Genomic DNA, 461,373 nt, shown 5'->3' with positions numbered 1-461,373 from the left:
ATGCATAATCCCCTATTTTCACATCTTCCTCGCCAAAATTAATATTGACATTTTCTTTCCAAACATTTACCACATTTACTTTTCCATCTATCGCATTAGACGGATGGTCTATCCCCTGAAAATGCATGGAGAGCTTATAATGCTTTTTTAAAAAATTGAGAATTTTTGACGATGCAAAGATAATCGGGGTGCAAAAATCCAGCATTCTGGAATCATCAAATGTCTTAAGCACAATCTCACTTCCAATGCCATTCAAATCTCCAATGCTGATTCCCAATTTGATCATTTCGCTTTGTTTCATAAACTTTCCCGATATAATATTTTAATTTTACACACAAATGTAACCATTATTATAGAAAACAATGTTCACAGGGATCGTAGAAGAAATAGGAAAAATAATCAGTATTACGAAATCGGCAGGCAATTTGGATATTACCGTAAAAGCTAAAATGACCCCTGAGCTGAAAATAGACCAGAGTGTTTCCCATAATGGCGTTTGTCTTACTGTTGTTTCTATTCAAGACAATGAATACACCGTTACAGCAGTTAATGAAACTCTTGAAAAAACTAACCTGGGAAGCCTGGATAAAGGTGATCAGGTAAATCTTGAAAGAGGTATGAAGTTAGGCGCGCGTTTAGACGGACATATTGTTCAGGGACATGTAGATCAAACTGCCACTTGTAAAGAAATTATCGAAAAAGACGGAAGCTGGGAATTTACCTTTGAATACAATCCTGAAATTGGAAACATTACTATAGAAAAAGGTTCAATTACTGTAAATGGCGTAAGTCTTACTGTTGTAAATTCAAAGAAAAATGAATTTAGCGTAGCTATTATTCCATACACTTTTAATAATACTATTTTCAATAACTTAAAGGCTGGAGATATGGTAAATCTGGAGTTTGACGTTATTGGAAAGTATGTAAAAAGGATTAGCGAATTTTCCTAGACCGGTTCAAAATTGCGCAGTTTATAGCAGCCATACATCAAACCCACTCCCATTAGAATATAAACGTAATCGTCTATAGGTAGACAAAGTCCCGGTGGCACTGATGGGCCATTACCGTTACCGTTGCCATTTCCAGGATCACAAGGCGGACCTTTATGCCTTTTTTCAGTAGGTGCAGGAGGTCCATCTTTTTGGGCATAAGACGTGACAGAGACACCTAATAAAAGTGTCAAGATCAAGAATATACATCTAATCTGCCCCATTGATGTTCGGTTAATAGTATCGGCGAAAGCCAACAAATTTAAAATTCTATAAACAATTAAACGACTAAGGTAAGAATTTTCCACTTCTGACTCGATTTACCTTCGAATCGAAGTCTTTTTAAAAAACTTCCGGTCATTTATAATAACTACGAAAATAATCAAAACGAAGTTTTAATAATCAACTAAAAATCAAATAGTTCATTCTGATTAAACAAATATCTGTTTTGTTTGAGTCAGGCAACAGACTTTGAAGAACAAACTTCTACCTTTCAATTGATTATCTATCTAAATTAACCATTTTCAGGATATTATGACTTGTTTATAAGCATCTTTGTTTTACCCATCAAAATTTATCCCTAATACTGAATTTTGTAAATCTATATTTTCACTCTTTCTCCTTGTTACCAGAGGTTCCCGTATTTATTGTAGAACTTCAATAAAAGAACTTTCTGAAAATTTAAAAGCGACATCTATCGTATTACAAATTTTAAGCATAATGTAGGTATAGCCAATTTTACGTAAAATAGAATTCACGAGCATTTTTACCTATCTTCCCTTATAAATCTTATAAAACTGTTAAATTAAAATTTTAAAACGTTAACTGAATTAACAATCTTAATATACTTTTGCAGAAATATAATTTGCGATGATTAAGAATAAAAATGAAAAAAGAATATTGATTCTCTCTATAAGTCTTTCCGTTCTTGCATTGATAGCTTTTATTTACTTTGTGATAACAATTTAGAAAAGATATAATATAATTTTTAGAACCCGATTTTAATTAAAAAAGCCCTGCATTTCTGCAAGGCTTTTTTTGTGGTCCCACTTGGGCTCGAACCAAGGACCACCTGATTATGAGTCAGGTGCTCTAACCAACTGAGCTATGGGACCGGATACGTATTTATATCGCGAGCGCAAATTTAGATAATTGCAGCTTATGCACCAAACAAAATATTTCTATTTTTCCTGACACAGTTCTACCAATACCCCATTTACATCTTTTGGGTGCATAAAAGCAACCAACTTATTGTCGGCTCCTGGCTTTGGAATTTCATTTAACAATCTAAAACCTTCCCCTTTAAGCCTCTCAATTTCAGTATTAATATCGTCTACATAAAAAGCTATGTGGTGAATGCCCTCGCCTCTCTTTTCAATAAATTTTGCAATGGGACTTTCCGGATTCGTGGCGGCAAGCAATTCAATCTTACTTTCGCCAACTTGAAAAAATGAAGTAGAAACTCCTTCACTTTCTACTGTTTCCGTTTTATAATGTTCGGCGCCCATCACAGTTGCATATGTTTTATTAGCCGCTTCCAGATCTTTTACCGCTATCCCTATATGTTCTATTCTTTTCATAATACTTTCTTATACATCTTTAATCACTGAAATAATATATTCAAATATGAAAAACCTGTTTGTGCATTTCAGCATTTACTGTTTTCTTCTATTTGTAATCTGTACAAAGATCAAAATTTATAGACAATTGATTCAAAAAACATCGTAAATCGCTATTTCACATCTAAATATTTTACTTTTGTAGCATGGAAGAAACAAACAGACAAAAGAAGATAGGTGGATTGTTGCAGAAGGACCTGGCCGATATTTTACAAAATTCTCTTAGAGAAAGCGGCAGGACAGGAATCTTGATTTCTGTTTCCAAAGTTAGAGTCACTACAGACCTTTCTATTGCCAAGGCTTATGTAAGCATTTTTCCTTCAAAACATCAGGAAGAAGTGATAAAGGAAATTAATGAAAATAAATCTCAAATAAAGCATGAGATGGCTCAACGCACCAGACATCAGTTAAGAAAAATGCCAGATTTGAGCTTTTACGTAGACGATTCCCTGGAATATATAGATGGAATTGAAAAGTCTATAAAAGGTAAAGAAGATCCTGTTGCTAATCCAGATTTATTAGATAAGAGGAAAAAATCTTAATTTGAAATTTCCACTCTATATCGCTAAAAGGTACCTTTTTACTAAAAGTAAAAGCAATGCCATTAATATTATTACCATTATCGCAGCGATTGGAGTTTTTGCAGGAGCATTTTCGTTATTTATCGTACTCAGCGGATTTTCAGGCCTGAGAGATTTCAGTCTTTCCTTTTCCAACGAATTTGATCCCGACCTTAAAGCATTTCCGCAGGAGGGAAAGGTGATCAAAATTTCAGAAGAACAAATCAATCAACTTCAGCAAATTGATGGTGTTGAAACTTTTAGTAAGATCGTTGAAGAAAGGGTGATACTTACTTATAAATCTAAAGAGCAACCCGCTTATATCAAAGGAGTAGACGAAAAGTACAGAAGCGTTAATAAAATTGATAGTTCCATTGTATTTGGAACCTGGCTTACCAACAGTGAACCACAGGTAGTTATAGGGAACGGACTTTCAAGATTGCTTGACGTAGGAACTTTTAATTATCAGAATCTTCTCAAAATCATGGTTCCAAAGCCCGGAAAGGGCGCTATCACGATGACCAATCTTCAGGATGCGTTTAATACCAGACAAACTATTGTAAGTGGTATTTATAGTGTGAATGAAGAACTGGATGATAAATACGTTTTTACACACCTTAACTTCGCAAAAGATCTTCTGAATCTTGGAGCTGAAGAATATTCTGCGATTGAATTTAAATTAAGACCTGGAGTCTCTACAGATCAGGTGACAGAAGAAATCAATAAAGTTTTTGATGGTAATGCAACGATTAAAACACGTGCAGAACTTAATGACGCGCTTAATAAAATGTTGAATTCAGAAAACCTCTTCGTCTATCTTATTTTCACCCTTGTATTGACCATTGCCCTATTTAATGTTGTGGGATCTATCATTGTGATGATCCTGGATAAAAGGGAAAACATCAAAACACTGCATAGCCTAGGCGCTACTCCAAACCAGATTAAAAATATCTTCTTTTTACAGGGAATGTTAATGACTGGTTTAGGAGGGATTATAGGTCTTGCCGTAGCAGTAGTACTTATTATTCTTCAAATGAATTATGATCTGGTAATGATCACACCAAATCTACCTTATCCTGTAGCAATGGAAATCGAAAATATTTTTATTGTTCTAATTACCATTTTCACCCTTGGTTTTATCGCTTCCTATATCGCTGCAGGAAGAAGTAAAAAAGCCCTGGTTTAATTAGGCGAATTCGTATCCAGCAAATTCTTTCTCTACCTCATCGAAAGCTTTAAAAACGTCTACGGAATCATCACTGGTGACCATCTTCATTCGATATTCTTTAAAGTGCGGAATTCCTTTAAAATAATTGGTATAATGACGTCGGGTTTCAAATACACCTAGACGTTCCCCCTTCCAGTCAATCGCCATTTGAAGATGCCTTCTAGCAGCATCTACGCGCTCTTCCAGCGTTGGAGGAGCCAAATGTTTTCCGGTTTCAAAATAGTGTTTTACTTCTCTAAAAAACCATGGATAGCCAATGCTTGCACGACCAATCATAGCGCCATCCAGGCCGAAATTATCACGCATTTCCATTGCTTTTTCCGGTGAATCCACATCGCCGTTTCCAAAAACAGGAATATGCATTCTTGGATTATTTTTCACCTCAGCAATAGGCGCCCAGTCGGCTTCTCCCTTATACATCTGGGCCCTGGTTCTGCCATGAATAGAAATTGCCTTGCAGCCAACATCCTGCAATCTTTCTGCTACCTCCACAATTTTAATGGAATCATGATCCCAACCCAATCTCGTCTTTACAGTAATGGGTAAGCTTGTGTTTTTTACCATGGCTTCTGTTAAAGAAACCATTAGGTCTATATCCTTCAGAATTCCGGCTCCGGCTCCTTTAGAAACCACTTTCTTTACCGGACATCCAAAATTGATGTCTATAATATCGGGGCCCGATTTTTCAACAATTTCAACCGATTGAAGCATAGACTCCAAATTGGCTCCAAAAATTTGAATTCCAACAGGACGTTCTTTTTCGTAAATATCGAGTTTCATAGTGCTTTTCGCGGCTTCACGAATAAGCCCTTCAGAAGAGATAAATTCAGTATACACCACGTCTGCTCCCTGTTCCTTGCAAAGTGCGCGAAACGGCGGGTCACTCACATCTTCCATCGGTGCCAAAAGCAACGGGAAGTCTCCTACCTCTATATTTCCAATTTTTGCCAAAGCTGCTGTTTTTCAGGAGGCAAAATTACTAAATAATTCCTATGCCTGAAAATTACTTAACTAAGCGGCGCTATTATGGATTTTTAGTTTCTAAACGTTCACTTTCGTCTGCAGTGATCGCTCTCTTATTATCACCTAGTTTGAAATTTCCAAATTTATAGGTGACTCCAAACCTGATCATACGTGACTCTGGCATGGCGAAAAAAGAGTTATTCTGATTTAAATATTGAGATCGCAACGGCATGTTCATCGTATTAAAAACGTCTTCAACATTCACGGTGGTAATTAACCTGGAATCGAAAAAAGTCTTTCTTAAACCGAAGTTCAAACCAAATTGAGATTCTTCAAATTCATACGAACCCACTACATAATCTGGAATATAGGTGGTAGTAACTTCCCCGGAAAAAGTGCCATCCTTAGATAATGTAAAGAAATTCCCGGCATATATATAGGCTCCAAAAGTATCATTGGTCACAATCTGGCCTCCACTTTCCAAAGCCGGAAAATCATTTTGCATATAGAAAAATGAGGTATAGGCAGAAAAAGTCCACCAATCATTCAAATAATCATAATAGCTTATATCAAAACTATATTGCTGAGAAAAATCCATATTCAAACTGGAAGATCGAAGATTTCTGTTAGTATTATCCTGAAAAGGTATGGTTGCAATCTCATTATTGGCCTTGTCCCAGTAGAGATCAAAAAATAATTTATTCTTATATCCATAACTAAATTTGATCATATTCGAAATCGCAGGCATCAAATTTGGATTTCCGTCCTGAAAATTATTCTCATTCAGAAAATATCTATAGGTATTTAAATCTTCAAAACGTGGCCTGGTAATTCGTCTACTATATTCCGCACTAAATGAATGGTCTTCAGATGCATTATAATTCAGGTAGAATGTAGGAAATAGTTCAAAATAATCCTGGGAATTAACCAATCCCATACTTTCTGAAACTCCCTGTACATCGGTATATTCTCCGCGCAGCCCTAATTTCAGAGACCATTTTTCCCAGTCTTTAGACATACTGGCATAAGCGGCGTAAATATCTTCCTCATAATCAAGTTCATCAGATAATTCTTCTGAAAATTGTCTCGTTCCCGTGTTGGTATCAAAATAATCCTGCCCGCTTTCTGTTCGTAAACTGGAATATTTCAACCCAGATTCAAAACTTGTAGAACCTAATGGGGTTGAAATGTCTACCTGTCCCGTGTAGATCTCACTATTTTGCATCGCTTCTGTTGTGAAAGAATTATTTCTTAAAAAACTCCCGTCCTCGTCAAAATAATTCGTCATGATATGCTGAAATTGGCTATTATCATAATTGATATAATTTCCAATGGCAGCTAAAGTTCCATTTTCACCAAGACTGGTATTATAAGTAGCCGCAAGAAGTATATTATCTGTTTGGCTGTGTAGTCGACTATCTGTTGTGAATAATGAATCCAGCGAATTCGTACTGTCATTGATATTCGTCAAACCGTTTATATCACTGTCAGTGTCTGGAGTAATCTGGATATTGGCACTCAGACTTAATGTACTCGCTTCACTAAGTGTAAAGTCAAGAATGGTATTAAGGCTGTGTGAATTCATATTCGTATTCCTCTCAAAATCGGTTAACCACCTTGAATCAACGTCACCGTTAGGTGTATAATATTCTATAAAGCCTTCGTCCTTTTTTACTAAATCCCGCTGGTTGTAATTATAACTTGCATACACATTTAACCAGTCTGTTTTATAATAATGGCTGGTACCAACATTATACTTGGGAACTATAGCAATGGTATTGGAAGCATTCAAACTTCCTTTGTAGCCAATGGAAATATTTTTTGAAGTCTTGATATTCAGAATAGCACCGCCTTCTGCATCATATTTTGCCGGAGGATTGGTAATTACTTCAACAGATTTTATATTTTCCGCAGAAAAACCTTCCAGTAATTGTTGCAGTTCGGTTGAGCTTAAATACACCTTCCTGTCATTGATGTAAACTGTGGCAGCTCTGTTCTTTACTAACAAATTTCCCTGGCTCACGATCACTCCCGGTGTCCTTTTTAAAACTTCAAAAGTGTTTCCGGTAGAAAGTATAGTGTTCTCCACATCAAAGACCAACCTGTCTATCTCTCTGGTTACCTTAGGTTTTCTGGCATTTACAGTTACTTCGTCCAGGGCGTCTGATGCCTCTTCAAGACTGATAAGGGGAATATTTGTATCGCCTTTTACACGAAGCTTTTGAAGATATTCCGCATATCCTACAAAAGAGACTTTTAAAAGGTAAGTACTATCTTCTACATTCTCTATTACAAAACTTCCGTCTTCTTCTGAAGTGCTTCCTTTATATACGCTGGTGGAATCTTTTGCGCTCAGTAAAATTACATTAGCAAAGGCCACCGGATCATTATCCTGATTTAGTATTTTTCCTGAAACCGAATTCTGAGAAAAGAAAACATATGGAATTAATAGGACAACAAGGGGGATGAACTTATTTTTCAGCATAGAATGGTTAGTATAATATTCAATAAAACCTCGACAAATATAAAATTTATTGAATACTTCTGCTGTTTTAAAAGAAGTCTCTTAGCTTTTAAGCTTATTTTTTAGGAATTAAGGAAATATAACGTCGCTATTACTAAATGAAGTCAAATGCTATTGAATTTGAAAAATTAAAATATCTATTCCATTTAGTATGAGAATTCCTGCCAACTTATTAACTATCTACTTTAACCAAATAAGGTTATTCTGATACTACTTCTGAATTAGCATCTGTGAAAATATCTTTCTGTTTCAGGTAAATTAGTTGATCATCGGTCTCATTAAAAACTCTTTTAGTACGCAGATAACGATTGTAATTATACTCGTCAAAATCTGAAGCGGTGGTGTCCATAGTACTTACATGAACATCCCCCATGGAATGGATAAACCGATTCTCTCCAATCCACATTCCTACATGTATCACTCGTTCTGAAGTTGAATCTGTTGCTGGTCTTCCGAAGAATAAAAGATCTCCGGGAATAAGATTTTCAAAACTTTTTGTGGAATCTACCAGTTTACCTGTGTGTATCTGCTGGGAAGCATCTCTGGGAATTACCATCCCGTTTAGAAAATATACCGTTTTCGTAAAGCCACTACAATCTACTCCTTTTGGCGAAGTTCCTCCCCATAAATATGGCAGACCCATCAGTTTTTTGGAAGTTTCAACAAGATCTTCTTTTTGCATGTCAAGGGAAGAAAGCCAGTTTTGATAAGGTTGCGCTTCTGCTTTCGCTATAAAGGCTTCTCTCCCATCAGGATAAATTGCCTTAAAAAAACCATTTTCTTCGCTTAAAAGCTCTAAAATATCTCCTGCAACAAGATCTGTAACACTTTGAGAGTTGTTATCTGGTTTCTCATGTGAACTCCCAAAAGGTTTTAGATAAATTAGCTTTTCAGAAGATTTCCATTCTGAAAACTCTTCTTTAGTTTTATTGGCAATTCCGCCGTAGTCTACCCAGCCCAGATAACCATCTGGAGTCTGGATATAATACCAGCCTCCCTGTTTTTTGTAAACTTTTAAAGGCATTCCCAAGGTAGCCTGTGTCACCAGTTGAGCTGAATGTTTTGGTTCGTCTCTTAAATTCGCTACAGAAATTTTTACCACCCCCATCGTTTTGTCTTCCAAACCTTCATTATCGGGAAGCATTCTTATACTATCGGTAAATTTCAGATTTTGCGCGGTCATCTTTTGTTTCAGACCTTCCACCGCAGCAGGCAGGTTAGATTCTCCCTTCAGAATATAAGATTGATCTTTTTTTACTGCCTCAACATCAAAAAGCGCTACCCGACTATCTGGAGCATATTCTTCACTTACTTGTGAAATAAAAGCATCTGCTTCATTAGTAGTATCCTTTTCAGCTTTTTCTTCACAGGACATAAATACCAAAAAAGCCACTATGGCCATATAATTCAACTTCATTTTCATGATATCCAAAGTTTTATTCAAAATTAAACAATTTTGCACCGGTTCCGTTTCTATCGGGAAAATGTACTTTTTTATTATAAATCTTTACCCCATCTGCAATATCATTACGAATAAGCATGGCACCATCCATATCTACATAATCCAGCATTGGTAATAGCTGGCCAATCGCCGACATTGAAATCGTAGATTCCGTCATACAACCTACCATCACTTTTAATCCAAGTTTACGTGCCTTTTTTATCATTCTTCTCCCCGGTGTAATTCCCCCGGCTTTGGTAAGTTTTATGTTCACGCCATGAAAAAATGGAGCACATTTTTCTACATCGCCTTCTAAAATGCAACTTTCATCTGCAATCAGCGGAAGTGAAGTTTTTTTATAAAGATCTTTCATTCCTTCTACATCTCCTGGCTTTAAAGGCTGTTCCAGGAATTCTACATTTAGTTCTTTCAAAATAATACTGTTTTCAATCGCCTGCTCTAATGTCCAGGCCGCATTCGCATCCAACCTAAATACCGAATTTGTATGTTTTCGAAGTTCTTTGACAATGGCTACATCTTTATTAGTACCCAATTTTATTTTATATAGTGGCCAGGGAAACTCTTTAATCTTCCGCACCATAGTATCTACCGTATCTATCCCAATGGTATAATTGGTTAAGGGCACATTAGAAATATCCAGTCCCCACATTTTATAAAGAGGGAGTTCGTTTCTTTTCCCATGGAGATCGTGCATGGCGATATCCAGGGCGCATTGAGCAAATGGATCGTCTCTTAAATGCGGAAATGTTAATTCCCATAATTCTTCTGGCGTGCGATGAATATTTTCAGCAATAATTGGTTCTACAGATTTGATGGAAGCAATCATTTTTTCCACTGAAACTCCGTAATAAACTGTAGCGGCAGCTTCACCATAGCCGGTAAATTCTCCATCAGATAGAATTACAATAAGCGTTGGCTGAAAATCTCGCGAACCATGACTTATGGTAAAGGTGTTCTTCAGTTCAAGATTAAATGATCTGTATTTTATTTCCATCTAAAGCTATTCAAATTCATTCCCTATACTTGTTATATACAGAATTACTAACAACAAACAAAATAATAAAAATGCTTGTCCGGTTCAACACCTACTATAAATTTTGTCATCCTGAGCGCAGTCGAAGGATTAATAAAAGACATTTCGACTGCGCTCAATGTGACATAAAATATACTTAAGAACTCATCTACTTATTTTTTATGTCTATTTCTTCAAAGTCACTTTGATTTCCCAATCTATCCACTGCGGTCACACCAATTTTTTCAAGCTTTTTTTCTCCTGAATTTAATTTAGGGATCTCTAATTTTCCTGAATTTAAATTTAAAATTTTAAACTCCCAGCCAGAATTCTCATAACGGTAATACACTACGCTCCGAAATGCTTTATCCGACTCATTTTTAATCCAGTTTAACTGAATAGCATCCTCTAAATTTTTAAGTTCAAATTCTGGAGTATTGGGTACTTCAGAATCTAACCATGGACTTGCGGGAACAGTTGCATTGCGATCATAAGGCCCATTTATTAAAGATTTCGCAAGTCTGTCATTTTTCATAAGTGGACCAATATTCCAGTGAACTGTTCCTGGATTATCTCTTAATATACCTCTTGAAATAAGGATTTGAGAGGCGATCTCTCCTTTATTCTCTTCTTTATCTTCCAAACCAAGGTTTATTCCAGGCCATACATGACGGCCTACTACATTTTCAGATTCCCACCAACCAAGAAGCACGGGGAAACTCTGTCCTATCTGTCTTGTTGGCCAATATAACTGCGGGGTGAAATAATCTATCCAGCCTTTATTCAGCCATAATTTAGCATCGGCATAGAGTTCTTCATATTGATCCATACCACTAATTCCCTTTGGAAATCCCGGTCTCCAGATTCCAAATGGACTAATTCCAAATTTTACGAAAGACTTTTCAGCTTTAATCTCCTCGGCGATCCTTTCAATAAAATCGTTTACATTTTTCCTTCTCCAATCTCCCCTGGAAAGTTCTCCGCCACTATTCACATACTTCTCCCAACTTTTTTCGTCGGGGAAGTCTTTTTTACCGTTATAAGAAGCATATGGATAAAAGTAATCGTCAAAATGAACCGCATCAATATCATATCTTTTTACAATATCCATGACCACAGCTGCTGAATGATCCTGAACCTTACTACTCCCCGGATCCATCCACCACATTCCATTTTTTAATTCCATCACCAGTTCTGGGTTGGTTTTAACAATAGACTTCTCCCCTATTTCCTTTCCAGTTGTATGATGTGCCCTATAAGGATTTAGCCATACGTGTAATTCCAATCCCCGATTATGAGCTTCTTCAATCCAGAATTTCAAGGGATCATAATATGGCTGTGGTGCTTTTCCACTTTTTCCAGTTAGAAAGTAAGACCAGGGTTCAATTTCACTATCGTAAAGAGCATCTGCCTGTGGTCTTACTTGCAAAATTACAGCATTGAAATTATGGTTCTCTAGAAAATCCAGCATTTCAATAGCTTCGGCTTTCTGAGCTTCAGTAGAAAGATTGTTTTTGCTAGGCCAGTTAATATTTGCAACGGTGGCTATCCAGGCTCCTCTAAATTCTTCAATATCAATGGGTGGTTCAACTATCTTATTTTCTGAAGATGCTTCCGGTTCTTCTACTTCCGGAACCTGATCTACATTTTGCTCTGATTTTTCTTCCTCCACCTGTGGCTCAACAGGTTTTGGTGGAGCTACCTTAGTGGATTTACAGGCATTTAGAAATAGCATCAACAGGATAAAAATTGGTATTCTGAAGTGATTTGATAAGCAACAATCTTTCCGCATTAATTTCTTTCGTTTTTGTGAGCATCCAGCACCTTTCTAACACTCTTATGCTCTAATAGCAATTTTTCGGCCTGTTCTTTTTCAATATTCAGGTCTTCCATGATCATTCTAATACCACGTCCCACCAGTTTATCATTAGAGAGCTGCATATCTACCATTTTATTGCCCTTAACCCGTCCCAATTTGATCATAACTGAAGTAGAAATCATGTTCAGCACCAATTTTTGAGCAGTTCCTGCCTTCATTCTGGTACTTCCGGTAACAAATTCTGGACCTGTAACCACTTCAATGGGATATTCTGAAGCTTCAGCCAACGGGCTCCCGGAACTACAGGTAATACAGCCGGTAATGATGCCATTATTGCGAGCATCTTTAATTCCGCCAATAACATAAGGTGTAGTTCCTGAAGCTGCAATCCCTACAAGCACATCTTTTTCTGAAATATCATATTCCTGAAGATCTTTCCATGCCTGATTCGTATCATCTTCAGCATTTTCCACGGCATTTCTCAGGGCAGTATCCCCACCTGCTATAAGGCCAATTACAATCCCCGGGCTTACCCCAAAAGTAGGAGGACATTCTGATGCATCTAAAACTCCCAACCTACCACTAGTACCCGCTCCAATGTAAAATAATCTTCCTCCAGAATCAATTCTAGGTATGATTTCATCTACCAGTTTTTCAATAGAAGGGATCTGTTTTTTTACATTTTCTGCAATAGTATGGTCTTCTTTATTGATGTTGGAAAGTAATTCAAAAGTGTTCATCTTTTCCAGATAATCGTAATTTGAAACTTTTTCGGTATCAGGACTTTTTTTATTCATCTTATTTCTTTTTCAAAAGCTTTTTTGCTTTTAAATTATCTCATAGTATAAAAACAAACTTCATTTTCTTTTTCATAATAGATTTCCGAATAGAAAATAACATCTTATGCTCTTCTAATTTTATACCCCGAAACTGCAAAATATAATATGAATAAGTAGCAGGGAATTAATACCCAATAGGCTTCCTGTGGATTCCAGTTTTCAGCTAAAGCACCATAAGCAAGTGGAATTATAGCTCCGCCGGCAATTCCCATCACCAGTAACGAGGATGCTGCTTTGGTAAACCTACCAACATCAGCCAAGGCCAATGGCCAAATTGCTGGCCACATCAATGAATTTGCCAGCCCCAATAAAGCTATAAAGGCAAGGGAAACATAGCCTTCGGTAAAAATGGCAATTATAGAAAATAGTATCCCCAAAACAGCCGAAACCCTTAAAGCATTTTCCTGTTTGATATATTTAGGAATGCTTACAATCCCAATAATATAACCTACCACCATAGAAACCATCGTTCCTGTGACAAAATACTTTGCCGTGGTAAGAGGAATTCCCAGGGAATCACCATAGCTAATAATGGTATCTACTGCAATAACCTCTGCCCCTACATAGATAAAAAGTGTAATGACTCCTAAGACCACATGTGGAAAATCAAAAACACTTTTTTTGGATGCATTTGTTGAAGATAGTGTGTCGTCCTCTTCATCGGTATCTATTTCCGGCAGGCTGGATTTATAAACCCATAGTGCTAAAAGCAATAAGACTATAATAATTCCAATATAAGGTGGAATAACCCGCAGTGCCATTTCATTTAATTCATTAATTCTTTCTGCGGTAGTCAAATTTGCTACGTCAGATTGCAGCTCATCTGCTTTTTCCAGCTGTAAAAAAAATCCTATCAAAATAGGAGCAATGGCGCCAGCAAGTTTATTGCAAATCCCCATGATACTTATTCGTTTTGCAGCACTTTCTGCAGGACCCACAATCGTTACATAAGGATTGGAAGCTGTTTGTAGAATTGCCAGTCCGCTACCCATAATAAATAAACCAGTTAAAAACAACAAATAAGTTCTGGTAATAGCTGCCGGAATAAATAATAAGGCTCCAAAGGCCATTATGACCAGCGCTACAGACATTCCTTTTTTAAATCCTAATTTATTTAAGGTTCTGGTGGAGATAGGCGCCATGACTACATAGGCGATATAAAAGGCAAAAGTCACGAAAAATGACTGGAATTTGGTCAATTCACAAGCAATCTCCAGATATGGAATCAAGAGAGAATTTAGCCAGGTAACAAATCCGAAAATAAAAAATAATGCCCCAATAATAATTATGGAACGAGTGGTACTGCCGTTTGCTTTTTCTTCTTTAACTGATTTTGCCATATTGGTTTGAGAATAAAATTTATGCTAAAACTAAAATTTATAAGCTTTTGAAAGGATATCTGTCAATGTCTATTTACGCAAAACAAAAATGGCTTCTAACAAAGTATATATATTGTTTTTATATAGTCAAAAGCTTTTTTTAATTCTATCTGAAAGATCTATAATTTTCCAAATGATTCACCAATCTAAGAAGAAAAGATTGTCCTACCCGATTTATTCTCTGAAGAGATACAAATAAACTATATTTGCAAACTTAAATAAGTTAGTTATTTATATTAATTAACTGTGAAATTTGAAGATGAAGAATATTCGAAACTTTTGCATAATTGCTCATATAGATCACGGGAAGAGTACGCTGGCAGATCGATTACTCGATTTTACCGGTGCTGTGACCGAAAGGGAAAAACAGGAACAACTCCTGGATAGTATGGATCTTGAGCGTGAACGTGGGATTACCATTAAATCCCATGCCATTCAAATGGATTACGTTCATGAAGGCGAAGAATTTGTATTGAATCTCATCGATACTCCCGGACATGTGGATTTTTCTTATGAAGTTTCCCGTTCTATTGCTGCCTGTGAAGGAGCTCTTTTGGTAGTTGATGCAGCACAAAGTATACAGGCTCAGACCATTTCAAACCTTTACCTGGCTTTGGAAAACGACCTGGAAATCATTCCCGTACTTAATAAAGTAGATCTTCCAAGTGCAAATCCTGAAGAAGTTACCGATGATATTGTAGATCTTTTAGGATGTGATCCTTCTGAAGTTATTCCTGCCAGTGCAAAAACCGGACTGGGAATTAAGGAAATTCTGGATGCTATCATTAATCGCGTTCCTGCTCCAAGTGGAAAAGTGGATGCTCCTTTAAGAGCACTGATCTTTGACTCGGTTTACAATCCTTTTAGAGGAGTGGAAACCTATTTTAGGGTCATTAATGGTTCTATTAAAAAGGGGGAGAAAATTAAATTTGTTGCTACCGGAAAAACTTATGATGCAGATGAAGTAGGAACACTTCGGTTAAAACAATTTCCGAGGAAAGAGATCAAAACAGGGGATGTTGGATATTTGATTACCGGAATTAAGGATGCACGCGAGGTGAAAGTAGGTGATACGATTACCAGCGCAGTAAACCCTACTACCGAAGCTGTTGCCGGGTTTGAGGACGTAAAGCCAATGGTTTTCGCCGGAATTTACCCTGTAGATACTGAAGATTATGAAGACTTAAGATCTTCGATGGAAAAACTTCAGCTGAATGATGCTTCGCTGGTGTTTCTTCCTGAAAGTTCTGCCGCACTTGGATTTGGTTTTAGATGTGGATTCCTTGGAATGCTTCACCTGGAAATTATTCAGGAAAGACTGGAACGTGAATTTGATATGACCGTGATCACTACGGTTCCTAACGTATCCTATCACGCGTATACCAACAAAAATCCGGATGATGTGATTTTGGTAAATAATCCATCAGATCTTCCGGAACCTTCAAGTTTAAATAGAGTAGAAGAACCTTTTATCAAAGCAACCATCATTACAAAAGCAGATTATGTTGGGAATGTTATGGGGCTTTGTATTGAGAAAAGGGGAGAGATCACAAACCAAACTTATCTAACGACAGAAAGAGTTGAACTAACTTTTGACATGCCTTTAGCTGAAATTGTTTTCGATTTCTATGACAGATTAAAGACTGTTTCCCGCGGATATGCATCCTTTGATTATACACCAATTGGTCTTCGCGAGTCTAAACTGGTGAAAGTTGATGTTCTTCTAAATGCCAATATTGTTGATGCGCTTTCAGCCTTATTACACGTAGATAATGCTTACGATATTGGTAAGAAAATGTGTGAAAAACTGAAAGAATTGATCCCGAGACAGCAGTTTGATATTCCTATTCAAGCGGCTATTGGAGCGAAAATAATTGCCAGAGAGACTGTAAAAGCGCTTAGAAAAGACGTTACCGCAAAATGTTATGGTGGTGATATCTCTCGTAAGAGAAAGCTTCTGGAAAAGCAGAAAAAAGGTAAAAAACGTATGCGCCAGGTGGGGAATGTAGAAATTCCGCAAGAAGCCTTTATGGCGGTTCTTAAGTTAAATGACTAATTGGTCGTTAGACTGTAGTATAAAGTCTTTAGAAAATTTTATTTATTTAGGTATTTCATAAGAGAAGTTATCATTTTCGATAATTCAGCTAAGTTATTTCTGAATTTATCATAGTCATCTTTCTTAATAAATGATTGCCGTTTGGCTATTTCAACGCACACAACGCATTCTTTTACAGAATTCAATGCAATTTGTAAATATCTCCGAAATTCAGGATTTGTACTACCTGCTCCCTCTGATATATTCAAAGCAATAGAAGAGGCTGCTCTTCGAAATTGAGAAGTTAGTCCATAAATTTCCTCTTTTGGAAAATGTCTGGTTTGTTTATATACCTCATCAATTAACATTAAAGACTTTTGATACACCTTTAATTCTTCAAAATTGAACTTTTCCATCTTTTACAATCTTAAATAAAACTAGTCTAAACTATTCATTTTCAATAGTCGTATAAGCAATTTTCTTCATGATTGCATTTTTATAACTTTGTAATTATCTCAAATTTTTAATTTAAAACTGGTAGAAAATCTACTGACTACGAACTAAAGACTAAATACTAACTTATGGCCGGACATAGCAAATGGGCGAATATAAAGCACAGAAAAGGAGCACAGGATAAGAAAAGGGCTAAGCAATTTACCAGAGCGATCAAGGAAATTACCGTTGCTGTAAAAGAGGGTGGAAGCGATGATTCAGAAACCAATCCATCGCTAAGAAATGCTATTCAAAATGCCAAGGGTGTGAACATGCCCAAAGATACTATTGAACGTGCTATTAAAAAGGCGAGTGGTGCCGATGCTGATAATTATGAAACGGTAACTTTTGAAGGTTACGGGCCTAACGGAATTGCCATTTTTGTAGAATGCACTACCGATAACACCAATAGAACCGTAGCCTCCATACGCTCTATATTTTCTAAGAATAACGGGAGTCTAGGAACTAACGGATCTCTGGAATTCCTTTTTGATAAAAAGGGAGTGTTCGTTCTGGAAAAAGAAAATATTGAAATGGATCTTGAAGAGCTTGAATTAGAATTGATCGAAGGTGGTGCTAGTAAGTTTGAAAAGGAAGATGATTATCTCACCATATACACAGCTTTTACCGATTTCGGACTAATGTCTTCTAAACTCGAAGATCTTGAAATAGAATCAAAAAATTCAGAAGTACAGCGCATTCCATTAAATACGGTAGAACTTCCTGTAGAAGATGCACAAAAGATCTTAGACCTGGTTGAAAAGTTCGAAGATGATGATGACGTTCAAAATGTCTACCATAATCTTGAAATTACAGATGAATTAATTCTGGAGATGGAAAAAGAATAATTTGAGTTATGTACTTAACTTCTTCTTTCTCAATTTGGTACCGACTTCCTGTAAGGTCTGTCAGACCTTGTAGGTATATTCTGAATTTTCAGACCTACAAGGTTTTTTAAATCTTGTAGGATAGTCATGGGGGTAATACTTCCAAGAAGTATGTGTTGTTATTACAGTATTTTCGTTCAAAAGTCCTGTGTAAAGATCCTATATCAACAGTTCTTATATGTATAACTCAAAGGAATAAATTAATCCTTCTCTATATTTTCTTCGATATTTTCCTTCTCATCGCTATCTCCGGGTTCCATTTGCTTCCCTAGATATACAATTAAAAAGCCTTCTTCAATTTCAACATCCATACTATTTGATGGAATAATACTCAATTCCCCTTCGTTATTTTTCACAAAAAGCGGGATGATATCGGGATCGGTCTTACTAATTTCTATCAAACCTTCGTAATGCTCTTTTGAGTTAAGTTCCATCTCATGGATAGAAGGATATTTCCTGGCAAGATTCGTTAGTTTTATATAGTCATCTGTTTGAGAAAATAAACCTTCCTTTGGATTATTTTCAGGATCATACATCTCGTCTGAAGATACCACCCTAAAAGAACCATTTTCGCCAAAATGCTTTCTGAATTTTTCTATAGCATTTGTATTAACCTCCGTATTTCCGGTAAGTGCCATAAGATATCCTACATCACTTAATTCAATATTATTGATAAGATCATCTGAATATACATTTTCCTGGATCGCGTCCAAACCAAGTTCTCTGGCCTTACGAATATTAGATCCGTTGCTATCAACCAAAACAACGTGTCTTTTATTTTTCTTTAAATAAGCACCGATCAACCTGGAAATTGTGGAAGCACCAATAATTAAAATTCCCTGAGAATTCTTCAGGAAAACTCCAACCAATTGTGCAAAAAGTCTTGCTGTAGTCGCATTTAGTAGTACCGTTCCCAGTACTATCATAAATACAAGCGGAGTAATATATTCAGCTCCCGGAACTCCCTGATTTGCCAGTTCCAATCCGAATAGGGAAGCGATACCTGCAGCAACAATACCACGAGGACCTACCCAGCTAATAAATAATTTTTCATTGGTTTTTAATGAGGAACCTATGCTACTTACGAATACCCCTAAAGGTCTTACCACAAGTACTACGGTTGCGAAGAGGATCAAAGCTTTTATATCATAAACCAACAATAGATCTTCCACGTTGATATTCGCTGCCAGCAGAATGAAAAGAATGGAAATCAAGAGTACACTCAAAGATTCTTTAAAATAAAGAAGCTCTTTTAGGTTTGGCAGATTGATGTTACCCATCACCATACCCATTACTACCACAGCCAATAGTCCGCTTTCATGGGCAAAAAGATCTGCCAGCACAAAAACTCCCAGAACCGTTGCCAGTGTAAGTACATTCAATAGATAATGCGGAATCACATTCTTTTTTATTGCAAAAGCCAGGGCATGGGCAAAGGTGAATCCAAAAGTGAATCCAAAAAGCACAATTTTCCCAAATTCCATTAAAGCGGTTTCGGTAAATTCAGTTCCTGTTCCCGCACTTATAAATTCAAACATCAATACCGCAACCAGTGCTCCAATGGGATCAATTAGAATTCCCTCCCATTTAAGAATTGCAGAAATATCTTTTTTCAAAGGTATATTTCTAAGAATTGGCGTTATCACAGTAGGTCCTGTAACAATGATCAATGCTGCGAACAGAAAACTAATTTGCCAGCTTAGATCGAAAATAAGATAAGCGGCCACCCCTGCACCAAAAAATGTAACTATAACTGCGATGGTTATTAGCTTTAATATTACGGGGCCTACGTTTAAAATTTCACCTTTTCTAAGGGTAAGTCCGCCTTCAAAAAGAATGATTCCAATAGCAAGGGATACAAAATAAAACAGGCTCTGCCCTGGAAACAATCCCCTGTCTCCATCCCAAATAGGTTCTATTAATTTAGATCCATCTACAGTGAAAAATGTAGAAAGTGGCCCAACCGCAAGCCCTATAAGTATAAGCGGTAGAATTGCAGGAATTTTAAATCTCCATGCCAACCACTGAGCCAAAATACCCAAAATAACTATTCCTGCTAATTCAATCATAAGTTCGTCGTTTACTTCTAGGAGCTAAAAATATTAAAAATGTTTAACTCTGAAAGCTTATTATCCCAAGGCTTTCAATAAAAAGATGTTGTTAAATGAAGTGAAAATAATTCGAAAAAGCTATAAGATTTTCTATTTTGCGAGTAATTTAAAAAAAAATGCAATGAAACTATATCCTATTGAAGCGGGAAATTTCAAACTTGATGGTGGAGCTATGTTTGGTGTGGTTCCAAAAAGTCTCTGGACAAGAACAAATCCGGCAGATTCTAATAATATGATAGACATTGCAGCACGCTGTTTACTTATTGAGGATGGAGACAGGCTCATGCTCATAGATACCGGGATGGGAGATAAGCAGAGTGAAAAATTCTTCACTTATTATTACCAGTGGGGCGATCATAGCATAGATAAATCTTTGAAAAAATATGGCTTTCACCGGGATGATATTACCGATATTTTCATGACCCACCTTCATTTTGATCATTGTGGTGGAAGTATTCAGTGGAATAAAGATCGAACAGGTTACGAACCTGCTTTCAAAAACGCACGTTTTTGGAGCAATAAAGACCACTGGCTTTGGGCAACCCAACCTAATGACCGGGAAAAGGCTTCTTTTCTGAAGGAAAATATTATTCCTATGGAACAAAGCGGAAAATTACATTTCATTGAAAAAGAGGAAGATAAAAGCTTTAGCAACATTGAAAATCTTGGTTTTGGCGTATTATTTGTAGATGGACACACAGACAAGCAAATGATCCCGCATATAGATTATAAAGGAAAAAAACTTGTTTTTATGGCAGATCTCCTGCCTACAGCAGGTCATATCCCTTTGCCTTATGTGATGGGGTTTGATACAAGACCTTTGCTAACCTTACCGGAAAAAAAGAAATTTCTGGAAACCGCAGCAGACGAAAATTATTATTTATTTATGGAGCACGATGCTCACAATGAAATTATAACCTTAAAGAATACGGAAAAAGGTGTGAGACTAGATAGAACACATACTTTCAACGAATTATTTAACTAAAATAGAACATGAAAATTCCTTTTTTTAAACCCTTTCTATCCCTAATTGCAGCCGGAATTATTACCGGTTGTAGCAGTACTGCTCCTAGAATAGTTTCAACACCGGTTAGTAATATAGATTCTATTCCTTTAAAGGTGCGGGATCTTTCTGATGCTCAACTTAAGGATTGGACAAACGCCGATCTTGTTAATGATACCATTCCTGGAATGAGTGTTAATAAGGCTTATGCCGAAATCATTAGAAATAATAAACCCTCTCCGGTAATTGTTGGAGTGGTAGATAGCGGTGTAGATATTGAGCATGAAGATCTAAAATCCGTGATCTGGCATAATGAAGACGAAATTCCAGGGAATGGTAAAGATGATGATAACAATGGGTATATTGACGATATCCACGGATGGAACTTTTTAGGGGATGCTGTGGAAGAGAATATGGAGTATACCCGCATATACAAGCGTTTGCAGCCTAAATATGATGGTAAAGCTGAAAGTAGTATTAGCACCGCAGATCGTGAAGAATTTAATCTGTACAAGGCTGCTAAGGCAGAATATGACAAAGAATATGCTGAAGCTATAGATACACGTGAACAATATGTTCAAATTCAAGGGCAGATATCGGCTGCACACGAGGCGGTTTCAGCAGAATTAGGAACCGAGGATTATACAAAAGAGCAACTTTCAGATTTTAGACCACAATCTCAACAGATGACTCAGTATAAATCTATCCTTTCCCAAATTCAGTATAATGTAAATGAAAATATTCCGGAAGCACTTACAGAACTGGAAGAGGCTATAGATTACTATAAAAATCGTCTTGCCACACATTTCAATATGAAATTAGATGGACGGGCGAAAGTAGGGGATGATCCTTATGATATCACAGATACAGATTACGGTAACAATGAAGTTTCCGGTCCGGATCCAAAGAAGGAAGATGTAAAGCACGGTACTCACGTTGCCGGTATTATTGCAGCAGATCGCTCAAATAATATTGGTTTAAAAGGTGTTTCTAATAACGCAAAAATCCTTGTGGTAAGAGCAGTGCCAGATGGTGATGAGTATGATAAGGATATCGCTTTAGGGATTAGATATGCGGTAGATAATGGAGCTAAAGTGATAAATACCAGTTTTGGTAAATATTTCTCCCCAAATCCTGAATGGGTAATTGATGCCATTAAATATGCTGCTGAAAATGATGTGCTTATAGTAAATGCGGCCGGAAATGAAGGGATTGATCTGGATAAGAAAAGAGTATATCCAAATGACCAGGATCCTGAAAACAGTACTGAAATTGCTGATAATTTTCTAAGTGTTGGTGCATTAAATTATGAATACGGTTCAGGGCTGGTTTCCGATTTCTCCAACTACGGAAAATCTAATGTTGACGTATTTGCACCGGGAACCAAAATATGGTCTACCACTCCAAACAATACGTATGAGTATTTACAGGGAACTTCTATGGCTTCACCGGCAGTCGCAGGAATTGCAGCCATTATAAGAGGTTATTATCCGCAGCTTACTGCTCCTCAGGTAAAGCAAGTGATCATGGACAGCGGTCTTACCACGAAAGCAAGCGTAATCGTAGGAGGAGATACCAACAATACGAAGAAATTTGAGAGTTTGTCTACTTCTGGAAAGATGGCAAACCTTTATAATGCACTAATTTTAGCCGATCAAATCTCGAAAAACAATTAAAATGAAGAAAATACTTTTAAACTTTTTAATGATTACAACCGGGTTCTTACAAGCCCAGAATACTGCTTCTTATTGGCAACAGCATGTTGATTACACAATGGAGGTAGATATGAATGTTGAAAATTTTAAATATACCGGAACTCAGGAATTAGTATATACCAATAATTCCCCCGATACCTTGAATAGAGTGTTTTATCATCTATATTTTAATGCCTTCCAACCAGATAGTGAAATGAATGCCAGGTTGGAAAGCGTACCAGATCCAGATGGTAGAATGACTATGAACAAGGGAACTAAGGAAAATCCTGAAATAGTTAGCAGGATCACCGGACTTTCTCCTGAACAAATTGGTTATTTAAGAGTAAACTCTTTAACCCAAAACGGATCTGAACTTCAATACGAAGAGGTGGGAACGGTACTGGAAGTAGAACTTGCTAAGCCTATATTACCGGGAGATAAAACAACTTTCAATATGGAATTTGAAGGTCAGGTGCCGGAGCAAATTAGAAGATCTGGTAGAAATAGTGCAGAAGGTGTAGCATTATCCATGAGCCAGTGGTATCCTAAATTAGCCGAATATGATTTTCAGGGCTGGCATGCAGATTCTTACATCGCCCGTGAATTTCAAGGTGTATGGGGAGATTTTGATGTGAAAATTAGCATTGATAAAGATTATACCATCGGAAGTACAGGATATCTTCAGAATCCACAGGAAATTGGTCATGGATATGAAAAAGAAGGAACTAAAGTAAAAAAGACCAAAGGAGACAAGCATACCTGGCATTTTAAAGCTCCTAAAGTTCATGATTTTACCTGGGCCGCAGATCCGGAATATATTCATGATACTTTGGTTGCCGAAGATGGAACTGTTTTACATTTCCTTTATAAAGACAATGAAGAAATAAAAGAAAACTGGAAAAATCTTCAGCCAAAAACTGCTGAATTACTTACCTATTTCAATGAAAATATCGGGCCTTATCCCTGGGATCAATATTCTGTAGTACAAGGTGGTGATGGTGGTATGGAGTACGCTATGCTTACTTTAATTACCGGTGAACGTTCTTTTGGAAGTCTTGTTGGCGTTACTGCTCACGAGATGGCTCATGCCTGGTTTCAACATCTAATGGCTACTAACGAAAGTATTAATGAATGGATGGATGAAGGTTTTACTTCGTATATCTCTTCTGAAGCTGAAAATGTAGTGATGGGAACCAATGCCGAAAATCCTCATACCGGATCGTACAGAGGTTATGGTTATCTTGCCAATTCTGGTAAAGAACAGCCACAAACCACACATGCAGATCGTTACGCGATGAATGGCCTTTATGGAGCTTCAGCTTACTCAAAAGGGGCGGTTTTTCTTGCGCAGCTTGGGTATGTTATTGGGAAAGAAAATTTAGACAAAACACTTAATCGTTATTATGACGAGTGGAAATTCAAGCATCCAACTCCAAACGATTTTATAAGAATTGCTGAAAAAGTATCTGGTGCAGAACTTGACTGGTATCTTCAGGATTGGACGCAAACCACGAATACTATTGATTATGCTATAGGCTCTGTTGAAAGCGAGGGAGAAATGACGAAAGTAAATTTACAGAGAAATGGTATGATGCCAATGCCTGTAGAAGTTGATGTGACCTATGCAGATGGTAATAAAGAGACTTTTTATATCCCGTTACAAATGATGAGATGGGAAAAACCTGCTGAAGAAGGAACTAAACGAACAGTTAAAGAAGACTGGGCATGGGGATTCCCTACCTACGAGCTTGAAATTCCTGCTTCAGAAGACAAGATCACTTCCATAGAAATTGATTCTTCAAAATTAATGGCAGATATTAACAGAGATAACAATACCTGGGGTGAAACTAAAAATACCGCTTCAGAAAACTAATTTTAGTTCCTAGGATTGTAATTTTCAAGGAAGCTGTCTAAGAAGTCAAAACGTCGTCCTGAATTTATTTCAGGATCTTTACTAATTGAAAATTAAAAATCAATTAGAAGCTGAAACAAGTTCAGCTTGACGAAATAAGGACTTTTTAGACAGCTTCTTTTATTTACAGGATGCTTACTTTTGAAACATGGATGAAAGTTTTGGAAAATCACAAAAACTTAAAAGCAAAAAACTCATTGATCAGCTTTTTGTAGAAGGAAAGAATATTAAATCCTATCCGCTTAAATTAGTATATATACCTATAAATAATTCTGAAAATCCCGAATTAAGGACAGGTGTTTCAGTTCCAAAGAAATTGGTGAAAACTGCCGTAAAGCGTAATAGAATTAAGCGACTAATGCGGGAAGTTTATAGAAAAAATAAGTATCTTGTTACCAAAGACTTAGTATCTTCTTACGCATTCATGTTCATTCATATTTCCCGTGAAGAAATGACTTATGAAAAACTTGAACAAAGCATGATAAAAATTCTGGAGCGTTTCAGAGAAAAAATACATACAGATGAAAAAACGAATCAATAGAATTATTATACTTCCGATAGTTCTCATCGGTATTTTTATTGGGACGGTAAGTTTCAAATCAGATTTTTTTGAGATCGCCAAACAGATAGAGATCTTCACTACACTGTTCAAGGAAATCAACATGAATTATGTAGATGAAACCAATCCGGCTGCATTAATGGATACGGCCATTAAATCTATGCTTACAGATCTTGATCCTTATACCAATTATTGGAACGAACAGGACGTGGAAGCAGCCAGAATCAATAGTGCTGGAGAATATACCGGCATTGGTGCTTTGGTGAAAACAGGACGTGAAGCCATTACCATCATGGAAACTTATAAAGATTATCCCGCAGATAAAGCCGGTTTAAAAGCCGGAGATGAGATTATTAAGATTGGAAATATCAATGTAACCGAATTTAAAGAAGATGCCGGAGAATTGCTTAATGGAACTCCAGATAGTGATATAAATATTACCTACCGCAGACAGGGGGAAATCAAAACTACCAGTTTAAAACGCGGTGCTGTAGAACTTGATGCGGTGCCATTTTACAAATTACTCGATGATAATTCGGCTTATATCGTACTGTCTAAATTTAATGCAAAAGCATCTACGCAGGTTAAACAAGCGCTTAAAGAACTCAAAAACGATGGAGCAGATAAAGTTATACTGGATCTAAGAGGAAATTTGGGTGGCTTATTAAATGAAGCGATCAACGTTAGTAATATTTTTGTTCCAAAAGATGAGTTGATAGTTACTACGAAATCTGTGATCGAGAAATATAATAGGGAATATTTTACTCAAAAAGAGCCAATAGATACCAAAATTCCATTAATAGTCTTAGTTAATGGTAGAAGTGCTTCCGCCAGCGAAATTGTAGCCGGCGCGATTCAGGATTTGGATCGTGGGGTGATAGTTGGCGCCAGAAGTTTCGGAAAAGGTCTGGTTCAAAGGCCTAAAGAACTCGCTTACGGCACCCAGATTAAAATCACTATTTCAAGATATTATACCCCTAGCGGAAGATGTATTCAGGCATTGGATTACAGGCGCCGAAATGAGGATGGAAAGGCCGTAAGAACCAAAGTGGAAGATTATAACGAATTCACCACACGTAATGGTAGAAAAGTGTATGATGGTGGGGGAATACTTCCGGATGTACAACTTAAAACTTCTGAATTTAGTGACATAACCCAGTCATTATTACTTCAGGACGCTATTTTTGATTATGCAACCAACTATTATTATTCACATGAACTAAAGAGTCCAGCAGATTTTAGTTTTACAGATTCAGATTTTAAGGAATTTAAAAACTATCTGGAATCTTCAGATTTTAAATATCAAACGGCTACTGAAATTGAGTTGAATGAGATGATGGAGAAAGCGGAAGATGAAGCTTTAAAATCTCAAATTTCTTCAGAAGTTGAAAAAATAAAAGCACAGATTTCAGCATTTAAAAAACAGGAACTGGATAATAAAAAGCCTGAAATAGTAAGTTTATTGACCGATGAAATTATTAAAAGGTATTTTTATAAAGAAGGTTTATATGAATATTATACTGAAAGTAATCCTGAAATAACCAAAGCCAAATCCCTACTGAATAATCCATCTGAGTACTCTAAAATTTTGAATTAGAAACTAAGTTTTGGAAAATTTTCTTCTATTCTTTGAAAACATGGCTACCTGGCAAAAGCTGGCCTGGCTTAGCCTTGTACTGGGTCTATTCTGGATCCTTGAAGGTTACTATGCTTTAGTTAAATTTCGATATAATAAGTGGAAACATGCAAAAACAAACTTTATTCTGCTGGGTTTTGTCATGTTTATAAACCTGGTATTTGGATTACTAACGGGAGGATTATTTTTATGGCTTAATAATTCTCAATTCGGTCTATTGCAAATAATAGATCTGCCAATTTGGGTAGAACTTATTCTGGCTCTAATGGTGTTGGATCTCATTGCGCAATATTTCGTTCATTTCCTGCTACATAAAATAAAATGGATGTGGAGACTGCATCTTATACATCATACAGATACCCATGTAGATGCAACTACCGGTACCAGACATCATCCTTTCGATTTTGTGATTCGTGAAAGCTTTGCTCTTATAGCTGTTATTATTATGGGAATGCCCGTTGCCTTCTATTTATTTTATCGAATTTTAAGCGTCTTCTTTACATATTTTACGCATGCTAATATTAAACTTCCCAAAAATATGGACAGGGTTTTGAGCTACGTATTTGTAACGCCAGACATGCATAAATTTCATCATCATTTTCAATTGCCATGGACAGATCGTAACTTCGGAAATATGCTTAGTATCTGGGATAGGATTTTTGGCACTTTCGTATATGAAAAAACTGAAAATATACGCTACGGAATTGATATCCTAGCAGATGAAAATTCAGATAATATAAGATATCAACTAGGTATTCCTTTCAACAGGTCTATTAAAACAAAGAACTAATCCTTGATCATCCCGATATGCGGAATACCATCTTCCAAGTAACCTTCGCCGGTTGTTTGATATCCATGAGATTCATAAAATTTGATAAGATATTGCTGAGCAGATAATTTGATATTTGAAGTCTTATAATGCTCTTTAATTGCTTTATCTGAAGCTTTCATTATCTCATGACCATAGCCAAACTTCCTTTCTAAATCTTTTACCACCACACGGCCAATAGCAGCTTCCTCAAAGTAATACCCTGGCTTAAAACAACGGGTATAAGCAACGATTTCATCTTCTTTGAATCCGATAATATGTAATGCTTCGTTGTCTTTACCATCTATATCCTGATAAACACAATCCTGCTCCACCACAAAAACTTCAGATCTTAACTGTAAAATATCATAAAGTTCAGTGAGGCTTAATTCACTGAACTTTTTTACTTCAATATTTAAATCCATAGGTTATTAACAAGCTTTTTTTGCGGGAATTTTATCTACTCTTCTTTGATGACGTCCGCCTTCAAATTCAGTATTTACAAAGGTTTCCATCATTTGGGTAGCTAAGTCTTTAGAAACGAACCTGGCAGGAATACTTAAAATATTAGCATCGTTATGCTCACGGGAGAGTTTTGCGATCTCTGTATTCCAGCATAGTGCCGATCTAACACCCTGATGCTTATTAGCCGTCATATTAGCGCCATTTCCACTTCCGCAGATAATGATTCCAAGATCGGCCTTTTTATTCTCTACATCTTGCGCTACGGGGTGAACAAAATCTGGGTAATCTACACTGTCTTCAGCATTAGTTCCATAATTAGTTACCGTATGCCCCATAGATTCAAGCTTTTCCTGGATCATTTGCTTATAATCTGTACCCGCATGATCATTTCCAATTGATATTTTCATAGTTATGTTGTTTGGGACAAAGTTAAAAAACACTCAGTTAACCTGTCTATTTTTCATTGTTAATTACTTTACTGAATATCTTAATATTCAGCATTTTAAATTTGACAAGTAATTGTGGAAAACATACCGTCAAATACTTAAAAATAAATTTGTTTCTTAAGAATATAATAACAATACAAGCAACAGGTTGAATAAATCAAATTATAACTCATGAATTTTTTAGATAGTTATGAGCACTTAAAAACATGTTGTTGACAATTGTTAATAATGAACTTATCAATAAAAATTCTTAAATCTATCTAATCGATATTTGTTAAGTAAATCTTAAAAAGCCTAGAATATCAATTACTTAAGAATTCACAGCTATGTTGATAAACTGTTATCAAAAACTTACAAGTGAAATTCAATACATTATTAGTAAAAATTGTGCTACAAATTAACACGCCATCATATACCGCATTTAAATTTTTATAAAAAGAAGAAATAAATAATATAATATATAATGTTTATAACTAAAGCTGATTAAACGATTCTGAGATTAGAAGATTTGTCATTTAGAGAATCTATTATTTGTTTTGCCTTTGAAATATCTGAAGGATGAACCATAAGACGAATTCCGCCAAATGCAAATGAAGAAAATGTGAGTAGGCCTACCAGGGTCTAGTTCTGGAAATAGTGGTGTATTCCAGCGTTATCCAGTTCTAACTTAAGAATCAAATATTCATGATGGTAGGTAAAGGTAGCCAGGCATATATAATTTTTCATATGAAAGAATTAACCTAACTAAAGATAAGTTTTATTCCTCAATAGTATAGACCATACTTGTTTGATAATTAGAATCAACTACTAGGAAAAGATTGGTTTTTTTATTGAGGGTTTTATGGATACTAGCTATAAAGAAGATAAGTCCTAATAAAAATATCAGGAAGAAAAGCGCCGAGTATTTCGTGGACTTACTAATTTTCATAATTCTATGAGATAAAATTACGGAGTTTTCTTGTAGGGAAAGTTAAATCTAAATTAAGAAATTTTTAAGAATTAAATTCGAAAAATGTTAAAATCATTAAAAAAATAATTTTTTAGAACAATTTGAAAATCAGCGTATTTGAAATATTACACTTAACAAAACTTTAAAATGAAAAAGTTTATGTGTGATATTTATAGCGTAATTTTATCGTATACTAAGTGATAATGAAGAATAAGAAGAAAACGAAAACTAAAATACAAGGCAATCTTTCCAGAAGTATCATCGATATACTTCGTAACAATTCAGGAAAAACATATAATTATAAACAAATAGCTTCCATTTTAGGAGTTAATGACGCCAGTAGTAGAAATCAGATTATAAAAAAACTAGCTCAGCTAGCTGCAAAACAAGAGATTGAAGAAGTTGAGCGAGGAAAATTTAAAATAGAAAGTAACAAGAATTATTATACCGGCGTACTGGATCTTACCACAAAGGGATATGGTTATGTAATGGTTGAGGAATTTGCAGATGATATTTTTATTGCAAATAAGGACCTGAATACTGCCTTTGATGGGGATACTGTAGAAATTTACGTTTTTAATCGCCGTAGAAGAAAGCGCTCTGAAGGTGAAATAACCAAAATTATAAAGCGAAAACGTACAGAATTTGTTGGAACACTTCAGCAGAAAAAAGATTTCGGGTTTGTGGTGATTGATGATAAATCTATGCATACCGACTTTTTTATCCCCGGCAATAAGCTTAATGGAGCTGAGAATGGAGATAAAGTGGTAGTAGAATTTGAAGAATGGCCAAAAAAAGCAGATTCTCCGTTAGGTAAAATAACCAGAGTACTTGGTACCCCCGGGGAACATCATACCGAAATTCACTCTATTCTTGCTCAATATGGTTTACCCCATGATTTTCCGGAAGAAGTTGAAGAATTTGCCAATAAGATAGATACTTCAATAAATAAAGAAGAAATAAGTAAAAGAAGGGACATGCGGGATGTTCTAACTTTTACCATTGATCCGAAAGATGCCAAAGATTTTGATGATGCTTTAAGTTTTGAGAAACTTAAAAATGGCAATTATGAGATAGGAATTCATATTGCAGATGTATCCCACTATTTGCAACCGGGCACCATTCTGGACGAAGAAGCTTATGAACGTGCTACCTCTGTTTATTTAGTAGACAGGGTGGTACCAATGTTACCAGAAATACTTTCTAACAATGCCTGTTCATTAAGACCGAAGGAAGAAAAATTTACTTTTTCAGCAGTTTTTGAAATTGATGATAATGCGACGGTTAAAAATCAGTGGTTTGGTAGAACAGTAACTTATTCAGATGAACGCTTTGCTTATGAAGAAGCTCAGCATATTCTAGAAACCGGTACAGGAACAATTCCTGATGATGTTTCTATTAGAAATCATGCGTATTCTGTTAGAGGTGCTTTGATAGAAGCCGTAGTGACCTTGAACACACTTGCTAAGAAAATGCGTACCAGAAGAATGAAGGATGGGGCGATTTCCTTTGATAAAGTTGAAGTGAAATTCAATTTAAATGAGGATAATAATCCGGTTGGGGTATTCTTTAAAACTGCGAAAGACGCAAACAAACTTATTGAAGAATTTATGCTACTTGCCAACAGAAAAGTAGCGGAGTATATAGGTAAGCAGAGTCCTAAGAAGACTTTTGTTTATAGAAATCACGATGAACCAGACGATCAGAAATTAGCTTCTTTACAAACAATTGTAGGAAGATTTGGTCATAAACTTAATCTTAAAGATAGGAGTTCTACTACCTCTTCATTGAACAAATTATTAGAAGATGTTCAGGGGCGAAAAGAGCAAAATATGGTAGATACGCTCGCTATTAGAACCATGAGTAAAGCCTATTATGGAACTGAAAGTATTGGTCATTATGGTTTAGCTTTTGACTATTATACGCATTTCACTTCGCCTATTCGTAGATATCCCGATGTAATGGTTCATAGACTACTTCAGCATTATCTTGATGGAGCAAAGTCTGCAAGTGAAGAGGAATATGAAACTAAATGTCATCATAGTAGCGAAATGGAAAATCTTGCTACCAATGCTGAAAGGGATTCTATTAAATATATGCAGGTTAAATTCATGCAGGATCATGAGAACGAGGAATTTCTTGGGGTTATTTCAGGAGTGACCGAATGGGGGATATTTGTTGAAATTGTAGAGAACAAATGTGAAGGAATGATCAGGCTAAGGGATATGAACGATGATCACTATGAGTTTAATGCTGATGAATTTTCTGTAGTTGGAAAACGAACCGGACAAACCTATACTTTGGGTGATGAAGTCTATGTAAAAGTTAAAAATGCAGATCTTATTAAAAGACATTTAGACTTTACGTTGCTGGGAAATAGGGAAGAAGTTGAAACAAATTAATTAATTAAATAGGACAACTTTAGTAATTTAGCTTTTAGGCTTTAACACTCATAATAATCATAGAAGAACAAAAAGTTTACATTTGCAAAACAACTTAACTGCATGTTACAGGACGTTTTAGCAGCTTTACCATTAGGGTTATTTCTAGCTTTTTTGTTTGGTCCGGTATTTTTTGTATTACTGGAAACCGCCGCTATAAAAGGTTTTAGGGCGGCTTTCGCTTTAGATCTGGGGGTTATACTGGCCGATGTTATTTTTATCGCCATCGCTTATTTTAGTACCACTAAACTTCTGGAACGTCTAAAGGATGATCCCGCATTATTCATTTTTGGGGGGATGATCCTAGCAACTTATGGAGTGATGAGTTTTTTACAAACTAAAAAAACTATTCATACCGAAGACGAAACACCTGAAATTCGAAAATTGGGCAAAAGCGATTATTTTGGACTCTTTGCAAAGGGTTTCCTGCTCAATTTTATCAATATAGGTGTTCTGGGCTTCTGGTTAGGAGTAATCATCGTATTTGGTCCTAAAATGGAAATGCAGACAGATAGGATCTCAGTTTTTCTACTAAGTGTGCTGGTTACCTATCTTATTGTAGATGTTATAAAAATTCTTCTTGCTAAAAAGCTTAATAGAAAACTCACACCACATAGAATTTATATAATGAAAAGAGGAATAAGTATGGTACTTGTATTATTTGGTGCTGTGCTTATATTTCAAGGATTTTTTCCAAATCAGGTGAATGAAATTAAAGATCAGATAGAGGAGATCACTCCCAGTGATTCTTTAATTGGAAAACTGGAAAATTTAGGAAATTCTGAAAATAATGAATAAAAAAAGCTTCCCGGTTAAAGGAAGCTTTGTTGAGGCATCGAGCGGATTCGAACCGCTGTACAAGGTTTTGCAGACCTCTGCCTAGCCACTCGGCCACGATGCCCTGTAAAGGGTTGGCAAATGTAATAAAAATTTTAAGTTTCAAAACTAAAATCTACCTTGATTTCTTTCGGCTTACCGTGACCATGGCAACATTTCCACCAATTGGTGGATTAATTTTAGAAACATCCACCTTAGCTTTCTGAACCATAATGAGTTCGTTCATAACACGATTCAAAATTCTTTCAGCAACGGTTTCGAGCAATTTAGATCTTATCGCCATTTCTTCTTTGACGATCTTATTTAAATGAACATAATCTACGGTATCGCTTAATTTATCTGTTTTAGCTGAATTAGACAGATCACCATGAACTTTAAGATCTACGCGGTATTCACTGCCAATTTTACCCTCTTCATCAAGACATCCGTGATAAGAAAATACCTTGATATTTTTAAGTTTTATTACTCCCACAAATTATTTTTTACAAAGATAAACGCTCAAGAATTGTTTTTGGTTATTGAATAAGTTTTTCTCCAATCATTCCTATTAGAAATCCCAAATTCGCCCCTAAGGCCGGTAACCAGGATTTTTTAAGCTTCACATTTGGAGCGATATCCTGAAAGATAAGATATAGAATTCCGCCACTGGCGAATACCATTAAAAATGCCGTTACCTGTGGTAGATCTTTCAGAAATAAGTATCCGATGATCGCCCCTAAAATCCCGGAAAAGCTTAAAAAGAATAATATAATCAGACTTTTTTTATCACTTAAACCATTGCTCTTTAGATCCTGAAAAGAATTAAAGGATTCCGGAAGGTTTTGGAGACCGATAAAAATAGCCAATAGAATTCCAGTTTTAGGATCGGTTGCAAAGATGGCGCCCAGGGCAATAGCTTCAGGAATAAAATCTAAAAGCATAGCCAAAAGTTGTGATAAGGTATTTCCCGATTTTTGAAGTTTTCTATCAATAAAAAAGACGCTGAATGCTCCGGTAATGAATGCCAGCATTAATATTGGAAGATTAAGTTTTTCCATTCCACGTGGAACAAGGACCAAAGCAATAGCTGCTACCAGAATGCCTCCGCCAAAAGCGGTAATAAAATGGAATAATTCCGCTTTACTGTTGTCAGTTTTAAATCCGCCTCCATAGAATTTGGAAAGAAGACCACCAATAAACACTGTAATTCCTGAAAATGCGGAGTATAAGATGATTTTATAAATGTCCTCCATGTTTATATTAAGGTTAATATTCCGAAGTTATTGAATTTTACTGATACTAATAGGCCTAAGCTGTCTGTATCGATTTAAATTTTGATAAATTTGCCTTTTATTTTAAACAGTTATGAACGAAGAAAAAAAGTCGCTCAATTTTATCGAGCAAATCATTGAAGAGGATCTAAGCAATAATTATAAAAAGGAGGATCTGAAATTCCGTTTTCCACCGGAACCTAATGGATATCTTCATATTGGGCACGCTTCTTCAATTTGTCTGAATTTTAGGCTAGGGGAGCGCTATAATGCTCCGGTAAACCTTCGTTTTGATGATACAAATCCTGCAAAAGAAGAGCAGGAGTATGTTGATGCCATAAAGAAGGATATTGAGTGGCTGGGATTTAAATGGGCAGAAGAATGTTATGCTTCAGATTATTTTCAACAGCTTTATGACTGGGCGGTAGAAATGATCAAAAATGGAGATGCTTATGTAGACAGCCAGACTTCAGAAGAAATCGCGGAACAAAAAGGAACTCCAACACAGCCTGGACAAGCAAGTCCATTTAGAAATCGTTCCGTAGAAGAAAATCTTGATCTTTTTGAAAAGATGAAGAATGGCGAAACACCTGAAAAAGGGGATGTTTTAAGGGCTAAAATAAGCATGGGTGCAGGCAATATGCTTATGAGGGATCCTGTTATGTATAGATGTCTTCATAAAAGTCATCATCGTACGGGTGATAACTGGAAAATTTATCCAATGTATGACTGGGCTCATGGCGAAAGTGATTTTATTGAACATGTGTCACACTCATTCTGCACCCTGGAATTCTTACCCCACCGTGAACTTTATAACTGGTTTATTAAAAAAGTAAGTAAACCCGGCGAATTTGAGCCTAAACAGCGAGAATTTGCTCGTCGTAATTTAAGTCATACCATTGTTAGTAAAAGAAAATTACTTCAACTGGTAGAAAAGGGATTTGTAGATTCATGGGATGACCCTAGAATGCCTACTATTTCCGGTTTAAGAAGAAGAGGTTATACTGCGGAATCTATTAGAAAATTTGCTGATTCTATTGGAGTTGGGAAGAGAGAAAATTTAATTGATGTTTCTCATCTTGAATTCTGCGCCAGGGAAGATTTAAATAAAATAGCTCCACGTGTGATGGGGGTGTTAGATCCTGTAAAACTTGTGATCACTAATTATCCTGAAGGAGAAGAGGAGTGGTTAGATGCTGAAAATAATCCTGAAGACGAAACTGCAGGTAGTAGAAAAGTGCCATTTTCACGAGAATTATATATTGAAAAAGAGGATTTTAAGGAAAGTGCGAACAGAAAGTTTTTCAGATTAACCCTGGGAAAAGAGGTTCGACTGAAAAATGCCTATATCATTAAAGGAGAAGATGTGGTGAAGGATACAGAAGGTAATATTACTGAAATTCATTGTACGTACGATCTCAAAAGTAAGAGTGGAAGCGGTACTGAAGAATCTTTGAGAAAAGTGAAAGGGACATTGCACTGGGTATCTGTAAAGCATGCTATTGAAGCTGAAATCAGGCTTTATGATAGGCTTTTTACTGAAGAAATGCCTGATGGTATAAAAGACCGGGATTACCTTGATTTCGTAAATCCTGAATCTTTGAAAATAGTTACCGGCTATTTAGAACCAGGCCTAAAAGACGCCAAAGAACAGGATAAAGTCCAGTTTCAGCGTATAGGTTATTTTTGTGTAGATAGAGATTCTACGGCTGCAAGACCTATTTTTAATAGAACCGTTAGCTTGCGCGATTCCTGGGCTAAGATCAAGAATTAGTAAGTTTTCTAAATTTTTTAAGAATACTTTAGCATTGATTTTTTAACATATTAACCGGTTATTAACAGCCAAAGGTGCTGGCTTCTGTTATCTTTGGAGGAATAATAACTTAAAATTCAAAAACTTATGGCAAATACAGGAAATACCCTTTTAGCGTTAATTACAGGTGCAGCAATAGGAGCTGGTGTAGGATTACTATATGCTCCGGATAGCGGTGATAAAACACGTAAAAAGCTTAAAAAGGACGCTCAAAAAGCTCAGGATAACATAAACAAACGTTATCATGAAACCAGTTCTAATTTAACTGATAAAGCTAAAAAGGCCAGGGTAGATTTTGAACAACGACTTGAAGAAACGCTTTCTTCAGCCAGCCATAAAGCAGATGATATTTTATCTGCAATGGAGACGAAACTTGAGGAATTAAGAAAACAAAATGCTAAATTGCAAAAAGATAAATCAGGCAAGTCTGCTGGAAATTCACCAGACAAAGCTGTAGTATAATCTTTATATGGCATTTGAAAAACTATCTGACAGTATTCATGATTTAAATAATAATATTCAGACTTACATTCAAAGTAATTCTGAATTTTATAAACTTAGGGCCTTTAGGCAGGGGATGAAGGGAGCAACTGCTCTTGTACGTTTCCTAATTATGGGCTTTCTATTGAGTGTTGCTGGAATAATGCTTTCTTTTGCCTTAGCTATTGTAATAAGCCAGGCTATTGGTATCCCGAGTTCGGGTTATTTTATTGTCGGAGGATTCTATATAATTGTTTTTATTTTGATTTTTATCTTCGGAAAAGAACCAATTGAAAAACTTGTTCTTAAGAAATTTTCTAAATCAGTTTTTAACGAAAAAGAATAGTAATGAGAATATATTCATCTTTTGAAGAAATTGATAAGGATCTTAAGATTTTAAAGTTACAGACTGAAATCGATAAAGAGGAAATCAAGCTTAGTTTAGATCAAACTAAGGAACATCTATCTCCCAAATCCCTTTTAGGCAGTAGCGTAGGCTCTCTGATCCATAAATTACTTGCTATAAAAGCAGTATCCAAGATCATGGGAGTAAAGAATACCGAAAGAAATTATATAAAAGATTAAATTCTTTAAAACAAATATTGGAAAAGCCTCCACTCGGAGGCTTTTTTTATTAGGAAAATTCTGCTAACATTGAAGAAGTTTTATTCCTTTCCACGATCCTGTTTTTTCTTTTCATCGTCTGCCTTTTTACGATTTTGTTCTTTCATCGCTTCACCTATCTGGTTAGAAGCTGAAAATGAAGCAACCATATTATTAAGCATTTCACTACCCGCTTGCGGTGAGTTAGGAAGCAATATTAAATTACTATTAGTTTCCTCTCCAATTGCCTGTAAAGTATCATAATGCTGAGTAACTACGATTAATGCTGAAGCTTCCTGAGAATTAATTCCAACATTATTAAGAACATCCACACTTTCTTCAAGTCCCCTCGCTATTTCTCTTCTTTGATCTGCAATACCCTGACCTTGTAATCGCTTACTTTCAGCTTCAGCTCTTGCTTTGGCCACAATTCGTATTCGTTCTGCCTCGCCATCATATTCTGCAGCTACTTTTTCTCTTTCGGCGGCATTAATGCGGTTCATTGCTGCTTTTACCTTTACATCAGGATCTATATCGGTCACCAGGGTTCTAATAATATCATATCCGTAATCACCCATGGCTTCATTCAATTCCCGGTTTACAGCAATAGCTATATCATCTTTCCGCTCAAAAACATCATCTAGCTTCATTTTAGGCACTTCTGCACGTACTACATCAAATACATAAGAAGTTATCTGGTCGTGCGGACTTTCTAGCTTGTAGAACGCATCATATACATTATCCTGCCGAACCTGAAACTGTACAGAGATTTTTAGTTTTACAAAAACATTATCTTTGGTTTTTGTTTCAACCATCACATCAAGCTGCTGTACCTTTAAGTTAATTCTACCTGCAACCTGATCTATCAAGGGAATTTTTAATTGAAGACCGGAACTTCTAATACTTGTAAATTTTCCGAATCTCTCTACAACAGCAGAGGTTTGCTGCTTTACAATGAAAATTCCGGAGAAAATAATCAATATTAGAAAAACTCCCAGAATGGGTATTAAAACTAAATTAAGCACGTAATAACTATTAAATTAAGAATGCTTCAATTTAAGAATAAAAGCTTGAATCCTTATAAAATAAAAAAACCGACCTCTTGATTGGAAGAAGTCGGTTTTAAAATATTTCGGAAACACCTTTATTTTAAGGTATCTACAGCTTTTTGAATACGTTTTAGAGTGGCTTCCTTTCCTATGAATTCAGCTATTTTATAAAGATCCGGCCCCTGTAACGCTCCAACCAGAGCAATTCTCAATGGCATCATTACTTTTCCAAAACCTATTTCTTTACTCTTTATCCAGCCTTTAACTGTTTCCTGTAAATGTTCAGCTTCAAAATTATCTATAGACTTTAGATATTCATTCAGTTCTGTCATAAGTTCACTAGTTCCTTCTTTCCAGGCCTTTTTTGAATCTTTTGGATCAAATGAAGTAGGAGCAATAAAGAAAAAATATCCCTGATCCCAGAAATCTTCCACAAAAACAACTCTTTCCTTGATTAAAGCAACCACTTCAGATATATATATTTTATCAGCTTCAATCTCTTTCTTTTCAAGACGCTTTTCAAATTCATCTGCCAGAAATTCGTTATCAGCTAATTGAATATAATGCTGTTGAAACCATTTTGTTTTTTCAGGATCAAATTTAGCGCCTCCTTTATGAACTCTTTCCAGTTCAAAAGCTTTCGTCAAATCCTCTAATCCGAAGAATTCCTCTTCTGTACCAGGGTTCCATCCTAAAAAAGCCAGCATATTCACCACCGCTTCTGGAAAATAACCTTCTTCTTTATATCCCGCAGAAATATCTCCAGATTCTGGATCTTTCCATTCTAAAGGAAATACCGGGAATCCCATTTTTTCCCCATCTCTTTTACTTAATTTTCCTTTACCCTGAGGTTTTAAAATAAGTGGAAGGTGGGCAAATTGGGGAGCATTCCATCCAAAAGCTCTATAGAGCATATAATGTAAGGCTAGGGAAGGCAGCCATTCTTCACCACGAATAACATGGGTGATCTCCATTAAGTGATCATCTACGATATTTGCCAGGTGATAGGTAGGCATCCCGTCGCTTTTAAAAAGCACTTTGTCGTCAAGAATATTGGTATCTATTTCCATATCTCCGCGAATCACATCTTTTAAATGTAAAGTTTCATCCTGGGGAGATTTAAAACGGATCACATAGTCTTCTTCACCATCTAATTTTTCCTGAACTTCTTCTTGAGAAAGAGAAAGCGAATTTTTCAGTTTCTGGCGATTATGCCAGTTATAGATAAATGTTTTTCCTTTTTCCTCATGATCTTTTCTATGCCCGTCAAGTTCATCTGAAGTATCAAAAGCATAATATGCATTTCCAGATTTTATCAGTTTCTCGGCATATTCACGATATTGGTCTTTACGCTCACTTTGTCTATACGGTCCAAATCCTTTTTCTTTACCAGGGCCTTCGTCATAAGGGATTCCGCACCAATTTAGGGCTTCTATAATATAATCTTCAGCTCCTTCTACATAGCGGTTTTGATCTGTATCTTCAATTCTTAATACAAAATCACCACCGTGTTTTTTAGCGAATAAATAATTATATAAGGCTGTTCTTACACCACCTATATGTAATGGACCGGTGGGGCTGGGAGCAAATCTTACTCTTACTTTAGAAGACATATTTTCTTGATTTTTGCTGGCAAAGATACAACCTTATTCAACCAATCCTAAACACTGGGGCAGGCATCCTGAATAAGATCTAATTTTATTGTATTTTTAAGAAAAGATTGCCGTTACATGGAGAATTTTGAGCTGGTGCAGCATAAACTGGAAGCTTTTATAAAAAAGTATTATTTCAACTTAATACTCAAGGGAAGTTTATTGTTTGTAGGTATTGGCCTTCTCTACTTCTTACTTATGGTTAGTCTGGAATATTTTCTCTGGCTTTCCACTACTTGGAGAACCATTTTATTCTGGCTATTTATCTTCGTTGAAATTAGCCTCCTTTATAAATTTGTAGGTCTTCCATTAATTAAGCTACTGAAAATTTCAGAAGGAATTAATGAATTTCAAGCTTCAGAAATTATAGGAAATCACTTTCCCGAAGTCAATGATAAGCTTAAAAATTTACTTCAGTTAAGAAAAAATTCTGAGCAGTCAGATCTCTTACTGGCAAGTATAAATCAAAGATCAAAAGAGCTCACTCCAATTCCATTTACACGGGCTATAGATATAAAGAAAAATAGGAAATATTTAAGCTATGTTATTTTTCCATTCCTCATAATAATAGGCCTCATCGTTGCCGGTAAAGCTAACGTGATCACCAATGGCTTTACCAGAATTTCAGATTATAATAAGGTATATCTTAAGCCTGCACCTTTCCATTTTATTATTCAGAATAGTAAATTAACGGCTAGGCAAGGGGAGGACTTTAAACTTCAAATTAAAACGGTAGGAGAGTATAATCCTGAGATTGTATCACTGATCTCTAATGGGAATGAAAATTTTATGAAGCAAACCGCTCCAGGGTTTTTTGAATATTCATTTACAAATCTCAATAATGATCTCGAATTTCAGTTATATGCAAATGAAGTCTCTTCAGAGAATTATTTATTGGATGTTATTGAAGTTCCAAAATTATTGAATTTTGAAATGCAATTAGACTATCCTGCCTATACCGGTTTAAATGACGAAAAACTATCAGGTACCGGTAATATTACCATTCCTGAAGGTACACAGGTACGTTGGAATTTAAGTACTCGAAACGTTAATACCATTAATTTCAAATTACCCGATACTCTTATTCAGGTTAAGACTATAGAGAATACGGCAAATTACACCAAAACAATAACTTCAAACCTTGAATATTCGGTGAGCACATCAAATAAACTGATCAAAAATTATGAGAATCTCGATTATGTAGTGAAAGTTATTAAGGATCAATATCCAGAGATAACTGTAGTGAGGGAAATTGATTCATTAAATACTGATATTCAGTATTTTAAAGGAGATGTGTCAGATGATTACGGGTTAAGTCGATTAGAGCTGGTTTATTTCTCCGAAGAGAATGAGAAGGATCCTGCAAAGCTAAATATTCCTGTATCTAAGGAGAGTTTTGATGAGTTTCATTTTAGTTTTCCGGGAAACATACCACTTGAAAGTGGCAAGAGCTATACTTACTATTTCAGAATTTATGATAATGATGCAGTTAATGGTGCAAAATCTGCGCGATCAGAAATATTTTCCTACCGAAAAAAGACGGATCGGGAAATGAAGGATGAGAAATTGAAAGAACAAAATGACGCCATAAAGAATATCGGGAGCAGGTTGGAAGAATTCGAAAAATCTGAAGATGAATTGGAGGAAATTTCCAGACTAGAAAAGGAAAAGGAATCTCTGAACTATAACGAAAGAAAGAAACTGGAGGAATTCTTAAAGCGCCAAAAGAAGCAAAATGAAATGATGAAAAATTATTCTGAAAAGCTTGAAAAAAGTTTAGAGCAGAATGAGAATGAAGAAAATTCGTCCATGGAAAAAGAGCTTAGTAAACGTTTAGAAAACAACCAAAAAAGATTAGAACAAAATGAAGCTTTATTAGAGGAGCTCGAAAAGTACTCCGAAAAGATCCAGAAAGAAGACCTGGGGAAAAAGCTTGAAAACTTATCAAAACAGAATAAAAGTAATCAGCGCAATTTAGAGCAATTGTTAGAGCTGACTAAGAGATATTATGTGGAAGAAAAAAAGCAAAAGTTAGCCAGGGATCTGGAAGATATTTCAGAAGAACAGGAAAAAATTTCAAATAGTGAAGAGGAGAATACTCCGGAAAGACAGGAAGAATTAAATGAAGACTTTGAGGATTTTCAAGAAGATATGGATGGTCTTGAAAAGGAGAATGAAGCTTTAAAAGAACCTCAGGATTTGGATAGGGAAGGGGAGGATGAAGAGAGTATTAAGAAAGATCAGGAAGATGCAAAAGAACAGCTGGAGCAGAATAATAAATCTGGTGCGAAACAGAAGCAAAAGGACGCTGCCAAAAAAATGAAGGAAATGAGTCAGCAAATGCAACAATCTTCCGCTATGCAAGGTCAGGAGCAATTAGAGGCAGATACGGAAATGTTGAGACAGATCCTGGATAATCTTATCGTTTTTTCGTTTGAACAGGAGGACCTATTGAATTCCTTTAAAAGTATTCAACAAAGCAATCCTAACTATGCTAGCAAACTCAAGGAACAAAGTAATTTGAGAGAAAATTTTAGACATGTAGATGATAGTTTATATGTATTGGCTATGCGGAATCCAATGATTAATGAGGTGATCACAGATAAGTTGATAGATGTAGAATTTGATATTGAAAAATCTATTGAACGTCTTTCTGAGAATGAAATTTCCCAGGGAACCGCAAGCCAGCAGTATGTGGTGACCGGAGCAAACGATCTTGCAAACTTACTGGATCAAATTTTGGGTTCGATGCAGCAAATGATGTCGAATCCGCAAATTGGAGAAGGGGAAGGTGATAATGAATTTCAACTGCAGGATATTATTAAAAAGCAGAAGAAGTTGATGGAGCAAATGAAACAAGGTACTGAGGATAATCCAAAACCAGGACAAGAGGGTGAGAAAAATCCTGGCGAAGGCGAAACACAAAGTGGTGAATTGTACGAGATCTATAAAGAGCAGCAAATGTTGAGAATGCAGATGGAGGAAGTAATGGAAAAAAATGGTGCAAAGCCGGGTAAGGATCCTGCTGATGAAATGCAGAAGATTGAAGAACAATTATTAGATAAAGGTTTTGATCCTGAAACCTTGAAAAGAATGCAGCAATTGGAATATGAATTAATGAAGTTTGAAGAGGCATTTAAATTGCAGGGAACAGACGAAAAAAGAAAGTCTGAATCCAATAGAATTAACTACGAAAACAGTCTTCAGAATCAGATAAATAGCGCAAAAGAATATTTCAATTCTACTGAAATTTTAAATAGACAAATCTTACCTTTGCACCAAATTTACAGAGAGAAAGTAAAGGATTATTTTGGAAAAGGGAGAGATTAATTTTTTTAGTGAAAACGACTTTGTTCTTAATAGAGAACAGGATTACCGCAATTGGATAGAAAAAGCTATCGAATCTGAAAATAAATATATTGGTGACATCAGTTTTATTTTCTGCGATGATGAGTATCTCCATAAAATTAATCTTGAATATCTGGCTCACGATACGTATACCGACATTATTAGTTTTGATAACACCCTTGGGAATACCTTGCAAGGCGATATATATATAAGTACAGAAAGAGTTCAGGAGAATGCTAATAGTTTTAATACTGAATTTGATGAGGAATTAAAGCGGGTTTTAATTCACGGAATTCTACATTTCTGCGGTTTTAAAGATAAAACTGAAAGGGAGCAGGAATTGATGCGACGTAAAGAAGAAGAAAAAATAGCATTGTTCCACGTGGAACAATAGATAAAATTTAAATTAGGATATGTTCGAAAAGCAGTATGATGTTATTGTAGTTGGAGCTGGGCATGCCGGAAGTGAAGCCGCTGCTGCTGCTGCAAATATGGGTAGCAAAACCCTTCTTATCACCATGAATCTTCAAAATATTGCTCAAATGAGTTGTAATCCTGCCATGGGTGGTATTGCAAAAGGGCAAATAGTTAGGGAGATTGATGCGATGGGCGGTTATAGTGGTATTGTTAGCGATACCAGCGCTATCCAGTTCAAAATGCTGAATAAATCTAAAGGACCTGCAATGTGGAGTCCAAGAGTGCAAAGTGATAGAATGAGGTTTGCAGAAGATTGGAGGTTGAAATTGGAGGGGACCCCGAATCTTGATTTTTATCAAGAGATGGTTGCGGGACTTATTATTGAAAATGATAAAGTAATTGGAGTGAGAACTTCTTTAGGTTTAGAAGTTTTTGCTAAAAGTGTGGTTTGTACGAACGGTACTTTTTTAAACGGGCTTATTCATATTGGTGATAAACAATTTGGTGGGGGTAGAGCTGGTGAAAGAGCTGCAACTGGAATAACAAAAGATCTAATTGAGGTAGGTTTTGAAGCTGGTAGAATGAAAACAGGAACACCTCCTCGAGTGGATGGAAGATCCTTAGACTATTCAAAAATGACAGAGCAGCCGGGGGATGATATTCCTGGTAAATTTTCATATTCAGATGAAACTAAACCGCTTTCCAAACAACGTTCCTGTCATATGACTTACACCTCTAATGAGGTGCATGATATTTTAAAAGAAGGTTTTGATAGGTCGCCAATGTTTAATGGAAGAATTCAAAGTATTGGACCTAGATATTGCCCTTCTATTGAAGATAAGATTAATCGTTTTGCAGATAAAGACAGGCATCAACTATTTGTAGAACCGGAAGGCTGGAATACGGTAGAGGTTTATGTAAATGGTTTTTCAACTTCGCTGCCGGAAGATGTTCAGTTTAAAGCTTTACGTTCTGTTGCAGGTTTTGAAAATGTGAAATTTTTCCGTCCCGGTTATGCAATAGAATACGATTATTTTCCGCCTACACAGTTAAAGCATACCCTGGAAACAAAACTTGTGGAAGGTCTATATTTCGCTGGACAGATAAACGGTACCACTGGATATGAAGAAGCGGCTTGCCAGGGAATGATGGCTGGTATAAATGCGGCGCTAAAAGTCCAGGAAAAGGATGAGTTTATCCTTAAAAGAAATGAAGCTTATATTGGTGTTTTAATTGATGATCTAATTACGAAAGGCACCGAAGAGCCATATAGAATGTTTACTAGCCGTGCTGAATATCGTACACTTTTAAGGCAGGATAATGCCGATTTTAGATTGACTGAAAGATCTTATAATTTAGGTTTAGCGTCTGAGAAGCGTATGAGAAAGATGGAGGAGAAAAAGGATAAGTCTCTTAAGTTTGTACAATACCTGAAAGATTTAAGTGTAGTTCCTGAAGAAGCTAATCCCGTTTTGGAGAAAAGGAATTCTTCTCCCATGAAACAAAGCGATAAAGTATTTAAAGTTTTTTCCAGACCCCAAATCACTATGGAGGATGTGAAAAATTTTAGCGGCGTTGAAGAATTTATCTCAGAAAATGAACTCAATGAAGAGATGATCGAGCAAACCGAAATACAAGTGAAGTATTCCGGTTATATTGAGAAGGAGAAGAATAATGCTGATAAGCTGAATCGTCTGGAGGATATGAAAATTCCGAAGAATTTTGATTACTCTAATATCAAATCAATGTCTTACGAGGCTCGCGAAAAATTGAAGAAAGTGCAACCTGCTACGGTTTCACAGGCTTCTAGAATAAGTGGGGTAAGTCCCAATGATATTTCGGTGCTACTCGTTTATATGGGTAGATAATTTTTGATGTTCCACGTGGAACAAATGAATTTTATAATTGATCACAACAGAAAATAAATACAAACCCAATACTACTCTTCAACCTAAAATGGTTTGCAAAGATCATCTGGTAAGTGGTGAGAAATTTAATATCGAGGAATACGAAAAGGGAATCTTAAAGACGCATCCCGTACCAGAAAATTTACCTAGATATTACGAAAGCGAGGATTATATTTCTCACAGCGATTCGCAGCGAAATTTTCAAGACAGGATTTACCATTTTGTAAAATCCCATATGCTTTCAAAAAAAGCTAAATGGATCTATAGATATTTTAAGCAGGGAAGTATTCTGGATTTTGGGGCAGGTACCGGAGAGTTTCTAAATGAAATGAAAAACTCTCATTGGATTGTAGACGGAATTGAGCCAAATAATACTGCTCGTAATCTGGGAGCTTTAAAAGGCTTAAATCTAAAATCTGAAATTTCAGAATTAGAGAATAAGAAATTTGATGTTATAAGTCTTTGGCACGTTCTGGAGCATATTCCAGATTTCCAAAATAAACTCTCAGAATTAAAGACCTTGCTTAAAGATGATGGCCTGTTAATAATTGCAGTTCCTAATTTCAATTCTTACGATTCTAAATACTATAATGAAAATTGGGCTGCCTGGGATGTGCCAAGACACCTTTGGCATTTCTCAAGAAACGGGATCAAAGAAAAATTTGCTGAACACGGATTTAAGTTAGTGAATGAAAAGCCTCTCAAGTTTGATGCTTATTATGTTAGCTTGTTGAGTGAAAAAAATAAACCGAAATCTTCAAATCTGTTAAATGCAATTTATAGAGGATTTCTATCAAATCAAAGGGCAAAGTCTTCGGGAGAGTATTCTTCAATCACTTATTTCTTCAAAAAAGAGTCGAAAACTTAATATAAGGCGCTCTAATGGTTTTTATTACTCTTTATAAAGAGTTGATACCGAAAAAAGTAATTTCTATCGATAGAAAGCCGTAAAAAGCCTTATTCCTAATAACAAAAATCTATTTTACATTTATTTATAATCAAAATTAATTATAAGTAATCACTTTTCTGTTTTTGTACAAAAAATACTTTTATACATTTGCGATTCAAAACGAAAAATTATGATCAGAAGATTTATTGGAATTGCAGCAGTTGCAATTATGATGGTATCGTGTAACGAGCAAAAAACAGCTTATGTAGATACTACTGTTTTAATTAAGGAATATAAAGAGATGAAAGATGTGGAAGCTGATTTCACTTCTAAATCTGATTCTGTTAGGAGTCAACTAGATTCGGCAGCAAAAGCTTTCCAGGAGGAAGTTCAGGCTTACCAGTCTCAAATGAACTCAATGTCTGAATCTCAACGTAAGGAGAAAGAACAGGAACTTATGCAAAAGCAACAAATGCTTCAGCAACAGCAACAAATGGTTGGAAACCGCTTAAGAGAGGAAAGTAACTCTGTTATGGATTCTGTAGTAACTAAAATTAAAGATTATGTAAAGGATTATGGTGAAGAAAATAACTATACATATATCTTTGGATCTAACGAAAGCGCAAACATCATGTATGCTGAAGAAGGTTTAGATATCACTCAGGATATTTTAACTGAATTAAATGAAGGTTACGGTGGAGAAGAAGCTGAATCAACCGAAGAAGAAGTAGCTGAGGAGGAGTAATTCTTTCAAAGCTTATTAAATAAAAAAAGCTTCAGATTTTTCTGAAGCTTTTTTTATTGTCTTTAATTTTAGTTTAACTCAGGATATAAACTCCCAGGATTGAAACTATAAAATAACCTGTTAATGTAAAGGCTCCTGCATAATCTTTGGCGATACGCTGTCCAAAAAGTAGCATTAACAATGTTACGCAGGCAAGAATACAGGTATATAATGCAAATAATGAATCATCATAAGCTAATAGATGTATAATGGCCGCAATAGCCAGTAGGCCGGTTATAATTTCAATAATCATTATAATGCCTACCATCAAAGGCACCATTCCCGATAATATAGTTCCCGAAAAATGTTCTTTTAGCCATCCTGTATTCCCTTTCCAGTCTGCCGCTTTGTCTATTCCAGACTGCATAAAAGTGATTAGAATAAATAAAAGGATTAAAATTTCAGTAATATTAGTTGTTAGGTTATCCATGTTTAAGCTGCTTTTTTGTGTAAAAATCTGGTTAGTTTAATAGAGAGATCGGTTAGAATTATTTTAGCGTTACCGTTTCTTTCAATATGATAAATTGCCGTTTCTAATGCCGAAGTAATTTCAGTAATATTATTTCCATGTACATATGGAGCAAAGTTTTCAAGTTTAAATTTTTCAGCTGAAGGTTCTAAATAGACCAGGCTTTTTGCTTTATAGTTAAGCAATAATGATTGACGGAAAAAATCTATACAATAGAGTAAAAAGCTTTTTTGTGTTTCACGGCCCAATGCCGCAATTTCCTCACTCCACGAAACAAGTTCCAGCACCGTAGATTTATTTCCTTTTGCTTTAAAGGCACTTCGTACCCAACTTATAAACCAGGCTTCAAACTGTTCATCGCCAGAATTCTTCCTTAAAATATGGATCGCTTTTGTATAATCTCCATTTGCCTGATGGGCGATCTTTTTAGCTATTGCAGGACTACAATTTTCCTTTTCTGCCAATGTATTTGCAATATCTGCCTCACTTAAAGGTGGAAAATATAAACTTTGACATCTGGAACGTATGGTTTGGATTATTTGTTCTTCATCTTCTGATATTAGTAGGAAAACGGTTTTATTTGGTGGCTCCTCAATTAATTTCAATAATTTATTGGCAGCTTCCATATTCATTTTTTCTGCCATCCAAATGATCATCACCTTAAATCCGCCTTCATAAGCTTTTAATGAAAGTGACTTTACAATATTCTGGGCTTCGTGAACTCCAATTTTCCCCTGTTTTTTTTCAATCCCTAAACTCTGATACCAGTCGTAAAGACTTCCGTAGGGATTAGTTTTTAGAAAGTTTCTCCATTCATCAAGAAAATGAGAAGAAATGGGCTGACTCTTTATTTTATCATTGGTAGCAACAGGGAAAGCAAAATGGAGATCTGGATGAGAATGATTGTTAAACTTAAGGTTGCAGCCCGCAGCCGTGTTAGAATCATTCTCACCACCGGTATTTTTACATAGAATATATTGAGCATAGGCGATAGCCATAGGCAGAGCACCACTTCCAGACTTTCCGGTAAAAAGTTGCGCATGCGGAATTCTATTTCTGTCGGCCGTCGTCGTCAGATGATTTTTTATGTGTGGGAGGCCAATTATATCGTTAAAAAGCATAGGCAAATATAAAATTATATAAGCTTTATTATCTTCGGAAAAAATTATATTTGTAATAAAGCAATACTATGAAAACTATCGAAGACTACAATTTTAATAATAAAAAGGCGCTCATTAGAGTGGACTTTAATGTTCCTTTAAATGAGGATATGGAGGTAACCGATGCTAATCGTATTGAAGCGGCAAAACCAACAATTATTAAGATTTTAGAAGATGGTGGGAGTGTTGTTTTGATGTCTCACCTTGGAAGGCCTAAGGGGAAAGAAAGTAAATATTCACTTCAGCATATTACCAGCAAGGTTTCAGAAGTACTTGGAGTAGAAGTGAAATTTGTAGAAGATTGTGTTGGGGAAGAAGTAGAAACCAAGGCGGCAGAATTAGAACCGGGGGAGATCCTATTGCTCGAAAATCTCCGTTTTCATGAAGAGGAAAAAAATGGAGACGAGACCTTTGCAAGAAATCTTTCAAAATTAGGTGATATTTATGTAAATGATGCTTTTGGCACTGCCCATAGAGCTCATGCCTCAACCACGGTGGTTGCTAAATTTTTTGAAGATAAATGTTTTGGATATCTGCTGGCTAAAGAGATAAAAAGTCTGGATAAGGTTCTAAATAGTACTGAAAAGCCCGTAACTGCTGTTCTTGGAGGTGCAAAAGTTTCTTCAAAGATCACTGTTATTGAAAATATTCTTGATAAAATAGACCACCTTATTATTGGTGGAGGGATGACGTATACTTTTATCAAAGCTCAGGGAGGCCATATTGGAAACTCTTTGGTTGAAGACGATAAGCAGGAGCTGGCTCTTGAAATTCTAAAGAAAGCTAAAGAGAAAGGAGTTGAAATTCATCTGCCGGTAGACTCGATAATTGCTGATAGCTTTTCAGAGCAGGCGAGTACACAAACAGAAAGTGTAGACAATATTCCTGATGGTTGGATGGGACTGGATGTTGGTCCTGAAACAATTAGAAATTTCTCTGATGTTATAGCTCAATCAAAGATCATTCTTTGGAATGGACCCCTGGGAGTGTTTGAAATGGACACTTTTGCCAAAGGAACTATTGAATTAGGAGAGGCTATTGCTGAAGCTACCAAAAATGGTGCTTTTTCTCTTGTTGGAGGAGGGGATTCTGTTGCCGCTGTTAAAAAATTCGGTCTTGAAGATAAGGTAAGTTATGTCTCAACCGGCGGTGGGGCTATGCTTGAGATGTTGGAAGGAAAATCTTTACCGGGAATTGATGCTATTAAAAATTAACGAGGTACGAAGTTTGATAACTTTTCGTTTGTTAATGTAAAATGAATGTATGCTGAAACGAAAATTTTTAATGCTGTTGCTCCTGGCGGGAATTTCTACGCTGGCACAGGAAAAAAAGAACAAGGAACGGGTTGAAAAAGCCAATTTCAGGGTTCAGATATTTCAAAAAAGCGACGATACAGAGATCAAGCTTGCAGAGCCTGATCCCGAATTTAAAGATAAGTTGCCAATTTCTGCTGTGATAAGGGATTCTTCCAAGGTAAAACTTAAGGATCTTCCCCATGCTCAAACTATTGACTCTTTATGGATGCTGGAACTCACAAATTCAGATCTGTTTGATGAAATGCAGGAGAGTATTAAAGAGCAGGATTATGAAGAGGTAGTTTATAAAGAGCTTCCTACAGATACTCTTAAGGCTCGTCTTGCCAAATTAAATGCCAGAACGCCTTTTAATATTGAATATAACCCCATTCTGGAGAGTGTTATAAAGTCTTATTTAAAAAGGAATAAGCGCGGTATGGAACGCTTAATGGCTCTGAGCAGCTATTATTTCCCAATGTTTGAGCAGGAGCTTGACAAATATGATATTCCTTTAGAGATTAAATACCTGGCTATCGTTGAGTCTGCGCTTAATCCCAGGGCACGATCACGTGTGGGAGCTACCGGATTATGGCAGTTTATGTTCACTACAGGTAAAATGCATGATTTAGATGTGAGTTCTTATGTAGATGAACGTATGGATCCTGAAAGGTCTACAGAAGCTGCCGCTCAATATCTGGCGAGTCTTTATAAAGTTTTTGGAGATTGGGATCTCGCGCTTGCATCTTATAATTCTGGTCCTGGAAATGTTTCAAAAGCTATTAGAAGAAGCGGTGGTTCAACCGATTACTGGCATTTAAGAAGATTTCTTCCACGTGAAACAGCGGGTTATGTACCGGCCTTTTTAGCTACACTTTATTTGTTTGAATATGCTAATGAGCATAATTTTCAGCCTTCAAAACCTGATGTAGTCTATTTTGAAACAGATACCATACAGGTGAAGCAGTTACTAAATTTTGATCAAATTACTAAAGTAACGGGTGTCGAAAAAGAAATGCTACAGTTTTTAAATCCAAGTTTTAAGTTAGATATCATTCCTTTTGTTGAAGATGAAAAATATAGTTTAAGACTTCCAAAGCAGGCTACAGGGAAATTTGTTTCTAATGAAAGTGCCATCTATGATTTTGCAGAAAATCAATTGGTAGAAGAGAAAAAACAACTCCCTAAATATGTTAAGACCGAAGATCGTATTCGATATAGAGTAAGAAGTGGAGATTATTTAGGGAAGATCGCTGAAAAATATGGAGTTGGTATAAGTAGTATTAAGCGATGGAATAATATGAGAAGTAATAACCTTCGAGTAGGGCAGTATTTAACGATATATCCACGTAAACCAGTAGAGGTGGCTTCCAGTTCTAAGTCGTCAAATTCCAGTGAAAATTCAAATGCAAGAATTTATACAGTGAAGAATGGGGACTCTCTCTGGAGTATTTCGAAGAAGTTTCCGGGCGTTACGGTACAAAATTTGAGGTCTTGGAACGATATGAACACCAGTAGCCTGAAACCTGGAATGAAACTGAAACTTTCCAAAAGTTAAAAGCTATTAAATCAAAACCGAAAAAATGAAACGTAGCCTGATCCTGCTAGCCAGTATTTTCCTATTAATTTCCTGTAAGAATGATGAGAAATCGTCCAACAAAAACGATAGAATCCTGACAGATTCTTCCGGGAATATCAATCAACTTACTATAGTAATAGAAAACGAACTCTGGGAAGGAGAAATTGGAGAAGCGATTAGAACTAATCTGGCCGCACCGGTTGATGGTCTGCCACAGGAAGAACCATTATTCAGTTTAAGTCAGATTCCTCCAGAAACCTTTTCAGGCTTTGTTAGAAACAGCCGTATCTTCTTAAAGATCGAAGAAGGAGGTAATAAAGGAATGGATCTTTTGGAAAATGAATTCGCAAGGCCTCAAACAGGGATTGTTGTACAGGGAGAAAGCTCCAGCGAAATTATTGAGGTAATAAATAAAGAATCAGACTCTATTATTAAGATTCTTAAAAAGACTGAACTCACTGAGAAACAACGAAGAATTAGAAAATCTCTTAAAAAGGATGATGAATTAAGTGAGAAATTCGGGGTGAACCTTAAATTTCCATCGGCATACAGATACGCTAAGCAAGAAGATCATTTTTCATGGATAAGAAAGGAGATCCCAAAGGGAAGCATGGAAATTCTCGTTTACGAGGTTCCTATTAATACAATTGAAAATGACTCCAGCGTGATTGCGAATATTATCAAGATGAGAGATTCTATTGGTGAAGCGCAAATTCCAGGAAGACTGGAAGGCTCTTATATGATCACAGAAAAGGCTTATGCTCCCTATCTATTCGAAACCAAAATTGATGGTAAGTTTGCGTATGAAACGCGCGGAACATGGGAGGTTGAAAATGATTTCATGGCAGGACCTTTTGTAAACTATGCCGTGAAAGATGAAAAGAATGATCGGTTTATAGTTCTGGAGGGATTTGTTTTCTCTCCATCAAGAGGAAAAAGGGATAATATATTTGAACTGGATGCTATTTTACAATCGATAAAAATTGATTAAATAAAAAACCCAACTGAAAAGTTGGGTTTTAATTTTTTATATAAGTTCGAAAATTATTTATTTTCTTCTGGAACTTTTTTACCGTCTTCTGGGGTTGTCCCATTCTCTTCGTCTTTAGAAGCATCCTTAAATTCCTTAATTCCGCTACCCAGGCCTCTCATTAATTCAGGGATCTTACGCCCTCCAAAAAGCAGTAAAATAATTACCACAATAAGTATAATTTGTGGTGCTCCTATCATTAAAGGCAATATAAATGCATTCATGTCTTTTAATTTAGATATACAAACTTAACAAGAATTAAGCAATATAAACGTTAAGAAGACAATAAAATACTAATGATTCATAAGTCCCCTAATAAGTCTTTTGGGGCGGTAGAGCGAGAAATTATTTAATTTATCTTTGTAATACTTAATTACGGCTATGGCTCAAAATAAGAAAACGAAAAAAAAGTTCACCAAGAAACTACTTCATAAGTATAGAATGGTAGTGCTAAATGAAGATACGTTTGAAGAACGATTTTCATTTAGATTAACGAGGCTTAATGTTTTTGTGGCTGTAGGATTATCTGTGATCTTTTTAATCGCGGCAACAACTGTTTTAATTGCATTTACACCCTTACGTGAGTATATTCCGGGGTACTCTTCTGCTGAGCTTAAGGAAAGAGCGACCAATCTTTCTTATACTTCAGATTCCCTTCAGAATGTAATTCGTTTAAACGATCAATATTTAACCTCTATCAAGAGCGCGTTAACGGGTGAACTAGATCTGGATAAATTAAACAGGGACTCTTTATTAAGTGAACCAATTTCAGATATTGAATATGAAGAAATCAATAGGATTAAGGCAGATTCATTGTTAAGGGAAGAAGTGGCTCAGGAAGATAAATACAATATTTTACCTACGGCCACAGATAATATTAATTTCTCCCTTTTTCCTCCGGTTAAGGGATCTATTTCAGATCCATATAATATTGAAAATAAACATTTTGCGGTAGATATAGTGACTACACGAAATTCCCCCATTAAATCTGTGGCTGACGGTAGGGTAATCTTTGCAGAATGGACTGCCGAAACCGGTTATGTGATCATTATAGAGCATAGCTACGGACTGCTTTCTGTTTATAAGCACAATGCTTCACTCACCAAGTCCCAGGGGGATATGGTAAGCGGAGGGGAAGTGGTTGCTACCGCTGGGAATACGGGAGAATTAACTACCGGTCCTCATTTACATTTTGAACTTTGGAATGAAGGAAATCCAGTAGATCCTTCAGAATATATTGATTTTAAATAACCTATGTCTATAAAGTCTTTCGCAGCTAAAATATTTGCATCATACATTCGGAAAAAGATAGATCATTGGGCTTCCAGACCTTATGAAACTCAGGATAAAGTTTTTCAGGAGCTTATAAAGAAAGCGAAAAATACTAAATTCGGAAAAGAGCATAATTTCAATAAAATCAGCACCCATTTAGATTTTATTCAAAATGTACCAATACGGGATTATGAAGAGCTTAAACCATATGTAGATTTGATGGTTGAAGGGCAGGAGGATATTCTCTGGCCCGGGAAACCTTTGTATTATGCAAAAACATCGGGTACCACTAGCGGCGCTAAATATATTCCGCTTACAAAAGAATCAATGCCCACGCATATCAATGCCGCCAGAAATGCGATTCTTTGTTATATTGAAGACACCGGGAAGTCAAAATTTGTAGATGGGAAAATGATATTTCTTCAGGGAAGTCCGGAGCTGGATGAGAAAAATGGAGTGAAACTGGGCCGGCTTTCAGGGATTGTAGCGCATTATGTTCCCGGATATCTTCAGAAAAACAGAATGCCCAGCTGGGAGACTAACTGTATCGAAGATTGGGAAGATAAGGTAGACGCGATTGTTGAGGAAACGGTAAAGGAAGATATGTCTGTAATTAGCGGAATTCCATCCTGGGTCCAGATGTATTTTGAAAGGCTTATTGATAAAACAGGAAAAAAGGTAGGCGATATTTTCCCGAATTTCGACCTCTTCATCTACGGGGGAGTAAATTATGAGCCTTATCGATCAAAATTTGAAAACCTCATTGGCCGAAAAGTGGATAGTATAGAACTTTATCCTGCTTCAGAAGGCTTTTTTGCTTTTCAGGACAGACAGGATGAAAAGGGAATGTTGCTTCAGCTGGATTCCGGAATATTTTATGAGTTTATTAAAGCCGATGAATTTTATGATAAAGACCCAAAAAGGCTATTATTAAAAGATGTTGAGATAGGAGTCAATTATGTGATGATCATTTCTTCTACTGCCGGGCTTTGGGGCTATAATATTGGAGATACTATTCAATTTACTTCAGATAAACCTTACCGGGTCATTGTTTCGGGTAGAATTAAGCATTTTATTTCGGCCTTTGGGGAACATGTTATTGCAAAAGAAGTTGAAGAGGCTATGCAGGAAGCAGTTGCTGAAACAGACGCTGCAATTACTGAATTTACAGTAGCGCCACAAATTAACCCGGAAGGCGAAGAACTGCCATTTCACGAATGGTTTGTAGAATTTGAACAGAAACCGCAAGATTTGAATAAATTTGCTGAAATTATCGACAGGTCTTTACAGAAGCAAAATTCCTATTATCTTGATCTTATTGAAGGGAATATTCTTCAAAGGCTTAAAGTTACCCAGGTTCCGCAGAATGCCTTTCAGCAGTATATGAAGTCTATAGGTAAACTTGGAGGCCAGAATAAGCTCCCAAGGCTTTCTAATGATCGGAAAATAGCAGATAAACTTAAAGAGATTATATAAAAAATTACTATGTCTATATTAAAACTACAGGGCAGAACAAGAGCACAGGAAAGTTCTGGTGCTATTGAACGCATGTATATTACCATGAGACACCTTTTTAACAGAGGTTTCTATAAACCAATGGGTGTTTCAGGAGAAACTCTTAGAGAATCATTACTCACACTACGTCCGGAGATCTATGGCTCCATCGCCAATGAAAAGGCAGAGCTCGAAGGTTTATTATACGTAATAGACAGGCTGCCTCATGGTATAGAGGAGTGCAGATTCATTAATCTTACCAGCGACGAAGGTTATGGGAATTCCCATTTTAAGCCGATTATTCCACCTAAAAGAAGAAGAAATTGCTATAGAATTGACGAGGAGCAAATGAATATTGAGATCACTCGTGGCAGATCTGAGATCTATGATATTCTTACCCATCTCACTTTTCTTTTTATTGAATCTCATAAGATCATGAAAAGAGTCTTGATAGATGAAGATGGCAGCGTAAACCGGGACTGGGAAAAATTGGAAGTTGCGGTGACTCAATCTGAAAAATTAACGCAGGCACAGCGAGAAGTGGCCCTAACACATACAGCAAGTATCTTGGGAAGGACTTTTCATGAAATTAGCAAGCTTTATCCAAAATTCTCTACTCCAGAGAATCCTGACCGTTTTTTAAATGTGGTTTGGTCGCTTGGAAAAATGGCTATTCGTGAAGCTATTCAAAATGAAAAAAGAATCATCACTTTTAGCCCGGTTTTAAGAGAACGCTTAGGACATCATATTCATGGAGAAATCTGGTCTAATGATATAAAATTAAAACTTATTGAAAATAAGCTGATGGATAGGCCAATTCATATAATTTCTGCGAATATGCACAGTGTTATGAATACTCTGTACACGCCATGCGCACTTAAAACGGAATTAAAGAAAAAGAAGTCGCTGGATATTTATGAAGAATTAAGTGATAGTGGGAATGGATCTTTAAGAAATAAAGTGACAAAAACTGCTCTGGATAAGGGGATGTATTTTATTGAAGATAAAAGCGGAACCAATATAGATGTGCAGGTTTTTGATACCGCCAAGCTCGAAGATGGATTTACCGGAACTAAATTCAGCGACCTGAAAAAGGAAGAAAAACCAGTGATAATCGTGATGGATTATGCTTTTGGGGAACAGGCTTACGAAACAATGGATGAACTTCTAAAACCTTTTGTACATGAAGATAAAGAGGTGAAAATTAATGTGAAGTCTATTTCAATCATGGGTAAAGCTGGTATTTTGGAAGGTGGAAAAGGGGATATTATGATCCCGGATGCTCACCTTTTTGAAGGAACAGCAGATAATTATCCTTTTGAAAATCAGTTGAAAAAATCAGATCTTGAAGGTCATGGCATTAAAGTAGTTGATGGCGCTATGATCACGGTTTTGGGAACCTCTCTTCAGAATAAAGATATTCTAAGGTTTTTCCATGATTCAACCTGGAATGTTTGCGGACTGGAAATGGAAGGTGCACATTACCAGAAAGCGATTCAAGCCGCTTCAAGATTAAGAGGGAGTATAGATGAAAATATAAAGGTGAGATATGCTTATTACGCTTCAGATAATCCATTAGAAACAGGAAGTACGCTAGCTTCAGGAGGTCTTGGAACGTCAGGAGTGAAACCCACTTATTTAATTACTGAAAAGATCCTGGAACAGATTTTTAATTCTTAAATAGATATTATGCAGGTAGAAGAAACGCCTTTAAAAGATTGTTTTCTTATAAAACCTAGAATTTTTGAAGATCATCGGGGGATTTTCCTGGAGACCTATCAACGCAAGCGCTTTGCAGAGCTTTCGGGGATAGATGAGGAGTTTGTTCAGGATAATCAGTCAGTTTCCCAATTTGGGGTGCTTCGAGGAATGCATTATCAAAAAGGTGAATTTGCCCAGACAAAAATTGTAAGAGTGATTTACGGGAAAGTTTTGGATGTGGTTGTTGATCTACGTCCAGATTCTCCAACATTTAAAAAGACGTTTTCAACCATTCTTGATGACCAAAATTTAAATCAGTTGTATGTTCCAACAGGTTTTGGACATGGGTTTCTTACGCTTTCTGAAAAATCTGTTTTTGCTTATAAGTGCGATCAATATTATACCCCTGGTTCTGAAGCGGGAATTATATTTAACGATCCAGATCTAAATATTAACTGGAACTTCCCGGAAAGGGAAATGATATTATCTGAAAAAGACAGGGTCTTACCAACTTTTAAACAAACCTTTGCATGAAAACAATTTTAGTAACAGGCGCGAATGGTCAGTTAGGACAATGTTTTCAAAAGCAAACGCAAAACTTCTCCAATTTTAAATTTTTCTTTTGTTCTTCCGGTGAGCTCGATATCACTTCAAAAGATGCCCTGGAGCAGTTCTTTCAAAAGCATCAAATTGATTTCTGTATTAATACGGCTGCCTATACCAATGTTGAACAGGCAGAAAATGAAGAGGAAAAAGCATTCTCTGTAAATGCTGAAGGCACTAAGAATATTGCTGAAATTTGTAAAAAACACGGAGCTGTTTTATTTCATTTTTCTACAGACTATGTTTTTAACGGACAATCTCAAAAACCGTATAAAGAGATAGATGAGGTTGATCCCATTAATGTATATGGCGCTTCAAAATTGAAAGGGGAAGAGGAAATTCAATCCACAATGGAGCAATATTTTATTCTTAGAACCTCCTGGTTATACTCTGAATTTGGTCATAATTTTTTCCGAACAATTCTTAGGAAAGTAGAGGAAAAAGCCGAATTGAATATTACCACTTCTCAAATTGGAACTCCAACCAATGCCAACGATCTTGCTAAATTTGTCTTGAAAATGATCAGTTCAGAATCTCAGGATTTTGGATTATATCATTTTAGCAATGAAGGACAAGCCACCTGGTATGATTTTGCCGCTGAAATTCTTAATTATTCAGGAAAAATGGATCAGGTTCAATTGAATAAGACAGGATTTTTTAAGACCTTGGCAGAAAGACCTGAATATAGTGTTCTTTCCAAGGAAAAGTTTACAGAGCAATTTGGGCCTATAGACAACTGGAAAGAAAGTCTTTTTAATCTTATCAACGAGGGGTAATAATTGGAATTTAAATGGCTAAGAGAATATTAATAACAGGTGCGGCAGGTTTTTTAGGTTCTCACCTTTGTGACCGGTTTTTAAAAGAAGGTTATGAAGTTATTGGGATGGATAATCTCATTACCGGGGATCTCAAGAATATTGAACACTTGATGAAAATGCAAAATTTCGAGTTCCATCATCATGATATTACCAAGTTTGTACATGTAGCGGGAAACCTGGATTATATTTTACATTTTGCTTCCCCGGCCAGTCCTATTGATTATCTAAAAATCCCAATCCAAACCTTAAAAGTTGGATCTTTCGGGACACATCATTGTCTTGGTTTAGCCAAAGAGAAGAACGCGAGAATTCTTATCGCCTCTACTTCTGAAGTGTATGGAGATCCATTGGTGCATCCTCAAAATGAAGAATATTATGGAAACGTAAATGCCATTGGACCTCGCGGGGTTTATGATGAAGCAAAACGTTTTCAGGAATCAATAACTATGGCTTACCATAGATTTCATGGTCTGGAGACAAGAATTGCCAGAATATTCAACACTTACGGGCCCCGTATGCGACTAAATGACGGTAGAGTAATTCCTGCTTTTATTGGGCAGGCCTTAAGGGGAGAAGATCTTACTGTTTTTGGTGATGGTTCACAAACCCGGTCTTTTTGTTTTGTAGACGACCAGGTAGAAGGAATTTATAGACTTCTTTTAAGTGATTATTCTGAACCTGTAAATATTGGAAATCCCGATGAGATTAGTATTTTGGATTTTGCCGATGAAATCATTAGACTTACGGGGACAGATCAAAAAATTGTTTTTGAAGAACTTCCAAAGGATGATCCCATGCAAAGACAGCCGGATATATCCAGGGCTAGAGAGATCCTCGATTGGGAGCCTAAAATCTCCAGAGCTGAGGGAATGAGGATTACGTATGACTATTTTAGAGGTCTGAGTCAAGATGAATTAGAAAAAAGGGAACATAAAGACTTTTCAAAACACATTAGACGGTAGCATGGAAGATAGGGGACTGGTTTCAGTTATAATGCCTGCATATAATTCGGAGGTGTTTATTACTGAATCTATCCAGTCTGTAATTCGTCAAACCTATCCCAACTGGGAGCTTCTTATTATTGATGATGCTTCTTCTGACACTACAAAACAGATCGTTCAAAAATTTTCTTCCGAAGATGAACGCATCAAATTACTTAAAAATTCTACTAATGCTGGAACGCATCATAGCAGGAATAAAGGAATTAAAGCTGCCTCAGGGAACTTTATTGCATTTCTTGATGCAGACGACCAATGGAAACCCCAAAAGCTGGAAAAACAGCTAAAAGTGCTTTCTAAACCAAATGTTGCGGCCTGTTTTTCCAGTTACGAACTCATTAATGAAAAAGGAGCAAGTCTTCAGAAGAAGATTCAGGCGTTGCCGGTGCTAGATTACGATAAGTTGCTAAAGGCAAATTATGTGGGAAATCTAACGGGTATTTATAATGTTAGTATTTTGGGGAAGGTCTATTGTCCTGATATTCCAAAGCGCCAGGATTGGGCTTTATGGCTTAAAGTCATTGAGGAGGGAGGCCCAATCGAGGGCATAGCCGAATCTCTTGCGGTGTACAGGATTAGAAAAAATTCTATTTCTACCAATAAACTTGAAATGCTTAAATACAATTTCAAGGTGTACCATTCTGTCCTCAAGTATGGGTTTTTCCATAGTATCTGGAGAATGCTCATATTTTTAAACGAGCAATTCTTTGTGAAATCTAAACAGGTAAGAGCTATTTCAAATGAGAAATAAACTGTTTGAGTTTTCCGCTACGACTACGTTTTAGAATATCCTTTCTTTCGAAATTAATTTTTAAATTTTCCCCCACATAAGTGCCAATCGCATCTAATATTTTAGCTCGTTGTTCTTCGGAAAATTCCTGCTTACTAACATATTCTATTTTAAACTCATCCATTTCAGTTTGAATGATCACAAATTCTTTGATGTGTCCGTTATCTTCAATAATGGTTTTGGTGACGTAGTAAAATGTAAGTCCCGGAACTACTTTGCCATCGGGTAATCTTGCAATATCGTTGGTTCTTCCAATCAGCTTTTCAAGAATTGGTTTTTTGAGCGTGCTTTTTTTAGAGAGGCACCCAATATCGCCAATATCATACCGAATCATCGGGTGGGCTTTGTTGTATAGGGATGTAATAACTACGCGACCTTCTTCACCATAAGGAAGAATGTGATCATTTTCATCAAGAATTTCAATGTAGAGATCTTCAGAATTTACAATCCAATGATTTTCAGCATCTTCAAAAGCTATTAAGCCTACTTCACTGGCGCCGTATTCATTGATCACCGGGACACCAAGAGCATCTTCTATGAGTTGCTGATCTTTTTCAAAAAGTCTTTCAGAAGTTACAATACAAATATTAAGGCTTGGGCAAAGTTCTTTCAGAATAAGATTTTTGTCCTTTAAAAAACGAGCAAAAAGTACAATCGCACTGGTATATCCATTCAGATAATTAAAATCTGACTTTTTGAATCTTTCCAGGAAATCTTCCATCTTTTTCTCGCTAAGGTCAAAAATATTGAACCTTCTTCTTAGACTTATTCTATCTTTCAAACGTTCCTGAACATTTCCGTAGAAATCAAGAGGAATCCCATAAAACCTGGCTTGTAAAGATTTATTGAGATCTATATGATACCAGCGATATCTATCTTGAAAGCCGGCCCAGCTTAAAGCATGGGCAAACCTATTTTTAGCAAAAATAAAAGGATGACCGCTACTGCCAGAAGTTTTTCCAATGTAGGCCGTTTTTGTATTGTACGTGGAACTCAGCCGATCTTTCAAAGGATGTTGCAGATCAGATTTTTTCATGATTGGTACATGTTGCCAGTCATCAAAACCATCCCAATTAAAGAACTCACGATAAAAATCATTATGCTGTATATGGTAATCTATAATGGCATTTTTCCGTTTTCTTTGATATTCAGCATACTCGTGTTCAGGAATATTTTGAATTTCTTCCAGAGTTTTTTTTGCCCTTTCTATAGGGAATTTATTAAGCTGCAACGAAAGTTTAAACCAATCCAAGGGCAGAAAAGCTTTTTTAACGAATTTATTGGTGCTTCAATTTACAAACAATTATTTTTGATGCAATATTTAAAATCACAACCACATGAATATTCTTATCCTTGGCTCCGGTGGGCGAGAGCATACCTTCGCATATAAGATGGCACAAAGCAGTAAATGTAGTAAACTGTATGTTGCACCTGGAAATGCTGGAACCGCAGAGATTGCAGAAAATCTATCGCTGAATCCTATAGATTTCGCTGCAGTTGCAAATACTGCGTTGGAAAGGAATATTAAAATGATCGTGGTTGGACCGGAAGATCCATTAGTGAAGGGCATCGTAGATTATTTTACAAATGATGAACGGCTAAAAGATATTCAGATTATAGGGCCTTCGAGTCGTGGGGCTTTGTTAGAAGGCAGCAAGGAGCGTGCAAAGGAGTTTATGGCTATGCATGGAATTCCAACAGCTGCCTATGAAAGCTTCAGCTTTGAAAGTTTGGGTGCAGGGAAGAATTTTCTGGAAACCCTAAAACCACCGTATGTCTTAAAAGCAGATGGTCTTGCAGCCGGAAAAGGAGTTTTGATCATTGAAGATCTTGAGGAAGCTAAGAAAGAGCTGGAAAATATGTTGTCGGGAAAATTTGGTGCCGCAAGTAAGAAAGTGGTGATCGAAGAATTTCTGGACGGAATTGAACTCAGCGTATTTGTGCTTACTGACGGTAAAAATTACCAGATATTGCCAACTGCGAAAGATTATAAAAGAATTGGTGAAGGTGATACAGGCTTGAATACCGGCGGAATGGGAGCTGTTTCCCCGGTTCCTTTTGCTGATGAAACTTTGATGAATAAAATCGAGGAGCGTATCGTTAAACCAACGGTAAACGGATTAATGAAAGAGGAGATCGATTATAAAGGATTTATTTTTATTGGATTGATCAGGGTTGGGGATGAGCCATTTGTTATAGAGTACAATGTGAGAATGGGTGATCCTGAAACGGAGGTAGTTCTCCCCAGGATAAAATCTGACCTTGTTGAATTATTTGAAAAAACCTGGAGTGTGGAACTTGATCAGGCTAATTTAGAAATTGATTCCAGAACTGCGGCTACGGTAATGATGGTTTCAGGTGGATACCCTGAATCGTACGAAAAAGGAAAAGTTATTACCGGAATAAACGAAATTGAAGATTCTATCGTTTTTCATGCTGGAACCAAACAGGAAAACGGTCAAGTGGTAACGAGTGGAGGAAGGGTAATAGCTCTAACTTCTTTCGGGGAAGATTACAAAAAGGCATTAAAAAAATCTTATCAAAGTGCAGAAAAACTACATTTTGATAAGATGTATTTTAGAAAGGATATAGGTTTTGATTTATCCTAGGAAAGAGTGAGAAGTAGATTCTCTCTTCTCTTCATTATTATCGTTGAAGGTTTTAAGTTGCTTCATCCAATATAGGAAGGCAAGAAAACCAACGATCATAAAAACCCAGTTAAGGATATTTGCAAGAAACCAGGAATCTAGCTCAAGAGCTCTTAAGGCATCAAGAGGCTTTAGAAGTGTAAATTCTACAAGCGTTGCTATTCCTTCAAATAAATCTTTCATCGTATAATCTTTGAATGTGAGTACAAAAATATAAAAAACCCCAATGCTAACAAGCTTTTTTAATAAATCAAAGCCTATAAACCTTTCGGTAGTTATTGTATTGCTCTGTATTTTCTATATAGGAGCTAATTTTTCTGCCTGGATAAATGGTTTTAACTGGTTGGAGTTTTTTGAAAAACTGGGAGTGTTGCTTTTACTGGTTTTAAGTTTGTTGGTGCTTAATTTTATTGCAAAAAAGAATGAACTCACGAAGCGAAGCGCCTATAAAACCTTATTATTTGCGATATTTTGCATTTCTTTTGGTAGTCTCTTAAAGAATGAATCGGTTATAATTTCCAATTTATGTGTGCTGTTCGCTATGCGGAGAATTATTAGCCTGAGATCTCATAAATTCGTAGAGAAAAAGATCTTTGATGCCACTTTCTGGATTAGTATTGCTACACTTTATCATTTCTGGTCTGCATTGTTTTTTCTTATTGTATTCTTCGCAATCTTAAATTTCGCGGCAAATTTTAAGAACTGGCTTATACCATTCGTTGCTTTTTTGGCGGTAGTTTCGCTTACCATCTGTTTTCATTTGATCGCCTATGATGAGTTTTATACATTTTCAAACTGGTTTCAGGCCAGTAATTTTGACTTTACCAGGTATGGCGATCTAAAATTGCTCATTCCATTAAGCATCATTCTGGGACTGCTAATCTGGACATTATTTCAGTATTTTTCATCTATTCAAAAAGCAAGTATTACCAGAAGACCAGTTTTAACTCTGATCATTTTCAGTCTGTTAGTTGCTGCTGCGGTTAGCTTATTTTCCCCTACAAAAAATGGAAGTGAACTTATCTTCTTTTTTGTGCCTTTAAGTATTATTTCTTCAAATTATTTTGACAATAAAAAAGATAAAATTTTAAAGGAGATTATTCTAATAACTTTAATAATTATGCCTTTTGTAGTAGCATTTTTTGTTTAAATATGAATGTTTCCTGCCAGTTTCAACCTGAACTCTTCTCAAAAATAATATCTTTGTATTCAATGTGATTTTACACATTTCGTCAGTATATAATCCAAGAATTAGAAGCTATGTTTTCAGATAAGGCCAATACGATTTTCCAGGAAGTAATAGAAAAATATCATGAAAAGGATGATGTATATCAGGATTTTAAGAATCCTTACGATGCTGAAAAAAATCTTTTAGAGCACTTGCTTTACAGGAAATGCTGGATAGATACTGTCCAGTGGCATTATGAAGATATTATACGTGATCAGAATATAGATCCTGTGGCTGCTTTAACTCTAAAAAGGCAAATTGATGCTTCTAATCAGGATCGTACCGATACTGTTGAATATATTGATAGTTACTTCTTAGAAAAATATAAAGATGCTGAACCTAATACCGATGCTACTTTAAATTCTGAAAGTCCTGCATGGGCCATAGACAGGCTTTCCATTCTTGCGCTGAAGATCTATCATATGGCTGAAGAAGCTGATAGAAAAGATGCTTCTCAGGAACATCAGATGAAATGTAAGGCAAAACTGGATGTTCTATTGGAACAGAGAGTAGATCTTTCTACAGCGATCAATCAATTATTGGAAGCCATTGAAAACGGTGAAAAATATATGAAGGTTTACAAGCAGATGAAGATGTATAATGATGCTGAATTAAATCCGGTACTTCGAGGTAATAAATAGATTTTATGGGCAGCTCAGAAGAACTTTTAGCTGATAATGGCAAAAAAGTGCAGCACATTTTGGCAATACGCTTTTCTGCGATGGGAGATGTTGCCATGACAGTCCCGGTGCTTAGTATTTTGATGGATACATATCCAGAATTAACAGTTACCGTACTTACCAAGAATTTTTTTATACCGCTTTTTAGCCATTTGCCAAACGTAAGTGTGTATGATGCAGATCTAAAAGGCGTTCATAGTGGTGTTTTGGGTCTCGGGACTTTAGCTACAGAGCTACGTGATGAAGAGATTGATGCGGTAGCAGATCTGCACGATGTTTTACGTACAAACGTTCTTAAATCCCTGTTTTATTTCTACGGAATTAAATTCAAACAAATAGATAAGGGAAGGGCCGAAAAGAAGGCGCTTACTCGCGATAATAATAAGGAATTCAGGCAGCTAAAATCTACTCATCAGCGCTATGCCGATGTTTTTGAAGCACTTGGTTTTCCTTTAGATCTTTCAGGATATAAAATACCTCCAAAAAGAAAACTTTTATCTAAAGTTCTGGATATTGTTGGTAAACAATCCCAGAAATGGCTTGGAATCGCTCCTTTTGCTCAGCATGGGTCCAAATGTTATCCTACAGATTTGATGGAAGAAGTACTTGCTGGTCTCTCTTCCAGGGGAGATATCAAGATCATCCTGTTTGGAGGAGGTGATACCGAGAAAGAGCAATTAGAGAATTGGGAACAGAAATTTAAGAATACTAAAAGTGTAGTTGGGAAACTTCGATTTTCAGAAGAATTAAGCCTTATCTCCAATCTGGATACAATGCTTAGTATGGATAGTGGGAATGCTCATCTGGCAGCTATTTTCGGGGTTTCGGTTGTTAGTATTTGGGGTGTGACCCACCCATATACCGGTTTTAAAGCTTTTAACCAGCCAATAGAGAATTGTATTTTACCAGATTTGGATCAATATCCAAAAATTCCAACTTCGGTGTATGGAAATAAAGTACCGGAGGGCTACGATGAGGTAATGCGCAGCATTCCCCCGGAAAAGGTTGTTCAGAAAATTCTGGAGAATCTCTAAAAATTCTATTTCAATACTTCTGCATGAACCTCTCCCTGGGAGAGGTCGGAACTATTTTTACCGGGGTCCGGATGAATTTAAACATCATCAAAATCCACTTTTAGAGTAGGAGTTGTGGGATGCGCCTGACAGGTTAATACAAAACCTTCTTCAATTTCCTCATCTGTAAGGATCTGGTTCTTGCTCATTTCAGCCTTACCTTCAGTAATTCTCGCCATACAACTACTGCAAATCCCGCCCTGGCAGGAATAAGGCACATCAATATCATTTTCCAGCGCAATATCCAGCACAACCGCAGATCTATCCATCGGGAATGAGAATTCTTCATCATCAACAGTAATCGTTACCGTGGTCTGGCCGTCTGTATCTCCTTCAATTTCTTTTTCTTCGACAGTAGTGGTGAAAAGTTCAAATAAAATTTGATCTTCACTTACTCCGTTAGTTTTTAGCACGCCGGAAACATGGTTGATCATCTCTTCAGGTCCGCACAGATAAAATTTATCAAATGGATGATCTTTGAATTTATTCTTCACCACGAAATTTACCGTACTGGTTTCTATCCGGCCAAAATGTGAATTTTCTTCTCTGGTTCTACTGTAAACAAACTCTACAAATAATCTATCCGGAAATTTAGTCTGTAGTTCTAATAGCTCCTTGAAGAAAATGGTATCATCTACAGATTTATTTCCATAGGTAAGCACAAATCTACTGAGAGGTTCATCTCGAAGCATCGTTTTTATGATAGAAAGAATAGGTGTGATCCCGCTTCCCGCAGCAAAAGCTGCATAATTATTTCTGCTTTCTCCCGGTTTAAAAATAAACTTTCCTTCAGGTGGATGAACTTCCAGGACATCACCTGCCTTAAGATTATTATTAGCAATCACAGAAAACTTTCCGCCTTCTACCTCCTTAACCGTTACTTTGAAATCTTCGGAACCCGGGGCGGAACAAAGAGAATAAGCTCTTCGTAATTCGTCCCCATCAGCCCTGGTCTTAATGGTTATATATTGTCCTGCAGAAAAACTGAATTCTTCCTTTAAGTTTTCCGGGATCTCAAAAGATAAACTTACCGCTTGTGATGTTTCGCGAATTATTTCCTTTATTTTTAGCGGATAGAACTGACTCATTATTTTTTATTTGTGCGCAAAAATACAAAGTAGTTCGGTTTTAGAAATGTAACAAAAGTTTAAATTTCTATACCAATTCAATAAATAGCATCTTTTATGTTTAAAAAGTTCATCTGGCTGGAGTGGAAATCTTTTCTCAGATCTGCCAGTTTTGGAAAAAGTTTGGGACTAAAAATTCTTATGGCTTTCCTGGCCTTGTATTTTTCAGCGATGTTCCTGTTTTTAGGAATAGCGCTATTTCCAATGTTAAAAGAAATATATCCGCAACAGGATCCTTTGAAGGTGGTAAACGCTTTTGCACTCACTTACCTCTCTTTTGAACTGCTTTTTAGGTTTATGTTGCAATCCTTACCGGTTATTGATATTAAACCATTATTGATATTACCATTTAAGAAAAATAAAGTCGTGAATTTTGTATTGATAAAATCACTTTTTTCCTTTTATAACCTCCTTCCCTTATTACTAATTATTCCTTTTGGGCTGTATTGTATTCTCAAAGAAGGCTATCCTGTAGCAAATATGCTTGGCTGGATGATCGCCATGTACTTGATAACCTTATGTGTTAATTATTTCAATTTTATTATAAAAAAACGATTTACTGAGAATTTGAAGGCTCTTATTCCGGTATTGGTAGCTGGTGTAGTCCTTGCACTTTTAGATTATCTGGAGATTTTTGAATTGGGAGGTTACTTTGGAGAAATTTTGAATTTTGTGTATTTAAATCCCTTTCTTGCAATAGTTCCTTTTGTATTGCTCATTGTTTTATATATCTGGAACTATAAAAATCTACTGGGAAAATTTTATCTGGATTCAGGTTTAAAAGGAAAGAATAAAACAGCCGATACCAAAGAATTTGGTTGGACAAAGCGATTTGGAAGTATAGCGCCATTTCTTCAGCAGGATCTTAAACTCATTTGGCGAAATAAAAGACCGAAGACTACCATTTATATGTCGTTAATTCTTTTGAGTTACGGGCTTATATTCTATCCAAATGATACTTACCAGGATATGCCGTCATTTTTTGTATTTGTGGGTATTTTTATGACTGGTATTTTTATGATTAATTTCGGACAATTTGTTCCTTCATGGGACTCCTCCTACTATCCTATGATCATGGCCCAGAATATTCCCATGAAACAATATCTTGCTTCAAAAATGGGCTTGATTACTTTTAGTGTGGCGGTATTAGCTATTTTAACCACACCTTATGTATATTTTGGGTGGAATATTTTATTGCTCAATATTGCTTGTGCTATTTATAATATGGGCGTTAATGTGCCATTGCTTATATATGCGGGATCTTACAATAAAAAAGCCATAGATCTGGACAAAAGTCCGTTTATGAATTACCAGGGAACGGGAGCGACACAATGGTTGGTAAGTCTGCCATTGTTATTGGTTCCAATCCTGTTTTTCTGGCTTATTAATAAATTTGTGAACTATGAAGTGGCCATGGGAGTGCTTGCCGGACTTGGGGTAATAGGTCTTTTATTAAGGCCAGCAATTCTTAATTTCCTTGCGCAGAGATATCGCCAGAGAAAATATGTGATGATACAGGGATTTAAACAAAAAGGAGACTAAAATTTTTACAATGATAACTGCAACAAATCTTTCAAAAATATATAGCGGAAACAAGGTGCTGGATATAGAACATCTGGATATACCTTCAGGACAGAATTTTGGATTGGTAGGAAATAACGGAGCTGGAAAAACGACATTTTTTAGCTTACTGCTGGATCTTATTCAACCAAGTACCGGGAATATTTTTAATAATGAAATAACGGTAAGCCAAAGCGAAGACTGGAAACCTTTTACCTCTTCTTTTATAGATGAAAGTTTTCTCATTGGTTATTTAACTCCGGAAGAATATTTCTACTTCATTGGTGAATTGAGAAACAGAAATAAAGCTGATATTGATTCTTTTCTCACTCAATTTGAAGATTTATTTAATGGCGAAATTATAGGCCGAAAGAAATACCTGAGAGATCTTTCTAAAGGAAATCAAAAGAAAGTGGGGATTGTAGCTGCTTTAATTGGAGATCCCGAAGTGGTGATTTTAGATGAACCTTTTGCAAATCTGGATCCAACTACCCAGATCAGGCTGAAAAAGCTACTGAAGGAACTTTCTCAAACTACAGGTACCACCGTGCTAATTTCAAGTCATGATCTAATTCACGTTACCGAAGTCTGCGAGCGAATCGTGGTGCTGGATAAAGGAGTTATTGTTAAAGACATGGAGACTTCAGAAGCTACCCTTAATGAACTTGAAGAATACTTTTCAAGGGAAATCGCCGAAGGCTAGCAAAATCAGCTATTGGAGTTTAGAAAAAGAAGTTTACTTTTACATACTAAACCAGCTGTATCAAAGTTATTCATGATACCACAATAGGTTCATTTTGAATACGTTTACCAGATTTACTCTTTTTATTTTTCTTTCTGCGGCTATTTTTAGCTGTTCCAGAAAGAAAGACACCTTTATAAGTCGCAATTATCATGCGGTGACTGCTGAATACAATATTCTATATAACGGGCAGATTGCACTCGAACAGGGCAGGGAAGAAATCAATCAAAATTATGCCGATAATTACTGGGATATTCTTCCGGTTGAAAGATTAGCGGTTGATAATAAGATTTTGTTACCAGACAGTATTCGGAATCAAAATTTTGGCAGAGCAGAAGAGAAAGCTGTAAAAGCAATTCAGAAGCATTCCATGTTGATTGGAGGGAAGCAACGCAATCCTCAAATGGATGAGGCTTATCTTCTATTGGGAAAATCAAGGTATTTTGATCAAAGATTTATTCCCGCCTTAGATGCCTTCAATTATATACTTTATAGATATCCGGCCAGTGATAATATCAATCATGCAAGAATCTGGCGTGAAAAGACCAATATCAGGATTGGAAATGAAAAACTGGCGATTAAAAATCTTAAAAAAATTCTTGATTCAGATAGATTGAAAGATGAAGATCTGGCAGATGCCAATGCCAGTATCGCCCAGGCATATATAAACTTAAGACAGGTTGATAGTGCGGTTGCACCCTTATATACCGCTGCCGATTTTACCGATATTAATGCCGAAAAAGGACGTTATTTCTATATTCTGGGTCAGCTTCATAATCGTTTGGGAGAAACTGCTACCGCCAATGCAGCTTTTGATAAGGTGATTGATTTAAATCGTAAATCTCCTCGAATTTACTTTGTGAATGCCTATGTTCAGAAGGCCAAAAACTATGATTTTAATTCAGGCAATAATCAATATTTGCTGGACCTGCTTACAGAACTTGAACAGGACAGAGAGAACAGGCCATATCTTGATAAAATTTATTTTCAGTTAGGGGAATATTACAGCAGAATTGACTCTACTGATACGGCTTTAGAATATTATAATAAATCTCTAAGGTCTCCATCCAGCGATATTTATCTGAAATCTATCAATTACGAAATACTTGCCAATATTAATTTTGATCGGGCTGAATATCAGGCATCCGGGAAATACTATGATAGCACGCTTACTTTTATGTCTCCGGAATTATTAGAGTACAGAACGATTAAGAAAAGAAGAACGAATCTCGATGATGTAATTAAATATGAGCAGATAGCAGAGGAAACCGACAGTATTTTAAGATTGGCAGGTTTGTCTGAAGATGCACGTATTGCCTATTTTACTGAATATACCGATGCTTTAAGGGTAAAAGCAGTTAAAGATATGGAAGCAGGAAATTTACCGGTATATACGGCCAGTATCGGCCCTCAGAATAATTTTCCTTCTGCTAACGTTCCTCCTGCAGGGCAGCCTAATTCAGGAAATTCATTTTATTTTTATAATCCACTCCGCGTTTCAAAAGGAGCCCAGTCGTTTCTGCGTGTTTGGGGAAGTAGGGAGCTTGCAGATAATTGGCGATGGGGTTCTTCAGCTTTAAATCAAAGCTCTATCAATCCTCAGGAAAGATTAATGGATATAAATCTTGATAACGATCCAATTTATGATCCAATGACGTATGTGAGTCAGATACCCGGGGAGCGATCGGTTTTAGATAGTTTGGCTACACAGCAGAATTTAGCCTATTATCAGTTAGGAGTGATTTATAATGAGAATTATGGAGAATATGATCTGGCTGCGCAAAGACTGGAGTTTTTGTTAGGCAATCAACCTCAGGAACGATTGGTCTTGCCGGCAAAGTACAATTTGTATAAAATCTATGAAGCGCAGGGTAGATTAAGAGATCAGGAAGAAATTAGAAATGATATTCTTCAGAATTATTCTGATTCTCGTTATGCTGCTTTTATCAAAAATCCGGAGAGTATTCAAAGAGATGAGAATAGTCCGGAAGTACTTTACAATAACTTGTTTCGGGAGTATGAAAATCAGAAATACCAGGACGTTATTCAGAAATCGAATGAATATGTTTCGCGTTTCACCGGAGATCCCATAGTGCCAAAATTTGAACTTCTAAAGGCAAGGGCAACCGCAAGAATTCAAGGCATAGATGCGTACGAACAGGCATTAAATTATGTAGCTGTAACCTATCCACAAACCCAGGAAGGTCAAAAAGCTCAGGATATCATAAATAAAGCAATTCCGGAATTAAAGACACTTGAATTTTCTTCAGATAGTCTTCAAAGTAAATTTAAACTGATCTATCCAGTTGAAAATATGGAAGCTCAAAAAACAGCTGAATTAAAGGATTCTATTGAAAAAGCCATATCAGAATTAGATTACAAAAAACTCAATGTTTCTATTGATGTATATGACTCTGAAAGAACTTTTGTGGTAGTTCATGGATTAGAGACACAATCAAAATCACTAGGCTTTCAGGAATTATTAAGAGAAAACAAAAATTATAAAATAGGGCGGGAAGCTTTTGCCATGTCCGCAGAAAATTATAGAATTGTACAAATTAAGAAAAATTTAAGAGATTATTTGGACAATAACTAAACCCTACCTACTATGTTTTCTGATACCAAAAAGACCAAATCTGCACCTAATCATAACGAACAAAATAGAATTGCTGCTGGAACACTTATCACTGGAGAAATTTCAGGAAAAGGCTGTTTCAGGATTGAAGGAACCCTGGAAGGCAGCTTAAAGACCCCGGGAAAAGTGGTGATAAGTGAAGGAGGTTTAATAAACGGAACACTGGAATGTGAAAATGCAGATATCGAGGGAAGTTTTAAAGGGAAGATATTTGTAAAAGGAGTTCTTAGTTTAAAAGGGACAGCTAATATTCAAGGGGAAGTAATTGCTGGAAAGCTTGCTGTAGAACCTGGGGTGGTTTTTAATGCAACTTGTGAAATGAATGGCGGGGTAAAGCCTCTTAAAACAGGGAATGAAAAAAGATCAGCGTAATAAATATCTCGGGTTTGTTAATATTGCCTTTCAAATGGGCATTATAATAGCTGTGGGAGTTTTTGTGGGAATCTGGTTAGATGGAAAATTTCCAAATAAATATTCTGCATATACTATTTCTTTATCGCTGCTAGGTGTTTTTGTGGCACTCTATCAGGTGTATCGTGCAGTTAAAAATTTGAATGAAGACGACTAAATGCAAGCTAAATTAATTTCCTTTCTCAAACTTTTTATTCCTTTTTCAATCTTACTTTTTATAGCTCAGTTTGCAGTAGTAAATTATTTGTTGAATATCGATCTCTACTATACTACTTTAGCTGTTTACTCTTTTCATATAGTCGCGACCTTTCTTATTTATTTGTTCCTGGTATTTGTAAACAAATCTTTTAGCGATAAGACGGGTTTTGCATTTATGGCATGTAGTCTTTTAAAAATGTTGGCGGCGGTACTTTTTCTTTTACCAATGATGCTGAACGATGTTCCCAATCCGTTTGAAGATTTGATCTTATTTTTCATCCCATATTTTTTGTTTCTGATATTTGAAACTATATATGCGGTGAAGCTTATCAATACTAAATAACGAACTGTCTTTCAGGAAAATCGTTAAAATGCCTGAATGAAGTAAAAAAATATACGGGGGGCTTTCAGATAAAAATTAAAAGTATACCTTTGCACGGAAATTTAGAGCCCATAATTTTTAAGTAGACCAGGTACTATGACAGCACAGAAATCTTTAGTGATTAGCTTGTACTTTGCATTAGCATTTGCCATTTTCCCATTATTTTCCTTTGCTCAGGAGCATGGAGAGGAAAAAACTGAACTTCAGGAGGCTGAAGAAGAGTTTAATGCAACTGAGATGATCATGCACCACATCGGGGATGCCCATGAATGGCATTTCTTTGGAGAAGGTGATAGCTCTGTTACACTTCCATTACCTGTGATTCTTTATACTGATGGTGGACTTGTAACCTTTATGTCCAGTGACTTTCATCATGATACCGAAGGGCATACCGTGGTGGAAAAAGACGGGATGCGTTTTGTAAATCTACACGAAGATATTTACAAGTTAGATGCGGATGCCGAAGGGGTAGAATTCGATGCGGAACACCATCCTTTGAATGCTTCAAAACCTTGGGATATCTCGATTACCAAGAATGTCGCTGCGATGTTTCTTACAGTGATTTTAATGCTTCTTTTCTTTACAAGTCTTGCAAGACATCATAAAAAGAATGAGCATGCACCAAAAGGATTCAACAATGTGTTAGAAACTTTGGTTCTTTTTGTTAGGGATGAAATTGCTTTGCCTCAAATTGGAGAAAAAAAATACATGAAGTTTATGCCGTTTCTTTTATCGGTATTCTTCTTTATCTGGATTACGAATTTAATGGGATTATTGCCTGGTGCGGCTAACGTAACTGGTAATATTGCTGTCACCGTTTCTTTAGGTCTTTTCACTATGTTGATCATGATCTTTAACGGAAATAAAGATTTTTATAAGCACACCTTTTGGATGCCTGGTATTCCAACCTGGGTAAAGCCAATCCTTGCAGTAGTGGAAGGACTAGGGTTGCTTATTAAGCCTGCTGCACTTATGATTCGTTTGTTTGCGAATATTACTGCAGGGCACATTATCATTCTAAGTTTAATTGGACTGATATTTATTTTAGAAAATGCGGGTATTGCAGGAGTTTCGGTTCCCTTTGCCTTATTTATAACAGTACTGGAATTGTTAGTAGCATTCCTTCAAGCGTTTATTTTTACGATTCTGTCTGCCCTGTTTATCGGGATGGCAGTTGAGGAACATGAACATCATTAATTTTAATTTTTAATTTTTTCAACTATGGAATTATTGTATGTAGGTCTTGCAGCTTTAGGAGCTGGACTAGCGGTTCTTGGAGCCGGAGTAGGTGTAGGTAAAATTGGTGGTTCTGCCATGGATGCTATCGCACGTCAGCCAGAAGCTTCTGGAAAGATCCAGACAGCTATGATTATCGCTGCTGCACTTGTAGAGGGTGTTGCTCTTTTTGGAGTGGTTGCCTCTTTATTAGGTGTATTAAGATAATTAATTTCAAAGAGTCCCTTTCGCAACGGTTGGTTGCGAAAGGACTTCTTTAAATGATGTTTTTAACTATTATTATTTAAAACTATGGATTTAATAACTCCCGAAATTGGCTTGTTCTTTTGGCAAACCATCGTGTTTTTAATATTGCTTTTCCTTATGGCGAAATTCGCCTGGAAACCTATTCTTGGTTCAGTAAGAAATAGGGAACAATCTATTAACGATGCGTTGGCTTCAGCTGAAAAGGCACGTAAGGAAATGCAGAACCTCCAATCTGATAATGAGCAGCTTTTAAAAGAAGCTCGTGCAGAAAGAGATGCGATCCTTAAAGAAGCCCGTGAGTTAAAAGAAAAAGTAATTACAGATGCTTCTGATGAGGCTAAAGTAAAAGCTGATAAAATTGTTGCAGATGCTAAAAGAAGCATTGAGCTTGAAAAGCAATCTGCGATGGCTGAATTGAAAAATCATGTAGCGGAGCTTTCAGTAGAAATCGCTGAAAAGATTGTTCGTAAAGAACTTTCAGGCAAAAATGAACAACACCAGATGATCGAAAAGATGATTGGTGATGCTAAGCTAAATTAAGTTATGAGAGGAACCAGAGCCGCACAACGTTACGCAAAGGCGATCCTTTCTTTAGCAAAGGATAAGAACTCAGCGGAAGCTGTTAATGAGGATATGATCTCAATTTCCAAAACTGTTGTAAATAGCAGGGATCTTGAAAATATGCTTACTAGTCCTGTAATTAAAGATAGTACTAAGAAAAGTGCCTTACTTGAAATATTCAAGGATCTTAATACTATTACCAAAGGCGCGATTGATATTCTGTTGGAAAACGGAAGAATTGGTATTCTTCATTTAGTGGCAAGACAGTATATCATTAAATTTAATGAATTGAATAATGTACGGCAGGCTGTTGTAACTACTGCGGTACCGCTAGATAAAGAACTTGAAGCTGTTATTCTCTCTAAGGTAAAAGAGTTAACAGGTTCAGAAGCGAGTCTAAAAAGTGTCATTGATGAAGACATCATTGGCGGTTTTGTGTTAAGGGTTGGAGATTTGCAATATGATGCAAGCGTTTCCCGAAACCTTCGAAGACTGGAAAGAGAATTAAAAGACAACACATACGTTTCAAAAATTTAATTAAAACCGTCGCATTTTAATGTGGCATTTTATCTTGAATAATTATGGCAGAAGTAAATCCTGCTGAAGTATCAGCAATATTAAAACAACAATTATCAGGTTTTGAATCCAAGGCCTCTCTAGACGAAGTGGGTACCGTTCTAACCGTAGGTGACGGTATTGCTAACGTTTACGGACTGGCGAATGCTCAATATGGCGAATTGGTTCAGTTTGAAAGCGGACTTGAAGGAATCGTTCTAAACCTTGAAGAAGATAATGTTGGGGTAGTACTTTTAGGTCCTGCAAATGAGATCAAAGAAAGCTCTACAGTAAAAAGAACTCAGCGTATCGCTTCTATCAATGTTGGAGAAGGAATTGTTGGCCGTGTGGTTGATACTTTAGGAGCTCCAATTGATGGTAAGGGTGCAATTGAAGGTGAAACTTTTGAAATGCCGTTGGAGCGTAAAGCTCCTGGGGTAATTTATCGTCAGCCGGTAACTGAGCCACTTCAAACAGGTATCAAATCTATCGATGCGATGGTACCGGTAGGAAGAGGACAACGTGAGTTGGTAATTGGTGACCGTCAAACAGGTAAAACTACCGTTTGTATTGATACCATTCTTAACCAGAAAGAATTTTACGATGCCGGCGAGCCGGTTTATTGTATATATGTAGCTATTGGTCAAAAAGCTTCAACCGTTGCGGCGATTGCTAAAACATTAGAAGATAAAGGAGCTTTAGCATATACTACTATTGTTGCTGCAAACGCATCAGATCCTGCTCCAATGCAGGTATATGCTCCTTTCGCAGGTGCAGCGATTGGTGAATATTTTAGAGATACAGGTCGTCCTGCATTGATCGTTTTTGATGATCTTTCTAAGCAGGCGGTTGCTTATCGTGAGGTTTCCCTTTTACTTCGTCGTCCACCGGGACGTGAGGCATATCCTGGGGATGTATTCTTCCTTCACTCAAGATTACTGGAGCGTTCAGCAAAAGTGATAGATGATGATGGGATCGCTAAGCAAATGAATGACCTTCCTGAAAGTCTTAAAGACAAGGTGAAAGGTGGCGGATCACTTACCGCTCTTCCAATTATCGAAACTCAGGCGGGTGACGTTTCAGCATATATTCCAACCAACGTAATTTCCATTACAGATGGACAGATCTTCTTAACTTCAGATCTATTTAACTCGGGGGTACGTCCTGCAATTGATGTGGGTATTTCTGTATCTCGTGTGGGTGGTAACGCTCAGATCAAGTCGATGAAGAAAGTTGCAGGTACGTTAAAACTTGATCAGGCTCAGTATCGTGAACTTGAAGCATTTGCTAAGTTTGGATCTGATCTTGATCCAACTACCATGAGCGTGATCTCTAAAGGTAAGCGTAACGTGGAGATCCTTAAGCAGGGACAAAACGATCCTTACCCGGTAGAAAACCAGATTGCGATCATTTATGCAGGTTCTAAGAATTTGTTGAGAGATGTACCAGTAGAAAAAGTAAAGGAGTTTGAAAGAGATTATCTTGCATATCTTGATACAAAACACAGAGATACACTTGATACTCTTAAAGCAGGAAAATTAACTGATGAAGTAATTGATACTTTGACTCAGACGGCTAAAGAACTTTCAGCTAAATACAAAAACTAGTATTGAGTACTAAGATTTGAGATTAGGTCCCAAATTATTGTATTTACAAATGAAATTATAAAGGTATTGAGTAATTACCAACAGATAATTACTCAATACTCAATACTAAATAAAAATGGCAAACTTAAAAGAATTACGTAGCAGGATTACTTCGGTATCTTCAACGATGCAGATTACCAAAGCCATGAAAATGGTATCGGCTTCAAAGTTGAGCAAGGCTCAGGATGCAATTACCCAAATGCGTCCCTATTCTGAAAAGCTTACCCAGTTGCTACAGGATTTAAGTGCTACATTAGATGATGATGCGGGCAGTAAATACGCCGAGGAGCGCGAGGTAAAAAATGTTTTGATCGTTGCTATTTCATCAAATAAGGGACTGGCCGGTGCTTTTAATACCAATATCATAAAAGCGGTTAAGTACAAGGCTAAGAACGATTACAAAGCCAAAAATATAGATATCTATACCGTTGGGAAAAAGGCCAACGATATTCTAAAAAAGGAATATGATATTCATAAGAATAATAATGAGATCTATGATGATCTAAGCTTTGAAAATGCTTCAGCTATCGCTGAAGAATTGATGCAGTTGTTCCTTGATGAGAAGTATGATAAGATCGTTCTGGTTTACAACCAGTTCAAAAATGCCGCTACGCAAATTGTTCAGCATGAACAATTTTTGCCTATCGAACAATTTGATTCTGAAGAGAACAAACAACTGGACTATATCTTTGAGCCTTCAAAATTGGAAATCGTTAAAGATCTGATTCCAAAATCTCTAAAAATGCAATTATTTAAAGCGCTTAGAGATTCTTTTGCTTCAGAACACGGTGCACGTATGACGGCGATGCATAAGGCTACAGAGAATGCCACAGAACTTAGAGATGATCTTAAGCTTTCTTATAACAAAGCACGACAGGCTTCCATTACCAATGAGATCCTTGAGATCGTTGGTGGAGCAGAGGCTCTTAATGGATAGTTTGTCATTCAAAACGTAGCGAGGAATCTCAACCTTGCAACTATAAATTAAATATAAAAATAGCCCTCATTTTAGAGGGCTTTTTTATTTGGTATGGGTTTTGTTTTTATACCTTCAAATCTAAAAACCAGACGAGATGAAAAATGCACTACTTTTAACTACCGGAATCTTTATACTAACGCTATTTGCTTCCTGCGGAAGCAATAAAGACCTTCAGGAACGTTCTCCTGCACAGTTTAATGAGGTCTATTACACCTATAACTCCAATGGAATAGAATTAAATATTCCAATCACTGCAATTCAGGATCAAAGAATTAGCATGGATGCTGTGTATTTTCATGGAATGAAATCTAAACTTGAAAAGAGTCAGGAAAAGCCAAACCTTTATGTGGCGAATTTCCGCATGGGAAGCGATGATATGGTAATGCATGAAGACCCAAAGCAAGAATATGGCAATAAACCACCTCAATTGCCTGAAGAAAGCCCATTCTCTATAGAAGAAGACGAAGCTATTTTAGTTTTCACTCAGAATGATAAGATTAAATACTATAAGCTAACAGGAATTGTGGAAAAGGAATAAGGCTAAAGCTTTTATACTCCTGATTTATTCAGATATTTGTAATAAACCAACCTACTCCTGTTGAGTACTTTTAAGAAACTCTTTCAGCAAACTTTTATTTACGGATTGGCAACTGTGTTGCCAAGAATGCTCAGTTTCTTATTAGTTCCATTATACACCGAAATTTTACCGAAAGAAGAATACGGTGAAATTTCGGTGATTTTTGCCTATTTCGTGCTCTTTAATGTAATTCTGGCTTACGGTATGGAAACCGCTTTTTTTCGGTTTTATAATAAACAATCGAATAAAAGAGAAGTTTTAAGTACTTCAGGAATTTCCCTGGTTATTTCTTCTTTATTATTTTTTGGGATAGCATTTATTTCTAAGGAATGGATCTCGGCAATCACAGGAATACCCATACAATATATCAACCTGGCCATCTGGATTTTATTGCTGGATGCTTTAGTGATCATTCCATTTGCATGGTTAAGAGCTTCAGAAAAGCCCATGCGTTATGCAATTATAAAGATTCTAAATGTTGCGGTGAATTTAGGTCTAAATGTTTTCTTCTTACTCTTTCTCAAAGACCTGGCTGAAGGATCAGAAATTTTTCAAACTATATATATTCCAGACTTCGAGATTAGCTATGTTTTCATTGCGAATTTGATCGCTAGCTCACTCACGTTGTTATTGATGTTTCCTTTCTATATAAAGATTGATTTTAAATTCAATTCTACTTTATGGAAATCTATGATGAGATATGCTTTTCCCGTTCTTATTGCAGGGATCGCTTTTTCCATTAATGAGGTTTTTGACAGGATTATGCTTGACTATTTATTGCCAGAGGATATTGCAAGGTCTGAAATTGGAGCTTATTCTGCCTGTTATAAACTGGCGCTATTCATGACGCTTTTCGCCACGGCTTTTAGGCTCGGGATAGAACCTTTCTTTTTTAGTCATGCAGAATCTAAGAACGCCGCTCAAACTTATGCTCAGATCACGAACTATTTTGTGGTTTTTGGAAGCTTAATTCTGGTAGGGGTCATCGTCTTTGTAGATTTTCTGAAACTAATTTTAATTCAGAATGACACATACTGGGAAGCGATGGAAATTGTTCCGTTAATTCTTTTGGCGAACTTGTTTCTGGGAATATATCATAACCTTTCGGTATGGTATAAGATCACAGATCGCACAAAATTTGGCGGTTATATCTCACTTGCGGGAGCTGTGCTTACCATTGCATTAAACCTATGGCTTATTCCTGTGATAAGTTATACCGGATCTGCAATTGCAACGCTGGCTGCTTACGGGTTAATGATGCTGCTTTCCTTCTATTTCGGTCAGAAGTATTATCCAATTCCGTATAATATAAAAAAGATAGGAGGTTATTTATTCCTTTCAATCATAATATCGGCACTTTCATTTTATGTATTTCGCGGAAATTATTTCGTGGGAATACCGTTATTATTACTTTTTATTGGGATAGTTTATTTTTCAGAAAAAAAACAAATTCTCAAAATCATACAATCTTAATTCATGGACATAAAAATTATTAATAAGTCGGCACATAAATTGCCGCATTACGAAACAGATTTTTCAGCCGGAATGGACCTTCGGGCAAATATTGAAGAACCGGTTACTTTAAAACCTTTAGAAAGAGCGATCATAAAAACCGGGCTTTTTATGGAACTGCCTTTAGGTTTTGAAGCACAGGTAAGACCACGTAGCGGTCTGGCTGCAAAAAAAGGAATCACTGTACTTAACGCACCCGGAACAATTGATGCCGATTATCGCGGAGAAATAGGCGTGATCCTTGTAAATTTGTCCAATGAAGAATTTGTGGTGAACAATGGGGAAAGAATTGCTCAGATGGTCATTGCAAAACACGAACATATTTCCTGGGAAGAAGTAGACATTTTAGGTGAAACTTCGCGTGGAGTTGGAGGCTTTGGAAGTACAGGTCACGAATAATTAAAGAGCGTTCCTTAACAAAAAGAAGCTGTTTTAAAAAATTTTCTGTAAATAGTGTTGAATGAAATTCGATAAAGAATTTAAAGAAGCCATTGCTCATCTGCCTGATAGGGAAAAAGACAAATTAATCCTTAGGCTGCTGAAAAAAGATTTGATGTTGGCTAACCGTTTACATTTTGAGCTTGTAAATACCAGTACGGTGGGGCAGCAAAGGCAGGAAATGGAAACAAGGGTCTTAAAACGTGCCCGGCAAATATCAGAAAGGTTTTATTCCATAGGATATTTGAATATGGATGTTCGTTACCTAAGTGGTGAGATTACAGAGCATGTGAAAATTACTAAAGACAAATTTGGGGAAGTAAGTCTGAATTTATTGTTGCTGGAAGAAATTGTGAAACTTAACAGGGATAATATCCTGAAGGTAACACCTGGTAAATCAAGAAAATTTTGCGTGGCTATCATTTCCAGAATATTCAAGGTGATGCTCCTTATAGATAAATTGCATGATGATTATATTCTTGAATTTGAAGATCAGTTGAAAGAACTGGGAAAACTTATAGGCAATAATGATTATCTGATGCGATCTGCTATTTACAACGGCCTGGACGTTAATTGGTTGTTAAAGGCTGAAATTCCAGAAAATATTAATGAAATTCACAAAGACCTTAGAAGTAAAGGATATTTAAAATAAAAATCACAAAAAAATTTAAAATGAAAATAATTGTACCAATGGCAGGTCGTGGTTCACGACTTCGTCCACATACTTTAACCGTACCAAAACCGTTAATTCCTATAGCGGGAAAACCAATTGTACATCGTCTTGTAGAAGATATCGCGAAGGTTTTGGATGAGAAAATAGATGAAGTCGCTTTTATAATCGGAGAGGATTTTGGAGAGCAGGTTGAAAAAGATCTCATGAAAATTGCCAACAGCCTTGGGGCTAAAGGCACGATCTACTATCAGGATAAACCACTTGGAACAGGGCATGCGATCATGTGTGCTAAAGAATCTTTGACTGGTCCTGCTGTTGTGGCCTATGCAGATACACTTTTTAAAGCAGATTTTAACCTGGACAAAGAAGCAGATGCCGTAATGTGGGTTAAAAAAGTTGAAAATCCTTCAGCTTATGGGGTGGTGAAACTTAATCAGAATAACGAGATCACAGACTTGGTGGAGAAGCCGGAAGAATTTGTATCAGATCTTGCAGTTATCGGGATCTATTATTTCAAAGATGTTGAGGTTTTGAAAAATGAACTTCAGAATGTATTAGACGCGAAATTAACCAGAGGCGGAGAATATCAGATCAACGACGGGATCGAGGCGATGCGAAAAAACGGATTAAGGTTTGTTCCCGGGAAAGTTGATGAATGGATGGACTGCGGAAATAAAAATGTAACCGTAGAGACTAACGGTAGAATGCTTAATTTTCTTCATCAAGATGGAGAAAAGTTGATTTCAGATTCAGTAAAGATCAAGGATTCTGAAATTACCGAGCCATGTTATATTGGTGAAAATGTAGAGTTGATCAATGTCAAGATTGGCCCGAATGTTTCAGTAGGAAATGGGACAAAAATTGAAAATTCAACGGTTAAGAATAGTCTTATTCAAACTTTTGCAGAGGTGAAAAATGCGAAGCTTGATAATGCGATGATCGGAAATCATGCTAAATTTAATGGGGAATTCACTCAGATTAGTATTGGAGACTTTTCCGTTTTAGAATAAAATTTATAATGAAGAAACTGATTTTCATCCTGTTGATGGCTTTGCTGGCGATTCCCGTTAATTCGCAGGAATTGCCGCAGCCTTTTCAGGATATTAATCAGGACGATCTAGGCAATGTTAGTGATGAGTTTCAGGAATATTTTTTTGAAGCTCTAAAGCAAAAAGGTATTGAAAACTATGAAAAAGCGATCATTGCTTTAGAAAAATGCCTTAAGCTGGATACAGAAAAATCTGTTGTTTATTTTGAATTAGGAAAGAACTACCAGGAGCTTGAACAGTTTGAACAGGCCATTACTAATTTCAAAAAAGCGAGTGAGCTGGAACCTCAAAAAGAGTCTATCCTGGTATATCTATTCCAGACTTATAGGATGACCGAAGATTTTGATGGAGCAATAACAACCTTGAAGAAGCTAATTCCAATTGATGAAGCTTACAAACAGGATCTTGCAAATCTTTATTTGCTGAATGAAAATTATGAACAGGCATTGAGTTTACTGGATGAGTTGGATACTAAACTTGGAGCCAATTCTTACAGAAATTCATTGAGACGCCAAATTTTTGCACGTACGAACAATACCGTTGCACAAATAGAAAATCTTCAACAAGGCATTTCAGATAATCCTGATGTTGAACAAAATTATCTAAATCTCATTTATATCTACAGTGAAAATGGGGAAGATGAAGAGGCTTTTAAAGTTGCACAGGAGCTTTTGGATACGAATCCCGGTTCAACACTGGCTCATCTTGCTCTGTATAAGTTTTATTTGAGTAAAGGTGATACCGAAGCCGCTGTAGCTTCCATGAAGATTGTTTTTGAAAGTGAGGAGATAGATGCAGAATCAAAATTTAAGGTTTTAAATGATTTTTTGAATTTTGTTCAGGAGAATCCAACATATGAAGAAGATCTAATTGAAGTTGCCGGAAACCTTACCGAGTGGGAAGATGCTCCAAAGCTTTATGAGCAGCTTGGGCGATACTATTTAAAAAGGAACAATCGTGAGGATGCCTTGAAGTTTTTTGAGTTGGGTTTAAAAGAAAATCCGGGGAACTTTGAATTAACCAAGAATACGCTTCTTTTGCAATTGGAATTTGAGAAATATGAAGCTGCAAAAGGCTTAAGTGGAGAAGCTTTAGAAGGATTTCCTTCCCAGCCCATGCTTTACTTATTTCAAGCAGTCGCTCTCAATAAATTAATGGATTTTGAATCGGCTAAGGAAAGTTTAGAAGATGGCCTTGATTACCTTATAGACGATACATTGATGGAAATTGATTTTTATTCCCAGCTTATAATAAGTTACAGTGGTATGAAAAATGCAGATAAAGCTGAAGAATATCGCCAGAAAGCGGAAAATTTAAAAAAAGAAACTAATTGATGTTAAAAAGAATAGTTGCCCTAATCCTACTTTCAGTTGTAGTTATTTCCTGTGGTAGTAGAAAATCTACCGGGAAGATCGCTACGAAGAATGCTGAAGCAGTTTCAGTAATAAAAAAGCATTATACTGCCGAAACTCAATTTAAAACAGCCTCGGGAAAACTCCGTGCCGTATATCAGAATGATGAAAGAACACAGTCTGTAAATCTTAGTTTCAGAATGGAAAAAGATAAAGCGATTTGGATGAGCGCCAGCATTCTTGGGTTTCCAGTAGCGAAGGCTTATATCACGCCAACTAGTGTAAGTTACTATGAGAAAGTGACTCAAACTTATTTTGACGGAGACTTTAGACTGGTAAGTGACTTTCTGGGAACTCCGCTTGATTTTCAAAAACTTCAAAATTTATTAATAGGGCAGGCTATCTATGATCTTCGTGAAGAAGAATATAATTTTACACAATCCCCTCGTGGTTTTCAGTTTGTAAATGACAATGGGGAAATAATGAAAAAAATGTTTCTTTTAAATCCGTCAAATCTAAAGGCAGAGGCGCAGCAATTATTACAGGGACTTGATAATCGGGGATTAACGGTTACCTATTCAGACTATCAGGAAATAGACGGTTTGGTTTTTCCTGAAAATATAAAGATCATTGCAAATGAAGGAGGTTCAAGTACTAATATTGATCTTACTTACAGAAATATTTCATTTAATGAGGAAGTTAGCTTTCCATTTGACATTCCATCCGGTTACGAAGAAATCAGTTTAAAATGATCAAACTAAAGTTTTCAAGATCCCTATTATTCTTCTTGTTTTTATTTTTTGGCTATAATCTGGCCAATGCCCAAACCAATCGTGAAGATCTCGAAAAGAGAAGGATCGAACTTCGGAATGAGATAAGCAGGATCAATGAACTCCGAATTTCGAATCAAAAGAAACAAAGTTCGGTATTGGGGCAGGTGGAAGATTTAAATCAACAGATTAGAAGTACCGAAGATCTTATTAAACTTACCAATCAGCAGGCAAATTTATTAACCCGGGAGATCAATACCAATACCAATAAAATCGGTCAGTTAAGAAAGGAACTTGAAAAACTGAAAGAGGATTACTCCCGAATGATAGAGAAATCTTATAAAAGTAAATCCCAACAAAGTAGAGTGATGTTTCTGTTATCTTCAGAGAACTTTTTGCAGGCCTACAAGCGACTTCAGTATATGAAACAGTATACCAACTATCGCAAGCAGCAGGGAGAAGAAATAAAGGCAAATACAAGAGAACTACAAGAACTTAATTCGCGACTTGTTCAGCAAAAAGAAGAAAAAGAAAAGCTTATTGCTGAAAATAGAAAAACAAGGGCACAGCTGGAAGAGAATAGAAAATCCCAGCAAACCTTAATGGCTACCATTAGAAAACGTGAGGGAGAATTTGCTACACAAATAAGAAAGAAACAAAGTGAGATTGATCAGATAGACCGTGCCATAGATAAAATGATTCGGGAATCTATTGCTAAAGCGAATAAGGAAAGCGGTAGCGGTTCAACTTCCAGAAGTACCTTTGAATTGACTCCGGCGGCAAAAGCACTTGCAACCGATTTTAATAACAATAAAGGGAAATTGCCATGGCCTGTTAAATCTGGGGTAGTAACCATGCGTTATGGAAAGCAGCCGCACCCGGTGGTAAGATCTGTCATGGTTAATAACAATGGGGTGCGTATAGATACTGATAAAGGCGGTAAAGCCCGTGCGGTTTTTAACGGAACCGTTAGTGAAGTTCAGGCGGTAAAAGGAGCAAATCAGGCGGTTATGGTTAGACATGGTGATTATATTACCATTTATAATAACCTTCAGGAAGTATATGTAAAAAGAGGGGATAAGGTAACTACCGAACAGGAAATTGGGGAGGTTGCCACCAGTAGAACTACTGGCAAGACTACACTGCACTTTTTACTTTATAAAAATGACCAGAAAATGGATCCTGGAGATTGGATTTACAGGATGTAAGTTATTTAACGCAACCTTTTATGTACTTTGGTATCTATAGAATATGATTTTGTGGGTATGAAAAAAATCCTCTTATTACTCGTTTTACTTTCCCTTTATGCTTGTGACGAAGTTCTTATTGAAGAAAACAAGCGTATAGAGGTTAGGGGCTCATTAGTATTTTTAGACGACGCTCCTGTTAAGGGAGTTGAAATATTTTCAATAGGCTCCAGAGAGGCCAGGATTGGTTCCAATACAGATAAGATATTGGGAAAAGGCCATTCTGATGAAAATGGAGATTTTAACTTTAACTCGCTTGACACCTATTCTCATGGGCTTATATTAGCCGTAAATCCATTGGAATTAGACCATGATTCCAGATATGCTTCCCTGTATTATTATGATCCTACCGGGAATCATGCACCGCTTTATGATTTGGAAGAGATATCGCTCGCCAGAAGACTGGAGTTTCAGTTTAATATTTCAAATACTTCCGGGGTTGGGGACACCCTGATTTATAGGCTGCAATATGAACAGCCGGTTCAAAATTTTGTTTATGAAGATGGGGTTTTTGTAGCCCAGCCGAATGAAGGTGCTAACTTTATTTCTTTAAGGGAGCATAGGCCAGATAGTGATCCCGTTTCACTGAGTTTATACATTATGGAGGAGTCAGAGATTATTTTTACGTATGGGCTAGGAGAAAACCCTGTAGAGCAAATTGTTGTCCCTGTAAATGCTGTAAACACTTCCTATGATTTCGAATATTAAGCTTATTCTGATTTTCAGCCTTTTAGCTGTTGCTTTAAATGCGCAGGAAGAGAACAGGTATTCAAACCAATATTCAGAAAATCCCGAAACCGTATTTTTTAATGCTGAAATATATTATCCTGTAAGTTTGGGGAGTTCAGTGTATTCCAATTATAAATTTGATCCGGGTTATGCCCTGGATTTTAACTGGTTTTTTAAACCGAAATTTACACTGGGCGCAAGGGTTGCCGTACATCGCATATATCCAGAGAATATTTCAGCTACAGGGAATTTCCAGCGAGGTACTTTTCATCTGCTGGGCGCCGATTTTGGATATTATAAGCCTATTAATAAAGAATGGAATTTACATTATAAATCGGGGATAGGAATCATTTCCAATGTTTATACAGCTGCAGAAGATAAGTTTAGCGAAGATGGCGGGAAGCTTTGGCTTTCCGCAGAAATTGCCAGAAGATTGGATAAGACATTCGGTATTTTTCTAAAAACCGGGATAGACTATGATTTTACCAATATTGAAACTTCGGCAGCAAGGGATTCTTACTTTAACAATAACTTTCTGTTTACAATAGGAATAGGCCTTCGGTTTAATTTTCAGAACCCCGGTGGCTAATTAATCCTCAAAAAGAGCTTTTAGCTCCGTAGCCTCCGTTGGTTTCATCTTTCCAGCAAGAACAAGACTCAATTGTTTTCTTCTTAAAGCAGCTTCGTAACGTTCTTTTTCCAAATCGGTTTCTGGTGCCAAAGCAGGAATTTGAATTGGAACTCCGGTTTCATCAACAGCAACAAACGTATAGATCGCTTCATTTGCTTTGGTTCTACGGCCACTTTCACGATCTTCCACCCAAACATCTATGTAGATTTCCATAGAGCTCTTAAAAGCTCTTGAAACTACTGCTTCAACAGTTACCACACTTCCTAAAGGAATTGCTTTATTAAAAGCTACATGATTTACAGATGCAGTAACAACAATTCTTCGGCTATGTCTTCTTGCAGCAATACTGGCAGCACGATCCATACGCGCAAGTAACTCACCTCCAAAAAGATTGTTTAGTGGATTAGTTTCACTAGGTAAAACAAGATCGGTTAAGGTAGTACGTGATTCGCTTGGTGGTTTAGCCTCCATATCAATTTTTTTGCAAAAGTAAGGAGGATTTTGGAGCTTATGCCGTTAAGAAAGTATTAAAGTTCCTGAACTAATAACCAGGCAGCTTCATTCGTTCTTTTTACTTCGTAAAGTTTATTGATGGCTTCTCTTCGGCCTTGGTGGCTGGAATATACCACCTGATGGAGTCCGTATTTGTTGGCTCCAATAAGCCTTGCTTTATGGCCATCTTCACGCAGTTCATCAACTTTCTTCTGAGCATTTTCTTCCACTCTAAAGGCACCGGCAATAATATGATAGTTTCCAGACTGCTTTTCTACTTCAAAAGTAACCGCAGGTAAAGGATTGTCAATTATAAAGGTTGCCTGCTGTATTTGTTCCTGAAGCTGGCTTTCAGCCTCCTGTTGCTCAGCGATATTATGCTTAGAAACCTGGCTGCTATAAATATTCAAACCTGCGAAACTAGAAACTCCAAGAGCTATAAGTCCAATAGCAGCATATTTTAGAAGAGAAGATTTTCTTCTTTCCGGAGTGAATAAAAGAGGCGCTTTTTCCTCAATTTCCTCCACCTGTTTTTTGTAAACTTCCCGTTGAACCGGAATCGTTTTATAAGAATCCAACCCAAAAGATTGAGTCAGGAAATTAATCTCTGTAAAAGGTTCAAATTGAAGCCTGTCTTCACTATCCAGATATAGTTTTCCAATATTGGCCAGTTCGGCCTTAGCTTCATTTTGCAAAGAATTTTCCAGATCATAAACAAACTCCTGGATCATATTATTTGCAGTACCATATTTCACAGATTCAGCATCTGCAATATAATTTGCTAGTAAACCGTCATTCTTAATCAGCTGCCTGTTAAAGGAAATAACCTTATTAGGAGGGAAGAATTCGTTGGATTGATCGTCTATGTATGCTGATTGCTTTTGCGAAAGGAAAGCACCGAAACCGGGCAAAACCACGCATTCATATCTATAAAGCAAATCCTGGATGTAGCTGGAAATATTCATTGGTTGCAAAAATATAGGTTATTGGTAGTGCTATAAAGTTACCTAAAGAAATTTTATTAACAAATGTTTTTTTCTGTAATTTTAGTCAAATTGTTCTGAATGAATTCTGAAGACCTAATTTATACACTTGCGTTGCAACATATTCCAAATCTGGGAGATACTACTGCAAAAAAGCTTATTAGGAAATTAGGGAGTGCCGAAAATATCTTTAAAGAAAAGAAGATTAATCTTTTAAAAATTGATGGAATAGGTCAAATTCGAATTAAGGAATTACATGATACCAAACATTTAAAGGCGGCAGAGAACGAACTCAAATTCATAGAAAAGAACAGTATCCAAACCTTTTATTTTCAAGATGAAGACTATCCTGAAAAACTAAAACACTGCCTGGATGGGCCAATTTTATTGTTTTCCCGCGGAAATATAGAGCTGCACAAAAGAAGGATTATCAGTATTGTAGGTACAAGACAAATAACTCCTCACGGAGTTTCTTTTTGTGAAAAATTAATAGAAGACCTGGCAATTTTAAACCCGGTGATTATTTCGGGCTTTGCGTATGGAGTAGATATTACTGCTCAAAAAGCAGCTGTAAAAAATGGTCTTCAAACTATTGGTTGCCTTGCGCATGGCTTAAATCAGATATACCCAAAATCCCACAAAAAATATATGAGTGAGATCGAAGATAATGGTGGGTTTTTCACAGATTTTTGGAGTACCGATACTTTTGATCGCAACAATTTTTTGAAGCGTAACCGTATCATTGCCGGTTTGAGTGAGGCCACCATCGTAATTGAAAGTGCAGAAAAAGGAGGTGCTTTGGTTACGGCAGATATTGCTAATTCTTATGACAGGGAAGTTTTTGCAGTTCCGGGAAGGCCTTCAGATAAGTTTAGCCTGGGGTGCAATAATTTAATAAAAGCTCAGCAAGCCCATGTTTTAACCTCTGTGGCAGATCTTGCCTATATTCTGAATTGGAAAGTTGCGGAAGAAATAAAACCGGTTCAAAAGCAACTTTTTATAGAACTGGAAGAAGATGAACAACGACTTTATGAGTTTTTGAAATTACAGGGCAAAACAGAACTGGATATGGTAGCCCTTAATTGTAATTTCCCAACTTTTAAAACAGCCTCTCTTCTCCTTAACATGGAGTTGAAAGGAGCAATAAGGCCATTACCGGGAAAACTTTTTGAAGTGATCTAATAGCCTGCCTTCGCTCTAACTTTTCCTAATACTTTACCGGCAACTGCTTTTGCCTTTTCAGCTCCTACTTCCAGGGCCTTGTCTATTTCCTCTAAATTGTTGATATAGTATTCATACTTTTCTCTTGGCTGCTCAAATTTTTCTTTAACCAGTTCAAAAAGTGCCTGTTTAGCATGGCCGTATCCGTAACCGCCAGCTTCATAATTTTTGCGCATTTCAGTAATTTGCCCTTCGGTCGCCATGATCTTATAAAGAGCAAAAACGTTGCAGGTATCTGGATCTTTAGGCTCTTCCAGTGGAGTACTGTCTGTATCAATACTCATGATCTGTTTCCTTAGTTTTTTATCGGTCTGGAAAATATTGATGGTATTTTCTTTAGACTTGCTCATTTTCGCACCATCGGTTCCGGGGACATACATGGAGTCTTTTTGAACATTTGCTTCAGGCATCACAAAGACTTCTCCCATTTTCGCATGGAATCTGGAAGCAACATCCCTCGTCATTTCAATATGTTGTAGCTGGTCTTTTCCCACGGGAACAATTTCAGCATCATACAGCAAAATATCTGCTGCCATTAACATCGGGTAAGAGAAAAGCCCGCTGTTAATATCTTCAAGTCGGTCTGCTTTATCTTTGAATGAATGGGCGAGGGTTAAGCGCTGATAAGGAAAAAAGCAGCTTAAATACCAGGATAACTCCGTCACTTGCGGAATATCACTTTGACGATAAAAAACACTTCTTTCAATATCAAGTCCGCAGGCCAGCCAGGTTGCCGCTACAGAATAGGTGTTTTGCCTAAGTGTTTCAGCATCTTTTATTTGGGTTAGAGAGTGCATATCAGCAATAAAAATAAAAGAATCATTATCTGGCTGATTTGCCATTTCAATTGCCGGCATAATAGCGCCTAAAAGATTCCCCAGGTGTGGGGTTCCCGTACTTTGTACTCCTGTAAGTATTCTGGACATGGACTTTTTGAATTTTGATGCAAAGGTAATTTTTTTATATAATTCACTCGGTTCATTTTACTACTTTTGAAAACTATGAGTTTTATTAAATCGGCGGCAATTCTGTTATGGCGAATATGGTTTTATATTTTGATGATCATTCCCATAATCATTATGCTTCCGGTTCTTATCATTTTTACTTCTTCTGAAAAATTTTACCCTCAATATTTTATTTGTGCCAGAATATGGGCTAAAGTGATCTTATTTGGAATGGGTTTCCGAATTAAAATGGAAGCTGATGAAGTGCCTGAAAAACAGAAAAGTTACATGTTGGTAGCCAATCATACCTCTATGTTAGATATAATGTTGATGCTTTCTATTATGAAGCAACCCTTTGTATTCATAGGAAAAAAGGAATTAGGCAGAATCCCGGTTTTCGGTTTTTTTTATCGCCGAACCTGTATTCTTGTAGATCGAAAAAACCAAAAGAGCAGGTTGGAGGCTTTTGAAGAAGCTCAGAGGAGATTAAAACAGGAAAACAGTATTTGTATTTTTCCTGAAGGTGGGGTGCCAAATGATCAGTCAATTATTCTTGATCAATTTAAAGATGGTGCTTTTAGGCTGGCAATTGAGCACCAAATTCCAATTGTTCCCATTAGCTTTCATGATAATAAAAAACGATTTTCTTATAGGTTTCTTACCGGATGCCCGGGAAAATTAAGAGTGAAGATTCATAATTTTATCTGTACAGAAGGTTTGGAAGCAACAGAAAGAAAGAATTTACGTGATAAGACGTTTAGAATTATCCATCAGGAGCTCAAAAATCCAACGGTACATTAAAACCTAAAGCTCAAACCTGAGTAAACGCCAAAGTTCACCGGTTGTACATTATTCACATTATTGAAGGTATTGATCTGGTATTTAAAGATCGGTTCTACACTAATACTAAACTTATCTGTTAGTTTATAATCCATTCCCAACCCGATATTTGTACTAAAGCTAGTATTATTAATATTTGTTGCTTTCCCAAGATCTGTTTTTACCTCTTCAGAAATTAATTGAACCCTGTTATTATCAAGAAATAAACTACTACCGCCCCCAATAATATTCAAACCAAATTTATTGTCTATTAGAGTATATTCAAGTTCAAGCGGCACTTCTATATAGCCAAATTGCTGCTTGATCTCTCCCGGATTGGAAATTATGGTGGTGAAGGAATTGTTTTCGCCCATTTCAAAACCAGGCAAGCCATTATCTAAAGAAGAATTATCCCTAATTTCCACATTATCATCTAGCGGGCTGAGATTTTCAAAACTTGAAGACATCGCTGAAGGAGAATAGGAAATATCCTGGATATTATTGCTGATATCAATTTTGCTAATTCCGGTTCTTATTTTTAGTTTTTTAGAAATTTGATAGGCTACTTTAACCCCATAAGAAAGGGTAACTTCTGATGAAGTTGAATTATCTGATAACTGATTAGAGAGTTCATTTCCACTTCCAATATTTTTATAGAAAACCGGCGCTGCGAAAGTTGAAAGTCTCAACTTTTTAAAATCTGTCTCGGCCAGGGCTTCTTCTTCATTTTCCGCTTTTTTCTTGTCCTCTTCCACCTGGGCAAGGGCATTCTCTTCCTCTTTCATAATAGATTCATTGTTTATAGAATCATTTTCTATAGCTTCAGTATGAGCAATTGCTTTTGCTGGTTCATCTTTTAACGGAGAAGTATTCGCTGAATCTTCTTTTTTATGTATGTCATTTAAAGATCCTGGTTTCTGCGGATTATTATCAACTACAGAATTAGAAGCACTACCAGGTTCTCTAGTTTTATCTGCCTTATTATTAGCAACTGGATTATTTCTATTTTCAACTATTGCCGAATTTGAAGATGATTTATTATCTGAAGAAGCATCTATTTTGCCACTTTTAGATTCAGTATTTTTTTCATCGGAAACGATTTGCTCTGCAGGTTCGTTTATTTGATTAGGACTTTCTGAAGATCTTTTGTCTTTATTTTCATCTTTAGTAGATTTCTCAGGTTTTTCAAAAACAACCCCGGGTTCCTCTAAAACAGAATTTTGATTATCTGTAAAAAGTAGACTGGCTACTATTAAAGTCATAACAGCAGCAATTCCTCCAAGTTTTAACCATAAAGGAATGATAAGAGGTCTTTTCTTTTCCTTTTTGTCGAGCCTTGAAGCAATGTTATCCCAAACTTGTTCACGGGGTTCCGTCTCAAAATCTTTGAAACCCTCCTGAAAAATCCGGTCTATGTTTTTCTTTTCTTTCATGACGATTGAGCCGAATTTTTAATATTTTCTTTTTTTTCAATTTTATCTCTTAAAGCCATTCTCGCTCTGGCAAGATTGGATTTTGAAGTTCCTTCAGATATTTTTAGCAGGTTGGCAATTTCTTTATGTGAAAAACCATCCATAACATACATATTAAAGACCTGTCGGTATCTGTCTGGAAGACTTTGTACACATTCCAGAAGAAAATCAACAGAAGGTTCATCTGTTTCTACCTCGATTTCTTCTTCCTGAATATTGTCTTCATTGGTGAGGCCATATACTTTTTGCTGCCTGTGTTTTTGAAGCGCTGTGTTTATCAAAATCCTTTTCATCCAGCCCTCAAAAGAACCTTCATCTTTATATTGTGAGATCTTTTCAAATATGGTTACAAAGCCATCCTGAATATTGTCTTCTGCTTCCTGGTAATTATTGGAATATTTAAGACATACACCAAACAGCTTTGCCGCATAAAGACGGTAAAGCTGTTCCTGAGCATTTCTATCCTGGTTTTTACACCCCTGAATAAGATTCTTAATTTTTACCAATTTCAGATTTCAAACAGATACAAAGATATTTAAACTTATGAGGACGAATTTGGAACTTCAGGATCACCTACCGGTACTTCTATTGTCGTGAAAACCGGATCTCCATTAGCATCCTCGCCCGTCCATAGTTGAAATATAAAAACTTCATCATCTGTAATATTTGCGCTAATGCTAAAACCTCTAATCGTAGTTTCGGAAATTAAATTAGTCTCATTGGAGGAATCACATCCTGTAGCTCCACGATCAAGGGAAGTGAGGGCATATAAAAATATTTCGTTTGAATTCAAATCCTCTCTTCCTCCATCAATTCCAATAAAATTATGGCAGGTCGTAGGTCTTTTGTAGGTTAATTTGAGATCATAACTCTTGCCTGCTTCAAAAAATTCCGGAAATGTGGAATCTGTAATTTCTGCAAAATCATAAGATAAATTTGCAGCGTCGTCATCAACTGAACAACTGCTCAGGGTAAGCAATGCCATAAAGGCAAAAATCAATCGTTTCATATACTATTTACATTTGTATAGTAGATGCGATTTAATGGAAAAGGTTGCGTACAAAGCAAAAAAAATCCCCTTTCGGGGATTCTCATTTATTCCTTAGCGGCTTTAATAGCGTTTTTAATCTTTTCTTCCAGCTCTTCCATAAGATCCGGATTATCCTTTAGCAGTATCTTAACCGCATCACGTCCCTGTCCCAGTTTGGTGTCTTCGTAACTAAACCATGAACCACTTTTCTTTACGATCTCATAATCTACTCCAATATCGATGATCTCCCCAATTTTGGAAATCCCTTCCCCATACATGATATCAAATTCGGCCATTTTAAATGGTGGAGCCACTTTATTCTTTACAACTTTAACACGGGTTTTATTACCCATCACATTGTTGGCGCTATCTTTTATTTGTGTAGACCTTCTAATATCAAGTCTTACGGAAGCATAAAATTTAAGAGCATTACCACCGGTAGTGGTTTCAGGATTCCCGAACATTACCCCGATTTTCTCTCTTAACTGGTTAATGAAAATTACCGTACAGTTAGTTTTACTAATAGAAGAAGTTAACTTTCTAAGTGCCTGAGACATTAAACGAGCATGAAGCCCCATTTTAGAATCTCCCATTTCTCCTTCGATCTCACTTTTTGGAGTAAGAGCTGCAACAGAGTCAATCACAATAATATCAATAGCACCTGATCGAATCAGGTTATCTGTAATTTCAAGCGCCTGCTCTCCATTGTCTGGTTGAGAAATGATCAGGTTATCTATATCTACATCCAGTTTTTCAGCGTAAAATCTATCAAAAGCATGTTCAGCATCAATAAAAGCTGCAATTCCGCCTTTTTTCTGCGCTTCAGCGATTGCATGTAGCGTAAGGGTTGTTTTACCTGAAGATTCAGGACCGTAAATTTCAATTACCCTTCCTCTTGGATATCCTCCAACTCCCAATGCAAGATCAAGGCCTAAAGAACCTGTAGAAATAGCGTCTACATCTACTACTACCTGGTCGCTCATTTTCATGACCGTACCTTTTCCGTAGGTTTTGTCCATTTTATCCAGGGTAAGCTTCAGTGCCTTTAGTTTTGCGTCTTTTTCTTTATCGTTGCTCATGAATGTATTTTAAATTGTAAAATAAGGAATGCTAAAATACTATAAGTTTTGCTGTAATACAATAAAATTCATTCGCCTTTTATGGAATATTTCCAAAAAATTGGAATATCGTATTTTGAATTAATATCATGATCTTAAATAGAAAAAATAACATCATTAAAGTTTTAATTCAGAAATTTCAGTAAATAATTTCCAGCAAGTCTAGTTTCTATATTCTAACAGCGCAGCGATCTAATTTCTTTTTTATATTTGCAAAAATTTCTTTAACACTTAAAATATTAGTATAGCATGCAACTGTACAATAAATTGAGCGCTAAAGAAAGAGAAGCCCTTTTAGAAGAAGCCGGAGAAGACAGGCTTACGCTCTCTTTCTATGCTTATGCAAAGATCGGAAATCCCGAATTATTCAGAAATCATTTATACATCGCCTGGGACCAGATAGATGTCCTTGGAAGAATTTATGTGGCGCATGAAGGTATCAATGCACAACTCTCTGTTCCGGCAAAGCGATTTAATGAATTCAAAGCATTTATAGATGAGATCTATTTTCTTGAGAACGTACGTTTAAATATCGCAATTGAACATGATATTAAGTCTTTCCTGAAACTGAAAGTGAAGGTAAGAACCAAGATCGTGGCCGATGGTTTGAACGATGAAACTTTTGATGTTACCAACAAAGGTGTTCATGTAGATGCTTCAAAGTTCAATGAACTTATCAATGATCCCAATACCGTTTTAGTAGATATGAGAAATCACTATGAAAGCGAAATTGGTCATTTTCAGGGAGCAATCACCCCAGATGTAGACACTTTCAGAGATTCTCTGGATATTATTGAAGAAGATCTTAAAGAGCATAAGGAAGATAAGAATCTTGTGATGTATTGCACAGGCGGAATTCGTTGTGAGAAAGCCAGTGCCTATTACAAACACCGCGGATTTAAAAATGTGTATCAGCTTGAAGGTGGAATAATTGAATATACGCGACAGGTAGAAAAACAGCAGCTGGAGAATAAATTTATTGGTAAAAATTTTGTTTTTGACCATCGTAGATCCGAGCGAATTTCAGAAGATGTGATCGCGCAATGTCATCAATGCGGAAAACCCTGTGATACGCATGTTAATTGTGCAAATGAAGCCTGTCACTTATTGTTTATTCAGTGTGAAGAATGCGCTGAAAAAATGAACATTTGTTGTTCAGATAATTGTAAAGAAATTGCGGCATTGCCTTATGAAGAGCAGAAAGCGCTTAGAAAAGGCAAGGGAGCGAGCAATAAGATCTTTAAAAAAGGAAGGTCTGAGGTTTTACGATTTAAGCAATAGGTTTCTTTACTAGAATGGTGGAGCCAATTAATATTGGTATATTTACTGTTGAAAATTTTTATGAACCTTAAGAAGGTACTTTAAGAAGTGCGAACGGCTGAAAGATTGCCTGTGAAGATGAAGGAGATTCTGCGAAATATTACCGGAATGGTAGGACAGAATGATGTTTACAAAGCACAAAAGTGACTTCCTCAATATAATATATATATGGCTTGCACAAGTTGCTCGACCGGCAAAGACGGTCAGCCGAAAGGATGTAAGAACAATGGAACCTGTGGAACAGACGGATGTAATAAACTAACCGTTTTCGACTGGCTTTCTAATATGTCTCTTCCGGGAGGTGCAGAACCTTTCGATTTTGTTGAGGTCCGTTTTAAAAACGGGCGGAAACATTTCTTTAAAAACACTGAAAATTTAAGTCTGAGTATTGGCGATGTGGTTGCTACAGAAGCCAGCCCGGGCCATGATGTTGGGATTGTAAGTCTTACCGGGGAACTGGTAAGAGTTCAGATGAAAAAGAAGCGGGAAGATCCAAATTCGGCAGAAATTCTAAAGATCTATAGAAAAGCTTCTCAAAGGGATATCGATGTTTGGCAGGAAGCCCGTGACAGGGAAGAAAAGATCCAGCAACGCTCCAGGCAAATTGCTATCAGGCTTAAATTAAGCATGAAAATTAGCGATATCGAGTTTCAGGGAGATGCTTCAAAAGCAACTTTCTATTATACTGCGGAAGATCGTGTGGATTTCAGGCAGCTGATCAAAGAATTTGCCCGTGAATTCAATACACGTATTGAAATGAAGCAGATAGGTCTGCGTCAGGAAGCAGCAAGACTGGGAGGAATTGGTTCCTGTGGTCGTGAACTTTGCTGTTCTACCTGGTTAACAGATTTTAGATCTGTAAGTACTTCTGCAGCAAGATACCAGCAATTATCCCTGAATCCGCAGAAATTAGCGGGACAATGCGGGAAATTGAAATGCTGTCTAAACTATGAATTAGATACTTATTTGGAAGCCTTAAAATCTTTTCCGAAAACCGACGTTAAGTTAAAGACAAAGAAAGGAACTGCGGTATGTCAGAAAATTGACATTTTCAAGGGTCTTCTTTGGTATGCTTATGAAGGTGAATGGATGAACTGGCATACGTTGACTCCGGAACAGGCGAATAAGATCATTGCTAAAAATAAGAAGGACGAAGTGGTTGGAAGTTTAGAAGAATACGAATTGAATCTGCAGTTAGCTGAAACCGATCAAAAGAGTTTTAATGACGGTATTGGTGAAGATAGCCTTACCAGGTTTGATAAGCCAAAGCAACAACAGCGTAAACGCAGAAACAAGAATAAGAAGAGAAAAAAACATAAAGGGAATACTTCAAAGTCTAAAAATGCGTAGTGCTTTTTCTGTTTTTATATTCATCTTTACTATTATCCTGTTTTCATCCTGCGACAAGAAAAGAGTTTATGATGAGTATGAGTCTATTCATGAATGGCATAAAGACTCCCTGGTAAATTTTGAGCTGGATAATATAGACTCTACAAAGGTCTACGATTTATTTATAAATATCAGGAACAACAATGATTACCGGTATAGTAATCTTTTTCTAATCACTGAGATTAAATTTCCGCAGGGAAAAGTGATTAGCGATACGTTAGAATATGATATGACCAAACCAAACGGGGAATGGCTCGGTATAGGTTTTGGGGATGTTAAAGAGAGCAAACTCTGGTACAAGGAGAATGTGAAATTCGATGAATCCGGAAAATACAAAGTAAGCATTCAGCAGGCAATGCGCAAGAATGGTGACGTAGATGGAATTCAGGAATTGGAAGGAATCACAGATGTTGGATTCAGAATTGAAAAAAGTGACAATTAATTTTCGTGATATAAATGGCCCGCACACCCAAAAAAACTAAGAAACCTGCACACAGCAATCGTAAGTTTATTGTTGGATTCTGGACACTTTTCGGAATTGGAATTCTAGTATCAATCTTTATCTTTTTACTTGCAGGCTGGGGAGCATTTGGTAAAATGCCAAGCTTTGATGAGCTTGAGAACCCTGAAACTAATCTTGCTACCGAAATATTTTCTTCAGACGGTGAGACTTTGGGTAAATACTATAGCGAAAATAGAACACCTATTAAATACGATGACCTGCCAGAGCATTTGGTTCAGGCCTTAGTGGCAACAGAAGATGAACGCTTCTATCAGCATGCGGGAATAGATGCAAAAGGAACCGTAAGGGCCGCTGTTTATCTGGGAACCAGGGGCGGAGCAAGTACCATCACACAACAGCTGGCAAAACAACTTTTTACAGAAGACGTTGCTCAGAATAATGTAGAAAGGGTCTTTCAGAAAGTCAAGGAATGGGTGATCTCCACGAGATTGGAACGCCAGTATACCAAGGAGGAGATCATTACCATGTATTTTAATAAATACGATTTTATTTATCAGGCAGTAGGAATACGTTCAGCTTCTAAAATTTATTTTGATAAAGAACCTAGGGATCTAAAGATAGAAGAATCGGCTGTATTGGTAGGGATGCTTAAGAACTCTGCTTTATACAACCCTATGAGAAGACCTGAAATGGTAAAAGACAGAAGAAATCAGGTTTTTGAACAGATGAACCGTAATGGTTTTCTTTCTGAACAGGAAATGGATTCACTTCAGAAGTTACCTATGAAGATTGAATTTACCCCGGAAGGCCATGATGAAGGGATGGCAACTTATTTCAGAGCTTATCTTCAGAAGTTTATGAGGAATTGGATTGAAGAAAATCCTAAGCCAGATGGTAGCGAATATAGTCTTTTTAGAGACGGACTTAAAATTTATACCAGTTTAGATTCTAAGATGCAGGAATACGCAGAAGACGCCGTAACAAAGCATATTTCGCATATTCAGAAGGAATTTGATCGTCAAAATGAAAATAATTCTACAGCCCCTTTTCGTGATATTGATAAATCTGAAGTAGAAAGTCTTGTAGAAAGCGCCATGCAGCGTTCAGCAAGATGGAATAAAATGGAGGCTCAGGGAAAATCTGAGGAAGAAATTAGAAATTCTTTTACAGAAGATGCAGAGATGCGTGTCTTTAGTTGGAAAGGAACTATTGATACAGTAATGACTCCCCGTGATTCCATCTTATACTATAAATCTTTCCTCCAGGCGGGAATGATGTCTATGGTGCCGCAAACTGGCGAGGTGAAGGCCTGGGTTGGTGGTACTAATTTCAAGCATTTTAAATACGATCACGTTAAGCAGGGGAAAAGGCAAGTGGGTTCTACTTTTAAACCCTTTGTATATGCCACAGCGATAGATCAGTTAAAATTTTCTCCTTGTGATACCCTGCCAAGAGCACGATTTACCATTGAGGCCGGAAAGCATGGCAATCAAAAAGACTGGTCACCAAAGAATGCCGGTAATGATGGTTATGAAGGGATGATTTCCCTGAAGGAAGCATTGGCAAAATCTGTTAATACGGTAACAGCAAGATTAATCGACAAAACAGGCCCGGGACCTGTAATAGACCTTGCGAAAAAACTAGGTGTTGATGTATCAAATATTCCAAAAGTACCTTCTATTGCTCTTGGAACTGCAGATCTTAGTTTGTTCGAAATGGTTTCGGCTTTTAGCACTTTCGCTAACCAGGGAGTGTATGTAAAACCCGTTCTAGTAAATCGTATCGAAGATAAAAATGGTACCGTACTATATCAACATGTACCTGAGACCAGGGATGTATTAAGTAAAGAGGCGGCATACGTAACTACTACATTATTGGAAGGGGTTACACAATCTGGGTCCGGTATTAGACTACGAGGAACCTGGGCAAAAGGACGACAGGATTACGAAAGGGCAGTGACCGGTTATCCTTATGATTTCAAAAATCCTATTGCCGGGAAAACGGGAACTACACAAAATCAAAGTGATGGTTGGTTTATAGGGATGGTTCCAAACCTTGCCACAGGTGTTTGGGTGGGAGCAGAAGATCGCGCGGTACATTTCCCGGGAATTAGATATGGCCAGGGAGCAACCATGGCGTTACCAATTTGGGGAATGTATATGAAAGACGTTTATAAAAACGAAGATCTCAAGGTTTCTAAAGATGCCTTTGAACGACCTAAAAATTTAAGTATTGAAGTGAATTGTGACAATTATGGTGCAAACCAAAATACGAACGATTCAGTCCCGGATGAGCTGGATTTTTAAGCTTTTCATAAAAAACATCCTTTAATTTTATCTATTCCTCAATTCACGAACATCTTTCGTTGCGGCCACATTTTTATTTTCGTATTTTCGGGTAAAATTCTGAAAAAATGATCATAAAAACGGTTAATAATGTACAGGACGCTCTAGAAGGCGTTAAGGACGAGATGACCTTTATGCTTGGAGGTTTCGGTTTAAGCGGAATCCCTGAAAATGCGATTTCTGAACTTGTTAGACTCAACGTAAAGAATCTTACCTGTATTTCCAATAATGCCGGGGTAGACGATTTTGGCCTGGGGCAATTACTTCATAAAAAACAAATTGATAAAATGGTCTCTTCCTACGTGGGAGAAAATGCCATTTTTGAAAAGCAGATGCTTAGCGGTGAACTTGATGTAGAATTAATTCCGCAGGGAACATTAGCGGCCAGATGCCAGGCGGCACAGCAGGGATTTCCGGCGATTTATACACCTGCAGGCTATGGAACTGAAGTTGCCCAGGGCAAAGAAACCAGGGAGTTTGACGGTAAAATGTATGTACTTGAAAAAGCTTTTAAAGCAGATTTTGCCTTTGTAAAAGCCTGGAAAGGGGATAAGGCAGGGAACTTAATCTTTAAAGGAACGGCAAGAAACTTTAATCCAACTATGTGCGGTTCAGCCAAGATCACCGTGGCTGAGGTAGAAGAACTGGTAGAGCCAGGAGAACTTGATCCAAACCATATACATATTCCGGGAATATTTGTACAACGAATTTTCCAGGGAAAAGACTATGAGAAACGAATTGAACAACGAACGGTAAGACAGAAATAAATTTGAAAATGGTTTAATTTGAAAATTTGAAGATTGAGAGATGACAGGGATAATATAATAGTTCAGAAAACTTTTAATTTTTCTTTGGAAATTATTCTGTTTACAGAATTACTAAGGAAAGAACATAAGTTTGAACTGGCCTCTCAATTATTTCGTAGTGGTACATCAATTGGTGCGAATGTGAAGGAAGCTCAAAATGCCGAAAGTAAGGCTGATTTTATACACAAATTCAAAATTGCTGCGAAAGAAGCTGATGAGACTACCTACTGGTTAGAGTTATGCTTGAAGTCTGAAGTACTTCCTTCTCCTAAAATCGAGTTATTAGAAGAACTAAAGACGATTACCAAGATTCTTTCGAAAATAATAAGTTCAACCAAAATGAGATAATTTTCAAATTACCTAATTCTCAAATTAACAAATTGAAAAGATGTTAGATAAAAACGGAATAGCACAAAGAATAGCTAAGGAGATAAAAGACGGATATTATGTAAATCTGGGGATTGGAATTCCAACGTTGGTGGCCAATTTTGTACGTGACGATATACAGGTGGAGTTTCAGAGCGAAAATGGAATCCTGGGAATGGGACCATTTCCGGTTGATGGAGAGGAAGATGCAGATCTTATAAACGCTGGAAAGCAAACGATAACCGCTCTACCGGGAGCTAGTTTCTTTGATTCGGCTATTAGTTTTGGAATGATTAGAGGTCAACATGTAGATCTTACTATTCTTGGAGCTATGGAAGTAGCTGAAAATGGCGATATCGCAAACTGGAAAATTCCTGGTAAAATGGTAAAAGGTATGGGAGGGGCTATGGATCTGGTAGCTTCCGCAGAAAATATTATTGTAGCGATGATGCATACCAACAAAGCCGGAGACTCCAAATTACTTAAAAAGTGTTCATTGCCTTTAACAGGAGTTGGTTGTGTTACTAAGATTGTGACCAACCTGGCAGTTCTGGAAGTTACGGAAAATGGTTTTAAACTATTGGAAAGAGCTCCGGGAGTGAGTGTAGATGAAATTGAGAAAGCTACAGAAGGGAAATTAATTATTGAGGGTGATATTCCCGAAATGAAATTGAAATAATTAAAAGAGGTCTAAAAAGGCAATCACAATGTGGACACCTTTTTAGACCTCTTTTTATTTAGGACATTGAAGTTGAATTCTCTTCGATATCTACAAGAAAATCAATTGCATCTTCCTGTAAGATCATTTCGCCTCTTGAATTCGCCTGGGAGAAATAATCGTACCAGCCAACTTTCTTCAAGTTACTTTCCAAAGCTTCTACTTCTGCTTTAGAAGGCATTTTCCATACCGTCATATAGCGATAGTCACTTCTATAAGGAGTATGTTCATCATTTCTCGCCCATCCAAGGTTTTCAACACCACTGGCCCTCATGTTTTTTATTCGGCCATGCATATCATCCATCAATTTTCTTCTTTCATTGCGGTCGAGTTTCATCCATTTTGTAGTAACATTCCACATTTCAATATATAAATACATAAATAAGAATTTATTGGTTTAGTATATCTTAAAGTTACACATTTAGAGAGGGAATAGGTCTATCTTCACTTCTGAATAACAATATTTTAAGAATAATTTATACGGAAATGATCTCAGATTCAGTCAGTAAGTTTTCCTGCCGCAGTCTTAAGATCACCTGGGCGATGGCAAGAACATCGCGCTCACAGTATTCTACGATCCTGTTTAACTCACCTTTTTCGTAATATACTTCCCTAACCATGGAGCCGTCTATATCTTCTTTAGGAGAAGGGATTCCGAGGACGTGAGTGAGAAGTTTTAATGAAGTGTAGTGCTTATAATCTCCAAATTTCCATAATTCTAAAGTATCCAGATGAGGTACTTCCCATGGTTTTTTTCCGAAGAGATTCAGTTTTGAAGGCAATCGCATATTATGAATAAGCATCCTCCTGGCGATATAAGGGAAATCAAATTCCTTCCCATTATGGGCGCATAGTAATTGATTGGGTTGAAAGAAATATTCTTCTAAAAGCGCTGTAAACTCTCCTAAAAGCTTTTCCTCTTCACCTTTAAAACTGGTAAGCCTGAAGTTTCTATTTCCATTTCTAAAGCTAAAAAATCCAACGGAAATACAGATGATCTTTCCAAATTCACTCCATATTCCGGCTCTCTCATAAAATTCTTCAGGAGTAAAGTCATCCTTTCGTTGATATTTGGATTTTTCTTCCCAAAGAATCTTTTTTTCATCATCCATTTCAGAGAAATCCCTGAATTCTGGCACGGTTTCAATATCCAGAAAAAGGACGTTTTCCAGGTTGAGTTTATGAAGCATGATCTAACATTTTATAAGCCTCATCAATATACATATAAAAGTCTTTGTAGTGTTTATCACCATTGGTGCTTCTGATAAGTTTCCTGCCCAACCTAACAATAACCAGATCATCTTCAGGAATCATGATAACGTACTGGCCTAAAACCCCACGCATATAGAAAATATTCTTGTTTTTATAATCACTTAGCCAGAAACCATAACCGTAATGTGGGGTTTCTTCAAATCTGGGTTTGGAGGCTTTTGCGATATATGCGGAATCAAGGATTTGCTGATCGTCCCATTTTCCATAATTGATAAAGAGTTTACCGAATTTTCCAAAATTTCGGGCATTGCTGGAAATACAACAATATGCTTTCTCCATTCCAGATTCTTCGCTGTCTACCTGCCAGAGCCCAGCATCATTCATACCCAACGGTTTCCAGAAACTTTCGCTTAGATATTCGCTAAGGCTCTTTCCAGTAGCTTTCTCAAGTACCATTCCCAATAACTGGGTATTTCCGCTGAGATATTTAAATTCTTTCCCCGGTGCTTCTACCACTTTTAACTCCAGGACCTGTTCTCTAATATCATCATCAAAATAAGCCCTTGCCGTAGATGCAAAAGGATTGTAATAATTCTCGTTCCAGTTTAAACCTGAAGACATGGAAGATAGATCGCCGATTGTTAGCTTTTTTTCAAATTGTGGAAAGAAATCTGAAACAGGTTGATTTATATTTTCCAGGTGCCCGTCCTGAATGGCCTTGAACATCAAAGTGGTGACAATACTCTTTGCCATCGAAAATGAATTGGTTTTGGAGATCTTATCATAACCATTATAATATTTCTCAAACCAGATACTATCGTTTTTGATAATTAGGAAAGCAGCGGTTTCTAACGCGCTATGTAAACTATCTAGGGTTAGGGTAGCATCAACCTCGTTATAGGCTTCAGCTAAAGGCCACTCCTGTACTTTATCTGAATTCTGAATAACATGGTTATCAAAATATGGATAGTCGTCTATAAAGGCTGTTTTATGGCCTGAGAAATAGGTAGTGCTAATTCCTTTGAAAATATATCCGTAGCCCAGAATGTATAAAATAAGCGAGGCAACAAATAAAAATCCGATAAAAAGTAAAAGGCCTCTGAATAGCTTTTTCATCTGATTAAAATAATAATTTTAAAACAGACTCTGTTGCTTAGGAGGATTTTCAAGATCAAGCAGCCATTTTTTACGATATAGTCCGCCGGCATAACCTGTGAGTGAGCCATCGCTACCAATAACCCTGTGGCATGGCACAATGATCCATAGCGGATTTTTACCGTTGGCCGCAGCTACGGCTCTTATTGCTTTTTTATCTCCCAATTCCCGTGATAATTGGAGGTAAGAAGTGGTAGTTCCGTAAGGGATCTTTTCAAGTTGCTTCCATACTTTTTTCTGAAAATCTGTTCCCTGCGGATTCAGTTTCAAACTGAATTCATTCAACTCTCCTTTAAAATAAGATGCCAGTTGAGTAGCAGCAGTTTTCAGTTCTGAAGGGATTTCCGAAGTGACACTTCCTGCATCCATTACTTTTACAGAGATCAATCCATCTGAATTTCCACATAATTCAGCAATTCCAAGCGGCGTTTTAATTCTGGCTTTTTTCATTAGTTTCTTCTGCCTCTTTGGTAATATTTCCAGTTTCCTGATCCTGCTTTCTCTGGATAAGTCCAAGACGTTTTGCACGTCTTTCCCAGTTTTTCCTGGCAAGCATTTGCATATCTTCCACACTGTCACTCTCATCCATGATCTCCAGTCCAAGAAGGGTTTCAATGATATCTTCCATGGTTACGATCCCGGTAACATTTCCATATTCATCCACGATCATGGAAATATGTGCTCTTTTCTGAACAAAGATTTCAAACAATTCGGGAATAGGAGTATTATCTTTAGTAACCAAAATTTCTCTCTTAATGCTGCTTAAAGGCTGTTTTCCCTTTTCATCGATCATCTCTTCAAGTACATCATCTTTCAGAATAAAACCGGAGACATTATTCGATTTCTCCTTATAAACCGGGATTCTTGAAAATTTTAAATTTCGGTGGCTTTGGTGAAAATCTTCCAAGGACATACTTTCATCTTCAGTAATTGCTACTGAAAATGGCGTCATTACATCTTTGGCTTCTACAGATTTAAAAACCAATAGATTTTTAATCACCGTGGTTTCACTTTCTTCAAAAACTCCATCTTCTTCGGCGGCATCAGTGATTGCTGCAAATTCCTCTTTACTCATACTGCTTACATGAGCCGACTTGCCTATCAACTTTGTAGTAAGCATCATAAGCCATAAGATTCCCGTATACTTCAGGGGAAAAATCATGATATTTAAAGATTTTGCTGTAAAATTTCCAAGGGATTGCCAGTAAGTTGCCCCAATGGTCTTCGGGATAATTTCTGAAAGTATTAAAATCGCTAAGGTCATCACTGCGGAAACAATTCCGACGGAATTTCCTCCATCCCCAAAGGTTTTTTCAGCCTGCACCCCTACCAATATCGCTCCAACGGTATGTGCGATGGTATTGATAGTGAGTATGGCTATAAGAGGTTTATCGATATCTTGCTTTAAATGAGCTAAGGTATTGGCATAAGCTTTTCCCTCTTTTCTTTTGATCTTAATAAAAGATGGGGTGATACTGAGCAATGAAGCCTCCAGTATAGAGCACATAAATGAGAAAAAAATTGATAATGTGGCAATAAGAATTAATAAGCCCATATACTTAATTGACTGTTAGACTGGCTAATTTATGTAATCTGAAAGCAAATTTTTTAAAAGAAATGATAAAAGCGAATTAAAAAAGCCTTCCGTTTTCAAAGAAGGCTTTATACAATGAACTAAACTAAGCATTAAAATGCAAGATTCTTTTGAAGTATATCATCCCATTTTTTAGCTTCGTTCAATCTTATTTCAGCATCGGTACTGTCATAGTCATCCTCATCATAAAAAGTGATTTCTGCTAACTTACTTTGTTTTTCTCCGGCAAATTCAAGAGCCAGGTGTACAATTTTTTCTTTCTTGATATCTCCGGAAAAACTAGTCTCCAGTTTTTTGGCAATTTTTATCTGATCTACTTTCGTAAGATCTATAATATTTGAATTTTGAACATCGCCGTATTCAAGAATTACCAGTTTCTTTTGGGAACTGTCCAGCCCAAGAGATAGATGACCAAATGTTTCGGTTTTGTCTAACTTCAGGTTGTTTTTTGAAGCGATATTGGTTAAAAGGTTCCTGTTTTTCTTAACCTGTGATTTTTGTTTTATAAGTATATATGCGATAGGAAAAATAAAGGCTGCAAAGAGCGCTATCCCAATAATTAAAGATGTTTTATCCATTTTTATTTTAAATTAAGTAATTGAATTTAGCCTCGTTCAGGAAATTTGAACGAGTTCTTTTGTGCTTATTAAAGCCCGAAATGTGTTACTTAATTACCAGAAAAAATGGAAAGGGAAAATGTGTTTTTTGAGGAACTCTTTCCCATTAGGTTGATAATCGGAAATATGATTATTTACCGAATAAGAAAAGTCAGGTCTAAACTTGAAGTAGTGCTCCGGAATATAGGAATAAAGCTCATTCTCATTTTCTGAAGAGGTCTCTGCTTCAAAGCCCGTAATACTTTCTTCAAAAAGTACTGCTTGCTTATTTAGATGAGGATTGTAGTATTCTTCCTGTTCAGAAGAGTCAGTAATTTTAGAAAAACTTGTAAAAGCAAAAGCATTTGCCGAGGTCATTAGAAAGACCTGCAGCAATAACAGACTTATATAGAGTTGCTTTTTATTTTTCACATTATAAAACTACTGAGAAAACAAATTCAAAGATGAAAAATTTAGTTATAATTTTCTCCGGATCAGGAAATTAATTTTACTGCTTCTTTGGCGAAATAGGAAGCGATCATGTTGGCTCCGGCACGTTTTATTGCCGTTAGTTGTTCTAATACTACCGCATCATGATCCAGCCAGCCTTTTTCTGAAGCCGCTTTTATCATCGCATATTCCCCACTTACCTGATATACTGCCAATGGTACATTTACTGTATTTCTAAGATCTCTAACGATATCCAGATAACATAAACCTGGTTTTACCATCACAATATCTGCACCTTCGTCAATATCCATGAGCGTTTCTCTTACAGCCTCTTCTCGATTTGAAGGATCCATCTGATAGGTTTTTTTATCTCTCGGAGTATTCTTAGCCTCTACCGGTGCAGAATCTAACGCATCTCTAAAAGGACCATAGAAAGCCGAAGCATATTTAGCAGAATAGCTCATGATTCCCGTATCGTGGAAACCTTCATCTTCCAGTAGACTTCTAATTTCAAAAATTCTGCCGTCCATCATATCACTTGGAGCAACAAAATCGGCACCTGCCTTAGCATGGGAAAGAGACATTTCAGCAAGCACTGCCGTAGTATCATCATTCAGAACTTTACCATTAGCAATAATCCCATCATGCCCATAAGCCGAATAGGGGTCAAGGGCAACATCTGTCATTACCACCATCTCAGGAATCGCGTTTTTTACAGTTTTAATCGCTCGTTGCATCAGGCCTTCAGGATTAAGAGCTTCCTTACCCGCATTATCTTTTAGATTTTCAGGCACTTTCACAAAAAGCAACACCGATTTTAAGCCCATACTCCATAATTCCTTTACCTCTTTTTCAATAAGGTCCAGGCTATATCTAAAATATCCCGGCATGGAAGCGATCTCGTCCTTTACATTTTTACCTTCTACAATAAATAATGGGACGATAAAATCATTGGGAGAAATAATAGTTTCTCTAACCATGGCTCTTATAGATTCGTTGGTTCTTAGTCTTCTGTTTCGGCGTAATGGGTACATTGGAATTAAGTTTTTAGCGTTAAGCTCTAAGCGTTAAGTAGAATTAGAGGTCTGATTTTATTTTTTGAATTAAAGAAAATAGCATTCTTTTGATTTCGGCTATTTGACGCATCAATTCTTCTGAAGTTTCAATATCAATGAATTTAAGATCCCTACATACCAAGATTAGATATTCCAATTCAAAAGCGGAACCTGAAGAAATATGTAGAAATCTTAAAAATTCTTTTTGAGTTTCCCTGCCACATCCTTCAACAATATTAGTTGGAACAGAAAGCGCAGCTCTATTCATTTGTGAAATTAAATTGAATTTTTCTTCAGAAGGTAAATTCCTGGTGGTTTTATAGATATCTAACACTAAAGCATGAGCTTTTTTCCAAACAGTGTAATTTCTATAATCAACCATATTTATTTCATTAAAAAGCTTTCAGCTTAGAGCCTAAAGCTTTTAGCTATTAAACCCAATCAACAGGTTTTTTTAGTACTTTCAATAGTTTCTCTTCAGCGCTTCCTTTTTCCGGATGATGATCATAGACCCATTGAACGTGGGGAGGAAGACTCATTAAAATGCTTTCAATTCTACCGTTGGTTTTTAATCCGAATAAAGTTCCTTTATCGTGAACCAGGTTGAATTCCACATATCGGCCTCTTCGTATTTCCTGCCAGGTCCTATTTTCTTTAGTGTAAGAAAGACGCTTTCTTTTCTCCACGATCGGGACGTAGGCATTCAGAAAAGAATTTCCAACATCTGTAACAAAATCATACCAGTCATTAATCTTCATGTGACTGTCGCCTTTTAAATAATCGAAGAATAAACCACCAATTCCGCGGGCTTCTTCACGATGTGAGTTCCAGAAATATTCATCGCATTTCTGCTTGAAATCTGTATACAATGAAAAACCATGCGGAGTACAGGCGTTTTTAGACACTCTGTGAAAATGCTGCGCATCTTCTTCAAAAAGATAATAAGGAGTAAGATCCTGGCCACCACCAAACCACTGGTCTATGATCTTTCCGTCTTTATTATACATTTCAAAATATCTCCAATTTGCATGTACAGTAGGAATCATTGGATTTTTTGGGTGGAGCACTAAACTTAATCCGCAGGCAAAAAAGTCTACATCTCCTACTTTAAAATATTGCTGCATGGCTGGAGCCAGCGGACCATAAACTGCGGAAATATTTACGCCCCCTTTTTCAAAAACAGCTCCGTTCTCTATGACCCTGGTTCTTCCACCGCCACCTTCTTCACGTTTCCAAATATCTTCCTGAAATTTGGCTTTTCCATCTACCTCTTCCAATTTGGCAGTGATGGTATCCTGAAGTTTCTGTATATATGCGTAAAAACGATTCTTCATTAGTTTATTTTTCAGTCTTCTAAATATACCAGATAGGTATCGGAATTTTTCACTTCTGGAAAAGGCGCTAATTTTCTAGCATTTTCCATCATCAGTTCGAGGTGATTTACGATCTCCAACTGATTATCCATATTAAACAGCGTTCTCCCAACTTTATTATTATGCAGGTCCATTAACCTTGCCGGTGCTGAATTTGGAAATAGATCTTCATGTAAATCTGTTATTCTTTTACTTTGAAATAGAGCTTTTTCTACAGATTTTGAAATTTCAAAATAAGCTTCACAAAGTATAAAATTCCATAAGGCATGTCTAAATGCGTTTGCCTTATTGTCCAGATGATGTTCTTTTCCAAATTTAGTATTGCAAATTTTTAGTGTCCTTCTGGTTGCTTTGTAGGTTGGAATAATATAAAGTGGACGCGTTATGAAAAACTTAGAAAGCCTCAATATTTGTCGAAAATTCAAGCTTTTGAGCCTATTCCAGATTAACACTTACTCCTTATATTCTTTTACAGCATCTACAAAGGCTTTGGCATTATCTACTGGAATGTTCGGCAAAATTCCATGACCAAGATTTGCGATATATCGGTCTTTTCCGAAGGCTTTAATCATATCATTAACCATATATTTTATTTCAATAGGTTTAGAATATAACCTCGCCGGATCAAAATTCCCTTGTAGCGTGATCTCTCCGCCACTTAAATATCTTGCGTTTCTTGCTTCACACGTCCAGTCTACACCCAGTGCTGCGGCACCAGATTTCGCCATTTTATCCAGAGCAAACCAGCATCCTTTTCCGTAGGCGATTACCGGAACTTCATCTTTTAAAGCTTCAATGATCTGCTGCATGTATTTCCATGAAAACTCCTGATAATCCTTAGGTTCTAATAATCCACCCCAGGAATCAAAAAGCTGAACGGCATCTACGCCTGCTTTTACTTTTTCCTTTAAATAAGCGATAGTTGTGTCTGTAATCTTCTGAAGTAGGGTGTGGGCCGCGATAGGATTCATAAAACAGAATCTTTTAGCTTTGTCGAAAGTTTTTGAACCCTGTCCCTGTACGCAATAACATAAAATGGTCCATGGAGAACCGGCAAAACCTATTAATGGAACCTCATCATTAAGTTCCTGCTTCGTCATTTTGATAGCTTCAAATACATATCCTAATTCTTCATTCACATCAGGAACAATCACCTGTTCTACCTTTTTGGGAGAATCAATAGGATTTGGCAACCATGGCCCAACTCCCGGTTTCATCTCCACCTCAATATTCATCGCTTGAGGAACTACCAGAATATCGCTAAAGAGAATTGCAGCATCAGGACCAATTTGTCTTATGGGCATTACCGTAATTTCTGTAGCAAGCTCCGGAGTTCTGCAACGGGTAAAGAAATCGTACTTTTCTTTAAGTTTCATAAAATCTGGCAGATATCTTCCTGCCTGTCGCATCATCCAAACGGGAGGGCGTTCTACAGATTCTCCTTTTAAAGCTTTTAGTAATAGATCGTTCTTTATCATTTCCTGATGTATTTTATATGTTCTTTAAATTTGAAACCACCTTTACAATCACATTTTCAATACTAGGTTTAGAAGCTATGACTACATTTTCTGAATGCTTTTTAACTTCATTAGCCGTGGTTTCTCCAATGCAAAAAGCAATGGAATTTATTTTATTTTTTTTTGTAAAACTCTGAACAGCACTCGGACTAAAAAAAAGAATTCCATCAAAATGAGATTCAAATTTCTTTGGATTTAAAGCTGTTTTATAAACAACAGTTTCCGAAAGCTGAATGTTGCTTTTCTTTAATAATTGAGGCAATTCCTCTCTTCGCTTATTTCCGCAGAAAAAATGAAACTGTTTTTCGCGATGCTTCTGAATAATTTTTTGAGCTAAGTCTGTTCCATTGTCAGCGGTTTCTAAAACCGAAAATCCCTTTTCGTTCAGAAATGTTGCGGTTTTCTCTCCAACACAAAAACAGTTTTTAATTTTTATATCTTTTCCCTGAATAGCCCTTACTGCATTCTTACTGGTGAAAATGGTATTTTCAAAGACTTCTTTTTTAAGATCGAAATCAATGGACTTAATGGAAATTGCGTCATATTCTACGAATCCTATTCCGCTATTCAGTAGTAATTCCTTCTGATTAAGTGCTAATTTTTTCGTAGAAAGAACGCTGGGCATTGCTTAGTTGTTTAATACCGATTTGATATTAGCCATTAACTCTTTGCCGCCATTTTTTAAAATTTCCTGCGCACATTCTTTCCCCATATCTTCAATTTCAGCAACAGGCAGAGATCTTTCTACTTCCATCTTCTTTTTTCCGTCTAAACTGAATAATGCACCATGAAAATGAACATGATTATTCAGAATTTTGGCCAAAGCTCCAATGGGAGCGGTACATCCACCTTCCAGAGTTTTCAAAAATTCACGCTCTACATGAACGCAAAGTTCAGATTCCTTGTGGTTTAAAACCGAAAGCGCTCTTCTGCAATACTCATCTTCTTCCATGGCAACAATGAGCATCGCACCCTGTGCAGGAGCGGGAATCATCCAATTGAGATCTATAAAGTTCTCAGGCTTTATTTCTATTCGTTCCAGTCCGGCAGCAGCGAAAATCGCTCCGTTCCAGTTATTATCATTTAGTTTCTGCATGCGGGTATTTACATTCCCACGAAGATCTACTACTTTATGATTGGGATATTTATGAAGCCATTGCGCTTTTCTCCGAAGACTTCCGGTTGCGATGGTGCCCTCTTCATTTTCTAAAAATTCCACTCCTTTATGAATAAGAAGATCTTTGCTGTTGGCCCTTTTCATAATAGCAGCTTCCACAATACCTTTTGGAAGTGCTGTAGGAACATCTTTCATGGAATGTACCGCAATATCAACATCGCCATTTATCATGGCAACATCGAGGGTTTTCGTAAATATCCCGGTAATGCCCATTTCATAAAGTGGCTGATCCAAATTGAGGTCTCCGGTAGATTTTACCGGAACCAGTTCGGTTTGATGCCCCGTACTTTCCAGAGCTTTTTGTACGGTTTTGGCCTGCCAGAGCGCAAGTTCGCTATCGCGTGTACCAATTCTAATTACTTTACTCATTTGTTAACCTCTTCAAGTTGAAAGACTTTCTGAATAAGTTCCAGACTCTCATCAGTAGTTTCAGCATCTCCTTTTAGATGATTGGCGAAATGTTTCATGATCTTTTGAATGATCCTGTTGCTTACAATTTCAGCCTGTTCATCGTTAAAGTCAGATATTTTTTTCCGCTGAAAATCAAGCTCATCATCTTTCATCGTTTTTAGCTTCTTTTTCAAAGCTTTAATGGTAGGAGCGAATTTTCTGGTTTCCAGCCACCGGTTAAATTCACTTTCAACTTCAGTGATTATTTCTTTGGCCTGCGGAATAAATTGTTTGCGTTTTTCCAAAGTTTCATCGGTCATTTGAGAAAGATGATCGAGATGGATCAATTTCACATTTTCCAACTCGTGAACATCATCTGAAACATTCTTCGGAATAGAAAGATCGAGGATAAGAAGCTCCTTTTTTGGATAGATAAGCTCTTTGGAAATCGTAGGATTTTGAGCCCCGGTAGCGACGATTAAAATATCGCTATTTCTAATTTCCGCCTGAAGATCGGCATAATCTTTAACGATTAAATTGAATTTTCCGGCAATCCTTTCGGCTTTATCCTTGGTACGGTTTATTAAAGTAATATGATTATTTCTGGTATGTTTCACTAGGTTTTCACAAGTATTTCTACCAATTTTCCCGGTTCCGAAAAGCAAAATATTCTTTTCAGAAACTTTATCAATATGTTTTAAAATATACTGTACTGAAGCGAAAGATACCGAAGTTGCCCCGGTAGAAATCTCTGTCTCATTCTTAATTCGCTTGCTGGCCTGAATAACCGCATTTACAAGGCGTTCTAAAAATGCATTTACCAGCCCGAGTTTTTTAGATCTTACAAAGGCGATTTTTAACTGACTGATAATTTCAAAATCTCCCAGAATCTGACTATCCAGCCCGGTTCCTACCTTAAAAATATGAGTTATTGCCTGTTTGTTTTTATAAACGTATGCTACTTTTTCAAACTCTTCCACGGTGCCGTGAGTATGTTCACAAAGTAATTTGATAAGCTGAAATGGATGTTGTGCGAAGCCGTAAATTTCGGTTCGGTTGCAAGTAGATGTTACTAAAATACCATCAATGCCTTCTTCTTTTGCCTGTTCAAGCAATCGCTGCTTAGATTCTTCAGTAAGACTAAAATGTCCTCTAATCTCGGCATCGGCCTTTTTGTAACTTAAACCTATGGTGTAAAAGTGCTTTCCTCTAGAAATGTGATAATCTTCCATGTAATGGTTTAGGGAATACCGCTGCAAAAATAATATAAGCCTTAACGAAAAAGTAACGCTAGAAGCACTAAATGTGTCGATAGATGATAATTATCATGAAAATAGGACTTGAAATATGAAAATGCCATACTTTTGTAGTAATGATAGCTGCTTTGAGGCTGTTTGTTTAGATTGATTCTAAATAAATAAAAATTGTATTTTATGGAAAGTCATTTAAAAAATAACGCTGTAAGTATTTCTGAAGAGATAAAGATTGAAGATGGTTTATTTATTCTGAAATTTCAGAACGATACTGCAGATACAAAATTGATGTCCAGGGATATAGACAATAGTTTTATCCAGTTTCATTTTAATGTGAAGGGAAACAGCAAGTTTCTTTTTAATAATGGTAGTTATGAACTGCCGCTAAAGGAAGAAAATTCCCTGTTGTTGTATAATCCTCAGCGGGACCTGCCGTTGAATGTTTCTTTGGAAGCCGAAACCTGGTTGATCTCACTGGTAATTTCCATCAAAAAATTCCACGCTCTATTTTCCCAGGAAGCCGATTATATTACTTTTTTGAGTACCGACAATAAAGATAAAAAATACTATAAAGATGCACCGGTTTCTCCTTCTATGGCCGTTGTCCTCAATCAATTGATGAATTTTAATCTAACTCCCAGTATTAAAAATCTTTACTTTAAAGCGAAAGCTTTTGAGCTGATGAGCCTGTATTTTAATAAATCTGAAAATCCAGATTTGGAACAATGTCCTTTTTTAAGTGATGAGGAAAACATCAAAAAAATAAGAAGGGCTAAAGACATTGTAATTTCCCGTATGGCTGAGCCGCCTTCTTTGCAGGAGCTTTCAGAAGAAATAGGCTTGAGTCTTAAAAAATTAAAGGAAGGTTTTAAGCAGATTTATGGAGATTCGGTTTACAGCTTTTTGTTCGATTACAAAATGGAATATGCTCGTAAGCTCCTAGAGTCTGGAGATTACAATGTAAATGAGGTGGGATTAAAAGTAGGTTATAGTACGGCAAGTCATTTTATAGCTGGTTTCAAAAAGAAATTCGGTACTACGCCCAAGAAATATACATTGTCTATTAACTAAAAATGCATGCTATGAAATTTTTATTTTCTGTGATCATTTGTTTTACTATTCTGAATATTTCTGCTTTATCAGCTCAGGAAAAGCAGGTTTTGATCTTTTCTAAAACCGAGGGTTTCAGGCATAATTCTATTGAAGATGGGATTCAGGCAATTCAAAGAATCGGGAACGAAATTAATTTCAAAAGTATCACAAGTCAGGATAGCAGGTTTTTTACTGAAAATAATATGCAGGAGATAGACCTGGTCATTTTTTTAAATACCACCGGGGATATTTTGAATATGGAAGAACAAACGGCTTTTCAAAATTATATGGATAATGGCGGGAATTTCTTCGGAATTCATGCTGCCGCAGATACCGAATATAACTGGAGATGGTATGGAGATCTGGTTGGAGCATATTTTAAAAGTCATCCAAAGGTTCAGGAAGCAATTGTAAATATAAAAATGCCGCAGCATAGCACCTTAGATCACTTGCAGGATGATAAATGGAAAAGAACAGATGAGTGGTATAATTATAAAAATATTGCTACAGGTTTAAATGTACTAATGACGTTGGATGAAAGTAGTTATGAAGGAGGCGAAAATGGAGATTTTCATCCTATTGCCTGGTTTCAGAATTATCGCGGAGGAGGGAAATCTATTTACACTGGCGGAGGTCATACCTCAGAATCTTATTCTGAACCTGATTTTCTGGAGCATTTAAGCAGATGTATTGAATTCGCATTAGATAATTGATTGTCTGTAAATTGACAAATGGCTTTACCCTGAACTGGTTTCAGAACCTCATGAATTAATCCCTGAAACAATCGCGATAGTTATCGGGACAGAGTGACGAGTTCTCTATTCTTACTATAATCGGATATACAATTATCTAATTATAGAAAACTCCGATGATAAAAACATGAATAGAAGTATACAGAATATTATTTTTGACCTGAAAAAGAAAAATTATGAGTAAAGGTGTACTGCTGGTCAACCTGGGGTCTCCCGATAGTACCGACCCGAAAGATGTAAAAAAATACCTTGGCGAATTCCTGATGGACGAGCGGGTAATCGATGTTCCTTATTGGGCTCGAACGCTTCTAGTGAAAGGAATTGTTCTGAATACAAGACCAAAAAAGTCTGCCGAAGCTTATCAAAAAATCTGGTGGGAAGAAGGTTCACCGTTAATCGTGCTTTCAGAAAGATTACAGGCTAAAATAGATGATCATACTTCGGTTCCAATTTCGCTGGCTATGCGCTACGGAACCCCGAATATAAAGCAGGGAATGCAGGAGCTACATGATCAGGGAGTAGATGAGGTGTTGCTTTTTCCGCTATATCCTCAGTTTGCCATGGCAACTACGGAAACTATTTTGGTGCTGGCCGAAGAACTCAGGAAAGAGCATTTTCCAGATATGAGCTTTACCACGGTTCCATCTTTTTACAATCATCCGGATTATATAAGAACGCTTGCAAATAGCATTTCAGAATCGCTTCAGGATAAAGAATATGAACATTTACTGTTTTCTTATCACGGGGTTCCTGAAAGACATATCAGAAAAAGCGATATTACCAATTCTCATTGTAAAATTGACGGTTCCTGTTGCCAGTCTCCTTCTACGGCGCATCAGTTCTGTTACAGGCACCAATGTTTTGAAACAACCCGACTTGTTGCCGAATATTTAGGTTTAAAAGAGAATACGTATAGTGTTTCTTTTCAGTCAAGGCTTGGGTTTGATCCTTGGTTAAAACCTTACACAGATCGTACGATCGAAAGATTTGGAAAACAGGGAATGAAAAAACTTGCAATCGTAACTCCGGCCTTTGTTTCAGACTGTCTTGAAACCCTGGAAGAAATCGCCATGGAAGGGGAAGAGATCTTTCATGAAGTTGGAGGGGAAAAATTTACGGTAGTTCCTTGTTTGAATGACAGGGAAGAATGGGTAAAAGTACTTTCCCGATGGATTGACGAATGGGCGCATCAAAAGCCGGTTGAAGCTTAATGGCCGTCAAAAATTCTAAAGAACTGGGCGAAAAACCCATTGGTAAGCTTCTTATCCAGCAAGCGCTACCTGCATCTGTGGGAATTCTTGTGATGTCCCTAAATATTCTTGTAGACACTATTTTTGTAGGAAACTGGATCGGGCCAATAGCGATTGCAGCTATTAATGTGGTGCTTCCGGTTTCTTTCTTTATTGCAGCGCTTGGGATGGCCATAGGAATTGGAGGCTCGTCTATAATTTCCAGGGCACTGGGAGGGGATGATACACCTAAGGCGCTTAAGACCTTTGGAAATCAGATTACCCTAACAATATTACTAGCTATTGGACTGGTGATCCCAGGATTGATCTTTGTAAATGATCTAATCCCGGCATTTGGCGGAAAAGGGGAAATTTTTGATCCTGCAAAGATATATTACATCATCGTTTTATGTGGAGTTCCCTTTCTGGCTTTGGCCATGATGGGGAATAATGTGATTAGAGCTGAAGGGAAACCTAAATTTGCGATGACGGCAATGATCATCCCTTCCGTAGCAAACCTTATTTTAGATTATATTCTTATTAACAGGCTGGATATGGGAATGGAAGGTGCTGCTTTGGCATCTTCTGCCTCTTATTTATTCTGTTTGGGTTATATCGTTTGGTTTTTCCTGTCGAAAAATTCAGAATTAAGGATTAGTTTTTCACATTTTAGATTGGATCTACCAATTTTAAAGGAAATATCATCTTTGGGAGTGGTAACTCTGGCAAGACAGGCCGTGGTAAGCGTTACGTATCTTTTAATGAACAATATTCTTTTTGACCTTGGAGGAGCAGATTCGGTTACGGTATATGCGATTATTGCACGAATGCTAATGTTTGCACTGTTTCCGGTTCTGGGAGTTACTCAGGGATTTTTACCAATTGCAGGTTTTAATTATGGAGCCGGCAAATATCCAAGAGTTAGAAAAAGCATCAATATAGCCATTCTATATGCCTGTGGAATGGGATTGTTAATTTTCCTGGGGATCATGTTTTTTGCTCCAAGCTTAGTAAAAATTTTCACACAGGAAGCATCTATTATTGAACAAACCCCATCGGCAATGCGCTGGGTTTTTGCAGCCATTCCAATTGTAGCTGTTCAGTTAATTGGGGCAGCCTACTTTCAGGCAATAGGAAAAGCGGTTCCGGCATTTTTACTCACCTTATCCAGGCAGGGATTTATATTTATTCCACTAATATTAATTCTGCCAAAATACTATGGAGAGATTGGGGTGTGGATATCCTTTCCTATAGCAGATGTAATTTCAACGATTATTACAGCTTACTTTCTAAATCGTGAGATCGTTAAGACCTTAAAATAGGAATATTGAAAATTGACTTAAATCCTTATCTTTAAAACCTATCTAACCAAAATTCAATGAACAAACAACTACTTCAGGTAAGCATTTGTCTTTGCTTTCTATTCAACGGAATTTTTATTGGATCCGTTTCAGCTCAGAATTATGATGAGAAATTATATGACGCATTAGAATACAGATTAGTCGGGCCGTTTCGCGGAGGCAGAAGTGCCGCTGTTACCGGGGTTCCAGATAAACCAAATCTCTATTATTTTGGCGCAGCCGGGGGAGGTGTTTGGAAAACAGAAAATGGAGGCAGAAGTTGGGAAAATATTTCTGATGGCTTTTTTGGCGGCTCTATAGGTGCTATTGAAGTTGCAAAAAATGATCCTAATGTGATCTATGTTGGTGGTGGAGAAAAAACGGTGAGAGGAAATGTTTCATCGGGTTATGGAGTATGGAAAACAGAAGATGCAGGAAAAACCTGGAAGAAGGCAGGTCTTGAAAAAAGCAGGCATGTGCCCAGGATTGTAACCCATCCTAAAGATTATAATATCGTTTATGCTGCAGTTCTAGGCAATATTTATAAACCAACCGAAGAGCGCGGAGTTTATAAATCTATAGATGGCGGAAAGAACTGGAAAAAAATGCTCTTTTCGAACAATCAATCTGGAGCGGTAGATCTTATTATGGATCCCAATAATCCTAGAATATTATATGCTTCTACCTGGAACGTTCAAAGAACACCTTATAGTTTAAGCAGTGGTGGAGAAGGTTCAGCTTTATGGAAAAGTACAGATAGTGGGGAGACCTGGAAGGAGATTTCTAATAATAAAGGTTTTGCTAAAGACACTTTAGGAATTATTGGAGTGAGTGTTTCTCCTGCGAATAGTGAACGCATTTGGGCTATTGTTGAAAATAAAGAAAAAGGAGGAATTTATAGAAGTGATGATGGCGGTGAAACCTGGGATCATATTAATGAAGACCGGAGTCTGAGACAAAGAGCCTGGTATTATACAAGAATTTACGCTGATCCAAAGGATGAAGACATCATGTATGTGCTAAACGTTAGTTACCACAAAAGTACTGATGGCGGGAAAACTTTTGAATCTGACAGAGCTCCTCATGGAGATCATCATGATCTCTGGATAGCTCCTAACGATCCACAACGTATGATTATGGGAGACGATGGTGGTGCACAGGTTACTTATGACGGTGGAGAAACCTGGAGTACGTATCATAATCAGCCAACCGCTCAATTTTATCGGGTCACAACAGATAATGCATTTCCTTATAGAATTTATGCTGCACAGCAAGATAATTCTACAATGCGAATAAAACATAGAACAGAAGGTGGAAGTATTGGGGAAGGTGACTGGGAATCTACCGCTGGTGGAGAAAGTGCGCATATTGCCGTAGATCCAGAAAATAGTGACATTGTTTATGGAGGGAGCTATGATGGATTTTTAACGCGTTATAATCATGAAACCGGAACAGTAAGAAGTGTAAGTGTATGGCCAGATAACCCTATGGGACATGGAGCCGAAGATCTTAAATATAGATTCCAGTGGAACTTCCCGATATTTTTCTCTCCGCACGATCCCAATAAACTTTATACAGCCTCGAATCATCTTCACGTTACCACTAATGAAGGAGAGAGCTGGAAAGAGATAAGTCCCGACTTAACGAGAAATGATAAATCGAAACAAAAATCTTCTGGCGGGCCTATCACTCAGGATAACACTTCAGTGGAATATTATAGTACAATATTCGCTGCTGCTGAATCTCCTGTTACTCCGGGAGTATTATGGACAGGAAGTGATGATGGCTTAATTCATGTTTCAAAAGATGGAGGGGTAAATTGGGAAAATGTAACTCCTAAAGGTATGCCAGAATGGATGATGATCAATAGCGTGGAACCTTCTTCTTTTGATGCAGGTACGGCTTATATAGCTGGAACACGATACAAATTAGGGGATTTTGCTCCCTATTTATATAAAACTACAAATTATGGTAAGTCCTGGAATAAAATAACAAATGGGATCTCTTCTGAACATTTTACCCGTGTATTAAGGGAAGATCCGGAAAAGAAAGGACTGTTATATGCTGGAACTGAAACCGGAATGTATATTTCATTTGATGACGGAGCAAATTGGAAAGCTTTCCAGTTAAACCTGCCAATAGTGCCCATTACCGATCTTACTATTAAGAATAATAACCTGATCGTGGCAACGCAGGGAAGAAGTCTTTGGATCATTGATGATTTGTCACTAATTCATCAATTATCTGGAGCAGATAAGAACTCTAATATTCTTTTTAAACCAAAAGATAGTTATAGAATGGATGGGACTTCTTCCACTTCTTTAACGGCCGGAACCAATCATCCTTCTGGCGTTAGCACCTACTTTTATGTAAAAGATCCTAAGGATAAAAAAATAAAGATTAGCTATCTAAATCCTTCCAATGATACCATCCAAAGTTTTAGTACTGAAGATGAAAAAAACAAGCTAGAGGTGAAAGAGGGTGCTAATATGCATACCTGGGATATGCGTGGTAAAGGTGCTGAGAAACTCGACGGAATGATATTATGGTGGGCTAGTACAGACGCGCCACAAGCTGTTCCAGGAGATTATAAAGTAGTGCTGGAAATAGCTGATGAGGTTCTAAAGAAAGAATTCAAAATTATTCCTGATGGAAATTCTGAGGCAGACATTGCCGGAATGCAAAAACAATTTGACTTTATCAGTAGTGTAAATAAAACTGTAGATAAAGCTCATAAGTCCATTGAGAAAATGAGAAAAGTAGATGTGCAATTAAAGGATTTTCAGAAACAATATAAAGAGGATGACAGAGTGAAACCGTTACTTGAAAAAGCTGAAAAGTTAAGCGAAGAGCTTTCTAAAATTGAAAATGCACTTTATCAAACAAAGAATAAGAGCAATCAGGATCCGCTGAATTTTCCAATCAAATTAACTAATAAACTGGCACATTTAAATAGCCTTGTGGGAATGGACGATTTTCCTCCAACAACTCAGGATATTCAGGTGAAAGAGCAACTTACCGCAAAAATCAATTCGCAACTCGATAAGTTTGACCATTTATTGAAGAATGAAATCAAAGAATTCAATAAGGAGTTCAATGCACTCGATCTAAACTATCTATTTGTAGAGGCTGAAGAATAATGGAATACTATAATTACATAAAGGCCTTACACCTGATTTTTGTGATCACGTGGTTTGCAGGCTTATTTTATATCCCGAGATTATTTGTTTATCAAATTGAAGCAGATCAAAAAGAAGAACCTGAAAGATCGATTCTTGTAAAGCAGTTAAAACTTATGACTAAAAGGTTATGGTTCATCATTACCTGGCCTTCCGCTATTCTAGCGAGTATTTTTGCTATTATGCTTCTTTTTATGATTCCGGAGTGGTTACAGCAGTCGTGGATGCACGTAAAACTTGGGTTTGTAGTGTTATTGTACGCTTATCATATCAAATGCCATATGATCTTTAAGCAACTTCAGGAGGACGTTGTAAAATGGAGTTCTAATAAAATGAGGATATGGAATGAAGGTTCAACGCTTATTCTATTTTCGGTGATTTTTCTCGTAATCGTTAGAGATGCGATTAATTGGATTTACGGGGTAATCGGAATTTTTCTACTCGCCATAATTTTAATGCTTGGAATAAAACTTTACAAAAGAATAAGAGCAAAGAATCCTAAAGCTTGAAATGGTGCGATAATTGTAACAATTGAGGAAGCTTGCTTGGTATGAAACTACTTAAATTATCCTTACGAACCCGGATTTTTATCTCCATGATTTTATTGGTGCTGGGAGCATCAATCCTGATTTTTGGGGTTACTGTCTATCAATACAAGCAGGAAGCTGAAAATTATCACGAAGAACGGCTGGAAAGAAAGCAGAAGGCAATTCTTGAAAATATTAAATTCGTTCTCGCCAGTACCACCTATGTAGTGGATAGTGAAAATCTTGCACCTATCTTCAATGAATATGAGAAGATAGATGAAATGGCCGAGGTTCATGAGATGCAGATCCATATTTATAGTCTGGAAGGTGATCTCATCATTAAATCTGATGAATCTTTCTTTAAGGATACTACTGAAGTTAAGATCCCTAATGGGATTCTTGAGAAACTGGATGCAAGTTCAGATAAGAAATATCTCAAGAAAACTGAGATCAACGGGCAAAAATACCAGTCTTCTTATAGCTATATAACCGATAAGAAATTCAAACCGCTGGGAATTTTATACCTGCCCTATCTTCAGGATGATAGTTTGCTTAATCGGGATTTGAATAATTTCCTGGTAAGAATGGCCGAGGTATACCTTTTTATGCTTTTTATAGCCATCATACTTTCATTTTTTCTTTCAAAGTATATTACTAAATCACTTAAGATCGTTTCAGAAAAGATTAATCAAACCAGGCTTGATAAACGAAACCAGAAAATTGAACTTTCAAATGCTACCGAGGAAATTTATGCACTGGTTTCCGCATATAATAGTATGATAGATGAATTGGAAGAAAGCGCGGTAAAATTGGCGACAGGGGAACGTGAACAGGCCTGGCGGGAAATGGCGAAGCAGGTAGCGCATGAGATCAAGAATCCGCTAACACCCATGAGGCTGAGTGTTCAAAGTTTTCAGCGCAATTTTGACAAAAATGATCCCGATATTGAACTTAAAGTGACAGAATACAGTAATACGCTTATCAATCAGATAGACACCATGAGTTCTATAGCTTCAGCATTTTCAAATTTTGCAAAAATGCCGGCGCAGCAAAATGAAACTTTAAATGTTCCGAAAATAGTAAAACTCGCACTGGATATTTTCAACGAAAATTATATTGAATTTAAATGTGAAAAGGAGGAGGTTCTTGCTAAGTTTGATAGAACCCAATTGATAAGGGTAGTTACCAACCTGGTAAAGAATGCGACCCAGGCTTTGAAAGATGTTGAAGATCCTCGTATTTTGGTGATGGTGGAAGACGAAGAGGAAACGGTTCTTGTTTCGGTTTCAGACAATGGTTCTGGAATTTCCGAAGAAAATAAAACCAAGGTTTTTGAACCAAAATTCACCACAAAATCCAGTGGAATGGGGCTTGGACTGGCCATGGTAAAAAATATCGTGGAGACTTATAACGGAAGCATTAGCTTTGTATCTAAACAAAATAAAGGAACTATATTTAACGTACGATTTCCAAAATAAAATTTATGAGTTATCAAAACATTTTAGAAGAGATTGAAGACAATATTTTAACTATATCTATAGATCGGCCAAAGAAATTAAATGCGCTGAATAGGGAAACCATTCAGGAACTGCATGAGGCTTTTAAGGAGGCTAGGACTAATGATGAGGTAAAAGTGGTCATTATAACAGGGACAGGCGAAAAAGCATTTGTTGCCGGTGCCGATATTAGTGAATTTGCCGATTATTCTCCTAAAGAAGGGAAAAAACTGGCTGCTGATGGTCAGGAAAAGCTTTTTAATTATGTAGCGAATTTTCCAAAACCGGTAATTGCCGCTGTGAATGGATTTGCTTTGGGAGGCGGATTAGAGTTAGCGATGGCAGCACATTTTAGAATTGCCAGTGAAAACGCGAAAATGGGACTTCCTGAGGTATCTCTTGGCGTTATTCCCGGATATGGCGGAACCCAAAGATTACCTCAATTAGTAGGGAAAGGTCGTGCTATGGAATTGATTATGACTGCAGGGATGGTAGACGCCAATCAGGCACTGCAATACGGGCTTATAAACCATGTAGTAGAACTTGAAAAACTTACAGAGTTCACTGAAGCTATGGCTAAAAAGATCATGAAAAATTCTATGATTGCCATTGGCGCCGCGATAAAAGCTATTAACGCTAACTACGAAGATGGCGTAAACGGTTTTGATACTGAAATCAATGAGTTTGGTCGTTCTTTTGGAACTGACGATTTTAAAGAAGGCACTTCCGCATTTTTGAACAAAAGAAAAGCAAATTTTCCTGGAAAATAGTTTCTTTGAGACAGTAGACAGTTTAATATTCCAATGTTTATTAGATCTGTGAATGTCAGGTTGAGCGAAGTCGAAACCTAAATGTATCTGGCCAATAGTTCTCGACTGCGCTCGAACTGACAATAGAGTTATTTTTATATCCTTCGTAATCAGTTTTAATATTTTCAGGTCTTGTCTTAACGACAGGCCTATTCAGCTACTATAGGTAAAATGTAATTAAACTTAAAGTGCCACGAATGCACTAATAATTAATGCAGACACATTTTTGTCATCCTGAGCGCTGAGATAAATTTTATCTAGTGTTGGGAATTGATGTATAATTTCATAGCAGATTTATTTTTTGCAAGTGTAGTGCATCCCCCGGCGTAAAATTTTTGAAGCCTTGGAGAAAATTTAGCCGGGGAAGTACGGTTTTAATTATGCGGCAGCATAATTGGAAACACCTACAAAAAAGTGTCCTTTTTTTGGTTCGCTTTTATGGACAAGCAAAAAAATGAACAATCTTAAAAATCAAACAAATCATCATCGACCTAAGGGAGTATTTTCCAAATCCATGAAAATACTTCAGTGGTAGCGCAGTCGAAGGATAGACATGACGATATAAAGATTGCAATCAGAATTATAGAACAGAAATCGGGCTATAGATGAAAAATTTATAGCCTCTTTAATTTTATAGTATATGGAAAAAATCCTATTAAAAGGAATAATTCCATATATTTGTTTTATGTCTTCAGAAGAATTTATAAAAGGAAGGGGAGCCCAGCTAAACGTTTCAAACAGGTTCAATGAGTTGAGTCACGAGGATAGAGATGATTTTCTCAATTATTGTGCTGCGGAAGGTGATGAGTTTAGAGAATCGAAAACCACGATTATTGAGACCTTTCCAAAAAGCATTGTTAATAAGGTTGCAAGCCCCGATGTTGGGATGGATTATTCCTTGAATCCGTACCAGGGTTGTGAACATGGCTGTATTTATTGTTATGCCAGGAATTCTCATGAATATTGGGGCTATAGTGCCGGACTTGATTTTGAACAAAAGATCCTGGTTAAGCGAAATGCGGTAGAACTGCTGGAAAAGAAGCTAAAAAGTAAAAGCTGGGAAGCGAAACCAATTGTACTTTCGGGGAACACAGATTGTTATCAACCAATCGAAAAAAAGCTAAAAATCACGCGGAGTCTACTTCAAACTTTTCTAAAATATCGACATCCTGTGGGGATGATCACAAAAAATGCGCTCATCCAACGTGATATTGATATTTTAAGGGAATTGGCACAGGATAATTTAATTCATGTTAGCCTGTCTATCACTTCCCTGAAAGAAGAAACTCGTAGAATTCTGGAACCAAGAACAGCATCTATCAAAAAAAGGCTTGAAACTGTAGAGAAACTTTCAGCAGCGAATATTCCGGTAAGTGTGATGATGGCACCTATAATTCCATCCATTAACAGTCATGAAATCATGCCTTTGGTTAAGGAAATTGCTGAAAGAGGAGCTTTAGGAGTAGGTTACACTATTGTTCGTTTGAATGGATCTATTGGGCAAATATTTTCAGACTGGATAAGAAAAGCGATGCCGGATAGGGCAGAAAAAGTATTACATCAAATAGAGCATATTCATGGCGGAAGTCTAAATGATAGCAGGTTTGGAACCAGGATGAAAGGTGAAGGGGAGTTTGCCGATCAGGTGAAACAGCAGTTTAAAATTGCGAGAAAGTTATATTTGAAGGATCGGGAAAGACCAAAGCTTAACTGTAAACTGCATGAAGAATACAAAGACGGTCAGATGAAGCTTTTTTAGATATATTATAAATGCTGAGCTTGTTTCAGTATCGGTTTTTAGGTAGCGACTTTGAATGTTTTATCTTTATAAGACCCTGAAATATCCCGATAGCTATCGGGACAGGGTGACCTTAAAATTTGATAACTTAGGGACATTCAATAAACAAATAGAGATGCCAGAATTACCGGAAGTAGCCTATCAAAAAATATATGTAGATTCAACTAGTCTCCACCATAAAATAGTGAAAGTGGATATGGGAGCTGATAAAATTTTTCAATCACCAAAAAGTGAATTTGAAGCAACTTTGCTTAAAAATGAGTTTGTTTCCAGCACACAGATTGGAAAATATCTATTGTTGAAATTGAAGGAAAAAGGGTATCTGGTAGTGCATTTTGGTATGACCGGCAAGATGGATTATTTTCAGCATGATGAGATTCAAAAACATGCACAACTCACTTTAACTTTTGAAGACGGTGGAAAACTTTCATTTGTATGTCCCAGAAAATTTGGAAAGCTTTTTCTAACAACAAGCCCGGATGAATTCAGAAAAAAACAGAAGCTGGGTCCGCATGCAACAGAAATATCAGAAGAAGATTTTCATAACTTATTTGACGGCAAAAGAGGTAGTGTGAAAACAGCGTTGATGGATCAGTCTTTTATTGCCGGACTTGGAAATTTATATGTAGACGAAATACTATTTCAGAGTGGAATTCATCCTAAATCGAAGTCTGAGAATCTCTCTGATAAAGATCTTTCAAATATGTTTAAAAACATGGTGGCTATTCTCGAAACGGTTACCAAAAGTAAAACAGAAGGAAATCCAATTCCCGATACTTACTTAAGAAATCATAGAAATGAAGGCGAAGCTTGTCCTATTGCTAAGGGCAAAATAAAAATGATAAAAGTGGGAGGAAGAAGCACTTATTTTTGTTCGGAATGTCAGGAAGAAAAATAGAAATTTCAAAATTTCACTTTGGAACTATTACGAGTGTGTTATGTAATTTGCTCATTATCTACTATTTCGAGGCTTTTATGAGTTCACATATCGTAATTTAACTTGCGTAACAATTTTCTTATTTATCATACTAATATTTTAAATCTAATATTATGACAACACTATTAAAATACACGGTCGTGTTTGTATCGATCCTTTTGGGAGCAACACTACAGTCGCAGGAGCTAAACGGTTCTTACAGCGGGAACCTGGATGTACAGGGAACTCAAATGGAATTGATTTTTAATATTAGTCCTTCGGAAGATGGTTATGAGGCAACTTTGGATGTTCCGGCTCAGGGCGCTTCGGGAATCGAACTTGATTCGGTAGTTTTGCAGGATAATAGAGTAAGTATAAGCTCTGCAAAATTACAAATGACCTATACTGGTACTTTGAGTAATGAAAGTATCGAAGGGACTTACAAACAAGCGGGAAAAGAATTTCCGTTAAACTTAAATAAAACTGTGAAGAAACAGCCAGGAAATACACAATTACCATCTACTGAAGCAGAATTAGATAAGCTCGCCGCACTAGAGGCTGGCGACTATAAATACTCCGTGGAAGATTATTTTACAACGCCGGAAGCTTATTCATTTCAGTTATCTCCAGACGGAAAATATATCGCTTATATGAAGCGTAGAAAAACCGGAGAGCGTGATTTGTATTTGAAAGAAACCGCCACTCAAAAAGAAAGCTTGTTAAAAGAACAGGGTGAAGATTTGATTCGTGGATTTTATTGGGCAAATAACAACCGAATTCTATACCTACAGGATAAAGGAGGAAATGAGAATTACCACGTCTACGGTGTAAATATAGATGGTGAGAATAGCAAAGAGCTTACTCCATTTGATGGCGTTAGGGTTAATATTATCGAATCTTTAAAAGAAGATGAGGAGCATGTGATCGTGCAGATGAATAAGGATAATCCTCAGCAGGAAGAGCCATATCGCCTAAATGTGAATACAGGTGAAGTTACCAAACTTTACACGGTAAATGAAGGTGAGGCGCCAATTGCCGGGTACAATTTTGATCGCAAGGGTAACTTAAGAGCGATCACCAGAATTGTAGATGGTATAAAAACCGAATTGCTATATGAGATGGAGGGCGAATTTAAACGTGTAAAACTTACTGAGTTTGGCGACACCTTTGCTATTTCTTCATTTAATCCGAATACTGAAAACCCGGATGATGCCTATGTGATCTCAAATCTGGAAGATGATAAAACCGAAATTCAGCTTTATGATCTCAAACAAAATAAGAAGATAAAAACAGTTTTTAGTAACGATACTTTTGATGTATCAGGAATATCACTTTCGAGAAAAAGAAACTATGAAATTGACTATTTCAGCTACACAGGTGAAAAAACAGTGGTAGTACCGGAAAGTGACACTTATAAAAAGATTTATAAGCGTTTACAAAAGGAGTTTGGCGAAAAACAATTTTTCACGATTGGTAGAACCGATGACGAATCTCAATATATGGTCGCTGTTACGAGTGATAAGATCGTAGGAGAATATTATTTGTACGATGTTGAAAAAGATGAGGTTACGCTTCTATATAAGCTTTTACCTCATTTAAAAACTGCAGATATGGCCTCCATGAAGCCAATAACTTTTAAAAGTCGTGATGGCTTAACACTTCACGGTTATATTACGCTTCCAAAAAGTTATAAAAATGGTCAGAAACTGCCACTTATTGTAAATCCTCATGGAGGGCCACAGGGAATTCGTGACAACTGGGGCTTTAACCCGGAAGCACAGCTTTTCGCAAGCCGTGGGTATGCTACTTTACATGTAAACTTTAGAATTTCCGGGGGGTACGGTAAAAAGTTCCTAAAAGCCGGTTTTGGACAAATAGGCCGTAAAGCCATGGATGATGTAGAAGATGGTGTTGACTTTGTGATCGATCAGGGTTGGGTAGACAAAGATAAAGTAGCTATTTATGGCGGTAGTCATGGTGGTTACGCAGTATTACGCGGAATGACAAAAACTCCTGAAAAATATGCCTGTGGTGTAGATTACGTGGGAGTAAGCAACTTGAATACATTCATGTCAACCATTCCTCCTTATTGGGAAAAATACAGGGATATGATGTATAAAATCTGGTATAACCCTGAAAATGCTGAAGAGAAAGTAATCATGGATGAAATTTCTCCGGCATTACACGTAGATAAGATTGAAAACCCGCTATTTGTGATTCAGGGAGCGAATGATCCACGAGTTAATATCGATGAAGCAGACCAAATTGTAGAAAGCTTAAGAGAGCGCGGTGTTGAAGTGCCTTATATGGTAAAATATGATGAAGGACACGGCTTTGGTAAAGAAGAAAATAGATTGGATCTCTATAAAGCAATGATGGGATTCTTTGCTGAACATCTTAAAGATAAAAAGGCCGCACCTATTAAAGGATAATACTAATATTTAATATTGAATAAAAAGACCGGTGTAATTTGCACCGGTCTTTTTATTTTTCCCCGTTCCATTCCGCATAGAATTGCTCCAGGTAATGAATCATAAATGTATGCCGGTCTGCCGCGATTCGTCGCCCTGTCTGTGTATTCATTCGATCCTTTAGAAGCAATAATTTTTCATAAAAATGATTGATCGTAGGTGCGTTAGACGCTTTATATTCTTCTTTGGTCATATTGAGATTTGGTTCAATTTCAGGATCATATAAAGTTCTTCCTTTAAATCCGCCGTAGTTAAAAGTACGGGCAATCCCAATAGCTCCAATAGCATCCAGCCGGTCTGCATCCTGGACGATATCCAGTTCTGGAGAAGTGAATTGTTGATCAATATTGCCCCCTTTAAATGAGATATTCTGAATGATCTTCACTACATGATCAATAGTATCTTCAGTAACCTTCTGCTTTCTTAAAAATTTTACAGCTAATCTTGGTCCTACTGATTCATCACCGTTATGAAATTTTGAATCTGCGATATCATGAAGCAAAGCACCCAATTCCACAATTTCAAGGTCTGCTTTTTCGCCCTGAGCAATCAGTCTTGAATTATTTAGGACTCGCTGAATATGAAACCAATCGTGACCACCTTCGGCTCCTTCAAGTGTTTTTTTTACAAATGCGATCGTATTCCCGATCAGGTTATTTTGGGACATAGTTTTTATCTGATATCGGCTGTTATGATTCTTTCCACTTTAGCGGCCAGTGCTTCAGGATCTTCACTTCCTATTTTGATGGGTTCATGTGTTTTTAAATTCACGTTTACACCAAGATCTATAGGGAAGTTTCCATGTTTAAAAAGCTTCCAGGAATTATTGATGGTAATGGGAACAACGACAGCTTCAGGCATTTTTTTGAAAAGCATCATCATTCCATTTTTTCTAAATTCTTTCGCTGCACCAGTACGGCTGCGGGTACCTTCAGGAAAGATTACGGCAGATCTTTTGGTTTCCTTTAAATAGTCACCAAAATTGCCCATTTTAATAAGTGATTCCCTTCGGTTATTTCGGTCTATCAGCACTGAGCCCCCATGTCTTAGATTGAAGGAAATACTTGGAATTCCTCTTCCCAACTCCTTTTTACTAACAAACTTTGGATGATGTTTTCTAAAATACCAAATGATGGGAGGGATATCATACATTCCCTGGTGATTTGCTACAAAAATGCAGGTCTTATTTACGGGAATATCATGTTCATTTTCAACGCTAAACGTAGTACCTAAAATATTCAGGCACTTCATTAACATAAAATTGAAAATATCCACACTCTTTTTATGTGCCTCGTATCCTCCAAGTTTAAGGCAGAGCCACTGAATAGGATGAAATATCAACAGATTAAGAAAAAAGAAAATATAGAAAACAACCGATAGGGGATAGGAGAAAAATCTTTTCATCTTAATTTAAAAGTACAAAAATAACTATTTCAAATTAGGGATATAAAAAAACCACGCCTGTAGCGTGGTTTTATCTACTATCTTATTAAAGATTAGCAAAATTCGTTATAAGCTCCAATAAGGTTTTCTGCGATCATATCTGCAGGACGACCTTCAATATGGTGACGCTCTAGCATATGAACCAATTCTCCGTCTTTAAACAATGCCATAGAAGGAGAAGATGGAGGAAAAGGTACCATCATATCTCTTGCCTTATCTGTAGCTTCTTTATCTACACCGGCGAATACGGTTACCAGGTTATCTGGTTTTTTAGCGTTTTGAAGGGAAATTCTAGCTCCCGGACGTGCATTGGCTGCAGCACAACCACAAACGGAATTCACTACTACCAAAGTAGTTCCCTTAAGCTCCATTGCTTTTTCTACATCTTCTACCGTATGTAATTCTCCGAAACCAATGCTAGTAAGATCTTCTCTCATTGGTTTTACTAAATCTGCTGGATACATATATTTTAGTTTTTTGTATTAGACTTTAATGAGTCACAAAGATACCAAATTAAGTTAAGCTTGCATATCTCAAATTATTATGTGCGAATAGGTTGAATTTATACTAAAATAGGGGAAGAGAAGCTCGAAAATTGTCAATTAATTATTGAAAATGCTATCTTGCACCCAAAGAAAATTGCCCAATGATCAAATGGCTTGCCGCAGTGCTGGGATATATGTACTTCAGATTTCCTGGTGCTATTCTCGGGTTTATTATAGGTTCTTTACTGGATAATTATATCCGGTCTTCAGGAGGTATTTTCAATTCTATGGCAGGTGGGAAAAAACAAAGTGTTTCTCCGGGTGATTTTGAATTGAATCTATTATCCCTAAGCTCTATCGTGATAAAGGCCGATGGCCAGGTTTCTCAACAGGAGTTGGATTATGTAAGATCCTATTTTATTCAGGCATACGGGAAAGAGCGGGCTAACGCTACTTTTAGAACATTTAATGAAGTTGTGAAGAACAGGCAGGTGTCCGCTGCAAATGTTGCCAGATACCTGGCCGCAAGAACTAAATATCCTACCAGGCTACAGATCATCCATTTTTTATTCGGAATTGCCCAGGCAGATGGTCGGGTAAGTGAGGCTGAAGGAAATATCATCAAAGATATTGCCGGTTATCTTCAAATTGGCAGTAGAGATTTTGAGAGTATTAAAGCGATGTTTTTCAAAAGTACCGATAGTGCCTATACTATTTTGGAGATTGAAAAGTCTGCGACAGATGCTGAAGTTAAAAAAGCCTACCGTAAAATGGCCAAAAAATACCATCCCGATAAATTAGGGCATATGGATGAGGCTTATCGAAAGGGCGCCCAGGAAAAATTCACCAAAGTTCAGGAAGCTTACGAGCAGATCCAGAAAGAAAGAGGTATTTAAAAAGCCTCCCAATGATTTACCAGGAGGCTTGCCAGCCCTTATTGATTATGAAAAAACCCTTGATCAAAAATTCAATCTGGAACTAGCCTTTAATTAATAGTCTCATTTTTTCTGAAGTGAGGTATTCAAAACTTCTTTTTTCAACCCTGAAATTTTTATCTAGCACCATAACAACAGGAAATGAAATTGGCTTATCCTCGCGCGTTGCGAGCATTTGAGGGATCTGGTGTACTCCGTTGCGTTGCACTTTTGCCTGTTCATTGATAAAAGTTTGTCCTTCAAAATCAACAGGTTCGGTACTTTCGGCATTCATTTTAACCGCATAAAAATCCTGATTTACTGTTGAAATAACTTCTGGATCCCTGAAAGCATTCTTATCCATTTTTTTACAGTAAACGCACCAGTCTGTATAGAAATAAAGAACTACAGGCTTGGCTTTTACTTTTAAAGAATCTTCCAGGTCTTCAAAACCTATCCATGCTATTTCAGTACGTTGTGCTTGCATAGGTTGGAGGATGAAAATCAGTATAATGAATAATAAATTTTTCATGTTTTAAATATTAATCGTGAAGATTTCCAAATTTAATTCCGAAGAAAAAAGTACGGGGTCTGGATGGTCCATAGATGTAATCTGAATCCCGGGTAGGGCCGGTATCAAAATCATCCTGATAAGCGTTGAACACATTCTGAACACCCGTACTTAGATTAATGTGAAAATTCTCTGTTATATCTAAATGCTGACTTAATTTCAAATTCATGTCCCAAAAAGAAGGGGACTCTCTCAGCTCTAAGAACCCATTGGCATTAATGACCTTGGGGATAGTCATTTTTCCAGTGTAGGTTCCTGTAAGGTCTACAGAAAAATTTTCAAAAGGGGAGGTGTTTACATTTAGGTAGCCGTAAAAATCCGGATTCCTTACAAATTCTGAAATTATAATATCTTCTTCTCTTTCTGAAGCAGGATCTGCTTCATACAGGATCTGGTCTTCTTTATATATTGATTGCTGAAAAGTTCCGCCTAATTGAAAGGTTAAATCTGAAGAAGGTGAAACACCAATCTCAAAATTGGTTCCGGTAACATAAGCTCCGCTTCCGTTTCTTACTTCCTTCAGAATAGAACCATTAGGCAAACTTGCACCTGTGCTCACGGTGGTAAAAGGATCTATGAGTTCTGTATAAAAACCTTCTAGTAAAAAATCTGTTTGTAATTTATTAATGCTTTTTGAATAATTGAAAGATGCTGTATAAGCATTAGAATATTCTGTTTTAAGATCGTCTGAGAGAATCACAAATTGCGGTTCTCCGCCAACTGAAGAGATATGAAGATCCTCATTAAACGCCTGCGGAGCTCTAAAACCCCTGGCATAACCACCTCTAAATTGTAATTCATTAGTAATATCGTAAAGAATGGTAAGCCTTGGGCTTAAAACCGTCTGGTTAATTTTAGATTTTCGTTCTACATTCTCAACGGCATATTCTCCCAGAATATCCACATGATCCAGCCTGGCTCCCACAAGTGCGGTAAAATTTTCTACCGGTTTCCATTCATATTGACCAAAAGCAGCATAAGAATTTACTTCCTGATCAATAAATCTTTTGTAACCCGCAATATCATCTTCGGTTCTACTACGATTATACTCTACTCCGGTGGTAAGCACATCGTTATTTTTGAAATTATGGGTAAACTGAAATCCACCTAAAAGTGCAAGATCACTGGTGTTTCCGTAAGCATTGGAGGCTGCCAGGCTATCCTGGGCGGTACGACCGCCACCGAGTCCGCCATAAAAACTTTTTCTATCGGTATGCTGGCCAGAAACATACACCGAATAATTATTGGTCATTTCGGGATTTGAAAACTCATAGGTAAGTCCACCAATAAAGGTGTTATGATCTAATTGTTCTGTGATATCGGTTAAATGAGGTGCCAGCTCCAGACGATCACCTCCTCTTCGGTATTCCTTTAAAGCGGTAAGATCTAAGGTTATTTTACTGGTTTCCGAAGGCTTTAGGAAAGCTTTTGCGCCGAGGGTATTGTTGGTTAATTCAGTGATTTCCGTAAATCCGTCACCATTGGCATCGTATGCTGCACGGTCCCTATTCATCCCATATATGGTAACACCGCTATTCAAGTCTTCAGTTACCACCGAACCGGCAAAATTCAGGGTTCTGTCGGGGATTTCTCCATCTATCAAAGAAATATTTGAAGCGATATTCCAGGTATTTAGAACAGGTTCCTTGGTGATGATATTTATAGTACCGGCAATTGCATTAGAACCAAAAAGGGCCGATCCCCCGCTACGTACCACCTCTACTCGGTCTAAAATAGAAGTCGGAATTTGCTCCAGGCCATACACACTATTTAGCGCGCTAAAAACTGCGCGGCTATTTATTAGGACCTGAGTATAACTCCCATCAAGGCCATTTAATCTTACCTGGGTAAAACCACAATTCTGGCAATTGGTCTCCACCCGAACCCCGGGTTGAAAATTTAAGCTTTCAGCGACCGAAACTGATTGGGTAGCATTAAATAATTTTGAACCCAGCACATTCACGATCACGGGGGCATCTTTGAGGTTGATTCGGTTTCTGGTGGCGCTTATCACTACCTGGTCCAGTCCCAAGGCATCTTCCTGCATAGCTATATTTAGTTCTGTCTCTTTATAGTCTTCGGGATCTATAGAAATTCTACGTGTCTTAAATCCAATAGCCTGGATGGTAAGCTCTGTATTTTCAGGTTTTAAAGAGATCGTGAAATTTCCTTTCATGTCGGCGCTGGTTCCCTGATTGGTACCTGAGATATAAATGTTGGCAAAGGGGATGGATCTTTTTTCTTCGGTAACCGTCCCCGAAACCTCAATATTTTGCGCTGCAGCTGCCGTAAATACAAAACTAAATACGATACGTATTAGATACTTCATTAAAATTATTTTTTACAAATGTATAAATTATTTTTAGACTCAACTAAAAAATTGATTAATTGAATTAAAAAATGTATTTTTGGCGCAATTAAAATTTAATTGATGTTTAGCTTATCTGAAGAAAATTACCTGAAAGCCATTTTTCATTTGGAAACCGCTTATAAAAATGGAGTGAGTACAAATGCCCTGGCTGAGGAGATGCAAACCAAAGCCTCGTCTGTAACCGATATGATAAAGCGCTTATCTGATAAAGCTCTGGTGAATTATAAAAAATACCAGGGTGTAAAACTAAGCTCTGAAGGAAAGCAGGCTGCTATTGAAGTGATTAGGAAACACAGGTTATGGGAGGTCTTTCTTGTTGAAAAACTGGGATTTAACTGGGATGAAGTTCATGAGGTAGCAGAGCAGTTGGAGCATATTAAATCTGAAAAACTTACTAATGAGCTTGATAAGTTTTTAGAATATCCAAAGAAAGACCCCCATGGAGATCCTATCCCGGATGCTAAGGGGAATTTTAGTGTTGGAGACAGGATATTATTATCGGCATTAAAAAAAGGCGAAACCGGAATTTGTGTTGGCGTAAAGGATTCTTCCGCAGATTTCCTTCAATATCTGGATAAGAACAAAATCTCCTTGGGGAAGAAAATTCAAATCCTGGAGAAGGAAGATTTTGACCAGTCTATGCTAATCAAAATGGACGGAAATGAATTAATGATATCTAACCAGATATCAACTAACCTATTTATTAAAACAATATAGAATGGATACTATAATTAACTATTTTGAATCTCTTGATCCTGTGTATGCAGCATTTTTAGCAACCTTATTTACCTGGGGGCTTACAGCATTAGGAGCTTCACTGGTATTCCTGTTTAAGGGTATGAACCGTGCCTTTTTTGACGGGATGCTTGGTTTTACCGGGGGAGTAATGGTTGCCGCCAGTTTTTGGAGTTTACTGGCTCCGGGAATTGAGATGAGCCCTGGCGAGGGATTTGTAAAAGTAATTCCCGCCCTGGTTGGATTTGGTTTAGGAGCACTATTTATTTTCGGATTAGATAAAATTCTTCCTCATTTACACGTAAACTTCAAAATGAGCGAAAAAGAAGGGATTAAAACTCCCTGGCATAAATCTGTATTATTAACCCTGGCTATAACCATGCATAATATTCCGGAAGGCCTGGCTGTAGGTGTCCTGTTTGGTGGGGTTGCAGCGGGTTTTGAGGGTGCAAGTATAGGAGGCGCCGTCGCTTTGGCTATTGGGATTGGTTTACAAAACTTTCCTGAAGGTTTTGCTGTTGCAATGCCTTTAAGAAGACAGGGGCTTAGCCGTTGGAAAAGTTTTAATTACGGGCAATTATCGGCTATTGTAGAGCCAGTCGCAGCGGTGTTGGGAGCATGGGCCGTGTTAACTTTCCAGCCAATACTGCCTTACGCGCTATGTTTTGCTGCAGGTGCGATGATCTTTGTAGTGGTGGAAGAAGTAGTGCCGGAAGCTCAGCAAGGTAACTTTACCGATATATCAACTATGGGATTCATCGGTGGATTCATGGTTATGATGACCCTGGATGTTGGTCTGGGATAAGAATTTTTGCAACTTTATGAATATCCTGTCGTCTTTATACTAAAGACCACTATGAAAATCCCGATATTTTTTCTTGTCTTGATTCACCTGGTATTTCTAGCAGGTGAGGAACAGGAAAGTACGAAATACAATACTTACAACGCTCAATTGTGTATTGGAGATCGTATGAACTTTGGTAAAAAGTCAATTAAATTTAAAGGAGTAATTTCAGATTCCAGATGTCCCAAAGGAGTTACATGTATTTGGGCAGGAGAAGTAAAGGTGCTGGTAGAATTTTATGAAGATGGTGAATTTAAAGGTGAAAAGATCATCGTGGGATCTAATATCCTGGTAGATGAAATGTATGTTGAGGGAGAGGTAAGAAAGAATAAAATAAGTACCGGTTCAAAAATTCCAGTAGCAGATTTTTTCAGTGTTAAAGATCTATTTATTGATAATGTAATCGTATTACCATATCCTAATATAAGTGAGAAGATCTCTCCGGAGCAGTATAGGCTAAACCTGAAAGTTTCAGAAGAAATAGAAGAAGATTAGTCACAACCGCAGTCTGAAACCCCGCAGGATCCCGATTTTTTCTTTCCGCCTAAAAATGCAGGTTTCCACACAAACTTCGTGATTATATAACCTAATGCGATTAGAAAGGTTATAAAGACTAGTATTTCCTGTAAAATTTCCATGTTATTTAAGTCGTTTTCAATTTAGATCCTTACTATTTTAGCAGTTGAAATGCTATCAAGGCAACAACATATGCAAAGCCACTCATTATAAATAACTGTAGCATAGGCCATTTCCAGGTATTCGTTTCTCGTTTTACAATTGCCAGCGTACTCATACACTGCATCGCAAATGCATAGAACAGTAATAAGCTTACCCCACTTGCGAAAGTGAATAATGGTCCGCCCAGTACCGGGTTCGTTTCCGCAGCCATACGGTTTTTAATGGTTTCCTCTTCATCACTACCCACACTATAAATGGTAGCTAAAGTTCCTACAAATACCTCTCGTGCGGCAAAGGAACTTATGATGGCGATCCCAATCTTCCAGTCATATCCCAGTGGTGCCACAGCAGGTTCTATCCCTCTACCCATGATCCCGATGTAGGAATTTTTCAATTTGAAAGAAGCGATTTCTTCATCTAATTCACTTTGGCTAATGTTGCTTTCAGAGGTATACTGGGAAGTGACAATTTCTTCGGCATTATCAAAATTATCGCCGGGACCGTAACTGGCCAGTACCCATAAGATCACAGATATTGCCAAAATAATCTTACCGGCACCGAAAATGAAGGATTTTGTTTTTTCAATTACATTGATCGCCACATTCTTTATCATGGGCAATTTGTAGTTGGGCATTTCTATCACGAAATAACTCTTGGTCTTAGACTTCATAACTTTATGAAGTAACCAGGCAGAAAATATGGCCATCCCAAATCCTAACATATAAAGGATCATGAGGGTGATTCCCTGTAAATTAAGACCTATAAAGGTTTTGTCTGGAATCACCAGGGCGATAATGATAAGATAAACGGGTAACCTGGCAGAACAGGTTGTAAACGGAACCACTAAAATTGTAATAAGTCGCTCCTTCCAATGCTCTATATTTCGTGTAGCCATTACAGCGGGAATAGCACAGGCGGTTCCGGAAACCAAAGGCACCACACTTTTTCCGCTAAGTCCAAAACGTCGCATAATACGATCCATTAAGAATACTACCCGGCTCATATATCCGGATTCTTCTAGAATTGAAATAAACAGGAACAGGAAAGCGATTTGCGGAATAAAAATTACGATCCCGCCGAGCCCGGGAACAATACCTTCGGCAATAAGATTTGTAAATGCGCCACCTGGAAAAGTATCTTTGGTCCATTCACTAAGTGAAGCAAATGCAGTGTCGATCATATCCATAGGATAGCTGGACCAACTATAAATCGCCTGGAATATGAGTAATAGTATTCCGAAGAAAATAACATATCCCCACACCTTATGGGTTAAAATTCTATCTAACCTGGATCTAAGATCGGTAGCTGCGTTTTTATCAATTACTAAGGTCTCACGTAACACTCCGTTAATAAACTGATATCTTAAAATCGTTTCTTTTTGCTGAAGCCGTTTAAGATCACTTACCGATTTTGTACTAAAATCTGAACTTTTCTTTAATTCCCCTCGATTGATATTTCCGAAGTTTACATCCTGGGTAATCACCAGCCATAGCTTATATAAAGACTGGTTTGGAAATGCTTTTCGAAGGTTTCCGAAATATTCCGGGTCAATGATCGATGCATTTACGCAAGGTTCAACAGGTAGATGGCGATGGTTTAAAATTAATTCTTTTAAATGATCAATTCCCATTCTTTTACGGGCACTAACCAGAGCAATTTTAGTTTTTAAGCGTTCTTCCAGAAGTTCAATATCCAGGGAAATACCTTTTCTATCCATCCTGTCTGCCATGTTAACAGCAAGGATCGTTGGAATTCCAAGATCTTTTATCTGGGTAAAAAGTAATAGGTTTCTTTTTAAATTTTCAACATCGCTTACCACAACAGCGACATCCGGAAAATCCTTATCGTTTTTATTAAGAAGTAGTTCAATAACTACATTTTCATCAAAAGAAGACGCATTCAGGCTATACGTTCCCGGAAGATCCAGAATATGAGCTTTTAAGCCCCTGGGAAGTTTACAAATACCTTCTTTTTTTTCAACAGTTATACCGGGATAGTTACCAACCTTTTGGTTTAGCCCTGTTAACTGGTTAAATACAGAAGTCTTGCCGGTGTTGGGATTTCCAATTAAAGCAACATTAATTTGCTTACCCATATTAGCCTATTAATTCAATTTCTATTAGTAGCGCTGTTTCTTTTCTTATCGCCAAATGACTTCCGTTTATATTAAGATACATGGGGTCATGGAATGGCGCAGTTTGTACAAGCTCTACTTCGTTCCCGGGAAGGCAACCCATTTCTAGAAGCTTTAGAGGCACCATATCTGCCGAGAATTCTTTTATAATTCCGCGCTGGCCTCTTTTTAAATTAGCTACCGTCACCTTCACTTTTTATTTAGATTGATTTTAAACAAGGCAAAAGTAATGGAATTTAGACCAATACAAAAGTTAAAGGCTAAATTATTAGTGATCCTCTCCTTTAAGCACTTTCAGGTCGTGCATAAGAGTTTTTATGGCTTCAGAATCTGTGCCATCATAAAACCCGCGAATCTGTTTGTTTTTATCTACTAACACAAAGTTTTCAGTATGAATCATATCATAAGGACCGCCGTCTCCGGTAGATTTAGTCGCCAGGTAGGATTTTCGCGCGAGATCATAAATTTCTTTTTTATCTCCGGTAACGAGATTCCATTTTTCATCTATCACCCCTTTTTCTTCAGCATACTTTTTTAAAACCGGAACGCTATCCGTTACCGGAAAAACCGTATGGGAAAGAAGCAGAACCTCGTCATCGTCTTTTATCTTTTCCTGAATTTTGATCATATGATCTGTCATAACCGGACAAATGGTTAGACAGGTGGTAAAAAAGAAATCGGCGATATAAATTTTGTCTTTATAGAATTCTTCGGTAATAGTATCACCATTTTGATTCACCAGTTTAAAATCGGCAATTTTATGGTATTTTCTCACATATTGCACTGTGGTATCTACGAGTTCGGCATTAACCATATCAGGCTGAAAAATTGGTAATTTTTCTTCAGGAACCTTCAATGTATAAATTATATATACGATGATTAGTGATAGGATAAAGAAAACTATGGCAAAGGTTTTATATCTGGCAAAAAACTTGAGCATACCTTTAATTTTTTGCAAAGTTATGGCCTGAGCCTCAAATAGTCGAATTCTGTTTGTGAAAATTTGCTGAGTTAGTAAATCACTTGAAACTTAAACTTTTGTAGGAGCTTTTAAAAACTTACTTTTGTGCGATTTTAAATTTGAAGTTAGCTGATGGATCCATTTTTAGTAAAAGCCATACAATTAATATTAAGCTTGTCTTTCTTGATCGTTCTTCACGAATTGGGTCATTTTATACCGGCAAAATTATTTGGTACTCGTGTAGAAAAGTTCTTTTTATTCTTTGATGTGAAATTCGCTCTTTTTAAGAAAAAGATCGGGGATACCGTGTACGGAATTGGTTGGTTACCACTTGGAGGTTATGTTAAGATCTCGGGGATGATCGATGAGAGTATGGATAAGGAACAAATGGCTGAACCTCCTAAGGAATGGGAGTTCAGGAGCAAACCGGCCTGGCAGCGACTTATTATCATGTTAGGTGGAGTTACGGTGAACCTTGTTCTGGGATTCCTTATTTATATGATGATCATGTTCGTTTGGGGTACTGCTTATGTGGGGCCAGATGAGATGCCTGAAGGTTTTGCGGTGGTAGACTCCTTCGAGGAATACGGTTTTCAGGATGGAGATAGGATTCTAGAAGTAGACGGGAAAGAATTTGAGAATAGTCTGGATATTAATAAACACTTGTTTATGAGAGGTATTCAGAATATAACCGTACTACATCAAAATGGTACAGAAGAAACCATTTCTATTCCGGAAGAAATTGGTACCCAAATGTTTAAAGAAGGAATCATGCAGCCATTCGTGCCGATCATGGCACCGGTACTGGATTCTATTCAACCAGATTTAGCTGCAGAAACAGCTGGATTAAAGAAAGGAGATAAACTTATTTCTCTAAATAATGTGGAGATTGGATACTGGCATGAGCTTGCTCCGGTTTCTATGGAGAATAAAGAAAAAGAAGTTGAGCTGGTCTTTGAAAGAGATGGGGAGATAAAAAGTACGATGATCACTCCAAGTGAAGAAGGTAAACTGGGATTTGTTAAGAATTACGATTTTGATATAAAACGCAAACAGTTTGGTCTGGCAGAAAGTATTAGTAAAGGCTTTGATTACGGGTATTGGACACTAAGAGATTATGTATATCAGTTCAAATACGTTTTCACTAAAAAAGGAGCTACGCAACTAGGTGGGTTTGGAGCAATTGGAGGCTTATTTCCCGATACCTGGAACTGGTTAGGGTTCTGGAACACCACCGCTTTACTTTCTATAATCCTTGCATTTATGAATATACTTCCAATTCCTGCACTGGATGGTGGACATGTGATGTTCTTATTATATGAAATGGTGACGGGTAGAAAGCCTAATGATAAATTTATGGAGGTTGCGCAAATGGTAGGTTTCTTTTTATTGATCGCATTGGTGCTTTATGCTAATGGGAATGATATTTACCGTGCCTTATTCGATTAGAAAATAGATATAGATTAATAATAAAAGCAGCGCGATAGTGCTGCTTTTTCTTTTTAGTGTATAATTTTAGCACGAAGACTTTGGCTTGCCTTAAAAATCGTCGATATTTAGATCGGTTTCTTATAAATTAGAATGAAAGGACAGAATTCAGAAAAATCTAAATTGAAAAGCTCTGGCAAAATCAGCAAGAAAAAGCTTTTGATATTCAAGATTTCAGCGGTAATTCTCGCACTGGTCTTTATAGTTTTATTGGAAATGATCTTAAGAATTGCTGGCTACGGATCAGATTTTTCTTTGTTTACAGATGCCGAAAATAAACCCGGTTATATTTATATGAACCCTAATATTTCCGATAAATATTTCTTCGGAACTAATAATGCCACTACGGGATATCGTGAGTTATTTAAAGCCGAAAAAGATAGTACCACCAAAAGGATTTTTATGCTGGGAGCATCTACGGGAATTGGTTACCCTTATCTCAAAAATGGTTCTTTTCATCGGTGGCTTCAGTATGCGATGAATGAGAATTTTCCTGAAGAAAATATCGAGATCATCAATTTATCTTTAACAGCGATAAATTCTTACACCCTTAGAGATTTTGGAAAAGAACTTGTAAAATATGAACCCGATGTGGTATTGATCTATGCCGGGCATAATGAGTATTATGGCGCTTTGGGGGTGGGTTCGGTAAACTCGCTGGGAGGTTATCCTTCTTTGGTCAATTTCGCTTTGCAAATTAGGGAGTATCGGCTTGTGCAATTGATTTCAAATGGTATTGGAAAAGTTCAGTCTTTATTCAGAGCTGAAAAACAGGAAGAAGAAACTTTAATGAAAAAAATGGTGGCAGAACAGGCCATTCCATTAAATTCAGAAACATATAGCGATGGAATTGATCAATTTCGGTACAATATTGAAAATCTTCTGAAGAATTTAGATAAAAGTGAAATCCCTGTATTTTTAAGTACGATCGCAAGTAACGAGAAAGACATTAGGCCATTTATTAGCGACAGTACTTCCATTGAGAATTCTGCGATAGAATATTTTCAGAAAGCGAAAAAGGCCTATTCTGAAACTAAGTATCAGGAGGCGAAAACCAATTTTATCAAGGCAAAAGAACTGGATATGTTACGCTTCAGAGCGCCTTCTGAAATTAATGAAATTATACGGTCTTTTGATACATATGATCATGTTCATGTGGTGGATACCGAGGCTAATTTTACAGAGAATTCTCCGCATTTAAGTATCGGAAATGAATTGCTGGTTGAGCATGTGCATCCTAATTTAAAGGGTTATTCTTTGATCGCTTACAATTTTTACAAGGCACTTGAAAAGAACAATGTGTTAGAACTAAAATGGCAAAATTCCTGGTCTCTGGAAGATTTAAGGGAGCGAATGCCAATTACCGAACTTGATTCACTGCAAGGCGCTTATGAAGTAATGATGCTCAAGCAAGGCTGGCCTTATTACGAAAAGTTGGATTTTGACAGCAGTAACTTGAGCCAGCCACAAAAAATTGCCGGACGGTTGGCATTGAGAAAAATTAGCTGGGAGGAGGCTATGGAAGCTCTGTATGGTTATTATTATCAAAATCAGGATTTTGAGTCGGCATTAAAAGTTTCAGAAGCTATTACTCTGGAGTATCCAAACGAACCGCAATTTTATGTAAAGACAGGCGATCTTGCCGCACAAATAAATAATTTCAAAAAGGCAGTTTCCCTTTATAAAAAAGCTTTTAAGTTAGGGGCTTCTGTTAGAATTGCGAGAAAAATTACGGTTAATTTGATTAAGAATGATCAGTTTAAAGAGGCTATTATCTATTTAGAGTTTATCCAGAAAAATGATCCCCGGGATATTATGAGTAAAAAACTGAGGTCAGATTTAATTTCCGTTTCAAAGGATTCTGTAGCGAATAGAAAGCTGAAACTGGCTGAAATTTATTACCAGGTGGGTCAGGATTCAAGAGCTAAAAAACTACTTGATGAATTTTTGCAGACAAATCCCACCAATACGGAAGCAGAAAATTTGCTTAAAAAATTGTAATTTGAATCTATGGAAACTTTAAAAGAGTTCTGGCTGTTTTTGCGATCCAGGAAGAAATACTGGATGATTCCCATCATGCTAATGCTCTTACTTATTAGTTTTTTTATAATACTTACTACCGGCTCTGCCCTGGCGCCATTCATTTATTCCCTTTTTTAATTGAAGATGCAGGATTTAACCAGGCGACAATATATGGAAACCGGCATTTTGCTGTCGGTTGTTCTTCTTGTTTATGGCTGGTATGGTGAAAATTGGAATTTCGGTTTAGGAGCAGCCGGGATTTTGTTAGTTTCCCTAATTCTACCAATCCTGCTCAAACCTCTGGCGATCGCATGGTTTGGCCTGGCGAAAGTTTTAAGCTTTATTACCTCTAATATCCTGCTTACGATACTATTCTTTTTACTGGTCACCCCGGTGGGTTTGTTTCGAAGAATGCTCGGGAAAGATTCTTTAAAATTGAAAAGTTTTAAAAAGTCTTCAAACTCGGTACTGGAAGATAGAAATTATACTTACCAGGCTTCTGATCTAAAAAATCCATTTTAGAATGGCTGAAATAATTCTGGGGATTTCCGCTTTTTTTCATGATAGTGCGGCGGCATTAGTGGTGGACGGAAAAATTATTGCGGCCGCGCAGGAAGAACGCTTCAGTAGAATTAAAAATGATTCAGCATTTCCATCAGCTGCTATAAAGTATGTTTTAGAAGAAGCCGGAGTACATCCGGAAGAAGTTACACAAATTGCGTTTTACGAAAAACCTCTTTTAAAATTTGAGAGACTTCTGGAAACTTATCATGCTTTTGCTCCAAATGGTTTGAGAAGCTTTCTAAAAGCAATGCCTGTCTGGCTCAAAGATAAGCTATTCTTTAGAAGAATGATAAACTCGGAACTTAAAGCCCTGGGTTTTCCCAGGTTAAAATTACTTTTTCCTGAACATCATCTTTCTCATGCTGCAAGTGCTTTTTATCCTTCCTCTTTTGAAGAAGCCGCGATTTTAACCATAGATGGTGTAGGAGAGTGGGCCAATATGACGATAGCTCGAGGCTCCGGGAATAAGATCAAAATCTTAAAAGAACAACATTTTCCACATTCGTTAGGCTTATTCTATTCTGCCATTACCTATTACCTGGGTTTTGAGGTGAATAGTGGGGAATATAAAGTGATGGGATTGGCGGCTTACGGAGATCCTGAGGCAGAGGAAACCAAAGTCTTTATAAAAAAACTTTTTGATGAAATCGTTGATCTTAGAGAGGATGGTTCTTTTCTTCTAAATATGGAATATTTTCGGTTCGCGACCCATTTAACAATGACCAATGATAAAAAATGGAGTGCGCTTTTTGGAGTATTCAGAAGGGGAAAAGAAGACAAACTCCAGCAGTTACACGCAAATCTCGCTTTTGCTGCTCAAAAAGTACTTGAAAAAATTGTTCTTAGGCTTGCCCGAACTGCACTTAATTTAACAGGTTCTAAAAATCTTGTCCTTGCTGGTGGCGTTGCGTTAAATGGCGTCGCCAATGGTAAAATAATGGAAATTGAAGGTTTAAGCGAACTTTGGATTCCGCCGGCTGCGGGAGATTCTGGGGGAGCGCTTGGTGCTGCCCTGGCTACCTGGCATATTTCATTAAATAACGAAAGAGAACCGATTTCTGAAGATGCTATGCAAGGCTCTTATCTTGGCCCAGGATATAGTAATGAACAGATCGGTTCTATGATCTCAAAATATACCGGGCTTAATTTTCGATATTTAGAGGAAACTTCGCTTCTGGAAGAGACCGCCAAAGCAATTGAAAATGGATTGATAGTGGGTTGGTTCCAGGGAAGAATGGAATTTGGACCAAGGGCTTTAGGGAACCGAAGCATTCTCGGGGATGCCAGAAATCCTGAAATGCAAAGAAAGATCAATCAAAAGATAAAATTCAGGGAGAGTTTCAGGCCTTTTGCTCCAAGTGTTTTGGAGGATGATGTTTCAGAGTACTTTGATCTTAGCAGTTGTTCTCCTTATATGCTTTTGGTAAGGGAAGTAAAAGCTGCTTATAAAAATGAGAATCTAAACAAGTCTCTTGGTTTTATGGAGAGGCTGGATGAGAAGAGATCGGCAATTCCGGCAGTGACGCACGTAGATTATACAGCGCGTATTCAAACAGTTTCAAAGAAAACGAATCTGCGATACTGGAAATTATTAAATACATTAAAAGAACGGACTGGGGACGGAATCGTGATCAATACAAGTTTCAATATTAAAGATGAGCCAATAGTCTGTTCTCCGCAGGATGCCATAGATTGTTTTTTGAAAACAGAAATGGATATGTTGGTGCTGGGGAATTATGTATTATATAAAGAAAAATAAATATTGAGATTGCTCTAATTTGTTGACTATCCGTGCGATTGGAAACCTCATAAAATTTCTTAGAAAAAAATCGAAAAAATCTTTTGACAGCATTTAAAATTTGATTTATATTTGCAACCGCTTACAAAGCAAACATTCCTCCTTAGCTCAGTTGGTTAGAGCATCTGACTGTTAATCAGAGGGTCCTTGGTTCGAGCCCAAGAGGAGGAGCAAATTAAAACCCACTTTTTCGGTGGGTTTTTTGTTGGAAGATAGTTGGGCGAGAAGTTTATCCTGAGCGAGGTCGAAGGGAGCCCAAGAGGAGGAGCAAAAAAAGCCGTTCATTTCGAACGGCTTTTTTGTTTTAAGTATCCCGTCTTAGAATAAGTTGAATTTCATTATTTTACCAGATTAGGAAAATCAGTTATAATTCCATCTACACCCAATTCTCTAAGATTTTCAATTTCTTTTATAGTATTTACGGTCCACGGAATAATTTTGATTGCCTTTTGATGACATTTTTCAATTAACTCTTTAGTAACCAGGCTAAAATGCGGGCTGTATATTTCTGGCATGAATCCAATACTTTCGATATTTTCTTCAAATGTTTTCTTTTTATTTCCGGTTAAGAAACCGACCGGAACGTTGGGGTAATTCGCTCTTACTTCCTGAATTTGTCGAACATCAAAAGACTGAATATAGAACCGCTTATCTATATTTTTATTATTTAAAACATTCATTACTAACGGCATTAAAACTTTTGGTTCTGGCTGATAATGACCGTCTTTTTCAGGATTAGATTTGATCTCAATATTATAGAATATTTTTGATAGGTTATTCTTTGAAGTATACGTTTCTACAGAATCGATTAATTCCCCTAGTAATGGAATGTAGGTATTTATACTTTGCTGCCTGGGAAAGCGATTTTGTGGCAACATTCCTAATTTAAATTTCCGAATAGAATCATAATCCATTTTATGTATAATATATTCATCATCACTGTTTTCGGCTATTTTTTCTCCGTTTGACAGTAAAACTAACTTGGGACTTAAATAGGCATCATGGGTAACCACAACTTGTTTATCTTTTGAGATCTGAATATCGAGTTCTAAAACATTTGCACCATCGTCAATTGCCCTAATCATTGATGGGATCGTATTTTCAGGGCTTAGCCCTCGCGCGCCACGATGACCTTCAATTAAAAAATCTGGGAAGTTGTTGTTTATGATTTTTTCCGGGGGAATCGACTTACAGCCCACTAATAATCCGGTAAAAAATAAGAGTAAATAGAACTTATGGAATTTCATTGTTAATGGATTAATGATCATAAGGAAAGTTAGAGAATATTTCCATCTAAATCATTCTGAATAAAATGATGTTCTATTTCAGAAAGCTTATTCTTTAATTTTAATTTAATATAGCCTTAATGATAATATTAAACTGTTGGGTTTTATTTGTGTGTTCAAAGATGCACACTTGAAATCGTTATAGTTTTTGTCGACTAGATTCATATAGTGTGTAGGGCTGTCTTCCAGACAGCCCTTTTTTTTATCTTTTTAATGATGCCATAGCCTTAACTGTTTGGAAACATTAAGTTAACATAGGTGTTGTTTCTTTGTCGCCGACAAAAACTTAATAAACGATTTCCATGAAAAATGCTATTTACGCAGTTCTTGCGTGTTTACTATTTACTCTTAACATACATTCTCAGGAAATAAGTGATACCAAATTTGGGAAGGGATTAATCAATTTTACTGCTAAAGACAGTTCTTTTAGCGTGAAATTTGCTCCCAGAATTCAATTTAGATCATTTACTTCCTGGGATTACGACGGGGAGAATTATGAAGATCTAGAACAGGCATTTCTAATAAGAAGGGCCAGATTGAAATTTGACGGTTGGGCGGTGACGCCAAAACTTAAATATAAGATTGAGTTAGGCCTATCCAATAATGATATTGGGGGAGCCAATGAATACACGGGGAATTCCCCGCGCTATATCTTAGACGCCGTTCTAAAGTGGAATTTTTATGAGAATTTTGAATTATGGGCTGGTCAAACTAAACTGCCTGGAAATGTGGAACGGGTTATTTCTTCAGGAAATCTCCAATTTATAGATCGTTCTATTCTAAATAGCCGTTTTAATTTAGATCGGGATATAGGATTACAGCTCCATCATAAAATCAACTTAGGTGAAAATTTTGTGATCAAAGAAAAATTTGCCCTTTCCCAGGGAGAAGGAAGGAATATTGTGGTCGGGAATATTGGCGGATTAAAATATACCGGAAGACTGGAGTTTTTGCCCTTTGGAGAATTTACTAAAGGTGGAGATTACTCTCAAGCAGATCTTCAACGCGAAGAAACCCCCAAATTAATGCTTGGTGCTGTATACGATTTTAACGATGATGCCGTGAGAACCAGAAGTAATCAGGGTAGTTTTATGGCTTTTGATGATGGATCACTATATATGACAGATATTTCTACTTTCTTTGTCGATGCTGTTTTTAAATATCAGGGTTTTTCTTTCATGACAGAATATGCTAATAGAGAAGCAAGTGAACCTCTTGCCATGCAACCTGGAGAAACTGATTTCGCTGAGTATGTAGTTGCCGAGGGAAATGCATTTAATATCCAGGCTGGTTATTTATTTGATAATAATTACGAGATTGCGGCTCGCTATTCGTCAAACGATTTTAATGAAGTAACCAATTTATTAGGACTGGAAGAATACACCTTGGGTGGTTCTAAGTATATTGTAGGACACAAACTAAAAGTACAGGCAGATCTAAACTACTCCAGGCAGGATGGTATGAGCAATTATATTGCTTTTAGATTTGGTTTTGATTTTCATTTTTAAAAAAGATAACAATTTGGTAACAAGAAATCCCTAATTAGATCGGATACTTGCACCGTTTTTTAAACAGAACAAAATGGAGAATATTTATTTGTTAATGTTAGTTGCATTAGTAGTTCTTGCCATCGCAGACTTGGTGGTTGGGGTTAGTAATGATGCTGTAAACTTTTTGAACTCAGCAATTGGTTCTAAAGCGATCTCATTTAAAACGATTATGATCGTTGCCAGTTTGGGTATTTTTATTGGTGCAGTATTTTCAAGCGGAATGATGGAAGTGGCCCGGAAAGGTATATTCATGCCCGGCCAGTTTTATTTTGACGAGATTATGATCATATTCATGGCGGTCATGATTACTGACATTCTTCTGCTCGATTTCTTTAATACCCTGGGGATGCCTACCTCTACTACGGTATCTATCGTATTTGAATTATTAGGGGCCGCAGTGGTAATGGCATTGATTAAGGTAAGCGCATCAGATACAGAAACTTTAGCAAACCTTTCAAATTATATAAATACTGAAAAAGCTACTGAAATAATTTCAGGTATTTTTCTTTCAGTTGTTATCGCCTTTACAATAGGTGCCATTGTACAGTGGCTTTCCAGGTTGGTGTTTTCTTTTGAATATGAGAAGAAAATCAAGAATTTTGGCGCACTATTCGGAGGTGTTTGTTTAACCGCTATTGGGTACTTTATTTTCTTTAAAGGTTTAAAAGGAACTCCTTATTACGACAGTTTTAAAGATGTACTTTCTAGCCAGGTGCTTTTAGTAGTTGGGGTAAGTTTTGTTTTCTGGACGTTATTTTCATGGTTATTCATGAAAATTTTTAAAAGAAGTATTCTCATTATAGTGATTGCTATTGGAACTTTTGGATTGGCACTTGCATTTTCAGGAAATGACCTGGTAAACTTCATTGGGGTTCCAATGGCAGCATATCACTCCTATGAAGCTTGGGCAGCATCTGGCCAGGCAGCTTCAACTTTCTCTATGGAAGTTTTAAGAACAGAAGTACCGGCAGAACCTATCCTGTTATTTATTTCAGGAGGGATTATGGTGTTGACCTTGTGGTTCTCTAAGAAAGCAAGAAGTGTTGCTGAAACAGAAATTGGCTTATCCAGGCAAGGTCATGGAACTGAAAAGTTTGATCCGAATATGCTGTCCAGAGCCGTTGTTGCAGGAAGTACCAGACTTGCTGACGGATTAAGAAATATTCTTCCTGTTGGGACGAAAAGAAGGATTAGTAAGAGCTTTGCAAAGCCTGATGAGATCCTTGTTGGGGATAAATCAGAAGAACAACCAGCTTTTGATATGATTAGAGCCTCCATTAACCTTACTGTTGCGGGTGTTCTTATCTCAATAGCGACTTCTTATAAATTACCTCTATCAACAACCTATGTAACTTTTATGGTGGCGATGGGTACTTCTTTAGCAGATAAAGCATGGGGAAGGGAAAGCGCAGTTTATAGAGTAGCCGGTGTATTAAAAGTTATTGGCGGATGGTTCTTTACGGCCTTTAGTGCATTTTCAGCAGCAGGGATCTTAACGTATATCATTTTTCTTGGAAAAGGACCTGCGATCGCAATCTTACTATTAGTGGCTATAGGCTTACTTGTAAGAAATTATATTTCTCATAAGAATAAAGCAATTGAAAAAGCTGATACTTCCGGACTTAAAAAATCTGAAAGCAAGACGGTTCAGGGGATTATTGCTGAAAGTGCAGACAATATTTCAAATGTTGTCTCAAGATCTAATAAAATATTTTCTGATGTTTTGACGGGACTTTCTAAACAAGAAAAGAAAAAACTGAAGAAAAGTAAGAAAGGTGTTGATAAACTGGAAGCTGAAATTGAAGATTTAAGAGACCATATTTTCTTTTTTATTAAAAGCCTTGATGAAACCAGTGTAAGGGGAAGTAGCTTCTACATTGCAATTCTAGGGCATCTTACAGATATAGCTCAGTCTTTAGAATATATTTCTAAAAAGAGTTATAAGCATGTAAATAATAATCATAAGCCGCTTAGATATAATCAAATAACAGATCTTAAAGAGATTGACGATACTCTCAGTGATTTATTGAGTAAAATAGATAAGATTTTTACTGAGAAGAAATTTGAAGAGATCAGTGCAATTGTAGCTTCTAAAGAAGAAATCTTGAATAATATTTCTGAAAAGATCGAAAAACAGGTTTCAAGAACAAGAACAGAGGAATCAAGTCCTAAGAATACAACCTTATATTTCAATATTTTACTTGAAACTAAAGAGTTGATGAATGCGATCATGAACTTAATGGAAGAGTATAACTCGAGTTATAAGAAAGTATAATGCTCATTTAAATGAATAGAAAAAGCCACTTTCCTCGAAAGTGGCTTTTTCTATTTATGATAAACCGTTTGTAAATCCGCTACGGAAAACCATAACAAATATTAGTCTTTAATCGTTTAAATATGGCTTTAAAAGAATTCTAACTCAAAAAATCTTAAAGTTAAGTTAGTTGTTGGTATTTACTTTTCCATAAATATAAATAGATATATTTTCGCGGCACCCCCTGAATCTATTACGATCTAGCTTGCTATATCGAAAAATAGAAATGAAATTATTGAAAAATGTATTCTCTGAATACAATTGTGCCCCAAGACAATTTAATACTCGATTTCTTATAATAAGTGTTTCTGTAGTCTTTTTCTTAAGTATAACCAGTTGTAATCCAGTGGCTTTGGTGAATCCAGATAGCTATGGGGACAAATGGGATAACACCTATTTATGGTTTAAACCAGGAGATATGAATACAATTTTTATATCAGATAGCGGTGACCCGGCTACTGCCAAGCCAATTCCAAATGATAGTGAGTTTCTTATAGAGTGGAATAAAAAGAACAAGGTTTACAATCTTAAGGTAACCTCTTATTATAAGGATATTGATTTTGCATGGTTTACAGGTTATGACGCCGATAATCCTTCCGAAGAAATCCCGTGGATCCAGAATGGAAATACTATTGAATTGCAAAGCGAAAAATTACTCGATCCAACCGATGGAGAAATGTATCAGATTTCAATTTCAGATGATTTAAAAGACTAGTCTACTAATTGGTCTTTTCGGTTATACCATTATTGTATATCAGAGTGGTCCGGTTAAAAAATTGAAGGTTGCCGTTAGGCAGGAAATAACGGACATTTGAACTGGTTTTACCATTTAGGTGCATGCTATAGGAGTCTAGGAATGTTTTTTCCTTTTCGAAAAATTAACACCAATATAAAATTCATTTTCAATTAGTTAAGATCAAGTCTAACTTCTTAAATCTATCAGCGAAGCGGTCTTACATCTTTTGTCAGACGACAATGATTGTATATCCCAATTTTGTACGGTAGTTATTTCGTCCCCCGGAATTTATTTGACTCCATCAAATCATCAATTTCCGGATCTCATGTGGCCTTATTGATTCTTAGTTTTCTGAGATTCTGAAGCAAGTTCAGAATAACGCTATTCATTGTTTTATGCTGCTTTACAGAGGTACAATATCATTAAAGTATAAAGTATATTACAAAATATGATTTGCGCTCTTTATTTCTTAAACTGAAAATTTCAAAAAGCTTAAATTTGTGTTGTTCAGCAATGAAAATAATTGCTAGCTAACCAAACTTAAACTTTATGAATAACTTCTCTGCCACCTATACAGATCAATATCAGTTGGCAATGGCTCAGGTGTATTTCAATAATGGCCATAAAGACCATATCGCAATATTCGATTACTACTTTAGAAAATTACCTTTTAATGGTGGATATGCCGTGTTTTCAGGACTAGAAGATCTTCTGGAAGTTATCTCTAAACTTAGGTTTTATGACGACGATATTGAGTTTTTACGATCACAGGGATTTAAAGATGATTTTTTAAAGTATCTGAAAGAATTTAAATTTTCTGGAAAAATTTATTCGGCTTCAGAAGGGGACATTGTTTTTCCAACGAGGCCCATATTACAAGTGGAGGCAAATATAATTGAGGCCCAGATCATTGAAACCATCCTTTTAAATTTACTGAATTTTCAAACACTTATAGCTACCAAGGCTAGTAGAATTAGATTGGTTGCGGGCGACGCCAAACTATTGGATTTTGGTCTCCGCAGGGCTCAGGCCACTGGTGGATATTTCGCCACCCGAGCAGCCATGGTAGGTGGCTTTGACGGCACTAGCAATGTGCTTGCGGCAAAAAACTTTGATATTCCGGTTTCAGGAACCATGGCGCATTCATTTATCCAGAGTTATGATGATGAATTAGAAGCATTCAGGGATTTCGCAAAGGGAAGACCTGAAGATTGTGTATTACTTGTAGATACTTACAACACTTTAAAAAGTGGAATTCCAAACGCTATAAAATTAGCCAAAGAAATGGAATCGCGCGGAGAGCAATTAATGGCCGTACGCCTTGATAGCGGTGATTTGTCATACTTTGCCAAAGAGAGCAGAAAATTACTGGATGCAGCAGGTTTAAATTACGTGAAGATCGCGGCATCTAATCAATTAGACGAATACGTAATAAAAAGTCTTTTGGAGCAACAGGCACCCATAGATATTTTTGGGGTTGGAACAAATCTGGTGACTGGTGATCCTGATGGAGCTTTGGATGGGGTTTATAAACTTGCATATTCTAATGGAAAACCACGTATTAAAATTTCAGAAAGTATTTTCAAAGTAACGCTTCCGCATAAAAAGCAGGTTTTCAGGATGAAAGATGATAATGGAAAATGTATAGGCGCAGATGCCATTGGGCTTTACCATGAAAATAGCGTAGAGGAAATGTATCATCCTTTCGAACCTTATAAATCAATGTATCTAAATAAATTTCATCAGGAGGCACTCCTTCATAAAGTGATGGAAAATGGCGAAATATTGATGAATAAAAGAAGCCTGAAAGAAATTTCAGAATATAGCCTTACCAGGCTTTCTGAATTACCCATTGAATATAAGCGTTTTAATAACCCGCATATTTATAAAATTGGGATGAGCGAGCTATTAAGAGAGGAGCGTGAGAAGCTTATAAAATCCTATAAACAAAAATTAAGATGAGAGGTCTAGTGATCATAGATGTGCAAAATGATTTTATGCCCGGTGGTGCATTAGCAGTTCCAGATGGAGATAAAATAGTGCCGATTGTTAACGATCTTCAGAAAAAATTTGATCTGGTAATTGCTACCCAGGACTGGCATCCTTCAGGGCATGCAAGTTTCGCATCATCATATGAGAATTCAAAAGAATTTGAAATAATTAAGCTCGATGGATTAGATCAGGTGTTATGGCCAGAACATTGTATCCAGAATACCAAAGGAGCAAATTTCCATCCAGATCTTGATACCTCAAAGATCGAGGCGATTTTTAGAAAAGGCACCAATAAAAAGATCGACAGCTATAGCGGTTTCTATGATAATGCACATCTAAAATCTACCGGTCTTGCAGGCTATTTAAAAGAGAAAGGCGTAACCGAACTTTATTTTGTAGGCCTTGCAGCGGAGTATTGTGTTTACTTTTCAATTAAAGATGCATTATTAGAAGGTTTCGAGGCAATTTTAATTGAAGACGGTACAAGGGCCTTGAGGGATGGCGATTTTGAAAAGATTAAAGTCGATATTTTAAGGAAAGGTGGTAAGATTATAGACGCTAAGGAAGTAAATTTTTAGAAGTCAAGATAGTATATATACCCAATATTAAACCACAGCACGAAGTCATTAAATTTATTCTGAGGTCCCTGAACATCTAATCCTTCAAGTTTATCGGTATCATAATAGATAGCTCTGGCTTCTATTTGCAGGTCATTAAATCTACCCAGTCTGTAACGAAGACCTGCACTACCAAGTATTGCAAAAGTATTACCATCCTCTAAAAACAAACCATCTTCAAAAGTGGGGAATAATACTTTTGGACTATCTAAAGGGCCTAGTTCAGAAAAGGCGCTTGGCTTATAATGCACGTAGTGAACGCCAAGACTTATATAGGGAGCAAATAAGACTGCAAAATCCCGGGCTTCCCTTATTCCGAAAAGATGGTATTCTAAAGATGTTCCGGCTTCAATTACCTGGGTTTTCCCGTGCATGGCACGCAATTGTCTTCCACTTTCAGTATTTTTCTGGGCTATGGGGCCATAATGATCTAGTTTAGATTGTAAATAATCGATCTCATTACGTATTCTAAAATGTTTGGTGAACCATAATTTTGTAGGTCGGCAACTACATTCACCCTTGAAAGCGAAATTTATATAATGTACCAGTCCAACTCCAAAACCTTCATTTTCAAGGTTGTTGCGTAAGTTATAGCGTTCACCGTAGTCTGTGAAAAAACCGGCGGGTCCAGTAATAATACCCAATTCGTTTGAGATACTTAACTGTCCAAAAGCTTTCCCCGACCACAGCGAGAGAACCAAAATTAAAACAAAGATTGCCCTGGTATTAATCATTAGAGTTGGCTTGCAGTGATAGCAAATATAGTAAAACTACTTTAACAAAAATTTAAATGATCTTAGTATAACTAGGGCTTTGGATATAAAAGTTAATTTTATATCAAATTCTAGAATGAAACTTTTAATCATTAAAGAATATTTATATTTGTCTCACAAATTGGACATAAAATTTATAATTTAATAATAGCGCCAGTCATTATGGAAGAAAACATCAAAAATTTCCTGGAAAAGGTGTCAACCAGAAACCAGAATGAACCAGAATTTATGCAAGCGGTTCATGAGGTAGCAGAAACGGTAATTCCTTTTATAGAAAAAAATAAAAAATATCAGAATAAAATGCTTCTCGAGCGAATGGTAGAACCTGAGCGAGTGGTAATGTTTAGAATTCCCTGGTTAGATGATAGTGGCGATATACAAGTAAACCGTGGTTTCCGTATTCAAATGAATTCGGCAATTGGACCATATAAAGGAGGTTTACGTTTTCATCCTTCTGTAAACCTTAGTATTCTTAAATTCCTTGCCTTTGAGCAGGTTTTTAAGAATAGCCTTACTACCCTGCCAATGGGCGGAGGTAAAGGAGGTTCAGATTTTGATCCTAAAGGAAAATCTGATAATGAAGTAATGAAGTTTTGCCAGAGTTTTATGACAGAGCTTCAAAGACATATAGGAGCAGATTGTGATGTTCCTGCTGGAGATATAGGTGTTGGTGGCCGTGAAATAGGCTTTTTGTTTGGTCAGTACAAAAGAATCCAGAATGAGTTTACCGGTATCTTAACCGGAAAAGGGCGTTCATATGGTGGTTCTTTAATTAGACCGGAAGCAACTGGTTATGGAAATGTTTATTTCGCCCAAAACATGCTAAAGACCAAAGGTGAAAAACTAGAGGGAAAAACTATAGTGATCTCAGGAGCTGGAAACGTAGCTCAGTATGCTGCGGAAAAAGCAACAGAATTAGGAGCTAAAGTAGTGACTATGTCAGATTCCGGAGGATTTATTTATGACGCAGATGGAATTGATACTGAAAAGCTTCAGTTCATCATGGAATTAAAGAATGAGAGAAGAGGAAGAATCAGCGAATACGTTGATAAATATTCTTCAGCTGAGTATCATGAAGGTGAAACTCCATGGGGAATCAAGTGTGATGTAGCACTTCCTTGTGCCACTCAAAATGAGCTGGAAGGAGAAGATGCAAAGACATTGGTAAAGAACGGATGTATATGTGTTGGTGAAGGGGCAAATATGCCTTGTACGCCAGAAGCTATTGAAGTATTCTCAAAAGAAAAAATACTTTTCTCTCCAGGAAAAGCATCGAATGCCGGAGGGGTTGCAACTTCAGGTCTGGAGATGTCCCAAAACTCGATGAGATATAGCTGGACTTCAGAAGAAGTAGATAAAAAACTTCACGAGATCATGAATGATATTCATGAGGCATGTGTAGAATATGGAACTACAGAAGGTGGTTTTGTAGATTACGTGAAAGGTGCAAATATTGCCGGTTTCGTAAAAGTGGCTGATGCAATGCTTGCTCAGGGTGTTGTTTAAACCTCACTAACTTCTTATAAATATTAAAGAGCCGCTTGAAAAAGCGGCTCTTTTTATAAATTCACGGCAAATATTTTAGAATGCTTATCCACACAAAGGCCATCATAATTAGTGCTTTAAAATATGGGGAAGCCGATCTTATAGTGAAAGCGTACACGCTATCTGATGGACTTTGCACCTATATGCTCAAAGGTGTTCTAAAATCCCGGAAAGGAAAATTTAAGGCCTCCATGTTTCAAAGCTTAACCCAATTGGAAATTGTAGCGAATCATCGGGGTGGCGGTAAGATGGAGTACTTAAAAGAAGCTAAAGTAACCGGGAACTATCAAAGCCTGCATACACACCCTATAAAGCTTGCGATGGTAATGTTTCTTGCTGAAATGTTGCGAAATGCCATCCGTGAAGAAGAAAGCAATGAACCCCTGTTTCATTATCTGGAATATAGTTTTCAATTTCTGGACAGTACCGATAAAATTGCCAATTTTCATCTTTTGTTTCTTTTGAACCTTACCAGATATTTAGGCTTTCAGCCCGAAATGGGAATAAAAGACCTGCCTGTTTTTAATTTACTGGATGGTATTTTTCAGGATTTCTCTTCAAACGATTATTGTATAGAAGGTAAAAATGTAGATTTGCTGAAAAGCTTTTTAGGTACTGATTTTGATGCCTTACAATACATAAAGATGAATCAAACCTCCAGGAATGATTTTTTAAGTATGCTTTTGCTGTATTATGAATTGCATATTGAAGGCTTTCGGAAGCCAAAATCACTTAGTGTATTAAATGAAATTTTCGGTTAAATGCGATTAGGATTACTAGCACTCTTTTTATTATTTTTTTCGGTCACTTTTGCTCAGGAGATCACTGTATTAGATGAAAGCACGGGCGAACCCGTTTCTGAAGTTGCTATTTATAATAAAGATAAGTCGATTTCCGCAGTTACTAATGGGGTTGGGAAAGCTAACATTAGTGATTTTACAGATACCGAAGTGATCATCTTTAAATCGATGTCTTACGTAGAAGCTTACCGTAGAAAGAGAGAGATTTTAAATAATAGCAATATTGTGTTGCTTCAATCAATAGAAAATCAGCTAGATCAGGTTACTTTATCTGTTGCTCGTTTTAAGCTGAAGAAAGACGAAATTCCTCAAAAGATAATAAGTATCTCCCCTTCAGAAATTCAAATGGCAAGTCCCCAAACTTCCGCAGATCTTTTAGAGAGTACTGGCCAGGTGTATATGCAAAAAAGTCAAATGGGTGGAGGAAGTCCTATGATTCGTGGTTTTGCCACCAATCGGCTTCTTCTAACGGTGGATGGTGTGCGAATGAATTCTGCGATTTTCAGAAGTGGGAATCTTCAGAATGTAATTTCAGTAGATCCCATGATGGTAGAAAGTGCTGAAGTTATTCTAGGTCCGGGATCTGTAGTTTATGGAAGTGATGCCATAGGCGGAGTCATCAATTTTTATACCCTAAAGCCGAAATTTAGCTTTAATGAAGGGACATCTTTTTCAGGAAATATCTATACCCGCTTTTCTACGGCAAATAACGAAAATACGGTACATGCAGACCTGAATATCGGCAGGGAAAACTGGGCTTTTAGAACCGGGATCACTTACTCAGATTTTGGAGATTTGCGAATGGGCGAGCACGGGCCCGATGATTACTTGAGAAGGGAATATGCAGAAAGACAGAACGGGGTGGATGTTATGGTGCCAAATGCAGATCCTTTGGTTCAGAAACCCACGGGCTATGACCAACTAAACCTGCTTCAAAAAATTAAATATATGCCTTCAAAAGATTGGGATATAAATTTGGGGCTAATTTATTCTGAAACTTCAGATTTTCCTCGATTTGACAGGCTTTATAGAAAAAGGGATGGGGTGCTGCGTGCTGCAGAATGGTATTACGGGCCGCAAACCTGGTTTTTAGGAAATGTAAATGTGAATCATAGAAGTAACTCAATTTTATATGATAAGATGCAATTTACAGCAGCCTACCAGTTTTTTGGGGAAAGCAGGAATGATAGAGATTTTGGAGAGCTAATATTGTTTAATACCGAAGAAAATGTGGATGCTTATTCGGCGAACCTGGATTTTGAAAAAGATTTTTCAACAAGTAAATTATTTTATGGTTTTGAATATGTCTTAAATAATATCAATTCTGAAGGAAGTTTTAGGAATATTGAAACTTCAGAAACCGGAGTAACCGCCAGTAGATATCCGGATGCTTCACAATGGCAATCTATGGCTGTGTATTCCAGTTATCAATGGAAATTGAACGAGGATCTTTCCCTGCAATCTGGAATTAGATATAATCATATTTTAGTAGATGCAGCTTTTGACGATCGTTTTTACGATTTTCCTTTTGAAAGAGCAGATATAAGTACCGGAGCTTTAACAGGAAGTCTTGGTTTGAACTGGCGACAAAATAGTTTTGTAGGCTGGAGATTAGGACTTTCTACTGCTTTTAGAGCACCGAATATAGATGATGTCGGGAAGATTTTTGATTCTGAACCGGGCTCGGTAGTGGTTCCAAATCCAGATTTAAAATCGGAATATGCCTATAATGCAGAGTTGGGTGCCGACTTTAATTTTTCTGATGATATTAGATTGGGGCTTAATGGTTATTATACCTATTTAGATAATGCCATGGTGCGTCGTGATTTTAATCTGGATGGAGTAACGGAAATTGATTATCAAGGCGAGCCAAGCAGTGTGCAGGCTATTCAGAATGTGGCAAATGCCTACGTATATGGAGTAGAAGCAGGACTGGAAGTAGATTTTTCTGTCGCGTTAAGGCTGAAATCTCAATTTAGTTATACCCATGGGGAGGAAAACGAAGGTGATGAGTATGTCCCGTTAAGACACGCTGCTCCTATGTTTGGTAATACTCATTTAATCTGGAACAAAAGAAAATTAAGGCTGGATCTATTTGCTGAATATAATGGTGAGTTTGAATTCAACGATCTTGCACCGGGTGAGCAGGATAAGCCTTATCTATATGCGCTGGATGCAAATGGAAACCCGTATTCTCCAGCATGGTACACCTTGAATTTAACCGGACAGTATAAAATGAATGCTAACTGGCTGGCCACAGTTTCCGTAGAAAATATTACAGATCAGCGTTACCGCACTTATTCATCGGGAATCGCCGCAGCAGGGCGAAATTTAATTATAGCCCTTTCTTATACTTTTTAACGGTCACTGCGAGGGAGGGAAGCGACTGAAGCAGTTGTCATTCCGACCGTAGGGAGGAATCTTTAATATGTCACTGCGAGCGCAGCGAAGCAGTCTCCAAATTACCTCTGGATTTCTAAATGGCTTTGTCCATTTATTCAAAATCATACGCATATCTTTATAAAACATTTAATCTTCAGCTTTTTAAGTTTTCCTTAAGAATTTCTACACCTGCATTTTACCATAGATTAATAACTTCTTTTCTTAAAAATCCTTATTTTCGCACATCATTTGAAAAAAGCAGAAAATGAGCAAAAAGTTCCCTGAATACAAAGGTCTGGACCTGCCTAAGGTGGCAGAAGAAATCCTCAATTATTGGGAAGAAAATGATATTTTCGAAAAGAGCGTGTCTACCCGTGAAGGGAAGGAGCCTTTCATATTTTTTGAAGGTCCACCTTCAGCAAATGGTTTACCGGGAATTCACCATGTGATGGCACGTGCTATTAAAGATATTTTTTGCCGGTACAAAACTCAAAAAGGTTTCCAGGTAAAGCGTAAGGCCGGATGGGATACTCACGGTCTTCCTGTGGAGTTGGGAGTAGAGAAAGAGCTTGGAATTACCAAAGAGGATATAGGGACTAAAATAAGCATTGAAAAGTATAACGAAGCCTGTAAGAATGCGGTGATGCGTTATACTGATGTTTGGAACGATCTTACTAAGAAGATGGGCTACTGGGTAGATATGGAAGATCCATATGTCACCTACAAGTCAAAATATATGGAAACAGTATGGTGGCTGCTTTCCGAGATCTATAATAAGGATCTTATTTACAAAGGCTACACTATTCAGCCTTATTCACCAAAAGCCGGAACCGGATTAAGTTCTCATGAGTTGAATCAACCGGGGACTTATCAGGATGTGACCGATACTACGGTTACCGCTATGTTTAAAGCGAAGGAGGAAACACTGCCGGAGTTTTTAAAGAATACTGAAAATTTATTTTTTATTGCTTGGACTACTACTCCATGGACACTACCTTCGAACACAGCCCTAACAGTTGGACCAAAAATTCAATATGTAAGTGTAAAAACTTATAACCAATATACCTTCGAGCCAATTACCATTATTGTGGCGAAGGAGCTTGCTGAAAAGCAGTTTGACAAAAAATTCAAAAAAGTTTCGTCAGATGAGGATTTGAAATCTTATTCAGAAGGAGACAAGAAAATTCCTTATTTCATTTCCGAAGAAAGTTTTTCAGGTAAAGATCTTGTTGGGATCAAATATGAGCAATTACTGCCATATGCCCAGCCTAACGACAATCCCGAAAATGCCTTCAGAATAATTTCAGGGGATTTTGTAACTATAGAAGATGGTACCGGGATTGTACACACTTCACCTACATTTGGTGCAGATGATGCCCTGGTGGCTAAACAGGCGACTCCTGAAGTTCCACCGTTGCTTGTTAAAGATCAAAATGGAAATCTGGTTCCGCTTGTAGATCTTCAGGGAAAATTTAGACCAGAAATGGGAGAATTGGCCGGGAAGTATGTAAAGAATGAATATTATGACGAAGGTCAGGCTCCGGAAAAATCTGTGGATGTTGAGCTGGCGATCAAGTTAAAAGAAGAGAATAGGGCATTTAAAGTAGAAAAGTATGTTCACAGCTACCCAAATTGCTGGAGAACAGATAAACCAATATTATATTATCCTCTTGATTCCTGGTTTATAAAAGTGACTGAATTCAAAGACAGAATGCATGAGCTTAACCAGACGATCAACTGGAAACCTAAATCTACCGGAGAAGGACGTTTTGGAAACTGGCTTGCTAATGCCAATGACTGGAACTTAAGCCGTAGTAGATATTGGGGAATTCCGCTTCCTATCTGGAGAACCGAGGATGGAACCGAAGTGAAGGTTATGGGCTCCATAGCTCAACTCAAGGAAGAAATGGCGAAAGCTGTAGAAGCCGGAGTTCTGGAAAAGGATATTTTCGAAGGTTTTGAGCCCGGAGATATGAGTGAAGAGAACTACGATAAAGTAGATCTTCACAAGAATGTTGTAGATACGATTACACTGGTTTCTGATTCTGGTAAACCCATGAAACGTGAAGCAGACCTTATAGATGTGTGGTTTGATTCTGGTTCTATGCCTTATTCACAATGGCATTATCCCTTCGAGAATAAAGAAAAAGTAGAAGATAAATGGCGTAAAGCCGATTTTATTGCTGAAGGCGTAGATCAAACCCGTGGTTGGTTTTATACCCTTCATGCGATCGCAACCATGATCTTTGACGATGTTGCCTATAAAAATGTGGTTTCTAACGGTCTTGTGTTAGATAAGAACGGGCAGAAAATGTCCAAGCGATTAGGAAATGCGGCAGATCCTTTTGAAACTATTTCGGTTTATGGACCTGATGCCACCCGTTGGTACATGATTGCCAATGCCAATCCGTGGGATAATCTAAAATTCGATATCGAAGGGATAGGAGAAGTTCAGCGTAAATTCTTCGGAACCTTATATAACACATATTCATTCTTTATCCTTTATGCGAACATCGATGAATTCAGTTATGCTGAAGATGATGTTGCTTTAGAAAAAAGACCTGAAATAGACCGATGGATACTTTCAGAATTGCATACGCTTATTGAAAGAGTAGATAAATTCTACGCAGATTATGAACCAACAAAGGCGACCCGGGCAATTTCAGAATTTGTTCAGGAGAACTTGAGTAACTGGTTTGTGAGGTTAAGCAGAAGAAGATTTTGGAAAGGCGATTATGAGCAGGATAAGATTTCAGCTTATCAAACCCTGTATACCTGTCTGGAAACTGTGGCAAAGCTTGGGGCTCCCGTAGCGCCGTTCTTTATGGATAGACTCTTTAAAGATCTAAACGTGGTAACAGGTAAAGACAAGTCAGAATCTGTTCATATTGCTGATTTTCCGGCTTATGAACCAGGATTTGTTGATAAATCTTTAGAGCGTAAAATGGAAAAGGCGCAAACGATCTCTTCTTTAGTTTTATCTCTACGGAAGAAGGAAATGATAAAAGTTCGTCAACCGCTCCAAAGAGTAATGATACCAGTACTTGATGAAGCTCAAAAGAAAGAGATCGAGGCAGTTGAAGACTTAATAAAATCTGAAGTAAACGTAAAGGATATTGAGCTAATTGATGATGCTTCTGGTCTTTTGGTAAAACAGATAAAGCCTAATTTTAGAGTTCTTGGCCCAAGATTTGGCAAGTATATAAAACTGATTATCAGTAAGATAAATAATTTTAGCGCTGAAGATATTTCAAAAATTGAAAGTGAAGGGGAGATTGCAGTAGAAATTAACGAAAAAATGGTTAATTTGTCTTTAGATGAAGTTGAGATAAGTTCACAGGATATTGAAGGATGGTTAGTTGCCAGTAGTGGCAGCTTAACAGTAGCCCTGGACGTTAGTATTAGTCCGGAGTTGAAGAAGGAAGGTGTTGCCAGGGAGTTGGTAAACAGGATCCAGAACCTCCGAAAGGATTCAGGCTACGAAGTGACTGATACGATTGATGTAACCCTACAAAAGGACGGTATTATCGAGGATGCCGTTAACGATAATATAAGTTATATTAAGAACGAAACATTAACTGCAACTCTCGAATTTGCAGAGGTGGTAAATGATGGTGCTGAGGTTGAATTTGATGATGTTGCCACTAAATTGTTTATAAAAAAACATTAAACCATGTCTACAGAAGTAAAAGAACGTCACAGCGACGCCGATTTGGCAGAGTTTAAGGCTCTAATTAAAAGTAAGATTGAGAAGGCTCAGCAGCAACTTGAGAATTATCAAAATGCTTACAAGAACGACGGTAATAATGGTACCGATGACACTTCTCCAACCTTTAAAGCGTTTGAAGAAGGAAGTGAAACTATGAGTAAAGAAGCAAATTCTCAATTAGCGATCCGCCAGGAGAAATTCATAAGAGATCTTAAGAATGCTTTGATGCGTATTGAGAATAAGACTTATGGTATTTGTAGAGTTACTGGAAAGCTAATCGCAAAAGAGAGATTGTTGCTGGTTCCTCATGCGACTCTTAGTATCGAAGCAAAGAATATGCAACGTTAGTAACACAGATTTTAAATTATAAAACGTCCATCTTCTAAATGATTTTGGACGTTTTTTTGTTTGAAGAATTTAATGAAGAAGAGATTTTTAATAGTACTATGTACTTTAATGATTGGCGCACTTAGCTTCGCCCAAAGGGATACGCGCGAAATTATTGATGCGCAAAGTATTAAAAGTATTCAGATTAATACCAATGAGGTCTATCTCCTTAATATTTCTACTTCGAAAAATTCTGAGATTAGGATAAAGACCCATTCTGAAGGGGAGTATTATGATGACATTATTCTTGAGTCTTTAATAAATGGTGAAGAATTAGTCATTACCACTAAGTACCCGGAAAAATTAACCGGTGGATTCGACAAATTAAGTGCTCACAAGATTTTTTCGCTGGAAATCGAAATGGAAATTCCGGAGGGATTAGCCGTTTCAATTCAATCTAATATTGCTTCTTTACAGGGAAAAGGTAATTTTAAATCTATATATGCCAGTCTAAAACAAGGTTATTGCAAACTGCTGGATTTTTCAGGAACTGCTGTTATCAATACGTATTCCGGTAATATTTTAGTGGAAACTTCATCGGGGCTCATTGAGGCAGATTCAAGAAATGGAGATGTCCAAATCCCAGGTTTTATGCCCGGCCGAAATCCAATAAGGCTTACAAGTATAGACGGTGATATTAAGGTGCGTAAAAAATAAATAATATTAGTATTTTTGACCCGTTTTCAATTAAAATACATACATGTCCCTTAAAAAAGCCGGATTCTTCATTATACTGATACTTCTTATAGATCAGATCTCTAAACTATATATCAAAACTCATTTTGCTCTTGGAGACGAAGTAGAGGTTTTTGACTGGTTCAGTATACTTTTTGTTGAAAATGAAGGTATGGCCTGGGGTACAAAGATTCCCGGAGAATATGGAAAGCTTGCCTTAACACTTTTCCGTCTCGCTGCTATTGTTGGAATAGGTTACTGGCTATGGGATGCCGTTAGAAATAATGGATCTAAAATTCTAATTTTCTCTATTGCTTTAATTTTTGCCGGCGCTTTCGGGAATATCATAGATTCGGTTTTCTACGGAATTATCTTTGATGATAGCTACGGCCATGTAGCAAGCTTTTTACCGGAAGCCGGAGGATATAGTTCTCTTTTCCATGGAAAGGTAGTAGATATGCTTTATTTCCCTTTATGGAAAGGGTATTTGCCTGAGTGGATCCCTATCTGGGGTGGCGAATACTTTACTTTTTTTGAACCTGTATTTAATATAGCAGATTCTGCCATAAGTGTGGGTGTTGCCATGCTTTTGGTATTCAATAAAAGAGCGTTTCCTAAGGAGGATAAAGCTGAATAAAATAGCTTAATCAGGCAGCGGTTTTCGCAAAAATTTTCTCGAATTTTTTCAATTCAATTGGCTTGATAAGATAGTCTGTTACAAGATTAATAGACTTTGCTCTTTCCAGATCACGGGGATCTATAGAAGAACTTACCACATATAAAGTGATTTTCTTATTTAAACCGTTTTTGATCTTAATAAATTCATTTAAGAATTCCCAACCATCCATCACCGGCATATTTAAGTCAAGGAAAATAATGTCTGGAAGTTTGTCTTCATCAGTAGTATTTTCCATAATATCCTTGAAATAATCCAAGGCTTCTTTGCCGTTCTTATAAATGAGTAAGTTTTCTGAAAGATTTTTTATCTCAATTATTTTCTTCACTAAATTAACGTATATCTTATCATCATCGATGATACACGCCAGTTCTACTTTTTGCCCCATAATAAATAGAATCTAGAATTTGATTTTAAAAGTAGTCCCAATATCCAGGGTACTACTTACAGATATTGTCCCCCCAAGGGCTTCTACCTGGTTTTTTGTTATAAATAAGCCAATTCCTTTTGCCTCGGGATTGCTTTGGTGGAATGTTTTATACATACCAAACATTTTATCACCATATTCGTCGAGGTCAATTCCCATTCCGTTGTCGCTAACTTCTAAATATTCTTTATCGTTCTCGACGTAAGTCTGTATAAAAATGACTGGTTTACGCCCCGGTTGTTTATACCGGATTGCATTCGTTATTAAATTTAGTAAAATACTTTCAAGATATTCAGGGATATAGCGAATTTCTTTTAAATCTTGAAATTCAGCGACGATTTTTGCATTTTCTCGATTAATGAGTGAAGAAATAGATGCAAGAACGATCTCTAAAGCTTCTTCGAATTTAATATTCACTCGCTCTTTGCGTAAAGAGGTTTGAATACTAACTATATCATTTAATCTTGAAATTGCAGAATCCAGGTTTCCGGCAACGTCTTCAACATTAGCCAGAAGATCCAGTTTATCCCTATCTGTTTTAGATTCTCTTAGTAGTTCAACTATGAGGCTAAGGTTGCTACTATGAGATCTTAAATGATGGGACACTATATGCGCAAAATTGAAAAGTCTTGAATTTTGGGTGGCAATGATATCTAAAGAATTCTGCAAATTGAGTTCATTGCTCTTATTCTCATCAATATTTTGAAGTACACCGCGAATACCAATCACTTCCTGCTCATTATTATAAACAGGTTTTCCTGTGAGTCTCACCCAGAATTCTCTATTCTGAAACGAAACCATTTTAAGTTCCAGTTTAAAAGGGATACCAAAATTTTCACATTTATCGAAAGCATTACGCATCCTGTTATGATGCTCCTGAGCATAGAAATTCATACGATTTTCATATGCCGGTTGAAAATCACGCGGGCAGTCTATAATCTTTTTAGAAACATCGTCCCAGTAAATATTCTTGTTCACGGTGTCAACATACCAGCCTCCTGTAGAGGTCATCTCGGCAGTTTCACGATAGTAAAAGAAATTTTCTTCAATGGTATATTGATCTCTTTTACTTTGATGAATATTTACAAATAGAAGAACCGCTGTTTCTTTGAACTCACTGGCCGTCTTACTTTTCTGGTTTTTACATTCAAACCACCGGTATTTACCATTGTCAAGCTTTAGTTTAATTTCAAAACTGAAAGGCTCCTCTTCTTTGATCAGCTTTTCAAAATGTATTCGAAAATCATAACGGTAATCGGAATGTAGAATATGATTGATAAAGAACTCAAATCTATCTTCTTCAATTTCAGGTTTTCCAACCAGAACATTGAAATGCTCAGACCATGATATCTCTTTGGAAAATAGATTAATTTTCCAGTAGGCAATATCAAAATCCTGCAAAATACTGTTTAACTGTAGGTCGTTAAGCATTAAAGTGATTTGGTACGGTTAAAAATAACGTATAAACTCTATCATTACAAAAATTATTTAAGGTTGAGTTTATATACCTTATCTGGTGTTACACAATAGTTTAACGGAATGTCGCTGCTAAAGATCTCTTTGATTTCTTCTACGGGTTCAAAAAATGACAGTCCAATCTTAACAATGTCGGGCTTGCAGCTTGCTAGAAATCGGTCATAAAAGCCTTTTCCGTAGCCCACTCTGTGTCCTTGTTTATCAAAAGCGAGTAAGGGGATAAAAACCACATCGAGCATTTCTGATTTGATCTCAATTCCATCCTGTGGCTCCGGGATATTCCATCGATTCTTTTTGATTACGGTTTGATCTGTCAACAGGATGTTGGTTAATTCTCCTGTTTCCGCATTTGATCTTGGAATGATTACCTCCTTGTCTTTTCCCTGTAAAATATGGAGTAAATATTCAGTGCTAACCTCTTTTTGTTCGGCAATACTTAAAAATATATGATAATATCTATAATCCCAGACCGGTAATTCAAGGGCCTTATTCGCAATTTCAAGGCTTAATTTTTCAATTTCAGCATCATCCAATTGCAACCTATGCTCTTTATATTTTTTTCTGAGGTCATCCTTGTTCATGGTCCTCTGTTTTTGGCTGCATAGAAATATGGAAAATGGCATCGCCCTGGTACACAATTGGAGATTCGTTCACATTGATTACATAGCCTTCGCTATTAGATTTGATCTTATGTCTAAATTTTCCGTAAGGATCTGTAATAGTTGCAATATATTCACCTTTTTCAACATGTTTTCCGCAAAGGATCTTCACATGTAATAATCCGCTATACTTTGCTCTCAGCCAGGAACTACTTCCTATGAGGACGGTTTCCTTTTTAACATCAGGATACTCAAATTTTGTGTTGAGCATATCAAGATGGCTTAGAATTCTCATAGCACCCTCAACACCATGCCTGGCTACATCTTTATTGCTATCCTGAGATTTACCTCCTTCAAATAACAGGACAGGAATTCCCAATTTTGAACAGGTCTCTCTATAAGATTTGGTAATGGTCTTGGAGTGAATGGTAAATGGTGCGTTAAATATACGGGCATATTTAATACTTTGTTCATCTCCCTTTTTCACCCTTATTTGCGGTGCATTAAATCTGGCTGCGCCACCGGTGTGAAAATCCAGACAAAAATCAGCTATGGGTAATATCTTTTTTACAAATTGATAAGCAAATCTACTGGCTAAAGAACCATTTTGGGTTCCAGGAAAAACCCTGTTAAGATCTCTTCCGTCTGGAAATTCCCTGGCCATATTTAAAAAGCCAAAAATATTTACGATAGGAATACATATAATAGTTCCAATTCTTGGTTTATTGACTCCTTTTGAAATGATTTGTCTTACAATTTCAACTCCATTGATCTCGTCTCCATGAATCCCTGCAGTAAGAAGCACTACCGGTCCTGGTTTTTTAGAACGTTCAATAATTACCGGAACTTCTACCGAAGTGGTGGTATAAAGCTTGGCCATATTAAAATTGATGGTTGTACCAATACCCGGTAATACTTTCTGGTCTAAAATTTCAAGAACATTGTTTTTGTCTATGCGAGGCATATACTATACGTTTCTTTCAATATATCTAATGATAGTTTTGGCAATATCTTTTCCGGTTGCTTCTTCAATTCCCTCTAGTCCCGGAGAGCTATTTACTTCAAGGATCAACGGTCCACGGCTACTTTGCAGCATATCTACCCCGGCAACGCCAAGAGCCATTGCTTTTGCAGCTTTTATCGCGGCGTTCTCCTCTTCATCGGTAAGTGTTATTACCGAAGCCGAACCGCCTCTGTGTAGGTTAGATCTAAATTCACCATCTTTACCCTGTCTTTTCATAGCACCAACAACCTGGCCGTCTACTACAAAAGCCCGAATATCGGCACCGCCGGCTTCTTTTATGAATTCCTGAACGATCACCCTGGCCTGTAAACCGTTAAATGCTTCAATTACAGACTCTGCAGCATTTTTAGTTTCAGCAAGTACAACCCCAAGCCCCTGAGTTCCTTCAAGAAGCTTAATAATTACCGGTGCTCCACCAACATGTTCCAGTATTTCTGAAACATCTTTAGAATAGTTGGTAAATACAGTTTTAGGTAAACCAAGCCTGGCTCTTGAAAGTATTTGAAGACTTCTCAATTTATCACGGCTTCTAACCAGTGCCTGAGATTCAGTAGTAGTAAAAGTGCCCATCATCTCAAATTGCCTTACCACAGCAGTACCAAAAAACGTAACCGAAGCTCCAATCCTTGGGATAATAGCATCTGTTTCTTCAAGAAAATGATTCTTATAATAGATAGTAGGCTTCCTTTTTTCGATGATAAGATCACATTTTATGGGATCTATCACTTCAACTTCATGATTTCTCTTTTTCGCCGCCTCTACTAACCTACTGGTTGAATATAGTCTAGGGTTTCTGGATAGTATTCTTATCTTCATCTAACTTGTGATTAAAAGACACCTCTAAAAGTTCAGTGTCTACAATAAATTTTTTGGTTAAAAACTTTCTCCCGATCAAAACCGGATACCTCATCTCCTGTCTGTCTGAAAGGGAAAGTGAGATCTTAAATATCTTATTGAATAATTTGATATTGGACTGGACCATATATCTTTTTTGAATAATCCCATTGCTGCTGCGTACAAATACAATGTCATAATTTTCAAATACAAACTCCTTTTTATTGTAAAGCGGATGTTCATCATCCAGGAAAGTACAATGCAATGCATCCTCTTTTTCTACGATATTTTCGCAATGAATTGAAGAGGTGTAAGCCCCGGTATCGATCTTTATGGCAATATCGTTAAGACGTAAAGCAGGAAAGTCTGCTTTATCTACTCTGCCAATCACGATTTTCTCCATATTGCAATATACTAAAAAAGGCGCAAGACCTAAGGCCCTGCCAAAGTAAAGCAAAGTTTATGTATTTATTTGAAATCCTGAATAATTAAGCCGATTTTTTAAATAGGAATCTCAAAAATTTATCTGGCTCTTAATTATGTTTTAAATTTGAAGTGATGGAAAAACCTGCTCTGGAAGTTCAGTTAAAAACTTTGCCCAATAGCCCGGGAGTGTATCAATATTTCGATAAGAACGGAAAAATATTGTATGTGGGAAAGGCGAAAAACCTTAAGAAAAGGGTCACTTCATATTTCAATAAGAATCATGATAGCCATCGTATAGGAGTGATGGTAAAGAAGATATGTGAAATTAAACATATCGTAGTAGCGTCTGAAACCGATGCGTTGCTCCTTGAGAATAACCTTATTAAAAAGCATCAGCCACGTTTTAATGTGATGCTGAAGGACGATAAGACCTATCCCTGGATATGCATTAAAAATGAACGCTTTCCCAGAGTATTCCCCACCCGAAGATTAATTAAAGACGGAAGCGAATATTACGGCCCGTTTACAAGTTTTAAAACTGTAAATACCTTATTAGATCTTATAAAAGGACTTTATAAACTAAGAACCTGCAATTATGACCTGGCTGAAGACAAGATCAGAAATGGGAAATACAAAGTTTGTTTAGAGTATCACTTAGGAAATTGTCTGGGGCCTTGTGAGGGATTTCAGCCGGAAGAAGAGTACAATAATAATATTGAAGCTATCCGGCAGATCGTAAAGGGAAATTTCAAGGATTCGCTGCAGCGATTTAGAAATCAGATGAAGCAGCATTCTGAGAAGATGGAATTTGAAGATGCGCAGCGTATTAAGAATAAGATCGACGTTCTGGAGAATTACCAGGCAAAATCCACAGTTGTAAATCCAAGGATCAATAATGTCGATGTCTTTTCGGTAGTAAGCGATGAGGGTTATGGATATGTGAATTTTCTTCAGTTATCACATGGAGCTATTATTAGATCACATACCATCGAGATGAAAAAGAAGCTTGATGAGAGCGATAGAGAATTGCTGGAATTGGCAATTGTTGAAATAAGACAGCGATTCAGCTCAAATTCAACAGAAATTTATGTTCCATTTAAAGTAGACGTGGGAGAAGAATTAAAAATCGTCATTCCTAAACTTGGGGATAAAAAGAAGATCGTAGAATTGTCTCAACGAAATGCCAAATACTTCCGCCAGGAAAGGTTTAAGCAAATGAAGATCGTAGATCCCGATAGGCATGTGAATCGGGTGATGGCTCAAATGAAAGAAGATCTAAGGCTTGGGAAAGAACCCAGGCATATTGAGTGTTTCGATAATTCGAATATTCAGGGAACCAATCCGGTGGCGGCTTGTGTTGTTTTCAAAAATGGAAAACCAAGTAAAAAAGATTATCGTAAATTTAATATCAAGACCGTAGAAGGTCCAGATGACTTTGCTTCTATGGAAGAAGTCGTTTTTAGAAGATACCGTAGGCTGCTAAATGAAGGCGAAGATTTACCGGAACTAATCATTGTGGACGGTGGAAAAGGACAGCTATCTAGCGGGGTGAAAGCTCTGGAAACTCTTGGTCTTAGAGGGAAGATCGCGATCATAGGAATTGCCAAAAGACTGGAAGAGATATTTTATCCAGAAGATTCAATTCCATTATATCTTGACAAAAAATCTGAAACGCTAAAAATCATTCAGCAATTAAGAAATGAGGCGCATAGATTCGGGATAACCTTTCATCGCAATAAAAGAAGTAAAACTGCGCTAAATACAGAATTGGAATCAATCCAGGGAATAGGGGAGAAAACGGTTGTAGAATTGCTTACACATTTTAGATCGCTTAAACGAATAAAAGAAGCTTCGCAGAAAGAACTGGCCGATGTTGTGGGATCTGCTAAAGCAGCAATAATTTGTAATTTTTACCATTCAGAATAGATGCAAAAATTTTTAGTCCTTTTATTCTTTACTTTCACTTTAGCTGGCTTTGGCCAGGAAAAATCTGAGCCTAAAATCGGTTTGGTTTTAAGTGGTGGTGGAGCAAAAGGCCTGGCGCATATTGGTGTTCTTAAGGTTCTTGAAGAAGAGGGGATTAAAATTGATTATATAGGCGGAACAAGTATGGGGGCTATTATTGGCGGTTTGTATGCATCTGGTTATTCTGCAAACCAGCTTGATTCCATTTTTGATCGCACTAATTTTGATATCCTTATCCAGGATAATCTTCCCAGACGGGCCAAGACTTTTTATGAAAAGGAAGATTCTGAAAAATATGCCATTACGCTACCCTTTGATAATTTTGATATTTCGTTTCCCACAGGCCTTTTTAAGGGGCAAAATATTTATAATCTAATGTCCCAGCTTACTATTCATGTTAGTGATGTAAATGATTTTAGTAAGCTGCCAATTCCATTTTTTTGTGTCGCAGCAAACGTAGAAACCGGGGAACAGGTCATTCTTGATAAGGGATCCCTGGCAAAAGCGATCTCCGCAAGTGGAGCGATTCCAACAATTTTAAGTCCTCTGAAAATAGATGATCAACTTTTAACCGATGGAGGGGTAGCCAATAATTATCCTGTGGAAGAATTGAGAAGACGGGGAGCAGATATTGTGATTGGCGTAGATGTACAGGATAGTCTCGTAAAAAGGGACAAGCTTAAAGGGGTCTTTGAAATAATGACCCAAATAAGCAATTTTAGAACGATCAATGATATGAAGGATAAAATACCATTGACCGATATTTATATAAAACCGGATATAAGCCCTTTTTCTGTCATGTCTTTTGACGAAGGAAATGCGATCATAGATTCAGGGAGGGTAGCCGCACTTACAAAACTTATAGAGTTGAAATCGCTTTCTGAAAAAAGTGAGGATACGCATATACGAAAGCAGATTAAGAAGATAGATGCTTTTAATATTAATGCTCTAACTCTTGAAGGTAATAATACCTATCCCAGAGCATATGTTCAGGGGAAATTGAAGCTAGATTATGACGAACCTTATAATTTTGAAGATCTAAGTATAGGACTCAATAACCTTTCGGCTACCGGAAATTTTGAAAGGATCAATTATCGACTGCTTCCTGAAGATGATGAAGGAAATTATCTTCTGGCCATGCAAATTGAGGAAAGTGATAATAAAATGCTTTTGCGTTTAGGTTTGCATTATGATGAACTGTATAAAAGTGGTGCACTGGTAAATTTAACCCGCAAGAGTTTACTTTTTTCCAATGATGTTGCTTCTATAGATTTTATTGTAGGCGATAATTTGAGGTATAACTTCAACTACTACCTGGATAAGGGTTTTTACTGGAGTGTCGGGATCAATTCCCGCTATAATACCTTTGATAAAAATATAGATCTTAATAAGATTCGGGAGGTAGAAGAGACAAACGAACTTGAGTCTATAAGAGAGCTAGAAGTAGATTTTAAGGATTTTACAAATCAGCTTTATGTGGAGACCCTTTTTCAGCAGGTGTTCTCTATAGGCGCGGGACTGGAACATAAGTATTTGAAATTAAGCAGCCGTACTTTCAACGATGTGAGCAATACTAATAATGAATTCATTTTTGATAATAGTCATTATGGGAGTGTCTTTGGGTATTTAAAATTCGACTCCTATGACAATAAATACTTTCCTACAAAGGGACTGAGCTTTAACGGCGATTTTCATCTTTATTTATATTCTTCAGATTTCAATAATAATTTTGCTGAATTCTCCATTGCTAAAGGAGCTATTGGGTATGCTGTGACTCCATTTAATAAGTTTACAACTCGAATTTCTACAGAAACGGGTTTTAAGATAGGGAATGATGGCACTGAAGTACTGGATTTCTTTTTAGGTGGCTATGGGAACGATTTTATTAATAATATAAAGCCCTTCTACGGATATGATTTTTTAAGCTTATCTGGAGATAGTTATATTAAAGCCTTGCTGGAAGTGGATTATCAAATATTCCGGAAAAACCACATAAGCGCAGGAGTGAATATTGCGAATGTGGAAGACAGGCTTTATACATCGGGCAACTGGATTAGCACACCAGATTTTACTGGTTATGCTCTTGGTTATGGAATTGATACTTTTATGGGGCCATTGGAAGCGAAGTACACCTACTCACCAGAAATAAAGGAAAGCTACTGGTTCTTTAGTCTCGGCTTCTGGTTTTAAGAAATTTTCATTAATACCAATATTTTATCAATTCAGCTTTTTGTTTTTAGTCTTGTTTTAAGATTGTTTCGCTAAATTTTCATGATATTTGTATAAATCGAAAAATAAAGTCGATTTTCTCCCGATCTTTTAAAGATTCGTGAATTTTAGATCGATTTAAAAACAACTTATTATGCCTTTTTATCACAAGCTTGGTAAAATTCCACATAAACGCCATACGATTTTCAGAAAACCTGATGGCAGTCTTTACTACGAACAATTATTTGGTACCATTGGTTTTGACGGGATGTCTTCCAATCTCTATCATGAACACCGCCCAACTCAGGTTAAAGAGATTAAGGGTAGTTATGATGTAACTCCAAAAATTGCTGTGGAAAATAATTTGAAATCATATAGATTTAAAGGGTTTCAAATTACTCCGCATCCAGATTATTTGAAGAGCCGTAAGCCTGTTCTAACAAATTCAGACTGTGATATAATTCTGGCGTCCCCTCAGGGTTCTACGGAAGATTATTTCTATAAGAATTCTGATGCCGATGAATTGATTTTTATTCATAAGGGAGAAGGGAAGCTAAGGACCCATTTAGGAAACATAGATTTTAAGTATGGGGATTATTTGTTGATTCCAAGAGGAACCATTTATAAAATGGATTTTGATGATGAAGATAACAGATTGTTCATCGTGGAATCCAGAAGGCCAATTTATACACCAAAAAGATATAGAAACTGGTTTGGTCAGTTATTAGAGCATTCACCATTTTGTGAAAGAGATCTAAGGCAACCTCATGAATTGGAAACCAATGATGAAAAAGGAGATTTTCTAATAAAGATAAAAAAACAGGGCAAAATTTTTGACATGGTTTATGCAACGCATCCTTTTGATGTAGTTGGATACGATGGGTACAATTACCCGTATGCATTTTCTATTCATGATTTTGAGCCGATCACTGGTAGAATTCATCAGCCACCACCGGTACACCAAACTTTTGAAACAGATGCTTTTGTAGTATGTAGTTTTTGCCCGAGAAAATACGATTATCACCCGGAAAGTATTCCGGCACCTTATAGCCATAGTAATATTGATAGCGATGAGGTATTATATTATGTAGATGGTGATTTTATGAGTAGAAACGATATCGAGGCAGGACATATTTCGTTACACCCGGCAGGTATTCCTCATGGTCCGCACCCCGGAGCCGTAGAGCGAAGTATTGGTCAGGTGGAGACAGAAGAGCTGGCGGTAATGGTAGATACATTTAAGCCCTTAAAGCTTACGGAAGATGCGATGGAAATTGCCGATGAAACCTACCATAAATCATGGTTGGAAGACGGAGATCATTAAAATGAAAGAAGATTTATCAGCACAGGACAGAGCGATGTGGTGAAAATTTGAAATGAATATTCAAATTTTTAAAATATCAATAATCCTAAAAAAATAAACAAAATGTCGACAGATAACACATCATTAAATTTAGAAAAAGTAATTCCGGAAGCAGAAGATTTTCTGCCTATTCTGGGGACAGACTTCGTTGAAATATATGTAGGGAATGCTAAGCAAGCTGCATATTATTATCAGCATGCATGGGGTTTTCAACCTGTAGCTTATGCAGGGCTGGAAACTGGAAAAAAAGACAGTGTTTCTTATGTTATGCAACAAGGGAAGATTAGAATAGTTCTTACTTCACCACTGCATCCGGATGGAAGCATTAATGAGCATATAAATAAACATGGAGATGGTGTAAAATTCGTAGCACTCTGGGTAGATGATGCTAGAAAAAGTTACGAAGAAACTACAAAAAGAGGAGCTAAATCTTACGTAGAGCCTTACGAGCTGGAAGACGATAATGGAAAAGCGGTGATTTCTGGAATTCATACTTATGGTGAAACTATTCACTTATTTGTGGAAAGAGGAGAATATGAAGGTCCTTTTCTACCTGGATATAGAACTTATACTACAAAGTCAAAATCTCCTGATACAGGATTGAAATTCATTGACCATATGGTCGGGAATGTTGGTTGGAATGAAATGGACAAATGGGTAGAATTCTACGGAAAAGTGATGGGATTTGCTCAATTAGTATCATTTGATGATAAGGATATTTCTACAGACTATACCGCTCTCATGAGTAAGGTGATGAGTAATGGGAATGGTAGAATTAAATTCCCTATTAATGAACCTGCGGAAGGGAAAAAGAAATCTCAAATTGAGGAATATATAGATTTTTATAATGGTGCCGGGGTGCAGCATATTGCCTTAGCCACAGATAATATAATTGAAACGGTAACTCAGTTAAGAGACAGAGGAGTAGAATTTTTATATGTTCCAGAAACATATTACGATGATCTTCTGGATAGAGTTGGAGAAATTGACGAAGAGCTTGAGCCATTAAAGGAACTTGGTGTTCTTGTAGATAGAGACGATGAAGGTTATTTACTTCAAATCTTCACCAAACCTGTTTTAGACAGGCCAACAATGTTCTTTGAGATTATTCAGAGAAAAGGAGCTCAATCTTTTGGAAAAGGGAACTTTAAGGCTCTTTTTGAGGCAATTGAGAGAGAGCAGGATTTGAGAGGTACATTAAATTAAGATTAAAAAACTGCTAAAATTTAAGCTGGGAAAACAAATTTTTGATAATCACATAATTTATAAGTTAAAGTTTTTCAGCGGTTTGTGAGTAAGGTAGAAATACAAGACTTTTGCACCGCATTTCTGGAGTGGTTACCAGAAATTATTTAATTTTTTTTCATAATTTAAGTTTTAGTTGGTTAATAAGATAAAATTCCCCGTCATTAATTTGATGGGGTTTTTTGTTTTAATACTTTTGGAATAGTAATTGTAATCAGCCTAGTAGGCTTGTAAATACTATAATATTAGGACAATCATTATGAAAAGATTTTTTGCAATTACCCTTCTCTTTTGTTTAACCGCTTCAACCCAGCTTTTTTCTCAAAAAGCATTTGATTCTGGTGAATGGTTCAAATTCAGAATACATTATGGTATGTTCAACGCCAGCTATGCTACATTAGAGGTTGATGATGCCATTATTAATAATACCCCTGTTTATCATATCAAAGGTCGTGGAAAATCAACTGGTTTCTTAGGTTTGTTTTTTAAGGTGGATGATGATTATCAGACCTATATTGATAAGAGGACGGGAAAACCTTACAAATTCATAAGAAATATTAATGAGGGTGGATATACTAAAAATCTTGAAATAGATTTTGATCATAGCAATAACAAGGCTCATGTTTTAAATAAAAAAAACAGCGAGAAAAAATCTTATTCTGTGCCCAATAATGTGCACGATATGTTATCATCATTTTATTATATTCGCAACCAAATTAACGGTGAGGAGCTTAAACCGGGTGATGAAATGAAGGTAAATATGTTCATCGATGATGAAAACCTTGATTTTAAACTTGTTTTCCTGGGAAGAGAGATTGTCAAGACCAAATTTGGAAAGGTGGCTACCTTAAAATTTAGACCCTATGTTCTTGCAGGGCGTGTATTTAAGGAGAAAGAAAGTCTTACTTTTTGGATAAGTGATGATAAAAATAAGATTCCTGTAAAAATTGAAGCAGATCTTGCTGTTGGATCTTTAGATGCAGATCTTGAGGCATATAAAGGATTGAAGCATCAATTTAGCATCATAATGAATTAAATATGGAAATAAAACCCGAAATCGCGGAACGAATTTTAAAGCTTGAAGAAAAGTTTAAGAATTCGGGACAGGATATGGGGTCCTACCTGGATGGTCTGCTTTACGATCGCTACTTATCCTATTGGGATTATATAGAGGTAGATACGCTACTAAGTTTACAAAAAACAAATACGCACTTTCCAGATGAGATGATCTTCATTTCATATCATCAAATCACAGAACTATATTTCAAGCTTATTATCCATGAGCAAAAGCAGATCATAGAGACTACGACGCTAACGGCGTCCTTTTTTATTGAAAAGCTTAACAGGATAAACCGCTATTTTAGAATACTTATAGATTCTTTTGATGTAATGATCAAAGGGATGGAGAGAGAGCAGTTTCTGAAATTCAGAATGGCATTATTGCCTGCCAGCGGATTTCAGTCAGCACAATTCAGAATGATCGAATTGTATGCAACTCCCTTAGAACATCTGGTTTCGCCTGAGATTCGGAAAAACTTTTCCGCAGAAAATAGTCCAGAAGAATTATATGAGAATATATACTGGAAGAAAGGTGGGATAGATTTGGAAACGGGAGAAAAAACGCTCACTTTAAGACAATTCGAAAAAAGATATACCCCCCGGTTTTTAAGAATTGCGAATGATGTACATGAAAACACCATTTATCATCGTTATCTGCAAATGCATGAGGATGATAAAAATAATGAAGATCTCATTCAGGCTATGAGAAATCTGGATGTGAATGTGAACATCAATTGGTTGTTAATGCATATGGGTGCGGCTTATCGCTATCTTAGTAAAGACAAAACAACCATAAAAGCCACAGGTGGGACTAACTGGAAAAAGTTCCTGCCACCAAGTTTTCAAAAAGTATCTTTCTTTCCAAATTTATGGAGCAGGGAAGAACAGGAGAACTGGGGAAAACAATGGGTTGATCATACTTTTAATACAGAAAAATAAAAAGTAAAGAAATTGAAGAAATTAGGCTTACTGTTAATGTTGATGCTGGCATTTGTTGCTTGCAATGATGAGGAAAAAGACCAGGCTGTCAAAAAAGTTAAAGTAGAAAAATTACCTCCTGTTGAGAAGGAGTATGGTTTTGTACTTAATGATTTTGAGGTAATAAAAGATACGATTGAGTCTGGAGATAGCTTTGGGTTCATTATGGATCAAAACGGAGTAGGACACGGCAAAGTGTTTGAAATCTCCAATAAAGTAAAGGATAGTTTTAATCCAGCGCGAATTACTGCTGGAAAGAAGTATATGATCCTAAAAGCAAAAGATTCAGCAAAAACCGCCCAGTATTTTATCTACGAAAACGATAAGATCAACTATACCGTAGTAGCACTGGGGGACAGTATTTATGCTGAAAAGAAGAAAAGACCTGTTACTATTAAAAAGCGAGAGGTTTCCGGCGTAATTACTTCATCACTTTCGGAGGCTATGCAGGCCCAGGGATTAAGTAATTTGCTGGTGTATGAACTATCAAATATTTATCAGTGGAGCATAGATTTCTTTAAACTTCAGAAAGGAGATCAGTTTAAAATGGTCTATCAGGAGAAGTATATTGATGACACTATTTTTGCTGGAATAGAAAAAGTAGATGCCGCCGTTTTTAAGCATTCCGATGAACCTTTTTATGCCTTTAGATATCTTAATGATACTATTACGGGTAAAGCCAACTTCTATGATGAAGAAGCAAAAGCTTTGCAAAGCTTTTTTCTGAAGGCTCCTTTAGATTATTCCAGAATTTCTTCAAGATTTTCTAAAAGACGTTTTCATCCTGTTCAAAAAAGATGGAAAGCTCACCTGGGAACAGATTATGCTGCTCCTCATGGGACCCCAATCGTTAGTACAGCCAATGGAACCGTGATCGCTTCATCCTATACTTCAGGAAATGGGAATTATGTAAAAGTGCGTCATAACGGTAAATACACTACGCAGTACCTGCACATGACCAGGAGAAACGTAAGAAATGGGCAAACCGTTAAGCAGGGTGATGTGATTGGATATGTTGGAAGTACCGGCCTGGCTACTGGACCTCATGTTTGCTACCGTTTCTGGGTGCATGGAAGACAGGTAGATCCTTTTCGTCAAAATTTACCATCTGCAAAACATATAGAAGATGAACTTAAGGAAGAATATTTCGCATACATAGAACCTTTAAGAGATGAACTCGAACAAATTCCCTATAAAAATATTTAAATGAAGAATATAAATCCAACCACAACGAAAGCCTGGAAGGAGTTAGAAGATCATTATAAAGAGATCAAAAATGAGCATATGAAAGATATGTTCAATAATGATGAAAAGCGTTCGGAAAAATTTACGATCCAGTGGGAAGATTTTTATGTTGATTACAGTAAAAATAGAATTACTGAAGATACACGCGCATTATTGCTTCAGCTTGCTGAAGAATGCCATTTAAAGGATGCTATTAATAGCTATTTTGGTGGAGAAGCTATCAATCAAACTGAAAATCGTCCTGTATTACACACAGCTTTAAGAGCTAATAAAGATGCTGATATAAAAGTATCTAATAAAAATGTAGTGCCGGAAGTTCAGGAGGTAAAAGCCAAAATAAGGGATTTTAGTAATGATATTATAGACGGAACTCAAAAAGGATATACAGGAAAAGCATTTACCGATATAGTAAATATTGGGATTGGTGGTTCAGATCTTGGGCCGGTAATGGTCACTGAAAGCCTTGAGTTTTATAAAAACCACCTGAAGGTTCATTTTATCTCCAATGTAGATGGAGATCATGTTCATGAAACTATAAAAGATTTAAATCCTGAAACTACTTTGTTTTTAATTGTTTCCAAGACATTTACAACCATGGAAACGCTTAGCAACGCCACTACGGTTAGGGAATGGTTCTTAAAGTCGGCTCCACAAAAGGAAGTTTCCAAACATTTTGTAGCGGTTTCTACCAACCTGCAACAGGTTGAGGATTTTGGAATAGATGTAAAAAATATTTTCCCGATGTGGGATTGGGTTGGAGGGCGTTTCTCCTTGTGGAGTGCGGTAGGTCTTTCTATAAGCCTGGCAATTGGATATGAAAATTTTGAATCTTTATTAGATGGTGCTCGCAAAATGGATGATCATTTTAAAGAGACTTCATTCGAAGAAAATCTACCGGTACAGCTTGCACTAATTAGTATCTGGTACAATAATTTTTTTAAAGCTGAAAGTGAAGCAGTAATTCCATATTCTCAATATTTAGATAAATTCCCGTCATATCTTCAGCAGGCCATTATGGAAAGTAATGGAAAGAGTGTAGATAGAAATGGCGAAAAAGTAGATTATCAAACGGGAACCATTATCTGGGGTGAGCCGGGAACTAATTCACAACATGCATTTTTCCAGCTAATTCACCAGGGAACAAAATTAATTCCTACAGATTTTATTGGATTTAAACATTCACTTTTTGAAGATAAAGATCATCAGGATAAACTGATGGCGAATTATTTTGCGCAAACTGAAGCTCTTTTAAATGGGAAGACAGAACAGGAAGTAGAAGGGGAATTAAAATCTAAAGCTTTTAGTCAGGAAGAAATAGACAGGATCAAAGCATTTAAAGTTTTTGAAGGCAACAATCCTACAAATACCATTTTAATAGAAAAATTAACTCCAGAGAGTATGGGTAAACTTATAGCGCTTTATGAGCATAAGATTTTTGTACAGGGAGTGATCTGGAACATATTTAGTTACGACCAGTGGGGAGTAGAATTAGGTAAGCAACTTGCTAACAAAATTCTTGCGGAATTCTCATCTAAAACAACAGATAACCACGATTCTTCTACTAAAAAATTGCTAAAATTTTATATGAGTTAATGACGAACAGATTGTTGAAAAGATGTTAGTAGATATAAAGTGCCTGAAATCAGGCACTTTCTTTTTATATGTAGATTTGTACCGGCAAAATGTTAAAGTTAAAAATCTTAACATTCAGATAATCTTTAATGTGTAGGAAATAGCTTTTTTTGCCACGAATTTTTTAATCAAACTCAAACAATTAAAACAAATGAGGAAATTATTACTGTTAGCGATGTTATTTGCGTCTGCTACAATTTTTGCTCAAGGAACTGTTACCGGTACTGTAATGGATTCTGAAATGGATGGACCGCTACCCGGTGCAAATGTTAAGGTGGTAGGTACTCAACAAGGTGCAATGACCGATTTTGACGGTAACTTCAGCCTGAATGTAGAAGATGCTACAGGTCAAATTAGAATTAGCTTCGTAGGTTACGAGCCTAAAACTGTTAAATTCAATGTTTCAAACGGTCAAACTCAGGATTTGGGTCAGATAGTTTTGAATCCAGATGCAAACGCACTTTCTGAAGTTGTAATTACAGGAGTTGCAGATTTAGCAAAAGATCGTCAAACTCCGGTAGCTGTTTCAACTATTAGAGCGGCAGAAATTCAGGAGAAATTAGGAAACCAGGAATTTCCTGAGATTCTTAATACAACACCTTCTATCTATGCTACTAAGCAAGGTGGTGGTTTTGGAGATGCACGTATTACCATTCGTGGTTTTGATACTCAAAACTCTGCTGTAATGATTAACGGTATTCCAGTTAATGATATGGAAAACGGACAGGTTTACTGGAGTAACTGGGCTGGTCTTAGTGATGTTACTACAGCAATCCAGGTACAACGTGGTTTAGGTTCTTCTAAACTTGCTGTTTCTTCAGTTGGGGGTACTATTAACGTGGTAACCCGTTCGTCTCAAATGTCTGAAGGAGGTTTGGTAAAAGCAGGTGTTGGTAACGATGGTTATATAAAAACATTAGCGTCTTACAACACAGGTCTAAATGATAATGGTTTGTCTGCATCTTTCCTTTTAAGCAGAACTTCAGGAGATGGTTACGTGAATGGAACCGAGTTTGAAGGTTATAACTATTATATTGGTGTTGGTTACAGGGCAAACGAAAATCATGATTTCAACTTCATGCTAACAGGTGCTCCGCAGCAACACAACCAAAGAGGATTTTTCACAAGCTTAGAAAGCTATTTGGAATATGGAGAAGATGGAGAGCCAAATGAAAAGTATAATCCTGATTTTGGATATAGAAATGGAGAAGAGTTTACTTTTTCTGGAAACTTCTATCACAAACCTGTAATCTCATTAAGCTGGGATTGGGATCTTAGTAGTATTTCTAAATTATCTACTTCTGCATATGCTTCTTTCGGCCGTGGAGGTTCTATAGGAGCTATTGGTAGAATTAATGGATCACAATCTTTTGCATTACCAAAAACTGAAGACGGATTACTTCCTATTGATGATATTTTTGCCTGGAATTCAGGTGCAAATGTTCCAGCTTTTGGAGATCCTAGACAACCTTATTCAGGTGATGGACAATTTCAGGGAGATTTTGTAAATACTGGTAACGGAGATCGTTCAGGAGAAAATGGAATTTCTCAGCGTTCTTCTGTAAACTCTCATAACTGGTTTGGTATTATCACTAATTTCGAAACTGAAGTAACAGATCAAATTACTTTAGATTTTGGAGCTGATTTAAGATCTTATAAAGGATTCCATTATCGTAGATTAGTAGATCTAATGGGAGCTGATATCTATGTTTCTAATGCAGATGATAATAATCCTAACCGATTTTTATCTGAAACTTACGAGCCAACAGCAGGGAATGCTTTAAACGTATTTAGCAATATCGATGATGAGGAGAAAATTGACTACTATAACGAAGGTCTTGTAAGATGGGCTGGAGCATTTGGTCAATTAGAATATGTTGGAGATCAGATTTCTGCTTTTGTACAGGGGTCTATTTCTAATCAGGGCTTCAAAAGAGTTGAATATTTTGGTGAAGCTCCAGGAAATCAGGAAACTGACTGGGAGAATATCTTAGGCGGAAATATTAAAGGGGGAATGAACTTTAATATTGACGAGAATCATAACGTATTTGGTAATGTTGGGTACTATTCTAAACAACCATTATTTGATGCAGTATATGTAAACTTCGGAAATACTCTAAATCCAAATCTTACCAACGAACAAGTATTTGGTCTTGAATTAGGGTACGGTTTCCGTTCTCAGTTTTTCAATGCAAACGTAAATATCTACAGAACTTCCTGGGCAGATAGATTTGAAAGCGAATCTGCAACTTTCTTTAGAGATACTCCGGAAGAAATACGAGGAAGTGCAAACTTGTTAGGTATTACCCAGGTACATAAGGGTATCGAGTTTGATTTCTATGGTAGAGTATCAAATAAATTCAAATGGAATGCAATGCTTTCCTTAGGTGATTGGGAGTATAAGGATGATGTAACCGCGACATATTTCGATGATAACCAGAATCCAATTTCTGGGGTTGAACAGGCTGTTCTTAACCTGGATGGTGTTAAAGTTGGAAATGCAGCGCAGTTTACTGCGAGTGCAGGTGTAGATTACCAGATCGTTGATAATCTTAGTGTAGATGCTACATACAGATATGCAGATAATCTTTATGCAGATTACGATGCTACTGATGCACTGAATAATCCAGATTTTGATGTTTTTGAGCTTCCTTCTTTCGGTCTTTTAGATCTTGGAGCCTCTTATGGTCTTGATCTTGGAGAAAATAGATTGAGCTTTAGAGTAAACGTTAATAACGTAACAGATAATATTTACATATCTGAATCTAATACAAACAGATTGGCTGGTCCAGACGACACTACTTATGATGGAATTAACGTTCGTAACAACGTATTCTTTGGATGGGGAAGAACCTGGAATGCTAGTGTAGCTTTCCGTTTCTAGAACCGAATAATTTTATATTAGAACGCCCCGATATTTCGGGGCGTTTTTTATGCAATTATTTTATCTTTAACCAAAATCTATATTATGTACGATACTATTCAGTTTATACACTCTTATTGGGCCTATCTGGTGCTTTTTATGCTCTTAATTGCAAGTTTTAATGGTATTATTGGATTTGCCGCTAATAAAGAATATTCAGCTACTAATTTTAGGATAGCGCTTTTCACACTAATTGTTTCTCATATTCAACTATTAATAGGGATTGTATTATATCTTACCCCACAGAATTTAGCTCGATTTGATGGTGGAATGGGAGAAGCGATGAGTAGCCCTGCGCTAAGATTATATCTAATAGAGCATCCTCTAATGATGATTCTTGCAATTGTTTTAATTACAATTGGATATTCAAAACATAAAAAGAAACTTACTTCCAGACCTAAATTTAAGATGCTGGCTATTTTTTATGGTTTAGCATTCGTGGTAGTACTTACAAGAATTCCATGGAGCGCCTGGTTAAACTAATAATAAAATAAGTACGTCACATTGAGCGCAGTCGAAATGTTATCTCTTTTGAATATGAAAATTTTGGCTCCGTGTATCGCTATAAATGAAGCGAAGTGGTCAGTAGTCGATGGAACACCCTACTAGAGTTTACTTCATTTTGTTCGTAGTGAACTACTTTGATGGGTTTTGGTTATAGACTGAATGTCATCTCGACCGACGGGAGAGATCGCGTTCGAGTTAGAATTAATCATGAGATTTTCCTTCGCTATGCTTTGTCGAAATGACACTAACCTACTTAGTAATTACACTTTGCAGGCTTAACGGGACAACTATAACTTTCAAAAAGCTTCGGATTTTTCTGAAGCTTTTTTATTTAGAATTTAAATCTCTTATCAAATAAATATAAACAGGAAAGTGATCACTGTATCCGCCTTCGTAACCGGAATACCCGTAGGTTCGAGACGGATAACCTCTAAATTGTCCCGCTGTAGTAATTAGATAAGGCTTATTGAAAATCCCGGCTTGATAAAATTGAAATCCAGTATCATTTCCCAGTACTAAATTCCCTGTCATGAACATTTGATCGAACAGATTCCAGGAATCTCTATATGCGAGACTTCCTTTTCCCTGTTTCAACATATTTTCCATGGGATTATAAAGATCAGTAGGTAATAATTCTTTTTTAGTTGGCTTTGTATTCAGGATTTTTTTAAAACTTTTATTGGTGGGATCATCATTAAAATCTCCCATAGAGATGATCTTGGCTTCGGGATTTATTTTAATCAGCGAATCAATAATTCTTTTATTCAAATAAGCAGCTTTCTCCCTTTTATACGCACTGCGGGCTTCGCCACCACCACGGGAAGGCCAGTGATTTACAATAAAATGAATTTCTTCCTTATTTAAAAGGCCTGAAACAACTAGCTGGTCTCGAGTGTAATCTCGTTTACCGGGATTATCACTTTCGTAAAGAATCAATTTTCTGGCTTTGCTATTTATAGGCTGAAAGTGTTCTTTTCTATAAAGCAATGCCACGTCAATCCCTCTTTCGTCCGGAGAATCATAATGAACAATCCCGTAATGGTAATCTTTTAAATTTGGATGACTAACCAGACCTTCTAAAACCGCTTTGTTTTCAATTTCGCAAAGACCAATAATAGACGGGGGTGTTTTTGTTACTTCTTTACCAATTTCAGAAAGCACCTGACTAATATGCTCAATTTTCTGTTTGTATTTTTCAAAATTCCAGGCGTCTTTTCCGTTCGCTGTTCTATCATCATCAAATGTATCTGGGTCATCTTCAGTATCAAATAGATTTTCTACATTATAAAAGGCAATCGTTTGAATTTCATAATCCTTTTTTTCCTGACTAAAAATTGGTTGAAAGAGCAGGTACATGCTCACTAATAGAAAACTATTATAATTCATTTAAATTTATTTTACACGACTTTTAAAAATAAACACTTTTTTTAAAGCATTGAATATAAGTTTATTATATATTTAACCGATAGAATATTTAAAATTTATTTTGGGGCAATTAAATGTATATAAAGGTTATTTTGGTCTTCATGGCTATGCTTTTAGGCACGTCCATGAATTCCCAGCAAATTACCTTAGGCGGTAAATTTGCAGATGCCTTTACCGAAGTGCCCTTACCACAGGTAAAAGTTTCAATCGAAAGTCTTTTTGCAGAAACATTTTCAAAATCTAACGGAGAATTCCGCCTGGAGCTGAATGATATTGCTCCAGGAGAATATATTCTCAAAATTGACAAATCCGGCTATCTTCTTAAACGGATTCCTATTAGTATTTCTTCTGAAGATAAACTGATGGAAATTATTCTCTTACAACCAGATCCCGCTTTTGAACAAATTCATCAAAATACGATCAGCCTTTCTGATGCAGAACTGCTTTCCGATGAAAGTGAGTTTGATAACATCGCTGGGATCCTGCAATCCACTCGAGATGTCTTCCTGAATGCCGCTGCCTTTGATTTTAGTCAGACTTTTTTTCGTCCCAGAGGTCTGGGGTCAGAATATGGAAAGATCCTCATAAACGGTCTTGAAATGAATAAAATGCTTGATGGCAGGCCACAATGGGCTAATTGGGGCGGTCTAAATGATGTGCAGCGCAATCAGGTGTTTTCTAATGGGATTTCAGCGAATGATTTTCAATTTGGCGGGCTGGGAGGTACGACCAATATCATTATGCGTGCTTCAAAATATCAAAAAGGAGGAAGGATTTCGTTGGCCGGCTCAAATCGAAGTTATACGGGAAGAATCATGGCTACATATGCTTCTGGAGAGGAGAGAAATGACTGGTATTATGCAGTTTCTTTAGGAAGAAGATTTGCTGAGGAAGGATATATAGACGGGACGGTGTATGATGCAAATTCATTTTTTGTTTCCATAGAAAAGAAACTGGGGGAAAAGCATTCTCTTAATTTTAGTGGAATCTATACTCCTAATATTCGAGGCCGTTCTGCTGCTATTACTGAAGAAGTACTTGATTTAAAAGGCAGAACATATAATCCTTACTGGGGTATTCAGGATGGCGAAATTCGAAATGCCAGATTGCGAGAAGTCAAAGAGCCTGTTTTAATGCTCAACCACTTCTGGAGTGTTTCTGAAAAAACTAAACTGAATAGTAGTATTTCATATCAGTTTGGAGAAATTTCAAATTCCAGAATCGATTACGGAGGAACCCGCTTAAATATTGCTAATGGTCAGCATAGTTTTATTGGAGGTGGTGCAAATCCAGATCCTTCCTATTATCAAAAACTGCCTTCATATTTTTTAAGATTTGAGAATGGTCAAAATTATGAAGCGTCTTATAGATCCCGGAATGAAATTATTGCTGATGGCCAGCTAGATTGGAAATCTCTTTATCAGGCAAACACGGTAAACTCTCAGAATTCTATCTATGCACTTTCTGAAGATGTAAATAATGATACTCAATTTTCATTTAATTCTAACCTGGATTGGAACCTATACGATAACTTAAAACTGACTTCTGCAGTTAGGTATCAAAACCTGAAAAGCGGAAATTTTGCGAGGATTAAAGATCTTTTGGGAGGAGAACAATTTTTAGATATCGATGTTTTTGTTCAGGATAACCCCGGCGAAATAAGTGGATTATCAGCACAAAGTGACCTGAAGAATTTAAACAGACTTGTTGCTGAAGGAGATAGGTATAAATACAATTATGAGATTAATGCGGAAGAAACCGAATTTTTTAGTCAGTTACAATGGATTTCGAAACGGACAGAACTTTATCTGGCAGGGAATTTAGAAAGAATAAATTATCAAAGAACTGGAAAATATCAGAACGGGATTTTCTCTGAGAATTCGCTTGGTGCAAGTGAAATTCCTGAATTTTTGAACTTCGGAATAAAGTCTGGTGCGACCTATAAATTTTCGGGCCGGCAGAATCTTGAAATTAACACAGGTTACTTGACAAAAGCTCCCGGGTTTAGAAATGCCTTTATAAATCCAAGACAGAATAATTTTTTAGTCGATAATATGGCGAGCGAAAAGATTCTTACCGGAGATATTTCCTATAGATATAGGGCTTCATTTCTCAATTTTCGGCTTACCGGATATATTTCTGAAATTAAAGATGTGACAGAAATCTCCTATTATTATGCGGATGGGCTTTCGGGACTGGAAAGAGAAAATACAACGGCTTTCGTTCAGGAAGTTCTTAGCCGGATGGATAAAAAATATTATGGTCTGGAAGTGGGAGTGGAATCCCAGATTACTTCTACTATAAAACTGAAATCTGCCATAGCTATAGGAGAATATATCTACGCCAATAATCCAGAACTATCTTTAAATTCTGCTTCTTTTCAGGGATCTCTGGACTATGGTAAAGCGAACCTCAAAAATTATCATTTACCCGGCGGACCCCAAACTGCTGCACAGATTGGATTTGAATATCGCGATCCGGATTTCTGGTGGTTTGGGATCACGCTCAATTATTTTGCCAACGGATTTGTAGATATAAATCCGCTTACCAGAACTGTGAATTTTCAACAGGATTATGACGGGCTTCCTTTACTGGATTATAATCCTGAAATAGCATCAGAAATTTTAAGACAAGAGAAATTTGACGATTATTTCCTGACAAATATGGTGGGCGGCAAGTCCTGGCGTATTAAGGATAAATACCTCGGGACTTTTATAAGTCTGAGTAATATTTTCGACACTTTTTACAAAAGCGGAGGTTATGAACAAGCCAGGAATTCAAATTTCAGAAGCTTGAAAGAAGACCTTGATCGTGAGTCACCTCTTTTTTCAAACAAATACTGGTACGGCCAGGGAACCACCTTTTTTGCAAATGTTTATTTAAGGTTTTAATCGATAGGAAATGAAGTATATTAAAATTTTGAGCGTATTGGCAATTTCAACAATTTTGGGTTGTATACAAACAGATGATTTTGAGTTACCAGATCTGGAGATTTCGGAAATTGAGATCGAAGGAGATATTACAAGCATTGCCGCTGTAAAAGGTAATTTTAATTTTGAGACGGAAGCTATTTATACGTTCCGGGAAACGGATACCTGGTTTGAAGCCTATGTGATTTCCAATGATGCCGGCGGGAATTTTTATAAAGAATTGATCGTTCAGGATAAACCATCAAATCCAACTTCTGGAATACACCTCCTGTTAGATCATAATTCGCTTTTTGATACCTATAATCTGGGAAGGAAGATCTATGTGAAACTAGACGGATTGAGTCTATGGTATAATAATGGAGTTTTACAACTTGGAATTCAAAATTTAGGAGATGTGGTGCCCATCCCAAATTCTTTGATCGACGATCATATTATAAGATCTGAAATTACTAAAGAAATTGAACCCTTAAATATTGAAATTTCAGATTTTAATCCCGAATTAAAGAATCTATATGTTAGCATTCAGGATGTCCAATTTGATAGAAATTTGATAAAAGAAGAGCAGGTTTTTTCTTTTGCATCAAATCCTGCAGATCAATACGACGGAGAACGACAATTAGAAAATTGCGAAACCGGTGAAACAGTTTTAATGAGTACCAGCACTTATTCAAATTTCAAATCGCTTCTTATCCCAAACGGTTCGGGTAGTATTGAAGGAATTCTGACGCGTGATTTTTATGATGAACATTACGTCATCGTTTTAAATGCTCCCGATGCCCTTGATATGAGTGGTGATAGATGTGATACAGAATATCTGGGTTGTGGTGATAGTTTTACTGATGGCTCAAAAATTTTATTTGAAGAGAATTTTGACGGAGTTACTTCTAATACCACTTTAAATTCAAGAGGCTGGACCAATATTAATGTAAGCGGTGGAGAAAAGAAGTTTACCCCAACATTATCTGCGGGAAATAGAGTTTTACGTGTTTCGGCTTACAATACCAATGAAAGTCCGTTAGAAGCCTGGCTAGTTACCCCTGCGTTGGATTTAAGTAATTCGATGAATGAGACACTAAGCTTTGATATTCTATCATCCTATGATAAAGGATTAATATTAGAAGTTTACATCACTCAGGATTTCACCGGCGATCCAAGAACCACAGAATGGATTGAATTAGATGCAAATATTCCATTGGGACCTTCCAGTTCTAATTCCAGGATATTTAAAAATTCCAAAATAAACATTTCCTGTCTTGAGGATAAAGTATGGGTAGGTTTTAGATATCTCGGCTCTACATTCGATAAGACGACCACCTATGATTTGGACAATGTTAGGGTTATAGGTGAGTAAACTTTTGAAATTGAATATTATCTGGTTGAGTAAGGGTGGTTTCTAAGAATCTGGATGCTCAAGCGAATTTCTTTTTGGAAGGCTTAATTGAACAAAATAGTTCTAGGTTTTCCCAACTGTAAATCCTGAAATCCAAAATCCTCCGTTTCAAAAGCATTTGTTTTAAAAAGGTTGAATCCCTGTCCTGGAATTTCTGGGAAAAATGAAAAAGACAATTGGAAATTATCAAATACCAAATAATTATTTCTAATAATAAAGCCTACACCAAATGACGAAAATAAATTATTACTACCAGGATTCGTGTCTTTTATGACGGCACCGGTATAATTTAGAAATGGGTTTAACCGAAATCCCAGGATTTCCCAGGGAGCATAAAACTGGGTTTGTAACTCCAGTACATATTTTTCGGTTCCCGTCAAATCACTATTAAATCCAGCGATTCGAGCACCTGTAGTTCTTCGGTAATCACTTCCATAAATGCCGTTAAATCGATTATTCTGGTCTATACTTAATCGGTCACCTATAGAATTCTTTCTATTAACTCCTATAATGAATTGTGGTTTTACAAACTGTCGCATTTTCCATCTTTCTCCAAGGTCTATGAGGTTTGTAAAATAATTAGCCTGAAAAGAGTAGGCGGTTTGTTCAGTTTTTGAGCCATTAAAATAGCTTCCTATTTCAAAATTGCTACTTATATAACCCCAGTTGAAATAATTTCCAAAAGAAGCTCTGGCGCCCAAATACAATCTACTATTCTGATTTTTACTTTGAAATCCCCCTGTTAGGGCATAAATTCTTCCTACAGGGACATCTTCCGTGATACCATCATTAAAAATAAAATTATCCTGAACGAATTGCCTCGATGAAATGCCTACAGTTCCCAGGTAGCTTGTTTCGTCAGCGAAAAAATTAATGCTATCATAAATCGCATTGGGCGATTCTTTATAATTCACATCTAAAAAACCAATGCTGGTAATAAGATTAGTGCTACGTTTTTTTTCAGAATTTCCTTTAAATAGGGGGTAGGAGTGACCAACCCAATAGTCCTGGGATATGTATTTGAAATTCTGGGCAACATATTCCTGCTTGGGATCTAAAAGTTCTTCTTCCCTGTATTGCTCATCTACATATATACCGGCAGCCCAGCGTGTGAAAGGAGAATAGAACTCTCTTTCTATAAATACACTTTTGTTGTAAAATTCATTAAAGTTGCTTTTATATCTTACTGCAGCTTTTATAAAAGTATTTTTGAAATTGGGAATTCTATATTCAGCATAATACGCATTCTTACCATCATCTAATCTATTTGCAAAACTAAAATTGACCTGGTGACCTGTACCTACTATATTATATTCTTTTAAAGTAAGTTTGTTCTCTGAAGTAGAGAATGCTCCTTGAGGATTAAGACTCCAGGAATCTAATACGGTTACCCGAACATCTACCGAATCTGATTTTTTAACGGGATGAGCGGTAATTTCAACTTCTCTTATATATTTTTGAGAACGTAGTAAACGTGCAGATTCGTCTAGTAAAAGTGTATCCAGGGTTTCATTTTCATCAAGGAGTAGAAAATTTCGAATAGCAAATTTTTTGGATTTTATATGAACTTGATTCCCGGTTTTTTCCAGCCAGCTATTTGCGGTTTCAGTAGAATCTTTAAAAGAAAAACCAAAAGGATCCTTTGTGTTGATAACAATATTTCTAATTACTTTTCCTTCCAGGTTTTTGTAGTCTCTCTTGCTCTTTTGTACTACTTTAGGTGGTTTTTTCTTATTTGACCTGAAAATTAATTTATGAAGTTTTTTGGTGAATTTTCTTTTTTCTGAGTATCGTTCAATTCTGTTATAGATAGTTGCACTATCCTTGGTTTGCTCCTTTTCCTGAGCCATTGCTTGAAAACTGAAACTTATAAAAAAGATGATTAACCAGAGGAATTTCTGATTATGTCTTTCACAGGGAACTAAGTTTTGGGGGCTTCTCAACAATTTAAATCAAACTTCTTTAAAGGATTTTCCTTTTTCTACTGAAAAGGAGCAGGGCATTTTTGATGATCCTGTAGAATTGAAAATTATTTTCTAAACTTAAGGGAAATTTATAGGAAGTCTGATACAATTTTTACACCAATTCCTCTTTTTTCTCTCTAAAGTCTAAAGGTTGCAAAACCTTCAATGCCTTTTCTACGGATGTAATCCTGTCAAAAGTTAGTAAAAGCTTTAGTCCTCCCCGGGTTTCCTTTTCTTTCATGGTGCAGTTTTGTCTATGTGTTTGCACATATTGCAGCACTTTCGTAAAGTTATTGGTTTGGTAGAACCTGGATTTTTGATCGGCGATAAAATAACCTACCATTTTGTTCTTTTTCATGATCACTCTTTCCAAACCTATTTTTGCAGCAATCCATTTTATTCTTACAGAGTTTAACAAATCAACGGCCTGTGTTGGGAGTTCTCCAAATCTATCCACCAGATCAGCTTCAAACTTCTGAAGTTCTTCTTCAGTTTTAAGTTCGTTAAGTTTGGTGTAGAGGTTGAGTCTTTCTGTGATATTATTGATATAATCATCAGGAAAGAGCAATTCAAAATCGGTATCTATCTGGGTATCTTTTACAAAGTCTTTGTGTTCTACATCTTCAGTTTCGGCATATAGATCACGGAATTCATTTTCTTTTAACTCTTCAATCGCTTCATTTAGAATTTTTTGATACGTATCAAAACCAATATCATTGATGAAGCCGCTTTGTTCCCCACCAAGCAAATCTCCTGCTCCACGAATCTCCAAATCTTTCATGGCAATATTAAATCCGCTTCCCAGTTCTGAAAATTGTTCCAGCGCGGTAATTCTTTTCCGTGCATCTTCCGTCATCGCTGAGTAAGGCGGAGTAATAAAATAACAAAATGCCTTTTTATTGCTTCTACCAACACGGCCACGCATCTGGTGAAGATCAGAAAGTCCAAAATTATTGGCGTTATTAATAAAAATAGTATTTGCTTCAGAAACATCCAATCCGCTTTCTACGATAGTCGTTGAAACCAGGACATCAAACTCCCCGTTAATAAAGCTTAACATCAGTTTTTCCAGTTTCTTACCCTCCATCTGTCCATGTCCAACGCCAATTTTAGCATCGGGAACCAGCCTCTGGATCATCCCGGCCACTTCCTTGATGTTTTCAACTCGATTGTGGATAAAGAAAACCTGTCCGCCACGTTGAATTTCATAAGAAACAGCATCCCGAATAGTTTCTTCGGAAAAACGGATCACATGGCTTTCAATTGGATACCGGTTTGGTGGGGGAGTGGTAATCGTTGAAAGATCACGTGCCGCCATCAAACTAAACTGAAGTGTTCTCGGAATTGGTGTTGCAGTAAGCGTTAGCGTATCCACATTTTCTTTGATAGTCTTTAATTTATCTTTTACAGCCACCCCAAATTTCTGTTCTTCGTCAACCACAAGTAAGCCAAGATCTTTAAATTTTACCGCTTTACTAACCAATTGATGTGTCCCGATGATAATATCCACCTTACCAGCTTCCAGATCGGCTAAAGTTTCTTTACGTTCTTTCGCAGTTCTAAAGCGGTTTAAATAATCTATCCTTACCGGAAAATCTTTTAAACGTTCAGTAAATGTTCGATGATGTTGAAATGCCAGAATAGTCGTAGGAACTAGGATCGCTACCTGCTTATTGTTATCTACTGCTTTAAATGCGGCTCTTATGGCGATTTCAGTTTTACCAAATCCAACATCCCCACATACCAGGCGATCCATTGGGCGTTCGTTTTCCATATCAGCTTTTACTGCTGCAGTAGATGAACTTTGGTCAGGAGTGTCTTCATACATAAATGAAGCCTCCAGTTCGTGTTGTAAATAGGAATCCGGGTCAAATTTGAATCCTTTTTCAAGTCTTCTTTTCGCATATAACTTAATAAGATCATAGGCAATATGCTTAACACGCGCTTTTGTTTTCTTCTTCAGATTTTTCCAGGCATTGCTTCCAAGTTTATAAATTTTTGGAGGTTTGCCGTCCTTTCCGTTGAACTTGGAAATCTTATGAAGTGAATGAATGCTTAGGTATAAGATATCCCGTTCTCCGTAGATCAGTTTTATAGCTTCCTGTTTTTTGCCTTCTACATCAATTTTCTGAAGTCCTCCAAATTTTCCAATTCCGTGGTCTATATGGGTAACATAATCTCCAACCTCAAGATTGGTAAGTTCTTTCAGGGTTATTGCCTGTTTTTTGGCGTATCCATTTTTAAGGCTGAATTTATGATAACGCTCAAATATCTGGTGATCTGTATAACAAACCGTTTTTAAATCTTCATCTACAAATCCCTGGAACATGGAAAAAACCGGAGTCTGATATTTTACTTCTTTATCCTGATCTTCAAAAATATCATGAAAACGCTTTGCCTGCTGGTCGCTTACACAGCATATGAAATTGGTATATCCCGCCTCTTGATTCTCCACAAGATTTTCAATAAGTAAATCAAATTGCTTATTAAAAGAAGGTTGGGGTTTGGTATTAAATGCAATAGTTTTCTCTGCCTTGAGAAATGCCTGAGTACTTAATTCTACTGAAGCGTACTCGCTCAATTGTTTTTTAATAAGCCCGCCATCACAAAAAAGTTCTTTAGGCTCACTATGCTTTACATCTTCTGAAAGTTCCTTAAAAGCTTCCTCTGCTTTTTTATACAGCTTGTCAGCTTGAGCTGAAAGCAGGTCAAGGTTCTTGATAAAAACGATGGTCTTTGCTGAAATATATTTTAGAAAACTCTCTCTAACTTCATCTAAATGTTTGTTTTCCACATTGGGCATTACAGAGATCTTCTTCTTTTTATCTGTGGAAAGCTGTGTTTCCACATCAAAAGTTCTGATACTGTCTATTTCATCGCCGAAAAATTCAATTCTATAGGGTTCATCATGACTAAAGGAAAACACATCTATAATTCCTCCTCGAACAGAAAACTCTCCTGGTTCAGTTACAAAATCAACTCTTTTGAACTGATATTCAAAGAGCACCTCATTTACAAAGTCTATAGAGAGTTCATCGCCAACGGCAATTTTGAGCGTACTCTTGTCCAGTTCTTTTCTGGTTACAACTTTTTCAAATAAAGCATCGGGATAAGTAACAATTAAGGCCGGTTTTTTTCTGGAGTTTATCCGGTTTAAAACTTCAGCCCTAAGCAGAACATTCGCGTTATCGGTTTCCTCAATTTGATAAGGTCTTCTATAGCTTCCGGGATAAAAAAGCACATTCTTTTCCCCAACCAGCTGTTCCAGGTCATTCAAATAATAGGCTGCTTCCTCTTTATCATTAAAGATCAAGAGGAAAGGATGGTCAGATTCCTTAAAAGCATCTGCCACTACAAAAGACAATGCAGAACCTACCAGACCTTTAAGATGAATGTTAGATTGATTTTTTTCGAAGGAGGCAATAGCGTTGCGCAGTTCCTGCTGTTGCGGGGACTGTGCAAATTTCTGGGCGATAAGACTTGTACTCATTACTGCAAATATAATTTCATCCAAATTGCCTTACAACCAGTTAATTGATTTTTAACGATTAAATATCATTCTACATATTTATAACTTCCATAACACAAGAACACTCATTCATTACTTAACTTTCACGAAAATCCATAATGAGTTACAAGCAGCTTGCTTATTTTCTGGCAAGAATTACATTAGGAATTAACTTTTTTATCCATGGACTGGTTAGAATGCCTAAACTGGCACAGTTTGCTGATGGGGTTGTAGATGGTTTTGAAAAGAGTATGCTGCCAGCAGTTCTCGTGAAGCCTATTGCCTTTGCGATCCCATTTGTAGAATTAATTTTAGGGGGAATGATCCTCCTTGGAATATTTAGTAGAAAAGCACTTACTGCAGCAGCTATTTTGATGATTATCCTAATTGTAGGTAGTGCGTTTAAGGAAGATTGGGCTGCAGTAGGGACGCAGATGTTATATGCCCTATATATTTTCTTCTTGATATTTTATCTGGAAAATGATGTGAAAGGCTTGTGGTTGAAAAAAGCAAAACAATAAATGGACTTAAAACTTAAAGGAAAAAAAGCTTTTATTTCCGGTTCTACTAAAGGAATTGGATATGCTACGGCAAAAACCTTGGCTGCGGAAGGAGCAGAGGTGATTATAAATGGCCGTTCAGAGGAATCTGTCAATAAGGCAATTGGAAACCTGAAAAAGGAAATTTCAAATGTAAATATTTCCGGAATTGCCTGTGATTTCTCGAAAGAGGAAGAGATTAAACAACTTATTAGCGAGATCGGAGAACTGGATATTCTAATAAATAATGTCGGGATTTTTGGACAAAAAGAATTTACAGAAATTCCAGATGAAGAATGGTTGGAGTTTTACAAAGTAAATGTATTAAGTGGAGTTAGGCTTTCCCGTGCTTTTTTACCGGGCATGCTAAAGAAGGATTCTGGGCGAATAATTTTTATTTCCAGTGAAAGTGCTTTTAATATTCCTGTGGAAATGATTCATTATGGAATGACCAAAACAGCACAACTGGCAGTATCCAGAGGTTTAGCAGAAACGACCAAAGGCACCAATGTCACGGTAAATAGTGTGTTGCCAGGACCTACTTTTTCTGAGGGGGTACAGGATATGGTTGATGCTTCTAATGAAGCTGAAAAAAAAGAAATAGAAAAAGAATTTTTTAACGAGGCAAGGCCTACATCTTTAATTCAACGGTTTGCAGATCCTCAGGAGATCGCGAATATGATTGCATATGTAGCCAGTCCGTTATCTTCTGCAACCAATGGAGCATCTTTGCGTGTTGATGGTGGCGTAGTTAAAACGATATAATTAAATATGGGAATTGAAGAGTTTGATGTTTTTATAATAGGAACCGGAACTGCAGGAAAAAGCGTTGCCGAAGAATGTATTGCTGAAGGTTTAAAAGTGGCTATTGCCGATAATAGGGAATTTGGTGGTACTTGTGCGAATCGTGGTTGTGACCCGAAAAAGGTCCTGGTAGGATTGACCGAGATTCTTGATAGGGCTGAAAAAATGAAAGGTCATGGAATTACTAAAATGCCTGAATTTAGCTGGAAGGATTTAATGAAATTTAAAGAAACCTTTACCAGCGCTGTTCCTGCAGCTACAGAAAAGGATATGAAAGCTTTAGGTATTAAAATGTACCATCAATCCCCGAAATTTCTAGACGAGAATACACTTTCTGTAGAAGGAAAGACGGTTAAGGCAAAAAAGATCGTGATCGCAACCGGAAATAAAGCTTTGGAATTGCCAATTCCGGGGAGAGATTTGCCAATAATAAGTGATGATTTTCTGGAACTGGAAGAACTTCCTGAAAGTATCATTTTTATAGGTGCCGGTTATATAGGGATGGAGTTTGCACATATTGCAGCCAGATGTGGAGCAAATGTTACCGTAGTAGAAGGTGAATCCAGAGCTTTAGGAAATTTTGATGAAGCTATGGTGAAACATCTTCAGAAAGCTTCTGAAGAAATTGGAATTAAATTCGTTTTTGATTCAGAAGTAACCGAGGTTGAGAAACTTCAGACGAATTACAGAGTAATTGCAAACCAAAACGGGAAACAGATCGAACTAAAGGCAAAACTTGTGTTAAATACTGCCGGAAGAGTTCCGTCTATTGATGATCTGGACCTTGAAAATGGGAATGTTGATTTTTCTAAGAAAGGAATTATCGTAAATGAACATCTACAGAGCCCAACAAATAAAAATGTATATGCCTGTGGAGATGTTTCGGACAGTGAAGGTCTCCCATTAACACCATTGTCTTCTCAGGAAGCACGAATAGTAGCCGGTAATATTCTCGACAAAGATCGTGATAAAACGGTTGATTATCCCCCGCAACCTTCTGTGGTATTTACCCTGCCAAATCTGGCTTCAGTAGGTTTAAATGAAAAAGAAGCAAAAGAAAAAGGTTATGACTTCAAAGTAGAGCAAAAACTTGTACCAAAGTGGTTTAATGCCAAAAGGATCAATGACGATTATTATGCTTATAAAACTTTGATAGATAAAGAAACCGGACTTGTTCTTGGCGCCCATTTGTTAGGACCCGATGCAGGAGAAATGATCAATATGTTTGTAATGGCAATGTGCGGTAAGCTTAATTGTGAAACTTTGAAAGGAATGATATTTTCTTACCCGAGTTGGGGAAGTGATATCAAGGCAATGGTGTAAAAAAGTTTAAAATTCTAAGTTTGAGATTTAAAGTTTGGCTTCATCTTTTATAAACCCAAAAACTTCAATTAAATTCTTCTGAATTTTTATCCGGTAAACAATTTTATAACCTTTGAAGATTAATTCCCTAATATTTTCATCTTCAAAATAAATAGATTGCCTATGGATATAAGGCATGGAAGGAATACGTTTTATGAGAGATAATATATCGTTTTTAAATTTTCTTGCTGCTTCAGGTTTATCTCTAGCAATGTATTCTAACTGAAGCGCTAATTTTAGAGAAAAACCCTCTAAAATTCTAATTTTCATATTTTTTTATCTGATCTTCTAAAAGATTATCCAAATCTTCCAGGCTCATAAATTTTGCGCTACCTTCATCGATCTTTTTAAGTTCATTTTGGAGATATTCTTGTTCTTTATCTCTTTCTATAATTAACATATCATCGGGGTTAAACTGCCTAAGTAACCAGAGCAACCGGTCATATATTCTTGAATTAACCTTTAATTCTATTGTTTTCATGGCTATGTTTTTATCAAATTTACAAAATTCCGAGTTTAAGATTCAGGAGTAGTGCGTCTGAAAATGAAAATTTCTAATTTCCAGCCAGTAATTTATACATGGGATTCGATTTTCTGTTTTTGAATCCATGATAAGCAATATTTAGAAATAAAAGAATGGCACCAGCCAGTGCTGTTTTCGCAATAAATTCTTCAGTGCCCTGATGCCTTAAATAGATGGCTATTAATGCCCATACGCCTACAGCGGCGAATTCCCGCATGTTTCTAAGGTAGATCATCAAAAGATTAATGATTACAGCCACACCTATCATAATAACGGTCCATTCAATTTCAGAAAAAACGGCACCATCCCATCCAATTTCGGTTAACCAGGCGGCCATATTGGCGATACTGGCAACAGTGATCCATCCTGAATATAAACAGATTGGCCACCAGTAAAACGCAATAACTTTAAAGGGGGCATCCCAAACCTCCATGTCGTTGTTAATGATAAGCTTTAAAAGTTTGGCTAGTACAAGGAACATTAGGACTACTGACATTCCCGTAAATTCATACAACCAGGTGACTACCCATAGTGCGGTGCCCAGGTTTGCTACAATAAACCAAATTGAGGTATTTTCGATGAATTTGGTAAACTTACCGCCTGTAAATGCTTGATAAATCATAAAACTGGAGCAAACCAGGAGACTCAGAAAAATAAGTCCCCAGATAGAAAAAGCATAATCTGCAGGAGTGAAGAGGTTAGCGCTCTTATCACTAAGCTCACCTATGGTGGTGTTATTTATTTTACCAGTTTGCGCAAAGAAATTTGTTGCGATGTTTATTATTACAGAAATAAAATTAAGAACGGCTAGTTTTTTTATCATTTTGGGGGATTTAATGCACCGGAATAACTTCCTTGCCGGTAATAGCGAAAATACGATCTCCTGCTTCAGGTTCCATGAAATAATTTCCAGTGAATTCTCCAAAAGCTGGAAGTATCATTTGATTTTTGCTTTTAAAGAAACAAGATAATTTAATTAATTGTTTTCCATTTCCTCTCATTTTAAAACCGGGATGAATATGTCCGCAAAGATTAAAATGTTCCTCAAAATCTTCCGGATGATGACTTAAATGAAAACCTGCGACCTGTATATCAGAAAAAATTTTGATTCCGAGGTCTTCATATTTTAACGGAGAAATAATATCATGATTTCCGGTAATGAGATAGACCTGGTTGTCTATACTGTTTATCCATTCTTCAAACATATTCCACTCTATATTAAGAGAACTATGAAAAAGATCTCCTAAAAATACAATGTGTTCAGGATCAAACTCTTTTCTTAACTGGTCAAGATTTAAAAAATTTTGTTTGACTGCTTTTAGCGGAACCGCGCTACCATGTTTCCTAAAATGCGAAACTTTTCCAAGATGGACATCTGCAATTAGTAGTACTTCCTGTTCTGGCCAGTACACGGCGCCAAACGGATGCAAAACAAAATCCTGTTCACGGATCTTAATGTTGAAATTCATCTATAATTTACAAAGTATTTCCGCCGCCTTCTCCAGTGTGTCGTCTGTTTTTGCAAAACAGAATCTTAACTGGCTGTTATCCTTCTCGTTAATATTAAATTTTGATACAGGAATTGAGGCTAATCCATGTTGTTTTACTAATCTCTCAGCGAAATTTACATCATTTTCATCGGTTATCCCGGAAAAATTTAAAAGCTGGTAATAGGTTCCTTTAGAAGGGGTATAACTAAATTTCGAATCTTTTATCAAATTTAGAAAAAGATCCCTTTTTGTCTGGTAAAAATTTGAAAGATCTAAATAGGTGCTGGGATCCTTCAAATAATCTACATAAGCTCTTTGCATGGGATGATTTACAGAAAAAACCGTAAGCTCATGAATTTTTCTAATTTCTTTCATTAATTTTTCAGGAGCTACGCAATATCCCGTTTTCCATCCGGTATTGTGAAAAGTCTTTCCAAAGGATGCGCAAACGATAGATCTTTCAGAGAGTCCTGGAAACTTTGAGACGCTTTGATGCTGTTCCTTATCAAAAATTAAATGCTCATAAACTTCATCACTAAGTAAGATAATATTAGTTTCTGAAAGAATCTTTTGCAGTTCCAGCATATCTTCTTGAGAAAGAATAGTTCCGGTTGGATTATGCGGAGTATTAATAATGATCATTCTGGTTTTAGAATTAACCGTCGATCTTACTTCGTCCCAGTCTAGCTTATAATTTTCGCCTTTTAATTGAATCTGAACTGGTTTACCGCCATTTATTTTTATCGTAGGCTCATAAGTGTCGTAAGCCGGTTTTAAAACAATGACTTCGTCTCCTTTATTAACAAAGGCTGTTATAGCACAATATAAAGCTTCAGTAGCTCCGGAAGTAATTGTTATTTCTGAATCTGGATTATACTCTTTTCCATAAAGAGATTTGATCTTTTTTGAAATCTCTTCCCTTAAGACTTTAATTCCTGAATCTGGAGGGTATTGATTGTATCCCTCATTCATGGCTTTGGTGACAAGATCTTTTAATTTCTGATCGGTTTCAAAATTTGGAAATCCCTGGGATAAATTAATGGCATTATAATCATTGGCCATTTTACTCATTATTGAAAAAATACTGGTCTTGGTACCAGGTAATTTGGAATTGAATTTAGGAAGTCCCGACATCTTGCAATTTTTAAATAAAATGCATAAAAAAACCCGGACTACAAAGTCCGGGCTCCTCTATATTTATTTTAAAAGCGATTTACTTAACGCTGGCTTTCAAATATTCTCTATTCATTCTCGCGATATTCTCTAAAGAAATTCCTTTAGGACATTCAATTTCACAAGCTCCGGTATTGGTACAATTACCAAAACCTTCTTTATCCATCTGCTCTACCATTTGTAGTACTCTACGGTCTGCTTCAACTTCTCCCTGCGGAAGTAAGGCAAACTGACTCACTTTAGCCGAGGTAAATAGCATGGCGCTGGCATTTTTACATGCAGCAACACAAGCTCCACAACCAATACAGGTAGCGGCGTAGAAAGACATATCAGCACTTTCTTTATCTACAGGGATAGAGTTTGCATCCTGGGTATTTCCTGAAGTATTAACAGAAATATATCCACCGGCTTGCTGAATTCTGTCAAATGAGCTGCGGTCTACCACCAAATCCTTAATTACCGGAAATGCCTTTGCTCTGAATGGTTCAATAACGATCGTATCGCCGTCTTTGAAACTTCTCATGTGTAACTGGCAGGTAGTAACCCCGCGATCTGGTCCATGAGGCTCACCGTTGATCTGTAGATTACAAGATCCGCAAATTCCCTCACGACAATCGTGATCAAAAGCGACAGGTTCGTCTCCTTTGTCAATAAGCTGTTCGTTAAGAACATCCATCATTTCAAGAAAAGACATATCAGTAGAAATATCTGAAACCTGGTAGGTTTGCATTTTTCCTTTTGTATCGGCGTTTTTCTGACGCCATATTTTTAATGTAAGGTTCATACTTTAAGTATTGAGTAATTAGAAATGAGATTTTAGAATTATCGGGACGAATGTCTCAATTCTCAAATCTCAAATCTCAATTCTATTTATAACTCCTTGTTTTTACCTGAATATTTTCATAATCTAAATCTTCTTTATGAAGAATAGCATCTGCGGGATTACCTGTGTATTCCCAGGCTGCTACGTACATAAAGTTCTCATCATCACGCATCGCTTCCCCTTCTTCGGTCTGGTATTCTTCTCTAAAGTGACCACCACAGGATTCTTCCCTATGCAATGCATCTTTTGCAAATAATTCACCCAATTCAAGGAAATCTGCCACACGACCTGCTTTTTCAAGCTCAGCATTCATTTCCATCGTATTTCCAGGAACTCGCACATCTTTCCAGAATTCTTCACGAAGTTCTTTGATCTCTGTAATTGCTTCTTTAAGACCTTTAGCATTTCTTGCCATTCCAACCTTATTCCACATAATCTTACCAAGAATTTTATGAAAGTGATCTACAGATTTTGTTCCTTTTGTATTGATGAATTTTTCCAGTCTCTCACGAACTTCAGTTTCTGCAGCATCAAATTCAGCAGAATCTGTCGGGATTGTTCCGGTTCTAATATCATCAGATAAATAGTTTCCTATAGTATATGGTAAAACGAAATATCCATCAGCAAGTCCTTGCATCAAGGCAGAGGCTCCAAGTCTGTTTGCTCCGTGATCTGAGAAGTTTGCTTCTCCAATCGCGTAACAACCAGGAATTGTAGTTTGAAGGTTATAATCAACCCAGACACCACCCATGGTATAGTGTACCGCAGGATAAATCATCATTGGAGTTTCGTATGGATTTTGATCTACGATCTTCTCATACATCTGGAAAAGGTTACCATATTTGGCCTCCACAACTTCTTTTCCTAATTTTTTAATTTCAGCATCAGAAGGATTGCTAATTTTCCTGGTAGTCGCAGCTTCTTTACCATAACGCACGATGGCTGCACTAAAATCAAGATAAACTGCTTCTCCTGTTTTATTTACTCCGAAACCTGCATCACAACGTTCTTTGGCTGCTCTGGATGCGACATCACGTGGCACCAGGTTACCAAATGCAGGATATCTTCTCTCTAAATAGTAATCTCTTTCTTCTTCTGAAAGCTCTGTTGGTTTTTTCTTCCCGGCTTTAATAGCTTCAGCATCTTCTTTTTTCTTCGGAACCCATATTCTACCATCATTCCGAAGTGATTCAGACATCAGGGTCAATTTAGACTGATGATCTCCTGAAACCGGAATACAGGTTGGGTGGATCTGCGTAAAACAAGGGTTCGCAAAATAAGCGCCCTTTTTGTGTATTTTCCAGCCAGCAGTGACGTTACTTCCCATGGCATTAGTAGAAAGGAAGAATACGTTCCCATATCCTCCTGAAGCAACTACCACTGCGTGAGCTGAGTGTCTTTCAAGTTCCCCGGTTACCAGGTTTCTTGCGATAATCCCACGGGCTTTTCCATCAACTTTTACAATATCAAGCATTTCATGCCTGTTGTAAGATTTGATCTTTCCACGGTTGATCTGGCGATTCATTGCTGAATAGGCTCCGAGCAATAGCTGTTGTCCTGTTTGTCCTTTTGCATAGAAAGTTCTTGAAACAAGAACCCCACCAAAAGAACGGTTATCAAGAAGTCCACCGTATTCACGGGCAAAAGGAACTCCCTGAGCCACACATTGGTCAATGATATTTCCTGAAACCTGAGCAAGTCTGTAAACATTGGATTCTCTGGAACGATAATCGCCTCCTTTTACAGTATCATAGAAAAGACGGTAAACAGAATCACCATCTCCCTGATAATTTTTTGCTGCATTTATCCCTCCCTGAGCTGCAATAGAGTGCGCTCTACGAGGAGAATCCTGATAACAAAATGTTTTTACATTATAGCCAAGTTCAGCAAGCGTTGCTGCGGCACTACCGCCGGCAAGTCCTGTTCCCACAACGATCACGTCTATATTACGTTTGTTGGCAGGATTAACCAGGTCTATAGAATTTTTATGATTGGTCCACTTTTCTGCCAATGGGCCTTTAGGTGCATTAGATTCAAATATTCCCATAGCTTAAATTTTTTCTAGTACAAAGTGAATATAAAAAGGGATCACTGCGAATGCCAGAGGGACTAAAACCGCAAAAGCATAGCCAAACTTTCTGATAAACCCATTGTACTTAGGATGATTAACACCAAGTGACTGAAATCCGCTGGCAAAACCATGAGACAGGTGAAAACCAATTGCCAACATAGCTAAAGCATACGCAATAGCCCAAATTAGCCCGTACTGAGCATCTTGAAAAGTTTTGAGCGTCAAAGTGTAAAGATCTTTTACTTCTTCTCCGTTTGCAGTAGTATAAATTGTTTCATCAAGTCCGCCAAATTTCATTTCTCCCCAGAACATCGTCATATGAATTACAATAAATGCAAGAATGACAGTTCCCAGGATCCCCATATTTCTGGAAGACCACATGGTGTTTGTTGAGGGTTTAAAACTTACATAACCGGTAGGTCTTGCTTTACGATTATTAATTGTAAGCATTATTCCATCAATAGCATGGAAAATAATACTGAGGTAGGTGATATAAGATAATATCTTAACCGCCGGATTCGTCGTCATGAATAGTGCATATTCATTAAACTGATCTTTAGCAGCTTCTGTTACCGGTAACAACAATTGTAAATTTCCGAATAGGTGACCTACTAAAAACAGGCACAGAAAAAGGCCTGTGAAAGCCATCCAGTATTTTTTCGCCAATGATGACTTTAAAAGCGCAGATTTCGCCATAAATGTTTTGAATTATTTAGATAAAGTGCCGCAAAAATACGCTTCCTTCTAATTTTTAACAAACTTTGGAGTTCTTTTTAGCCACTATTTAGAACTAATTTAAAGTAGCGGATAATTTGTTGAACCTTTGAGTGAGAGTGGCTTGCAGATTAGGCCTTTAAACAATTCTTAAAGTAATCATCTTAATGAATAATCTTTGTTTTAGCAAAAGCTTAACTGCAGTAAAAAGGCAATTTTCGTAATTTCCTATTTCATTTATCCCTACGATGAAAAACAGAACTGAAAATATAATTAAATCTCTTTCAGAAGTTTTTGAAGGTGAACCGTGGTATGGTGATTCGGTAATGCGGAAGCTTGAAAATGTACCCTATGTGATAGGATACAAAACCTGCAATCCAGAATCTCATAGTGCTGCTCAAATTGTTGGACATTTAATTGCCTGGAAGACTTTTGCTATTGAAAAATTAAAATGTAACGACGAATTTTCAATCGAGATTGATACCGAAAAAGACTGGCCTGATATTAAAGTGCATACCCAGGAAGAATGGGAGGCTCTAAAGCGCAAACTTGTTGCTGCACAAAGCGAGATATATAAGTGTCTTAATAAGAAAGAGGATGATTCTTATCTTGAAGAAAAAGTGAATGGTAAAGATTATGACTTTTATTCTTTATTGAATGGAGTTATACAGCATGATATTTATCATCTTGGTCAGATTGGTCTAATAGAAAGTCAGCTTAAGAAAAAAGAAATGAATCCGGGAATCTTTAGGGATTAAAATAGTTATAGTTAATGAGCTTCATAGATTACTACAAACTTTTAGAAATTGATAAATCTGCTACCAAAGCTGATGTCAAAAAGGCCTATAGAAAACTAGCGCGTAAATATCATCCAGATTTAAACCCGGATAACAAAGAAGCCCAGGCAAGATTTCAACAGATAAATGAAGCTCATGAAGTATTAAGCGATCAAGAAAAGCGCAAGAAATATGATGAATACGGAAAAGACTGGAAGCATGCAGATCAATTTGAAGAAGCAAAGAAACAACAGGCAGCTTCAGGTGGATTTGGAGGAGGCTTTGGGGGGAGTGGTCAATCACGATCCTATTCCGGAAATTTTGATGATGATACCTTTTCAGATTTTTTTGAACAAATGTTTGGGGGCAGGGCAAGGGCTGAAGGAGCTCATCGCAATGCACATTTTAAGGGACAGGATTTTAACGCTGAACTTCAGTTAAGATTAAGTGATATTTACGAAAGTCAGAAACATACCCTTACCGTAAATGCTAAGAATATTAGAATTACGGTGCCAGCCGGTGTAGAGAATGGTCAAACTATAAAGATTAAAAGTCATGGTGGTCCTGGAATTCAGGGTGGGCCTAAAGGAGATCTTTTTATAAGCTTTAAAATTCTAAACGATACTTCTTTCCGAAGAGAAAAAGAGAATTTGTATTCTACGGAAGAGATTAGCCTAAGTACAGCTACTTTAGGCGGAGAAATTCAGGTAAAGACTTTTAATGGAAAAGTAAGTCTTAAGGTAAAGCCAGGAACTCAAAATGGCACTAAGGTGAAATTGAAAGGGAAAGGTTTTCCGAAGTATAAAATGAAAGATCAGTTTGGGGATTTGTATATTACTTATAAGGTGAAAGTGCCGGAGCATTTAACTGAGAGGCAAAAGGAGTTATTTCATGAACTTAAAAAAACAGGAATATGAAAAAAGAAGACTTAATTCCTGCAGAAGAAATTTGTAGTCGCTACAAAGTAGAACGCCAGTTTGTAAGCTCACTTTCTGAGAGTGGAATTTTAGAGATAGTTATTATAGAGGAGACTGAATATGTACATTGCGATCACCTGGCAGATTTTGAAAAAATGATGCGTTTACATCGTGAATTAGACATTAATTTGGAAGGACTGGAGGCTATAGATCACTTGCTTCGGCAGATAAAACAACTTCAAAAAGACAATATTCGTCTAAAAAACAGACTGGGAATTTACGAATAACAGTAGGTTAAAGTCAAAGCTCTTTGTAATAAAGCATCAGTTCTTTAGGGTCATTTGGGATTTTAATTTTTTCCTGAAACTCGAAACCTAATTTCTTTAATAAATTTCTGGATCCTGTATTTTCTTCCAGGGTAATAGCGCTTAATTCCTTTAATTTGAATTCATTTCTGGCAGCTTTCATCAGTACGCTGGCTGCTTCAAAAGCATAGCCCATTTTCTCGAATTCCGGCATGAAAGCAAATCCAATATCTATGCTATCCAGGCCTTCCCGGTCAATGAGGCCACAGGTGCCAATTTTTCTTTGATCAGATTTTCTAATTACGGTATTATTGGAGAAACCTAACCTTGTAAGTTGTGTGTGCATTTTTGCAGAAATATATTTTTCAGCATCTTTAATACTACAGATATTCCTATCTCCAATGTTTTGAAGCCATTTCGGTGAATTCAAAAGCTGGAATATAAATTCTGCATCATCAAGTGAGGTGGGTCTAATGAGAAGTCTTTCAGTTTCGAAAGACTTGTAATTTTCTAGTTGCATTGATGGATTGATAAAATGATAGTTGATTCCATCTAAATTAGTAAAAGTCTGTATTACTCTAAATTTTAAATCGCTTTTATAGCTTTTACGTTTAATTCCTTTTAATTTTGAAAAAATTGAAAAGATTTATTTATGAAATATGATAGAATAGATTCGAAACTCTTTATAAAAAACCGCAAAAACTTCATGGAGAAGATGAAGCCAAAAAGCCTGGCTGTTTTCAATTCAAATGACGTTTATCCAATAGGTGCCGATAGTACCATGCCTTTTCAGCAAAATCGTGATATTTTTTACCTGAGTGGGGTAGATCAGGACGAAAGTGTATTGGTTTTATTTCCCGATGCTCCTGAGGAAAAGCATCGTGAGATTCTTTTTCTAACGGAAACCAATGAACATATTGCTGTTTGGGAAGGGGCGAAGCTTACAAAAGACGATGCTTTTGATGTAAGCGGTATAAAAACTGTTTACTGGATGAAAGATTTTGAAAAAGTCTTTTTTGAGGTGATGACGCAGTGTGAAACGGTTTATTTAAATACAAATGAACATTATAGAGCAAATCATCAAACTGAAACAAGAGATGATCGCTTTATAAAATGGTGTAAAGAAAAATATCCTGCCCACCAGGTAGCAAAAGCAAATCCTATTCTACAAAGATTGCGTTCTGTAAAAGATCCTATTGAATTAGATCTTATGCAAAAGGCATGTGATATTACCGATAAAGCTTTTAGAAGAACCTTGAAATTTGTAAAACCCGGGGTTTGGGAATATGAAATTGAAGCGGAATATTATCATGAAATGATAAGAAATCGTTCTAAAGGTTTTGCTTATACGCCTATTATCGCCAGCGGTAATAATGCGAATGTGTTGCACTATATAGAAAACAGGCACCAGTGCAAGGAGGGTGATCTTATTCTTCTGGATACGGGTGCGGAATATGCAAATTATTCCAGTGATCTTAGTAGAACCATTCCGGTTTCTGGAAGATATACAGACCGCCAAAAGCAGGTTTATAATTCGGTAAATAAAGTAAAGAAAGACGCGACAAAAATGTTGGTTCCGGGAACAATGTGGAAAGAGTACCATGTTGAGGTTGGGAAAATGATGACTTCAGAATTGCTTGAGCTTGGCTTACTGGATAAAGCTGATGTTCAAAATGAAGATCCGGACTGGCCAGCTTACAAAAAGTATTTTATGCACGGGACTTCCCACCATATTGGTCTGGATACGCATGATTACGGAATTTTGACTGAACCTATGGAAGCAAATCAAGTGTTTACCGTAGAGCCGGGGATTTATTTACCGGATGAAGGTTTTGGAATTAGACTGGAAGATGATGTGGTGATCCAGGAAAAAGGAGAGCCGTTTAATTTGATGGGGAATATACCAATAGAAATCGAAGAAATAGAGGATATTATGAATTCCTAACTCTGGTTTCTTAAGGAAAATTTAAACAATAATATTTACCGCGAATTCCTGAATTTTTATTCCTGGGTTCGCGGTTTTTTTGGATTTCTCATGGAGAGGTTAATCATCAAAAGCTTGCCTCGAATTTTGAAATTATTTTTCACTCCTAGCTCGTAGAATTTTCTAAATTTTCTTGATGTTTAGATATGGGCGTATAAAACTCCTCACTTCTTAGATTTATTACAAAAGTTGAATAATTTATATTTTTTACTGGCCTACCGAAAGTTTATCGTAAAATTTAAAGTGAAAGCGCCGTAAAATTTTAAGCTGTTTGAGCAAAATGAAATATTATAAACATATTGAATATTCCTAGCGAGTTCTTAAAATTTAGGTGGTGAACGATAAATTCAGATAAAGTTTCGTGAGCCTAGATTTTTTTGGTTACTTTTTTTATCAATGAAAAAAAGTAATGAAGATGCTTATTAAAACAATATTGGATTGAGCGAAATAAATCATAAAAACGGAAAAATATATTATAAAATTCAGGGAGCAGGTAACAAAGTCCCATTAGTTCTCTTGCACGGATTTCTAGAAGATTCCGAAATATGGAATCCAATGGTGAAAGACCTCCAAAAGGAACGGCAGATTATTTGCATTGATCTACCCGGTCATGGAAATTCCGAAGGAATTGCAGAGGTACATAGCATGCGGCTTATGGCAGATGTGGTTCGGGAGGTGTTAAAAACGCTTGGAATAGAGGAGGTTAGTATAGCCGGGCATAGTATGGGAGGTTATGTTAGTTTGGAATTCCTTAAAAATTTTCCTATGATGATAAAGAACCTAATGTTGATTAATTCAACACCGGTTGAGGATACTGTGGAAAAGCAAAAAATTCGGGAAAGATCTGTGAAACTGGTCGGGAAAAATAAGGAGGCTTTTGTAAGCATGGCGATTTCTAATCTTTATTCTGAAAAGAGTAAAATAGAATTTGCTTCAGAAATTGAATTTTTAAAGTCCCGGGCATTCAAAATGAAGGCTGAAAATATACAAGCTGCTCTAAACGGTATGAAAAATCGTATGAATTATTTGGAAGAGCTGAGACGCTTTTCAGGCCAGAAAATTATTGTTGCCGGAAAACAGGATCCAATATTGGAAATCAATGAAATATCAAGGCTTTCCGATGATTGCGACTGTGAGTTCCATGAAATGGAAAACGGTCACAATTCGTATATGGAAGATATGAACAATTTAAGAACAATTATGCATTTCATCGATTAATAAATGCGTTTTGTCGAACTATTAACTTTTTTTTATAATTTAGTAATCTAGAAACCAGAAATTTAACCTTAATATGAAAAAACTGAATCCTACCTTATTTTCATTTGCAAAGGTTTATTGCAACATTTTCGGACACAAGTTAAGAGTGTCTAAAGACATCACGAACCATGTGCATGAGTATCAATGTAAAAAGTGTGGCATGGAAATGACAGATACAGCCGATGGATTTTTGGCTCGATTAAGTCCGAAATTTAAAGAAACCAACAGGTACCTTGCTCAAATACATCAAAAGCGAAAGCGTGTATTTGTGGCTAAAGCTTCTTAATTTTATTTATTCTTCCCGGTATTCTACAATTCTCTGATCGGTTTCAAAATTATAGCCTACAAATACTGGAGTTATATCTTCGGTTATATACTGAAAAAGTAATTCATCGTAAACATTCGTAGATCCTACTTCATAACAGATGACCCATATTCTTTTAATATTTTCTCTTGGAGTAATTAGCACTCCATTTTCTTTATAGCCTTTGACACTATATTCGGAAGTATGATAATTTTTATTTCTGCCGGATGCTGTCCCGTATGGGTAGTTAATTTGTTGGTTATATCCATTGGTTTGAAATACTGTCACCTTGTAATCTATGACTTTTGTTGAGTCTGCAGCATACGCCCTTACGTTGTATATATAATCCCGTTCGGTTGTTAGATCTTTAAAATCATACAGGTTTTCTTTACTACAGGAGGTGAGAACAAAACAGCCTAGAATAAAGTAAAATATATTCTTCAAAATATTGATTTTCCTGCAATCTATTAAAAATGATTATACTTGTAGGAGCCCATCAATCATTAAAATACCACCTTGAAGTTTTCTGTTTTTCTTCCTCTAATTTTATTCTTGATTTTTTCTTCCAAATCTACAGCCCAGAACAATGATTTTGAAGCCGGTCTTTTTAATATTGGAATTGGCAGTGTATTAGGTGGAGTTGGAGCGATCATAAATAAAGAACCAGAACAGAAACTTGGAAAGACATTGCTTAAAGGTTTAGGGCAGGGAGCTCTTGGAGGTTACCTGGTTTTTGAAAGTAAACGGCTGGTTCGGGAATTTGCCAAATCTGGAAACTACGATTATGTCTGGCCTTCTAAAATTGTAAATTCTGCAGGGACTTCTATTATTGAAAATGCCGCGGCCAATCGCGACTTCTGGGCTCGCTGGCATTTAAATATTGGGTTTAACCGTATTGAAGTCAATACCAAGGAAAATTTTAAACTGAGTTACCGAATCATGCCTTTTGATCTTGCGGCGACTGCCTATCAATCTATTAACGCAAGTCCTGATTGGAAAATGAGTATGAGAGTGGGGACCTTTGTGTTTCATACAGATGTTATAAACGATGATGCCCGTTATAGTGGGGTAGCTTTTGGAAATAGTATAAAACTTTTGAAAGGTATTTCAGGAAATACAGCGCTGGCCCATGAAATAATTCACACATACCAGTATGAGCAATTATCGGGCTTCAATAGCTTTTTATTTGACTTTGAGAAAAAGTATAAAAATAAAATCGCGCAGAAGATTCCAATAGTGGAAATCTATAACAAAATCTTTTATACAGATTATAATTTGATTTTGAATTCTATAATAGGTTCGATAGCAAACCCTAACGAAGATACAAGTGGTTTTATAGAGGCTGAAGCCAGGTATTTTGGTTCATCAGAAACGATAAATGATATTCGTTATAATTAGTCCTCCTTATTTTCCATAGAATTCCAGCCCCTTGCGATTAATGGTAGTTTTTGATTGGCACGGGTTACGAGATGCATACCTTCATTTTCTTCAGTCATATGCCCAATAACCGTTAAATGTGGATTCCCTTTAATTTTATCATAATCATCTTGTGAGATGGTAAATAACAATTCATAATCTTCGCCTCCACTTAGTGCAACCATGGTGCTGTCTATTTCAAATTCCTCACAAACTGAAATTACCGCAGGATCCAAAGGAATTTTTTCTTCGAATAGATTAGCACCTAATTTAGAATTCTTGCAAAGGTGTATTACTTCAGAAGAAAGTCCGTCGCTAATATCGATCATAGATGTTGGTTGAACCTCAAGTTCTTTAAGTAATGGAGGAATATCCTGACGGGCTTCCGGTTTCAGCTGTCGTTCAATCAAATAAGTGTATTGATCCAGGTCTGGTTGGGAGTTTGGATTGGCTTTAAAAACCTGCTTTTCGCGCTCTAAAACTTGTAGTCCCATGTAAGCGGCACCAAGATCCCCAGATAAAACCAGAAGATCATTTGCTTTAGCGCCATTACGATAGGTGATTTCTTCTTTTTCGGCAATCCCAATAGCGGTAACACTAATCATTAAACCTGAAGTAGACGAAGTGGTGTCTCCGCCAATAACATCAACATTATAAAGTTTTGCTGCCAGTTGAATACCTGCATATAATTCTTCTAGAGCTTCTACCGGGAAACGATTTGAAGCCGCAAAAGAAACGGTTATTTGGGTAGCAGTTCCGTTCATCGCATAAATGTCTGATAAATTTACCATGACTGCCTTGTAGCCTAAATGTTTGAGTGGCATATAAGCCAGATCAAAATGAACTCCCTCCACTAAGAGGTCTGTGCTAATAAGGGTTTGCTTGTTCTTGAAATTTAGCACGGCCGCATCATCACCTATAGCTTTGATTGTGGATTCCAGTTTTGGACTAAAATTCTTGGTAAGATGATCTATTAAACCAAATTCACCTAATTCTGAAAGGTTTGTTTTGCTTTCCTGACTATTATCAAACATGCAATTGAATTTTAAAATGCAAAAGTACAATTATATAATTCAATCAAGAAGAATGGAGCAAAAGCATTATGGACTGAAAAACCTTGTTTTAGATGGAGAAAATCAGCTGGATTTTTTGATTGGTAGGCTCTATGATTCAATTCTTAAAACATATGCTTAGTCTATGGTAAAACACATGCTTTGTAGTATATTTGTGCTCAATTTAGAATTAATCTTTATAGCTTATGATTAAAGTTAGCGAAGAGGCTAAAACGAAGATTTCCACCCTGATGACTGAAGGAGGTTTTAATCCTGAAGCCGATTACGTTCGTGTTGGTGTAAAGAGTGGTGGTTGCTCTGGTTTGTCTTATGAATTGAATTTTGATAAGAGTCAGGCTGAGGGCGACAAGATCTTCGAAGACAATAGTGTGAAAATTGTTGTAGATAAACGCAGTGTGCTGTATCTAGCCGGAACCATTCTTGAATATTCAGGAGGTTTAAACGGTAAGGGTTTTGTTTTTAATAACCCAAATGCACAACGAACCTGCGGATGCGGTGAAAGTTTTTCATTATAAATGATTCAAAATTCAGGATTCAAAATTTAAGGTTGAAGATGGGGAAGCTTGAAAATTTTGAAGATCTTGAAATTTGGAAGATGGCAAGGGAGGTTTGTAACGATATATTTAAAATTCGCGAGGAAAGCCCGTTAAAGACCGATTATCGTCTTTATGATCAAATAAATGCTTCTTCAGGTTCTATAATGGATAATATAGCTGAAGGTTTTGAGAGAAATGGGAATAGGGAGTTTATTCAATTCTTGTCAATAGCAAAAGCATCGTGTGGAGAAACACGTTCACAATTGTATAGAATAATGGATCGTAAATACATTGAAAGGAATGAATTTGATGTATTGTTGAATAAATTAAAAAGTCTAAGTATGCAGATAGGAGGTTTTATGAAATATTTGCAGAAAAGTGATTTTAAAGGTAGTAAGTTCAAATAGTTTTGAGTTTTAAACCTTAAATTTTGAATTAAGAAAACATGGCATATACTGAAGACGATTTAAAGAAAGAGCTTGAAACCAAGGAATATGAATATGGATTTTATACAGATATAGAATCTGATACTTTTCCTGTAGGCTTGAACGAGGATATTGTGCGAGCAATTTCGAAGAAGAAGGAAGAACCGGAATGGATGACCGAATGGCGCCTGGAAGCTTACCGCGCCTGGGAAGATATGATTGAACCGGAATGGGCCAATGTGAAATACCCTAAACCGGATTTTCAAAATATCTCTTACTATTCAGCTCCGAATAAAAAACCGAAGTACGATAGTCTTGATGAAGTAGATCCTGAATTACTGGATACTTTTAAGAAATTGGGGATATCTATAGATGAACAGAAGAAACTTGCCGGTGTTGCAGTAGATATAGTAATGGATTCAGTTTCTGTTACTACTACTTTTAAAAAGACCCTGGCTGAAAAAGGAATTATTTTCTGTTCAATTTCAGAAGCTATTAAGGAACACCCGGAATTAGTGAAAAAATATTTGGGTACTGTAGTTCCTAAAAAAGATAATTTTTATGCTGCTTTAAATTCTGCAGTATTTAGTGATGGTTCTTTCTGTTATATTCCGAAAGGGGTACGTTGCCCGATGGAACTTTCTACATACTTTAGAATTAATCAGGCTGGAACCGGACAGTTCGAGAGAACGCTGGTGGTGGCAGATGAAGATAGTTATGTAAGTTACCTGGAGGGTTGTACTGCTCCGTCTCGTGATGAAAATCAGCTTCATGCCGCCGTGGTAGAACTCGTGGCATTAGATGGTTCTGAGATTAAATACAGTACTGTTCAAAACTGGTTTCCAGGGAATAAAGAAGGTAAAGGAGGAGTTTTCAACTTTGTTACTAAAAGAGGACTTTGCGAAGATAACGCCAAGATCTCCTGGACTCAGGTGGAAACAGGATCTGCGGTAACTTGGAAATATCCAAGTTGTATTTTAAAAGGAGATAATTCTGTAGGAGAATTTTACTCTATTGCAGTAACTAATAACTGGCAACAGGCCGATACCGGTACGAAAATGATTCACCTTGGTAAGAATACCAAGAGTACGATCATTTCAAAAGGTATTTCAGCGGGACAATCTCAAAATTCCTATCGTGGATTGGTGCAAATTAACGGAAGAGCGCATAATGCAAGAAACTTCTCGCAATGTGATTCCCTGTTAATGGGCAATAAATGTGGAGCCCATACCTTTCCATATATCGAGGTTAAAAACAAGTCGGCTCAGGTAGAACACGAGGCCACTACAAGTAAGATTGGGGAAGACCAAATTTTCTACTGTAACCAGAGAGGTATAGATACCGAAAAAGCGATTGCACTTATCGTAAACGGATTCAGTAAGGAAGTACTGAATAAGTTGCCAATGGAATTCGCTGTGGAAGCACAAAAATTACTTGAAATTTCATTAGAAGGTTCAGTTGGATAAAACCAACGCTATAATTGCTATGAAGAAGTTATTTGGATTACTGATATTGAGTTTGACTCTTTTATCCTGTCAGGATGAAGATCGTAAAGAGCTCATGGATAAACCACAGACTGAAAAAGTTCCGGATAGTATCCAGGTTCTGGAAGGAGAGTTTGTTTACAGTGCTGAGGCTGCTGTGATGAGGGGAGAGAATTTCGTTTACGGTGTTACCCTGGATTCTATGTCTAAAGTTCTTTCAAAGAAAATAGCACCTTTAAAATCTGATGATTTTGAAATGATACCGGTGACGATTAAGGCTCAGATAAAGCCTAATATCGCACAGGAAGGATGGGAAGAAATGATAGAGATTATAGAGATCATTGAAGTCCCCGAAGGAGCAAAAGTGTTAGACACTATAAAAGATTAAAAAGAAAAAATTAAATCCATCTGCCAAGGCAGATTCAGAATTGATAAACATGCTTAAAATAAAGAATTTACACGCTAGCATTGAAGATAAAGAAATCCTTAAAGGAATAGATCTTGAGATCAACCCGGGGGAGGTTCATGCAATCATGGGGCCTAACGGTTCAGGAAAAAGTACTTTATCTTCAGTAATTGCAGGAAGGGAAGAGTATGAAATGACCGAAGGAGAGATGATCTTTGAAGGAGCAGATCTTCAAGAATTGGATCCTGAAGAAAGAGCACACAAAGGAATTTTTCTTTCTTTTCAATATCCAGTGGAAATTCCGGGAGTTTCAGTAACAAACTTCATTAAAACGGCTATCAACGCTCAGCGTAAAGCGCAGGGGAAAGAAGATATGCCGGCAAATGAAATGCTGAAGATGATCCGTGAAAAATCTGAGATGTTGGAAATCGACCGTAAATTTTTATCTCGTTCCCTTAACCAGGGATTTTCCGGAGGTGAAAAGAAGCGTAACGAAATTTTCCAGATGGCAGTGTTAAACCCTAAACTGTCTATTCTTGATGAGACAGACTCAGGTTTGGATATTGATGCTTTAAAAGTAGTGGCAAATGGAGTTAATAAGCTAAGAAGCGAGGATAACGCCGTGTTGCTTATTACTCACTACCAAAGGTTATTAGATTATATCGTGCCAGATGTGGTGCATGTGATGGTTGATGGTAAGATCGTGAAGTCAGGTGGAAAAGAACTTGCACACGAACTTGAAGAAAGAGGTTACGATTGGGTAAAGCCGGAAAAAGCGGTTTAAATAATTCAGGATTCAGGGTTCAATATTCCGGAAAAAGAGAATATTGAGTTTTAAATTTTGAACTTGAAATTGAACAAAATGGAATTAAAAGATAAACTTATCTCATCATTTTTAGCCTTTGAAGAAGGCTTGGAACCTGATAATGGAATGGATGCCATTAGAAATCAGGCGATCAAGGATTTTGAAGACCTCGGTTTTCCAAATAAAAAGAATGAGGATTGGAAATATACTTCGCTAAACTCGGTTTTAAAACATGATTATAGCGTATTTCCGAAGAAAGAAGATGCCATAGATTATCGTGATATCAAAAAATATTTGATCCATGATATAGATACGTATGATCTTGTTTTTATTGACGGAATATACTCTTCACACCTTTCTCAAACTACGCATGAGAAAATTGACGTTTGTTTAATGTCTTCTGCATTAACGAAAGATAAATATAGACCGATAATTGATAACTACTTTAATAAAGTAGCGCCAAAATCTGGTTTGAATTCATTGAATACTGCGTTTTCCAAAGAAGGAGCATTTATTCATATTCACAAGAATAAGCAGGCAGATAAGCCTATCCAGATCATAAATTTCGCAACAGGAAATGAGTCTTCATTACTGCTTCAGCCAAGAAATTTGGTGGTAGCAGATGAAAACTCTCATGTTCAGATTATTGAAAGACATCAGAGCCTGACAGATCATCCAGTACTTACCAACTCGGTAACAGAGATTTTTGCAGATAAACGTGCAATAGTTGATTATTACAAAATTCAGAATGACAATGCTTCAGCTTCTTTGATAGATAACACATTTATCGAGCAGAAGGATGAAAGTCATGTTTCAGTACATACTTTTTCTTTCGGCGGAAAGCTTACGCGTAATAACCTTAATTTCTATCAAAGAGGTGAGCGAATAGATTCTACCATGAAAGGGGTGACTATTATTGAAGGTAAGCAGCACGTAGATCACAACACGCTGGTTCATCATATTGAACCAAACTGCGAGAGTCATCAGGATTATAAAGGAATTTTTGGCGATAGCTCTACCGGAGTTTTTAATGGAAAAGTTCTGGTGGAGAAGGAAGCGCAAAAGACAAATGCGTACCAGTCTAACAATAATATTCTGGCAGATGACAAAGCTACGATCAACTCTAAGCCGCAGTTAGAGATCTTTGCAGATGATGTTGCTTGTAGTCACGGGTGTACTATTGGTCAACTTGATGAAGATGCTTTATTCTATATGCAATCCAGAGGTATTCCTAGAAAAGAAGCTCGTGGATTGATGATGTACGCATTCGCGAATAACGTATTAGAAAGTGTTAAGATTCCTGAAGTAAAGAAAAGAATTAATAAACTGATTGCTTCCAAACTGGAAGTAGATTTAGGATTTAATCTTTAATAGGGTAATATATTCTGCTAAGATAAATATGTTTTTTGTCAGCCTGAGCGCAGTCGAAGGCTAAGCGAAAGACATGATTTAGAAGCAAATCACTAAGAAATCATTAAAAAACTTTAAGGATGAGTCAGCAAACTCAGGCAAAAACATTTGAGGTTGAAAAGATCCGAAAGGATTTTCCAATTCTTAATCGGGAGGTTAATGGCTATCCTTTGGTTTATTTTGATAATGCCGCCACAGCCCAGACTCCTAAACAGGTAATGGATGCTATTGTTGATTACTATTCTAATTATAACGCTAATATTCATAGAGGCGTGCATTCCTTATCTCAGGAAGCTACCGATAAATATGAGGAGGCCAGGATCAAGATCCAGAAGCATTTTAATGCTGAAAAGGCTCACGAGATCATATTTACATCAGGGACAACTCATGGAATTAACCTGGTAGCTAATGGATTTTCTTCAATTTTGAAGGAAGGAGATGAGATCCTGGTTTCGGCAATGGAGCATCATTCTAATATTGTTCCGTGGCAAATGCTTTGTGAAAAGACCGGTGCGAAGCTGAAGGTCATTCCGATGGATCTTAAAGGAGAACTTATTTATGCTGAATTTGAAAAACTAATAAGCTCTAAAACAAAATTGGTTTTTCTTAATCATGTTTCTAATGCTTTGGGAACCGTGAATCCTGTTAAATCTATTATTGAGAAGGCACACTCCGTTGACGCGGCGGTGTTGTTAGATGGTGCCCAGGCGGCACCTCATATTAAGGCAGATGTTCAGGAGTTGGATGTTGATTTTTATGTAGTTTCTGCGCATAAAATGTGTGGACCAACGGGAGTTGGAGTGCTTTATGGAAAAGAAGAATGGTTGGAGAAACTCCCGCCTTATCAGGGAGGAGGGGAAATGATTGCCACGGTTTCTTTTGAAAAAACCACGTATGCCGGTCTTCCTCATAAATTTGAAGCAGGGACACCAAATATCTGTGGCGGAATCGCCTTTGGTGCTGCAATAGATTATATGAATGAAATTGGCTTTAGCGAGATTGCGGCCTACGAACATGAGCTTTTAGAGTATGCTACAGCGAAGCTTAAGGAAATAGAGGGAATGAAGATCTACGGCGAAGCTGCAGAAAAAACAGCTGTGATCTCTTTTAATATTGAAGGTCTACACCCTTATGATATTGGCACTCTTGTAGATAAAATGGGTATAGCAGTTCGTACCGGTCACCATTGTGCGCAACCCGTGATGGATTTCTTTAAAATCCCTGGTACGGTAAGAGCGTCTTTTTCTTTCTACAATACTTTTCACGAAATAGACCTTTTTATTGAAGCTATTAAAAAGGCTAAAATGATGTTGAAATAACATCTAATTTCAAAATATTCTAAGATTTTTTAAATTTTAACATGTCTTCTCGTTCGACGAATAGCCTGGTTTTATCGTCGAAACATCCTTTTGTGTTAATATTCTCTTTTCTTTACGTTAAGGATTGCTTAAAACTTTGGCTATATTCAGCTCGTATTTTTCAGGAAATTTGCTGAAATAGTGCCAAAAATATTAAGCTTAAACCAAACAATTAATAAGTCGGTAATTTTATTTTTTGGCCAATACGATTTTAAAACTATCGACGGGAAATAATTTTTTAACCAAAAACTTATTACTACATGAAAAGAATTTATTTATTGGCTTCGGCCCTGACCCTGGTCTTCGCATCCTGCCAGAAATCTTCAGAAGAGAGCGTTGAAGATTCTATGCTAGCATCACAGGAAACCCTTGAAATTGCAAAAGAACAATGTGGAACTATGGGTGTTCTTGATGAGAAAATCGCGGAGAATCCAGATCTAGTTGCGAAAATGGCTGCTGTTGAAGAACATACCCAGAAAGCTCTTAGCAATGGTTGGACAAAACGACTTGCAGCCGATGGAAAGATTGAAATTCCAATTGTATTCCATGTACTTTACAAAGATGCAAGTGAGAATATTCCATTATCTCAACTTCAGGATCAGGTTGCTGCTTTAAATGAAGATTTCAGCATGAATAATCCTGGAAGAAACACAATCCCTTCAGAATTTACCCAGGTAGAAGCTAATATTGGGGTTCGTTTTGTTCTGGAAGACGTAATTCGTGTTAAAACTAAAAAGCGCCAGTGGAGACCGGATGATAGTATGAAATTCACTTCAAGTGATGGTTCTGATGTTGTAAATCCTCAGGAATTTTTAAATATCTGGGTGGTTAGCAACATGCCATACCGTGGAGGTAACATCCTTGGTTATGCTCAATTCCCTGGAGGAAGCTGGGCTACAGATGGTGTAGTGATGGATCACAGGTTCACGGGAACAACTCAATACTCTACGGGTAGAACCGCAACTCATGAGGTGGGTCACTGGTTGAACCTTCGTCATATTTGGGGTGATGGTGGATGTGGAGCTACAGATTTCGTAGCTGATACTCCAGATTCTGATGCAGCTTCAAGAGGCTGCCCAACCTATCCTACTGTTAATTGTGGAACTGCAGATATGACCATGAACTTTATGGATTATTCGGACGATCCTTGTCTTAATATGTTTACTGAAGGTCAGAAGTCAAGAATGCTTAGTGTATTCGCTAACGGAGGTTTCCGTGCGACAATGGCTGACTAATTTTTCAGTTAATAATATTTAAAAGAGGCACCCTTGTGGTGCCTTTTTTTGTAATATGCTTTAAATCTAAAATATATAAATTATGAAAATCAGCTTTTTAGCCTTTGTAATATTCCTCTTTTCAACTAACGATTGTACTAATCAAAAAGATGAAAATATCAATGTAATAAGCTATGAAACTTTCACCAGGGGATCTTCTACCATGTACACTGTGACACCCAATCAGGTAACGGTGAAAAGTACAGGTTTAAATACTATTGAAAACTCCAATAGTATTACCGCAGAAGACTGGAATTCTTTAATTGAAATTACAAATAAAATAGAGGCTTCAAAAATGAGTCAGTTAAAAGCTCCTTCAGATTCAAGAGCTTCAGATGCTGCTTTGCACGCAATTTTAAGTGTGCGTAAGAATGATACTATTTATAAGACTAACTCATTCGATCATGGTCATCCACCGCTAGAAGTAAAACCATTAGTAGAGGCTATCCTAAGATTGGCAGAAAATGTTGAATAGCACTTCTTGTTATTGTACTTTTGCTTAAAATTGAAATATGACGATTCAGGAAAGACAACAGGAGGTTATTGATGAGTTTTCAATGTTTGATGACTGGATGCAGCGCTATGAATATATGATAGAGTTGGGCAAGTCATTGCCGTTAATTGACGAGAAATATAAGATAGACGAAAACCTTATTAAAGGTTGCCAGAGCAAAGTGTGGGTTCATGCTGAACTGGAAGGCGATAAACTTGCTTTTACTGCAGATAGTGATGCAATTATTACAAAAGGAATCGTAGCAATTCTTATAAGAGTATTTTCAGATCAACATCCTTCAGAAATTATTGAAGCCGATACTCAATTTATCGATGAAATTGGTTTAAAAGAGCATTTGTCTCCAACAAGGGCCAACGGATTGGTAAGTATGATCAAACAACTAAAAATGTATGCGATAGCATATCAAACTCAATTGAATTAAAATGGAACAGGAAATAAACACACAGGAATTAGGGGAAAAGATCGTAACTGTTCTTAAAACAATATATGACCCTGAGATCCCGGTTGATATCTACGAACTCGGTCTTATTTATGATGTGATGGTAAGTACAGATTATGACGTAAAAATCTTAATGACACTTACTACTCCAAACTGCCCTGTAGCTGAAACACTGCCCCTGGAGGTAGAAGAAAAAGTAAAGTCTCTTGATTCGGTAAAGGATGCGGAAGTTGAAATTACTTTTGACCCACCGTGGAGTCAGGATTTGATGAGTGAAGGTGCAAAACTGGAACTCGGACTATTATAATTTAAAATTATGGCGGAAGAGATATTAAATCGAGTCGCTCAAAGTAAACTAATAACCTTTAATCTTGAGGATCACTATCCAAAAGGTCAAAGGTTTGTTTTTGATCTTAGTCAGTGGTTTCATGAGGGCTTCGTTTTGAGAGAGAAAGAATTTAGGGATCAGGCAAAAGAGCATGACTGGTCACAATATAACGATCAGTTCATAGCACTTGGCTGTTCTACAGATGCAATTGTGCCTGCCTGGGCCTATATGCTTATTAGTTCGTATTTAGAGCCATTTGCCAAAAAGGTTGTGATTGGAGATTTGGAAATGCTTGAAAGTCATCTTTATCAGGAAATTATTGATAATCTGGATGTCTCAGATCTGGAAGGTAAGGCCGTGATTGTTAAAGGCTGTTCTAATAAGCCTGTGCCCAAAAATGCTTATATATTCCTTATTAATAAACTCCAACCTGTGGTAAAAAGCCTGATGTATGGGGAAGCCTGTTCATCAGTTCCTTTATATAAAAAACCGAAAAATTAGTTATGAAGAAAACTTTATTATTTACATTTTCCTTGCTGTTAAGCTCAGTAATTTTAATTGCACAAGAAGAAGAAAACGATTCAATACCTAAGAATGGATGGACGAAAGAAGGAAATATCCAGTTACTCTTTAATCAGTCTGCATTCAATAAAGAATGGACCGGGGGCGGAACTTCAAGTATTGCTGGAAATCTTACCGTAGATTACCAGTTTAATTATAGGAAAGATGATTTCACCTGGGATAATAAAATCCTTGCCAATTATGGTCTTACCAAAGTAAAAGGGGATGAGTTTGCTAGAAAAACCAGTGACCGATTAGAATTAAATTCAATCGCCGGTAAACAAATGAAAGAAACGAACTTTTATTACACCTGGTTCTTGAATTTTAGAACCCAGTTTGCAAAAGGTTACGAATTTGGGGAAGATCCTGATACAGGAGAAACTATTCGTACAGAAACAACACATTTTATGTCTCCGGGATATATTCAAACCGGTCCTGGCATTATGTATAAAAAGAATGATGATTTTATCGTAAACTTTGCACCGGCTACCGCTAGATTTATATTGGTAGATAAAGATTTTACCAGTACCGAGGGTTATACAGATGGAGATTATTTTGGAGTAGATCAGGGAAAATCTATGAGGTTTGAGCTTGGCGCTTCACTTAGTGCTTTTGTAAGCTATGAGGTGCTTGAAAACGTAAATATGGAGCATTCACTTGGTTTATATTCCAATTATTTGGAAGAACCTGGAAACGTAGATATAGATTATTTGTTGAACCTGGAAATGGGAATCAACGATTATCTTTCAGCTAATTTTATTTTCCAGGCGATTTATGATGATAATGCAGTGGCTGCATTTCAGATTAGAGAAGTATTTGGCCTGGGGATAAATTTTGGGTTTTAGAGCCCTGTGCATAGCTAGATTTTGAAGAGCAAAAATTCAGCATTATCCTGAATTTTTTATTTTTTAAGGCCTGTGAATTAATTTCGCAGGCCTTTTCAGTTAAATTTATGTTGAAGTAGACTAGCTTTTAATTCTGTAGCTATCTATTGATTATCTTTGTGTTCTATGATTGAAAAAACTGATTTATCTTATGAAAGAACTGTTCTTATAGGTATTGTTACCAGAGAGCAGGATGAAGAAAAACTGGAGGAATATCTGGATGAACTGGAATTTTTGACCTATACCGCAGGAGGTGAGGTTATCAAGAGATTTTCACAGCGATTGGATAAACCAGACCCGAAGACCTTTATTGGTTCAGGAAAGATGAATGATGTTAAAGAATTTGCGGCAGAAAATGACATAGGTGCTGTGATATTTGATGATGAACTTTCTCCAGCACAGCAAAAAAATATTGAGAAACTCCTTAAATGCAAGATTCTGGATAGAACCGGTCTTATTCTGGACATTTTTGCGCAGAGAGCTAAAACGAGCTACGCAAGAACCCAGGTTGAGCTTGCGCAATATGAATATTTACTGCCCAGGCTTGCAGGTATGTGGACTCACCTTGAAAGACAACGTGGTGGTATTGGTATGCGTGGTCCCGGTGAAACAGAGATCGAAACCGACCGTAGGATAGTTCGAGATAAAATTTCCCTGCTTAAGAATAAACTGAAGGTTATAGATAAGCAAATGGAGGTGCAGCGAGGCAATCGTGGACAACTAGTTCGCGTTGCCCTGGTTGGTTATACCAATGTTGGAAAATCTACCTTAATGAATGTAATAAGCAAAAGCGATGTTTTTGCTGAAAATAAACTCTTTGCAACCCTGGATACCACTGTTAGGAAGGTGGTTATTCGCAATTTACCATTCTTGCTAAGTGATACGGTTGGTTTTATTAGAAAGTTACCTACACAGCTTGTAGAGTCTTTTAAATCGACACTGGATGAGGTAAGAGAAGCAGATCTTCTGCTTCATGTAGTAGATATTTCCCATCCGAACTTTGAAGATCATATAGATTCTGTAAATAAAATTCTTACAGAAATTGAAACTCTAGACAAGCCTACGATCATGGTCTTTAATAAGATCGATTCTTATGAAGCTGAAAAGATTGACGAAGATGATCTTATTACCGAAAGAACCTCAGCTCACTATTCTTTAAAGGACTGGAAAAAGACCTGGATGAACCGTATGGGCGATAATGTACTTTTTATTTCAGCTCTGAATAAGGAAAACATGGAGGAATTTCGTAAAAAAGTTTATGAAGCTGTAAGAGAGATTCATATTACCAGGTTTCCTTATAACAATTTCCTATATCCTGAATATGATAAATACGGAGAGGAAAAGGAATAGCCTCATGTATTTTAATTGAATTTTAAAAATATCTTTTTAAATTTTGGTCGTCCTTAGAGCATTCTAAACTGAAAAATGGCGTCATTCTGAACTTGTTTCAGAATCTCAGTTTAATGTAAATCAATGCGATATTAAGACCCTGAAATAAATTCAGGGTGACGAAAGAATATAAGCTTCCCTTTAAATCGAACTGTTTAAAAGCAGAATAATTCTTAATTTTAAATATATAGAATTCAAACACATATAATTATGAAGAAGATTTTTATACTTTCAATTTTATTATTTTCTGCCAGTTTATTTTCACAATCCCTTACAGGCTCCTGGAAATTAGTGGAAGAGAACGGCAAAGAAGTTTCCGATAAAGAAGTAGTGAGGGTCTACCAGGATAGTTATTTTGCTGAAGGAGCGAAAAAAGCAGGCACAAACGAATTTCTGTGGGCGCTTGGAGGGGAGTTTACAAATGACGATTATACTACTACGCTGGATTTTAATACCAAATCTCCTGAAATGATTGGAGAACTCCAAGATCCAAAGCTGAGTTTTCAGGGCGAGAATAAGATCCAGATCAATAATGTAACGGAGGTTCAGGTATGGGAGCGAATTTCAACTAATGAAAACGATCTAAATGGAAACTGGGTAATTACCGGAAGGAAAAGAGATGGTAATATGAATAAGATGAAACCCGGAGATAGAAGAACCATAAAAATCCTTAGCGGGGACCGTTTTCAATGGGTAGCATTTAATTCGGCAACACGAGAATTTTCCGGAACCGGTGGAGGTACATATTCCGCAGAAAATGGAAAATATACTGAACATATTGAGTTCTTTTCCAGAGATGATAGTCGGGTGGGAGCCGATCTTAGCTTCGACTATGAAGTGAAAAATGGAGAATGGCATCATTCCGGAAAAAGTTCAAAAGGAAATCCCATTTATGAAATCTGGTCTCCCTACGAAGAGGCTTATTCAAAATAATTGTGAGATTTTTTTTAGTGCCTGACTTCTTTTTCATAACGCTCCTGGTTATCGCGAATTGCGCTAGTAAGGATGAAGATTTGTCTGTTTAGTATTGGTTTGTTGGTCAAATTATTTATTTCCTTTCTTAGGATTCCGGCTACTGGCGGTTTATTTGCATTGAAAATTTGAAATACTATTGAACAAATAATTATCTGCATATTCAGAGTTATCTTTATAAGCAGCATTACTTCGATATTTAATATTTTCAATATTAAATTTTATTTTTTTTAGTAGCTCAGGACAGTTGGAAAAATAGGGTTTAATATATCTTTCAAAATTTTTAGAATCTTTTTTCACCTTATAACTGTGAGAAATTTTCTTTTCTACATATTTCATATTGCTTTTGTCAAATACATACAAGTAATTAACGCCATTGAAATAATATTGAGTTAGTAGGTACTTATCATTTTCAGCTATTACTTCATGTATCCTATCCATACTCCAGCTAAGAGGAAGGGTCAAAAATCTTTTGAGGCCATAATTTAATTCCTTTATTTTCTTTTGAGGAATTTTTCTAAATTCATTCTTTTTATCAAGATAAAAGATAAATTGTCCGGTCATACTAACATCTCCTGAAATTACGTGGTTATAAGCTAATTTTGACCTTTTTTCAACATTTTGATAAAAATCTATTCTTTCATTATTCTCTGTAATTGCATATCCTACTGTTTCTTGAGAATAGCTATGGAAAGATATTAAGATCGGAAATATGGCAAATAGTAGTTTCAAAAAATATTGGTTTTAGCTCTGTTTAGAGTTTTAATCTTACTCACATGAATTATATGTTTTAGCGATTTCCTCCAGGTTTTCCATTTTAAATTCTTTGTTTTTGATCTTTTTAGATAAAGAGGGACAATCATTAAAATATTTAGAAACTCGATTGTGAAATTTGTTGAAAAGAACTCCGTCGTAGTTGAGATCAAAAAAATCATCTTCTTTGTCTTTTTTCATATAGTACATTGACCATTGTCCTCCCATACGATAATTGTTAGGCTTTGTATGGTCTTCACCACCGGGAACATATGTTTGAGTTGTATATAAATCAACTTTCCCGTCGTATAACTTACCTAATAAAACTTTACCTAAAAAGGGTACGGTTTCATATGTAAATTCTACTTCTTTGTCATCAATAAATATTATTGCTTTTTCGACATCCCTATCTGTATACCTCTTAACTCTACCTGCATCATCTGAGTCTATCCTTACGACTTCTTTATTAATGGCAGTTACAACCCCAGTCACAATTTCTCCATTTTTTAAAATTAATTGATCCTGACTATAAGCGAAATTCAATGTAAATATTAGAGATGGAATAATTAGTAAATATCTCATTTTTAAAATTTTATGGTTAGTTTACTAAAACTACTCTTTTATTTCAAATATTATGATTTACTCATTTAAAAATGGATATAATAGTTGTTTTCATCTATATAATACTGTATTTCGAGAAAACACACTGTTAAAATATTTTGCACAACTCTGGTTACAAAATATGTATTAAGGTTTGAATTCAAACCGTTTTATTATCTGGTTTATAAAACACGTAAATATTTGACAATCAGATATTAAAGTCGTATATTATGGTTGATTAATCCTGCTTGTGTTTAATTTAAAAAACAGGGGGTTATGCGCTTTTTTAACAAATTTATTCTAGTTTACATTCTTTTTGTTTCTTGCCAGTCACAAGATGACATTTTGGAAATCCAGCCACTTCCAGACCGAATAAATACCGAAAATTATGAAGAATTTATTCTCATACAGATCGAAGATCAGCAATTTGTCTTTGGAGCTGATAGAAAAAATCAAGATAGAAAAAATCTGGGAGCTGAATTAGTTGTTAGATCTTCAAGTGTAGGTGTCCTGTACCATTCACTTATTTTCTGGGGAGGAATTGATAATGTAGATTTTAGGGAATTACAAAGACTTGGAGGGACTATTGAAGAATTTCTAGGTGAGGGAATTTATAAGACGGGAAGGGAGAAGGAAAGTAACTGTGATTATTTTGATTTCGGTGTTTCCTGGTATTCTCATTATAATACAGAAGAGGTGGGATATCTTAAAGTGAGTTTTTGGGATGGAAAAACTCTGGAAGGTAATTTTGATATCATGGTTCATAATAGCCTTAACCAATCTCAATCAAAAAATATTACCGGGGAATTTAAGTTTAAAATAGAATAGTTAAAAGAGACTTATCAAAATAAACTACCAGATAGTTCGGGAGAATTGAAATTTCAATTCTTGTTTAAGCTTGATAGAACTAATTTTTTTTCCTTTTGAAGATTCAGAATAATCAAATTCTGGAATTTCTAAATCTCTTTCTTTCGCGATCCTGGAATAATACTTTTCTTTTGATGGATGTTCGGGATACACAACATTCCATACAGAGTTATCTTTTGATTGGTCTATAAGTTTAAAGATCGCAGCGATGCAATCTTCCTGATGCACAAGATTTATAGGTGCCTTTGGATTTTTTATTCCGGTTCTTCCCGATAAATACATAATGGGATGCCTATTTTCTCCAATAAGGCCTCCAAATCTTATTACAGACGCATTAAAATTTTCATTATTTAAAAGCAATAACTCCGCATTTCTTAGCTGTACCGCAATATTATTTGAGTTATCGTTATTCGCATTTTCATCATAAACCGGGAAAGCTTCGGTATCTTCATAAACTGATGTGGAACTTGTAAAGATTAGCTTCGGGATATGAGCTTTTTCGATATAAGGAATCAGATTTTTAATTTTCTTCACAAAATTAATTTCGGGATTCTTTCTTAATCCGGGTGGGATATTGATAATTAGAAGGTTGCTTCCGGATAGAAAAGATCGAATGTCTCCCTGGATTCCCTTTTCAAAAACTTTTATAGAATAAGGCACAACACCGGCAGAGCGTACTTCAGTCATTTTTTCCATGCTGGTAACAGAACCTCTAACTTCATGGTTTTCTTTCCGAAGTCTTTTTCCCAGTTCCATTCCAAGCCAACCGCACCCCAATATTGCTATTTTCATCTTATTCTTTAATTCTAATTGTTTTCTTTAAAATAGTGGCATCATTCAATACAAAAGGTCTTGGAATCATGCCATCAGGTCTTTCTTTTACCTTTAGATTTTTATTTCCGATAAGGTCGTAAGCAGATTCGTATAAAACAAATTCTGGCACATCTCCTTTTTCGATGCTAAATTCAATCCTTAAAGTATCCAGATTTGAGGCGTAATAAGTTAATAGGCGTTCTCTCCAGCGTCTTTTAAACATATGAAAAGCATTCTCCCCCAAATATACTTCATCGGCCTCTAAGCCGTTTACTTTAAATTTTTTGAAATCCACATCTTTCGTTTCATAGATCTCCATTCTATTAATTTCTCTATTGGGTGCGATCTTCAAAGTATAGCCTGCATTATTCAAACTATCAATTCCCATATTTTCAATAATAATTCCGGGTTCAGGAATATCTATAGATGGAGCTTGAGTCCTGAAGGTAAAATTACTGCCATATTTACTGCTGAAATTTGATTCGGTATGAGAACTTGTTACGGGTTCTTTTCCGAAATATTCAGCCGTCCAGTCATCTACCATCGCATCGTATGAATACCAGGTGGAGGTATTTTCATCTAAATCCTGTAAATATACCAGACTGTTAGGCTTTGGTCTTTCTAAGCTAAAATCTGAATAATAATGCGCCACGAAGATAAGGACATTAAATACGAGAAAACATAGTACCGCAAATGATTTCAAACGCCTGAAATAACCAAATAAAGGAAGAAAGAGCGAAAATAACAGGCTTACAAGAATGGCTGTTATAAAAAGCATTTTTAATCCCAGTGCTACCGGTAAACTCCAGATAAAGGGTAGTAGTATAAATATTGCCGGACATGAAAGTAAGACCATGAATATACGGTTGGGTTTTTCCTGGCGTATCATTATAAAAAGCTGTATTAATCCAAAATATACCGGAATAATAAAATATGAGGCTCCTTTAAGATAAACCGACACCAGAGCACATATGAGTAACCATAAGATTAATGGAGCAATAAAGACGGAAGCTGTTCTTAAACTTTTCCGAAGTAAATGATAGATCATAAAACAGACTGAAAGTGTCAGAAAGATGGAAATTGCGATATACCAGTAACCATTATACGTAAAGCCATGTTCCATTTCAGAATACTCGGGATAGATAAAAAGACAGAATTTCCAGAATCCCCAAACCAACAGTCCTGAAATAATTAAACTTAAAAACAATGGAATAAAGCCTTTAAGTATTCCCATAAAATTTAGCCGATCTCTTCTAAACCCGTAAACGATTAGGATTATAAAAATAAGGATCGCCAAAATTAGCATTGGGATAATCCAGTTAAAAGGGTATTTGATAAATTCGCCAAATGGCAATGAGAAATAGATAAGATCCCTGTCACTAGAAAGGTTTTTAATACCCTGATTACCAAAATAATTGAGAAGAGGCATTAAATAAGACCCCTGGTGGGCCAGAGTTTCCTTGTCGAGGTTTTCTGGAAGATCGTTTGCCGTATGATAATCAAAATGATCGTCTATAAAGGCAAAATTATATCCGTTGATATCTCCCTGTTCCCTCAATATCGTTAGATCGGTATCGTTGGGCAGCATTTTATAGATGCTATAAGCAAGCGAATTAGATACGGGATACTTAACTTCAGCTTCCTGAAAAGCTTCAATTAACCGGGCATTTTTTCCGTTCGTTTCCAATAGCATAAAGGGACTTCCTCCACTGCCACGAGCTTCAAAATTTAAAGCCAGTTGTACATCTTTGGCCCACGAATGATCTTCAATAAAAAGTCCGGCGCCGTTTAATCCTAATTCTTCAGCATCGGTAAAAAGTAGAATAATATCATTTTTATGTGTAGTGCCTTTTTCGAGAAATGCCCGAACGCCTTCTAATATGGTCGCGACACCACTTCCTGCATCACTGGCACCATAAGAAGAATGCATGGCAGAATCGTAATGCGTCATTAAGACCAGTGCCTCACCGTCGCCTGTACCTTCGATTCTGGAAAGGATATTTTGCGGTTTTGCCAGAACCCCATTTTTATTGAGATTGTAGCCTTCCTGAGTCTGCACTTCCAACCCCATATTTTGAAGCTCATCTACAATATAGTTTCGTACTTTACTGTGAGCAGGACTGCCTAAATAATGCGGTTCTTTTGCAATAGCTTCAACATGCTTAAATGCTCTTGAGGTTGAAAATTCGGTTAACGAATCGTTTGTGTTCGGTTCAAAATTGGGCTGGTCAAAATTGAAACTAAGCCAAACCGCAATGATAATTAGTAGAAAAGCAATTAAGCCGGTAAGTCGGTTATTCATAGAAACAGTTTCAAAAGTCTTAAAGTTAATTAAGTTTTTGATTTATAGGCAAGGAAAATACAGAAGTAGATGCTAATCGAAAAATCATTATATTTAAGTAATTAAGAATCAAAAAATTATAGTATGGGTATTAAAAGTTTTATGGGTAAGCGGGCAGCGCCGGAAAAACCTGCGGATGAGCTAATTTCTGTAAAGGATTATATGACAGTGAACCTGGTAACCTTCAGGGAAAATGAGAATATTATGGATGTGATGGAAAAACTGATCAAACATGGGATTTCCGGAGGATGTGTTGTAAATGAAAAAATGGAATTACTTGGAATGATTTCAGAAGGAGACTGTATGAAAGAGATTTCAGATAGTCGTTATTATAATATGCCAATGTCTGACCTTACTGTAGGTAAAAGAATGATAAAAAAAGTAGAGACGATAGATGGGAATATGAACGTGCTGGAAGCAGCCAGAAAGTTTACAGAACTTAAATTTAGGAGGTTCCCAATTGTAGAAAATGGTAGGCTGGTAGGTCAAATTAGCCAGCGGGATGTTTTGAATGCTGCTTTAAAATTAAAAGCACATACCTGGAATTATTAGTTAATTATGCTTTTGTATTTCTGATTGCCTCATAGGCATAGAATCTATGAAATCAAATAATTTCTTGGTCTCTAAAAGTTTTTGTTGTCTTAATTTCACTTCACCGTCCAGCCCGACAAGAATTATTTCAAAATCAGTTTTTTTCTCAAGTTTCATTTCCTGGTACAGGTTTGAATCCTGCCACCCCGACATTTCAGGCATCAAAATTCTTGATGTTTTGGGTGCAGCTTGAATCACTATAAGCTTTCTTTCCTGAAAGGCTTTAGCCTCGTTTTTAAATTCGTAAAGTTGTTTTTCGAGTTTTTCTGAATCTGAAAAGACCACAATGAGCCGATTTTTCCATTTATATTCAGATAAAGATTGTGTGGTCATTATTTGAAAAGAGATTAAAAGGAGACTAAAAACTAGAAACTTTTTCATGATTAAGAAGATAAGAATATAGAAGTGTTTTCTATCTCAAAAAAATGCTAATTCCTTTTTACTAAAGCGTAAAAATCGTTTTCCAGTTTAAGATAGCCCTGGTCATATATAAAGAAGTATTGATTCCCTGTTTTGGTAACATAAATACTGGTAAAAAATTCAAAATTGAAACCTTTGGCGAGTAATTTAGTCCTGGAAACTGAAGTTTTATTTTTAGGATTTAATTCCTCCAGAATACGATAATTCTTCCGAAGAAGATTATTTGTATTCCTTATAAGCTTACTGGAATCCTTATTTACGTTGTTATGATGGGCATTACGGCAATAATCGCTGCAAAACTTCTTATCGGTTCGGCCTATGATTTTTTCTCCGCATTCCGGGCAAGATTTTTCCATAACGAAATATAACTAAAAAAACGGAGTAGTGAATTCAGCCGAATATTCTAGTTGGCAGGCTTAAAAGTACCCGAAGCGCTAGCCTGAAAAGTCATTTCAGGGGTGTCATTTTCAGCTGCAATAAAAGCGTCTACATCCAGAGAAACCTTCCATTGAAGATCGCCAATCTTTTCTCCATTTATCTCTCCTGAGGTTACCTGGAAATATCCCGTTCTCCCACAGAAACAAAATTTGCCCAGGAAAGTACTAGTAACTTCAAAATTCTCTTCATTAATACTGAAATTTTCAGTGTTGGGTTCCAGTTCAAAATACAGGACTTCCGTAAGTTCATCGTCGGCAATTTCCGGTCTTCCTTCGGTAGAATATCGATACTCAAAAACGAGTTTATTTCCGCTTTCAACTTCTATAAATGTACCGTTTTCAGTGTTGTTAACAACAACAGAGGAGTTGGGGTAGACTATATAATTTGCATCATCGGGATTATTTCCAGGATTATCATCAGATTTACTACAGGAGATTAAAAAAATCGATATAACTAAAAGGAAGGCGATATTTTTCATGTTCATTTTTTTATTCAATAGTAAAATGATTTTTAGATAAAAGCTCGCGCTAGTGAGCTTAGTAATCTTAGAACTCCTTATCTCTTTTTATTTTTTTGATTCTAATTTTTCAATAATGGAAAATAGGCTAAAAACAGAAATTTAGATTAGGCAATTAATAAGTATATATAGGCATCCAGATTCCTTCAAAAGTACTTTTGGTAAAACTAGCAGATGTGGTCGCGGTAATTTCAATATCTATATCTTCATTCATTGATGAAACGTCCAGATCAATTTTCCATTCATTTTCAGAGATTTTCGTGCCGATGATAGCTCCTCCGGTTATTTTTTCAATGATGCGAATACTTGATCCCACGCCAATAACAGCATTGGCCTCATCAAAATCCTTTGCTTCAATTTTGAATTCGGTGGCATCGGGATCCATTTCGAAATATACAATAGTAGTCTGTTCATCGTCTATAGCTTCCGGAATCGGATCTTCAAAATTGAGGAACTTAAAGACCAGTTTATTTCCGGATGTAACTTCCAAATCAAAACCCTGATGACTTTCAGAAGTAGATAGCATTAATTTGGAATCTTCAAAAAATACCTGATAATTTTCAGCTGAATCTTCAGGGCTTGCTCCATTATTATCATCAGATTGACTACAGGAAAATAAAAGTTGGCAGAAAATAAGTAAAAGTGCGGTCTTTTTCATAATTATAACTGTCTTACATTTATTAGATGCGATAAAAGCTAAAACGTTGCGTTATTATTTTATAAGTCAGGGTTTTTCAAATAACAAACTTAATATTCTTGGAGGTTTTCCCTCTTCTTCGTCAAAGTACTCATTAAATTTATGTAACTGAAATCCTGCCGACTGAGCCGCATCTAAAAATTCTGAAATATGATGTGTGAAAGTTTCAAGCTCTACTTCGCCATTTTCTGAATCAAATCTTGCTTTAGAACCCACATATTGCTTGAAGGGATGTAATTCTGAAATAAAGAAATATCCTCCCGATTCTAATTTAGCAAAGGTTTGATTAAAAATAAAACGTAAGTCTTCAATATGCTCCAAAATAAGATTACAGGTAATTAATTCAAAGTTTTCTTCTGTCCAGTTCCATGGCTTAGTGATATCTGCTTTGTAGAAAATTACTTCGGGATTATTAATTTTATTTTTAGCAAGCTTCAGCATTTCTTCAGAAAAATCGACCGCCAGAATTTTGGAGGTTCTAGTTTGAAGCCATTTGGTATTTTTTCCGGTGCCGCAACCTAGCTCTAAAACACTTTTAAATTCTAAATTTTGCAGAATCTTCTTTGTGACAAGATGATCCATATCCCGCGTGCGATTCTTATTAGTGTCATATTGTGAAGACCACTGATCGTATGATTTTTCAATACTCATATTTATACAAATAATAGGATGAGAGTGAGAATAATTCCGCCTATGGTAAAGAAAATCCCTTTTCTAAAAATTTTAGTAGAAGGCATAAACATCCAGAACGCAGAGATCACAAAAAATAGCAATGATAACCCAAAAAAAATGTTTAAAAAATATAATGGGTGATTGGTGTTAGCCTTATGTAGTTTGGTAAAACTTTCCAGTATAACCGGAAGCTGGCTGACCTTGTATTTAGCAATTCCCGAGGAAGTATCTAAAATCCCCTGTTCAAAATATATGATCTCTCCTTCCGTTCTTTCTATCTCGAAGTTTTTAATTTTTAAAGTTTTACCTAATTGCTCTTCATTAAGATTTGTTGCTACTTTCTTTTCTACCGTTTCCTCAATTTTGAAAGTATCGGTATTTCTGAAAATTAAAACGATCCCGCTAATGGCATACATAGCCATAATCCCGGTCAGGAAGAATCCCAGGTATCTGTGGTAAATTCTGAACTTATTACTGATTTTTCTATTATTCATTAGAATACTTTTAGGAAGCTAAAAATAGAATATCTGTGAAATATTTAAGCTATTCTATATCTCCAGGCATCTATATACATTGTGGGACAAACTTTATGCAGTAAGAAAATAGCTTCATAATTCTAAAAAAAATTCGACGAAACACCTAAAAATTTTATTGCATTCTCTTTGTTTGTTTCTAAAGTTTTATTGTATCTTAGCAACGTAATAAAAAGTAAACAATAAACTAACGTCTAACTATATAAAAAATGGGTTTCTTAGCACAATTATATAAGGAGAGAAAAAGTCTTCAATTTAGACTGAATCAAATCGATTCTCTAATTGATCTGTATAAATCTCAAGGCGAAGATATTGAGGATGTTGTAGATCAGAAAAATAATCCAGGAACTCATTTTATACCAGAACATGATTTAAAAAGATCGGGCGGATCTGGAAGTTCTATTATGGATGTAACGGTAAATAAGTTTCCTATGCATCTAAAAAAAGATAGACAGATATTATGGTTGTTTGAGAATAACTTTGAACAGGGTGTTACATTATCCACAGTTCAGAAATCTTTCGACTATTATGTAGGTGATGATTATAAAGGGAATAGAAAAGTTGGCAATGTAATGAGAAGGCTTAAGCGCGAAGGTAGATTGATATTTGTTCAGTATAACAATCAAAATAAGGCTAGCTTTTGGGGTTTGCCGGAATGGGTAGACGATAAAGGATTTAAAGATGATTATCGCCCTTCAGAACATGAATTACCAATAACTATAGAATCTGTAGAAATAAGTAAAAAAGAAAATGCACCCGAAGGTGCAATTAATTTCAATGATAATGACTGATGATAATTCTCGCCCCCTTATAAGCTTCCAAACCTTATAAGTGAATTTATTCAGTCTAGGTCAAGCTTCCAAACCTTGGCCGCTTTTTTTACTAATCTTTAAAGGCTGTGCAGATACACGGTTGAAAGTAATATTAGAATTCGTCTCATTAGCGAAATTCTAAACATTCCAAGGATTAGTAATTAAATAAAGAAGTCAATAGTTCAAGCTATTGGCTTCTTTATTTATTCAAAGATAATCTTTTTTTCTTGTGTAAAAAATTAATAGATGCAAAAATACTCGATTAATTAGATATTTGTATCTGTTAGGGTTAGTGGTGATCTACTTTATATATTATATAATCCAAGCAGACAATCGGAAATTCCTTTCTTATCAAAGTATTGTATTTATAAAATTTTTCATCAGTAACATAGTCACTTAGCTTTTTTAGATTTCCAAACGTACCAATCACTTCACCTTCCTTCACTAGAACTAAGTATTTTTTTCCTTCCTGTTGCTCCTTATATGTAGTCATAAGACAAATATATATAAAATATCAATTTACTCGAATATAATTACATAAATAATTTTATATATCAATATAATCGATTATATTTACAATGTAAATAATTAAGACATGAACTTTAAATCACTTCCACAGCTACTAGATTACTTCAAAGACGAAGCAACTTGCATCGAGTATTACGAAAATATTCGTTGGGGTGGTACTCCTGTTTGCCCTCATTGTGGGAGTGAAAACCCATATAAGACTACTAGAGGTTATAAATGTTCTAATAATGAATGTTATAAGAAATTCACCGTTAAGGTGGGTACTATCTTTGAAAACTCTAAGATCCCTTTTAGAATTTGGTTTGCAGCTATTTATTTAGCTACTTCTCATAAAAAAGGTATTAGCCAGCGTTCAACTTGCTTTAGACTTAGGAATAACTCAAAAGACTGCCTGGTTTGTACTTCACAGGATTAGAGAAATGCTAAGAGAGAAAGCGCCTAAAATGTTGGGAGAGACTAAAATGGTAGAAGTTGACGAAGCTTATTTAGGTGGTAGAGAGAAAAATAAGCACGCTAAAAAGAGACGTTCTGAGAATGGTTTTACAACTAATGAAGGTAAACCATACAAAGCTAAAAAAGTGATAGTAGGACTTATCGAGAGAGACGGGCATGTAGTTTTAAAGCATGTTCCAAGTGCAGATGCTAAGAATATGGTTTCATTTATAAAAAATCATGTTCCGGCAAACAGTACCATCTATTCAGATGAAGCACCAGTTTATAAGCAACTAAAAAAGGTTTATACACACGATAGCGTTAAGCACGCTTTGAACATTTACGTTGAAGGTGCTGTTCACACGAATACAATCGAAAACTTTTGGAGCGTTCTAAAACGTGGTTTATATGGAATCTACCACCAAGTAAGTGATAAGCATGTTAGCCGTTACTTAGACGAGTATGCAGCTAGATTTAATACTAGAAAGCTTTCTTCTAGTGATAGGTTTGTAAATTTTTTACAAGAAAGCGAGAGTGTTCTTAATTATAATTCCTTAACAAAAAAGCAATAAAAAAGGGCTTCAGTTTCCTGAAGCCCATATTATTTAGAACTGTTCAGACTTTGAAAGCCCTGTCTTTCGACTGTTCAGACTTTACTCGCCCTGTCCTAATAATGCTTTATATTATAATACAAATTTAAGTAATTACTTAGTTCGTTAATAAAATTATCAATAATTATTTTTTATAGTTTGATATAATTCTATAGTTTAATTCTATATAACTCCCGTAAATCCTTATTTACACTTCTCCTGAGAATTGCATTTTCTTCAGTAATTGATAATACGTATTGACCGTCACCAACATTAAAATCATCTACTTGCATAGCAGTAACTACAGTCACTTCGTATTTACTTGTTTCTAAGAAATGTATCTCTACAACTACATTAAGCGTGCCATCTTCCTTAGTTTGCTTTAAAATAACCCTATCCTTAGTTGGTATTTTTCCGTTTTCGAAAAAATTAATGAATTTAAATTTTGGGAATCTTAGAAAAATGTCAACTAAATATTTAAAAGAAAAAACTATAAGCTCCTGAACTTCCTGTTCTTCAATACCTTCTCTTTTTCCATAATCATCACCGTGAATTCTTCTAGAATGATAATGCTTATCTATCCACAATTCGACCTCAAATTCATTATACTTATATAATAATCTAGCGTTTTCGGAAGCACAATTTGGTTTAAAAGCTTCGTTATCATCAACTTTTTCGAAAATGCTATCTTTTATTATCGGTTTTTGAATTCTTGGTCTTTTATGCATTATAAAAACAAATATGAATTGCAAAAATAAAATTTTAAATCAGAATGAATATACATTGTTAACCGTTAATTAATTAAATTTGTAATATGTCTGAATACAAGAAAAAAGAATCCAAAAAAGAGAAACCACTTAAAATAAGCGGCTCTTTCGACGATGTTCTAAAAGCTTCAGCAATTAAGAGCAAAGACGAGAAAAAAGACAAGAAATAGCATTGCACTTCATTTTCGGGTGTAGGTTAGGGTGAAGCTTGACCTTGAAAACGGTTAAGGCACTAACAGAGTGTAAAACGTTCATTGTAAAAAAGGCTTTTAGCCTATAAGTAAATTTCTAACGGATCTAAAACCGTTGCCAAGAGGTCATGCTATTTAGAGTATGGGAATCCCTGCTTCATCTTTCCAAAAAAAATCCGTTCCAGGATAACATAAACCTTATTTATTGCTTTGTCCCATTTGGTATATAGATGCCTATCTCCAATTTCAGTAGTCATTTTCAAACGTTTACAAACGAAAGTAAACACATACAAATACTTTTTAGACGAATAAACTTTTGAATGGGCTACATCTTTGTCCTGTTGAAATGAACGAATGATTTTCAGCTGCAATAAATTCTATGGTTATGAGCACTATAAGAAACACAGTACAATTAATTGGGAATGTAGGTAATGAACCTGAGATCGTAAATCTGGAATCAGGTAAAAAACTGGCTAAATTTTCGATAGCTACGAATGAAAGCTATAAAAATGCGAAAGGTGAAAAGATCACTGATACGCAATGGCATAATATTGTGGCTTGGGGTAAAACCGCTGAGCTTGTGGAAAATTATGTTCCAAAGGGGAAAGAAATAGGTGTTGAGGGGAAACTAACCAGTAGAAGTTACGAAGATAAAGATGGAATTAAACGCTATATTACAGAAGTGATATGCCATGAATTACTGCTAATGGGAAAATAACAAGACCTGTTTTAAAGTATAGAACCCGCCATATGGTGGGTTCTATACTTTTGAGTTTATTCTAGGAGGGTTTAATACCCCAAAGCTTGCCACGCAAAGAAATTTTCAAAGTTTGAAAACGCATTCTTATGCAATGCATTGTAGGCTTGCCCCAAAGAAATTTACTTCTAGAAGTAAATTTGCTGCGCCAGCCGGTAAGTGTTAGCATGAGCCTCAATAATATGCTTAATATCCTTGGAATATCCCCCTCCCATGCTACACTCTACAGGAATATTCAAATCGTGACAGGTTTGTAATACAAATCTATCCCGCTCCCTGCAGCCCTCAATAGAGCAGGAGAGTCTTCCAAGTTTATCGGTTTTCAAAATATCTACGCCACAAAGATAGAAGATAAAATCAGGCCTAGTTTTTTCGATAAGTTTGGGTAAAATCGACTTTAATTTTTCCAGATATTTAGCATCTTGGGTTCCGTCGTCAAATTCAATGTCAAGATCTGATTTTTCTTTTCGGAATGGATAATTGCCTTTTCCATGCATTGAAAATGTGAATACTGAAGCATCATTTTTGAAGATTTCGGCAGTTCCGTTTCCCTGATGAACATCAAGATCTATCATAAGTATCTTTTTTGCCAGCCCTTTTTCCTGAAGATATCTTGCTCCAATCGCCTGATCGTTCAAAAGGCAAAAAGCTTCGGCTCTATTAGTAAACGCATGATGAGTGCCGCCGGCGATATTCATAGCAATCCCATTTTTCAAAGCATAATCACAGGCTTTAATGGTTCCGTTGGCGATAATTTGTTCTCTGTTTACCAATTCCTGAGATAAGGGGAAACCGGAAACCCTAATTTCTTTTTTCGAAAGATCCAAATTTTTTAAACGCTTTACATATTCAGGGTCATGAACGTTTAAAATATGGGATTCTTCTGGAAATTCCGGTTTAAAGAAATTCTCGTCATTACAGGTTCCTTCATGCAATAATTGCTTGGGAAGGAGATCATATTTTTCCATAGGAAAACGATGACCTTCCGGTAAGGGATGTTTATAAATAGGGTGGAAAGCTATTTTAAGCATGAATTGAGAACAACTATTTAATATGAAATTCAATTATCATCATCCTGAACTTGTTTCAGGATCTCTTTCTATGGTCGATAATTCTTTTCTCAGCTAGACCTTAAGGAAAGATCCCTCTTTTATTGACTTCTAAATGTAAGGTTCTTCGGTTGTTTCTCTTTTTCGGAATAGCGATGAAAGTATAACAATTGAGAAGCTGAAACGAGTTTAGCTTGATGAATATAATTAAAAACAGATTTTAGTAATAAGAAAGAATTTTTGCCACATTTCGACTGCGCTCAATGTGACAAAAATTGAATTAATTTATGGTCGTTCCAGCCTTTACACCATCTTCATCTGGATTTACAAAAACCAGCTTTCCTTCGGCATTTTCGGTCATTAAGATCATACCTTCGCTGTCAACTCCGCGTAATTTTCTTGGAGCCAGGTTTGCCAGCACGGTCACTTTTTTCCCAATGATATCTTCCGCTTTAAAATGTTCTGCAATCCCAGAAACTACTGTTCGTTGATCGATCCCAGTATCAACCTTTAAAACCATCAGCTTTTTCGTTTTTGGCATTTTTTGAGCTTCAATAATGGTTCCTACGCGGAGATCCATTTTGGTGAAATCTTCGAAAGTAGCGATCTCTTTTTGAGGTTCTGCTTTCTGATCTTCCATGGCGTTGGCAGTTTTAGTAGCTTCTAATTTTTCCAATTGCTTTTCCATCTGTTCATCTTCTATTTTACTGAAAAGCAATTCAGCTTTCCCGATCTGATGACCTCCCAGAATAAGGGCTTCTTTAGTTCCTATGATATCCCAGTCCGGAGTATTATCTGAACTCTCATCAACATGATTCAACATTTTCTTGAGTTTTGCTGAGGTAAATGGTAAAAATGGTTCTGAGATAATCGATAATGCTGAAGCAATCTGAAGAGCCACATACATGATGGTCTTCACTCGTTCCTCATCGGTTTTGATCAATTTCCAGGGCTCTTCATCGGCCAGATATTTATTGCCGAGTCGGGCCAAATTCATTAATTCTCCCTGTGCCTCTCTAAATCGATATCTTTCGATTGAACTTGCAATGACAGATGGATAGGCCTTCAATTCTGCAATGGTTTTTTCATCAATTTCAGAATAAGCGCCCGGTTCAGGAACAATTCCGTTGTAGTATTTATTGGTAAGCACCACCACCCGGTTAATAAAGTTTCCGAAGATAGCTACCAGTTCATTATTATTTCTAGCCTGAAAATCTTTCCAGGTAAAATCGTTGTCTTTTGTTTCCGGAGCATTAGCCGTAAGAACATACCTCAATACATCCTGCTGATCTGGAAATTCTTCGAGGTATTCATGCAACCAAACTGCCCAGTTCTTGGAAGTAGAAAGCTTTTTTCCCTCCAGGTTCAGAAATTCATTCGCAGGAACATTTTCCGGAAGTATATAGTCACCGTGTGCTTTTAGCATTACCGGGAAAATGATACAGTGAAAAACGATATTATCTTTCCCGATGAAATGAACTAATTTTGTGTTCTCGTCTTTCCAGTAGGGTTCCCAATCTTTTCCTTCACGCTCAGCCCATTCTTTGGTAGAAGAGATGTAGCCGATAGGCGCATCAAACCAAACGTAAAGCACCTTCCCATCACCACCTTCTACAGGAACAGGAATTCCCCAGTCGAGATCACGGGTTACCGCACGAGCACGAAGTCCATCATCTATCCAGGATTTTACCTGGCCGTAAACATTCGATTTCCAGTCGGATTTATGTCCTTTTAAAATCCATTCTTTTAAAAAGTCTTCATATTGATCTAAAGGTAAAAACCAGTGTCTTGTTTCCTTTAAAGTAGGGACTGCACCGGTAATTGCCGATTTTGGATTTATAAGGTCTGTTGCATTTAGAGAAGTTCCACAACTTTCACACTGGTCGCCATAAGCCTCTTCGTTTCCACATTTCGGGCAGGTTCCGGTTACAAATCTGTCAGCAAGGAATTGTCCTGCTTCTTCATCGTATAATTGCTCGGTAGATTCTTCTATAAATTTCCCATCCTCGTACATTTTTTTGAAAAATGCCGAAGCGGTATCGTGATGCGTTTTTCCTGAAGTACGGGAATAATTGTCAAACGTTATTCCGAAGTCTTCAAAGGACTTTTTAATGATCCCATTGTATTTATCAACTACATCCTGTGGAGTTACCCCTTCTTTTTTCGCTTTAATAGTAATAGGCACACCATGCTCATCACTACCACAAACAAAGGCGACATCATACCCTTGCATTCGTAAAAAACGGGAATAAATATCTGCCGGAACATAAACGCCGGCTAAATGTCCAATATGAATAGGCCCGTTGGTATAAGGTAAGGCCGCTGTAATCGTAAATCTCTGAGGATTTTTGTTCATTATTATATGTCCTTTTTTAAGAGCCGTAAAGTTAAGCAAAGGTGTGTGAATACGCGTTAAATTCTTGCAAAAGGCAAAAGCTGTGAAGAATAACTTTCTATTTTTACCCAAAATCGAAACTAGAATGCGTAAAATAATATTGATTGTAGCAGTACTTATAATGGCTGCTTGTAATTCAGCAAAAAAGGGCACTTCAAAAAGTACTTCAAAATATACCGTTGAAAATCTTGGGAATATGAATGCCGAAGATATTACCAGGAACTATCCTGATGCAAATATAGAAGAAGGAGCCGATATGTTTGAAGAAGGTACCGAGGAAAGACCTTTTACAATTTTATATCCTGGAACTGTGAACGAACTTCATATTACCTGGCAGGATCAGGAAAGAACGAAAATTCATGATTTGAGATATGCTCAAAATGGCAAATGGAAGTCTGAAACCGGAGTTGAAATTGGAACTTCTTATGATGATCTTAATAAAATGAACGGGAAAAAGATCTCCTTTTATGGATTTGGATGGGATTATAGTGGAGCAGTAGACTGGAACGGAGGAAAACTGGAGAAAAGCGGACTCAGAGTTTTTCTAAAACCAGGAAATGAACTTTCCAATAAATTTTATGGCGATAAGATTATTGAAGCTACTCTTGAAGAAATTGAAGCATTAGACCTCAAAGTAGGTTCCATAATGATCAATTACGCTATCTAAGAACACAATTTATGGCAGAGCATAACGAACTTGGTAAAAAAGGGGAGGAGCTGGCCGTAGAATATTTACGATTAAAGGAATATGAAATCCTTGAATTGAACTATCGTTATCAAAAGGCAGAAGTTGATATTATTGCTAAAAGAGGAAATACTTTAATTGCAGCTGAGGTAAAAACCAGGAGTACTCCTGAATTTGGGAATCCACAGGATTTTGTAAAACCCAAACAGATCCAGCAACTGGTAAAAGCGGTAAATCATTATGTAGAGGAGGGAGAACTAGATGTTGAAGTAAGGTTTGATATTATAGCGATTATTAAAAACAAAGCCGGAACGAAAATCGAACATATTCAGGATGCGTTTTTTTATTTTTAATGAATACCTGACTCCGTTATTATGATAATTTAATTGGGGTATCAGGTCGAGCGAAGTCGAAATCCGGATGTATACGACTAATAGTTCCCGACTATACTCGAACTTACAATAGAATGGTTTTTATGTTCTTCGTAATCAGTTTTTATAATATGCTATTACTTATTGGCCTTATACTTTACTAAAATATTCGTGCATTAGTGGCTAATAAAAGTGTTAGCATCACTCTTAGATGAAAAATAATTTATCTCAGGAGACTCATACGATAGCGAGATGCTGAAACGAGTTCAGCATCACGTATCTTAAATTTATAGGTTTTAGAATGGTATTACTTAATTATTGAATTGAGGGATAGAAAATAAAAAAGGCCGGTCGTAGACCAGCCTTTTTTATTTGATATACTAAAATCTACCAGATTCTAACTCTTTCTTCTGGTTTTACATACATCGCATCACCTTCTTCAATAGCGAAAGCATCATACCATGCATCAATATTTTGAAGCGGTACATATGCTCTGTACATTCCTGGAGAATGTGAATCAGTTTTTATCCTGTTTCTCATGGCTTCATCACGCATTTTAGTACGCCATACGGTAGCCCAAGAAAGGAAGAAACGTTGTTCCGGAGAAAATCCATCAATTTTTCCAGGATTTTCATTGTCTTTCAAGTGAAGCTGAAGTCCGTCATATGCAGCATTTACACCACCAAGGTCACCAATGTTTTCCCCAAGGGTAAACTTCCCGTTGATATAAACACTGTCCATCACTTCAATAGCGCTGTATTGCTCAGCAAGATCATTACCAAGACCTTCGAATTGCTCAAGATCTTTATCTGTCCACCAGTTGTTTAAGTTACCTTCAGCATCAAAACGAGCACCGCTATCATCAAATCCGTGAGAGATTTCATGACCAATTACAGCTCCAATTCCGCCGTAATTTACAGCTGCGTCAGCCTTATAGTCATAGAAAGGGGGTTGTAGAATAGCCGCAGGGAATACAATCTCATTATAACGAGGGTTATAATAGGCATTTACCGTTTGTGGAGACATAAACCATTCGGTTTTATCTACTGGCTCACCAAGATCTGCCATATTTTCGGCAACTCTCCATTTTTGAGCATTCAGCATATTCTGAAAATAAGATCCTCCGTCAGCAGGAGCTACAATCTCCAACTCACTGTAATCTTTCCACTCATCAGGATAGCCAATTTTCACATTAAAAGTACTTAATTTTTCAAGTGCTTTCTTTTTAGTGTCCTCGCTCATCCAGCTCAAATTGTTGATTCTGTTTTCATAAGCCTTCAAAATATTAGCCACCATTTCCTGAGCTTTTTCTTTGGCCTGTGGAGGGAAGTGTTTTTCAACATATAATTTACCAAGAGCTTCTCCAAGAACTCCATTGATGCTTCCAAGGGCTCTTTCATCTCGAGGTCTTTGTTCTTTAGCACCTCTTAGAGTTTTACTGTAAAATTCCCATGATTCACGTTCAAGGTCTGTAGTTAGGGATGGAGCAGCGCTATTGAAAAGATCCCATTTTAAATACGTTTTCCAGTCTTCTACTGAATTTTCAGCAAGAATTCCCTGAAGTGCTTTCATGTATTTTGGCTGAGAAACGATGATAGTATCAAGCTTTTTAGCACCAATACCTTCAAAATAGGCATTCCACTGCATTGCCGGAACTGTTTTCTGTAATTCGGCAACGGTCATTGGATTGTACGTTTTTCTAGCATCGCGACGCTCAACTTTATCTAAACGGGGTTCTGCCAGTTTCGTTTCAAAAGCCAGAATAGTTTCGGCAGCTTTCGAAGCTTCTTCTTCAGAATAATCTATATACTGAAGCATATCAGCGATATAAGCTTTGTACTTTTCCCTCTTATCTTTAGAATCTGAATCCTGAGTTAGATAATAATCTCTCTCAGGAAGGCCTAAACCAGACGGATTAAGATAAGCAGCATTCATATCTGAATTCTTACTATCGGCTCCTACACCAAATGAAAAGAATCCTGCGCTTCCATATTCACTCATTTCAACCAGGAAATCCTGAAGATCTTCTTTAGACTGGATAGCGTCTATTTTTGCCAAATATGGCTTTACTGGTTCAACACCTTGTTCATTTCTGGAAACGGTATCCATGATACTTTTGTAAAGAAAAACTGCTTTACCTGAATCTGTAGATCCATCAAGGCTATCACTTTCAGCTGTTTCTCCAAGAAGGGCCAGGGCATCTTCATCTGTTCTCTGGCGCAATTCGTCAAAACTTCCCCAACGAGTACGATCATTTGGAATTTCGGTACTATCCAGCCAGGTTCCGTTCACATAGCGGAAAAAATCTTCTTTTGGAGTTGTGGTCGTATCCATATAGGCAAGGTTAATACCATGGACCTCTTCATCCTTTTCCTCTGCCTTTTTATCATCATCATTACAGGCTGTAAAAAGTCCGGTGCCAACCAATGACAAAAGCAGAAATTTGTTTATTTTCTTCATCGTTTTATTGAATAATTATAAATATGCCGGCTAAAGTAAAAAATCTGCTAAAAAATCAAAGGATTTATTAGCAGATTATTAGTTTTAAGCATTTGTAATTCAAAAAACTAACAATATTTCATATTAGTTTTTGAGAAATTTTTTAAGAGTTCGGGAATGCAGAAGCTCAGTTCTTCGTGAGCTTTGAGATTAATTTAGTGTCAAACTCTTTTTTGATTGCTGTGATTTCGTCTACATTTTCATTTGGAATGGCGATGGAAAGAACATAATGATGAATCTTCCATTTTCCATCCTCTTTCATCAATACTCCCGAACCTCGACAAATACCCATTTGTGTGTCCAAAAGTTCATCGAACCAGGCAAGCATTATATTTTCATGTACATAAAGATTTCTTTCAAGAGTTGAGAAACTCCAGGCTTTTCCGGCATCAAAATACGGTTTAGAGAATTTTTTGAATTCAGGTAAGGTCCAGTTTTCGGTAGCGTCGGTTCCAATAAATATGGCATCCTCAGTCATCAATTCAAAGTAATCTTCAAATTTTGCTGAGGCTGCCGCTTTATGCCAACTTCCTATGGTTTTATTAATTTGTCTTTTTACGGCTTTAATATTTTCTTCGGTGTTTTTAACCTGTGCATTCAGACTATTCCAGGAAAAAACTGTGAGAAGAAGAAACGCTATGAATAATGATTTTTTCATGCTTAGGTTTTCAAAATTAATTTTGGGTAGTTATGGAATCAGCAGAAATTGAATCTTGTTCTCTTTCCATTTTTTCAAATTCATCAAGCTCTTTTTCGAATTCTTCCAGTGACTTCAGGAAAATTTCGTTCATCTGAAGTTTTAAATTGGTAAATTCTAAATGCAGTTCTTCCGTAGTCTGTGAAATATCCCCTGCATCCGGCTCCTGCTTTCCTGAATATTGCTTTAAAAGCTGTGCCTTTGTATTCACCACATTTAACCTGGACTCCACAGCAACCGATTTGAGGCTATCCGGTACAGAGTTTTTTAAAGACTCCATTATTTGAGCAATAGCCGGAGCACTATTCATTACCTCATTTATAGTTGAATTTTCAAGTCTTCTTACTTCGTTTTGAGCGGTTATAAATTCTACCCAGTTAAGGGCATATTTCCTGGCTTCAGGTTCGAGAGTAAGAGGTGTTTTTTCTATTTTCATTTTCTTTTGGAAGGCGGTGGTATCCATTTCATTTTTTATTGAATTTTCACCGTTTTGTTCAGTTTTACAAGATACTACTGCTAGTATAAGGATAAAATAGATCAGGTTTTTCATAAAAAGAATTTCAAAGGATTACAAAGTTATTCATTATTTACAGATTTAAAAATTATTGAAGAATCGCCAATAATGAACGTCAAGAAAATACTAAGATTACGAATTCCTCTGTATAATTAAATATATTTGCAAAAAATTTAATTTATGGCCGGAAGGATTTTGATAATTGGTGCCTGCGGACAAATTGGTACTGAGCTAACGTTGAAATTGAGAGAGATACATGGGAATGACCAGGTGATCGCCAGTGATATTAGAGAAGGTGCAAAAGAACTGATGGAATCTGGTCCTTTTGAAACCCTGAATGCTACTGATGAACCTCATATTAGAAAGATAATACAGGATTATGAGGTGAAAGAAGTTTACCTCATGGCTGCGATGCTTAGCGCTACTGCTGAAAAAGCTCCTATGAAAGCATGGGATCTAAATATGGATTCCCTATTTCATATCCTGAATATTGCAAAAGAAGGAATAATTGAAAAGGTGTTCTGGCCTTCCAGCATTGCGGTTTTTGGACCCACAACTCCAAAGGACGATACTCCCCAAACTACAATCATGGAGCCAACTACTGTGTATGGAATAAGTAAGCAAACCGGTGAGCGTTGGTGTGAATACTATTTTAATAAATTTGGTGTAGATGTAAGAAGTATACGATATCCTGGAATTATTAGTTATAGAACGCTTCCTGGAGGGGGAACTACAGATTATGCCATCGAGATTTTTCATGAAGCACTGAAAAATTCATCATATACTAGTTTTCTTGCTGAAGATGCAGCTTTGCCGATGATGTATATGGACGATGCTATAAAAGCTACGGTGGATATTATGGAAGCACCTGCTGAAAAAATAAAAGTGAGATCATCTTATAATCTAGCTGCGATGAGCTTCACTCCTGAAATTTTAGCTAGTGAGATCAAAAAGCATATTAATGGTTTTAAGATCTCTTATGATCCTGATTTTAGACAGGAAATTGCTGAATCATGGCCATCCAGTATAGATGATACAACTGCAAGAGAAGACTGGGGATGGAAACATGAATTTAATCTTGACAAATTAACTACTACTATGCTTGAAGGAGTTGGAAAATCTTTAAAAACACAGGATTAAAAATAAGAAAAGCCGCTGAAAAGCGGCTTTTACTGTTCTAATCAGAAAAAAATATATTATTCGATCACGCGTACTTCTGTAGCGTTCACTCCCTTTTTTCCTTCTGTTTCTTCGTATTCAACTCTATCCCCTTCCTGGAGAGTTTCACCGTTTAAACCAGTGATGTGTACGAAAATGTCTCTTTTGGTGTCGTCGTTGGTAATGAATCCATAACCTTTAGATTCATTGAAAAATTTTACTGTGCCTTGCATAAAAAATAATAATTAATAAAGAACAAACATAATAGATAAAATTTTAGAATCCGTTGAAAATCAGAATTTTTTATAAATTTTTGCTGTAATTTAATCAATTCCATTCTCTCGCATTTTTTTCATATTCTCTTCAGACAGAGTATAATCCTTTAATTTTTTGCCTCTCCAACGTACTACTAAGAATATAGGCATGAGTATAAATGCACTTACCAGCACAGCAATTCCAATGATTCTGTCACCGGTTAGGAAATCATCATGAAGCCGAAAATAGAAACCAACACCGATGGCTATTAAAATCGCGATTCCCAGTATTTTCATAAATAGTTTCATATTCAAATATTTAATAGATCTGTAAATGTCAGGTTGAGCGCAGTCGAAACCTAAATTTAACTGATCAATAGTTCTCGACTGCGCTTGAACTGACAATAGAATTATTTTGTATTATTAGTAATTAGTATTTTATAACTTTAAAATTATATGCACTTAACTACTGATTTCTGCATTTTTATTATCAGACGGTTACTTCTATCAATTTCTGTCGGTAGGCGGTTAGGAGTTTAGACTTTGAAATAAAGCCTATATATTTTCCTTTTTCTACTACCGGTAAATTCCAGGCATTGCTATCCTGAAATTTCTTCATAATGGCTTGCATTCTATCATTTTCAATATCTATAATTTCGGGTGCCTGTTGCATGATATCCTGAACCTTTACTTCGTTATATAGTTTTTCATTGAACATGATAGACCGAATATCGTCCAGCAGGATTATACCCATGAATTTACGATTTTCGTCCACCACAGGAAAAATATTGCGGGAAGATTTTACAACTCCCTGATGAATTACATCTCCCAAATTCATATCTATTTCTAACGGAATAAAGTTCTTTTCTATCACCTGCGAAATATTCATTAGAGTTAAAACGGTTTGATCTTTATCATGAGTAAGCAGGTCTCCCCGTTGAGCCAGTTCCATCGTATAAACCGAGTGCGGTTGAAATTTAGAAGTGATCATAAAAGAGATGGCTGCCGTGATCATTAAGGGAATAAAAAGTTCATAACCATGGGTAAGTTCAGCTATAAGAAAAATTGCGGTTAAGGGAGCATGGAGCACACCGGCCATTAAACCGGCCATACCTACCAGCGTAAAATTACTAACGGAGATCTGGTGCTTGAAGATGCCCAGATTGTTAATTATTAAGGCAAAACAATGTCCCATGGCACTTCCCATAAACAATACCGGGGCAAATATACCTCCAACACCTCCCGCGCTAAAGGTTAGCGAAGAGGCGATAATTTTAAAAATCACAAGACCCGCTAAAAGAATAATAACCACCCAAATATTTTCCAGGTAAGCATTAAATAAATTCGTGCCCAGAGCTTCTAAGTAATTTTCCTGGAGGAGATTATTAATTACATTATAACCTTCTCCGTATAATGGCGGAATAAAATAAATAAGGGTTCCTAATCCAAGTCCTGCCATAATGAGCCGGACAAAAGGGGAGGATATTTTTGCCAAAAGTTTCGTTGATCCAAAATAGATTTTAGAGAAATAAATGGAACAAACAGAAGCCAAAATTCCAAGTAATATATAGTATGGAACTTCAGAAATTATAAAAGCATCTTCCAGTTTAAAGGGTAAAATGATCTCACTTCCGAAGAAAAAATAGGAAGTTAAAATTGCCGAGACCGATGCTAATAGAAGTGGTAAAAGGGAGGCCAGGGTAAGATCCAGGCTAAATACTTCTATTGCAAAAATAATTGCAGCAATTGGAGCTTTAAAAATGGAAGACATAGCTCCGGCAGCCGCACAGCCAATTAGCAAAGTACGCGAGGCCTGATTCATCTGAAATATCCTGGAAATATTAGACCCCAGGGAAGCACCGGTAGCCACCGTTGGCCCTTCTAAACCTACAGATCCACCAAAACCAACAGTAATTGGAGCGGTTATTAAGGAAGCGTACATTTGATACCTCTTCATGATTCCTTTTTGCCTTGAAATTGCATACAAGGTGGTTGGAATCCCGTGACCTACTTTTCGTTTTAAAATGAATTTTACGATGAGGTAAACCAGTAATAAACCAATTACCGGGAATATAAAGTAGAAAGCATCGTGATATCTTACGATGAACTCTCCTTCCAGTAAAGACTGAATTAAGTGCGTAAGGTTTTTAATGATCACAGCAAAAATTCCGGCTACAAACCCAATAACCGCACTTAAGAACATCAAAAACTGGCGATGAGAAAGGTTTCTGGATTTCCAGTTCAAAAACTTATGAAGCAAGGAATTTCTGAATTTTGCCACACTTTGATAATTAGCTTGTGAATATAAAAATAGATTATTTAAAGGTCTGATTAAACGTCATCCTGAACTTGTTGCAGGATTTAATATGATGTTCAAATAACAAAATATAAGCTGAAACAAGTTCAGGGTGACGAAATTAAGACTATTTTAAACAGTCTTGATATTTTATAATTTCAAGCGAAGATGTAAGTCGCTAAGTTGTTGTTCGTCAAGTTTTGCCGGAGCATCTATCATCACATCCCTACCGGAATTGTTTTTAGGGAAAGCTATAAAATCCCTGATACTTTCCTGACCACCAAGAATGGCAACCAGCCTGTCAAATCCAAAAGCGATTCCTCCGTGTGGAGGTGCTCCATACTGAAACGCATCCATCAGGAATCCGAATTGTTCTTTTGCTTCTTCTGGAGTAAATCCAAGATATTTGAACATTTGAGATTGAGTTTCCTTATCGTGAATTCTTATAGAGCCTCCACCAATTTCATTCCCGTTCAGCACAAGATCATAGGCGTTTGCTCTAACTTTTCCAGGTTCTGATTCCAGCAGTGCAAAGTCTTCTTTCTTTGGAGAGGTAAAAGGATGGTGCATCGCATGGAACCTTTCAGTTTCTTCATCCCATTCTAAAAGTGGAAAATCTACCACCCATAGTGGAGCAAATTCATCAGCTTTTCTTAGTCCAAGCTCATTTCCTAAATGCATTCTAAGAGCGCTCAGCTGAGTTCTTGTTTTTGCGGCATCACCTGCCATTACCAAAATAAGATTGCCAGGTTTTGCGCCGGTGGCTTCCGCCCAATTTTTCAAAGCATCCTGGGAGTAGAATTTATCTACCGATGACTTTAGAGTTCCATCTTCATTATATTTCGCCCAAACGAGTCCGTTAGCACCAACCTGTGGTCTTTTAACCCAGGAAATAAGTTTGTCTATTTCTTTTCTGGTAAAACTGGCAGCTCCGGGAACAGCAATTCCCACCACCAATTCCTGCTGATCGAATACATTGAAGCCTTTATTTTTAGCGATATCATCCAATTCTGCAAACTCCATCCCGAAACGAATATCCGGTTTGTCATTTCCATATTTTTTCATGGCATCATCGTAGGTCATTCTTGGGAATTCTGCCACATCAACACCTTTGATATCTTTTAGTAAATGCCTGGTAAGACTTTCAAAAATGTTTAAAATATCTTCCTGGTCTACAAAGGCCATTTCGCAGTCTATCTGTGTGAATTCAGGTTGTCTGTCTGCTCTAAGATCTTCATCCCGGAAACATTTTACAATCTGAAAATACTTATCCATACCACCCACCATCAGCAATTGTTTGAAGGTTTGAGGAGATTGAGGAAGGGCATAAAACTGACCTTCATTCATCCTGCTCGGCACTACAAAGTCACGAGCACCTTCAGGAGTAGATTTTATTAAATATGGAGTTTCGATTTCAATGAAACCTTCATTGGAAAGAAAATTTCTTACTTTCATGCCTACCTGGTGGCGGAACATCAATTTATTCTTTACCGGATTCCGACGAATATCCAGATAGCGGTATTTCATTCTAAGATCCTCTCCACCATCGGTGTCATCTTCAATAGTAAAAGGAGGGGTTTTGGAAGAATTTAATATTTTAAAATCTTCTACAAGAACTTCGATCTCACCGGTGGCGATATTGGGGTTTTTGGACTCCCTTTCAATTACCGTTCCTTCCACCTGAATAACAAATTCTCGGGCGAGACTTCCGGCCTTATCCATAAGTTTTTTTGAAGAACGTTCCTCGTCAAATATCAACTGAGTTAAACCGTAGCGATCACGCAGATCTACCCAGATCATAAACCCTTTGTTTCTTACTTTTTGAACCCATCCGGAGAGGGTTACTTTGTTACCAATTTGTTGAGCATTAAGTTCACCGCAGGTATGACTTCTGTACATGTTATCCTTCAAATTTAGAATGGGTGCAAAAGTAAGAAGTTATACACTTTTACTGAGCCTTTCCTGCTTAAAAATTAATTGATTTTATTTCAATGTTAAATTAAAATTGAAATTTAATCTACTGTAAATCAATTTACAGAAGCTCCAATGTTAACTTAATGTTACGTGAATATTGATTTTTTGTAAACTTTCTTTATATTTGTAATGTTAACGTTAAATGAAATGAGCTATGAAGAGAATTAAAAATACAGTTTTGGCAGTGGCTTTCCTCATGGGAGGAGTTGCTATAGCACAAGATACAGAGCTAAAACCTGTTTTTGAAGAACAGGGAAATTTAATTAAAGGAACGTTTTATTATGAAGATGGAAGTATTAGACAGGAAGGTACGTACAAGGATGGCAGACTCCACGGAGAGTGGGTTTCTTACAACCAAGACGGTAAGAAGACAGCCATCGCGAACTACAAGAATGGCAAAAAGGACGGGAAATGGTTTTTTTGGTCTGAAACTAAACTTACCGAAGTGGACTACGAAAATAGCGTAATAGCTTCTGTAAATAGTTGGAAAAGCGAGAGTCTTTTAGTAGATCGAAAATGATTAAAAAGATATATAAATAAAAAACCCCGAAGAATTTCTTCGGGGTTTTTTATTTAGGCATTTGCCAGTTCTTTTTCTTTTCTTTTTTCTTCTTCTTTTTTTCTATTTCGGGATTCACGTTTTTCCCTGAATTTAATTTTGGCCCTATTAACTAAATAGAACATGATAGGGATAATTACCAGTGTTAAGAAGGTTGCGAAGATCAGCCCGAAGATTACGGTCCAGGCCAATGGTCCCCAGAAAATCACATTATCACCTCCAATATAAATCCCCGGGTCGTAATCTGTAAACAGACCAAAGAAATCAATATTTAAACCTACTGCCAGGGGGATTAAACCTAACACTGTGGTAATAGCGGTTAGTAATACCGGTCTCAAACGAGATCTACCACCTGCAGCAACCAGTTCAAAATATTCCTTGCGACTTAGATACTCATCTTCCTCCATACCTTTTTCTTCCTTTCTACGGTCGATAAGGATCTGGGTGTAGTCAATAAGTACAATGGCATTATTTACTACAATTCCTGCGAGGGAGATAATACCCATCATGGTCATAATCACCACGAAATCCATTCCGAATATTACCAGTCCTAAAAATACCCCCGCCAAACTTAAAACAATCGCCATTAGGATAATTATAGGTTTGGAGATGGAATTGAATTGTGCCACGAGAATTAGTAGAATACCTCCCATAGCATAAAATAGCGCCATAAGAAGGAAACTCATATTATCTGCCTGTTCTTCCTGTTCACCGGTAAATGAATAATTTATACCTGATGGAGTTTCATAATTTTGTAATTCATCTTTCAATTCATTTACAATCTCGGTAGGATTGTATCCACCCAAAACATTAGAATAAACAGTAATGATCCTTTTAAGGTCTTTTCGTTTAATAGAACTAAAAGAAGAAGTGTTGCTTTTGGTGATTAATGACGAAATAGGCACCTGTATTAGCTTCCCGTTATTATTCCTGAAAGTTACCGGCTGATTGAAAATTGCACTTTCATCGTATCGGTATTTATCTGCAAATCGAACATTTATTGGATAATCATCATCTCCTTCTTTATAAGTGGAAATTTCTTCTCCATAGATAGATCTTCTTAGAGTTTGACCAATTGTTGAAGTAGAAATCCCCAACTGACCTGCTTTTCCACGATCTACCTGAACATCCATCTCCGGTTTAGATTTATTTACGTCTATTTTTAGCTCTTCTATCCCGGCGATATTCAGTCCTTCTATAAAGTTTCGCATGCTTTCAGCTTCGCGCAACATATCTTCATAATTGTCTCCGCTTAATTCAATATTAATTGGATAGCCGGTTGGTGGACCTGCTGCATCTTTTTCTACAATAATCGAAGCTCCCGGAAATCCTTTTACTGCATCCCGAACTTCAGCCAAAACAGCGCTACTCTTCACACCTCGACGCTTCTGAAATTCCCGCATAGAAAGGGTTATTTTCCCTTTGTGGGGCATCTCGTTAGCTTGTCCGGCATCAGTTTGAGGATTCCCCGCACCCTGACCTACCTGAGAAATAGCAGATTCTACCATATAGTTATAACCATCATCGTCCTGATATTTTTCAATGGCATCATAAACTCGCTCTTCAATTTTCCTGGTGAGTTCGTTGGTTTTCTTGATATCTGTTCCTTGAGGATATTCTATATAGGTGATAATCTGGTTTGGTTCATTTTCAGGAAAAAACAACACATCTGGTTGCGCTACAGCCACTAAAAAGAAAGATAAAATAAGTATGCCAAATGTTCCGAAGAAGAATACATAAGCCTTTCTTCCTTTTAGGGCATATTTTAAGAAACCTTCATATAAATTTTCTAATCTTTTTAGTGCCTTAAACTGGAAATAATCTACAGCTCCTGCAAGGAAATACTTATAAACCCACAGCATGATTGCAGCAAGAATACTCAAATTTCCTATTCCTCGAAGTCCCGCTACATCTAATATGTATCCTGTAATAAGTAATACGATCCCAACACCTGCAAGGATTAAACTCCAACGTATAAGTTTTTTCTTGGTTAATGACTCCTCTTCAGTTTTCATGAATTTGGAAGTAAGCATGGAATTGATGATTAGGGCCACGAATAAGGAAGATCCTAATACCACTGAAAGGGTTATCGGAAAATAAATCATGAATTTTCCAATTAATCCGGGCCATAAGCCTAAAGGAAAGAAGGCTGCCAGCGTGGTTGCCGTGGAAGCAATAATGGGCCAGGCGATTTCACCCATACCCTGTTTGGCAGCTTTCATACGCGGCATCCCCTGGCTCATCAGGGAATATACATTCTCTACCACCACAATTCCATTATCTACCAGCATTCCAAGTCCCATTACCAGACCAAAAAGTACCATGGTGTTCATGGTAAAGCCTAATGAGGATAGGATGAATAGCGACATAAGCATGGAAAGCGGAATAGCAAATCCCACGAATAATGCATTCCTAAAGCCCAGGAAAAACATCAGTACTAATACTACCAGGATTACCCCAAAAATGATATTATTTACCAGGTCGTCTACCTGGTTCTGGGTTTTAATAGACTGGTCATTGGTCAGGGAAATATTAAGATCATCCGGCAAATAATTCTCCTGCTCTTCTTTTACAATTTCCTTAATGTTTTCTACGGCGGCGATCATATTTTTACCGGCACGTTTTTTTACATCCAGCATTACTACGGGATTACCGTACTCCCTGGCATACGTGGTTGGATCCTGATCTTTAAAATTAATGGTGGCAATGTCTTTAAGAAAAATATTACCGCCATCGGTTTTCACCACTACGTTTCTAAGCTCTTTTGGGTTTTCTATTTCGCCTAGAATTCGAATGTTTTTCTGAACACCATTACTTATAACATTACCTCCGGAAATGGTATTGTTCTCACCACGTACGGCATTTATAATGTCGTTGAAGCTTACCTGGGAGGCGGTCATTTTATAGACATCTACGGCAATCTCTACTTCCTGATCTTCCACTCCCCTAATGGTTGCTTCTTTAATAGGGGGAAGCAATTCAATTTTATCCTGAAGATATTCTGCGTAATCTTTTAGTTGCTGAATAGGATAGTTTCCGGTAAGGTTAATATTCAGAATAGGTTGCTCTTCTGAAAGGTTAAGGTCAAATACATTGGGTTCTACCTTAGCTCCGTTATCCAGCGTAGGCCAGGTGGTTTCAGCTTTTACCTGGTCTACTTTATCTTTTACCCGTTGCTTGGCAGTAGGAATTTCTACATCCTCCTCAAATTCTATAATCACCATAGAATAATCCTGAAGGGTAGTGGAACTGATTTCCCGTACTCCACCAATATTGTTGAATTCTTCTTCCAGCGGTTCGGTAATAAATTTCTCTACGTCTTCAGCTGAGTTCCCTGGATTTATAGAACTCACATAAATTTTAGTTTCTATAATTTCAGGAAAAGATTCTCTGGGCATCGTGTAATAGGAGTAAACTCCTAAAAATAGAATGATGGATATAATTACATATACCGTCATTTTATTCTCGATCGCCCAGGATGATATGCTAAATTCTTTATAAGTATTCTTGCCCATAATGCAATCTATTTTCTAATTTTTGGTAGTAACAAGTTGTCCGTCACGTACACTTTTGGCGCCTTCAATAATAACAACGTCACCATCATTCAATCCACTTTTCACTTCGATCTCGTTACCGTAATTCAGTCCGATTTCTAAAACGACTCTTTTCGCAACTCCGGTAGAATCACTTTTTACTTCATATATATAGGCAATAGTTTCTCCTTCAGAATTCTCCTGAAGAATGTTTTCCGGAATGGTAATAGCGCCTTCACTGGTATAATCATTCACTTTTACCGTGGCGATTAGGTTTGGTTTTACCTGGCCGTTTTTATTTGGAATATCGATCTCTACATCAAAGGTTCTGTTATCAGGATTTATATAATTCCCAACCTGGCGTACGGTGCCCTTAAATTCCTGACCAATGGAAGCAAGGTTTATACTCACTTCTGTTCCAACTTTTATATTGTTTAAGTAGTTTTCTGGTAAAGATGCCTTTACATACATATCGCTAAGGTTGACCAGCCTAATAACTTCCGTTTGCCCTTGATTTACCACCTGGCCCTGTTCAGCAATTACATTATCTATTACCCCGCTAAAAGGAGCTTTAATAATGGTTTTCCCTAATTGTGATTTTAGCTGATTGGTAGCATCCAGGGAAGCTTCATAATTGGCTTTCGCTTCCAGAAATTGGATCTCTGAACCTATTTTTTGATCCCATAAACGCTTACGTCTTTCAAAAGTGGTTTTAGCCAGAGCGGTTTGCGTTTCCTGCTGGGCAACCTGACTGCTAAGACCTCCATCATCAATTTTCGCCAGTCGCTGTCCCTTGGATACCTGCTGCCCCTCGTTTACATATACCTCGGTAAGAACTCCGGAGTATTCAGGATAAAGAATAATATTCTTATCGGTTTCTACATTACCCTGAACTTCCACAAAATGTTTGAAAATAGAATCATTCAATTTTTGAGTAGAAACTAATACTGCAGCCTGCTTTTTTTCCTTTTTCTGAATGTAGCTGTTTAATTTCTCAATTTCAGACTTTAATTCTCTTTGCTGAGTACTTAAGGCTGTTTTTCTTTCTTTAATTGCGCTAAGATCACCATCTTCAATTAGGGCGTCTACAGATTTATCGTTACCTCCGCAAGAGCTTAGAATAAGTGATGTGGTAAGTATAAATAGAAACTTTTTCATGGGAATATGATTAAAGTGTTTTTTAATTGTCATAATTTTCAGAATAGGTGGTAGTGTCTAACAGATTTTCCAATTTGGCTTTTTGGGTAATTACATCCAGCATGGCTTGCAGGTACTCCTGTTGTGCCTGGTATAATTGGCGTTGCGCTTCACTTAACTCAAAGCTGGTTGCCAGACCTTCAAAAAATTTAATTTGATTTTTATTTTCAATGCGTTCAGCAAGATTTAAATTTTGTTTTTTGTTTTCATAATTTTCAAGACTGAAGCTATAATCATTTTTAGCTGTTTGAATATTAAGTTTAACCTGGTTTTTCGTCTGTTCCAACTCTAATAAAGATTGCTCATAAGCCAGTTCTTTTTGTGCAGTTCTGGCACTTCGCATCCCGCTACTGAAAATAGGAACGTTTAAGCTAAGCCCTAATATAGACTGATCAAAATATGTTTGGTTATTGGTGAAAAAAGTGAAATCATCACTGTTTCCCTGTGCACCATAATTTACAAATGCTGAAAGTGTTGGAAGTGCCTTACTTTTCTCTAACTTAACCTCAATCTCGGCGCTGTTCGCCTGATCTTCAGCAATTCGATAATCTATATTTTCTTCTACATTTATTTCTTTAGAAAGCAGTAAAAGATCAAAATTTTCCATACTTAATTGATCGAGCTCATCTTCTACCTGTATTGGATTTTCTACCGGGATACCCATAGTTACTTTCAGCATATCATAGGCAATATCTTCCATACGCACAGCATTATTGAGATTAGCCTGTAAACCTAACTGGGTAATTTTAAGTTGCTCTACTTCTTCTTCTTCAGCAAGGCCATTTTCGAAAATTACTTGAGTGTCATCAAGATTTTTTTGAACTGTCTTTAGGTTGTTTTTTAAGATCTCAATATTTTCTTCTGCTAACAATACATTACCATAAGCGTCGGTAATGGCTTTCTTTACCTCTAAGTCTGTTTTTATTTTTGCGTTTTCAGTAATTTGAAGCAAGGTTTTGGAAGACTGAATACCAACAATATAGGAGCCATCAAAAATTAATTGGTTCCAGGTAGCTGTAGCGGTGAGGTTTTGCTTGGTACCAAAAGTAACAGGAACGAATGTTCCGGGTTCCCCTCCGGCTATTGCTCCAGGCAACAGGGTAACAGGTTGTACCAGATTATTTCTATATTCTGCATTGGCGCTAATTTGTGGAAGTCCCTGGGATATAATTTCCCACTTCTGTTTTAATGCGATAGCAACATCTTTGCTGGCGGTTTGAGAATTATAGGAGTTTTCCAGTCCGTATCTAATAGCTTCTTCCAGACTAAAACTATAGTCTTGATTTGAGATACTATCCTGGGCATTTACAGCCATAATACCACCCATGGCCGCTATTAGTATTAATAGAAATCGTTTTCTAAATGATATTCTCATGAGGTTGCTTTAAATTCTTCTAAAGTTTTAATTCCTTTTTCTGTACATATTGCCCGAAGGTGATAATTCAGAAATTCTTCTGTTAAATCCCCTTCACTAAATTCTTCCAGAGGGAACATTTCTTTATCCTTAATTCCCATCATTCCCACAAAATGTATTCTGCATACAAAAGGAATATGAATTTGTTTTCTGTAATAACCGAGTTCTATTCCGCGAGAAATATTGTCTTCAACACAATTCTCCAAAACATTAAATTGTTCTTCTATAAGTTTGTTGAAGATCTTGGGGTAGTATTTTTTTAATTGAAAATGGGGAGAAGTTTTCTCTCCTTTCAGATGCTGATTCACGAAGCGTTTAATTTCAAAATTCTCAATCACCGGATTGAGGTTTCTTGATCTTACCTTATTAATTCCTTCAGAAATACTTTGCAGTAAATGCGACCCGGCGGCCTGCACCAATTTATTTTTCGTGGAATAATGCGCATAGATAGTTTTCTTAGATATTCCCAGTTTTTCGGCAATATCATCCATGGTTACACTTTTAAAACCATATTGGAGAAACATCTCGGTAGCGGTATTTAATATTTTTTCCTGCACCCTTTTTTATTAAAATTTTGGCAAAAGTAGTTGAAGGAAACTTTATAAACAAAAATAGTTTCCAAAGTTTACTATTATTTAACATGACTATAGAATTTGAAATACTTCCAATTATGGTATTTTAGCGGAAAATTTATTACTTCATGCTTGCCATTTCCCAGTATAGAGAAGCGATTATAGATTATCTACATGAAAAGATTAAGGTCAAAGAACCTGCTAATTTGTATGAGCCGATGGTTTATATTCTTGAACAGGGAGGGAAGAGATTAAGACCTGTTTTGGTGCTTATGGCCACAGAAATTTTTGATTGTAATTATAAAAAGGCGCTGGATGCTGCTTTAGCAATTGAAATATTCCACAATTTTTCACTGGTGCACGACGATATTATGGATGATGCTCCTTTAAGAAGAGGGAAGGAAACTGTTCATGAAAAATGGGATATTAATACAGGAATACTTTCTGGAGATGCAATGCTTATAAATGCTTATCAATTATTTGAAAGCTACGAAGGGGATACATTTAAAGAGTTGTCAAAATTATTTACTAAAACAGCCATTGAGGTTTGTGAAGGGCAACAATACGATATCGATTTTGAGACACGAGATAATGTGAGTATAGAAAATTATCTCAAAATGATAGAGTATAAAACCGCAGTTTTGGTAGGTGCTTCCCTGCAAATGGGAGCTATCGTAGCTCAAACTTCTACAGCATGTAAAGAAGCAATTTACCAGTATGGAAGATTATTGGGAATTGCTTTCCAGCTTCAGGATGACTATCTGGATGCCTTTGGAGATCCTGAAACTTTCGGAAAACAGTTGGGAGGGGATATTATTGAAAATAAAAAGACCTTCTTATATTTAAAAACTCTTGAACTGGCTACCAGGAATGAGGCGTTACAATTAGAACATTTGTATTCTATTTCTCCTATTGAAAATTCAGGGAAAATTGAGGCAGTAAAGTCACTTTTCGAAAGTAGTGGCGCTGCAGAACTTACCAGGAAAGAAATTCAGGTCTATACTGATAAGGCTTTTAAAATTCTGGAAAAAATTCAGTTACCAGAAGAAAAGAAAGGTCCGCTTCGCAATTTTGGAGAAATGCTCATGGAGCGTCAGGTTTAATTTTTCCAAATCTTAGCCGTTAACCTATTCATTTTTAAGCAGTGTTAAAATTCCTATAATCCAATAGAGAATTATCATAATGGCTACAAGCTGTTTTTTTTAAAAATTGTATTTTTGTAATGTTTTTAAAACAAAAGAAACATTTGTTTCAATTTTATGGATAGATTTTCATTTCTAAATGCTGCTCATACTGCATATTTCGCAGAACTTTACGATCAATATCTAAAACATCCTGATAGTGTGGAGCCCAGTTGGAGGGCTTTTTTCCAGGGATTTGACTTTGGAATGCAAGAAAACGGCATTTCAGAAGAAGTATTGGGAGAGGCTCCTGTAGATTTTGCAGAAGGAGATATACCAGCACACGTAATTAAAGAATTTCAGGTAATACGCTTAATTGACGGTTACAGAACCCGAGGGCATTTGTTTACCAAAACAAATCCTGTAAGAGAACGCAGGAAGTACGAGCCGACGCTGGAGATTTCCAACTTTGGTCTTGAAGAAAGCGACCTGCAAACAACTTTCAATGCCGGGGATATACTTGGGATTGGGCCTACTACTTTAAAAGAAATCGTTAGGCATCTTGAGAATATTTACTGTGAATCTATTGGGATCGAGTATATGTATATTCGTAAGCCTGAAGAGTTACAGTGGATACAGGATAAGCTGAACGTTAATGAGAATCATCCAGAATTTGACGATGCTCAGAAGAAACAAATACTAAAGAAACTTAACGAAGCAGTTTCCTTTGAATCTTTTCTTCATACCAAATATGTTGGGCAAAAACGTTTTTCACTGGAAGGTGGAGAGAGCCTAATTCCCGGACTTGATGCTATAATTGAGAAAGCAGCGGAATTTGGTGTGGAAGAATTTGTGATGGGGATGGCCCACCGTGGAAGATTAAATACCCTCACGAATATCTTCGGAAAAAGTGCTAAAGATATTTTTAGTGAATTTGACGGAAAAGATTACGAACAGGATATTTTTGATGGAGACGTAAAATATCACCTGGGATGGACTTCCTGTCGAAAAACCGATAGTGGAAAAGGAATAAATATAAATATTGCTCCCAACCCTTCTCACCTGGAAACGGTAGGAGCGGTAGTAGAGGGGATTACCCGTGCGAAACAGGATCGTCGTTACAAGGGTGATAATTCTAAAGTACTGCCAATCCTGGTGCATGGTGATGCAGCTATTGCCGGACAGGGAATAGCTTATGAAATAGTGCAAATGGCCCAGCTGGAAGGTTATGAAACCGGTGGAACCATTCATATTGTAGTAAATAACCAGATTGGATTTACAACAAATTATCTGGATGCCAGAAGTTCAACCTATTGTACAGATGTTGGGAAAGTAACCCTTTCCCCGGTACTTCATGTAAATTCAGATGATGCTGAAGCTGTGGTACATGCCATGCTTTTTGCATTGGATTTCAGGATGAAGTTTAAGCGGGACGTATTCATTGACCTTCTTGGTTACAGAAAATACGGGCATAATGAAGGGGACGAGCCAAGATTTACTCAGCCTAAACTTTATAAAGCTATCTCCAAGCATGAAAATGCTCGGGATATTTATTTTGAGAAGCTGAAAAAACAAGGAGTCGCAGACGATGAATATCTAAAAGAATTAGAAGATACTTATAAAGCGGCACTGGAAGAAAACCTGGAAGATTCCCGAAAAGAAGAAACAACCAGAATTACGCCATTTATGGCAGAGGAGTGGGAAGGCTTTGAAAGTGCCCAGGAAGATGAAATGATGAAGGATGTGGATACCACATTCGATCTTGACAGGCTGGATAAAGTTGCAGAAGCTGTTTCTCAATTGCCGGAAGGGAAAAAGTTTATGAGAAAGATTAAGAAGATCATAGACGGCAGAAAAAAAATGTACTTTGAAGATAATAAGTTAGACTGGTCTATGGCAGAACATCTGGCTTATGGATCTTTGATGGCTGAAGGATATAATATTAGAATTAGCGGGCAGGATAGTGAAAGGGGTACATTTTCACACCGTCATGCGGTAGTAAAGGTAGAAGACAGTGAAGAAGAGATCATTCTTCATAATAACATAGAAGAAAGAGACGGAGATTTCTTTATCTATAATTCTCCACTTTCAGAATATGGAGTTGTTGGTTTTGATTATGGATATTCCATGGCAAGTCCAACTACGCTTAATATATGGGAAGCTCAGTTCGGAGATTTTGTGAATGGAGCTCAGATTGTAATAGATCAATATATATCAGCGGCCGAAGATAAATGGAAACTTCAAAACGGTCTGGTGATGTTATTGCCTCATGGTTACGAAGGTCAGGGAGCAGAACACTCTTCAGGAAGAATGGAGCGTTTTCTTCAACTTTGTGCTAAAGATAATATGTATGTAGCAGATGTTTCTACACCTGCCAATATGTTCCATATTCTAAGAAGACAAATGAAGGCTAAGTTTAGAAAGCCTTTGATCATCTTTACCCCGAAAAGTTTATTAAGACATTCAAAAGTGATCTCTACCAAAGAGGAGTTTGCTACAGGAAGTTTTCAGCCTGTAATAGATGATCATGATGCTAATATTGAAAAGATAAAAACACTGGTATTCTGTACAGGTAAATTCTATTATGATCTTCTAAAACATAGAGAAGAGAATGAAAGAGAAGATGTGGCACTTGTTAGGATAGAACAGTTATTTCCATTACCAATTTCAAAAATGAAAGAGTTGATGGATACATATAAAAATGCTGATGATGTAGTGTGGGCGCAAGAAGAACCACGTAATATGGGAGCTTACAGTCACTTACTATTACATTTTGAAGAAGCACGAAAATTCAGGGTCTGCAGTCGTAAATTTTACGGGTCACCTGCTGCCGGTAGTTCTGTGCGTTTCAAGAAACGTCACGAACGTGTGATCAACAGTGTTTTTGATAAGAATTTAAACGAAGAAGAAAATAATTAAGAATCAGTTTCCTGAATTTCAGGAATCAAAATAGATAATAATCATGGCCTTAGAAATGAAAGTTCCTTCACCTGGTGAATCCATCACTGAAGTTGAAATAGCCCAGTGGCTGGTAGAAGACGGAGATTACGTTGAAAAAGATCAGGCAGTTGCCGAAGTTGATAGTGATAAAGCTACCCTTGAACTTCCTGCGGAAGCAAGCGGAATTATCACATTTAAGGCTGAAGAAGGTGATTTGGTACAAGTTGGTGAAGTAGTGTGTCTAATTGATACCGAAGCCGAAAAGCCAGGTGGCGATGGTGGAAGTGATGATTCTGAAGATAAGAAAGACGGTAAAGAAGCTAAAGAAGACGATAAATCTGCTGAAGAAGAGGAAAAGGAACGTCAGGAAAAGAAAGAAGATAAAAAAGACAGCGATAAAGCAGAGGCTAAAACTGAAACTCCTTCAAAATCCAGCACTCCAAATCAAAAACAGGATACGTATGCTTCGGGAAGTCCTTCTCCGGCAGCGAAGAAGATCCTTGATGAAAAAGGGATGGATTCCAAAGATGTAAAAGGTTCAGGTCGGGACGGCCGTGTTACCAAGCAGGACGCTGTTGAAGCTAAAGCTTCTATGGGAACTCCAGGAACAGGTACAAGAGGCGAGGAGAAGAAAAAAATGTCGATGTTCCGTCGTAAACTTGCTGAACGTTTGGTAAGTGCCAAGAATGATACAGCGATGCTTACTACTTTTAACGAAGTAGATATGTCTCCAATATTTGAACTTAGAAAGAAATACAAAGAAGAATTTAAAGATAAACACGGGGTAAGCCTTGGTTTTATGTCTTTCTTTACATTGGCCGTAATTCGTGCTTTAGACGAGTATCCTGCTGTAAACTCTATGATAGATGGAGATTACCAGATAAGCTATGATTATAAAGATATTAGTATCGCTGTTTCAGGACCTAAAGGTTTAACGGTACCGGTAATTAGAAATGCTGAAAATTTAAGTTTTCGAGGAGTAGAATCAGAAGTTAAACGTCTTGCGATAAAGGCACGTGATGGAAAGATCACCGTAGATGAAATGACGGGAGGTACTTTCACTATCACCAATGGAGGTGTATTTGGATCGATGCTTTCAACTCCAATTATTAATCCTCCGCAGAGTGCTATTCTTGGAATGCATAATATCGTGGAGAGACCGGTAGCAATAGATGGTCATGTAGAAATTAGACCAATCATGTATGTTGCATTGTCTTATGATCACAGAATTATCGACGGAAAAGAGTCTGTTGGATTTCTTGTAGCTATTAAAGAAGCACTGGAAAATCCTGAAGAATTATTGATGGATAATGATGTGAAAAGATCGTTGGAACTATAGTTTTCAATAACAATAATTAAAAAAGGGTCTGTGAAAGCAGACCCTTTTTTATTCTAACAAAAACTAAAACAAAATCAACAAACAAGTAACGTTCAAAGCTAGTACTCCCAAAATAAAAAAGGCTAGTACCAGGTATAAGAATTGTGAAAGGACTTTTGCTTTGATAACGTTATGAGATTAATTGTAACATCTCAAATTTACTTTTTTATAGAGCTTGAGTCAAAGGGGGTTTTTCCCTTATTTTAAATATAAAGCCTTGTTTTTATAATCAATTACGGCTTTCCCTTTCTTAAGAATATCTGCTCCAATAATTCCGTGTACTTTTTCAGCCTTATGATTTATAAGAGCTTCATTCACATGCTTCAGGTCAAAAAGGACAAGATCTATTTTTTTCTTTTTCCAGCTTTTAATATCTATACGGTTCTTCTGAGAGATCTGGGTAAGCATATTGGTAGCCCCGGCTCCTGCCGCTTTTATATCACTATCTTCTGGAAGTAAGTCAAAATGCTCAACGGCTTCAATACCCACGCAGGTACTGGATGCGCCAGTGTCAAGAATAAAATTACCTTCTATATCGTTAATTTTTGCAACTAACTCAAGGTGATTAGTTTTAGTGTATTTGAGTTTTATACGGTGATATCCCTTTTCTTCTAATAGCTTTTTTAAAGACATGCTTTTTTTTACAAATATATCATTATAGGAAATAGATAAGGGAAGATTGAGTTTTCTGAAAGCGTTTAAATTTAATATTTAGAAAAAATACATACTATCTTTACGCCCTATGAGCACTTTGGTACAAATTACGGCATTGCCACATGAACAGGATGATCATCACTTATTATTGAATAGAGCGATTCAGAAATCAAATCTTCGGAAAGATGATATCGGAGATTGGCGAATTAGAAAACGTTCTATAGATGCACGTAAAAAACCTGTAAGACTTAATCTTCAAATAGAAATTTGGAGAAATGAGGAAGAAAAAGTTAAGATTCCGCCTTACGTACCTGGAGAAGTTTCTAAAGCTAAAGAAATTGCTATTATTGGTGCAGGTCCAGCTGGTTTATACGCGGCATTACGTGCGGTTGAAGCTGGGTTGAAACCGATAGTTTTTGAAAGAGGAAAAGATGTAAAGTCTAGAAGACGCGATCTTGCGAAGATCAATAAAGAACAAATTGTAAATCCAGAATCAAATTATTGTTTTGGAGAAGGTGGTGCCGGAACATATTCAGACGGGAAATTATATACCCGATCTAAAAAACGGGGCAACGTTTTGAAAGCTTTGGAGTGGTTTGTAGAATTTGGTGCCGATCCTGATATTCTAGTGGATGCCCATCCCCATATTGGAACCAATAAATTACCAAAGATCATTACCGCCATGCGTGAAGCAGTGATCGAGGCAGGAGGAGAGGTGCATTTTAACTCTAAACTTACCAATCTCAAATTAAACGGAGACCATATTGAGGCGATTGAGATCAATGCTGAAAAATGGCATTCTTTCGATGATGTAATTCTGGCAACAGGACATTCGGCGAGGGATATATTCTATCTGCTGCACGAAAAAAATATCAAGCTTGAAGCTAAGCCTTTTGCTTTGGGGGTGCGAATAGAGCATCAGCAGAAATTGATAGATCATATTCAATATCATGGTGACGATGAGAATCCATATTTGCCGCCCGCCTCGTATAGTTTGGTAGAGCAAGTGGAGGGAATGGGAGTTTATTCATTTTGTATGTGTCCCGGCGGGATTATCGCGCCTTGTGCCACGGAGCAGGAGGAGGTGGTGACTAATGGCTGGAGCCCAAGTAAACGCAATAATCCATATTCTAATTCGGGAATTGTGGTGAGTATAGAACCATCAGATCTTCCAGGTTTTAAACCGAATGATCCTTTTGTATGTCTCGATTTTCAAAAATTAGTTGAAAAGAATTGCTGGGAAGCTGCGGGCAAAACGCAACAAGTTCCGGCACAACGAATGAAAGATTTTGTGAAAGGTAAAATTTCGAAAGATTTTCCAAAAACTTCTTATCAGCCTGGTATCGTAAGTGTAGATCTCCATAAGGTTCTTCCAGATCTTATAGCACGCCGATTGCGGAAAGCTCTGGTAAAATTCGGACGAAAACTGAAAGGCTATTATACCAATGATGCCGTATTGCACGCACCGGAAAGCAGAACTTCCTCACCTGTCTTGATTCCCCGGGATCCCATTACCTTAGAGCATCTAGAAGTAAAGGGCCTTTATCCATGTGGAGAGGGAGCAGGTTATGCCGGAGGGATTATTTCCGCCGCCATCGATGGGATTAATTGTGTAGATGCAATTGCTAAGAAATACGAAGTACATTAATCTTCTAGCGTACTTTGTCAGCCTGAGCGCAGTCGAAGGCATTTCTATGAAAAAAAACTACATCATTCTATTTACCGTGAATTATTGAGAAATCAATTCGTCACTCTGAACTCGTTTCAGGGTCTCAACAGATGCTGAAACAAATTCAGCATGACGACCTTTTCGTGTGTTCATTTCGACCGCAGGGAGAAATCTCTTCTTCTGCTCATTGTTTTTCCGGTCATTGCGAACGCAGTGACGCAATCTCATAGTTGATCTTCAATTACCTTCTTTTCTTTTTCCATTGCTGAAAAAGAAACAAAAAATCTAGTCTTCATTTTCTTGTTCACCCCTTACGGCTCGGAAGCTAAAAGAATTGAACTCCCTTTGGTCAAACAGCAATTCTTTTTTAACGCTTCTTTCGCCTACGGGTCCCGAAGTCGAAACTGAGGACGCTATCAAATTTGAAAACAGATTTCTTAGTCATTTCATTTCTTCGAAATGAGGATACTTTGTCAGCCTGAGCGCAGTCGAAGGCATTTCTATGAAAAAAAACTACATCATTTTATTTGCCTTGAATTATTGAGAAATCAATTTGTCATTCTGATTTTATCTTAGGATCTCAACAGCTTCTAAAATGATTTCAATACGATGATCTTTTCGTTTTGTCATTTCGACCGCATGGAGAAATCTCTTTGGAATATGATTCTTCTGTCTTACTATTTTTCTCTGGGAGACACATATGTACTGTACACTGAGCGCAGTCGAAGTGTGTGTTTTAATTCTAGAAGCCTGGGAAGTTTCAGCATCTCATTTTAATACATAATAAAACCCCGAAACTGTTTTAGAGTAATGGTAATTATAATTGTTTTCTAATTAGCGATTTTCACTTTAAAACCCGAATCCACTAATCTAGGATCTGTCTGAATTGCCTGTCTGGAAATCCATTTTGCATTAATAGAAATGAACCCTAGATCTTCAGTTACAGTTCCATAACATAGATAGATACCTTTATGGATGTGAGAGTATTTTTCTGCGACAGCAGGGAAAAGTACAATATCGAAAATATTTCCTTCTATGTCATAGAAAGTTCCAAAATACATGTACTTCCCGTTAGAGGTACCGGTTTTTTTCGAGTTTACAAGGTTACCGTAAATTTCAACCTCCTTGCCAATATAATTTTTAAGATTTTTTGCTTCCACAGAATTTTTTAGCGGTTCTTGCAACAAATCAAACTGGCTACAAAGCGGAAATCCGAGAAGTTCCATTTGATCATAGGCTTCTATTAGTTTTGAATATTCAAATTCCGGAAGTTCAAAATCCCTGTGTTTTGACTTGAAAAGTAATGGCTGATTGCTTTTGGGTTTATTATGCTGAAGTTTGAAATAAGCTTTCCATAATAGATGATGTTTGTCAAATTTAGTAAATCTGAAAGCATTGACTTTGAGCAACAGGCTTATCTGTTCAATAGAAATATTTACACGATCTATAAAGTCATCTAAAGATTTAAAAGGACCAAAAAACTGCCTGTTTTCAAGAATTTGTATGATAGTCTTATCTTCCAGTTCCTTAACATACCCCAGTCCCAGGTAAACATCTTTATTATGAATTGTATTGGGATGATCACTTTCGTTAATACAGGGAGCGTGAATTTCACCTCCGCACTTTCTTATTTCCTGAATATAGGTTTGCAGATCATAAAATCCGCCACCGTTATTTATTGCCGCTACCATAAATTCCAGCGGGAAGTATTTTTTAAGATATAAACTCTGATAGCTTTCCACCGCATAAGAAGCAGAATGACCTTTCGGGAAGGCATAACCGGCAAAAGATGAGATTTGTTCCCAGACTTCGTTGGTCAACTGAACACTGTAGCCACGCTCTTTACAATTCTCACGAAAAGTCTCTTCAATCTTTTCCATCTGCCCTTTAGAAGTTTTCTTGCCACTCATTCCGCGCCGAAGTACATCGGCATCATCCAGATCCAGTCCGGCGAATTCAAAGGCTACCTTCATCACATCTTCCTGGTACACCATCACACCATAGGTATCTTTCATAATTTTAAGCATTACCGGATGTGCTTCTTTTCTACGTTCAGGATCACGGTGCCGGCGAATAAATTCTTCTTTCATTCCGGCACTGGAAATTCCCGGTCTTATCACTGAGCTTGCCGCAACCAGATTCATATAATTGTCAGTTTGTAGTTTGGTGAGTAGCCCGCGCATGGCAGGAGATTCTACATAGAAAACGCCCATACAATCACCAGTTTTCAAAAGATCATTGATCGCCGAATCTTCCTTAAAAACCTTTATATCCTCAATATCTTTGATTTTAGCAGTCGGTTGATTTTGATTGATAATTTCAATAGCATCCGTTATTTTGGAGAGTCCGCGTTGAGCTAGAATATCAAATTTATGAATACCGACATCTTCCGCGATATTCATGTCTATCTGTATAGTTCTAAAACCTTTTGGAGGAAGAAATGTCCCTGCATAATTATAAACAGAATCATTTAAAATCATGATTCCTCCGGAATGCACACTTAGATAATTTGGAAAACCATCAATTAACCTGCTGTATCTTAGAACCAGCTTTTCCAGGTGATCCAGTTCTTTATAATTAAAAAATCCCTGTGAGAGTTTATCTATATTTTCTTTGGGGAGCCCGAATACTTTTCCTAATTCCCTTGCCACAGCTCTACGCTTAAAAGTAACATACGTACCCATAAGGGCGGTATGCTCATATTGTTCAAAAATGTAGCGAGTTACATCATTTCGGTCTTTCCATGAAAAATCGATATCAAAATCTGGTGGTGAGCTTCGGTTGGGGTTTATAAAACGTTCAAAATAGAGATCCAGTTCTATAGGATCCACATTGGTGATTCCAAGAATATAAGCCACGATGGAATTTGCCCCGCTGCCACGGCCTATAAAAGGATAATTTTGGGAGCGGGCATAACTTACAATGTCGAGGTTTATAAGAAAATAAGAAACAAAACCGAGTCTTATAATGACTCCCAGCTCTTTTTCTACCCGGGCATAAACCTTCTCTTCTTTTTCCGGATACCTTTCAGGTAGTTTTTTATAACATAACTCAACAAGCTTTTTTTCGTCTTCCTGTTCACTTCTGCCTGCGATTTTTAAATTCCGATTCTGGTCACGGCCAAATTCAAAATTCACCTGACAGAGATTCATCAAATTTTGAGTGTTTTCGAGAATATGCGGGAAATCTTCAAATTCTTTTTCAATATCTGCTGGCGGAATCATTTGATGATGAAAAAAACCCTGTTCGCTTTTAGGAAGTTTGCTTAACAAAGTATTGTTGTCTATGGCTCGAAGCAATCGGTGCGCATTATAATCTTTCTTATTTCTGAAGGAAACCGTCTGTAGCAGTACCAGCTTATCTTTTAGTTTTTGATATTCTGAAAACTTTAATTTTCGAAGGCTTTCTGTGGAAATTCCTATAAACTCATTCTCCCGAAAATCTTTTTTTTTCTGACTGATGACTTTTTCTAATGAATAAATAATAAAACAGTCCGGCAGAGGAGGGGCTTGAGCAGGAAATTCTTTATGGGTGTGAATATAATTTGAAAGATGTTCGTTTAATTGCCGGTAGCCTGTATTGTTCTTGGCAATTCCCACATATTGTTGATCTGCTCCGTTTCTAAAATCTATTCCTACAAGCGCTTTGAGATTGGTTCTTCTGGTTATTTTTAAAAATTCCAGGCAGGCTGAGGTGTTATTAATATCGGTAACTGCGAGCTGTTTTACTCCGTTTTTTTTCGCCAATTCACACAGTTCTACTGTAGGCATGGTGCCGTAGCGGAGTGAATAGTATGTATGGCAGTTTAAGTACAACGATCAATCAATAATTATCAGTTATCATTTTTCTTTTTTGTCATGCTGAACTTGTTTCAGCATCTATAGAGTGATACTTCCACCTTGGAGGGTAGGCTCTCTATCTTTTCTTTTTCCATTGATGAATCCTTCGACTTCGCTCAGGAGAAACAAAAAATCTAGTCTTCATTTTCTTGTTCACCCGTTACGGCTCGGAAGCTAAAAGAATTGAACTCCCTCCGGTCAAACAGCAATTCTTTTTTTACGCTTTCCTCACCTACGGGTCCCGAAGTCGAAACTGAGGACGTGACATTCTCATTTTTGGTGTCTCAATCATCGGGAAAAATCTCAGAATCTAAAGTCTAACGTCTAAAATCTACTGTCTATTTATTGCTTTCTATGCGCAAGCACCACCGGAGGCTCACCGTTAAACGGATTTCCCATTCTTCCGATCGTTTTTACATCCATGCTAACGGCACGCATCACACTATGCTCCCCAAAACGTTTTTTTATTTTATCCATCGAATTATAGAGACTGAGCATCTCTTCAGAATCATCAAAAAGATTGATCTGATAATGCCCGCCTACGAGTCCGCTAAAACGAACACCGATAAGTCTTATAAGCATTCGCCTCGAGTAAAGCTGTTTGAACAATTCTTCTACTTTTGGGATAAGAATATGGTCGGCGCTGGTATAAGAAATTTTTGCCTGTTTACTATAGGTCTGAAAGTCTGAATATCGTATCCTCACACTTACGTTCGAGGTTAGCTTATTTCCTCGTCTCAGCTGGTAAGCAAGACTTTCAGCCATCGCCACCAGGGTTGCATGCAACCGAACCATATCTATGGTGTCGCGGTTAAAAGTACGTTCTGTCGAGATAGATTTTCGCTCGTGGAAAGGGATAATCGGAGGATTATCGATCCCGTGAGCTCTTTTCCATATGGTACGCCCGTTTTTTCCCAGAACACTTTCCAGGACTTCCACAGGCATTTTTTGTATAGTCTCAATTCTTCGTATTCCAAGATTTAGTAATTTCTGAAAAGTTTTATTGCCCACCATAGGGATCTTATTTACGGGAAGCGGAGCAAGAAAATTCTTTTCGGTGCCCGGATCAATGATCTTTTGAGCATAGGGTTTGCCTTCCCCGGTAGCGATCTTGGAAACTATTTTATTTTGGGAAAGTCCGAATGAAATAGGTAACCTGGTTTCTTTTAAAATACTTTGCTGAAGTTCTTTGGCAAACTGGTTGATCCCGAAAAAACGATCCATCCCGGTAAGATCTGCATAGAACTCATCTACGCTGGCTTTTTCAAAAGAAGGAACCTTACTACGTATCACCTCAGTCACTTCATGAGAAAATTTAGTGTAGATCGAGGCATTTCCTTTAATAACCGTAGCCGCCGGACATAACTGCCGGGCTACCTTCATGGGCATTCCGGAGTGTACTCCAAAATTTCTGGTTTCATAACTACAGGCAGCCACTACGCCACGATCTCCGAGTCCGCCAACTATAACGGGTTTTTTATTTAATTCAGGATGCTCTCTTCGTTCTGCGGAAACAAAGAAAGTATCCAGATCCAGATGAATTATAGATTTAGTAATACTCATAAATTGGAATAAATCCTTTTAATTGGAAATATTCCAAAATTATAAAATTATTTTGGTTGAAGATGTAGAAGGAGCGTTAAAACTAATTGGTAATTTTGGAATAGGCCTGAAAACCTAGAGCAGGCCTTTCTTTTTGAGGTCGTCAAAAATGAGATGATCTACAGGTGAACTTTCAGACTTTCTGGAATATGGGAAAAATTCCAGTTTTGCAATTTCAGAAGCTGCTTTCAACATACCCTTATAATCAGCCGTATAACACGTCATACGCACCACGGTTCCTTCAGGATGGCCATGAGCCTGAGCTTCAAATACTCCATATTTAATAAAGCTTTCTGAAATAAGGTTTACAGAAAGTTCTTCTTCAACCTCTCGCTCTAAAGCTTCTGTGTCAGATTCATCTTTATCCCTCTTTCCACCGGGAATATACCAGGTAGATTTCCCCTTACTCAAACTCATAAGAATTTTTTTGTCCTGAATATGGATATAAGCGAGTTTATCGATGAATTTTTTCATGGAATTATAATTGAAATTTTAATTTTTTGATTGGTCTTAAAGTTACACTATCCAACTTCATGGATGATGCTACGAATTTGAGAAAATTTCGGAGATAAGAGATAATAAAAAATTGACTTTGATTTTGAAGTTTAGATACAATTTATTTTTTCGTACCTTAAATGTTTCCTAACCAAAAACCAAACAATATGAAAGGCTCTTCCGGTAAACGCAGGTTGGTAAAGAAATATGTATCTGATTTTATCTTTTCTGAAAAGACACGATTTGTTCTTGACGGTACAAATTATCAGTTTTCAAATGATGAACCGGGTGGAAAATTTATTAAATTCCGGTTTGAAAAAAGCCCTTCGAGGAAGAAACGGAAATACGTTTTTAAATGTATTTATAAGATGATGCGAAATTTTCAGTCTTCATTGAATTAGATATAAAAAGAAAGCTCCTTCATTTTGAACGAGCTTTCTTTTTTAATAAATATTTCAGGTTTAATATTTATTCTTCTTCCATTTCAGTAGCTGTTGAATCTGATGCTTTATCGGTGATATTCATCACCTGCAATTTCCAGTCATTATTAGTTTTTTTCCAAATTAGAGTATAAGCGCCATTATAGGTGTTATTCAAACTATCTCCTTTGATCTGATAACTATAAGTCCCGGCCTCATAGGCAATATCCTTTCCGGAATAGTTTGCTTCAGGCTGTGTTTTAAGTGCTTTCATCATAGGGGCTGCATTTTTATACCACGCCCGGATGCTATCACTACTCATACTCCCTCCCTCCATATATAGTACGGCAGAAGAAGAGGTAAGGCTGTCCAGGGTAGCGACATCATTGCTATTCCAGGAATCTATCCATTGCTTGTTTGATTCTGCAGGATCACGAATTTCAGCCTGTTCTGCCATATCGTCCATATCATCGGTTTCTTTCTTTTCAGCATCATTACAACTGTATATAAACAGTAGTGCGAAAAGCGGTAAAAATTTTAATAATTTCATAATATTTTGATTTTTGGTTATACTCTAATTTACTTAAAAACAGGTAATTATAAGTTATGATATTTACGTTTTTGATCAAAAGGTCAAAAATCCTGTTGATTTCACCAGTTATCAATTTAAAGGCTTAGAAATACGGGTTAATTGACTGATAATCAATTTTTAAGTATTTTTAAATAAATAAATTCTTATGAATTTTCGAATCATCATTTTGAGCTGCTCCTTCCTGTTCTTTTCCTGCGCCCAATCTCAGGAAAAGAAATATCAATTGGTTGGCGGGCCATGTGAAGGTTGCGAAGCTGTGCTGGAATATGGAGATGAAGATCTTAATGCTGTAGATACACTTCCTGAATTTGCTTCCGCAGAAAATAAACTGAAAATTACCGGCACTGTATATAAAGGTGATGGCAAAACTCCTGCTGAAAATGTTGTGCTTTATATTCATCATACCAATGCCGAAGGAATCTATCCCACTACTGGAAAAGAGGAGAGTTGGGCTAAAAGACATGGCTATATTCGAGGCTGGATAAAAACTGACAAAAACGGGCGTTATACTTTTTATACGCAGGTACCGGGAAGTTATCCCGATGGTAGAAATCCGGCGCATATCCATCCGTTTATTCTCGAACCTGATGGAAAGTACTATTATTTATCGGCCTATTTTTTTGATGATGATCCTTTACTGACTGGTCATCATATGGAAGATCCTCCACGTGGAAGTGAGGGAGTGGTTAAGTTGCAAAATATCGGAAATATGAAATTGATTGAACGTGATTTTATTCTTGGTAAGGGAATACCATATTATAAATAGAAAGCGTGTATGAAATTTTCGAATACTGTCATCCTGAACTTGTTTCAGGATCTCAAGAAGCTGAAACAAGTTCAGCTTGACGGTTAAAGTTTCAAGCGGACTTTCTACTATATTTTTAAAATTTATTTAGCTTCAGCAATCCAGTTATCAATTTTACTTTCCAATAATTGCAATGGAACACAACCGGTTTCAAGAACTTCTTTATGATATTCCCTGATATCAAATTTGTCGCCCAATTCAGATTTTGCTTTTTCTCTTAACTCCTGAATTTTCAACTGGCCTATTTTATAAGATAACGCCTGCCCGGGATTAGCCATATATCTTTCAATTTCTGAGATCACACTAGCCTCAGGTTCTGCCTCGTTCTCCAAAGAATATTGAATGGCTTCCTCACGTGTCCAGCCTTTGCTATGCAAACCGGTGTCTACTACCAGACGAACAGCACGATGCATTTCAGCTCCCAACGTACCAAAATACTGGTAAGGATCTGTATAAAGTCCCAATGCCTTTCCTAAAGATTCAGAATATAAAGCCCAGCCTTCACCATAACCGCTATACCAAAGGGTTTTTCTGAAATCTGGCAGTTCTTCATTTTCCTGAGTTAAAGAAACCTGGTAGTGGTGCCCGGGAATCGCTTCATGCAAAAATAAAGACTCATCACTGTAAATATTGTAGCTCGATGCCTCCGGGATAGGAACATAAAAAATTCCCGGCCTGGTACCGTCTAAAGATCCCGGGTTATATTCGGCACTTGCAGATTTTTCACGAAACTCTTCAGTTCTTCTAACTTCAAAATCTGTTTCTGGAGTCACACTAAACAATTTGTCAATATTTGGTTTCATAGTCTCGTGGATCTCTTCAAAATTCGCGATCACCTCTTCAGGCTTTGTAAACGGCATCATCTCTTTATTCTCCCGAACATGATTGAAAAATGATTTAAGATCGCCCTCAAAACCAACTTCTTCTTTTAATTTTTCCATTTCTTTTGAAATTCGCGCTACTTCATCCAGCCCAAGCTGATGAATTTCTTCTGCAGTCATATTGGTCGTGGTGTATAGCTTTATCTGGTGTCTATAATATTTCTCACCATCAGGAATGTCAGCAATTCCGCTAGACTCACGACCTTTAGGAAGATATTCATCTTTCATAAAGGAATGCATTTTTTTATAGGCAGGAATCACTTTTTCCTGAACCATTTTCTTGTAACTTTCAGTAAGTCTTTCTTTTTCTTCTTCGGAAAAATTATCAGGAAAATTATTTACAGGTCCGTAGAATAAGTGATCTTCAACATTAGAACTGGTCATAGATTTCATTTGCGGAATTACTTTTTGAATGAGGGAAGCGGGTAAAACATAACCCTGTTCCATTCCTTCTCGCATATTCTCTTCAGCAGAATTCATCCAGGTAAGAAAACCATCCACACGTTTTAGCCAGTTTTCATAATCTTCCACAGTTTTAAATGGTTGTGCTCCAACACCACTTGCTAACTGACCCATAAACAGGTTTACAGACCACATCTGGTCTATAGGCATGTATTTAGATTTTTTAAATTCCATAGAAGCAAGGTTTATGTCACATTCCCAAAGCAGAATTTCTTTGCTCATTTTTTCGGTCTCACTAAGATCTTCATCATTTATAGAATTTGCTTTCTCCCTGTATTCGGTATAATAACTCCTTAAGCTATCTTCATATTCCTCAGAAAGAAAATTCGGGAATTGATCGTTATAACGCATGTCACCAGACGTGGTTGCTGAAATTGGATTCAGCTTTAAACCATCTTCATAATAATTATTGAGAATAGCGTCGAATTTAGCGCTCACCTTAGCTGTATCATTTTCTTTTGAAGATTCTGAATTTTCATTTTTGCAGCCTATAAGGCTCAGAGCGATGAAAACCGGTAGTATTATTTTTTTAAGCATGTCTAATTTTTTGATGTACTTAACTAAGATAAAAAAAATCATCCTTCGGCTTTTAAAAATGACTCTTTAAAATGAAAAATAGAATTAATGTCTATCCGGTTTTTCTCTAATAATTATCCCGTCACCCTGAACTTTTTTCACTCCGTCGAATCTTCAATTTCAGGGTCTTATTTGCTGTAGTGATCTTTAATATTATGAGATTCTGAAACAAGTTCAGAATGACGTCATTTTATTAGTTTATGATACTTTAAGAGCAATCAAAAAAATTAACTGTTGCGTGTAAAACGAAAGCTTTTTTGATATAAATTCGTCTTTGGAGTCCAGTGACCATTTTAAACGGGGCGTAACCGAAAAGCCTTATGAGTAGGAGTATAAGACATTATTTATGAAATGAAAAAACTATTTATTTTACTGCTTTTGGGGCTGGTAAGTTGTAGTCCCAAAATCAAATCTAATCTTACCAACTCACAACCTAAATTATCTTCTGAAGAGAAAGTTGCGTTATTAGATATGGAGCATCAACTTCCAAATGGCCTGATAAAAATTGGAAGTTTAAAGTTTCAGGATTCAGGATTTTCTACCGATTGTAGTTTCAACAGTATTATGAATCAAGCCCGGATTAGTGCCAGAGAAAATGGAGCCAATATTGTAAAAGTGGTGGAGAAAAAGAATCCAGATATCTGGAGCAGTTGCTACCGGCTAAATTTAGATTTATATCGTTATAGCGGAAATGTAACGACACTACCACAACACCAATTAACTCTTGATTAACTAACCTAATTTTAATTACTAATGAAAAATCTATTTAAAATCCTTCCATTGGCAGCTTTCTTAGTTCTTCAAAGTTGTGCCACTATTGTATCGGGTTCCAAACAAACCGTAAAATTTAATTCTGAACCTAAGGCTGCTACCGTTTACATTAATGAAATTCCGATTGGGAAAACACCTGTGGAGAAGAAACTTAAACGAAATCAGAAATATCAGGTGCTTATCAAAATGGAAGGTTACCAGACTTATGAAACTACACTCTCCAAAAAATTCAATGAGTGGTATATTGGAAATGTGATTTTTGGAGGTTTAATAGGTCTTGTGGTCGACCCTATTACCGGAGCCATGTATAAGCTAACCCCGAATGAACTTAGTTCTAATTTAATCCCGTCTACTGCTGTTAATTTAAACGATACAGATATTCATATAAGCGTAAGCATGAATATAGATCCGGAATGGGAGCAGGTAGGTCAACTGGTAAAAGCTGAATAAGGTTTGTATCTATAACTAGCCTAAATAAAAAGCCCCGCGCAAAATGTGGGGCTTTTTTCACCTTTCCGGTTTTTGAAAATTATACTTTCAATTTACATTCATTTAAATAAATATGGATAGAGCCTAATTGACCCTGGTAATTTTAAACAAATGGCTTAGGATTTTTATGTTAAAGCTCATGGTTTCTTTCTCGGGTTAAATTTTAATTTCAACTTAATGCTGCATATATTTATAGGAGTTAAATTATAATATCATGAAAATTAGAAACTTGTTGCTCGCAGTAATAATCATTATTAGCTGCCAAAGTCTTACCGCCCAAAAAATGGATAAGAAACTTGATCCTAGCTTTACACATGTAGTTTATTTCTGGTTAAATAATCCCGATAAAGTTGAAGATCGCACAGCTTTTGAGCAATCTTTGAGGAAGTTCTTATCTGTGAGTAAATATGCCAAAACTAAATTTATTGGTGTGCCTGCCGGCACACCCAGGGGAGTAGTTGATGGAAGTTTTACTTATTCGCTTATCTTAAGTTTTTCATCTAAAGAAGAGCAGGATCTATATCAAAAGGAGGATGCCCATCTCAAATTCATTGAAGAGTCTGAACATCTTTGGAAAAAAGTGGTGGTCTATGATTCGGTAGGAATTAAAAAGACATAAAATAGCCCCGCAAAATGCGGGGCTATTTCTAATATCTCAAATCTAAAGTCTTAGATCTATTTTTAGTATCTGTAATATTCAGGTTTGTAAGGCCCTTCAACCGTTACCCCGATATATTCAGCCTGGTCTTGTTTAAGCTCTGTAAGCTCCACACCGATTCTTTCCAGGTGAAGTTTTGCTACTTTTTCATCTAAATGCTTCGGAAGCATATAAACTTCATTTTTATATTCATCGGTATTTTTCCAAAGTTCTATTTGTGCCAGCGTCTGGTTTGTAAATGAGTTACTCATTACAAAACTTGGGTGACCTGTAGCACAACCAAGGTTTACTAAACGACCTTCAGCAAGAAGAATAATGTCCTTCCCATTGATGGTATACTTATCTACTTGAGGTTTGATCTCTACTTTAGAATCTCCGTGCTTTTCATTTAACCAGGAAACAGCGATCTCATTGTCAAAATGACCAATATTGGCCACGATCGTCTTATCTTTCATCGCTTCAAAATGCTCTGGACGAACAATATCCTTATTTCCGGTAGTTGTGATCACGATATCTGCTTTAGGAAGCACCGTTTCAAGTTGCTTCACTTCAAAACCATCCATCGCCGCCTGTAATGCACAAATAGGGTCAATTTCAGTAACGGTTACAATAGAACCAGCACCTTTAAAAGATTGTGCAGTTCCTTTACCAACATCACCATAACCACAAACAACCACACGTTTACCAGCAAGCATCACATCGGTAGCACGACGAATCGCATCTACTGCGCTTTCACGACATCCGTACTTATTGTCAAATTTCGATTTAGTAACCGAGTCGTTTACATTGATGGCAGGCATAGGAAGTGTTCCTTTTTTCATGCGCTCATACAATCTGTGAACTCCAGTGGTAGTCTCTTCAGAAAGTCCTTTGATGCCTTCAGCAAGTTCTGGATATTCATCCAGCACCATATTGGTAAGATCCCCACCATCATCAAGGATCATATTCAATGGCTTACGATCTTCTCCGAAGAAAAGTGTTTGCTCGATACACCAGTTAAATTCCTCTTCAGTAAGTCCTTTCCATGCGTAAACCGGAATTCCGGCAGCAGCAATAGCAGCAGCAGCATGATCTTGAGTAGAAAAAATGTTACATGAACTCCAGGTAACATTTGCTCCAAGCTCTACAAGAGTTTCAATAAGAACCGCAGTTTGAATTGTCATATGCAAACATCCCGCAATTCTCGCTCCTTTTAAAGGCTTAGATGCTCCATATTCTTTACGAAGTGCCATCAAACCTGGCATTTCAGCTTCGGCAAGTTCTATTTCCCGGCGTCCGTATTCAGCAAGCTCAATATCTTTTACTTTATAAGCGGTATACGGTACTGTTTTAGTCGACATATTATTATATTTGAATATTAGCAATTTTTGTGACTGCAAAAATAAGGAAAAGCTTAGAAATTTTATGCCTCTTTATAAAACTATAACAGTTGACGAACATACTAAAGTCTTCATTTGGAAGGTGGAAGAATCTTTTGAATGGCTCTCTGATGGAATTGAATTAACCGAGCATTGCCAGAAAAGAGTTGATGGGATGAAATCTGAAATTCATCGTCGTGGATTTATGAGTATCAGGCATTTAATGGCTAAAGCAGGATATGTAGATCACGATCTTTATTATGGAGATGATGGGAAACCGCATTTAAAAGATGATAAGTATATATCCATAACTCATTCTTTCAATTTTACTGCGATTATTATCAGTGATAAGGATGTAGGAATTGATATCGAAAAACAGCGAAACAAGATCCTGAAAATTGCCCATAAATTTACGCCGCTGGACGAATATCATACCCTGGCCAATGAGGAAGCTTTAATTCGAAAATTGACCATTGTGTGGGGTGCCAAAGAATCGGTTTATAAACTAATCGCTCAACCCGGAGTTGGTTTTCTGCAACATATTAATGTAACCGATTTTGACTTCGATGATTTTATAACAACCACTCATGTTCGCTATAATGGAATCGATGACTGGTTTGATGTAAATTTTCTGGAATTTGAGAATTTCACCTGCGTATATGTTAAGCCTTCCAATTCTAAGTCGAAAGCCTGATGATCGAAGTTCAAAGTTATCTGGAGGAGATTCAGCAGGCAGCTTATGAAAATCGAAAAATGCTGGCGGTATTAATAGATCCCGATAAGTTTGATGATACTAAAGCTTCTCAATTCATTCAGAAATTGCCAGAAAATGCGACGCATATTTTTGTGGGCGGTAGTACGGTAGAAAAAGGCAGAACTTGTGAAGTGGTAAGTATCGTTAAAAATTATTGCGGATTACCAATTATACTTTTTCCGGGAGATCACAGTCAGATATCTTCTCATGCAGATGCTCTGCTATTTTTGAGCCTTATCTCCGGAAGAAATCCTGAATTTTTAATAGAGCAACAGGTACGCTCTGTAGAAAAGATAAGGAATACCAATCTTGAGATCATCCCAACAGGTTATATTTTGATTGATGGTGGAAAGGAAACGTCGGTTCAGAAAGTAAGCAATACGATCCCGTTAGCTCAAAATAATATTCAACAAATTGTAAATACGGCACTTGCTGGCCAGTATTCAGGAAAAAAGCTTATTTATCTGGAAGCGGGAAGCGGTGCGAAATTTTCAATTTCTTCTGAAATAATTCAGGCGGTAAAAACAGCATTGGATATTCCGGTTATTGTGGGTGGTGGTGTTCGCAGCATACAGCAACTTCAGTTAGCCTATGATGCGGGAGCCGATCTGGTGGTGATTGGAACTGCTTTTGAAAATGATGATTTTCATTCTTAAAATATTCGTCACCCTGAACTTGTTTCAGGGTCTAATGTTGTGATGCTGAAAGAGCTTAAGTATGACACTCAAATCACGATGTCATTTCGACCGCAGGGAGAAATCTCTTCTTCTGCCCATTGTTTTTCCGGTCATTGCGAACGCAGTGACGCAATCTCATAGTTGATCTTCAATTACCTTCTTTTCTTTTTCCGTTGCTGAAAAAGAAACAAAAAATCTAGTCTTCATTTTCTTGTTCACCCCTTACGGCTCGGAAGCTAAAAGAATTGGACTCCCTTTGGTCAAACAGCAATTTTTTTTTAACGCTTCTTTCGCCTACGGGTCCCGAAGTCGAAACTGAGGACGCTATCAAATTTGAAAACAGATTTCTTAGTCATTTCATTTCTTCGAAATGAGGATACTTTGTCAGCCTGAGCGCAGTCGAAGGCATTTCTATGAAAAAAAACTACATCATTTTATTTGCCGTGAATTATTAGTAAATCAATCCATCACCCTGAACTCGTTTCAGGGTCTCAACAGATGCTGAAACAAATTCAGCATGACTACCTTTTCGTGTGTTCATTTCGACCGCAGGGAGAAATCTCTTCTTCTGCTCATTGTTTTTCCGGTCATTGCGAACGCAGTGACGCAATCTCATAGTTGATCTTCAATTACCTTCTTTTCTTTTTCCATTGCTGAAAAAGAAACAAAAAATCTAGTCTTCATTTTCTTGTTCACCCCTTACGGCTCGGAAGCTAAAAGAATTGAACTCCCTTTGGTCAAACAGCAATTCTTTTTTAACGCTTCTTTCGCCTACGGGTCCCGAAGTCGAAACTGAGGACGCTATCAAATTTGAAAACAGATTTCTTAGTCATTTCATTTCTTCGAAATGAGGATACTTTGTCAGCCCGAGCGTAGTCGAAGGCATTTCTATGAAAAAAACTCCATCATTCTATTTACCGTGAATTATTGAGAAATCAATTCGTCACTCTGAACTCGTTTCAGGGTCTCAACAGATGCTGAAACGAGTTCAGCTTGACGATCTTCCGGTTTGTCATCCTGAGCGCAGTCGAAGGATGTCAAAGGTTGAAAATTTTTGTCATTTAGACCGCAGGGAAAAATCTCTAAGAAAAATATACCCATGAAAAACCTTAATCGTTTTACTTCTTCCAAATGCCTATAAGCTCGAAATTCATTAATTAGTTTTAAATTTAATGGTAATCAACCATAAATTAAATAATTATGAATATTGAAAATCCGGTCGTTTGGTTTGAGATCTATGTAAACGATCTTAATCGGGCCAAATCTTTTTACGAGCAAGTATTTAAAACGGAATTATCTGAAATAGGAGATCCCACCGACGAGGAAATAAAAATGCTCGGGTTTCCTGGGGATATGGAATCTAAGGGTAAGGCTTCAGGAGCTTTGGTTTATATGAAAGGAATGGACGTAGGAAAGAATAGTACTATTGTTTACTTTTTCAGTGAGGATTGTAGTGTGGAAGAATCGAGGATAAAAGATGCCGGGGGAAAGGTGGAAAGGGCGAAAATGTCTATTGGGGAATATGGTTTTATAAGTCTCGCTAAGGATACCGAAGGCAATATGATCGGGATTCATTCCATGGAATAGTAAAGCACCTCGACAAGCTCATTGCAATAATCGCAAATATATTAATGTTTTATCGTCGCCCTGTCCCGATAGCTATCGGGATCGTTTCAGGGTCTCAACAGATGCTGAATCAGGTTCAGCATGACGGTCTTACGGTATGTCATCCTGAGCGCAGTCGCAGGATGTCTTTAAGGTTGGAAATTTTTGTCATTTCGACCAAAGGGAGAAATCTATAAGAAATTGTATTTTAAAAAGAGATTTCTCAGTCGCTTCACTTCTTCGAAATTATAGGAAGAAGGCCTTTCAATAATTCCATATTTCAAGAAATTCTTCCATGTGAAGAGCCTAATTATCTCCTCCGGATTATCAATTTTCAATTGTTCATTCTCAATTATCTAAAATTCCATTCAGTTTTGGCTAACTTTGGTTGGAAAATAGAATTCAATGAACATATCAGTAGAACTTACACTTACGCCCATTCAGGATAATTATGAACCGGCGATCATTAATTTCATCAAAAAAATGAGAGAGTCGGGACTTACAGTGAAAGAAAACCCACTGAGTACCCAGGTTTATGGAGATTATGATGAGGTAATGGGATTGTTAAATAAAGAGATCAAAAATGCATTTGAAGCGATAGACCGCGGACTTATGTACGTAAAGATCGTGAAATCTGACCGTAGCGAATATGCAGCCGATTTTTGATTATTTCTTTAGTCAGTATTCAGATTATCCAACACTTTTTATAATTCTCGAAATCATTGCGGTAATCTTCGGATTTCTATCGGTTTGGTATTCCAAGCAAAATAATATTCTGGTATACCCAACCGGTATTGTGAGCACATTGATCTTTGTGTATCTGTTATGGCAGTGGCAATTGCTAGGAGATATGATGATCAACGCTTACTATTTCTCCATGAGCATCTATGGTTGGTATATCTGGACCCGAAAAGTAGATCCAGAGCATTATACCCCTATTACAAGCACTACTAAAAAGGAACAATTTCAGTCTGTGTTTATTTTTTTGGGAACCTTATTATTTGTGTTTGCGGTCTACGAATATTTTGACAAATGGAATAACTGGACCGCTTATATAGATACGGTAACCACAGCGATTTTCTTTGTGGGGATGTGGTTAATGGCTAAGAAAAAAATCGAAAACTGGATTTACTGGATTATAGGAGATATTATTTCTGTACCACTCTACTTTTATAAAGGTCTTACCTTTACCAGTCTGCAATATTTGGTATTCACAATAATTGCGATATACGGCTATAAAGCATGGAAGAAAAACTTGCGCAACGACCTGCGTCCTGCATAAAAATTGTCCTTTTCGGGTCTGAGTCTACGGGAAAGACCACTCTCTCCGAAGATCTCGCCAGTCACTACAAGGAGCCCATGGTGAAAGAATTTATGCGGGAATATCTTCAAGGAGTCTGGGATACTGAAAAACGCATCTGTGAACCTAAAGATATTATTCCAATCGCAGAAGGGCAGATGGAAGCCGAAAACAAACTTTCAAAACAAGCAGATAACCTGCTAATTTGCGATACAGACTTGCTGGAACTTAAAGTATATTCCGAAGCTTATTATGAGGGCTATTGCGATCCTCAACTTCTTAAACATGCGTTAAACAACCATTATCATCTCTACTTTTTGACGTATATTGATGTTCCCTGGACACCAGATGATTTGAGAGATAAACCTCACGATCGTGAAGGGATGTTTCAAAGATTTCAGAATACTCTGGATAAACATCAAAAACCTTATTTCATTTTAAAAGGAAACAGGGAAGAGCGTTTAAATAACGCAGTGAAAAAAATTGACCAACTATTAAAAGATAAGGATCGTGAATTTTAGTCAAAAAGATATTTTGCAGATTGAAGAGAAAGGGCTTTCAACCCAAGAAGTCGAGGAGCAGGTGGAGATCTTTAAGCGAGGAAATATTAAGGTGAATATTACCGAAGCTGCGACCGTAGGAAATGGAATAAGCAGGATAGAGCCAGCAGGTAAAAAAGAATTGATCAGTTTTTATGATGCTGAAAAAGATAATCACAGCATCCTGAAATTTGTACCGGCTTCTGGTGCGGCATCCAGAATGTTCAAAGCATTGCACAATTTTGCAGGTGAATTTGATCCTGAAAATGATACTTTAAGAGATTATCTTGATAAAAAGCAGGATGCCGATCTTCAGCGTTTTTTCAATCATATGGAGCAGTTGCCATTTTATGAACACGCTGTGGAGAGAGCTAAAAAGAATCATTCAGATTATGAAGATCTTTCCAACGATAAAAGGCATAAGATATTAGTAAAGACTATTTTGGAGTCTGATGGTTTGTATTTAAGCAATCTTCCAAAAGGATTAGTGCCATTTCATAAGTATAATATGAATACTGCCACTGCTTTTGAAGAACACTTGTTGGAAGCAGCGAAATATGTTGAGGTAAATGGAGTTGCTAAACTGCATTTTACGGTTGCAAAAGGAGATAAAGATAAATTTAAGGGAGAATGGAAAGAGATCCAGGAAAGAGTAGAAAACGAGACCGGGGTTAAATTTGAAATCGAATATTCCTATCAGGATCCTAAGACAGATACTATCGCGGTAGATAATAATTTTGAGCTTTTTAGAACTGAAGAGAATGACCTCTTCTTCAGACCCGGAGGCCATGGTGCTTTGATAGAAAATCTAAATCAGTTAGATGCAGAGATTGTTTTTGTTAAAAATATTGACAATGTGGTAACTGAAGAGGCAATGCAAAATGTTGCGAATTATAAAAAGATGTTAGGAGGGAAGCTTTTCAAGGTTCAGCAACAAATTTTCAAGTATTTAGAAACCCTGGAAAAAGGAAATGTACCTTCTGAAAAATTGGATGAAATTCAGCGTTTTTTAAATGAGGAGCTTTTCATTAAAAGCTCATCTAATCATGATTTATTTATTGAAGATCTGAAAGAGAAATTACATCGTCCGCTAAGAGTATGCGGAATGGTTAAAAACGAGGGAGAACCCGGAGGAGGTCCTTTTCTTGTAAAAGATAAAAATGGAGAAATCTCACTTCAAATTATTGAAGGTGCTCAGATAGATAATGATAATCCAGAACAGGCAAAAACAGCGCGGGAATCAACTCATTTTAACCCGGTAGATATCGTTTGTAGTCTGAAAGATCATAACGGAGAAGGTTTCGATCTACCTGGATATGTAGATAAGGAAATGAGCTTTATCGCTGATAAGACTAAGTATGGAAAAGCCTTAAAGGCTCTAGAACGTCCCGGTCTATGGAATGGAGGCATGGCAAAATGGAATACCATTTTTGTGGAAGTTCCTGTAGAAACATTTAATCCTGTTAAAACAGTTTCAGATCTATTGAAAGACTCCCATCAGGCTTCATAATATGGATGAAGAATTCGTTCTAACTGAACTGGACTATAAAGCAGTGCGAAGCTCCGGTCCCGGTGGTCAGCATGCAAATAAGACGGCAACAAAAGTAGAGTTAAGTTTTGATGTTGAAAATTCTCAGGCGCTTTCTGATCAGGAAAAGAAACGCATATTTAATAAGTTATCGGGAAGGATCAATAAAGAAGGGATTCTTAAGATGAATAGTGAGGATTCCAGGAGTCAGCACACCAATAAAGATATTGTAACTCAAAATTTCCTTTTTGAGATTAAAGAAGTACTTAAAAAACCTAAACGTCGTAAGAAGACAAAACCTACGAGGGCTTCAAAAATTAAAAGATTGAAAGCCAAAAAGAAAAAATCTGAAATTAAGGCAAATAGAAAAGATCCCTTAAAGTAAAAAGTGTAGAAATACTCCCCAATTATGAGGCAGGGTCTACATGTTTTTTGTGGAATTATCTACCTGTAATTTCAGGATGAAAAATTTAACATGCTATTTTTCAGTATAAGTAGGCGTTCTTCTATGTATTTTGGTTAGTGGTACGATTTTTACAATGTATTAAGTAGGTTAGTATTGGGAACGGAATAGATTATCAACTAACTAATTTATTCTGTTTTATAATTTAGATTTTCGGATTGAAAAGGCTCCTTTTGGAGTCTTTTCTATTTTACAGCATTTAGAGATACTTAAAGAGTCTAAAAAATTCATGGAGGTGAGGACTAAATTCCACAAGTATTAATAATGAATACTCATCTTTCTACATAATATTTTGTGAAATAAATACTGTATTATTTAATATCACTTTGTTTTATAGGTGTTTAGGGTGTATTGATGAAAATGGCATAATTATTCTATTGTGTTTGATATAACTAAAAGATCAAACTAAATAGATCAATAAAACAATAATTATGAAAAAGATTGCATTAGGTATTATGACCATTGGAGCTATGTTTTTTGCTACTAATAATCTTCACGCACAAGTGGAAGAAGTAGAGGTAGAGACTGAAATGGAAATGGAAGTGGAGCAGGAAGAATTTGCTTCTGTTGAAGTGATGGCATTACCGCAAGCTGTGAAAGATGCTGTGATGACAGATTATAATGGAGCGGTTGCTTCTGAAGCCTGGGTAAAGAGCGAAGGCGATTTGAAAGTTTACAAGCTTAAACTGGATGTGAAAGGTGAGACCGAAAAGGTTTTTATCGATCAGGATGGTAACTGGATTGAAGAAGATGATCTAGATGAGTCTAAAGAATAGATGTCCGTTTTAGGAGAAACCAACTCCTGGACAGCAGATCAATGAAGAGTTAAGTAGTTAATCTACCCCCGTGAACACGCAAAAAAGTGATTGTTTTCAGGTTCTATCCTGAAAACAACAACCAGAAAACTAACACTAAGAATCACTTTTTTGCTTGTTTATTTTTTCAAGATGTTGAGAAGTCTGTTAAATGGGAATTAGTTTTAGACAATTTATATAACCACAAAATTGTCAGAAAAGAGAGGTTGCACATCAACCTCTCTTTTTTTATGCTTTCTTTTAAAACCTAATGATTTAAAGATTATTACCTTTGTTGAGCTTTTTAAAATTGATCTATGTCTAAAGTTTTGGTTGTTGAAGACGATGTAGCATTTGGTACCATGCTAAAAACCTTTCTTGAGAAAAGGAATTATAAGGTAACTCTTGTTTATTCAGCTTCTGAAGCCTTTAAAAAAATATCATCAAATAAATTTGATCTGGTCTTAACCGATGTTAGGTTACCTGATAATGATGGATTAGAGATTCTGAAGAATGTAAAAGCAGAAAATCCGTCTACTCAGGTTATTGTAATGACCAGTTATGCAGAGATAAGTATGGCTGTAAATGCCATGAAAGAAGGAGCGTTCGACTATGTTTCCAAACCTTTCAGACCAGAATCTATTCTGCAAACCATTGAAAATGCATTGCATACCAATGAAGTAGCTCCGGTGGTTTCAAAACCTAAGCCTGCCAGGAAAAACAGGGGCCCTCTAACAGAAAATCTTGATCTGGTTAAAGGGGTGAGTGAGCCTTCAAGAAGGCTAAGTGATTATGTAGAATTAGTTGCCCCTACAAATATGTCGGTTTTAGTGACCGGTGAAAGTGGTACAGGAAAAGAACAGATAGCTAAAAGTATTCACTTGCAGAGTAAAAGGCATGCCGCTCCTTTTATAGCGGTAGATTGTGGAGCAATTCCGAAGGAGATCGCTTCCAGTGAGTTTTTCGGACATCTTAAAGGCTCATTTACTGGAGCAATTAACGATAAAACGGGACATTTTGAAGCAGCAAATGGAGGAACCCTGTTTCTGGACGAAATTGGAAATCTTACCTATGAACTTCAGGTACAATTATTAAGAGCTTTACAAGAGCGTAGAGTTAAGCCTGTAGGTAGCAATAATGAGGTAGAAGTTGATATTCGTGTTGTTACGGCTACCAATGAAGATCTTTCTGAAGCAGTAAAAGAAGGGGAGTTTAGAGAAGACCTTTATCATAGATTAAATGAGTTTTCTATTAAAGTTCCTGCATTAAGGGAAAGGAAAGAAGATCTTATGTTGTTTGCGAATCAATTTTTAGATGAAGCAAACGGAGATCTTGAAAAGAATATTCTTGGTTTTACAGATGAGGCTATTCATGCCTTTAAAAACTATAACTGGCCCGGAAACCTTCGAGAGCTTAAGAATATGGTAAAACGTGCCGTACTTTTAACTCAGGATGACCTTATCCCTTTAAAAGTATTGCCCCATGAGATTGCAACTTCTTCACGTACCAATGAAAATGATTATGGCCTGTTTAAGAATAAGAACGAGGAGCAATTAATTCTGGATGCGCTGGAAAAGACTGGTGGGAATAAGAGTAAAGCTGCCAGAATGCTTTCCATAGACCGAAAAACACTTTATAATAAATTGAAACAATACGGTATTAAACTGTAATATCGGTTTCTAAGCTGGACATTAATTCTTTCAGTTTTTTCTGAAAATAGATAAATTCAGATTTTTTTACTTCCTCTTTGGATTCCATTTTTATAAGGACTGGTATAACCTCATTTGCTTTCATTTGTCGTAGCATAGGAAGCATTCTATGGGCTAATTTTCCCATTTTGTCAATATCCCCTTCTTTGTAAGCAACTTCAAGTTCTAAACTGCTGCTGCCAGCTCCTTCGAGAAATGCCTGTATAATGGTTTGCATTGCCTGATCGTCATGGCCAGAGAATTCATAAATGTCGCTGAGGTCATAATTTTCAGATTTAAGGTTGCCATTGTGAGATTCTTCGGAAGCCACCTCTTCTTTATATTTTACCTCCAGTAACTGGGCTATATTTTGCTTTAGTTCAGTAGGCTTATAGGGTTTCAGTAATTTGTTGTTAAAACCTAATTGTCTATAGACGTCTTTTGCGATATCTGTTCTTCCTGAAAGTGCGATTACCGGAAGATCTTTAAGGTCATCATTAGTACGAATGTTTTTAATAAGCTGGAAACCATCAAGAATTGGCATTTGAATATCGGTTAGCACAAGATCAAATTCAGTGTTTTTAAGTCGATCAAGGGCTTCCTTTCCATTTTCAGCAGTTTCAATTTCAAACCCCATAGATTTCGCTACTTCCATGGTTAGTGATAACTGTCCCGGTTCATCATCCACGATTAAAGCTCTCATTCCCGAAGTTTGTAAATTATTTTCTTCAATAATCGTTTCGGTATTTTCTTCTTTTTCTGCTTCTTCCCTGGTTTCTGAAAGCTTTAATACCGGAATAGTAATAATAAACTCACTTCCTTTTCCCTGTTCGCTATTTACTTTTATTTTCCCTTCAAGTAATTCGGTAAGTCTCTTGGTGATGGCAAGCCCCAGCCCGGAACCCCCAAAACGCTTTTCAATACTGCTATTCTCCTGGGAAAATTCCTCAAAAATGCTGGCTTGCATTTCCTTGGAAATTCCGATTCCTGAATCTTTCACCCTGATCTCCAAAATATGATTTTCAGTAGAACTTTCCTGAAGTTTGGCAGCGATAAGAATACTTCCTTTTTCTGTAAATTTCCAGGCGTTTGAGATAAGATTTGCCAGAATTTGCTTGATCCGGAAAGGATCGCTCTGTATTTGAACATTGGTTTCTTTTGAAACTTCGATTTGGATCTTTACATCCTTTTTCTTTTCCGCAGGAATAATATTGTTTACCGTATCTTTTATAAGGTTTTTTGGGTTGAAAGAAAGCTTCTCAACCAGCATTTTTCCCGCCTCTAATTTGGATAGATCTAAAAGGTCGTTTACAAGTCTCAGGATGAATTCTGAAGATTTTTTAATTTGGGTTAAATAATGCTTCTGTTTTTCATTGAGATCGGTTTTCTGAATAAGATCTGTATAACCCATTACCGTGGTAAGCGGACTTCTAAGATCGTGAGTAATCGCGGCCATAAATTGCTCCCGACTGGCTAGTAAGGATTCAGCGAACTCCTTTGCTTCTTCCAGCTGAACTCTGTAACGCTGACTTCGGGTTACATCTCCAATAATGTTAATGATAAAATAGAGGATAATAAGCAGGATAACTGAACCTCCAAGAAAGATGATATTTGAAGTTTTATTTAGCATATTTTGAAAAATTTCAGCTCTTTCTACTGAATTCTCCCTTTCTTTTAATTCAAGTTCGGCCAATAAACTTTGAAGTTGTTGATTCAGGATGAGATCATTGTTCAATAATTCATTCTCCTTTTGGATTACCTCATTCTGAAATTGTCTGTTAGCAAATTCAAGATCTGTTAAAACCCTTTTTACAGATTTCACAACAGAATCAAGACGTTGGGTGGTTATGCGCTCCTCATTATCTTCTTTTGAATATTCCAGCCATTTAACCAGGATATCTTTTTGATAAGATTTAAGATTTCTGAATCTGTTCTCATAACTATAATCTTTAAAAGATTGATCAATATTTCTAAGTTCACTTAAAGCTTTAGAATAATAATTTGTATTTCTATCGGTATCCCTCAGGGCAACAAGTTCCTTTAAGTTTTCAGTTTTTTTATTCAGAAGCTTGTTAATACTGTCCACCTCATTTTCAAGATCTATATTTTGATAGATCTCTTCAAGCCTGTTAAGTTTGGATTTTATAGTATCGATCTGGGAATTATAAAGTTTTAATTCCTCTTCTGAACCTGTTTGAATAAGTCGGCGACTGGTATTTTCAGATTCGTTTAGATTGGTGCTTATTTCGCTAACCAGAATAAGTTGGCGGTTATTTTCGGTGTTAGATTGAGCGATTTCAGAATAATCGATTACCTGGTTATAGACATACCAAACAGCAAGAGCTGCTAAAATGGCTACAATTACATATCCGGTAACTACTTTTGCGGTGATGGAGCGTTTCGCACTATACATTATTCAGGTTTAAATCTAAAATTAAGCCAAATATGGCAAATCTCTTCAAATGTATTGTATTTCTAAAAAAGCAACTTACATTTGCGCCGTAATCTCATAAGGGGTGCCCGAATGGGCTGAGATCATACCCAATGAACCTGGGCAGGTAATGCTGCCAAGGGAATTGCGTGAAAGCGCAGTGTATGTACTCCTGATTTTGCCAAATGGCAGCTTCAGGATTTTTTTATTTATAAACTTAAACAAGAAGAGTAATCGCCCCTTTTATTCGTAAAATTTATTACGGATGAAAAATGTATTATTTTTTGTAGGTCTTCTAGTACTTTCCATACAGGCCTATGCACAAGAATTTAAACTTTCGGGTACCGTTACCGAAAATGGAGTTCCATTAAATGAAGCTTCGGTTTACATCAAAAGTACAGGAACAGGAACACTTACCGACGAAGATGGTAATTATTCTTTGAGCCTTGAAGATGGCACGTACACGGTGGTTTTTGTCTTCGGAAATCAGAAAAGTAAAAGAGTTGTGATAGATTCAGATAAAACGCTGAATATAGACCTCTCGGGAGCTGAAGAATCATTAGATGAAGTTTTCCTTTCTGCGGTGAGGGTAACAGAGAAATCTCCTATTACTTACAGCAATCTTAGTAATGAGGAAATCGAAGATCGAAACCTGGGCCAGGATATCCCGGTTTTGATGAGTTATATGCCCAATGTGGTTACTACTACAGATGCCGGAGCCGGGGTAGGTTATACGGGAATCCGCGTTCGAGGTAGTGATGCCACCAGAGTTAATGTGACCATAAATGGAATTCCTTATAATGATGCCGAAAGCCAGGGAAGTTTTTGGGTGAATTTGGGGGATTTTGCCTCATCTGTAGAAAACCTACAGCTACAACGAGGTGTGGGTACTTCTACCAATGGGGCAGGTGCTTTTGGTGCCAGCCTAAACATTTTAACCGATTCTTATAAAGAAGAAGCTCAAGGTGAGATTGCCAATAGTATAGGGTCTTACAATACTTTTAAACATACGGTGAAATTTAGTACCGGGCTTATTAATGACCATTTTTCCTTTTCTGGACGGGCTTCAAAGATTAAAAGCGATGGTTATATAGATCGTGCAAGCAGTGATTTAAAGTCTTATTTTCTGCAAGGAACTTTTGTAGATGATAATACACTCATTAAAGCATTGACTTTTGGTGGTAGCGAACGCACTTACCAGGCATGGTATGGGATAGATAAAGAAACGCTGGAAAATGACCGGACTTTTAATCCTGCGGGAATCTATACCGATGAGAATGGAAATACTAAATTCTACGATAATCAAACCGATAATTATAAACAGGATCACTATCAGCTACTTTGGAACCAGGACTATAATAGCAACTGGTCTTCAAATATCGCGTTTCATTATACCTACGGAAGGGGTTACTATGAAGAGTACAATGAAGATGCAGATTTAGCAGAATTTGGATTGCCCACCTTCGTGGCAGAAGGGGAAGAAGTGACTACCTCTGATATTGTTGGTACAAAATGGCTGGACAATCATTTCTACGGAACGGTCTTCAGTTTAAATTATGAAAATACCAATTGGGATGTGACGCTTGGTGGTGGATTGAATAGATATGAAGGCGATCATTTCGGGGAAGTGCTCTACACAAGATTTGCCAGGAATAATGATCCTTATGAACCCTATTATTTTAATCAGGCAGATAAAACTGATTTCAATATCTATGGAAAAGCAAATTTCGCCATTACTGAAAAACTTGCCGGATATGCCGACCTTCAGCTAAGAACTGTGAGTTATGAAACTCACGGCATGCTGGACGATCAATCCAGTTTCTTGAATGATGATAGCTTCAGCTTTTTTAATCCGAAAGCAGGAATTACCTATGAGATCAATCCTTTTAACCAGCTATACCTGTCTTACGCAAAAGCGCATAGAGAACCTAGCCGCAATGATTATGAGAATGGAGATCCTGAGCCAGAAGAATTAAATGATTTTGAACTGGGGTGGAGGCATAATTCTCAAAATTTTCAGGTAAACACTAATCTGTATTATATGGATTATCAAAATCAATTGGTGCTTACTGGTGGAATTGATGATGTGGGAGCCTTTATCCGCCAGAATAGCGGGAACAGTTATAGATTAGGACTGGAAATAGATGCAACAGTTAGGCTTTCAGATAAGTTTTCAGTAAGACCTAATATTTCTTTGAGCCAGAATAAGAACGTAGATTTTGTTTCAACTTTTAACGGAGAGTTACAGGAATATGGAAACACAGATATTTCTTATTCTCCGGAGATCGTTGCCGGAAATATTTTTAACTATGAGCCAATTAATGGTTTAGAACTTAATCTCCTTTCTAAATATATTGGGGAACAATTCATGAGTAATGTGGAAGCAGAAAACTCTAAACTTGATAGCTATTTTGTAAACGATTTTAATGTACAGTATAGCTGGGAACAGCCCTGGGTCTTTAAAGAAATTGTCATCACGGGTCTGGTGAACAATATCTTTAATGAGAAATATGTCTCCAACGGTTATTATTTCACATTTAATGTTCCTAATGAAGATATTCCTTCCGGAGTACAAACTTTAGATGGAGCCGGGTATTATCCACAAGCCACTACTAACTTTTTGTTAGGTTTAACCTTAAAGTTCTAAAAGCTTTAAGGATTTTAGCTGCCTCCTTTTCAAAATGTAGGGTTTTGAAGGGGAGGCTTTTTTAATTAAAAACCTGTAATTGGTTGCCAGATCGCTGTACGCGGTAAGGTCTCATGGTGTATTGACCATCCCCTTCTACAAGTTCTCCGGTAATTACATTATATTGATTCCCTTCACAACCACAGGTAGCGATTACGCCATTAACGGTCATCCCTGAACAGTTACTTGGTGGATGATTGGGATCACTAAGTTCAAAAGCCGTGTATTGTGAGTTATTAATATTGTAGATTACCACACCTCTAATCCCATAGTTAGTAGTGGCATAAGAATTTCCTGGAAATTGAAGATCATTATATTCTGGGAAACTAAGATTCAGTTGAAATCTAAAATTTAGATCGGGCAAATTTGGATTATTTCGAATTTCATCATCAGATCCGGAACAAGCTGTAATAACAATAAAAACAACTAGTAAGCTTAAAAATTTTTTCATAGAATATTGAGTTGGAACGAAAATAATATAATTGTTCCGAAAGATTAAATTTCTTACATTTGTTTAAAGAAATCCCGTTAGAAATGGGATTTTTTCAGTTAATGATACAATAGTTTATACCCGGAGAGCCAAAAACTTTTGATCCGGGCAATTCCGCATTCAGGAATTCAATTATTAATAGAATCATTATAAGGTATTTTTCCGGCTCCAGAGGCTCTAATCCACTGGCCGCGAAATATTAAAACGATAAAGTTATGAGTAAAGTATCTTATTATACCCCTGAAGGGTTAAAAAAGCTTAGAGATGAATTAAATCATCTTAAAGATGTAGAGCGACCAAAAGCTTCTGAAGCAATTGGAGAGGCTAGAGACAAAGGAGATTTGAGTGAGAATGCCGAGTATGACGCCGCAAAAGAAGCTCAGGGCCTGTTGGAAATGAAAATTTCTAAAATGGAAGAAGTTGTTGCCAATGCACGAGTAATAGATGAATCGCAATTAGATACTTCTAAAGTGTTGGTACATTCTCATGTGAAGATCAAAAATCAAACGAATGGGGCAGAAATGACCTATAAATTAGTTGCACAGAGTGAAGCCGATCTTAAATCGGGAAAAATTTCAGTAGATTCTCCCATAGGAAAAGGTCTTCTAGGAAAGAAAGTTGGGGATACTGCCGAAATCGAAGTTCCAAATGGAACTGTTAAGTTTGACGTGATCGAGATCTGGAGAGAATAATCAGGTTCATTTCAGTTAAAAATTAATCCTTTTCTTTCATCCGTAATTTCGGAAATAAGAAAAGGATTCTTTAATTTTATTAAAAATCAACCTAATTATGTCAACACTGTTCACAAAGATTGTAAAAGGAGAAGTGGCTTCTTATAAAGTAGCTGAAAACAGTCAGTTTTTAGCTTTTTTAGATGTTAGGCCTAATGTAAGAGGACATGTTTTGTGTATTCCAAAAAAGGAAGTTAACAAAATATGGGATCTGGAAGAAGAAATGTACCAGGAGTTGATGCGTTTTACCAGGAGTGTCTCTATTGCACTGGAAAAAACTGTTTCCTGTAAAAGAGTAGGGATGGCAGTGGTTGGTTTAGAAGTGCCGCACACGCATGTTCACCTAATTCCGCTGAATACTATGAATGATATGGACTTTTCGAATCATGTGGAAATGAGCGAACAGGAATTCAAAGATCTGGCTGAAGCTATCCATTCTAATCTTGAACTGTGACCAATTTTTCTGCTTTCAAATTAAATCTGAAAATTAGAATAGACTGGAGCGATCTGGATATGTATGAACACGTGAATAATATTTCATACATGCGATATCTCCAAAGCGGTAGAGTTAATTTCTGGGAAGCTTCCGGTATTCATGAATTTTATCAAAGTTCTAACCAGGGAACCATGTTGGTTTCTACAAAATGTGATTTTAAAAAGTCCCTTCACTATCCCGGAAATGCAATTGTTAAAACAAAGCTTGATTTTATTGGAAATACCAGTTTTGGTTTAAAGCACATCATTTTAAATGAAAAAGAGGAACTTTGTGCGGAAGGAATAGATGTGGTGGTTTGCTTCGATTTTGAGGAGAAAAAGACGATTCCAATTCCCGATTGGATGCGAGAAAAAATCTCTGAATTCTAGAGCTTTTTTAAACTTATCTGAAATGTTGTACCCTTACCGATTTCGCTTCTCGCAACTTTAATCTTCCCTTTATGGTATTCTTCAATAATTCTTCTGGCAAGTGAAAGTCCAAGGCCCCAGCCCCGTTTTTTAGAGGTTTGCCCTGGTTCAAATATCGATTTGTATTTATTCTTGTCAATACCTTTTCCAGTATCAATAATATAGATATGTGCCTGCTTCATATCCTGTTTGATTTCAATTTGAAGTTCTCCGCGCCCACGCATCGCATCAATGGCATTTTTCACAAGGTTCTCTATGGTCCAGCTGTAAAGCTGTTCATTTAGCATAACCCAGATAGGCTGCCGTGGAGCACGAATACTAAAATCTATAAGCTTGGAACTTCTGGTTTTTAAATATTCAAAACTCTCTTTGGTAGAAGCTACAATATCGGTTTCTTTAAGATTAGGGGAAGAACCAATTTTTGAAAATCTTTCCGTAATGGTTCTAAGTCTGTCTATGTCTTTTTCCATTTCCTCTACATAGGAAGGATTGATGTTTTCAGTTTTCAAAATTTCAGTCCAGCCTATCAAAGAACTAAGCGGAGTTCCAATTTGGTGTGCGGTTTCCTTTGCCATCCCTGCCCAAAGTTTATTTTGCTCACTGGATTTAGTCGTGGTATAAAAGAAATAAACGACTCCGATAAATAGAAATCCAATCAGAGTAAGTCCAATAGGGTAATACTTTAGTTTATTAAGCGCAGGAGAGTTTCCGTAGTATAAATATTGCACCTGTCCATCTCCCAGATCAATGATGATAGGCTCATTTTCTCCCTTCAAATCCTTAAGATAAGCGTTTATGTTATCAGTATCCTCAAGAATTGTCGGGTCAAGGTTGGTAGTATAGGCAACTTCCCCATTTTCATCTGTATGGATGATAGGAATAGTGGTGTTATTATTTAAAATTTCTAAAATGAGGCTTAGGTCAGCATCTTCTGGAGCGTTGCTAAGTTCTTCCTGCGCCTTGGCCCAAATATTCATTTTTGCCCGTTCGTCCTCTTTGAGGCGTTGAAAAAAAATATTTGTGTTCCAGAGCACCAGGGCGGTGACCACAAAACAGGAAATAATGATAAACCAGCGATTAAAGCTGCGTTCGTCGGGTAGATTCATGTATGCTTCCGGCTTTTAATGCAAAATAAATATAAGCGTTTTAAAACTATTTTTATTGTAATGCATTGCTTTTCATTCCTTATTCGATTCTTTATCTTTGGCAAAAATTAATCTATGTTAAGTATAGAACCCAAGGACGTAAGTGTAGGGAAATTACATCAATATCTTCTGGGTGCCATAGGTCCAAGGCCTATTGCATTTGCAAGTACTATTGATAAAGATGGAAATCCTAATCTCTCCCCTTTTAGTTTTTTCAATGTTTTTGGTGCGAATCCACCGGTGTTGATCTTTTCTCCTGCTAGAAGAGGAAGGGACAATACCACTAAACATACTTTTGAAAACGCTAAGAACGTAGATGAGGTAGTGATCAATATTGTGAATTATGATATTGTTCAGCAGATGTCCCTTTCTAGTACAGAATATGCCGAAGGAGTGAACGAATTTGAAAAATCAGGTTTGACTATGCTAAAATCTGATCTGGTAAAGCCTTTTCGCGTAGCGGAATCCCCGGTTCAGCTGGAATGTAAGATCAAAGAGGTCGTTGAAACCGGAACTGAAGGCGGCGCAGGAAATTTGGTGATTTGCCATGTAGTGAAAATGCATGTAAAAGAGGAAATTCTTGATGAAGATGGATTTATAGATCAGCATAAAATAGACCAGGTGGCTCGAATGGGAGGGAACTGGTATACACGTGCTAAAATGGGAATGTTTGAAGTACCTAAACCTCTGTCTACTTTGGGAATTGGAGTAGATTCAATGCCGAAAGATGTAAGAACGAGCAGTGTGTTAACCGGAAATGATCTTGGAAAATTAGGAAATGTAGAGGCTTTACCTGAGAATGGTGAAATTGAAACGTTTTTAAAAACGAATACTACAGATGCTGAACTTGTAAAAACTGGAAATACACAAAAAATTCATAAACAGGCACAGACTTATCTTGAGAAAGATCAGCCGGAAAATGCCTGGAAAATATTATTAGCAAAATAAACGAGACAATGGAAGTACAGGGAAAAATTAAGCTTATTGGCGAAACGAAAACATTTGGAAGCAATGGTTTTCAAAAAAGGGAAATGGTAGTGACTACAGAGGAGCAGTATCCTCAGCATATCATGATAGAATTTGTTCAGGATAAATGCAGTCTTCTGGACGCTTTTCAGGTAGGTCAGCCGGTTAAAATTGGGGTGAATCTTAGAGGTCGCGAATGGGTAAGTCCACAAGGTGAAACAAAATATTTCAATTCTATCCAGGGATGGAGAATTGAAAATCTTGCTGCGCAACAGCCATCAGGAGGTTCTAATGTACCGCCACCAGACCAGTTTGAGCCAGCCAGCGACTTGAACGAAGAAGATTATGATGATCTTCCATTCTAGAATTTATCAGTCATTTCGACCAACGGGAGAAATCTATTGAGATCTCTCACATTCGTTCGAGATGACATTTTCTAAGTAATATGTAGAACTGAGCTTGTCGAAGTTCGATTTAAAAATATTGAAGTCCGGTTGTGTTTGCACCGGACTTTAGTTTGTTTATAAAGGTCAAAAGTAGATTTAGATTCAGGTAATTTTTAATATGGCCTATCGAAAATTTATCGACAAATTTGAAGCGAAAGAGCCTTAAAATTTTAGGCTGTTTGAGCTAAATGAATTTATTTTTGAATGTTAACTTCCATAGCGAGTTCCTAAAATTTAAGCTTCGAGTGAAAAATTTAGATACATCTTCGTAAGCCTAGATTTTTTTGATTACTTTTTTCAACAATGGAAAAAAATAATAAGACAATATTATTTAGAATCCCAAAAGAAGCACTTGTATTTTATAAATCCACAAGAAAAATTCCCTCCCGTTAGTTTCGCTGACGAAGACGGCCTATTGGCAGTAACCCGTGATCTTAGTCCCGATAGATTGATGGAGGCATATTATAAAGGCATTTTCCCATGGTATAATGAAGGTCAGCCGGTGCTTTGGTGGTCGCCAGATCCCAGGATGGTGCTTTTTCCCGAGAATCTAAAAATTGCCAAAAGTATGCGACCATACCTGAATCAGGATAAATTTCAGGTAACTTTCAATCAGGAATTTGAAAAAGTTATAGAAGCCTGCGGAAATGTGAATAGAGAAGGTCAGGATGGCACCTGGATCACCCCCGAGATTAAAGAGAACTACTTAAAATTGCATCAGGAAGGGATTGCAGTTTCTACTGAAGTCTGGGAGGGTTCTATGCTCGTAGGAGGCCTTTATGGTATTTATTTGAAAGATAAGAAAGTTTTTTGCGGGGAGAGCATGTTTTCTAAAGCAAGTAATGCTTCGAAATTTGGCTTTATTAAATTGGTTCAGAAACTGGAAAAAGAAGGAGTGAAGCTTATAGATTGCCAGATTTACACCAGTCATTTAGAAAGTCTTGGAGCTGAAGAAATTGATAGAATAGAATTTTTAAAATTTTTAATTTAGGCTGTTTTTTCAATACATTTTTTAGCTACTTTCATCTTAAAATATAAAACGTGAGAGCTAAAATATTTATCATCATTTTCTTATCCTTCCTTATATTATCCTGCGATTCTAATGACGATGAAACCCTTGTACAGCCTGAAATTGCAAATATCACTGCAGAGCTTCTGTATTTTAAACATGAAGTAGACAAAGAGAATAAAACCGAATCTCTGGAGTATAAAATTCAGATAAATAATTTGTCAAGTTTTGGTGTCAAGGGTGTTCCGAAGATTTCTACAAGACGTTTGAATGATCCGGAAACTACCTACACCATGCTCTATCTTAATAATGATATTCCCTGCGAGTTTTTAGAAGCTAATTCCAATTGTACGGTTTCTCATAGAATAAAAGAAACTTACAATATAGATGTAACGGGACCGGATGGTCCTAAAGAAATACAAATGGCGAATTTTGAATATGTTGTTTTAGAAGAGCTACGATAGCCAGATTGATTAGCCTTTCATCTTTTCGCCAAGCTTTTTAACCTCCGGATATCTAAAACAATCTGTTTGATGATCGTTTACCATACCTGTGGCCTGCATATGCGCATAGATCACGGTAGAACCCACGAACTTAAAACCTCTTTTCTTTAGATCTTTGCTTAGTTTATCACTCAGTGCTGTAGTTGCGGGGGCTTTTTTATAATTTTCGACCTCATTCTGAATTGGCTGGCCATCTACAAACTGCCAGATATAGTTGCTAAAACTGCCAAATTCATCCTGAATTTTCATAAACTCCCTGGCATTGGTCACAGCAGCCCTGATCTTCATCTGGTTTCTGATGATTCCTGCATTTCCCATTAATTCAGTGACTTTCGCATCTTTATATTGAGCAATCTTCTTATAATCGAAATTATCAAAAGCTTTTCTGAAATTGTTTCGTTTACGTAAAACAGTGATCCAGCTTAATCCCGCTTGAAATGTCTCCAAAGTGAGGAACTCAAATAAAGTTTCATCATCCAAAACCGGTACGCCCCATTCATGATCGTGATATGCTTCATAAAGTGGATCGCCTTCACACCAGCCGCAACGTTTGATTTCTGCCATAATTATTAAGATCTAAAATGATAAGTGATGGTTCCGGGTTGAGAATTTCTGCCTGCCAGTTTACTAAATCTTGCGCCAGCCGAATATTCTAAAGCACGATCTGTAAGACATTCGTTGGTGGAGGTAGAACTGCCCTTGTTAACAGCCGAATCTACCACATAACCGTTGGCATCTACAGTGATATTAATCACGACTTTTCCGGCGGTATCACAGGTATATACGGGATTTGGAATTTTAACCGCACGTCTTCCTTTTAAGGAGAATGAAATGGAACTGTAATCGTAAGCGGCAGATTTTTGGGAAGCTCCTTCTGAAGAATCATCTCCGTCTGAACGCTTATTTCTCTCTTCTGAATTTTTCCTGTTAATAGCATAATTGCCTTCAGAACCCTCTGTATCTTCATTTTCAGCTTGTTCATGTTCAGCACTGTTCTTTTCGAATATCTCGTCTAGTTGATTTTTAAAATCGGCTTCACGAGTCTTTTTATCCTGATTGTATGCCTGATGCGTTTGAACATCCCTTGGATTTCTTTGTGGTGTTTCTTCCTGTTCTTCAGGATCCGGTACTTTTTCTTCTTCAGCTTTAAATTGCTCAAGATCTACAAGCATTTCAGCAGTTGCCTGATTATTATTGGCAAGATTAAAGTTATAAAGAATCAGCAACAAAATCGCAAATATCAACGAAGTGATAATAAGCGCCTTGTGCCTGTCGAAAAAATCCTCTAAAAAATCCATATTCGTTTAACCGTCGGTAGACTTAATTAGTCTCTCGTGAAGGTAGTAATTTTTCGAAAGATTCAATATCCATCGCTTTTTCTACGGAATAATCTCCAATAGCGGTTCTCCTTAATTCTGAAAGATGAGCGCCACTATGCAAAGCCTGACCAAATTCGTGGGCAAGACTTCTAATATAAGTCCCTTTACTGCAAACCACCCTAAAATCAATCTTCGGAAAGTTTTTGGAGTCGATCTCAAATTCTGAAATTTCTACCATTCTGGACTTTACTTCAACTTCCTTGCCTTCCCGGGCATATTCGTAAAGTCTTTTTCCGTCTTTCTTTAAAGCGGAGAATACAGGTGGTGTTTGCTCAATTTCGCCAATAAATTTCTTAGAAGTTGCGTTGAGTAGTTCTTCCGTAATATGATTTGTGGGGAATTTCTGGTCAATTTCGGTTTCCAGGTCAAATGATGGAGTCGTAGCGCCTAAAGTAAAAGTACCGGTGTATTCTTTGATCAGTCCCTGTAGTTGCGGGATCGTCTTAGTGAATTTACCGGTGCAAATGATCAATAATCCAGTCGCTAATGGATCTAAAGTTCCGGCGTGACCAACCTTGATTTTCTTGATATTGCAACTTTTTCTAATTAACCATCTTACTTTGTTTACAACTTGAAAAGAGGTCCAATTCAAGGGTTTATCAAAAAGTAATACCTGTCCGGTTTTAAATTCTTCTGGAGTAAATTCCTTATTGTGCATATGCAAAAATAATAGCCGCGAGTCCCACCACAAAACAATAAATAGCAAACCATGAAAGTTTACTCTTTTTAACGAGTGAAATCATCCAGGTACAGGCTACAAGGCCAGCAAGGAAAGCAGCTATAAAACCAGTTGCCAGAATAGAAAAATCTGTGGAACTTGCCATTAATTCACCGCTCATAAGATCTTTAGCAATCTTTCCAAAAATTAAAGGTACCACCATTAAAAAGGAAAATCTTGCAGCTTTGGTTTTATCATTTCCTAATAATACGGAAGTCGAAATGGTAGCCCCACTTCGGGAAATCCCCGGTAACATGGCGATGGCTTGAGAAACTCCAATTATAAATGCATTGCGGTAACTTACTTTTTTACCGGTATCTTTTGCTTTATCAGCAAGCCATAGAAGAAGCGCCGTAATCAAAAGCATAAAGCCAACGAACAGAATATTTCCGCCGAATAGAGCTTCCAGTTGTTCTTCAAATAGAAGACCAACAATTACTGCCGGTAACATGGAAATGATGATTTTTAATGAAAACTGAGTTTCTTCATTCCATTTAAATTTCAGCAAACCACTAAAGATCTCAAAAACATCTTTTCTGAAAACCACCAGGGTGCTTAAAGCAGTAGCAAAATGAAGTACTACGGTAAATAGTAAGGATTCTTCAGGAAGACTGGTATCTCCCAAAATAGCTTTTCCTAATTCTAAATGTCCGCTGGAAGAAACGGGTAAAAATTCGGTAAGTCCCTGGATAATTCCCAAGACGATGGCATCAAATATGTCCAAACCTTTTATTTTTTATTCGGATTCAACAAAATGGCATAGACCTCAATGGCAAAACCAATCAGCACCAAAGCCGGTGCCAGTCGAATTCTTTGGAAGTTATAGATCGCATCGTTAAATTCATTCGGATCTTCGCTACCACCGCCAGACATTAAAATAAAGCCCAGAGCGATCACTCCCATCCCTATAAACATGAAGGTATAGTTCTTCTTTCCGAAAACGAAGCCGGTGTTAAAACTGCCTCCTTTCTGTATTTCCTTATCCTTTTTCATTTTTTCAAAGTTATAAGCTGTAAGTGAAAAGCTTTAAGCTTAATACTTAGAGCGGATTTTAATAATACAACTCATCTGTTTTCAGATTAAGAAAACGCGAAGTTGCAAAATACGTACTTATCCATGTAATCACAATTCCCATTAGGAAAATGCTGGTAAACAGAATAGCGATCATTTTTATATCTCCTAGAATATTGAGTTCAGTAAAACTTTTATTCAGGTAATAAAGAACTGCAGCCATCCCTATTAATGCCAGAATTGCACCTATAAGTCCAAGTTTTACGCTTTGCCAGATAAACGGGCGTCTTATAAAACCTTTGGTGGCGCCTACCATCTGCATGGTTTTAATGATAAAGCGTTTGGAATATACGGCCAGTCGAATACTGCTGTTTATCAATAATACGGCGATAAAAGTGAATACAGCGCTGGCTATTAACACCCAGAAACTGATCTTTTTAACATTGTCGTTCAAGAGTGCGATAAGCGGTTTATCATAAACCACCTCGTCTACAAAATTCTTAGCGGTAAGGTCTGCTGCAATCTTATCTACCTGTTCTGAAGATACAAAGTCGGCATTCATATAAACATCTATAGAATTCTGAAGAGGATTATATCCTAAAAACTCCATAAAATCCTCGCCTATTTCCTCGCTATGGGCTTCCGCAGCTTCCTCTTTAGAAACGTAGTTGGTAGACTTGGTGTAATCTGCCATGGCGAGACTCTTTTTCAATTGTTCAATTTCGACTTCTTTAGCGGTATCTTTTAGATATACTGTAAGAGCGATTTGTTCTTTAAAATGATCGGCGACTTTTTTGGTGTTCAAAACCAAAAGACCAAGCATTCCTAATAGGAACAATACCAGAGAAATACTGATAACTACTGAAAAATAAGAAGATATGAGTCGGCGTTTCTGATACCTTTCAAAAGATGTGGTCATAGAGTGACTTCAGATTTTTTGTAAAAATAAGAAAGTTCAGGTTTCTTAATCTTTAAAACGTTTAAACTTTTAAAAATATTGGTAAGGTTCTATTTTTATTTAATTTGTCATGCTGAGCCTGTCGAAGGATGATTTCGCGAAAAAACATTTTGACAAGCTCTATGAAGCACCAAAGCGTTATGCTGAACTTGTTTCAGCATCTCATCTTGCAAAACCTGAAACAAGTTCAGGGTGACGCAAAGCTTTACAGAGTAGTTTGTCATGCTGAGCGCAGTCGAAGCATGGTAAGTAGAAAGTCCCATTTCGACTGCGCTCAATGTGACATAGAATAATTTAAATTTGGGGTCATCCGATCGAAGCGACGGAATCACCCTAAGTTTCCTAAATTTGAAAAAACAGATCTATGGAAATTTTAGTTTACGGAATTGGAGGCGTTGGCGGATATTTTGGCGGAAAACTGGCAAATGCAGGATTGAACGTAAGTATGATCGCCAGAGGAGAACACTTAAAGCAAATCCAGAAACACGGACTTGAAGTTGAAAGCATCAACGGAAATTTTAAAGTGAAACTTAAAGTCGCAACTTCAGAAATTTCCGAAGTTCCAAAACCTGATCTAATAATCCTCGGAATAAAATCCTGGCAAATTCCTGCGGTGGCAAAAGAATTAAAGTCGATAATTGGAGAAAACACGATGATTCTTCCTTTGCAGAATGGAGCCGATAATGTGGAGAAATTGCTAAAAATTCTTCCTGGAAAAAATGTGCTCGCCGGACTCTGTTTCGTGGTTAGTTTTATTGAAAAACCGGCAAAAATTAAACACACGGCTTTTGATCCAAAGATCACCTTTGGAGAAATTGATAATTCACAGTCAGGTAGAATTTTGGAGCTTAAAAAGATCTTTGATAAAGCTGGAATTGATAATTCAATACCTGAAAATATTCAATTGGAGGTCTGGAAGAAATTTATGTTTATCTGTACCGTAAGCGGAATTGGAGGTTTAACAAGGGTTTCTATCGATAAAATCAGGGAAAGTGACTATCTTTTTGGGATGATGAAAAAATCTGCCAAAGAGATCATTGAAGTTGGCAAAGCGAAGGGAGTTCCGCTTAAAGATACACATCTGGAGATGGTTTTTGAGATCATAAATTCACAGCCAAAAGGGAATACCGCCTCTACTCAACGTGATATTATGAATGGAAAACCTTCGGAACTATATAATTTTAATGGATATATTGTCAAGGAGGGTAAAAAATACGGGATAGAAACTCCAGTGAACAGATATATCTATGAGTGCCTGAAACCCATGGAAGAAGAAGCTCGAAAAACAAAGGAATAGAACTTCCAATCATTCCGCATAAGTCCTTGAAAATTGTATTTTTGCAGGCAATTAGTGATTAACGTCACTGCGAGCAAAGCGACGCAGTCTCAAGTTTCAGAGCAGATTGCTTCGTCATTACATTTCCTCGCAATGACCAATAGTTAAGAAAGAAAATGAGTTACCACTTTAATAAGATCGAAGAGAAATGGCAGAAATACTGGGCAGATAACCAGACATTCAAAGCCTCAAACGATTCTGAAAAACCGAAATATTATGTGTTGGACATGTTTCCTTATCCTTCGGGGGCGGGATTGCATGTGGGACATCCGCTGGGGTATATTGCCAGTGATATCTATGCTCGTTTCAAAAGGCATAAAGGTTTTAATGTGTTGCACCCTCAGGGGTATGACAGTTTCGGACTTCCGGCTGAGCAATACGCTATTCAAACCGGTCAGCATCCCGCGGTAACTACTGAAAATAATATTGCCCGTTATCGGGAGCAACTGGATAAGATTGGCTTTTCGTTCGATTGGAGCCGGGAAGTGAGAACCAGTGAACCCGATTATTATAAGTGGACGCAGTGGATCTTTATTCAGCTTTTTGAAAGCTGGTATGATCAGGAAGCGGAGAAATCCCGTGCAATCACTGAGCTTGAAGAGATTTTTACTTCGGAAGGGAACTCAAGAATAAATGCAGCTAGTGATGATGATGTCGAAAAATTTTCTGCAGATGACTGGAACGCTTGTTCTGAAGATGAAAAAGAGCAAATTCTTTTAAAATACCGACTTACCTATTTGGCGGAAGCTGAGGTGAACTGGTGCCCGCAACTTGGGACTGTACTCGCAAATGATGAGATCGTAAACGGAGTTTCAGAGCGCGGAGGATATCCGGTAGTAAGAAAGAAAATGACCCAGTGGAGTATGAGGATTTCAGCATTTTCTGAAAGATTACTCCAGGATCTTAATAAAATTGACTGGACCGAAAGTTTAAAGGAAAGTCAGCGTAACTGGATCGGGAAATCGGTAGGAGCACACGTCGATTTCAAAATTGAAAATTCAAAATTCAAAATTGGTGTATTTACAACCAGACCCGATACCATTTTTGGAGTTAGTTTTATGACGCTTGCTCCGGAACATGAACTTGTTGAAAAGATTACTACGGAAGACAGAAAAGAAGAAGTTCAGGCCTATATCGAAGCTAGTGCGAAACGAAGTGAGCGCGAGCGTATGGCCGATGTGAAGACCATTAGTGGTGCATTTACCGGCGCTTATGCTGAACATCCCTTTACCAAAAAGCCGGTGCCGATCTGGATCGGTGATTATGTACTTGCAGGCTATGGAACCGGAGCGGTGATGGCCGTACCTTGCGGAGATCAGCGTGATCATGATTTCGCAAGACATTTTGACCTGCTAATTCCTAATATTTTCGAGAATGTAGATGTTTCTCAGGAAGCTTATGCGGGAAAAGAAGGCACGGTAATCGCAAATTCAGATTTCCTTAGCGGACTAGAATATAAAGAGGCTTTAAATAAAGTGATTCTGGAACTTGAGAAGACAGGTCAGGGTTACGGAAAAACGAATTACAGACTTAGAGACGCGGTGTTTAGTCGCCAGAGATATTGGGGAGAGCCATTTCCGGTATATTATGTAAACGGTCTTCCAAAAATGATCGATGAAAAATACCTTCCACTAAAGTTACCGGAAGTGGAAAAATACCTCCCAACTGAAACCGGTGAACCGCCTTTAGGAAATGCAACTGACTGGGCCTGGGATTCCAAAAATAATAAAGTAGTTTCAAATAAGGTGCTGAAACAATCCCGAAAGCTTTCGGGACAGCATGACGAACCTAATTCGAATGTCACCCCGAGCGCAGTCGAGGGGTCAGACGATAACGGAATTTATCCTTTAGAACTGAACACCATGCCCGGATGGGCGGGAAGCAGCTGGTATCTATTCAGATATATGGGTGCCGGGAACCCTGACAGATTTGTTTCTGAAGAAGCACAGAAATACTGGGAAAATGTAGATCTGTATATAGGAGGTAGCGAACACGCAACCGGTCATTTACTGTATTCAAGATTCTGGACCAAATTTTTATATGACCGTGGCTGGTTAACAGTTGAGGAACCCTTTAAAAAACTGATTAACCAGGGAATGATCCTTGGAACCAGTGCTTTTGTTTACAGACTGGAAGGAGAGAATGTATTTGTATCGAAAAATCAGATCAATGGAAATAATGTTCAGCCGATTCATGCCGATGTTTCTTTGGTAAACTCTTCTGATGAACTGGATATCGAGGGCTTTAAAAAATGGCGTCCTGAATTTGCTGATGCAAAATTTCTTACTGAAGATGGTAAATATATAGTTGGCAGGGAAGTGGAGAAAATGTCCAAATCCAAGTATAATGTTGTAAATCCGGATGAGATCTGTCAGGACTATGGCGCAGATACTTTAAGAATGTATGAGATGTTTCTGGGGCCATTAGAGCAGGCGAAACCATGGAATACGGCAGGGATTACTGGAGTTCATAATTTTCTGAAAAAGCTTTGGAAACTTTATTATGACGGAGAGGAATTCTTTGTTTCAGATGAAAAAGCTTCCGCAGATTCATTAAAAACTTTTCATAAGACAATCAAGAAGGTGACTGAAGATATTGAAGAATTCAGTTTTAATACTTCGGTATCCACCTTTATGATCTGTGTTAATGAACTAACTGCGCAGAAGTGTAATAGTCGTGAGATACTGGAGCCTTTAGCTGTTTTGATCGCGCCTTATGCGCCTCACATAGCTGAAGAACTTTGGGAAAAGCTAGGAAATTCAGAATCGGTTACTACCGCTAAATATCCTGAATTTGAAGAGAAATATCTGGTAGAAAGTATGAAGAACTATCCGGTTTCCTTCAACGGTAAGATGAGGTTTACGATGGAGCTTTCTTTGGATATGTCTAAAGAGGAAATTGAAAAAACAGTAATGGCAGATGAGCGTACCCAAAAGCAGCTCGATGGGCGTACACCTAAGAAAGTGATCGTGGTGCCAGGAAAGATCGTGAATATAGTAGGTTAATGAGTGAATAGTGAATAGTGAAAAGTTCAGTGTAAAATTTTTGTCAGCCTGAGCGCAGTCGAAGGCGGTTGACTTTAAAAAAGTAAAAGAGTTAGAGAGTGAAGTGTGAAAAGAAGAAAAAATGTCCTTTATTAAGAGGTGTTATCCTAAATAAAGTTCAACCAGTCCTTCCGGAGTGATCACTCTTACGGTATTATTCTTTTTATCCACTTTTTCAATGAATTCATCATTCATTGGGATAAGAATCTGTTTTCCGTCTTTCTCGATCTCAAATAGTGCCTGGGCGGTAGAATCATTGATAGAAACTATTTTTCCAATATTTCCGTGTTCGGCATCAATAACATTAAAACCAATGATCTCGTGAAAGTAGAATTTGTCTTCGGGCAGCTTAGGTAGCATGCTTAACGGAAGATATACATGGGCGCCAATCATATCTTCAGCGTCTTCTTCTGTTTCTATATCCTCAAATTTAGCACGAAGTAAAGTGCTCTTATGCAGGTAAGATCTTTCAATAAAAAATGGAACCAGATTATCGTTGTATTCAACGAGCACTGATTCCATTTCTGTGTAAGTTTCAGGTTCGTCGGTGTCTAATTTAATAAGCACCTCTCCCTTAAAGCTAAATTTTGCAACGATTTTTCCAAGATAGAAACATTCTTCCTTAGTCATTGCAATGCTGTTTTAAGCGTCTTTTTTGTCTTCAGTTTTAGCTTCTTCTGCAGTTGCAGCTTCCACCTCTTCTTCAGCCTGCTCAACAGTAGCTTCGTCTGTAGCTTCTGCAGTTGCAGCAGCCTCAGCCTCAGCAGCCGCTTTAGCTTCTGCTTCTTCAGCATCTTTGAATTCAGCTTCACGCTTAGCGTTTGCATCTTTCTCAGCTTGTAGAGCTTTTGCTTTTTCTTCATCTTTAGCTTTCCCTAAAGAATCTTTTTTAGCATCAACTTTTCCTTCTTTTTCTTCCATCCAGGCGTTGAATTTCTCTTCAGCCTGCTCTTCAGTTAAAGCTCCTTTTGCTACTCCTGCAGCAAGGTGTTTCTTAAGAAGTGCTCCTTTATAAGAAAGGATAGCACGAGCAGTATCTGTTGGTTGAGCACCGTTTTGTAACCACTTAACAGCTCCATCTACATCTAATTCGATAGTAGCAGGATTTGTGTTAGGGTTATAGATTCCCAATTTGTCCAAGAATTTACCGTCTCTTTTTGCGCGGGTATCCGCAGCAACAATCCAGAAAAAAGGTTTTCCTTTTTTACCGTGTCTTTGTAATCTTATTTTTACTGGCATAAAAATTAAATTTTGGGGTTCTCGACCCCGGTTATTAATAAGTGGGCAAAGATACTACATTTTTCTAATTTTCAAGCTTTTGATTGTTTAATTCTATTAAGCTTTGGAAGTTATATTAAAGTGTACTAAATGTGCTCTTTGGGAAGAATTTTGGTTAAAAATACTACCCGCTGTTAAAAGAGGTTAATAAGTGCTAAACCCTGTTAAATAGATTGTTGAGACGGTTTTCTGATGTTATCTTTACTCAACTAAAACCAAAAAAAATAAGCTATGAGTTATTCAAAAGAAGTTTCTAATAAGTTAAATGAATTGTTGGAAAAGAATTATGACGCTGAAAAAGGATACAAATTGGCAGCGGAAAAAGTAAAAAGACAGGATCTTAAAAGTTTTTTCAGTCAGAGAGCACAGGAGAGATATGATTTTGGACATGAATTAAAATCTGAAATCAGAAATTTTGGTGAAAATCCAGATAAAGGTTCAAGTCTAAAGGGAGATGTGCATAGATCATGGATGAATCTAAAAGCGAGTCTTTCAAATGATAAAGATGAATCTGTGTTGGAAGAGGCAATTCGTGGAGAGAAATCTGCCGTTGAAGAGTATGAGGATGTTATGAAAGAAAAAGAATTACCGGCTTCTACTCAAAATATTCTAATGAAACAGAAAAATGCTATTGTTGCTTCCTTAAATGAAGTAAAAACTCTTGAGAAGCAAGCTTAGCATTTCTATTATAAAGATCTTTAGATTTAATCCTTGAATGATGATGCCTAAAGATTTAAACCCTAAGATGCGAGCAATGTTTGATTGAAGTAGTAGTTTTTAGTGTTCGTATCAGGCCTCACAGATCATCTGAATTTTCAGGTTTTTGTGAGGCTTTTTTATGGTTGATAATTCCTGAAAACTAAGTTTTATTTCAGGCATAAAGTTCCTTATTTTAGCCCGGATGATTCACTGAGCTGAATCCCACTATTTTCTTCTGAAAGGCTTAAAATACTACTGAATGTACCTCATTTTTGACACCGAAACCACCGGACTTCCCAAAAACTGGAATGCTCCATTAACCGATTCTGATAACTGGCCGAGATGTATACAGATCGCCTGGCAGGTGCATGATGAAATGGGGAACCTTATAGAAAACCAGGATTACCTGGTTCAACCCGATGGTTTTGATATCCCTTATGATTCTGAACGTATTCACGGGATCTCTACAGATCTCGCCAAAGAGCAGGGAGTGCCTTTAGATGAAGTGCTGGAGAAGTTCAATATAGCCCTACAGAAATCAAAATTTGTAGTAGGTCAGAATGTTGGTTTTGACCTCAATATCATGGGTGCTGAATTCATTCGTAGAGACTTCGAAAATTCACTTCAGGAAATGCCGGTTCTGGATACCTGTACCGAAGTCACGGCGAATCTGTGTAAGATCCCCGGAGGGCGTGGAGGTAAATTCAAATTACCAACTCTTACCGAATTACATGAATTTCTCTTTGAGGAAGCTTTTGGTGAAGCGCATAACGCCACTGCCGATGTAGAGGCAACCACACGTTGTTTTCTTGAATTGATCCGCCAAAGGATTTATACCATAGAGGAACTGGATGTTCCTGTAGATTATTTTGAGAATTTTTCAGAAGCAAATCCGAAGAGAATCCAGCTAATCGGGCTGAAGCATATCAATCTTAAAAAAGCTTCAGAAAAGATTAGAAAAAGGCTGGAAAAACAACAGCCTTCAGATGATATTTCCAATGAGGAGATCCAGGAAAACCTGGAGAAACTAGATGAAGTTCCTTTTGCCCATTTGCATAATCATTCCCAGTTTTCGGTATTACAATCTACCATAAGTATCCCTGATCTTATTGCTGCAGCTGCCGATGAAGATATGAATGCCGTGGCCCTGACCGATCATGCAAATATGATGGGTGCTTTTCATTTTGTAAAGGAAATTGGAACCTATAATAAAAGTGTAAAAGAGCATAACGCAACTGCAGAGGAGAATGGCGAAGACTTGAAAAAGCCTTTAAAAGGAATCGTAGGTTGTGAATTTTTTGTTTGTGAAAATCATGCAGACAAGAGCAGAAAAGATAACGGATACCAGGTAGTGATGCTTGCCAAAAACAAGAATGGATATCACAATCTGGCGAAAATGTCGTCTAAAGCCTATACCGATGGGTTCTATTATGTTCCGCGTATAGATAAAGAGGTCATTAGAGAATATAAGGAAGATATCATTGTTTTAACCGGAAATCTCTACGGAGAAGTTCCAAGTAAAATATTAAATCTAGGAGAAAAGCAAGCCGAAGAAGCTTTGGTTTGGTGGAAAGAGGAATTTGGTGACGATCTTTATATTGAAATGATGCGCCATGATCAGGAAGATGAAAACAGGGTAAATCCTGTGCTGGTTGAATTTTCCAAAAAGCATGACGTAAAATTAATAGCGACCAATAACACCTATTATTGGAAGCAGGAAGATGCCAATGCCCATGATATTTTACTTTGTGTAAAGGATGGCGAGAAACAGGCAACGCCAATAGGTCGCGGGCGTGGTTATCGTTACGGACTACCAAATACTGAATATTACTTCAAGTCTGGTAGCCAGATGAAGAAGCTTTTCAAAGATTTGCCAAATGCTATTAGTAATATTCAGGAAATTGTAGATAAGGTTGAGTCTTTTGAGCTTGCCAGAGATGTATTACTTCCGGCATTCGAAATTCCTGAAGAATTTTTAAGTGAAGAAGATCTGGCTGATGGTGGAAAGAGAGGTGAAAATGCCTTTTTAAAGCATATTACTTTTGAAGGAGCGAAAAAGCGTTATCCAGATATTACACCTGAAATAGAAGAGCGTTTAAATTTCGAATTATCGGTTATTGAAAACACCGGTTATCCTGGGTATTTCCTTATTGTGGAAGATTTTATTCGGGCAGCCAGGGAAATGGGGGTTTCGGTAGGGCCGGGGCGTGGTTCGGCTGCGGGATCTGTGGTGGCTTATTGTCTTTGGATCACAAATATCGACCCTATGAAGTATGATCTGCTTTTTGAGCGTTTCCTGAATCCTGATCGTGTGAGTATGCCCGATATTGATATTGACTTTGATGATGAAGGTCGAAGCCGGGTGATGGATTACGTGATCAAGAAATACGGTGCAAATCAGGTAGCGCAGATCATCACCTACGGAACTATGGCAGCGAAGTCGTCTATCCGTGATACGGCCAGGGTGCTGGATCTTCCTTTAATGGATTCTGATAGAATCGCAAAGCTTATTCCGAATACCAAGCTCGGGAAGCTGTTTGCTATGGACGATAAGACTATAAAGTCTAAATTTCGCGGGGATGAAATTGAGAAAATAAACGAGCTTTTTAATATTTCTGAAGGAGACGACCTGGAAGCCGAAACGGTGAACCAGGCTAGAATCCTGGAAGGTTCAGTAAGAAATACAGGAATTCACGCCTGCGGGGTGATCATTACTCCAGGCGATATTACCAATTATGTGCCGGTTTCGGTAGCTAAAGACTCCGATCTTTACGTGACCCAGTTTGACAACTCGGTAGTGGAAAGTGCGGGGCTACTAAAAATGGACTTTTTAGGTCTTAAAACACTGACCTTAATCAAGGACACCGTAAAAATTGTAAAAGGGAGACATGATATAGATCTGGATCCGGATAGTTTTCCGCTGGATGATGAGGAAACTTACAAGTTATTCCAGCGAGGAGAGACCGTAGGGATATTTCAGTATGAATCCCCGGGAATGCAGAAACACATGCAGTCCTTAAAACCTACGGTTTTTGACGACCTTATCGCCATGAATGCGCTATACCGTCCGGGGCCGATGGAATATATTCCAAGTTTTATTGCCCGTAAACATGGCGATGAGGAAATCTCTTATGATCTTCCGGAAATGGAGGAATACCTGGAAGAAACCTATGGGATCACGGTCTATCAGGAGCAGGTAATGCTTTTGTCGCAGAAGCTTGCAGGTTTTAGTAAGGGTGAAGCCGATATGCTCCGAAAGGCTATGGGTAAAAAGCTTGTGGCTTTATTGGCGCAGCTAAAACCTAAATTTATTGAGGGTGGAAATGAAAAAGGGCATCCGGCAGAGGTGTTGGAGAAAATCTGGAAAGACTGGGAGGCTTTTGCATCCTACGCTTTTAATAAGTCGCACTCCACTTGTTATGCCTGGATCGCTTACCAAACTGCCTATTTAAAAGCGCATTATCCTGCGGAATATATGGCGGCGGTACTTTCCAATAATATGAATGATATCAAGTCGGTTACTTTCTTTATGGAGGAATGTAAACGTATGAAGCTAAATGTTCTCGGACCTGATGTAAACGAATCTTATTATAAATTCTCGGTAAATAAAGATAACGCCGTTCGATTTGGGATGGGTGCAATTAAGGGAGTAGGATCTGGAGCGGTGGCAACCATCGTTGAGAATAGAAAAACAAAAGAAGGACCGTATCGGTCAATTTTCGATATGGCTAAAAGAATAGATTTAAGATCTGCCAATAAAAAAGCTTTTGAAAACCTTGCGCTGGCAGGTGGTTTCGATGGATTCGGAAACACGCACAGAGCGCAGTATTTCCATGATGATGGCAATGGGATGAGTTTTCTTGAGAAGGTGGTGAAGTATGCGCAGAAGTTTCAGGAGAGCCAGAATTCTTCGCAGGTGAGCCTTTTTGGAGAAGCCAGTGATGTTCAAATACCAGAGCCGGAAGTGCCGGGATGTGAAGAATGGGGAACCATGGAGAAACTACGTCGGGAAAAAGAAGTAGTAGGAATCTATATTTCCGGACATCCGTTGGATGACTTTAAGATCGAAATGAGCTATTTCAGTAATGGTAAATTATCAGATTGCAGGGATCTTGAATCTGTTGTGAACAGGGAATTAACCCTTGGATGTGTGGTGGTGGATGTGCAACACCGGGTTTCTAAGAATGGAAAAGGCTGGGCGATCTTCACCGTAGAAGATTATGATGAATCTTACGAGTTTAAAATTTTCGGGGAAGAGTATTTAAGGATGAAGCATTTCTTTGTTCCGAACAATTTCATTCATATGAAAATTTTTGTGAAGGAAGGCTGGACCAATAAAGATACAGGGAAAAAAGGAGAGCCAAGAATTCAGTTCAGGGAAATGAATCTTTTGCATGATATCATGGATAAGAATGCTAAAAAGTTGACGATTCAATTGAACATTAATGATCTTAAAAATGAGAAGATCGAGTGGTTAAAAGATACTTTTATGTCTCATAAAGGCGAATGTCATTTGAACTTTGTGGTGTATGAAATGGAGGAGCAGGTGAAATTAAGAATGCCTAGCAGGAAGCATAAGATCAGGATCTCCCAGGAATTAATAGATGCCTTGGAGAAAGAGCAGTTTATGTATAAGTTGAACTAAAACCCATCCCGGCCTTCCCCCCAAAAAGGGGAAGGAGTTAAGAGGAAAGCTGAAAGAAATATTTGGCGAAAAAAGAAGAAATTTGAAGGGAGGATTATAAATTTTTGCGATAATCTCTGAATTTAGAAAAGTATTTATTCCTTCCAGTTTTGTAATCTATCCAGATATAAATAAGATTCTACAAATTTCCTATGTTTAGCGCTGGTCATTATCTCCACTAAATTCAATGCTGAAATATAACTAGCTAAATTTCCATTTGAAGATAGGAACTTACCATCTTTTATATAAGTGACTAAACTATCGTTCTGGACTTTTAATTCAGGATAATCTTTTTGAAGTTGTTCTCCACCGCCAATCCATGTGACAATTTTATGCCCCCTGGCAATTCCTGCTTCTCCAATTAACTGAGCACCGGCACAATTGCTAACCGTATATTTAGTTTCTTTATTCTTTTCTTTTATAAAATTCACGATTTTCTCGTTGTGAACCTGTGCATACATGTCATAAGCGCTGGGAACAAAAAGAGCTTCCAGTTTAGGGCAGTTTTCAAAAGTATAATCGGGCAGAATCCTTATTCCTTCTTCTGTTGTTATAGGGTTTTCAGTTTCGGCTATTGTTATTACGTTAAAAAGCTGTTCTCCTTCCTGTGATGGTTTGGAAAAAACGTCAGAAGTGGCAATCACTTCGCTTTGTAGAACCCCATTGTACATTATAAGTCCTATACTTGGTAAATTCTCTTTAAATGGCTTTAAATGTTTTGTAAGAGTATCTAATTTTACTTCATTATTGCTGATTTGCTGATCTGAAGAATTTGATTTGTCGGAATTACAGCCAGTCAGAAATGTGGTAAATATGAAGATTATTAAAAAACCTGTATTTTTCATAGTATTAACTTTTTTACAAATATTGGCTTTTCCCCTTACGGCTTAGAATAATCTCATAAAAAGTAAATTCATATTTCTAGTGGCCGGTTTGCAGGCCAGGGATTGAGGCATGCTACCATGTAGCGCCGAAAGCCCGACCCCGAGCCCATGCGAGGGGAGGACCCCAAATAAAACGAACCAATATGCTCATAGTCAAATGCGATATTGGTGGTGTAAGGAATATTTATTTTATTGACTACTTTTACGAATCAAATTAAAAACATAAAAAATAACATAATTATGGCTGTTGAAATAACTGACGCAAATTTTGAAGAACAGGTACTTAAAAGTGATAAGCCTGTAGTGGTAGATTTTTGGGCTGCTTGGTGCGGACCTTGTAGAATGGTTGGACCAATTATTGACGAAATTAGTACGGAATATGAAGGGAAAGCTGTTGTTGGGAAATTAGACGTTGATGCAAACCAGGAATTTGCTGCTAAATACGGTGTTAGAAATATCCCTACGGTACTTGTTTTTCAAAACGGAGAAGTAGTAGGACGTCAGGTTGGAGTAGCTCCAAAACAAACCTATGCTGATGCAATTGATCAGTTATTGTAATACCTGATTTTTATAAAATATTAAAGCCTCGCAAATAGCGGGGCTTTTTTTATTCATAAAATACAGCTACTTTCATATTTCTTATGAAAATAGAAAAAGAACTTCACGAAACTGGCGGATTTCTAAACCTCGACCTCCTGGCGAAACAGGTGGTGGAAGGTTATATATCTGGGATTCATAAGAGTCCGTTTCATGGTTTTTCTGCGGAATTTGCCGAACATAAGATCTATAATAACGGTGAAAGCACCAGGCATATTGACTGGAAGCTGTTTGCCAAGACCGATAAACTCTATACGAGACGCTACGAAGAAGAAACCAATTTAAGGTGTCACCTTATTCTGGATAATTCGGCTTCGATGCATTATCCGTCGGTTAAGGAACAGAGTCTGACATCACTAAATAAAATAGGATTTTCAGTATTGGCGTCGGCTTGTCTTATGGAGATATTAAAGCGACAGAGAGACGCGGTGGGCGTAAGTGTATATAGTGATGAATTTGAATTTTACGCGCCAGAGAAGTCCAGTGAGCGGCATCATCATATGCTTTTAAATAAGCTAGATGAGACACTATTGGCTAATGGTCGAAGAACTAATACCGATACTTATACTTATTTACATCAGATCGCCGAAAAATTAAGGAGACGTTCCCTAATATTTCTTTTTACCGATATGTTCCAGGCCGATGCCGATGAGGAGAAACTTTTTGAAGCTCTGCGACACTTAAAATATAACCGGCATGAAGTGGTTTTGTTTCATGTGATGGATGAAAAAAGAGAACTGAATTTCAATTTCGAAAATACTCCGCGAAGATTTACCGATGTGGAAACCGGTGCTGAGGTGGATCTATATTCAGATAATATCAGGGAAAATTATAAAAAAGCGGTTCAAAAATATCTTTCCGATCTAAAAATGCAATGCGCTAAATACCGTATAAAGTATGTCGAGGCAGATATCAATAAAAATTTTGATAATATTATGACGGCTTATTTACTTGAAAAACAAAAGTTTGGATAGGAGGTTGAATTTTAGTTTGAAAAATTTTTAAAAAAGGTTTGGTGAATCTAAAAAGGGGCGTATATTTGCCCTCGCAATAACGCAACGGTCTGGTAGTTCAGTTGGTTAGAATACCTGCCTGTCACGCAGGGGGTCGCGAGTTCGAGTCTCGTCCAGACCGCAAAGTTGCAAAGAAGCTCCTCTATTCGGGGGGCTTTTTTTGGCACTAATGATTAGTTGTGTTGTTTGTCCCTGGAAGCAGGGATGTGTAGTTAACCGAGTTATAATCCTTGTTGTGTGGATTTTGGTTAACCAATGAAAAGCTTTTTTCCATACGATGGAAGAAGGCTTTTTTGTTTTAGGGGATTTAACAGCTATTGGAAAAACAGTAACAATATAAGGCTTTGTAGCAACCAATTGATTACTTCCAGAGTATTTTTGTGAAATATAATTGGAATACATTTTCATCTGAAACGATGCCTTTGTCTGTCCCTAAAGTATCAGATGTTATGGTTAATTTCTTTTTCTACGCTTCAATTGTCTTAGCGGTGCTCGTGGTTTTAATTTCGATTTATTTACTCCTGGTACATTTAGGAATCGATAAGCATTTTAGGCATAGATAGATTTTCGAGTTTCTTATATTCTTTCCAATTTTCATTTTTCTTGCGTTACCTTTTTGATTAATAATGTTCTATTTCTTTGGAACATCATTCATTGCGATCTGGAAATAGATTATTGTTTAAATTCCTTAAATTTGGAACCGTTTCAAATATAGTTTCATCTTTCAGGAAGACAATTTCATGTTAAATAATCTACTTAAAAAAGGACTTTTCTTTTTAGTAATACTCACCGGTTTCTTTGGTCAGGCCCAGATTCACGATCCTGTGGAGTGGGAGGCTGAAGTAAATAAGATTTCAGAAGACGAGTACGAACTTATCATGAGTGCTTTTATAGAAGATCACTGGCATTTATATTCTCAACATTTGCCAGAAGGAGGAGCTTTGCCAACAGTTTTTATCTACGAGGAGGTCGGGGATAAGTATGAGTTACTTGGAGACACAGAAGAAAGTGAACCTATCACAGAATATGATAACGTTTTTGAAATGGATCTTTCCTATTTTAATAACAATGCTTTTTTCACTCAGAAGATAAAGCTTACAGATACAAGTCTGGGAATCATTAATGCAAAGGTTGAATATCAGGTATGTGACGATGAAGCCTGTATTTTTCAGACGGAGAATTTTGAGTTTGTAATTAATGAAGAAGCTCGGGGTGAGGTAGTCACTCATGAAAATAATTCGACTAAAGCGATCCCTGAAAATACCGGCGAGGTTGAACTAGCCAATCCTGATGAGAAGCGCTCTTTCTGGGGAATATTTATAGTAGCCTTTCTTTCCGGTTTCGCGGCATTGTTAACTCCATGTGTTTTTCCCATGATTCCCATGACTGTAAGTTTCTTTACCAAACAAAGTAAATCCAGGGCTGCGGGGATAAAAAATGCTACTTTCTACGGAATTTCCATCGTAGTAATCTATGTTTTACTGGGAACACTGGTGACCGTTATTTTTGGTGCAGATGCATTAAATGCACTCTCAACAAATGTCTGGTTCAATACAATATTCTTTGTGCTTCTAGTCATATTCGCAATATCGTTCATGGGGGCATTTGAAATTGTTTTACCTAGTAGCTGGGGGACAAAGATCGATTCAAAGGCAGATAAGGGAGGTCTAGTAGGAATATTTTTTATGGCTCTTGCACTGGCAATAGTTTCATTTTCATGCACTGGACCTATCGTAGGAACTTTACTGGTGGAAGCTGCTTCAAAAGGAGGAATCGCACCAATTATAGGAATGTTGGGCTTTTCCCTGGCAATCGCCCTTCCTTTTGGACTTTTCGCGGCCTTCCCGGGCTGGTTAAATTCTTTACCACGATCTGGTGGCTGGTTAAATACGGTAAAAGTTACACTTGGATTCCTGGAACTGGCCCTGGCATTTAAATTCTTATCTAATGCAGATCTTGTTTTACAGCTCCATATTTTAGAAAGAGAAATATTTCTTGCCATCTGGATCGCAATATTCGGGATGCTGGCACTTTATTTATTCGGAAAAATTCAATTGCCACACGATTCAAAAGTAGAACATATTTCAGTGGGTAGATTAATGACAGGCTTGGTGGTATTGATTTTTACAATCTACCTGATTCCAGGTTTATGGGGTGCTCCCTTAAAATTGATTAGCGGATTTCCACCACCACTTCAATACAGCGAATCACCTGATGGTATAGGGAATTCAAAAGTAGGAACTGTATTTTCGGAGGGCGAAGGTTTGCCTGATGGAGCCGAATATGGCCCTCACGACATCGTATCTTTTCATGATTATGAAGATGGTTTGGCTTATGCTAAAGAAAAAGACCTACCGATTTTGGTCGATTTTACAGGCCATGCCTGTGTGAATTGTAGAAAAATGGAAGAACGTGTTTGGAGCGAGCCCCAGATATTGCAAACTCTAAAGGAGGAACTAGTATTGATTTCTTTGTATGTGGACGATAAAAGAAAATTACCGGAAAATGAACAATATGTGTCTGAGACCACCGGAAAGGAAATTGAGAGTATAGGTAATAAATGGAGTGATTTTCAAATCACTCGATACAAGGCGAATGCGCAACCTTATTATGTGCTTTTAGACCATGAGGAAGAAATGCTAATTGCCCCTTCAGGCTATGAACCAGATGCCGATGAGTATTATAGCTGGTTAAAAAAGGGAATTAAAAACTTCAATAAAGATAGTTCTTCTTCGGGGCAGAGTCTCGGTGGAAATTCCGGGGATATTTTTAGCAAGGATTAATCGCTCCCCTTCTTTCTATATTCACCAATGAAGGCATTACTGGTGATATTTCCTGCCATGTCGTAAATTTCCCAGTTTTGGGTAACACTTCCATCAGGGTTCTTAGTCCAGGTAATCTGGTTGTAATACTGGCCATTCTTACCATTAGCAGGACCACTTTTTAATACCATTCTGTTCAATTTCGCCTGGCCTTTTAATTTAAGGATATTTCCGGTGTTGCTTATCTAAAGTTGATCCCACGTATTATCCAGAGGGTCATAATAATTATAACTTTTACCCGATCCCCCTTTTCGCTTTTCCAATTCTCGTTGATAATGCAATTTTCTTCTGAATTTCAACCAGATTATCTCCGATCTTTTCATCACTTTTATTGAAATTTCTCAGTCTCCAACCCAGAAGGCGAATTCAGCATAATCTACAGTTTAATGCTAACATCCAGCGTTCTGAGTAAAACTGAAATCAGGGATTATTGTAATTATAGGCAATAGTCTTTAAAATATTTCAGTATTCAATTCTCGTTATAATGAATTGAATACCGAAATTTCTAAAATTGGTACGAGTGAATCTTTGGGCGATGTGAATCGCAATTAATTATCTTTTACAGTCTCACGATCCCAACCTCTGTCTACATCTAGTTGCTTTTGTTCTTCAATACTTTCTTTTCGAAGGCTATAAAGTGTATACGCCATATAACCGGCATAAAGAACGGAAAATATTCCTATCCCTACTTTCCCGCCTTTGATCGCGGCTTTCTTACCAGATTTGTAAATAACTCCTCTAAGTAAGAATTTACTTCCTAATTTCATAATATGTCCTATTCCCATAATTTTTATTTTAAAGTGTTTGTTTCCAATTCAGGATTTTCCTGTTGGCTTAACTAATAGTTCGTTTACATTTACAGAATCTGGTTGAGAAACCGCATAAAAAACTGCGTCTGCTATATTTTCCGGTTCAAGTTTCGCTTCATTACCGCCATAATTTTTATCCTTCAATAATTCTTCATCGGTGATATCTTCTCGTAAACTTGTTGCCACAGTTCCAGGTTCTATAGCGGTAATTCTAATATTAAATTCCGGAGATAATTCCATTCTCATTGCCCTGGATAATTCGATTACAGCAGCTTTGGAGGCTCCGTATATCGCTCCACCTGCGAATATTTCTTTTCCATCTACAGAGGCAATATTTACAATATGACCATCTTTTCGTTGTTTCATTCCTGGAAGCGCAGCGTAAATACAGCGTAGTGTACCTTTTACATTAACCTCGATGGTAGATAACCACTCGTCCAGATGACGATTTTTCAAATAAGTAAGAGGCATAATCCCCGCAGAATTTACCAGAAGATCTATTCTGTTGTATTTTTCCATGATCTTACTAAATCCTTTGGTGACACTTTCGGTGCTGCTTACATCCATTTCCAGAACCATACTTTCAGAAGAAAGTGTTGCCTGTATTTCGTGAAGCTTTTCGACATTCCGGCTCGCCAAAACCACGATCATTTTCTCTTCAGCAAGCTTCTCAGCGATGGCTTTTCCAATACCGCTACTTGCTCCTGTAATCACCGCTACCTTCTTTTTCATCTTCTTTTTTTTTTATTAAGATGGAAAATAGATTCCTGATTCTTCGTTAAAATAGATTCAAATAACAGATATTTAACGCTACTGAACTATCATCATATTTTGTTCGTTATATATTCGTAAAAAATATAATTTTGAATAAATCACCTCTCTTTATTTTTAGTATTCTATCGCTCTCACTGCTGTCTTGCGGTAATGATGATAATCCAAATAATAAGGTAGTGACATCAGATACCGCGCAATTATATGCTACTACTCATAGCGGGCAGGTGCGTCGGTACGATATTAACGATGGCGTAGAAACAAATTATTCTGTTGCTTCCACAGATGTTGAAGGTTTCTTCTTTTCTCCTGAAGAGGATGCGTTTACTATAATTTCAAGATCTTCCAATAGAATTGAAACTTACCTTAATATTAAAGCTCTTGGAGCCGGGGGAACCAAAGATCCGGAAATGGGGGTTGTTGGAACTTCAAATCTTGAAAGTCCAAGAGACCTCGCCGTAAATGGCCAGTTTTACGTAGTTTCAGACAATACAGATTTAGATGGAGATGAAACTACTCCGGAGGGAAGACTGTTCGTGTATATTAAAACCGAATCAGGTTTTGTACTTAGAAATATATTGATCACAAAATTTAAGGTTTGGGGTCTTGAATTTATTGGCTCAGATCTTTATGCGGTTGTAGATGAAACTAATAAAGTAGCGGTGTATAAAAATTTTATAGAATCAAATCCCAATAATAGAATAGTTACTGCCGATAAAATTGTTGGTTTTCAGGGTTTGATCAGGACACACGGTTTGGATTATGATAAGGGGATTATGGTACTTTCGGATATTGGTGAGGCAGAGTCCGCTTCAGATGGAGCGCTTCAGATTATCGAGAATTTTGAGGCGAAATTTAATAATGCAACAAATGGAGGTTTTATTGAAGCAAGTGATCAGTTAAGGATTTTTGGAGGAAATACACTGCTGGGGAATCCGGTAAATGTAGTTTATAATGCTAATTATAACGTAATTTTTGTAGCAGAAGCCTTAAATAATGGGGGTCGCGTTCTTGCTTTTAATAATGCTACTTCCATATCAGGAAATATTGCCCCGGATTTAAAATATGATCTTGCGGGCGCATCTTCGGTATTTTATTTTACTGAATAAACCAGTATTCTTAAGTAGTACCTGGGAAAATTATCTTTCAGAATTGCATCATATTCAGGTGTTTTAAAGCCTGATATTCTGGTTTTAGTTCAAGTTTAATGGGCAGAAGAAAAATTTGATATACTTTTGCAATTACAAACCAACAGATTTATGGCGAAGAATTTAGTGATTGTTGAGTCACCGGCGAAGGCTAAAACCATTGAAAAATTTCTTGGAACCGACTATAAAGTTGCTTCAAGTTTTGGGCATATTGCCGATTTACCCACTAAAGAAATCGGGGTAGACACAGAAGGGGACTTCACGCCTAAATATGTAGTTTCCAAAGATAAGAAGGATGTGGTCAAAAAGCTTAAAGGGCTTGCTAAGAATGCAGAAATGGTATGGCTGGCGAGTGATGAAGACCGTGAGGGAGAGGCTATTGCCTGGCATTTGGCCGAAGAATTAAAGTTAACACAAGAAAAGACCAAACGTATTGTATTTCACGAAATTACTAAGTCTGCAATACTTCGTGCAATAGAGAATCCGCGAGATATAGATTATAACCTTGTAAACGCACAGCAGGCAAGGCGGGTTCTTGATAGATTAGTAGGGTATGAACTTTCCCCGGTTCTCTGGAGAAAGGTGAAAGGCGGGCTTTCTGCAGGTCGGGTACAGTCTGTAGCCGTACGACTTATTGTAGAAAGAGAGCGTGAAATTAAAGATTTCGATCCCCAGGCTTCTTATAGGATCGATGCTGAATTCTCTACGGAAGATGGAAAATCTTTTAAAGCTAAAATTCCAAAGAATTTCGATACAAAGGAGGAAGCTGAAAAGTTTCTAAAAGATAATATTGGGGCTAATTTTAAAGTTGCCGATCTTACTACGAAACCGGCTAAGAAAAATCCGGCGCCTCCATTTACAACATCAACGCTTCAACAGGAAGCAGCGAGAAAATTATATTTTTCAGTAGGAAAGACCATGACCCTGGCGCAGCGTTTATATGAAGCTGGGCATATTACTTATATGAGGACAGATAGTGTGAATCTATCTGAAGATGCCAGAAAAGGAGCTAAAGAAGAAATTCTTAAAGCTTACGGAGATAAATATTCAAAAACACGTCAGTTTAAAGGTAAATCCAAAGGTGCCCAGGAAGCTCACGAGGCTATACGACCTACCGGATTTCAGAAGCATTCAATTTCAGGAGAACGTGATCAGCAGCGTTTATATGATTTAATTTGGAAGCGAGCGATCGCTTCTCAAATGAGTGATGCGCAACTGGAAAGAACTAATGTTAGAATTGAAGCGGATAAGCATGACAATCATTTTACAGCAAATGGTGAAGTCTTAAAATTTGATGGTTTCCTCAAGGTATATCTGGAAGGAAGCGATGAAGAAGACGAAGAGCAAAGCGGAATGTTGCCTGCTTTAAAAGTGCAACAGCCGCTTAATAACGAATTTATAACAGCTACAGAAAGGTTTACGAGACCACCGTATAGATATACTGAAGCCTCTTTAGTTAAGAAACTGGAAGAACTTGGTATTGGAAGACCTTCTACATATGCTCCAACAATTTCCACGGTTCAGAGTAGAAACTATATTGAAAAAGGTTCAGTAGATGGGACAGAAAGAGATTATGTTCAGTTTAAGCTGAAGAATGATAAGTTATCTGAGAAAAAATTAAGCGAAACCGTTGGTAGTGACAAGGGTAAGCTCGTTCCAACTGCAACAGGAATGGTGGTGAATGATTTTCTGGTAAATCATTTCTCTAATATTCTGGATTATAATTTCACGGCGAAAGTTGAAGAAAGCTTTGATAATATCGCTGAAGGAAATAAGGAATGGACGGCAATGATGAAGGAATTTTATAAAGATTTCCATCCTCATGTGCAGGACGTTGCTAAAAATGCAGATAGGGAAGTTGGGGAAAGAATTCTGGGGGAGGATCCTGAAAGTGGAAAACCGGTAAGTGTAAGATTAGGGAAATTTGGCCCGATGGTTCAAATTGGAAGTGTAGAAGATGAGGAAAAGCCGAGATTTGCCAGCCTGAGCCCAGATCAGAATATGGAAAGTCTAACCTATGAGGAAGCTATGGATTTATTCCAGCTTCCGAAGAAATTAGGGGAATATAAGGGGGAAGCTGTAGAGGTGAATAATGGCCGGTATGGTCCTTATGTAAGATTTGGAAAGAAATTTGTTTCTCTTGAAAAAGGAGAAGATCCTTTAAATGTTGATTTTGAAAGGGCGATGGAGTTGGTGAAGGAAAAAGAGAAGGCAGATGCCCCAATTTATGAGTATAAAGAAATGCCGGTCCAGAAAGGAGTAGGGAGATTTGGTCCTTATTTGAAATGGAATAATATGTTCATTAATGTGAACAAAAAGTATGATTTTGATAATCTATCAAATAATGATATTGAGCAGCTTATCGAGGATAAACTTCAGAAAGAACGTGATAAATTAATACAGCACTGGGAAGAAGAAGGGATTCGAGTAGAGAAAGCAAGATGGGGTAGATTCAACGTGATTAAAGGCAAAACAAAGGTAGAGTTGCCTAAAACTACAAAGGCCGATGAATTGACGCTGGAGGAAGTGCAGGCAATCATTGAAAAGAATACAAAGAAAAAGAAGCCGGCTAAGAAGAAAAGCACTGCTAAGAAAAAGAGTGCTGCAAAGAAAACCACCTCAAAGAAGACTGCTAAAAAAACTACCAAAAAGAAATAAAATATGGAGTTCGATTTTCTTAGTCCGGTTCATGAAGATTTGCTGGATGAGATTAGCCATTTAAATCAGCAAACCATTGGAGCTCAAATAAGCATTCATGCCGAAAAGTCGGGAATTCCTGATATGGATGGGATGAATGTGGCTATTTTTGGTGTTCGCGAAAATAGAATGGCAGTAAGAAAGACAGAGTCTCCGGATTTTTATCAAATTAGGAGTCAGTTTTATAGTCTGTATCCGGGAAATTGGAGGCTAAAATTAGCAGATCTTGGTGATATTGAACCGGGAGCAACCGTAGAGGATACGTATTTCGCAGTACAAACTCTCGTTGAAAGTCTAGTTAAGCAGGATGTTATACCTGTAATTATTGGTGGAAGTCAGGATCTTATTTATGCTCAGTATAGAGCCTATGATAAATTAGATCAGATGGTTAATCTTGTGAATATTGATAGTAGATTTGATCTCGGCGATGCTGAAAAAATGATTTCCAGTCAATCTTATGTAGGAAAAATCGTAGTTGACAAACCTTATAATTTATTTAATTATTCAACTATAGGCTACCAAACCTATTTCAATTCCCAGGAAGAAATTGAATTGATGGAACGGCTCTTTTTTGAGGCCTATAGGTTAGGTGAAGTAACATCAGATATATCATTGATGGAGCCTATATTCAGGAATGCAAATCTGGTTGGGCTGGATCTTGGTGCGATAGATTCTTCATCAGCGAATACAGAATTTTTTAATTCACCCAATGGTTTTAATGGGAGAGAGATCTGTGCGCTTTCGCGGTATGCTGGAATTAGTGATAAAGTATCTTCTTTTGGAGTTTATGAATATCAGGGTCATCTGGGGCAACTTGCAAATATGTTGGTTTCTCAAATTATCTGGTATTTTATTGAGGGTGTAAATTATCGCACTAATGAAAATACTATTTCAGCAAAAAAAGAGTTTATAAAGTATCAGGTGCCTATAGATGATGAGGTGCTGGTATTTTTTAAAAGTCCTGTAAGTGGGCGATGGTGGATAGAAATTCCATTTCTCTCTACTGTTAATACTAAATTAAAACGGCATACGTTATTACCTTGCAGCGAAGAAGATTACCTTGAAGCGTGCAATCAGGTAATTCCAGAACGCTGGTATAAAGCCAAAAGAAAAAACGAAGTCTAAGAATTATATTCAGACATTGTGATGATTTACTGTATTTTTATCTGAAATATTGTTTTTTAAAAAATAAATAGATAGGTTTACTGCCGTAAATCAAAATGTCTTAACCTAAGATAATTATGAAGAAGTATATTTCGCTCATTGCTGTTCTAGCCTTGCTTTCGAGCTGTGGTGGTGGCGATCGTGGACAGCTTGTAGGTGCAGAGGGAAAGAAGTGGAATCCAGAGAAGCCTTATGGTATGACATTAATTCCAGGTGGTGCCTTCGTTATGGGTAAATCTGATGATGATATAGCCGGGCAGAAAAACGCACCTCCAAAAACGGTTACCGTCCGTTCTTTTTATATGGATGAAACGGAAATCACCAATTCTGAATACAGGCAGTTCGTTGATTATGTTAAGGATTCTATAGTTCGCGTTGAACTGGCAAAAATGGCCGAATTACAAGGGGCTACTCCAGGAGATGATGCTATTGGAGAGTATGCTTTTTCAGATGCTGAAGAAGGGAATATGACGCCGTATGAGGAGTATATGCTTAATTCTTACGGTCAGGGTGGTCCTACCGATGACTATGCAAATAGAAAATTGAATAAGGATATAGATATTGTTTGGGATACTAATGATTATCCAGATGTTTATTATGCTGAGGTAATGGACTCTATGTATATCCCTATGGATGAGGTTTATAACGGTCAACGTACCATAGATGTGAAGAAACTGAAATTCAGATATTCTTATATGGATATTCAGTCGGCTGCTAAAACACAGGGAAAACGAAGTAATTTCATAAAAACTGAGGAAGTTTCAATTTATCCTGATACCACAGTTTGGATTAAAGATTTCAACTATTCATACAACGAGCCTATGCACAATGATTACTTCTGGCATAGTGCTTTTGATGATTATCCTGTAGTTGGAGTAAGCTGGAAACAAGCCAGAGCTTTTACTCAGTGGAGAACTAAATATCATAATGACTTTCGTCGTGAAAAGGGAAATGCTAACGTACCTACTTATAGACTCCCAACGGAAGGAGAGTGGGAATATGCTGCCAGAGGTGGTTTAGAAGGCGCTACGTATCCTTGGGGTGGACCTTATACGTTGAACGACCGTGGTTGTTTTATGGCAAATTTCAAACCATTACGGGGAGATTATGCTGCAGATCAGGCCTTATATACAGTAGAAGCAAAATCTTACGACCCAAACGATTACGGACTTTATAATATGGCTGGTAACGTGGCAGAATGGGTAGATTCATCTTATGATCCGGGATCATACGAATATATGTCTACAATGAACCCAACAGTGAACAATCCTGAAGACAGAAGAAAAGTTGTGCGTGGAGGATCATGGAAAGATGTTGCTTACTTCCTTCAGGTTAGCTCGAGGGATTATGAGTATATGGATTCAGCAAGAAGTTACGTTGGTTTTAGAACCGTACAGGATTATCTTGGAACAGATGTCACCCTAAATCAAAAGAATCCATAATTAAAATTTTGAACTTAAACCTATCAATAAATCAATTAAGAAAATCTAAACATTAGAGTTATGGCAAATTCAAGATCAACAAAAAAAGTGACCAATATGGTGTATGGTCTGGGAGCATCCGTGGTTATTCTAGGAGCCCTATTTAAAATCATGCACTGGCCTGGGGGAAATCCAATGTTAATATTAGGACTTGTAGTTGAAGCATTAGTATTTGCTTATTCTGCATTTGAGCCTGTAGATGACGATTTGGATTGGGCGTTAGTATATCCTGAACTTGCCGGTGGTGAAGGCAGAAAGAGAAATGCAGTGATTGCAGAAGAAAATGAAGCTGATGGAATGCTTTCTAAGAAATTAGATGCAATGCTTAAAGAAGCTAAGCTAGATGCAAACCTAATGTCTTCTTTAGGAAATAGTATTAGAAATTTTGAAGGAGCCGCTAAAGGTATAGCCCCAACTGTAGATTCAATGGCTTCTCAAAAGAAGTATAGTGAAGAATTAAGTGTTGCCGCAGCTCAGATGGAAACATTAAATAATATTTATAAAGCTCAGGTAGAATCTGCCGCTAAGCAAGCAGAGGTTAATCAGGAAGTTGCTGATAATGCCGGGAAGCTAAAAACGCAAATGGATTCACTTGCAAATAACATGGCATCGTTAAATAATGTTTACGGTGGAATGTTAACGGCAATGAACGGAAAACCAAGAGTCTAATTGAATTTTCAATTAAGCTGTTTTATTAATTTCAAAATAACTAATTAGACATGGCATCCGGAAAACAATCGCCAAGGCAGAAGATGATTAACCTAATGTACCTGGTTTTCATCGCCATGATGGCACTAAATATGTCCAAAGAGGTACTTACCGCTTTTGGATTAATGAATGAGAAGCTTACTGCTTCTACTGCAAATTACGAGGAAAGGAATAATGCATTAATGGCTGGTCTTGCTACAAAAGTTGAAGAGCAACCGGCAAAATACACAAGCATTAAAGCAGACGCTGATAAGATTCATGAATTGTCTTCAAATTTTACAAATTACGTAGAAGGTGTAAAAGATGAATTGAAAACTTCTGTAGACGATCCTAAGAATTATGAAACAATGGATCAATCTAGCGCGATGGATGAAATGTTCTTCCAGAGTGGTAGAATTTCTCCTAGGGGTGAAGAGTTTTTAGCTCAGATAGAAACATTCAGGAACGGTGTTTCTGAAATTCTCGATGATGGATATAATACTATCTCACAAAAGGTAAATCTGCAGAAGGAATTTGGAACAGAACCAGAGAATGTAGAAGGGGCTAAAGTGCCATGGTTAAAATATCGTTTTGAAGGATTTCCATTAGTAGCTTCAATTACGCAGTTAACTCAGATGCAAGCCGATATAAAGAGCACAGAAAGTGAGATTCTTTCTTCCATGCTTTCAGGTCAGTTGCAAAGTGATGTATCCTTAAGTAACTATCAGGCAATTGTTATTCCAGACAAACCCGCTTTTTTTAGTGGGGAAAATTTTTCAGGAAAAGTTGTTCTAGGTCGTTTTGATAATACACTTCAATTTGAAAATGTAGTGATAAACGGAAAGAAGATCGAAAATACACAGGCTGGTCAGGTAGTGTTAGAATTTCCTGCTGGAAATGTTGGAGAACAGAAGATTTCAGGAGAGCTTCAGTATATGGAGAATGATTCATTAAAGAGCATTTCTATTTCTGATTCTTATAACGTTATTCCACTACCAAATTCGGCAGTAATTTCTGCAGATAAAATGAATGTGGTATATCGCGGAGTTCAAAACCCAATGACGATTTCTATTCCTGGAGTTAGCAATGTAAGTGCTAATGCCCCTGGGTTGAGATCTGCCGGAGGAGCTGGAAATTACTTGATGGATGTTACGACTTTACAGGCTAGAGAAGTTACTATTAGCGTTAGTGGTACGCTTCCTGGAGGTAAATCTGTCTCAGATAAGAAAACATTTAGAGTAAAGGATATTCCTAGACCGGTTGGAACTATTCGTGGTGAAGACGGTGCTGTTTCTATGCAAAGAAACAGTTTGGAAATTGCAACTGTAGGTGCAAATCTACCAGATTTTGATTTCGATCTTAACTTGAACGTTTCCAGTTTTAAATTTAAAGTACCTGGACAACCAACTATCATTGTAAATGGAAGTAGGTTAGATGACAGAGCTAAAGCTGCGTTGAGACGTGCAGGTAGAGGTGAGTCAGTTCAGATTTATGATATTAATGCTACGCTTGCAGGAAACTCTAGCTATAAGCTTAAGAAAGTAGCTCCTGTAGTGATAGAGCTTACGAACTAAATTTTTTTAAAATGAGCTTGAAAGAAATTTTTGTATATGGTTTTGTGATGATGATGGGTGTCTCTTCTTTCGGTCAGGCAAACATTCTGAACGCCGACAAACCCGATGAAATTGGGAAGAAATCGGAAGCTCAGGCCTTGGTAGATGAAGAGGATAAACCATTAGAATACGGCTATGTTGGAGATCGTGATATTCTTTGGTCTAAAGGAACCTGGGAAATTATTGATCTTGATGAAAGAGTGAATTTTCCACTTTATTATCCAATTGATACCAATAATATTGGTTCTAGTAGAAGATCCCTTTATGATGTACTGGTAAGGGCGATCAAACAAGGTGAAATTGAAAACGTATATGCAGACTCTTATTTTAAGGAAAAGCGTACACTTAAAGACATCAGCGCAACCTTATCTAAAGTAGATACTACAGATCTTGGGATTGAACAGTATAATGCAGGTGAAGAAGTAGATGCTCAATTTGTAGACCGAAGAGATCTTGGAGCTGCAGATATCGCTGAATATCATATTCGTGGAATGTGGTATTTTGATAAGCGTTTAGCTGAATTAAAATATCGATTGTTAGGGATTGCTCCCGTAGCACCAGATGTTAACTTTATAGATTCAGGTCAAACTGATCTTGTAGAATTATTCTGGGTTTGGTATCCAGATGCTAGAAAAGTGCTGCATGACGCGAAAGTCTTTACCGGCGGTAATACCTCACAGGTAATTTCTTTTGACCATTTATTGAATTCCAGAAGATTTGACGGGATCATCTATAAAGAAGATAACGTTCAGGGAGATCGCGAGATCGATGAGTATATTGCCGATAATGCTTTTATGCAGCTAATGGAATCTCAACGTATAAAAGAACAGATCAGGAATTTTGAACAGGATATGTGGAGTTATTAAATCCATATAAAAATAGAATATCAAGGCGCTCTTTTAGAGCGTCTTTTTTTTTGTACTTATTTGATAATCTTCAGTAGCCTTAATATCTTTAACCCATGTTGGATTTTATAGTGGTAGGTCTGGGGCTAAGTGGCCTGGCAGTTTCAGAAGAACTTTTGAACCGTAATAAATCTTTGGTGGTATTCGAGGATAACTCACAGAGCTCATCGTACGTAGCCGGGGGTATATTTAATCCGGTTATTTTAAAACGTTTCACCCCGGCGTGGAATGCAGCAGAGCAGATGGAGACAGCTCTTCCATTTTATAAAAAGCTGGAACATAAATTAAATACGAAGTTAATTTATGAATGGAATATCTATCGAAGATTTCATTCTGTAGAAGAACAAAATGACTGGTTTGTTGCTCTGGATAGACCTCAATTAGCTCCCTTTCTAGATCCTGAAATTCAAAAAAACACCAATCTTAATCTCAAGGCTGAATATGGTTTAGGCAAGGTTCTTAAAACAGGTAATATTGATACTGAAAGTCTATTGAATAAATATCGGGACTATCTAAATGAGAAGAAGTTAATTAAGAGTAAACGCTTTAATTATTCAGCTTTGAAGTGCAATGATAGTCATTTTGAATATGGAGATATTCAGGCCAGGAACATTATTTTTTGTGAAGGGTTTGGGCTAAAACAGAATCCGTTTTTTAATTATTTACCGCTCAGAGGAAACAAAGGAGAATATATTAGCATTTATTCTGAAGAGCTTCAGCTTGATTTTGCTGTAAAATCTTCAGTGTTCCTTATGCCTCTAGGAAATAATTTGTATAAAGCGGGCGCAACCTATGATAATCAGGATAAAACACCAGAAGTTACCATTGGTGCCAAAGAAAAATTGCTGAAGGAATTAAATAAAATCATAATATGTGATTTTGAAGTGGTAGATCAGGTGGCAGGGATACGTCCTGCTGTGTCTGATAGGAAGCCCCTGGTAGGTTCACATCCCGAAATTGGAAATATGTATTGCTGTAATGGTTTTGGAAGTAGAGGAGTGCTTATAGCGCCAAATATGGCAGTCGCCTTGCTGAAAAATATCGAAGATAATAAAACATTAGATCCGGAGATCAATCTGCAACGTTTTACTAAAAAGCACTATAATTCAAATTAAGCTTTTCCCGAATTCTTTTTGTAACTAAAGAAAAAATTTATCCAGATATTACGGGATAGCCGCATAATCACAGGCATAAAAATAATCAATGTTCCCACGATCGTAAAAAAGGACGCCAGCAGGGTAGCATTTAGAAAAACATAAGCGATTATAAAAGCTGCTACAGAAAAAGCAACTCCCACAGCATAACTAACATACATCGCACCGTAAAAGAAGGACGGTTCAATCTTATATTTAGTACCACAATTGCTACAACGCTCATGCATCTCGAATACTTCACGTAGTTTATATGGGTTATTTTGCCTGTACATGCTTTCTTCCTGACATACAGGACATGTGCCTGTAAAAATGCTGTAAACCTTGGTACCCTTAAGAAGACTCATCATATTTTTTTTGCAATGCAAATTTAAGCATCTTTGCAAAAAAAATGCATTAATGCTTAATATTCATAATCTTTCGGTTTCTTTTCAGGGTGAATATCTCTTTAAGGGGGTAAGTTTCAGGCTTGGTGCCGGTGACAGAGTTGGTCTTATAGGAAAAAATGGTGCGGGAAAATCTACCTTATTGAAGATTATTTCCGGAGAACAGGAATATGATTCCGGGCAGATCGCCAAGGAGAAAGAGCTCAGAATTGGGTTTCTAAAGCAGGATCTTGATTTTGAAAAAGGAAGAACGGTCATTGACGAAGCTCATCAGGCTTTTGAGGAAATTAAAAAGCTTGAAGCTAAGATGGCGGTGATCAATGAGCAACTGGCTACCAGAACAGATTATGAAAGTGAATCTTACAATGACCTAATACAAGATCTTAGTGAGATTACCCATCAATACGAGATCATTGGAGGATATAATTATGAAGGAGAGACCGAAAAAGTACTTCAGGGTCTTGGGTTTGATAGAGGTGATTTCGATAAGCTTACAGAGACGTTCTCCGGTGGTTGGAGAATGAGGATTGAATTAGCAAAGCTGTTACTTCAGAACAATGATATTTTGCTGCTGGATGAGCCTACTAACCACCTGGATATTGAAAGTATCATCTGGTTAGAAAGTTTTCTGAATAATTATCCGGGGTCTGTAATGCTAGTTTCTCACGATAAGATGTTCCTGAACAATGTAACGAATCGAAGTATAGAAATCTCTTTAGGAAGTATTTACGATTACAGAAAACCCTATTCAGAATTTATAGAATTTAGAAAAGAGCTAAGAGAACAGCAACTGGCAGCACAAAAGAATCAGCAAAAAGAGATTGAAAATACCGAAAAACTGATCGATAAATTCCGTGCTAAGGCCAGTAAGGCCTCTATGGCACAATCCCTCATAAAAAAACTTGAAAAGGTAGACCGTATTGAAGTAGCTGAAGACGATAATTCGGTGATGAGTGTAAACTTTCCGGTTTCGGTGAATCCAGGGAAAGTGGTTATTGAGGCAGAGAACCTTGAAAAATCTTATGGCGATAAAAAAGTATTGAGAGATATTAATCTTTTAATTGAGCGCCAGAGTAAAATAGCCTTTGTGGGCCAAAACGGACAGGGTAAAACTACCCTCGCTAAGATCATTATTGGCGAGATTAAGCATGAAGGTAAATTAAAGTTGGGACATAATGTTCAGTTGGGATATTTTGCACAAAACCAGTCAGATTATCTTGACGGTGAGAAAACAGTGCTCCAGACCATGGAAGACGCTTCAAATGAAAAAAACAGAACGAAAGTTCGGGATATGCTTGGAGCTTTTCTCTTTAGAGGTGATGAGGCAGATAAAAAGGTAAAAGTACTTTCCGGAGGAGAGCGGAATCGTCTGGCGCTTTGTAAAATGTTACTTGAACCCTTTAATGTTCTGGTAATGGATGAGCCTACCAACCACCTTGATATTAAATCTAAGAATGTACTAAAAGATGCTCTGAATAATTTTGAAGGCACCTTAATTATCGTTTCTCACGATAGGGATTTTCTTCAGAATCTTACAAGCAGAGTTTATGAATTCAGAAATCATAAAATTAAGGAGTATCTTGGAGATGTGGATTATTACCTGGAGCAGAGAAAACTTCAGGATATGCGAGCGGTGGAAAAAAGAGATAAAGTTAAGTCACCTAAAAATAAATCTGAAGCTTCTGAAAAGAGATCTTTTACTGATCAGAAGGAAGTTAAAAGTTTAAAAAATAAACTTAGTAAGACCGAGGCTAAAATTACCAAGCTCGAAAAAGAGCTGAAGGCGAAAGATAAGCAGCTTGCAAATAATTACGAGGAAACAGTGACTAAACCAGATTTTCTCACGAATTATAATACTTCCAAGAAAAAGCTGGAAAAGTTGATGGAAGAATGGGAGGAGATTCAGCTAGGTATTGAAAAGATAAGTTAGAGACACTTTTTTTAATTTTAATTAAACCATAAGGATTATTCATAGTCCTAGTATTACCATGGATAAACGTAAAATAATTCTATCTGTTTTAGGTGTCTTACTCATTGTATTTGCAGTTTTTGCGGCAAATGCTATTATAGACAGCAAAGAACAGCCAAAGCCCACACCTAAAAAGACTGTTAAGACGGTTTTTGTAGATACCATTCAAAATTCAACTGTTTCAATTAACATTCCGGCAAATGGTAATCTGGTAGCCAAAAGGCGTGTGGAGCTTTATGCTGAAGTACAGGGAGTGTTTCGTTATAGTGCAAAACCTTTTAAGCCTGGACAGGCATATAAACGTGGTCAAACGCTTCTAAAGATAGATGCTTCAGAATATGAGGCATCGGTACAGTCGGCTAAAAGTGATCTCTATAATCAAATTACCGCGATTATGCCCGATCTGAGATTAGATTATCCCGAGATTTTTGAAAAATGGCAGGAATATCTGAATAACTTCGATGTAAACAGTTCAGTGTCCCCATTACCGGAAGCTGCAAACGATAAGGAGCGCTATTTTATTAATGGAAGAGGGATTAATACTGCCTATTATAATATTAAGAATTTAGAACAGCGCCTGGTTAAATACCGAATAACTGCAGCATTTGATGGAGTTTTAACAGAAGCGCTGGTTACAGAAGGTACGCTTATTAGAAATGGGCAAAAACTGGGAGAATTCATCGACCCGGATATTTATGAACTTCAGGTATCTATCGCTAAAGAATATGCCGATCTTTTAAAAATTGATGAAAAAGTGAGTCTCACGAATAATAGTGAAACGAAGACCTATTCAGGGAGGGTGAGCCGTGTCAATGCGAAAATAGATCAGGCCACACAAACGGTAAATGTTTTTATTGAAGTGAAGAATAGCTCTTTAAAAGAAGGAATGTATCTGCAAGCCAACCTGGATGCCAAAGAAGAAGAGAATGCTATTGAAATAGACCGTAGTCTCGTGAATGATAGGAACGAGATCTTTGCGGTAAACGATTCCATATTAAAAAGCATAGAAGTAAATCCCGTATATTTTTCTGATAAGAGAGTGGTTATTAAAGGAGTGCCAGACGGAGAAGTGATTTTAACCAGACAGGTTTCTGGAGCATATAATGGCATGCGTGTTAAAATAGCCGGAGAAGAAAGTGCTACATCCGGTAACAATGATAATCCAGATAAGGATACTGAAAACATCGAGGAATGAGAAAGGTTATCAGTTACTTTATCAAGTATCACGTAGCGGTGAATATCATGATTATCGCTTTTGTGATATTTGGGGTTGTAGGGATGTTGCGTATGCAGTCGTCTTTCTTTCCTCTGATTGAATCAGAAATCATAAATATCAACATTGCCTATCCCGGGGCAGCACCTGAAGAAATTGAAGAGGGGATCGTTCTTAAGATCGAAGATAATCTGAAAGGGCTGGTAGGGGTTGAGCGAGTAACTTCAGTATCTAGAGAAAATGGGGGAAGTATCACCGTAGAAATAGATGCCGATGAGGATATCGACGTGATGCTTTCGGAGGTTAAGAATGCGGTAGATCGTGTTCCTAATTTCCCGACTGGTATGGAGCCTTTGGTGGTCGCCAAACAGGAGAACATTCGTGAAACCTTTGATTTTTTCGTTAGTGGAGAAGGTGTTGATCTTGCAACACTTAAACAAATTGGAAGACAGATTGAATATGACTTGCGTACCATGGATGGTTTGTCGCAAATTGAACTATCTGGCTTTCCGGAAGAAGAAATAGAGATCGCTGTAAACGAGAATGATCTTCTGGCCTATAACCTTAGTTTTGCCGAAGTGGCTCAGGCAGTTTCTCAGGCTAATATCCTTACTACAGGCGGGAGTATTAAAACTCAGGAAGAAGATTTTTTGATCCGTGCAGACAATCGTTCCTATTATGGGAAAGAGCTGAACAATTTGGTGGTAAAATCACAGCCTGACGGGACTACCGTCACTTTAGATGACGTAGCCACGATTCGTGACCGGTTTTCCGAAACTCCAAATGCCTCTTACATCAATGGCCGTGTTGCGGTGAGTGTTAATATTTCAACCACAAATAATGAAGATTTGGTTTCTGCTGCAGAGAAAGTGCGAAACTATGTAGAGGAGTTCAATCAAAAGAACGATACACTGCAGATTATTGTGGAGGATGATCGAAGTATCACCCTTAATCAGAGAACACAACTGCTTATTGAAAATGGCGCTGTAGGAATTATCCTTGTGTTGTTATTCCTATCTTTTTTCCTGAATACACGTTTAGCATTTTGGGTTGCCTTTGGTTTGCCTATTTCATTTTTGGGAATGTTCATTTTCGCCTCTTCGTTTGGAGTGACTATTAATGTACTGTCCCTTTTCGGGATGATAATCGTGATCGGAATTTTGGTGGATGATGGTATTGTAATTTCAGAAAATATCTACCAGCATTATGAAAGAGGAAAGAAGCCGGTGCAGGCTGCTATAGACGGAACTATGGAGGTATTGCCACCAATTCTATCTGCCATCATTACTACCATTCTTGCTTTTTCAACCTTCTTATTTTTGGATAGCCGTATAGGGCAATTCTTCGGCGAAGTAAGTGTAGTAGTGATATTGACTCTGGGAGTATCTTTAATTGAAGCCTTAATTATTTTACCAGCACATATTGCACATTCTAAGGCTCTGGTAAGAGAGACTGAAGAGGAAAAGCGAAAAAAGAAAGGTCTTGCTAAATTCTTTTTAAAACTTAGGAAATTTAATGTGTATGGTGATCGCTTGATGCAATACCTGCGTGATAAAATTTATGAACCCATAATTAGGGTAACCGTTGCAAACCGGTTTCTTAGCTTTTCCATCTTAATCACCTTGCTTATTTTAACTATAGGTTCATTAATGGGAGGCGTGGTTAATGTAACCTTATTCCCTAGTATTGCCAGTGATCGAGTAAGCATTGATCTATTAATGCCAGAAGGTACCAATCCTAAGAAAACAGATAGTATTATTTCTATGGTGGAAGATGCTGCCTGGCGTGTAAATGAAGATTTTACAGAACGCCAAACCGGTAATCAACAAGTAGTGAAAAATATTGTTCGCCGGGTAGGTCCTGGTAATAATAAGGCATCACTTCGGGTTAACCTTTTACCTGGGGAAGAACGTGATTTTGGATCGCCAGAGATCACCAATGCTATTAGGGATGAAGTGGGTGAAGTTTATGGGGTGGAACGTCTTACATTTGGTTCTGGCGGAAACTTTGGGGGTAAACCGGTTTCGGTGTCGTTATTAGGAAATAATCTGAATGAGTTAGAGCAGGCAAAAGTCGAACTAAAATCGGCAATGGATGAAAATCCAATCTTAAAGGATGTGACAGATACTGATCCCGATGGTATCAAAGAAATTACAATTGATTTAAATGAGAATGCCTATGCGCTTGGTCTCAATTTGAGCGGAGTGATGAGCCAGGTACGTGCAGGATTTTTTGGTCTTCAGGCACAACGTTTTCAGCGAGGTCAGGATGAGATTAGGGTTTGGGTGAGATACGATCGCAGTAATAGGGAGTCTATTAACGATCTTGATGATATGAGAATCGTTACCCCCGATGGAAACAGGGTGCCGTTTGGAGAAATTGCCAGTTACAGCATTAGGCGTGGTACAGAATCTATTAGCCATTTAGAAGGTTTACGTGAAATTAAGGTAGAGGCAGATATGGAGGATCCCGATGGTAGCGCCACGGATGCTATAGCCAATATAGAGGAAAATATATTGCCTGATATCTTGTCTAAGTATCCAAGTGTATCAGTTTCGTATGAAGGTCAAAACCGTGAAGCAGAAAAGTTGACAAATTCAGCTCAAAAAGTGTTTCCTATTATCCTGTTTCTAATTTATGCGGTCATTGCCTTTACTTTTAGAAGTTATAGTCAACCTTTGTTATTGATGGTAATGATTCCATTTAGTATTATTGGGGTTGCCTGGGGTCATTATTTGCATGGTTTTCCGGTTAATATTTTGTCTCTGTTGGGGATCATTGCTTTGGTTGGAATTATGGTAAATGACGGATTGGTGCTTATAGGAAAATTCAATAGTTATTTGCGAGAAGGGATGCGATTTGAAAAAGCCCTGATTGAAGCTGGTAAGGCACGTTTTAGAGCTATATTCCTGACATCATTAACTACCATTGCGGGTATAGCACCACTACTACTTGAAAAAAGCCGACAGGCACAGTTTTTAAAACCAATGGCGATCTCTATTGCTTATGGTATTTTTGTAGCCACCTTTTTAACTTTGCTGGTATTACCACTTCTCCTTTCTTTAACTAATTCTGGCAAGATCAAAGCCAAATGGCTAGCAACAGGAAAAGATGTAAGTAGAGAGTCTGTAGAACGTGCTATTATTGAGCAACGTGAGGAAGAAGAGCGCCAAAATGAACTCAATGAGGCCAATGGGAGTCAGGAAAGAAACGGATATCAACCTCATGATAAATAAGTTTTAATGAGATTAGTACAATTAATATTTTATTTTTCAGTCGTCCTTTTTAGTAGTTTTCAGTGCTTTGCACAAGAAAAACTTGGTAAACAGGAAGTTATATCCCAGATGTTAGAAAATAATTTTGATATAAAACTTGCTGATAATCAGGTTGAAATTGCTGAAAATAATCAGAGTATTTGGAATTCTGGTTATCTGCCTACGTTAACAGGTCTTGCCGGAGCAAATTATGATCTAAATGACAGGTTAACAGAACCGGAAGAAGGAGAAATCGTAGATCAGCGAGGAATTGAAAGCAATCGTTATAACGCTTCTATCAATGTTGGATATACACTGTTTGATGGTCTGGGGAGATTCTATAATTATAAAAGCCTTAAAGAGCAATATGATCTTTCTCAGCTACAGGCACGGGAAACCATCGAAAACTCTGTCTTGCAGATCATGAGCGTGTATTATGAGATAGCGCGATTATCTGAAAATATCAATGTACTGGAGGAAACCCTGGAGATCTCGAAGAATCGGGTTACCAGAGCTCAGTACCAGTTTGAATATGGACAGGCTAATAACCTGGTGGTATTGAATGCCCGTGTAGATGTCAATAACGATAGTATCGCTTTGCTTGAAACTGAACAGCAGTTAAAGAATACCAAGAGAGATCTCAATGTTTTAATAGACAGGGAGATAAGTGAGAACCAATTTGAAGTAGATACCACGGTTAATTTTGTTTCAGAACTGGAGCTTGAAAATTTTATTGATGAGGCCGAAGCTAATAATGTTTCTCTGCTTCAGATCGATCAAAACCTGGAAATTAGTGATTACGATATCAAAATAAGTAAATCAGGATATTTGCCTAGCCTGGATTTAACAGGGTCTTATGGCTGGAATAGAAATCGTAGTGCTGCTACTGCTTTCTTTCCGGGGTCTACAACTACTACTGATGGTTTTGCGGCAGGGGTAAGCCTGAGATGGGGCATTTTTGAAGGAGGAACCAGGAAAGTTCAGATTCAGAATTCAAAAATTCGATATGAGAGCCAGGAGATTATAAAAGAACAGATAGAAAGTGAAGTTGAAAGGGATATTGCCAATGCTTTGGGAAATTATCAAAATAAGCTTTATATTTTCAAGGTTCAGGAAGAGAACGTGAAAACCAATCTGGATAACTTTAATCGTTCGCAGGAGCAATATAAATTGGGGCGAATTACTTCTATAGAATTCAGACAGGCACAGATTAATCTTCTTGATGCGAGAACTAGTTTAAACCTGGCGAAATATGACGCCAAGCTTGCAGAGCTTCAGTTGCTTCAGTTAACTGGTCAGTTGTTAAATGTAGAGTTGTAAATTATGTTTGAACATTTTTTTCAATGTCCTTATTGCTGGGAAGAGATATCCGTTCTTCTGGACCCTTCTGTTATGCGACAGACCTATATTGAAGATTGTGAGGTATGTTGTCGCCCAATTGAATTTCATGTGGCTTTTGAAGAGAGTGAACTTGTTGAATTCCGGGCTTCGGATATTGAGCAATAAAAAGCTTTATTAAGTTGAAAGCCTAATAAATATTTAGTTAGCTTTACTTTTCACCCTACAAAACTAATATGTTGTCAACTTTTGACCTAGCAGGTCACGTAATTGGATTAATCGTAGATCGGGATCTTACAGAGGATACTTTGGACGAAATCATTGCTGGAATTAAGTTGAAACTCGAAATTCATGAAAAAGTAAATGTCTATATAGAGCTTGAAAAAGGCAGGCATATTACATTTTCTGCTTTAATGAAGGGGATAAAGTTTAAATATTCAAATTCGGAGCATTTTGATAAAATTGCTATTGTAACAGATAGTAATTGGTTCCAAAATGCTGTGAATGTGTCAGATATTTTTCTAGATGTTGATGTTCGAACTTATGACCTAAAAGATCGTTTAGAAGCCATTCAATGGATTTCATTATAATTTCTTTAAAAAGTTTGGTAGATATCTAAAAATGATAGTATATTTGCCGTCCAATATCGCGGGATAGAGCAATATGCTTCGGCAAGCTCAACATAAAATCCGCTCATCGGGATTATAACCCGAAGTTTTAAAAAAGATATTGAAATTACATCGCGGGATAGAGCAGTAGGTAGCTCGTCGGGCTCATAACCCGAAGGTCACTGGTTCGAGTCCAGTTCCCGCTACTAGCAAAGACAAGGCTTCACAGAAATGTGAAGCCTTTTTTCATTTATAGCGCAAAAAAAGCCGACATTTTATAGTCGGCTTTAATTTATTCTGTAATTGTCATTTACTTAGCAGTATATCCGAATCTTTGTCCGGCCACTGATACTCCAACCATAGCTCCCGCTTTTGGCATTGTAGCGACTGCAATTCCATCTTCAAACTTGATAGTTTTTGATTTACCTTTTTCAATAATTACGGCGGTAGCATTTCCTGAAAGTTCATATTCACCATCTTTAAAATCATTCAGTGCTTCCTGAGTTTTGAAAAATAGAACCTCTCTATAAGCTTTTCCACCTACCTGAAGTCCTACATCTACTTGCTTTAAATTAGAATAACCTACCATTGTACCTTTTTCGTAAACAATACCGTTCCCGGAAGCTCCTCCAATAATATAGGCACCTTTTCCAACATTTGGAAAAATAGCATAACCTGCAGAAGTACTAAATAATTCCTGTAAATTATTGTCTGCCTGGATCATCGCAGCTTTAGCATCTCTGGTATCCGACATCAAAGCATCTACATCTCCGCTTCCGCTTTTTCCGGGTCCACAACTAATTAATGTAATAAACATTACCAATAGACCCAACTTGCTTAAATTTTTCATAATTATCATATTTTTTTGGTTACTCAAAATTAACTCACTGATAATGAATAATCTGTTAAGCATAAGTTATTTGGGAATATCTTAAAAACTTTCGTGAAATAATGTTAATGATTAGCATCTGTGCTGTAAATGTCTATGTGATAATTTCTGTAACTCTTATAGAATGAAAAATGCATTTTTGTACAGATGCTTCTATCAGATATAATTGTAAATTACCTGAACATTTTATATTTATCATATGGAAAGCAAGGCACTATTAATTTATTTATTTTTTTCAGTTTTCTTTATTTCTATTAGTAATGCTCAGAGTGAGATGTCTACAATTGCTCTTAAGGGGGCAACGATATTCGATGGAAACGGTAAGAGTATTGAAAATGGTACTATAGTGATTGAGAATAATAAAATTAGTAGTGTAGGTGCGAATGAGATGAGAATACCTGAAAATGCGCAAATAATTGATGTTTCCGGAAAATATATAATGCCGGGTCTCATTGATGCACATATGCATTTTTTCCAGACCGGGTTCTTTGATTCCCGTCCGGATGCGGCAGACCTTCGAGATACTATTCCGTTGGAAAATGTGATAGAATATCAAAAAAATCATCCTGAAAGATACTATCAGACATATTTGCGGTCTGGAATAACCGGAGTATATGATGTTGGAGATTACATCTGGACTCTTGAGTTTCAGAAAATAAACGATGATAATCCGCTTGCACCCCATACGGCTTCAGCCGGACCACTTATTACTCCTGCTCCCGAAGAATTGATCGGAATTTTTAATGTAAATGGCAAGAATACTTTTGTGCATCTGGGTTCAGAAGAGCAAGGCAGGAATGCAGTTATCGAAAATTCAAATGCCGGTACTACGGGTGTTAAAATTTGGGGTTTTAAACCGGACGACCCAGAATTCCTTCATAAAATTAAAGGAGTTGCAGAGGAGATTAAAAATCAGAATAATAAAATGATTGCTCATGCAACAAATCTAAAGGAAGCCAAAATGGCTATGGAGCTGGGAGCTAAACTTTTGGTGCATAGTGTGAGTGACACTTTGATAGATGAAGAATTTCTTCGTTTAATGAAAACAAATAAAACCCTTTACAATCCTACTATCGTAGTGGGGAGAGGTTATTATAATACCTATAAAGCCCTTTTTGAGCAGAATTTTGAAATAAGCGATCTTAATGCGGTTGTTGATTCAAAAACAAGAAGCATGCTTCAAAATGCTTCAGCTTTTAGAAAGTTTCTCAATGATGAGCGAGCTGAAGCTTTAAAAAGCAGATTACCTATGATGGATAAAAGACTTAAAAAGGAGAAGCAAAACATGATAGCAAATCTAAAAATGGTTTATGATGCGGGAGGAACAATCGTAGTGGGTACAGATGCAGGAAATCCCGGAACGCTTCACGGAATCTCATATTACGACGAAATTGAAGCTATGCAACAGGCCGGTATTTCAGCTAAAGATCTAATTATAATGGCAACCAAAAATGGAGCAATGGCAATGGATAGGCTGGAGGATTTTGGTACACTGGAATCTGGTAAGATTGCTGATCTAATAATTTTAGAAGAAGATCCTTCAGAAGATATTTCAAATCTTAGATCTATTTCACATGTTATGAGAAATGGAACACTAAGAAATGTAAAGGATGCAGAAGATTTTAAAGATTAATAACGAATAGTAAGCCGCTTGCTTAATTGCTGGATAATCAATACGTTGTCTTGTTTAATTAACGTATTAAGCTAATAAATAAATTTTTAGAGTTAACCACTGCGGTTTACAAAATATATATTTGTTTTAGAATTTAGTTAAAAATTAAAGGGGCTTGGTGTTGTAGGGAGATCGGCCCCTTTTTCTTTATAAAAATAAATACCCGGAACAGGGTATTTTTTCGTTTAGGGTCTATGGTTATTTTATACTAATTCAAATAAGGAAATTAAATTTGGACTTTCAGCGTAGGTTGGAAATAAACTTTTTATCACATCGATAATTATTCAAAGCGTCTTTCCTTTTCGGCATAATTATAATTATCTATTAAAATTAGTTTCCAATTCTACATATGTAAATCTTTTATTTACCTTACTAAAAAGCTTATTAAAAGAGAAGAATGGAGAAAATAGAAAATACCGAAAGAATTTCAGATACGAATATAGATGTTACACTTCCTGTCAAGATAGGCTATTCTGTGATAGATGAATTGTTACGGTCAAAAATGATTGGAGAGATTATAAGTAAAGAAGATTCTAATGGTGAAAAGTCTAATTATGCTCAAATCCTGGATGTTTCTATTGAAAAAAGCCAACTGGAAGCTTATGATTTTCTTCTCAATATAAACCTTCAAACCCTAACCAGTCTTTTTAAGAATAAACAGGTAAAGATTCTTTTTCATGCTTCTCTGGATCTAGATAAAGGACAACAGAGGGTGTCCCTGAAAGATTATCTGATAGATGGAAAAACCAAAAATTGGATTGCAGATCAGCTATTGGAAACCGTTTTGAATAAATGGATGTACGGAAAATTTAAGAAGAAGATGAATTTTGATTTTATGCCTCATATTGAAAAGCATATAAAATCTTTAAATGAAAAGCTCGAGAACAAACTGGAGGCTAAAGAAGGAATTCATCTTATCGGCTCTCTCGAAAATCTGGAATTATCCAATCTAAAAGCAGGGGATGCAGATCTATGGATATCTGTAACTACCAAGGGAACCGGAATTATTGAGCTAACCAAACTGGACTTCTAATTATATATGAATATCAACAAATACATAGACCACACCTTGCTGGCAGCAACAGCGCAAAGTGAGGAGATACAAAAATTATGTTTTGAGGCGAAGAAGTTTGGGTTTTATGCAGTTTGCGTGAATAGTTCACGAGTAAAAGTCGCTAAAAATGAATTGGTAGAAACTGATGTGAAAATTGCAGCAACAATTGGTTTTCCTTTGGGAGCTTGCTTTACCGAAGCAAAAATTGCTGAAGCTGTAAAGTCTGTCCAGGATGGCGCAGATGAAATTGATATGGTGATAAATATTGGGTTTTTAAAAGACGGGAAATCCGCTGAAGTTCAAAGGGAGATTTTATACATTAAAAAGGCCATCGAAAATTGTGTTCTTAAAGTAATTATCGAAACCTGTTATTTATCTGAAAAGGAAATTATGAAGGCCTGTGAATTAGCAATGCAGGCAGGAGCAGACTTTATAAAAACGTCTACCGGTTTTGGAAGTCGTGGTGCGAGCTACGATGATATTAAAATTATGAAGAAAGTAGTTGGAGAAGAAATAAAGATCAAAGCTTCAGGTGGTATTAAAGATGCTGAAACAGCGATGAAGTATATAAATCTTGGAGTTCATAGAATTGGAACTTCATCAGGTATCAAGATTATTTCCTAAAAAATCATTTTTTTAATTAAACCTTTTATGGGAAATTATCAAAATTTCTCGAAAATATGAATTTCTAATTTTTGTAAGAAAATTCTTTCTTTTTATTGTTAATATCGTCTTAATAAGTGGCGCTCAAAACTTTATAAAACAGCGGTTTATAACTCTGATTATCCCTAAATTATTCCCAGTTTTCAACATTTAAAACTTGAAATTTGGGGCATTTTAAATTGAGAATTCTGCTTTTCCTATGTATCATTTTGGGAGTTACCGGTAAAACCATCGGGCAGAATAAAAATTCAGTTCAAAGAGTTAAGGCAATTCAGCCATTTATTAAAGCCGAGAAGGTACACATCCAGCAGGATTCCGGAGATAATCTTTGGATTACCACTCCTGTAAAGGTGATGCAGTATAACTCTATTGAAGTACGGGATTATAATAAATTTAGGGGAGTTCCACGAGAGATTGGTGACGGCTTTATTGCAACCTATACCGATAGCAAGAATAAAATTTGGCTTTCCGGAACAAATGGTTTGGCAATATTTTATCCTGAAAATGATGAATTTCGTCTTGTAAGTACTATCACCGGGAAGGTGTATGCCATGAAAGAAGATCCAGGGCAGCAACTTTGGATCGCTGCAGAGAACGGTATTTTTAAACTGAATATCGATTCTGATAAAACCGATTTTGGAATATCACGGTTTATTTCAGAGAATACAATAGCTTCAGATATTGTATTATTCAATAATAATATTGTTTTTGCCGGCCCCAATGGAGTCCTTACGATTAATTTACGTTCCGGTAAATTCAATAAGATTGATATGGGTTATTATCAGAACCTGAATATCACGAGTGCTATTTCATTGGAGAATATGATAATCTTCGGAACGAAATCCGGAGGTTTGTTTAAAGCAGATTCAGAATTAAAGAATGTTCAGAAAATATACTCCCTTCCATATACCCTCTCCCGGGAAGAGATTACAGATCTCGAAAAATTTGATGATAAAATAATAGTATCTACAAACGGTTCAGGAATTTTCCGTTTGGATAAAAATCTAAATCTGGTAAATGATGCTGGTCATGGCTATCCAGATAATGTTTATGCAACGCATCTTAATGATCAAAATCTGCTATGGATCGTGGCTAAAGAAGGGCTGTATCTCCAGAATGTTTCAGGTTTTGGAGTAGATAAGCTTAAAAATGATCCGACAAAATATTCCAGTCTGTCAGATGATTTTATAACCGCTTCAGAAACCGATTCTAAAGGAAACGTCTGGTTTGGAACGGGAAAGGGCTTAAGTATATGGAATCCGGAGACCAACCGTTGGAGACATATTAAAAACCTCAATTATAACCGACAAATGAGTAAGCCAGATAATATTACAGATCTGGTTTCAATTGACGAACATTTATGGGTTGCCACGGCAGATGATGGCGTTTATAAGATCAATATCAATACGTTGCTGCGCGCCCATTATTCTATAGATGCGCTTTATAAAATAAAGATCCAGTCGGCTAGTTCTCTTTTTGTAGATGCGAAAAAGAATGTTTGGATAGGGGGAGAAGATGGGCATCTAAGTATGATTAAGCCAAATAATGAAATAAAAACATATCCAGTAAAGGGAGTAAAAGCTATTGCCGAGCTAGGGCCTAAAAAGATGATCCTTGCTACGAAATCCAGGGTGCATTCTTTAGATCCGTACTCGGGTAGAATTACAGATTTGGATGCTCTAACAGCGAATAACGATCTATTATACTATTCCATAAACGGTTTAAACATAACGCGAGAAGGTCTCGGACTATTAGCGACTGAAGGTACTGGCTTGTTGATCTATGATTTTGAAGCGGAACAATTGAAAGTACTGGACCAGGAATCTGGATTGCCCTCAAATAATATTACAGCTATTGAAGGTGATTTTAATGATGGATTATGGCTGGCTTCAGATAAGGGATTGAGTTTTTATGATCCCAATGAGGAATCTATAAAAGTATTTTCAGAATTAAACGGATTAACCACGAATGAACTTGCTTCAGATATTACAAAGCTTCAAAACGGGACATTGGTAATAGGAAGTTCTAAGGGTGTTAATGTCTTTAAATCGAAAACGATGTTGGCGCAACAGGAATTTAAGCCGAGACTGGAATTTAAAAAAATGATATTGCCTGCAGAAAAAGATGAGAAAAAGGCAAATATCCAACTGGCAGGAAAAGACCGGGTAAGTCTTGATGAAGCAAAAGGTTTTAAAATTGAATTTTCCGGAATCTCACATCTTGCGACAGATTCTATTTTATATTCCTGGAAAATGGAAGGTTTGGATGATGAATGGAGTAAACCTTCACAAGTGAACACTGCAAGCTATTCAAATCTTGCTCCCGGGAATTACACTTTTAAAGTCCGTGCAAAACTTGGTGATGCCGCCTGGACCAGACCGAGAGAACTCAAAGTGAATGTAAGCGCAGTGGGAGGGACTATAAGCAGTGTGTATCTATTTATGGGGATTAGTGTGCTGTCAATGATTGCGATCTTTGTATTTGTATTCGTAAGTCGTTCTAAAAACGCCGATCTGTTGGCTAAAGCAGCACTAAGAGATCAGCTTCAAAAAGAATTTAAGAAACCCGTAGAAAGTGCGGTACAATCTTTAAGCAAAATATCGTCTTCTACTGAAACAGGAAATACCGAAGATCTTCAGCGTTATGCGGCAAGGATCGATGAACTCTTTAATCAGATTCTTAATTTCAACTACCAGGAATCTGTTTATGAGATTTCAAAGATCAATTTCAAAGCTCATCTGCCGCAGATGGTTAAGGAGATTGAGCCGGTTTATAAAACTAAGAACCTGGAAATGATCATGAATAATCAATGGGAAGATTCAGATTTCTATTATAGTATAGAAATGCTGGATAAGATTTTTTTCAGCCTTATATCAGGAAGTGCCGGCTATTCATTTAAAGAAGGGAAGCTTATCGTAAATATAATTCAAACCAGTGGTGGAGATCTTAAATTGCAAATAACCGATAATGGAAGGGGAATTCCCGAGTATGATATTAAGATTCTTGAAAAGAAAAAATCATTGAACCCTAAAATGAAATTCCGAGATAAGAGCGGTTTAAGATATATTCTTACAGCACAGGATCTAATTGTTAAAGCAGGCGGAAGTTTTAGTTATGAAACCGAAAAGAATGAGGGTTCAACTTTTACGGCGGTTCTTAAGAATAAGAAAGAAGCTTATCGAAAAGTACCGGAGAGGGCAGCGGCTATATTTAAAGCTGAAAAAGCCAAAACCTCGGAAAAAACAGAGTTCCCTGCAGAGATTACGAATCTTAGTGAAGGCAAAATCCTGATCATAGAAAATGATACAGAGACACGGAATTTACTGGTAAACAGTATTGGTAAATATTGCCAAATCTATCAGGCTGGAAATGCAGAAGAAGGGATTGAAAAAGCGGGAATGATATTTCCCGATATTGTAATTTCAGCAACAGTTCTACCGGATATAAATGTCTTTCAGCTGGCAAAAATGCTTAAGAGAAATATTGGTCTAAACCATATCAATATCTTTTTGGTGGTTGATGAGAACCAGGTATTTGACGATAATCAATTAGAAGATATGACTGAATTGGTTCAAAAGCCAATAGATGTGAATCTTCTACTTGCAAAGATTACTAAGATCCTGATATGGCAAAAAGATTTAAGAAACTCTTATATAAAATTTCATGCAGAAGGAGGTGAGGTTAAGTTTAGAAGCGAAGTTGATGAAAAATTCATAACAAATCTTAATGATGTGGTGGTACAAAATATAAGGAACGAGAATTTTTCGGTTCATGACCTCAGTGCAGCCTTGGGATTATCCAGCAATACGCTATTTATGAAGTTAAAGAGTTTAGTAAATCTTTCTCCCCAGGATTTCATGGAGTTCACCAAGCTTAAATATGCCAGGGACCTCATGCAGCATACCGATATGAATATAATGGAGGTAGCTTATAAATCCGGCTTTTCAAGTCCTAAGATATTTTATAGTTCTTTTGAGAAATTTTACGGCTACAGCTTAGCAGATTCGGTAGAAAATAAGCCTATCTAATATACTTAATACAAATATTAAAAGAGGTAGTGTAAAAAGCTGAAAAACGTCATTCTGAATTCAGTTTAGGATCTTAAATAATTGAAAATCAAAAACAATTAGAAGCTGAAACAAATTCAGCTTGACGAAAACGGGAGTTTTTACACAACCTCTTTTAAATTTTTGCCTTACTGATTTATCCTACTAGTTGGATATCACTGAATTCCTTATCAATTATGATAGATTTTTCTTCAGCATTATACTGAAGTTGTTCTAAAGATATTTTTTCATTCTCATAGATCACTTTTTTGATCTCAAAAGGCAATCCATGAAATTTCAGTTTAAATCTGGTGTAGGGGGCTGAATATCTTCCGCTTTTATGCTGCTGCACAACTACTGTATCCTCTCTACCCGTAAGTTTAAAGGTACGCAGGCTGTAAATATTTTGGCGATATTCATAACCATCATGTGCATCTTCGTAAAATTCTGAACTTTCTTTACCCAGTTTATAATAAATATCGAGACTTATTTCTTCAATATCGAGTTCATCAACATATTGCTGAACGGGATATTTAGGAATTACAGATCCTTCTTTAATATATATAGGAATGATCTCCAAAGGTGCATCTACCCACATTTCCTTGCCTCCGGTAACTAACTTGTCATTCCAGAAGTTGTACCATTTTCCGCGGGGAATATACATTCTTCTTCCCTGAACATTTGGTTCCTGAATAGGACAAACCAGCATCTGATTTCCGAAGATAAACTCATCAGATCTGTAATGAGTTTGAACATCTTCCTGGTCAAAATATACCAGTGGTTTTAGAATTGGCGATCCTTCTTGTATGTATTTATAAAATGCCGTATAGAGATATGGTAAAAGCTGGTATCTTAATTCTACAAATTTCCTTGAAATATCAAGGACTTCTTCTCCAAAGAACCATGGTTCCTGTTCTCCGTGGTCTCCTGAAGAGTGAACCCTGCAGAATGGATGAAAAACACCTAATTGCAACCACCTGGTATAAAGTTCTCCGGAAGGTTGTTCGGCAAAACCACCAATATCAGATCCTGAAAAGCTCATTCCGCTCATGCACAGCCTCTGTATTTGAATGTTCGCCAGCCATAAATGCTCCCAGGTAGCAATATTATCTCCTGTCCATGTTGAAGTATATCGTTGTCCGCCGGAATAATTCGCACGGGTAATTATGAAAGGTCTTTTTGGATAATTAAACTTCTTGACACCTTCATAAGTCGCCCGGGCCATTTGCATTCCATAAATATTATGGGCTTTGCGATGGCTGCATCTGTGACCGTCATAATCATGTCTTACATCCAACGGGAAAGTTTTTCCCGGAACTTCCATTACGGCAGGTTCGTTCATGTCATTCCAAACCCCTTTTACACCAATATCTCCAATGAGTTCCCGGTATAATCCACTCCACCATTCCCGAACTTCAGGATTAGTAAAATCTGGAAAATAACATTCACCCGGCCATACTTTTCCTCTCATATAAGGGCCGTCAGCTCTCCGGCAGAAATAATCATTTTCCAGGGCTTCCTTAAAAATGTTATAATTGAGGTCGATTTTAATTCCCGGATCTATAATAGCTACTGTTTTAAAGCCATCTTCTTCCAGTTCCCTTACCATTCGCTTTGGATCTGGAAAAAACTCTTTGTTCCATGTAAAACATCGGAAACCATCCATATAATCAATATCAAGGTAAATGGCGTCGCATGGGAAATTCAATTCCCTAAATCTTGAAGTGATCTCTTTTACCTTACTTTCCGGATAATAGCTCCATTTACACTGGTGAAATCCTAATGCCCACATGGGTGGTAATTCAGGTTTTCCGGTAAGGTCTGTATAGGTGGTAAGCACATCAGACATCTGCGGGCCATAGATGAAATAATAGTTCATCTCTCCACCATCTGCCCAGAAACTGGTTACATTTCTTCTTTCACTACAAAAATCGAAGTGCGTTTTAAAGGTGTTGTCAAAGAATATTCCGTAGGAAAGATTTCCGTGAAGTCCCATATAAAAAGGGACGGCCTTATAAAGTTCATTGGTGTCTTTCCCGTAAGCATACTGGTCTGTATTCCATAAACTGAGACGTTTTCCTTTAAGATTGAAATTGGTAGGTTTATCACCAAGACCAAAGAAATTTTCCTGATCTTTTGATGATTTGCTCATTTTTACGAAATTCCCTCCAAATTCAAAGCTTTCTTCCCAGTGAAAACCAAGTTCATCTTCGAGAATTATTTTTCCATTTAGTTCGTACATCCCAACTCTAAGATCGTCTTTTGCTACTTTGCAAAGAAACTTCTCTGTGGTGATGACAACATGGGTTTCGTTTTCTTCCACCTCAAGCCGATTAAATCCATGAGGATGATTCTCATCTACAGCATAGGAAAAATCGTGGTCAAAAATTCCGTTGGTGGAATACCGCATACGCAGCATATTATCCCGAAGTACTGTAATTTCAAGCCTAACCCCGTTTTTTGTAATGAAGTTAACGGTGTCCTGATCGTGCTCAAATGATATTAATCTGGAGGGATATAAATTTCCCTTATGTTCTAGTTCTGTATTGGTAATCATAGTCTTGCAATCTTTTAGCTAGTTACAAAAGAAGTTTATTCCCATGAATTATTTTAGGCTTGTTCATAATATTTCAAAAACAACTGTCCCTAGCGGCGGAATGCTGATCTGTGCTGAATAATCTCTACCGTGAAAGCTGGTATTTTCAATTTTGAGGGGGCCGTTACTAATGCCAGAACCTCCATATTTCTTTTCGTCGGAATTAAAAATCTCTTTTAATTTTCCTTTCGCCGGAAGTCCGATCGTATACTTTTTAAGTACCGTTGGCGTGAAATTACAAACTACAATAAGTGATTTCTTAGTGTCTTTTCCCTTTCTAATATAACTTAAAACCGAATTTTGGCTGTCGTCATAGGCGATCCATTCAAACCCGTCTGGCGTAAACTGTTTTTCATGAAGTGCGGGCCTGGTTTTATAAAGTTTATTTAGATCTGTAAGTATTTTTTTTATTCCCTGATGGGGTTCATATTCCAGTAAGTGCCAGTCCAGGCTGGTATTGTAATTCCATTCTTCATATTGCCCAATTTCAGCCCCCATAAAGAGAAGTTTTGCTCCCGGGTGGGTAAACATATAAGAATAAAGTAACCTTAAATTGGCAAATCTTTGCCAGTCATCCCCGGGCATCCTGCCAAGCAATGATTTTTTGCCATATACAACTTCATCATGACTTAGCGGAAGCACAAAATTTTCCGAAAAAGTGTAAGTCATACTAAAGGTGATATCATTTTGATGATGTCGCCTATAAATAGGATCTTTTTTGAAGTATTCCAGGCTGTCATGCATCCAGCCCATCATCCATTTCATACCGAAACCAAGTCCACCCACATCTACAGGTTTTGATACCATAGGGAAGGAGGTAGATTCTTCAGCAATAGTTTGAACTCCTTCAAAACTCTTATAAATTTCAGTATTTAGATCCCGTACAAAACTTACGGCATCCAGATTTTCTCTTCCGCCGTGTTCATTTGGTTCCCATTCGCCATCTTCACGGGAATAGTCAAGATAAAGCATAGAAGCCACAGCATCTACACGTAGACCATCAGCGTGGTATTTATCCAGCCAGAAAACAGCATTACTAATCAGGAATGATCTTACCTCGTTTCTACCGTAATTAAAGATCAAACTTTTCCAATCTGGGTGGTAGCCTTTGCGAGGATCTGGGTGTTCGTAAAGATGCGTACCGTCAAATTTTCCCAGACCATGTTTGTCTTCCGGAAAATGGGAGGGAACCCAATCCAGAATAACACCAATTTCAGCTTGATGAAAAGCATCCATTAAGTACATGAATTCCTGAGGATCTCCAAAACGTGAAGTTGGAGCGAAGTACCCGGTTAACTGATAACCCCATGAAGGATCATACGGATACTCCATAATTGGCATAAATTCTACATGAGTAAATCCGATATCTTTTACATAAGCAACAAGCTCGTCTGCCATTTCAACATAGGTGAGCGAGCGATTTTCATCCATATTCTTTCTCCAGGAACCCAAATGTATTTCGTAAATAGAATAGGGGTTGTCAAGACCATTTTTGTCCTTTCTGGAAGACATATATTTTTTATCTTTCCACTTATAGTCGAGTTCCCATACAATGGAAGCTGTATTTGGCGGATGCTCACACTTAAGCGCGTAAGGATCGGCCTTCTCCAGCTTTAGGTCATTATGATTGGAATGTATTTTATATTTATATTTTGTTCCTTTTTGTATCCCCGGAATAAATCCTTCCCAGATACCGCTCTCATCCCATCTTACATTCAGTGGATGTTCATCTTCTTTCCAGTAATTAAAATCTCCAATTACTGAAACTGATTTTGCTGAAGGGGCCCAGACTGAAAAGTAAACTCCTTTCTCTCCATCAATCTCCAGGATGTGAGCTCCAAAATGTTCGTAGAGTCGGTAATGCTTACCGGCTTTAAAAAGGGAAATATCGAAATCTGAAAATAAAGAGTATGCTTGTACTTTTTGCTTCATAGTTGGTTCAGTTTTATCCATGCGTCCTGTTAGGGATGAATTTCTTCAGGAATTTATCTAATTAACAATATTCGAGTAAAATTTTTAATTGCTGCATGTATCAAGTGTTAAGATCCTAAGCCCTTCTATCATTATTATAATTGTAAAATTAAATTAATTCAATTATGGGATTTTATGTTGCATGTTACCATATTAACTCAGGCTTAGTATTCTCAATAAATTCTTAGATTTTAAATATTTAATCATTCGAATTTTAAATTTAATAAACAGTTTCCGAAAAGGCTGTTGAATCTTTAACTCGTTTAATTTTTTGACAATTAATTAAGGATTAAGTAGTTAAATACCATCATAACATTGTTATTCTTTGAATTTTGTTCAAATTTTTCGGAATTTAGTAAATGCTCCGCCTCATGAACTTCCTTGGTTCAATTAAAACCAATCAAAATGAAAAAAAATAACAAGCTTTTTTTGTCGTTGGCTCGAACTTTTTTAATTCTTTCAATGAGCATAGCCATAATTTCCTGTAAATCTGATACCAAAGAGAAACCGGAACAACCTGGGAAAACAGATATTGAAGAGGGGTCTAAATCAAAGTCAAAATCTTCTAACGAGGTAATTAGTATAATTACTAATGCCATGGAGTTTAATACCAAAGAACGCTGGAAGTCTGGTTGGAAAACAATAAAGTATAAAAATAACTCTAATGAAACTCACTTTATTCTTTTCGATAAATATCCAGAAGGGAAAAACCTGGAAGATACGAAGAAAGAAATAGTGCCTCCTTTTCAGGAAGGTATGGATTTCATTAATGCAGGCGAATTTGAAAAGGTAGGTGAGGCATTCGGGAAATTACCTGAGTGGTTTCAGGAAGTTGAATATAAAGGCGGAGTAGGTTTAATATCTGCCAAAAGCACCGCTCAGTCTACTATATATTTAGACCCGGGAACTTATATTATTGAATGTTATGTGAAAATGGCTAATGGTGTATTTCATAGTACCGAGGGAATGAATAAGCAAATTGAAGTCACCAAAGCAGATAGCTCAAAACTTGATATAAAGGCGGATTACGTTATTAATATCGACGTGAATAACGGGATTGTATTTAATGAAATGGTTTCTGCGGGAGAAAAGACCTTTAAAGTAAAATTTGGAGAGCAAAAAGTTCATGAGAACTATGTGATGAGTGATGTGCATCTGGTCTGGATAGATGAAGGAGCCGATATCTCAAAATTAAATAGTTGGATGAATTGGGCAGATCCTAAAGGTTTGCAAACCCCTTCGCCAGAGGGTTTCAAATTTTTGGGAGGCATGCAGGAAATGAACCAGGGAGGGACAGGCTATTTTACGGTTAATATTAGGTCTGGTAATTATGCGTTGATCGCCGAAGTTCCGGATCCTCAAAGCAAAGGTTTATTAAAAACGTTTACTGTAAAATAACCGATAGATTCACCAGAAATTCAATAATATGCGATACTTATAGAAACCTGTTCTAGGGATGAAGCTATGAGAATATTATTTTTGCGCTATGCAAACAGATAATTTGGAACAGGGTTTTTTCGGAATTGGAATTCAAAACGGGAAAACTCCTGAAAATCTTGGTGTACTTTGGAGATCTGCCCAGAATATGGGGGCAAGTTTTATTTATACTATTGGTAATCGATATTCAAAACAGGCATGTGACACGCATAAGGCGGTAGGAGCAATGCCATATTTCCATTATGAAACTTTTGAAGATTTCTACGCGCATTTACCTAAAGGAGCGATGCTGGTAGGAGTAGAGCTTAATGAGTCTGCTGAGCATTTAGAAGATTTTAAACATCCAAGAAGATGTGTTTATTTGCTGGGCGCAGAAGATCATGGCTTGTCTAATCAAGCCATTGATAAAGCACATTATCTGGTGAAATTCAAGTCTACTTTAAGCTTAAATGTTTCTGTAGCTGGAAGTATTGTGATGTATGATAGAGGTATGAAAACCGAATTTTCTACTTAGTAGTTTCTTCTTTTTGAAATAAATTTTTCTCTTTAATCATCTTTGCGGTGAGTCCGGGTACCATATTTTCCCATTCATGATTTCCTTCCCTTATTAGCTGGTAGACTTTTCTTGGGTGAATATCCAGGATACTTTCATCGTAATCCTCAATGTCAATAACTTTACCGTTGTCAATAAAGAATTTATAGAGTTCTTTTACTCGTGGGTGTACTTTTAAGTTCTTACTCGTAATGATTTCTCCGGTTTCTGGATCTTTCATTGGGTAGAGATAAACTTTCAGACTTTTGAAAAACATTTTTCCAAAAGCTTCCAGAATACCTCCGCTTAGGTGTCGGTAATATCGCTCATTGAATATGTCTACAAGATTGTCTACCCCCATGGCGAGACCGAGTTCCTTTTTAGTATGAAGTGAAAAATATTCTACAACTTTATAATATTCCTGAAAACTGGAAATCATCACAGTTTGTCCTGAAGCACATAGGAGATCTGCACGGTCCAGAAAATCTTTCTCGTCTATTTCCCCTTCAGCTTTTAGGTTATTAATGGTCATTTCAAAAATTATGACGGTCTTATCGGGATTTACCTCCTCTTGCTCAAGAAACAGCTTTCTTGAGGTTATATACATTTGAAGGTTTAAATTCGTAACCGGCCTAAAGCTACCTCTCAGCGTTAGTATATTTTTCTTATATAACACATTTGCCGGTAAAATGTTGTTTCCTTCCGGAGAGAACATTACCGCATCGGTGATTCCTTCTTTTACAAGTTCAAGACTCATCAATCTATTGTCTAGACCTTCAAAAACAGGTCCTTTAAAATTGATAGAATCAATTTCAATTTTATCTACGCTAAGATGGTCATAGAGCTTCTTGATAAGTAGTTTTGGATCATCGCTTTGGTAAAATGCAGCGTAAATTAAATTTACTCCCATGATCCCGAGACTAATCTGTTGCTGGGAAGCATTGTTCTCATTAAACTGAACATGAAGCATGATCTCGCTATATTCCTGTTTTGGTTCCCGCTGGAATTTAATTCCCAGCCATCCGTGACCTTTATATTTTTTCGCCCAGTCTATAGTTGCCACAGTATTGGCGTAACTAAAGAATAATTTATCAGGATATTTTTTTCTGGAGAGTCGCTGCTCGATCAATTCAGCTTCATAATCGATCATTCTTTTTAATCGATTAATGGTAACGTATCTATTTTGGGGGTCCAAGCCATAAATGGCGTCACTAAAATCTTTATCATAAGCACTAAGCGTCTTAGCGATAGTTCCTTTTGGGTTTCCGGCCCTAAAAAAATGACGAACGGTTTCCTGTCCTGCTCCAATTTCAGCGAAAGTTCCGTAGATATTTTCGTTTAGATTTAAGCGGGTACATTTATTCTGAATAGAAAGAATATTTTGAAATTCATCTTCACTTAATTCGGCCATGTAATGATCTTAATTTTGTTGGTTTCTGAAAGTTAGGAATATTAAATTTTTTTATGGGTCTTTTTAAGTAATGTTTAAAATTTCAAACTGGAGATTTTAAGATTTACAAACAATTTTTTTTTAAAGATTGGATCTCAACCAACATCAATTTATTTGAGTAGTACGATCTGACTGCGGAGAAATCTGCATGAAAAACAAGAGATGTATTAATTTTTTTACCTGTATTATTCTAACATTTTCCAGTCATTACAGTGCTACATGTAACGAAGCACTCTCTTTTTCGTCTTGTATATAAACCATCTTTATGAAATTGATTTTAAACTGCTTTCTGATTGTTTTCTTTCTCACGGTAAAACTCAGTGCACAGGAAATCTCAGGTACTGTAAAAGAGTACAATTCTAATAAAACCATTGCTTTTGCTACTGTGAAGTATCTGGAAAATAGAGGTGTGATCACAAATGAGGAAGGTTACTTCAAGATTCCTAACATCGAAGGGGTATCACAGATTAGTATTTCATCTATTGGATACGAGACCAGGATGCTGAATATTGAGGAGATGGATTCGGTAATCTATTTAAAGCCAAACACTATAGAACTTTCCAGCGTTTTTATTTCAAATTCGAAGATGGAGCCTGAAGCGATTGTAGAAAAAGCGCTGGCTAGTGTACAAGCGAATTATGATTTTGGTCTTAGGAAGAAAAGATTTTTTATGAGAAAATCTTATATAGACAAAGTGAACGAGTTGAAACTGGATGTCGAAGAAAGTACGGTAGAAGGGATAGACCAGAAATTTATGGATAATATAATCGAACAAATTCCGAATTATATTGATAGTTACAGGGAGTACTTTGGTGATTTTTATGGAGATTATGAAACCCAGAAAGTTCAGTTGCTTAAAGTCGCTAACCTGGAAAACCCGATAAACGAAGGATCTGCAGATGAAATTGTGGAACGCTTTGAGAAGATTTTACAGGAGAATGTGAAAGAAGGAACTTTTTTAAAGGTGAAATCTGGAATTATAGGTTTCAAAATGGATTCTGAAGAGTTAAATGAAGAAATTGAAGATAGTAGATCTTCAAGAGAACCTGGTATGAAAACAGCGGCAGAGCTTGAGGAGGAAGATCTGAAAAAGAGAAGAAGTACACTGTCGAGGGCACAGGTTTTTATTACAGACCTAATGAAAGATATGTTCTGGCTGGAAGATATTAGGCTGGATGTTTTTGAGAAAACCAGAAAGTATGATTTTACTGTAGAAGGTTATATAGCAATACAAAACTCTATAGCCTATGTAGTGGCATTCGAACCTAAACGAGGTGCCGATTTTAAAGGGAAAATTTATGTGGATACTGAGGATTTTGGAATCCACCGCCTGGAATATGAAAACGTGAAAATACTCAAAAGCTTTAGTCTCTTCGGAATAAGTACACAGGATAATGTCTTTAGAGGTAAAATGATCTTTAATAAGAATGATAATAACAAATATGCTCCAAAGTTTATTGAACAGCAATTTGGTAATCGCGTTGAAGTAGATCGACCTTTGAGTTTACTAGTGAAGAAAGATGGATTTCTTTTTAAGAAAAAGTTGCAAGAAGTGGATTTAGAACTTAAAATTGATAATTCCAGCCTTAATAAACTGGAGTTTTTTATATATGATGATGAATCTTTACAGAAATCTAATTTCGAAGAGATTTCTGTATCAGAAAACTTTGAATATAAAACTTTCAAAAAGTATGATCCTGAGTTCTGGAGTGACTATAACATTCTGGAACCCAATACTGCGATTAAACAGTTTACCAGTTTAGAAAACGAATAAAATATAGGTAAAATAGAGCTAATTTCGGTTAAATCCTCTGGTTTTACGTTGATGCCGTGCGTACTTTAGACCGGGCTTTAAAAAGTTCAGAAGTCATATCAGTACCAGAAACCTTGATATATAGTGTTAAGTCTGGTCGGTCGCTACTTTATAAGTTGGATCTTCAAGAATATTTACTTCTATAAGAGCATCAGCATTCTTTAGTAATCTTCGGCAATCATTGCTTAAATGTCTTAGATGTACTTTTTTACCAACTTTATTATAGCGTTGAGTAACCGCATTTAAAGCCTCAATCGCAGACATATCAGACACACGACTATCTTTAAAATCGATAATAATTTCTTCAGGATCGTTTATCACATCAAATTTTTCTGCAAAATTAGTAGTAGAGGCGAAGAACAACGGGCCGTATATTTCGTAATGCTTTACTCCATTTTCGTCAATATGTTTTCTGGCTCTAATTCTTTTAGCGCTTTCCCATGCGAAGAACAATGCTGAAAGTATTACTCCAACAAGAACTGCCAATGCCAGATTATGAAGAAGAACTGTTATTAAAGCAACTATAATTACCAGGAAAATATCTTTTTTAGGTACTTTATTAAAGATCTTTAAACTTGCCCATTCAAAAGTTCCTACGGCTACCATGATCATTACCCCAACCAGTGCGGCCATTGGTACCTGTTCTATAACTGGCGCACCAAATAACACGATTGCAAGAATAGTAAATGCTGCAATGATTCCTGATAATCGAGCTCTGGAACCTGCAGATAAGTTTACAAGGGTTTGAGCAATCATTGGGCAGCCGCCCATTCCAAAGAAGAATCCATTTAGTACGTTAGCTCCGCCTTGTGCAATACATTCCCGGTTACCATTTCCTTTAGTTTGTGTAATTTCATCAACCAGGTTCAGAGTAAGTAAGCCTTCCGTTAGTCCAACGGCAGCCATGATCATAGAATAAGGCGCGATTATTTCTAATGTTTCCCAGCTTAGTGGAATATTAGGAATATGAAAAGGAGGGAAACCACCGCTAACAGAGGCAATATCTTCCACCGTTTTAGTGTCTATACCCAGGAAGTAAACCAATATGAATACTACTATGATAGCAACTAAAGAAGAAGGAACAGCTTTAGTTATTTTAGGAAGCAATACCACAATTGCAATAGTTAAGGCTACTAAACCGGCCATAATATATAATGAAGTTCCGGTTAGCCATACAATGTCACCATTTACAACTGTTTTAAATTGATCTAATTGAGACATGAAAATAATAATGGCCAACCCGTTCACAAATCCAAACATTACCGGGTGAGGTACTAAGCGTATAAACTTTCCAAGCTTAAAAACACCAATTACAATTTGAATCACTCCGGCTAAGGCAACTGCAGCAAGTACATACTCCAGCCCATTAGATTTCATTAAGGCAATTAATACGATCACTGTCGCGCCGGCACCCCCGGATATCATTCCTGGCCTTCCTCCAAATATTGCCGTCACTAAACCCATTATAAAAGAAGCATACAATCCCATTAAAGGAGGAAATCCGGCTAGAATTGCGAATGATAGTGATTCCGGAATCATGGTCATCGCTACGGTTAATCCGGCAAGCACTTCCGTTTTATAGTTAACCTGTTGCTTGAAGTCGAATAAGTTCAGAACTTTTTTCATAATGAGGGCTATTTCTGCTTCTTTTTAAGAAGCGGCAAAAATAGTCATTAAAAATAGAAGTGCAACCCATTGAAAGTTTAGATTCATATATTTATTAAATTATGATTTTCAGCGAGTTATATTCCTGAATTGAGTAGATTCTTTCCTCTTAATTTAAATTATTGCACCTAATTACTGTCAATTGTTAGAAATTGAATAAAGATTAGGTAACAGATTACAAATGAAATACCTTTGCAAAAATTATTATTATGGCACATAAGGCCGGTTTCGTAAATATTATTGGTAATCCCAATGTGGGGAAATCAACGTTGATGAATGCTTTTATAGGGGAAAGACTTTCTATTATCACCTCTAAAGCACAAACTACGCGTCATAGAATTCTAGGAATTGTTAACGGGGAAGATTTCCAGATGATCCTTAGTGATACGCCGGGTATTATCAAACCTGCTTACGAACTTCAGGCTTCTATGATGGATTTTGTGAAATCTGCTTTTGAAGATGCCGATGTGTTAATTTATATTGTTGAAATAGGAGAAGAAGGATTAAAAGATGAGGCATTTTTTAATAAGATCTCTAATTCTGAAGTCCCGGTATTGCTTTTATTGAATAAAATAGATAAGTCTAATCAGGAGCAATTAGAGGAGCAGGTACAATACTGGGCGGAGAAAGTTCCAACCGCTGAAATTCATCCAATTTCGGCACTCGAAGGATTCAATGTACCGGCAGTTTTCAACAGAATTATAGAATTACTTCCGGAATCCCCTGCATTCTATCCAAAAGATACACTTACAGATAAACCGGAACGCTTTTTTGTGAATGAGATTATTCGTGAAAAAATCCTGATGCACTATAAAAAGGAAATTCCTTATAGTGTAGAGATAGAAACCAATGAATTCTTTGAAGAGGAGAAGATCATTAGAATGCGAAGCATCATTATGGTAGAGAGAGATACTCAAAAAGGGATCATTATTGGCCATAAAGGAGCCGCTCTCAAAAGAGTTGGTGTAGAGGCCAGAAAAGATCTTGAGAAATTCTTCGGGAAACAGGTGCATCTGGAATTGTATGTGAAAGTCAATAAAAACTGGCGTAGCGATTCCAACCAACTTCGTAGATTCGGGTATACCGATAAAAAATAAACTTTTCAGAATAATACAGGAAACAGTTAATTGATTTAAAACCATTAATTTTGCTTCCTGAAATCAATTTATAGTTATGGGCAATATTGTCGCCATTGTGGGTAGACCTAATGTGGGTAAATCAACTTTTTTTAACCGACTCATTCAACGTCGTGAAGCGATCATTGATTCGGTGAGCGGGGTAACCCGTGACAGGCATTATGGAAAGTCTGACTGGAATGGAAAGAAATTTTCATTAATAGATACCGGTGGGTACGTAAAAGGGAGTGATGATATCTTTGAAGCTGAAATTGATAAGCAGGTAGAACTGGCCATCGATGAAGCAGATGCTATTATCTTTATAGTAGATGTAGAATCGGGAGTTACTTCTATGGACGAAGAGGTGGCAAATCTTCTTAGAAGAGTAAATAAACCAGTATTGCTGGCTGTAAATAAAGTTGACAACAATAAACGTCTGGCAAATGCCGTGGAATTTTATTCTCTTGGTTTGGGTGAATATTTTCCAATTGCCAGTACCAATGGTAGTGGGACGGGAGATCTTCTGGATGCTCTTATTGAAGCCCTGCCGGAAATTGAAGAAGAAGACGAATCTGAATTACCAAGATTTGCTGTGGTAGGAAGACCAAATGCAGGAAAGTCTTCTTTTATAAATGCCTTAATAGGCGAAGACCGTTATATCGTAACCGATATTGCCGGTACTACACGTGACTCTATTGATACCAGGTACAATCGTTTTGGATTTGAATTCAACCTTGTGGATACTGCAGGAATTCGTAGAAAATCCAAGGTAAAGGAGAATCTTGAATTTTACTCGGTGATGCGCTCTGTGCGTGCTATTGAGAATTGTGATGTTTGCTTAGTGGTTCTTGATGCTACCAGAGGTTTTGATGGTCAGGTGCAGAATATTTTCTGGCTGGCTCAAAGAAATCATAAAGGGATCGTGATACTAGTGAATAAATGGGATTTGGTAGATAAGGAAACCAATACCATGAAGGAATATGAGGCGATGATTCGTCGTGAGATTGAGCCATTTACAGATGTGCCTATTGTATTTATTTCCGTATTGACCAAGCAACGAGTTTTCAAAGCGATTGAAACTGCGGTTAAAGTATTTGAAAGTAGAAGCAAGAAGATAAAAACACGTCAGTTTAATGACGTTATGTTGCCTATTATAGAAAGGAATCCACCACCAGCTTATAAAGGTAAATATGTAAAGATCAAATTTTGCATGCAGTTACCAACACCGCATCCTCAATTTGCATTTTTCTGTAACCTGCCACAATATGTAAGAGATCCTTATAAACGATTTCTAGAAAATAAGCTGAGACAGGAATTTGATTTCCAGGGTGTGCCAATTTCAATTTTCTTTAGAAAAAAATAACTAAGCTTTAAACTTTTTTAGAATAGGTTAGTCTAAACTTGAAATAGAAGACGTTTATTTGTTTTCATTCATCAATCAATTCATACTAACCAAATGCGAAATGTTTTCAGTTTGCTGTTGCTTTTCATCAGCGCAGCTAGCTTCTCCCAGGAATTTGCGGTAACCGGTACCATCACCGACGAAAATAAGAATCCACTAGAATCAGCTACAATTTATGTAGAGCAGATTGCCGACAGCAGCCTTGTTACCTATACGATCTCAGAAAAGGATGGCAATTTTCTGCTAAAAGGAAATACAGAAGCTGAAAAGCTTAACCTTATTGTGAGCTATAACGGTTATGCTCCACATCAGCAAGTTGTTGAAATTCAGAAAAATATACTTATCGAGAGTATTCAGCTTCAGCCAATGAAAAATGCGCTGGATGAGGTGACCCTTACAGCATCTCGTGCACCAATAACTATAAAAAAGGATACCCTGGAGTTCAATGCCGGTTCTTTCGATACCCGGCAGGACGCAAATTTAGAGGAACTCATGAAGAAACTTCCGGGGGTTGAAGTGGATTCAGATGGAAATATCACCGTGAATGGAAAGCCTGTTTCTCGTATTCTAGTAAATGGGAAGGAATTCTTCGGAAATGATCCAAAAATTGCTACAAAAAACCTTCCGAAGGAGATCATTGATAAAATTCAGGTTACAGATACCAAAACCAAAAGTGAGGAATTTACGGGAAAAGCAGGAGATCCTGATAATAAGACGATAAATATCGAGCTAAAGGAAGACAAGAATAAGGGGTATTTCTCCAGATTAACTGCCGGTGGCGGGACAGACGATAGATACGAGCTTAGTGGTATTGGTAATTACTTTAAAGACGATATGCGGGTAAGTATTCTCGCCAGTTCTAATAATATCAATAGTTCAGGGTTTAGTTTTGATGAGGTTTTTGATATGATGGGAGGTAATGCCAGGCGCATCAGTTTTAACAGTAATGGTTCTTTCAGTATTAATGGGAACGGATTTGGAAGCAGTGGCGGAATTACAAAATCTGAAACTGCAGGTTTTAATTTTGTGAATGAATGGGATAATGACATGGAATTGAGTGCTGACTATTTTTATGGAAGAAATGACACCGAAACCCGAACCAGGGTAGAGCGGGAAAATATTCTTCCAGATTCAAGATATTTTACAAATTCCCTTAGTTCCAGTAACCTTATTAATGATAGTCACAGAGCTAATTTACGTTATGAGGTAGAATTTGATACCCTTACGAAATTATCTATCGCTCCAAGATTCAATGCAAATATTGGGACTTCTTTTAGAGATCGAAATGAAGAAACTCTGGATGAGAATATGAATTTACAAAACACTTCTGTTATAGATGAAATGGAGGAGTTGAACAGTGCAGATTTCTCAAATAATATAGATTTTATTAAGCGTTTTGGTGGTAGAGGCTCATACCTTCAAATAGATGTGGATCATTCTCATAGTAAACAGGAGAACGAAAACATTTACTTTTCTCAAAGTATTTTTGCAAATGCTCCCGAAAATGATAGAGTTCAGGATCAGTTGATAGATCAGGATGAAAAGACCAATTCTTTTGGTGCCGGAATTTCAAAACGTAGTGTATTGGGTGATGAATTATTTCTGGATCTTAATTATGATTTTTCAACTTCAAAGAGTCGTAATACCAGGAATGTTTTTGATGCGGTAGATGGTAATTATGTAAATTTTAATGAATTGCTAAGTAATGACTTTGAGGTAAGGAGTTTTAAACATACCCCAAATGCCGGAGTAAATTACGAGGGTGAGGTGTGGAGAATAGATACTGAAATTGGGATTTTAAGCACTACGCTTAAAACAGATAATTTTATCGATAATGTTTCTTTCGATAATACTTATAATAACATTTTTGTGGATGCTGATATTCGATATTCCATAGAACGATCCAAAAGTATAAGCCTGGGATATAGTACAAATGCTGATATACCTTCAGTTAGGCAGTTACAGCCGGTAGAGGATCGTACAAATCCATTAAATATCGTCGTGGGTAATCCAGAACTGGAACCAACTTTTAATCAGCGAATAAATTTTAATTTCAGGAATTTTGATTTTGCAACCCGTAGTGGCTTCTTTGGATATATGTATGCCAATTTTACAGATAACCAGGTGGTGGCTACCAGTAGCGTAGAAGATTTTGTTCGTACAACGACTTATACAAACGTAGATGGTGTGATAAATGGTAATCTGGGAGGTTCGTATAGTAAGACTTTCAAAAAAGATGCCCGGGAGTTACGTTTGAGATTAAGAATGAATACAGGTTATAATCGCAATGTTGGATTTATTAATGCCGTTAAGTATAAATCTGATCAATTTAACCTTAGTCCGGGATTTCAAATGACCTATGCCATTGATGAGTTACTGGAGATCAACCCCGGTTATACTCTTAATTATAATGACATCAGTTATGATATTAATAGTGGAAGAGATCAGAGTTATACTAATCATGCATTATCATTGGAAACAACTACCTACTTTCCTGAAAATGTAGTTTTCGGGAATGATATTTCATTCAATCATTATGGTAATGTTGCTCCTGGCTTTGATAATACCTCTCTTTTGTGGAATATGAGCCTGGGATATCAATTCTTAAAAGATAATGCTACTTTAAAGGTAAAAGTCTATGATCTTTTAGATCAAAATGTAGATACCAGAAGACTTGTAGGGGATGATTATATTCAGGATGTAAATAATCTCGTCTTACAGAGATATGCTATGCTAAGTTTCACTTATAAACTCAGTAGCTTTGGAGGAGGAAAACCACCAGGAAAAAGAGGTGGGAGAATGATTAGGATGTAATATTAAAAAGTGATTTTTTATCGAAAGATTCCTTTTAGGAACATTAGAAGTCCGATTTTTCTCTTCGGAAATTTTAGCTCTTGTCATTCGCCTAGAATATCGTTGGTTCAACGATTATTTTTTGAATTAGAAATGTAACTGCTTATATTTAAGTGAGTTGAATATTAATTCAAAAAAACTAGGCTTATGGAAATTTTTACTGATTTTGTTGAAAATTATAAGGGATCGCTGCAAGGCCTAAATATATTTGCTAAAATAGGAGTTACTCTTGCATTGGCTTTAATTTTACTTGCGGTAGTAGGAGCAATTATTAATGTAATTGTTCTTAACGTATAATTTTAAAACACAGATTTAACGTCTTAATTTTAAGGCCATGTATTCATTTTGCGAAGTGAGTACATGGTTTTTTATTTGCTGTAATATCAACTGAGTCAATTTGAGAACCTCATTTTGTAGATTTTATAGTAAAACAGAATAGCTTTTTTTGGTACAACATTTCAGGCTTGATTCCAGATCTTTCTTAATTCAGTTATTAATTCTGTCAAAAGCGTGTTTATCCCGCTTGCGGAAACAGATTTTTTTTAATAGGTAACCTCTATTTGGTGAATAGGGAGCATAAAAAAGAGGTTGTCTAAAAAGTGAAAGTATTGTCATTTTGAGCGAAGTCGAAAAACCCCAAATTTCTTAAAAATAGATATTTATGTTTTATGAGATTTTTCATTTTATTCAGAATGACCCTTTTTTGCCTCCGGTAGCTCTACAGATCATACATTCGTAAACGGACTTAACTTTCATACCATGTTATAGCGCGATCACTATATATTTATTGGATTTTATTACACTCTGATACATAGTAAAAACCAGAGACCGCAGTTCAGGTAAGCACAAGATCAAAATGCTGTAATTAGTACCTGGAAAATATAAATTTCCTCCCGATCTTTCAGCTTTTCTATCTTTTTTTCGTCTTATATCTAATGTTACCTTCAATCCTAAATAAGGTTAAAGTTTATCTGTACACAAGCCGTTGTAGTAAGACATACGAATGGTGTCGGCTGTGGGGCCGGAGGAATAGTTTGGGGGCCCGGAAGGAACTACTGCAGAATTGGATATAAACAATGATTCATCATTTACGCTCTCCTTCAGGGATTTTGTAGAAGACAGAGGATGGGGTGCATCATCATATCCGGTAACTTTACAATTTGAAAAGATTCAGAATTAGCCTGTTTAGTTTCATTATAGAAATTTTGAGGTGGAATTTCTCTGTGTCCGGAATTTTTTCTACTAATTGATTCTTCGGTTTTTATCTCTAAAAAACAAAATCTTTTCCAACTTTTAAGTCTATTAAATATAGGATTTCCATGGATTTCTACTATCGGGTGGTTTTTTAAAAAAAATTAGAGGGTAATAAATTATTTGGGCTTGTTCTATTTACTTCACTATTTCCCTAAGAAGGTTTCGAGCCTCATTAAACCGGGACATCATAAGAGGCATTTTTATATCTTCATATGCTGCCCGCGCTTTACGTTCAGCAGTCTCAATCGCCTGAATTAGATCTAATGCAGCCTTTTTTCGTGCCTGTGCATCGGTACTGCCAACAGACTCGATCCAGATTGGAGAACTATGTGCGAATGGGCGTGCATGCATGGTGGGCCAGTTGTCCTCCCTGAGTTCGCTGGCATAAGCTCTTATTGATACCCATCCTCCCACAGGGAGGTTCACATTCCCTTTATACTGTCTCGTTTCACCGGCTTTAATCCCTGTAAGTTTTTTCACAACAACACCATTTACTACAAGTTCAACCACATCAATGTCATTTGTTCCAACCAGTGTGGCCTGCCAGTTTTGAGATCCACTGGAAACTACATCCCCCGGTCTTGCGCCCTCACCAACCTGGAACATTAAGGCAGGACCCGTAGTCACAAATCCTCTACCCGCCCTGGCAGCTTCAAGTACCGCATCAGCTGTAAAATTTTCTTCGTCCAGTTGCACATAATTTCTGCCTGTACCTACCGCCATGGTTCGATGGAAATCCACCCACATATCGGTCCCCGACATGGCAGCTACAGGTCGTCCTATATTGAGCAGGCGATACCACAGCTCCGAATTTCCGAGAGGGCTGGTCCAGGCACATACCATTTCCAATCCTATAAGCTCGCCCAGGACAGCGTCCGAAACCAGTTCCAAAGGAATTGGGTTTTTCTGCAGATTTTCAAATGGGTCGGAATCATTGCTGATAGGGTGCACGTAGGTAAGGAAGGCCCCGGAATTCTGGGCATATTCTACAACTTCACCGTTGCTTCTATTCGGGTCTCCCAGAGTTGGATTATTTGGTCCCCAGAACCACGGGGTATAAGGTTCTTCAACTCCGAGTAGGCTTACATGCCCATGGAAGTGAGAACGTATTTCCTGGCCCTGGGTTACAATTCGGCCATCCACGACCGTTTCGCGACCTACAATTGCCTCGTCAATTCGGCGCTCCCAGCGATTCCAGGACATAGGAGCGAGTAAATTAAGATCTTCTCCCTCCATAGCACGAATGGCATCCTTATGGTCAGCACGGTAATGCCCGTCACCATTCAAATGCACGTGATGATCTGCAGATACGTAGCCCTCGGCACCGGCATCCCAAATGGGTTCCAGGCTGAGGGAGACTTCTGAAATATTATCCTTGTTAACTAAAACGGTTGATTCTACTACTGGCGTCATGGGACCACGAACTGCGGTCACCGTATATTTGCCCACCGGAAGATCAAACTGCGATTCCCCCTTTAGGTAGAAATAATATCGGCCCGTTTGCGGATCGAAATAGGTGGCGTCCTCATGGGAAGCTACCGGAAGTCCATCCTCTCTAACAATGGACACTCGTGCGGTAACCTTGTTTCCGACGGCATTTGCCAGATTCACTTTCAGTTTTCCGCTCTCTTCTCCAAGGTCCCAATTTGAAATTTTTACCTCTTCTGCGGAGCCACCGTAAGTGGAGATATGCATCAGTCGGAACTGACGGTATTCATCTAATTCTGCAAAATACACCTGGTTACCGTCGGCGCTAAAGGCTGGCGTTAAGGCGAAGGGATCGCCGTTGGTAAGGCGGTGTTTGGCAGTTGTTAAGGTCCATTGTCCAGAGATGATACGCATTATCAATAGGAGCACTATAAACAATTAAATCTTGTTTGGGATGCGTATCAGCAGTGAAATGGTAATCCAGGGTTCGGGCAAGGGCTATTGTATCAGAACCAGACTTAAGATCTTTAATCCGAAGCGCCCGATATGCGCCACTGCCGTGAAGGTACAGGAGACTTCCGTCTTTAGCCAGGCTTCGGGAGTTTCGTTCTACCTGGGAAAGATTGGTGAGCTGTTCTGTCATTTCCGATGACAAGTTATATTTCCAAAGATTAAGGGAACCGCTAACTCCCGATGTATAGTAAAGCCATTCCCCATCGGTTGAGAATTCAGGATCCAACTCTATGGCTTCGGTGTCAATTTTTGTTTCCTTGCCGGTAGCGAGCTCTTTGATTATGACTGCAGTATTTAGACCATTATCCCGAACGAATGCCAGGTGTTTACCGTCTGGGGACCAGCGAGGCCGGGAGTCGACTTCGGGGCCACTTGTTAACCTTACCGCGGTTCCAGTCTCCAGGTTCAGATTCCAGAGCCAACCGCGGGCAGCGAATGCCAAGCGCTTTCCGTCCGGTGCAGGTGCGGGATCTGTTTGTCCGTGGGAAAGGATCGGAAGTTCATGCTGTTCCAGGTACACATGGTGACCAAAATCATTAAGTTTCGCATAGCGATTTTCCCATTGTGCGGAAGCAACACTGAAAGTTAGAAGGTATACAGCTATAGTTACCATGGCGAGGGTTTCCATACTGCGATTGTTTTGTATGGGAGGTCTTCTATTTAGTCCGGTTAATAATAAACTCCTCATGGATTTAATATGACAAAACCGGGTTGAGAGCTTGACTCTTTTTGTAAAGAAGCATAATAAATCGTTTGTGTTATTTAGTATGTCTATATCGTAAAAATTCATTTCTTTTTGGCTATTTTATAAACGTTTCTCAAATAAAAGTTTTAGTTGTCCCCCAATTAAGCAGGATTGGTCAAAACGGGTTTCGACGAATTGTAGAATAATATTGATCCCGCCTTTCAGTTAGAAGCAAGGCAGTAATTACAATCGCAATAGCGACCAGAGTTTCCCTATTTATAACCAGTAATTCTTCGCTGTAAGCGCGTTAGTTCAGTCCAACGATTTGCTGGTTCGAAGGATTGGTGGGAAGGATTTATACCGTTGTAACTCCTGCTATTAAGCTTCGGCTTCCGAGGAAATACCTATAACTGCCACTTTCGTCCGTTTTCTTTGCCGCAAAAAGATATGACTGCTACAAAAGTGATGAGGCTTGCCTATTGAGAATAGAAACTTCTGTTAAATGTAAAGATATTTTATTAAACGTAACATGTAGCTAAAAAAAATATTTCTATAATATAAAATCCGTCAAAAGAGATAGTTCCAGGGGGGGTTCACACAATTTTCCTAAGAGAAGAACTGGGTATCAACTTAATTCGGCTGTCATATGAATTATGGCGCGAGATGAATTTTTTCATAATATATCTGAATATATACACTTCCATGACCCGTGATTCCATATCCTATTCAACCCTTTAGCACAAATCGAGTTCATCTTTAGTAAGGCCACTGGCTATTCGAATTTGAGCATTATGTTCGTTCAGTTTTGAAAGAGATGAATTTTAGAACCGCCGAACGATTTTGTACATCAATAAGTAGAGCACAATCTGGGGCTAGGATCTTTTTTTTGAATTCACTCGTTACCAGAGATCTATATATTTTCAGGTAAATTCGGTGGTACGATTGTTTATGAAGAAAAACTAATAAAAAAACCCGCTTCATCGAGGCGGGTTTTTTAAGGTGGTGCCTCCAGGAATCGAACCAGGGACACATGGATTTTCAGTCCATTGCTCTACCAACTGAGCTAAGGCACCAATTGCTTGTTTAAGCGGTGGCAAATATAATTTCATTTTTAAGAACTCACAAAGGAAATTATAAAAAATTGCTTTTGTATTTTTGTTTTTAAAGAAAAACTGGATGAATTTAGTGATCGATGGGGGGAATACCTTTATAAAGACTGCTGTTTTTCAAAACAATAGACTTTTGGAAAAGCAGGTTTTCCTGAAAAAAGATTTTTTTGAAAATTTTGAAAATCTTCAAAAAAAGTTTCCCGCAATCAGAAAATCGATACTTTCCAGTGTAACTTCTCTGGATAGTGATCTGGAAAATGCATTAAAAAAATCCTATTCCTTACTTCAGTTAGATGACCTGGTCGCGCTTCCGTTCAAAAATGAATATGCTACACCTCACACTTTGGGGAAAGATAGAATTGCCCTGGTCGCTGCTGCAGTTAATACGTATCCTGGTAAAAATGTGCTGATTATTGATGCAGGAACATGTATTACGTATGATCTTAAAACTGAAGATGAGGTATATCTTGGTGGAGCTATATCGCCCGGATTGGAAATGAGATTTAAAAGTTTGCACAAGTTTACTGCCAATTTACCGTTAGTAACACCGAAGCCGGCACCAAAACTGATAGGTGACTCCACCGAATCCAGTATTTTATCCGGGATTATTAACGGAATTGAAATGGAATTAAAAGGAACCATAAAATCCTATGACTCTAAATTTGAAGATTTAACAATTATTTTCACAGGAGGTGATAGTCAAATTTTGTCTATACCATTAAAAAATAGCATATTTGCGAACTCAAATTTTTTGTTAGAAGGACTTAATTTCATTCTAGAATTTAACAAGACTCAATGATAAAACGATTTATAGTAATCGTAGCTTTATTTTTAGCTTTTACTGCACAAGCGCAGGAAAATGTATCCTCGCCATATTCATATTACGGGATTGGTTTGACAAACTTTAAAGGGACTGTAGAAAATAGGTCCATGGGGGGCTTAAGCATATTTAATGATAGTATTCATGTGAATATTCAAAATCCTGCCAGTTACGGAACTCTAAAACTTACTAATTTTAATGTTGGTGCAAGTCACGATCGTGTGAAATTAGAAACAGATACAAATAGTGATAATGCAAAAATCTCATCATTTGACTATCTGGCACTGGCGTTTCCTGTTAGTGACCGGGTGGGAGTTGGTTTTGGGATTGTCCCTTATACTTCTGTAGGTTATAGAATTCTTGACATGGAAGAAGGCTCAGCTAGTTTGCTTAATGGAAGGGGAGGTATGAACAAGGTGTTTGTTTCAGCTGGGATTTCCTTAACAGATGAATTAAGCTTTGGTGTAGATGCTAATTATAATTTTGGAAACTTTCAGAATTCTCAAAGTATCAACCGTGAAGACCTGCAGTATGGGACTACAGATGTAAATAGATCTGATATTAGAGGTTTCAGCTTCAATTTTGGAGCTAATTACCAGAGGGATATTTCAGAAAAACTAAAATTGCACGTGTCTGGAACCTATGCACCGGCTATGGATCTTGATTCAGAAAATTCAAGATCTATTTCTACTGTTGATTTTTCTTCTGGAACAGGCAGGGTGATCGATTTTAGAGACCTTGATTTAGGAGATACACAATTTGAATTTCCTTCGAAACTGACAATAGGTGCAGGTCTGGGTGAAGAAAACAAATGGTTTGCTGGTGCCGAATATTCTAATGTAGGTTCATCTTCTTTTGAAAATAGTTTTAGATTTAGAGGAGATGGGGGTACTTATGAAGACGCTTCGCAATTCTCGGTTGGAGGATTTTATATTCCCAACTATAATTCTTTTACAAGTTACTTAGAGAGAATAGTTTATAGAGCTGGGTTTCGTTATGATGAGACTGGTTTGATAATCAATGATGAATCTATTAATGAGTTTGGCATATCTTTTGGACTAGGTTTGCCAGTCGGAACATTTTTCTCTAATGCAAACCTTGGAATCGAGCTTGGACAAAGAGGCACAAAGAATTCAGGATTAATTCAAGAGAACTTTTTAAGACTGTCTATAGGACTATCTTTAAATGACCAATGGTTCACGAAAAGAAAATTTAATTAACCATACAATAAACAAAAATCATGAAAAATAGATTTCTAACACTAATAACAGTTGCGATGTTAGGTTCTGGAGCTGCAAGTGCTCAATCTGGAGATTGTGCAACAATGGCTGCCCTGGCATACGATGATGCAAAAGCAAAAAATTATGAGGCTGCTTATCCTGCTTTAATGAAAGTTATGGAAGAGTGTCCTAAATATAGCCTTGCAACGTACCAATACCTGGAGAGAGTTATTGAAGATAAAATAGGTAAAGCTGAAGAAGGCGATAAAGCTGAATTGGTGGAGGAACTAGTTGAGGTTTTGGAAACCAGATTGGAACTTTACCCAGAAAAAACAAAAGCTGGAAAGGTATATTCTGATATTGCTCAGCTTAAGTATGACAATAAAATAGGAGATAAAGAAGAACTTTATAATGCTTACGATAAAGCCTGGGCAGAAGACGTAGATAATTTTACCAGTCCTAAAGCACTTTATGCATATTTCGATCTTGTAGTAGATATGCAGGATGCAGGTGACCGTAATCTTCAGGATGTTTTTGATCAATACGATAAAGTATATGCAAAAATAGAAAAAGAAGAGAATGATGCGGCTGAAGCTTTAGCTCCACTTCTTAAAAAACAAGAGGATGGTGAAGAGTTGTCTTCAAAAGATACTAAGAAAATAAAGAATGCAGAGATTAACCTGAAGAACTATAGTATGGTTAGGAATGCACTTAACGGTAAACTTGGTGCACGTGCAGATTGTGATAACCTTGTGCCTTTGTATAAGAAAGATTTTGAAGCTAAGAAAGGTGAAGTTACCTGGTTGAAAAATGTGAATGCAAGGCTTTCAGCTAAAGATTGTACTGAAGATCCTTTATTTATCCAGGTTTCTGAAGCGCTACATACTTTAGAGCCATCTGCAAAATCTGCATATTCATTAGGTCAGTTAGCTGAGTCTGAAGGAAAAAGTGCAAAAGCACTTGAGTATTATAACCAGGCTGCAGAGCTTGAAACCAATAAATCAGACCAGGCTAAGATCTATTATAGAATTGCTAATAACTACAAAGATAAAGGTAGCTATGGCCAGGCAAGAAGTTTTTATAGAAAAGCTTTAAATGCAAAGCCTTCCCTAGGTAGTGCTTATTTGCAGATCGCTAACATGTATGCTAAGAGTGCAAACAATTGTGGTGATAATGCGTTTAACAAAAGAGCGGTATATTGGTTAGCTGCAGATTATGCTTCAAGAGCAGCGAGAGTAGATCCTTCTCTTGCCAGTAATGCAAATCAGGCTGCGGCTGCTTACAGAGGTAGAGCTCCACAGAAATCTGACGTATTCCAGTCTAGTAAAAATGCTGGTGATGCTATTTCAATTGGATGCTGGATCGGTGAGACTGTTCGTATCCCGAGCCTATAAGATGAAACTCACATATAGTAATATTATTTCAGGCATTGTCACGCTCATAGGCGTGACAATGCTTTTTTCATGTGAAGGCAATTTACAACAGGTAAGAGCTTTCAGTTTAGAAGAAGACGCCCCTCAGGCAATCGCTGAAGGTGTTAACTTAAAGTTTACAGATTCCGGTAGATTGGTAGCAACCTTAAAAAGCGCCAAAATGCTGGATTATACAAACAAGGCTTTTGCTTACCGTGAATTTCCCGATGGAGTAGAAGTAGAGTTTTTTGATGAGCAGGATAAAAAAAACACCGTAATTGCAGATTATGGGATCGTCTACGAAAAGACTAAACTAATAGATTTACAGAGGAATGTGGTGATTGTTACTGCAGATAGCACTGTTCTGAAGGCAAGTCAGTTGTTTTGGGATCAGGAAAGAAACTGGATATTTACAGATAAGCCTAATACCATTAGATTTTCAGACGGATCATATACAGAAGACCTTGGTTTTGATTCTAATCAGGATTTCACTAATTTTCGTTCAAGAACCAATACTGGAATACAAATTATAGAAGAAGAAAAAGATGAGTAAATTTTTCAGATATTTTGAATACGCATACCTATTGTTTGCGGCATTCTTTCTTTTTGAAGCCTTTAGAATATGGAGTACAGAAAGGAACAGGGCTTACTTGTTTTTGTTTTTTGTTTGTATAGCCATCTTTATGTTCTTCTTTAAAAGACGTTTTAGACGTAAATATGAAGATCGAAACAAATAGCCTGAATGGAGGTTGATGTAATTATTATCGTTTGTTCTTTATTGCTTTCTGCTTTTTTCTCAGGGATGGAGATCGCTTACGTTTCTTCCAATAAGATCTTCATTGAGATTGAAAAAATGCAGAATGATTTTCTTGCTAAGGTTCTTAAAAAACTTACTAAAAAGCCGTCGAAATTTATTGCGACTATGCTCGTGGGGAATAATATCGCCCTGGTAGTCTATGGGTTTTTTATGGGAGACCTCTTGATGGCCTGGTTAAGTGGGATAGAGACAGAAAGCGGTTTTATTACTTATCTCATCCAAGATCTTAGTCTGTTTACCCAGACAATAATCTCAACACTGGTAATTCTTCTTACTGCTGAATTTCTTCCGAAGGTATTCTTCCAGATCTATGCAAATTCAATGTTGAAGTTTTTTGCCGTTCCGGCATATATCTTCTATATCCTTTTCAGCTTTGTTTCTTCTTTTATTATCTGGATTTCAGATATAATATTAAAACGTTTCTTCAAAACAGATGGGGATGAAGTTCAGTTAGCATTTAGTAAAGTTGAACTGGGGAATTTTATCAGTGAACAAATGGAAACGATAGAGGAGCATGAAGATGTGGACAGTGAGATCCAGATATTCCAGAATGCGCTTTCTTTTTCAGATATAAAGGCGAGAGAAGTTATGATTCCACGTACCGAGATTATTGCGGTAGATCAGGGTCAGGCACCAGACGATCTTGTGGAAACTTTTACCGAAACAGGACTTTCTAAGATTCTGATTTACAATGAAACCATAGACGATATTATTGGCTACGTTCATTCTTTTGAACTTTTTAAAAGGCCCAAGTCTATAAAATCTATTTTACTGCCGGTTGTTTTTGTTCCTGAAACCATGTGGGTGAAAGATGTACTGAACATCCTTATTAAAAAGAGGAAAAGTATCGCTGTGGTTATAGATGAATATGGTGGCACTAGCGGAATGATGACGGTAGAAGATATTGTAGAGGAATTATTTGGAGAGATTGAAGATGAACATGACTCTGCTGTTTTAATTGAAGAGAAATTGGGGGAAGATCATTTTAAATTTTCGGCCAGGCTTGAGGTAGATTATCTTAACGAAACTTATAGAACTGAAATTCCTGAAGGGGAGAATTATGAAACCTTAAGTGGTTTTATAGTGAACCATACTGAGGAAATCCCACAGCAGGGAGAGATCATAACTATTGAGGATTTCGAAATAAAAATCCTGGAAACTTCCAATACAAAAATAGAATTAGTAGAGCTTAAAATCAATCCTGAAGATTAAAGCCTTAAAGTTAAGAATTTGCTAATTTTAAATTTTATTATTAGGCTAAAAACCTTATTTTCGCCCCCTATATTTTGATAAATTATACATTCAAATGGCAGTATTAAATAAAATCAGACAAAGGTCTGTTTTCTTGATTATCATCATTGCACTAGCTTTATTTTCTTTTGTTTTAGCTGATGTGATTAGAAACGGAGGAATGGCTTCTCAAAGTTCCCAGAATACCATTGCAACCGTAAACGGTAATGAGATTGGTAGAGAGGAGTTTGCACGTGAGGTAGAAGCTTTTGAAAGAAACATGGGTAACAACATGAGCACAACCCAGGCGGTAAACCGTATCTGGGAGCAAAAGTTGAGACAGGTAATTCTTGAAGAAGAGGTTGAAAAACTTGGAATTAGAGCTGGTGAAGCTCAGGTTACACAACTTGTGCGTACTCAAATGGCAAATAATCCAAATTTCACCAATGAGGCTGGAATGTTCGATGAGAACAGATTGAGAGAATATGTTGCAAATTTAAAGGAGACTTCTCCGCAAGCATATGAGCAATGGCAACAATTCACTTCGAATCTTGCTGAAACTGCTAAGATGAATAGCTATTATAATATGGTTGGTGCCGGAGTAGGTGCTACCCTTATAGAAGGAGAGCAAGCTTATAGACTTCAAAATGATAATATTAATATGAAGTTTGTTCAGGTTCCTTACTCTTCAGTTCCAGATAGCGAAGTTGAAGTGACAAAATCTGATATCAAATCTTACCTGGATAATCATTCTTCCCGTTTTGAAACAGAAGCTTCAAGAAGTCTGCAATATGTGATCTTTGAAGAAAGTGCTTCGGGAGATGATAAGACTGAGGCAAAAGAGACTTTAAATTCATTGAGAAATCAGCGAGTAGAATATAATGCTGCAGTTGGAGCTAACGATACACTTGCTGGATTTGACAATACCGATGATTATGCCACTTTTGTGGGTAATAATTCAGATCTGCCTTTTGAAAATAGATTCAAATTCAGAAATGATTTTTCCGGGAATAATGCCGAAGCGATCTTCAGCCTAAATGAGGGAGAGACTTACGGTCCTTATGAGGAGAATGGTTACTGGAAATTGAGTAAAGTAATTCAAACTAAGAATATTCCAGATTCTGTAAAAGCCAGTCATATCCTGGTAACCTATCAGGGGTCTCAGCTTGGTGCCGGTGTAAGCCGTTCTAAAGAGGAAGCTCAAGTTTTAGCTGATAGTATTGCAGGTGTGGTAAAAGGCGACAATGCTAAATTTGCTGAATTGGCATCAGAATTTTCTGCCGATGGTTCAAATAAAGAGCAGGGTGGAGATCTTGGATATTTCGTTCCGGGGACAATGATTCCTGCATTTGATAATTACGTTTTTGATAATTCAACAGGAGATGTTGGAGTTGTAGAAACGCCACTTGGATACCATGTAATTTCTATAGACGATCAAACCGAAGCTGCAAGAGCAGTAAAAGTTGCAACGATCGCAAAAGAGATTCAGGCTTCTGAAAAGACAATGAACAACTTATTTAATGAAGTAACGAAATTTGAAATTTCAGCTTCAGAAGGTGATTTTGGAGATATTGCAAAGCAAGGAAATTATGAAGTACGTACGGTAAAAGATGTAAAGGCTTTAGAGGAAAATATTCCTGGTGCCGGAGCACAACGTAGAGTAATCCAATGGGCCTTTGAAGATGAAGCCAAAGTTGGTGACGTTAGAAGATTCGAAACAAATAACGGATATGTAGTAGCTCAGTTAACTTCTAAGAGAGATAAGGGACTTATGAGCGTGGAAGAGGCTTCAGGAGAAGTTACTCCAATTCTTAGGAAAGAGAAAAAAGCTAAATTAATTAAAGACAGGTTAAAAGGAAGCTCACTTCAGGAAATTGCAAATAATCAGGGAGTAAGTGTTCAAAATGCCGATGCTGTAAACTTGAGTAGCCCTACTTTAGCCGGAGCAGGTGAAGAGCCAGAGGTTGTTGGAGCAGTGTTCTCTTTAGAACCAGGAAAGGTTAGCTCACCTATAGCCGGGGAAAAAGGAGTGTATGTTGCAGAATTAGTAAGCAAATTTGAAGCACCTACAATGGATTCTTATAAAGGTTTTGCTCAGCAGGAAAGTGCTGCTCGTAGAGCTCAGGCTACTATGAGAATTTTTGATGCTCTTAAAAAGAAAGCTGAAATTGAAGATAACAGAGCTAGATTTTACTAGACTTCTGAAATAATATTTAATAATGAAAAGCCTCGGTATTTACTGAGGCTTTTTTATTCTAGGAGAGTTTAACGCCCATGGGCTTACCATTAAGAAATTTACTTTACAGGTCGGTGATTAGTTACGTAGTTTAAATAAATTTCCTTAAATAATGTCAGGCTGAGCGCAGTCGAAGCCCAATTTTAGTGGTCAGGTGATATCAACTTCACTCCAAGCTGGCAGTATTAAAGATATCAATTCGATTTTCAATTTAATATCCGTGTTTTCCGGTTAAATAATTGAAGGTTAGCCTTAGGCTGTTTCACCATTCAGGAGCATGCTATTGGAAACTAGGAATGTTTTTTTTGAAAAATTAGCGTCAATATAGCATTCATTTTCAATTGGTTAATGTCCAAGTCTAACGTCTTAAATCTATCAGCGAAGCGATCTTAGATCTTTTGTCGCACGACAATGATTTAATTAATATCTGACCAAATTATAAGCAATTGGCTAATAGGTTATATTTTATTTGATCAAATCCTGATAATCGAAAATACTGTGGTAGCCTTTTTTTCTGAAGTATTCCTTTTCTTCTTCCATACCGGTGGCAAGAATAAAATCTCCGCCCCATCCTCCAAGGCTTTTTATCATTCCGGGATAATCTGAAAATAATTCTGTTTGAATTCTTGGAATATTGATCACCTTTGAGATCAAGGTTTCATGTGCTTTCAGAAATATTTTAAATTCTTCCAGGCTTTCACTCTTAATGATCTGTTCTGTGATTCCTGAAATTTTATCAGTGAGGCCCTGAATATCTTCCATTGGCTGATTTCGATAGTGAGCTATGGCTTCTCTACTGTTTTGTTTTCTGTTTAGGTAGACAAAAAATAGCTCTTCCTTAAAGGTCGGATTAAAATCAGCGGTAAAATTTACCGGACCATTATCTGTTAATTGAAAGGTAATAGGAAGATTGCTCCCGGCTGCTGCAATATCATAACCACTTCCACCAAAACTATTTTGAAGTAAATAGTATGGATCAATTTTTAGCCATTGAGCAAGATTATTGATTAAGGTAGAAGAGGTGCCAAGACCCCATTTTCTATTAAAACCCAGTTTGGTTTTAATGATATATCCCTTATCAGAAAAAGCTTCCGAATTCTTACTAAATGCCACCTTTAATATTTGCCGAAGTCTTTTTGCAATTTCTTGCTTTTCTAAATCCTTTTGATCTTCTAAGGAAATGATATGTGTAAAATCTCCATTTTCAAATTCAAAATCTGATTGAAACCAGATATTATCATTTTCATCGTAACTCGTCCAGGAAATTCTATTTTTTTGGGCCTCGGAAACTTCCATGCTCTGACCCATTTTAGTTGGTAATGCCAGGGATTTTGCTCCATTTAAGACGGCATATTCGCCGGTAAGTAGTATTTTTCCGTTACTTCTGAATTTTTGCATTAAGATCTTATTTTTTCCAATTGGTCAATTACGCTGCTGTGAGTAATCGTATGATGTGTAAAATATTCCACCATCTTCTCCTTCTCATTTTCGGTGGCCTCGTTTTGATTTAAGATGTTCATAAGATGCATCTTCATATGGCCCTGTTGAATTCCAGTGGTGGTGAGTGATCTAAGCGCTGCGAAATTTTGGGCCAGTCCGGCAACCGCCGTAATCTCCATCAATTCACTGGCAGATGGTTTTTGAAGAATATCCAAAGCTAGTTTTACAAGTGGATGTAAACTTGTGAGTCCTCCAACAGTTCCCAGGGCTAAAGGAATTTCCATCCAAAATTTAAAAATTCCGTTTTCAACCGAAGCGTGAGTAAGGCTGGAATAACTGCCATTCCTTGAAGCATACGCATGAATCCCGGCTTCTACCGCTCTAAAATCATTTCCTGTGGCCAATACCACGGCATCTATACCGTTCATAATCCCCTTATTATGGGTAACAGCTCTGTAGGGCTCAATTTCGGCTATTTTAACCGCCTGAACGAATTTTTCTGCAAACTGCTCTCCGCTCATATTTTTATCTTCAGAGAGCTCATTAACTGGGCAGGATACTTCAGCTCTAACAATACATTCCGGGACATAATTAGAAAGTATGCTCATTATTATCTGAAGATTTTCTTCTTTAGTAAAATCCTGAACTTTCGAGGCTTCCTCCTGAAGTACTTCTGCAAATTTCTCTAAACAGGAATTGATGAAATTTGCTCCCATAGAATCTCTGGTATCAAATTTGACAAAAAGCTGGTAGTAATTTTTAAGATCCTGTGTTTTGTCAATAAGATCGATCTCTAAAATACCACCGCCTCTTTTTTCCATATTTCTGGTAATGGATTTTACGGACTCCCGAAATTTCGGTTCTATATTTTTAAAGAGCTTCTCTAGTTTTGAAAAATCTCCGGTATAAAGAAAATGTACCTGCCCTATTTTCTTTTGATTTATTACTGTTGCTTTAAATCCACCTCTTTCGCTCCAGAATTTTGCAGCCTTACTGGCCGCGGCCACAACAGAACTTTCTTCAATAGCCATTGGCAAAACATGATGTTTCCCGTTTATAAGAAAATTGGGTGCCAGGCCTAGGGGTAGATAGAAATTAGAGACTGTATTTTCAATGAATTCATCATGAAGCTTTTGTAATTTTTCATCATCGTTCCAGTACTGTTGAAGAGTTGAAACAGCTTTTTTATTTTCGGCTAAATAATTCTCTGCCAGCCATGCTATTTTCTCAGATTTACTAAATTTTGAGAATCCGTTTACGGGCTTTGTCATTTTTTGGGTATTTCAGGAGTCCAAAGATACAAAGCATATTTTTAGACAGGCATAAAATCGGTTGGATGAAGAATCTAAAACGGCCTTTTTCTTAACAGATTATTGGTATTTAACAAACCTGGATAGTCATTTTTTAATTAAATTTTAGTAAACTTGGCCTGCATTAAACATTCTCTAATTTTTATGAAATTCCCTAAAATACTCGTTGCTTTTATTTTAGCAGCATCTTCTGTGCTTATGGCACAACAAAAGGAAGTTAGTCTCGAAGAAATATGGAGTGGAACTTTCCGCGAAGAGAGACTTCAATCGCTACAATCTTTAAATAACGGTGAAGAATATGTGGTACTGAATAGAGATCGTGAAAGCGGTGCTGCCAGTATTGATGTTTACAGCTATAAATCTGGAAAGAAAACAAGAACTTTATTAAGTAGTAACGATCTTGATAAGATCGATTCTTTCCAAGGATTCAAATTCAGCAAAAAAGAAGATAAGATTTTATTATCTACAGAGGTTGAACCTATTTATAGAAGGTCTTCAAGAGAAATATTCTACGTGTATGATGTAAAATCTAAAGATCTGAAAAAGGTAAGTGAAGATAAGGTTCAGGAAGCCTCATTTTCTCCGGATGCTTCAAAACTGGCCTATGTTTTTGACAATAATATATACATCTTAGACCTGAAGACAAATGAAAGAACTCAGGTTACAAAGGATGGTGAGATAAATAGCACCATTAACGGAATCACAGATTGGGTTTACGAAGAGGAGTTTTCTTTTGTAAAAGCTTTTGAATGGAATCCAACCGGCGAAAAACTGGCTTTTTTGAAATTTGATGAAACTGAAGTGCCGGAATTTTCAATGGATCTTTTTGGAAAAGATCTTTACCCTACGCAACAGGTTTTTAAATACCCGAAAGCAGGGGAGGCTAATTCTAAAGTTAGTCTTCATATGTACGATGTGAAATTTAAAAATTCTGAAGAAATTGATCTTGGAGATAAATATGATGTAGCTTCTGAAGCTAAAACTTCTGAAGATTTCAGTGATTTTTATATTTCACGAATCAAATGGTCGGCAGATCCAATGTTGCTAAGTGTTCAGGTGCTAAACAGACATCAAAACAATCTTGACCTTATTTTTGTAGATGCTGAAGATAATGACGCAACGGTTGTTCTAAATGAAACCGATGAGGCTTATGTTGATATTACAGATAATCTGACCTTCCTAGAAGACAATAGTTTTATCTGGACCAGCGAACAGGACGGTTACAATCATATTTATCATTATGATGAGCAAGGAGAGTTACTGGATCAGGTAACCAGTGGTGATTGGGAAGTAACCAATTATTACGGTTACGATAAAAAAGCGGATAAAATTTATTATCAAAGTACTGAAAATGGAAGCGTAAACCGAGATGTTTATTCAGTTAAACCAAACGGTAAAAACAAAAAAAGACTTACGGAGAGAACTGGGATGAATTCAGCTTCTTTTAGCGCAGATTATACCTATTTCATCAATTCATTCACTAATGTGGAGACTCCTCACGTCTACACATTACATAGAACAAAAGATGGGAAGCAGGTTCGTGAGATCTTAAATAACAGTGAATTATTAAAAAAGAATGAGCCTTATGGTTTTTCTCCAAAAGAGCTTTCTACCATAAATATCAATGGGAACGATCTTAATATGTGGACGATCAAACCTTCAGATTTTGATGAAAATAAGGAATATCCATTATTGATGTTTCAATATTCAGGACCTGGATCCCAGTCGGTTTCAAATTCTTATTTCAGTAGTAATGATTACTGGTACCAGCTATTAGCCGATAAAGGTTATATCATTGTTTGTATAGATGGTCGTGGCACCGGATTTAAAGGAGCCGAATTTAAAAAAGTAACGTACCAGGAACTTGGAAAATATGAAGTTGAAGATCAAATTTCAGCAGCGCAAAAATTAGGAGAAAGAAGTTATATAGATAAAGACAGAATTGGGATTTGGGGATGGAGTTACGGAGGTTTTATGTCTTCAAATGCTATCCTTAAAGGAAATGATACTTTTTCTATGGCCATTGCGGTTGCTCCGGTAACGAGCTGGAGGTTTTACGATACCGTTTATACGGAGAGGTATATGAGAACTCCGCAGGAAAATGCTTCAGGATATGATGAAAATTCTCCATTAAATCATGTGGAAAAACTAAAAGGAGATTATTTACTAATACATGGTGGTGGAGATGACAATGTACATCTTCAGAATACGATGAGAATGGTAGAAGAGCTTATCCAGGCAAATAAGCAATTTGACTGGGCGATTTATCCTGATAGAAATCATGGAATTTATGGAGGTAACACAAGACTGCACCTCTATAATAAGATGACCGATTTTATACTCGAAAAACTTTAAGAAATTAACCTATAAACATGAATAAAGCTAAAGCAATTGAGAATCAGAAAGAACTATTTGGACATCCTTATGGTCTCTATATCCTGTTTTTTACTGAATTATGGGAGCGTTTTTCTTATTATGGAATGCGTGCTCTATTTACATTATTTTTAGTAGCTGAAACCGCAGGAGATAATCCGGGTTTTGGGTGGACCAATCAAGAGGCTCTTGAACTTTATGGTTGGTATACCATGCTGGTTTACGTTTCGTCTATTCCTGGAGGATGGGTCGCAGATAAATTTCTTGGACAAAAGAAAACAGTTTTACTTGGGGGTATCCTACTTTGTATAGGTCACTCGGTACTGGCATTTGATTCTGAAATGACTTTTTATATTGGATGTTTGTTCATTATTCTAGGTGTGGGAGGTCTAAAGCCAAACATTTCTTCAATGGTCGGCGGACTTTATAAGCAAGGTGACGAAAGAAGGGATCTTGGATTTTATATATTCTATATGGGAATTAATATTGGTGGTTTTCTTGCACCAATTGCCTGTGGGTTCCTTGCACAGAAATATGGTTGGCATTGGGGATTCGGTCTTGCTGCTGTCGGAATGTTCTTTGGCCAGTTAGTTTACATGTGGGGGCAAAAACACCTTAAACATGTTGGTAACCTAATTTCTAGAAAAAATGATGCAGATAAAGCTATTCTGGATAAACCACTAACTAGTATTGAAAAGGATAGGGTAAAAGTCCTTCTTCTTTCTTTCTTATTAATCATTCTTTTCTGGGCTGCTTTTGAACAGGCTGGAGGATTGATGAACCTCTATGCTCAACAAAAAACTGATCGTACGATACTTGGATTTACAGTGCCTGCATCGGTTTTTCAATCGGTAAATTCATTCTTTATAATTACGTTTGCTACAGTAGTAGGAGCATTCTGGTTTAAATGGAAGAAAAGAGGAAAAGAAGCTTCTTCTATTTTCAAAATGGCGATAGGGATTATAATTATGGCTCTTGGATTTGGATTTATGAGTATGGCTTCAGTTCAATATGAAGAAACAGGTTCTTCTGCTATGTACTGGTTGATTCTTGCATATTTATTCCATACAATTGGAGAGCTTTGTGCATCGCCAGTTTCGCTTTCATTTATTACAAAGCTTGCTCCTTTAAAATACGCTTCTATAATAATGGGTATGTACTGGGCAGCAACGGGTCTCGGTAATAAGGTTGCCGGTCTAATTGGAGAATCAGCTCAGTCTTTAGGAGAATTCGAGGTCTTTACAGGAATCGCAGTTATCTGGACGTTAATAGGTCTTATCGTGATTATGTTGCTAAAACCTCTAAAAAGACTTACGCATGGTGCTGAAGATGCTACCATTCAAGAAGGAATACCTAAAGAAACTACAGTTGAATAATTTTTAGCTTTCTCTAATTAATTAAGTTATAAATATGAATGCTCAAGCATCCTCTGAAGTCCAGAACGATTTTTTTAAAAGTAAAGTTCTAGGGCATCCTGCAGGTTTATTTGTTCTTTTCTTTACTGAAATGTGGGAGCGATTCTCGTTCTATGGAATGAGGGTACTACTGGTCAACTTTCTCACAATGGCAATTGTAGGAGTTGATAATCCCGGCTGGGGATGGACGGCAGAGAATGCGGGTGCGCTTTTCGGTACCTACGCCGGGCTACTTTATTTAACACCTATTTTAGGTGGACTTATAGCCGATAAATTTACCGGGTATCGTTGGGCAGTGATCATTGGGGCGGCAATTATGACGCTTGGACATGCTTCTATGGCCTTGGAAACTGAAACTTCTTTATATCTTGGCCTTGGCCTTTTGGTGATTGGAACCGGCTTCTTTAAACCTAATATTACATCCATAATTTCTGAAATGTATGAAGGTAAAACCGATAAAAAAGATGGTGCTTATACCATTTTTTATATGGGAGTAAATGCCGGTGCATTCTTTGGAATGATGCTTTGTGGATACCTTGCTGAAAAGATTGGATGGAGCTGGGGTTTTGGTCTCGCCGGAATATTTATGCTTTTAGGAACCCTTCAATTCTGGCTGGCAAAGCCTTTATTTGGTAAAATAGGTGGGGTGCCTGATAAAGAATTAGAAGAAAAACATTTAAAAGAAGAAGAAAATTCAGGAGTTTCACACAAACCAAATCCTTTTACTCTTTTAGATAAGATTCTGGTAGTAGCTTCTGCCGGAATAGGACTTACATACTTAATAAATGACCCTGCATCAAGAATTGCCGATTTAAATCTTTTACCAGTAGTTATGCCTTTTGATTTTGGTGGAGAACCTTTATCCGGACCCATAGGAATGGCTTTAATTGGTCTTGTTCTTTTTCTTATTCTGGTTATTTCAAGAATTTCAAGGTATACCAAGGTCGTAAGAGACAGGCTTATCGCAGTCATCATATTTGCAATATTTACTGTGTTCTTTTTTATGGCATTTGAGCAGGGAGCATCTTCCTTGATCATTTTCGCACGTGATAATGTAGACAGAGTACTCATAGGAAACTCGGCAAATATTTTTAATATTTTCAATGCATTACTAACAGTAGTGCCATTGGCAATTATAACGTGGGTGCTATACCTTCTATGGAAGCAAACTTTTGCGAGAATTCCAGGTTCTAATATAATTCTGGGTATTTGTTTCGCAGGAATTTGGGGCCTGGTTATCTGGATGCTTGTTAGAGAATTTTCAGCAGATACTACCGAGATCACGGTATCCTGGTTTAGTATTCTCAATTCATTCTTTATTATTGTTTTCGCCTCCTTCTTTTCTAAATGGTGGGAGAGTAAATATAATCCATCTGCCGCATTTAAATATTGCTTTGGTCTTATCCTATTAGGTTTAGGCTTTGGATTACTTGCATGGGGCTCAAGCGGAATGGTAGACGGAGCAAAGGTTAGCATGATTTGGTTGATTTTAGCCTATCTCCTGCATACCTTAGGTGAACTTTGTTTGTCACCATTAGGACTTTCATATGTTAGTAAACTTGTTCCGGCCAGAATGATTGCCTTTATGTTTGGAATGTGGTATTTGGCAATAGCAATTGGAAATAAACTTGCAGGTTCTCTAGGTGGAATGATCGAGTCTGTGACACAGCAATACGATCTCTCCACTTTTTTCCTGATATTTACCATAGTTCCTATAGCTGGAGGAATACTAGTGGCCTTGTTAAACCCAATATTAAAAAAATTAATGCACGGAATTAGATAATTTCGAATTTCGATATAATTTGATTGAAAGCGTTCCCAAATTATTTAGGAACGCTTTTTGTTTTCAACAGTTTTACTTAAATTTAAAATATGAAGAAATTATTTTTATTCACTTTCCTATTAGTTGCTGTTGGCTCATTGCAAGCTCAGGAAATTAAGTGGATGAGTATGAATGAAGCTTTAGAGGCCCAAAAGAAAAATCCTAAGAAAATATTCGTTGATGCGTACACCACTTGGTGCGGTCCCTGTAAAATGCTTGATAAGAATACCTTTTCCAATAAAGATCTAGCGGCATATGTTAATAAGCATTATTACGCTGTAAAGTTTAATGCCGAAGGGGAAGAGGTGGTAAATTTTAATGATAAGGTATTTAAAAACCCCAATTACGATCCTAAAAGAAAAGGCAGGAATGCTGTGCATCAATTTGCACTGGCAATGGGAGTAAATGCATATCCCACGATGGTGTTTTTTGATGAAAATGCTAAATTTCTAACGCCCGTAAAAGGCTATTTAACCCCGCAGAAACTTGAGATCTTTTTGAAAATATTTGCCACAGATGATTATAAAAAAGTAAAAACTGATGAAGAGTGGAAGAAATATCAGGAAGAATTTAAAGGCACCTTTTCCAGTTAGAATTTAATCCTTAGTTATAAAATAAGCTCCCTTTTCACCGGTATAGTGGAAAGGGATTTTTTTATATTTGGCGGTTTCTCTCCAAAGCTTTACTAAATAGTAATAATTGCTTCCATCTGCTACAACTTGCTCTGGTGAAAACTTATTTATGAGTCTTTCCAGGTTTACTTTTGGTGAATTTCTCAGGATAAGAATTTCTGGATGAAAATTCTTTAAATTATAATTCCTGATGGTATCAACAATTAATGTGAGTTTATTAGAAAGATCAATTATTTCAGGCACTTCTTTAAACTTAGTATTTTGAATATTTCTTTCCCTGATGTATTCTTTCAAAAAGGTATTCTTGGAATCTTCATTAGAATAAATATTGAGGTTTTCATTCCTTTTAGTACCAATAACAGATTTCGTTGATCTATGAAAAATGATCGCTTCATTTACAGGTATAGTTCTCTGGTAATAAAAAGTAGATGCCTGAAAAACAAAGATACCTACAAGAACAAAGCATACGCGTGTGTAAGTGACTTTTCTAATGATAAATAATAATCCTAATAAGATTAAGTAGATTGATAATGTTTGAGCTAAGCTTATGTCAGTATTGCTGAAAATCATGGATTCTATCCCTGCAATATGCTCTATAAATTGATTTTGTAAGCTTAAGATAAAATCGAAGGATTTGGTGAGAAAAGCGGGGAGCAAATTAACTGAAGCAAGTATGATCACAATAATTCCGATAGCTAAAATAATTCCTAGAAATGGCAGAATAACGAGATTGCTAATAAGAAAAAGCCCCGGGAACTGATGAAAGTAATATAAGCTAAGCGGAATTACGCCAATTTGTGCCGCGATACTTACGGAACTAAGCTGCCATAAATAGTTAATGACTTTTAAATTAGGTTTGAAAAGCCCATAAATTAGCGGTTGAAATACAATAATGCTAAAAACCGCCAGATAGCTCAGTTGAAACCCGATCTGGAAAAGATAATAGGGATTTATGAGTAGAAGAATAAACAGGGAAAGAAAGAGACTATTCATAACACTTGTCTTCCGTTTTATTTGAAGGCCCACGGCTATAAATGAAAACATGCTTACCGCTCTAACTACCGATGGGCTTAAACCAGTTAAAATTGCAAAACTCCATAGCAAAGCGATCAATAAAATAACTCTGATTAGTCTTCCATATTTAAACCTATTTAGACCTCCAAGGAGAAAATTTAGAATAAATAATAATATCCCTATATGAAGACCGGAGATTGCCAGGATATGAATGGCTCCGGCAGCAGCGTAATTTTTGTAAAGATCATTACTTATCTCTCTTCTTTGTCCAAGGATCAAAGCCTGAAAAACTGCCAGTTCATCTTTGCCAAATTCATGCTCTTTTAAATCTGAAATGAGTCGTTCCCTCAATTTCCAGGAATAGGATTGAAGGTTATTTTCTTCAGTACTTCTAATGCCAATTTTTGACATATCGGTATTGATTTGTCGTTCTACCTGCAGTCGATTCATATAGTCTCTATAACTAAATTGAAAAGGATTTAAAGGAGGCTTTATCTCTTCTGGAATCCACGGAACCAAAACCTGCATTCCTGGCTTTAAAACTGAAATATTCGAAGAATCGGCTTTTAGATTTAGTAATATTTTTCCTTTAACCTTAAGGTTTTCTTTTCCGAAGATTAAATTTTCGGTTTCCAGTATAAACTTCTGGGAAAATGCCGTTGGTTTTAATTCTTCTGAAATACTGGCGAGGAGAATTGTTTGCCGGTTCTTTTCAATATCCTGATTTATAAAATGATCTTTCTGATTTTTCGGAATATTTAAATAGGCGGTAGAAAAACCCAGGGAAAATATCAGAAGAAAGGATGCAATTCCGAAGAATGCATCAGGAAAAAATTTGCTTCTGGCTCTGAAATAGGCCAAAATAAACAGACTGAGAATGAGTCCGCCAGCAATTAAAAGAGTCTCGACATTTACTGAAAAATAAAATGCCGTAAGTATTCCTAAGATTAGATAAAAAGATAGTCGTAGAAATATAAAACGGAAATCCTTCAATGATTAAATTTTGTAATCTGAAGGTATAAAAAAATTAAATCACTCTGCGCGCCATTACAAAATTATTATACCAGTAAGATTCTGATAATGAGGAAATAATAACGCCTCTGGAAGTAGAGGAGTGGATAAAATAGATTTCGTTATTAGCTACTTCTACCACAAGACCGACGTGGTTAATTACTTTTCGGTTCTTATTGGTTTCAAAGAAAAGAAGATCTCCAACGCTCACTTCCTTTAAATACAATCGCTTGCCTTCTAATGACATGGCCCGGGAAGTACGAGGCATGGAAATACCTTCTTCGAGAAAAGAAACGTAAATCAACCCGGAGCAATCCATTCCCTTTTTATCGGTGCCGCCATATTTGTACTTGGTACCTTCAAATTTCTTAGCAGTGCGAATCACTTTAAAGGCTGTTTTATCCTCGGGTTCTGCCGAAGGATTACGATCATAGACTTGGGTGGCTTTTTCAGATCTATTAGCCTCTTTTTTAGTGGTTACAACCCTTGACCTGGAAGAACCACAGGAAGCAAGCAGGAAAACACTAAAAATTAAAACTGTCGATTTTAGAAAAAGTCCTCTCATGATACTATCATTTGATATTATTATAAATCAATTCAGCAGTTTTTTTACTGGCACCTTTCCCACCTAGCTTTTGCTCAAGCTCAAAGTAATCTTCAAAAATCCTTTTGCGATTTTCTTCATTGAGAATTTTAGTAAGTTCAGTTTTTAAATTCTTTGTATTGAATTCATTTTGAATTAATTCTGTTACAACTTCTCTGTCCATGATCAAATTTACGAGGGAAATATAATCCAGGTTAATGATCCTTTTTGCAATATGATAGGATATATAACTTCCTTTGTAGCATACAACTTCCGGAACTTTAAAAAGTGCAGTTTCCAGAGTAGCGGTTCCCGAAGTAACCAACGCCGCATGGGAGATACTTAGTACATCATAAGTCTTATTCTTAATAATACTGATATTGGATTTTTTAATAAAACCCCGGTAAAATTCTTTATCCTGGCTCGGTGCACCCGCAATAACGAACTGATAATCTTTAAACTCTGAAGTAATACTAAGCATCACGTTCAGCATTTTTTCTATTTCTTGTTTTCTACTGCCCGGGAGTAATGCGATAATTGGTCGGTTATCTAAACCATTGTTCTTTTTGAATAATTTAATATCCACAAGAGGTCTGTTGTCTATAGCATCCAACAAGGGATGTCCTACAAAATGTACCGGAAAATTGTGCTTTTCAGTATAGAAATCTTTTTCAAACGGAAGGATCACGTACATTTCATCCACATCCCGTTTTATCTTTTTGATCCTGTTTTCTTTCCAGGCCCAAATTTGCGGAGAGATATAATAGCTGGTTCGATATCCTTTTTTCTTAGCCCATTCCGCGATTCTCATATTGAAACCGGGATAATCTACAAAAATGATCACATCGGGATTGTAGGATTCTATATCCTGCTTGCAAAATTTAATATTTCTAAAAATAGTTCTCAGGTTCATGATCACTTCAGAAAAGCCCATAAAGGCTAATTCCTTGTAGTGCTTAACAAGCTTTCCTCCCTGATTTTCCATGAGGTCCCCACCCCAGAATCGAAAATTGGCATCTGTGTCAACCTCTTTTAAAGCTTTCATTAAATTAGAAGCATGGAGGTCTCCGGAAGCTTCGCCTGCAATGATGTAGTATTTCATTTTAAAAGAATTTGAATATTGCAACAGCTACTGCAACGCTTACAGTTGCCAATAGAACACCGCGAGCATGATAGTTTTGTTTCTTCTTTAGAAAAACAAAAAATGGCAAAAAGTTAAGAACGGCACCCAGCGCAATTATTTTTCCCAGGTAATCATTTACTAATGCATCTTTAAGCGCTATATCCAGCTCAGCATCAGAAAGCAGAGTAATGTATAATATTACACCGGCGATATTTGCCGCAATCCCGGTTAAAAATCCAGTAACTACATTTTGTTTAATCATTGAGTGACCAACTGCTTAAATCTTTTATAAAATGGTGGGCGGTAAGATCAAACTGCACCGGGACTACAGAAACATAGCCTTCTTCCAGTGCCTTTTCATCAGTATCTTTACCTTCATCTTTATTTACAAATTTTCCGGTAAGCCAGTAATATTCTCGCCCCTGCGGATTCGTTCTTTTGTCGAATTCCTCTTCCCAGTGAGCATTCGCCTGTCTACAGACTTTAATACCTTTTATTTCTGCTTCCTTCAGTTTCGGAATATTTACATTCAGCACAACACCTATAGGCAGGCCATTTTTCAGAACATTTTTTGTAATGGTTTTTATAAATTTTCGTGTAGGTTCAAAATCTGCATTTAAAGAATAATCAAGCAGGGAAAAACCAATTGCCGGAATACCTTCAATTCCAGCTTCTACTGCCGCACTCATGGTTCCGGAATAGATTACATTAATCGATGAGTTGGAGCCATGATTAATTCCGCTAACACAAAGATCTGGTTTTCTATGAAGGATCTCTTGGGTGGCAATTTTCACACAATCTGCCGGTGTTCCCGAACAGCTGTATTCTTTATGTTTATAAGATTCTTTAATGGTAACCTGTTCGCAAAATAGGGTATCACTAATTGTTATCGCGTGACCCATGCCGCTTTGAGGACTATCTGGGGCAACCACGATCACATCTCCCAGTTCTTTCATTACTTCTACGAGAGTTCTTATTCCGGGGGCAGTAATACCATCATCATTGGTTACCAGAATAAGCGGTTTTTTCTTGTTCATGCATCATTATTTGGTTTTGCTAAAATAAGAATTTAAATAAGGAAAGCTTATATTAGTGCTTTGACAAATTAGTGCGCCAGATTAAAGTTATTGGCACAGTTTTTACTATACTTATGGTAACCAAACGATGACGAAATTAAAACGAGTTATGAAAAGGAATTTTAAAATTATAGCAGTCGTTCTCTTAATGGCTGCCGCTTCTTGTAGTTTTACTACCAAGAAGTTTGAAGACCCTAATAAGGATAAACTACTTATAGACTTAATTACATATGTACTTAGTCAGGGGCATTATGATGCAAAAGATATAAATGACGGTTTTTCAGCCAATGTATATGTAGATTATTTAGAAGGACTTGATCCTTCTAAGCGTTTTTTCTATAAAAAAGACATTGAAGAATTTGATGCTTTTAAAGAAAAACTGGATGATCAGATAAAAAGTAAGAATATCGATTTCTTCAACCTTACTTATGGTCGATTGGGAGAGCGAATGGAAGAGGCAAGATCTCTGTACAAAGAAATTCTTTCAGAACCCTTTGACTTTACAGAAAGCGAGAATATAAACACAGCTTACGATAGTTTGGAATATGCTTCTTCAAAAGAAGAAATGAGAAAGAGATGGAAAGAGCAATTAAAGTTCAATGCATTAATTACTTATTACGATCTAAAACAGGATGAGAAAAATCAAAAAGAAGAAGATGACTCTTATGTAATGAAGACTGATGCTGAACTTGAAAAAGAAGCGAGAGAAACTACACTTTCTAATATAGACAGGTATTACGATTTTACTGATGATCTTGAAAGAGAAGATTATTTTTCAGTATATATTAACGCTATTGTAGAGGAATTTGATCCTCATACATTTTATTTCGCACCTCAGGAAAAGGATAGGTTTGATATCGCCATGTCAGGTAAACTTGAAGGAATTGGTGCGCGTTTAATGAAGGATAGTGATAATATTACTATTACTGAAGTTATTTCCGGAGGGCCTGCCTGGTTAAGTGAGGAGATTGCTGAAGGTGATGTGATCCTTAAGGTTAAGCAGGAAGATGAGAAAGAAGCTGTAAGTATTGTTGGAATGAGACTAGACGATGCGGTAGACCTTATTAAGGGTCCAAAGGATACTAAGGTCATACTTACTGTTCGTAAAAAAGTTATGGGCAATATTGAAGAGGTGACTTTAGTTCGTGATGTGATTGAGATTGAAGAAACCTATGCGAAAACTTCAATGGTAGAGAAAGAGAATAGAAAATTTGGGGTGATAAATTTACCTAAATTCTATTTTGATATGGAAGATTACGAAAACCGAAATGCCGCTTCAGACATTAAGGAAGATATTATCAATTTGAAAAAAGAAGGAATGGAAGGTCTGGTATTAGACCTTAGAAATAATGGTGGAGGTTCACTAAAAACTGTGGTGGATATCGCAGGAATGTTTATTGAAAAAGGTCCTATAGTTCAGGTGAAATCAAATGGAGCTCGTAAAGAAGTACTAAAAGATGAAGATCCGCAAGTACTCTGGGATGGCCCGCTGGTAATCCTTGTAAACGAATTATCTGCTTCGGCTTCTGAAATTCTAGCCGCTGCCATGCAGGATTATAAAAGAGCTATAATTATAGGAAGTAAGCAAACATATGGTAAGGGAACTGTTCAAAATGTAATAGATCTTAACAGGTGGCTTCGAAATAATGATATGGGAGACATGGGAGCTCTTAAGATCACTACCCAGAAGTTTTACCGTGTAAATGGTGGTTCAACCCAGCTTGAAGGGGTGAAGAGTGACGTAGTGGTTCCAGACAGATATAGTTTTGTTGATATTGGAGAAAAAGATCAGGAAAATCCACTTCCCTGGGATAAGATCGATGCTGCAGATTTCGATATCTGGAATGGATATGTTGGATATGACGAAGCTATAGATGCCAGCAAAAAGAGAATGGATTCAAATACTCAGCTTAAGTTAATTGAAGAAAATGCCAAATGGGTAAAAACTCAGAGTGAAGACAGGAGCTATTCTTTAAATTATACAGATTATGCTGATGAAGCTGAAAAAAATAAGGAAATGGCCAAGCAGTTTGATGCCATTAAGGATTATAAAACCAATCTAACTTATAATTCATTGCCTTATGAAGAAAAACTCTTTACAACAGATACTATCCTAAAGGAAAAGAGACAGAGATGGCATGAAAACCTGAGTAAGGATGTATATATTGAAGAAGCTATCAATGTTCTTTCAGATATGAAAATGAATAACATTACTAGAAATAAGCTTGCTGATGTTAATAGAAAAAAGAAAGTGAAGAATTAATATTTAATAGATAAATTGAAACCCGGAAGTTTATTTCCGGGTTTTTTTATGCTTTAGAATTAGAATATGAAAAGAAAATATATCTATCCGGTAATTATATTGATGGCTGCTGCCATATTATTGATGGTAGACAAGTGTTCTTAATGAAGTGATTTAAGCTTTTAGTTTGGAACCGAAAATGAAGGCTTTTTTCGCCTATTGAAGTCATTCATTAGTTGCATAGCCATAGCTACGGAAGTTAAAAATGACGAAAAGAAGACGAAAAATGCGAAATTTGGAGGTAAAATTAGTCTGAATCGCTTCAGTAAGAAAGCCTGTCAGAATCTAACTTAATAAAGATAAATAGCAGTATCGTGAAACCCCAGAGTCCGGAACCTCCATAACTAAAAAAAGGTAGAGGGATTCCAACGGTTGGGAATACGCCAATTACCATCCCGATATTTACGAGAAAATGTATAAAGAGTATTCCTATTACAGAATATCCATAGATCCTGTAAAACTGATTTCGTTGTCTTTCCGCAAGAACAAGAAGTCGTAGAAGCAGAAGTACAAATAAGATCACTACCAAAGCACTCCCTAAAAATCCCCATTCTTCACCAACAGTGCTAAAAATATAGTCAGTATGCTGTTCAGGAACAAAATGACCTTTTGTTTGTGTTCCTTCAGTCCAGCCTTTCCCAAGCCATCCACCACTACCTATAGCAATTTCACTTTGATTGGTATTATACCCAATACCCCGGGAATCTACTTCTTTTCCCAGTACAATATTGAATCGATCTCTATGTCGCTGCTCAAAAACATTTTCGAAGATATAATTAACTGAAAAGCTCAAGGCAATAGAGATTATTACAAAGAGCGTAATTAATACTCTTCCGGGACGTTTTTTTCGTTTCCTGAAGAATAGAAGCAGGGCGATAAAAATCACCCCTGCGCTAACCCATAAAGGCCCGATAAGTAGGGTTAAAATGAATACAGCAATAGCAGAGAGTCCCGTCACCAAATAAAAGCCAGATAAACCTTCTCTGTAAAGCGGGAAAAAGAATGCTGCGTAAACAAGGGCACTTCCAGGATCCGGTTGCGGAATTATTAATAAAGCAGGAATCGCAATAATTATAAATGCCTTCACCTGATGGCTAAGCCGCCTGATATTTGTTTGAATATCGCTTAGATATTTTCCTAAAGCTAATGCAGTAGCAAATTTGGCAAATTCAGATGGTTGTATTCCAAAGCTTCCAAAGGAATACCAGGAAGTAGCTCCTGAAATCGTTTTTCCAAAAACAAATAATCCTGCTAGAGACAGCAGGGATACAAGATAAATAATACTTGAAAAACGCTGGTAAAATTTAGCTTCTATAGAAAGTACAATAATGACTAGAAATATACTTAAACCTATAAAGAGGGCCTGTTTACCATAGGGCTGACTTAGATCAAAAAAAGAACCGGTGTTGCTGCCTAGAGATGCAGAGTAAATATTGGCCCAACCAAAGCAGATTAAAATTAAATATATAAAGATGCTTATCCAGTCAAATCCTGCTGCGCTGCTTTTACTCATTTACTGATTAATTCTGAAAGGTTCTCCGCTTATAGGTTTTGCATATTCATCTTGAAGGCTATGGCTAAGTATCCAGTCTTCCATATCGGTCCTGGTAATGGTCCCTTTTAAATATTTTTCTACCATAAGGCTTGCGATCCTACCGGCATAACGCCCTCCCCAATATCCATTTTCAACAAAAACAGCAATAGCGATTTTAGGATTATCTACCGGAGCGAAAGCCACGAAAATAGAATGGTCTGTTAATTGAACCCTTTTTCCTCCAATCTTGGTAAAGTTTTCAGCAGTACCTGTTTTTCCTGCGATTTCAATTCCCGGAATTCTTAATGCTGAAGCGGTACCGCTTTTGTAAACTTCGTGCATTCCTTCAACTACGGGATCGAAATTCTTCGTATCGATAGTAGTATAGTTCTTCTTTGTAAACTTTTCTTCTTTAATGGGTTGGCCATTAATTTCCTTTAAAATATGAGGAGTATAATACCAGCCTTTATTTCCAATAGTAGCGACCATATTTGCCAGTTGAATTGGCGTCATTAAAACTTCTCCCTGGCCAATAGCATTTGAAATAGTTGCAGTTGCATACCATTTATAGGTAGGGTAATTATAGATCTGGTTGTAATAATCAGCATCGGGTATTTTTCCTGGTCGCCCCGTTTCAAGGTCAGATCCTAAGAAATTACCCAGGCCAAAACTTTCCAGGTGGGCGTTCCAAGTGTTCATTCCTTCTTGCGGCGTCGGATACTTTTCAATAATACGGCGATAAACATTAGCAAAATAGGCATTGCACGACTGGGCAATTCCAGGAATCATATCTAACGGACTTCTATGCGCATGGCATCCTAGTTTTCTTCCTCTTCCGTAAGTGTAACCGTGATTACAAGAGAATTTATCATTCGTATCAACTACCCCTTCCTGAAGTCCAATCAATGCGTTTAAAGTTTTAAAAGGAGATCCTGGAGGATATTCAGCAAGTAGCCCCCTGTCATAAAGAGGTCTGGCTATTGTATCGTAGTATAATTCAGTAAAATTAGGCGAACGTTTACGACCAACCAGATTTGCCGGATCGTAAGTAGGTGCGGTAATTAAGGCAAGTATTTCACCACTCGCTGGTTCAAGAGCAACAATCCCACCACGTTTATTTTCCATAAGTGCGCTGCCATATTGCTGAAGGGCTGCATCAATAGTAATGGTTATATCTTTTCCTTTTTCAGGGAGGGTATCATAAATTCCCTCTTTATAAGGTCCTATATCTCTGTTAAACCTGTCTTTCTGTATATGTTTTACTCCCTTAACACCCCTTAACAATTCTTCGTAATAACTTTCAACTCCTGCTCTTCCTATGAGGTCACCAGAGATATAGTAAGGATTTTCGTTTACTTTTTTCTGGTTTACTTCGGCGATATACCCTAATACGTTGGCGCTATGATCTACCTGGTAATCTCGAAGGGATCTCTTCTGAATATAAAAACCTTCATATTTCCTCATTTTCTCCTGAAGGATGGCATACTCACTTTTTGTAAGCTGCGGAATCACTACAGATGGTAACATGGGAGAATAAATGCGTGCCTTGTCCAGTTTTTTCTCAAGATCTTCCCGGGAAAAATTTAAAATCTTACAAAATTCAGTAGTATCGAAAGGTTTAAGATTTCTTGGAATTACCATCACATCGTAAGATGGCTGGTTAGAAACCATTAATTCACCGTCCCTGTCATAAATATATCCTCGTTGTGGATAATCGTATATCACTTTTATGGCGTTATCCTGAGAACGAATAGCCAGTGAAGTATCTACTACCTGAAGGTAAAATAATCTGCCAATAAAGATCAGGCCAGTAGTTAAAATGGTTATGTAGAGTAAAACTTTTCTCATCTATATTTCTTGCTGAATAGCGTAAGGCTTAAAAGAATTAGGATTACAGTGAATATACTGGAAAATAATGTTTTTTTCAGTATTAGGAGTATATGATTTAGACTGAACATTTCCAAAGAGAACAAAACGAAATGATGGATGACCACCATAATAAAAATATAACTCAATTTTGCTCCAAAGGGAGTGTTGGCGAGCCTTATATTTTGGTGATCGTAGCTAATTCCAAATGAAAACCTGAGCAAATTAGGTCTTATAAAGGCAGCAACTAAACAGGCAGCAGCATTTATACCGCCACTATCTTCAAAAATATCTACGCTGATGCCTAAAAGAAACGAGAGAAAAAGAAAAAGACTCTGATTTCCGGCAAAAGGATAAAGTAAAATAAATAAGACATATAAATATGGATTTATATATCCTGCGAAATTGATATTGTTTAGAATTAAAACCTGTAGAAATACAAGAATTATAAAGCGGGCAATATTTGAAAGTAGTTTGCTATTCATTAGTGGTCTCCTGTAAATTTTCTACTGCTTCCCTGTTTACATTTTCAATCACATAAACATACCCGATATTCGTCATATCATTAAATAGCTTGATATTTATTGTATAGTAGCTCTGTGTTTGATCTAAGCTAAAATCTTTAATACTTCCGATAGGAAGTCCTTCTGGAAAGATCAACGACCTACCGCCGGTAATTATTGTATCTCCCTTTTTAAGGGGTGCCTGCCTTGGTACATCGATCAATTGTACAATATTTGGATCTTTCCCATCCCATATCAAACTACCAAAATGATTTGTGTTGCTTAACTGTGCGTTAATCCTGGATCTGCTGTTCAGTATAGAGATCACGCGGGAATACTCATTATTTACCCGATCTACAATCCCAACAATTCCCTGGCTGGTAATAACCCCGTATTCCTGTTTGATGCCGGAATTTTCTCCGCGGTTAAGAGTGAGGTAGTTATCAACCTTCGCAAAGTTATTATTGATTACCCTGGCAGTTCTGAACAAATAATCACCTTCAAAAGAAGTACTGTCTAATTGCTTATCAACGGAGATACTATCGTTGATATTGGAAATGATATTTCGGAGCTTATTGTTTTCCTCTAAAAGTCTTTCGTTGTATTCATCAAGATGAAGATAGGTATTGATGTTGCTTGACCATGAGTAAACTCGTCCAGTTACGGAATTCGCGGAACTTATAAAGCGACTTTTCTGAAATGCGTGATTTTGAACAGTAAGAAAAATAGATACAGCAAGCAGGATTAAGAATAAAATTGAATTCTTATTCCGAATAAGAAAGTTGAAAATCTGCTGCATAAATTAAGCTTCTCCTACTTGATCAAAATCCCTTTATATCGGTTCAATGTCTTTAAGCAAATACCAGTACCTCGAACCACAGCTCTTAACGGATCTTCAGCTATATACACAGGAAGATCTGTTTTTTGAGAAAGGCGCTTATCTAATCCTCTTAGCATAGAACCACCACCGGCTAAATAAATACCCGTATTATAAATATCAGCTGCAAGTTCCGGAGGAGTTTGAGAAAGTGTCTCCATAACCGCATCTTCAATTCTAAGAATGGATTTATCCAGGGCTTTAGCAATCTCACGGTAAGAAATATTTACCTGTTTAGGTTTCCCTGTTAAAAGATCTCTACCCTGAACGCTCATTTCGTCCGGCGGCACCTCAAGATCTTCAGTAGCCGCACCAATCTGGATTTTTATCTTTTCAGCAGTACGTTCTCCAACATACAGGTTATGCTGAGTACGCATATAATATACAATGTCATTAGTGAATACATCCCCGGCAATCTTGACCGATTTGTCACAAACAATACCACCAAGGGCAATTACCGCAATTTCTGTAGTTCCACCCCCTATATCAACGATCATGTTTCCTTTTGGCTGCATGATATCTACACCAATCCCAATCGCTGCTGCCATTGGTTCGTGAATAAGGTAAACCTCTTTCCCGTTAACTCTTTCTGCACTTTCCTTAACAGCACGCATCTCAACTTCTGTAATACCTGAAGGAATACAAATAACCATTCTCAAGGCAGGAGTAAAAAGTTTCTTTTTAAGGGCCGGGATTTCTTTGATGAACATGGTGAGCATTTTTTCACTGGCATCAAAATCGGCAATTACACCATCTTTTAAAGGGCGTATGGTTTTAATATTCTCATGAGTTTTTCCCTGCATCATAGCCGCTTCCTTACCTACGGCAGTTATTTTACCGGAAGTTCTGTCGCGTGCTACTATAGAGGGGCTGTCCACAACAACTTTGTCGTTATGAATTATAAGGGTATTCGCTGTACCTAAGTCGATTGCAATTTCTTCAATGAGAAAATCAAAAAATCCCATAGTATTTTATAAGTATTGAGGTTTGGGTAAATGTACTAAAATTAATGTTTAAAATGGCGTGTTCCTGTCATCACCATTGCGATATTATTATCATTACAATAATCTATGCTTAGCTGATCTTTTATGGATCCTCCAGGCTGAATTACTGCAGTGATTCCGGCATTTCCAGCAATCTCCACACAATCGGGAAATGGAAAGAACGCATCACTTGCCATCACGGCTCCTTTAAGGTTGAAATCAAATGATCTAGCCTTTTCTATACCTTGGGTAAGGGCGTCAACTCGTGAAGTTTGTCCTGTACCGCTAGCACAAAGTTGTTTGTTTTTTGCAAAAACGATGGTGTTCGATTTAGTGTGTTTGCAGATCTTCGAAGCAAATATCATGTCAGATAACTCATCATCTGTAGCTTTATTGCTGGTCGCCTGCTTTAGATCTTCCATAGTATCGGTCTTCAAATCTTTATCCTGAACCAAAACACCATTGAGACAGGTTCTTACCTGATTTTTGGGAAGTTTTATATCTTTTAAGATCAGAAGGATTCTGTTCTTTTTGCCCTTTAAAATTTCCAATGCTTTTTCTGAAAATGATGGAGCGATCACCACTTCGCAGAAAAGTTTGTGGATTTCTTCAGCAGTATCGGCATCAATTTCCACATTACTTATTAGAATTCCGCCAAATGCTGAAACAGGATCTCCGGCCAATGCGTCTACATATGCCTTATGAATTGTGTCTCTTTGAGCAAGTCCGCAGGCGTTATTATGCTTTAAAATTGCAAATGTTGGGGCGTCTCCTTTAAATTCATTCATCAAGTTCACCGCAGCATCAACATCCAGAAGATTATTATAAGAAAGTTCCTTTCCGTGAAGTTTGTTAAAGATCTCATCAAAATCTCCAAAGAAAGTTCCTTTTTGATGTGGGTTTTCACCATATCTTAATTCTTTCCCTTTTAATTCACTTTGTTTAAATGAACTTACTTCATCTTCCTGATTAAAATAATTAAAGATAGCTGAATCGTAATGTGAAGAAATATTGAATGCCTTGGTAGCGAATCTCTTCCTGTCAGCAGTACTGGTTTCTCCGTTTTTTTCATTCAGCAAATCAAGAAATTCCTGATAATCGTCTACAGAAGAAACGCAGGTAACATCTTTAAAATTTTTTGCGGCAGCTCTAATAAGTGAAATCCCGCCAATATCAATTTTTTCTATAATATCCTGTTCTGCAGCTCCGGAAGCTACTGTTTTTTCAAAAGGATAAAGATCCACAATTACAATATCAATCTGCGGAATTTCAAACTGTTCCAGTTCCTTTACATCTCCTTCATGATCCTGTCTATTCAGGATTCCGCCAAAAACTTTAGGGTGAAGTGTTTTTACTCTTCCCCCAAGAATTGATGGGTAGGAGGTAACATCTTCTACTGGAACAACCTCGATTCCAAGCTCCTTGATAAATTTCTCGGTGCCTCCGGTGGAATAAATCGTTATACCCAGATCATCAAGCTTTCTAACGATAGGTTCTAATCCATCTTTACTGAAAACTGAAATTAAAGCAGACTTTGCTTGTTTTAATTCGCTCATTGTGTTGTGTTTGTTAAAGCTGCAAAAGTAACCAATTAAGCTAAAAATTTGAAGTTGGAATGAATGAAATCTTGATAAATTTTGTAACGAAAAATTCCTTTGGGCGTCCTATCTTTAAATCGTCCAAAAACAGCTGATTTTTATACCATGCTAATTTATTTACGTGTACTAAAGGAGAGTTTTAATTTTGCAGTAAGTGCTCTTACGAATAACCTGCTAAGAACTTTTCTTTCTTTATTGGGTGTGACCATTGGTATATTTTCAATTATAGCGGTTCTCGCCGCTGTAGATTCATTGCAAAAAAACATTAAGGGAAGTCTTAGTTCACTAGATAATAGTACCATTATTTTGATGAGGTTCAATTTTGGGCCCTCCGATATACCTCGCTGGAAGCGAGAGCAGTTTCCCGATGTTTCTTATGAAGAGTATCAAAATCTAAAAAAGAGTTTGCCAGACCTCGATGCGATTAGCTTTGCTCTGGGAATACCTGGAGGAACATCTTTAAAATACCGTGATGTGACCAGTGCGGGAGTAGATGTGGGTGCTGTAACCCATGAATATTACGATATTGAGGCTTTTGATCTCGCTGAAGGTCGCTTTTTTAATGAGCCAGAGGGCGTTAGTGGTTCCCCTGTAATTATATTAGGTCATGAAGTTGCTACAAATTTATTTGGAGATACCAGCCCTATGGGAAAAGAACTTCGGGTTTTTGGAAGAAAGGCAACGGTTATTGGAGTAATGGAAAAGCAGGGGCAGTCATTTGTTGGAAATTCAAGAGACGGTCAGGCATTTGTGCCAGTGAATTTTGCACGGAGGGTATATGGAACTACTAAAGGAACAGTTTTTCCTCAAATTGTTTTAAAACCAGAGGAAGGAGTAGATAATGACGAGTTTATAGCCATTTTAGAACAGCAGTTAAGAAGTATGCGAGGCATAAAACCAGGAGAGATTAATAATTTCTTCGTGAATCAACTTTCAGGACTTTCAGATTTCATAGATAATATTACAGGACAGCTGAACATAATTGGTTTGGTAATTAGCGGATTTTCACTTCTGGTAGGAGGTTTTGGGATTGCTAATATCATGTTCGTAAGTGTAAAAGAAAGAACCAATCTTATAGGAATTCAGAAATCGCTTGGAGCTAAAAACAAATTTATTCTTTCGCAATTTCTTTTTGAAGCTATTATTCTTTCGGTCATAGGGGGATTAGTGGGCTTATTCTTTGTATGGATTGTATCCATCATCGCTTCGCAATTTACTGGTGAATTTGAATTTGTCCTTTCGCCATTAAATATGCTCATAGGAACTGTAGTTTCAGCTATGATTGGATTAATATCCGGAATAATTCCGGCTATCTCCGCCTCTAAATTAGATCCTGTAGAAGCCATAAGGACAGGAATGTAAAAATCTCGTTAATTTATTTCTGAGTTCCCACATATATTTCCTTAAATTCTTTTAAAAAGCATTAAAGTTAGTTAAAAGTCTAATTCTCAATATTTAGGCTTGGTATATTTATGCTATAAGAGAAATGAAAATGGGAAACGAAATTGAAAAAGATTATTTGTCGTCGCTAGTGCAACTATTAGGATTTTTTATCTTCTTATTTGTTCTTATAGCACTTCAATTCTAGAAAATATTTGAACTATAAAGTTCAAACTTACCTACGCTATAAAAAAGAAAACCCTCAAATTTTTGAGGGTTTTCTTTTTTATTTAGTGTTGAATTTTAAAGTATTTCTGCAACCTTTTCATTTACCCATTGAAGAAAAACCTCATCCTCATGAGAAAAAGGATCTGCAGTATGACTGTCAATATCAATTTGTCCAATATTTTCTCCATCTACGAATAAAGGAATCACAATTTCGGCTTTCACATGAATGCTACAAGCAATATAGTTATTCTGAGCTTTCACATCTGGAACCACAAAATTCTTATTAGAAACAGCAACCTGCCCACAAATACCTCTTCCAAAAGGAATGATTTCGTGATCTGTTGGTTCGCCGGCAAAAGATTTTAATTTCAACTCCTCTTTATTTCCATTCTTGAAATAAAATCCAACCCAGTCATAATACGGAATGTTCTGTTCCAGTAGCTCACAAACTTGAGTAAGCTTATCTTTAACTTCAAGATCTTCCTTTTTAAGGAGAACTTCTATTTGCGGTTTTAATTTATCAAAAGTCATATTAACAATCTTTAGTGCAAAAGTATTCAATTTGAAATGTAAAGGGCGTACTTCATTTCTATAAATTTGTTAAAACCCATAATAGAATTTGCTTAGCCTAATTAAAAAATATCGACTTGTTCTAAGATTTATTTTTATTTTCTTGGGGAGCTATTTTCTTTTTTCCAGTCTTTATAATAGTTATTTAATTTTATATGATAACGAAAACCCGGTTCCTGATCCTTTGACGCAATTGGTTGCAAGACAAAGCGGAACTTTGATGCAGGGGCTTGGATATGCAGATGTAGAGGTGGTGATGCATTATACTGGACTTTCTATGAAACTTATGGTAGATGATTATTTTTTAGCCGGAATCGTTGAAGGTTGCAATTCAGCTAGTATTATAATTTTATTTGCTTCTTTCGTCCTGGCCTTTTTTGGAAAACCTGTCTCTACCTTACTTTACCTCTTTGCCGGTTCAGCGATCATATACACGATAAATATTCTTAGAATTGTTATTCTTTCAGTAAGCATCTATGAATATCCCCAGTATTCCGGATTGATGCATTCTATATTTTTCCCATTGGCTATTTATGGAACTGTTTTTATGCTTTGGCTAATTTGGGTTAGAATTTATTCAAGATGGAGAAAACAGTAAAAAAAAGATATCGCGTTTTACAGATTGGACTGTTGGTAATCTTACTCGCAGCTGTTCGGTTTTTTGAGCAGGATATTTTCTATGACCCTCTAATTTTATTCTTTAAGTCAGATTATCTACTAGGAATTATTCCGCCAATGGATATGGCTAAACTTATGATTAATCTAACCATGAGGTACGCTCTAAATACATCAATATCTCTTTTAATAATTTATATCAGTTTTAAAGACCTTGGTATTCTTAAATTTTCGACGATTCTCTATGTTGTTCTATATGCGCTGGCAACATCAGCTTTTATTTTTCTTGTGCTTAATATTGAAAGAGAGCATTATCTCGCACTATTTTATGTTAGACGATTTTTGATTCATCCGCTATTTCTATTAATACTACTACCGGCATTCTACTATTATCGTCTTACTCTTAGAAGAAAAAGTTGAAAGTATTTCCTAAAATTTTGAAATAAATGTCCAAAAGATTTGTGCTATTTTTGCCATAATAGATTGGTTTTCAAAAAAAACGTACTTTTGTAAAGAGTGAAAAAAGCATTTCAACATATTATTTCTTTGTGCATGGCCTTTCTGGTGATGCTGTCTACTATGTCTTTTACGGTAGATAAGCATTTCTGCGGAAACGATTTAGTTGATAAAGCAGTTTTTTCAAAAGCAAAGACCTGCGGAATGCATATGAGTGCAGATGCCGAAGATCGTTGTTGTACCAATGAAAAAGTTGAGGTAGAAGGTCAGGATGAATTAAAGATATCTTTTGATTCTTTAGATTTCCAACAACAACTTTTTATTACCACATTTTCATTTACGTATTTAAATCTGTTTGAAAGTTTACCAAAACAGATTATCCCATTTAAAGATTATACTCCTCCATTACTGGTTTCTGATATTCTATTGGAAGACCAGGTATTCCTTATTTGACAGTTAAATTTTAGATTTAAACCACTCATTCTTATGCAGTGGCTTCCCGCTTTACGCGCCGATTTTCTAATTTTTAACTAGACGATAATGCTAAATAAAAGCATCAAATATTTAATAGAGAACAAACTTATTACCTTCATATTGCTTGCAGTATTGATAGGTTGGGGTATTATAAATTCGCCATTCAACTGGGATACAGGCTTACTGCCAAACGATCCGGTGGCGGTAGATGCCATTCCCGATATTGGTGAAAATCAACAGATTATTTTTACTGAATGGCCCGGGCGTTCTCCCCAGGATATTGAAGATCAGATCACTTATCCACTTACTACAAGTTTACTAGGTATTCCCGGAGTGAAGACCATTAGAAGTTCTTCGATGTTCGGGTTTTCCAGTATCTATATCATTTTTGAAGAAGATGTGGAGTTTTACTGGAGCCGAAGCCGAATTCTGGAAAAACTGAATTCTTTACCTGAAAATTTATTGCCCGAAGGTATAAATCCTACCCTGGGACCGGATGCAACAGGGCTTGGGCAGATCTTCTGGTACACACTGGAAGGTCGTGATAAAGATGGCAACGTGACCGGTGGCTGGGATCTCCAGGAACTGCGGAGTATTCAGGATTATTATGTGAAATATGCCCTTTCCGGTGCTAGCGGAGTTTCAGAAGTGGCCAGTATTGGTGGCTACGTTCAGGAATATCAAATTGATGTGAAGCCTGAATTGATGCGTCAGTATGGGATTGGTCTCGATGAGATAGTAATGGCGGTGAAGGAAAGCAATCGCGAAATCGGAGCTCAGACCCTGGAGATCAATAAAGCAGAATATTTAGTTCGTGGACTCGGTTATGTTAAATCTGTGGCAGATATCGAAAATGCCGTGGTGACTTCAGAAGATTATGCGTCCATAAGAATTAAAGATATCGCCAATGTTTCTATGGGGCCTGCATCACGAAGAGGTATTCTGGACAAGGAAGGTGCTGAGGTTGTAGGTGGAGTGGTAGTGGCTCGTTATGGAGCCAATCCTATGGAAGTGATCAATAATGTAAAGGCAGAGATCAATGAAATTGCCTCAGGTTTACCTTCAAAAACATTAAAAGACGGAACAGAATCTCAACTTACCATCGTTCCTTTTTACGATCGTACGGAGCTAATTCAGGAGACGCTGGGTACTTTAAATGAAGCTTTGACGATGGAGATTTTAATCACGATTCTGGTGATTATTATCATGGTTTTCAATTTAAGAGCGTCCATATTAATTTCAGGATTATTGCCGGTGGCGGTGCTCATGGTGTTTATATCCATGAAGATCTTCGGGGTGGCTGCGAATATTGTAGCCTTGTCGGGTATCGCAATCGCTATAGGTACGATGGTAGATATGGGAATTATCCTTTCTGAAAATATCATCAGGCACCTGGATATGAAAGATGACAGACCCATTAATCAGTTGGTTTATGAAGCTACGGCTGAAGTTTCTGGAGCGATCTTAACGGCAGTACTTACCACCATCATCAGTTTTATTCCGGTCTTTACGATGGTGGGTGCTGAAGGAAAATTATTTAGGCCGCTGGCGTTTACAAAAACAATGGCACTGGTATCTTCTATTCTGGTTGCGTTATTCCTTATACCACCAATTGCTGCTATCCTTTTCAAAAAGCGAAATTTTAGAAAAGAGATAGGTTATATTCTTCCTGGGGTTCTTATCGTGGTGGGAATTGCCGCTAGCATTTTTGGCTATTGGATTGGCCTTGCCCTGATAGGTTTCGGGATCATTGATCTACTTCTGAAGTTTGATAAGATAGATGAGAAGCAGAGTAAGTTATTTAAGATCGGGATCGCTGTCTTCACGATAGTACTTTTATTATCGGTTTACTGGAGACCGCTTGGACTTCAGAATAATATTGTTCTTAACCTGTTTTTTGTTTCAGCAATAAGTTTCGGACTTTTAGCTGTCTTTTATTTATTTCAGAAATATTATGTAAGGATACTAACCTGGACACTGGAAAATAAACTGCTGTTCCTTGCAATTCCAACGGCTATAGTCATTCTGGGATTTTTCATCATGAAAAATACCGGGAAAGAGTTTATGCCATCCCTTAATGAAGGATCTTTTCTATTAATGCCAACATCGTTGCCCCATTCAGGAGTGGAGGAGAATAAAAGAGTATTGCAGCAACTGGATATGGCGGTAGCGAGTTTGCCTGAAATTGAAACAGTGGTGGGAAAAGCGGGTCGTACAGAATCGGCTCTGGATCCTGCACCATTATCCATGTATGAAAATATTATTCAGTATAAAACTGAATATATGGAGAATGAGCACGGTGAAAAGCAGCAATATCGTGTAAATGAAGATGGATATTTTATGCTGAAAAGTGGAAAACTGGCCGCGAATCCAAATATTGAAGTAGATGAAGATGTGTCATCCCGAGCGCAGTCGAGGGATCTCATTTCGACTCCGCTCAATGTGACAAGGGAAGAATTAATAGAAGATGAAGACGGAGAATATTTCAGGAACTGGCGCCCGGAGATTAAAACTCCCGATGATATCTGGAATGAGATCGCCAGGGTTACAAAATTACCTGGAGTCACTTCAGCTCCAAAATTGCAGCCAATTGAAACCCGGTTAATCATGTTACAAACCGGGATGCGTGCACCTATGGGCATCAAAGTTCAGGGACAGAATCTTAAGCAAATTCAGGAATTCGGGATGAAGCTTGAAGATCTTCTAAAGCAGGCAGAGGGAGTTAAAGACGAAGCTGTTTTTGCCGATCGTATCGTGGGGAAACCATATTTATTGATCGATATCAAACGAGAGAAGCTTGCCCGATACGGAATTTCTATTGATGATGTACAGCAGGTATTGCAGGTGGCTATTGGCGGTATGCAATTGAGTCAGACGGTGGAAGGTCGTGAACGCTATGGAATTCGTGTTCGATATCCAAGAGAACTTCGTACAAGTCCTCAGGATATCAAGGATATTTATGTGCCGGTAGAGGGCGGTTCGCCTGTTCCATTGGGAGAACTGGTGGAAATTGAATATGAAAAAGGACCTCAGGTAATTAAGAGTGAAAACACATTTTTAACAGGATATGTGCTTTTTGATAAACTGGATGGTTTCGCGGAAGTGAATGTGGTGGAAAACGCACAGGCATTGATTCAGGGTAAAATTGATTCCGGAGAATTGAAAATACCTGCGGGAATCAAATACCGATTTACCGGAAATTATGAGAATCAGCTTCGTGCTGAAAAGACACTTTCTCTGGTAGTTCCATTGTCATTATTAATCATTTTTCTAATCCTTTATTTCCAGTTCAAATCTGTTTCAACATCCTTAATGGTATTTGCAGGAATTGCGGTGGCCTTTGGCGGTGGATTTATTTTGATCTGGTTTTATGGCCAGGATTGGTTTATGGATTTCAGCCTTTTTGGAGAAAATATCAGGCAGTTGTTCCAGATAAAAACGATCAATCTAAGTGTGGCCGTATGGGTTGGATTTATAGCACTGTTTGGGATCGCCAGTGATGATGGTGTGGTAATGGCCACCTACCTCTCACAAACTTTCAGGGAGAATGATCCCGACAATAAAAGACAGATCAGGCAATCGGTGATTGAAGCTGGACAAAAACGAATACGCCCTTGTTTAATGACTACGGCTACAACGATCCTTGCTTTATTACCAATTCTAACCTCAACAGGTAGAGGAAGCGATATTATGATCCCGATGGCAATTCCGGCTTTCGGTGGAATGCTAATCGCACTGATCACCTTATTCGTAGTGCCAGTGTTGTTTAGTTGGAGAAAGGAAAGTCAACTGGATGCTGGAAGTCGGAAGTTAGTATCTGGAAACTAGAAAGTAGTTAAAGAGATTAAAATGGTAAGTATATGTCACATTGAGCGCAGTCGAAATGTGGATAATAAGAGAGACGTCTTTGCGAGGAGGAACGACGAAGCAAACTCTAGAACAGCAATTTGGATATGAAGTTGAGATTGCTTCGCCTTTTTTAAGGCTCGCAATGACTTTTAAATAATAAAGTATATGAAAAAACTGATTTTAATAATATTTATCCTGGCAGGAACTGGATTTATTCATGCTCAGCAACTCCAAACCTACCAAAATCAGGCTCTGGATAATAATCCTCAAATTCAATCCTTGCAGCAAAATGTTGCGATTGCAGAGGAAAGAATCAATGAAGTGAATTCAATTCCCGACACCGAATTTGGAGCAGGCTATTTTATAAGCGAGCCGGAAACCAGAACCGGGGCTCAAAAAATGAGAGTTTCGGTAAGACAAATGATTCCCTGGTTTGGAACTATCCAGTCCAGAATGGATTATGCCGGTTCTATGGTAGATATAGAGGAGGTTGATCTTGAAATAGCACAGAGACAATTGAAATTAGAAGTATCTCAGCTCTATTTTGATATTTATGAAATTGAGGAAAAAATAGAGGTATTACAGCAAAATATCGATCTTCTGGAAGTATATAGAACGATGGCTCTAAATTCTGTTGAGGTAGGAAAAGCTTCAGCGGTGGAAGTGCTCAGACTCAAAATGAGACAAAATGATCTACTTGAGAAAAAAGAGAATTTTCAACTTCAGAAAGAGGCTAAACAAACACAGTTTAATAATCTATTAAATGTTGATGATAACACGCAGATTAATGTTCAGGATACTTTAGTGATTCCTTTGAAAGAGTCTGAAAATATGAATTTAACATTGCATCCCGAGTTACAGCTTTATGACAGATTTGCTGAAAGTATTGAAAATTCTGAACTGGTAAATAAGCAGGAAGCAGCTCCAAAATTGGGATTCGGACTTGATTATATAGGCGTTCAGGAACGAACCGATATGAATATCCCGGATAATGGAAAGGACATTATTATGCCAATGCTATCTGTTTCGGTACCTATTTTCAATAAAAAATATCGTTCTGTATCCAGGCAAAATGAATTGCGGCAGGATCAAATTTCATCTGATAGAACTTCAGCCTTAAACGAACTGGAAAGCAGATTAAGATCAGCATTGAATGAACGTGCTTCTTCCAGGATCAAATTTGAGGTTCAAACAGATAATCTTTCCCAGGCCAGAGATGCCGAGGAATTATTACTGAAACAATACGAAACGGGAACCATAGATTTTGATGACGTCCTGGATATTCAGGAAATACAACTACAGGTACAAATGAACCTTGTAGAAGCGGTGAGCACCTGGTTTAAAAAAGATGCTATCGTAGAATACCTTACTGTAAATAATTAATAAAGATGAAAAAAATAATCATATACATTGGAATTTTGATCGCAGGCCTTCTTCTGGGGTATCTGTTTTTTGGCAATTCTTCTGAAGAAAAAACTGCGAATCACGAGCATGAGCAGGGAGAAACTGAAACTATGTGGACCTGTTCCATGCACCCGCAGATTATGCAACCCGAACCGGGCGATTGTCCTATTTGTGGAATGGATCTTATTCCTGCTGATGCAAGTTCAGACGGACTGGGAGCTGATGAAATTAGCATGACCGAAAATGCCATGAAACTTGCCAATATCCAGACCAGCATTGTGGGCCAGGGTAACGGAATTGATGGAAAAATTACGCTTTCAGGAAAGATCATGGAGAGTGAAGATCAAAACAGTGTTCAGTCTTCCCATGTAGGCGGAAGAATTGAAAACCTTAATATAAGCTCTACTGGCGAAAAAGTGAATAGAGGAGCCCTTCTGGCTAGAATTTATTCACCGGAACTGGTGGCAGCCCAGCAGGAATTGATCACCGCTGCAAAGTTAAAAGAGTCTCAGCCTTCTCTTTACAACGCGGTACGTAATAAGCTAAAATTCTGGAAACTTTCAGATAATCAGATCAATCAAATTGAAAGTTCCGGACAGGTAACTGAAAATTTCCCCGTGTATTCCAATGTTTCAGGCGTTGTTACTGAAAAAATGGTTCAGGAAGGAGATTATGTGGAGAGAGGTCAGGGCTTACTGAAGATCGCGAATCTTGATAAAGTTTGGGCTGTATTTGATGCCTATGAATCGCAGATCTCCAATTTAAAAGAAGGCCAGGATTTAGATATTTCTATAAACGCGATTCCCAATGAAAATTTCAGCGGAAAAATTTCTTTTATCAATCCTATACTGGACAATGCGTCCAGAACGGTGGAGGTTAGGGTGGTTTTAAATAACAGCAATAATCAACTGAAACCCGGGATGTTTGTTCAGGCAGCAGTTGAAAGCACTTCTAAATCAAGTAATGAAAGTCTTGAAGTTCCAAAAAGCGCCGTTATGTGGACGGGGGAACGTTCTTTGGTCTATGTAAAAACCAGTGCTACAGAGCCTGTTTTTGAAATGAGGGAAGTGAAACTAGGGAATTCCAGTGGCGAAACCTATCAGGTTCTTGAAGGTTTAAGTAGCGGTGAAGAAGTGGTGACCAACGGAACTTTTACGGTGGATGCCGCGGCCCAGCTTCAGGGAAAATCCAGTATGATGAATCAAAAAGTAGAGATGGATTCTGAAATGGGAATGGAAATGAAACTTTCAAATGCTTTCCAGTCTCAGTTTAAACAGCTATTGCCTTCTTATTTTGAATTGAAAGATGCTCTGGTAGCTTCTGATGCCGATAAAACTTCAGCGATCGCTTTAGAATTACTTCAGAAAACTGAAAAGATCAATATCGAAGGTTCTTCTGAAATGCTCTCAGGACATATAGGGAAGATCAGGGAAATGCTTGAAGGAATTTCAGAAAATGAGAAACTGGAAAATCAACGGGATCATTTCAGAATTCTTTCACAGCAAATGATTTTGGTTGCCGGGAATGTAGAGAAATTAGATTCCACTATTTACCTGCAACACTGCCCGATGGCAAACAGTAATAAGGGTGCCGATTGGTTAAGCCTTTCCAAAAACATTGAAAATCCATATTACGGCGAAGCGATGCTGAATTGTGGGGAAACAACTAAAACTTTATAACCAATTATTAGAATATCGATATGAAAAAACTAAAATCAATCCTGTTTCTCACAGCTGCACTTTTCATCTTCAGCTCTTGCGAAGAAAAAAAGGAAGCAACTGAGGATGCAGGTGAAAAAATGAAATTTGAAAGCAGGGAATCAATAACCAGGAAAGCTGAACAAGAGGTCGTAAGCAAGCTGATGAAATCCTATAAAAACGCCTTGGAAAACCTTACCACCGAAGGTACTTTTAAACTTTTTTCAGATTCGTCAGAAGTTTATGAATCTGGTGGGGTTGAAGGGACTTATAAAGAATATATAGACCAGCATTTGGGACCGGAGTTGGGACATTTTGAAAGTTTCAAATATTCAGATTATAAGCTGGATGTTAATGTAGATCTACCCTATGCTTTTACTACGGAAACCTATGTCTATACCATCATATTTAATGAAGAAGAAGAAGAAGGCGAACAAAGAAAAATTCAGAAAAAAGGAGTAGCCACCTCAATTTTAAAAAGAAATGAAGATACCTGGAAAATAATCAAGACCCATTCCTCGTCAAGAAATTATAACCCAAAACAATAATTTAAAAAAATAAGAAAATGAAAAACCTGATTTACATAGCCCTTATCGCAGCTTTTACAATTCAAGCGAATGCCCAGCATGAAGATCATTCCGGTCATAACATGAAGAAAAGTTCTGAAAATTCGAAAAAAAGTCTGAGCCCTCATACCAGTGCAATGGCTATGATTGGGGACGCGCATGTACATATAGATTATTCATCCCCTTCAGTAAGGGACAGGATGATTTTTGGCGGTCTTGTAGGCTATGATCGTGTATGGCAATCTGGTGCTCATAAAGTAACCTGGCTGGAAACCAATAAAGATCTTGACTTTAACGGGAAAATATTACCTGCAGGGAAGTATGCCTTTTTTACGGTTCCCGGAAAAGAAACCTGGAAGGTGATGTTCAACAGCCATTGGGACCAGCATGGGAAGGATGAGTATGATGAAGCTAAAAATGTATTGGTACTGGAGACTAAACCTTTAAAATTGGAGAAGCTTCAGGAGGAATTAAGGTATGAAGTAACTAAAACGGCGGAGCAACAAGGTGAGATTACTCTTAGCTGGGAAAAGGTGAAAATTGCTATTCCTTTTAAGGTTCAAAAATAAGATTTTAGGAAAATTCCAGCCAGATTATGATGATAGAAGTCTTTATAAAAAATATGGTTTGTGACCGCTGCATAAAAGTAGTAAGGAATGAGCTAATTGAGGCCGGGCTCGATATTAAACTTGTAGAGTTGGGGCGGGTAGTGTATGAGAGTGAAAACAGGGAAGTGCATGAAAAGAAACTGCACAAAGTTCTTCATGAAAATGGCTTTGAATTATTGCAGAGCAGTGACAGGATTCTGGTGGAACAGGTTAAATTATGTCTTATTCGACTTCTGGAAAACCTGCCTATTCAAAAGACCGGCACTTTATCCAATTATCTTTCTGAAGAGACCGACAGTGATTATTCACGTTTGAGCAGGATTTTTTCTTATACCGAAAATACTACCGTAGAGAAGTATTTTATAAAGCTGAAAATCGAAAAAGTAAAGGAACTTATTCAGTCAAAGGAATATAATTTCACACAAATGAGTCAGTTGCTGGATTACAGTAATGTGAATCATCTGTCCAGGCAATTTAAGACTGAAACCGGTATGAGTCTCACTGAATATAAGACGTTAAACCAAAATTTTAGAAATTCTTTAGACCAAATTTTATAGAAGTTTCAAGAAATTATAACAATCTAAGGCTTTGTGAACCTGTATTTTAGATACTTAATTAAAACTAATCAAAAAATGAAAAGAGAAATATTAAATCTGTTTGCTATTCTGTTTACAGCCATTGTATTTACGTCTTGTGTGGATAATAAAGGTAAACAGTCAGTGGAGATAAATAGCCCTGAAGAGGTTAAAAAGGCAGAAAAGGAGACGGTAGATGTGGCCGATCAGGATTTTAAAGATGGAATGACCGGGAAAATATGGCATAATTATCTGGAGATGAAATTGGCTTTGACCAATGCAGATGCCAGCCAGGTTAAAGATGTTGCTAAGAGCATGGAAGAATCTTTTACCGAAGAACGGGCAGAGATGAAATCTATTGCCGGGCAGATAGCCAGCACCGATGACATAGAAAAACAGCGGGAATTATTTTCAAAATTTACCGAAAAAGCAGGGCCAATGTTTGAAGAGGCCTTGTCTGGCGGAGCTATTTATAAAAAATTCTGTCCAATGGCCTTTAATAATAAAGGAGCTTACTGGTATGCAGATGTGGAAGAAATAAGAAATCCTTATTTCGGGGAAAAGATGCTGAATTGTGGATCTGTAAAGAAAACCATTAAAAAGTAAATTTTATTATACCAACCATAAAACCAACAAAATGAATTCAGAAGACAAAAAACATGACAGTATGAAAGGAAACAATTACGGCAAATTCTTTCTTATGCTTGGACTATCATTTGTAGCCATGTATATCACAATGTATTTGAATACTTATGAATTTGACCATGTTTACTTTAGTCTAACCCGGTTTTACATGACCTGTTTGGGTATTGCTGCTATGGCAGTAATCATGTTATCCCTCATGTTAAATATGTATAAGAATAGGAAAAAAAATATCGCCATTTATGTAGGGAGCCTTGTTTTGTTCGTAAGTGCATTAGGTTTAGTGAGAGCACAGAGACCCATAATTGGAGATGTTTTGTATATGAAAGCGATGATACCTCACCATTCTATTGCGGTATTAACCAGTAAAAGAGCCGATTTAAAAGATCCCGAGACTAAAAAACTGGCCGAGGAGATCATTGAAGCACAGAAACGAGAAATTGCCCAGATGAAGAAGATTATCTACCGTCTGGAAAATGAAAATTGATAAATAATAAAGTGTGTTTAACAATTTTATTATTACTCATGTCAGCCTAAGCGCATTGGAAGGCTCTTGTAAAACTTCGACTGCGCTGATTTTGACAGTACTTTAAAAAAAATAAAATGATATTGAAAAATTATCTACTAATCTTAATCTTGATTGTTGGAGTTACAGGATATGCGCAGCAAGAATTGGAAGCCTCGGTGGAAGGTAATGTAAATGACCTGCCGGTACGGGAATACCAACTTACCATTGACCAGGAAAAAGTAAATAAAGCCGGTAAAGAAGTAATGGGCATGACAGTGAACGGAGGAATTCCCGGGCCAACGCTGGAGTTTACCGAAGGGGAGTATGCAGTGATTTATGTGGAGAATAAGATGGATGTGGAAACTTCCATTCACTGGCATGGAATGTTGCTTCCAAACTTTTTTGATGGAGTACCTTATCTTACAACTCCTCCAATTAAACCAGGAACTACCTTTAAATATGAATTTGAGATAAAACAAAATGGAACCTATTGGTACCATTCCCATACCATGTTACAGGAGCAAAGCGGTGTTTTTGGTTCTCTTTTAATTCATCCAAAGGAAAAAGAACTGGAGTATGATAAAGATCTTGTCTTAGTACTTTCAGACTGGACTAACGAGAAACCAAAAGATGTACTTCGATTTTTAAAAAGAGGAACTGAATGGTATAATATTAAAAAAGGAACTGCCACTCCGCTTAACCAGGTAATTAAGCGTGGAGCTTTTGGTGCCCAATTAGATTTTTGGAGGCAGCGTATGGAAGGCGCTGACATTGCAGATATATATTATCCCGCGTTCCTGATTAACGGAGAGGAAAAAATTGAATATCCTGAATTTAAACCTGGAGAAAAAGTAAGGTTGCGAATTATTGATGGTTCAGCCTCTACTTCGTTCTGGATGACGTTTGGAGGCGAGACGCCGACATTGGTTTCTGCTGATGGAAAAAATGTAGTTCCGGTGAAACGCAATAAAACATTTATAGGGGTAGCTGAAACTTATGATTTTATTGTAGAAATTCCAGAAAATAGAAAAATGGAATTTAAAATTATGGCCCAGGATGGTTCAGGAACTGCTTCTGCGTTTCTCGGGCAGGGAGAAGTCCTGCCGGCGCCGGATGTACCTCGCCCCGATAAGATTGGAATGATGCAGAAAATGGCAAAGATGGATATGAAGATGGGTGCTCCTGCATTGCAATCCCGCCCTAATCATCCAGAACCCTATAAACTTAAAGAAAAGTGGGGCATGCAGATGGATAACATGGATCACGGGGGGATGAAGATGGAGGATAAAAAACAAAATCCTGAAATGGATCACTCCGGGATGGATCATTCAAAAATGAAGATGGAAAAAGATTCATCTATGGCGAAAATGGATCATTCTCAAATGGATCACTCAAAAATGAAAATGAAGAATGACACTATGAAAATGTCCAATTCTGATAAACCAAATCAGGAAATGAATGGCATGAGCGAAATGAAAAAAGATTCTAAGGAAGGCATGCAGGGAATGGATATGTTTTCAGAATATAATTATGATTATTTAAAAGCTCCGGAGAAGACAGAGTTTAACGATAGCATTCCTGTGACCAATGTATTACTGAATTTAACAGGAAACATGAACAGGTATATATGGAGTATGAACGGAGTGACGCTATCTGAAGCAGATAAGATAAAAATTAAAGGTGATGAAGTTACCCGTATTACTTTTAATAATCTAACCATGATGCATCACCCAATGCATTTACACGGGCATTTCTTTAGAGTTCTTAATAAAAATGGAGAATATTCACCTCTTAAACACACCGTAAATGTGCCGCCTATGCAGGAGGTCACCATAGAGTTTTATGGAAATGAGTATGGTGACTGGTTTTTTCATTGCCATATACTATATCACATGGATGCAGGAATGGCCAGAATAGTAAGCTATGATACTAAGAGAGATGAACGGATGGAACCCTTTCCTGTTAGTAATCTGGTTAGGGAAACCAATAAATTCTATACCTGGGGAATGCTGGATGCGGCGTCGCATATGACTGAATTGAATGTTGTTAGCTCAAATGTTAGAAATCAATTTACAGCATTGGCAGAGTATGGATGGAACCAGAACCTGGAAGCTGAATTTTCTTATGAATATTATATCAATGACTGGGTACGATTATTCGGAGGTGTGAATGTAGAAAATGAAATGGAAAACAGTATGGATGAGCTAAGTACCACTGCAATTGGGGGACTTAGATATTTCACCCCCTATATGTTTTCGCTCGATGTACGTTTAGATAGTAAACTAAGACCCCAGATTAGTCTTGCGAGGGAAATTATGATTTTTCCAAGATTGGCTGTTTTTGGAGAGTATGAATTTCAGGCAGATTTTGGATGGGTAAATGACCTGGAAGAAGGAAAAGATTTTGAAAATGAACAAACCTGGAGTGCCGGACTGGAGTATTTTCTATCAAAGAATTTTTCTCTAATGGGTAGTTACGATAATAGGTTTGGAGCTGGAGGAGGATTGTCCTTCAAGTTTTAAAGAATTTCAATAGGAAGGATTGAGAATTTAAAATCCCGGAAATGCTTTTCTTATAGAGAGACTGAAGAAGAGGTTCATAAAAATAGGAAAAGGGAAAAATTGAGAAGATTTACGATGAGCACCATGTGAGACTTTCGGTTTTTTTAGAAACTTATAAGATTATAAATAAATGCAAGGAAAAAGGAGAGAGTCGTTTTAATAGTAATTAGTTGAGAATAATATATTCTCTCCATTTTTCCTGCAATTAATCGTTTTTGTCGCTCCTTCCAAGGAGTTATATTGAAAACTTATATGATGAAAAAATTATACATATTATTCTTTTTTAGCACCCTAACGCTTGCGACACAAGCTCAGGATAATCATGAAGGTCATGATCACTCGACCAATACTGCTGAACAGGAATTGGAACAAGATACAATCACTGCACAACCTGAATTACAGGATGCTGAAAATGAGGGAGGCTATCAAGGTGAAAGTAAAGAGAAGTCCTCTAACAAAGTAAAAGCTGAGCTGGACGATTTTCCAAATTTACATCCACTAATAGTCCATTTCCCAATCGTACTGTTGTTGTTGGGAGGAATCCTTCAACTTATTCAAATATTCGTGCTAAAGCGAAATCTTGATTGGGTTATTTTATTATGTGTGGGCTTCGGTTTTATAGGGGCTTATATTGCCGGAGTATATGCGCACCCGCACGTACATGACCTAACTGAAATGGCAAAAAGTGTACTAGCACAGCACGATAAATTTGCTGAGTGGACTATTTATTCCAGTGCTGTCGCTGCAACTTTAAAATTAGTAAGTTTATTTCTATTGAAAAAGAATCGAATTTTTGAAATAGTGGTTTTTTTAATTCTTGGATTTGCGGCCTATTCTGTTTCAGAAGCAGGCCATTATGGGGCACAACTGGTTTATATTGAAGGAGTAGGGCCACAGGGAGAATACCTGGAGTCTGAAAACAATGGAGCCCATTCTCATTAAATATAAAAATGGCTTTGGTTTTTTAAGTATGAATATTTTATTGAACTAAAATCTAGATAACCTACCATTGAAATAAATGATCGTAAAACGAAAAACAGCACTCAATATCAGGAAAGCCCATCGTTATTTGGGACTATTCATTGGGATACAGTTCATCATGTGGACGGTAAGCGGACTCTATTTTAGCTGGACAGACCTTGATGAGATACATGGTGATCAGTTTAAAAAAGAGAAGCCGGTTCAATCATCTTTTTCAGACCTTAAGAGTCCAACAGTACTGGATCCGGAACTACGGGTTACTTCTGTAAAACTTCAGGAGATCTCAGGGCAGCCGTTCTATTATATCAATAATAAAATATTAATGGATGCGCGTTCTGGAGAAAAAATTGATGAGATTAGTAAGCAACAGGCCCTTGATATAGCCTCAAGATATATGAGAGCAGATCTGGAAGTATCCGGAATCCAGAGGATAACTGAAACAGGTAAGCATCACGAATATCGTGAAAATTTGCTGCCTGCATATGTGATTTCCTATGATACCGATGAGAACCTAAAGGCCTACGTAGGCGCTTTGACAGGAAATTTTAAAAGCGTGCGTCACAGGGACTGGCGCTGGTTTGATTTTCTTTGGATGACGCACACAATGGATTACGAAGGAAGGGATGATTTTAATAATCTCCTGCTTAGAAGCTTTTCTTTGCTTGGTCTTATTACGGTTTTAAGCGGATTTTTACTCTGGTACATCTCTTCCCCAACCGTTAGAAAGATTATTCAGCCAAAAAAGAAGAATAAAAAATAGATTGTTATCATTAACATATAAATACGTCAAATATCAATAGTAAATAATCATAAAAATGAAAATGAAAGTAAGAAGTTTAATAACGATGAGTTTAATTGCAGGAAGTTTAATTCTTTCTTCTTGTGCAGATTCTAAAAAGGAGAAAGAGGAAACTGTTGCTGAAGATCATCATGAAATGAGTCAGGATTCTAAAGAAATGGATGATGAAAAACCAATGAAAGAGGTACCTGCTGAATTTAGTAATGAAAAGGTAAAACAGGCTTTTGAAGAGTATCTGGCTGTAAAAGATGCTCTGGTTAGAACTGATGCTTCAGCTAGCCGAAAGTCAGCAGAAAACTTAAGAAATACCTTAAACGAAGCCAGACCGGAGATCGCTAAAATTGCCGGTAGAATGGTAGCTACAGAGAATATCAATCAGCAAAGAGAGGTCTTTTCAGAATTAACTGCGGCTATGGAGCCGGTACTTAAAGAAGCTATTTCTTCAGGAAAGATCTATAAGCAGTTCTGCCCAATGGCCTTTGAAGGAAAAGGGGATTTCTGGTATTCAAATTCAGAAGAAATTAGAAACCCATATTTTGGAGATAAAATGCTTAAGTGTGGTCGTGTTGAAGAAACCATCATGTAAATAATTGTGGATCAGGCTGAACAAGTTTCAGCCTGATTTATTATTTTTAATTGAATTTTAGTTCAATAAACCAAGAATTTTGAATAATTATCCTCTTCATATCAAGAATGTTGTTTGCCAGCGCTGTATAATAACGGTCAAAGATATTCTCCAGGATCTGGAAATTCCTTTTTCTAAAATTAGCTTAGGAGAGGCAAACCTGAATAGGGAATTAACCAGCATTGAAATTCATCAGCTCCAAAAACGTTTTGAACAGGTTGGATTTGAAATTATTCAGGATCGAAATGAAAAACTAATTAATTCTATCAAATCTGTGATCATAGAGGAGGTCTACTCAAACGATACCTCTAACCATAAACTATCCAGCATTTTAACTAAAGAGTTGCATTTTGATTATAGCCATATTACCCACGTTTTTAGTGAGAGTGAAGGGCAGAGTATTCAGAAATTTTATAATGCAGTTCGTGTAGAACGTGTCAAGGAGTTATTGAATTATAATGAATGGAATATTGCAATGATCGCTGATAATTTAGGATATTCTACCCCCGCATATCTTTCAACTTCTTTTAAAAAGGCTACCGGCATAACTCCCTCAGAGTATAAGAACAGGCATGTAAAAGATAGAAAAAGCCTGGATTCAGTTTAAGAAACAAGAGTTTAAGATAATAGTATTTATCAGGCTAAGAATTTTAAGCTTTTGTACAATCAACCAAAATAAATATTATGGAAATCTTACTGTTTATAGGGGTAATCCTCTATCTGTCCATTGTGCTTGATATTCTTCAAACTACTTTGTCTATGCAGGGTGGAGGATGGTTGACCAGTAGATTTTCGCATCTCTTCTGGAAACTTTTACTGATAGTTTCCGGAAGAAATGGCAAAGCAAAAATACTGGCTCACGGCGGTTATTTTTTATTGATTTCTATCGTCCTTATTTGGGTGTTATTGTTATGGGGAAGTCTTGTTTGTATTCTTTATTCACATCCAGCATCCATTATTGATAGCACTACAAAAGTACCTGCAAATTTCTGGCAAATTACATATTACAGTGGTTTTACACTATCAACCCTGGGGATGGGTGATTATGTGGCCTCAACAGATTTATGGCGAATAGTGACCAGCATTTATTCTTTTACGGGCCTCATCCTTCTTACCATGTCTGTTACTTATTTTATTCCGGTACTTTCAGCAGTAATAGACCAGCGCAAACTTGGAATTAGATTGAGTACACTTGGCAGCAGTCCCGAAGAAATAATAATTAGTGGATGGAACGGAGAAAATTTTGAACCTTTCATCAAAAAAGTTGAAGATATTTCAGAATCAATAATTAAATACAGTCAGCAGCATCGCGCTTATCCTGTGATCCATTATTTTCATAATAATAAAGAGAAAAATGCGATCATACTTCAGCTGGCGAGACTTTATGAGGCATTGATTATTATTTCAGATCAAGTAAAAGAGGAAATAAGACCGGAGTATAAAGAAATTAAGCCACTGATGATCGCCTACGAAAATTATTTTGAGGTTCTTACTGAAGTCACCCACATAAACCCTGAGAAACATGGGCCTCCATCTCCAGGTATCAAAAAACTTTTAGAAAAAGAACTCATTTTTGATAATTTGAAAGATGATAATTTTCCAGAAGATATTGATTATAACAGAAGAATGTTTAAAACACTTGTCCGGCAGGACGGTTGGAGTTGGAAGTTAGTGGACATAAAAAACTCTTAATTATTCCTCTCGAAAGTTAAATTCATTTAAAACTGAAAGTTCTTAGCAAAATTTTAAAGGCTTGCATTGATTCTGATTCTTAGATTTATATAAACAACTAAAAATCAGATATTATGAGAAATGAGAAATTAATTAGCGCATTAGGAAATTGTATCAACCATTGTAATTATTGTGCAGATGCCTGTCTGGATGAAGACAATGTGAAAATGATGAAAGACTGTATTAGAACTGACAGGGTTTGTGCAGAAGTTTGTTCAACGCTTAACCAGGTTCTGGCAACTAATTACAAGGATGTACAGGGACTGGTAGATTACTGTAAAAAAGTTTGCCAGGCCTGCGCTGACGAATGCGGAAAACACGATCATAAGCACTGCCAGGATTGCGCGAAAGCATGCAAAGAATGTGTAAGTGCCTGTGAAGCTTATGCAGCATAATAAATTAACCGCCTAAAATTCATCTTTTATATTTTAGGCGGTTTTTTTTTTGAATTAAAAGATATTTCTAAAATATCGAAATTCTTTCCATCTTTCCTCGCGTAACTTTGCATAGTTTAATATCTTCTGAAATTCTTATTTCAGGAAGTTTATATAAAAAAAATGAAACATAATTATAAAATTTCGGGAATGACCTGCAACGGTTGTCGTGCTCATGTAGAAAAAACTTTAAGTGAAGTTGATGGAGTACTAAATGCTTCAGTGAATCTGGAGAAAGCCGCAGCCGAGATTGAAATGAGAGAGCATATCAAAATTGAAAAATTTGAAGAGGCTCTTCAGAAAAACGGTGGGAATTATCATATCGCGATGCCGGAAGATGCTGAAAATTCTGCAGAAAAACCGATGCAGCATACCTATCAGATTACCGGGATGACCTGTAATGGATGCCGTTCTCATGTGGAAAAAATTCTGAATGACGTTAATGGCGTTGTAAAGGCTTCTGTAAATTTAGAAAAAGAAGAGGCCGAGATCAGTATGAAAGAGCATATCGAAATTGAAAAATTTGAAAATGCTCTTCAAAAAGACGGTGGAAATTATCATATAATGAAGCCGGGAGAAAAAAGGTCAAAATCTGCCGGACATTCAAATAAAAAGAAAAAGAACCCAGAAAAAGGCACGGGAACCTGGTATTGCCCTATGCACTGCGAAGGCGATAAAACCTATGATAAACCCGGAGACTGTCCTGTATGCGGGATGGATTTGGTAGAAGAGGTAAGTGCAACTCCGAAATCTACGGAATATACCTGCCCGATGCATCCGGAAATTGTAGAGGATGGACCGGGAGATTGTCCAATTTGCGGGATGGACCTGGTTCCTATGGAGCCCGAAGCTTCAGCAGAAGAGAAAAGTTATAAAAAATTACTTCGAAAATTCTGGATTGCCGTTGGTTTTACCCTGCCCATATTCCTAATTGCGATGTCTGAAATGATCCCGGACAATCCCCTTTATGATCTGGCCGGAATGAAGGTCTGGAACTGGGTGCAATTCGGACTTTCTCTTCCGGTAGTATTCTATGCTACCTGGATGTTCTTTGAACGTGCTTACCGCTCCATCAAAACCTGGAACCTCAATATGTTCACCCTTATTGGAATTGGTGCCGGAGTCGCCTGGATCTTCAGCGTATTTGGATTAGTATTTCCAGATTTTTTTCCTCCTCAATTCAAAACTGAAATGGGAACCGTGCATGTTTATTTTGAAGCAGCTACGGTGATTCTTACGCTGGTTCTTATGGGGCAGGTGTTAGAGGCACGTGCTCATAGCAGGACAAATTCAGCCATCAAGGAATTATTAAAACTTGCTCCAAATACCGCGGTAAGAGTGGTTGATGGGGATGAAGAAACAATCTCTGTAGATAAAATTCAGCAAGGTGATATTTTAAGAGTAAAGCCGGGAGATAAAATTCCCGTAGACGGAACTATTAAGAAAGGAAAATCCAGTATTGATGAAGCTATGATCACCGGAGAGCCTATTCCCGTTGATAAAAAAGAAGGAGATAAGGTAAGTTCCGGAACTATTAACGGAAATCAAAGTTTTACCATGACTGCCGAAAAAGTGGGAGATGAAACCCTTCTGGCCCAGATCATCAAAATGGTAAATGAAGCCAGTCGTTCACAGGCGCCCATTCAAAAACTGGCAGATAGAATCTCAGCTTATTTTGTGCCTGTAGTAGTAGCCATTTCGGTAATTACCTTTATAGTCTGGGCTATCTATGGCCCAGATCCGGCTTATGTGTATGCGCTGGTAAATGCCATTGCAGTGCTAATCATAGCCTGTCCATGTGCGCTGGGTCTTGCCACACCCATGTCAGTCATGGTAGGGGTAGGGAAAGGTGCGAAAAACGGTGTTTTGATCAAGAATGCACGTGCGCTTGAAGAAATGAACCAGATAGATACGCTTATTATTGATAAAACGGGGACGATTACTGAAGGAAAACCTTCTGTAGAAAAAGTCGTTTCTGTTTCTTCGGAATATAGCGAAGATGAAATTACACGTTTGATCGCTTCAGTAAATGCGCAAAGCGAACACCCTCTGGCAACCGCAACAGTTAAATATGCTAAAGCTGAAAATATTGAATATGGAGAAGCTTCAGATTTTAATTCGGTTACAGGAAAAGGCGTAGAGGCGAAATTTGAAGAAAAACAGCTCGCTCTTGGAAACGATAAATTGATGAAGGTCGAAAACGCTGAAATTTCCGAAGAGATCAACAAGAAAGTAACTGCAGAACAGGAACAGGGTAAAACGGTTTCGTATCTCGCTGTAAATTCAAAAATAGTAGGATTTGTAACTATTTCAGATAAAATTAAAGAAACCAGCAGGGAAGCGCTCCATGAACTTCAAAAAGAAGGGATAAAGGTGGTGATGCTTACCGGTGATAATGAAAAGACAGCCGCTGCCGTTGCAAAAGAACTCGGTCTCGCCGACTTTAAAGCAGGAATGGTTCCTCAAGATAAAATGGAAGAGGTTAAAAGACTGCAGGGAGAAGGGAAAAAAGTTGCCATGGCAGGAGATGGTATAAATGACGCTCCGGCCCTGGCGCAGGCAAATATTGGGATTGCCATGGGAACCGGAACCGATGTGGCGATTGAAAGCGCTGAGGTTACCCTGGTGAAAGGCGACTTAAAAGGTGTTCTTAAAGCGATCAGGCTGAGCGAAAAAGTGATGAGAAATATTAAAGAAAACCTATTTTTCGCATTGATCTATAATACCGTAGGTGTCCCTATTGCAGCGGGAGTATTGTATCCATTCTTTGGATTGCTATTATCACCAATGATCGCAGCACTGGCGATGAGCTTTAGTTCGGTTTCTGTTATTGGAAATGCGTTGAGGTTAAGAAGTGCTAAGTTGAATTAATGTCATTCCGAGCGCAGCGAAGAATCCCCAGGATTACATGAGATTCTTCACTGCGCTACCGCTGCGTTCTGAATGACATTTAAATTGATGACGTCACCCTGAATTTAGTTTAGGGTCTCAATATAGCAGATGAAATAAGTTCAGTTTGATGGAAATAATAATCGGCCAAAAATATTATTTGACATGAATGATTTTTTAAGCAAATGGGGCGAAGCCGCATATACAACCAGCGGATTTTTCTGGATGGCCTTATGGGCATTTGCACTCGGGTATATTATAAGTAGCTGTATCCAGGTTTTTGTGACCGAAAAAAGGATGCAGGAAACTATGGGGCAGGAAGAATCTAGAGGTTTATTACTGGGAACGTTCTTCGGATTTATAAGCAGCTCCTGTAGTTTTGCAGCTCTTGCATCTACAAAAAGTTTGTTTAAAAAAGGAGCGAGCTTTATTTCTTCCATAGGATTCTTACTGGCTTCTACCAACCTTGTGATAGAACTGGGAATTATTATCTCAATTTTCCTGGGCTGGCAATTCGTAGTGGGCGAATATGTGGGTGGTATCATCCTGATTCTTATAAGCTGGTTATTGATAAGGCTGATAAATCCAAAAAAACTTATAAAAAAGGCCAGGGAGCGATTGGATAGTGAAGACGATGATGATGAAAATTCTGATAAATCCTGGAAAAAGAAAATGAAATCTGAGACCAACTGGGCCAAAGTTTCTCAGCAATATGGGATGGAGTGGAAGATGGTTTGGAAAGACGTAACCGTAGGCTTTACCATTGCCGGAATTGTTGCCGCTTTTGTTCCCGATTCTTTTTTTCAAACCTTGTTTATTAATAGCGGGCAGGGAACTACCGATTTTGGATTTTTTACAATACTGGAACATGTTATCGTAGGGCCATTAGCGGCATTTATAACTTTTATAGGTTCTATGGGAAACATTCCTCTGGCAGCCTTATTATTTGGAAAAGGAGTCAGCTTTGCCGGAGTAATGGCCTTTATTTTTAGTGATCTGGTGGTTTTTCCCATCCTTAGGATCAACGCAAAGTACTATGGATGGAAAATGAGCTTTTTTATTCTCTTTCTACTGTTCACATCGTTGATCGGAGCTTCTCTGGCTCTGCATTACGGATTTGATCTTTTTGGAGCTTTACCAGATCCATCTTCAGTAAAAATTCAGGATACTGAATATTTCAAGATCAATTATACCTTCTGGCTGAATATGGTTTTTCTGGCAATTTCAGGCTTTCTTTTATACCTGGGATTCTTTAAAAGAGATGATGTCATGTTTATGAAAGAGATGGCGCCGAAAAGTGAAGTTTTGGAAAAGACTTTGAAATACCTTGCTCTTATTTGCTATGTATGGCTTGTGGGAGGATTGATAGTTAAGTTTTTTCTGAATTAAAAAGCAGCTGAAAAGAAATATATTGAACTCGTAGAATCTCGTACAGAGAAAATTCCTGAATAGAGATTAGTTGTTATATTGAACTAAAAAAGAGGGCAAATCGCCCTCTTTTTTTAATAATGCTATTTTGTTGTAATTAACTTAAGCTCTTCAAACTTGCCTTTAATGCTTCAATCTTAGCCTCTGCATCTGCTTTTTTAGCTTTTTCTATCGCAACCACTTTTTCTGGCGCATTGTTTACAAACCGCTCATTAGAAAGCTTTTTATCTACAGATTTTAAGAAACCTTCCGTATAATTTAATTCCTCCTGAATTTTTTCTTTTTCCGCTTCTACATCTATAGCGCCTGCAATAGGAATAAAATATTCATTAGAGCGTACTCTAAAGGAAAGTGCTCCATCTACAGATCCGGTTACATATTCCAAATTAGAGATATTGCCCATTTTTGAAATTACACCATCAAAAGTTTTGGAAGTATTTTCATTATTAAGAACGCTGAAATCTATTTCATTCTTAAAAGAAATATTCTTGTCTTTCCTAATTTTTCTTACTCCGGCAATTACTTCAGCTGCATGAGAAAATTCCTTGATAATAGTTTCATCAAATTCTTTCTCTACCGGCCATTTGGCAATAATCAAAGCCTCTTCTGGAGTTCGTTCAGTAATTTCCTGCCAGATCTCTTCGGTAACAAAAGGCATAAACGGATGCAAAATCTTCAAATTTTCTTCCAGAATAGCAATTATCGCCTTATAAGTTTTAGCATCCATTGGTTCCCCATAACCTGGTTTTACCATTTCCAGAAACCAGCTACAGTAATCATCCCAAATCAACTTATAAGTAGACATTAGAGCATCACTGATCCTATATTTAGAATAATGATCTTCTATTTCTCTAATGGTTTTCTGAAACCTGGCTGTATACCAGTTAATAGCCATTTTTGCAGTTTCCGGCTGCTCAATTTTTTCTGAAATTTCCCAACCCTTTACCAAACGAAAGGCATTCCAGATCTTATTTGTGAAGCCACTACCTTGCTTACAGAGATCTTCATCAAACATCAAATCGTTCCCGGCAGGAGAACTTAACAACATGCCTACACGCACACCATCTGCGCCGTATTGTTCTATTAAACCAAGTGGGTCTGGTGAATTACCAAGGGATTTAGACATTTTTCGTCTTTGCTTATCCCTAACAATACCCGTTAGATAAACATTTTTAAAAGGTCGCTCTCCTCTGTATTCATATCCGGCCATGATCATTCTGGCTACCCAGAAAAACAGAATTTCAGGTGCAGTAACCAAATCATTGGTAGGATAATAATATTCAATTTCTTTATTTTCAGGCTCCAGGATTCCGTTGAAAACACTCATTGGCCATAACCATGAAGAAAACCAGGTATCCAGCGCATCTTTATCCTGGGTAAGGTCTGAAGCCTGCAATTCTGCATTTCCAGTTACCTCACGAGCTTTTAAAACAGCCTGATTTAAAGTTTCTGCAACTACAAAGTCATTTTTACCTTTTCCGTAGAAATAAGCGGGAATCTGATGCCCCCACCACAGCTGACGGGAAATATTCCAGTCCCGAACATTCTCCATCCAGTGGCGGTAGGTATTCAGGAATTTTTCAGGAACAAGATTAATATCATCCCCTAATACCGCTTTTATTGCAGGCTGCGCCATTTCCTTCATTTTCAAAAACCACTGATCGCTAAGCTTAGGTTCTATAACCGCACCCGTACGTTCACTGGTTCCTACTTTATTTATGTGATCTTCTACTTTATCAAGAAAACCGTATAATTCAAGCTCTTCTACAATTTCAGCACGAACCACAAATCGATCTTTTCCCTCGTAATGAAGTCCGTAATTATTTAAAGTAGCATCGTCATTAAAAATATCAATAACATCAAGATCATGCTTGTCTCCAAGGTTTTTATCATTTTCATCATGCGCGGGAGTCACTTTTAAACAACCGGTTCCAAATTCCATATCTACATACTCATCTTCGATAATTGGAATCGTCCTGTTACAAATAGGAACTATCGCTTTCTTTCCCTTTAGATGTGTAAATCTCTCATCATTGGGATTGATGCAAATTGCGGTATCTCCTAAAATAGTTTCAGGCCTGGTAGTGGCAATGGTTAAGTAATCTTCAGTCCCGTCTATTTTATATTTTAAATGATAAAGTTTTCCATTTCTTTCTTCATAATTCACTTCTTCATCTGAAAGTGTTGTTTTCGCCTGTGGATCCCAATTTACCATTCGGTAACCACGATACACCAGGCCTTTTTCGTAAAGATCTACGAAAACCTTGATCACGGAGGCAGACATATCATCATCCATCGTGAATTTGGTTCGTTCCCAATCACAAGATGCTCCAAGGTGCTTTAACTGCTGTAGAATGATTCCGCCATGTTTATGGGTCCATTCCCAGGCATGCTGCAAAAATTCCTCACGGGTAAGATCATTCTTATCTATACCTTCAGCTTTGAGTTTAGCAACTACTTTTGCTTCCGTAGCGATAGAAGCGTGATCTGTACCAGGAACCCAGCAGGCATTTAATCCCTTCAATCTTGCTCTTCGCACCAATACATCCTGAATGGTATTGTTCAACATGTGGCCCATGTGTAGAACACCTGTGACATTTGGCGGCGGAATTACGATTGTATAAGGCTCTCTATCATCAACTTCTGAATGAAAATAATTGTTCTTCATCCAGTAGTCATACCACTTATCCTCTACTTTTTTCGCATTATATTGTGAAGCAATTGCCATTTCTTGGTCTGATTTTTGAAATAATGGCAAAAGTAATTATTAATGTAGGATTATGAAAGCTGCTGAAATGATTAAAATTTTGAGAATTAAACTATTTCAGCTTATCTTTACTAATCCGATTAAAATTTAAAATTATGAAAAAACTAATTGCAATAGCCATATTCGTTTTTGTAGGACTTGCAAGTGCGCAGGCTCAAAAAACAGCGAAAATCGAATTTAAGTCTGAAACCATTGACTATGGCGAAATAATGAAAGGCAGTGATGGCGTTCGAGTATTCGAATTCACTAATACGGGAGATGCTCCTTTAGTGATTGAAGACGTTAAATCCAGTTGTGGATGTACGGTTCCTAAGAAACCTGAAGAACCAATAATGCCTGGAAAAACGGGTGAAATTGAAGTGAAGTATGACACAAAAAGAGTTGGGCCAATCAGAAAAACCGTAACGGTATATTCAAATGCGGCAGAGCCAACGAAAGCTTTAAAAATTAAAGGTCTTGTAAAAGACGAAGCTGGCGATACTAAATAAATTAATAAATTTATAGTTTTGAAAAAGCTCTCTAATATGGAGAGCTTTTTTTATGAGCTTAAATTAAAAATCCGGGAATAATTCCCCATAGAATATTCTTGATTAATGCATTAATTTTGCAATTTTGCACCCATAAATAATAAGCTATGCCTAAGATCTCTAATAAAGGGCTGGAAATGCCTGAATCTCCAATAAGAAAACTTGTTCCTTTTGCTGAAGCTGCTTCAAAAAAAGGCAGAAAAATTTATCAGTTAAATATTGGTCAACCGGACATTAAAACTCCGGAAGCTGCTTTAGATGCGGTAAGAAATCATAATATTGAAGTGCTTTCTTATAGTCATTCTGCAGGTTTTGACAGCTATAGAGAAAAACTGGCAGGCTATTATCAAAAATCTTCACTTCCGGTAAATAAGGAAGATATTATTATTACAACAGGTGGATCTGAAGCCTTGCTTTTCGCTATGGGAAGTATAACAGATCCCGGCGATGAAGTGATTATACCAGAACCATTTTACGCCAATTATAATGGTTTTGCAACGGCTTCAGGAGTTAAAATAAGAGCTATCCAGTCTAGTATAGATAATAATTTCGCGTTACCTCCAATTTCAGAATTTGAAAAATTAATTTCTGAAAAGACAAAAGCGATCGTGCTATGTAATCCTGGAAATCCTACAGGCTATTTATATACAAAAGACGAAGTACAACAGTTGGCCGATCTTGCTTTGAAGCATGATCTGTTTATAATTTCTGATGAGGTTTACCGAGAGTTTGCCTATGAAGGTGCAGAGCATCACTCCATCATGAGCATCCCTGAACTTGCAGAAAATGCTATTATGGTAGACTCAGTTTCCAAGCGTTATAGTATGTGTGGAGCGAGAATTGGTTGTTTGGTATCTAAAAATACTGAAGTGATCGCAACAGCCATGAAATTTGCTCAGGCAAGATTAAGTCCGCCTACTTTTGCTCAAATTGCCAGTGAAGCTGCGTTGGATACTCCACAATCTTATTTTGACGATGTTATAGAACAATATACCTTCAGAAGAAATCTTCTGGTAGACGGCCTGGAAAAAATAGAAGGAGTGAAGGTGGCTAAGCCAAAAGGAGCTTTTTATTGTATTGCTGAATTACCAATTGAAGACGCAGATGATTTTGCCAAATGGCTTCTGGAAGATTTTGAAGACGATAACGAAACCATAATGGTTGCACCGGCAGCAGGATTTTATTCTACACCAAATACCGGGAAAAATCAGGTGAGAATAGCGTATGTTCTAAAGAAGGAGAATCTTGAAAGAGCTATTGAAATACTTGAAAAAGCATTAAAACAATATAAGCTTCAGAAATAATGCGCGTTTTGCGAAATTTCTCCCTTAAAGGTCATAATAGCTTTGGCATTGATGTTAGAGCAGATAAATTTATATCAATAGAAAATGTTGATGATCTAAGGAGCCTGCTTCGCAAAAGTTATGCATCAGAGCTATTTATTCTTGGAGGAGGCAGTAATATGTTGCTTACCGGGGATATCCATAAAACGGTGGTTCATATCGCTCTAAATGGTAAAAAAATAGTTTCAGAAACAGATGAAGAGGTTATCATTGAAGCCTCTGCCGGGGAAAACTGGCATGAGTTTGTTCTTTGGACGTTGGAACAAAATTATGGCGGACTAGAAAACCTTTCGCTTATTCCTGGAAATGTTGGCACGGCTCCTATTCAAAATATTGGCGCTTACGGGGTAGAACTTAAAGACTCCTTTGTAAGTTGTAAGGCGATGAATGTTCAAACTTTGGAAGAGCAGACATTTAGTCTAGAAAAATGTGAGTTTTCATATCGAAATTCAGTTTTTAAGAACCAACTTAAAGGTCAGTATATTATCACCTCAGTGAGGTTTAGATTAACAAAAGAAAACCATCAACTAAACGTCGATTACGGTGCTATACGATCTGAACTGGAAAAAAATGCCATTACTTCACCCGGGATTCAGGATATCTCAAATGCTGTAATTGCCATAAGAAGATCTAAACTTCCAGATCCAAAAGAAATTGGGAATAGTGGTAGTTTTTTTAAAAATCCTATTATTAGTCAGGATCAGTTTAAGGAGCTGGAAGAAAAGTTTCCTGAAATCCCTTCATACAAAATTTCTGACAACGAAATTAAAGTCCCCGCCGGGTGGTTAATAGATCAGGCAGGATTTAAGGGATATAGAAAAGGAGATGCCGGGGTCCATAAAAATCAGGCATTGGTGCTGGTAAATTATGGAGAAGCTACCGGAGCAGAACTACTGGTGCTCTCCAAAAACATCCAGAAGAAGATCAAAGATCAATTTAATATTGATCTTGAAGCTGAAGTAAATATTATATAGCTAAAAAGCGAACCTTCCAAAAAGATATTGGGTTTGCCTTGAAGCCGTTCTGTAGCAATTTTCAGGATATATAATAAGGAACACTCCAGCTTTGCGGGGCCTAAGCAATACTGCAATTCCTCAAGTTGAAAACTTAATTTTGTCTTTCCCGCATAGGAGCTTTTCTTCCTTTGCGTCTTTTTTCCTGAAGTTGCTCCCATTTTGTAAACTGTTCTTCAGTAAGTATTTTACGTAGTTCCTCTTTTTGATCCTCGTTCATCTCCATACGATCCTGTCTTATTTCATCTCTTTCTTTCTTAGATTTTTCCATGAGCTTTCTTCTGGATTCCATTTGATCCAAATAAAATGTTTTGAGCTTTTCTTCCTGCTGAGCAGTGAGATCTAATTGCATGGTTAATCTTTTGGCTCCAAGAGTTGCCATTTCTTCATTAGACATTTCTGAACGGGGAGAGTTGGGTTCTTGGGCAAATAGGCTGATACTGAACAAAAGGAAAATTGCGGTGATCAAATTTTTCATGATTATATGTTTTAAGTTGCTTATTCTTTGACTTTTAAAAAGATCAATGGTTTAAAAGTCTTGTTTTAAGATGATTTGTTTTGAAATTAATATTATGAATCAATCCCCTCCTAAATGAAATAAATAATTCAAAATACATCTTTTTCTTTTTTGCATCGCCAAAAAAAAACAAAAAAGTCTTGGCTTATTTTAGCATTCTTGAAAACTACAAAAAGCCTTATCGTGCGGATGGCAACCGCTGCGCTCGGCCATCCTCTGCTGCCAGCCTCTGCGGTTTTTCTTGTTTTACTACGAAGACTAAAAGTAGGCTGTTTTCAAAACTCCAAAACTATAATTGCACTTAAAAGCAATCCCTAAACAATAGGTAAAGAGGTTCAAAACCAAAATTCAAAAATCGTTTAGGACGCCATGGATTCTGATTTTTCTTTTTTCTGATGTATCAATTTACATAAATTTTTATTGCTCATTTAAAATCATGCAAAACCACTGAGTTGATAGGAGTTGTTAAAACAAAAAAAGCTGTCGTTAAAAAACGACAGCTTTTTATATAATTAAATTCTTTTAAATTTATTTTATAGGATTCAGGATAAGATCTATTCTTTTTAGAACATCTTGTAGGTGATAACGGGTCAACGTATCTCCGGAACGATATACTGAATTTTTCACTTGTCTTTCCAGGGTCTTTAATTCACCTCTTACAACTGGTCTAATATCACTTTGAGAAACATTTACATTACTTCTGGTGACCCAGTTTCTCCATCTCGCAGGAATTTCATCCTGTTCTTCGTTCATTAAGAATTCCATTCTTTCAATATATGCTCTCTGAAGATTTCTTCTGTAACGATCTATTCTTTTTCCTGAATAGACTTCATCCCAGATGCCTTTTCTGAGATCTGTCATCATATTCAGTAAAGAATAAGCCTCATTTCCGTTGATCTCTTCATTCTCCATCAATCTGGACATTCTTCCGAAATCAAGAATATTATTCAGCGCTCTTTGCTGCATTCCTCTTATACGCTCTATGTTTCCGTCGAATTCAATCTTATTGAAAATCTCCTGATTGATCATCCATTCCGGAGTTTCAAAAAGCTGATCTTGCAAGAAGCTCATTGCTCTTTCCTGAGTGTCTTTATCTACATGCGTGTAAACTGCACCTTCCTGATCGTAGGTCTTGTATTTTTCGTACACCCCACCAATATTAGCAGCAACATGACCCATGTATCTGTTGTATTGAGATAACACCTGCCCATAAAGATCATCAAGATCATCATAATCCTTGCCATCTTCCGCCGTCCATTCTATCAATTTAGGAACAATTCTTTTTAGGTTTTTTATTCCATATTCACTGGCAAGCATGGCATCGTCACCAAGATCTTCGGTTTGCGAACTAGGGTCAATTACCCCACTTTGTTGTCTTCCGAAGCGATATTTGGCATCGCCAGCATGTTCCAGGATCCATTCATCAAGAATTTCCTTTTCTTCCTTGCCTTCTTTTTCAGGAATAGGACGATAACCCCATTGAATTGCATATTTATCATAAACTCCAATTTCAGGCATTAAAGCTACATCACCATCTTCTGGCTGAGCGATATAATTGAATCTTGCATAGTCCATAATAGAAGGTGCCGTACCAAATTCCTGAGTGAATTCGGCATCTCTTAGTTTTTCAACCGGATATGCCACACTACTTCCCATATTATGAGGTAATCCCAGTGTATGTCCTACTTCGTGAGAAGAAACAAAACGGATTAACCTTCCCATTACTTCATCTTTAAAAGCGACACCCTGAGCATCTTCGTTAATCGCTGCAGTCTGTACAAAGAACCAGTTTCTAAGAAGCGTCATTACGTTATGATACCAGTTGATATCTGATTCCAGGATCTCTCCGGAACGTGGATCACTTACATGAGGGCCGTTCGCATTTGGAATTGGTGAAGCGAGGTATCTAACCACAGAATATCTAACATCTTCCGGACTCCAGTCTGGATCTTCCTCTACTGTTGGAGCGTCCTTAGCGATAATTGCATTTTTAAAACCTGCTTCTTCAAAGGCTACCTGCCAGTCTTCAATCCCCTGCTTTATAAAAGGAACCCACTTATCTGGAGTTGCACGGTCTATATAGTAAACAATTTGTTCTTTAGGCTCTACAAGTTCTCCATTTTTGAACTTTTCTAAATCCTCATCCTTCACTTCCAGTCTCCATCTATCCAGATATTCGATAGTTTTACTTTTTTGTGCTTCTAAACCATAGTCGGTTTGTTCTGTAGTGAACCAGCCTACACGCTCATCAAAATACCTTCTTTCCATAGGAACTTTTGGAAGAAGGATCATAGAATTACTGAATTCCATAGAAATTGAACCCGTACTTTCATTTGATGGTGGTTCGCCTGCGTTATAAGTCTTTACGTGTCTTATTTCAATATTTTCAGGATAACTTCTAATGGTATCAATATAAGATCGACTTTCATCAAGTCTGGAAATCTTATAATTCTTCCTGGCGCCATCCTGTAAACCTAATGCCTGAACATCTTTAGTGTAAAGATCTGTAACTTCTATCACCGTAGTTTTGCTTACCGAATCTTTACCAATTGTCTTTACATCAAAAGACTGGATGATAGGTTCAAAATTTGAATTCATTACTGCTTCATGCACCGGTAGGGAATCTGCAGCAAAAACTTCATAGGAAACGACTCTAAGCAATACTTTATCACCTTTCTTTTGCCAGCGATGTACCTGTGTATTTTGCTTTCCACCACCAAAACCTATTCCACTGGCGGTTTTAGCAATACGGGTAACCGTTAACATTTCGCGATTGAAAAGACTATCCGGAATTTCGTAAAAATATTTGCTGTCTACCTTGTGAACACTGAAAAGACCTTTATCGGTCTTAGCGTCCTTGGTGATGACTTTATTGTAAGGTTTGATTCCATTTTCATCTTTTTTGGAATCATCTTTTGCAGCAGTTTCAGTTTTAGATTTTTTCTGAGGCTGAAAAACTGCGCAGCCTGAAACCGTTAGGGAGAGGGCTAAAAGCAGAAGCCTTAGGCTCTGTTTTTTGATCATAAATAGTTTTTTAAGTTAATAAGGTTATTTTGAACACGGAATTTCCTCAAATATAAAAATAAAAAAAGACCGCTATTAGCAGTCTTTTGACTTGGATAAACCGAAAAGGTTTAAAGTGAAGTAAATTTATTTCTGGATTTTCAGTTATGAAATCTTCATATTCAATGTTTCTCCTTCTTTAAAAACATCTATCATTTTATGTTTTCTAAGTCCTTTTACTGCTTTATCCCATTTTTTATTGCTTAAACCTGACTGCTCCTTAATGTCATTAAGTTCATGAACGCTATCATTTTTAAGTAATTTGAAAACTTCTTTTTCTTCTTCGCTTAGTTCAACTGCTTTCTTCTCCGGTTTCATTTGGGGGAAAAAGAGAACTTCCTGAATAGACTGCTTGTTCGTTAAAAACATGATCAATCTGTCCATTCCAATTCCTAGGCCTGATGTTGGCGGCATACCATATTCCAATGATCGAAGAAAGTCGTTATCAATGAACATTGCTTCATCATCGCCTTTTTCTGAAAGTTTCAGCTGCTCTTCAAAACGTTCTCTTTGATCCAAAGGATCATTCAGCTCAGAATAAGCATTAGCGATCTCTTTTCCGCAGACCATCAATTCAAAACGCTCGGTAAGTTCAGGGTTATCTCTGTGTTCCTTACATAACGGGCTCATTTCTTTAGGATAATCTGTAATAAAAGTTGGCTGGATAAATTTCCCTTCGCACTTCTCGCCGAAGATCTCATCGATCAGCTTTCCTTTCCCCATGGTATCATCAACTTCGATATCCATACCTTTTGCAGCCTCGTAAAGTTCTTTTTCAGACTTTCCGGTGATATCAAAACCTGTGTATTCTATAATAGCATCTGTCATACTAAGACGCTTATACGGTGCTTTAAAGTTTATCTTATGTTCTCCAAAAGTAGCATCGGTAGTTCCATTCACAGCCTCTGCGCAATGTTCCAGCAATTGCTCGGTGAACTCCATCATCCAGTTGTAGTCTTTATATGCTACATAGATTTCCATGGCCGTAAATTCAGGATTATGAGTCCTGTCCATTCCTTCATTTCTGAAGTTTTTAGAGAATTCATAAACACCATCAAAACCACCAACGATCAATCTTTTTAAATAAAGTTCGTTCGCAATTCTAAGGTATAATGGAATATCCAGCGCATTGTGATGAGTAACGAAAGGCCTTGCCGCGGCACCACCAGGGATAGACTGAAGAATTGGTGTTTCTACTTCAAAATATTCTCTTTCATTAAAGAAATTTCGCATTGCATTAAAAAGCTTTGTGCGCTTCACAAAAATCTCTTTCACCTTTGGGTTTACCGCAAGATCAGCGTAACGCTGGCGGTATCTTTGTTCAGGATCATTAAATCCATCATGCGTATTTCCTTCTTTATCAGTTTTTGGAAGTGGAAGTGGTCTTAAAGCCTTACTTAACAGGTGGAAATCTTTTACCATCACGGTCATCTCTCCAACCTGAGTTTTAAAAAGCTCTCCTTCAATTCCAATAAAATCACCTATATCCAGCAATTTTTTATAAAGGTCGTTATACTTAGACTTGTCTTCTCCGGTACAGATCTCATCTCTGTTAAAATACACTTGAATTCTTCCTTTGGAATCCTGAAGTTCGGCAAAAGAAGCCTTACCCTGAATCCTTCTGGACATGAGCCGGCCAGCGATTACTACGTTCTTACCTTCTTCAAAATTTTCCTTGATACCGGTAGTGGTATGGTCTACTGGAAAAAGATCTGCAGGATATGGATTGATACCGGCTTTTCTTATAGCCGTTAATTTATCTCGTCTAATTTGTTCCTGTTCTGATAACTGCTGCATATAATTTTTTTTATGCATTCAACAAAAATGCGGATGCAAATATAGTGACTATCAGCCTGCCATACAACGCAATTAAAAGCCGAAATAATAATTCTATCTTTGCATGAAAATTTGATTAAATGAGCGTTTGGCGAGTAATATTATCGGTGCTTTTTCCGCCCTTAGCGGTTTATGACAAAGGCTGTGGTTCAATCCTGATCGTTCTCATACTAACCCTATTGGGATGGATTCCGGGGGTGATAGCGGCACTCATCATATTAAATAATCGGAAGTCTTAGAATATGAACAAGGAAGTTGAAGTAAGAAATTTAGGAATAAAAGATTATAAAGAAACCTGGGATTACCAGGAAAACATTTTCAAAGAAACTGTTGATCTGAAAATTAAAAACAGACGTGAAGGAACCGAAATTCCCACCAGGAACTATTTTCTTTTTGTAGAACATCCTCATGTTTACACCCTTGGAAAAAGTGGCGATGCTGAAAATTTACTTATTTCAGAAAAAGAACTAAAGGCCAAGAATGCCACTTTCTATAAGATAAACAGGGGAGGAGATATTACCTACCACGGCCCGGGACAAATTGTTGGATATCCAATTCTGGATCTGGATAATTTTTTCACAGATATTCATAAATATCTACGCCTGCTTGAAGAAGCAGTGATTTTGACTTTATCTGAATACGGATTAAAATCTGAACGTAGCCCCGGTGAAACAGGAGTCTGGCTGGATGTAGGGACGCCTTTTGCCAGGAAGATTTGTGCTATGGGGGTAAGAGCCAGCAGATGGGTGACCATGCATGGGTTTGCATTGAACGTAAATGCCGATCTTGGCTATTTTGATAATATCATTCCCTGCGGAATTAAAGGAAAAGCAGTTACCTCTTTAAATGTTGAACTGGGACAGAAAGAGATTAACCTTGAGGAAGTCCAGGAAAAGCTGCTGAAGCATTTTCAGGAACTTTTTCAGGCGGAGTTAAAATATCAATAGGCTAAAGCTTATAAAGCAAAATCTCATTTTCGTCACCTCTTACCAGTAATTCCAGTCTCGAATCAAGATCAGCATTGGCGATATCTACTTTTGAAGTGCCAAATACCGGAAAACCGGGAAGTAATTCGGCATTTTTTTCAAAAACATAAACTTTTTGAGCCTGTAGATCTGTAATTGCAATAAGTGATCTCTTTCCGATTTCAAATAATTGGGGATCTGTATAGAGTCCGAAATCTAAAGCGATCTTTTTCTCATTAATAGATAATTCATTTTCGTTTAAATAAACAAGAAGATCATCATTTGCCACTAATCTGTGGTTGTCTGCAAATTCCAGGTTTTTCCTGGAAACTGCTCCGCTTTGGGTTACAGAAATCAGGTTGGAATCAGATCCTGAAGAAATAAATTTCTCCTCGTTTCCATACCATTCATTCTCAGAATAGTTGAAATTTTCATTTACCGGAACGCGAATACTACCTTGTCTACTGAGTATATTCAGCCTACCTGATTTTTCGGCAATTAGAATATAATCTTTATTACCAAGTCTAATATGTTTTGGAGCTTTTACAATTTCAGATTTGGCATTTTCAAAATCAAAACCTTTAATAGACTTTCCCTTGGGGCCCAACATATAAACTTTCTTTCCTTGAGCCAGGACAAAACGATACGTGCGGTTATTGTCGTAATCTAAAACGGCCAGCGGCTGAGTAAGTGGATCATTAAATTTTACGGGGAAAGGCTTTACTGTATTTCCATTTCTATCCAGGATTTCAAGGTGATAACCTGTAGAAAAAGCAAGTTGTTTATTGCCATTTTTAAAAAGATCTACTTGGAAAACAGGACTGGTAATCTGGCTCTCCAATTTTTTCTTCCAGAATATGGTTCCTTTATTAGAAATGAGATATAGCATATTGTCCTCATCCTGAACGCTAATATCCATTTGATCGGTGAGGTGGTTTTTAAAGAAAAACGGAGTGGAGGAAGTCGGTGATTCCAGTTTAAAAGTCGCAATTTGTTTAGCACCATTCCCATTAACCGACTTATCGCTGGAATTTGAGAATATCCCGTGAAGATGGGCGAAATTATCTTCCTTAATAATCTGAAAAGCAGCAAGACTATTTTTTCTGAAATTTAACTTTTCAGAATTTGAAGAATTTTTTATGCTCTCATAGAGTTCAGGTAATCGTGAAACCATAAGCATCGAAGATTCCGATGATAGTGAAGAGATTAAATCTGAATAATAGCTTTTTCCGGCAATTGTGTTAGAATTCTGAAAATCGGCAATTGTTTCTTTAATAAGATCTTTGTTCTTAGAGAATATGATGAAATGGTCCAAAATTCCATAGAAGCGAGTTTCCTCTATGTGCATTAGCTCTGGAATAAGATCTTTAAAAATGGAGGGGTCTTCTAATTCGAATATTGGAATATTGCGATATTTCTCAACTTCCTGCCCCATTCCGGCTAGATTTTCTTTAGAAGTTTCAATCTCTATTGCGTTAAATACAAAAAGTTTGCCTGTTTTCAGCTTTATGGTGGCAACCTCGCGGATATTATTTAAAATCTCAGGAAAATCCCGTTTAATACTGTCTTTAGAAATATTCTTTAGGTTGCTTTTAAGTTTATCTGAATCAAAACTAAAAGAATAGAAAGTTAGGAAATCCTCTGGACATACTTTGCTGATTTCTATTTCCCTGGGTTCGATATCTGAAAATATATCCAGAAAATTTTTATTTGTTCCACTAAGACTTATGCCGTTTACTTTAATTTCTGAGGCATAAATATCAAGATCCAAAGAGCTCCATTCAGCAAAATTATTAAAACCGGGAAAATTAAAATTTTCAAAAAATGCTAAGGATCTTTGAAAAGCAGAATTCCTTAGAATTATCGAGGTTTTATTCGGATCAGACGCATTCAACGCACTCCTGAATGCATCTGAATTTAACAAATTTCGTTCATTGGCAATATCAAGGATTTTACTTTTTGAATTACTAATAATGCTTGTGCTTCCTGTCTCATAAAGAAAGAATTTATTGTTTTCAAGCACGATTCTTTGAAGTTCAATGCCTTCTTCTTTAAAGGTTTCTACACTTTTATTTTGAATAGAATCTAATCTTACAAGTCCCGAGTCTTTTCTGGTAATGATTGAAAAAACTAAAGGTTTAGACGAGATATTTGAAAGATTGATGCTCGTTTCAGATTTAAAATTTAGAAATTGTGTAAACTTTAATTGTTTAGACAATTCGGTTTTCAATCCAAACTCACTTTCTTTTATAAAATTATTATTATTCAGGGTTTCAATAAATTGATGGATATCGCTAGTCAAAATGATCGCTTCAGAATCATTTGGGATATGATCAATAATGTTGAAATCGGTTTCCTGCTTTTTGGAACAGGCGAAAACAGACAATATTGAAAGAAAGACGATGAATCTATTCATTGGTCAGGCTTGGAGTTTAAGCAAAAATAGCAACTTAGAAATCAATCTTCAATTGATCGGGTAGTAGTTTAAAGCTTTTTCGGTGATATTTGGTAACTCCGTACTTTTTAATGGCTGCTCGATGTTCTTTAGTTGGATACCCTTTATTCTTTTTCCAATTATAGTCCGGGAATTCTTCATGTATCTTTTCCATGAACTCATCTCGGTAGGTTTTAGCCAATATAGATGCTGCGGCTATGCTCATATATTTTCCATCTCCTTTTATAATGCATTCATGTGGAATTTTTTGGTAGGGTTTAAACCTGTTTCCGTCGACAATTATATGGTCTGGATCAAACTTTAACACTTGTAGAGCTCGGTGCATGGCTAAAATTGAGGCATTCAGAATATTTATTTCATCTATTTCTTTCATAAAAACATGAGCAACTCCATAGGTGATGGCTTCATCTTCAATTAATGATTTTAGAAAATTTCTATTTTTTAAATTGAGAGTTTTGGAGTCGTTAAGAACGGCGTTTTTAAATTCTATTGGAAGGATAACTGCAGCAGCAGTCACGGGTCCGGCCAGGCAACCTCTCCCAGCTTCGTCTGCACCTGCAACCGTTATTTTAGTATTATAGAAGTTAAGCATTCGTAATTTTGTTGTGATTTTATTAATAAATATTCAAGGTGAATTGCAAGATGCACCAGATAGTTATTGTAGGGTGTTAAAGTTTTAAAGAGTTAAAATGCATTTTTTTTTGGTTTATTAGGAATTTATTAAGATTTTTGGCGCAGGCTAATTCAAATTTAACGAAATAATGAAAAGAAAATTACATGGATTTCTAACACTTTTACTGGTGTTAGTGGTGCAAATTGGTTTTGCACAAGACAAGACAGTCTCAGGTACTGTAACCGATGACGAGGGTCTACCACTACCCGGAGCAACAGTAGTTGTTGAGGGTACTTCAACAGGTGTCCAGACTGATTTCGATGGGAAATACGAAATTGTTGCTACCGAAGGTTCAACATTGAACTTCAGCTTTGTTGGTTTTACATCTCAATCTGTGCCGGTAGGTGCTCAAAATGTTATTAACGTAACATTAGATGTTGATCAGGGAGCTCTGGAAGAGGTGGTAGTTTTGGGTTATAGAACTTCTACAAAAGAGAAATCTTCTGTGTCATCTGTAACGGTTACTGCAGAAACTATTGAGAACAGACCAAATGCTAGTTTCGTTCAGACCCTATCTGGACAGGTAGCTGGTTTGAATATTTCAACTAGTTCTGGGCAACCAGGAGCGAATTCTACGGTTAACTTACGTGGTATCAACTCTATTAATGGTAACACAGAGCCGTTATTTATTATTGATGGTGCTCCTGTAGATGAGGATAACTTCCGTAGTTTGAACCCACAGGATATTGCATCGATTTCGGTTTTAAAAGATGCCGGGGCTACTGCTATTTATGGAAATAGAGGAGCGAATGGTGTTGTAATTGTGGAAACTAGAAGAGGTAGTTTTAATTCTCCCTTAAAAATCAATTATACTGGTATTCTTGGGGTAAATACTCTTCAGGATAATGATTATGATTTGATGAGTTCTCAGGAGCAATTGCGACTGGAGCAACGATATGGAAACGGTAGAGGTACAGGTTTGACCGATGAGGAAATTGCCGCGGCTGAAACAACAGACTGGGCTAATTATTTCTTTAGAGATGCCTTAACTAAAAGTCATACTTTAAATTTATCCAGTGGTGGAGCTAAAACAACTCAGTTTACCTCTCTAGGTTATTCTGAGATTGAAGGTATATTGAGAAACTCAGATTTACAGAGGTTCAACGTTCGTAGTAATGTGTCTGGGCGTAGTGAGAATGATAAGTTTAACTACGGTCTTAACTTGTCTGTGAACTATTCTGAAAATAATGAGCCTAACAGTATTGGGACTGGTGGAATCAACCAGAACTACATTCTAGGTGCGTACCAGTCTGTTCCTTATATTTCTCCTGACGATTACACTAATGGAGCTGATTTGACTTCTCCTTTATCTTTTACAAATACACCGCTATTCCTTATAGATAAATTGAGAACCTTTACAAGGCTCGAAGAGGAAGTTAAAGTTATAGGTAGTTTTAATGCTTCTTACGAGATTTTTGATGATTTAACTGCAGGTATTGTAGCCAGTGCAGATTACAATAGTGAGTTTTTGACGAATGCTACTGCTCCGGATTCTTTTAACGGTTTACTTTTTGGTGGAGCTGCAAATCCAACTGCAGGTGACCAAAGTCAGCAAACTACAAGAGTTTTCAGTTTTAATAATGTAACCTCGTTGAACTACGACAAGGAGATAGGAGATCATACTTTTGGAGTTGGAGCTTATTTGGAATATTTTAAGGCTCACCTAAGAACCTTTGGATATACTGCTGAGGGGCTGGACCCTAAGACTTTCTCTCCTGGAGACGGTTCTGGGTTCGTAGATGATAACTCAGAGAATGATTTCTTTGTAGATCAGGCGAACGCCAATATTCTTAATGCAGGATTATTTTCATATTTCGGTACCTTAGATTGGGATTATGACGGAAGATATGGTTTGTCTGGTTCTGTAAGACGCGATGCATCCTATAGATTTTCGGAAAGTAACCGTTTTGCAACTTTTTGGTCTATAGCGGGAAGATGGAATATTCATAACGAAGCTTTCATGAGTGGTTCCGTATTTGATGTGTTGAAACTAAGAGGCTCATACGGTACTGCAGGTAACCAGAGAATCACAGGTACTACCTATTTCTCAGGTCCAGATTTAACCCGAAACTTTTTCGCAACTGGATCTGGATATGGTGGTCAAAACTCTATATTCTTAAGCCAAATTGCTAATACGACTTTGAAATGGGAAACTGTAACTTCTAGTAACATTGGTCTGGATTTCGAATTGTTCCAATCAAGGCTAAGAGGCTCTGTTGATGCATATTACAAGGAAACAGAAGACCTTTTCCAAAGCACACCGGTTTCTGCCATTAACGCGATTACCAGTATTAATGCTAACGTAGGAAGTTTATCTAATAAAGGTGTGGATCTTACATTGAATTACGATGTTGTTCGTAGTTTAGAAGAAGGTGGATTCAATATGAGAGTGAACCTGGTAGGTAACTATAATGAAACTGAAATATTGGATCTTCCAAGTGATGATGGCGAAATTATAGGGATCGGAAGAGAAGGTGGCAAGCTTTTTGAATATTATACGATTGAGTACGCTGGGGTGAATCCTGCAAATGGTAATGCTTTGTTTTACACTGCAGATGGTGAGGTTACTGAAAATCCTAATGCCGATACAGATCGTGTATGGTTAGATAAGAATATTTATCCTGACTTTACGGGAAGTTTTGGACTTAATATGGATTACAAAGGATTTTTCCTTCAAACACAGTTTAACTATGTAATTGGAGTAGATCGTTATGATTTCGATTTATCAGGGTTCCAGGATCCTACAAGTATCGGACAATTCCGTTCTTCTAATGATTTACAAAGAGCATGGACTCCAGATAACCGTGTAACTGATATCCCGGCATTAAGGGCTACTAATATCGGTGTTTACGAAAGTACCAGATATCTTGTAGATGCAGATTATTTAAGAGTAAGATTTGCTACGATTGGATACAGTCTTCCTAAGACATCCCTTGATCAAATGGGCTTAACTGCTCTTAGAGTTTTCTTACAAGGTGAGAATTTAGCAACGTTTAGCGAGTGGAGAGGTTTTGATGCTGAAGCACAAGATAACACATCAAGAATTTATCCTACTCCAAGAACAATTTCATTAGGATTAGAAATAGGATTATAAAAAATAAATATGAAAAGAATACAAATTTTAATAGGAGCATTCGTTGGTCTATTACTTTTTAGTTGTAATGACGCGATTGAAATTGAACAACCGGGTAGGTTACCTGCAGACGCAGCATTCGAGACGGTTGATGATCTCGAATCTGGTTTATTCGGGGTGTATAATAATATAAATCTGGCCCCGGAAATTGCTTTTAATGCGATATTCACAGATGAGTTGGCTATAGGTTTTGATAATGGTGGACAGGGTATCTCTGACTACGGTTTTAACCTTAACCCTAGTACTCCAGCATCGTCTAATTTCTGGATAAGAAATTATGCATTGATCAACTCTGCAAACAGGTTGATAGACGCGGCAATAGCATTGGAACCAGCTGCGGGAGAGCAGGATAGATATGATGATATTCTGGGGCAGGCTTATGCTATTAGAGCATTTGGACATTTCCAACTACAATCATACTACACTACAGATTATACAGACGATAGTGCATTGGGTGTTATTTTAGTTGATTTTGTACCAACAATTGATCAAAATCTTTTGAGAAATACCAATGGAGAAGTGTTCGGTCTGATAGAATCAGATCTTGACCGTGCTGAAAGTTTACTTAGTACTGAGAGCGCCACAACTTTTATTAGCCAAGATTTTATAACGGCATTTAGAGCTAGAATGGCTGCTTACCGTCAGAATTACGATGTAGCTGAAGCTAACGCATCTGAACTACTGGAAAAGTATGGTCTTGCAACTCAAGAGGAATACCCGGGTATCTTTGCGGACACTAGTAATGCCGAGATTATATTCAAGCTAGAGAGAACAATAGGGGATTCTTATGATGTACAGGGACCAACTGGTACTGTTGCAACAACCGGTTGGATAGGAGCTAGATTTGCTTTTGTAGGACCTGGTTTTGATGGATCACCTTATTTCGAAGCTGGTAGATCACTATTTAATCTTGTGGATACTACTGATGTTCGTTATGATGTTTTATTTGATGAAACTTCAATAATCGATCCTGATTACGCTTCAAAGGCAGGTGGACAGGTTAATGACGTTCTTATAGTTGATAAATATGCTGGATCTGAGGGTCGTCCTCTAATGAATGATCTTAAAGTATTCAGAAGTTCTGAAATGTTGCTAATCCTTGCTGAAGCTTACGCTGCTCAGGGTAATTTTAATGGCGATTCTAATTCAACTGCTTCTTTGATAAAAAGAATGCGGGATGCTAGATTAGGAGAAGATACTACTTTACCTTCTTACGCTGGTATGCAGGAAGCTTTTGCTGATATCTTAGAAGAAAGAAGAGTGGAGCTTGCATTTGAAGGGCATAGGTATAAAGATTTAAAACGTCTTGGAGAAAGAGCAAATAGAGGAGTTCTTAAAGATCCTGTAGATTGTGCTTTCAACGGAGCCTGTACTTTGTCTCCCACAGACTATAGATTCACACTTCCTCTGCCTCTCGTAGAATTTAATGCGAACCCAGGCTTGAGAGATCAACAAAACCCAGGTTACTAATTATAAACTATATAAAAATGAAAAAATTAATATATAAGCTCCCAATACTGCTAATGGTTTTAGCAGTATTTGTGAGCTGTGAAGAAGAGACTTTAATTTTTGACTCTGAAAATGGTCCGGAAGCTGTTCAGTTCGCTAGTCGATCTTTCAACGTTACTGTTCCTAGTGATGATAATGCCACAGTTACTATTCCAGTAAATGTTACAACAACATCAGCACAGGAAAGAACGTTTAACGTAGTCGCTTCAGAATCTTCTACCGCTCTTGGTTCATCTTATTCCATAGGTACAGCTACTATTCCAGCTAACTCTTATGAGGGTACTGTAGATGTAACCTTGAACCCGGATGATTTAGCAGAGGGTCAATCATACTCTTTAGTATTAGAGCTTCAACCATCAACTGCAGGATCAGCTTTTAACAATGTTGCGACTATTAATTTTAATAAAGAAGTAATTTGTAATGACTATAAGTTAGTTATTACTACAGATCAATATGCAGAAGAAACTTCATGGGATATTACTGATAGTAATGGGAATGTAGTTGCTTCAGGACCGGAAGTACCTTATGGTCCTGCTGCTTCTGTGGATAGTAGAGGAAAACAGTATGAGACAGATATCTTTTTAGAAGATGGTTGTTATACGTTTACGATCTATGATGCTTACTCTGATGGTCAGTTTGACGGAGTTTTTGAGGGTGGTTATAGCCTTACATGTTCTATTGTAAATGCTGCTTCTGGAACAGGAGCGTTCGGTGCTTCGGAATCTACAGATTTTTGTGTGAACCAATAGTTAAGTTTTTTTAACTAAATAATAAAAAGGCGATCTTTCAGGTCGCTTTTTTTTATATTTAATCTAACATGGGAAAATTAATTTTATTTGCCTTGATTTCACTGTTTCTCTTCTCTTGTAGTGGGGATGATACTATTGCGCCAGAGCCTATTACGCCTGAGCCTATTACAGATGAAGATAAGTTTAAAGATATCGATACAACTGCTGGTAAGGTCATGTTCCTAAATGAGGAATTAGCCGATGATAATTATGTATTAGTGAATGATGCTGCCGCAAATCGTGTCTTTTTGATTGAAAAAGGAAAGTCAAAAATTTTGAATGAGTGGAATTTATCTTCAGGCATAGGGAATGATGCCGAACTCTTGCCAAATGGTAATTTGTTAGCTTCGCTTATAGTAGAAGATCCAAGGTTTTCTTTCGGTGGTTATGGTGGAATTGTATCAATAATATCACCAACAGGTGCAGAGTTATGGAAATATGAGTATTCAAGTGAAGATTATTTGGCGCATCATGATGTTGAAATGTTACCAAACGGAAACGTGTTAATCCTAGCTTGGGATAAAAAATCAGGAAATGAATTGATTGAAAATGGCTATGGGTATACCAACGAATCTATATACGTTGAAAAATTAATAGAAGTAAATCCTAATAATGATCAAATTGTTTGGAAGTGGAATTCATGGGATCATTTAATTCAGGACTATGATGTAAATGCAAAGAACTTTGGTAACCCAGGCCTGTATCCACAAAAGATTGATCTCAATTATAGAGATTCAATCCATAGAAAATCCTTTGATGGTGATATTATGCATGCAAATGGAATTGAATACGATGAGAGAACAAATACTATTTTAGTGAGTGTTAACTATTATAGTGAAGTATGGGTTGTTGATCATAGCACGACTTCAGAACAGGCTGCGGGTACGACTGGTGGTAATTACGGTAAAGGTGGTGAAATTCTTTATAGGATTGGTAATCCGGATGCTTATGGTAACCCAAAAGGCCAACGCTTATTTTATAGTAATCATGATCCCAATATTGTTCCAGGAACCAATAACCTATTGATATACGTGAATGGGAATTTAGATATTTCTGGAAGATCTACCGTTTATGAGCTTGGACTACCAGATGAATATTCTTTACAAAGCGAAACAAATAATGAGTTAGAAATTATTTGGGAATATAGCCACGAAGATCTTTTTTCACCAAAAGTTTCCGGCGCTTACAGGCTTCGCAATGGTAATACCTTGATTACGGAGGGTACTAGTGGTTTCTGGGAAGTCACTCAGGGAGGGGAAATAGTTTGGCGCTTCGAGGGTGATGGTTTTTACTGGAGAGGATATCCTTATTATCCGGGTGATCCGGAATTAAGTCCTTTAGGATATTAATAAAAAAATGTTCATGCCTAAATTTAGGCATGAACAGCAACGTTCCATTTAGAGGTATCAGCGAAACCAGTAAAGAGCAGATCAAATTATATTTTAATGAACTGTGTGGTCCAATGTAGCGATTGTCTTATGCCCGGGAACATATGTTCCTCAATCAACCTGATTTTGAAGCTATCGATCCTGAAAAAGTAGCCAGGAAATTGACACGATCAACCAGGCTCTGAAGGATAAGGAAATTGATAAGAAGGTCAAATAAAAACTGCTTATACTAAAAAGAATTCTCCAAAAAATTTGAGAAATACCAGCAGCAGGACATTTTGGAGAAAAAGGAATATCCACTTGAAGATTTATAAAAGAGGCCGCCTAAAAAGTACTTTTTAGGCGGCCTCTTTTATACGCTACTAATAAATTACATTTAATTAAGGTATTCTGCAAGAGTATATAAATCATCTTCATCTCTAAATTTAAGCTTCTTATCTTTGATATAGCTTTTCACTTTCTTGTCATTAAAAAACCTGATGATATCTCTTCTCTTAAGTTTTACTTCCTTCGGCATTTTAGAATCTATTGCTATAAAATACTTAACATCATCTTCAAATTTGGCTGGTTTGTCAGTGGTGTAGCTGTTTATAGCTTCTTCACCTTCTGTGAAAATTTTTATATGCTTTTTAAAGATTTTAAGATTATCATTTTCAGTCATGGTTTGTAAATAACCAATACGTCTAATTTCATTGTCGTCATAATATTCTAATAATGAATAATCCTTATTTAGATAAGTAATACCCATCTGCGAGTTTTTATTTAAGTAGACGTTACCATTGGATTGTTTTAATTGAAATGCATCCCGATAAGCGTCATATCTCATTTGAGCATTGATAGTTTTATTGTTTATTTTCAATTGTACAGGAGTAAAATTCTTGTTTAAGAATGGAGTTCCTTTTACATTAGAAGGAATATCATTCTTTCCAAATCCTGTATTTCTTATATAATCTGTAGGTAGATCCATGTTCTGCGAATAAGAGGATGTACCTAACGTGATTAGAACCACAAGTAAAAAAAAAGGTTTAATTCTGTTCATTCTGATTAATTTTGAATTTATATTGATTATAATATTTGCAAATATAATACCATTGATCAGTAATCTATTATTTTTGCATTCAATTCCCTATATATGAAATACTTTATCTTAGTTTTATTAATTTTTTACACTTTTGATGTCTTTGCTCAAAGATCTGAAAGTACTCTAAATAAGACTAAAAAGGAAGGAGTAGAAAAGGATAGTATGCCGCCAATAGAAGATTATAAAATCATTTCTATAAAGAATGATACGGTACATCTAGACACTACCCTTACCATTCTAAAAGACTATAAGTTCAATTATCTACGAAAAGATAATTTTGAGTTACTACCTTTTTCTAATACCGGTCAAACCTATAATAGTTTAAGCCTGAGGAAAGATTATAAAAATACATTTCCCCAGTTTGGAGCAAGGGCAAAACATTTTAATTTTATGGAAGTGGAGGATATAAATTATTTTCATGTACCCACGCCTCTAACCGACCTTTATTTTAAAACCGTTCCTGAACAGGGTCAACAATTGGATGCCCTATTTACGATAAATACCTCTGAAAATTTAAATTTATTCATCGCCTATAAAGGAACACGTGCCCTTGGCAGGTATCAGCATATTCTGACTAGTGCGGGAAACTTGAGAATGGGTTTTAGTTATGATTCTGATAATGGGAAATATCATGCAAAGGCTCATTTTGTTTCTCAGGATTTACTGAATGAAGAAAATGGCGGCCTTACAGATCAGGCAATTCAGCAATATATTGATAAAGAGCCAGAATTTGATGATCGATCTGTTCTTGAAGTGAATTTTGAAAATGCCCAAAATGTGATTTTTGGCAAACGCTTTTTTTTAGATCATGAATATAGATTGACAAAGATTACAGATTCTACCAATATGCTTAGTTTAAGCCATGTCTTTGACTATAGCTATAAAAAATTTGTCTTTAAACAGGATGCTTCCGAAACTGAGATATTCGGGGAGTCTTTTGAGTCAAGCAACCTGAAGGATGAAACCAGGATGAAGAAATTATTCAATGAGGTTTCTGTTAATTATGCAAACAGCCTTTTAGGAGAGCTTTCATTTGGGGCTGGACATACAAATTATAATTATGGGTATAATTCAGTTTTTATAAAGCCCGGAGACACTATCGTAAATAGGATTAATGGAAACCTCCTTCATGTAGTCGGTTCTTATAAGAAGAAGATAGGTGATTTTGCTGTGGAAGCTGATGCTAGATTGAACCTTTCAGACGAGTTTGCTGGAAATTATCTGTCTGCAGCGGCGTCTTATGAGTTTGATGAGAATAATGGAGTGCGTTTCGGTCTTAATCAAAATAGTACCGCTCCAAACTTTAATTTTCTTCTTTATCAAAGTGATTATTTAAATTATAATTGGCAGAACGATTTCGATAATGAAATTTCACAAAAACTTTTTGCTGATTTTAAATCGAAAAAACTTTTTGATGTATCAGGGAGTCTTTCCCAGATTGAAAATTATACTTATTTCTCTTTAGATGAAATGGGGAATGTAAAACCATTTCAGGCTGGTTCTCAAGTTCGATATTTTAAATTGAAAGCCGAAAAGGAATTCGATTTTGGATTGTTCGGTTCTTATAATACAATAATGTATCAAAATGTATTGGAGGGATTAGATGTACTTAATTTACCCGATTTTGTTACCCGGAACTCCATATACTACAAAGATTTTTGGTTTGATAATGCACTTTATCTTCAAACAGGTTTTACATTTAAATATTTCTCAGAGTATGAAATGAATGCTTATGATCCTGTTTTAGCTGAATTCTATGTTCAGAATTCTCAGAAATTAGGAGGATATCCTGTTGTAGATTATTTTTTTAACGCAAAAGTTGACAAAGCGAGGATATTCTTTAAGTTGCAAAATCTTAATGATTTGATAGATTCTAATAATAACTTTACTGCTCCTGGCTACCCATACACCGATTTTTTGATCAGATTTGGCTTGGTTTGGGATCTTTTTCTATAAAATACGAAAATTTCTATTGCTGAATTCTACTCTTATTAGCGGTTTCTTTAAACTATTATAGTGTTCATATTGAAAAGAGGTGCATAATTCTCTGGTTTTTTATTGAATAGTATTTATTCATGTAAAAGTTCCTAATTTTTTTGAAACCTCTTGTGTAATCTAAATTCAGTTGTATATTTGCAGCCGCTTACAAAACGAGCGGGATGTTCACTGACAGTAATGAGAATGGGGTATACGATAGGAAAGGACTTCAAAAATTAACTAAAAAAAAGTAATTTTTTATTTGGTTGGAGAGCAGAAGTCGTTTTATATTTGCACCCGCTTTGGAAACGAAGGGAGTTCATTTGAAAAGGGGAGTTAGCGAATAGACGCTACAAGCTTTAAAAAAGAAACTAAATTTTTTATTAAAAAGGTTTGGTTGGTAAAGAAAAAGCATTGTATATTTGCACCCGCTTTGAGAGAGAGCACACGTTCAGAATTACAGATTGAGATTAAAAGAGACCGCCGAACGGGGCGAGAGTAGAGGTTCGAATCCTTGGGTTTTAACTAGACAATGATCAATAAACAATAAGCAATGATCATCAGGCAATTTTAGGATTGTTAATTGATAACTGCTCATTGATAATTGATCGAAGTTCATTGATATATTGAATTGACAAGGATTATAGAGTATTTATATTTTATAATCAAGTGTATAAGAATTAAGACTAGAAAAAGTCATACTGAGCAATTTCTTTAGTAGTTGTTGAATATATATAAGATTTAACGATGAAGAGTTTGATCCTGGCTCAGGATGAACGCTAGCGGCAGGCCTAACACATGCAAGTCGAACGGTAACAGGGATTGCTTGCAATCCGCTGACGAGTGGCGCACGGGTGCGTAACGCGTATACAATCTGCCTTTAAGCGGGGAATAGCCCATGGAAACGTGGATTAATACCCCATAGTATTATGATTTCACCTGGGATTATAATTAAACATTTATGGCTTAAAGATGAGTATGCGTCCTATTAGTTAGTTGGTAAGGTAACGGCTTACCAAGACGGCGATAGGTAGGGGTCCTGAGAGGGAGATCCCCCACACTGGTACTGAGACACGGACCAGACTCCTACGGGAGGCAGCAGTGAGGAATATTGGACAATGGAGGCAACTCTGATCCAGCCATGCCGCGTGCAGGAAGACGGCCCTATGGGTTGTAAACTGCTTTTATACGGGAAGAACCACATCTACGTGTAGATGCTTGACGGTACCGTATGAATAAGGACCGGCTAACTCCGTGCCAGCAGCCGCGGTAATACGGAGGGTCCAAGCGTTATCCGGAATCATTGGGTTTAAAGGGTCCGTAGGCGGAATAATAAGTCAGTGGTGAAAGTCTGCAGCTCAACTGTAGAATTGCCATTGATACTGTTGTTCTTGAATTATTATGAAGTGGTTGGAATAAGTAGTGTAGCGGTGAAATGCATAGATATTACTTAGAACACCTATTGCGAAGGCAGATCACTAATAATATATTGACGCTGAGGGACGAAAGCGTAGGTAGCGAACAGGATTAGATACCCTGGTAGTCTACGCCGTAAACGATGGTTACTAGCTGTCCGGCCTAATTGAGGGCTGGGTGGTTAAGCGAAAGTGATAAGTAACCCACCTGGGGAGTACGTTCGCAAGAATGAAACTCAAAGGAATTGACGGGGGCCCGCACAAGCGGTGGAGCATGTGGTTTAATTCGATGATACGCGAGGAACCTTACCAGGGCTTAAATGCAGTCTGACAGGTCTGGAAACAGACTTTTCTTCGGACAGATTGCAAGGTGCTGCATGGTTGTCGTCAGCTCGTGCCGTGAGGTGTCAGGTTAAGTCCTATAACGAGCGCAACCCCTGTGGTTAGTTGCCAGCGAGTAATGTCGGGAACTCTAGCCAGACTGCCGGTGCAAACCGCGAGGAAGGTGGGGATGACGTCAAATCATCACGGCCCTTACGTCCTGGGCCACACACGTGCTACAATGGTAGGGACAGAGGGCAGCTACCCCGCGAGGGGATGCGAATCTTCAAACCCTATCACAGTTCGGATCGCAGTCTGCAACTCGACTGCGTGAAGCTGGAATCGCTAGTAATCGCATATCAGCCATGATGCGGTGAATACGTTCCCGGGCCTTGTACACACCGCCCGTCAAGCCATGGAAGCTGGGGGTACCTGAAGTCCGTCACCGTAAGGAGCGGCCTAGGGTAAAACTGGTAACTGGGGCTAAGTCGTAACAAGGTAGCCGTACCGGAAGGTGCGGCTGGAACACCTCCTTTCTAGAGCTTTGTCACCTAGTGACAAGCGACAATTAGTAAGGGAAGTTCAGAGGCCAATTTGGTCTTGATTCTTATCGTCAATTCGATTAAAAATAGTGAAGAGCGAAAAGTGAAAAGTGAAGAGTTGAAAAACTTTGAACTTTAAAACTTTGAACTTGGAACTGTTTTATGGACAGTCTCATAGCTCAGCTGGTTAGAGCGCTACACTGATAATGTAGAGGTCGGCAGTTCGAGTCTGCCTGAGACTACGACCGCGCAAAGCGCGAGTTTAAAGTTACAGGTTGAAAAGTTTAAAGTTAAGCTTGAGAGACTGAAGTTCATTTGAAATAAATTAAAAGGAAATTCTAGAAGCTAAGGAATTCTAATTCTAAATTCTGAATTCTAAACTCGGAATTCAAAAATGGGGGATTAGCTCAGCTGGCTAGAGCGCCTGCCTTGCACGCAGGAGGTCATCGGTTCGACTCCGATATTCTCCACGATTCCTAGAGATAGAACGGGCATAGTTTTTACAAACAACCAGGGAGCGAAAGCTTTTTAGTTTGTAAGATCATCGAGGTTTTATCGTTAGACAGGAAAAAAGTTCATTGACATATTGAGAAACAAAGAATACGAGAACACTATTAGATAGAAATATTTAATATTAAGTAATACATTATAATACTTCTGTTTTGAGCAATCAAAATAGATTAGAGCATTAAGCAAAGCGCATACAAGCTAGATAAGGGCGTATGGGGAATGCCTAGGCTCTCAGAGGCGAAGAAGGACGTGATAAGCTGCGAAAAGTCGTGGGGATTGGCACATACAAATTGATCCGCGAATATCCGAATGGGGCAACCCACTATACTGAAGGTATAGTATCCGCAAGGAGGCAAACCCGGAGAACTGAAACATCTAAGTACCCGGAGGAAGAGAAAACAATAGTGATTGCGCTAGTAGCGGCGAGCGAACGCGCAGTAGCCCAAACCAATGAGTTTACGGACTTATTGGGGTTGTAGGACTGTAACATTGTTTGTACAAGGAATTAGAACAAGTTGGAAAGCTTGGCCATAGACGGTGACAGCCCGGTATAGAAAACTTCGTATAAAGCATAGCAGTATCCTGAGTAGTGCGGGGCACGTGAAACCCTGTATGAATCCGGCGGGACCATCCGCCAAGGCTAAATACTCCTGAGAGACCGATAGTGAACCAGTACCGTGAGGGAAAGGTGAAAAGAACCCTGAATAAGGGAGTGAAATAGATCCTGAAACCATACGCTTACAAGCGGTCGGAGCCCCTTCGTGGGGTGACGGCGTGCCTTTTGCATAATGAGCCTACGAGTTACCGTTGCCAGCAAGGTTAAGCAGTTCAGCTGTGGAGCCGTAGCGAAAGCGAGTCTGAATAGGGCGTTTTAGTTGGTAGTGGTAGACGCGAAACCGTGTGATCTACCCTTGGGCAGGTTGAAGCTGTGGTAACACATAGTGGAGGACCGAACCCGTTGACGTTGAAAAGTCTTGGGATGACCTGAGGGTAGGGGTGAAAGGCCAATCAAACTCGGAAATAGCTCGTACTCCCCGAAATGCATTTAGGTGCAGCGATATAGATAGTTTTATAGAGGTAGAGCTACTGATTGGATGCGGGGGCTTCACCGCCTACCAATTCCTGACAAACTCCGAATGCTATAAAATGATTCATATCAGTGAGGGCATGGGTGCTAAGGTCCATGTCCGAGAGGGAAAGAACCCAGACCATCAGCTAAGGTCCCAAAATATATGTTAAGTTGAAGAAACGCGGTTGAACTGCCCAGACAGCTAGGATGTTGGCTTGGAAGCAGCCATTCATTTAAAGAGTGCGTAACAGCTCACTAGTCGAGCGGTTCGGCATGGATAATAATCGGGCATAAACATATTACCGAAGCTATGGACTTTCAGTTTACTGAGAGTGGTAGGGGAGCATTGTAACAGAGATGAAGGTGAGTCGCGAGGCTTGCTGGATTGGTTACAAAAGAAAATGTAGGCATAAGTAACGATAATGCGGGCGAGAAACCCGCACACCGAAAGACTAAGGTTTCCTCAGCTATGCTAATCAGCTGAGGGTTAGTCGGGACCTAAGGCGAACCCGAAAGGGGTAGTCGATGGACAAGCAGTTAATATTCTGCTACTTGCCCCACGTTAAAGCGGACGGAGGCGTAAATTTGGTGCGTACTGACGGAATAGTACGTTGAAGGGAGTGGTAACACCCCGATAGTACACAAAAGCTACGGCCGGCGTGATAATCCAGAGGAGCGACTTCCAAGAAAAGCGAGTGGAGGCAACCCGTACCCTAAACCGACACAGGTAGTTGGGATGAGAATTCTAAGGTGCTCGAGAGATTCATGGCTAAGGAACTAGGCAAAATTGGCCCGTAACTTCGGGAGAAGGGTCGCCCCCCTTATGGGGGGGCCGCAGTGAAAAGATCCAGGCGACTGTTTATCAAAAACACAGGGCTCTGCTAAATCGAAAGATGACGTATAGGGCCTGACACCTGCCCGGTGCTGGAAGGTT

At 37.1% G+C, this 461,373-nt stretch carries 400 protein-coding genes, 8 tRNA genes and 2 rRNA genes (2 of these 410 running past the window's edge); 255 read left to right on the top strand and 155 right to left on the bottom strand.

Annotation, left to right across the window (positions count from 1 at the left end; translation table 11 throughout):
- Positions 1 to 301 carry the beginning of a 4-hydroxythreonine-4-phosphate dehydrogenase PdxA gene (gene pdxA / locus GFO_RS15755; RefSeq protein WP_011711181.1) on the bottom strand. The gene continues 746 nt to the left of window position 1, outside the view, so the window shows 301 of its 1,047 coding nt (coding positions 1-301); its start codon is at positions 299 to 301; its stop codon lies beyond the left edge, outside the window.
- A 61-nt stretch (positions 302 to 362) separates the two neighbouring features.
- Between pdxA and GFO_RS15750 the strand changes: the two genes are divergently transcribed.
- Complete coding sequence (locus GFO_RS15750) at positions 363 to 950, top strand: riboflavin synthase (protein ID WP_011711180.1); 588 nt, start codon at positions 363 to 365, stop codon at positions 948 to 950.
- Here the strand turns inward: GFO_RS15750 and GFO_RS15745 are convergent.
- The 3 genes from GFO_RS15745 to mce form a co-directional block, all read right to left on the bottom strand.
- Positions 947 to 1,213, bottom strand: a complete 267-nt coding sequence (locus GFO_RS15745) for a hypothetical protein (RefSeq protein ID WP_041250169.1) — start codon at positions 1,211 to 1,213, stop codon at positions 947 to 949. The two genes, GFO_RS15750 and GFO_RS15745, sit on opposite strands and share 4 nt — an antisense overlap.
- Before the next feature lie 817 nt (positions 1,214 to 2,030).
- Positions 2,031 to 2,104, bottom strand: a tRNA-Ile gene (locus GFO_RS15740).
- Positions 2,105 to 2,170: 66 nt separating this feature from the next.
- Positions 2,171 to 2,569 (bottom strand): methylmalonyl-CoA epimerase, encoded by a 399-nt coding sequence (gene mce / locus GFO_RS15735; RefSeq protein WP_011711178.1) that lies wholly within the window; start codon positions 2,567 to 2,569, stop codon positions 2,171 to 2,173.
- A gap of 185 nt (positions 2,570 to 2,754) precedes the next feature.
- On the opposite strand from mce, the gene rbfA reads away from it, so the two are divergent.
- Positions 2,755 to 3,150 (top strand): 30S ribosome-binding factor RbfA, encoded by a 396-nt coding sequence (gene rbfA, locus GFO_RS15730; RefSeq protein WP_011711177.1) that lies wholly within the window; start codon positions 2,755 to 2,757, stop codon positions 3,148 to 3,150.
- Position 3,151: 1 nt separating this feature from the next.
- Positions 3,152 to 4,354 (top strand): ABC transporter permease, encoded by a 1,203-nt coding sequence (locus tag GFO_RS15725; protein ID WP_011711176.1) that lies wholly within the window; start codon positions 3,152 to 3,154, stop codon positions 4,352 to 4,354.
- Here GFO_RS15725 and dusB read toward each other — a convergent pair whose 3' ends face one another.
- The 7 genes from dusB to GFO_RS15690 form a co-directional block, all read right to left on the bottom strand.
- Positions 4,355 to 5,347 carry a tRNA dihydrouridine synthase DusB gene (dusB, locus tag GFO_RS15720; RefSeq protein ID WP_011711175.1) on the bottom strand — a complete coding sequence of 331 codons (993 nt, stop codon included), beginning with the start codon at positions 5,345 to 5,347 and terminating at the stop codon, positions 4,355 to 4,357.
- 73 nt (positions 5,348 to 5,420) lie between these two features.
- Positions 5,421 to 7,844 (bottom strand): TonB-dependent receptor domain-containing protein, encoded by a 2,424-nt coding sequence (locus GFO_RS15715; protein WP_011711174.1) that lies wholly within the window; start codon positions 7,842 to 7,844, stop codon positions 5,421 to 5,423.
- Positions 7,845 to 8,082: 238 nt separating this feature from the next.
- Complete coding sequence (locus GFO_RS15710; protein WP_011711173.1) at positions 8,083 to 9,306, bottom strand: C40 family peptidase; 1,224 nt, start codon at positions 9,304 to 9,306, stop codon at positions 8,083 to 8,085.
- Positions 9,307 to 9,319: 13 nt separating this feature from the next.
- Positions 9,320 to 10,339, bottom strand: a complete 1,020-nt coding sequence (locus GFO_RS15705; RefSeq protein WP_011711172.1) for a dipeptide epimerase — start codon at positions 10,337 to 10,339, stop codon at positions 9,320 to 9,322.
- A 187-nt stretch (positions 10,340 to 10,526) separates the two neighbouring features.
- Positions 10,527 to 12,092 (bottom strand): glycoside hydrolase family 10-like protein, encoded by a 1,566-nt coding sequence (locus tag GFO_RS15700; RefSeq protein WP_148264703.1) that lies wholly within the window; start codon positions 12,090 to 12,092, stop codon positions 10,527 to 10,529.
- A gap of 56 nt (positions 12,093 to 12,148) precedes the next feature.
- Positions 12,149 to 12,973, bottom strand: a complete 825-nt coding sequence (gene murQ, locus GFO_RS15695; protein WP_011711170.1) for an N-acetylmuramic acid 6-phosphate etherase — start codon at positions 12,971 to 12,973, stop codon at positions 12,149 to 12,151.
- Positions 12,974 to 13,077: 104 nt separating this feature from the next.
- Positions 13,078 to 14,355: a sugar MFS transporter gene (locus GFO_RS15690; RefSeq protein ID WP_011711169.1), complete on the bottom strand. Its 1,278-nt coding sequence runs from the start codon at positions 14,353 to 14,355 to the stop codon at positions 13,078 to 13,080.
- 298 nt (positions 14,356 to 14,653) lie between these two features.
- Between GFO_RS15690 and lepA the strand changes: the two genes are divergently transcribed.
- On the top strand, positions 14,654 to 16,450 hold the full coding sequence (gene lepA, locus GFO_RS15685) for a translation elongation factor 4 (protein WP_011711168.1): 1,797 nt from the start codon (positions 14,654 to 14,656) through the stop codon (positions 16,448 to 16,450).
- A 38-nt stretch (positions 16,451 to 16,488) separates the two neighbouring features.
- Here lepA and GFO_RS15680 read toward each other — a convergent pair whose 3' ends face one another.
- A complete protein-coding gene (locus GFO_RS15680) occupies positions 16,489 to 16,845 on the bottom strand; it encodes a four helix bundle protein (protein WP_011711167.1) in 357 nt (118 codons plus the stop codon).
- A gap of 165 nt (positions 16,846 to 17,010) precedes the next feature.
- Between GFO_RS15680 and GFO_RS15675 the strand changes: the two genes are divergently transcribed.
- A complete protein-coding gene (locus tag GFO_RS15675; RefSeq protein ID WP_011711166.1) occupies positions 17,011 to 17,769 on the top strand; it encodes a YebC/PmpR family DNA-binding transcriptional regulator in 759 nt (252 codons plus the stop codon).
- Positions 17,770 to 18,008: 239 nt separating this feature from the next.
- On the opposite strand, the gene GFO_RS15670 is transcribed toward GFO_RS15675, so the two are convergent.
- Positions 18,009 to 19,877 carry a cation:proton antiporter gene (locus GFO_RS15670; RefSeq protein WP_011711165.1) on the bottom strand — a complete coding sequence of 623 codons (1,869 nt, stop codon included), beginning with the start codon at positions 19,875 to 19,877 and terminating at the stop codon, positions 18,009 to 18,011.
- A gap of 163 nt (positions 19,878 to 20,040) precedes the next feature.
- Between GFO_RS15670 and GFO_RS15665 the strand changes: the two genes are divergently transcribed.
- The 6 genes from GFO_RS15665 (at position 20,041) to GFO_RS15640 (ending at position 27,513) form a co-directional block, all read left to right on the top strand.
- The gene (locus tag GFO_RS15665; RefSeq protein WP_041250415.1) at positions 20,041 to 20,904 is read left to right on the top strand and encodes an MBL fold metallo-hydrolase; all 864 of its coding nucleotides are present in this window, start codon (positions 20,041 to 20,043) and stop codon (positions 20,902 to 20,904) included.
- A gap of 8 nt (positions 20,905 to 20,912) precedes the next feature.
- Complete coding sequence (locus tag GFO_RS15660) at positions 20,913 to 22,598, top strand: S8 family peptidase (protein WP_011711163.1); 1,686 nt, start codon at positions 20,913 to 20,915, stop codon at positions 22,596 to 22,598.
- A gap of 1 nt (position 22,599) precedes the next feature.
- Positions 22,600 to 24,489, top strand: a complete 1,890-nt coding sequence (locus GFO_RS15655) for a M1 family metallopeptidase (protein ID WP_011711162.1) — start codon at positions 22,600 to 22,602, stop codon at positions 24,487 to 24,489.
- 187 nt (positions 24,490 to 24,676) lie between these two features.
- Entirely contained in the window at positions 24,677 to 25,069 is a 393-nt protein-coding gene (rnpA, locus tag GFO_RS15650) for a ribonuclease P protein component (protein ID WP_011711161.1), read from the top strand.
- Positions 25,050 to 26,684 (top strand): S41 family peptidase, encoded by a 1,635-nt coding sequence (locus GFO_RS15645; RefSeq protein WP_011711160.1) that lies wholly within the window; start codon positions 25,050 to 25,052, stop codon positions 26,682 to 26,684. Before rnpA ends, GFO_RS15645 begins: the two co-directional genes overlap by 20 nt.
- A gap of 10 nt (positions 26,685 to 26,694) precedes the next feature.
- A complete protein-coding gene (locus GFO_RS15640) occupies positions 26,695 to 27,513 on the top strand; it encodes a sterol desaturase family protein (RefSeq protein WP_011711159.1) in 819 nt (272 codons plus the stop codon).
- On the opposite strand, the gene GFO_RS15635 is transcribed toward GFO_RS15640, so the two are convergent.
- Positions 27,510 to 27,956, bottom strand: coding sequence for a GNAT family N-acetyltransferase (locus GFO_RS15635; protein WP_011711158.1), 447 nt, complete (start codon positions 27,954 to 27,956; stop codon positions 27,510 to 27,512). The genes GFO_RS15640 and GFO_RS15635 overlap by 4 nt on opposite strands.
- A gap of 6 nt (positions 27,957 to 27,962) precedes the next feature.
- Positions 27,963 to 28,403 carry a ribose 5-phosphate isomerase B gene (gene rpiB, locus GFO_RS15630; protein ID WP_011711157.1) on the bottom strand — a complete coding sequence of 147 codons (441 nt, stop codon included), beginning with the start codon at positions 28,401 to 28,403 and terminating at the stop codon, positions 27,963 to 27,965.
- Between the two features lie 1,191 nt (positions 28,404 to 29,594).
- Between rpiB and rnr the strand changes: the two genes are divergently transcribed.
- Positions 29,595 to 31,793 carry a ribonuclease R gene (rnr, locus tag GFO_RS15625; RefSeq protein ID WP_011711155.1) on the top strand — a complete coding sequence of 733 codons (2,199 nt, stop codon included), beginning with the start codon at positions 29,595 to 29,597 and terminating at the stop codon, positions 31,791 to 31,793.
- A 102-nt stretch (positions 31,794 to 31,895) separates the two neighbouring features.
- Complete coding sequence (locus GFO_RS15620; RefSeq protein WP_011711154.1) at positions 31,896 to 32,630, top strand: LysE family translocator; 735 nt, start codon at positions 31,896 to 31,898, stop codon at positions 32,628 to 32,630.
- 32 nt (positions 32,631 to 32,662) lie between these two features.
- On the opposite strand, the gene GFO_RS15615 is transcribed toward GFO_RS15620, so the two are convergent.
- The 3 genes from GFO_RS15615 to GFO_RS15605 all read right to left on the bottom strand — a co-directional run bounded on the left by GFO_RS15615 (position 32,663) and on the right by GFO_RS15605 (position 33,901).
- Positions 32,663 to 32,733 (bottom strand) — tRNA-Cys (locus tag GFO_RS15615).
- Between the two features lie 51 nt (positions 32,734 to 32,784).
- Positions 32,785 to 33,141 (bottom strand): dihydroneopterin aldolase, encoded by a 357-nt coding sequence (folB, locus tag GFO_RS15610; protein ID WP_011711153.1) that lies wholly within the window; start codon positions 33,139 to 33,141, stop codon positions 32,785 to 32,787.
- A gap of 43 nt (positions 33,142 to 33,184) precedes the next feature.
- Positions 33,185 to 33,901, bottom strand: coding sequence for a ZIP family metal transporter (locus GFO_RS15605; protein ID WP_011711152.1), 717 nt, complete (start codon positions 33,899 to 33,901; stop codon positions 33,185 to 33,187).
- A gap of 112 nt (positions 33,902 to 34,013) precedes the next feature.
- Here GFO_RS15605 and GFO_RS15600 point away from each other — a divergent pair, with 112 nt between their 5' ends.
- From GFO_RS15600 to GFO_RS15585, 4 genes are all read left to right on the top strand, one after another.
- Positions 34,014 to 35,693 carry a glutamine--tRNA ligase/YqeY domain fusion protein gene (locus tag GFO_RS15600; protein WP_011711151.1) on the top strand — a complete coding sequence of 560 codons (1,680 nt, stop codon included), beginning with the start codon at positions 34,014 to 34,016 and terminating at the stop codon, positions 35,691 to 35,693.
- A gap of 126 nt (positions 35,694 to 35,819) precedes the next feature.
- Positions 35,820 to 36,194: a YtxH domain-containing protein gene (locus tag GFO_RS15595; RefSeq protein WP_011711150.1), complete on the top strand. Its 375-nt coding sequence runs from the start codon at positions 35,820 to 35,822 to the stop codon at positions 36,192 to 36,194.
- A 7-nt stretch (positions 36,195 to 36,201) separates the two neighbouring features.
- A complete protein-coding gene (locus GFO_RS15590) occupies positions 36,202 to 36,558 on the top strand; it encodes a phage holin family protein (RefSeq protein ID WP_011711149.1) in 357 nt (118 codons plus the stop codon).
- A 2-nt stretch (positions 36,559 to 36,560) separates the two neighbouring features.
- Positions 36,561 to 36,797: a DUF6327 family protein gene (locus tag GFO_RS15585; protein WP_011711148.1), complete on the top strand. Its 237-nt coding sequence runs from the start codon at positions 36,561 to 36,563 to the stop codon at positions 36,795 to 36,797.
- A gap of 80 nt (positions 36,798 to 36,877) precedes the next feature.
- On the opposite strand, the gene GFO_RS15580 is transcribed toward GFO_RS15585, so the two are convergent.
- Both GFO_RS15580 and gltX read right to left on the bottom strand, forming a co-directional pair.
- Positions 36,878 to 37,840, bottom strand: coding sequence for an SPFH domain-containing protein (locus tag GFO_RS15580; RefSeq protein WP_011711147.1), 963 nt, complete (start codon positions 37,838 to 37,840; stop codon positions 36,878 to 36,880).
- A gap of 119 nt (positions 37,841 to 37,959) precedes the next feature.
- The gene (gene gltX / locus GFO_RS15575) at positions 37,960 to 39,477 is read right to left on the bottom strand and encodes a glutamate--tRNA ligase (RefSeq protein ID WP_011711146.1); all 1,518 of its coding nucleotides are present in this window, start codon (positions 39,475 to 39,477) and stop codon (positions 37,960 to 37,962) included.
- Positions 39,478 to 39,594: 117 nt separating this feature from the next.
- Here gltX and GFO_RS15570 point away from each other — a divergent pair, with 117 nt between their 5' ends.
- The 5 genes from GFO_RS15570 (at position 39,595) to GFO_RS15550 (ending at position 46,822) form a co-directional block, all read left to right on the top strand.
- A complete protein-coding gene (locus GFO_RS15570; protein ID WP_011711145.1) occupies positions 39,595 to 42,846 on the top strand; it encodes a DUF4175 family protein in 3,252 nt (1,083 codons plus the stop codon).
- Positions 42,827 to 43,258, top strand: coding sequence for an rRNA maturation RNase YbeY (gene ybeY / locus GFO_RS15565; RefSeq protein ID WP_011711144.1), 432 nt, complete (start codon positions 42,827 to 42,829; stop codon positions 43,256 to 43,258). Before GFO_RS15570 ends, ybeY begins: the two co-directional genes overlap by 20 nt.
- 19 nt (positions 43,259 to 43,277) lie before the next feature.
- A complete protein-coding gene (mnmG, locus tag GFO_RS15560; protein ID WP_011711143.1) occupies positions 43,278 to 45,149 on the top strand; it encodes a tRNA uridine-5-carboxymethylaminomethyl(34) synthesis enzyme MnmG in 1,872 nt (623 codons plus the stop codon).
- A 37-nt stretch (positions 45,150 to 45,186) separates the two neighbouring features.
- The gene (locus tag GFO_RS15555) at positions 45,187 to 46,056 is read left to right on the top strand and encodes a class I SAM-dependent methyltransferase (protein WP_011711142.1); all 870 of its coding nucleotides are present in this window, start codon (positions 45,187 to 45,189) and stop codon (positions 46,054 to 46,056) included.
- 211 nt (positions 46,057 to 46,267) lie between these two features.
- On the top strand, positions 46,268 to 46,822 hold the full coding sequence (locus GFO_RS15550; protein ID WP_011711141.1) for an OmpH/Skp family outer membrane protein: 555 nt from the start codon (positions 46,268 to 46,270) through the stop codon (positions 46,820 to 46,822).
- Between the two features lie 73 nt (positions 46,823 to 46,895).
- Here the strand turns inward: GFO_RS15550 and GFO_RS15545 are convergent, their stop codons facing one another.
- Together GFO_RS15545 and GFO_RS15540 are read right to left on the bottom strand one after the other, a co-directional pair.
- Positions 46,896 to 47,291 carry a hypothetical protein gene (locus tag GFO_RS15545; protein ID WP_011711140.1) on the bottom strand — a complete coding sequence of 132 codons (396 nt, stop codon included), beginning with the start codon at positions 47,289 to 47,291 and terminating at the stop codon, positions 46,896 to 46,898.
- A 2-nt stretch (positions 47,292 to 47,293) separates the two neighbouring features.
- Entirely contained in the window at positions 47,294 to 48,451 is a 1,158-nt protein-coding gene (locus tag GFO_RS15540; protein WP_011711139.1) for a DNA polymerase III subunit, read from the bottom strand.
- A gap of 68 nt (positions 48,452 to 48,519) precedes the next feature.
- On the opposite strand from GFO_RS15540, the gene GFO_RS15535 reads away from it, so the two are divergent.
- The 3 genes from GFO_RS15535 to GFO_RS15525 are packed head-to-tail and all read left to right on the top strand — an operon-like array spanning position 48,520 to position 52,352.
- Positions 48,520 to 49,704 (top strand): phosphoglycerate kinase, encoded by a 1,185-nt coding sequence (locus GFO_RS15535; RefSeq protein WP_011711138.1) that lies wholly within the window; start codon positions 48,520 to 48,522, stop codon positions 49,702 to 49,704.
- Positions 49,705 to 49,753: 49 nt separating this feature from the next.
- The gene (locus tag GFO_RS15530; protein ID WP_011711137.1) at positions 49,754 to 51,340 is read left to right on the top strand and encodes a lytic transglycosylase domain-containing protein; all 1,587 of its coding nucleotides are present in this window, start codon (positions 49,754 to 49,756) and stop codon (positions 51,338 to 51,340) included.
- A gap of 25 nt (positions 51,341 to 51,365) precedes the next feature.
- The gene (locus tag GFO_RS15525) at positions 51,366 to 52,352 is read left to right on the top strand and encodes a DUF4837 family protein (protein WP_011711136.1); all 987 of its coding nucleotides are present in this window, start codon (positions 51,366 to 51,368) and stop codon (positions 52,350 to 52,352) included.
- 53 nt (positions 52,353 to 52,405) lie between these two features.
- On the opposite strand, the gene GFO_RS15520 is transcribed toward GFO_RS15525, so the two are convergent.
- Entirely contained in the window at positions 52,406 to 52,615 is a 210-nt protein-coding gene (locus GFO_RS15520; protein ID WP_011711135.1) for a twin-arginine translocase TatA/TatE family subunit, read from the bottom strand.
- 157 nt (positions 52,616 to 52,772) lie between these two features.
- Between GFO_RS15520 and GFO_RS15515 the strand changes: the two genes are divergently transcribed.
- The 7 genes from GFO_RS15515 to GFO_RS15485 are packed head-to-tail and all read left to right on the top strand — an operon-like array spanning position 52,773 to position 60,028.
- Positions 52,773 to 53,642: a murein hydrolase activator EnvC family protein gene (locus tag GFO_RS15515; protein WP_011711134.1), complete on the top strand. Its 870-nt coding sequence runs from the start codon at positions 52,773 to 52,775 to the stop codon at positions 53,640 to 53,642.
- Between the two features lie 3 nt (positions 53,643 to 53,645).
- Positions 53,646 to 55,139 (top strand): GH3 auxin-responsive promoter family protein, encoded by a 1,494-nt coding sequence (locus GFO_RS15510; protein ID WP_011711133.1) that lies wholly within the window; start codon positions 53,646 to 53,648, stop codon positions 55,137 to 55,139.
- A gap of 9 nt (positions 55,140 to 55,148) precedes the next feature.
- Entirely contained in the window at positions 55,149 to 56,837 is a 1,689-nt protein-coding gene (locus GFO_RS15505; protein ID WP_011711132.1) for a DUF6909 family protein, read from the top strand.
- A 9-nt stretch (positions 56,838 to 56,846) separates the two neighbouring features.
- Positions 56,847 to 57,392 (top strand): dTDP-4-dehydrorhamnose 3,5-epimerase, encoded by a 546-nt coding sequence (gene rfbC / locus GFO_RS15500; RefSeq protein ID WP_011711131.1) that lies wholly within the window; start codon positions 56,847 to 56,849, stop codon positions 57,390 to 57,392.
- Positions 57,389 to 58,237 (top strand): dTDP-4-dehydrorhamnose reductase, encoded by an 849-nt coding sequence (gene rfbD / locus GFO_RS15495; RefSeq protein WP_011711130.1) that lies wholly within the window; start codon positions 57,389 to 57,391, stop codon positions 58,235 to 58,237. The genes rfbC and rfbD overlap by 4 nt, the downstream gene beginning before the upstream one ends.
- 14 nt (positions 58,238 to 58,251) lie before the next feature.
- Positions 58,252 to 59,241: a UDP-glucuronic acid decarboxylase family protein gene (locus tag GFO_RS15490; RefSeq protein ID WP_011711129.1), complete on the top strand. Its 990-nt coding sequence runs from the start codon at positions 58,252 to 58,254 to the stop codon at positions 59,239 to 59,241.
- A gap of 1 nt (position 59,242) precedes the next feature.
- Complete coding sequence (locus GFO_RS15485; protein WP_011711128.1) at positions 59,243 to 60,028, top strand: glycosyltransferase family 2 protein; 786 nt, start codon at positions 59,243 to 59,245, stop codon at positions 60,026 to 60,028.
- Here GFO_RS15485 and GFO_RS15480 read toward each other — a convergent pair.
- A complete protein-coding gene (locus GFO_RS15480; protein ID WP_011711127.1) occupies positions 60,009 to 61,319 on the bottom strand; it encodes a phenylacetate--CoA ligase family protein in 1,311 nt (436 codons plus the stop codon). The two genes, GFO_RS15485 and GFO_RS15480, sit on opposite strands and share 20 nt — an antisense overlap.
- Positions 61,320 to 61,404: 85 nt before the next feature.
- Here GFO_RS15480 and purD point away from each other — a divergent pair, with 85 nt between their 5' ends.
- Positions 61,405 to 62,676, top strand: coding sequence for a phosphoribosylamine--glycine ligase (gene purD / locus GFO_RS15475; RefSeq protein WP_011711126.1), 1,272 nt, complete (start codon positions 61,405 to 61,407; stop codon positions 62,674 to 62,676).
- Here the strand turns inward: purD and GFO_RS15470 are convergent.
- Positions 62,668 to 62,898 carry a DUF6341 family protein gene (locus GFO_RS15470; protein WP_011711125.1) on the bottom strand — a complete coding sequence of 77 codons (231 nt, stop codon included), beginning with the start codon at positions 62,896 to 62,898 and terminating at the stop codon, positions 62,668 to 62,670. The two genes, purD and GFO_RS15470, sit on opposite strands and share 9 nt — an antisense overlap.
- Positions 62,899 to 62,941: 43 nt before the next feature.
- Between GFO_RS15470 and GFO_RS15465 the strand changes: the two genes are divergently transcribed.
- The 3 genes from GFO_RS15465 to GFO_RS15455 all read left to right on the top strand — a co-directional run bounded on the left by GFO_RS15465 (position 62,942) and on the right by GFO_RS15455 (position 65,657).
- Positions 62,942 to 63,865 carry a DUF6427 family protein gene (locus GFO_RS15465; protein WP_011711124.1) on the top strand — a complete coding sequence of 308 codons (924 nt, stop codon included), beginning with the start codon at positions 62,942 to 62,944 and terminating at the stop codon, positions 63,863 to 63,865.
- Between the two features lie 110 nt (positions 63,866 to 63,975).
- Positions 63,976 to 64,584, top strand: coding sequence for a DUF4254 domain-containing protein (locus GFO_RS15460; RefSeq protein ID WP_011711123.1), 609 nt, complete (start codon positions 63,976 to 63,978; stop codon positions 64,582 to 64,584).
- Positions 64,585 to 64,589: 5 nt separating this feature from the next.
- Positions 64,590 to 65,657 carry a glycosyltransferase family 9 protein gene (locus GFO_RS15455; protein WP_011711122.1) on the top strand — a complete coding sequence of 356 codons (1,068 nt, stop codon included), beginning with the start codon at positions 64,590 to 64,592 and terminating at the stop codon, positions 65,655 to 65,657.
- A 77-nt stretch (positions 65,658 to 65,734) separates the two neighbouring features.
- Here the strand turns inward: GFO_RS15455 and GFO_RS15450 are convergent, their stop codons facing one another.
- Positions 65,735 to 66,784: a ferredoxin--NADP reductase gene (locus tag GFO_RS15450; RefSeq protein WP_011711121.1), complete on the bottom strand. Its 1,050-nt coding sequence runs from the start codon at positions 66,782 to 66,784 to the stop codon at positions 65,735 to 65,737.
- 96 nt (positions 66,785 to 66,880) lie between these two features.
- On the opposite strand from GFO_RS15450, the gene GFO_RS15445 reads away from it, so the two are divergent.
- The 22 genes from GFO_RS15445 (at position 66,881) to GFO_RS15340 (ending at position 86,910) form a co-directional block, all read left to right on the top strand.
- Positions 66,881 to 68,365 carry a DUF5687 family protein gene (locus GFO_RS15445; protein WP_011711120.1) on the top strand — a complete coding sequence of 495 codons (1,485 nt, stop codon included), beginning with the start codon at positions 66,881 to 66,883 and terminating at the stop codon, positions 68,363 to 68,365.
- Positions 68,366 to 68,375: 10 nt separating this feature from the next.
- Positions 68,376 to 69,086, top strand: a complete 711-nt coding sequence (locus GFO_RS15440; protein ID WP_011711119.1) for an ABC transporter ATP-binding protein — start codon at positions 68,376 to 68,378, stop codon at positions 69,084 to 69,086.
- 94 nt (positions 69,087 to 69,180) lie between these two features.
- Entirely contained in the window at positions 69,181 to 71,721 is a 2,541-nt protein-coding gene (gene porW / locus GFO_RS15435; RefSeq protein WP_011711118.1) for a type IX secretion system periplasmic lipoprotein PorW/SprE, read from the top strand.
- 12 nt (positions 71,722 to 71,733) lie between these two features.
- Entirely contained in the window at positions 71,734 to 72,132 is a 399-nt protein-coding gene (locus GFO_RS15430; protein WP_011711117.1) for a bactofilin family protein, read from the top strand.
- Positions 72,113 to 72,328, top strand: a complete 216-nt coding sequence (locus tag GFO_RS15425; protein ID WP_011711116.1) for an AtpZ/AtpI family protein — start codon at positions 72,113 to 72,115, stop codon at positions 72,326 to 72,328. Before GFO_RS15430 ends, GFO_RS15425 begins: the two co-directional genes overlap by 20 nt.
- Complete coding sequence (locus GFO_RS15420; RefSeq protein WP_011711115.1) at positions 72,329 to 72,712, top strand: hypothetical protein; 384 nt, start codon at positions 72,329 to 72,331, stop codon at positions 72,710 to 72,712.
- A gap of 135 nt (positions 72,713 to 72,847) precedes the next feature.
- A complete protein-coding gene (gene atpB / locus GFO_RS15415) occupies positions 72,848 to 73,948 on the top strand; it encodes a F0F1 ATP synthase subunit A (protein WP_011711114.1) in 1,101 nt (366 codons plus the stop codon).
- 24 nt (positions 73,949 to 73,972) lie between these two features.
- The gene (gene atpE, locus GFO_RS15410) at positions 73,973 to 74,194 is read left to right on the top strand and encodes an ATP synthase F0 subunit C (RefSeq protein ID WP_011711113.1); all 222 of its coding nucleotides are present in this window, start codon (positions 73,973 to 73,975) and stop codon (positions 74,192 to 74,194) included.
- Between the two features lie 84 nt (positions 74,195 to 74,278).
- Entirely contained in the window at positions 74,279 to 74,773 is a 495-nt protein-coding gene (locus GFO_RS15405; protein ID WP_011711112.1) for a F0F1 ATP synthase subunit B, read from the top strand.
- Between the two features lie 3 nt (positions 74,774 to 74,776).
- Positions 74,777 to 75,331 (top strand): ATP synthase F1 subunit delta, encoded by a 555-nt coding sequence (gene atpH, locus GFO_RS15400; RefSeq protein WP_011711111.1) that lies wholly within the window; start codon positions 74,777 to 74,779, stop codon positions 75,329 to 75,331.
- Positions 75,332 to 75,375: 44 nt separating this feature from the next.
- The gene (gene atpA, locus GFO_RS15395) at positions 75,376 to 76,956 is read left to right on the top strand and encodes a F0F1 ATP synthase subunit alpha (RefSeq protein WP_011711110.1); all 1,581 of its coding nucleotides are present in this window, start codon (positions 75,376 to 75,378) and stop codon (positions 76,954 to 76,956) included.
- Between the two features lie 115 nt (positions 76,957 to 77,071).
- Positions 77,072 to 77,932 carry an ATP synthase F1 subunit gamma gene (gene atpG, locus GFO_RS15390; protein ID WP_011711109.1) on the top strand — a complete coding sequence of 287 codons (861 nt, stop codon included), beginning with the start codon at positions 77,072 to 77,074 and terminating at the stop codon, positions 77,930 to 77,932.
- Between the two features lie 136 nt (positions 77,933 to 78,068).
- Entirely contained in the window at positions 78,069 to 78,512 is a 444-nt protein-coding gene (locus GFO_RS15385; protein WP_011711108.1) for a hypothetical protein, read from the top strand.
- Between the two features lie 60 nt (positions 78,513 to 78,572).
- Positions 78,573 to 80,024 (top strand): oligosaccharide flippase family protein, encoded by a 1,452-nt coding sequence (locus GFO_RS15380; protein WP_041250167.1) that lies wholly within the window; start codon positions 78,573 to 78,575, stop codon positions 80,022 to 80,024.
- A gap of 3 nt (positions 80,025 to 80,027) precedes the next feature.
- Positions 80,028 to 80,462, top strand: coding sequence for a dUTP diphosphatase (gene dut, locus GFO_RS15375; protein WP_011711106.1), 435 nt, complete (start codon positions 80,028 to 80,030; stop codon positions 80,460 to 80,462).
- Positions 80,463 to 80,523: 61 nt separating this feature from the next.
- Entirely contained in the window at positions 80,524 to 81,153 is a 630-nt protein-coding gene (locus GFO_RS15370; RefSeq protein ID WP_011711105.1) for a hypothetical protein, read from the top strand.
- 20 nt (positions 81,154 to 81,173) lie between these two features.
- Positions 81,174 to 82,184 (top strand): sugar phosphate nucleotidyltransferase, encoded by a 1,011-nt coding sequence (locus GFO_RS15365; RefSeq protein WP_011711104.1) that lies wholly within the window; start codon positions 81,174 to 81,176, stop codon positions 82,182 to 82,184.
- Positions 82,185 to 82,192: 8 nt separating this feature from the next.
- Positions 82,193 to 83,557 carry a tetratricopeptide repeat protein gene (locus tag GFO_RS15360; RefSeq protein ID WP_011711103.1) on the top strand — a complete coding sequence of 455 codons (1,365 nt, stop codon included), beginning with the start codon at positions 82,193 to 82,195 and terminating at the stop codon, positions 83,555 to 83,557.
- Positions 83,557 to 84,327 carry a lipoprotein insertase outer membrane protein LolB1 gene (lolB1, locus tag GFO_RS15355; RefSeq protein WP_011711102.1) on the top strand — a complete coding sequence of 257 codons (771 nt, stop codon included), beginning with the start codon at positions 83,557 to 83,559 and terminating at the stop codon, positions 84,325 to 84,327. The genes GFO_RS15360 and lolB1 overlap by 1 nt, the downstream gene beginning before the upstream one ends.
- Positions 84,324 to 85,553: a murein hydrolase activator EnvC family protein gene (locus GFO_RS15350; RefSeq protein WP_011711101.1), complete on the top strand. Its 1,230-nt coding sequence runs from the start codon at positions 84,324 to 84,326 to the stop codon at positions 85,551 to 85,553. The genes lolB1 and GFO_RS15350 overlap by 4 nt, the downstream gene beginning before the upstream one ends.
- Before the next feature lie 57 nt (positions 85,554 to 85,610).
- Positions 85,611 to 86,300 (top strand): hypothetical protein, encoded by a 690-nt coding sequence (locus GFO_RS15345; RefSeq protein WP_148264633.1) that lies wholly within the window; start codon positions 85,611 to 85,613, stop codon positions 86,298 to 86,300.
- Positions 86,284 to 86,910: a hypothetical protein gene (locus GFO_RS15340; RefSeq protein ID WP_011711099.1), complete on the top strand. Its 627-nt coding sequence runs from the start codon at positions 86,284 to 86,286 to the stop codon at positions 86,908 to 86,910. Before GFO_RS15345 ends, GFO_RS15340 begins: the two co-directional genes overlap by 17 nt.
- Here GFO_RS15340 and GFO_RS15335 read toward each other — a convergent pair whose 3' ends face one another.
- Together GFO_RS15335 and GFO_RS15330 are read right to left on the bottom strand one after the other, a co-directional pair.
- Positions 86,911 to 87,423: an acyl-CoA thioesterase gene (locus tag GFO_RS15335; protein ID WP_011711098.1), complete on the bottom strand. Its 513-nt coding sequence runs from the start codon at positions 87,421 to 87,423 to the stop codon at positions 86,911 to 86,913. It lies immediately after the preceding gene.
- A gap of 56 nt (positions 87,424 to 87,479) precedes the next feature.
- Complete coding sequence (locus tag GFO_RS15330) at positions 87,480 to 88,409, bottom strand: HU domain-containing protein (RefSeq protein WP_041250166.1); 930 nt, start codon at positions 88,407 to 88,409, stop codon at positions 87,480 to 87,482.
- A 99-nt stretch (positions 88,410 to 88,508) separates the two neighbouring features.
- On the opposite strand from GFO_RS15330, the gene dprA reads away from it, so the two are divergent.
- A complete protein-coding gene (gene dprA / locus GFO_RS15325) occupies positions 88,509 to 89,609 on the top strand; it encodes a DNA-processing protein DprA (protein WP_011711096.1) in 1,101 nt (366 codons plus the stop codon).
- On the opposite strand, the gene trpS is transcribed toward dprA, so the two are convergent.
- On the bottom strand, positions 89,606 to 90,574 hold the full coding sequence (gene trpS / locus GFO_RS15320; RefSeq protein ID WP_011711095.1) for a tryptophan--tRNA ligase: 969 nt from the start codon (positions 90,572 to 90,574) through the stop codon (positions 89,606 to 89,608). The two genes, dprA and trpS, sit on opposite strands and share 4 nt — an antisense overlap.
- A 75-nt stretch (positions 90,575 to 90,649) precedes the next feature.
- Here trpS and GFO_RS15315 point away from each other — a divergent pair, with 75 nt between their 5' ends.
- On the top strand, positions 90,650 to 91,393 hold the full coding sequence (locus GFO_RS15315; RefSeq protein ID WP_011711094.1) for a lysophospholipid acyltransferase family protein: 744 nt from the start codon (positions 90,650 to 90,652) through the stop codon (positions 91,391 to 91,393).
- Here the strand turns inward: GFO_RS15315 and GFO_RS15310 are convergent.
- The 4 genes from GFO_RS15310 to recA all read right to left on the bottom strand — a co-directional run bounded on the left by GFO_RS15310 (position 91,390) and on the right by recA (position 94,992).
- Positions 91,390 to 92,844, bottom strand: coding sequence for a hypothetical protein (locus GFO_RS15310; protein WP_011711093.1), 1,455 nt, complete (start codon positions 92,842 to 92,844; stop codon positions 91,390 to 91,392). The genes GFO_RS15315 and GFO_RS15310 overlap by 4 nt on opposite strands.
- Positions 92,841 to 93,389 carry an RNA polymerase sigma factor gene (locus GFO_RS15305; RefSeq protein ID WP_011711092.1) on the bottom strand — a complete coding sequence of 183 codons (549 nt, stop codon included), beginning with the start codon at positions 93,387 to 93,389 and terminating at the stop codon, positions 92,841 to 92,843. Before GFO_RS15305 ends, GFO_RS15310 begins: the two co-directional genes overlap by 4 nt.
- A gap of 35 nt (positions 93,390 to 93,424) precedes the next feature.
- On the bottom strand, positions 93,425 to 93,892 hold the full coding sequence (locus tag GFO_RS15300) for a membrane lipoprotein lipid attachment site-containing protein (protein ID WP_011711091.1): 468 nt from the start codon (positions 93,890 to 93,892) through the stop codon (positions 93,425 to 93,427).
- A gap of 86 nt (positions 93,893 to 93,978) precedes the next feature.
- Positions 93,979 to 94,992, bottom strand: a complete 1,014-nt coding sequence (gene recA / locus GFO_RS15295) for a recombinase RecA (RefSeq protein ID WP_011711090.1) — start codon at positions 94,990 to 94,992, stop codon at positions 93,979 to 93,981.
- 288 nt (positions 94,993 to 95,280) lie between these two features.
- Here recA and trhO point away from each other — a divergent pair, with 288 nt between their 5' ends.
- The 7 genes from trhO to GFO_RS15260 all read left to right on the top strand — a co-directional run bounded on the left by trhO (position 95,281) and on the right by GFO_RS15260 (position 102,399).
- Complete coding sequence (trhO, locus tag GFO_RS15290) at positions 95,281 to 96,312, top strand: oxygen-dependent tRNA uridine(34) hydroxylase TrhO (protein ID WP_011711089.1); 1,032 nt, start codon at positions 95,281 to 95,283, stop codon at positions 96,310 to 96,312.
- 207 nt (positions 96,313 to 96,519) lie between these two features.
- Positions 96,520 to 97,701 carry a PSP1 domain-containing protein gene (locus tag GFO_RS15285; RefSeq protein WP_011711087.1) on the top strand — a complete coding sequence of 394 codons (1,182 nt, stop codon included), beginning with the start codon at positions 96,520 to 96,522 and terminating at the stop codon, positions 97,699 to 97,701.
- The gene (locus tag GFO_RS15280) at positions 97,694 to 98,182 is read left to right on the top strand and encodes a gliding motility lipoprotein GldH (RefSeq protein WP_041250165.1); all 489 of its coding nucleotides are present in this window, start codon (positions 97,694 to 97,696) and stop codon (positions 98,180 to 98,182) included. Before GFO_RS15285 ends, GFO_RS15280 begins: the two co-directional genes overlap by 8 nt.
- Positions 98,183 to 98,196: 14 nt before the next feature.
- A complete protein-coding gene (locus tag GFO_RS15275) occupies positions 98,197 to 100,509 on the top strand; it encodes a penicillin-binding protein 1A (protein WP_011711085.1) in 2,313 nt (770 codons plus the stop codon).
- 107 nt (positions 100,510 to 100,616) lie between these two features.
- Positions 100,617 to 101,315 (top strand): CoA transferase subunit A, encoded by a 699-nt coding sequence (locus GFO_RS15270; protein WP_011711084.1) that lies wholly within the window; start codon positions 100,617 to 100,619, stop codon positions 101,313 to 101,315.
- Positions 101,316 to 101,348: 33 nt separating this feature from the next.
- Positions 101,349 to 101,702, top strand: coding sequence for a four helix bundle protein (locus GFO_RS15265; protein WP_011711083.1), 354 nt, complete (start codon positions 101,349 to 101,351; stop codon positions 101,700 to 101,702).
- A 40-nt stretch (positions 101,703 to 101,742) separates the two neighbouring features.
- Entirely contained in the window at positions 101,743 to 102,399 is a 657-nt protein-coding gene (locus GFO_RS15260) for a CoA transferase subunit B (RefSeq protein ID WP_011711082.1), read from the top strand.
- A 58-nt stretch (positions 102,400 to 102,457) separates the two neighbouring features.
- On the opposite strand, the gene GFO_RS15255 is transcribed toward GFO_RS15260, so the two are convergent.
- The 15 genes from GFO_RS15255 to hemA all read right to left on the bottom strand — a co-directional run bounded on the left by GFO_RS15255 (position 102,458) and on the right by hemA (position 114,189).
- Positions 102,458 to 102,817, bottom strand: a complete 360-nt coding sequence (locus GFO_RS15255; protein WP_011711081.1) for a DUF6616 family protein — start codon at positions 102,815 to 102,817, stop codon at positions 102,458 to 102,460.
- A 97-nt stretch (positions 102,818 to 102,914) separates the two neighbouring features.
- Complete coding sequence (locus tag GFO_RS15250; RefSeq protein ID WP_011711080.1) at positions 102,915 to 103,628, bottom strand: 3'-5' exonuclease; 714 nt, start codon at positions 103,626 to 103,628, stop codon at positions 102,915 to 102,917.
- Positions 103,618 to 104,766: a serine hydrolase domain-containing protein gene (locus GFO_RS15245; RefSeq protein ID WP_011711079.1), complete on the bottom strand. Its 1,149-nt coding sequence runs from the start codon at positions 104,764 to 104,766 to the stop codon at positions 103,618 to 103,620. The genes GFO_RS15250 and GFO_RS15245 overlap by 11 nt, the downstream gene beginning before the upstream one ends.
- 18 nt (positions 104,767 to 104,784) lie before the next feature.
- On the bottom strand, positions 104,785 to 105,255 hold the full coding sequence (locus GFO_RS15240) for a methylated-DNA--[protein]-cysteine S-methyltransferase (RefSeq protein ID WP_011711078.1): 471 nt from the start codon (positions 105,253 to 105,255) through the stop codon (positions 104,785 to 104,787).
- The gene (locus tag GFO_RS15235; RefSeq protein WP_011711077.1) at positions 105,236 to 106,360 is read right to left on the bottom strand and encodes a CNNM domain-containing protein; all 1,125 of its coding nucleotides are present in this window, start codon (positions 106,358 to 106,360) and stop codon (positions 105,236 to 105,238) included. The genes GFO_RS15240 and GFO_RS15235 overlap by 20 nt, the downstream gene beginning before the upstream one ends.
- Before the next feature lie 131 nt (positions 106,361 to 106,491).
- Complete coding sequence (locus GFO_RS15230; RefSeq protein ID WP_011711076.1) at positions 106,492 to 106,977, bottom strand: hypothetical protein; 486 nt, start codon at positions 106,975 to 106,977, stop codon at positions 106,492 to 106,494.
- Between the two features lie 93 nt (positions 106,978 to 107,070).
- Entirely contained in the window at positions 107,071 to 107,427 is a 357-nt protein-coding gene (locus GFO_RS15225; protein ID WP_011711075.1) for a hypothetical protein, read from the bottom strand.
- Between the two features lie 62 nt (positions 107,428 to 107,489).
- The gene (gene hemB / locus GFO_RS15220; RefSeq protein ID WP_011711074.1) at positions 107,490 to 108,479 is read right to left on the bottom strand and encodes a porphobilinogen synthase; all 990 of its coding nucleotides are present in this window, start codon (positions 108,477 to 108,479) and stop codon (positions 107,490 to 107,492) included.
- Positions 108,480 to 108,522: 43 nt separating this feature from the next.
- Positions 108,523 to 108,882 (bottom strand): four helix bundle protein, encoded by a 360-nt coding sequence (locus GFO_RS15215; protein WP_011711073.1) that lies wholly within the window; start codon positions 108,880 to 108,882, stop codon positions 108,523 to 108,525.
- Positions 108,883 to 108,931: 49 nt separating this feature from the next.
- Positions 108,932 to 109,834 (bottom strand): oxygen-dependent coproporphyrinogen oxidase, encoded by a 903-nt coding sequence (gene hemF / locus GFO_RS15210; protein WP_011711072.1) that lies wholly within the window; start codon positions 109,832 to 109,834, stop codon positions 108,932 to 108,934.
- 11 nt (positions 109,835 to 109,845) lie between these two features.
- A complete protein-coding gene (locus tag GFO_RS15205; RefSeq protein WP_229664748.1) occupies positions 109,846 to 110,280 on the bottom strand; it encodes a DUF6973 domain-containing protein in 435 nt (144 codons plus the stop codon).
- A gap of 45 nt (positions 110,281 to 110,325) precedes the next feature.
- Positions 110,326 to 111,351 carry a uroporphyrinogen decarboxylase gene (gene hemE / locus GFO_RS15200; RefSeq protein WP_011711070.1) on the bottom strand — a complete coding sequence of 342 codons (1,026 nt, stop codon included), beginning with the start codon at positions 111,349 to 111,351 and terminating at the stop codon, positions 110,326 to 110,328.
- A gap of 13 nt (positions 111,352 to 111,364) precedes the next feature.
- Positions 111,365 to 112,015 (bottom strand): uroporphyrinogen-III synthase, encoded by a 651-nt coding sequence (locus GFO_RS15195; protein ID WP_011711069.1) that lies wholly within the window; start codon positions 112,013 to 112,015, stop codon positions 111,365 to 111,367.
- 3 nt (positions 112,016 to 112,018) lie between these two features.
- Positions 112,019 to 112,936 (bottom strand): hydroxymethylbilane synthase, encoded by a 918-nt coding sequence (gene hemC / locus GFO_RS15190; protein ID WP_011711068.1) that lies wholly within the window; start codon positions 112,934 to 112,936, stop codon positions 112,019 to 112,021.
- The gene (hemA, locus tag GFO_RS15185) at positions 112,933 to 114,189 is read right to left on the bottom strand and encodes a glutamyl-tRNA reductase (protein ID WP_011711067.1); all 1,257 of its coding nucleotides are present in this window, start codon (positions 114,187 to 114,189) and stop codon (positions 112,933 to 112,935) included. Before hemA ends, hemC begins: the two co-directional genes overlap by 4 nt.
- Positions 114,190 to 114,390: 201 nt before the next feature.
- Between hemA and GFO_RS15180 the strand changes: the two genes are divergently transcribed.
- The 11 genes from GFO_RS15180 to GFO_RS15130 all read left to right on the top strand — a co-directional run bounded on the left by GFO_RS15180 (position 114,391) and on the right by GFO_RS15130 (position 129,780).
- Complete coding sequence (locus GFO_RS15180) at positions 114,391 to 115,281, top strand: AraC family transcriptional regulator (RefSeq protein ID WP_011711066.1); 891 nt, start codon at positions 114,391 to 114,393, stop codon at positions 115,279 to 115,281.
- A gap of 11 nt (positions 115,282 to 115,292) precedes the next feature.
- Positions 115,293 to 116,015: a ThuA domain-containing protein gene (locus GFO_RS15175; protein ID WP_148264632.1), complete on the top strand. Its 723-nt coding sequence runs from the start codon at positions 115,293 to 115,295 to the stop codon at positions 116,013 to 116,015.
- A 215-nt stretch (positions 116,016 to 116,230) separates the two neighbouring features.
- Positions 116,231 to 117,265: a ferrochelatase gene (gene hemH / locus GFO_RS15170; RefSeq protein ID WP_011711064.1), complete on the top strand. Its 1,035-nt coding sequence runs from the start codon at positions 116,231 to 116,233 to the stop codon at positions 117,263 to 117,265.
- The gene (locus GFO_RS15165) at positions 117,265 to 118,605 is read left to right on the top strand and encodes an MATE family efflux transporter (protein ID WP_011711063.1); all 1,341 of its coding nucleotides are present in this window, start codon (positions 117,265 to 117,267) and stop codon (positions 118,603 to 118,605) included. Before hemH ends, GFO_RS15165 begins: the two co-directional genes overlap by 1 nt.
- A 56-nt stretch (positions 118,606 to 118,661) precedes the next feature.
- A complete protein-coding gene (locus GFO_RS15160) occupies positions 118,662 to 121,763 on the top strand; it encodes a VPS10 domain-containing protein (protein ID WP_011711062.1) in 3,102 nt (1,033 codons plus the stop codon).
- Positions 121,763 to 122,311 (top strand): CopD family protein, encoded by a 549-nt coding sequence (locus GFO_RS15155; protein WP_011711061.1) that lies wholly within the window; start codon positions 121,763 to 121,765, stop codon positions 122,309 to 122,311. Before GFO_RS15160 ends, GFO_RS15155 begins: the two co-directional genes overlap by 1 nt.
- Positions 122,312 to 122,352: 41 nt before the next feature.
- Complete coding sequence (locus GFO_RS15150) at positions 122,353 to 123,807, top strand: sensor histidine kinase (protein ID WP_011711060.1); 1,455 nt, start codon at positions 122,353 to 122,355, stop codon at positions 123,805 to 123,807.
- A 5-nt stretch (positions 123,808 to 123,812) separates the two neighbouring features.
- Complete coding sequence (locus GFO_RS15145; RefSeq protein WP_011711059.1) at positions 123,813 to 124,595, top strand: enoyl-CoA hydratase/isomerase family protein; 783 nt, start codon at positions 123,813 to 123,815, stop codon at positions 124,593 to 124,595.
- 724 nt (positions 124,596 to 125,319) lie between these two features.
- Positions 125,320 to 126,393 (top strand): PA0069 family radical SAM protein, encoded by a 1,074-nt coding sequence (locus GFO_RS15140; protein WP_041250414.1) that lies wholly within the window; start codon positions 125,320 to 125,322, stop codon positions 126,391 to 126,393.
- A 55-nt stretch (positions 126,394 to 126,448) separates the two neighbouring features.
- Positions 126,449 to 127,330, top strand: coding sequence for a DNA-formamidopyrimidine glycosylase family protein (locus tag GFO_RS15135; protein ID WP_011711057.1), 882 nt, complete (start codon positions 126,449 to 126,451; stop codon positions 127,328 to 127,330).
- 152 nt (positions 127,331 to 127,482) lie between these two features.
- Positions 127,483 to 129,780 carry an alpha/beta hydrolase family protein gene (locus GFO_RS15130; protein ID WP_011711056.1) on the top strand — a complete coding sequence of 766 codons (2,298 nt, stop codon included), beginning with the start codon at positions 127,483 to 127,485 and terminating at the stop codon, positions 129,778 to 129,780.
- A 52-nt stretch (positions 129,781 to 129,832) separates the two neighbouring features.
- Here GFO_RS15130 and GFO_RS15125 read toward each other — a convergent pair whose 3' ends face one another.
- The 3 genes from GFO_RS15125 to GFO_RS15115 all read right to left on the bottom strand — a co-directional run bounded on the left by GFO_RS15125 (position 129,833) and on the right by GFO_RS15115 (position 131,726).
- Complete coding sequence (locus GFO_RS15125) at positions 129,833 to 130,486, bottom strand: HD domain-containing protein (RefSeq protein WP_011711055.1); 654 nt, start codon at positions 130,484 to 130,486, stop codon at positions 129,833 to 129,835.
- A gap of 5 nt (positions 130,487 to 130,491) precedes the next feature.
- Positions 130,492 to 131,223, bottom strand: coding sequence for a lysophospholipid acyltransferase family protein (locus GFO_RS15120; protein ID WP_011711054.1), 732 nt, complete (start codon positions 131,221 to 131,223; stop codon positions 130,492 to 130,494).
- A gap of 92 nt (positions 131,224 to 131,315) precedes the next feature.
- Positions 131,316 to 131,726, bottom strand: a complete 411-nt coding sequence (locus GFO_RS15115) for a BrxA/BrxB family bacilliredoxin (RefSeq protein ID WP_011711053.1) — start codon at positions 131,724 to 131,726, stop codon at positions 131,316 to 131,318.
- Between the two features lie 182 nt (positions 131,727 to 131,908).
- Between GFO_RS15115 and GFO_RS15110 the strand changes: the two genes are divergently transcribed.
- Positions 131,909 to 132,643, top strand: a complete 735-nt coding sequence (locus tag GFO_RS15110) for a TerB family tellurite resistance protein (protein WP_011711052.1) — start codon at positions 131,909 to 131,911, stop codon at positions 132,641 to 132,643.
- An 82-nt stretch (positions 132,644 to 132,725) separates the two neighbouring features.
- Here the strand turns inward: GFO_RS15110 and GFO_RS15105 are convergent, their stop codons facing one another.
- Together GFO_RS15105 and GFO_RS15100 are read right to left on the bottom strand one after the other, a co-directional pair.
- Positions 132,726 to 133,193: a thioredoxin family protein gene (locus GFO_RS15105; RefSeq protein WP_011711051.1), complete on the bottom strand. Its 468-nt coding sequence runs from the start codon at positions 133,191 to 133,193 to the stop codon at positions 132,726 to 132,728.
- A gap of 10 nt (positions 133,194 to 133,203) precedes the next feature.
- Entirely contained in the window at positions 133,204 to 135,561 is a 2,358-nt protein-coding gene (locus tag GFO_RS15100) for a TonB-dependent receptor (RefSeq protein ID WP_011711050.1), read from the bottom strand.
- Positions 135,562 to 135,663: 102 nt separating this feature from the next.
- Here GFO_RS15100 and GFO_RS15095 point away from each other — a divergent pair, with 102 nt between their 5' ends.
- The 3 genes from GFO_RS15095 to GFO_RS15085 are packed head-to-tail and all read left to right on the top strand — an operon-like array spanning position 135,664 to position 137,677.
- Complete coding sequence (locus GFO_RS15095; RefSeq protein ID WP_011711049.1) at positions 135,664 to 136,320, top strand: metal-dependent transcriptional regulator; 657 nt, start codon at positions 135,664 to 135,666, stop codon at positions 136,318 to 136,320.
- A gap of 1 nt (position 136,321) precedes the next feature.
- Positions 136,322 to 137,143 (top strand): ZIP family metal transporter, encoded by an 822-nt coding sequence (locus GFO_RS15090; RefSeq protein ID WP_011711048.1) that lies wholly within the window; start codon positions 136,322 to 136,324, stop codon positions 137,141 to 137,143.
- 51 nt (positions 137,144 to 137,194) lie between these two features.
- A complete protein-coding gene (locus GFO_RS15085; RefSeq protein ID WP_011711047.1) occupies positions 137,195 to 137,677 on the top strand; it encodes a hypothetical protein in 483 nt (160 codons plus the stop codon).
- On the opposite strand, the gene GFO_RS18150 is transcribed toward GFO_RS15085, so the two are convergent.
- The 4 genes from GFO_RS18150 to GFO_RS15070 all read right to left on the bottom strand — a co-directional run bounded on the left by GFO_RS18150 (position 137,674) and on the right by GFO_RS15070 (position 140,934).
- A complete protein-coding gene (locus GFO_RS18150; protein WP_479874856.1) occupies positions 137,674 to 137,820 on the bottom strand; it encodes a FeoB-associated Cys-rich membrane protein in 147 nt (48 codons plus the stop codon). The two genes, GFO_RS15085 and GFO_RS18150, sit on opposite strands and share 4 nt — an antisense overlap.
- A 32-nt stretch (positions 137,821 to 137,852) precedes the next feature.
- Complete coding sequence (gene feoB, locus GFO_RS15080) at positions 137,853 to 139,955, bottom strand: ferrous iron transport protein B (RefSeq protein WP_011711046.1); 2,103 nt, start codon at positions 139,953 to 139,955, stop codon at positions 137,853 to 137,855.
- Position 139,956: 1 nt separating this feature from the next.
- On the bottom strand, positions 139,957 to 140,187 hold the full coding sequence (locus GFO_RS15075) for a FeoA family protein (RefSeq protein ID WP_011711045.1): 231 nt from the start codon (positions 140,185 to 140,187) through the stop codon (positions 139,957 to 139,959).
- A 75-nt stretch (positions 140,188 to 140,262) separates the two neighbouring features.
- Positions 140,263 to 140,934, bottom strand: a complete 672-nt coding sequence (locus GFO_RS15070) for an SCO family protein (protein WP_011711044.1) — start codon at positions 140,932 to 140,934, stop codon at positions 140,263 to 140,265.
- A 153-nt stretch (positions 140,935 to 141,087) separates the two neighbouring features.
- Between GFO_RS15070 and rseP the strand changes: the two genes are divergently transcribed.
- The 6 genes from rseP (at position 141,088) to GFO_RS15045 (ending at position 146,998) form a co-directional block, all read left to right on the top strand.
- Positions 141,088 to 142,404: an RIP metalloprotease RseP gene (rseP, locus tag GFO_RS15065; protein ID WP_011711043.1), complete on the top strand. Its 1,317-nt coding sequence runs from the start codon at positions 141,088 to 141,090 to the stop codon at positions 142,402 to 142,404.
- Between the two features lie 132 nt (positions 142,405 to 142,536).
- Positions 142,537 to 144,444 carry a GSCFA domain-containing protein gene (locus GFO_RS15060; protein WP_011711042.1) on the top strand — a complete coding sequence of 636 codons (1,908 nt, stop codon included), beginning with the start codon at positions 142,537 to 142,539 and terminating at the stop codon, positions 144,442 to 144,444.
- A 9-nt stretch (positions 144,445 to 144,453) separates the two neighbouring features.
- On the top strand, positions 144,454 to 144,603 hold the full coding sequence (locus GFO_RS18040; RefSeq protein WP_011711041.1) for a DUF5989 family protein: 150 nt from the start codon (positions 144,454 to 144,456) through the stop codon (positions 144,601 to 144,603).
- Between the two features lie 6 nt (positions 144,604 to 144,609).
- Entirely contained in the window at positions 144,610 to 144,987 is a 378-nt protein-coding gene (locus tag GFO_RS15055; RefSeq protein WP_041250161.1) for a hypothetical protein, read from the top strand.
- Position 144,988: 1 nt separating this feature from the next.
- Entirely contained in the window at positions 144,989 to 146,788 is a 1,800-nt protein-coding gene (locus GFO_RS15050) for a carbamoyltransferase family protein (protein ID WP_011711039.1), read from the top strand.
- 136 nt (positions 146,789 to 146,924) lie between these two features.
- Positions 146,925 to 146,998: transfer RNA gene (locus GFO_RS15045), tRNA-Asn, on the top strand.
- Between the two features lie 167 nt (positions 146,999 to 147,165).
- Here the strand turns inward: GFO_RS15045 and GFO_RS15040 are convergent.
- Positions 147,166 to 148,074, bottom strand: coding sequence for a glycerophosphodiester phosphodiesterase family protein (locus tag GFO_RS15040; RefSeq protein WP_158308632.1), 909 nt, complete (start codon positions 148,072 to 148,074; stop codon positions 147,166 to 147,168).
- 341 nt (positions 148,075 to 148,415) lie between these two features.
- On the opposite strand from GFO_RS15040, the gene GFO_RS15035 reads away from it, so the two are divergent.
- From GFO_RS15035 to pncA, 5 genes are all read left to right on the top strand, one after another.
- Entirely contained in the window at positions 148,416 to 149,621 is a 1,206-nt protein-coding gene (locus GFO_RS15035; protein WP_011711037.1) for a porin, read from the top strand.
- A gap of 73 nt (positions 149,622 to 149,694) precedes the next feature.
- The gene (locus GFO_RS15030; RefSeq protein WP_011711036.1) at positions 149,695 to 151,938 is read left to right on the top strand and encodes an inorganic phosphate transporter; all 2,244 of its coding nucleotides are present in this window, start codon (positions 149,695 to 149,697) and stop codon (positions 151,936 to 151,938) included.
- 265 nt (positions 151,939 to 152,203) lie between these two features.
- Positions 152,204 to 152,692 carry a hypothetical protein gene (locus GFO_RS15025; RefSeq protein WP_011711035.1) on the top strand — a complete coding sequence of 163 codons (489 nt, stop codon included), beginning with the start codon at positions 152,204 to 152,206 and terminating at the stop codon, positions 152,690 to 152,692.
- Between the two features lie 570 nt (positions 152,693 to 153,262).
- Positions 153,263 to 154,675: a nicotinate phosphoribosyltransferase gene (locus tag GFO_RS15020; protein ID WP_011711034.1), complete on the top strand. Its 1,413-nt coding sequence runs from the start codon at positions 153,263 to 153,265 to the stop codon at positions 154,673 to 154,675.
- Entirely contained in the window at positions 154,672 to 155,283 is a 612-nt protein-coding gene (gene pncA, locus GFO_RS15015; RefSeq protein ID WP_011711033.1) for a bifunctional nicotinamidase/pyrazinamidase, read from the top strand. Before GFO_RS15020 ends, pncA begins: the two co-directional genes overlap by 4 nt.
- On the opposite strand, the gene GFO_RS15010 is transcribed toward pncA, so the two are convergent.
- Positions 155,280 to 156,056 (bottom strand): THC0290_0291 family protein, encoded by a 777-nt coding sequence (locus tag GFO_RS15010; protein WP_011711032.1) that lies wholly within the window; start codon positions 156,054 to 156,056, stop codon positions 155,280 to 155,282. The two genes, pncA and GFO_RS15010, sit on opposite strands and share 4 nt — an antisense overlap.
- 201 nt (positions 156,057 to 156,257) lie before the next feature.
- Here GFO_RS15010 and gdhA point away from each other — a divergent pair, with 201 nt between their 5' ends.
- The 7 genes from gdhA (at position 156,258) to GFO_RS14975 (ending at position 166,230) form a co-directional block, all read left to right on the top strand.
- Positions 156,258 to 157,601 carry an NADP-specific glutamate dehydrogenase gene (gene gdhA / locus GFO_RS15005; RefSeq protein WP_011711031.1) on the top strand — a complete coding sequence of 448 codons (1,344 nt, stop codon included), beginning with the start codon at positions 156,258 to 156,260 and terminating at the stop codon, positions 157,599 to 157,601.
- 80 nt (positions 157,602 to 157,681) lie between these two features.
- Positions 157,682 to 158,401, top strand: a complete 720-nt coding sequence (recO, locus tag GFO_RS15000; protein ID WP_011711030.1) for a DNA repair protein RecO — start codon at positions 157,682 to 157,684, stop codon at positions 158,399 to 158,401.
- On the top strand, positions 158,402 to 160,801 hold the full coding sequence (locus tag GFO_RS14995) for a TonB-dependent receptor (protein ID WP_011711029.1): 2,400 nt from the start codon (positions 158,402 to 158,404) through the stop codon (positions 160,799 to 160,801).
- A 286-nt stretch (positions 160,802 to 161,087) separates the two neighbouring features.
- Positions 161,088 to 164,492 (top strand): isoleucine--tRNA ligase, encoded by a 3,405-nt coding sequence (gene ileS, locus GFO_RS14990; protein ID WP_011711028.1) that lies wholly within the window; start codon positions 161,088 to 161,090, stop codon positions 164,490 to 164,492.
- Between the two features lie 3 nt (positions 164,493 to 164,495).
- On the top strand, positions 164,496 to 164,879 hold the full coding sequence (locus GFO_RS14985; protein WP_011711027.1) for a TraR/DksA family transcriptional regulator: 384 nt from the start codon (positions 164,496 to 164,498) through the stop codon (positions 164,877 to 164,879).
- 72 nt (positions 164,880 to 164,951) lie between these two features.
- Positions 164,952 to 165,575, top strand: coding sequence for a DUF4097 family beta strand repeat-containing protein (locus GFO_RS14980; RefSeq protein WP_011711026.1), 624 nt, complete (start codon positions 164,952 to 164,954; stop codon positions 165,573 to 165,575).
- A 43-nt stretch (positions 165,576 to 165,618) separates the two neighbouring features.
- A complete protein-coding gene (locus tag GFO_RS14975) occupies positions 165,619 to 166,230 on the top strand; it encodes a lipoprotein signal peptidase (RefSeq protein ID WP_011711025.1) in 612 nt (203 codons plus the stop codon).
- Positions 166,231 to 166,240: 10 nt separating this feature from the next.
- Here GFO_RS14975 and GFO_RS14970 read toward each other — a convergent pair whose 3' ends face one another.
- Genes GFO_RS14970 through GFO_RS14945 form a run of 6 tightly spaced genes read right to left on the bottom strand, consistent with a single transcriptional unit; the run spans position 166,241 to position 171,032 of the window.
- On the bottom strand, positions 166,241 to 166,657 hold the full coding sequence (locus tag GFO_RS14970) for a response regulator (protein WP_011711024.1): 417 nt from the start codon (positions 166,655 to 166,657) through the stop codon (positions 166,241 to 166,243).
- A 12-nt stretch (positions 166,658 to 166,669) separates the two neighbouring features.
- Entirely contained in the window at positions 166,670 to 168,127 is a 1,458-nt protein-coding gene (locus GFO_RS14965; RefSeq protein ID WP_011711023.1) for a PAS domain-containing sensor histidine kinase, read from the bottom strand.
- A gap of 53 nt (positions 168,128 to 168,180) precedes the next feature.
- A complete protein-coding gene (locus tag GFO_RS14960; protein ID WP_011711022.1) occupies positions 168,181 to 168,753 on the bottom strand; it encodes a 5-formyltetrahydrofolate cyclo-ligase in 573 nt (190 codons plus the stop codon).
- Positions 168,740 to 169,735, bottom strand: a complete 996-nt coding sequence (locus GFO_RS14955; RefSeq protein ID WP_011711021.1) for a succinylglutamate desuccinylase/aspartoacylase family protein — start codon at positions 169,733 to 169,735, stop codon at positions 168,740 to 168,742. Before GFO_RS14955 ends, GFO_RS14960 begins: the two co-directional genes overlap by 14 nt.
- A gap of 3 nt (positions 169,736 to 169,738) precedes the next feature.
- Positions 169,739 to 170,611: a 30S ribosomal protein S6--L-glutamate ligase gene (gene rimK / locus GFO_RS14950; RefSeq protein WP_011711020.1), complete on the bottom strand. Its 873-nt coding sequence runs from the start codon at positions 170,609 to 170,611 to the stop codon at positions 169,739 to 169,741.
- A complete protein-coding gene (locus tag GFO_RS14945) occupies positions 170,580 to 171,032 on the bottom strand; it encodes an ATP-dependent zinc protease family protein (RefSeq protein WP_041250159.1) in 453 nt (150 codons plus the stop codon). Before GFO_RS14945 ends, rimK begins: the two co-directional genes overlap by 32 nt.
- A 155-nt stretch (positions 171,033 to 171,187) precedes the next feature.
- Here GFO_RS14945 and uvrC point away from each other — a divergent pair, with 155 nt between their 5' ends.
- The 10 genes from uvrC (at position 171,188) to GFO_RS14895 (ending at position 186,156) form a co-directional block, all read left to right on the top strand.
- Complete coding sequence (gene uvrC / locus GFO_RS14940) at positions 171,188 to 172,981, top strand: excinuclease ABC subunit UvrC (RefSeq protein ID WP_011711018.1); 1,794 nt, start codon at positions 171,188 to 171,190, stop codon at positions 172,979 to 172,981.
- The gene (locus tag GFO_RS14935) at positions 172,982 to 175,210 is read left to right on the top strand and encodes a patatin-like phospholipase family protein (RefSeq protein ID WP_011711017.1); all 2,229 of its coding nucleotides are present in this window, start codon (positions 172,982 to 172,984) and stop codon (positions 175,208 to 175,210) included.
- A gap of 172 nt (positions 175,211 to 175,382) precedes the next feature.
- The gene (locus GFO_RS14930) at positions 175,383 to 176,552 is read left to right on the top strand and encodes a homogentisate 1,2-dioxygenase (RefSeq protein ID WP_011711016.1); all 1,170 of its coding nucleotides are present in this window, start codon (positions 175,383 to 175,385) and stop codon (positions 176,550 to 176,552) included.
- Positions 176,553 to 176,654: 102 nt separating this feature from the next.
- On the top strand, positions 176,655 to 177,797 hold the full coding sequence (hppD, locus tag GFO_RS14925) for a 4-hydroxyphenylpyruvate dioxygenase (protein ID WP_011711015.1): 1,143 nt from the start codon (positions 176,655 to 176,657) through the stop codon (positions 177,795 to 177,797).
- A 298-nt stretch (positions 177,798 to 178,095) separates the two neighbouring features.
- Positions 178,096 to 178,872 carry a DUF3108 domain-containing protein gene (locus GFO_RS14920; RefSeq protein WP_011711014.1) on the top strand — a complete coding sequence of 259 codons (777 nt, stop codon included), beginning with the start codon at positions 178,096 to 178,098 and terminating at the stop codon, positions 178,870 to 178,872.
- A gap of 2 nt (positions 178,873 to 178,874) precedes the next feature.
- The gene (locus GFO_RS14915) at positions 178,875 to 179,834 is read left to right on the top strand and encodes a tryptophan 2,3-dioxygenase family protein (protein ID WP_011711013.1); all 960 of its coding nucleotides are present in this window, start codon (positions 178,875 to 178,877) and stop codon (positions 179,832 to 179,834) included.
- A gap of 12 nt (positions 179,835 to 179,846) precedes the next feature.
- Entirely contained in the window at positions 179,847 to 181,079 is a 1,233-nt protein-coding gene (locus GFO_RS14910; protein ID WP_011711012.1) for a peptidoglycan DD-metalloendopeptidase family protein, read from the top strand.
- Entirely contained in the window at positions 181,080 to 182,711 is a 1,632-nt protein-coding gene (gene pgi / locus GFO_RS14905; protein WP_011711011.1) for a glucose-6-phosphate isomerase, read from the top strand.
- 190 nt (positions 182,712 to 182,901) lie between these two features.
- Complete coding sequence (locus tag GFO_RS14900) at positions 182,902 to 185,634, top strand: TonB-dependent receptor (RefSeq protein ID WP_011711010.1); 2,733 nt, start codon at positions 182,902 to 182,904, stop codon at positions 185,632 to 185,634.
- Positions 185,635 to 185,718: 84 nt separating this feature from the next.
- Positions 185,719 to 186,156 carry a hypothetical protein gene (locus tag GFO_RS14895; RefSeq protein ID WP_011711009.1) on the top strand — a complete coding sequence of 146 codons (438 nt, stop codon included), beginning with the start codon at positions 185,719 to 185,721 and terminating at the stop codon, positions 186,154 to 186,156.
- A 351-nt stretch (positions 186,157 to 186,507) separates the two neighbouring features.
- Here GFO_RS14895 and GFO_RS14890 read toward each other — a convergent pair whose 3' ends face one another.
- Positions 186,508 to 187,566, bottom strand: a complete 1,059-nt coding sequence (locus tag GFO_RS14890; protein ID WP_011711008.1) for an endonuclease/exonuclease/phosphatase family protein — start codon at positions 187,564 to 187,566, stop codon at positions 186,508 to 186,510.
- Between the two features lie 140 nt (positions 187,567 to 187,706).
- Here GFO_RS14890 and GFO_RS14885 point away from each other — a divergent pair, with 140 nt between their 5' ends.
- Both GFO_RS14885 and GFO_RS14880 read left to right on the top strand, forming a co-directional pair.
- Positions 187,707 to 190,496: a TonB-dependent receptor gene (locus GFO_RS14885; protein WP_229664749.1), complete on the top strand. Its 2,790-nt coding sequence runs from the start codon at positions 187,707 to 187,709 to the stop codon at positions 190,494 to 190,496.
- A 10-nt stretch (positions 190,497 to 190,506) separates the two neighbouring features.
- Entirely contained in the window at positions 190,507 to 191,886 is a 1,380-nt protein-coding gene (locus tag GFO_RS14880) for a DUF5689 domain-containing protein (RefSeq protein WP_011711006.1), read from the top strand.
- Positions 191,887 to 191,969: 83 nt separating this feature from the next.
- Here GFO_RS14880 and GFO_RS14875 read toward each other — a convergent pair whose 3' ends face one another.
- Positions 191,970 to 193,775: a hypothetical protein gene (locus GFO_RS14875; protein WP_011711005.1), complete on the bottom strand. Its 1,806-nt coding sequence runs from the start codon at positions 193,773 to 193,775 to the stop codon at positions 191,970 to 191,972.
- Positions 193,776 to 194,001: 226 nt separating this feature from the next.
- A complete protein-coding gene (mfd, locus tag GFO_RS14870) occupies positions 194,002 to 197,379 on the bottom strand; it encodes a transcription-repair coupling factor (RefSeq protein ID WP_011711004.1) in 3,378 nt (1,125 codons plus the stop codon).
- Positions 197,380 to 197,516: 137 nt separating this feature from the next.
- On the opposite strand from mfd, the gene GFO_RS14865 reads away from it, so the two are divergent.
- From GFO_RS14865 to GFO_RS14855, 3 genes are read left to right on the top strand one after another with little or no spacing between them, the layout of a single operon-like run.
- On the top strand, positions 197,517 to 197,918 hold the full coding sequence (locus GFO_RS14865; RefSeq protein ID WP_011711003.1) for a DoxX family protein: 402 nt from the start codon (positions 197,517 to 197,519) through the stop codon (positions 197,916 to 197,918).
- Positions 197,919 to 198,701, top strand: coding sequence for an SDR family NAD(P)-dependent oxidoreductase (locus GFO_RS14860; protein ID WP_011711002.1), 783 nt, complete (start codon positions 197,919 to 197,921; stop codon positions 198,699 to 198,701). It abuts the gene before it with no gap.
- A gap of 6 nt (positions 198,702 to 198,707) precedes the next feature.
- Positions 198,708 to 200,063 carry a dihydrolipoyl dehydrogenase family protein gene (locus GFO_RS14855; protein ID WP_011711001.1) on the top strand — a complete coding sequence of 452 codons (1,356 nt, stop codon included), beginning with the start codon at positions 198,708 to 198,710 and terminating at the stop codon, positions 200,061 to 200,063.
- Between the two features lie 27 nt (positions 200,064 to 200,090).
- Here the strand turns inward: GFO_RS14855 and GFO_RS14850 are convergent, their stop codons facing one another.
- The 8 genes from GFO_RS14850 to GFO_RS14815 form a co-directional block, all read right to left on the bottom strand.
- The gene (locus GFO_RS14850; RefSeq protein ID WP_011711000.1) at positions 200,091 to 200,372 is read right to left on the bottom strand and encodes a type II toxin-antitoxin system RelE/ParE family toxin; all 282 of its coding nucleotides are present in this window, start codon (positions 200,370 to 200,372) and stop codon (positions 200,091 to 200,093) included.
- Positions 200,362 to 200,583: a hypothetical protein gene (locus tag GFO_RS14845; RefSeq protein WP_011710999.1), complete on the bottom strand. Its 222-nt coding sequence runs from the start codon at positions 200,581 to 200,583 to the stop codon at positions 200,362 to 200,364. The genes GFO_RS14850 and GFO_RS14845 overlap by 11 nt, the downstream gene beginning before the upstream one ends.
- 73 nt (positions 200,584 to 200,656) lie before the next feature.
- Positions 200,657 to 201,448 (bottom strand): hypothetical protein, encoded by a 792-nt coding sequence (locus tag GFO_RS14840; protein WP_011710998.1) that lies wholly within the window; start codon positions 201,446 to 201,448, stop codon positions 200,657 to 200,659.
- A gap of 10 nt (positions 201,449 to 201,458) precedes the next feature.
- On the bottom strand, positions 201,459 to 202,094 hold the full coding sequence (gene pdeM / locus GFO_RS14835; RefSeq protein ID WP_011710997.1) for a ligase-associated DNA damage response endonuclease PdeM: 636 nt from the start codon (positions 202,092 to 202,094) through the stop codon (positions 201,459 to 201,461).
- Positions 202,095 to 203,249, bottom strand: coding sequence for a methionine aminotransferase (locus tag GFO_RS14830; RefSeq protein WP_011710996.1), 1,155 nt, complete (start codon positions 203,247 to 203,249; stop codon positions 202,095 to 202,097).
- A 79-nt stretch (positions 203,250 to 203,328) separates the two neighbouring features.
- A complete protein-coding gene (locus GFO_RS14825; RefSeq protein WP_011710995.1) occupies positions 203,329 to 204,072 on the bottom strand; it encodes a succinate dehydrogenase/fumarate reductase iron-sulfur subunit in 744 nt (247 codons plus the stop codon).
- 82 nt (positions 204,073 to 204,154) lie between these two features.
- The gene (locus GFO_RS14820; RefSeq protein WP_011710994.1) at positions 204,155 to 206,158 is read right to left on the bottom strand and encodes a fumarate reductase/succinate dehydrogenase flavoprotein subunit; all 2,004 of its coding nucleotides are present in this window, start codon (positions 206,156 to 206,158) and stop codon (positions 204,155 to 204,157) included.
- A 3-nt stretch (positions 206,159 to 206,161) separates the two neighbouring features.
- Positions 206,162 to 206,878, bottom strand: a complete 717-nt coding sequence (locus GFO_RS14815; protein WP_011710993.1) for a succinate dehydrogenase cytochrome b subunit — start codon at positions 206,876 to 206,878, stop codon at positions 206,162 to 206,164.
- Between the two features lie 266 nt (positions 206,879 to 207,144).
- On the opposite strand from GFO_RS14815, the gene GFO_RS14810 reads away from it, so the two are divergent.
- From GFO_RS14810 to GFO_RS14800, 3 genes are read left to right on the top strand one after another with little or no spacing between them, the layout of a single operon-like run.
- Positions 207,145 to 207,654, top strand: coding sequence for a DinB family protein (locus tag GFO_RS14810; protein WP_011710992.1), 510 nt, complete (start codon positions 207,145 to 207,147; stop codon positions 207,652 to 207,654).
- Between the two features lie 14 nt (positions 207,655 to 207,668).
- Positions 207,669 to 208,589: a DnaJ C-terminal domain-containing protein gene (locus GFO_RS14805; protein WP_011710991.1), complete on the top strand. Its 921-nt coding sequence runs from the start codon at positions 207,669 to 207,671 to the stop codon at positions 208,587 to 208,589.
- Positions 208,586 to 208,876 carry a chaperone modulator CbpM gene (locus GFO_RS14800; RefSeq protein WP_011710990.1) on the top strand — a complete coding sequence of 97 codons (291 nt, stop codon included), beginning with the start codon at positions 208,586 to 208,588 and terminating at the stop codon, positions 208,874 to 208,876. Before GFO_RS14805 ends, GFO_RS14800 begins: the two co-directional genes overlap by 4 nt.
- A gap of 13 nt (positions 208,877 to 208,889) precedes the next feature.
- Here the strand turns inward: GFO_RS14800 and GFO_RS14795 are convergent, their stop codons facing one another.
- Positions 208,890 to 209,414 carry a GNAT family N-acetyltransferase gene (locus GFO_RS14795; RefSeq protein ID WP_011710989.1) on the bottom strand — a complete coding sequence of 175 codons (525 nt, stop codon included), beginning with the start codon at positions 209,412 to 209,414 and terminating at the stop codon, positions 208,890 to 208,892.
- Positions 209,415 to 209,546: 132 nt separating this feature from the next.
- Here GFO_RS14795 and GFO_RS14790 point away from each other — a divergent pair, with 132 nt between their 5' ends.
- The 3 genes from GFO_RS14790 to GFO_RS18035 all read left to right on the top strand — a co-directional run bounded on the left by GFO_RS14790 (position 209,547) and on the right by GFO_RS18035 (position 212,421).
- Positions 209,547 to 210,839, top strand: a complete 1,293-nt coding sequence (locus GFO_RS14790) for an aminopeptidase P family protein (protein WP_011710988.1) — start codon at positions 209,547 to 209,549, stop codon at positions 210,837 to 210,839.
- Positions 210,840 to 211,316: 477 nt separating this feature from the next.
- Positions 211,317 to 212,096, top strand: a complete 780-nt coding sequence (locus GFO_RS14785) for an alpha/beta fold hydrolase (protein WP_011710987.1) — start codon at positions 211,317 to 211,319, stop codon at positions 212,094 to 212,096.
- A gap of 199 nt (positions 212,097 to 212,295) precedes the next feature.
- Positions 212,296 to 212,421, top strand: coding sequence for a hypothetical protein (locus GFO_RS18035; RefSeq protein ID WP_262489187.1), 126 nt, complete (start codon positions 212,296 to 212,298; stop codon positions 212,419 to 212,421).
- A gap of 6 nt (positions 212,422 to 212,427) precedes the next feature.
- On the opposite strand, the gene GFO_RS14775 is transcribed toward GFO_RS18035, so the two are convergent.
- On the bottom strand, positions 212,428 to 212,883 hold the full coding sequence (locus GFO_RS14775; RefSeq protein WP_011710985.1) for a hypothetical protein: 456 nt from the start codon (positions 212,881 to 212,883) through the stop codon (positions 212,428 to 212,430).
- Positions 212,884 to 212,955: 72 nt separating this feature from the next.
- Here GFO_RS14775 and GFO_RS14770 point away from each other — a divergent pair, with 72 nt between their 5' ends.
- On the top strand, positions 212,956 to 213,837 hold the full coding sequence (locus tag GFO_RS14770; protein ID WP_011710984.1) for a hypothetical protein: 882 nt from the start codon (positions 212,956 to 212,958) through the stop codon (positions 213,835 to 213,837).
- Here the strand turns inward: GFO_RS14770 and thiL are convergent.
- Complete coding sequence (thiL, locus tag GFO_RS14765; protein ID WP_011710983.1) at positions 213,834 to 214,889, bottom strand: thiamine-phosphate kinase; 1,056 nt, start codon at positions 214,887 to 214,889, stop codon at positions 213,834 to 213,836. The genes GFO_RS14770 and thiL overlap by 4 nt on opposite strands.
- Positions 214,890 to 215,113: 224 nt before the next feature.
- On the opposite strand from thiL, the gene GFO_RS14760 reads away from it, so the two are divergent.
- The 15 genes from GFO_RS14760 (at position 215,114) to GFO_RS14690 (ending at position 227,674) form a co-directional block, all read left to right on the top strand.
- Positions 215,114 to 215,443 (top strand): HesB/IscA family protein, encoded by a 330-nt coding sequence (locus GFO_RS14760; protein ID WP_011710981.1) that lies wholly within the window; start codon positions 215,114 to 215,116, stop codon positions 215,441 to 215,443.
- Between the two features lie 38 nt (positions 215,444 to 215,481).
- Positions 215,482 to 215,871, top strand: a complete 390-nt coding sequence (locus GFO_RS14755) for a four helix bundle protein (RefSeq protein ID WP_173362638.1) — start codon at positions 215,482 to 215,484, stop codon at positions 215,869 to 215,871.
- A 38-nt stretch (positions 215,872 to 215,909) separates the two neighbouring features.
- Positions 215,910 to 217,355, top strand: a complete 1,446-nt coding sequence (sufB, locus tag GFO_RS14750) for a Fe-S cluster assembly protein SufB (RefSeq protein ID WP_011710979.1) — start codon at positions 215,910 to 215,912, stop codon at positions 217,353 to 217,355.
- 19 nt (positions 217,356 to 217,374) lie between these two features.
- Positions 217,375 to 217,761 (top strand): hypothetical protein, encoded by a 387-nt coding sequence (locus tag GFO_RS14745; RefSeq protein ID WP_041250406.1) that lies wholly within the window; start codon positions 217,375 to 217,377, stop codon positions 217,759 to 217,761.
- Positions 217,762 to 217,810: 49 nt separating this feature from the next.
- Positions 217,811 to 218,563 carry a Fe-S cluster assembly ATPase SufC gene (gene sufC / locus GFO_RS14740; RefSeq protein ID WP_011710977.1) on the top strand — a complete coding sequence of 251 codons (753 nt, stop codon included), beginning with the start codon at positions 217,811 to 217,813 and terminating at the stop codon, positions 218,561 to 218,563.
- 78 nt (positions 218,564 to 218,641) lie between these two features.
- On the top strand, positions 218,642 to 219,955 hold the full coding sequence (sufD, locus tag GFO_RS14735) for a Fe-S cluster assembly protein SufD (RefSeq protein WP_011710976.1): 1,314 nt from the start codon (positions 218,642 to 218,644) through the stop codon (positions 219,953 to 219,955).
- Between the two features lie 119 nt (positions 219,956 to 220,074).
- Positions 220,075 to 221,313 carry an aminotransferase class V-fold PLP-dependent enzyme gene (locus GFO_RS14730; RefSeq protein ID WP_011710975.1) on the top strand — a complete coding sequence of 413 codons (1,239 nt, stop codon included), beginning with the start codon at positions 220,075 to 220,077 and terminating at the stop codon, positions 221,311 to 221,313.
- A 299-nt stretch (positions 221,314 to 221,612) separates the two neighbouring features.
- Positions 221,613 to 222,587 carry a zinc metalloprotease gene (locus GFO_RS14725; RefSeq protein ID WP_011710974.1) on the top strand — a complete coding sequence of 325 codons (975 nt, stop codon included), beginning with the start codon at positions 221,613 to 221,615 and terminating at the stop codon, positions 222,585 to 222,587.
- 82 nt (positions 222,588 to 222,669) lie between these two features.
- Complete coding sequence (locus GFO_RS17390) at positions 222,670 to 223,101, top strand: hypothetical protein (protein ID WP_011710973.1); 432 nt, start codon at positions 222,670 to 222,672, stop codon at positions 223,099 to 223,101.
- Positions 223,102 to 223,138: 37 nt separating this feature from the next.
- On the top strand, positions 223,139 to 223,561 hold the full coding sequence (locus GFO_RS14715) for a SufE family protein (protein ID WP_011710972.1): 423 nt from the start codon (positions 223,139 to 223,141) through the stop codon (positions 223,559 to 223,561).
- Between the two features lies 1 nt (position 223,562).
- Positions 223,563 to 223,886: a DUF59 domain-containing protein gene (locus tag GFO_RS14710; protein ID WP_011710971.1), complete on the top strand. Its 324-nt coding sequence runs from the start codon at positions 223,563 to 223,565 to the stop codon at positions 223,884 to 223,886.
- A gap of 9 nt (positions 223,887 to 223,895) precedes the next feature.
- A complete protein-coding gene (locus GFO_RS14705; RefSeq protein WP_011710970.1) occupies positions 223,896 to 224,408 on the top strand; it encodes a DUF2480 family protein in 513 nt (170 codons plus the stop codon).
- Between the two features lie 2 nt (positions 224,409 to 224,410).
- A complete protein-coding gene (locus GFO_RS14700) occupies positions 224,411 to 225,313 on the top strand; it encodes a DUF3078 domain-containing protein (protein ID WP_011710969.1) in 903 nt (300 codons plus the stop codon).
- Between the two features lie 165 nt (positions 225,314 to 225,478).
- Positions 225,479 to 226,702: a GTPase HflX gene (gene hflX / locus GFO_RS14695; protein ID WP_011710968.1), complete on the top strand. Its 1,224-nt coding sequence runs from the start codon at positions 225,479 to 225,481 to the stop codon at positions 226,700 to 226,702.
- A 249-nt stretch (positions 226,703 to 226,951) separates the two neighbouring features.
- Positions 226,952 to 227,674 carry a hypothetical protein gene (locus tag GFO_RS14690; RefSeq protein WP_011710967.1) on the top strand — a complete coding sequence of 241 codons (723 nt, stop codon included), beginning with the start codon at positions 226,952 to 226,954 and terminating at the stop codon, positions 227,672 to 227,674.
- 150 nt (positions 227,675 to 227,824) lie between these two features.
- Here GFO_RS14690 and GFO_RS14685 read toward each other — a convergent pair whose 3' ends face one another.
- A complete protein-coding gene (locus tag GFO_RS14685; RefSeq protein ID WP_011710966.1) occupies positions 227,825 to 228,445 on the bottom strand; it encodes a hypothetical protein in 621 nt (206 codons plus the stop codon).
- Between the two features lie 36 nt (positions 228,446 to 228,481).
- Complete coding sequence (locus GFO_RS14680) at positions 228,482 to 229,048, bottom strand: hypothetical protein (RefSeq protein ID WP_011710965.1); 567 nt, start codon at positions 229,046 to 229,048, stop codon at positions 228,482 to 228,484.
- Between the two features lie 294 nt (positions 229,049 to 229,342).
- Between GFO_RS14680 and GFO_RS14675 the strand changes: the two genes are divergently transcribed.
- A complete protein-coding gene (locus GFO_RS14675) occupies positions 229,343 to 229,894 on the top strand; it encodes a hypothetical protein (protein WP_011710964.1) in 552 nt (183 codons plus the stop codon).
- Between the two features lie 24 nt (positions 229,895 to 229,918).
- Here GFO_RS14675 and GFO_RS14670 read toward each other — a convergent pair whose 3' ends face one another.
- Positions 229,919 to 230,725, bottom strand: a complete 807-nt coding sequence (locus GFO_RS14670) for an NAD(P)H-binding protein (protein WP_011710963.1) — start codon at positions 230,723 to 230,725, stop codon at positions 229,919 to 229,921.
- Between the two features lies 1 nt (position 230,726).
- Entirely contained in the window at positions 230,727 to 233,048 is a 2,322-nt protein-coding gene (locus tag GFO_RS14665; protein ID WP_011710962.1) for a M20/M25/M40 family metallo-hydrolase, read from the bottom strand.
- A 123-nt stretch (positions 233,049 to 233,171) separates the two neighbouring features.
- On the opposite strand from GFO_RS14665, the gene GFO_RS14660 reads away from it, so the two are divergent.
- Complete coding sequence (locus GFO_RS14660; protein ID WP_011710961.1) at positions 233,172 to 233,639, top strand: CBS domain-containing protein; 468 nt, start codon at positions 233,172 to 233,174, stop codon at positions 233,637 to 233,639.
- On the opposite strand, the gene GFO_RS14655 is transcribed toward GFO_RS14660, so the two are convergent.
- From GFO_RS14655 to GFO_RS14630, 6 genes are all read right to left on the bottom strand, one after another.
- A complete protein-coding gene (locus GFO_RS14655) occupies positions 233,640 to 234,059 on the bottom strand; it encodes a DUF4174 domain-containing protein (RefSeq protein WP_011710960.1) in 420 nt (139 codons plus the stop codon). It lies immediately after the preceding gene.
- Between the two features lie 47 nt (positions 234,060 to 234,106).
- Entirely contained in the window at positions 234,107 to 234,454 is a 348-nt protein-coding gene (locus tag GFO_RS14650) for a hypothetical protein (protein WP_011710959.1), read from the bottom strand.
- Between the two features lie 47 nt (positions 234,455 to 234,501).
- Positions 234,502 to 235,014 (bottom strand): hypothetical protein, encoded by a 513-nt coding sequence (locus tag GFO_RS14645; RefSeq protein ID WP_041250157.1) that lies wholly within the window; start codon positions 235,012 to 235,014, stop codon positions 234,502 to 234,504.
- A 154-nt stretch (positions 235,015 to 235,168) separates the two neighbouring features.
- Entirely contained in the window at positions 235,169 to 235,711 is a 543-nt protein-coding gene (locus tag GFO_RS14640) for a hypothetical protein (RefSeq protein ID WP_011710957.1), read from the bottom strand.
- Positions 235,712 to 235,777: 66 nt separating this feature from the next.
- On the bottom strand, positions 235,778 to 236,401 hold the full coding sequence (locus tag GFO_RS14635) for a class I SAM-dependent DNA methyltransferase (RefSeq protein WP_011710956.1): 624 nt from the start codon (positions 236,399 to 236,401) through the stop codon (positions 235,778 to 235,780).
- Between the two features lie 2 nt (positions 236,402 to 236,403).
- Positions 236,404 to 236,916, bottom strand: coding sequence for a PepSY domain-containing protein (locus tag GFO_RS14630; protein ID WP_011710955.1), 513 nt, complete (start codon positions 236,914 to 236,916; stop codon positions 236,404 to 236,406).
- A gap of 248 nt (positions 236,917 to 237,164) precedes the next feature.
- Here GFO_RS14630 and GFO_RS14625 point away from each other — a divergent pair, with 248 nt between their 5' ends.
- From GFO_RS14625 to GFO_RS17380, 3 genes are all read left to right on the top strand, one after another.
- Entirely contained in the window at positions 237,165 to 237,746 is a 582-nt protein-coding gene (locus tag GFO_RS14625; RefSeq protein WP_011710954.1) for a hypothetical protein, read from the top strand.
- A 616-nt stretch (positions 237,747 to 238,362) separates the two neighbouring features.
- Positions 238,363 to 238,710, top strand: a complete 348-nt coding sequence (locus GFO_RS17385; protein ID WP_049792113.1) for a transposase — start codon at positions 238,363 to 238,365, stop codon at positions 238,708 to 238,710.
- Positions 238,625 to 239,299: an IS1595 family transposase gene (locus tag GFO_RS17380; RefSeq protein ID WP_148264631.1), complete on the top strand. Its 675-nt coding sequence runs from the start codon at positions 238,625 to 238,627 to the stop codon at positions 239,297 to 239,299. Before GFO_RS17385 ends, GFO_RS17380 begins: the two co-directional genes overlap by 86 nt.
- 188 nt (positions 239,300 to 239,487) lie before the next feature.
- Here GFO_RS17380 and GFO_RS14610 read toward each other — a convergent pair whose 3' ends face one another.
- Positions 239,488 to 240,045: a hypothetical protein gene (locus GFO_RS14610; RefSeq protein ID WP_041250156.1), complete on the bottom strand. Its 558-nt coding sequence runs from the start codon at positions 240,043 to 240,045 to the stop codon at positions 239,488 to 239,490.
- Between the two features lie 86 nt (positions 240,046 to 240,131).
- On the opposite strand from GFO_RS14610, the gene GFO_RS18030 reads away from it, so the two are divergent.
- Both GFO_RS18030 and GFO_RS14605 read left to right on the top strand, forming a co-directional pair.
- Positions 240,132 to 240,254, top strand: coding sequence for a hypothetical protein (locus GFO_RS18030; protein WP_011710949.1), 123 nt, complete (start codon positions 240,132 to 240,134; stop codon positions 240,252 to 240,254).
- 406 nt (positions 240,255 to 240,660) lie between these two features.
- On the top strand, positions 240,661 to 240,993 hold the full coding sequence (locus tag GFO_RS14605; protein ID WP_041250404.1) for a single-stranded DNA-binding protein: 333 nt from the start codon (positions 240,661 to 240,663) through the stop codon (positions 240,991 to 240,993).
- A 167-nt stretch (positions 240,994 to 241,160) separates the two neighbouring features.
- Here the strand turns inward: GFO_RS14605 and GFO_RS14600 are convergent, their stop codons facing one another.
- Both GFO_RS14600 and metG read right to left on the bottom strand, forming a co-directional pair.
- Positions 241,161 to 242,063 (bottom strand): histone deacetylase family protein, encoded by a 903-nt coding sequence (locus tag GFO_RS14600; RefSeq protein WP_011710946.1) that lies wholly within the window; start codon positions 242,061 to 242,063, stop codon positions 241,161 to 241,163.
- A gap of 298 nt (positions 242,064 to 242,361) precedes the next feature.
- Complete coding sequence (metG, locus tag GFO_RS14595) at positions 242,362 to 244,437, bottom strand: methionine--tRNA ligase (RefSeq protein WP_011710945.1); 2,076 nt, start codon at positions 244,435 to 244,437, stop codon at positions 242,362 to 242,364.
- Positions 244,438 to 244,561: 124 nt separating this feature from the next.
- Between metG and GFO_RS14590 the strand changes: the two genes are divergently transcribed.
- Positions 244,562 to 245,143, top strand: coding sequence for a hypothetical protein (locus GFO_RS14590; RefSeq protein ID WP_011710944.1), 582 nt, complete (start codon positions 244,562 to 244,564; stop codon positions 245,141 to 245,143).
- An 11-nt stretch (positions 245,144 to 245,154) separates the two neighbouring features.
- Entirely contained in the window at positions 245,155 to 245,514 is a 360-nt protein-coding gene (locus tag GFO_RS14585; RefSeq protein WP_011710943.1) for a YraN family protein, read from the top strand.
- A gap of 405 nt (positions 245,515 to 245,919) precedes the next feature.
- On the opposite strand, the gene GFO_RS14580 is transcribed toward GFO_RS14585, so the two are convergent.
- From GFO_RS14580 to GFO_RS14570, 3 genes are all read right to left on the bottom strand, one after another.
- Positions 245,920 to 247,992, bottom strand: a complete 2,073-nt coding sequence (locus GFO_RS14580; protein WP_011710942.1) for a M13 family metallopeptidase — start codon at positions 247,990 to 247,992, stop codon at positions 245,920 to 245,922.
- Between the two features lie 166 nt (positions 247,993 to 248,158).
- The gene (locus tag GFO_RS14575; RefSeq protein WP_011710941.1) at positions 248,159 to 248,689 is read right to left on the bottom strand and encodes a nuclear transport factor 2 family protein; all 531 of its coding nucleotides are present in this window, start codon (positions 248,687 to 248,689) and stop codon (positions 248,159 to 248,161) included.
- Between the two features lie 16 nt (positions 248,690 to 248,705).
- Positions 248,706 to 249,278 carry a hypothetical protein gene (locus GFO_RS14570; RefSeq protein WP_011710940.1) on the bottom strand — a complete coding sequence of 191 codons (573 nt, stop codon included), beginning with the start codon at positions 249,276 to 249,278 and terminating at the stop codon, positions 248,706 to 248,708.
- A gap of 144 nt (positions 249,279 to 249,422) precedes the next feature.
- On the opposite strand from GFO_RS14570, the gene GFO_RS14565 reads away from it, so the two are divergent.
- The gene (locus tag GFO_RS14565; RefSeq protein WP_011710939.1) at positions 249,423 to 250,382 is read left to right on the top strand and encodes an NAD-dependent epimerase/dehydratase family protein; all 960 of its coding nucleotides are present in this window, start codon (positions 249,423 to 249,425) and stop codon (positions 250,380 to 250,382) included.
- A gap of 56 nt (positions 250,383 to 250,438) precedes the next feature.
- On the opposite strand, the gene GFO_RS14560 is transcribed toward GFO_RS14565, so the two are convergent.
- The 4 genes from GFO_RS14560 to aspS all read right to left on the bottom strand — a co-directional run bounded on the left by GFO_RS14560 (position 250,439) and on the right by aspS (position 254,849).
- Positions 250,439 to 250,633, bottom strand: a complete 195-nt coding sequence (locus tag GFO_RS14560) for a cold-shock protein (protein ID WP_011710938.1) — start codon at positions 250,631 to 250,633, stop codon at positions 250,439 to 250,441.
- A gap of 90 nt (positions 250,634 to 250,723) precedes the next feature.
- A complete protein-coding gene (locus GFO_RS14555; protein ID WP_041250155.1) occupies positions 250,724 to 250,963 on the bottom strand; it encodes a hypothetical protein in 240 nt (79 codons plus the stop codon).
- A 181-nt stretch (positions 250,964 to 251,144) separates the two neighbouring features.
- On the bottom strand, positions 251,145 to 252,935 hold the full coding sequence (locus tag GFO_RS14550) for a chloride channel protein (RefSeq protein WP_011710936.1): 1,791 nt from the start codon (positions 252,933 to 252,935) through the stop codon (positions 251,145 to 251,147).
- A 165-nt stretch (positions 252,936 to 253,100) separates the two neighbouring features.
- Positions 253,101 to 254,849, bottom strand: coding sequence for an aspartate--tRNA ligase (aspS, locus tag GFO_RS14545; RefSeq protein WP_041250154.1), 1,749 nt, complete (start codon positions 254,847 to 254,849; stop codon positions 253,101 to 253,103).
- 229 nt (positions 254,850 to 255,078) lie between these two features.
- Here aspS and GFO_RS14540 point away from each other — a divergent pair, with 229 nt between their 5' ends.
- Positions 255,079 to 255,444, top strand: a complete 366-nt coding sequence (locus GFO_RS14540) for a toxin-antitoxin system YwqK family antitoxin (RefSeq protein ID WP_011710934.1) — start codon at positions 255,079 to 255,081, stop codon at positions 255,442 to 255,444.
- A gap of 53 nt (positions 255,445 to 255,497) precedes the next feature.
- On the opposite strand, the gene GFO_RS14535 is transcribed toward GFO_RS14540, so the two are convergent.
- The 4 genes from GFO_RS14535 to GFO_RS14520 are packed head-to-tail and all read right to left on the bottom strand — an operon-like array spanning position 255,498 to position 262,184.
- A complete protein-coding gene (locus tag GFO_RS14535; RefSeq protein WP_011710933.1) occupies positions 255,498 to 258,998 on the bottom strand; it encodes an efflux RND transporter permease subunit in 3,501 nt (1,166 codons plus the stop codon).
- Positions 258,999 to 259,013: 15 nt separating this feature from the next.
- Positions 259,014 to 260,174: an efflux RND transporter periplasmic adaptor subunit gene (locus tag GFO_RS14530; protein WP_041250403.1), complete on the bottom strand. Its 1,161-nt coding sequence runs from the start codon at positions 260,172 to 260,174 to the stop codon at positions 259,014 to 259,016.
- Positions 260,175 to 260,196: 22 nt separating this feature from the next.
- On the bottom strand, positions 260,197 to 261,588 hold the full coding sequence (locus tag GFO_RS14525; protein WP_011710931.1) for a TolC family protein: 1,392 nt from the start codon (positions 261,586 to 261,588) through the stop codon (positions 260,197 to 260,199).
- Complete coding sequence (locus tag GFO_RS14520) at positions 261,585 to 262,184, bottom strand: TetR/AcrR family transcriptional regulator (RefSeq protein ID WP_011710930.1); 600 nt, start codon at positions 262,182 to 262,184, stop codon at positions 261,585 to 261,587. Before GFO_RS14520 ends, GFO_RS14525 begins: the two co-directional genes overlap by 4 nt.
- 143 nt (positions 262,185 to 262,327) lie before the next feature.
- On the opposite strand from GFO_RS14520, the gene GFO_RS14515 reads away from it, so the two are divergent.
- From GFO_RS14515 to odhB, 3 genes are all read left to right on the top strand, one after another.
- The gene (locus GFO_RS14515) at positions 262,328 to 263,302 is read left to right on the top strand and encodes a polyprenyl synthetase family protein (protein ID WP_011710929.1); all 975 of its coding nucleotides are present in this window, start codon (positions 262,328 to 262,330) and stop codon (positions 263,300 to 263,302) included.
- Between the two features lie 156 nt (positions 263,303 to 263,458).
- Positions 263,459 to 266,239 (top strand): 2-oxoglutarate dehydrogenase E1 component, encoded by a 2,781-nt coding sequence (locus GFO_RS14510; protein WP_011710928.1) that lies wholly within the window; start codon positions 263,459 to 263,461, stop codon positions 266,237 to 266,239.
- Between the two features lie 43 nt (positions 266,240 to 266,282).
- Complete coding sequence (gene odhB / locus GFO_RS14505; protein WP_011710927.1) at positions 266,283 to 267,599, top strand: 2-oxoglutarate dehydrogenase complex dihydrolipoyllysine-residue succinyltransferase; 1,317 nt, start codon at positions 266,283 to 266,285, stop codon at positions 267,597 to 267,599.
- A 237-nt stretch (positions 267,600 to 267,836) separates the two neighbouring features.
- Here odhB and GFO_RS14500 read toward each other — a convergent pair whose 3' ends face one another.
- On the bottom strand, positions 267,837 to 268,271 hold the full coding sequence (locus GFO_RS14500; RefSeq protein WP_011710926.1) for a retropepsin-like aspartic protease: 435 nt from the start codon (positions 268,269 to 268,271) through the stop codon (positions 267,837 to 267,839).
- A 109-nt stretch (positions 268,272 to 268,380) separates the two neighbouring features.
- On the opposite strand from GFO_RS14500, the gene GFO_RS14495 reads away from it, so the two are divergent.
- Positions 268,381 to 269,940 carry an NAD(P)/FAD-dependent oxidoreductase gene (locus GFO_RS14495; RefSeq protein WP_011710925.1) on the top strand — a complete coding sequence of 520 codons (1,560 nt, stop codon included), beginning with the start codon at positions 268,381 to 268,383 and terminating at the stop codon, positions 269,938 to 269,940.
- A gap of 851 nt (positions 269,941 to 270,791) precedes the next feature.
- On the opposite strand, the gene GFO_RS14490 is transcribed toward GFO_RS14495, so the two are convergent.
- From GFO_RS14490 to GFO_RS14470, 4 genes are all read right to left on the bottom strand, one after another.
- Entirely contained in the window at positions 270,792 to 273,776 is a 2,985-nt protein-coding gene (locus GFO_RS14490) for a DNA polymerase III subunit alpha (RefSeq protein WP_011710923.1), read from the bottom strand.
- Between the two features lie 366 nt (positions 273,777 to 274,142).
- A complete protein-coding gene (gene dinB, locus GFO_RS14485) occupies positions 274,143 to 275,363 on the bottom strand; it encodes a DNA polymerase IV (protein WP_011710922.1) in 1,221 nt (406 codons plus the stop codon).
- Between the two features lie 114 nt (positions 275,364 to 275,477).
- Positions 275,478 to 275,876 (bottom strand): NUDIX hydrolase, encoded by a 399-nt coding sequence (locus tag GFO_RS14480; protein WP_011710920.1) that lies wholly within the window; start codon positions 275,874 to 275,876, stop codon positions 275,478 to 275,480.
- Positions 275,877 to 276,365: 489 nt separating this feature from the next.
- On the bottom strand, positions 276,366 to 276,866 hold the full coding sequence (locus tag GFO_RS14470; RefSeq protein WP_011710918.1) for a nuclear transport factor 2 family protein: 501 nt from the start codon (positions 276,864 to 276,866) through the stop codon (positions 276,366 to 276,368).
- Positions 276,867 to 277,053: 187 nt separating this feature from the next.
- Here GFO_RS14470 and GFO_RS14465 point away from each other — a divergent pair, with 187 nt between their 5' ends.
- Complete coding sequence (locus GFO_RS14465; protein ID WP_011710917.1) at positions 277,054 to 277,674, top strand: peptidase associated/transthyretin-like domain-containing protein; 621 nt, start codon at positions 277,054 to 277,056, stop codon at positions 277,672 to 277,674.
- Positions 277,675 to 277,796: 122 nt separating this feature from the next.
- On the opposite strand, the gene GFO_RS14460 is transcribed toward GFO_RS14465, so the two are convergent.
- On the bottom strand, positions 277,797 to 279,593 hold the full coding sequence (locus tag GFO_RS14460; protein WP_041250401.1) for a DUF885 domain-containing protein: 1,797 nt from the start codon (positions 279,591 to 279,593) through the stop codon (positions 277,797 to 277,799).
- A gap of 390 nt (positions 279,594 to 279,983) precedes the next feature.
- On the opposite strand from GFO_RS14460, the gene GFO_RS14455 reads away from it, so the two are divergent.
- From GFO_RS14455 to GFO_RS14445, 3 genes are all read left to right on the top strand, one after another.
- Positions 279,984 to 280,364: a hypothetical protein gene (locus tag GFO_RS14455; RefSeq protein ID WP_011710915.1), complete on the top strand. Its 381-nt coding sequence runs from the start codon at positions 279,984 to 279,986 to the stop codon at positions 280,362 to 280,364.
- Positions 280,365 to 280,385: 21 nt separating this feature from the next.
- Positions 280,386 to 280,853, top strand: coding sequence for a PEGA domain-containing protein (locus tag GFO_RS14450; RefSeq protein WP_011710914.1), 468 nt, complete (start codon positions 280,386 to 280,388; stop codon positions 280,851 to 280,853).
- 253 nt (positions 280,854 to 281,106) lie between these two features.
- Positions 281,107 to 281,511, top strand: a complete 405-nt coding sequence (locus GFO_RS14445) for a Dabb family protein (RefSeq protein WP_011710913.1) — start codon at positions 281,107 to 281,109, stop codon at positions 281,509 to 281,511.
- Between the two features lie 62 nt (positions 281,512 to 281,573).
- On the opposite strand, the gene ahcY is transcribed toward GFO_RS14445, so the two are convergent.
- On the bottom strand, positions 281,574 to 282,890 hold the full coding sequence (gene ahcY / locus GFO_RS14440; RefSeq protein ID WP_011710912.1) for an adenosylhomocysteinase: 1,317 nt from the start codon (positions 282,888 to 282,890) through the stop codon (positions 281,574 to 281,576).
- 64 nt (positions 282,891 to 282,954) lie between these two features.
- Between ahcY and GFO_RS14435 the strand changes: the two genes are divergently transcribed.
- From GFO_RS14435 to GFO_RS14390, 10 genes are all read left to right on the top strand, one after another.
- On the top strand, positions 282,955 to 283,602 hold the full coding sequence (locus tag GFO_RS14435; protein WP_041250152.1) for a 4'-phosphopantetheinyl transferase family protein: 648 nt from the start codon (positions 282,955 to 282,957) through the stop codon (positions 283,600 to 283,602).
- Positions 283,602 to 284,318, top strand: a complete 717-nt coding sequence (locus GFO_RS14430) for a geranylgeranylglyceryl/heptaprenylglyceryl phosphate synthase (protein ID WP_011710910.1) — start codon at positions 283,602 to 283,604, stop codon at positions 284,316 to 284,318. The genes GFO_RS14435 and GFO_RS14430 overlap by 1 nt, the downstream gene beginning before the upstream one ends.
- A gap of 1,221 nt (positions 284,319 to 285,539) precedes the next feature.
- The gene (locus GFO_RS14425; RefSeq protein ID WP_011710907.1) at positions 285,540 to 285,926 is read left to right on the top strand and encodes a VOC family protein; all 387 of its coding nucleotides are present in this window, start codon (positions 285,540 to 285,542) and stop codon (positions 285,924 to 285,926) included.
- Between the two features lie 423 nt (positions 285,927 to 286,349).
- Positions 286,350 to 286,610, top strand: coding sequence for a thiamine-binding protein (locus GFO_RS14420; RefSeq protein WP_011710905.1), 261 nt, complete (start codon positions 286,350 to 286,352; stop codon positions 286,608 to 286,610).
- Positions 286,594 to 287,226, top strand: a complete 633-nt coding sequence (gene pnuC / locus GFO_RS14415) for a nicotinamide riboside transporter PnuC (RefSeq protein WP_011710904.1) — start codon at positions 286,594 to 286,596, stop codon at positions 287,224 to 287,226. The genes GFO_RS14420 and pnuC overlap by 17 nt, the downstream gene beginning before the upstream one ends.
- Positions 287,187 to 287,765, top strand: a complete 579-nt coding sequence (locus GFO_RS14410) for an AAA family ATPase (RefSeq protein ID WP_011710903.1) — start codon at positions 287,187 to 287,189, stop codon at positions 287,763 to 287,765. The genes pnuC and GFO_RS14410 overlap by 40 nt, the downstream gene beginning before the upstream one ends.
- Entirely contained in the window at positions 287,755 to 289,293 is a 1,539-nt protein-coding gene (locus GFO_RS14405; protein ID WP_011710902.1) for a DUF4301 family protein, read from the top strand. The genes GFO_RS14410 and GFO_RS14405 overlap by 11 nt, the downstream gene beginning before the upstream one ends.
- Before the next feature lies 1 nt (position 289,294).
- A complete protein-coding gene (gene arfB / locus GFO_RS14400) occupies positions 289,295 to 289,696 on the top strand; it encodes an alternative ribosome rescue aminoacyl-tRNA hydrolase ArfB (protein WP_011710901.1) in 402 nt (133 codons plus the stop codon).
- Positions 289,697 to 290,205: 509 nt separating this feature from the next.
- Positions 290,206 to 290,550 carry a hypothetical protein gene (locus GFO_RS14395; protein WP_011710900.1) on the top strand — a complete coding sequence of 115 codons (345 nt, stop codon included), beginning with the start codon at positions 290,206 to 290,208 and terminating at the stop codon, positions 290,548 to 290,550.
- Between the two features lie 335 nt (positions 290,551 to 290,885).
- Positions 290,886 to 292,238, top strand: a complete 1,353-nt coding sequence (locus GFO_RS14390; RefSeq protein WP_011710898.1) for a sigma-54-dependent transcriptional regulator — start codon at positions 290,886 to 290,888, stop codon at positions 292,236 to 292,238.
- Here GFO_RS14390 and GFO_RS14385 read toward each other — a convergent pair.
- Positions 292,228 to 294,669 carry a hybrid sensor histidine kinase/response regulator gene (locus GFO_RS14385; protein WP_011710897.1) on the bottom strand — a complete coding sequence of 814 codons (2,442 nt, stop codon included), beginning with the start codon at positions 294,667 to 294,669 and terminating at the stop codon, positions 292,228 to 292,230. The two genes, GFO_RS14390 and GFO_RS14385, sit on opposite strands and share 11 nt — an antisense overlap.
- Before the next feature lie 283 nt (positions 294,670 to 294,952).
- On the opposite strand from GFO_RS14385, the gene GFO_RS14380 reads away from it, so the two are divergent.
- The gene (locus tag GFO_RS14380) at positions 294,953 to 297,334 is read left to right on the top strand and encodes a TonB-dependent receptor (RefSeq protein ID WP_011710895.1); all 2,382 of its coding nucleotides are present in this window, start codon (positions 294,953 to 294,955) and stop codon (positions 297,332 to 297,334) included.
- Between the two features lie 61 nt (positions 297,335 to 297,395).
- Here GFO_RS14380 and GFO_RS14375 read toward each other — a convergent pair whose 3' ends face one another.
- Positions 297,396 to 297,824 carry a Rieske (2Fe-2S) protein gene (locus GFO_RS14375; protein ID WP_011710894.1) on the bottom strand — a complete coding sequence of 143 codons (429 nt, stop codon included), beginning with the start codon at positions 297,822 to 297,824 and terminating at the stop codon, positions 297,396 to 297,398.
- A 254-nt stretch (positions 297,825 to 298,078) separates the two neighbouring features.
- Between GFO_RS14375 and greA the strand changes: the two genes are divergently transcribed.
- The 3 genes from greA (at position 298,079) to GFO_RS14360 (ending at position 299,458) form a co-directional block, all read left to right on the top strand.
- Positions 298,079 to 298,555 (top strand): transcription elongation factor GreA, encoded by a 477-nt coding sequence (greA, locus tag GFO_RS14370; protein ID WP_011710893.1) that lies wholly within the window; start codon positions 298,079 to 298,081, stop codon positions 298,553 to 298,555.
- A 97-nt stretch (positions 298,556 to 298,652) separates the two neighbouring features.
- Complete coding sequence (locus GFO_RS14365; protein ID WP_011710892.1) at positions 298,653 to 299,048, top strand: HIT family protein; 396 nt, start codon at positions 298,653 to 298,655, stop codon at positions 299,046 to 299,048.
- Positions 299,045 to 299,458: an acyl-CoA thioesterase gene (locus GFO_RS14360; protein WP_011710891.1), complete on the top strand. Its 414-nt coding sequence runs from the start codon at positions 299,045 to 299,047 to the stop codon at positions 299,456 to 299,458. Before GFO_RS14365 ends, GFO_RS14360 begins: the two co-directional genes overlap by 4 nt.
- Here GFO_RS14360 and GFO_RS14355 read toward each other — a convergent pair.
- Positions 299,455 to 300,603, bottom strand: a complete 1,149-nt coding sequence (locus GFO_RS14355) for a sensor histidine kinase (RefSeq protein ID WP_011710890.1) — start codon at positions 300,601 to 300,603, stop codon at positions 299,455 to 299,457. The two genes, GFO_RS14360 and GFO_RS14355, sit on opposite strands and share 4 nt — an antisense overlap.
- Positions 300,604 to 300,717: 114 nt before the next feature.
- Here GFO_RS14355 and GFO_RS14350 point away from each other — a divergent pair, with 114 nt between their 5' ends.
- The 4 genes from GFO_RS14350 to GFO_RS14335 all read left to right on the top strand — a co-directional run bounded on the left by GFO_RS14350 (position 300,718) and on the right by GFO_RS14335 (position 303,527).
- The gene (locus GFO_RS14350; protein WP_011710889.1) at positions 300,718 to 301,590 is read left to right on the top strand and encodes a flavin reductase family protein; all 873 of its coding nucleotides are present in this window, start codon (positions 300,718 to 300,720) and stop codon (positions 301,588 to 301,590) included.
- 8 nt (positions 301,591 to 301,598) lie between these two features.
- A complete protein-coding gene (locus tag GFO_RS14345) occupies positions 301,599 to 301,973 on the top strand; it encodes a DUF3127 domain-containing protein (RefSeq protein WP_011710888.1) in 375 nt (124 codons plus the stop codon).
- 433 nt (positions 301,974 to 302,406) lie between these two features.
- Positions 302,407 to 303,045: a leucyl/phenylalanyl-tRNA--protein transferase gene (aat, locus tag GFO_RS14340; RefSeq protein ID WP_011710887.1), complete on the top strand. Its 639-nt coding sequence runs from the start codon at positions 302,407 to 302,409 to the stop codon at positions 303,043 to 303,045.
- A gap of 50 nt (positions 303,046 to 303,095) precedes the next feature.
- Positions 303,096 to 303,527 (top strand): hypothetical protein, encoded by a 432-nt coding sequence (locus GFO_RS14335; protein WP_011710886.1) that lies wholly within the window; start codon positions 303,096 to 303,098, stop codon positions 303,525 to 303,527.
- A gap of 9 nt (positions 303,528 to 303,536) precedes the next feature.
- On the opposite strand, the gene GFO_RS14330 is transcribed toward GFO_RS14335, so the two are convergent.
- Genes GFO_RS14330 through GFO_RS14305 form a run of 6 tightly spaced genes read right to left on the bottom strand, consistent with a single transcriptional unit; the run spans position 303,537 to position 307,593 of the window.
- Positions 303,537 to 304,130, bottom strand: a complete 594-nt coding sequence (locus GFO_RS14330; RefSeq protein WP_011710885.1) for a DNA-3-methyladenine glycosylase I — start codon at positions 304,128 to 304,130, stop codon at positions 303,537 to 303,539.
- Positions 304,131 to 304,135: 5 nt separating this feature from the next.
- Positions 304,136 to 304,864, bottom strand: coding sequence for an energy transducer TonB family protein (locus GFO_RS14325; protein ID WP_011710884.1), 729 nt, complete (start codon positions 304,862 to 304,864; stop codon positions 304,136 to 304,138).
- A gap of 22 nt (positions 304,865 to 304,886) precedes the next feature.
- Positions 304,887 to 305,603, bottom strand: a complete 717-nt coding sequence (gene truB / locus GFO_RS14320) for a tRNA pseudouridine(55) synthase TruB (protein ID WP_041250151.1) — start codon at positions 305,601 to 305,603, stop codon at positions 304,887 to 304,889.
- The gene (locus GFO_RS14315; protein WP_011710882.1) at positions 305,593 to 306,387 is read right to left on the bottom strand and encodes an undecaprenyl-diphosphate phosphatase; all 795 of its coding nucleotides are present in this window, start codon (positions 306,385 to 306,387) and stop codon (positions 305,593 to 305,595) included. The genes truB and GFO_RS14315 overlap by 11 nt, the downstream gene beginning before the upstream one ends.
- A 5-nt stretch (positions 306,388 to 306,392) precedes the next feature.
- On the bottom strand, positions 306,393 to 306,656 hold the full coding sequence (locus GFO_RS14310; RefSeq protein WP_011710881.1) for a DUF3098 domain-containing protein: 264 nt from the start codon (positions 306,654 to 306,656) through the stop codon (positions 306,393 to 306,395).
- 58 nt (positions 306,657 to 306,714) lie between these two features.
- Entirely contained in the window at positions 306,715 to 307,593 is an 879-nt protein-coding gene (locus GFO_RS14305; protein WP_011710880.1) for a cell division protein FtsX, read from the bottom strand.
- 403 nt (positions 307,594 to 307,996) lie between these two features.
- On the opposite strand from GFO_RS14305, the gene GFO_RS14300 reads away from it, so the two are divergent.
- Positions 307,997 to 308,929, top strand: coding sequence for a ketopantoate reductase family protein (locus GFO_RS14300; protein WP_011710878.1), 933 nt, complete (start codon positions 307,997 to 307,999; stop codon positions 308,927 to 308,929).
- Between the two features lie 155 nt (positions 308,930 to 309,084).
- Positions 309,085 to 311,973: a leucine--tRNA ligase gene (locus GFO_RS14295; RefSeq protein WP_011710877.1), complete on the top strand. Its 2,889-nt coding sequence runs from the start codon at positions 309,085 to 309,087 to the stop codon at positions 311,971 to 311,973.
- Positions 311,974 to 312,114: 141 nt separating this feature from the next.
- Here GFO_RS14295 and rimM read toward each other — a convergent pair whose 3' ends face one another.
- Together rimM and GFO_RS14285 are read right to left on the bottom strand one after the other, a co-directional pair.
- The gene (gene rimM, locus GFO_RS14290; RefSeq protein ID WP_011710876.1) at positions 312,115 to 312,642 is read right to left on the bottom strand and encodes a ribosome maturation factor RimM; all 528 of its coding nucleotides are present in this window, start codon (positions 312,640 to 312,642) and stop codon (positions 312,115 to 312,117) included.
- Between the two features lie 12 nt (positions 312,643 to 312,654).
- Positions 312,655 to 313,251 carry a 30S ribosomal protein S16 gene (locus tag GFO_RS14285; RefSeq protein WP_011710875.1) on the bottom strand — a complete coding sequence of 199 codons (597 nt, stop codon included), beginning with the start codon at positions 313,249 to 313,251 and terminating at the stop codon, positions 312,655 to 312,657.
- 270 nt (positions 313,252 to 313,521) lie between these two features.
- Between GFO_RS14285 and GFO_RS14280 the strand changes: the two genes are divergently transcribed.
- Both GFO_RS14280 and dnaE read left to right on the top strand, forming a co-directional pair.
- On the top strand, positions 313,522 to 313,968 hold the full coding sequence (locus GFO_RS14280; protein ID WP_011710874.1) for a ferritin-like domain-containing protein: 447 nt from the start codon (positions 313,522 to 313,524) through the stop codon (positions 313,966 to 313,968).
- A gap of 280 nt (positions 313,969 to 314,248) precedes the next feature.
- Positions 314,249 to 318,634, top strand: coding sequence for a DNA polymerase III subunit alpha (gene dnaE / locus GFO_RS14275; RefSeq protein WP_011710873.1), 4,386 nt, complete (start codon positions 314,249 to 314,251; stop codon positions 318,632 to 318,634).
- Positions 318,635 to 318,768: 134 nt separating this feature from the next.
- Here dnaE and GFO_RS14270 read toward each other — a convergent pair whose 3' ends face one another.
- On the bottom strand, positions 318,769 to 319,518 hold the full coding sequence (locus GFO_RS14270) for a DJ-1/PfpI family protein (RefSeq protein ID WP_011710872.1): 750 nt from the start codon (positions 319,516 to 319,518) through the stop codon (positions 318,769 to 318,771).
- A 261-nt stretch (positions 319,519 to 319,779) separates the two neighbouring features.
- Here GFO_RS14270 and trxA point away from each other — a divergent pair, with 261 nt between their 5' ends.
- The 4 genes from trxA (at position 319,780) to GFO_RS14250 (ending at position 323,950) form a co-directional block, all read left to right on the top strand.
- The gene (gene trxA, locus GFO_RS14265) at positions 319,780 to 320,115 is read left to right on the top strand and encodes a thioredoxin (RefSeq protein WP_373284012.1); all 336 of its coding nucleotides are present in this window, start codon (positions 319,780 to 319,782) and stop codon (positions 320,113 to 320,115) included.
- An 83-nt stretch (positions 320,116 to 320,198) separates the two neighbouring features.
- A complete protein-coding gene (locus GFO_RS14260; protein WP_011710870.1) occupies positions 320,199 to 321,128 on the top strand; it encodes a DUF58 domain-containing protein in 930 nt (309 codons plus the stop codon).
- 86 nt (positions 321,129 to 321,214) lie between these two features.
- Positions 321,215 to 321,288: transfer RNA gene (locus GFO_RS14255), tRNA-Asp, on the top strand.
- A gap of 619 nt (positions 321,289 to 321,907) precedes the next feature.
- The gene (locus GFO_RS14250) at positions 321,908 to 323,950 is read left to right on the top strand and encodes a protein-disulfide reductase DsbD family protein (protein ID WP_011710868.1); all 2,043 of its coding nucleotides are present in this window, start codon (positions 321,908 to 321,910) and stop codon (positions 323,948 to 323,950) included.
- Here GFO_RS14250 and GFO_RS17770 read toward each other — a convergent pair.
- The 3 genes from GFO_RS17770 to GFO_RS14240 all read right to left on the bottom strand — a co-directional run bounded on the left by GFO_RS17770 (position 323,947) and on the right by GFO_RS14240 (position 325,530).
- Positions 323,947 to 324,120: a hypothetical protein gene (locus GFO_RS17770; protein WP_158308631.1), complete on the bottom strand. Its 174-nt coding sequence runs from the start codon at positions 324,118 to 324,120 to the stop codon at positions 323,947 to 323,949. The two genes, GFO_RS14250 and GFO_RS17770, sit on opposite strands and share 4 nt — an antisense overlap.
- A 417-nt stretch (positions 324,121 to 324,537) precedes the next feature.
- The gene (locus GFO_RS14245; protein ID WP_011710866.1) at positions 324,538 to 324,774 is read right to left on the bottom strand and encodes a hypothetical protein; all 237 of its coding nucleotides are present in this window, start codon (positions 324,772 to 324,774) and stop codon (positions 324,538 to 324,540) included.
- Positions 324,775 to 324,804: 30 nt separating this feature from the next.
- Entirely contained in the window at positions 324,805 to 325,530 is a 726-nt protein-coding gene (locus GFO_RS14240; protein WP_011710865.1) for an SDR family oxidoreductase, read from the bottom strand.
- Between the two features lie 131 nt (positions 325,531 to 325,661).
- Between GFO_RS14240 and GFO_RS14235 the strand changes: the two genes are divergently transcribed.
- The 8 genes from GFO_RS14235 to GFO_RS14200 all read left to right on the top strand — a co-directional run bounded on the left by GFO_RS14235 (position 325,662) and on the right by GFO_RS14200 (position 336,379).
- A complete protein-coding gene (locus GFO_RS14235; RefSeq protein WP_011710864.1) occupies positions 325,662 to 326,678 on the top strand; it encodes a hypothetical protein in 1,017 nt (338 codons plus the stop codon).
- 150 nt (positions 326,679 to 326,828) lie between these two features.
- Positions 326,829 to 329,375, top strand: a complete 2,547-nt coding sequence (topA, locus tag GFO_RS14230) for a type I DNA topoisomerase (RefSeq protein WP_011710863.1) — start codon at positions 326,829 to 326,831, stop codon at positions 329,373 to 329,375.
- A gap of 3 nt (positions 329,376 to 329,378) precedes the next feature.
- Positions 329,379 to 330,539, top strand: a complete 1,161-nt coding sequence (locus tag GFO_RS14225) for a formimidoylglutamase (protein WP_011710862.1) — start codon at positions 329,379 to 329,381, stop codon at positions 330,537 to 330,539.
- A 116-nt stretch (positions 330,540 to 330,655) separates the two neighbouring features.
- Positions 330,656 to 332,020 carry a T9SS ring complex lipoprotein PorK/GldK gene (gene porK, locus GFO_RS14220; protein WP_011710861.1) on the top strand — a complete coding sequence of 455 codons (1,365 nt, stop codon included), beginning with the start codon at positions 330,656 to 330,658 and terminating at the stop codon, positions 332,018 to 332,020.
- A 60-nt stretch (positions 332,021 to 332,080) separates the two neighbouring features.
- The gene (gene porL / locus GFO_RS14215) at positions 332,081 to 332,728 is read left to right on the top strand and encodes a type IX secretion system motor protein PorL/GldL (protein ID WP_011710860.1); all 648 of its coding nucleotides are present in this window, start codon (positions 332,081 to 332,083) and stop codon (positions 332,726 to 332,728) included.
- A 50-nt stretch (positions 332,729 to 332,778) separates the two neighbouring features.
- Complete coding sequence (gene porM / locus GFO_RS14210; protein ID WP_011710859.1) at positions 332,779 to 334,320, top strand: type IX secretion system motor protein PorM/GldM; 1,542 nt, start codon at positions 332,779 to 332,781, stop codon at positions 334,318 to 334,320.
- Positions 334,321 to 334,331: 11 nt separating this feature from the next.
- Entirely contained in the window at positions 334,332 to 335,225 is an 894-nt protein-coding gene (gene porN / locus GFO_RS14205) for a type IX secretion system ring subunit PorN/GldN (protein WP_011710858.1), read from the top strand.
- A gap of 95 nt (positions 335,226 to 335,320) precedes the next feature.
- Positions 335,321 to 336,379, top strand: coding sequence for an NAD(P)/FAD-dependent oxidoreductase (locus tag GFO_RS14200; RefSeq protein WP_011710857.1), 1,059 nt, complete (start codon positions 335,321 to 335,323; stop codon positions 336,377 to 336,379).
- Here GFO_RS14200 and GFO_RS14195 read toward each other — a convergent pair.
- Complete coding sequence (locus GFO_RS14195) at positions 336,376 to 336,762, bottom strand: DUF983 domain-containing protein (protein WP_041250150.1); 387 nt, start codon at positions 336,760 to 336,762, stop codon at positions 336,376 to 336,378. The two genes, GFO_RS14200 and GFO_RS14195, sit on opposite strands and share 4 nt — an antisense overlap.
- Before the next feature lie 52 nt (positions 336,763 to 336,814).
- Here GFO_RS14195 and GFO_RS14190 point away from each other — a divergent pair, with 52 nt between their 5' ends.
- From GFO_RS14190 to GFO_RS14160, 7 genes are all read left to right on the top strand, one after another.
- Entirely contained in the window at positions 336,815 to 338,731 is a 1,917-nt protein-coding gene (locus GFO_RS14190) for an ABC-F family ATP-binding cassette domain-containing protein (RefSeq protein WP_011710856.1), read from the top strand.
- A gap of 58 nt (positions 338,732 to 338,789) precedes the next feature.
- Positions 338,790 to 339,965, top strand: a complete 1,176-nt coding sequence (locus GFO_RS14185) for an efflux RND transporter periplasmic adaptor subunit (RefSeq protein ID WP_011710855.1) — start codon at positions 338,790 to 338,792, stop codon at positions 339,963 to 339,965.
- The gene (locus tag GFO_RS14180; RefSeq protein WP_011710854.1) at positions 339,962 to 343,219 is read left to right on the top strand and encodes an efflux RND transporter permease subunit; all 3,258 of its coding nucleotides are present in this window, start codon (positions 339,962 to 339,964) and stop codon (positions 343,217 to 343,219) included. The genes GFO_RS14185 and GFO_RS14180 overlap by 4 nt, the downstream gene beginning before the upstream one ends.
- Positions 343,220 to 343,225: 6 nt before the next feature.
- The gene (locus tag GFO_RS14175) at positions 343,226 to 344,557 is read left to right on the top strand and encodes a TolC family protein (RefSeq protein ID WP_011710853.1); all 1,332 of its coding nucleotides are present in this window, start codon (positions 343,226 to 343,228) and stop codon (positions 344,555 to 344,557) included.
- 3 nt (positions 344,558 to 344,560) lie between these two features.
- On the top strand, positions 344,561 to 344,743 hold the full coding sequence (locus GFO_RS14170) for a CPXCG motif-containing cysteine-rich protein (RefSeq protein WP_041250149.1): 183 nt from the start codon (positions 344,561 to 344,563) through the stop codon (positions 344,741 to 344,743).
- Positions 344,744 to 344,811: 68 nt separating this feature from the next.
- The gene (locus GFO_RS14165; protein WP_011710851.1) at positions 344,812 to 345,165 is read left to right on the top strand and encodes a SpoIIAA family protein; all 354 of its coding nucleotides are present in this window, start codon (positions 344,812 to 344,814) and stop codon (positions 345,163 to 345,165) included.
- A 151-nt stretch (positions 345,166 to 345,316) separates the two neighbouring features.
- Positions 345,317 to 345,389 (top strand) — tRNA-Met (locus tag GFO_RS14160).
- 104 nt (positions 345,390 to 345,493) lie between these two features.
- Here GFO_RS14160 and GFO_RS14155 read toward each other — a convergent pair.
- A complete protein-coding gene (locus GFO_RS14155) occupies positions 345,494 to 346,033 on the bottom strand; it encodes a lipid-binding SYLF domain-containing protein (protein WP_041250399.1) in 540 nt (179 codons plus the stop codon).
- Between the two features lie 238 nt (positions 346,034 to 346,271).
- Between GFO_RS14155 and GFO_RS14150 the strand changes: the two genes are divergently transcribed.
- From GFO_RS14150 to GFO_RS14135, 4 genes are all read left to right on the top strand, one after another.
- On the top strand, positions 346,272 to 347,705 hold the full coding sequence (locus GFO_RS14150; RefSeq protein WP_011710849.1) for an amidohydrolase family protein: 1,434 nt from the start codon (positions 346,272 to 346,274) through the stop codon (positions 347,703 to 347,705).
- A gap of 436 nt (positions 347,706 to 348,141) precedes the next feature.
- Positions 348,142 to 348,777 carry a DUF4403 family protein gene (locus GFO_RS14145; RefSeq protein WP_011710848.1) on the top strand — a complete coding sequence of 212 codons (636 nt, stop codon included), beginning with the start codon at positions 348,142 to 348,144 and terminating at the stop codon, positions 348,775 to 348,777.
- A gap of 6 nt (positions 348,778 to 348,783) precedes the next feature.
- Entirely contained in the window at positions 348,784 to 349,422 is a 639-nt protein-coding gene (gene deoC / locus GFO_RS14140; protein ID WP_011710847.1) for a deoxyribose-phosphate aldolase, read from the top strand.
- Between the two features lie 203 nt (positions 349,423 to 349,625).
- Complete coding sequence (locus GFO_RS14135; RefSeq protein WP_011710846.1) at positions 349,626 to 353,489, top strand: triple tyrosine motif-containing protein; 3,864 nt, start codon at positions 349,626 to 349,628, stop codon at positions 353,487 to 353,489.
- Between the two features lie 175 nt (positions 353,490 to 353,664).
- Here GFO_RS14135 and GFO_RS14130 read toward each other — a convergent pair whose 3' ends face one another.
- Both GFO_RS14130 and glgB read right to left on the bottom strand, forming a co-directional pair.
- Positions 353,665 to 356,064: a glycoside hydrolase family 31 protein gene (locus tag GFO_RS14130; protein ID WP_011710845.1), complete on the bottom strand. Its 2,400-nt coding sequence runs from the start codon at positions 356,062 to 356,064 to the stop codon at positions 353,665 to 353,667.
- A gap of 63 nt (positions 356,065 to 356,127) precedes the next feature.
- Positions 356,128 to 358,056: a 1,4-alpha-glucan branching protein GlgB gene (gene glgB, locus GFO_RS14125; RefSeq protein WP_011710844.1), complete on the bottom strand. Its 1,929-nt coding sequence runs from the start codon at positions 358,054 to 358,056 to the stop codon at positions 356,128 to 356,130.
- A gap of 480 nt (positions 358,057 to 358,536) precedes the next feature.
- On the opposite strand from glgB, the gene GFO_RS14120 reads away from it, so the two are divergent.
- Positions 358,537 to 359,472: a hypothetical protein gene (locus GFO_RS14120; protein WP_229664753.1), complete on the top strand. Its 936-nt coding sequence runs from the start codon at positions 358,537 to 358,539 to the stop codon at positions 359,470 to 359,472.
- Positions 359,473 to 359,560: 88 nt separating this feature from the next.
- The gene (locus GFO_RS14115) at positions 359,561 to 360,025 is read left to right on the top strand and encodes an RNA methyltransferase (RefSeq protein ID WP_011710842.1); all 465 of its coding nucleotides are present in this window, start codon (positions 359,561 to 359,563) and stop codon (positions 360,023 to 360,025) included.
- On the opposite strand, the gene GFO_RS14110 is transcribed toward GFO_RS14115, so the two are convergent.
- The gene (locus tag GFO_RS14110) at positions 360,018 to 361,454 is read right to left on the bottom strand and encodes a hypothetical protein (RefSeq protein WP_011710841.1); all 1,437 of its coding nucleotides are present in this window, start codon (positions 361,452 to 361,454) and stop codon (positions 360,018 to 360,020) included. The genes GFO_RS14115 and GFO_RS14110 overlap by 8 nt on opposite strands.
- A gap of 304 nt (positions 361,455 to 361,758) precedes the next feature.
- On the opposite strand from GFO_RS14110, the gene GFO_RS14105 reads away from it, so the two are divergent.
- Entirely contained in the window at positions 361,759 to 363,267 is a 1,509-nt protein-coding gene (locus GFO_RS14105) for a carboxypeptidase-like regulatory domain-containing protein (RefSeq protein WP_011710840.1), read from the top strand.
- A gap of 126 nt (positions 363,268 to 363,393) precedes the next feature.
- On the opposite strand, the gene GFO_RS14100 is transcribed toward GFO_RS14105, so the two are convergent.
- Entirely contained in the window at positions 363,394 to 364,932 is a 1,539-nt protein-coding gene (locus GFO_RS14100) for a SulP family inorganic anion transporter (protein ID WP_011710839.1), read from the bottom strand.
- 248 nt (positions 364,933 to 365,180) lie between these two features.
- Here GFO_RS14100 and era point away from each other — a divergent pair, with 248 nt between their 5' ends.
- The 4 genes from era (at position 365,181) to GFO_RS17835 (ending at position 370,638) form a co-directional block, all read left to right on the top strand.
- Entirely contained in the window at positions 365,181 to 366,068 is an 888-nt protein-coding gene (gene era / locus GFO_RS14095; protein ID WP_011710838.1) for a GTPase Era, read from the top strand.
- A gap of 76 nt (positions 366,069 to 366,144) precedes the next feature.
- Positions 366,145 to 367,449, top strand: coding sequence for a ribosome biogenesis GTPase Der (der, locus tag GFO_RS14090; RefSeq protein WP_011710837.1), 1,305 nt, complete (start codon positions 366,145 to 366,147; stop codon positions 367,447 to 367,449).
- A 93-nt stretch (positions 367,450 to 367,542) separates the two neighbouring features.
- A complete protein-coding gene (locus GFO_RS14085; protein ID WP_011710836.1) occupies positions 367,543 to 370,302 on the top strand; it encodes an outer membrane beta-barrel protein in 2,760 nt (919 codons plus the stop codon).
- A 186-nt stretch (positions 370,303 to 370,488) separates the two neighbouring features.
- The gene (locus tag GFO_RS17835) at positions 370,489 to 370,638 is read left to right on the top strand and encodes a hypothetical protein (protein ID WP_011710835.1); all 150 of its coding nucleotides are present in this window, start codon (positions 370,489 to 370,491) and stop codon (positions 370,636 to 370,638) included.
- Between the two features lie 1,092 nt (positions 370,639 to 371,730).
- Here GFO_RS17835 and GFO_RS14080 read toward each other — a convergent pair.
- From GFO_RS14080 to GFO_RS14075, 3 genes are all read right to left on the bottom strand, one after another.
- Entirely contained in the window at positions 371,731 to 373,437 is a 1,707-nt protein-coding gene (locus tag GFO_RS14080) for a CehA/McbA family metallohydrolase (protein ID WP_198408245.1), read from the bottom strand.
- On the bottom strand, positions 373,349 to 374,164 hold the full coding sequence (locus GFO_RS17895; RefSeq protein ID WP_198408244.1) for a TolB family protein: 816 nt from the start codon (positions 374,162 to 374,164) through the stop codon (positions 373,349 to 373,351). Before GFO_RS17895 ends, GFO_RS14080 begins: the two co-directional genes overlap by 89 nt.
- A 1,057-nt stretch (positions 374,165 to 375,221) precedes the next feature.
- Positions 375,222 to 375,294: transfer RNA gene (locus GFO_RS14075), tRNA-Phe, on the bottom strand.
- A 103-nt stretch (positions 375,295 to 375,397) separates the two neighbouring features.
- On the opposite strand from GFO_RS14075, the gene GFO_RS14070 reads away from it, so the two are divergent.
- From GFO_RS14070 to GFO_RS14045, 7 genes are all read left to right on the top strand, one after another.
- Entirely contained in the window at positions 375,398 to 376,129 is a 732-nt protein-coding gene (locus GFO_RS14070; RefSeq protein WP_011710829.1) for a type III pantothenate kinase, read from the top strand.
- Positions 376,126 to 377,370, top strand: coding sequence for a BamG family beta-barrel-assembly machinery protein (gene bamG / locus GFO_RS14065; RefSeq protein ID WP_011710828.1), 1,245 nt, complete (start codon positions 376,126 to 376,128; stop codon positions 377,368 to 377,370). Before GFO_RS14070 ends, bamG begins: the two co-directional genes overlap by 4 nt.
- Before the next feature lie 20 nt (positions 377,371 to 377,390).
- The gene (locus GFO_RS14060) at positions 377,391 to 378,764 is read left to right on the top strand and encodes a hypothetical protein (RefSeq protein ID WP_011710827.1); all 1,374 of its coding nucleotides are present in this window, start codon (positions 377,391 to 377,393) and stop codon (positions 378,762 to 378,764) included.
- Positions 378,709 to 379,335: an LPS export ABC transporter periplasmic protein LptC gene (lptC, locus tag GFO_RS14055; RefSeq protein WP_232501932.1), complete on the top strand. Its 627-nt coding sequence runs from the start codon at positions 378,709 to 378,711 to the stop codon at positions 379,333 to 379,335. The genes GFO_RS14060 and lptC overlap by 56 nt, the downstream gene beginning before the upstream one ends.
- Positions 379,328 to 379,519 (top strand): hypothetical protein, encoded by a 192-nt coding sequence (locus GFO_RS18140; RefSeq protein ID WP_011710825.1) that lies wholly within the window; start codon positions 379,328 to 379,330, stop codon positions 379,517 to 379,519. Before lptC ends, GFO_RS18140 begins: the two co-directional genes overlap by 8 nt.
- Before the next feature lie 5 nt (positions 379,520 to 379,524).
- Complete coding sequence (locus tag GFO_RS14050) at positions 379,525 to 380,811, top strand: hemolysin family protein (protein ID WP_011710824.1); 1,287 nt, start codon at positions 379,525 to 379,527, stop codon at positions 380,809 to 380,811.
- A 94-nt stretch (positions 380,812 to 380,905) separates the two neighbouring features.
- Entirely contained in the window at positions 380,906 to 383,026 is a 2,121-nt protein-coding gene (locus GFO_RS14045) for a peptidylprolyl isomerase (protein ID WP_011710823.1), read from the top strand.
- A gap of 504 nt (positions 383,027 to 383,530) precedes the next feature.
- Here the strand turns inward: GFO_RS14045 and GFO_RS14040 are convergent.
- Positions 383,531 to 384,463, bottom strand: a complete 933-nt coding sequence (locus GFO_RS14040; RefSeq protein WP_011710822.1) for a GYDIA family GHMP kinase — start codon at positions 384,461 to 384,463, stop codon at positions 383,531 to 383,533.
- Positions 384,463 to 385,776 carry a hydroxymethylglutaryl-CoA reductase, degradative gene (locus GFO_RS14035; RefSeq protein ID WP_011710821.1) on the bottom strand — a complete coding sequence of 438 codons (1,314 nt, stop codon included), beginning with the start codon at positions 385,774 to 385,776 and terminating at the stop codon, positions 384,463 to 384,465. The genes GFO_RS14040 and GFO_RS14035 overlap by 1 nt, the downstream gene beginning before the upstream one ends.
- Before the next feature lie 183 nt (positions 385,777 to 385,959).
- Here GFO_RS14035 and GFO_RS14030 point away from each other — a divergent pair, with 183 nt between their 5' ends.
- The 4 genes from GFO_RS14030 (at position 385,960) to GFO_RS14015 (ending at position 392,018) form a co-directional block, all read left to right on the top strand.
- Positions 385,960 to 388,170 (top strand): S9 family peptidase, encoded by a 2,211-nt coding sequence (locus tag GFO_RS14030; protein ID WP_011710820.1) that lies wholly within the window; start codon positions 385,960 to 385,962, stop codon positions 388,168 to 388,170.
- A 17-nt stretch (positions 388,171 to 388,187) separates the two neighbouring features.
- Positions 388,188 to 389,564: a peptide MFS transporter gene (locus GFO_RS14025; RefSeq protein WP_011710819.1), complete on the top strand. Its 1,377-nt coding sequence runs from the start codon at positions 388,188 to 388,190 to the stop codon at positions 389,562 to 389,564.
- A gap of 34 nt (positions 389,565 to 389,598) precedes the next feature.
- A complete protein-coding gene (locus GFO_RS14020; protein WP_011710818.1) occupies positions 389,599 to 391,386 on the top strand; it encodes a peptide MFS transporter in 1,788 nt (595 codons plus the stop codon).
- An 89-nt stretch (positions 391,387 to 391,475) separates the two neighbouring features.
- A complete protein-coding gene (locus GFO_RS14015; RefSeq protein WP_011710817.1) occupies positions 391,476 to 392,018 on the top strand; it encodes a thioredoxin family protein in 543 nt (180 codons plus the stop codon).
- Positions 392,019 to 392,021: 3 nt separating this feature from the next.
- Here the strand turns inward: GFO_RS14015 and GFO_RS14010 are convergent, their stop codons facing one another.
- Genes GFO_RS14010 through surE form a run of 5 tightly spaced genes read right to left on the bottom strand, consistent with a single transcriptional unit; the run spans position 392,022 to position 396,825 of the window.
- Entirely contained in the window at positions 392,022 to 394,064 is a 2,043-nt protein-coding gene (locus GFO_RS14010; protein ID WP_011710816.1) for a ComEC/Rec2 family competence protein, read from the bottom strand.
- Positions 394,065 to 394,098: 34 nt separating this feature from the next.
- A complete protein-coding gene (locus tag GFO_RS14005) occupies positions 394,099 to 394,647 on the bottom strand; it encodes a C40 family peptidase (protein ID WP_011710815.1) in 549 nt (182 codons plus the stop codon).
- A gap of 7 nt (positions 394,648 to 394,654) precedes the next feature.
- A complete protein-coding gene (lpxB, locus tag GFO_RS14000; protein WP_011710814.1) occupies positions 394,655 to 395,767 on the bottom strand; it encodes a lipid-A-disaccharide synthase in 1,113 nt (370 codons plus the stop codon).
- 1 nt (position 395,768) lies between these two features.
- A complete protein-coding gene (locus tag GFO_RS13995) occupies positions 395,769 to 396,050 on the bottom strand; it encodes a hypothetical protein (protein WP_011710813.1) in 282 nt (93 codons plus the stop codon).
- On the bottom strand, positions 396,043 to 396,825 hold the full coding sequence (surE, locus tag GFO_RS13990; RefSeq protein WP_011710812.1) for a 5'/3'-nucleotidase SurE: 783 nt from the start codon (positions 396,823 to 396,825) through the stop codon (positions 396,043 to 396,045). Before surE ends, GFO_RS13995 begins: the two co-directional genes overlap by 8 nt.
- 148 nt (positions 396,826 to 396,973) lie before the next feature.
- Here surE and GFO_RS13985 point away from each other — a divergent pair, with 148 nt between their 5' ends.
- Positions 396,974 to 399,127 (top strand): carboxy terminal-processing peptidase, encoded by a 2,154-nt coding sequence (locus GFO_RS13985; protein WP_041250147.1) that lies wholly within the window; start codon positions 396,974 to 396,976, stop codon positions 399,125 to 399,127.
- Between the two features lie 301 nt (positions 399,128 to 399,428).
- Here the strand turns inward: GFO_RS13985 and rodA are convergent, their stop codons facing one another.
- Genes rodA through purH form a run of 6 tightly spaced genes read right to left on the bottom strand, consistent with a single transcriptional unit; the run spans position 399,429 to position 406,485 of the window.
- On the bottom strand, positions 399,429 to 400,679 hold the full coding sequence (gene rodA, locus GFO_RS13980) for a rod shape-determining protein RodA (protein ID WP_011710810.1): 1,251 nt from the start codon (positions 400,677 to 400,679) through the stop codon (positions 399,429 to 399,431).
- Positions 400,680 to 402,548 (bottom strand): penicillin-binding protein 2, encoded by a 1,869-nt coding sequence (gene mrdA, locus GFO_RS13975; protein WP_011710809.1) that lies wholly within the window; start codon positions 402,546 to 402,548, stop codon positions 400,680 to 400,682. It lies immediately after the preceding gene.
- A complete protein-coding gene (locus tag GFO_RS13970) occupies positions 402,545 to 403,051 on the bottom strand; it encodes a hypothetical protein (protein WP_011710808.1) in 507 nt (168 codons plus the stop codon). The genes mrdA and GFO_RS13970 overlap by 4 nt, the downstream gene beginning before the upstream one ends.
- Complete coding sequence (gene mreC, locus GFO_RS13965) at positions 403,044 to 403,868, bottom strand: rod shape-determining protein MreC (RefSeq protein WP_011710807.1); 825 nt, start codon at positions 403,866 to 403,868, stop codon at positions 403,044 to 403,046. Before mreC ends, GFO_RS13970 begins: the two co-directional genes overlap by 8 nt.
- 14 nt (positions 403,869 to 403,882) lie before the next feature.
- Entirely contained in the window at positions 403,883 to 404,911 is a 1,029-nt protein-coding gene (locus GFO_RS13960) for a rod shape-determining protein (protein WP_011710806.1), read from the bottom strand.
- Between the two features lie 41 nt (positions 404,912 to 404,952).
- On the bottom strand, positions 404,953 to 406,485 hold the full coding sequence (gene purH, locus GFO_RS13955) for a bifunctional phosphoribosylaminoimidazolecarboxamide formyltransferase/IMP cyclohydrolase (RefSeq protein WP_011710805.1): 1,533 nt from the start codon (positions 406,483 to 406,485) through the stop codon (positions 404,953 to 404,955).
- A 147-nt stretch (positions 406,486 to 406,632) separates the two neighbouring features.
- Here purH and GFO_RS13950 point away from each other — a divergent pair, with 147 nt between their 5' ends.
- Complete coding sequence (locus tag GFO_RS13950) at positions 406,633 to 407,889, top strand: ABC transporter permease (RefSeq protein ID WP_041250146.1); 1,257 nt, start codon at positions 406,633 to 406,635, stop codon at positions 407,887 to 407,889.
- Positions 407,890 to 408,210: 321 nt separating this feature from the next.
- Here the strand turns inward: GFO_RS13950 and GFO_RS13945 are convergent, their stop codons facing one another.
- Positions 408,211 to 408,666 carry a GAF domain-containing protein gene (locus GFO_RS13945; RefSeq protein WP_011710803.1) on the bottom strand — a complete coding sequence of 152 codons (456 nt, stop codon included), beginning with the start codon at positions 408,664 to 408,666 and terminating at the stop codon, positions 408,211 to 408,213.
- 88 nt (positions 408,667 to 408,754) lie between these two features.
- Here GFO_RS13945 and xrtF point away from each other — a divergent pair, with 88 nt between their 5' ends.
- The 20 genes from xrtF to GFO_RS13845 all read left to right on the top strand — a co-directional run bounded on the left by xrtF (position 408,755) and on the right by GFO_RS13845 (position 431,508).
- Positions 408,755 to 409,303: an exosortase family protein XrtF gene (gene xrtF, locus GFO_RS13940; RefSeq protein WP_011710802.1), complete on the top strand. Its 549-nt coding sequence runs from the start codon at positions 408,755 to 408,757 to the stop codon at positions 409,301 to 409,303.
- On the top strand, positions 409,288 to 409,740 hold the full coding sequence (locus GFO_RS13935; protein ID WP_011710801.1) for an exosortase F system-associated membrane protein: 453 nt from the start codon (positions 409,288 to 409,290) through the stop codon (positions 409,738 to 409,740). Before xrtF ends, GFO_RS13935 begins: the two co-directional genes overlap by 16 nt.
- Positions 409,741 to 409,836: 96 nt before the next feature.
- Positions 409,837 to 410,229, top strand: a complete 393-nt coding sequence (locus tag GFO_RS13930) for an HYC_CC_PP family protein (protein ID WP_011710800.1) — start codon at positions 409,837 to 409,839, stop codon at positions 410,227 to 410,229.
- A gap of 87 nt (positions 410,230 to 410,316) precedes the next feature.
- Positions 410,317 to 414,078: an efflux RND transporter permease subunit gene (locus GFO_RS13925; protein ID WP_011710799.1), complete on the top strand. Its 3,762-nt coding sequence runs from the start codon at positions 410,317 to 410,319 to the stop codon at positions 414,076 to 414,078.
- A gap of 186 nt (positions 414,079 to 414,264) precedes the next feature.
- On the top strand, positions 414,265 to 415,482 hold the full coding sequence (locus GFO_RS13920; protein WP_011710798.1) for a TolC family protein: 1,218 nt from the start codon (positions 414,265 to 414,267) through the stop codon (positions 415,480 to 415,482).
- A gap of 5 nt (positions 415,483 to 415,487) precedes the next feature.
- Positions 415,488 to 417,182 (top strand): efflux RND transporter periplasmic adaptor subunit, encoded by a 1,695-nt coding sequence (locus GFO_RS13915; RefSeq protein WP_011710797.1) that lies wholly within the window; start codon positions 415,488 to 415,490, stop codon positions 417,180 to 417,182.
- A gap of 20 nt (positions 417,183 to 417,202) precedes the next feature.
- Positions 417,203 to 417,748 (top strand): nuclear transport factor 2 family protein, encoded by a 546-nt coding sequence (locus GFO_RS13910; protein WP_011710796.1) that lies wholly within the window; start codon positions 417,203 to 417,205, stop codon positions 417,746 to 417,748.
- A 17-nt stretch (positions 417,749 to 417,765) separates the two neighbouring features.
- Positions 417,766 to 418,335: a DUF2911 domain-containing protein gene (locus tag GFO_RS13905; RefSeq protein WP_011710795.1), complete on the top strand. Its 570-nt coding sequence runs from the start codon at positions 417,766 to 417,768 to the stop codon at positions 418,333 to 418,335.
- Between the two features lie 26 nt (positions 418,336 to 418,361).
- Positions 418,362 to 418,931, top strand: a complete 570-nt coding sequence (locus tag GFO_RS13900) for a helix-turn-helix domain-containing protein (RefSeq protein ID WP_011710793.1) — start codon at positions 418,362 to 418,364, stop codon at positions 418,929 to 418,931.
- A 75-nt stretch (positions 418,932 to 419,006) separates the two neighbouring features.
- Complete coding sequence (locus tag GFO_RS13895) at positions 419,007 to 419,555, top strand: DUF3347 domain-containing protein (protein ID WP_011710792.1); 549 nt, start codon at positions 419,007 to 419,009, stop codon at positions 419,553 to 419,555.
- A gap of 31 nt (positions 419,556 to 419,586) precedes the next feature.
- Positions 419,587 to 420,078, top strand: coding sequence for a DUF305 domain-containing protein (locus GFO_RS13890; RefSeq protein WP_011710791.1), 492 nt, complete (start codon positions 419,587 to 419,589; stop codon positions 420,076 to 420,078).
- Between the two features lie 116 nt (positions 420,079 to 420,194).
- Entirely contained in the window at positions 420,195 to 422,621 is a 2,427-nt protein-coding gene (locus GFO_RS13885; protein ID WP_011710790.1) for a multicopper oxidase domain-containing protein, read from the top strand.
- 294 nt (positions 422,622 to 422,915) lie between these two features.
- The gene (locus GFO_RS13880) at positions 422,916 to 423,602 is read left to right on the top strand and encodes a DUF2231 domain-containing protein (RefSeq protein ID WP_041250144.1); all 687 of its coding nucleotides are present in this window, start codon (positions 422,916 to 422,918) and stop codon (positions 423,600 to 423,602) included.
- A 79-nt stretch (positions 423,603 to 423,681) separates the two neighbouring features.
- Complete coding sequence (locus tag GFO_RS13875) at positions 423,682 to 424,401, top strand: PepSY domain-containing protein (protein WP_041250397.1); 720 nt, start codon at positions 423,682 to 423,684, stop codon at positions 424,399 to 424,401.
- 55 nt (positions 424,402 to 424,456) lie between these two features.
- Positions 424,457 to 425,026, top strand: coding sequence for a DUF3347 domain-containing protein (locus GFO_RS17375; RefSeq protein WP_011710787.1), 570 nt, complete (start codon positions 424,457 to 424,459; stop codon positions 425,024 to 425,026).
- 79 nt (positions 425,027 to 425,105) lie between these two features.
- Complete coding sequence (locus GFO_RS13865) at positions 425,106 to 425,672, top strand: helix-turn-helix domain-containing protein (protein ID WP_011710786.1); 567 nt, start codon at positions 425,106 to 425,108, stop codon at positions 425,670 to 425,672.
- Between the two features lie 77 nt (positions 425,673 to 425,749).
- The gene (locus tag GFO_RS13860) at positions 425,750 to 426,757 is read left to right on the top strand and encodes a potassium channel family protein (protein WP_011710785.1); all 1,008 of its coding nucleotides are present in this window, start codon (positions 425,750 to 425,752) and stop codon (positions 426,755 to 426,757) included.
- 113 nt (positions 426,758 to 426,870) lie between these two features.
- A complete protein-coding gene (locus GFO_RS13855) occupies positions 426,871 to 427,191 on the top strand; it encodes a four-helix bundle copper-binding protein (RefSeq protein WP_011710784.1) in 321 nt (106 codons plus the stop codon).
- A 162-nt stretch (positions 427,192 to 427,353) separates the two neighbouring features.
- Complete coding sequence (locus GFO_RS13850; protein ID WP_011710783.1) at positions 427,354 to 430,101, top strand: heavy metal translocating P-type ATPase; 2,748 nt, start codon at positions 427,354 to 427,356, stop codon at positions 430,099 to 430,101.
- A gap of 183 nt (positions 430,102 to 430,284) precedes the next feature.
- Positions 430,285 to 431,508, top strand: coding sequence for a permease (locus tag GFO_RS13845; protein ID WP_011710782.1), 1,224 nt, complete (start codon positions 430,285 to 430,287; stop codon positions 431,506 to 431,508).
- 136 nt (positions 431,509 to 431,644) lie between these two features.
- Here the strand turns inward: GFO_RS13845 and GFO_RS13840 are convergent, their stop codons facing one another.
- Positions 431,645 to 434,275 carry a valine--tRNA ligase gene (locus tag GFO_RS13840; RefSeq protein WP_011710781.1) on the bottom strand — a complete coding sequence of 877 codons (2,631 nt, stop codon included), beginning with the start codon at positions 434,273 to 434,275 and terminating at the stop codon, positions 431,645 to 431,647.
- Positions 434,276 to 434,409: 134 nt separating this feature from the next.
- On the opposite strand from GFO_RS13840, the gene GFO_RS13835 reads away from it, so the two are divergent.
- The 3 genes from GFO_RS13835 (at position 434,410) to murB (ending at position 437,158) form a co-directional block, all read left to right on the top strand.
- Positions 434,410 to 434,802, top strand: a complete 393-nt coding sequence (locus GFO_RS13835; RefSeq protein WP_011710780.1) for a DUF1573 domain-containing protein — start codon at positions 434,410 to 434,412, stop codon at positions 434,800 to 434,802.
- A gap of 146 nt (positions 434,803 to 434,948) precedes the next feature.
- Positions 434,949 to 436,145: a pyridoxal phosphate-dependent aminotransferase gene (locus GFO_RS13830; protein ID WP_011710779.1), complete on the top strand. Its 1,197-nt coding sequence runs from the start codon at positions 434,949 to 434,951 to the stop codon at positions 436,143 to 436,145.
- Positions 436,145 to 437,158: a UDP-N-acetylmuramate dehydrogenase gene (gene murB, locus GFO_RS13825; protein WP_011710778.1), complete on the top strand. Its 1,014-nt coding sequence runs from the start codon at positions 436,145 to 436,147 to the stop codon at positions 437,156 to 437,158. The genes GFO_RS13830 and murB overlap by 1 nt, the downstream gene beginning before the upstream one ends.
- A gap of 133 nt (positions 437,159 to 437,291) precedes the next feature.
- Here the strand turns inward: murB and GFO_RS13820 are convergent, their stop codons facing one another.
- From GFO_RS13820 to lysS, 3 genes are all read right to left on the bottom strand, one after another.
- On the bottom strand, positions 437,292 to 437,675 hold the full coding sequence (locus tag GFO_RS13820; RefSeq protein WP_011710777.1) for a hypothetical protein: 384 nt from the start codon (positions 437,673 to 437,675) through the stop codon (positions 437,292 to 437,294).
- Between the two features lie 567 nt (positions 437,676 to 438,242).
- The gene (locus tag GFO_RS13810) at positions 438,243 to 440,738 is read right to left on the bottom strand and encodes a zinc-dependent metalloprotease (protein WP_011710775.1); all 2,496 of its coding nucleotides are present in this window, start codon (positions 440,736 to 440,738) and stop codon (positions 438,243 to 438,245) included.
- A 144-nt stretch (positions 440,739 to 440,882) separates the two neighbouring features.
- Positions 440,883 to 442,574, bottom strand: a complete 1,692-nt coding sequence (gene lysS, locus GFO_RS13805; RefSeq protein WP_229664755.1) for a lysine--tRNA ligase — start codon at positions 442,572 to 442,574, stop codon at positions 440,883 to 440,885.
- Between the two features lie 119 nt (positions 442,575 to 442,693).
- On the opposite strand from lysS, the gene GFO_RS17610 reads away from it, so the two are divergent.
- Together GFO_RS17610 and lipB are read left to right on the top strand one after the other, a co-directional pair.
- Positions 442,694 to 442,852, top strand: coding sequence for a YqaE/Pmp3 family membrane protein (locus GFO_RS17610; protein ID WP_083830819.1), 159 nt, complete (start codon positions 442,694 to 442,696; stop codon positions 442,850 to 442,852).
- A gap of 3 nt (positions 442,853 to 442,855) precedes the next feature.
- Positions 442,856 to 443,560 (top strand): lipoyl(octanoyl) transferase LipB, encoded by a 705-nt coding sequence (lipB, locus tag GFO_RS13800; protein WP_011710773.1) that lies wholly within the window; start codon positions 442,856 to 442,858, stop codon positions 443,558 to 443,560.
- Between the two features lies 1 nt (position 443,561).
- Here the strand turns inward: lipB and GFO_RS13795 are convergent, their stop codons facing one another.
- Positions 443,562 to 445,994 carry a hypothetical protein gene (locus GFO_RS13795; RefSeq protein ID WP_011710772.1) on the bottom strand — a complete coding sequence of 811 codons (2,433 nt, stop codon included), beginning with the start codon at positions 445,992 to 445,994 and terminating at the stop codon, positions 443,562 to 443,564.
- A gap of 34 nt (positions 445,995 to 446,028) precedes the next feature.
- Positions 446,029 to 446,625 (bottom strand): ribonuclease HII, encoded by a 597-nt coding sequence (locus tag GFO_RS13790; RefSeq protein ID WP_011710771.1) that lies wholly within the window; start codon positions 446,623 to 446,625, stop codon positions 446,029 to 446,031.
- A 169-nt stretch (positions 446,626 to 446,794) separates the two neighbouring features.
- Here GFO_RS13790 and GFO_RS13785 point away from each other — a divergent pair, with 169 nt between their 5' ends.
- The 4 genes from GFO_RS13785 (at position 446,795) to GFO_RS13770 (ending at position 453,485) form a co-directional block, all read left to right on the top strand.
- Positions 446,795 to 449,800, top strand: coding sequence for a SusC/RagA family TonB-linked outer membrane protein (locus GFO_RS13785; protein ID WP_011710770.1), 3,006 nt, complete (start codon positions 446,795 to 446,797; stop codon positions 449,798 to 449,800).
- Between the two features lie 9 nt (positions 449,801 to 449,809).
- The gene (locus GFO_RS13780; RefSeq protein ID WP_011710769.1) at positions 449,810 to 451,309 is read left to right on the top strand and encodes a RagB/SusD family nutrient uptake outer membrane protein; all 1,500 of its coding nucleotides are present in this window, start codon (positions 449,810 to 449,812) and stop codon (positions 451,307 to 451,309) included.
- A gap of 17 nt (positions 451,310 to 451,326) precedes the next feature.
- Positions 451,327 to 452,097 (top strand): hypothetical protein, encoded by a 771-nt coding sequence (locus tag GFO_RS13775; protein WP_011710768.1) that lies wholly within the window; start codon positions 451,327 to 451,329, stop codon positions 452,095 to 452,097.
- A 68-nt stretch (positions 452,098 to 452,165) separates the two neighbouring features.
- Positions 452,166 to 453,485: an aryl-sulfate sulfotransferase gene (locus GFO_RS13770; RefSeq protein WP_011710767.1), complete on the top strand. Its 1,320-nt coding sequence runs from the start codon at positions 452,166 to 452,168 to the stop codon at positions 453,483 to 453,485.
- 415 nt (positions 453,486 to 453,900) lie between these two features.
- Here the strand turns inward: GFO_RS13770 and GFO_RS13765 are convergent, their stop codons facing one another.
- Positions 453,901 to 454,563: a hypothetical protein gene (locus tag GFO_RS13765; protein ID WP_011710765.1), complete on the bottom strand. Its 663-nt coding sequence runs from the start codon at positions 454,561 to 454,563 to the stop codon at positions 453,901 to 453,903.
- Between the two features lie 93 nt (positions 454,564 to 454,656).
- Here GFO_RS13765 and GFO_RS13760 point away from each other — a divergent pair, with 93 nt between their 5' ends.
- From GFO_RS13760 to GFO_RS13740, 5 genes are all read left to right on the top strand, one after another.
- Entirely contained in the window at positions 454,657 to 456,561 is a 1,905-nt protein-coding gene (locus tag GFO_RS13760) for a putative porin (protein WP_011710764.1), read from the top strand.
- A 765-nt stretch (positions 456,562 to 457,326) separates the two neighbouring features.
- Positions 457,327 to 458,854 (top strand): 16S ribosomal RNA (locus GFO_RS13755).
- A gap of 174 nt (positions 458,855 to 459,028) precedes the next feature.
- A tRNA-Ile gene (locus GFO_RS13750) sits at positions 459,029 to 459,102 on the top strand.
- Positions 459,103 to 459,256: 154 nt separating this feature from the next.
- Positions 459,257 to 459,330: transfer RNA gene (locus GFO_RS13745), tRNA-Ala, on the top strand.
- Between the two features lie 230 nt (positions 459,331 to 459,560).
- Positions 459,561 to 461,373: ribosomal RNA gene (locus GFO_RS13740) — 23S ribosomal RNA — on the top strand; it runs 1,023 nt beyond the window's last position.
- The 16S and 23S rRNA genes sit together here with 2 tRNA genes alongside, the layout of an rRNA operon.

It is taken from the genome of Christiangramia forsetii KT0803, from assembly GCF_000060345.1.
Classification (GTDB): domain Bacteria; phylum Bacteroidota; class Bacteroidia; order Flavobacteriales; family Flavobacteriaceae; genus Christiangramia; species Christiangramia forsetii.
Note: the sequence above shows the minus strand (reverse complement) of the source record. Positions and strands in the feature narration are given on the sequence as shown.

Excerpts from the sequence above, each read along its gene's own strand:
- GFO_RS15750 (WP_011711180.1), top strand. The coding sequence starts at position 363 with ATGTTCACAGGGATCGTAGAAGAAATAGGAAAAATAATCAGTATTACG.
- GFO_RS15745 (WP_041250169.1), bottom strand. The coding sequence starts at position 1,213 with ATGGGGCAGATTAGATGTATATTCTTGATCTTGACACTTTTATTAGGT.
- mce (WP_011711178.1), bottom strand. The coding sequence starts at position 2,569 with ATGAAAAGAATAGAACATATAGGGATAGCGGTAAAAGATCTGGAAGCG.
- rbfA (WP_011711177.1), top strand. The coding sequence starts at position 2,755 with ATGGAAGAAACAAACAGACAAAAGAAGATAGGTGGATTGTTGCAGAAG.
- GFO_RS15715 (WP_011711174.1), bottom strand. The coding sequence starts at position 7,844 with ATGCTGAAAAATAAGTTCATCCCCCTTGTTGTCCTATTAATTCCATAT.
- GFO_RS15710 (WP_011711173.1), bottom strand. The coding sequence starts at position 9,306 with ATGAAAATGAAGTTGAATTATATGGCCATAGTGGCTTTTTTGGTATTT.
- GFO_RS15705 (WP_011711172.1), bottom strand. The coding sequence starts at position 10,339 with ATGGAAATAAAATACAGATCATTTAATCTTGAACTGAAGAACACCTTT.
- GFO_RS15700 (WP_148264703.1), bottom strand. The coding sequence starts at position 12,092 with ATGCTATTTCTAAATGCCTGTAAATCCACTAAGGTAGCTCCACCAAAA.
- murQ (WP_011711170.1), bottom strand. The coding sequence starts at position 12,973 with ATGAATAAAAAAAGTCCTGATACCGAAAAAGTTTCAAATTACGATTAT.
- GFO_RS15690 (WP_011711169.1), bottom strand. The coding sequence starts at position 14,355 with ATGGCAAAATCAGTTAAAGAAGAAAAAGCAAACGGCAGTACCACTCGT.
- lepA (WP_011711168.1), top strand. The coding sequence starts at position 14,654 with ATGAAGAATATTCGAAACTTTTGCATAATTGCTCATATAGATCACGGG.
- GFO_RS15680 (WP_011711167.1), bottom strand. The coding sequence starts at position 16,845 with ATGGAAAAGTTCAATTTTGAAGAATTAAAGGTGTATCAAAAGTCTTTA.
- GFO_RS15675 (WP_011711166.1), top strand. The coding sequence starts at position 17,011 with ATGGCCGGACATAGCAAATGGGCGAATATAAAGCACAGAAAAGGAGCA.
- GFO_RS15670 (WP_011711165.1), bottom strand. The coding sequence starts at position 19,877 with ATGATTGAATTAGCAGGAATAGTTATTTTGGGTATTTTGGCTCAGTGG.
- GFO_RS15665 (WP_041250415.1), top strand. The coding sequence starts at position 20,041 with ATGAAACTATATCCTATTGAAGCGGGAAATTTCAAACTTGATGGTGGA.
- GFO_RS15660 (WP_011711163.1), top strand. The coding sequence starts at position 20,913 with ATGAAAATTCCTTTTTTTAAACCCTTTCTATCCCTAATTGCAGCCGGA.
- GFO_RS15655 (WP_011711162.1), top strand. The coding sequence starts at position 22,600 with ATGAAGAAAATACTTTTAAACTTTTTAATGATTACAACCGGGTTCTTA.
- rnpA (WP_011711161.1), top strand. The coding sequence starts at position 24,677 with ATGGATGAAAGTTTTGGAAAATCACAAAAACTTAAAAGCAAAAAACTC.
- GFO_RS15645 (WP_011711160.1), top strand. The coding sequence starts at position 25,050 with ATGAAAAAACGAATCAATAGAATTATTATACTTCCGATAGTTCTCATC.
- GFO_RS15635 (WP_011711158.1), bottom strand. The coding sequence starts at position 27,956 with ATGGATTTAAATATTGAAGTAAAAAAGTTCAGTGAATTAAGCCTCACT.
- rpiB (WP_011711157.1), bottom strand. The coding sequence starts at position 28,403 with ATGAAAATATCAATTGGAAATGATCATGCGGGTACAGATTATAAGCAA.
- rnr (WP_011711155.1), top strand. The coding sequence starts at position 29,595 with ATGAAGAATAAGAAGAAAACGAAAACTAAAATACAAGGCAATCTTTCC.
- GFO_RS15620 (WP_011711154.1), top strand. The coding sequence starts at position 31,896 with ATGTTACAGGACGTTTTAGCAGCTTTACCATTAGGGTTATTTCTAGCT.
- GFO_RS15605 (WP_011711152.1), bottom strand. The coding sequence starts at position 33,901 with ATGGAGGACATTTATAAAATCATCTTATACTCCGCATTTTCAGGAATT.
- GFO_RS15600 (WP_011711151.1), top strand. The coding sequence starts at position 34,014 with ATGAACGAAGAAAAAAAGTCGCTCAATTTTATCGAGCAAATCATTGAA.
- GFO_RS15595 (WP_011711150.1), top strand. The coding sequence starts at position 35,820 with ATGGCAAATACAGGAAATACCCTTTTAGCGTTAATTACAGGTGCAGCA.
- GFO_RS15590 (WP_011711149.1), top strand. The coding sequence starts at position 36,202 with ATGGCATTTGAAAAACTATCTGACAGTATTCATGATTTAAATAATAAT.
- GFO_RS15585 (WP_011711148.1), top strand. The coding sequence starts at position 36,561 with ATGAGAATATATTCATCTTTTGAAGAAATTGATAAGGATCTTAAGATT.
- gltX (WP_011711146.1), bottom strand. The coding sequence starts at position 39,477 with ATGTCTTCTAAAGTAAGAGTAAGATTTGCTCCCAGCCCCACCGGTCCA.
- GFO_RS15570 (WP_011711145.1), top strand. The coding sequence starts at position 39,595 with ATGGAGAATTTTGAGCTGGTGCAGCATAAACTGGAAGCTTTTATAAAA.
- mnmG (WP_011711143.1), top strand. The coding sequence starts at position 43,278 with ATGTTCGAAAAGCAGTATGATGTTATTGTAGTTGGAGCTGGGCATGCC.
- GFO_RS15550 (WP_011711141.1), top strand. The coding sequence starts at position 46,268 with ATGATCAGAAGATTTATTGGAATTGCAGCAGTTGCAATTATGATGGTA.
- GFO_RS15545 (WP_011711140.1), bottom strand. The coding sequence starts at position 47,291 with ATGGATAACCTAACAACTAATATTACTGAAATTTTAATCCTTTTATTT.
- GFO_RS15540 (WP_011711139.1), bottom strand. The coding sequence starts at position 48,451 with ATGCTTTTTAACGATATAATTGGCCTCCCACACATAAAAAATCATCTG.
- GFO_RS15535 (WP_011711138.1), top strand. The coding sequence starts at position 48,520 with ATGAAAACTATCGAAGACTACAATTTTAATAATAAAAAGGCGCTCATT.
- GFO_RS15530 (WP_011711137.1), top strand. The coding sequence starts at position 49,754 with ATGCTGAAACGAAAATTTTTAATGCTGTTGCTCCTGGCGGGAATTTCT.
- GFO_RS15525 (WP_011711136.1), top strand. The coding sequence starts at position 51,366 with ATGAAACGTAGCCTGATCCTGCTAGCCAGTATTTTCCTATTAATTTCC.
- GFO_RS15520 (WP_011711135.1), bottom strand. The coding sequence starts at position 52,615 with ATGAATGCATTTATATTGCCTTTAATGATAGGAGCACCACAAATTATA.
- GFO_RS15515 (WP_011711134.1), top strand. The coding sequence starts at position 52,773 with ATGGCTCAAAATAAGAAAACGAAAAAAAAGTTCACCAAGAAACTACTT.
- GFO_RS15510 (WP_011711133.1), top strand. The coding sequence starts at position 53,646 with ATGTCTATAAAGTCTTTCGCAGCTAAAATATTTGCATCATACATTCGG.
- GFO_RS15505 (WP_011711132.1), top strand. The coding sequence starts at position 55,149 with ATGTCTATATTAAAACTACAGGGCAGAACAAGAGCACAGGAAAGTTCT.
- rfbC (WP_011711131.1), top strand. The coding sequence starts at position 56,847 with ATGCAGGTAGAAGAAACGCCTTTAAAAGATTGTTTTCTTATAAAACCT.
- rfbD (WP_011711130.1), top strand. The coding sequence starts at position 57,389 with ATGAAAACAATTTTAGTAACAGGCGCGAATGGTCAGTTAGGACAATGT.
- GFO_RS15490 (WP_011711129.1), top strand. The coding sequence starts at position 58,252 with ATGGCTAAGAGAATATTAATAACAGGTGCGGCAGGTTTTTTAGGTTCT.
- GFO_RS15485 (WP_011711128.1), top strand. The coding sequence starts at position 59,243 with ATGGAAGATAGGGGACTGGTTTCAGTTATAATGCCTGCATATAATTCG.
- purD (WP_011711126.1), top strand. The coding sequence starts at position 61,405 with ATGAATATTCTTATCCTTGGCTCCGGTGGGCGAGAGCATACCTTCGCA.
- GFO_RS15470 (WP_011711125.1), bottom strand. The coding sequence starts at position 62,898 with ATGAAAGATTTATTTGAAGGAATAGCAACGCTTGTAGAATTTACACTT.
- GFO_RS15465 (WP_011711124.1), top strand. The coding sequence starts at position 62,942 with ATGCTAACAAGCTTTTTTAATAAATCAAAGCCTATAAACCTTTCGGTA.
- GFO_RS15460 (WP_011711123.1), top strand. The coding sequence starts at position 63,976 with ATGTTTTCAGATAAGGCCAATACGATTTTCCAGGAAGTAATAGAAAAA.
- GFO_RS15455 (WP_011711122.1), top strand. The coding sequence starts at position 64,590 with ATGGGCAGCTCAGAAGAACTTTTAGCTGATAATGGCAAAAAAGTGCAG.
- GFO_RS15450 (WP_011711121.1), bottom strand. The coding sequence starts at position 66,784 with ATGAGTCAGTTCTATCCGCTAAAAATAAAGGAAATAATTCGCGAAACA.
- GFO_RS15445 (WP_011711120.1), top strand. The coding sequence starts at position 66,881 with ATGTTTAAAAAGTTCATCTGGCTGGAGTGGAAATCTTTTCTCAGATCT.
- GFO_RS15440 (WP_011711119.1), top strand. The coding sequence starts at position 68,376 with ATGATAACTGCAACAAATCTTTCAAAAATATATAGCGGAAACAAGGTG.
- GFO_RS15430 (WP_011711117.1), top strand. The coding sequence starts at position 71,734 with ATGTTTTCTGATACCAAAAAGACCAAATCTGCACCTAATCATAACGAA.
- GFO_RS15425 (WP_011711116.1), top strand. The coding sequence starts at position 72,113 with ATGAAAAAAGATCAGCGTAATAAATATCTCGGGTTTGTTAATATTGCC.
- GFO_RS15420 (WP_011711115.1), top strand. The coding sequence starts at position 72,329 with ATGCAAGCTAAATTAATTTCCTTTCTCAAACTTTTTATTCCTTTTTCA.
- atpB (WP_011711114.1), top strand. The coding sequence starts at position 72,848 with ATGACAGCACAGAAATCTTTAGTGATTAGCTTGTACTTTGCATTAGCA.
- atpE (WP_011711113.1), top strand. The coding sequence starts at position 73,973 with ATGGAATTATTGTATGTAGGTCTTGCAGCTTTAGGAGCTGGACTAGCG.
- GFO_RS15405 (WP_011711112.1), top strand. The coding sequence starts at position 74,279 with ATGGATTTAATAACTCCCGAAATTGGCTTGTTCTTTTGGCAAACCATC.
- atpH (WP_011711111.1), top strand. The coding sequence starts at position 74,777 with ATGAGAGGAACCAGAGCCGCACAACGTTACGCAAAGGCGATCCTTTCT.
- atpA (WP_011711110.1), top strand. The coding sequence starts at position 75,376 with ATGGCAGAAGTAAATCCTGCTGAAGTATCAGCAATATTAAAACAACAA.
- atpG (WP_011711109.1), top strand. The coding sequence starts at position 77,072 with ATGGCAAACTTAAAAGAATTACGTAGCAGGATTACTTCGGTATCTTCA.
- GFO_RS15385 (WP_011711108.1), top strand. The coding sequence starts at position 78,069 with ATGAAAAATGCACTACTTTTAACTACCGGAATCTTTATACTAACGCTA.
- dut (WP_011711106.1), top strand. The coding sequence starts at position 80,028 with ATGGACATAAAAATTATTAATAAGTCGGCACATAAATTGCCGCATTAC.
- GFO_RS15370 (WP_011711105.1), top strand. The coding sequence starts at position 80,524 with ATGAAATTCGATAAAGAATTTAAAGAAGCCATTGCTCATCTGCCTGAT.
- GFO_RS15365 (WP_011711104.1), top strand. The coding sequence starts at position 81,174 with ATGAAAATAATTGTACCAATGGCAGGTCGTGGTTCACGACTTCGTCCA.
- GFO_RS15360 (WP_011711103.1), top strand. The coding sequence starts at position 82,193 with ATGAAGAAACTGATTTTCATCCTGTTGATGGCTTTGCTGGCGATTCCC.
- lolB1 (WP_011711102.1), top strand. The coding sequence starts at position 83,557 with ATGTTAAAAAGAATAGTTGCCCTAATCCTACTTTCAGTTGTAGTTATT.
- GFO_RS15350 (WP_011711101.1), top strand. The coding sequence starts at position 84,324 with ATGATCAAACTAAAGTTTTCAAGATCCCTATTATTCTTCTTGTTTTTA.
- GFO_RS15345 (WP_148264633.1), top strand. The coding sequence starts at position 85,611 with ATGAAAAAAATCCTCTTATTACTCGTTTTACTTTCCCTTTATGCTTGT.
- GFO_RS15340 (WP_011711099.1), top strand. The coding sequence starts at position 86,284 with ATGATTTCGAATATTAAGCTTATTCTGATTTTCAGCCTTTTAGCTGTT.
- GFO_RS15335 (WP_011711098.1), bottom strand. The coding sequence starts at position 87,423 with ATGGAGGCTAAACCACCAAGCGAATCACGTACTACCTTAACCGATCTT.
- GFO_RS15330 (WP_041250166.1), bottom strand. The coding sequence starts at position 88,409 with ATGAATATTTCCAGCTACATCCAGGATTTGCTTTATAGATATGAATGC.
- dprA (WP_011711096.1), top strand. The coding sequence starts at position 88,509 with ATGAATTCTGAAGACCTAATTTATACACTTGCGTTGCAACATATTCCA.
- trpS (WP_011711095.1), bottom strand. The coding sequence starts at position 90,574 with ATGTCCAGAATACTTACAGGAGTACAAAGTACGGGAACCCCACACCTG.
- GFO_RS15315 (WP_011711094.1), top strand. The coding sequence starts at position 90,650 with ATGAGTTTTATTAAATCGGCGGCAATTCTGTTATGGCGAATATGGTTT.
- GFO_RS15310 (WP_011711093.1), bottom strand. The coding sequence starts at position 92,844 with ATGAAAGAAAAGAAAAACATAGACCGGATTTTTCAGGAGGGTTTCAAA.
- GFO_RS15300 (WP_011711091.1), bottom strand. The coding sequence starts at position 93,892 with ATGAAACGATTGATTTTTGCCTTTATGGCATTGCTTACCCTGAGCAGT.
- recA (WP_011711090.1), bottom strand. The coding sequence starts at position 94,992 with ATGAGCAACGATAAAGAAAAAGACGCAAAACTAAAGGCACTGAAGCTT.
- trhO (WP_011711089.1), top strand. The coding sequence starts at position 95,281 with ATGCAACTGTACAATAAATTGAGCGCTAAAGAAAGAGAAGCCCTTTTA.
- GFO_RS15285 (WP_011711087.1), top strand. The coding sequence starts at position 96,520 with ATGGCTTGCACAAGTTGCTCGACCGGCAAAGACGGTCAGCCGAAAGGA.
- GFO_RS15280 (WP_041250165.1), top strand. The coding sequence starts at position 97,694 with ATGCGTAGTGCTTTTTCTGTTTTTATATTCATCTTTACTATTATCCTG.
- GFO_RS15275 (WP_011711085.1), top strand. The coding sequence starts at position 98,197 with ATGGCCCGCACACCCAAAAAAACTAAGAAACCTGCACACAGCAATCGT.
- GFO_RS15270 (WP_011711084.1), top strand. The coding sequence starts at position 100,617 with ATGATCATAAAAACGGTTAATAATGTACAGGACGCTCTAGAAGGCGTT.
- GFO_RS15260 (WP_011711082.1), top strand. The coding sequence starts at position 101,743 with ATGTTAGATAAAAACGGAATAGCACAAAGAATAGCTAAGGAGATAAAA.
- GFO_RS15255 (WP_011711081.1), bottom strand. The coding sequence starts at position 102,817 with ATGTATTTATATATTGAAATGTGGAATGTTACTACAAAATGGATGAAA.
- GFO_RS15250 (WP_011711080.1), bottom strand. The coding sequence starts at position 103,628 with ATGCTTCATAAACTCAACCTGGAAAACGTCCTTTTTCTGGATATTGAA.
- GFO_RS15245 (WP_011711079.1), bottom strand. The coding sequence starts at position 104,766 with ATGAAAAAGCTATTCAGAGGCCTTTTACTTTTTATCGGATTTTTATTT.
- GFO_RS15240 (WP_011711078.1), bottom strand. The coding sequence starts at position 105,255 with ATGAAAAAAGCCAGAATTAAAACGCCGCTTGGAATTGCTGAATTATGT.
- GFO_RS15235 (WP_011711077.1), bottom strand. The coding sequence starts at position 106,360 with ATGGGCTTATTAATTCTTATTGCCACATTATCAATTTTTTTCTCATTT.
- GFO_RS15230 (WP_011711076.1), bottom strand. The coding sequence starts at position 106,977 with ATGGATAAAACATCTTTAATTATTGGGATAGCGCTCTTTGCAGCCTTT.
- hemB (WP_011711074.1), bottom strand. The coding sequence starts at position 108,479 with ATGTACCCATTACGCCGAAACAGAAGACTAAGAACCAACGAATCTATA.
- GFO_RS15215 (WP_011711073.1), bottom strand. The coding sequence starts at position 108,882 with ATGGTTGATTATAGAAATTACACTGTTTGGAAAAAAGCTCATGCTTTA.
- hemF (WP_011711072.1), bottom strand. The coding sequence starts at position 109,834 with ATGAAGAATCGTTTTTACGCATATATACAGAAACTTCAGGATACCATC.
- hemE (WP_011711070.1), bottom strand. The coding sequence starts at position 111,351 with ATGATAAAGAACGATCTATTACTAAAAGCTTTAAAAGGAGAATCTGTA.
- GFO_RS15195 (WP_011711069.1), bottom strand. The coding sequence starts at position 112,015 with ATGCCCAGCGTTCTTTCTACGAAAAAATTAGCACTTAATCAGAAGGAA.
- hemC (WP_011711068.1), bottom strand. The coding sequence starts at position 112,936 with ATGAGTAAAGTAATTAGAATTGGTACACGCGATAGCGAACTTGCGCTC.
- hemA (WP_011711067.1), bottom strand. The coding sequence starts at position 114,189 with ATGGAAGATTATCACATTTCTAGAGGAAAGCACTTTTACACCATAGGT.
- GFO_RS15180 (WP_011711066.1), top strand. The coding sequence starts at position 114,391 with ATGGAAAGTCATTTAAAAAATAACGCTGTAAGTATTTCTGAAGAGATA.
- GFO_RS15175 (WP_148264632.1), top strand. The coding sequence starts at position 115,293 with ATGAAATTTTTATTTTCTGTGATCATTTGTTTTACTATTCTGAATATT.
- hemH (WP_011711064.1), top strand. The coding sequence starts at position 116,231 with ATGAGTAAAGGTGTACTGCTGGTCAACCTGGGGTCTCCCGATAGTACC.
- GFO_RS15165 (WP_011711063.1), top strand. The coding sequence starts at position 117,265 with ATGGCCGTCAAAAATTCTAAAGAACTGGGCGAAAAACCCATTGGTAAG.
- GFO_RS15160 (WP_011711062.1), top strand. The coding sequence starts at position 118,662 with ATGAACAAACAACTACTTCAGGTAAGCATTTGTCTTTGCTTTCTATTC.
- GFO_RS15155 (WP_011711061.1), top strand. The coding sequence starts at position 121,763 with ATGGAATACTATAATTACATAAAGGCCTTACACCTGATTTTTGTGATC.
- GFO_RS15150 (WP_011711060.1), top strand. The coding sequence starts at position 122,353 with ATGAAACTACTTAAATTATCCTTACGAACCCGGATTTTTATCTCCATG.
- GFO_RS15145 (WP_011711059.1), top strand. The coding sequence starts at position 123,813 with ATGAGTTATCAAAACATTTTAGAAGAGATTGAAGACAATATTTTAACT.
- GFO_RS15140 (WP_041250414.1), top strand. The coding sequence starts at position 125,320 with ATGTCTTCAGAAGAATTTATAAAAGGAAGGGGAGCCCAGCTAAACGTT.
- GFO_RS15135 (WP_011711057.1), top strand. The coding sequence starts at position 126,449 with ATGTTTTATCTTTATAAGACCCTGAAATATCCCGATAGCTATCGGGAC.
- GFO_RS15130 (WP_011711056.1), top strand. The coding sequence starts at position 127,483 with ATGACAACACTATTAAAATACACGGTCGTGTTTGTATCGATCCTTTTG.
- GFO_RS15125 (WP_011711055.1), bottom strand. The coding sequence starts at position 130,486 with ATGTCCCAAAATAACCTGATCGGGAATACGATCGCATTTGTAAAAAAA.
- GFO_RS15120 (WP_011711054.1), bottom strand. The coding sequence starts at position 131,223 with ATGAAAAGATTTTTCTCCTATCCCCTATCGGTTGTTTTCTATATTTTC.
- GFO_RS15115 (WP_011711053.1), bottom strand. The coding sequence starts at position 131,726 with ATGTATCCAGCAGATTTAGTAAAACCAATGAGAGAAGATCTTACTAGC.
- GFO_RS15110 (WP_011711052.1), top strand. The coding sequence starts at position 131,909 with ATGATCAAATGGCTTGCCGCAGTGCTGGGATATATGTACTTCAGATTT.
- GFO_RS15105 (WP_011711051.1), bottom strand. The coding sequence starts at position 133,193 with ATGAAAAATTTATTATTCATTATACTGATTTTCATCCTCCAACCTATG.
- GFO_RS15100 (WP_011711050.1), bottom strand. The coding sequence starts at position 135,561 with ATGAAGTATCTAATACGTATCGTATTTAGTTTTGTATTTACGGCAGCT.
- GFO_RS15095 (WP_011711049.1), top strand. The coding sequence starts at position 135,664 with ATGTTTAGCTTATCTGAAGAAAATTACCTGAAAGCCATTTTTCATTTG.
- GFO_RS15090 (WP_011711048.1), top strand. The coding sequence starts at position 136,322 with ATGGATACTATAATTAACTATTTTGAATCTCTTGATCCTGTGTATGCA.
- GFO_RS15085 (WP_011711047.1), top strand. The coding sequence starts at position 137,195 with ATGAAAATCCCGATATTTTTTCTTGTCTTGATTCACCTGGTATTTCTA.
- GFO_RS18150 (WP_479874856.1), bottom strand. The coding sequence starts at position 137,820 with ATGGAAATTTTACAGGAAATACTAGTCTTTATAACCTTTCTAATCGCA.
- feoB (WP_011711046.1), bottom strand. The coding sequence starts at position 139,955 with ATGGGTAAGCAAATTAATGTTGCTTTAATTGGAAATCCCAACACCGGC.
- GFO_RS15070 (WP_011711044.1), bottom strand. The coding sequence starts at position 140,934 with ATGCTCAAGTTTTTTGCCAGATATAAAACCTTTGCCATAGTTTTCTTT.
- rseP (WP_011711043.1), top strand. The coding sequence starts at position 141,088 with ATGGATCCATTTTTAGTAAAAGCCATACAATTAATATTAAGCTTGTCT.
- GFO_RS15060 (WP_011711042.1), top strand. The coding sequence starts at position 142,537 with ATGAAAGGACAGAATTCAGAAAAATCTAAATTGAAAAGCTCTGGCAAA.
- GFO_RS18040 (WP_011711041.1), top strand. The coding sequence starts at position 144,454 with ATGGAAACTTTAAAAGAGTTCTGGCTGTTTTTGCGATCCAGGAAGAAA.
- GFO_RS15055 (WP_041250161.1), top strand. The coding sequence starts at position 144,610 with ATGCAGGATTTAACCAGGCGACAATATATGGAAACCGGCATTTTGCTG.
- GFO_RS15050 (WP_011711039.1), top strand. The coding sequence starts at position 144,989 with ATGGCTGAAATAATTCTGGGGATTTCCGCTTTTTTTCATGATAGTGCG.
- GFO_RS15040 (WP_158308632.1), bottom strand. The coding sequence starts at position 148,074 with ATGAAATTCCATAAGTTCTATTTACTCTTATTTTTTACCGGATTATTA.
- GFO_RS15035 (WP_011711037.1), top strand. The coding sequence starts at position 148,416 with ATGAAAAATGCTATTTACGCAGTTCTTGCGTGTTTACTATTTACTCTT.
- GFO_RS15030 (WP_011711036.1), top strand. The coding sequence starts at position 149,695 with ATGGAGAATATTTATTTGTTAATGTTAGTTGCATTAGTAGTTCTTGCC.
- GFO_RS15025 (WP_011711035.1), top strand. The coding sequence starts at position 152,204 with ATGAAATTATTGAAAAATGTATTCTCTGAATACAATTGTGCCCCAAGA.
- GFO_RS15020 (WP_011711034.1), top strand. The coding sequence starts at position 153,263 with ATGAATAACTTCTCTGCCACCTATACAGATCAATATCAGTTGGCAATG.
- pncA (WP_011711033.1), top strand. The coding sequence starts at position 154,672 with ATGAGAGGTCTAGTGATCATAGATGTGCAAAATGATTTTATGCCCGGT.
- GFO_RS15010 (WP_011711032.1), bottom strand. The coding sequence starts at position 156,056 with ATGATTAATACCAGGGCAATCTTTGTTTTAATTTTGGTTCTCTCGCTG.
- gdhA (WP_011711031.1), top strand. The coding sequence starts at position 156,258 with ATGGAAGAAAACATCAAAAATTTCCTGGAAAAGGTGTCAACCAGAAAC.
- recO (WP_011711030.1), top strand. The coding sequence starts at position 157,682 with ATGCTTATCCACACAAAGGCCATCATAATTAGTGCTTTAAAATATGGG.
- GFO_RS14995 (WP_011711029.1), top strand. The coding sequence starts at position 158,402 with ATGCGATTAGGATTACTAGCACTCTTTTTATTATTTTTTTCGGTCACT.
- ileS (WP_011711028.1), top strand. The coding sequence starts at position 161,088 with ATGAGCAAAAAGTTCCCTGAATACAAAGGTCTGGACCTGCCTAAGGTG.
- GFO_RS14985 (WP_011711027.1), top strand. The coding sequence starts at position 164,496 with ATGTCTACAGAAGTAAAAGAACGTCACAGCGACGCCGATTTGGCAGAG.
- GFO_RS14980 (WP_011711026.1), top strand. The coding sequence starts at position 164,952 with ATGAAGAAGAGATTTTTAATAGTACTATGTACTTTAATGATTGGCGCA.
- GFO_RS14975 (WP_011711025.1), top strand. The coding sequence starts at position 165,619 with ATGTCCCTTAAAAAAGCCGGATTCTTCATTATACTGATACTTCTTATA.
- GFO_RS14970 (WP_011711024.1), bottom strand. The coding sequence starts at position 166,657 with ATGGGGCAAAAAGTAGAACTGGCGTGTATCATCGATGATGATAAGATA.
- GFO_RS14965 (WP_011711023.1), bottom strand. The coding sequence starts at position 168,127 with ATGCTTAACGACCTACAGTTAAACAGTATTTTGCAGGATTTTGATATT.
- GFO_RS14960 (WP_011711022.1), bottom strand. The coding sequence starts at position 168,753 with ATGAACAAGGATGACCTCAGAAAAAAATATAAAGAGCATAGGTTGCAA.
- GFO_RS14955 (WP_011711021.1), bottom strand. The coding sequence starts at position 169,735 with ATGCCTCGCATAGACAAAAACAATGTTCTTGAAATTTTAGACCAGAAA.
- rimK (WP_011711020.1), bottom strand. The coding sequence starts at position 170,611 with ATGAAGATAAGAATACTATCCAGAAACCCTAGACTATATTCAACCAGT.
- GFO_RS14945 (WP_041250159.1), bottom strand. The coding sequence starts at position 171,032 with ATGGAGAAAATCGTGATTGGCAGAGTAGATAAAGCAGACTTTCCTGCT.
- uvrC (WP_011711018.1), top strand. The coding sequence starts at position 171,188 with ATGGAAAAACCTGCTCTGGAAGTTCAGTTAAAAACTTTGCCCAATAGC.
- GFO_RS14935 (WP_011711017.1), top strand. The coding sequence starts at position 172,982 with ATGCAAAAATTTTTAGTCCTTTTATTCTTTACTTTCACTTTAGCTGGC.
- GFO_RS14930 (WP_011711016.1), top strand. The coding sequence starts at position 175,383 with ATGCCTTTTTATCACAAGCTTGGTAAAATTCCACATAAACGCCATACG.
- hppD (WP_011711015.1), top strand. The coding sequence starts at position 176,655 with ATGTCGACAGATAACACATCATTAAATTTAGAAAAAGTAATTCCGGAA.
- GFO_RS14920 (WP_011711014.1), top strand. The coding sequence starts at position 178,096 with ATGAAAAGATTTTTTGCAATTACCCTTCTCTTTTGTTTAACCGCTTCA.
- GFO_RS14915 (WP_011711013.1), top strand. The coding sequence starts at position 178,875 with ATGGAAATAAAACCCGAAATCGCGGAACGAATTTTAAAGCTTGAAGAA.
- pgi (WP_011711011.1), top strand. The coding sequence starts at position 181,080 with ATGAAGAATATAAATCCAACCACAACGAAAGCCTGGAAGGAGTTAGAA.
- GFO_RS14900 (WP_011711010.1), top strand. The coding sequence starts at position 182,902 with ATGAGGAAATTATTACTGTTAGCGATGTTATTTGCGTCTGCTACAATT.
- GFO_RS14895 (WP_011711009.1), top strand. The coding sequence starts at position 185,719 with ATGTACGATACTATTCAGTTTATACACTCTTATTGGGCCTATCTGGTG.
- GFO_RS14890 (WP_011711008.1), bottom strand. The coding sequence starts at position 187,566 with ATGAATTATAATAGTTTTCTATTAGTGAGCATGTACCTGCTCTTTCAA.
- GFO_RS14885 (WP_229664749.1), top strand. The coding sequence starts at position 187,707 with ATGGCTATGCTTTTAGGCACGTCCATGAATTCCCAGCAAATTACCTTA.
- GFO_RS14880 (WP_011711006.1), top strand. The coding sequence starts at position 190,507 with ATGAAGTATATTAAAATTTTGAGCGTATTGGCAATTTCAACAATTTTG.
- GFO_RS14875 (WP_011711005.1), bottom strand. The coding sequence starts at position 193,775 with ATGGCTCAGGAAAAGGAGCAAACCAAGGATAGTGCAACTATCTATAAC.
- mfd (WP_011711004.1), bottom strand. The coding sequence starts at position 197,379 with ATGAGTACAAGTCTTATCGCCCAGAAATTTGCACAGTCCCCGCAACAG.
- GFO_RS14865 (WP_011711003.1), top strand. The coding sequence starts at position 197,517 with ATGAGTTACAAGCAGCTTGCTTATTTTCTGGCAAGAATTACATTAGGA.
- GFO_RS14860 (WP_011711002.1), top strand. The coding sequence starts at position 197,919 with ATGGACTTAAAACTTAAAGGAAAAAAAGCTTTTATTTCCGGTTCTACT.
- GFO_RS14855 (WP_011711001.1), top strand. The coding sequence starts at position 198,708 with ATGGGAATTGAAGAGTTTGATGTTTTTATAATAGGAACCGGAACTGCA.
- GFO_RS14850 (WP_011711000.1), bottom strand. The coding sequence starts at position 200,372 with ATGAAAATTAGAATTTTAGAGGGTTTTTCTCTAAAATTAGCGCTTCAG.
- GFO_RS14845 (WP_011710999.1), bottom strand. The coding sequence starts at position 200,583 with ATGAAAACAATAGAATTAAAGGTTAATTCAAGAATATATGACCGGTTG.
- GFO_RS14840 (WP_011710998.1), bottom strand. The coding sequence starts at position 201,448 with ATGATAAAAAAACTAGCCGTTCTTAATTTTATTTCTGTAATAATAAAC.
- pdeM (WP_011710997.1), bottom strand. The coding sequence starts at position 202,094 with ATGAATTTCAACATTAAGATCCGTGAACAGGATTTTGTTTTGCATCCG.
- GFO_RS14830 (WP_011710996.1), bottom strand. The coding sequence starts at position 203,249 with ATGTCGGGACTTCCTAAATTCAATTCCAAATTACCTGGTACCAAGACC.
- GFO_RS14825 (WP_011710995.1), bottom strand. The coding sequence starts at position 204,072 with ATGAACCTTACATTAAAAATATGGCGTCAGAAAAACGCCGATACAAAA.
- GFO_RS14820 (WP_011710994.1), bottom strand. The coding sequence starts at position 206,158 with ATGGGAATATTTGAATCTAATGCACCTAAAGGCCCATTGGCAGAAAAG.
- GFO_RS14815 (WP_011710993.1), bottom strand. The coding sequence starts at position 206,878 with ATGGCGAAATCTGCGCTTTTAAAGTCATCATTGGCGAAAAAATACTGG.
- GFO_RS14810 (WP_011710992.1), top strand. The coding sequence starts at position 207,145 with ATGAAAAACAGAACTGAAAATATAATTAAATCTCTTTCAGAAGTTTTT.
- GFO_RS14805 (WP_011710991.1), top strand. The coding sequence starts at position 207,669 with ATGAGCTTCATAGATTACTACAAACTTTTAGAAATTGATAAATCTGCT.
- GFO_RS14800 (WP_011710990.1), top strand. The coding sequence starts at position 208,586 with ATGAAAAAAGAAGACTTAATTCCTGCAGAAGAAATTTGTAGTCGCTAC.
- GFO_RS14795 (WP_011710989.1), bottom strand. The coding sequence starts at position 209,414 with ATGCAACTAGAAAATTACAAGTCTTTCGAAACTGAAAGACTTCTCATT.
- GFO_RS14790 (WP_011710988.1), top strand. The coding sequence starts at position 209,547 with ATGAAATATGATAGAATAGATTCGAAACTCTTTATAAAAAACCGCAAA.
- GFO_RS18035 (WP_262489187.1), top strand. The coding sequence starts at position 212,296 with ATGGAAATGACAGATACAGCCGATGGATTTTTGGCTCGATTAAGTCCG.
- thiL (WP_011710983.1), bottom strand. The coding sequence starts at position 214,889 with ATGTTTGATAATAGTCAGGAAAGCAAAACAAACCTTTCAGAATTAGGT.
- GFO_RS14760 (WP_011710981.1), top strand. The coding sequence starts at position 215,114 with ATGATTAAAGTTAGCGAAGAGGCTAAAACGAAGATTTCCACCCTGATG.
- GFO_RS14755 (WP_173362638.1), top strand. The coding sequence starts at position 215,482 with ATGGGGAAGCTTGAAAATTTTGAAGATCTTGAAATTTGGAAGATGGCA.
- sufB (WP_011710979.1), top strand. The coding sequence starts at position 215,910 with ATGGCATATACTGAAGACGATTTAAAGAAAGAGCTTGAAACCAAGGAA.
- GFO_RS14745 (WP_041250406.1), top strand. The coding sequence starts at position 217,375 with ATGAAGAAGTTATTTGGATTACTGATATTGAGTTTGACTCTTTTATCC.
- sufC (WP_011710977.1), top strand. The coding sequence starts at position 217,811 with ATGCTTAAAATAAAGAATTTACACGCTAGCATTGAAGATAAAGAAATC.
- sufD (WP_011710976.1), top strand. The coding sequence starts at position 218,642 with ATGGAATTAAAAGATAAACTTATCTCATCATTTTTAGCCTTTGAAGAA.
- GFO_RS14730 (WP_011710975.1), top strand. The coding sequence starts at position 220,075 with ATGAGTCAGCAAACTCAGGCAAAAACATTTGAGGTTGAAAAGATCCGA.
- GFO_RS14725 (WP_011710974.1), top strand. The coding sequence starts at position 221,613 with ATGAAAAGAATTTATTTATTGGCTTCGGCCCTGACCCTGGTCTTCGCA.
- GFO_RS17390 (WP_011710973.1), top strand. The coding sequence starts at position 222,670 with ATGAAAATCAGCTTTTTAGCCTTTGTAATATTCCTCTTTTCAACTAAC.
- GFO_RS14715 (WP_011710972.1), top strand. The coding sequence starts at position 223,139 with ATGACGATTCAGGAAAGACAACAGGAGGTTATTGATGAGTTTTCAATG.
- GFO_RS14710 (WP_011710971.1), top strand. The coding sequence starts at position 223,563 with ATGGAACAGGAAATAAACACACAGGAATTAGGGGAAAAGATCGTAACT.
- GFO_RS14705 (WP_011710970.1), top strand. The coding sequence starts at position 223,896 with ATGGCGGAAGAGATATTAAATCGAGTCGCTCAAAGTAAACTAATAACC.
- GFO_RS14700 (WP_011710969.1), top strand. The coding sequence starts at position 224,411 with ATGAAGAAAACTTTATTATTTACATTTTCCTTGCTGTTAAGCTCAGTA.
- hflX (WP_011710968.1), top strand. The coding sequence starts at position 225,479 with ATGATTGAAAAAACTGATTTATCTTATGAAAGAACTGTTCTTATAGGT.
- GFO_RS14690 (WP_011710967.1), top strand. The coding sequence starts at position 226,952 with ATGAAGAAGATTTTTATACTTTCAATTTTATTATTTTCTGCCAGTTTA.
- GFO_RS14680 (WP_011710965.1), bottom strand. The coding sequence starts at position 229,048 with ATGAGATATTTACTAATTATTCCATCTCTAATATTTACATTGAATTTC.
- GFO_RS14675 (WP_011710964.1), top strand. The coding sequence starts at position 229,343 with ATGCGCTTTTTTAACAAATTTATTCTAGTTTACATTCTTTTTGTTTCT.
- GFO_RS14670 (WP_011710963.1), bottom strand. The coding sequence starts at position 230,725 with ATGAAAATAGCAATATTGGGGTGCGGTTGGCTTGGAATGGAACTGGGA.
- GFO_RS14665 (WP_011710962.1), bottom strand. The coding sequence starts at position 233,048 with ATGAATAACCGACTTACCGGCTTAATTGCTTTTCTACTAATTATCATT.
- GFO_RS14660 (WP_011710961.1), top strand. The coding sequence starts at position 233,172 with ATGGGTATTAAAAGTTTTATGGGTAAGCGGGCAGCGCCGGAAAAACCT.
- GFO_RS14655 (WP_011710960.1), bottom strand. The coding sequence starts at position 234,059 with ATGAAAAAGTTTCTAGTTTTTAGTCTCCTTTTAATCTCTTTTCAAATA.
- GFO_RS14650 (WP_011710959.1), bottom strand. The coding sequence starts at position 234,454 with ATGGAAAAATCTTGCCCGGAATGCGGAGAAAAAATCATAGGCCGAACC.
- GFO_RS14645 (WP_041250157.1), bottom strand. The coding sequence starts at position 235,014 with ATGAAAAATATCGCCTTCCTTTTAGTTATATCGATTTTTTTAATCTCC.
- GFO_RS14640 (WP_011710957.1), bottom strand. The coding sequence starts at position 235,711 with ATGAAAAAGACCGCACTTTTACTTATTTTCTGCCAACTTTTATTTTCC.
- GFO_RS14635 (WP_011710956.1), bottom strand. The coding sequence starts at position 236,401 with ATGAGTATTGAAAAATCATACGATCAGTGGTCTTCACAATATGACACT.
- GFO_RS14630 (WP_011710955.1), bottom strand. The coding sequence starts at position 236,916 with ATGAATAATAGAAAAATCAGTAATAAGTTCAGAATTTACCACAGATAC.
- GFO_RS14625 (WP_011710954.1), top strand. The coding sequence starts at position 237,165 with ATGGGTTTCTTAGCACAATTATATAAGGAGAGAAAAAGTCTTCAATTT.
- GFO_RS17385 (WP_049792113.1), top strand. The coding sequence starts at position 238,363 with ATGAACTTTAAATCACTTCCACAGCTACTAGATTACTTCAAAGACGAA.
- GFO_RS14610 (WP_041250156.1), bottom strand. The coding sequence starts at position 240,045 with ATGCATAAAAGACCAAGAATTCAAAAACCGATAATAAAAGATAGCATT.
- GFO_RS18030 (WP_011710949.1), top strand. The coding sequence starts at position 240,132 with ATGTCTGAATACAAGAAAAAAGAATCCAAAAAAGAGAAACCACTTAAA.
- GFO_RS14605 (WP_041250404.1), top strand. The coding sequence starts at position 240,661 with ATGAGCACTATAAGAAACACAGTACAATTAATTGGGAATGTAGGTAAT.
- GFO_RS14600 (WP_011710946.1), bottom strand. The coding sequence starts at position 242,063 with ATGCTTAAAATAGCTTTCCACCCTATTTATAAACATCCCTTACCGGAA.
- metG (WP_011710945.1), bottom strand. The coding sequence starts at position 244,437 with ATGAACAAAAATCCTCAGAGATTTACGATTACAGCGGCCTTACCTTAT.
- GFO_RS14590 (WP_011710944.1), top strand. The coding sequence starts at position 244,562 with ATGCGTAAAATAATATTGATTGTAGCAGTACTTATAATGGCTGCTTGT.
- GFO_RS14585 (WP_011710943.1), top strand. The coding sequence starts at position 245,155 with ATGGCAGAGCATAACGAACTTGGTAAAAAAGGGGAGGAGCTGGCCGTA.
- GFO_RS14580 (WP_011710942.1), bottom strand. The coding sequence starts at position 247,992 with ATGAAGAAAATAAACAAATTTCTGCTTTTGTCATTGGTTGGCACCGGA.
- GFO_RS14575 (WP_011710941.1), bottom strand. The coding sequence starts at position 248,689 with ATGAAAAAATCATTATTCATAGCGTTTCTTCTTCTCACAGTTTTTTCC.
- GFO_RS14570 (WP_011710940.1), bottom strand. The coding sequence starts at position 249,278 with ATGAAAAACCTGATCTATTTTATCCTTATACTAGCAGTAGTATCTTGT.
- GFO_RS14565 (WP_011710939.1), top strand. The coding sequence starts at position 249,423 with ATGGCCGGAAGGATTTTGATAATTGGTGCCTGCGGACAAATTGGTACT.
- GFO_RS14560 (WP_011710938.1), bottom strand. The coding sequence starts at position 250,633 with ATGCAAGGCACAGTAAAATTTTTCAATGAATCTAAAGGTTATGGATTC.
- GFO_RS14555 (WP_041250155.1), bottom strand. The coding sequence starts at position 250,963 with ATGAAACTATTTATGAAAATACTGGGAATCGCGATTTTAATAGCCATC.
- aspS (WP_041250154.1), bottom strand. The coding sequence starts at position 254,849 with ATGTACAGAAGTCATACCTGCGGTGAACTTAATGCTCAACAAATTGGT.
- GFO_RS14540 (WP_011710934.1), top strand. The coding sequence starts at position 255,079 with ATGAAGAGAATTAAAAATACAGTTTTGGCAGTGGCTTTCCTCATGGGA.
- GFO_RS14535 (WP_011710933.1), bottom strand. The coding sequence starts at position 258,998 with ATGGGCAAGAATACTTATAAAGAATTTAGCATATCATCCTGGGCGATC.
- GFO_RS14530 (WP_041250403.1), bottom strand. The coding sequence starts at position 260,174 with ATGAAAAAGTTTCTATTTATACTTACCACATCACTTATTCTAAGCTCT.
- GFO_RS14525 (WP_011710931.1), bottom strand. The coding sequence starts at position 261,588 with ATGAGAATATCATTTAGAAAACGATTTCTATTAATACTAATAGCGGCC.
- GFO_RS14515 (WP_011710929.1), top strand. The coding sequence starts at position 262,328 with ATGCTTGCCATTTCCCAGTATAGAGAAGCGATTATAGATTATCTACAT.
- GFO_RS14510 (WP_011710928.1), top strand. The coding sequence starts at position 263,459 with ATGGATAGATTTTCATTTCTAAATGCTGCTCATACTGCATATTTCGCA.
- odhB (WP_011710927.1), top strand. The coding sequence starts at position 266,283 with ATGGCCTTAGAAATGAAAGTTCCTTCACCTGGTGAATCCATCACTGAA.
- GFO_RS14500 (WP_011710926.1), bottom strand. The coding sequence starts at position 268,271 with ATGTCTTTAAAAAAGCTATTAGAAGAAAAGGGATATCACCGTATAAAA.
- GFO_RS14495 (WP_011710925.1), top strand. The coding sequence starts at position 268,381 with ATGAGCACTTTGGTACAAATTACGGCATTGCCACATGAACAGGATGAT.
- dinB (WP_011710922.1), bottom strand. The coding sequence starts at position 275,363 with ATGAGTATTACTAAATCTATAATTCATCTGGATCTGGATACTTTCTTT.
- GFO_RS14480 (WP_011710920.1), bottom strand. The coding sequence starts at position 275,876 with ATGAAAAAATTCATCGATAAACTCGCTTATATCCATATTCAGGACAAA.
- GFO_RS14470 (WP_011710918.1), bottom strand. The coding sequence starts at position 276,866 with ATGAAATTATTAAAATTTTTACCGCTTTTCGCACTACTGTTTATATAC.
- GFO_RS14465 (WP_011710917.1), top strand. The coding sequence starts at position 277,054 with ATGAATTTTCGAATCATCATTTTGAGCTGCTCCTTCCTGTTCTTTTCC.
- GFO_RS14460 (WP_041250401.1), bottom strand. The coding sequence starts at position 279,593 with ATGCTTAAAAAAATAATACTACCGGTTTTCATCGCTCTGAGCCTTATA.
- GFO_RS14455 (WP_011710915.1), top strand. The coding sequence starts at position 279,984 with ATGAAAAAACTATTTATTTTACTGCTTTTGGGGCTGGTAAGTTGTAGT.
- GFO_RS14450 (WP_011710914.1), top strand. The coding sequence starts at position 280,386 with ATGAAAAATCTATTTAAAATCCTTCCATTGGCAGCTTTCTTAGTTCTT.
- GFO_RS14445 (WP_011710913.1), top strand. The coding sequence starts at position 281,107 with ATGAAAATTAGAAACTTGTTGCTCGCAGTAATAATCATTATTAGCTGC.
- ahcY (WP_011710912.1), bottom strand. The coding sequence starts at position 282,890 with ATGTCGACTAAAACAGTACCGTATACCGCTTATAAAGTAAAAGATATT.
- GFO_RS14435 (WP_041250152.1), top strand. The coding sequence starts at position 282,955 with ATGCCTCTTTATAAAACTATAACAGTTGACGAACATACTAAAGTCTTC.
- GFO_RS14430 (WP_011710910.1), top strand. The coding sequence starts at position 283,602 with ATGATCGAAGTTCAAAGTTATCTGGAGGAGATTCAGCAGGCAGCTTAT.
- GFO_RS14425 (WP_011710907.1), top strand. The coding sequence starts at position 285,540 with ATGAATATTGAAAATCCGGTCGTTTGGTTTGAGATCTATGTAAACGAT.
- GFO_RS14420 (WP_011710905.1), top strand. The coding sequence starts at position 286,350 with ATGAACATATCAGTAGAACTTACACTTACGCCCATTCAGGATAATTAT.
- pnuC (WP_011710904.1), top strand. The coding sequence starts at position 286,594 with ATGCAGCCGATTTTTGATTATTTCTTTAGTCAGTATTCAGATTATCCA.
- GFO_RS14410 (WP_011710903.1), top strand. The coding sequence starts at position 287,187 with ATGGAAGAAAAACTTGCGCAACGACCTGCGTCCTGCATAAAAATTGTC.
- arfB (WP_011710901.1), top strand. The coding sequence starts at position 289,295 with ATGGATGAAGAATTCGTTCTAACTGAACTGGACTATAAAGCAGTGCGA.
- GFO_RS14395 (WP_011710900.1), top strand. The coding sequence starts at position 290,206 with ATGAAAAAGATTGCATTAGGTATTATGACCATTGGAGCTATGTTTTTT.
- GFO_RS14390 (WP_011710898.1), top strand. The coding sequence starts at position 290,886 with ATGTCTAAAGTTTTGGTTGTTGAAGACGATGTAGCATTTGGTACCATG.
- GFO_RS14385 (WP_011710897.1), bottom strand. The coding sequence starts at position 294,669 with ATGTATAGTGCGAAACGCTCCATCACCGCAAAAGTAGTTACCGGATAT.
- GFO_RS14380 (WP_011710895.1), top strand. The coding sequence starts at position 294,953 with ATGAAAAATGTATTATTTTTTGTAGGTCTTCTAGTACTTTCCATACAG.
- GFO_RS14375 (WP_011710894.1), bottom strand. The coding sequence starts at position 297,824 with ATGAAAAAATTTTTAAGCTTACTAGTTGTTTTTATTGTTATTACAGCT.
- greA (WP_011710893.1), top strand. The coding sequence starts at position 298,079 with ATGAGTAAAGTATCTTATTATACCCCTGAAGGGTTAAAAAAGCTTAGA.
- GFO_RS14365 (WP_011710892.1), top strand. The coding sequence starts at position 298,653 with ATGTCAACACTGTTCACAAAGATTGTAAAAGGAGAAGTGGCTTCTTAT.
- GFO_RS14355 (WP_011710890.1), bottom strand. The coding sequence starts at position 300,603 with ATGAATCTACCCGACGAACGCAGCTTTAATCGCTGGTTTATCATTATT.
- GFO_RS14350 (WP_011710889.1), top strand. The coding sequence starts at position 300,718 with ATGTTAAGTATAGAACCCAAGGACGTAAGTGTAGGGAAATTACATCAA.
- GFO_RS14345 (WP_011710888.1), top strand. The coding sequence starts at position 301,599 with ATGGAAGTACAGGGAAAAATTAAGCTTATTGGCGAAACGAAAACATTT.
- GFO_RS14330 (WP_011710885.1), bottom strand. The coding sequence starts at position 304,130 with ATGGCAGAAATCAAACGTTGCGGCTGGTGTGAAGGCGATCCACTTTAT.
- GFO_RS14325 (WP_011710884.1), bottom strand. The coding sequence starts at position 304,864 with ATGGATTTTTTAGAGGATTTTTTCGACAGGCACAAGGCGCTTATTATC.
- truB (WP_041250151.1), bottom strand. The coding sequence starts at position 305,603 with ATGCACAATAAGGAATTTACTCCAGAAGAATTTAAAACCGGACAGGTA.
- GFO_RS14310 (WP_011710881.1), bottom strand. The coding sequence starts at position 306,656 with ATGAAAAAGGATAAGGAAATACAGAAAGGAGGCAGTTTTAACACCGGC.
- GFO_RS14305 (WP_011710880.1), bottom strand. The coding sequence starts at position 307,593 with ATGACCACATCTTTTGAAAGGTATCAGAAACGCCGACTCATATCTTCT.
- GFO_RS14300 (WP_011710878.1), top strand. The coding sequence starts at position 307,997 with ATGGAAATTTTAGTTTACGGAATTGGAGGCGTTGGCGGATATTTTGGC.
- GFO_RS14295 (WP_011710877.1), top strand. The coding sequence starts at position 309,085 with ATGAGTTACCACTTTAATAAGATCGAAGAGAAATGGCAGAAATACTGG.
- rimM (WP_011710876.1), bottom strand. The coding sequence starts at position 312,642 with ATGACTAAGGAAGAATGTTTCTATCTTGGAAAAATCGTTGCAAAATTT.
- GFO_RS14285 (WP_011710875.1), bottom strand. The coding sequence starts at position 313,251 with ATGCCAGTAAAAATAAGATTACAAAGACACGGTAAAAAAGGAAAACCT.
- GFO_RS14280 (WP_011710874.1), top strand. The coding sequence starts at position 313,522 with ATGAGTTATTCAAAAGAAGTTTCTAATAAGTTAAATGAATTGTTGGAA.
- dnaE (WP_011710873.1), top strand. The coding sequence starts at position 314,249 with ATGTACCTCATTTTTGACACCGAAACCACCGGACTTCCCAAAAACTGG.
- GFO_RS14270 (WP_011710872.1), bottom strand. The coding sequence starts at position 319,518 with ATGAAAAATACAGGTTTTTTAATAATCTTCATATTTACCACATTTCTG.
- GFO_RS14260 (WP_011710870.1), top strand. The coding sequence starts at position 320,199 with ATGAAAATAGAAAAAGAACTTCACGAAACTGGCGGATTTCTAAACCTC.
- GFO_RS14250 (WP_011710868.1), top strand. The coding sequence starts at position 321,908 with ATGTTAAATAATCTACTTAAAAAAGGACTTTTCTTTTTAGTAATACTC.
- GFO_RS17770 (WP_158308631.1), bottom strand. The coding sequence starts at position 324,120 with ATGGTATTAAAAAGTGGTCCTGCTAATGGTAAGAATGGCCAGTATTAC.
- GFO_RS14245 (WP_011710866.1), bottom strand. The coding sequence starts at position 324,774 with ATGGGAATAGGACATATTATGAAATTAGGAAGTAAATTCTTACTTAGA.
- GFO_RS14240 (WP_011710865.1), bottom strand. The coding sequence starts at position 325,530 with ATGAAAAAGAAGGTAGCGGTGATTACAGGAGCAAGTAGCGGTATTGGA.
- topA (WP_011710863.1), top strand. The coding sequence starts at position 326,829 with ATGGCGAAGAATTTAGTGATTGTTGAGTCACCGGCGAAGGCTAAAACC.
- GFO_RS14225 (WP_011710862.1), top strand. The coding sequence starts at position 329,379 with ATGGAGTTCGATTTTCTTAGTCCGGTTCATGAAGATTTGCTGGATGAG.
- porK (WP_011710861.1), top strand. The coding sequence starts at position 330,656 with ATGAAGAAGTATATTTCGCTCATTGCTGTTCTAGCCTTGCTTTCGAGC.
- porL (WP_011710860.1), top strand. The coding sequence starts at position 332,081 with ATGGCAAATTCAAGATCAACAAAAAAAGTGACCAATATGGTGTATGGT.
- porM (WP_011710859.1), top strand. The coding sequence starts at position 332,779 with ATGGCATCCGGAAAACAATCGCCAAGGCAGAAGATGATTAACCTAATG.
- porN (WP_011710858.1), top strand. The coding sequence starts at position 334,332 with ATGAGCTTGAAAGAAATTTTTGTATATGGTTTTGTGATGATGATGGGT.
- GFO_RS14200 (WP_011710857.1), top strand. The coding sequence starts at position 335,321 with ATGTTGGATTTTATAGTGGTAGGTCTGGGGCTAAGTGGCCTGGCAGTT.
- GFO_RS14195 (WP_041250150.1), bottom strand. The coding sequence starts at position 336,762 with ATGAGTCTTCTTAAGGGTACCAAGGTTTACAGCATTTTTACAGGCACA.
- GFO_RS14190 (WP_011710856.1), top strand. The coding sequence starts at position 336,815 with ATGCTTAATATTCATAATCTTTCGGTTTCTTTTCAGGGTGAATATCTC.
- GFO_RS14185 (WP_011710855.1), top strand. The coding sequence starts at position 338,790 with ATGGATAAACGTAAAATAATTCTATCTGTTTTAGGTGTCTTACTCATT.
- GFO_RS14180 (WP_011710854.1), top strand. The coding sequence starts at position 339,962 with ATGAGAAAGGTTATCAGTTACTTTATCAAGTATCACGTAGCGGTGAAT.
- GFO_RS14175 (WP_011710853.1), top strand. The coding sequence starts at position 343,226 with ATGAGATTAGTACAATTAATATTTTATTTTTCAGTCGTCCTTTTTAGT.
- GFO_RS14170 (WP_041250149.1), top strand. The coding sequence starts at position 344,561 with ATGTTTGAACATTTTTTTCAATGTCCTTATTGCTGGGAAGAGATATCC.
- GFO_RS14165 (WP_011710851.1), top strand. The coding sequence starts at position 344,812 with ATGTTGTCAACTTTTGACCTAGCAGGTCACGTAATTGGATTAATCGTA.
- GFO_RS14155 (WP_041250399.1), bottom strand. The coding sequence starts at position 346,033 with ATGAAAAATTTAAGCAAGTTGGGTCTATTGGTAATGTTTATTACATTA.
- GFO_RS14150 (WP_011710849.1), top strand. The coding sequence starts at position 346,272 with ATGGAAAGCAAGGCACTATTAATTTATTTATTTTTTTCAGTTTTCTTT.
- GFO_RS14145 (WP_011710848.1), top strand. The coding sequence starts at position 348,142 with ATGGAGAAAATAGAAAATACCGAAAGAATTTCAGATACGAATATAGAT.
- deoC (WP_011710847.1), top strand. The coding sequence starts at position 348,784 with ATGAATATCAACAAATACATAGACCACACCTTGCTGGCAGCAACAGCG.
- GFO_RS14130 (WP_011710845.1), bottom strand. The coding sequence starts at position 356,064 with ATGATTACCAATACAGAACTAGAACATAAGGGAAATTTATATCCCTCC.
- glgB (WP_011710844.1), bottom strand. The coding sequence starts at position 358,056 with ATGGATAAAACTGAACCAACTATGAAGCAAAAAGTACAAGCATACTCT.
- GFO_RS14120 (WP_229664753.1), top strand. The coding sequence starts at position 358,537 with ATGAGCATAGCCATAATTTCCTGTAAATCTGATACCAAAGAGAAACCG.
- GFO_RS14115 (WP_011710842.1), top strand. The coding sequence starts at position 359,561 with ATGCAAACAGATAATTTGGAACAGGGTTTTTTCGGAATTGGAATTCAA.
- GFO_RS14110 (WP_011710841.1), bottom strand. The coding sequence starts at position 361,454 with ATGGCCGAATTAAGTGAAGATGAATTTCAAAATATTCTTTCTATTCAG.
- GFO_RS14105 (WP_011710840.1), top strand. The coding sequence starts at position 361,759 with ATGAAATTGATTTTAAACTGCTTTCTGATTGTTTTCTTTCTCACGGTA.
- GFO_RS14100 (WP_011710839.1), bottom strand. The coding sequence starts at position 364,932 with ATGAAAAAAGTTCTGAACTTATTCGACTTCAAGCAACAGGTTAACTAT.
- era (WP_011710838.1), top strand. The coding sequence starts at position 365,181 with ATGGCACATAAGGCCGGTTTCGTAAATATTATTGGTAATCCCAATGTG.
- der (WP_011710837.1), top strand. The coding sequence starts at position 366,145 with ATGGGCAATATTGTCGCCATTGTGGGTAGACCTAATGTGGGTAAATCA.
- GFO_RS14085 (WP_011710836.1), top strand. The coding sequence starts at position 367,543 with ATGCGAAATGTTTTCAGTTTGCTGTTGCTTTTCATCAGCGCAGCTAGC.
- GFO_RS17835 (WP_011710835.1), top strand. The coding sequence starts at position 370,489 with ATGGAAATTTTTACTGATTTTGTTGAAAATTATAAGGGATCGCTGCAA.
- GFO_RS14080 (WP_198408245.1), bottom strand. The coding sequence starts at position 373,437 with ATGCGTATCATCTCTGGACAATGGACCTTAACAACTGCCAAACACCGC.
- GFO_RS17895 (WP_198408244.1), bottom strand. The coding sequence starts at position 374,164 with ATGGAAACCCTCGCCATGGTAACTATAGCTGTATACCTTCTAACTTTC.
- GFO_RS14070 (WP_011710829.1), top strand. The coding sequence starts at position 375,398 with ATGAATTTAGTGATCGATGGGGGGAATACCTTTATAAAGACTGCTGTT.
- bamG (WP_011710828.1), top strand. The coding sequence starts at position 376,126 with ATGATAAAACGATTTATAGTAATCGTAGCTTTATTTTTAGCTTTTACT.
- GFO_RS14060 (WP_011710827.1), top strand. The coding sequence starts at position 377,391 with ATGAAAAATAGATTTCTAACACTAATAACAGTTGCGATGTTAGGTTCT.
- lptC (WP_232501932.1), top strand. The coding sequence starts at position 378,709 with ATGCTATTTCAATTGGATGCTGGATCGGTGAGACTGTTCGTATCCCGA.
- GFO_RS18140 (WP_011710825.1), top strand. The coding sequence starts at position 379,328 with ATGAGTAAATTTTTCAGATATTTTGAATACGCATACCTATTGTTTGCG.
- GFO_RS14050 (WP_011710824.1), top strand. The coding sequence starts at position 379,525 with ATGGAGGTTGATGTAATTATTATCGTTTGTTCTTTATTGCTTTCTGCT.
- GFO_RS14045 (WP_011710823.1), top strand. The coding sequence starts at position 380,906 with ATGGCAGTATTAAATAAAATCAGACAAAGGTCTGTTTTCTTGATTATC.
- GFO_RS14040 (WP_011710822.1), bottom strand. The coding sequence starts at position 384,463 with ATGCAAAAATTCAGAAGTAACGGAAAAATACTACTTACCGGCGAATAT.
- GFO_RS14035 (WP_011710821.1), bottom strand. The coding sequence starts at position 385,776 with ATGACAAAGCCCGTAAACGGATTCTCAAAATTTAGTAAATCTGAGAAA.
- GFO_RS14030 (WP_011710820.1), top strand. The coding sequence starts at position 385,960 with ATGAAATTCCCTAAAATACTCGTTGCTTTTATTTTAGCAGCATCTTCT.
- GFO_RS14025 (WP_011710819.1), top strand. The coding sequence starts at position 388,188 with ATGAATAAAGCTAAAGCAATTGAGAATCAGAAAGAACTATTTGGACAT.
- GFO_RS14020 (WP_011710818.1), top strand. The coding sequence starts at position 389,599 with ATGAATGCTCAAGCATCCTCTGAAGTCCAGAACGATTTTTTTAAAAGT.
- GFO_RS14015 (WP_011710817.1), top strand. The coding sequence starts at position 391,476 with ATGAAGAAATTATTTTTATTCACTTTCCTATTAGTTGCTGTTGGCTCA.
- GFO_RS14005 (WP_011710815.1), bottom strand. The coding sequence starts at position 394,647 with ATGAGAGGACTTTTTCTAAAATCGACAGTTTTAATTTTTAGTGTTTTC.
- lpxB (WP_011710814.1), bottom strand. The coding sequence starts at position 395,767 with ATGAAATACTACATCATTGCAGGCGAAGCTTCCGGAGACCTCCATGCT.
- GFO_RS13995 (WP_011710813.1), bottom strand. The coding sequence starts at position 396,050 with ATGATTAAACAAAATGTAGTTACTGGATTTTTAACCGGGATTGCGGCA.
- surE (WP_011710812.1), bottom strand. The coding sequence starts at position 396,825 with ATGAACAAGAAAAAACCGCTTATTCTGGTAACCAATGATGATGGTATT.
- GFO_RS13985 (WP_041250147.1), top strand. The coding sequence starts at position 396,974 with ATGAAAAGGAATTTTAAAATTATAGCAGTCGTTCTCTTAATGGCTGCC.
- rodA (WP_011710810.1), bottom strand. The coding sequence starts at position 400,679 with ATGAGTAAAAGCAGCGCAGCAGGATTTGACTGGATAAGCATCTTTATA.
- mrdA (WP_011710809.1), bottom strand. The coding sequence starts at position 402,548 with ATGAGAAAAGTTTTACTCTACATAACCATTTTAACTACTGGCCTGATC.
- GFO_RS13970 (WP_011710808.1), bottom strand. The coding sequence starts at position 403,051 with ATGAATAGCAAACTACTTTCAAATATTGCCCGCTTTATAATTCTTGTA.
- mreC (WP_011710807.1), bottom strand. The coding sequence starts at position 403,868 with ATGCAGCAGATTTTCAACTTTCTTATTCGGAATAAGAATTCAATTTTA.
- GFO_RS13960 (WP_011710806.1), bottom strand. The coding sequence starts at position 404,911 with ATGGGATTTTTTGATTTTCTCATTGAAGAAATTGCAATCGACTTAGGT.
- purH (WP_011710805.1), bottom strand. The coding sequence starts at position 406,485 with ATGAGCGAATTAAAACAAGCAAAGTCTGCTTTAATTTCAGTTTTCAGT.
- GFO_RS13950 (WP_041250146.1), top strand. The coding sequence starts at position 406,633 with ATGCTAATTTATTTACGTGTACTAAAGGAGAGTTTTAATTTTGCAGTA.
- GFO_RS13945 (WP_011710803.1), bottom strand. The coding sequence starts at position 408,666 with ATGACTTTTGATAAATTAAAACCGCAAATAGAAGTTCTCCTTAAAAAG.
- GFO_RS13935 (WP_011710801.1), top strand. The coding sequence starts at position 409,288 with ATGGAGAAAACAGTAAAAAAAAGATATCGCGTTTTACAGATTGGACTG.
- GFO_RS13925 (WP_011710799.1), top strand. The coding sequence starts at position 410,317 with ATGCTAAATAAAAGCATCAAATATTTAATAGAGAACAAACTTATTACC.
- GFO_RS13920 (WP_011710798.1), top strand. The coding sequence starts at position 414,265 with ATGAAAAAACTGATTTTAATAATATTTATCCTGGCAGGAACTGGATTT.
- GFO_RS13915 (WP_011710797.1), top strand. The coding sequence starts at position 415,488 with ATGAAAAAAATAATCATATACATTGGAATTTTGATCGCAGGCCTTCTT.
- GFO_RS13910 (WP_011710796.1), top strand. The coding sequence starts at position 417,203 with ATGAAAAAACTAAAATCAATCCTGTTTCTCACAGCTGCACTTTTCATC.
- GFO_RS13905 (WP_011710795.1), top strand. The coding sequence starts at position 417,766 with ATGAAAAACCTGATTTACATAGCCCTTATCGCAGCTTTTACAATTCAA.
- GFO_RS13900 (WP_011710793.1), top strand. The coding sequence starts at position 418,362 with ATGATGATAGAAGTCTTTATAAAAAATATGGTTTGTGACCGCTGCATA.
- GFO_RS13895 (WP_011710792.1), top strand. The coding sequence starts at position 419,007 with ATGAAAAGAGAAATATTAAATCTGTTTGCTATTCTGTTTACAGCCATT.
- GFO_RS13890 (WP_011710791.1), top strand. The coding sequence starts at position 419,587 with ATGAATTCAGAAGACAAAAAACATGACAGTATGAAAGGAAACAATTAC.
- GFO_RS13885 (WP_011710790.1), top strand. The coding sequence starts at position 420,195 with ATGATATTGAAAAATTATCTACTAATCTTAATCTTGATTGTTGGAGTT.
- GFO_RS13880 (WP_041250144.1), top strand. The coding sequence starts at position 422,916 with ATGAAAAAATTATACATATTATTCTTTTTTAGCACCCTAACGCTTGCG.
- GFO_RS17375 (WP_011710787.1), top strand. The coding sequence starts at position 424,457 with ATGAAAATGAAAGTAAGAAGTTTAATAACGATGAGTTTAATTGCAGGA.
- GFO_RS13860 (WP_011710785.1), top strand. The coding sequence starts at position 425,750 with ATGGAAATCTTACTGTTTATAGGGGTAATCCTCTATCTGTCCATTGTG.
- GFO_RS13855 (WP_011710784.1), top strand. The coding sequence starts at position 426,871 with ATGAGAAATGAGAAATTAATTAGCGCATTAGGAAATTGTATCAACCAT.
- GFO_RS13850 (WP_011710783.1), top strand. The coding sequence starts at position 427,354 with ATGAAACATAATTATAAAATTTCGGGAATGACCTGCAACGGTTGTCGT.
- GFO_RS13845 (WP_011710782.1), top strand. The coding sequence starts at position 430,285 with ATGAATGATTTTTTAAGCAAATGGGGCGAAGCCGCATATACAACCAGC.
- GFO_RS13840 (WP_011710781.1), bottom strand. The coding sequence starts at position 434,275 with ATGGCAATTGCTTCACAATATAATGCGAAAAAAGTAGAGGATAAGTGG.
- GFO_RS13835 (WP_011710780.1), top strand. The coding sequence starts at position 434,410 with ATGAAAAAACTAATTGCAATAGCCATATTCGTTTTTGTAGGACTTGCA.
- GFO_RS13830 (WP_011710779.1), top strand. The coding sequence starts at position 434,949 with ATGCCTAAGATCTCTAATAAAGGGCTGGAAATGCCTGAATCTCCAATA.
- murB (WP_011710778.1), top strand. The coding sequence starts at position 436,145 with ATGCGCGTTTTGCGAAATTTCTCCCTTAAAGGTCATAATAGCTTTGGC.
- GFO_RS13820 (WP_011710777.1), bottom strand. The coding sequence starts at position 437,675 with ATGAAAAATTTGATCACCGCAATTTTCCTTTTGTTCAGTATCAGCCTA.
- GFO_RS13810 (WP_011710775.1), bottom strand. The coding sequence starts at position 440,738 with ATGATCAAAAAACAGAGCCTAAGGCTTCTGCTTTTAGCCCTCTCCCTA.
- lysS (WP_229664755.1), bottom strand. The coding sequence starts at position 442,574 with ATGCAGCAGTTATCAGAACAGGAACAAATTAGACGAGATAAATTAACG.
- GFO_RS17610 (WP_083830819.1), top strand. The coding sequence starts at position 442,694 with ATGAGCGTTTGGCGAGTAATATTATCGGTGCTTTTTCCGCCCTTAGCG.
- lipB (WP_011710773.1), top strand. The coding sequence starts at position 442,856 with ATGAACAAGGAAGTTGAAGTAAGAAATTTAGGAATAAAAGATTATAAA.
- GFO_RS13795 (WP_011710772.1), bottom strand. The coding sequence starts at position 445,994 with ATGAATAGATTCATCGTCTTTCTTTCAATATTGTCTGTTTTCGCCTGT.
- GFO_RS13790 (WP_011710771.1), bottom strand. The coding sequence starts at position 446,625 with ATGCTTAACTTCTATAATACTAAAATAACGGTTGCAGGTGCAGACGAA.
- GFO_RS13785 (WP_011710770.1), top strand. The coding sequence starts at position 446,795 with ATGAAAAGAAAATTACATGGATTTCTAACACTTTTACTGGTGTTAGTG.
- GFO_RS13780 (WP_011710769.1), top strand. The coding sequence starts at position 449,810 with ATGAAAAGAATACAAATTTTAATAGGAGCATTCGTTGGTCTATTACTT.
- GFO_RS13775 (WP_011710768.1), top strand. The coding sequence starts at position 451,327 with ATGAAAAAATTAATATATAAGCTCCCAATACTGCTAATGGTTTTAGCA.
- GFO_RS13770 (WP_011710767.1), top strand. The coding sequence starts at position 452,166 with ATGGGAAAATTAATTTTATTTGCCTTGATTTCACTGTTTCTCTTCTCT.
- GFO_RS13765 (WP_011710765.1), bottom strand. The coding sequence starts at position 454,563 with ATGAACAGAATTAAACCTTTTTTTTTACTTGTGGTTCTAATCACGTTA.
- GFO_RS13760 (WP_011710764.1), top strand. The coding sequence starts at position 454,657 with ATGAAATACTTTATCTTAGTTTTATTAATTTTTTACACTTTTGATGTC.